Origin of the sequence: Prochlorococcus sp. MIT 1011 (assembly GCF_047305235.1) — a bacterium.
GTDB lineage: Bacteria > Cyanobacteriota > Cyanobacteriia > PCC-6307 > Cyanobiaceae > Prochlorococcus_B.
Genome location: NZ_CP138983.1, coordinates 571,845 through 1,002,756, shown reverse-complemented (window position 1 = coordinate 1,002,756; position 430,912 = coordinate 571,845). Strand labels below are relative to the sequence as shown.

Below are 430,912 nucleotides of genomic sequence, written 5' to 3'. Positions count from 1 at the left end.
ATTGGCGCTGACATTAATAAGTTTTTAGATGGAGCATCTCAAATGGATGCTCTAACAAGAGAAAAAGATATTAAAAATAATCCAGCGGCACTTTTATCCTTAGCTTGGTACAAATCTGGAAATGGAAAAGGGTTAAGAGATATGGTTGTACTTCCCTATAGAGACAGATTAGAAGTTTTCAGTAGATATCTTCAACAACTTGTGATGGAATCCTTAGGTAAGAAGTTAGATAGAGATGGAAATCAAGTTAATCAAGGTATCGCAGTTTATGGAAATAAAGGTTCTACTGATCAGCATGCATATGTGCAGCAATTAAGAGATGGTATTGATAATTTCTTTGTTAATTTCATTGAGATTCTCCATGATCCATCAGATATAGTTGAAGTAAAAAATAAACGACCTGGGGATTACTTGTCTGGATTTCTTCAAGGAACACGCGCAGCATTAACTGAAGGTGGGAGGCAGAATTTGACAATCACATTTAAATCCTTTGATGAGTCAAGTCTTGGTGCTTTAATTGCATTATTTGAGCGAGCAGTAAGTTTATATGCTGAATTGATTAATGTTAATGCCTACAATCAACCAGGAGTTGAAGCTGGGAAAAGAGCCGCTACAAACATAATTAATCTACAAAAAGAAATTGATGAACTTTTGGAAGATGGAAAAGAAAGAACTTTAAGACAAATTAATGATGCATTGTCTACTGACTCAACTGAGTCGATATATTTGATTCTGAGAAAACTTTCTGAAAATTCAGATCATTATTCAATGAATGGTAATCAATCAAATCCAGATCAATTAATTATTTCGAAAAACTGATTTCTAAATAACTATATTAACTAATTTATTTGGAACCACAATTATCCGTTTTGGTTCTTTTCCATCTATCCATTTCTGAGCTGCATCACTTTTGATAGCTATATCCCCTAATTCGTCTTTAGATAGATTTTTACTGGTATCGATTGATCCCCTAACTTTTCCGTTAATTTGGATCATAAGTTTAAAACTATCTTGTTCAATCGCACTTGCATCGAATTTTGGCCATGACTGAAGATGAATACTTTGAGTATTTCCGATTGTCTTCCAAAGCTCCTCTGCAATATGAGGAGAAAATGGAGAAGTTATTTTAACTAATATTGAAACAACATTAGTTAGAGTTTCATTACTACAGTTATTAACTATTGAACTTAGGCCATTCACAGCTTTCATAAGTTCAGATATTGCTGTATTAAATTGAAGATTGTCTAAATCATCAGTAATTTCTTTAATAGCAATATTAATTAGACGTAAAGCATCATCATCTTTAGACTTTTCTTTTTCTATATTTAATCTTGATTTACTCTTTGTTAGTTCTAAAGTATTAATGACAAATTTCCAGAGTCTCTGTATAAATCTATATTGTCCTTCAACATCTGAATCATCCCATTCTAAATCTTTTTCAGGAGGAGCTTTAAAAAGAATAAACATTCTGGCTGTGTCTGCACCATATTTATCTATGACTACTGATGGGTCTACACCATTATATTTAGACTTTGACATCTTTTCGTAGATAATATCAATATTTTCTCCAGTAATTGGATCTTTAGGATCATTAATATCTTTAATTTGACCTTTTGAAAAATATTTATTATTATTTGGATTTTTAAAAGTAATAGCTTGAACCATTCCCTGTGTTAATAGCTTCTTAAAGGGTTCATCAATATTTATTAATCCACAGCTTTTTAGAGCTTTGGTTAAAAATCTTGAATAAAGTAAATGAAGGATTGCGTGCTCAATACCACCAACATATTGTTTAACAGGAAGCCATTTATCTATTTCGCTTTTTATAAATGGATTTTGTTTATCTTCAGGGTTAATATATCTTAAAAAGTACCATGATGAACACATAAAAGTGTCCATTGTGTCAGTTTCTCTTTTTGCTTCATTTCCACATTTTGGACAACAAGTTTTTATCCATTCTGTTTTTGTGGTTAAAGGTGACTTTCCTTTACCAGTTAATTTAATATCAATAGGTAGAGAAACAGGCAGATCCTCGTCTGGGACTCTTACTTGACCACACTTCTTACAATTAATTATCGGAATCGGACAGCCCCAATATCTTTGTCTAGATATAAGCCAATCCCTTAACTTATACGTAATTTTTGGTTTTGCCCAATTAGCTTTTGAACCTAATTCAAGTATTTTTGTTTTTGCAATATCAGACTCAATTCCATTGAATGTATCTGAATTGATGATGATTCCCTTATCTACGTACTCAGCATTTAGATAACTATCATCTTCATCATTATTGGGTCTTATGACATAATTAATTGGTAAATCATATGATTTAGCAAACTTATAATCTCTACTATCATGAGCGGGAACACCCATGACAGCTCCAGTCCCATATTCCATAATCACATAATCGCCAATCCAAATAGGTATCTCTTTATTATTTGCTGGATTAATTGCATTGACTCCTAAATACATTCCAAGTTTTTTTCTACTATCGGAATTACGTTCTAGATCACTTAACTTTTCTTGTGTATTCCTAAACTCTATTAATTGATCTATATCTTTATCATTTATTAATTGATCAATTAATGGATGATTTGAAGCTAAGACAAGATAACTTACTCCATAGACTGTATCTATTCTTGTAGTGAAAGCTGTTATTTTTTTGTTAAGATTTTTGATGTCAAATGTTATTTCTGCACCGATTGATTTGCCAATCCAATTTTTTTGCATAACCCTGACTCTTTCTGGCCAGTCTTTAAGCTTAACTAAATCCTTATTTAGATCTTCTGCAAAACTAGTAATTCGTAGAAACCACTGGTTCAATTCCTTTTTCTCAACTTTAGCTCCAGATCTCCAAGATTTACCTTCAGCATCTACTTGTTCATTTGCAAGAACAGTTTGATCAATTGGATCCCAATTTACTGTTGCTTTTTTTTGATAGGCAAGATTATTTTTATGTAATTGATTAAATATATATTGAGTCCATTTATAATAATCTTCTTTGCAAGTAGTAACTTCTTTAGACCAATCTATTGATAATCCAAGTCGATCTAATTGATCTTTCATTTGTGAAATATTTTTATCTGTCCAGGTTGATGGACTTGTGTCTCTCTCTATTGCTGCATTTTCAGCCGGTAAACCGAAGGCATCCCATCCCATTGGATGAAGAACGTTATAACCTTGCATCCTTTTATATCTAGCCAGTACATCTGTAATGACATAATTCCTCACGTGCCCCATATGTAAGGAACCCGATGGGTATGGGAACATTGACAAGGCGTAAAAAGTATTGTCTTTGTTTACATAAGTATTTGTTCTATAGAGCCCTTGATTAGCCCACTCTTTTTGCCAATATGCTTCTATCTCACGAGGCTCGTAACGCTGGTCACTAATCTCTGAAGTAGTATTATTCAAGGAAGATCTCCTTCAGTAGTTGATTTGCCAATCAGATAATGTTCTCATAAATTGATGCCCAATATGCGAATATTTCTGAAATTACTACCAGGAACGCTTTATTTTCTTAGATCATAGTTAAACAAAATTTAAATCATGAAATATAATTTCTCAAAATATCAAGGACTTGGTAACGATTTTATTATCTTTGATGCACGTGGTAATAACTTAGATAATTTATTTACTGAAAATAAAGATAACTTTATTGAACATCTATGTCATAGAAATTTTGGCATCGGAGCTGATGGAATTATTCTTGTATTAGATTCCAAAAATAAATGTTTCGTGAAAATGAGGATATTTAATTCTGATGGTTCTGAACCAGAAATGTGTGGCAATGGTATAAGATGCTTGATTGCTTTTTTAAACGATAATAATGAAATTAATGATAAGTCTGAGATTCGAATTGAAACTAAAGCTGGTCTGATTCTCACCTCTATTGCTGGTAATGAAAATATTAAAGTAAATATGGGAGAACCTATTCTTTCTCCTGAAGATATACCTACTAAATTATTAATGAATAATTTACCAGTTCCTAATGGAAAGATTACGATAAATGATCAAACTTTAAATGTTTATGCTGCTAGTATGGGTAATCCTCATATGATCGTATTTGTTGATAAAATTGACAATATACCATTCGAAGAATGGGGAAGATTCCTTGAAAAACACAATACATTTCCTAATGATACCAATGTTCACTTTGTTGAATTAATTGATAACTCAAATATTAAAGTTAAGGTATGGGAAAGGGGTTGCGGGCCAACACTTGCTTGTGGTACAGGGGCTTGCGCTTGTCTGGTCGTAACATCTAAGCTAGGTAAAACTTTAAACAACGCTAACATTTATTTGCCAGGTGGCAAATTAGAAATTGAATGGCCTAACCAAGAAGGTCCAGTTTTAATGCAGGGGCCTGCCTTAAAAGTATTTCATGGAGAAATAGATATTTAAACATACTTGAAAATGAATAATATTTATCTCGATGCATCAGCGACTACTCCGCCACATATAGATGTTATTAATAAACTAAAGGATATTCAATCTGAATGCTGGGGTAATCCATCAAGTATCCATAAGGTTGGGGTTATTGCAAGAGAGATTTTGGAAAGATCTAGATTATCAATAGCTAATAAATTAAAAGCTTCATCTGAAGAAATTTTTTTTACATCTGGAGCAACTGAGTCAAATTATCTTTCTCTTAAAGTTGTATCGAATAATCTTGATAAAGGAAGACTAGTTATAAGTAGCGTTGAACACCCTTCTATTAACTTAATAGCCAATCAATTGTTTAATGATGGTTGGGATATTAAATACTGGCCTGTAGATAGTTATGGAATTATTAATCTAGATTTGTTGGAGGAGATGTTATCTCCTCCAACAAAAATGGTTTCGATAATCTGGGGCCAAAGTGAGATTGGTTCCATTCAGCCCATAAATCTTATAGGTATGGAATGTAAGAAACGAAATATACTTTTTCACACTGATGCTACACAGGTCCTCCCTAGCGGTCTTATTGATTGGAGTAAATTAAATGTTGATATGCTTAGTGCCTCAGCGCATAAACTTCAAGGTCCAAAAGGTATTGGATTATTAATGTTGCGAAGGGGCGTTCGAGAGTTATTACATAATGATCCTTCATATGGATTTAAGAATGGCTCTATAAGATCTGGTACTGAGTCAGTTCCCCTTATTGCAGGTTTTTCGACAGCAATTGACCTGCTAAATGAATATATAGAGGTTAAAGATAATCAAACATCATTTCCAATGAATAATGTCTCCAAAATGACTTCTCTTTTAAAAAAAAATCTAGTTATGAATAAACAACTTACTTTTATTGGTCCTCATAGAGAACGACTACCTAATAATCTTTCATTTCTCTGTCATACAAAATCAATGATTCCAATTAAAGGTAGAGAAATTGTTCGATTATTGTCACAACATGGCGTTTATATAAGTAGTGGTAGTGCTTGCTCATCATCTAATCAAGGACCAAATCCCATACTGGTAGCAATTAATGTTGATAAACCACTACAAGAATCTGGATTAAGAATAACTATTGGTCCATGGATTTCAAATGATGATATTAACTCAGTTTCAAATATAATATATGAATCATTGCAATCTTTAGAACTCAAAAAACAATGATCATCAAATGAAGAATAAGCTACCCTCAGATCTTAGAGAAGCAGAATCAAATCTATATGAATCAATTCAAAGTTATTTTTTAAGTAATTCTGAACAATCTTTTCTTTCTATCAACCTAAAATTTGAAGGATTAAGAATCAATCCAATAATTTTTCGTTTATCTAATAAATTAGCTGAAATTAAATTAGATAATATTTTATTGTGGGCCGATGCTGGTGGGGCGGCGCTTGCTAAAAGAGACAACCCTGAATTGGCTAATAAGATTTTTACATTTAAGGAGTTTATTAATTCAACAGATTCGTTGAATTCAGTCTTATTAGTCTGTTCTCCTCAACCATATGATATTGAGATGTTTGAGCAAGTATGCTCCCATACTAATTCAACCGTAATTATGATTAATGGTAAGTTGGAAGATCCAATAGTAGGAATCGGAAGTGTCGGTAGGGAAATGAGAAAAAGATTTTCTGAAAAATGGAAAGTACTTTATTTTGTTCAACCATTATCCATGGGCGCACTATTAAAAAGATTTCCTTTTGATTGGGAGCTTTTTAAATTAAACCCTAATGGATATTCTTTTGTTAAATCATTTGATAAACGTCCTGATGATGAAACTATAATACTAAACTTATAAATATATGAAAAAAAAATTATATATTTATATTGGTTTAATATTAATATCAGTAAATATAGTTAATGGGAATTTATTTTCATTATTCTCATACCTAAGACAAAGGGATAATATTAATAAGATAAGTCCAGAAAAATTTAATATATGCGAATCTTTGCAAGCTAAATTAGAAGATTATACTTATAATTTTAAATCTAATATTAGCGTAAGTGTTTTAGACAAATCCGGTGATTTTATTGTAGATATTAATGGTGAAATACCTAGAATTCCTGCTTCTAACCAGAAGATTCTTTCTAGCGCTTTCTCTTTAGATACTTTAGGGCCTTATTATACTCTTAAGACATCTTTAAAAAAGATAAATGATGGAATCTTATTTGTTGAAGCATCAGGCGATCCCGATTTCGATAAAAGTCATTTAGAAGAATTAATTAATGATCTTAATATTACCAATCATAATACCAATTTGAAATTGCCAATAATAATTAAAAGTAGCAATACAAATAATTGGTGGCCTGCTAGCTGGTCATATTCAGATAGAAAAGAAGAATATGGGGCACCTATTACTAAGTATTCAATAGCAAGTAATTCAAGTATTAATGCTTTAAATAATCCAATTGATAATTTCATTTATGAGTTAGAGAATACTCTGAAAAAAAACAATTTATCTAAAAAATATTTTGTAAAAGCGGTTAATCAAGACTATCCTATTGATTATATCTCAACAATTAAAGTTATTAATTCTGCTCCTTTATATATCTTGCTAAACCTTGTTAACTCTGAGAGCCACAATTTTACTGCTGAAGTGATTTTCAGACATTCATTAAATGACTGGTCTCATGATTTTCCTAATCTAAAATATAGTAATTGGATAAAAGAACAAAACTTTAATTCTGATAATTTTATCTTTGCAGATGCTAGTGGGTTATCAAGAAAGAATAGAGTTACCACATACGGCTTATCTCAGTTTTTGAGAAGAATGAAACTTAATAGATTTTCTGAGTATTATTTCTCATCTTTTTCAATTTTAGGTGTTAGAGGCTCGTTAGCTAATGTAAATGCTCCAGTAAACCTTAAGGGTAGAATTCTGGCTAAATCTGGAAGACTTAATAATGTTAGATCCGTTTCTGGTATTATATTAGGAGAGGATAAATTCTTTAGTATTATAGTTAACAATATGGATAATTCGACAAAACATATTATGAAAATATTATCAATAGTAGTTAATACTGATAATTGTAATTAATTTGTATTTAGTGCCAAAAGATCATTTGCTATAAACTCAGGAACCATATGACGAATCTCTCCACCAAATCTTGCGACTTCTTTAACTACAGAACTACTTAAAAAACTGTGATGTGTTTCTGTTGCGAGAAAAATTGTTTCGTATTGATTATTTAAAGATCTATTTGTATGGGCTACCTGTAGTTCATATTCAAAATCACTCATGGCTCTTAAACCTCTTAAAATAAGATCCGCATTATGTTCACGAGCACAATCCACCGTTAGACCTTTAAAAGCGATTGTTCTGCAACCTGTTATCTCTCTAGTAGCATTTTTAATCTGCTCTATTCTTCTCTCGCAAGTAAAAGTTGCCTTTTTTGAAGGATTTTCTAATACTGCAATGATAACTTCTCCAAATAAATCACTTCCCCTTTGAATTAGATCAAGGTGTCCAAACGTTAATGGGTCGAAACTACCGGGATAAAGCGCCTTCATGGTTTTTTAACTTTAAAAAAGTCCATTTCTTTCATAGAATCTCATATCTATAAACGTATCAAAGCGCATGACTCTCAATCAGGATGCCAAAAAAGTTCTTTTGCGCAAAATCCCTCATGGATTATTTATTTGTGCAGTTAGAGAAGGAGATGAAATAAATGGTTTTACTGCTAGCTGGGTAACACAAGGTTCATTTACACCTCCATTAGTTGTAATGGCTGTTCGCGCTGATGGGTCTAGTCATGGAATCATTCAAAGAACAAAGATGTTTTCTCTTAATGTTTTAAGAGAAGATCAAAAGGATCTAGCAGCTGTGTTCTTTAAGCCACAAAAAGGATTAGGTGGACGATTTGAAGCCTGTAAATTCACTTATGGAGAATTTGGGATGCCCTTAATCGATGACGTAATAGGTGGCGTTGAATGTGAAGTTATTTCAGGCGTAGAACACGGCGACCATACAGTCTTTGTTGCTGAAGTAAAGAGTGCAGTATTGAATAAAGATGGATCTGCCTTAAATTTGGCAAGTACAGGTTGGAATTATGGCGGCTAATTTAACGAGACAAGATCGGTGGAATTAACGCCGTTAGTTAAGGACAAGTCAAGACTCTCGAATTTTTTGAAGGATATACCAAATGATCCTGGTTGTTATTTGATGAAAGATCGTGAAGACAGATTGTTATATGTTGGTAAGTCGAAAAAATTGAGAAATAGAGTAAGAAGTTATTTTAGAGCAAGTGATGAATTGAGTCCAAGAATTTCTTTGATGGTTAGGCAAGTTGTAGATATTGAGTTGATTGTTACTGATACCGAAAGTGAAGCCTTAACTCTTGAATCAAATTTAATAAAATCTAACCAACCCTATTTTAATGTTCTTTTAAAAGATGATAAGAAATATCCCTACATTTGTATAACTTGGGGTGATAAATATCCAAGAATCTTTTTAACTAGGAAAAGACGTGAAAGACAAATAAAAGATAAATATTATGGTCCATACGTAGATGTTTATTTACTTAGACAGACGTTATTTAGCATAAAAAAATTGTTTCCTCTAAGACAAAGAAGAATACCACTTTACAAAGATAGAACCTGTCTTAACTATTCGATTGGTAGATGCCCAGGCGTTTGTCAAGAAGAAATTAGTTCAGAAGATTATAAAAATACACTAAAACGAGTAGAAATGATATTTCAAGGTAGAACAGAAGAATTGCGACTATTATTAGAAAAACAGATGAATTCTTTTTCAGAGTCCCTGAAATTTGAGGAAGCTGGATGTGTTAGAGATCAGCTAAAAGGTATAGATAGATTGTATGAATCTCAAAAGATGATTATTCCTGATTCATCTGTATGCAGAGATATAATCGCTTTAGCATCAGAAGAGAATATATCCTCTATTCAAATTTTTCAAATGCGCTCAGGAAAATTAATTGGAAGACTTGGGTATTTTTCAGATAATAATAATCTCAGTACTTCTCAAATACTTCAAAAAGTTGTAGAAAATCATTACTCAAATGTAGATCCGATTGAAATACCTTCAGAAATATTAGTTCAACATCAATTACAAAATACAGATATAATATCGGACTGGCTAAGTGAATTAAAAAAGCAAAAAGTTAATATTACAATCCCAAAAAGATCTAAGAAGGCGGAAATTATAAAATTAGTAGAAAAGAATGCAAATATGGAGTTACAAAGAATTAGACAATCTCATGATAAAAATTTAGTTGAGCTTGACGATTTAACCAATATTCTTGAGTTAGTAAAAATTCCAAAAAGAATTGAATGTTATGATATTAGTCATATTCAGGGTAGTGATGCTGTCGCTGCTCAAGTTGTTTTTATTGATGGTATTGCTGCTAGGCAACACTACAGAAAATATAAAATTAAAAGTTCAAATATAAAACTAGGACATAGTGACGATTTCGAATCTATGGCTGAAGTTATTACTAGGAGATTTAGAAGATGGGCTCGTTATAAAGATGACGGAGGTGATATGAATAAACTATCAAGTATGGAATCTAGTGTTTTAAACAAGGATAATTTGAATGACTGGCCTGATTTAGTCGTAATAGATGGAGGCAAAGGGCAATTAAGTTCTGTATTAGAGGCTTTAGAGGAGTTGAATCTTGATCAAAATATAAATCTCATATCTTTAGCCAAGAAGAAAGAAGAGATTTTTATTCCAAATGTTAAACAATCATTAGACACTGACCCCAATCAACCAGGAATGCTTTTATTAAGAAGACTTAGAGATGAAGCACATAGGTTTGCAATTACCTTTCACAGACAAAAAAGAAGTCAACGTATGAAACGTTCTCAATTAAATGAAATTCCTGGTTTGGGACCACAAAGAATTAAATTATTATTGGAGCATTTTAGATCAATAGAGGCTATACAAATGGCATCTCTTGCCGAACTGTCATCAACACCAGGATTAGGATCATCTATTGCTGGTGTTATTCGAAAATATTTTCATCCAGAAGAAAATGAATAATTGATTAATAAATTATAACGAATCAGAGATAGTTAATCATTATTGATATAACTATCAATAATTCATAGAAATTGATAATTTAGGTTTTTATTGAAAATTAGAAGTAAAATATATGCAAGTATCAAAAACTAACTGTGACTGAAGAAAAGTCTAAACTTTTAATTTTATATTCAACCGTTGACGGACATACAAAACACATATGTGAATATATGTTAGAAAAACTTAATAAAGATAAGGAGATAACAATTTCATCTGTTGAGGAATCCGATAAATTTAACTTGTCAGATTTCAGCGGAATCGTTCTGGGAGCGAGTGTAAGATATGGTTATCATCGCAAAAATGTTTATGAGTTTATTAATACCAATAAAGAAATATTAGAGAAAAAAAAGACAGCCTTCTTTTCATTAAATCTCACCGCCCGGAAACCCGAAAAAAACACACCAGAAACTAATCCCTATATTATAAAATTTCTTAAAAAAGTTCAATGGGAACCAACCATCAAAGGAGTTTTTGCTGGGAGACTAGATTATCCTAGTCTTGATTGTGCAAATAAATTAGCAATATTATTCATAATGGTTATTACAAATGGACCTAAGGATATCTCACAAGTTTATGAATTAACAGATTTTAAAAAGGTTGATGAATTAATTGATTCAGTATCCAAATTTTGATTTAATTAATATGTCTAATTTTGATAATCATAAGTTAATTAAAATAATTAAATCAATTACTAAATATAGTTGTCCAAAGTCAATTAACTTTCATATGCATTCAACATATAGTGATGGAAGTTTGACTGCTATAGAAATTTATAAACAAGCAATTGAACTAAATATTGATCATTATGCAATCACAGATCATCACTCAGTTGATGCATATATTGAATTAAGTAAATTCAACGAGTCTATATATAAATATAGATCTAAGTTTCCTAAACTTTGGACTGGAATTGAAATTACTTGTCTATTAAATGGTTGTTTAGTTCATGTTCTAGGTCTTGGTTTTGATCATAAATCAAGATACTTATTACCTTATATTGACCATAAGTCTGCTATTGGTAATGAATTATTAGCTTCGACTGTTGTTGATTCGATTCATAAAGCTAATGGTATTGCTGTGTTGGCTCATCCAGCAAGATATAAGCTTCCATTTGATATCTTGATTGATGAAGCATCTAAACTAAATTTCGACGCTGTTGAAACATGGTATAACTACGAAAGAGCAAATAATTGGATCCCTTCAGAATTTGTCTGCGATAAAATATTTGATTGTGCAAACTCTTATTCTTTATTATCAACATGTGGTACCGATAGCCACGGATTATCTCTTCTTAGACGTTGAATGATTTATAAATTATTTTTAGAAGAATAGGTTTCAATTTTACTATCTACATCTGATAATAATGTTTTTATAGATGATATTTCTTCATTAGTTGGATTTGTCCAAAGTTTTCTATTAGATGCTTCTAGTAATCTTTCAGCGATATCTCTTAAAGCCCATGGATTGTTGTCCCTAATAAAATTTTTCGTATCATTATTCTTTAACCAATTATTCAAAATAGATTGATAACACCAATTAGGAACTAAGTTTGTAGTTGCATCAAAAGAGAACAAATAGTCAAGGCTAGCTGACATTTCGAAAGCACCTTTATATCCATGGTTTTTCATCCCCTCTATCCATTTTGGGTTTAATAATCTGCTTCGAACGACTTTATCAATTTCTTTTGAGAGTTTATGAATTCTTGGACGTTGATACCTTGAATTATCGCCAAAATAGGCTTGAGGATCTGTCCCACTAGTTTTTTTAATCGCGGATATCAATCCACCTTGAAATTGATAGTAATCATCTGAATCAAGGATATCGTGTTCTCTATTGTCCTGACTATGAAGTACTACTTTTACCTTTGACAAATTATTTTCTAATCCTTTTTTGTCTTTTATGATTTTATTTGAACCTTCATATCTCCATTTACTCCATTCGATAAAAGCATCAGCGAGTTCTGATTGATTCTCCCAAGATCCACTATTAATTATTTCTTGTAATCCTGCTCCGTATGATCCAGGTGCTGAACCATATATTCTTGATTTTGTATTTCCATTTCTATATGACTCAGCAAGTGGATTAATAGAAGAGGATTCTTTTAAATTTCCAATAAGGTTTTGACCTCTTCGAATCAATTCAATTATCTGAGGGAATGCATCCCTGAATAAACCAGAAATTCTTAATGTTACGTCTACTCTTGGCCTGTTCAATACACTGATGGGAATGACCTCTACGTCAACTACTCTTCTTAAGGTCCCGTCCCATATTGGCCTTAAACCCATGAGAGCAAAAAGCTGACAAATGTCTTCTCCACCATTTCTCATTGTTGAAGTACCCCAAATTGAAATAGCAAGATGTGAAAGGTGTTCTCCATTTTCTTGTAGGTAAAGTTCCATTATTTGTTCAGCGCTTCTTTTCCCTAAGTCCCAAGCTGTTTCAGTTGGTATTGCTCTTATATCAACAGAAAAGAAATTCTTACCTGTTGGTAAAACCTCTAATTTCCCTCTTGTAGGCGCCCCAGAAGGACCGCTAGAAATTCTTTTTCCTTCTAAAGCACTGAGAAAATTAGTTTTTTCGTTGTCTGAACTGTTTAATAACTTGGGTAAAATATTATTTAATAAATGATTTATAAAAATATTAGGTTTTTCATGATCTAGGTAATTTAAGATTTTACTATCAAGTCTTATATTCTTTTTTGATTTTATATTGTAATTAAGAAACTTAAAACAATGAAACTCTATTATATATTTTCCGATGTCATTCAACCAGTCAACTACTTTACCGACTTTCCTAGCATTAATTGCTGTATAAGCTTTAAATAAATTAATGTCTACTTGTTTTAAGTTTTCACTCTCTTCGTCACTCCAAGGGTCAAACGTAAAACCTAAATCTTCGGCTAAGCATTGAGTTAGACCGAGATTGGTTCCTGTCGGAACATTGGAAATTGTAAGTGTTAACTCTTTTAATTTATCCATACTCTGATTAACTCCAAAAACATGAAGACCAGTTCTTATCTGGGAATTCTTAATTTCACATAAATAACTCTCTGCGTTATCTATTAGATCTTGTATAATTATATTTTCTTTTTCTACTTTTAATTTATTTGATTCAATACCTGGCCATGAATTTTTAATTAAAAGATCTACTATCTTTTTTTCTAATAATTCATTTCTATTATCATTAATTAGTTTAGATTCATAATATTCATCTATAAGGTTCTCAATTATTAGTAGGTCATTAAAACCACCCGAATGAGATAATGGAGGAGTCAAATGATCTATAATAATTGCATGTGTTCTTCTTTTTGCTTGAGAGCCTTCACCAGGATCATTTACAATAAATGGATATATATTTGGAATCGGAGGACAAAGAATAAATGGGAAACAATTATGACTTAATCCAACTCCTTTTCCTGGCAACCATTCCAAGCTACCGTGTTTACCTAGATGTATAATTGCATTAGCTTTAAATGAATTATTTAACCAAAAATATTGTGCAATATATTTATGTGTAGGTGGCAAGTCGGGCGAATGTAAATCAGATAAATTATCACTCTCATAACCCCTATTTGACTGAATTAAAATTGTTATATTTCCAAAGGAAATGCCGTTAATTGGAAATCCTTTCTTTTCTAATTGAATAGAATTAATTGGATCTCCCCATCGATTTGAAATTGTATCTTTAACCTTAGATCCAAGTTTTTCCCAATAAAGTAAATAATCTTGAATATTTAAATATGATTGAGGTTTATTTGATATTGTCTCTTCAGAATTTGTTCTATGACATAATAGTTTGTTAATTAAATCTTTACTATTATTTGGAATATCTTCATTCCCTAGATTATATCCCTCGTCTTTAAGCCATTTCAAAATATTTAATAGGCTTTCAGGTGTATCTAATCCAACTCCATTAGCAATTCTAGAGTCTTTTACAGGGTAATTTGCTATTATGATTGCTATTTTTTTATTTGAATTCTTCAATTGTTGTAAATAAGTTAGATTTTTTATATATTTTATGCACCAGTCAATGTGTATTTCATATGGTTCCGTTTTATGAACAGCAATTGATAATTCATTATCAGTATAAGTAAGGTTTTTAAATGCAATTGGAATTGTAGAAATTCGACCATCAACTTCTGGTAAAACAACTTGTATTGATAGGTCTATAGGGTTAAGACCTACTGCAGATTCATTCCATTCAGTTATAGATGAACTAGATATTAGAAGTTGATATACAGGTATATCTAATCTGTCCCACAAGTTATTTTGTATATCATCATGTTTATATTCAACTGAAGAAAATGAGGTTGTAGTAATTATTGCTTTTATTTCATCTTTGTCTAATAATTTAATTATTCGATTCTCTACATTTTTAGATTTCAAACTTGTTATCCATATTATTTTGGCATTTAAGTTATATTTATTAGATATATCAATTATTTTATCCGCCAACTCTGTATTACCCGATTGTAAAAGTGATTTATAGAGAAATACAGCAATAGATGGATTATTACTTTGTTTCCATTTCCATTTTATTAATTCATCATGATATTCAATTAGATCTGAATTTACATGAATTTCTTCCTGATTAATTATTTTCTCAAAAATTTCAATCAGATAATTATAGTTTTTTATACCTCCTTGATTTAAAAGTTTTTGAATTAAATCAACTTTGTTTTGATTTAAACTGCTAATTTCTTGAACATCATTTGCTGTACTTTCAATTCCAGAGACTACTATTAGATGTCTATTTGGTTTCTCTAACTGCCATAAACATAATTGTTCAAACCCATAAGACCAGTATGATCTTGACCCTAAAAACCTAACAACAATAATTTTCGCTGTGTTACATGTATTAGATATATAATGATCTATTGATGCATTTGTAGATAAATAAGCAATTGGCAATGCTCTTATTTTATTTTTCCACTTATTATTGTTAGGGAGCTTTAACACTGTAGATAGACAGGTTATATCAGATGTAGCGCTAGTTAGGAAGATAACTGGAGCTGCTGGCTGCTCAATAAATGTATTTTCTTCTTGAGGTTCATTCCCCGGAAGGGTGGCAATTCTATGCATTCATTTATTATGTGTAATTAGAGCAGTAAACAAAGAAATGCTGATTTTTTTCATCTTAGCTGGAACTGATAATGCATAATTTTCTTCCATTCGCTTGGTTTGAAGGTCAATGTATACCATTTAATGAGGCGAAGCTATCTATAGCTACTCACGCACTTCATTATGGAACTGCAGCCTTTGGAGGAATGCGGGCAATCCCTGACCCAAAAGATAGTAAATCATTTTTATTATTTAGAGCAGATAAGCACGCAAAAAGATTATGTCAAAGTGCTAGATTTTTGATGACTGAATTAAAGGAGGATTTTGTATTAAAGTCTCTTGAAACCTTTCTAGTTAAAAACAAACCGACTCAACCTGTATACATCAGACCCTTTGTATATACAAGTGATTTAGGAATTGCACCAAGACTACATAATATAGAAACTAATTTCTTTATTTATGGAATAGAACTAGGAGATTATCTATCACCTGATGGGGTTACTTGCCGTGTTAGTAGCTGGACTCGTCAGCAAGACAATTCACTTCCATTAAGAGGTAAAATTAGTGGAGCTTACATTACTAGCTCCTTAGCTAAAACTGAAGCAGTAAAAAGTGGATTTGACGAGGCACTATTACTAAATAGTCAAGGGAAAATCAGTGAAGCTAGCGGTATGAACATTTTTATAGTTCGTAATGGTGAATTAATTACTCCCGGTGTTGATCAAGATATTCTTGAAGGTATAACACGCGCCAGTGTTATAGAACTTGCCAAAAAAGAAGGTATAAAAGTTATTGAAAGACCTGTAGATAAAACGGAATTGTTTATATCAGATGAAGTATTTCTTACTGGAACGGCGGCAAAGATTACTCCTATAAAAATGATTGAAACTACATTAATGAGTAAAGATATGCCAATAATGAATTCATTAAGAACAAAGTTAACTAAAATTACAGAAGGTTTAGTTCCTGAATATGAAAATTGGGTTAAACGTGTGCAGATAGATTAAAATAATAATATATTACTTATTTAAATTTATGATTTTCATTTTTATAAGAAAAATATATAATTTATGACTGATTTTTTAGACTATCTCAACTCTAAAAAGAGACCGATATTAGTCTTTGATGGTGCTACAGGCACATCTCTGCAAGATCAGCAACTTAATGCAGATGACTATGGTGGAGAATCATTAGAAGGTTGTAATGAAAACCTTGTATTGACATCAGTCTCTAGCGTTGAAAAAGTACATGAATCATTTTTAAATGCAGGTTGCGATGTAATCGAAACAAATACATTTGGTGCTACTTCGATTGTTCTAGATGAATATGGAATTGGAAACAAAGCTTATGAGATCAATTTAAAAGCAGCACAAATAGCAAGGAACGTTGTAAATAAATATCAAACACCGGAAAAACCCAGATTTGTAGCTGGATCTATTGGGCCAACAACCAAGCTGCCAACCCTGGGTCATATAAGTTTTGATGAGCTAAAAAATTCTTATCTTGAGCAAGCCAAAGCGCTTATTGAAGGCGGAATTGATCTTTTTATTATTGAAACTTGTCAAGATGTCCTTCAAATCAAGGCTGCTCTTCAAAGCGTAAATGAAGCTATTGGTTCTGGAAAAAGAATTCCATTAATGGTGTCGGTAACCATGGAAACTACCGGCCAGATGCTTATTGGTAGCGATATTTCCTCTATTACAACAATACTGGAGCCATTTAATATTGACATTTTGGGCCTTAATTGTGCGACTGGTCCCGAAGAAATGAAAGATCATATTAAATATTTATCTCAGCATTCACCATTTCACATAAGTTGTATACCAAATGCTGGACTACCTGAAAATGTAGGTGGCAAGGCTCATTATCGATTAACTCCAATGGAACTTAAGTTCCAACTTAGTCATTTTATTAATGATTTAGGCGTTCAACTGATAGGAGGTTGTTGTGGTACTAGACCAGAGCATATAAAGCAACTGTCAGATTTATCTAAAGAGCTTTTAGCTTCTGAACAAAGATTGATTACCCTTTCAAAAGAAAGATCTATAATTCCTGCTGCATCATCAATATATGAGTCTATTCCCTATGAACAAGATAACTCTTTCTTGATTGTAGGTGAGAGATTAAATGCTAGTGGATCTAAAAAAGTAAGAGAACTCCTAAACGATGAGGATTGGGACGGACTTGTTGGAATTGCAAAATCTCAGCTGAAGGAAAATGCTCATGTATTAGATGTAAATGTCGATTTTGTTGGAAGAAATGGGATCGAAGATATGTCTAAGTTAGTCAAAAGGCTAGTTAATAATATTAATTTGCCTTTGATGCTTGATTCAACAGATTATGAAAAAATGGAGAGTGGATTAAAACATGCTGGTGGAAAATGTATTTTAAATTCTACTAATTATGAGGATGGACCAGATAGATTCTATAAAGTAATTGATCTTGCTAAGCAATACGGATCGGCGGTCGTAATTGGAACTATCGACGAAGATGGAATGGCTAGATCAGCTGAAAAAAAAGTAGAAATAGCTTCAAGAGCTTATACGGATGCGACTGATTCTGGATTAAAATCTTATGAACTTTTTTATGACCCTCTAGCATTACCTATTTCAACAGGATTAGAAGAAGATAGAAAGAATGGTTTACAAACTATAAAAGCAATTAAGTTAATAAAAGAGCAACATCCACAAGTTCATTTAATCCTTGGAATTTCAAATGTTAGTTTTGGTTTATCGTCTAGTGCAAGAATTGTTCTTAATTCTATCTTTCTTAATGAAGCAATTAAGGCTGGTCTTGATTCTGCAATTGTTTCTCCCTCTAAGATTTTACCTCTAAATAAAATTAGTGAAGAAGAGATAAAAATATGTATGGATCTTATTTATGATAGAAGAATATTTGAAAATAAAGTATGCACATATGATCCTTTAACAACATTAACTAGTTATTTCGATGATTCAAAGAAACATTTAAATAAAAGTACTAATAATGATGATATAAAATTACCAATAGAAGAAAAATTAAAGAATCATATTATTGATGGTGAAAAAACTAATTTACACTCAAACCTTGATTTCGCATTAAAGAAATATAAACCATTGGTAATAATTAATGAATATTTATTAGATGGCATGAAAGTTGTTGGTGAATTATTTGGGTCGGGTCAAATGCAATTACCCTTTGTTCTTCAATCTGCAGAAACAATGAAATTTGCTGTTTCATATTTAGAGCAGTACATGGATAAATCTGAGGTCAATCAATCAAAAGGAAAATTTATTATCGCAACAGTAAAGGGTGATGTTCACGATATTGGTAAAAATCTAGTTGATATAATTTTATCAAATAATGGTTATGAAGTTATTAATTTAGGAATTAAGCAAGATGTTAATTCAATAATCAATGCACAGAAAGAGCATAATGCAGATTGTATTGCTATGAGTGGACTTCTAGTAAAATCTACTGCATTTATGAAAGATAATCTTAAAGCATTAAATGAAGAAGATATATCTGTGCCTATTATTCTTGGTGGTGCAGCACTTACTCCAAAATTTGTTAATCAAGATTGTGCAAGTGTGTATAGAGGGAAAGTTATTTATGGTAAAGATGCTTTTACAGATTTGAAATTTATGGATTCATATATGAATGCAAAGGAATTTAATAACTGGGATAATTTATTAGGCTTTAAAGAAGGTGCTCCTGAGGGGATCACAATTGGTAATTATAAAAATACTAATAATGATAGAAAAATTAGTATCAAAAAAACAAAAGATAAGCCTATTGAAGACACATCAAGATCAACCAATATACCTCAAATAGATCCTATTAAACCACCATTTATCGGCCCAAAGTTCTTATTAGAAAAAGATATAGATATAACTAATGTTTATAAATTCTTAGATCGTAATGCTTTATTTGCAGGTCAATGGCAAATGAAACGTTCAAAGCAGATGTCTGCTTCCGATTATAAAGATTTTTTACTTAAGAAAGCAGAGCCGAAGTTAGATTACTGGATGAATAAAATAATCAAAGAAAAGCTTATTAATCCATCGTTAGTGTATGGATATTTTCCTTGTGGTAGAGTTGGTAATAATTTAAATGTATATGATAAAGATCATCAAAGTCTATTAGGAGATTTTTTATTACCTAGACAAAGATCTGGAAAAAGATTTTGTATTGCAGATTTTTATAATGATTTAAATAACAATTTGCCTACAGATTATTTGCCAATGCAGGCTGTAACAATGGGAGATTCAGCTAGTGAATATTCTCATAAATTATTTAGTCAAGATTCATATTCTGATTATCTATTTTTTCATGGGTTGACTGTCCAGTTGGCAGAAGCACTTGCTGAATATATACATTCTGTTATTAGAATTGAATGTGGCTTTGAAGATTATGAACCTGACAATATTAAAGATATTTTAGATGTTACATACCGAGGTTGCCGTTATTCTTTTGGGTATCCAGCTTGTCCAGAAGTTTCAGATTCTAGGAAACAACTACTTTGGCTTAATGCAAAAAAAATTAATATCTCAATGGACGAAAGCGAGCAACTTCATCCAGAACAAAGTACCACTGCTATTGTTGCATTACATCCAGTCGCTAAATACTTTGGAATTTAAATATCATGCCTTATTTGTTATTTTTATAGAAAATTATTTACTAATTTCATCAATTGTTTCTAATACTTCCATCTGAAACTCTGCCATTGATTCTGAGTCACTTAAATCAATTCCCTCTCCAGCAGCATTTTGAGTTAATTCCTGAAAGTGAAAAGCACCCTCACCAGTCGCCAAAAATTCCATACCAGAAGTTTCCCCGCTCTCACGAAACGCATCGCATAGAGCTATGAAAGCTTGGTCTTCAGAAAAGTCCCAATCCATCGAGGACACATTACTAAATGAGGTTTTACCTCTTTCCCCCCTGCTTTCGTCAACCTTATTTGCTAATAATCTTAAACTATTTTGCAAATTGATAAATTTGCTTTTTCCTTCGTTAACCATAAACCATTCCAGTGCAATGGTTCTTGAGAACTGGCCGAATTAATTGCTAGTTAATGACTTTCGAGATCTGTTTCCTTTTCATTTTCCCAAATAAAATTTTATAAAAGGATTTTTAATCGAATAAACGAGAAGGTCTTGCACGTTATCAAGCAGTCTGTAGAAGCCTATAAATCGTCTCTAGTGCGTCGAACCAAATGTATACGTGCAATCTCCTATCCATTCATACTCTAAACGGCTTATCAGGTATAAATCTCATGACTACTATCGATTTGATTAGCTTCTTCATTGATTTTGAAGTTAATGATTATTGATTAGTTAATAAGCTTTTATATATTTTTTTTTTTTTTAGATTATTAATTATATAATCAAAAAACATTAATTATCTAGGTCTATTTTAGGTGAAGAGCGAAATTATATGGTCTGAAGCTCTCGAGATTAGTAGAAAAGCTGTAGATTGTGGAGCTGTAATTCCACTAGTGACTAAAAAATATCAATCAAATGATGCATATTGTGATTATGAACTACGTTTCCTCAATAGTCCTATACCCAAGTATTTAATAGAATATGGTCCTAAACGAAATCCATTCATTCCTTGGGATACTAGATTACAAATACTGCCAATAAATGATAAACATACACTAATATTAAATAAATATCCAGTACAAATAGGGCACATGTTGTTAATAACCAATTGCTGGAAACCACAAAATGGCTGGCTTGATGAAGATGATTTTGAAGCTATTATAAATGTTGATAATGATACTACTGGTTTATGGTTTTTTAATAGTAGTAAAGAAGCTGGTGCCAGTCAGCCTCATCGACATTTTCAATTATTGCCAAGACATTATAATGAGAGTATTTGTCCTAGATATGAATGGTTTTGCGCTTTGTTAAATAATACGCAAGATATCAATTCTGAAATTTCTCATTGTATATCAATTAGACCAAGGAATAAAACAGAAGAGTTAAACTCTAATGATTTATTTAACTCATATAAGTCTATGGCTAAAGAGATGAATATAGGCGAGATTGATTTAAATAATAAACCTTTAAAACCATATAATTTACTTATAACATCTAAATGGATTGCACTTATAACACGTAAAACTGATAGATCCAATGGATTCAGTATAAATGCTCTTGGTTTCGCTGGTTATTTTCTTGGAACAAAAAGATCTGATGTCGATACTCTTATTAGATTTGGTCCAGAAAGAATATTAATGGATGTGATTTAGGAAGTAGATTAAAGTTAATTTAGCCTTCGACATTAGGAGTTGTTGAATTCATTTGTTCTTCAAGTTTTGATATTGATGCAGTGATTGCTGCAAGTTTTCTTTCATAAGATTCTTTAATAGAAATTAAAAAATTTAATTTCCTTGCTTGAAAAATTTTTTTTCTTTCACTCCAGTTTCTAGATGAATCGCAGAAGTTCATTTCTGATTACCTTTTTATTAACTAGAAAAATAATACATAATAATATTGATCGATGTGGCAATAATTTAATTTTAAGATAATATACTGAAATTTTAATAAATTTTGCAATTAGAAATTAATTATATTAATTCAAAACTAAAAGTGTGTTGAAGATAAAAAGGCTATTAATATATGTCTAGATATAAGGATCTTGTGGCAGAAGGGGAAGGCAAGGAAGTAAAGAGAATTTCAATTGATTTACCAATTGATCTAGTTGCTGGCGTCGATCGACTTCGTAAAGAGTGGGGATTCAGAGCTAGAGGACTAGTTTTTGAGAGATTATTAGAGGTAATTTTATCTAATGATTTAGATGATAATATAATTGAAAATAAGCAACTAGATTTTAATCATAATAGTAATCATGATTCTTCATCTGCTCAAAATGGAATAGAAATTAGTAACCAGGAAGAAAAAGCACTTGTGATAGTTGGAAATAAGAATATTGAAATAAAAAATGTAGCTGTCAATGATGTCAAAGCTAAAGATGTTCAAAGTAATAAACAAGATAGTGTCTCTACAGGCATTGAATTACCAGGTTTTATTAGAAAACAAACTACAAACCTAAAGAGAAGTTTGAGTAAAGATAAAACTTTTAAAAATATGGAAGATACTTCAATAACCACTATTAATATTGATGATTTGTTAAAAGCGAAAGATGCTGCAGAAAAACATTGGATCTATCTTTATGGGCAAAAACCGACTGAAAGTGTAATTGAGGCATCAATGATATGGCTTGCTAGAGATATCTGGCCAAATGTCGATGGAACAGAAAATATTCCTTTCACTTGGAATGCTGCTTGTAAAATGCTTAATTCCTATTGCAGTGATTGGAAAATTGATTCGGTAACTTTTGATGATGTGATTATATTGGCAGGCGCGCTCGAAGATCCCTTTTCAGCTAAAAACCTAAGAAGTAGAATCCCCACGCTCATACGGAGATTCGTTAATAAATTCAAACGTAGTCAAAATGTAACTTCATTCCAAACGCTTGAGTCTACGATGACTGTTCATGGTGCTCTGAAGTTATTGGGTTTGCCAACAAAGGCTGGATCATCTTTAACCCTTTCTTTTATTAGAGATGCCTATAAAGAAAAAGCTTTTTCCAATCATCCTGACGCTGGAGGATCGAACGAAACCATGAGAAAACTAAACGAGGCTTATCAATTACTAAAAGATTTATACAAAAACTAGATTCTCGTGGATCTCATCATAGTCTTAGTAGTAGTCTACATGTAAGACTTAAATTGTATGAAATAGATTATACTTAAAAAATTAATTAAGGTTTGGAATAAAAATAGATCCGTTAATTCAAATTATTATTTTCTTTTATTTGAAGAATTAATAGATCAAAGGTACATGAAGTCATCTATTGCAATTTAAAATGCACAAAAATTTGAAATTATTTTAAATAGTTTGACGAGATTCTATAGATTTAGCTTTTCTAAAGATTAAACTTGTCCATGATTTGTCCAACCGTCATTGCATGGCTTTATAACATTGCTACAACTTGTTTTTACCCGCTGCATAACTGCTTTATAGACAGTTATGCAGCGGGTTACATGTAAGAAAACTCTGGGATTTAAATTAATACGAAATTGCTTCTGGAATTAGCATTAAAACGGTTCTCATGAATCTACTATAAGACTAATTCCTAGTCTAGGATTGAATCCTTTATAGGACTAATAAGACTATTTTGATGAATTTTATAAATGTTTATCGATATTAGTCTTGTACGATATTGATCCATTTCTAAAACTAATCAAAACAAATAATCGAATTGCTCTAATAGATACGCTGAATTTTTTATTATTTTTGAAAGAATTTATCATCTAATTAATCCAAGATCGGTCTTACTCTAGGACTTTTCATGAGTCCCATGCAAGACTAGCAAGACTAGCTTCTGAGGTCCGCGTTTAATTTTTCTTTAAGTGCGGTTCTTATTTGTTCGTGTATTGGATTTATATCTTCTTCTATTAGGGTTTTTTTAGGATCTCTATATTTTATTCTAAAAGCCTGGCTAATCGAATCCTCAGGAATAGAAGATCCCTCGTAACGATCTATCAATTCCACTTTCTCTAAAAGTGGTCTACCAGATTTTTTTATTAGATTTATTATCTCTAAGGAACTATATTTTCTTGAATGAATAAGCGCAATATCCCTTTCCATGAAAGGAACAGTGGGGTAATCCTTGTAAATTCTTGTCCAATTTGTTTTCCTTGTAGAGGCCTTAATCAATGAATCAAACTCAAGGTTAAATAAGTATGTTTCTTTAATTAGATTATATTTCTCGGAGAATGAAGGATGTATTTGTCCGAAGAAGCCGATACTTTTTCCTTCAACAAATAATTCAGAAGTTCGACCCGGATGCATGAAATCTTTTTCAATAAGTTGCTTATCAATAGTTTCAATTCCGAGAACTTCAAGGGATTGCTTAAGTTTTCCTCTTGCTTCAAAATAATCTAAAGATATTTGTTTTGATGCTGAGCCCCACTTGCTTAATCGTTTATTTCCAGTCAAAGCACCTGATAATAAATTTGTTTCAGCAAAGCTTTCTTTATCTTTTTTGTATGTCTTTGCTATTTCAAAGATCCAACACCCTTCAGCTCCAAATGATACATTTCTCTGAAGAATTTTAAGATGTTCATCCCATACATTTATTCTTAATCTACTAGTCTCTGATAGTAATGGATTTTTGATTATTACAGCATTTTCATCAGTGTTATCAGGACCAACAAGTGATGAAGTCACTACTTCTTGAAAACCATTGTGGATAAAGGAATTTCGTAAACGTCTTTCAACCAAATTTGCTGGTTTTAGTACTCCTGGCTCAAGAGGATCTGGCATATTCGAATCAAAATTATCATATCCAATTAGTCTTGCTATCTCTTCTATTAAATCGATTTCTCTAGTTAAATCAGATGATCTGTAAGGAGGAATTTGTACATTCCAACCACTAGTAGTTGACGTAATTAGGCAGCCAAGTTTTGTTAGAATAGGCTCAATCTCATCCCTATTAAGATAACGGAATGTATTAGAACTGTTATCTATTTGATTATTATCTATGTAATTTAATTTACCTAGAACCTTGTTTATTTTGTCTATTCTAAGATTGACACTAATATCTTTTCTACTAAATTCATTATTGACATGTGTCGATTTAATATTACCACCTAATTCTAACGAAATTAGATCACTAGCTCTTAGCGAAACAGCAGTTGTCATGTTAGTTGATATACCCTTTTCATATCTACTACTTGCATCAGTTCTGAGCCCTATTTCTCTACTACTTTTTCTAACTGATGTAGGAGTAAATACAGCTGCTTCCAACCAAACTCTTGTAGTTTTAGTACTTACGGAACTGTTATTTCCTCCGATAACCCCAGCTATTGCAATTGGAATATCGCCGCATGTAATTACCTTTATACTTTCATTTAATTTATATTCTTTTTTATCGAGTGCAATAAATGATTCGCCTTCTCTACCATTTCTAATACCAAAATCATTTGGCGTAACTATTCTACCAACTATATTATCTAATAGATCTGCATCAAAGGCATGTAGAGGCTGGCCTTGCTCGAGCATTATAAAATTTGTTATGTCTACAACAGGGTTTATACAATTTTGTCTTAATGAATTTAATTTATTAGATATAGATGTATTTATCTTTCCAGCATTGTCTATATTATCTATATACGTAAGTGAGTAAATAAAGTCTGATCCTATCGTTTCTTTTTCTCTTATTTGTGGCTCAAATTTTTCAAAGTCTTTATTGAAATTTAAATTTGGTAATGTTAATTTTGAATTTGTTATTGTTGATATTTCTCGTGCTATACCAGCCATAGACATACCATCAGGTCTGTTAGCAGTAATAGCTAATTCAATAATGGTGTCATTCAAACCAAGATAATCGACAGCATTTGAACCAATTGTAGGGATATTTGTTTCACTTTCTTCAAGAATTTCTATACCTTCATTACTACTTTCAATCCCTAATTCATCCAATGAACAAATCATTCCTGCGCTTTCTACGCCTCGTAAATTAGATAATTTTATATTTAATGACTTTGAAGATAAATAGGCTCCAACCTTCGCCACTAGGACGTGATATCCGGCTTTTACGTTTGGTGCACCACAAACAATACTTAACTTTTTGGGTAAACCAACATCTACTGAACAAACTTTGAGCTTTTCGGCATTTGGATGTGGTGTGATTTCGTCAACATAACCAATAACAACATTCTTTGCTTGGGCTGATAAGTCTTCTAATGATTCAACTTCAAAGCCTGTCATTGAAAGCTTTTCAGCCAATTCATCAATATCATTGTTAAATTCGACAAGATCTTTTAGCCAAGAAATTGATACCTTCATGACTTGCTCTTACAGGAGTTAAACATAGGTGCTCGAATGAATTTATAAAAAAGGGTGCTTAGCCTAGTAAGATTGTACTTTGTTCCATAGACTCACAAAAGTTGAGCTAAGTTCATATGGCTAAAAAAGGTACCAGAATAGTGGTCACTTTAGAATGTACTGAGTCTAGATCTGTACCTAGCTCAGAAAAGCGTTCTGCAGGAGTATCTAGATACACTACAGAAAAAAATCGTAGGAACACTACTGAAAGACTGGAACTTAAAAAGTTCTGCCCTGAATTAAATAAGATGACTATTCATAGAGAAATCAAATAATCATTTCCTTTTATACACCTTTTAAAAATGACTAATTCACTATTCAAGCAAAAGCTCTCTCCCATAAAGCCTGGAGATCCTATTGACTATAAGGACGTAGAATTATTAAAGAAATTTATTACTGATAGAGGAAAGATCTTACCTAGAAGACTTACTGGATTAACAGCTAAGCAACAAAGAGATTTAACCACAGCAGTTAAAAGAGCACGAATTATTGCCTTACTTCCCTTTGTTAATCCAGAAGGCTAAGTTAATATTCTATTAATAATAGAATGTACAATAAAATAATAGATAATGAAGTAAAAAATATAATTTCTAGATTTAAACAATCAAACAATGTCAATACTTCAGTTAAAGATCTTACACATCTTAAAACATATTCAATAGATGATTCTCAATCGTTTGAAATAGATGATGCTATTTCTTTAGAAAAAATATCTTATCAGCATAAGTTATGGATCCACATTGCTTCCCCTACTTCATATTTTGAATATAAATCAGCTATTGATAAGAATGCACGGAAGCTTATTTCAACTGTTTATTTATCAACTAATACTTATTATATGCTTCCTGAAATTTTAATAAATGATGTGTTTAGTCTAAGAGATAATGAAAAGAGAGAATCATTAAGTTTAGGTGTTATTTTTAATGAAGACGGTTGTATTGCTTCTACAGAAATAGTCCAGAGTATTATTAAAGTAGATTACAGGTTAAATTATACAGAAGCTGATGAACTAATAGATTATGCACCAAAAGAAGAAGAAGATTTAAGTATAATCTCTGAAATTTTACAAAGTAGAAAATGTTGGAGAAAGAATTCAGGTGCTACGGAAATATTAGAAACATTTGGAAAGATTATTGTAGAAGATAACAATCCCACCCTTAAGATAATAGATCCAACGTTATCGAGACAATTAATAAGTGAAGCAATGATCTTGTATGGAAATCTTATTTCTAATTTTACTAAGGTCAATAAAATTCCTGTTCCATATAGAGTCCAACAACGTATAGATAAAGTTCCTAAAGATAATTTTCAAGATTCTGATAATAAAGTTTTATACAATTTTTTACTTAAAAAAACCATGGGTAAGTCATATTATTCTATAAATCCAACGCCTCACTCGAGTTTAGGATTAACATCTTATCTACATGCCACATCACCGATAAGAAGATATGCTGACTTGATCGTTAATTATCAATTAAATAGATATCTAAATAATAATGAACTTATTTCTAAAGAAGATGTTGAGCAAATGATCCTAGAGATTAATAATCAAGGAAGACAAAATATTATGAGATATAGAGAGGATCAAAAATATTGGCTAAGAAAATGGTTCAAAAAAAAATCCTTCAAGGTTTATAAGGTGATTTTACTTAATTGGGTAAACAGATATAAAAACATTTGTATTTTATACTTTCTAGACTACCATTTCTCTACTATATGTAATCTAAAATCAAAAAAGAACTTAAATATTGGCGAGAGCTTTAACGTTCAAAATATAGAAAATAATAATATTGATATAATATTTTTTGAATTAATTTCATTATCAAAATAAGCCTTCATTATAAGTGTGCAAGAGTTTTAAAAATACAATATAATAAATAGAATATATTATGAATATGAAATACACAATTACAACACCACTATATTATGTTAATGACAAGCCTCATCTAGGTAGTTCATATACAACAATCGCTTGTGATGCAATAGCTCGATTTCAAAGACTATGTGGAAATACAGTCCTTTTTCTTACTGGCGTTGACGAACATGGTCAAAAAATAGAGCGAACCGCAGAAAGTAAAAACCTTCAACCTCAACTACATTGTGACGAAATTACAGAAAAGTATAAATCTTTATGGGATAAATTAAATATTAGTTATGATCGTTTTGTAAGAACAACCTCTGAAGATCACACATCATTAGTTCATCAATTTTATTCAAAAGTTTTAAAATCTGATGATGTTTATATGGGTAGACAAAGTGGTTGGTATTGTGTTGGATGTGAGGAATATAAAGATGTAGATGAGGATGATAAAAGCCCAATCTGTTCAGTTCATAAAAAGGAATTAGAATGGAGAGATGAAGAAAATTTATTTTTTAAATTATCAAAATATCAAGATCAAATTGAAAAATTACTTCAAATTGATGGTTTTATTTCTCCTCAAAGTAGAAAAAATGAAATTATCAATTTTGTCTCAAAAGGGTTAAGGGATTTCTCAATTTCTAGAGTAAACTTAAAATGGGGTATAAATGTTCCTGGAAACAATGATCATACTTTTTATGTCTGGTTTGATGCTTTATTAGGTTATATTAGTGGATCTCTTTGTGATCAAAACTCTCCTGAACTCACCGAGGAGTCGTTATGTAATTGGCCTGCAAATATACATGTAATTGGAAAGGATATACTCAGATTTCATGCGGTTTATTGGCCAGCAATGCTACTTTCTGCTGGTATGAAACCACCTGTAAGTGTTTTTGGGCATGGGTTTTTAACACGAGAAGGTCAAAAAATGGGTAAATCATTAGGTAACGTGCTCGATCCTATTGAACTCTTGGAATATGGGGGTATAGATGCGATGAGATGGTATCTTTTAAGAGATATTGAATTTGGTGAAGATGGTGATTTTCAAATGAGAAGATTTGTGGATATTGTTAATAGTGATTTAAGTAATACCATTGGTAATTTGCTAAACAGAACAATTACAATGTCTAAAAAATGGTTTAATGATAAAATTCCAATAGATAATTCTTTATTACCTGAATCTCCTCTTAAAGTTCAATCAGAGATAAAAATAAATGAATATATGCAATCATTTAAAGATAGCAATTTTAAAAATGCAGCAAATGCAATCATAGAGCTATCTAATTGTGCAAATCTATACCTAAATGATCGTGCACCATGGAAGCTAATTAAAGATATAACAAATAAGGATATTGTTGCTCTTGATATATATTCTGTACTCGAATCTTGCAGAATTATCGGAATATTGATAAATCCTTTTGTACCCAATTTAAGTACTAGAATATTAAATCAATTAAATATTGATTCTTCAACTATCAATTTTCAAAAATCATTACATTGGGGTTTGTTAGATCCTGATAATGGACTACAAGATCCTTCTCCTGTAATGGATAAAATTGAATTTAATGAGAATTCTGTACAGTGAAATATTTACCGATTTATTTTCTTCTAATAATTACTACATTACCTCTATTTGGGTGTCAAAAATCCAACAAATCTTCTACTCAAATAGATAATAAAAGCTACATTAAAGATTTTCAACTACTTCAGGAGAATCCTAATAATCAAACCAGCGTAAGAATCACTAGTCCTAAAGCCATAATTGACCCATCAAATAATAATATTGATATATTTGACAGCTCAATTGAATTACTTAATAAAAATGGTCAAGACTTTAAAGTTAAGTCTGGAAATTCAACTCTTAACAATTTAACTAATTCTATTAGAGTTTTTAATAGTGTAAACATATCATTTCTTGACAAACAGGATTACTATATAAATACTAATTCCTTTGATTGGGATTTAAATACCTCAATCATTGATATACATGATCCACTTATTATTAATTTTGATAATACTAGAATAAATGCTAGTAATGGATTTTTTAATATTGATGCAAGCCTACTTAAAATAGACAATAGTAAATTCAATAGATCTATATATAATTCAAAAGGTGAAAAGGAGTATCAAGTAAAAATTATATCTGATTTTGCAAAATGGTTTAAAAAAGATAATTCTTTGGTATTTACATCTAACGAGAAACAGGTAGAAACAACTATTAACTTCCTACTTACTCAGTAGTACATATAATTTATCTGACCATCCTGAGATCCATTTTTCATCTGAATTGGTAAATGATCTCTTTGACCAACCACCAACTATTGTAAGGCCTCTATTTTCAAGAGGATAAACAATCACTGCCGGTAAATTATTCAACACACCATCAAACTCATCTCTACCTGGAAATAATTCAGTATTAACTAATGAGATTAATCGTTTTTGATCAATTGATCTTTTACATATTTCTCCAGGTTCAAATATTTTTTCAGATATCAAGCCTCTTCTAAGTATTACTTTATTATCCCAATATATTAATATTGTACTAGCTGCCGTTGCAGTAAGTATTTGCTGACTTCCCCAGGCTAATTCTTTTCTTTGTTCGTCAGTTAATTTAGTACAAAGTTCAAAACCCTCTTTCCCATCCAAGCTAACCTTAGTAGCTTGTTTAGGTTTAATTTCAGTCCATAGATAACCTATTGTTATTAACGCTATTGAAGCAATTCCAGATATTGTCTCTGCTCTTACTAGAGTTGGATTAACTTGATTAGCAGTGGCAATATTTATAATTGATAAAATTAGTAAAAAATATCCAAATATTAATACTAAGCTAGAAATTTTATACATTTATCTATTCAATATTTTAAATAAATATATTGATGCTTTATTATACATATCAATGTCTACCTTTATTCTTTAATCAATATCGATATAATATAGTAAAAAACACTATTAATAGATTTATCCAATAGCTCAGAATATGATCACACCAATAGCAAAAAATTATAAAGGACTCATATCAATTACAGGACCAACAAGAAGTGGAAAAAGTCAATTAGCTGAATTTTTAATATCGGAGCAAGATCCCGTCACTTACATAGCAACATCAAAACCACGACCAAATGATCCAGAATGGCAAAAAAGAATCGACCTTCACAGGGAAAGAAGGCCTGATATCTGGTCGACAATTGAGCATCCAAAAGATCTCTGCAAAGAAATTCAATCGATTGAAGGGAATGAGTCAATATTAATTGACTCATTAGGGGGCTTAGTGGAGCATCACCTGGTAGAAGATGACAATCAATGGAATAACTTCCAAATTAAATTTCTTAATTGCCTTTCAGAAGATAATTTATGCATTGTTGTTGTTTCTGAGGAAGTTGGCTGGGGAATTGTTCCTCCCACACCAATGGGTCATTTGTTTCGTGAACGTCATAGCACCCTAACCTCATTGATAAGTCGCCAATCAAAAAAAAGGTGGCTTGCTATCAATGGGACTGCAATTGACTTAGATAAATATGGTGAGCTCATACCATGAATTCATTAAATATTTCTCGTCCAAGAGTCGCATTATTTGAACCAAGAATTCCTCAGAATACTGGTACAATTGGTAGATCATGCCTAGCCTTCAATTTACCGTTAGATATTATAAAGCCGACTGGCTTTAGCTTTGAAGATAAATATTTAAAAAGAGCCGGTTTAGATTACTGGGCTAACGTAGACTTACATTTATATGAATCATTTGAAGAATACAAAAATTCTTTTAAAAGCTCAAGAATTATCGCTTTAACAAAAAAGAGTGACAATTCAATTTCAAATCTTGTTTATAAAGAGACAGATATACTCTTATTCGGAAGAGAGGATACAGGCTTACCCGATAACATAATGAACAGTTCTGAAATAGTTGCAGGTATACCTATGCCTGGAGGTGAGAATCAATTGAAGGCTTGCGGAGTGAGAAGTTTGAATTTATCCGTTGCATGTGGAATAGTTTGCTACTCAGCATGCTTACAATTAAATTTATTATGCAAATAGCTTATTTACTTATCCAAGATAGTTGCAATATAAAACTCCATCATTAATAACATTATTATCATCTACCTCTAACCATTCTTTATATTCATCATAAAGAGCTTCCCTATTAACACCTTTCAATTTATTAAGACGCTTCATAGAGCCGTTAAGCATTACCTCAACGGCTTGTAATGCTCCAGATTGTCTTGAAGACATAGAGGAAATAATTCTTCTTTTATATTAATTCATTAGTAATTATATTTCCGTTTCATTTATTACATAATAATGATAGGAGTCGAAGTACTAATAAATTATATATCTTGCAATATTTTTTTAGATTTATAAATAAAAAGAAAAGAGAGTAAAATTTAGGAACTAATTTCCATAAATTACGGTATTTACTAATTAACCTTTAGTGACATAATAACTATACTAAGTATATCTATTTAGATATTATGCCAAATTCAAGTTTAATTGGTAGTTGGAGGTGACAATAAACTATGCACTTAAGCGGTTATCTGTGCTGGAAGGTAAGAATAAAAAAGCTTTCGAAAATGAATTCAAACAGTGGCTAGAAGCCATTGAAAGTGATTATAAAAACTACGATGTTCTTTTTATCAATAAGATTAGCTGATTATCTAAACATCTATGCCCGAGGATGTAAGTCTGGGTATCTAGTACTTTGATCTTTTATTCTATTTGGATTTTCTCGATCTGAACTCCTTGCTGCATTAAAAATAATTATGAACGGGATAAAAATAGCGAAAAAGTAAAAGTGTAGAAGGACTAAATCCCAAGGTACCCCAGAATTGCCATAATCTGGAAAGAATAAAGCAGTCGCTAAAGGAAGCATTTCTAGAATGAAACTAAGATCAAACTAACCAGGATAAACCTCCAGCGTGAGTTGCCTTTTAGACCTAGTCATTATCAAAGCAGGAAATCTGTTAATATTTTTGATAGGTTTTTTTTAATTTAATGTAGAAAATTCTAGAATATTAAATTTTTACAATTTAATATTCTACAGAAGTATCTGAAAGCAGAATTAATATTAAGTGAATATCCAATAATTTAGAATTGAGTTTATTTTTTTGATCAATAACAATAATAAATAAGGTTTTGCATAATATGATGTTTAGACTTATAGTTAATATATTTAAAACTAGCCAATTCAATAAAATATGAAACCAATATTCATACTACTAAAGAATTTTAAAAACCTTTTGCCCTATTTTCTATTAATTGCATTATATTTCTTTTTTATTAATCTAGAAACAAGAAAGAAAAAAATCAATAACAAAATTATTGAAATAGAAAAACAGTTAGTAGAAGATGAATCAATAGGATATGATAAAAAGAAATTAAGAATAGCTATTCCGGTTGTTCCATATAAAGAATAAGGTCCTACCTAATAATTAATTTAGAAGTCCGTTCCTTAAACAAGACAGCTTGTCTTTGTTCTGCTCTATCAAGCTGTTTTTTGATTTCTATGCAGTGCTGGCAATTACAAGTCATTTAAATAATTTTATTGAATGGTAAATTCAAAATCAAGAAGAATCAGTATTTAAATTAATAGGTTATAGTTGCCAAATAATGATATTAAATTAATTACTATCTAATTTAACGATAATATCCAAAATTGCAAGTAGCCTGCTGATTTAAGCTAATGTTGATCTTAAGTTTTGTTTTTTGTATATTTATTCAAATTTTCTGAAACTTGAAATGAGATATCTAATCAATTTTACTGTTCTGTGCTTAGGGACTCGGTTTCGCTAACATTCTCATAGTAAAGGTCAAGAGTAGAATTTTACTCTGCTATCAAGTAGAGAATCCTCTCATTCTGTTTAGTTAAGTTGTCTTGATCAATGTGTTTCATTCATACTAGGCGTGTAAAGACGCAATTTTTAAGATCATATTTAACACATACTAGTTATGATCTCAATAAGCAACTATTCACACTTTTTATAAAGGCGTAAAGTTACTAAGGTTGCGCTAACACACAATGAACGATAAATATTTAAAGTGCGCATTAAGCTTGTTCGGTTATCTTCAAATGATTTATATGTTAGAAAGATTTAAGCAGGTTTTCTTATTAATAGAATTTATGATATAAAATTGATATGTAAATTCTAACTGAAATATATGAATAGGAAATTATTTAATTTAAAGAACAAAAGCCCATATTCATTTATTGGCATTGATAAAAAAATTGCACTAGCAATTCAAAATCACTTTCGTTTGAGCAATTATCAAATGCTTGTGCTGTGCTGGTTTAAGGGATTATGGACAGGGATTTTACTTTCTCTAGTACTTCACTATTTTATAAGTCATTAATCTCATATAAATATTTCTGAATATTGTTTCAATTTTTTTTTACTTAGATGTAATTATTTTTTTCTATAAGGTTGTTAATTAGTAAGCATATATATTCTGTTATTCTCCACTTTAAAATAAATATTTAATTAGTTACAAAAATAACTAAGTGGCTACAAATCTGCAAAATGTTCACGCATTTTGCAGATCAAATTAAATCTAACATTTCTTTTTTGTTTGGTTTGTAGCTAAAAATACTCTCAAGACATACCTCTACAAATTAATAGACTTTTTGTTTTCGCTTTTGATTATATCAGTAAGACTATTCACACTCGTATGATACTTGAACTAGCTTTTAACTTATATATTTTAGGTTGTGTTGTAAATAGTTTTATTATATTGTTTTTTATGTTTTTAATCTATCATACAGTAGTAGATTCACAAGTACTAATTAGCAGTGTATTTCGCCATGATTTACTAAAAAAGGGGAAATAGTAGATAAAACTCTACATTTTTGCTACACGGATTTTTTAAACCGTCTCTACGTATTTATAAATGCTCGAGTCATTATTTAAAAATCAAGTCTTGATGACATTTCTCATCGCATGTATTTGGATCATACCCGGCTTTATTTTTACATCAGCATCTAATAGCAAATATAAAAATCGCCAAAAAGAAAGACAACTTAAAAAAATATCTAAGTTATATCTGTAATAATTATTATCTTGTTAAATGATCTTTCAGCTTTTTTGCTTAATAATAATATAGTATTTATGTAATTTTATATTTTTAGTTATGTAATAATAGTCTTAATTAAAAGTATTAGTCATTATATTCGTTTGTTTTCGTTATCCGTATTTAATTTGATGTGGTTTTATTTTTAGTTATTATTTGTCTTTTCGATAACCTTTTTGCATTCAGCCCTTGATAGAGTTGCCTCTATTTGAGCCAAAACTTGCTGCAGTTCAGCCGTCTTGTTCAATGAGGTCTCTGCCACGCTTCTAAGCTTTTGAAGTTCTTTTGATGCAGTTTTCATAGACAAAATGAAAAAATGATTTTTTTCCAGTAATCCCTAGATAAAGAGGTAGGGCAAAGGAGGTAGAACATACATGAAAAAAAATTGCCAAAGATTATTTAAATGTCAATAGTTGAAATTATGATCTATTGATAATTCATTGATTTTCAGAACATATATCTTGATAAATAAGTATTTATCATTGCCAGATAATTTCAATTAAAAATATATATACAATTTAAAATGAGTTAAAAAAAATGAACACTGATATATAACAATACCAATGTTCTTCAAATATTTAAAATAATAAGAATTAAATAAATTTGACTAAATGGAAAGATTTAATAACTAGTCGTCCTTTCCTTTCTTTTCTGCATCAACAGGTCTAACTGGCTTTGGCAAAAGCATGATAAAATTCAATCTCTATTATTATTTATAGGTGGTTTACAAAATACGTAAATAAAAATTATAAGTTTGAAACTTCTTGACACAAGAAATATTGTGTATTTTGGGACTTCTCCGTGATCTTTTGATTTTCCTTCCTGGAGATGGTTCCCTCGAGTTGGGCTAACCGTTGTTCTAGCTGCGATCTCCTATTTAATGAGGTCTCAGCTTTTAAGAGAAGCTTTTGAATTTCTATTGAGTGTTTTTTCATAACTGAAAGAAAATAGCAGTTGAGCTATAACCTTTCATTTAAATGAAGAAACCAAGACAGTCTTAACCTAGGTAAAAGATAAAATTTGATTTTTCATGAAATATTCTATTATCTATCCTTAATGGGTAGAATATCTATGACAGAAGACTGGAAACCAGTAGATTCTCAAGTACTGGTCGATGCATGGGAAGAAATTAAAGACTGTGCAGAAGGTATCCAAAAAGATCTTGCTTGCCCAGATGAGACTATTTCAAAAATGTTGAGATCTGTAGCTGAAACTTTTGATAATACTGTTGAAGATTTGCTAGATAAGGCAGAAGAAGATTGGGAAGAAGAAAAATAGATGTATTATTAAAATATGATTCCTGATTTTTTCCCAACTCCTGAGCCAGCATCTCATTTTGGCCTTTGGAAATCTATTATTGGCTTATTTATCGTTTTATTTGCAACTTTTGTTGGTGTTGAAATCAGGCTTGGAAATGAAGATGAAGAACCATAGAAAATTAAAACTATTAAGTATCTAATTAAAATTTTTACAAGTTACATCTTTAAATAATTATTTAGAATATTATTGATTAATTATATTTATTTCAAAAGACGCTATCTATATTTAATTTATTTTTATGCCTCCCTTGTTAGCTCAAATCAGTTCTGCTCAGAGAAAAGAATCTAAATTTAACGCCTCAAGATGGATTCAACTAGCCACAATTGGAATTGATAATACGCCTAGAGTAAGAACTGTTGTGTTTAGAGGATGGAGTGAATCCTATGAAATGGAAATATACATTGATAAAAGAAGTCTAAAAAATGAAGAATTAGATTTGAATAATAACGTGGAGGTGTGTTGGCTTTTTTCTAAATCTAAATGTCAATTAAGATTTCGAGGAACATCAAGAATTGAATTAGGAGATGAGAGACAGCGTCACTGGGATCAACTCAGTGAAAAATCAAAATCAATGTGGAGTTGGCCATCTCCTGGTAATCATTTATTTTATGATCTAAGTAAGGACTTTTACGTTAATGAAAAGGAAGTAATATCGATTAATTTTGCCATATTAAAAATTGACATTTTTCACGTTGATCAATTGATTCTTCATAACCCTATTCATACAAGAAGAAGGTGGATAAGAAAAAAAGAATGGATCGAGTAACGCATAAACCCTTATTTTTGTGAGGATGACGAAGCTTACTGTTGGGGAAGCCTCATTATGTTCCGATCACCCTCATGTAATTAATAGCAATATTTTTTATTACTGGCAACAATATTAGTATTAGTATTAGTATTAGTATTAGTATAAATTGGTTGAAAGTAAATTAAATATATTAAATAAACCAAATCTTGTTTTTAAACTATTACTATTATTTATCTAATAAATAATTTTTTTAAGATTCTTTCGTCCCCATGCTTTATGTTTTTTATCCAAATCAGATATCGAATTGCTCTGGGCTTTTAATTTCAAAAGATAGGAAACTTTCCTGATTTTTGTGTATGAGATTTTTTCGGGGTAATCGATAAAAGACTGGTATGCATTTAAGTATTCGCTACTCATTAATTTCACAGTATTTTCTTTATATATATTTACTACGCCATTAAAAGCTATGTATGATCTTTAATATTCTCTTTCTCTTTGCTTTACAAAGTATTAGTTAATTCAATTTCCAAATGCAACTTTATTTCGAAAAAGTATCTTGTTTACTTTTGCAATTCTATAAATAAGCACTTTTGACTCGTTTACAAGTAGCGTTCATTCAAATACACCTCAATACCCATAGGATAAGTTGTCTTTCATTTGGCTCGAAAATTTTAACGGTAGACTCACATGGTTGGCTTTATTCAGATACCTCTAAAAAATTAGATCTAAAGATTTCTTCCTTAGAAGACCATCCTGAATTAATATATTGTATGTATATCCTTGAATTTCTGATTTGATAACTCTTGTTCAGGAAAAAATTCTTGAAGGTAGAGAGTTAAGTATCTGTTATTCCTTTAGGTATCAGTCAGTTAGTCAGTGTAGCTCAGCCGGTTAGAGCACAGCATTCATAACGCTGAGGTCGAGAGTTCAAGTCTCTCCACTGACATTCGAATAGTAATTAATGCTTATCTCATAAGTCTTAGTGTTTTATCTTGATTAAATTTATTTTTTTTTAGTAGGAAGTATAGTTTTAGAAAATCGTAAAAACATAAATTATTTCATATCTACTTCATTAAGGCGCTCTTTGAAACTTGTAGAAGAAGATTTATCATTTGATTTAGATTGATCAGGGATGATATTTTCAAGTTCACGACTATTATTAGTAGATTGATTATAAATAGAAAAATTCTTTGAATTATTAAAACTTACATTTGATTTATTTCTATTTTCATCATTTACTTTATTTGCTTTTTCAGTAAATAGTTCATTTGGCGAATGATCAACATTTGAGTTGTTTTTATTATCTTTATTAGAATCCTTAAGATGAATTGATTTTGATTTCTTCTTATTATTTAAAGGATATTTTATAACTTCATTTCTCAACTGATTTAACATCTTAAGATGATTAGAAGAACTAAATTTTTTAACAAGGGCAGGATCCCAACTCATTGGATCATTCATTTTTATAGATTATGCTTCCTTGGATAGAAAGAGTAAGTTTCTTTGGTCCTAGCATGATAAATTATAAAGAGGAAAAGGGGAAGTTCATTCCCTTCATACCAATCAAAATACGCAAAACATTCCATGACGACCAATGAGTGCCTCAGGGTAGGTATGCAAGCACCTGATTTTGCTGCTACCGCTGTTGTTGATCAAGAATTTAAGGACATTACGCTATCTCAGTACAGAGGAAAGTACGTTGTTTTATTTTTCTATCCACTAGATTTCACCTTTGTATGCCCTACTGAAATTACTGCTTTCAGCGACAGATATATTGATTTCAGTAATAAGAACACTGAAGTCTTAGGCGTATCTGTTGACAGTAAATTTACACATCTAGCTTGGATTCAAACGCCAAGAAATGAAGGTGGAATTGGTGATATTAACTATCCTCTTGTATCAGACCTTAAGCGTGAAATTTGCCAATCTTATAATGTATTAAATGATGATGGAGAAGCTGATAGAGGTTTATTTATAATTAACCCAAGTGGTGTCATCATGCATTCAACAATCAACAAGGCACCAGTTGGAAGAAATATTGACGAAACTCTGAGAATATTGCAAGCATATCAATACGTTGAATCGCATCCAGATGAAGTCTGTCCAGCAGGATGGACACCAGGTGACAAAACCATGAAAGAAGACCCCAAAGGAAGCAAAGAATACTTCTCTGCACTGTAAAAGAAATAAATTATTATTTATTTCTTAGCTGCTAGATAAGAATTAAGAGATTTAATAACATATTCAGATTCAAGTGTTTCATTAACTATAAGTTCATCAACAAGAAAATCCATTAATGAAGCTTTATCTGAAAGAAGTTTAATTGCATGGTTAAGAGCCTTATTAGCTATATATAATATTTGCTTATCAATTTCTTTACTTGTTTTTTGTGAATATGTTTTTTTGCTAGTCAAAATATCTCTTCCAAGAAAAATTGAATCTTTATCTGAATCATATGCAATTGGACCAAGATTTGAGAAACCAAATCTAGTAACCATTAGATTTGACCAATAAAAAACATTTTCAAGATCCTTTTGTGAGCCTTGTGTAACTTCCTTAGAACCAAAAATAATTATTTCAGCAGCTCTTGATCCAAGTGATATTACTATTTTGTTATAGATATAAATTCGTGTTAATAGACCACTATCTAGAGTTTCTTCGTCAGGCGTGAAATAAGTCATTCCTGAAATATCACCAAGAGACTTAAATAAGGATATTTTTTCCAATTTATCCTGAGAGGGAATTAATAAAGCTACCAGTGTTTTACCAATGATTTGATATGCAATTTGTCTTTTCTTAGCACTATCAGAAAGTGGTTTAGATAATAAACCAAACCTTGCTTTTTCAAGAGCTTTGTCTAGTTCAATGGAACTTATGATGGACTTATTATTTCTTGCTGCATGAATTGCGGCCTCATTTAGAAGATTTTGTAAATCAGCCCCAGAAAAACCAGGTGTTTTTATTGCCCACTCCATAAGTTTCACAGAATCGCATATAGGTTTTGTTCTTGCATGTACAGAAAGAATTTTATGACGAGCGTTTTTATCAGGGAGGGATATGTCTATACGACGATCAAATCTTCCCGGTCTTATTAAGGCACCGTCGAGAATATCAGGTCTATTAGTAGCTGCAATAACAATTACTCCATTATTTACTTCGAAACCGTCCATCTCCGTTAGAAGCTGATTTAATGTTTGCTCTCTTTCATCATTTCCACCACCGATTCCTGAGCCTCTTTGACGTCCAATTGAGTCAATTTCATCTATGAAAACTATGCAAGGTGATTTTGACTTAGCACTTTTAAAAAGATCTCTAACTCGGCCAGCTCCAACACCAACAAACATTTCAACAAATTCTGAAGCAGATATCGAGAAGAAAGGAACATTTGCTTCTCCTGCAATTGCACGAGCTAATAAAGTCTTACCAGTGCCGGGTGGACCAACCAACAAGACACCTTTTGGAGTTTTTGCACCAAGGTCAATCAGTCTCTGTGGATTCTGTAAAAAAGTTACTATCTCTTTTAATTCATCGGATTCTTCATTTAAGCCGGCTACATCGTCAAAAGTGTATTTTCTAATTTCATCATCTTTTACCTGAGAGGACCGTCTAGAAAAACTCTGCATATTGCTTAGCAACTTTGAAGATCTCTTAATTAAAAATAAAAGAGAAAAAATAAATATTAAAGATAAGCCAAGACCGCTGATGAAATTCGCTAAACGTTGTTCTGATCTAATATCCCTTACAGTAAGAGGAACATTATATTCATCAGATATTCGGAGAATTTTTTGATCATTATAAAATATTGGGATTACTTTTCTTTCGCCATTTATTAATTCAACTATGACTTCTCTTCTATTTGGTACTAAAATAATAGAAAGTATTTCTCCACTTTCAATATCCTTTAACAGTTGACTATAACTTTTATTCATTTAATAATTAAATCAATTAACTTGAAAGTATATATAGGCAAACTATAGTCAAAATGTTAACCGACTTGAGTTTATAAAGAAAAAGAGACAAGAAGTTAGTTTTCCCTCAAAGCGTTTTTGTTAAATTGGTGCATGACGTTATAAGATATGTGATCAGTAAATGTTGAACAGAAATGGCGGTACCTAAGAAAAAAAAGTCTAAAGGGAAGAGAAATCAAAGGCACGCAACATGGAAAGGTAAAGCAGCAATAGCTGCAGAAAAGGCCTTATCTATAGGAAAATCAGTGCTTACTGGAAGAGCTCAGGGATTTGTTTATCCAATGAATGAGGCTTCAGATGAAGATGCTGATTAAATTTAATTAAGAACCAAGTTTAAAAGCTTCAAGAATAAGGGCATATGTCGAGCCAATTCTAAAATTATTAATAGAGATTATAATTATTGATAATTTTGTAAAATTTGATAAAAGTGTTGTCCTTATTGAAATCTCCATTATCAATAATATTAGAATTGCAAGTAATATTGTGTTAATTGATTTATCTAATAAAAAAGACAATATACTATTTGTAAAATAAAAACCTAATAGTAAAGAAAGCAACAAAATACTTCTCTTACTCCAAGAGTCTGCAATAAATGGATTGATAGTTCTAATAACTGTATCAACAAGTTTTGTAAATTTAGTTTTCTGCATATTCAATTAATTAAAGCTGTCAAATATTCAAAATCTACAAGATTACTAATTGAAGCTTTTCCATAAATTATTTTTGACGGTTTATTGATATTTCCAAGGCTAGTAACACATGCATTTGCTTTTTTAGAAATATATTTGTTTGAACTTGACCAGGGAGGTAATGTCATTAGGCAATTAAGGTTTGCAGCCTTGGCTGCCTCAACACCAATTATAGAGTCCTCAATGGCTATGCAATTTTTAACAGATTTATTGCTTAATTGAAGTGCTAATTTATAAGCATCTGGAGAGGGTTTGTGTTTACTTACATCTTCATACGTAACTATTCCTGAAAAAAAATTTAATTGTGAACTTAATGAGGTTTTTAAAAAAGGTTCTAGGGAATCTCGACCACTTGTCGTAACAATAAACTGCTCTACCTTAAAGCTTGAAAGTTCATTGATTAGTCTCAGAACCCCCTCTCTAACTTTGATTTTTCCAGAATGAATTAAGTTCTTGTAATGGAAGCGCTTTCTCTCTTGAATTTTGGAACATTGATCCTCACTAAGACTGCTGTTTATTTCGTTTCGATAGTGAATTATTCGTTTTAAGCCTCCTGATGTTTTTAAAAGCTCTAAATATTTGCTCTCATTCCAGTTCCAGTCCAAATCAAAATCTTTAAAGGCTAAGTTAAAAGCCAATCTATGTCCACACATTTCAGTGTCGGCCAAAGTACCATCAACATCCCAAAAGACTGCTTTTAACTTATGCATGTTATTTCTGAATAAAACAAATATAATTCTGATTAGCAAGGAATCAATCTAGGTTAAGCTTTTGAAAACAGTTAATAATCAAATTTCAAGATGGATATTACCTAAACCAATAAATGAAGAAGAAATAGAACATTGCACTTTAAACTACACTTTGCAGAAAGTATTAATTAGAAGAGGGATTGATTTAAATAATGCATTAGAGGATTACTTAACACCAACGCAACTCCCAAATCCGGAAGATCATTTCAATGATTTAGAGAAAGCAAGTCAAAGAATAATTGAAGCTTGTAGCAAAAAAGAAAAAATTGCTATATGCGGTGATTATGATGCTGATGGTATAACTAGTACTGTCCTTTTAATTGAGTTATTATCCCAACTAGGTGCTAAAGCAGAACCGTTTATTCCATCAAGACAGGATGAGGGATATGGACTGAATATAAATATGATTAATAAAATTCACGATAAACAAGTAAAGTTGATTATTACTGTAGACAACGGAATTTCTTCAATTGATGCTATAAAAAAATCATCTAAGTTAGGTATAGATTTAATTATAACTGACCATCATAAAATACCTAATATAAAATTAGATTTTTTTTCGCTAATACACCCTGAAAGAACACCTGTTAATTCCCCTTACAAGTATTTGGCTGGTGTTGGAATTGCATATCTTCTAGCTAAAAATATATGTAATAAATTGAATTATGATATTAATAAAACAACAGCAAATGTTTTTTTCATTATTGGTACTGTAGCAGATATGGCTCCCCTAAAAGGAGCAAATAGAAAGTGGCTGAAAGAGTGTTTACCAAAAATAAATAGCACTAAAAATAAAGGTTTTATTTCGATTATGAAAAAGCTATCCATCGATAAAGAAGTTATAACAACAGAAGATATAGGTTATAAGATAGCTCCATTGATTAATGCTGTCGGTAGAATTGGTGACCCAAAACTTATAATTGATCTTCTTACAAATGATTCTACAAAATGTATTGACAAGCTTATAGAAGAGTGTTTTTCCATGCATAGAGAAAGAAAAAGACTTACAACTTTAATAGAGCAAGAAGCGCATGAAATAGCTCAATGTCAATATAACGAAAATAGGAAATTTCTAGTACTCTCGAAAAGAAAGTGGCATCCAGGTATTATTGGAATAGTAGCCGCACGAATTGTTGATAAGTTTAATCTACCTACAGCAATACTCGCAATTGCAAATGATGGTAACTTCCGAGGATCAATAAGATCTAATAACAGATTAAAGGTGAATAAGGCATTAGACGAATGTAAAGATCTTCTAATAAGTCATGGTGGTCACTCCGCAGCTGCGGGATTTTCAATTAAAGAGGATAATATAAATGAACTTTCTGAAAATCTAAATAAAATTGCAATAAGAGAATTTAGAAATATTGATTTAGATAAATCAATAAAACCAGATGCATACGTACGTCTTGCTGATATTAATCATGATTTTTATCGACAATTATGTTTGATTGGTCCTTTTGGAATTATGAATCCTGCTCCAATTTTCTGGACAAGGAAATGCAGAATTATAGATATTTATCACCTTAATGGTGGACATATAAAAATGACTTTAGACGATGGTAGCTCATCAATAATTGCTGTTAAATGGAATGAAACTACAAAATTAAAAAAAAATGATTTAATTGATATTGCATTTTATATTGAAATGAATAGGTGGAAAAAAATAAATAAAATTCAACTAAATATTGTTGATATGAAAAATCATACAAAAATTGTTGAATTAAAATTACATAATCGTTTTTATAAATGTCAATTAACAGATAAAAAGGAGATATTAATAACAAACACTAAAGGAGAGTCTATTAGGTCAGACTATTCTAAAAATACTGAGAATATAGATAATAATGAATCAGATTTTGCTAAAAAGATTCTGTCATTTGCCGAGATTGCCCTTGGCAAGGCTGCTTAAAGCCTTAAACACCTCTTCTGTAGAAGATCAATGCGATTATTGCTGGTCCTGCAAGAAAGACAGCTACTAGAGGCAATAGGTTTCCCATGTTGATTTAAAAACTTGAATTATCTTACTAAATAAACTGGCTTAACTTTACAATAATTAAAAATTATTGATTTTAATCACATCAATTTATTTTAGATTTGCTTAAATATTTTGGTCTAGCCAAGAACTATCCACAATATTCATTGATACTGTTTTATTTTAGATGAGATTATTTAATTTATGATTATTGAAAAATCGTTTAATAATAGTCAGATAATTGATTATTGATCATTTTAAGGTTTTATATATCATATAATTGATGTATAAAAATAAAAAAAAAGGATTGCATCACTTAATTGGAAGTAATGGGTCAGCCTAATTCAAATTCTCAAATAGAAATGAACGAATCTAAGGATGGTACAAACTTTTTTAGTATATTAATTACTACTTTTAGTACTATTTTCCTTGCCGAATTAGGAGACAAGACACAACTTGCGACATTATTGCTTTCTGCGCAGTCTGGTAGACCCCTGATTATTTTCATAGGTGCAGCACTTGCTCTTATCTCGACAAGCCTTCTCGGAGTTCTTATTGGGAGATGGATTGCAAATAACTTACCAAGACAAAGATTTACAGTACTTTCAGGAATAATTATGTTAAGTTTGGGCTTGTACCTAGTATCGCAAGGTTTTGTTGACTTTATACAAAATTAGAATTTAAACTAATTTAATGCTTATAACGCTTCTTTTTACAACTTTTGTCACTGTATTTCTAGCTGAAATGGGTGATAAAACTCAATTAACAACAATAACTTTAAGTAGTACAACTAATAAACCATTAGCAGTATTTATTGGATCGTCAGTAGCACTTATATTAGCTACGCTTTTAGGAGCTTTAGCAGGTGGTTCTATTGCTAATCTAATCCCTGCATTCTTACTCAAACTGCTTTCTGGAATAGTATTCTTAATTATAGGAATAAAACTTTTAGCTGAAAGCAGAAAAGATTCTACTAGTGATAGCTAGTAATCAAAATCTTTTAAACATATATAGTCTTTGACTCTAAAGACTTAAATCAAATGAACTTTTATTAATCAGCCACTGTGATTATGACATCAGTTTTAAAAATACTAGAAAGTCTTGAGAGAGATGATGGATTAGAGGTATCCAAGCTTGAAAAGTCCTTGAAACTAACAAAAAAACTAGATAGAGATAATTTACATATAGCTATTAAAGCTCTTTCAAAGCTTGGCATAGTTCAGTATATAAATGATGAAAAACTTACTGTTAACAATGGGCTTGGTTTCATAAAAGGTAGAATCCGATGTAGCAGCAAAGGTTATTGTTTTGTTGTTAGAGATGATCAAGGCGAAGATATTTACATTAGAGAAGATAATTTGAATAATGCTTGGCATGGTGATTCTGTAATTGTATTAATCACAAAGCCCGCAGTAAAAAGGAGAGCACCTGAAGGATCTATTCAATGTATTTTACATAGATATAATGATACTTTGCTAGCAAAGTTAGAGTCAAATAAATCAACAGGAGAAGTAAAGGCTTATCCGTTGGATGACAGAATACCTGTAATTATTGATTTAGAAAATGGCTTTGATAATAAAAAAATACAGGAAGAAAAAGATCTAGTATATGAAATAAAAATAAGTAATTACCCAATTGCTCAATTTAATGCAAAAGGTTCAATTATTAGAGAGTTATCGATTAATGCCGGTGAAGAAGGTGACATAGAATTATTACTTTCTAAGAATAATATTTCTAGAAATATTATTGCACCAAAAGTTGCTCCTAAAAAAATTAATCTAAAAGGAAGAGAAGACTTAACGACTCAACCATCATTATTGTTCGAAAGTTGGGAATCATCAAATTCTCCGTCTTTACCAGCATTATTTGCACAACCAAATGAAGGAGGTACAAGGATTTGGATTCACTCCCCTACAGTTTCAGAAAGAATTAATATGGGAGGAAAATTAGATCAATTTCTTAAAGATAGAGGTGAAGCTATCTGCTTAGGAAACAATTGGCTAGACTTTCTAAGTGAATCGCTTAGATCAGCATCAGAATTTAAACTAAATGAAGTAAATGAGGCAATTTCATTAATGATAGATATAAATAGTAATGGAAATATAACTGATTGGAAATTTACAACTAGTATTATTTGTCCAGTAAAGATTATTACACCCAAGCATCTCAAAGCTATCAATAATAGAAAAGTAACATCGAAGTCTATTCCAATTGCACTTAAACCTCTAAAAGATAATCTAGAGGTAATCTATACTATCATTCATTCTTCAAAACTAATCAATAATAACAATATAACTAGTATAAAATTGGATGAACAGATTCCTAATTTAGAGAGATTAAGTGAGTTAAAAAAAGCAATTCCAGGTCGAGACTTTCATGGATGGTCTAAGACTTATGACATTTGTGATTCACAATCAATTGTTGATGTTTATGTTAGGCTTTCTAATAATATTCTCGCAAAGCATTTAATTGGATATAAATTACCTTTTATTTACAAAGAGCGTGAACAAATAGATACAACTTCAATTAATGATTTAACAAAATCAGCATTAGCATTAGACAATAATATAAACGTTAATATAGATGGTAACATAACAATATCACAAGTAATAAGCTCATTTGAATCAAGTAATCAAAAGAAAATATTGCATAAGCTTATTAAACATATCATTCCGGGAATTCATCTGAAACTATATAAAGAGAATTTTCATTCAGAGAATAACCTGGATGACAATATAAATACATCTAATATTGAATCTCCATGGTGTTGCCCAACTCTAAATTATTGGAATGTGTTTAACCAATTTATTTTAACCTCACTTTTAAATGATGGTAAAAACAAGCCTTCAAGCAGAAGTAAGCACATTATAGAATTAGGTAAAAAAGATAGTTGGAAAGAAGTTAATTGGGATATATTTCCTTCTAAAATTGAAGAAAACATTATTACTCACTCAAATATAAATTTAATTCAAGCTTTAAATGAAATAAGAAAAAAATCTAAATCATTTAGAAACAATATTATTTCAATTGCTCAGTGTAGAGAAGCTCAGAGAATTATTGGAAAAGAAGTAGAAGCTATTATTACTGGAGTTCAAAGTTACGGTTTTTTTGCTGAGATAGACGATTTAACTTCAGAAGGATTAGTCCATGTAAGCACATTGGGTGATGATTGGTACGAATATAGATCTAGACAAAATCTTTTAGTTGGAAGAAAATATAAAAAGACTTATCAACTAGCACAAAAAGTAAATGTCAAGGTTTTAAAGGTTGACATACTTAAAAATCAAATTGATTTAGAGCTTGTTAAAGACGAAGATAAAGAATCAATCAAAACTAATGATATTAGTATTGACAATGATTCAGACAATTTAAGTTAAATGTCCAGTATAGTATTAGCAATTACAGGTGCTTCGGCTCTTCAATTAGGTGAGCGATCAATTCAAATATTATTAGAAAACTGTCGATCTGTAGATTTAATTCTGAGTAAAGGTGCATATGAAGTAGCAAAAAGCGAAAGAAACATAAATATTCCAGTAGAACCAAGAGCTCAAGCTGATTATTGGAGAACTAAGCTTGGAGTCAAATCAGGTAAATTGACTTGCTATAGATGGAATGATCATTCAGCCTCAATTGCCAGCGGAAGTCACAAAACCAGGGGTATGGTAATAGTTCCATGTTCAATGGGAACATTGGGCAGAATAGCCTCTGGTTTTTCATTAGACCTAATTGAAAGATGTGCCGACGTTCACTTAAAGGAAAATAGGCCTTTAATTATTTCTCCAAGGGAATCTCCATTAAATTTAATTCATATAGAGAACATAAAACGTTTAGCTACTGCTGGTGCATTAATTGTTCCTCCAATTCCCGCCTGGTATACAAATCCTCAAACAATTGAAGATATTATTGATTTTATAGTAGTTAGATTATTTGATTCTCTTGGTGAAGATTTAAATTATATTAAAAGATGGGAAGGCCCTGATAAATGAAATTAAATTATTTAATAAAGATAATTCCTTTTCTTTCAACATTTACTTTAATTGCAATTTTAAATTTTAGTAATCAAAAAGAAAATACTAAATTAAAAATATTAATTTGGGATACTCCATCATTATCATTAGGTTCATATCTTGCAATTTCAACTGGAACAGGATTTATATTCTCCTATATATTAACTACAAGCCTGGCAAAAACAATCAGATCAAAGTCCAACAAGGCTATAAAGTACAAAAAAGAAATTAACAAAGATGAAACAGTAGAATACACTGATACAAATTACAATGATTACACCGAAAATATATTAATAGAGAGGGAAATTAATGATCCATTACCTACAATGGATGCTAAATTTAGAGTAATTGGTAAAACAGAAAGATACAACACAAATTATAAAAATGATTACAATATCCAAAACAATAACTTAAATGAGATACAAGAACCATATATAGAAGAGAGTGAAGCAAATGATTCTTTTAACCAAGATAGAAATATTTCATCTGACTGGAATGATGATTCTTTTAAAAACTGGTAAAATAAATTTAAACTATATTTTCAATCAAAAATAACTTTACAAACAGCTTTATACATTTGCTAAAGTAAAAAAATGGAAAACAAAAAGCCAACCAACAAAATCGAATCTATAAATAAAGTAACTAATGTTGAATCAACATCTGGGTCCAACGTAGAAGGTACGCCAATTCCCAAAAAACCTGTCAAGCCGCCTAAAGTTGAAGATAAACCCTTCGAAGAGTTTATAATTAAACATTTTATTCCTGGTTTAAAAACATCTATAGAACAGACAGGTGTTTCCGTTCTAAATATAAAACTAATAGATGGTATAAGACCAGTAGTAGGAGGTAAATGTTGGATGGTTTTTTGTGAAATATCAGAACAAAGACGATTTTGGCTTTGTTTTAATAAAGAAGTAATAACCTCTGATAAAACCATATTATTAGCCGAGTCAAATTCAGATCCAAGTATTGTTGAATCATTCCTAATTGATGAAAAGAAAACTACCTTGCCTTTATTGATTTCTAGGGTTCTTCAAAGATTAAATGGACAAAAATGGATTGGTGCGAATTGAATTGTTTTCTCTAAAAGAAAGTTATCTCCAATCATTTTATAAATATATTTTTAAATAATAACAATAAAGCTTTCTTCTTAATATTCATATTCGCAGTTATGGCATTCAAATGCCATAATAAGAAAAAAGATTTTGACTAACTCATTACTTACTAAGACAAATGAAAATTTGCTATTTCATACTTTTGACGAAACATTAAAACCGCAAATAGAAGAATTATTGTCTCTTGGCAAATCCGCAGGAGCTGACCTTGTAGAAATTTTTCTTGAAAAATCAGACAACATATCACTTTTAGCTGAACAAGACGATATTTCAAGCGTAAGTCCTTCTCTTGGAATTGGAGCAGGAATTAGGGTATTTCTAGGTAAAAAAGACGGTTTCGTTAGCACAAACGATCTTTCAAAAGCTGGTCTTCTTTTTGCTCTCAATCAAGCATTAGGAATGCTAGGTCTAGGAACAGGATCAAAAAATATTGATACATTTGAAGGCTTATTAGATCTGAGGGATTTTGGTAGTAATAAGAATGATTGGCTAGATCAATCACCTGATCTTGATGAGTCCACAGTCAAACTACTTGAAGCCACAAAATTACTTGCAAATAAAAATAGGAATCTACAAGTAAGAAGAGCGAGTTATTCAAGAAGTTGGCAAGAAGTTATCGTCGCTGCTTCAGATGGTGTATTTGCTAGAGACATCCGTCTTCATCAAACCGTTGGTATTAACGTAATAGCGCAACAAGATAAAAACAGATCAACTTCTGCAAGAAGATATGGAAGTTCTGGTAATCCCGACGATTTAAGAAATTGGAACATTGAAAAAAGTGCTTCTGAATTAAATGAAAGTGCTCAGAAAATGCTCTATGCAGATTATGTTGAAGCAGGTCAAATGCCCGTTGTACTTGCTAATAAATTTGGAGGAGTCATCTTCCATGAAGCATGTGGTCATCTTTTAGAAACAACTCAATTAGAAAGAGGAACATCTCCATTTCATGACTCTATAAACAAACAAATTGCCCATAAGGCTGTTAGTGCTGTAGATGAAGGTCTTTCAAATTATGCTTTTGGCTCATTATCTATGGATGACGAAGGAATGGAACCACAAAAAACTGTACTAATTGAAAATGGTATATTAAAAAGATTTCTTTCAGATAGAGCAGGTTTTTTAAGAACAGGACATCCCAGGACTGGTAGTGGAAGGAGGCAAAATTTCTCATTCGCAGCAGCAAGCCGTATGAGAAATACATACATTAAGCAGGGCGATAATACTCCTGAAGAATTATTAAGAAGTGTTGATAATGGACTTTATTGTAAATCTATGGGCGGCGGTAGCGTAGGTCCAACTGGGCAATTTAACTTCTCTGTTGAGGAAGGTTATTTAATAAAGAATGGCAAACTTGATTCACCAGTCAAGGGAGCAACATTGATAGGTGAAGCTAAAGAAATCCTACCAAGAATATCTATGTGTGCGAATGATTTAGATCTTGCAGCTGGGTTTTGTGGCTCTGTAAGTGGAAGTGTGAACGTTACTGTCGGGCAACCACATATAAAAGTCGATTCTATAACTGTAGGAGGTAGATAGTAATGAACAATTCAATTACTAATAAAAAGAGATTGGTATTAGACCCTGTAGTATTTACTAACCTTTTGAAAAGATATAGCAATCAGCTAGAAATTAAAAAATGGGATATGGGAGCATCATCAAGTAATGATATTTCAGTTCAAGTACAAAAAGGTAATGCTAAACAGCTTAAAGGTTCTCAAAGAAATTCTATTACATTAAGAGTATGGAATAAAAATAATCAAGTTGGTATAACTAGTACTTCTGACTTAACTAGTGAAGGCATTAATAAAGCAATGATAGGAGCAATTAAAGCAAGCCTTTATGGTAATGCAAATGAATCCCCGGAGTTTTCTCCTTTAGCCAAGACAGAATTAGAACAAATCAACTCCGAGATCTCGGAGTCTCATACAATTGATGAGTTACTTAGTATTCTAAAAATAGCGGAAAAACAATTAATTGATACTCATCAGTCAATAGATTCTGTTCCATATAATGGATTGAATGAAAGTTATATTGAAAGGATTTATATCAACAGTGACGGTGCTACTAGACATATGAAACTTTCACAATCTTCAATATATTTGTATGCAAAAGCCGAGGAAGAAAACAAAAAGCCAAGAAGTGCAGGTGGTATTAGAATTAATTCAAATTTAGAAGAACTTGATATACAATCATGTATCAAGGAAACATCTGACAAGTTAATTAGTCACCTAAATTATAGAGCTATAGAAACAAAAAAGTATCTAATTTGTTTTACTCCTGAGGCGTTTCTCCAATTAATAAGTGCATTTAGTTCAATGTTTAATGCACGATCTATTATTGATGGCCTAAGTTTGATGAATGAAGATTCAATTGGTAATCAAATTTCAGTTTCTAATCTAAATATTAGCGATGATGGTCTCCACCCTGAAAACGTAGGAGCGTTTAGTTTTGATGGTGAAGGAACTCCAACACAAAATATAAAATTGGTCTCAAATGGTATATTAAGTAATTTACTTCATTCAGAGGCAACTGCAAGAAGATTTGGTGTTAAACCCACTGGTCATGCTGGATTAGGTGCTAAGGTATCTGTCTCTCCCGATTGGCTAGTTGTAAGTAAAAGTGAATCTGAAGTTGATAAAGATGAAAGTCTAAGTGTTAAAGATACACACAAAGAGTATATTTTAATAGATGAATTATCTGCCATTCATTCAGGAGTAAAAGCTAGCCAAGGTTCATTCTCTTTACCCTTTGATGGTTGGATAGTTAATGACGGCAAGAAGACATCAATTGAAGCTGCTACTGTTGCTGGAGATATCTTAAAAGTGTTAAAAAGTATTGTGAAAATTGAAAATAAGCAGTTCGTTACCCACCAAGGAATTAGCCCTCATGTTTGGGTTGAGAACGTATCAATAACTGGAGAGGCGTGAAGATAGTTTTTTGGGGAACTCCCCAGTATGCTGCTAAAAATTTAATAAATATAGTTAACGCAGGACAAGAAGTAGTCGCAGTAATCACGCAACCAGATAGAAAGCGTGGTCGTGGTAAGAAATTGTCGCCATCCCCAGTCAAAGAAGCAGCAATTGATTTAGGTATACCTGTTTTTACAACACAATCTATTAGTAAGGATAAAAATACACAGGAAATACTTACTAAATTGAAAGCTGATGTTTATGTAGTTGTAGCGTTTGGTCAAATTCTTCCTAAAGAAATCTTAGATCAGCCAAAACTGGGATGCTGGAATAGTCACGCTTCCTTACTACCAGTATGGAGAGGAGCTGCACCAATTCAATGGAGCATAATTAATGATGATGCAAAGACAGGAATATGTATTATGTCAATGGAAGAAGGCTTAGATACAGGACCAGTAATTGAACAAGAATCAACCGCTATACAAGATTCAGATAATCTTGAGATACTTACTAATAGACTATCGAACATATCATCAAAACTTTTACTTAGATCACTCGAAAGAATAAAGCTCACCAAAGGATTAAACAAATCAACAAGACTCAAACAATTGAATGCAATAGACCAGACAAAGTTAAAAGGTAGTCCAAGCTATGCTAGACAAATAACAAAAGAAGACAATTTAATAGATTGGAATCAAGATGCAAGAAAGATAATAAAGAAAATTCAGGGACTATACCCAAATGCATATACATTTTACAATTCTAAAAGAATTAAGATTTTAGAAGCCAGCTTATCTTGCGATAATAATCAATCTAAAGAAAATCAAGATATAAAAAATAAATCAAGACAACATTGTAGAGCTGGCGAAATAATTATGATAAATAAAAAAACTGGCATAAAGATTATGACAAATGATTATCCAATTCTAATTAAATATGCACAGTTAGAAGGTAAAAAGACAACAGACAGTTATACGCTATCTATCCAATCAAATCTGAAGATAAATAATAAATTTGGTGCCTAAACATTATTAATAAGAGTATCTTTCTTTGAAAATCCCCAAAGGAAAAGACATAACATTACCAAGAAGAATAAATATTCAGGTATAACTAATTCATATAAAATTAATTGAATAATTAACTTTGTGCCGATAAGTCCAACTGCAATATAACCAGCTTTTTCTAAATTAATATATATCTCCAGCCATTTGATAAATAGTCCAGAGGTAAAACGTAATGCGATAACTCCGATAATCGCTCCAGTTATAACCAAAAGAAATTGATCACTTATTGCAACAGCTGCTGTAATGCTATCTATAGAAAAAGCCAAATCAGTTACTGACAATAAAAGGATAACCTTTAATAATGAAATATTAGATTTGTCAATGTTATCGTTGCTCTCAATATTAGTATCATTGCTGTTTAATGATATAAACTTAGAAATTGAAAGAGAAATCAAATAAATTCCACCGATAAGCTTAACTGGCCAAAAATTTAAGAAAAATTGAGCTGTAAGAATTACTATTATTCTTAATAATAAAGCTATAAAAATACCTATATTGAGTGCTTTTCTTTGTAGATCAATATTGTTTAGATTTTTAGTTATTGAGGCAAGAGCAACAGCGTTATCAGCTGATAATACAAGCTCTAAGGAGACGAGAACAGGCAACAGAGGAGCCAGTTCAACCCATCTGTCGATACCATCCAGTAAAGGAGTTAAGGATCTGAGAGATGCTGAATCCATTAAATTAAAGAAAAAAAGTTATTTATAATGGCTGTTTGGTATATGTTAACTCTAATTATTCTATTCAGTGCTAAGTCATAAGGGTTATGAGAATCGAATCAAAGCTCTGCCACATATCTGAAAATAAATCTGTTGTTCAAGTAAATGGTTGGCTTAATGGCAGGAATTTAGGAAGTGCTCTAGCAGAAGGGACAACAGTAGAAGAAGCAGAAGATAAAGCAATATCAAGACTAAATAAAAGGATTAATGTAGTAACAAAAGAAGAGGCGAGTATTAATACTTCTAACGAACATAAAAGCATAACTCCAATGAAAATTGAACTTCCTAATAGTGAAAAGACTAAATTACCTAAAAGAGATAAGGTTGAGAACATTAATATCAATCATGAGCCAAGTGATTGGAGTAGGGAATTAACAGCGATAGATGCAGAGATTGAACGGCTAAAATGGTCTAGAGATGATGAAATAAATTACCTTGAAAAAACATTAGGTTATAATAATCGAAATAAAATAACTAACTATACTGATATAGTGAAGTATCTAAGTCTATTAAAAAAGACTGATATCCAAAATCCATTAAAAGTAGCAAATGGGAATCTTAATACTTTAATAGAAGAGTCTGACATTATACTTAGAGATTTATCATGGGATCATAAACAGGGACGAGAATTTCTACAAAAAGAGTTTAATGTTTTAACTAGAAAGGAACTTAGTGAAACACAATTAGTATCATTTGTTGAGAAACTAAAATTGATTCGAAATCAAAATCTAGCCCATTAAGCCTTCTCAAGACGACAATTAAAATGTTAAGGTTATTTGAAGATAAATAGGTAAAAAAGAGTAGTGTCTTTAGAGTCAATAGCAAAGTATTTAGAAAAGCATCATTTAACAACTGAGTTGATTGAAAGAACAAATAGAGAAGAAAGATTAATAATAACAGGCGCGTCACGGACAGCAAAGGCATTAATCACAACTTCGCTTGCCAAAAAGGAATCCAATAGATTATTAGTTATTGTCCCAACTTTAGAGGACGCCACTAGATGGTATCCCCTTGTAAAAGATTGTGGGTGGACTAAGACATGTTTATATCCAACAAGTGAAGTCTCGCCATATGACACTACACAGGTGACCTCCGAAATCATTTGGGGTCAATTACAAGTACTAAGCGATATATTGGAATTAAAAGATGATGAGAATATTGCAATAATTGCAACCGAAAGATCATTACAACCACACCTTCCACCGTTTGACTATCTTAAAGCAAAGTGCATAAAATTGAGCGTAGGTGATGAATTAAATCTTAGTGAATTATCATTAAAATTGAGTGAATGTGGATATATAAAGTCTAATAATATAGAGCAGGAAGGAACATGGACAAGACGTGGAGATATCATTGATATTTACCCTGTTAGTAGTGAACTTCCAATTAGATTAGAGTTATTTGGTGATCATTTAGACAAGATTAAAGAATTTGATCCAATTTCGCAAAGATCATTGGATCAAATCAACAATGTATGTATAACACCCACAGGATTTGATCCACTAATCATAAATAAGCTTAAATCAATTAATAACAATGATATGTCTAGTTTATTTAATGATGATGACTTCTCTGAATTAGTTAATTCAAACAAATTGGAATCAGCAAAGAAATATTTAGGAGTTGCATTTGATAAGCCTTCATCATTATTAGATTACTTAGATGATAATACATTTATTGTAGTTGATGAGAGGCTTCAAGGTATAGCTCATGGAAATGCTTGGTATAATATCGTTAACGAAAATTATACAGATATTATTTCTAGTGTAAAAGATATTGAATCAATAAAGAATATATTTAAACCTAATCTACATAATGATATTAATGGTATATATGTTTCACTAAATAATTATAAAGGAATTGATATAACAGATTTAGAGGACACTACAAAGAAAACTAATGTCTTTAGTATTTCAAGCAAAGTTCATAAATGGCAACCTAATCAATACGGAAAAATAAGTTTATCGTTAAAAGATTATATACAAGATAAATATTCTATATGGATAATATCAGCACAACCTAGCCGAGCAGTTTCTTTGTTAGAAGAACATGAATGTATCTCAAGATTTATACCTAATAATAATGATCTTAATGCTATTAAAAATATTATAGAAGACCATATACCAGTAGCTATTAAAAATAAAAATGAGGGAGAAATTGAAGGGTTTTATCTTCCAGCCTGGAAAATTGCTCTATTAACAGATAAAGAATTTTTCGGACAACAAAATATATCTACTACTGGTTATGTAAGAAGAAGAAAACAATCACAAAGTAAAAAGATCGATCCTAATAAGATGAAACCTGGCGATTATGTTGTTCATAGAAATCATGGTATTGGTTTATTTCAGAAAATTGAAAAATTAAATGTTAATGGTGAGTCAAGAGATTACTTGGTAATAAAATACATGGACGGAAAACTAAGTGTTGCAGCCGATCAACTTGGTAGTTTAGGTAGATATAGAAGTTCAAATTCAAAAACTCCTACTATTAGTAAATTAGGAGGAGCCAATTGGAACAAAATCAAGGAAAAGGCAAAGAAATCAGTTAAGAAAGTTGCTATTGACTTAATTAAGTTATATGCAGAAAGAAGTAAAGAAAAAGGGTACAAATATCCAAGTGATGGTCCATGGCAAAACGAATTAGAAGACTCATTTCCATATGTACTTACACCTGATCAGGCAAAAGCTACATCTCAAGTCAAATCTGATATGGAAAGTGAAAAGCCTATGGATAGATTAGTTTGCGGCGACGTTGGATTTGGGAAGACAGAAGTAGCAATACGAGCAATATTTAAGGCTATTACCTCAGGAAAACAAATAGCTTTATTAGCACCAACTACAGTATTGTCTCAGCAACATTGGAGAACTATTTCTGATAGATTTGCCCCATATCCTATAAAAGTTTCTTTACTCAATAGATTTAAAACAAGTAGTGAAAAGAAACAAATAGTTAGTGGGCTAAAAGATGGACAAATTGATGCTGTTGTTGGTACACATCAGCTCTTGAATAAAAGATTAGTTTATAAGGATTTGGGACTTCTAGTTATAGATGAAGAACAACGTTTTGGAGTTAATCAAAAAGAGAAAATAAAGGAGTTAAAAAAAAGTGTTGATGTATTAACCCTGTCAGCGACACCAATTCCAAGAACTCTCTATATGAGTCTCTCTGGTGTCCGCGAAATGAGTTTAATAACAACACCTCCTCCTCTACGTAGGCCAATTAAAACTCACTTAGCACCACTCGATAATGAAATAATAAGAAGTGCTATTTCACAAGAGATTGATAGAGGTGGCCAAATATTTTACATTGTTCCTCGAATAAAAGGGATAGAAGATGTAGCAGAAAAATTAAAAATAATGATTCCAAATGTCAAATTATTGATTGCACATGGTCAAATGGAGGAGGGTGCATTAGAGAATGCAATGCTGGCATTTAATGCAGGAGAAGCAGATATTTTGCTTTGTACAACTATTGTAGAAAGTGGATTAGATATTCCTAGAGTAAATACTATTTTAATTGAAGATTCTCACAAATTCGGTTTATCTCAACTTTACCAATTGAGAGGCAGAGTAGGTCGTAGTGGAGTACAAGCTCATGCTTGGTTATTTTATCCAAGCGATGAGAAATTAAATGAGACTTCAAGACAACGCTTAAAGGCTATAAAAGAATTTAGTGATTTGGGCAGTGGTTATCAGTTAGCCATGAGGGACATGGAAATTAGAGGCGTTGGAAATATCTTAGGTATTGAACAAAGCGGACAAATGGAAACAATAGGATTTGATTTGTATATGGAACTATTGCATGAATCTATTGCTGAAATACAAGGGCAAGACATTCCTACTGTTGACGATACTCAAATAGATCTACCTGTTACAGCTTTTATACCTGGAGATTGGATAACTGATCCAGATGAAAAAATAAATGCTTATAGATTAGCCACACAATGTGAAAACAATGATTCGTTGGTTCAATTTGCTAGCAACTTGGTTGATAGATATGGAACATTACCAAAAGCAGTTGAATCCTTAATAGAAGTAATGAAACTAAAAATAATCGCTAAAAAGTGTGGCTTCTCAAGAATTAAGTTATCTAAACCAAATGTTGAGCTTGAGACAATGATGGATGAGCCCGCCTTCAAGTTACTAAGAAAAGGTTTGGCTAATCATCTACATGGAAGATTTATTTACAAGAAAGGGGATAGGTGTTCAACTGTGACCATTCGAGGTCTCGGAATCTTGGATAGCGATAAACTTCTAGACCAACTAACAGAATGGCTAAAGCTAATGAATTCAGAAATAAACGCCCAATAAATCAAATACTCAATTCAGAAAAATAGGAATGTCAATTAATCAATTGGTTGAACAAAATTTATTAAAAGAAAAAGATTGCTATAGTCACCAAAATTTGAGTATTGTTACCTTGGGTGAAGTAATAGAAATTAGTTCAAACCAGTATGGGCTTAGTCTTTTTAGCGGAATGATAAGTCTTTTAGCTTTAGGGGTGTATACACTTTTGACTGTAGACGCCGGAAACGACGATGATGATTCCGACTCTGGAAGTGGTGGTTTGATGCAACCAGTCAATTAATTGGAGCATCAATTAGGTATTAGGTTTGAAAGTCTCTCTCTAAAATCACCCTTAGCAATACCTCCTTTAATCTCACCAATAATTTCAAATTCTCCCTCAGGATCATTAACTAATAGATAAGTCGGCCAGCCCATACCTTCTTTGGTAGGATATTGCTTTAATAATATTGGTCTATATTTTCTATAAACCACTGTATCTTGTAGTTTTACGCTAATAAATTCTAGACCTAATTCAGTCGCAACTTTAGAATCAAAGAAGCTCATCCTGTGACAAGTTCCACAATCCTCAGAACTAAATTTAATTAGAGAACAGGACATAAAAATAATCTATTATGAACTTATAGTAAATATAAGTATTAATAAAAACTATTTCAGTAATTAGACTTATTGTTTCTTGCAATAACTGAAAAAAAAGGATCACTCTCAGATGAGTAAAACCCAAAAAGCTTTTTATCATGAGTTTTTTCATTTAATATTTTTTCAATTCTCCATCCATTAGATATAAGGACACTAGTTACATATTTAATTCGTTTTTCCTCTGAAGAATATGTCCAGATGTTTGGAGCTTTGGTCCAGAATGCTCGATTAGTGAAGGAGATTATCAAAAATGAATCAGATTTGATAATTCTAGATAGTTCTAATGAAACTTTTTCAGGATATTGAAGATATTGCCATCCTGCAACGATCAAACCAGCATCAATAGATGAATCTTCAATTGGCATATTTTGTTTCATATTTAAATTTTGGACCCAAAACTTGTCAAGTCTTTTATTAGAACCTAATTCAGCTTCATTCATCCCATGACCAATAACTTTTTTATATCTAATATTTGACGGTAAATGGCTTACCCAACTACTCATTAAATCTAGAATTACGTGATGCTTGAGTAGATACTCTGAGTACAAGTTGGTAAGTCGAGTTCTGAAGGAATCGCTAAGGTGATGAACATATCTCGGTTGTTGATAAAATATTTGATCATCGGCAATATCCATTTTCTCTCTATCATTAATTGAAAGTTTCATCTAAATTAAATTTTTTATTAATATTAGAACATTGTTAATTTATTTGAGGTATTTGATCACGTTATAAAAATATAGAAAATCTAAGGAATTGACTATATTGATTTTTAATTGATAAATATAAAAGAAAAATACATTGGAAAGTTAAATAATAATATGTTATTTAGTTTTATTAGATAACACCTCTGTAGAATTGACACTTTCTCTTAAGTCTAATTTATTATTTGTTGGAATAAATACCAATAAAGTATTAGTAAATAGAAATATAATAAGAGCATAAAAAAAATTGGACTTCTTGCTTGAATTAATCGAACTACTTCGTATATATTTCTTGCTAAAGGGTCTTTCCTTATTGATATCCCATTTAATATTAAATCTAGGATCAAAAATTAAAAGATCTAGACATCGTGTTAGGTCTGATAATTCAGAGTCATCTAAAATTATTTCTAGTGGCTTAACATCTTTCTTTGTACTATTAAGTAATAATTTATGACTAATACCGAAAGGAGATATTTTCACAATTTTATTATTAGAAATAAATGTTTTTTGAATTCCAGAAATATAAGATCTTGAGTATTGAAGTATTGCTTGCATTAAATTATCAAGATGTTCTTTCTCTCCTTCAAGTTGAGGGGATCCAATTATTTTCAATGTCCATGAAGAAATGATACCAATAGTATCTTTTGTGTCTCCATTAGAAACATCAGGCATGCCAGCAAGTTCTAGGGAAGTAGAATTTTGATCAAATCTATAAGATAAGTTAATCATTTAATTTTATGATTGGTGATATAAAGATGCCTTTAAGCGATTAGCTCCTCCTTTCCCACAGGATAGAGAGAGTATGACTAATAACTCTCTAAAAAATTGATTATTATCATCACTTAGTAATGAGGCAATATAACTACGTTGAATATTCATCCTTTCGCGAATAAGTGATTTCAGACGTTTAGAAAATAAAGTCCATCTCTCTTCATTAAGTGTCTTAGATTCTTTTGAGGAAAGTAATTGCCTAATAAGGGGATAGAGATTTTCTGACATAGATGAAATTAGTTCAACAAGGGAATCAATTTGTTCAAAAGATAGAGATGAAAATGAATATGTATTCCTAAAAGGGTTAGAACATCTCATTTTCCAAAACAGAACTCTGTTAGAAAATTCATCAGACAAGCCAATTTTTTTAGCCTTTAATAAAAGGGAGTCGGTTGCATTGATTTGAAGTGTTTCAATAACTAAAAGCAAAAAATCAATTTTTTTCGGAGCATCATTTGCTATTACACAATTATCAAAAATCTTGGAAGCGGTTTTATCAAGATTATTTGAGCCAGTATTGAGGTATTCATTTTGCGAAGCAACTAAATTGGATTTATTCATACTTTAAATAATGACAGCAGTTTGAAGATTGGCTAGCTTTATTGTTAGTTTTATAAAATTGCACACCAGTATTTGTAAATAATGGAAAAATATTAGAAATATATAAATGAAATAAAAGATTTTCCAAAAGAAGGGATAGTCTAAAAGACCTAAACACCCTATATAAAGAGCCAAAGATATGGAATGAATTAATGTTGCTTCTACAAAAGCTAATATTTACTACAAAACCAGATTATATAGCTGGTATAGAATCAAGGGGATTTATTACAGCATCTGCATTAGCATTTAAAGTTGAGGTGGGTTTTATTCAAATCAGAAAACCCAATAAACTACCAGTAGAAGTAATAGGTGTTTAATTATAAGCTTGAGTATGGTGAAGACAGATTAGAAATCCAACAGAATTCAATAGAAAAAGATAGTAGAGTTATAGTTATGCTAGTAGATGATTTGCTTGCTACAGCAGGAACTGCAGAAGCCACAGGTAAATTGATAAGAAAGCTGAAGCTAATTTAATTGCATACGCTTTTCTCGTAGAATTAACTAAACTTAAAGGAAGAAATAAATTAGAAGCTAATGCATTTGTAAAAAGTATAATCAAATATTAGTTATCTTTTAACCACAAAAGTATTATATTTAGTTGAGAGATTGTGATCAGTCCATAACTCCACATGACAATAGGTAATGGAGAGTTTTCCAAAGAACATCTTTTAATTCCTAATTCCAATGCACTTTGACTTACACCAAGTTTATCGATAATAAAGTTACATAATTCATCCGAGGGCGGATGAATAAGATTCATTTTACTTGTCATTTATATATAATACAATTAAAATCCATTAGTCATAATATTAAGTATAAATTTTCGTATGATAGTAGATTTTTTTAAAATATAGAAAATAAATCTTTTTGGTAGCTTACATATTTCAAAATTACATCTAGAATATCTTACTAAAATATCAGTTAAAATAGATATAGATAAAACATCAACAAATCTTGATAGTGAATATATTACTGGAATAAATGAATGATTATTTTTTAATAAAGGTACTGAAATTATTTTTGATAAGGAATCAACATCTCTCCAGCATAGATTTAAGCCTTGACCACCTACAGGATGTACTTTGTGAGCAGTTTCTCCTATAAAAATATATTTGCCTGAAAAAAATGAATAATTAAAAATAAAGTTGATAGGAAAGGAGCAAGGTTCATCGATAATAGTATCTGGCTCAATACCATAGGGAAGTATTGTTGATAAATAATCTAAAAATAAAGATTTTGATAAACCCATATTATATTTGCCTTTTTCAATTGACTGACTACAGATAATTTGAAACAAGTCCCCGCCTAGAGGTAAAACAGCAAAGGGACCTTCAGAGTTTAATATTTCAAAGGCTTCATTGGAATTTACACCTCTTACTAACACTTTAGCAGTAATACATATTTGATCATAATTAAAATTAAAAGATGGAGTTTTAAGCTTCTTTTTTGTAGTTGAACTTGATCCATCAGCAGCAACAATTAAGTCGTAATTATTTGTATTAGGTATAACAGATGTAGGAATTTTATTGATATTATCTATATCTGATATAAATTCCAATATTGAAGACATAATTTTTCTATGTTCTGCAATCCATCCAACAGCCAAATATTTTTGCTCAGTATTATTTAAATCATTAACAAGGAATTGAAAATTGTTATTTGTTTCATTATCGATGACATTAAGATATTGAAAAGCACAAAGATGAGAAACTAAATATGGCCATATTCCAATTTTCTCTAATATCTTTCTAGAGGAATGTGTAATAGCGTAAGTTCGATCTCTATTTATAAGTTCTTCATCAGATAATCTTTCATATAGATCAACTCTAGCGCCAGCATTTGCTAATGATATTGCTGCCAATGATCCAGTTAATCCAGAGCCAATAATTGCTATATTCATAAAGATTATTATATCAGTTATTACAGATAATAATTATCTTAAGATTTTCCTATTAACAAATTCCTCAAATGCAGGACGAAGAAGATAAGGATAAGAACCTACCCATAAATTTATCTCTGGGCACCAGGCATCACTTATTTCTTCAATCCTGTCAAAATCTCTTCTATTACTAAAAACAACACAGTTAATTCTCATTCCTTTAGTAAGGATGTTGAACCTATTCTTTAAAGGGAAACTTATATTACCTATAAATCCATCTTCATCTTCTATATCTAAAACGACAAATGTTCGTTTCTTCTCTAACACCTCTAACCTTCCATCTTTATTTGCTTGTTCCTGTTGATTCTCTACCCTATCTTCTACATAAACATCAGAAATATAACCATCAACTAAAGCTGAGAAAGAGAAACTTTTAAACTTTGAATTTTTTCTACTGGCTTCAAGAATTGGTCCCCACAAAATATATAAAATAAAAATTACACCTAAAACCAACCACAAAGAATAAAACTGACTTGTGACTTGACTTTGGCTGATAAGTAGAGTTATTACCCCTCCAATTGCTGAAATCATAATCCGTTGAAAAACCTTCTGAGGATTACCCAAAGCAGAGTTAAATTGATTCCCTGTTGCTACAGAAGGGATCAATTTATTTATCTCATTTTGCTTAATAGGAAATAACATTTGTAGTTATAACTATAGGATTTTCTCTAATCCGTATACCAATTTATTAAATGATCTGATTTTTTTAACTACTATGAGTACTCCAGGCATATAAGAAGAGCGGTCGATAGTGTTGTGAGCTAATTCATAAGTCTCTCCATTTGAGCCAAACATGACTTGTTGATGAGCAACAAGTCCGGGTAATCTTACGGAATGAAGTCTTAAACCACTAGGACGATATCCACCTCGAGACCCTTCGATAGATTCCTCTTCGTCTACTAATGGTTTATTAAAATATGAGCGTTGCTCCTCAATCAATTCAGCAGTTTTAATACAAGTTCCACTTGGGGCGTCAGCTTTTTTGTTGTGATGCATTTCGGTTAATTCAGCGAACTCATAAAAACGTGCTGCAGCTGCAGCTGCTTGTTGAAGCAAAACCATACCTACTGAAAAGTTTGGAATAATAGCTGAACCAAGAGAGGCCTTATCTGCAAATTTAGAGAGATCATCCAATTGATCTGAAGTAATGCCAGTGGTACCTATTACAGGATGAACCCCATAAGCAATTGATGTGCGTGTATGTCTATATGCAACCTTGGGATGTGTGAAATCAACTAGAACAGCACCATTATTTGATCCATCTTTTGGAACGTTCTGGCTTGCAGCACACAAAGAACCTTCAAAATCACTTGAAAGAAATACATTTAATGGTCCTAAACCTATCAATGATCCAATATCTTGACCTTCCTTTTCCTTCTGTGTATCAATTGCTCCAACTAGTTGATAATCCTTGGATGAATTAATTGCTTTAATAACCTCTGATCCCATGCGCCCTAAAGCTCCTGCAACTAAAACAGGTATTGATTGATTAGCAGAACTCATTGATTTTTTTTCTACAATTATATTTGATATCCCTTGTAACAGGGATTAACTAAATAACACACTAAAGGGCAACTGAACACTAAGCTTGGTCGAATTCCTATAGAAGAAAAGATGTTTACACAGGTTCGCTCAGCCAATCGCAGAGTCTCACCTGTAGAGAATCACAAGCACAAAGCTGTCATGAAAGCTGTTTATGTGGTTCTGGAGCCTCAATACCAGAATGCTCTTACACAGGCTGCAAACTCATTAAATTCACAAAATGGTCCTATAGGAATAGAACTTAATGGATATTTAATTGAAGAACTTAGAGATACAGCCAATTATGAAAGCTTTAAAAAAGATATAGAGAATGCTGATTTATTCGTAGCTTCATTGATCTTCATTGAAGATTTGGCACAAAAAGTAGTTGAAGCAGTTGAACCTCATAAAGAAAACCTTAAAGCGGCTGTGGTATTTCCATCAATGCCAGAAGTGATGAGGCTGAACAAATTGGGAACTTTTTCTATGGCCCAATTAGGACAAAGTAAAAGCATAATTGGCGATTTCATGAAGAAGAGGAAAGAAGCAGGTGGTGCTGGATTTCAAGATTCAATGTTGAAGCTTCTTAATACTCTGCCCTCAATTCTTAAGTATCTGCCTGTAGATAAGGCTCAAGATGCTCGTAGCTTTATGCTTAGTTTTCAGTATTGGCTAGGTGGAACGCCAGATAATCTTAGAAATTTCCTACTAATGCTTGGAGACAAATATGTTTTTCCAGAATTAAATGTAGAAGAAGAAAAAATTGAAGTTGCAGAGCCAGAGGTTTTTCCAGATTTAGGAATTTGGCATCCTTTAGCCCCAAATATGTTTGAAGATAAAAAAGAATATCTTAATTGGACTGCTTCTAGAGATGACCTATCAAACAAGGCTAAAGAAGGTCCAGTAATTGGACTCGTTCTCCAAAGAAGTCATATTGTTACTGGAGATGATGCCCACTACGTTGCAGTAATTCAAGAACTGGAATACAGGGGAGCAACAGTTATACCAATCTTTTGTGGTGGATTAGATTTTTCTAAGCCAGTAAATGAATTTTATTACGATCCAATTAACACCGAGAAACCAATTGTAGACGGCGTTGTTTCTCTTACAGGCTTTGCACTAGTAGGAGGTCCTGCAAGACAAGATCATCCGAGAGCAGTAGAGGCTTTAAAGAAACTAAATCGACCTTATATGGTTGCTCTTCCACTTGTTTTCCAAACGACACAAGAATGGGAAGGGAGTGATCTAGGTCTTCATCCAGTTCAAGTTGCACTTCAGATTGCAATCCCAGAATTAGATGGTGCTATTGAGCCAATAGTTTTATCTGGTCGAGATGATGCAACTGGCAAAGCTCATACTCTCCAAGACAGAGTAGACGCAATAGCAGAAAGAGCAATTAGATGGTCATCACTGAGAATTAAAAAACGTGTGCAGAAGAAATTAGCTATTACTGTATTTAGTTTTCCACCTGATAAAGGAAATGTTGGTACAGCTGCATATTTAGATGTCTTTGGCTCTATTTATAGAGTTTTAGAAGAAATGAAGGAAAAAGGTTATGACATAAAAGATTTACCAAAGAATCCAAAAGAATTGATGGAGTCATTAATAAATGATCCTGAAGCTTTACAAGGATCTCCTGAATTATCAATAGCTCATCGAATGAGTGTAAAAGAATATGAGAAATTAACTCCATATTCTGAAAGGCTAGAAGAGAACTGGGGAAAGCCACCAGGAAATTTAAATAGTGACGGTCAAAATCTTCTTATATATGGTAAGGAATTTGGGAATGTATTTGTTGGAGTACAACCAACTTTTGGATATGAAGGTGATCCTATGAGATTACTTTATTCCAGAAGTGCTAGTCCTCACCATGGTTTTGCAGCTTATTATACTTATCTAGAAAAAGTATGGAAAGCGGACGCAGTCCTTCATTTTGGAACTCACGGATCGCTTGAATTCATGCCCGGTAAACAAATGGGTATGAGTGAGACTTGTTATCCCGATTCATTAATTGGAGGTCTGCCAAATCTTTATTACTACGCAGCAAATAATCCTTCCGAAGCAACTATCGCAAAAAGAAGAGGATATGCATCAACAATTAGTTATTTAACTCCCCCCGCTGAAAATGCTGGATTATATAAAGGTCTTAAAGAGCTTGGAGAGTTAGTTGGTTCTTATCAACAATTACGAGAAAGTGGACGAGGAGTTCAAATTGTTAACGCAATAGTTGAAACATCCAAGAAATGTAATCTTGATGAAGATGTAAAACTACCTGAAAAAGATGCCTCTGAATTAGAAATTGATGAAAGAGATTTGGTAGTTGGAAATGTTTATAAGCAATTGATGGAAATAGAAAGCAGATTATTACCTTGCGGCTTACACACTATTGGGAAACCTGCCACTGCAGAAGAAGCTATTGCAACCTTGGTAAGTATCGCATCAATAGAAAGAGAAGATGATGGAATCAGATCTTTACCAGGATTATTAGCAGAATCTAAAGGCAAATCAATTGAGGAAGTCTATGAAGGTAATAACAAGGGCAAGTTAGAAGATGTTGAGCTTAATAAATTAATTACAGAAACATCTAGAGAAGCAGTTGGTTCAATGGTTAAGTCCCTAACAGGTAGAGATGGAAGAGTAAATATGAAGAAGAATTTTTGGACCCTAATTGTTGAGTTCTTGAGAGGGATTGGTTTCTCAATCCCATCACCATGGCAATCTTCTGCTAGGAAAGCGGGTTTTGAGAATGTAAATGTAAGTTCACTAGATAAATTGTTTGACTATTTGAGATTTTGTTTAGAACAAATATGTGCAGATAAAGAAATGGAGAGCCTTCTAAAAGCTCTAGACGGAGATTATGTAATTCCTGGTCCAGGTGGAGATCCGATAAGGAACCCTGGAGTATTACCAAGTGGTAAAAATATTCATGCATTAGATCCCCAGTCAATTCCAACAGTAGCCGCTGTTGCATCAGCTAAAGGTGTTGTTGACAAACTTATTGAACGACAAAAAGAAGAACAAGGTACATGGCCTGAAACTATTGCGTGCGTGCTATGGGGTACTGATAACATTAAAACTTATGGAGAATCATTAGCTCAAATACTTTGGTTTGTTGGTGTAAAACCAAAGCCAGACTCTGTAGGAAGGGTAAATAAATTAGAGCTTCTTTCTCTTGAAGAATTAGGAAGACCAAGAATTGATGTAGTCGTTAACTGTTCTGGGGTATTTAGGGATTTGTTTATTAATCAAATGGCTTTAATTGACCAAGCAGTAAAAATGGCTGCAGAGGCAGATGAGCCACTTGATCAAAATTTCGTAAGAAAACATACCCTTGAGCAAGCAGAAAAGGAAGGAAAAAGCATTAGAGAGTCTGCAAGTAGAGTATTTTCAAATGCTAGTGGAAGTTATAGCTCTAATGTAAATTTGGCGGTAGAGAATTCGACATGGGAAGAAGAGAATGAGTTACAAGAAATGTATCTTTCAAGAAAAACCTATGCTTTCAATGCTGATAATCCAGGAGAGATGAACCAGGACAGAGATGTTTTTGAATCAGTAATGAAAACCGCAGATGTGACATTCCAAAATCTGGATTCTTCAGAAATATCTTTAACTGATGTAAGTCATTATTTTGACTCTGATCCAACTAATTTAATTAAAAATCTTAGGGAAGATGGAAAAGCACCAAGTAGTTACATAGCAGATACAACTACAGCAAATGCTCAAGTTAGATCATTAAGTGAAACTATTAGATTAGATTCTAGAACAAAATTACTTAACCCTAAATGGTATGAAGGGATGCTTAAGTCAGGATATGAGGGGGTAAGGGAGGTATCTAATAGACTTAATTACACATTGGGATGGAGTGCTACCAGTGGACAGGTAGATAATTTTGTATATGAAGAGTCAAATGAAACTTTTATAAATGATCCAGAGATGAGGAAGAGATTGATGGAATTAAATCCACATAGTTTTAGAAGAATAGTAGGTACATTATTAGAAGTTAATGGTAGAGGTTATTGGGAAACATCAGATGAAAATATTGAACAATTAAAAGAACTTTATCAAGAAGTAGAAGATAGAATTGAAGGAGTTAATACTGAAGATTAGTTATATATCAAATAATTGAATTTGTCATTTTGACAACTTGTGAAATTTCTTTAACATCATGTACTCTTAGAATATCAATACCAGCAATAACACATCTAGAGGCTACAGCAGCGGTGCCAAATATTCTTTTACTCGGGTCAGATTCATCAATAACTGATCCGATAAATCTTTTCCTAGAAGCTCCTATTAATATCGGATTGTTCATAGAAGAAAAAACTTCTAGATTTCGAAGCAAAGTTAAGTTTTGATCGACATTTTTAGCAAAACCAATACCAGGATCAATAATAACTTGTTCATTTTTAATACCTACTGAAAGTGCTAAATCAATTTGATTGGATAATTCATTTTTTACATCTAAAACAACGTTTTTATATTTGGCTAGAGAATCCATTGTCTTACTATTTCCACGACTATGAGTCAAAACATAAGGGCAATCTTTGTCAGCAATAACATTAAACATTTCAGGATCATGACGTCCACCAGTGACATCATTAATCCAATCAGCTCCAACATTTAACACTTTCTTAGCTACAGAATGATGAAATGTGTCTACAGAAATTGGAATATTAGGATGTAATCTTTTTAATTCTTTTATTAAAGGAACCAATCTTTTTATCTCAGTTTCAGGGCCAATCTCAGATGCTCCAGGTCGTGTGCTCTGTGCTCCAATATCTAAAATATGAGCACCTTGCTTAATGCATAATGATGCATGATTAATTGCAGCTGGTAGCTCACAATAAAGGCCTCCATCACTAAATGAATCATCAGTGACGTTTACTATTGCCATTAAATGGGTTTCATTTTCCCAATATTTTGGCCAATACTTATTAAGTTGATTCGTAGTTAGCAATTCTTGCAAAATTTTTAGGATCTAAAGAGGCGCCACCAACCAAGACACCATCAATATCAGACATAGACATTATCTCATCAATATTATTTGATTTAACTGATCCACCATATTGAATAATGACTTCTTCGAAACCAATCCATTTACGTATCATCCCACAAATTCTATTGGCTTCATGTGATTCACACGTTTTTCCTGTTCCAATAGCCCATATGGGCTCATAAGCAACTATTAGCCTTTTTACATCAATTCCTTCAAGTCCTTGATCAACTTGTCTTCTAATAACTCTTTCAGCTTCTCCAAGCTCTCTTTGTTGAAAAGTTTCTCCAACGCAAACAATTGGAATTAATTGATGATCTTGTGCAGATTTAGCTCTCTTATTTATCTGTTCATCACTTTCACTAAAATATTTTCTTGGCTCACTATGTCCGACAATTGCACATTTAACAGAAAGTTCATTAAGCATTAGTGGGGAGACCTCTGCTGTATATGCCCCACTGTCCTCCCAGTGAACATTCTGACTAGATAATGAAAGATATTCGCTTTTATCTTTAATAAGCTCAGATAGAGGGTATATAGCTGTAAATGGAGGTGCTATAACAACCTCTCTATCTTTTTTTGGTATATCTTTCAACAAGGGAATTAATACACGCATGTACTCAATAGCCTCAGTACATGTCATGTTCATCTTCCAATTCCCTGCGATGACCGGTTTACGCACTCTGCTAGCTCCTCATTTTTCGCTTCTTGCCAACTTACGGCCTAGAGGATCAGAATTTGGAACAATGTATGTTTCATTAGCAAAAATAATTTGATCACCATCAATTAATTTTCGACCTCTTCTATTCTCTACAATGCCATTTACAGATATTTTTCCCGATTTAATAATCATTTTCGCCTCTCCTCCAGTCTGAACGATCCCCGTAAATTTTAGGTATTGATCTAATTTCATTTACTACTTTTGAATTAAACATTGATAGTTTGATGCAATGAACAAAAAAATCAAAATAAATGCTATTTACCTGATAAGGAGACTAAAAGTACATTTGCCTGTACTAATACTTGGTGGTATTAGCATGCTTGTATATGTAATTTGCTGGCCGATTCTTGCATGGTTGTCAGGCAAGTTAATACCGGCCATAGGGCAAGGAAATACAAAACAGGTTTTAATTGTAATTTTACAAGCACTAATTGTTTTTATCATTCAAAAAACAGCACAATATCTCCAAGATAGTCTTCTTGCAAAACCGGCATTAGCACTTAGTCAAGATCTCCGATCTACTCTTTTTAGAAAACTTCAAAAAACAAATATTCTATTAATAGAAAAACTCTCTTCTGGAGATATTGCATACAGACTTACTGAAGATGTTGATCGAGTTGGTGAGGTTATTTATAAAACAATTCAGGATACAACACCATGTGTATTTCAGTTATTAGCAGTATTTGGTTATATGATATCTATTGATTGGAATTTATCACTTTCAACAATTATATTAGCTCCCTTAATTGCTTTATTGGTAAGCGATTTTGGAGGAAGAGTACTAAAAGCATCTGAACAAAGTCAGAATAAAATTAGCTCTTTAGCAGCTTTGCTATCAGAAGCTATCCAAGGTTTACCAATGGTAAAAGCATTTGCAGTTGAAGAATGGTTGCAAAGAGATTTTGATAAACAAGTTAAATTACACAAAGAGGCAAAATATAAAATGCTTACACTTGTAGCCCTTCAGCACCCAATTGTAGGTTTAATAGAAATAATAGGTATTTTGAGTATACTTACAATTGGTACTTATAGAATACAAACTGGAGGAATTTCAAATCAAGAATTTGGTAGTTATTTTACTGCATTAATTATGTTAATAGACCCAATAAGTCACATAACAGTAAACTATAACGAATTGAAGCAAGGAGAAGCTTCACTAAGAAGGTTAAATGAATTAACAACTAATCCATTAGAAAGATCTACATCTAATTTAGGTATAATTCCAGATAAAATACAAGGAAGATTATCTTTTAATAATGTATTTTTTTCGTATAATGATAAAACTAATGTAATAAAAGATATAGATTTAGAGATAGACAGTGGTAAAATAATGGCTTTAGTTGGTCCATCAGGAGCAGGGAAAAGTACAATCTTTTCATTAATATTAAAATTTATAGAACCAAATAAAGGATCTATTTTTATTGATGACTATAAATTAAATGCAATTAATACTAACTCGCTGAGAAAATTGATAGCGATTGTTCCACAAAAAACATATATATTCTCTGGGACCATAGCTGAAGCTATAAGGTTTGGAAGACAAACTACAAGGGAAAATATTATTAAGGCTGCTAAAATTGCCAATGCTCATGAATTTATCGAACAATTTCCTGATGGTTACGAAACATACATAGAAGAAAGAGGTAGCAATCTATCAGGAGGTCAATTACAAAGAATATCCATAGCAAGAGCTCTTCTAGGTGATCCAACAATTTTATTACTAGATGAAGCCACAAGTGCTTTAGATGCGGAAGCAGAGGAATCTGTTCAGAAAGGGCTTCAACAAGCAATGAATAATCGAACGGTTCTTGTAATCGCTCATAGATTATCAACAATCCAAAAAGCAGATAAAATAGCCGTAATCGAAAAAGGGAGAGTGTGTGAGGTAGGAAAACATAATGATTTAATCAAGAGAAATGGAAGGTATAAAGATTTTTGCGATAAACAGTTTATTGAGAGTTATTGAAAATATATTTAATGCTATATTTTAATTGAATCAAAAAGTAAATTAATGGCAAATACACCTTCAAACGAAAAAGAAGCAATACTGACATTCGAGGATAAGAAATACGATCTCAAAAGTTTACCTAAAGAAGTTCAAGAACTTATAAAGGGAATGCAAGTTGCTGATGCACAATTAAGAATGCACGAAGACACCCTTAAAGTACTTGCGGTTGGTCGTCAACATCTAGCTATGCAATTGAAATCTAAACTAGAATCTATAAATCCAATATAATAATTAATTACAGCTAAGTTAAATAATAATTTACACATAAGATTTATCTATTTTTGCTAATTTAATAAAATAATTAACCCAAGGATCAATCAATAACGCAAGTAAATGTACCTAAAAATCTAAAACATTAAATAATCTTCTACTACTAACTGAATGGTACGAGTACGTGAGAGAATCTAAAGAAAAAATAAAGAGATGGCAACTAAGGGTTATTGGCTTAAGCAAGCCAAAATTGAGAGCACAGCACAATTCATCGAATACGTAAAAACCGTGGTCCCATGGCTTAGATCAGTTGGTGGGACAATAATTGCTAAAGATGTAAACCAAAATTCTGATTTAAACGAATGGGATGGAGGACAATTAGGAGTAATAGTTGAATTTGAATCTAAAGCTGCTGCTCAAAAAGCCTTTAATTCATCAGAATTTCAAGAATACATAAAATACAGTGGGATAGAAAATCAATTATCACTTTCAATAATTGGATGACTGATTACCCTTAAGCTTAAATATATGAAAGATCATTATGATAAAAGATTCTTCAACTCTTCAGAAAGGTCAAATCTTAAGAGTAGAAATAAACGAAGTTAAAGATCGCCTACCGCAAAATGTTCTAGAAATTATCAGAAAGGACCCTGTCGTCGAATTAGTTGGATATAAAATGGTAGATGGAAATGAGTTTGGGCTAGTGGTTAAACTTAAAAATGGAGAAATAAATTGGTTTTTCGAAAACGAGCTATCAGAGACAATGTAATTAATACCTAAATTTTAAAAATTATATGACTAAAAGATACATGTTAAGTTAACAAATGATTAATAAAGTATATTGATATTAACTAATTAAAAAGATTATGCCTTACAACCAAATAACAGTGGTACTAGGTGGTCTTATACATATTCCTATAATAATACTAGTTCTAAGATTTATTGAAAACAGATTCAATAATAGAAACTGGACTAGAGAAGAACTTAATTACAATAAAATAGCCTAATACTTTATTTTGTAATACAATTTATAATTAGAATATATAAACATAAGTAATAAGAAATAATGATAACAATCATAATTACAGGTCCTTCTGGTTCTGGCAAGACTTATTTAAGTAATAAATTAAATAAATTATTTGATAATTCAATAGTAATAAAAACAGATTCATATTATAGGGATAATATATTAATCAGATTTTTATCAATATTTCTATGTGATATTTATGATAGGCCTTTAAGTATAAATAAAAAAAAAATACATAATACACTTAGTGCTATAAAAAATAAGGATAAATTAATTAAATTTTATCAATATGACTACAAGAGAAAGCAATCATCATATTCAAAGAAGCGGATAAATTATAACGGAGACAATCAATTCCTAATACTAGAAGGAATATTTGCTCACAGATTAGATTTAAATTATCAAGAGACTATAAATATTATATGTGAAGAGAGAAAAGACATCTGTTTTAAGAGAAGATTAATAAGAGATAAATTAGAAAGAAATAGAAGAACGAGTGAAGTAAATAGAAAATTTACACGGTCATGGAATTTATTCTATAAAAATATCAGAGGATATCTTGATATAAATCGGAAAATATCATTTAATCCAGTTGATAAGATTTCTTATGATAATTTAGTTTATTATTTACAAAATATATCAAAAAAAAATAACTAGGAAAAATAAATTATTTAATTTCCTAGTTATTTATAATATTAGTAGAAATAAAATCTAGTTTTATTTTTTCACCTCTGGGGCATTCATACCATCGTAGTCAGGACCAACCATTAAACCTACAATTGCAAATAATGCAATTGATGCAACTCCAACTAGAACTGCTGTTGGTGCTGGAGTACTAGTAAGACCAGCAAATAACAAATTGCCCATAAATCATAAATAAAGCAAGATATAAATAGCAGAAAATGGAATAAATAAATTAATTAATAACTAGTTTAGAACCAAAATTGTTAAAATGGATATTTTGCTACACACATTAGAAACTATTGTTTAAACCACAGAAAAATTCTATACATAGTCTTATATTAATCGTACACTTCATAAATAAAGAAATGAAATATTAAGGAATCAATTCTTTAAAGTGTAAAAATTTTTTGACAAAAAAAAAGTGGGCAAACATGAAAAACATTTCTACCCACTTAATTTAGTATTGAAAGTCTATCTATTTAGATGTATTTGGATCATTAAAACCGTCGTAATTAGGGCCAACAACGACAGCCATTATTCCAAATAGGGCCATAAACGCGATACCTACGATTGGTGCAGTAGGAGCTGGTGTACTTAGTAGTCCAGCGAAAGTTAAAGGAAGCATGTTCTTTAGTAAGACTCAATATAAATACCAGTCATCAGGGAATATGACCATTGATATTTTACTTTGTAACATTTAACTCAGGGTTAAGTAAGCTATGACTGGGTTTACAAAGAGAATCATGAAGAGATCTTGGCAAATAGCAAATTCATGAAAGGACCCTAACTGTAGATTGTCGAACATATTGATTGGTACGAAAAAGAACATGAAAATAATAGAAAGATATAATTTATTGTTCTGTGACTCTTGACCTTAATATAAAAACTAGAGTTTAATTTGCTAATATAAGAGAATAAATATGTATTAGAGATTTCTAACTTGCGACCAATAACACCCATTGATGAGTTTGAAGAAGCCTGTAAAAAAGCTAATTTAAATAACAAGGAGCAAATGATAATTGATCACATAAGATATGTTGGTGTATTTACTCAACCATCACTAACTAAAGATCTAAAATTAGATTCAAAGCCACCTGTATTATCATTACTATGTGAAATTTGCAGAAAGATAGGTAAACATATGCCTGAGCACTTTACTAATGTCACCAACTGGTCTAAAGAAATTAATGAGCATAATGTCAAATGGGATGGAGATCTTGTATGTTCGTTGGTGTGGAACAAAGATGGAGAAAGACTATCACCAGAAAATGGAACATCTCTTTATCACACATTTGCAGTCCATAAAGAATTATTCCAAGGCCTTGATTGAATTTTAATTTTGGTTTTTGATTACCCCTGGCTAAGATATTCAAACAACACATTATTAAAGCCTAACTCTTCTGCTGAATATTCAAGCATCAAATTATCAGATTCTATTTGAGATCGGAAGGATCTAATTTCAGCAGATTCATCTCCTGAGAGAGGAATGCCATCGACAACATCAAAGATAATGTTTTGTCGATCAATTTCTGCAAGAACTTCATTTGCCATAATGATCAAACTTAGTACTTATTAATACATAGCCAATAGTTGCAATCTATAAAAGCAATTAAAACATTCCTTTACGAAAGATCTAGTAAAGCAATGAATAGTTGCGATCAATAACAAAAAACATCAATCAGCCATTTAACACAACCGCCCCAAAAAGCACAACAACCTTACATAATTTCATCTATGATTTACATTCCTTATAAATAGGTTATTAAATCGTGCTTGAACAAGGAGCAGTTTTGAAGACAAGTCTAAATGAAAATCCCGTTATAGCAGTCACAATGGCTACAAGCAGACAAGGAACGGGTGTAGTCAAAGAACTAAGTAAAACAAATAAATATCAAATACGAGCTATCACAAGAAATATTAAAAGCTCAAAAGCTTTAAAGCTGGCAAGCCTAAACAACGTAAAAGTAGTTAAAGGGGATTTAATGGACCCTGAGAGCTTGAATAAAGCTTTTGATGGTGTTGAAGCAATTTTTGGAAATACCACTCCAACAAAAGGATGGAAATTATTTAGAGGGAGTATTGTTAGGACTTATGAAATAGAGCAAGGTTATAACCTTATAAATCAAGTAAAAATTGCTTATAAAAAAGGACAATTAAAACATTTTATATTTAGCTCAATCAGTAAGCCTAAAGATCCACTAAAAAATGATCCTGCTCCAGGACATTTTACTAGCAAATGGGATATTGAAGAATATATTCAAAAAAAAGATCTTAAAAAAATCACAACTGTCCTAAGGCCAGTAAGCTACTTTGAAAACTTCGAAAATAAATTACCTGGATACACCATTTCTAAGAATATATTTCCTGGAATAATAGGTGAAAATTACAAGTGGCAAACAATAGCTGTAGAGGATATTGGCAAATGGGTAAAAGGAGTTTTATCGAAACCAGAGAAATATAAAAATCAATCTATTAATATTGCAGGAGAGGAACTGACAGGGCTAGAAATGGCTATGACACTTCAAAGAATAGTTTCCTCAGTAAGACATCAAACCAAGTATGTAATGATACCTAGATCAGCTATAAAGCTCCTAGAATATGATATTGGTGTGATGGCAGACTGGATTGAAAGATCAGGGTATGGAGCTGATATGAATGAACTTAAAATGATTCAGAAAGATTTAAATATTATTCCTACATCTCTTAAAGACTGGCTTATAGCAAAACTCGAAAATCAGAATAATTCACGATATTCATGGTCAAGGCAGTGGAAGACATCTCAATGGAACCTCCAATGGGATAAATGAGGTAGTTGAAATAACTAGGTAGAAATATACTTATATACCATTCACTTCAATAGATTTAGCAATACTTCTAAGAAGTTCTACAATCTCATTATCTTCACAACTTGTATCCTCTTTAAGCTCTACACATAAATCTCTAATAGAAACATTAGTTGACCACCAGATTCCTGAGGTTTCCGTATCATCAAAATTGAAATTAGACATCAGGTTAAAACTAGAAGACCTATGACAATTTTTGAGGATCAGTAGAAGAATTATCCAGAGCTTTCAATTCATCAGGTAATTCCATATCTAAACCTTCTAATAAATTCTTTAAAAGGATTTTATTATTTGTTTCATTTTTTCCAGGTCTGAAATTTATAAATAAATAAAAAATGAGACAGAGAGAAATTAATATAAAAAAGGAATATAAAAAGGTACTGTTGAACATTCAAATAATAATAACAATTTTATATTCATACCAAATCGGATAAAAATCAATAAAAGATAAAAATAATAATAATAAAATGGTCGATCAAACACAATCACAGCTTAAAAAATTTAATATAATAAGTATTTATAACTAGAGTTCAGAGTCAACAGGTAAAGAATCTCATGATTGAGAGAGCTAAAGGAGGCAATAAAATCAAAAAAATAAAAGACGATACATAAGTGAATTATTCCTAATTATAAAATAATAATTTATTAATTATATTTACAATATGAAAATGTATCAAATAACATAATAATATACTTTAAATTATTTTATTATTTATGTTTACAAACATAAGTTATATATTTTTAATCTCAACACTATTAATTCTAGGTGGTTGGGCATTTAAAGCTGTGATTTCATTAGCTCAAGGGAAACATGTGGAAGTAAATCTCAAAAACCCACTTAATCTTAAAGCGAGATGGCCAAAAGAACCTAAAGAGAAGAAATAATTATCTAAGAACTAAAACATAAATTTTCCATTGCTTTATAAAGGCTATTGTTCATTTATGATTAAAAATAATTCTATAAGTTTAGACTAATTAGAAATGCTTGAATCTTTAGATCCTTTTCAGCAGCTATTATTAGGTGTATCTAGTGTTGGGCTGCTAATGATAGTTTTAGTGATTTTCCTTACAGCTAGTCCTAACTTTGAAAACACAGATAGATTAAAGAAAATCTTAGATTTTTTTGAAAAAAAGAAATAAATTCTTCTTTAATGAATTTTAGTCACTAACCATTAAATATTTAAGAAAAATAAAATTGAATGATGTTCTAATATTTTCAAAGGATAACTTAAACAGATCAATCACTTAAACATAAGTAATGTTGTTGATAAATAATCAGTTCTAGAGATGCTCAAGGATTTATTTGACAATAACAAATACTTGATTTGTGCAGGATTAAGTACTTTATCTCTTTTGTTCACTTCAATTTCCATTATTTCTGTATCAAAATCAGTTAAGAAAATATCTACTGATTTAGAGCCAATTTCAGTTTGGGCTGACTCTCAGAATGAATGCATTACAAAAACATTTCGTATTGACGGGAAAAATACACAAGGAATCCCTTCAAAGGTTTGGAGCTGTAATGGGGGAGGACAATAGTTTTCTACTGTTTTAAACCTAGGATTCTCCCCATCTCTTACCAATTTCATATCCCCATTGCTTAGCAAGTGAGACCACATCATCATGTGTTTTACAATTAATAATTAATTGATACTTTTCAGGGGAATTTTTAATTAATTCAACAAATTGATTTAATTGATCAATTTTGTATAGGAATCTTTGGTAATCTTCTTTTGCCATATTTAATTAACCTTAAAATAATGCATTTAGGTAAATAACTTGTATAACTTATACATTACTCAAGCCAGAGTGAATTATTTAGAAAGAAAAGATTTTAAACTTCTAAAAAAAATAAGTTTAATAATTAAGATTGAGAGTGATTAGGTTGTTTCCAAACATACCTATCAATATCATAATCCTTCTCTACGGCAACACAATTAGTAGCGATGTGCCAAAGAGATTTGTGAATTGGAGTAGGATTGTATAGATATACTTTTGGAAATTTATCCTTTAATATTCTTGTTGCAAGTCTTGCATGGTAATGAGGTACTGTTGGCTCAATATGATGAATAGCGTGTGTAGAACCTATTGAGTGATGAAGAAAATCTAAAATCTTTCCATAAGGTCTATCTATGGATAAGAAGGCTCCTCTCATATATGAAAATTGACTTGCTCCAAGATGGGGAACATCTGTATCAGTATGGTGAAGCCATGTATAAATCACAAGCCATATATTAACAACAACTAAAGGCCCTAAATAAAGACTTATCATAGAATTAAATCCAAAAAATAAAGACCAAAAGGTCAATAAGAGCAACATAAAAACAATCCCCCAGTCTGATATCCATACCTTTTTTGCCCATATGGATGGCCAAAGTTTCTTCGAGAAGGGTGCTGTTGGCCAGAAATGATTACTTGTGCCATAGCGAGGTCCACCTGTTTTGCCAAGAAGTAAGTAAGCTGGCCAGCCTAGTATCAAATGAAGAAATAGTTGATTAAAGCCATATAGAATTTTTCCAAAGAACAATGATGACTCCATTTCACTTTCACCACCCTTTTTTTCAGATTTACCATCACCAGAGATAACAACAGGGACATGTGTCTCGCCATCAGTTATGTGATTTGTGAAAGCATGGTGAACCGCATGTGATCTTTGCCACGAAAAGTATGGAACAAGTAAAAATGAATGAAGACAATATCCCACTAGTGTTTCTAATTTTCGATTATCTGAAAAGGCACCATGCCCACATTCATGAGCCAAGACCCAAAGCCCCATAGAAGTTGTACCAGAAATAAATGCATATAGGACCCAAAACGGAATCATCTCTTTGGTAAGAGGAATAGAAAGTCCTACCAAAACAACAAAGATCTGAATAACTACTGTCCTAACAAGATAAAAAAGAGATCTATTTGTCTGCCGAGTAAAACAGTGCTTTGGAATCGCTTCTCGAACTTCTTTTCTAGAGGGGATATCATCCAAAGTAATTTCTAATGCTTTCCCATTTAGACCAGAAGGTAGAAAAGTACTATTGTTATTTTCCTTATTGATCATCTCGAATTTAGTAAGCAAACTTTTTTCCAATTTTTATAATATGACTAAGGGTCATATACGACGTTACTCTTCAATAGTGCTATGAGGCTATAGGGATTTCTAACTTTCACAAAAAATAGTTCCGTAAACTCAATAAATTCATTTTAAATAGTATTTTTTTCAATCCTCTTCAAGAATAAAAGCTATTAGCAAATTCATAACAAAAACTAATATGTTCAAAATCAATTATTCCTACTTTCTGGATACTCAACTGTTCCGTCTGCCTTCCTAACGGGTTTTGAATATAGAACTCTTAATAAACCTTTTGTATCCATATTGGGACTTGTTATAAAAAAGCTAATAAGAAAGAAACCACCAAACAAAACTAATACAATTATGAGAGGTAAATTTAGGCCCATCTCAGAAAATGATAATAAGAATAAAAACATCGGAGTTAGTATCAATTTAAAATAATCATTTTAATATTAAACGATTTCTTAAAAAAAATAGTAAATGTAAAATATTAAAATATAATTTATAATTGAATTGTCTCGAAGGGACTTTCAACAATACGCTTGTTTTCAACAAATACATTATATGTATTTTTATTATTTTTAAAACTTATATTTTTAAATGGTTTACCGTCTATAAAGTGTATAGCAGAACCACCTTCTATACAAATACAACTTGTAATTCTTTCTTCAAGTAATGTTTTTTCTACATATGGAATACGAGAAGGTTCTTCATCATAATGCGGACAACACGTCGCTTTAATAATATCTAAACAAGGTAAAATTTTCAGTTCACTTTCCCATGAATCTGTAATACCACTTGTAAACCAGCAAATAGCTCCTGCACTTACACCGCTCAATATTACGCCATCATTGTATGCATCTTTAAGTAAAGAACTCATACCCCATTCTTTCCAGATTGCAAGCATACTCTTTGTATTACCACCACCAACAAATACAACATCTTGTTTCATAATATGTTTATGTATATCGATAGTTCTCTTGAAAAATTCAATATGAGATGGTATACAATTTAAACGAGTAAAAATAGAATAAAAACGTACTATATAACTATCGTTATCTCCAGTTGCTGTAGGTATGAAGCAAATTTTTGGACAATCTTTACCTGAAAGATTAAGTATATAATTTTCTATTAAATTAGAAGAATTGTTTCTACCGAAACCACCACCACCTATAGCGATAATATGCTTTTTCATGGAATCAAAATCATACTTTCAATATTATACAACTAAAAAATACATTAAATACAAATATAAAAATTAAATAAATTAATAGATAGTTTGTAATTTATTAAAATATAACTTACCAGGGAATAATACTACTGTCCCAGGCTAAAAACTTACCAGAGTCTGACGGTTTTTGTTCTGAAATTATATCAATCAAATACTCACAAGATTGGGAAGGGGTAAAAAGTTTATCTTTAGGCACTGCCGACTGAAAAGGTTTGGATAATTTAGTATCACAAGTACCTGGATGCAAAATAGATACAATTGATAATGGGAACTTTCTACGCCATTCAATACTAAGGGTTTTTAAAAATTGATTTTGAGCAGCTTTTGATGCCCTATAGGAATACCAACCACCAAGTCTATTATCACCAATACTACCAACTCTGGCACTTAAACTTGCAAAGGAGAAGGGGAGTTCTGGTCTAATAAATTTTTCAATACTTTTAGCAATCAAAATAGGAGCGATTGCATTGATTGTGAAATTCTTAATGATATTTGAGCGATTTATATGCGAAAGTCTTTTTTCTGGTTTTATAAGATTGGAGTGAAGAAAGCCACTAGTATTTATAACTAAACGAAGAGGTTTCTTATATAGTGAAATATTTTTTTCAAAAGAAGCAAATGAATGGTCATCCTCCAAATCAAGATAAATATCATTTTGATTAGTTGGATTTCTTCCACAGACAATAACATCCATATTTGGCGATGATGCAGTCACATAATCAAAAATACACCTACCAATATCTCCAGCGCCTATAATCAGAGCTACTCCTTCCCAATCTCTAATTCTCATGATATTTATAGAATTACTTAAATAGTAAAGAGATATGTTCTTTAGCGAGAGATTCAAAACACGACATATATCTATATTTATTATCTAATGTAATAGTTTAAAGTATATGATGATGAAAATTTATTGATAACATGGAAAATGATTGGTTGTATGAATTTCAGAAATATATCAAGAAATTTGCTCTTCTAATAATTTGTATTTTGATTATTGTATTAATAATATTAGTGATATATTGATATAATAGATAAAAAAAACACTAGAATAATCCCCACTATCAAATAACAATAGTTATATTAATAGGAAAAACTATGGTGATAAAAGCTACTTACTACGGAGCGAATGGTTGGCTTATTGATTTAGATGAAACAAGAATCTTAATTGATCCTTGGTTGAAAGGCGATTTAACTTTTCCTCCTGGAGATTGGCTAATCAAAGGGGCATTGGACAGAGAAATGGAGGTTCCAATTGATATTGATTTTTTATTACTAACTCAAGGTCAAGCAGATCATGCCCACCTTCCAACACTGGAAAAGATAAATAAAGGTATACCAGTAATTGCTTCACAAGCAGCTAGCAATGTTGTAAAACAAATAGGTTTTACCAAAATTCATACACTTAAACCTGGAGAAATTTTTAAAAATAATAATCTAAAAATTCAGGCGACTTCAGGTGCACCAGTCCCAAATATTGAGAATGGCTACATTATTGATTTAGGCTTAGATTCAATATATATAGAGCCACATGGATTTCTCGACAAAAAAATAAAGCCTAGAAATATAGATTTGGTAATAACACCAGTAATAGATTTCTCACTTCCACTTGTAGGTAAATTTATTAAGGGTAAAACTGTAATACCTCAATTATTAAAGTTATTTAATCCAACAACTATTTTAGCAAGTACGACAGGTGGGGATATAACTTTTACTGGAATCATAAATAATTTAATTAAAGTAGACGGATCAGCCGAAGATATTAGTTTATTTAAGGATACTAGTACTAAGTTAATAAATCCATTACCATTAAAAGTCTATGAAATATAACAACAACCAAAAAGTATTAGCTATCTATATTTTATTTTTCTCATCTTGCGTAATATAAAATTCAGATACTTCGTTTAGCATCTTAATAACTACCTCGTTACCACATTTTGTTCTTTCTTGAAGTCTCATACATGCTTCTTTGATATTTACAAAGGCATCTTCTCTCATATCAGATAGTTGTTCTTCAGTATATTTTGTTTTACTCATTGGGAATTAAAATTTTAATTTTATATTAGTACACGGATACGTTAAAAAATCAATATTAATCTAAGAATTAATTAAATCTGATAATGACTTAAGTTGAAATCGATATTTAACAAGCGTTTGCAAATCAGAAAAACCTTCTGTTTTTAGTTTAGATATGAATGATTTCTCAAATCCTAGTATTTGTTGAGCAGAGCCTTTCTCATCATAATTACTAAATAAAGGCTTTGTCTTCTCGTATAGGTTCTGATAGACATCTAAATCGGATTGACTATCAAAGACAGAACCATCTTCTGCTCTAAAAGATTTTTTATTAATACTTTTAAACAAAAATAGTAAAAGAAATACTATTGAAACCAAGATAAAAATAGCAATAGCTATTAATGTAATATCCATTAATTTATTAAGAACTTTTAGCATCTTAGTTGAAAATGAATAGAAATGGGAAGATATTATTGTTGAAATGAGTATCATCACTTAATATAAAAGATATATTATCTGAGGACCATTAATAATTTACGACTTCTAGTGATATGTATATAATATAAAAGTATAAAAAATAAGTAAAATGAAGTTTATTTTATTAATAGTTATTATGCTTATATTAACTATTAGTATATTTAATTATTTGATCTATAAACGAAGGCAAGATTCATATCTTAAAGCCGGTAAGAAGTGGGATAGAATAGTTAAAGAGCTAAGAAATAGAAAATAGATCTTTTAATTATATTCTCCTGGTACATCATTTTTCCTTACTGTAACTCTTCCTACTTTTTTCCCTGAAAACCGTAGAAGTTCATCTCCTGAAAATTCATAGCCCCTCCTTAAGCCAATCAGGGCAACGTCATCTGCCGTTGAGGAAGAAAGGACTTCGTCTTTTAAAGAGGCATCACTTTGCATTTCCTTTAAAAATTTTCTTAATTGATCTAATGACATTTAAGAAAACAAATGTTTTGATTAGATTTACTACTTTATATTAGCAAAGACCTGTTAAAATAAATATTAATAAAATGACTACAGAAAATAACTATAAAATAGATAATCAATCAATAATCAATATAAAATGTATACTATATAAAATACTATAAATAAAATGAAAGTAATCCTAGTTATATCTATAATAATCTTTTCTTACTCCTCTACAGCATATTCATACCCTGAAAGCCAAATGAACGATTGTGTTTCAAGTGCTTTAAGTAACCCAGCAACTGAGTCCATATCCAAAATCGCAATAACAAATTATTGCGATTGTGCGCTCAAAGCAATTATTGATGAAAAAAAAGATATTAGAGAATCAGGTTACGAGTGTGCTCAAAAAAACTTTAATTAATCCACTTTAAATACAAAACAATCATAGCTATCTTCTAAAACTTTTATAGATCTAGTAAAAATGAGCATCACATTTTCCCTAATTGTCAATAGAAGTTCCTAGCCATTCTTTATATTCTTGAAATATACACCTTTTAACATTGGTATCTGATGCAGATTCCATTTGAACAACAGCATATGAGACAATATTGTGAAGCGTCTCCTTCAAATCATTATCATCACTCATTTAATCAATTTCAAGTCAACTTACTGAACACAAAGCAATAAAATAAAAAAATAATCACGAAGATCTTTAAAAGATCATCAAGTACAATGACTTTTAATGTGGCCAGATTGAGGGTAAAGGAACTCGCAGAGGCCTTAAACGTAGACTCGCCAGAGATAATTGCAATATGCATACTTCTAAAAATACCTGCTGCATCGCCGCTCTCATCATTATCAATAGAGCAGAGCAAGGAAATAATTGACTATCTTCAGAAAACAAATCCTAAAAGTAATATAGACAAAAAATAATTTTTAAAAGCGAATATAACCTAGAGTTATAATTATAATTTCCGTATATTACAACGTAAAAATATAATCGGTGGGTATATGGAATGCTAAAAGAATGAATTAAGAATATAACTACAAATCATTAGCTTCTCTAAACAAGGCATCTTGATAATCAGAATCTTTTTTTAAATTTTCCATTTTAATTGGATCAAAGTGATCTATGAGTGACTTACCAAACTCAAAGATTTCTAAATCAGATAACCCCTGATCGCGTAAACGTGCAAGAATAGCTGATATGTCTTGAAAAGCATCCTTACATAATTCTTTTTTATCTTCAGCTGTAAGAGATTGCATATCAGATGATTACCAATACATGATTTCAATCATACTATAAGTAATGATTGAAAATGGCTAAATATATAATAGGATAGATTTATACCTATAGAAATAAAAATGAAAAAATATTTAATTCAATTTTCACTATACTATAAAAATTAAGACTAAAGAATTAAATTGAATCTGATAAAAACAAATAAATTTAAAGGCTATTTAAAAGTTTGGGGAGCACCAATATCTTTACTCATATTCTTATTTCTATTCGGTGCTTTAGGCTATCGATTTACAGAAGGTTGGGATTGGGGAGATTGTTTATGGATGGTACTAATAACCATTACAACAATAGGTTTTGGTGAAGTTGAAGTTTTAAGTTCAGCGGGGCGGGTCATAACTTTTTTAATCATTGGAGGTGGATTATTTGTAGTTCAATTAACTCTTCAAAGATTTATACAATTGTCTGAACTAGGATATTTCATAAAATTAGAGGAGCTAAGATTAAGGAGATTAATTAGAAGAATGAAAAATCATGTAATCATATGTGGGTATGGACGCACAGGTAAAGAAATTGCTGACAAATTAAAGTCTGAAAAAATTTCTACCTTAATAATAGAAAACAACTCAACAAGAAAAACCGAAGCTGAGGAAAAAGGATTCAACGTCCTATTAGCTGATGCAACTATGGACGAAACATTATTACTAGCAGGAGTAAAAAATTGCCGGAGCTTAGTGGTTACCCTTCCAAATGATGCAGCAAATTTATATGTAGTTCTCAGTGCAAAAGCACTAAATGATTCTTGCAGATTGATCGCTAGGGCAGCGAACGAGGAAGCTGCTAGTAAATTAAAACTTGCAGGCGCTGATGCGGTGGTTAGTCCATATGTTGCGGCAGGGAGAACCATGGCTGCCTCTGCCTTAAGACCTATAGCCGTAGACTTTATTGATTTACTTGCGGGCTCAGATTGCGAAATAGAAGAATTCAAGCTCATTGATGATATTGATAAAATTGAGTTTTTCAGAAGTCAACATGAAACTTTTTTCGACTTCTCAAAAAGAGGTGAAGCACTTCTTTTGGCGACTAAAGTCTCTGATCAATTAATGGGTAATCCCAAAAATAAGGTTTCAATCTCTCCAGGTATGATTTTGATATTCCTTGGAAGTCAAGAGCAATTAAACAGGATTAGAGTTCGCCTTTTAGAAGTTTTAGTTAAAAAAACTTAGTGTACCTTTGAGAACAATCTAGCTAGGGTTAACACTACAAAAAATACTTAACACCTTAAAAAAAAAATGATTAGAACAAAATAAATTGATTTTACGTAGATGACATTAAAAACAAAAAATGAGTTAGCTACCAAAATAGGAACAAACATTGATTCATCAAAAATCAATGGGAACATATTTTCTAAAGACTACGTAGATTTCTTGAGCGAATTTGGCTGGAGATTAGAAAAAAAACTTCCCTCAAATAGTTATAAATATTCGGACTTGCTAGAAGATACAGAATGGAAATCAAATGATATTGATTTTAGATCCTCGAAACATTACAGAAGAGATCTTGATGCATTGAGTTAATACTTTTCGTATTCAGTTAAAGCTAAAATTTGTTCATACATCTAATTATCTGATGTATAAATAAATTTTATGAAAAGAGATGGATTCTGAAAATCAATCATGGAAAGTCTGGGTTTTTGTTTTTTGCCTCAACGTAGTTGCAATTGGAGGAGCTTTCTACCTTAAATCAATAGGTATTGACCTTTATGCCTTCAGAGGTACTTCCTAATTTTTAGTCAAACTGCTTTTCACAAAAAATTCAGATTTAATAGGAATTGAGATAAAATGGAAAAAGAAAACGAAACCAAATGGAAAAAAGCCTTAGATAATATATTAATTTATAATCTCTATATTTTAATAATAGGTTCCTTATATCTAGCTTTTAGTTTTTTATTAAGTGTTAATGGTAACACTTATTTTTATATTTTATTTCAAAAGCTCTGGTATCCAGTGTTTATTCCATCGTTAAGTCTATTCTTTACGGCCATATTGGTTGAAGCTGTAATAAATTCTCTAGTTGATCGTAAGGATAAATAAACCCATACAAGGTTAAGCTTTCAACATTTATGACCAATCAATTGTTTTAAAAAATAATTGGCATAAAATGAAAAATATTTAAAGTCAATAATGAGATTTAAAGTTTTTATGATTAATGATCAAGGTAATCAACATGATGAGACTGTCATTGCAAATAATGAAGAGGAAGCAAAAAGAAATGTTCTGTGTTTTAATCCCCATTCAACAGTATTAGACGCTAAATGGGTCTATAAATAATTTTTATTGAAAAAAAAAAATGGAAGAACTTACTTATAAGGATCTGAGCAACAACGAATTAGACACCCTTAAAGACATGTATATATCAAGTCGAGTTAACTCTATGAGCGAAACTGATCTGAGAAAATTTGTTAAGGAAATAATTATCGATCAAATAAAAGGAACTGTAGGTAATGCTGAAGAGAAGGAAGCCTGGGAAGAAATAAAAGATCATTTCTCAGAAGACTTAAGTAAAATGATTCTTGAAGTGAAAGAAAAATGCAATAAAAACCCTAAAGTAGAACAAAAAAGTCAAGAAGAGATTGAATTTGATAGAAGACTTGGTCTTCTAAAGCAACAACAAGAAGAGGAGTCAAGCAAAGACATGTGGTAAGTCTAAAGATCATAAAATGTTGTTTAAGCTTTATATATATCACTGATATTGAATCTATTTTAGGAGAAAAAGAAATCAACAAGATGAAATAATAATGAAAGCAAAATAAAAATAATTAATCTTGTGGATCTATATTTTAATTCATTCCAAAAACTTAAATATTCACCTGAATTAATGAATAAGGAAATAAAGGCGAGTCCAAATGATATTCGCTCAATCCAAAAAAGCGACTTAGATATAGCCATATTTAAATCATTAATATATAAAGATATAACTAATAATGTAAGAAAAAAAATAAATAATAATAATAATATTGATTTCATACAAATTCCGAAAGTAAAATTTAAAGGATAATTAAGTATGGAAATTCTTTTTTTTATCTCTTTAATATGATAATTTTCCAATCTAAAATACTCCGTTTGAGGGATTCTCAACTTTTTATAGCGATTATGTAACTCTCTTTCTAATTTCACAAAATCAGCAGTATAAAATTTAACTACTACGTTATCTGGCTTGAGTTGTCTCATTCTATTCTCAATGTTTTTTGTTATACCAATCTTATATAAATCTCTATTCCTTATTACGTAAAGCCAACCACTCATGTAAATTTAAACTCTTACTTATTCAAGATTAATAAAGAAATTATGCCGCTTCTCTTTTTCTCATTGAATTAAATTTTTCTCTCATCGTAGGATTATTTCTAGTCAATCTTTTAACCGAAACCTCTTGAGCTTTGTCATTAGCTAATCTAAGGTTTCTATCAGCGCCAAGTAATGCATCTTTGGTTTTTTGCAAGTGATTAATAGATTTATCAATCTCCATAATTGCTGTTTCAAAACGTTTTGAAGCAAGAGCATAATTTTTACCAAAAGAGTCCTTAAATAATTCAAGGCTATTTTCAAAATTTGTGATATCGATATTCTGCTCTTTAATAGCTGCTAGTTCTGATTTATACTCAAGCGACTTAAGTGAAGCATTCCTTAATAAAGAAATTATTGGTAAAAAGCATTGCGGACGAACAACATACATTTTTGGATACCGATATGAAAAATCAACAATGCCAGCATTAAATAAGTCATTATCAGATTCTAATAAAGAAACTAATACAGCATATTCGCAATTTTTTTCTATACGATCTTTGTTTAACTCTTTAAGAAAATCCTCATTCTTCTTCTTGCTGGAAGTGCTATCACATTCGTTTTTCATCTCAAACATAATAGATACTATTTCGTTCCCTTCACTATCAAAGTCACGGAAAATATAATCACCTTTACTACCAAAACTAGCATCGTTATCTTTGTCAAAATAGGCATTAGGAAATGCTGTAGCCCTTAGTCGATTAAATTCATTTTCGCAATGTTGCTCAAGTGACTCACCAACCATTTTGGTGGACAATTTTGTTTTCATATCACGAAGTCTCTCAATTAAATCATCTCGATCTTTTAACTGGATCTCATATCTCATTTTTATAGATTTTTCAGATAATTCCTTTTGCAGCTCAACTTTATCTAAGTTATTTTTGAGTTTTTCATACCCTTCTTTTAATTCAGTAATAGCCTCAGATACTGCAATTTTTTTATCAAATTCATTCTTTTCTCTTGTTTTCTCCAATAAATACTCAAGTGAGTCTCTCTCTTTTTCGAAGGCATGCTTAATCTTGTTTAAAGTCATGGTTTTTTCAGCCTGAGCAGAAATCAATTGAGACTGAAGGCCTTGCATTTTTTTTTCATTTACAAATGCTGCCTCTTGCATTTGTAATCGAAGATTTTGAATAGCAAGATCAACGGATTTCTGTTTATCCCTTTCAAGAATTTCAAGTCTTTTCTTCAGTTCATCGTCAAACTCCTGATCTCTTACCTGCTTAATAATATTTGAGTAACTATTTTCATCAATGCTGATAGTACTACCACATTCAGGACATTTGATTTCATTCATATCTGAGCACAAGAGACAATGAATCTATTATCTCTTTTTATCTTGTTTCGCTGCGACAAGCAATAATGTTGTTAAAACCAAAAACAAGTTATCAAAAAGGATGATGTTAAGACTAGATATTTAGAGAAAGAAGAAATCATATTAGATTATTCTTTTGAACTTGGGTAGATTCCAGATAAATCTCATTTATTTGCCTTAATAGCCGAAGATTTCCATTCGTACCATTTTTTATTTCTTGAGTAGTCTTCCTCCTCCCAAATCTGATTTTGAAATATTAAGATTCCACAAAGTATAAAAAAAATGAGCACACCCAAAAAGATATGCCAATCAAACATTATTGATGCATTTGAATAACGAACATAGGAAACGATTTTCAACATACTGTCCCTTAGGAACTAATCCTTCCCAAAAATTTACTTGTTAAATACTAAAGTACTTTCAGTACAAGTGAGGTTTTTTGCCAAAACTTCATTAAAAGGTTAAAGATGAATGAGTAATTATATAGTTAACAACTAATAGTAAAATCTAATTGTATTTGAGCAATAATTTTTACTACACAACATATATTTAAATACAAAATAAAATAAGATTGAAGAGTATTGAATTCAACAAAATGTCATTACTGAACTTTGCTCTTGCTCACTCAGAGCTTGGCATAAGCCATTTTACAACAGATTTAATTCTTGTTCTTTCATTCGCAGTAGTAACAGCACTTCCTATGTCTTTATTACGACCTCAGATACAAGAAGAGAATGTAAAGAGCAACGTTTTCAAAAACTGAGACTAAGAATCATACGGTTAAAACCTAATAATTTGTTATCAATTAAAAGCATAAGTTAGTATAAATCAATATATAAATTAAAAATTAATATAAATACTTTATGTTTTTTTATATTTTCTCAAATATCTATCTAGATAACTAGCCTATTAAATTCAAATTTTGACAAACCTCCCTAAATATATTTTTTAAAAATATGGTACTGCTTATTTTTTTAGGCTTCTTCTAAATTTTTTTTACTTTTTTGGCACGTTTTCAGACTTAGTGTATGTACAATAGCTAAATCAATAAATAAACATGTCAGATAAAAGTTTATTCATATATGATGGAGAATGTCCATTTTGCAATCACTTTGCACAATTACTTGAATTAAAATGCAGTCTTTCTAATTTAGAAATATTAGATGGAAGAGAAAATCTAGCCCTATTAACTAAACTCTATAACCAAGGCTATGATTTGAACAAAGGAGCAATTCTTATCAATAATGAAAATATCATGCATGGTGCGGATGCAATTAGTTGGATTTGCTCTGAGATCAAAGAGCCAAGTGACTTGCTGTTAGAACTACTAAGGATTCTTTTCACCTCTAACAAGAGAACTAATTTTTTCTTCCCTTTCCTTTTATGGGGTAGAAGATTATCACTGACATTAAAAGGGAAGGTATGGCAACCTGTTAGCGAAAATATTCAATACTATTGAATTTGATCTAGAAGCTGAACATAAATTATAAAGTTGGTCAAATATGTAAAATTTAGCCGTTTTGATATTAATTCCAAATCTACTAATTCAATAATTTAATATCAAAAGCTAATAGGACCTATCCATATTTAAAATTAGTGCTGATAAATTTAAATCATTCAAAAGGTGATTTAAATATCAATAATTCATTATTCCGTCTGAAATGACAATGTTTAAAAAGAATTAATATTTTTTTAAGTCTTCTTTAAATTCGATTTGTAACATCAGTTGATGAGAGGATAGATCCAATACCTAGGACGAGTTTAAATGTGTAAAAATAAGATTTTATATCTTAGCTAAATATGCTTATAGAAATCCTTGGCAATAGCAGTTCATTACTAGTTATATTTTTAATTTGTTTATCAATATATTTCGGAATCCAAGCTAAGACGAAAAATATAAAATGAAGTTAAGTTATCTGAATAATTACGAAGGTTCCTACTCGAGAAGTAAAGTTGTAAAAAAAATAATTACAAATAATCTTAATCAAGTAGTTGCTTTTTATTTTTCTCAAGACTAAGGCCCCTCTCACACTCAATACTTGAAATAGGTATACAACTCCAGTCCACGAACAGAGTAAGCATTACAGCAACAAAAATAGACAATGGCAAAACAAGCTCAAGATAAACATGTCGAACCATATAAACTATTAAATCCGAAGTATTGGTAACAATCTCTTCATAAAGAGGATCAAACAAGGATCTTAGGTACATAGAAGGTACCAATGTTAACCAAATTAGATATCAGAATGTGGTTATAAAGAATTATCGACAAGATAAACAAATGAATATACCTGAGTAAATAAAAAACAAATTGACTATAAAAGAGGATGCTGGACATGGTTTTATGTTGCCTATTAATGATTGTTAGAAAAATTCGATAAAGAAAGTTCCTAGACAAAATTTGTCTAAAGCAAAAACAGCTTTAGATAAAATACTCATGAAAGAGAATCTGGAGAGATAAAAAACGATAATTCAAAAACGTATATGTATTTTAATTTCAGGAAAAAAAAAAAGGGTTCGAGAAAACCTTAAAGAACGATTAGATAAAAAGCAAGAATCATTAAAGAGAAAAATGAAAAACGAAGGGAGAAACAGGAGAGTAAACTAATAAGGTAAATAGAATATAGATGAATAATCAATCAAATTTTTATAGGAAAATTAGGCAAATAAAAAAGCCGAGAGGCAGATATGCATCTCGGCTAAATCTAAATGTAATGATACTGAATTTCAGGAATTAACCTTCTCCTTCTGGAACCAAACGGAATCCTTTGCGTCCCATCTTTATCTCAAAATTATCACCTGGTTTGAGATCTAAAAGAGCGGTATAGGCCTTTCCTATCAATAGGTTTCCATTTCCTTGAACGGTAGCCACATAACTAAGCTTTCTTCCACCTTTACCAATACCACCCGCACTTTCTGCTGCTAGGTTTACACCTTTAGCCTCTAGAAGTGCTTCGTAAAAAGCAGTGTAGTTAAGACGCTCTCCGCCTCCTTTCTTGGTGGAAACATATCCACAAGCTTTAACAAGATCAGATTTTGAGACATCTCCCAAGTCTTTGACCTTGGCTAATAAATCCTTACCAGTGAGCATGATAAATAAATGGTTGTACTTACAATACTAACTTATAATTAACAAACTTACAATATTTACATTAGTCCTAGACATTAAAGCTAAAAGTTATGGGAACAGAAGGATCTAGATTAAACTCAGAAATTCAAGGTTATATCGAAAATTATGCATCGTTATAGGTCTTGATTTATAGGAAAGATCTTTTTTGATCCGTTTTAAAATTAATGATTCTGATGATCATTTACCAATTAGAAATCGCTCAATCGCCAGCAATAGCAAGATAATTTAATAAGATAAGCAGAAATCTAAACATGCTTATGGACTTCTATGACCAAATTGCGAAGATCTAAAGTCAATTCATTCAGTATATAAAGCTTTACTTTTGGATATTTGTTAAGGGATGAATCAGAATATAATTACTAATTACAACAAAAAATGAATCTCTCTAAAATTCTTGCGATTTGTATCGTATCTGTATTCATCCTTTCAGCATTTGCAGGATTATTTGGAACTCTATTAAATTCCTAGTAACAACAAGAAATGATTAAATTCACCCTTTCCTTGTGATTTATACTTTCCCTTATATCTAACTAAGAAATTTAGAAGCTAATATTTTTATAACCACAAGGAAATCATATCTTCTAGAAATATTGTTGATGATTAATTTGATAATCAACTAAAATTTAGGTTCGAAAACGGCACCATTACATATCATCACAGACAACACATCCTTACTTTCTTCGTTCATTTTCTCAACAGCTTTTACTTGGCTCAATGTCTCAGTAGTTTTAGTTACACACCGATTCCAGCTAGAAGCCTGCTTGGATAAAGGAATTAACTGAATAGTAAGTGTACTAAAACAAACAGCAGCCAGACCAAGATATATTTTTTGGATTAAATTTTTCCTATGTAAACTCAAGACCACTATTCAATTAAAAACTATTCAAGCAGATCAAGGTAAAATTATTAAATTCGATTAAAAAACAAATCACAAAATCTGATTAAGCAGTAAATATAAAAAAATGAAAATTTAGCCCCTAGAGCTCTTTAAATAATGGCAAAACATATAAATAGGAAGTTCAACGAAAATTGTCCCACTTACCAATCGTAAACTCAAGAAATCGATCAACATCGTCGTCTGGACAACCAGTCTTACTTTGTAATTCACAACAAGCTTCTGAAATCTTATCAAAGCAATCTTTTACATCAGTATTAGCTTCTATTGCTTCAAACATTTGCTTGTCAGTAAAAGACATATTAAGAAGAGAGAATTATTTCAATGAAGGCTATTTTCATAAGGCTTTTTTGGCAATCTTAATAAGAGCAATGAATAGAAACCAACAATTATAAATAATTGCATTCTCAAATAAATGCTCAGAAAAACAATTAAATAATTATCGGGTTAAAGCTAAAGCCCAATTAGGTGAGAATTGGCTAAAGCCTAAACGACTCTTGGTGGAAGAAGCATTGCATTTAGCGACAATTCCATTAGTAGGAAGATTAGAAAACAATTCTTTCTTTATCCATTGAGAATGCCACCTTTTGACTTGACAAGGGTCATCAGTTCTTAAGGTAATAGGAATCTCAAAACCCCAATTTTGAAGTTGAGTTAAATCAGACAATTCATCACTGTCAGACCTAAAAATTCGAAATGCTAAAAATGATAAAGAAGTATTGCTAGCATTTTCAGTCGTTGAGCTAGCTAGCAATTGTGCTTGTAGAAATTTAGAATTAAAAGAAGAAGAATATAAAATCCCCTCCAACTCAACTTCAACTTTTAATGAGTCATCAATATTCAAAGGAATAGCTTTGATTGTTCTTATATTTTCAATAATTTCACTACCCTTACGAGAATAGGCTTCTACTAATTGTCCATATTTATATCTAAGACCTATTGCGAAACCCTCAACTTTAGGTTGCACAACCATAGTTGACCCCTCTGGTATTTTTGCCAACCAGCTTGCGAAACAATCCTTATCAAGTCCAAGTAACCTCATATCTATATCAATAGGAAAATGTCAAGCAAAGTCGCTTCTTCAACCTCTTTTCTTAAGGAATCAATTAAATAAAAAGCGATAAGTTAATTAAAAATGAGACGTGAAAAAGGGAATAAACAGATGAAATAAAATTTTATTTACAAGTTATATATACTTTCCTAAACATACACTAATTTGAAAATGCAAATTATGAATAATCGATTTTGTCTTATTCATAGTATTTTATCTATAAATAATTTCCATTTAATAAGTCTTTGGAGATTTTTATCGCAATAAAAATCTCCATGTAAGGATCTCGAAACAAAAAAGGAAGAGTGGATTTGCAGAAATACAGTACTTATTCTCATGTATGCATACCTCTTATGACATATTTTTAAAAAGACTATTTTATTTATATGTCAATATTGGAAAAATATCCGGAAAATGTTCCTTGGGATTTAAATATCGACCAAAGTAACAACAATTCCATCAAATGGATTTTATCAAAAGCGGACATCGTATATACGTTTACAAGGAGTCGTATAAACAACAAATACGTTTATGTACAAAAAAATGATGGAAGAAGAAAGGCAGTCAAAGAATATGATGCCAGGTTTACTTATCAAAGATTGTTTGACGAGGGATATTCATTGGCTGCCTTTTCCTGATTAATAAATAATTCTTGACGTTGAACATCATAAGTGTAGGCTAAAGAATATAGACACTTTTAATTAATGCCAAGGGTAAAAAGAGAGAAGTATCCAGAAAAGGCTCCATGGGATTTAGGACCATTATCTGAGCATAAAGCTCTAGAAAATTGGACACTAGTAAGAGGATCTGAAATTGTAATTTTCGCAAGAAAAGGTGATGACAATCACTACTTCATAATGCAAAGAGACGATAAAGAGCCAATCGAAATCCTTGCATTCCAAGCAAGACTCACATATCAACAACTTTTAGATAAAGGCTTCAAACTTGAAGTCTCATAAATTATTTTAAAAAAATAAACACTACCTTAATAATTTTATGACTGAATTAGAAGAACTTGAAGATATAGTTGGAAGCTTAGAGAATATCGAACCTTTCGGAATTGAACCTGATTTCAGCTCACTGGGGCTAGAGCCTGCAGACGTATTAGGATTTCAGACAGAAGAAGAACTTGAAAATGCAATTAATCTTCTCACCATAGAAGTCAAACGCAACAATGTTATTTTAATTGACCTTTGAAATTCATTGAATAAAAATATATCAATTATAAAAGAGTCAATAAAAATACTAGGGCTGTATTTCCTCAACAAATTCGATTTCAGATTCAATTTCTGGAATTGACCATATTGACCAAAAGAATATAATCGTCACTGGACAAAAAAGAATTCCAAAAACAGGCGAAAGATATTTGAACCAATGAAACTTGATCTTATGGGTCATTAACTAGAAAGAAATATATAGTTTCATATTCAAAATGTGATGTGACTAATTCTGCTTAAAAAATATCACAAACATACAAAATTAGAACATCAGAGGCAAAAAAATAAAATTAATTGAGATAGCTAGATTCTAACTTTCTCATTTGTGTTGGAGCTTGTTAAAACATTGCTTGCAGAGGATTAAACCTTTTCTTCTATAACAAGATTCATATAAAAGATGCTTGCAGAGTTGACAATGAAGTGTTGCGGTTTGCATTGTCGAAAATTGACATTGTTGTTACGCCCAATCAGTATCTTCCAAAAGGCAGGAATAATCTGAAATGTCGAAGAAAGTATCTTCGTTGAGTAGATCGTCGACTTCTGCTCGAAGCCAATAACTTAATGCCATTGTAATAAAAAAGTAGGGTTAAACGATACCTGGAATAATCCAGCCTGTGAATCCGTAATTGACTACAGCTGCAAGAAGGCCCATCATCGCTAAACGGCCATTCATTATTTCAGCTGTTTTCCAGTAGTTGTTTTCCATTAGACAAATCCTGGAATGATTTGACCGGTTGTTGCATAAGCGCCAATAAGAGCGATGCATCCAAACAATGCTGCGTAGCCGTTTAGTCTTTCAGCAGTTACCTTTTCAGGATCAATATTTCTGTTGTTGTTTTGAGTAGTCATTACACGACACCTGGAATGATTTGACCGGTTGTTAGGTATGCACCGATTAGTGCCCAGCATCCAACAAATGCTGCGTAGCCATTGAGTCTTTCAGCAATAACTTTACCTTCTTCTACTCTTGGAGTTTCTGTAGTTTGGTTTTTCATTAAACGACACCTGGGATAAGTTGACCGGTCGTTAGGTAGATACCTGTTAGTAGAACGAATGCCATCATGGCTGGTCTGCCGATGCTTCTCTCTAGAATTGTTTTGTTAGATGGTTGCATTGTTTTTAGTAGTTACTTATTAGTAGTTATTGGCTTAGAAAATTCCAGGAATGATTTGACCTGTTGTTGCATATGCACCGAAGGCTGCAACGAAGCCAAGCATTGCTGCCCAACCGTTAAACTTTTCTGCTTCTGGAGTCATGATGAATGCCGAGTTTTGTATGTGAATAAATGTAAACTAATTGTTAACGAACGTAAAGCCCTGCGAGTACGGCTTGCCTCCTAAAAATGAGATTCAGTTATAAAGGCTACAAAAAGGCCGTGACTGCAGTAGCTTTGACTACATTAGTTTTGAAATTACAAAAAAATATAATTTTCAACTAAATCAAAAAGCTCTGAAAAAAGTGTGACACTTGTGTGTATAAAATTAAGTTAAATGATTTTTGATTAGATTTCAGTTATAAAAAAAATCAATTTCTTTGGGTTTCAATCCATCCCAACCAGCTTTGATCAAACGCGTATTAAGAGTTTCCTGGTCATAATGCTTGGATCCAGTTTTAACAATACGGTTTCGCATTGATTTCTTAACTCCACTTCTTTTACGTGCATTTTCTTTATCCATGACTTCCCCATAAAGAGAAAGCATTTCTGAAGGAATAGGACTTCCATCTAGATCTAATCCAGCTTGGATAGCGTTATCAATTGCATCTGGGCCAGAAAACTCCACAAGAAAAAAGCGTAATGGACTTATTCTCCTATCGCATCTACCGATTTCTGGAATTCTTAGTAGAAAGAAGAAACGTTGTGTGAAATTTTACTTTAAGAGATAAATAACTGAAAGATTATTGGCTGGCATATCGATAACTTTATCAAGTTTAAATCCATTTTTAAATGCAATATCGTTAACGTTTTCTAAGTTGCGAAGCCCCCAGAGTGGGTTTTGCATTTTTAGGGATTGATCAAAATTCAAATTACTTTCTGAAGTTTGTTTCTCTTTTCTTAAGAAAGGTCCATAGAGCATCAAAAAATTACATTGATCTAGATATTTCTTTGATTCTTCAAACAAAGATCTTGTACAACTCCATGGTGAGATATGAATCATATTTATGCACACAATTCCTTTAATTAAAGCCCCAAGTCGATTGTTAATTGACCATGGACGCATTTCCACATCAAGATCAAGTGGTTCAGGCATTTTTGAATAAAGACCCTCATGCATAATCCATGAATTAATACTTTTTCTATGTACTAATTCGGGATCGCTAGTTTGCCAGGTAATTGATGGAAATTTTTTTTGAAAGAATACTCCGTGTTCTCCACTTCCACTAGCTATTTCTAAAAGCAAACTATTAGGAGAAATATAATTGCTTAAAACTGCGGCGATGGACTCACGGTTCCTTGTCGTAGCAGGAAAATTTAGGCGATAGTCGGGATTTATATTGTTCAACATTTATCAATAGTTAATAGTACTAACGAATCAGAATTGTGTGGAAGTTTTTCCTTAGAAAAATCTTTAATAACAAAAATAATCATTATTACTAAGGGAGCTAGAAATGCGGATGCGGCAACTGCTCCAATAATTCGTCTTGAATTTAATAATGAATTTTTAACTAACGGGTCACCGCAGAGGCCACAAATTAAAATACCATCACTACTAGTTTTATGAAACTGATAACGAGAAGAGCAGAAAGGGCAATAATATCGGCTCATTTCTGATCTTACAAAAAAAATTTATCTATATTAAATATGCCTACCATTATTAAAGCAAACTAATTTGATTAAATGTAGGATTGAAAGATGAGAGAAGAGAATGAGGTATCAAATCATCTTATAAGGAATCTTGAGAGAATATCTCCAGAAAATTCTATCTTTAATTACAAATCTGGAAGCAAAGCCTTTGTATCATTAGGAAAAGGAAATATTCGTGAATGGTTGGAAACATTTCTTCCAAATACAAGAATAATTATAGAACCAAAAATCATTGGATCAATCATTGGAATTCAATATATCAATGGAGAATTAAACAAGGTCATAAATAAAAATAGTCAAGACATTACAGAAAGTTTAAGCTCACTGAAAATTATTCCTAAAAGTCTACCGATAAAAAACAGAATAGAAATACAAGGAATTCTAGTCGACTATAAAACAACATCAAATAAAAAAAATAAAACTGAGTTTATAGAAATACAAAATTTTAAATCACAGTGTAAAAGACTAATGTTCTGCGCTTTTCAAATATTTCATTGTAATATTAATCATTATCAATCACTTCAAGAGTTAAAACATCTAAATTTTGAAATTCCACAAACTCAATTTACAAACTTCATCTCAGATATCGAAATCTATCTTCAATGCTGGAGAGAGGGTATGTTATTTACAAGCTATCCAACTAATGGACTAGTTTTGAAAATTAATTCAAGAAAATTTCAAAAGTATCTTGGAGGAAATAACATATCAATACCTTGGGCATACGAAGTAAATTAAATATTGTTGTTACGATGCAAAAAGCATCACAAGTCATGGGAGGAGTAGATATCCTTTCCCAAATGGGATTAACCATCCTAACCATAGGAATAGTATTTACAGTAGTTGTTCCACTAACAATGATTTTAAGAGGAAAGAAAGATTAAGTTATTTTCACTGACGTTTTTATCAAAAAAAGTTGAAAGTAACCAAACAAACAACTACAAAATAGGGATATAGATTACACTCGTAAAAACAAACTTTAATACAAGAAAGATATGAATAAAGATATAAAAATTCTAATTACTAATATAAAATACTTAATTGAGTCTATAAAAACTAGAAGATTTCATTTGAATTTGGTATTGCTATCAGGGTTACTCTTAGTACCATTGCAACAATCTAGATCTGAAGAAATTTTTCTTAAATGTGTTGGTACATATGAAATTAATAGAGGTGCCCTAATTAAACCAGATTGGGAAACAAGTTATCTGACAATTAATCTAGATGGATTATTATCTACTATTGAAGATAAAGGAATAAAAAAAGAAGGAAGGACTTTGATTAGACGTAATTTATACACAATTACGCACAGAGATAATAGAAACAGCGTTAAGAATATCTACAAAATAAATGGAAATCATGGAACATACTCAGTTGAATCTCCTCAAAGGAATAGAACTTTGATAGGCACTTGTCAAAAAGGAAGAGGATAAAAAAATTGATTTACAAACTTTAAACGACATCTTCAATTATTATCTAAATTGATTAGTTATCACTTCTTTTACTTTGATCAAGTCCTTGGGCTCTGCGGTTTTTGGCAATACCTCCTACCCCAAGCACTAAAAAAATCACGTAAAAAAATACAGTAGAAATAATCGTAATGATTGTAATCGTGGCAAAATTCATTAAAGAAATATTAATTCATATGTTCTCTAAATCTAACAGGAAGTATCAATACAACATCTTAAGTAAAGACAACAGTAACGCCGCTGATCAGTATGGCGAAGGTAATAATGAAAAAAGGTAAAACCTGAATTTGATTGTTATCCATAAATATCATTTTTCTATACCGTAATAAAACCACAGAAAAGACGAGACGAACAAGTAAGCAAAAACATTAGTAATAACCGACCTACCATAATTTTTTTGGTACAAAGCTATTGTTTAAGAAGACTTAAAGTATATATATTAGTAGCTAGAATAAAAAAACCCTTTTCAATCTTAAGTTAATATGTGGGTAAGCATAGATCTTTGCTTAGTACCAATAGGGGTCGGTGTCTCATTATCTCCATACATAAAGTCGTGCTTATCAATTATTGAGGAACACAAGCTCGAATATGAACTAGGTCCAAATGGAACTGCAATTGAGGGGGAGTGGGATCAAGTTTTTGAATGTGTAAAGAAATGCCATGAAGCAGTTCATAGCAAAGGTGCTCCACGTATTTACACAACATTAAAAGTAAATACACGTACAGATAAGAAGCAATTATTTAAAGAAAAAGTGGAAAGCGTAAGAGGCTCATAGCAAAAGGATTTAAAGCATTAAGAAAAGGTTTAAAACCCTAAAACAAAAGAAAGATCCCAACAATTACCCATGCATATCAAGATCTCTACTGATATAAAAGAAATACCAGCACGGTAATTAATGACTATCTTTGCTCGTCTAAGTAGATCAGAAGTTATTCACGGAAGAGTCGCTATGTTTATCGTTGCTATCTGGTTATTCACAAACTATCTAATTCGTTAAGAATGGCTAACCCTATTAAGACTTGGTTTTTTGAATTAATCGAAGATGCAATAGGCAGTAAAGCCATGAAGCAATTTAAGGAAGAAGAAGAAGAAGAAGAAGAAAAAAAAGAGAATCCAGAATCAAATGACGAGCCCAACCAAAATTAGATGTTAATAACTCCTATTTATTTAGATAGCCACAGAATCAATCCCATTCAGCCGCAACGGCTCTTAAACCACTAGCAATAATCTCGTTGGGGCAATTGGTATCCTCCTTTAAGGCTTTAGCGGCAAGATGAACATTCTCCCAAAATAATGATACTGCTCCTGTTTTTTGATCATCAGTGAATTTAAATTCCTCAAAAGCTTTTGGCATTTTCCTGTTTTTTTAAGTTCTAGCAAAAAATTCACTCGTCAACATCAATTTTCACAGCTTCAATGTAATTATCTTTTCTATTGTCTGAATATAGTTTTCTAGTGATAAAAACTGCAATGGTCGCTAAAAAAATAAAGCCAACACTTTGAACAAAATCTATATAGGTTGCCAAAAAATGACTCATTGGAAACTTGATTTTTTCAAATGTAGAGAAAAAAACATCAAAAGAGAAATTCAACAGCAAAAAGCAATAAACAGTAACTTAATAATCTTTTTAAGCCAAATGGCTTTCACCCAACAAGGTACCAGTACCTAGATCAAAAACATTATCCAAATTAGATAACAACTCTTTTAATTCTTCTCCACTGATTCTTTTAATTTCTTGGTAAGTTTCTTTAGACATCGAAAATACAAAATCAGATGCAAATTTAACGACTCCCAATCAGCCTCAGAGACCGTAAAGACCGATAGGGGTAATTGCCTTTCGGCATACTTCAATAAAAAGAAATAATGATAATAATAAGCATGGCTATATAAAAATTACTTATCATTACCACTAACAAAATAACAATATCCATGAAGAATAGATGTTAGGTAATTATTCCTGCACGGCTAATAGAGATTTGTTCTTATATTTTTGGAACTTCTCAGGACAACCTTCTTTTTATACTGAGCTTTAGAAGGTTGTTTCTTTGAATAAAAAACGTCAGTGCTCCTCCCCAGAAGCCAATCAATCGATGACCAGTGCAATTGATTGCCTGACGTACATTCATCTTAAAATTCCTTTTTCTTCAATGGTTCTGTAGGACCGTACGTCTTAGGTAGGGAAACCGTAGAAAGAATAAAACTCTTTTAATTAGACATTCAAAAAGGGCCTCAGGGGGCCCTTTTTCTTTACCGATTCTTTGGAAGCTTCTGGATATTGGTGGCCTGGGGCCAAGTGTCTAGTAGAAAGGCTTTTTTACTCCGTTAGGGCACCTAAACGATGCAGAGGAGTTTCGACTGAATTGACGCACCTATATCATTGATCCTTGTCGCATCAGACGAATAGCCTACTTATTCATTGAGAATGTTGGAGCAGGAACCAGAATTCAGTTCGCTTCTCTTAAATACTCAGGTGGAGTGTCGACCATCAATGGTGCCTCTTAACTCAACAAACTTATCTTTGCTCTATTCGGACCTCAACGCAATCAGCCTTAATGCCCATTGCATTTCCACTTAACCTGATCAAAAATAGTAAGTTTGGGGTCTAAGAATTTCATCTCAAATCAAAACTTCAATATGTCGAGACAACAAACAAGTAAACAAGATCAAACAAGCATTTTCGGTGAGATAGCTAAAGGGTGTAGAAGTGATCCTCAAAAAATTGAATTTTTCGATTGATCTAAGGAAGCATTTTTCACTGATTCAAATGAATCAACAAGCTCGGTTAATAAAGATATCCCAAAAGACTTAGACGAAGGGTTTTACGTATACGCAAATATGAAAAAACTTAGTGAAACGGAGCTTGAAGAGTTAAAAAGTCTGACCTGGAAGGAATACCCAGAAAACTTTAAGATATTTTTATTCGATTTTTGCATCTTAAATGGTGATGCATATTCAAAATACTTCCTCGATTCAAAGTAGTTTTGCAATTATCTAATACAATCCCCTTAGTAAAGGAACACGATAATTTGCTGTTGTGGAATACGGAGAATTGATCTATCACAGAATATTTAAAGACATCCAATAATATATTTATTGGATTTGGGCCACAAATATAATGCGTTATTGCAAGGAGGAAAGGAGCTTTTAAATTGAAGAAATAACTTTATTTCTCACCTAATGCTTGAAACAACTGTATGTACATTTGATGTGAATGTACCTTACGATGAATAGGTCAGAAAGTTTGACAACGACGAGGCTCAAGCAAGATCAGCTAAAGGAATAAGGGTGATTTTCAGAAGTGTCAACAAAGACAACCTGAAAAGCGATAGTTATAGTTCAAGCTTTAGAGGGCTGCTAGGGAAACATATACATGAGAACATAGAGATATTTGAAAAAATGGTGCAGTTGTGAGTACTGCAGAACCTAGTCTCTGGTCTTGAGGATCAACACTGCTTAGGTATAAATAAAGAATCAAATCTAAAGATTAGTCTCAATTAAATCTGAACAATGATTAGAAATCTGTTTTTCTTAATTCTCGGAGCATTTAGCGGTCTTTGGTTTATATGGCCTCAAATCATTACGACCAAAGGTTGGGAATGCACAAAAGATGTTATTGCATCTTCTAATGAAGATCTAACAGATATGGAATCATTAATTGAATCATTGCCAAACAGAATCAAATTAGGCTTGGCTGTTTCCCCTAGAACATTGTTAAAGAGAGAGAACCTTACTCGTATCGAGAAGCTCAGAATTGTTGGAGATGCTTGCTTTAGATAATTTAAAAACCTCAAGGAAAAAATATCATCAACAAAAAGTTGGCGTCTTAACTTATCAAAGCAATTGCTTCTTTTAATTCGTTCGCATGATTGATCTCATCCTGAGCAATTTCACGTATCCTCTGATCGTTTGGATTAACGGTTAGATACTTTGCATAAGTTTCATACGCATGCTCTTCAATTTTTATATTGATATCGTATGCATTTGAAGGAGATAGCAAGTAATAAAAAACCATTACCCAGTAATAGAAGAGCACTAAATGCCTAGCAAGAAATTGATCAACCCAATATCTATTGCCGCTTCTTGATTCCATCTCCTCTAAATGCTCCGTCTCATTGATTGCTTGGTAAAAATGAGCCTTCATAAGCTTGTTGCTTAAAGAAGTCTTTAGACCAAGCGATTCTTGTAAATGCAAAACTGATAAGAATGCAAAATAAGGTGCTCTAGCAATTACCTCAAGAACCCAAAAACGTTGTATCGGTCTACCTTCGTAGATCCGATCAAGAATACTTACACTGAAATCTAAAACAAACGAATTAAAACCTTTCATAATTCATTAGTGCGTTACTGAAGTATAAATACTTAATAAATGAATATGAGTTATAACTTATTTATTTAACTATCGATAGCAACCGGAGATGGATATGGAAGTAGACCAATGATTAACTCTATCTTGCTCGAACAGGCTGGTAAGCAGGAATCATCTTTCCTCCACCGAAATCGTCATCATCGTCTGGAAGCGCTCTTGAAATTAGTTCTACGAGAACTAGAGCAGCCATAGGATAGAAGCACCATAAAACAGCTTTCCAGATGGGAAATGAGTCTACTAGCTGAAGCTCAGACATGTATCAGAAAATTGTTTGCACAAACCTAACTGATCTAAAAATATTTAGTGTTACGGTTAGCACGAAGTGAATGTTTATCTAATCGATACTTGTGTAAAAAACACTTCAAGTTGTCTAAGTTTTCCACAGCCTCAGAGTCCTTAAATAACTCCAAGTTCTAAATAAAAAGCAATTCCAATAAAAAAGACCCTAGGTATGGTGTCCTACGGGCCTGGATGATGGGGATCTTATTTTTAACTGTTTTTCCTCCAAATTGCAACCCCTACCATATCTGGTGTTAGAAAGATTAAAAAAACAGAAAAAAAGACCCATATCTGGAATTATTAGCTTGCGTAATATTTACAAAGCGAGTAGTATTTTTGAATTACTGGGTGATGGGGATCTCTCAGTATCTTCTCCCTCAAATTTGAGGGTTTTTTTATGCCATGAATTTCTGCACGTAATTTCTATGATGGATTAAGGCAAAATTAGTAAAAAACTGTTGTGAGGCTTATTTTTTTCTCAAATCGAAAAGATGGAACAATTAACTGATGCAATTGGCAATCCCACCGCACTCTTAGTAGAGAGAATTTTTTGGTTGGGGTTAGGAACATTTTTAGGACTGGCAATAATTACTTCTTTACTAAGAGGATTAAAAGAAGGAAAAAACAAAACGACACCAGCTTCTCCTGATCAACTAGAGAATCTTGCTAAAAAAGCGATCCAACAAAACAGTGATAGCAATTGATATTGCTTATCAGATATTTTTATAGCCACCTACAAATTTACTTATGGTAGTTGGGGCGAGAACCGTACAATCAGCTACCACTGATTAGATGATGGGCAAATATACTTAATACGTATTCACAAAAACAATGAAATTAGTTCCTTACATATTCATGGCTGTTGCTATCTTCTCAGAGGTTTCAACAATCGCTACAACACCTATTATCTAACTGAATCTCATTGATTGAGTAATCAGACCTAACACGTTCTGGGGAATACCGACGTTAGATTGGATATAACTGTTTTACATTCATGCTCAAAAAGATATTTAGGGCTGCTAGTTTTTTAGCTTTGTCTATTTTTATAGCTTCATCAACTTTTTTATCAGGAATCAACCCTGCAGAGGCGGTCCAAATGGGCTCTGATATGAATGAAGACAACTCTATGGGTATTGTGATCGAAGAATCAAGTGAAACCATGGATGGCTCGAAAACTAGTGCTGTCCCAGATCTTGGAGATGATCAAGCATTTCCTTTTATTCCAGGTTTTGGTAAAAATTCCGGTAAAGACTGATTATCTTTTTGTTTAAAAGAATTGATTGATAATAAATTACTAATTTTATCGAAGGCTAGAAAAAATCCACAGATATAAGTGCTAATTAGCTAAAACATTTTTATGGAAAAATGGGAATCAAAAATAATTATTTTTATTATGTTTGCAGTGCTTGCAATTGGGTCAATCGCGCCATTGATAAGGATGATCAGCGATCGTATTTCCTAAGAATGACTTTGCTTAGACAAGCTGAGATGATTGAAGGACTTATTCCTAACATGATTACTTTTAAAATTTTTGCTAGTAAATTTCTTATTTAATAAAACTGAAAGATGGATTAATTGCCTGGGTGAGACAAACAAATCTAGAGAAAAATCTGTAGATTTATATGAAAATTGATTTAATTTAGACCTATTTAAAATATGCCAGGGATTATTTGACCAGTAGTGATATAAGCGCCAAGTAAAGCAATCATTCCAATCATTGCCCAACGGCCATTGGTCTTTTCTGCTTCTTCAGGATAGTTGGAATAGTTTTCAACTAATTGGGTTTGTACCTGGGTCGCAAACATGTTTTGCTTACCGTATTCAGTAATGATCTGGTTAGAAGCAGAACTGTAAGCTGGGATTCCTGTTGGATCAACTGATTGACCCTCTGATTTATTATCAGTTGGATCAATTGATTGATCAGAAACTGGGTTACTAGAAGTCATTTATTAACCTAAAAAATGCCTGGAATGATTTGACCGGTTGTTGCGTAAGCACCGAAAGCAGCAATAAAGCCGATCATTGCCATCCAACCATTAAACTTTTCTGCTTCTGGAGTCACGAGATTAATCTCAAATAATGCGCATGAATGTAAAGGAAAAGTAAAGGAATGTAAAGGGGGCACCCGTACACAGCAAAAGTTATCAGGGTTATTAGCTGAAGCAATATTTTTCATCCACGGTCTAAATAACAATTCCACTAACTTTGTTGGACTTAACTCAACTAGATGGATTTAATACCGGGTGTAGTTCTTTTCTTTGGAGCCATTGGAACTGTGGCTTTACTTGGGTGGGACACTTTCCAAAATCGTAAGCCAATTACAAAGGCTGAAATGCAGCAGGCACGTGGAACTAGAGCAGCTAAGCCACAACAAAAGAGAAGAGGGTTATTTAATAGAGGATAATTATGGGTGAAATTCAGACATACGCTTCAAGCTCAGGAGATTTTAATCTCCTTTTCGTTCTAATTATTGTTGGGACTTATCTCCTTTATGAGGTTGGAAAAGCAATATTGGACAACAACGATGATGATGACATGGATGGAGGAATGACGATGCGTGTAGCAGATGGAGCACAGGCCTGAATTGACTACCAAAATAATATTTACTCATTAACTACAACAATTTGTCGTCCCTAAACAGGTTTAAGCGTGAATTGAATATATAATTACTTATGTAATTAATTAAAAATTTTGAGCGAAGAAAATATCCAAAGAAAAATAGATGCTTTATTAAAAGAACTTCAGGAGAAGACAGCAGTTTCAGACGAGGAGATGGACGAATTTAAAAAAATAATGGATCTAGCAGATTTCTCACAAGACCAAGAATAATTTATGTATAAGTCGCGATGAATGAAGGTTTAGCGAGATGCAAGTTTTGACCAAATAAGCAGTACCAACACGTTAAACAATGCATATCCAAAAGCAATTGGGAGTTGGTAAAAGTATCCAACAATTGAAGAGGATCCCAAAATGATCAAACTAGTAATAAAAATATCTCTTGAAAAATTCACCTAAAAAACTCAGGCACTATAAATATCAAGATTGAAAATTAAATCATGAAAGTCGTATTTGATTTTCAATCGAATAAGAACTGCTTGTGCAGGCTTCATTGCCTGTAACTTGAGAAACAGCAATAACGAGAAGACTTAGAGAACCAACTGCTAAAGAAATTGTTCTAATAGCACTAGCTTTTTTAGAGATTTTCTTGCTCATATCAAAAAATCTTGATGTAATAAGAATATGATAACTATCCAAGCATAAAAGAGTATCCATTGATACCTAGTAGAAATAATTACCTAAAAATTATTAGAATAATTCTAAATAGAGCTAAATCAGTTGATATCTAGATTTAAATTGATTGCTTTAATTACAAGCTTGAGATGGTTGTTGCGAGCTTTCTTTTAACAGTTCAATCCAATCTTGCAAAGAATTTAATGAGTCAATATTCAATTGGTAATAAACCCATCTACCAGTTTGCCTATCGGTAATCAAACCTGCGTCTTTTAAAACTTTTAAATGAAAAGATATTTTCGATTGAGCTAATCCAATTTCTTTGATCAAATCGCAAACACATCGTTCTCCTCCTGAAAGAGACTCAATGATTTGCAATCGCAATGGATCAGATAAAGCTTTTAGCAATTTCCTAGCCATTGCATTTTCAAGAACTACTTCGCTCTTTGTCGCTGTGGCCATCAAAGAAGAAAAAATATAATCACATGATAAAACAAACCGCAGAAAAGGATTGCATAGACAAACCTATTTATATCAATATAAATTGATATGAGGAATCCAGTCCTTTGTTGATTCACTCAATTAACTCAATTACAGGTTATGCGAATCGGTATTAATGGTTTCGGTCGAATAGGACGACTTGTTCTAAGAGCGCTCTGGGGTAGAGAAAATATCGAGATTACACATATCAACGATCCATTGGGTGATGCAAAGGGAGCTGCGCATTTACTTGAATTTGATTCAGTGCATGGTCGCTGGAACAAAGCAATAAGCAACGACCAAAACAACCTGAGTATTGAAGATCAACCAATATCTTTTTCAAAGGAAAGCGATTTTATAAAAGTCCCATGGAAGGAAAAAGGAATAGAACTAATTCTCGAATGTTCAGGAAAATTCAAAACCCCTCAAACATTAAATCCATATTTCGATACTCTTGGAATGAAAAGAGTTGTCGTTGCATGTCCTGTTAAAGGTGAAATACAGGGAGAGGATGCTCTAAATATCGTCTACGGTATTAATCATGATTTATATAAGCCCAATAAACATCGCTTAGTAACAGCAGCATCCTGCACAACTAATTGCTTAGCTCCAGTCGTGAAGGTCGTTAATCAAAGCTTTGGCATTAAGCATGGAAGCATCACTACACTCCATGACCTAACAAATACTCAGGTAATCGTTGATTCATTTAAGCCAGATTTAAGAAGAGCCAGAAGCGGATCACAAAGCTTAATTCCAACAACGACAGGATCAGCAAAAGCGATAGGGATGATATTCCCTGAATTACAAGGAAAATTAAATGGTCATGCAGTTCGAGTTCCTCTCCTCAATGGATCTTTAACTGATGCTGTATTTGAATTAGAGAAAGAGGTCACGCAAGAAGAAGTCAATCATGTGTTCAAAGAAGCCTCTGAAGGAGAGCTGAAAGGAATACTTGGTTACGAAGAAAAACCACTTGTCTCAATTGATTATGTCAATGACTCAAGGAGTTCAATTATTGATGCGACCTCAACCATGGTGATCAACAAAACTCAACTGAAAGTCTATATTTGGTATGACAATGAATGGGGGTATAGCTGTCGAATGGCAGATCTCATATCACATGTAATAAAGCTAGAAAAAGAATAAAAATAAAGTATGAAATTATCGTCAATACAGCAATATGGAATCGTAACGACCAACTATTGGGCATTCACACTGACAGATGGTGCTCTAAGGATGCTAGTGATTTTTCACTTTCATAGCCTTGGATATACAACCTTAGAAATCGCATTCTTATTCCTTTTTTACGAGTTCTTTGGCGTCATCACTAATCTCTATGGTGGATGGATTGGAGCAAGATATGGATTACGTCTAACACTATGGGTCGGGACTCTTTTACAAATCGGTGCCTTATTGATGTTGATACCAGTTTCGAGTGGTTGGTCGAAACTTTTGAGTGTCATTTATGTCATGGTTGCTCAAGCGATTAGTGGTATAGCAAAAGATCTCAATAAGATGAGTGCTAAAAGTGCCATCAAAACTGTCGTTCCAGACTCCTCAGAAGAAGATGGTGGAAATAATCAATTATTTAAATGGGTAGCTATCTTAACTGGCTCAAAAAATGCACTCAAAGGAGTTGGCTTCTTTCTTGGTGGATTATTGCTGACCAGTTTCGGTTTTAATAAAGCAGTTGAATTAATGGCTATCGGTTTAGGTCTGTCATTTCTAATGACATTGATTTTGCCTGGAGATATTGGAAAGATGAAAAACAAACCAATCTTTAAAGACTTATTTTCTAAATCTCAAGGGATCAATGTCATCTCTTTTGCACGCTTTTTTCTTTTTGGGGCAAGAGACGTATGGTTCGTCGTTGCACTACCTGTTTTTCTTGAAACGTATCTAAATTGGAATTTTTCTGAGATTGGAGCTTTTCTAGGATTGTGGGTTATTGGTTATGGTTTTATTCAAGCGTTTGCGCCGTCTTTAAGAAATTTATGGGGAAATAAAACAAGCCCAGGAGTTTCTTCTGTTCAATTCTGGAGCGCTGCCTTAACTGCAATACCAGCGCTAATAGCAATAGCACTATGGCGACAAAGCAATCCAGAAATAGCAATTACAGCTGGATTGATATTATTTGGGTTCATATTTGCAATGAACTCATCAATACATTCATATATGGTTCTTGCTTATACGGACAAGGAAAACGTGAGTCTAAACGTAGGCTTCTATTACATGGCAAATGCGGCAGGGAGACTGATTGGTACTCTCCTATCAGGAGTTTTATTCATGCTTGGAGCTAATGCCTCTATAGGAATGCAACTATGTTTATGGTGTTCAAGCCTATTTGTATTTATCTCATTGTTGACTAGTTTAAGACTACCACCAGTTTCAAGTGCTATAGCTATTGAAAAAGCCTAAGATCCCATATCAATTAAAAATAAATTAAATATCACGCGAAAGAAATACTACTGAACCTCTGATTCTCGGTCATATTCAAGTCCAACTTCATTCATCCAAGCTGCTTTCGTTTTACAGTTTTTACCATGTTCGGCTAGATGTAATCCCTCAATCGAAATAAATAAAACTAGTAGTGAAACTGGAATCCACCAGATGGGTGATCCAACTATTCCCTTCCAATTATTCATTGATTCTTTTTTTTCATATTAAAGAGCTTATTTTTTAGCTTAAGTTAGGAAGTGACTGGCTAGCAAAAAAGACATTAAAAAGGAGGCTAATGCCTCCTTTTTAAGAGCATGAGGTTTAATTTATTTACCAATACGCTTTACAGCAGCGCGAGACTTGGAAAGAATATCACCTTTTAGAGGAACAAATCCAAGAGAAGGAGCCTTAGCCTGGGCTTTATCACTTAGTAGGTAGTTAAGTGAATCTTTAATGGCATCAGTGTTTTTACCATTACCAGTTTCGTAAGCAAGAATCCATGTAAGGGTTGCGATTGGGTATGCACCCTTGGACTTAGGGTTGGGATTTTTTCCGGCTAGATTTTTATCTAGTTGTATTCCATTAAGAGAAATCGCACCAGCCTCAGTAGTTGGCTGTAAGAACTCTCCTGATAAATTCTGGAGAGCGGCTGCTTTGATTTCACCTCCTATATATGACTGGTTTACATAACCAATTGCACCAGGAGTGTTTCGAATAACTCCAGCAACACCAGCATTACCTTTACCACCAACACCAGCAGGCCAGGCGACAGATTTACCTGTACCTAGTGTCCAGGTCTTTGAGAAAGCTTGCATGGAATTTGTAAAAGCCTTCGTAGTACCCGAGCCATCAGAACGATGCGCCCAAGTTAGTTTCCCTTCAGGGCAACCAACCTCTTTCCAGTTTGTAATTTTACCCATAGCAACACGAACTGCTTGCTCTTGAGTAAGTTTAAGATCGCAATCGTAGTTATAACCAAAGGCAATAGTGCCACCAACCATTGGGATTTGAACTAATCCACGCTTCACTTTTGCCATATCTGTTGCTTTCATCGGATCATCAGACGCACCGAAATTAACGGTTTCATCAATGAAAGCCTTGCGGCCAGAACCTGAACCAACAGCCTGATAGTTAACACGAGGTCCACGCTCTTTAGCTAAGTCAGAAAACCATCGAGTGTAGATTTTAGCGGGAAAAGAGGCTCCAGCTCCGCTGAGTCGAGCACCCGCAAGGGCACTTCCTCCTGAGCCAAGAATAATTAAAGAGGAAAGAATAATACTCTTCTTAGCAAAGCTCATCAAAGGTCTGCGACGTAAAAGCAATGGAAGCATAGAACGCGAAGGTACTGACATTGATCAATATTTATTGATATAATCAATATAGCTTGATATAGAGCTTGCGGCAAAAACTAGTTCAAAATAAAAATATATTTTTATGGAGCGAAGCGGTAGATTCGCAAGCCATAATAGGATTGATGCTTGGTTGAAAACAACCAATAGAACAATCAAGCATTTAATAAGAAGTTGAAAAACAAAGTAAAATATCTTCTAATAATCCTAGTCTTAATAATTGGCACATCTATATCTATTAGGCAATACAAAAACACATATCCAGATCCTAGTGAGAGAAAAGATTTATCTGTTAAAGGAATCTTTCTAGATTAAAATGTAATGTTTACAAAAATATAAAACATAAATAAGGTTTAAGGGCATAAATTTAGACTAAAATAGATAAAGAGTGAAGGCTTGAAGAAAAGAGGAAACTAAATGAGATGGCCACCGAATGCAGCTTGGACCTCAGCCGTAAAAAGAGAAGGTTATCGACATTTTGAAGTTAAAAGCTATGGAGGCAAAAAAGATGAACGGTGGGTAGAACTATTTCCAGTTAACAACAACGAAATTCTTATAAGAGTTCCATGGTCGGAATTAAAAACATATTCAAAGTGGACGAGTGGATGGCTTCAGTTGCCAAAAGATGAAGATTGCGATGGCAACTAATCTTTAGAGAAAATAAAAAAACAGATATTTAAGTAATTATTCCTGCACGGCTAATAGAGATTTGTTCTTATATTTTTGGAACTTCTCAGGACAACCTTCTTTTTATACTGAGCTTTAGAAGGTTGTTTCTTTGAATAAAAAACGTCAGTGCTCCTCCCCAGAAGCCAATCAATCGATGACCAGTGCAATTGATTGCCTGACGTACATTCATCTTAAAATTCCTTTTTCTTCAATGGTTCTGTAGGACCGTACGTCTTAGGTAGGGAAACCGTAGAAAGAATAAAACTCTTTTAATTAGACATTCAAAAAGGGCCTCAGGGGGCCCTTTTTCTTTACCGATTCTTTGGAAGCTTCTGGATATTGGTGGCCTGGGGCCAAGTGTCTAGTAGAAAGGCTTTTTTACTCCGTTAGGGCACCTAAACGATGCAGAGGAGTTTCGACTGAATTGACGCACCTATATAATTGATCCTTGTCGCATCAGACGAATAGCCTACTTATTCATTGAGAATGTTGGAGCAGGAACCAGAATTCAGTTCGCTTCTCTTAAATACTCAGGTGGAGTGTCGACCATCAATGGTGCCTCTTAACTCAACAAACTTATCTTTGCTCTATTCGGACCTCAACGCAATCAGCCTTAATGCCCATTGCATTTCCACTTAACCTGATCAAAAATAGTAAGTTTGGGGTCTAGCTAAGATCTAATCAATAAATCAAAAACATGAATCAGACTCCAGAGAAAGAGAAGGGAATGAGCTTTATTAAAAAAGCTGGTAAATGGGCTCCATTAGTTGGAGGAGCATGGATTGTTCTGAATATTGTTGTTCCATTAGCTCTTCTTCGTATTCCAGCAGTCCAAAAATACTTAGTAGTACTGGAGGACAAACTCCCTTTTGACATTCCAGGTATTGGTTAGATGGCAACAGAGATTATTTGTTTTTTCTTGCTTGGTATTGCAGCACTGCTTCTAAATGCTGGACTCGACGCTCAAGTTCTTCCACTCTTTTGGCTAATTCTTCCATTAGTAATCAAATTAAGTTTCGACAATATAACCAGAAAGAAAGCACTCCTCTTCAACAAACAAACGAAATAAGGGCTAAGGTCGTGAAAAATTAGTCGAAAAGCTTTGAACGAGTTACAAGCATTGACGCTATCAGGGGCATTAGCTGTATTTGCTATTACCTGGCTATTTTTTGGTTTTGGGGATGACGATGATGATGGAGGCGGAATGATGAGACCTGTCAGACAAAATGCAGATTAAAATCAGTTGCTAATTAGAAAGGGAAAAGCCTCGATTTGAAGAAGACATTCCAAGAGTATTTTTACAAGTCCTAAAGCTAATCAACCTTCTGATCAAGCATTAGCCTAAGTAATGAGAGCATGGGTATATGAAAAATTTTCTGATCAAATTAGCTTTATTCGTATTCATTGTTTTCTCTGGATTGAATAGTGCTGAGGCTGTAATACAAGGCTGGGTTCCACCAGAGGATTATGGAGAAGGTGACTCATATGAAATGGGAATGGAATCCGAAGAAGAAGCTGTAGGAATGGATTCACAAAGTGAAGAGTTGAGTATGGAGGATATTTTTGGGGATGAACAAGTTTTTCCTTTTCCACCTGGTCTAGGCAATTAATCAAAAGGCAAACATTCGCTTTAGTAAGGTAGATGCAGATAACTATCTAACTTTTAAGTTTGTTGAACTAATGGCAGCAATAAAAAAAGACTCAGAGCCTCTAGATAACTTATCCAGTCAAGAGATAGAGGATATTGTTAGATCAAACGAAATCTTGGATCAAGAAAATGAAAGACTAATCAAAGAAGAAGAAATAGAGGCACAAAGATTTTCAAAGACAAAATCTACAAAAAGATTGCTTAGACGATTAAGAAGATCTCCACTTGAAGTGATAAATCGATCACTATTTTTTGTATTCATTGGTAGTTTTATCTTCTCCTTTGTCTCTGTTTACTCAATCAATAAATTGTGGTTTATCTTTTATGTCATCAGTGCCTTCTCATGTGTGTTATACACTCCCAATAGACAAGCCCTCAAGGAACTAATTGCAGCATGGCCTAACATCGAAGATCTTTTAAAAAAAAGAAGTCTATGGAAATAAATTATTGAGACTTATAGGGCATAGATTTTAAAATTATTTTTTGAGCTAAGTCTGATCTATCCTAAATTCATAATTGATTAAAAGGTAATGGATAAGAAAGGAGCCAAAGGGTACTGGATCTCAACTGCAAAGGTTATTAATCAAGAATTATTTAATGAATATGTCGAAAAAGTTGGACCATGGCTCAAAGAAAATGGTGGAGAGGTATTTGCGAAAGATACAGACCCAATAGGAAAAGAAAAAACTGAAGATTCAAACCTAGCCGTCATTTGTGAATTCCCATCAATGCGAATAGCAGTAGAAGCTTATGAATCCAGTGAATATCAAGAGCTATCAAAGCTACGTACAGCCGCGACAGTTAATTCTACTTTCACAATCATGGAGGGAATGGACGAGGCTACAAAACTTAGAAGAGCAATGGGAATGTAGATAATGGCATCAGCCACTTCACCATTCATTTCACATGGATGGATGAATTGAACTAATTCCTTACCGCATTAAAACTCAAGGAGGCATATTTTGATGAGTACTCAAAATAGAAGTGACGATCCAGAACTAGTCAGGAAAAACCTTGAATTAATTATTAGTTCGAACAATTACCAATTAGCCCATGAAGATAGAGAGTTACTCAATAGTGATGAAATGAGAGGAGTGCGAATGCTTCTAGAAATTAATAAACCAGAAAAAATCCTAGAAGAACAAAATATTTTATCAACAATCATCATCTTTGGAGGAGCGAGCCTTACCGATAAAAGCTCTATAAATAACAGACTTGAACTAGCGAAGAACTCTCTCACCAAAGATCCGAGCTCATCTGATTTACAGAGAGAAATAACACGTCTAAAGAATTTACAATCGATATCTCATTACTACGATTCGGCCAGAGAATTCGCAAAGATTGTCTCCAGACAAAACCAAAAAGAACACTGCAATTCACATGTAATTGTCACTGGTGGCGGCCCAGGGATTATGGAGGCTGCCAACAGAGGCGCTTTTGATGCCGACTGTAAATCCATAGGTTTAAATATAAGTCTCCCAAACGAACAACATCCCAATGCTTATATCACTCCTGGGCTTTGCTTCAAATTTAATTATTTCGCCTTACGAAAATTTCATTTTGTGATGCGATCAGTTGCAGCTGTCTTTTTCCCTGGGGGATTTGGAACATTTGATGAACTCTTTGAATTACTAACTCTTCGTCAAACAGGAATGAAAACACAAATCCCAATAATTCTATTTGGTCGAGATTATTGGTCGAAAGTGATCAACTTTCAATTTCTTTCAGACCATGGACTTATCTCAGATGAGCACATGAATCTCTTTCAATACGCCGATAGTGCTTCAGAAGCATGGGACATTATCAAACAATAAACGTATCATCTGATAATGGATTGGAAAACATCACTAGATTGGTATTGTTCAGGCAACATTCTCGAGGAAGAGGATATTGAGCTTTTAGAAAAACATTATCAACAGGTAATCAAAGAAATCGATACGAATGTCTCCCTTGAACTAGCTCCAAAACATATTTGTAATCAAACCAATATTCCAGAGGGAAGTTCTTGGTTTACAGCAGTAGCAGTTGTACTTGATCGATTAAATCCTGTTAAGACTGGCAAGCCAAGAAGTTTAATCGTTGATCAATTAAGAAGAAAGCAAAGCAGTTAAGCCCTCTTTATACAAAAGAGTTGAACACAAAAGACCCGATGCCCAACAAAGTCCTCTAGCAGGAGGAATATCGCCAACATAAGCACCGATATAGATAAACCTCACAATTGGGTGAACCCACGCAGCTATTACGGCCACAGGAGAGACAACACCAGCAATAAGACATAGCAGACATGCAGGAGCGTGAAGAGTTATGCTCTCCCAGCAATTTTGATGACACCAAACAGCTCTTTTACCAAAATCGGGGAGCTCGTCAAACAAAGCCCTTGGAGCACTCATATTCTCAGCAGAATATCCAGCTTTGACTCGGCCATAAGTTAGTGGGCCTATTGAAAGCAAAACAACAACGACAGACAGGCAAAGGCTCCAAGCAAAAGCTGTTTCCATGGAATAAAAAATGATATTTCGAGCCTAAGCGAGGCAGAGTCAAAGTGAGGATCAAAGGTTGGGTTTCACCTGATAAGCCTAAAAGTTCATTCAAATAAAATTTTCAAAAAGAAGATAAAAACACAATAATTAGTTAATAAGCTTGTTATTCTCTAGGAGTCATAAAGAGTTCTGCTCGACTAAATCATCCATTATCAAAGTAATCCAACCATGGACTGGGATTCTGCAAAACAACATTGCAATGAGCGAAACTGGCAATGGTCATTGGAATTAATCAATCAGGCACAAAAAGAGATGGAAGAATTAGAGACAAAACTAAAAAAATGTGAGGATCAGCAGAAAGCTAATCGTTTATATAACGCCTGTAATTACTAATGGAAGAAATGAGCGCAACAATAGTTCCATTGGGTTCACTTGCACTTTTATTTGCTGTGATATCAATCCTTGTGTTCCTTAGGAAGGCAAGTATCGCGAGACAAGCTGATGAGTCAATAAAAAATAGAATGGAGGCAAAAAGAAATGAAAAGACCGAATCTCTTGAAGAACAAAAAAAACGTTTAGAACTTTTGCTTAAAAAATAAAAAGGTACGTATTTACAAATTATCGTCGCTTATTTTGCCAATCCTTTTAATCGGATTAGATCCATCTCTATGATTCGCTGGATCAAATGGGAAATTTGTATCTGGCCCTAAAAGATCATCAATACTTTTGGTATCCATTGAGCCTTGATCATTTTCAATATCAACAGCAGTTGTCATTAACACCGGCTGTGCTTCAACTGACTGAAAGCAAAAACTAATTACTAAAAACAGGGACAGAAATAATCCAAACCAGGGTTTTATAACACTTTTCATTGAGAAGTAAAAGATTAACTATTTGCTCAAGGAAAGTATATTTCCTTATTTACTTTCAACTACTAGTCCTCAAAAATCAGACACGCAGGTGAGGAAGGATTTAAAGCACACTCTCTCTCCCAGTATGAAGCGATCGCTGTCATTCCTCTTTTGAGTGCCTCGTGTTTTCTACCTATGTCACCCATATTTTCTCTGGGGACACTAAATGAAGTTTGAAGTTTCATAGTTTTCCTCTTCAATTAATCTCGGTATAAACCATCAAGAAGGCCTATGACAAGTGAATTTATCCTCATCTTTCTCTTAAATTATTTTAGAGTCATCAATTAATATAATTTTAATCTAGGAAACTCCTTTTTTGACATCTGATCAGCTGCTTAAAAAAAGCAAAATCAACTCAACTAATTATGAGTTATGACAAGTGACTTCAACAATAATTTCAATAATGACATTAGGCATCGCTATTACAGGAATTTCAGTTTGGTGGGTAAGAACGACCCTCAAAGAAGGTAATAAGGCACTTGAAGAAAGCCAAAAGGAGAATCTAGACAATTAACACTTTCATAGATTTAGTTACAAAGAAATGCCTTGAAAAAAATCATTTGAACATTTAGTAAAAAAGCACCTCCACTTAAATAGGGAGGTGCTAAAAACACATTCTTCAGATCAACTAACAGTTACTTCTTATTAAGGGTAGCCTTAAACTTTGCGGGAGACCAAGCCTTAAGTTCCTCTTTTATCTCATTTTGACGTTCATCAAGAACTTTGATACGAGCTTGATAGCTCTCTTCTAGTCTTTTTCTGGAGTCCTCGATGTCGTCGAGTTCCTCTTGACGTTGATTACGCTTAAGCTCTTCAAGCTGACTATCAGAAACCACATAAACAGTTCTGGTAGGCGCAATTAAAGAATCAGAGAAAAAAGTGTCGAAGAGTGAAGTGTACATAACTTTTCTTTCGGAGTACACAACTACTCTGTCCTAAAGTAATTCAGTTAGGGATGAGGCATACCGTAGAAATTAATTCGGTAAATACAACTCACTTCGGTTGCTACTACTCAAAAGTTAGGAATACCGACCTCTAAAATTTTTCACAAAGCGTCTCTTAAAAGAGATAACAAAATAATGGCTACATATTCACTCTTACTTGGAATCCTCGTGATAATCATTTCATGGAAATTATTCAATGACTGGGCTTCTGGTCTGGCAGGATTTATTTATGGTGGCATCTTATTTTGGAGTATCAAATTATTTGTTCAACTCATTAATACTTTATTTGGATAAAAAATGATGTCTCCATTGATATCAAATAAAACTACTGAAACCATGTTTTAAGCCCCAAAAGATAGTCACCAAAATTGCTGACAAAGGTAGTGCGATGGCAAGTGTGATATTGATTGTTCTAAAAATCTTCCCAACTCCATTACTCGTATCTTTAGAAGGATCTACGATAAGTGGCATAGCGAATACGTATTTTTTTTATTTATAGGCGCAATTTCTGTTCTATTGGTTAGATTGTCGTAATTATCGAGACAGTCTCATGTATTTATTAGGTCTGGGACTATTAGTTTTAAGCACTTGGTATCTGATGAAGCTATACAAAAATTTCAATAACGATCCGATAGCAAAGAAAGAAATCGACAATGCATGGCAAGAAGCAAAGAAAGAGGCAAAAGGTAAAAATCCTTTTGCACCAGGAAGAATTAAAGATGCTCTCAATGCATATAAAGCCGATATGAATAAAAAAGATAACTAAAAGATAGAAAATCTAAAAAGATCAAAATATTTCTAAAAAGTAGTTAAATTAGTTTTTTATAGATTTAGTAGTGACGCCCTCATTAGTTCTAATGGATTATGTAGACAGAAAGACATTGAATAACGAACAACTAGAATATCTCGAGCAAGTTTTAAAAGCATCAATACAGAAATTGAAATTCACTGGTATCGAACCTGTAATTGCTAATAATGAAATATGTGATGCAGCACTCATTTCCCACGGTTCCTATGAAATAAGTTGTATTGCGTCCATACTTGATATGCTTCAGCCAACAGAAAAAACAATGGAGCGCAAAAAAAAAGTATTCAACTCTCTATGTAATGCAGGTTTAATAGTTACTGATTAAAGAAAGAGGCCTACCTGAGCAAACAGATCCAAATAAATATAAACAAGATAACTACCAAAAACACCAGTGAGAGGCATTGAACCTCTCATGCCGCCTGACGGTCTGGGTAAGCTTTATTTAGCAGCTTCAGGTGCTTTTCTGGCTTTGCGTGCACGTCTAGCAGGTCTACCAGCACTTGGCTTAACAACTGCAGAAACCTCAGCTTTAGCTTTGGCTGCAGCTTTTTTAGCTACTGGCTTTTTAGCTACTGCTTTCTTTGCTGTTGCCTTTTTAGCTACAGGCTTTTTAGCTACAGCTTTTTTAACTGTGGTTTTTTTTGCTGCAGCAGCTTTTGGAGCAGAGCCTTTACGTGTGCGATGAGAAAGAATTAAAGCCCATTCATCAGCGCTAATATTTGCTGGCTTATTTCCATGGACCTCAGAAACTTTAGCTGCTTTTTCGATATCTTTAATTAGGTTTTTCCAAGAAGCTGCGTAACGTTTATCAGACTGAGATTTAGCACCGCTTTCCACAAGGGTTTCAACCACTTGAGAAGCAGTAACCTTCTTACGACGCCTGTTAAAGATCTCCTTTTGCAAGGTAGCAATCAAGGCATCACCTTTAGCACTAACTTTGATGGATAACTGAGACATAACTCAATAATTACTTTCTTAATACATCTATCACATATAGGGTATTTAATTCAATAGTCAATGGTTAATCGACTACTAAATTTTCATATATCTATCAATATCAATTAAAATGACATCTTCAAATAATTGGATCTTGGCTATCAAGCTATATCAAGTGGGCGAGAGAAAAACCAAAACCAATACAAAAAAAATGCTAGTCAATAACGCTAATAGACCTCATATGCTGATCAAAGATGGCATGGGACACTAATAAGCAAATTGATCTATTCAAAGTGTCAGGCTATCTCTGGACACCAACCAATCTCTTTCTCTAGTTGCCGCATCCAAAGAAGACAACGTGAAATTAAATGGTCTCTATGAGGAAAAAGACGACGATGAACATGACACGAAAGAATTGTTCTGCAATGCTTGTCGCTGGAATAATTGAAATGTTGACATGTCATGCAAACGCAAGCTGAACATGTATTTTTGAGAACCCTTTATCAAGGAATTGCCACTCTTCTTCTTGACCGAATACCTGATCGGTGCAAGTTTCTTTGGGGCGAGGCGTAGACATTAATCAATTCCAATAGGTTGGGCTACGGCAGATACCCATTCTTCAGCCTTAAAGACAGCATATGGGGAAGCAGATGGAGTAATTTACCTGTAGCAGTACACATGTACTAGCAAGAATCAATAGATAATGTGATGCCGTATATTTCAAAACATCTAAAATATGTCGCCTGCAATACAAAAAATCGAACAAACAAGATGCTCAAACACGATGAATATTTCAAGGAGATAAAGGCTAGGTAAAGGTTATTTAAAAATAATTAAAAGGATAGGTCCACAACAAAACAAAAAAGCAATAAAAAAGCCCTCATCTCATGAGGGCAAAATAAAATGCTGAAGGATCCCCATCACCCAGCTTTACAAAATAATATCAAATCAATCAGATTAGGCAACATTTAACCACCATATGTTTTATCCCAGGCGTAAATGAACACCATCTGTAGGGGGGGGTTGATTTATATGGGAAATAGGGTTAGAAATAGTATCCCCATCACCCAGGCCCGTAGGACACCATACCTAGGGTCTTTTTTATTGGAAAACCTTTTACAGATGGATTTTGTCAATATTAAGCATCTAGGAGCTGTGGAAAACTTTTGTTATTTGAATGAATTTGCGAGCTACAAAAATATGTCCTTACCTAAATCTTCGGAAAAGTAGCTTATAAAGGTTTAAAAACGATTAATTGAAAAATCCTTCTCAATTAAGTAAAACGGTTTTAAATCTTTTAATTGATAGGAAAAAGACAATTACGCTAAAAACATTAAATCTATCGAATAAATCCAGTTGAAATCTTTATGTGATTACACAAAATGATTGATCTCAAAAGAAATAGCAAAAAAGAACCAATTGAAGCCACAGGCCTTCGAAGTCGTAAGTCTTCTCTCTATAAGCCAAATCAACAAGAAGATTTCAAAATTAGTAGAGGTCGTTTCTCGAATTATCTGACGTGTCAAAGGTGCTTTTATCTCGATAGGGTAAGAGGTCTTGATCCTCCTGGGACACCAGGTTGGACTCTCAATGAAACCACTGACCTATTACTAAAAAAAGAATTTGACGATTGCAGACAAAAGCAGGTTCCACACAGAATATTTGCATCTAATGGACTATCTCATGTTGTTCCATTTGATCATCCTGAAATAGATAACTGGAGAAACTCACTCAATCGGGGACTAATGCATCGTTACAAGGATACCGGAATAATTTTGACTGGAGGTGTAGACGATATTTGGCAAGACACTATTACAAGACAATTAATAATTGTGGATTACAAATCACAAGCAAAAAACGGAAGAGTTGATAAGAAAGATTATTTAGAGGATCCTTTTCACGAGGCCTATAAAATTCAAATGGACTTTTATGCTTACTTACTCTCGGGGATGGGTTTTAGTGTTCATCCAATATCATATTTTTTAGTTTGTAATGCAAAGAGGGATGAAGATGAATTTAATAAGACCATGCATTTTGATGAATATCTTGTTCCCTACAAATGGAGCAATGATTGGATAGAGAGTCGACTAGATGAAATGGTCACACTAATGAATCAATCAGAGATTCCAGAATCAAATCCTTCATGCAAGAACTGCGCCTATGCAGATCAATATTCGAAAATACTGTTTTCAGGAAATTCAAGAAAAAAAGAAATTACACAAGGAACTTTGCCATTATTTTAAGAACGCTAATATTTTTAAAAATGATTCTGATCAAAAAACGTCTAAAGGATTAATGGGATGTGCGGAAGATATCAGCTATTAACAAAATTTATAAATTTACCTGATCTTTTAAAAAAAGATGTGCCAAAGGGACTGAGTCAAAATTATGAACCACAAATATTAATCAAACCAGGTTCTCCAATTCTTGTTCTTAAGAATGAAGGCAAGACACAAACAACCCTAATGCTATGGGGGTTTATATCTGAGTGGAGTAAAGACCCTTTTCAGAACACAAGGCCAAAGCCATTTAACGCGAGATCAGAAAGTGTTGAAGAGAAGAAACTTTTTCGTGCAAGCTGGAAGCATAAGAGATGTTTAATACCAGCCAGTGGTTTTCTTGAAAAAGGTCACCTAATAGGTAGAAAAGATTCTCAAACTTTCTGGTTAGGAGGACTTTGGAATCGATGGATGTCTAAAGAAGGATGTGAACTAGAGAGCTGTTGTGTGCTAACGACCGAACCAAATGATTTAGTCAAACAATTTCATAACCGTATGCCCGTTATTATTCCAAATGGGCTAGAAGAAGAATGGATCTCTTCAGTTAAAAATGCTCAAGGCCTTAAAGCTTTAAAACCGCTAATGACTAAATGGGACCCAGAAGAATGGACAGCCGAGCCAATAAACAAACCTAATGCCGACCAATTATCCTTCCTATAAAATCAAGATATAAAAGGGCTTATACAAGCCCTTTTATACATTTTATAAGATCAGGACTTCAATGATCGTGATGAACTTCTGCCGAGTTAGGCATTTCATGGGCAGAAGACAATTTCTTCAATGATTGAGATCCACAAATAGCAGACAGAGCGATCACAACCAAGGATGCAGTGCTTAACAATTGAAGCACTATCGGGAGATGTGAATTAATTCTTTCTCTAAAGGTAGTCATTTGGGAAGTTAATTAACACTCCATTTAAACAAAAAGAATAAGCACCGTCCATATCTTGAATATTATGAACTAAATAGCTAAAAGCAAAAAAATAAGCATAAATAAATTTAGTCCTACTGTTAAGAGTGATGATGTACTTGGTTTAAATTCATTAGCCAAAACTAGGGACTCACTCTCTTATTGATTTCTAATTATGACCTAAATATTTAAAAGTCTCATAAGATACATAATGAAGATTAGATATTGAAAGAAAGCAAATGAATAAATAAATGTAAAATTAAGCCAATTATTAACTCAAAACTACTCATGGCTGAAAAATTAATAAAGCCTAAAACCACTAGACGTCAGATATCTGATTAAAATTAGCCAAAACAAAATTAATGGTGATGGACGGAAATAAAATGGATCTTCCTTCTCTAGACAAACTTAAAGAATTAGAAAAAAGCGCAAGAGTAGATGGGAGTGGCATTGAATTTGACTCTCTATTAGGACTATGGAAATTTAATTCAGTTTGGAAGCAGGGATCAGATACAGAAGACACGATTTCAAGCACATTGCTACAGGTTCTTTCAGCCAGTCTAGAGTTGAAGAAAGATACACAGAATCCAGAAGAAGATAAATTTACTATCGCCAACGCAATTAAATTTGGATTACTAACCCTGAGATTCAGTGGCTACGCGAATTTAGAAAGGAAGCAGCCATTACTACCCTTTACTTTTGATTGCATTCAAATAAAACTAGCTTCATTAACTATTCTAAAGAGATCTCTACCGGCACCGGATCAAAAGAAGAGGCCGTTTTTTGCATTAATAGCTATCGACCCAAATGGTAAATGGTTGTCAGCAAGGGGAAAAGGTGGAGGACTTGCCCTATGGGTAAAAGATAAATAAGCAAATAGCTTTGAATAACCCTAGATATTTTATTCAGCAAATTCTTCTAAGAATATTTTTAATAACCAAAATCTCCGAACATAAATTAATAATCAAATGTTACACATGACATCAAGCGATAACTTTATTTCTTAAAGAAATCCTATCAATAGAATTTGGATGCTCTCGAACAAATTTATTGAACTCAATCGCTAACTGTCTAGCTTCAAAAGCATCAATGGCATAAAACCCTAACTCATGTCTTTTGTTAGCTAGATCTCGGTAGGTAACAGCGTATCTCTTACAGGATGTAATTGGTCTGGAAGACAATTTTTTAAATATCAACTGCCAAAATTCTAAAAATAACAAAATGGTTCTGAAAGAAATCTACCGAACAATTTGGGATAGGAAACCGAATATAAAAAGACAAATGCTTTTGATCAATTAGATCTCAAATAATATCTGAACTAAATTCTTGATGAAGATCGTGGTAACCAAATTTTAGTTAAATTGTATTTTTAAAAATTGTTTAAATTTGAAAAGACTTGAAAATTACAAAGCATCTAAATATTCAATTATTAGAAAATCTAATTACATTAATAATAAATACTTTATAGATTTGGTATTTCTCCCTACATACAGACATTAAGGAAAAAGGTAACTTTAAAAAAATTATTCAATTAATTAAAGTTATGACTTTAGATATTTACAAAGCGATTGTTAAAGCCTCCGAGCAAGGGAATTTATGGGGACTCAAACGAACTGATTACTAACTATGTTTAAATTCACCAAATTTAAGTTTATTCAACTCATTATATTATGGAATATACCAATCCTAATTTTATTTATAGGAATAATCTCAATACCCATGGAATTATCTGATTCAATTTCAATTTTTTAACAACTCAGATCTCTACACAAAAAAATTTCTTTTGGTAGAGAAATAATTAATCAATAAAACTAACCATTAAAATCTAGATATGCACTACTTTTAAACATTTGAAATGGCTAGAAATAGTAAAATATGGTATTTGATCTATGGCGATTCCATAAGTACACGACCCTTGTTTTATTAAGCAGCTTTAAACTGAACACTGCTGTTGTCGGTCCATGTCCAAGCAGACTTCTCCATTGTAGATAGATCGACTCTGTGGCTCGCCATCCAGTCTCCATTGGCTTCTATAAATTTCTCAATATTCCCCTCTGGGTGCTGATGTATAACAATTATTTTTTGAGGGTCATCATCACTACACCCTCTGTACAAAGGCTGAATATTAAACTCTCTATGCCTTCTTGTAGCTTCTTTGCTGTCGAAAATTGCAGCCCACTCATCAAAGGTGCTTTCAACCTTAAAAGTAAAAACTGAGGTGACAGTAGAAGACATATAAAATCTTTAATATGGGCAAACGATACCCAAACAAAACAAAACTGACTAACAGTTGTTGTAAAAACTAGATAATTAAGAAAACTTTCTGCTAGAAATAGCTGATGCAGATACCAAAAAAAACCATCAAACGAATCATCAACTTAATTGTTGTTCTAATCGTTGCCATTGTTGGGTACATCAAAGTAAAGCACCCATTTAGTTATTTAATCGGAGTCCCTGTTACCAGTTGGGTCGTTTATCTTTTATGTAATGCCATGTGCACAGATATTCTTTTTGGAGAAAGATTAGGTTGTTCAGAAAAAAGTATTTACAAGGAGAAATAAGCTAACTACGAATTCAGACTTTCTCAATCAGTGAAAAGAACCAGATACCCTAACCTGAAAAGTACTTGCAAAGATAAACTAAAGTTAAGATAACGAATTAATCATAAAATTACTCCTGACAACTCAACATCACAAAATGATATTCGCTTTACTCAGTTGGAAATAATCTTTCTTTTAGCTGAATTAATACCATGTCTTTTAATAGGCTATTTACTAGGACGATTTAAAAAAGATTTATCCCTAACGATATCTCGTCCTTTAATGAGCTATGGAATTCCTATCAGCTTGATGGGGATATTACTTAAGTCTGGCCTTGAATCACCTTTAATTGAATCTGCTCTATTAGCGTTAGTAGCTATTGGCTTTTTAATGACTCTATTAAATTGCCTTCCTGGTATAAAAAACTTAATACCAAACAGATCTCTTCAATTAGGTAGTGCATTCGGAAATACTGGGTATTTCGGAATACCAGTTTCACTAGCACTGCTTCCAAATCATGCTTTGATTTACAGCATAGGTTTTGACCTTGGTGCGACATTGGTAATTTGGAGTATCGGTCCAATACTGCTAACAGATCCTTCAAAAGTTTTAAGCTCTAATAGATATTGGCAGAATTTCATAAAAGCAATCTTTAGAAGCCCTGCTGTAAATGGACTGATTGGCGCATTAATTGTTCATTCATCACCATGGAATGAACAAATAACAGCCTTACTTTGGATACCTTCAAGGGTTGTAATTGTTTTAGCACTTTTAATCGTTGGAATGCGTCTAAGTTGGTTGAGGAAAGCAAATCTCTCAAGAATAAAAATCCAAATAACATCCATAAAAAATGCTTTAATCATGAAACTGGTTGGATTGCCAGTCATTATGTTGATCATTTCCTCAGCGATCAGATTACCCAACGTCATGCGAGAGGCTTTAGTACTTCAATCAGCTGCGCCAACAGCAATATCTGTCTTACTAATATCCCAAGCGGCGTCAAGAGATGAAGATGAAGCCACATCGCTTGTTGTCTTAAGTACGATTATCGCGCTCATATCAATCCCTGCTTGGTTGATGATTTTAAGATTGTAAAAAGTTAACAACTATCGCCTTTTAACTCAGTTTGTCTAAGTTGTAAGAAATACAATTTTTTTAATGACCTCAGCTACAGCAACAAAAGCGACAGCAAAGAAAACAGCGGCAGTAAAATCATCAGCAGTAAAATCTCAATCAATTTATTCATCAACCCAATCAAGATTTGCCAGTTCAAAGCTAATTCAAAACCTAGGTTCATCTAATGATGGAGTTCAATTCGATTTTTCAAGTTCTTTAAGAACTGCATTTGGAAGGGACTAAAAGGATATGGACCTTTTAAAAACACTTTTTACAGTTGCTATATGTCTAGGTATTGGATGGGCAATCTCAAAAGGGATCATGTTTGGTTTGACTCATATTTAATATTCCTGAATAATGGCATCCTACAAATGAGGAACTTGAAGTGATAGAAAGTGCATGTATGCAAGTCAAAGTCGCATGCGAAAAAATTAAAAGCGCAAACAACTGCAAATAAAAAATATATTTCAAATATGCTTAACGAAATAGCAGATCATTATCAAGAAAATTAATGGGTAAAGAATGGGAACCAAAAGAAGAGCATCAAGCAGTTATTGCAAGGAGTATAGAGTTTATTTCTGATGAATTAGTTGAGTTACAAGTGGCTTTACGGTGTCCAAATTCATTTATTGTTGAAATAGCTAATAGGGTAGTATCTGAATATAAAACAAACCAAATCATCATTAGAAGAGATGAAGAATAAATGGAATTTCTGCAATCACATGATTTAAACCAATTGGGGCTTTGGAACCCTCTTATTGGAGGTATTCTTCTTTACGTTGGCTTAAATCTAAAAATCACTGAGGTTGATCCTAATGAGTAATCAATACATGAAAAATGAGTACAACGATAAGGAAAGGTTCAATTTATTAGAATAGTTTTGGATGAAACAAGGAACTCTTGAACTAATTTTTTTTGCTCTGATTTTCTTGAGTCTTCAATTTTGGTGGATAAGGATGACAATTAAAAATGGTCGAACTGGAGAAGTAGATAAATGGGGGCAAAAAACAAACCCAAAAAAACTAAATGAATTTGAGAAAGTGAAGCAAGATTTAGAAAAACTTTTTCGATCTTAGTTCTCAATATTACTAAAACTCTTTAAATAATGAACTATCAAATTTTGCTTGAAAGCTACGCTGCTGGTGAATGTATTAATAAAGACGAAATATCATTACTAGAATTAGAACTTGATTCTCAACTTGAATCTATTAAATTTTCTCGTACTCAAGGTTGCACAGAAAAAGCACCAAAGCACATTTGCGAGGCAGCTCAAGTTTGCGAAGGTAGTAGTTGGCTCACTTGCTTTGCTTCAATACTAGATAAGGCCAATCCCCTTTCTCTTGGGAATAAATCAAGAGGAGCAAAAGTAATTGATGCACTTCTAGATAACAATTATTTAATGAATTAAAATAGTAAAAACAATTATCAATTCATTATTAATAGACAAATTATTATTAAACAAATCCAATGAGCAATAGTGAAAGTCGTGAAGAAAGGAAAAAACGTTTTAAAAATCTTTCAAGTGCAGAAAGAAAAATGTTGATTAGAAAGAAACTAGAACTACAAGGTTTAACAGAGGGAAGCGGTGTGATGGGAAAGGATCAATCTTCTTACGACAAAGAAGAAATGATAGATTTAATTCTATTAACAAGATGTTTTCAAAAGAATAAATTTCAATAACTCATCCAACCAAAATTTGTTTTACGAAGTTAGTCCCTGCAAAATGGGCATATGAATAAACCTATTAAAAAAAAGAGAATTACCTTTGCAAGGTTTGCTGTTCGTACTCTTGCTATTTCTGCAAGCACCCTCGCTCTATTTGATTTTCTAAAAGGAGACTATCAAGCTGGAGGGCTTCTAGCACTTGGATGGTTAACCATCGTGATCGGGGAGAAAAGGATGTTTAATGGGGAAAAGACAAATGAAGAAACCTAAGAAAATTTCCAACTGTTAACTATCAATAAATAGATCTATAAAATTCATTCAGCTTTTATTCTCTATGCCACCATAAAAGAGGTAACAGTATAAAAGACTTTAAATATTGAGGCATTTCATTCCACCACATTAGTTCTATGAGTGAGACAAAGAAAAATAAGGGCTTCAATCTGACAGAAATGAAGTTCAAGTTTAATGATCTATTTACTGGAATTGGGTTGCTGTTGTGTGCATTTTTATGTGCGTTTAGCCTTGCACTAATTGCAATAAGGCTTGGGCCAATAGCTAAATGGGCTAATTATCAGACTATTTGTGTTGAAAAAGAAAGTTTAAAATCTCCAATCGAATGGGCTGTGCGTAAGTGCAATGGAAGGTCAAAAGTTTATCAAGTGAAGTGAAGGCAACTCAATTAAAGTTGAGTTGAGGCTTTTTACTATTCAGAAGATAACGTTTTTCGTAAGAATCAATAACATCAAATCAATAGTTTGTTTAGAGCCAAAACAATAGAAATCCTGCCATAAGTCCAGACATATGACCTAACAAACTAATTCCAGGTAAGAATGACCAAATAATTCCAATACCTGTAAGCACAGAAATAGATTTAAGTAATCTTGGATCTTTCCTTAGGTGACATCCAATGAACAAAAATCTTTTCTTTCCAAGAATTGTAGTCATTAGAATAAACGCGTCGATACCAAATAAAACACCACTAAAGCCAATGGCTAGAGACATAGGATTTCTATAAATTAAAATATCTACGCACCAACAAATGAACGCTTGGAGAGGCATTATCAATACAATAAAAGCCAGAAAGAAATAGTCACTTTGAAGGCTTAAAGATTTAAGAAAATATCTAGCTACGATGATTCCAGAGATATTTGCCAATAAATGATTAACATCACCATGAAAAAAATGGGATGTAATAATCCTGTATGGCTCATAAAACAAACGTCCAGACCAATAAGCAATGGAAGCCTTATCAATTATTCCAAAGAAATCTGTTGCAAAGAAGCAAATAGTGCAAGCCAAAAAGGGGACAAAATATTGCCAATCATCTTTTGAAATCTTCTCAAGCATTCGTAAATAGATTTACCAATAATCCAATCGTACTTCGTGAATATGATCTATTGAAAAAAGAATAGGGCTAATACTTTAACTATGTGAATAAGCTAAAATATTTACCTATCAAGAACATCATCCATAAAGAAAGGGACTAAGGCCTAAGGTGAAAAAATCTATTATTGATATAAATGAAAATTGATGTAAAAAAGAGAATAAATCTCAATAGTTATGAATGGTGGAGAAACCACCGAAGGTTTATAACGCTTGGATTATTTCTTGCAATTTTTGCAGGCTATGTCAGAGGTCCTTCAGCAAAAGACTTCAAAGTGAATGATATTTGCGGACGTCTAAGCGCTGATTTAATTACAGGGGAAAAGGCTGCAAGAGAATTGAAATTAGGAAAGAAAAGAATCGATGGACTAGAAGGAGAGAAAGCTGATATTACTAATCACTACTACCACGCCAAGTACTACTGCCAAGGCTACACAAAAGGCAATGTAGGCTTGGGATACTAATGACATATTTACTAAAATAGCCAGAGAAAAGCATTGCACTTTTCAGGCCGCTTAAACGGATCTGGCTTTTTGACTAAGCTTTTACAGCTTTAAGACTAACTTTTCTTGCACGCTTCGCAGGTCTTCCTGCAACAGCCTTAGATGCTCTCTTTGAAACTGAATTAGCGCTTGAAGTTGCTTTTTTAGCTTGAGCAGAAGCTACTTTCTTAACTGCTGTTTTAACTTTAGAAGTCTTAACTTTTGCTTTTGCAGCGCTCTTGGCTGGAGCAGCTTTAGTTACTGTCTTCTTTGAAATTGCTTTTTTAGTAACGGTTTTTTTAGCAGCGGCCTTTTTAGCAACTGATTTTTTGACGGTTGTCTTTTTAGCAGAGGGTTTTGCTGAAACCTTCTTAGCACTTGTGCTCTTACGAGTACGATGAGAAATGATTAAAGCCCACTCATCAGCACTAACATTTGCAGGCTTATTACCATGGATCTCAGAAACTTTTGCAGCTTTCTCAATATCCTTGATTAAGTTTTTCCAAGAAGCAGCATAACGCTTATCAGATTGTGACTTAGCACCGCTCTCTACAAGAGTTTCAACAACTTGTGATGCTGTTACTTTTTTTCTTCTTCGGTTAAAAATTTCCTTTTGAAGAGTAGCGATCATGGCTTCGCCTTTAGCGCTAACTTTGATACTTAATTTAGACATTGAATTAAGAATTACCTATATACAACATCTAGCACATTGTGGGCATCCAAGCCGAACAATCTATTTACATGTAGATGTAAATAGCATTTACATCTTATTAATTTACATAAAATACTATTCATAAAAAGATATAAGGAGTACAAAAATCAAGTCATAGGCTTGTTTAAAAAAAAATAGGTAAAGACTCACTTGAGGAAAAAATGACTATCAAGAAGGAATGAAAGGTTTATTCTTTCTCAAAAAAGCAAACAATAATCACCATAAACACAAAACACAAAACACAAAAATTTGACCAATCAGCTAGCTATCTATTGCAAATGTTCTTTCTAATTTAGCTTTTATTTGCTTTAGAGACGGTTCTGAGACCTTGAGTATTTTTTTATAGAAGCCAAAAAATTTAAGACAAGCCAACGGAACAAATATTGTCAGTAGTAAGGTTTTAGTTGTAATCATATGGATGTTATAAGCCAAATCAATGAGAAACGCTCAAATATTACTTGTTAAACCGAATATATATTCAAGGCCTTTAAGAAATTTTAGTTAAGGTCAAAATGTTAAGAACGAATTAACCAAATCAATAAAATGCAAGATAGGAAGGATCTCAAAGCCCTTATTTACCAGGTGGCGGCAGCAACAGATAGAGGTCAAAGAATGAACGCAATGATTGCTCCCATGTACCAAAATAAATTAGTAGAGATGAATAAATTAGTTGAAGATCTACTGCCCCTATCAGATGAAATAACTCAGAGCTCAATTGAAGGTGAATGGGAGCTTATTTACTCATCAGTTGAATTATTTAGAAGCTCTCCATTTTTTTTAGCCATTGAAAAGGCTTTAAACGACAAATCAAAAAGCGATTTGTTTTTCAAGCTTCATCTTTTACAGGTTGGTTCATTTGGTTTATCAACAGTTGGGAGAGTTGGTCAATATCTCAATTTTAATAAAGGGGAAATGATCTCCACCTTTGATACCACTATCTTTGGACTTACAACAATCCCAATCCTTGGGTGGTTCAAGCTACTGCCTACCTTTGGTGGTCGCGTCATAACTCTGGCAAAGGGGCTTCAACTAAAAGACAACATACTTTCTATGGAGTTAGAGAAGACTAAGGTGTCAGAGGTTGATGGTCTGGGAAAAATTCCATTTGTAAATTCCATTCTCATGGAAAGATGGTATCCAGTTAAAACCGTATGGAAACTTCTTCCATGGAATAAAGAAAATCCAAATTGTAAGATTAACGTGATCTATGTTGACGAAGATTTAAGAATCATTAGAGATATGCACGGAGCAATGTTTATTTACATACGACCATCTATTCCTCTTCTAGACCAAAAAAAAAATTAAGCAAATTCCCTTCTCAAATACTGAATTCACTGAAGCAATTCCGATGAATTTGTAGTAGAAACTCTAAAGAAGAAAATTTACTTTAAAAAAAATAAATGAAAAATCCAGAAGTAATAGTAATTGGGAGTGGTATAGGAGGATTATGTTGCGGAGGATTGCTAGCAAAAGCTGGCAAAAAAGTCCTAATTCTTGAGGCTCACTCAAAACCAGGAGGAGCCGCTCATGGTTTTCAGAAAGATGGATATACATTTGAATCTGGACCATCTCTTTGGAGTGGAATAGGTACTTGGCCTACGACAAATCCTTTAGGTCAAGTCCTAAAAGCTCTTAACCAAAAAGTTGAATTAATTAAATATCAGGATTGGAATGTTCAAATTCCTGAAGGTGACTACACGATTGGAGTTGGAGATAAAAGATTCCTTGATCAGATCAATTCAATTAGCGGAAATGATGCCATTAAAGAATGGGAACATTTTATTAAAGTAATTAAACCAATTGGTGCAGCAGCTAATGCAATTCCCCTAATAGCGCTAAGTCAAAACAAGGAAGCTATTTTTCAGCTCTTAAGACGTAGTAAAACACTCCTCACTCACTTGAAATCTTTTAAATACCTTGGAGGTGCTTTTGGAAAATTAGTTGATGAATATCTCAAAGATCCATTTTTACGAAATTGGGTTGATTTACTTTGCTTTCTAATAAGCGGTTTATCCAAAGACGAAACGAATGCAGCTGCGATGGCAACCCTTATTGATGATTGGTTTAAACCAGATGCCTACCTGGAATATCCAAAGGGAGGCAGTGAATCTATCGTTAAGGCTCTATTAAATGGAATTTACTCATTTGGAGGCAATCTTCAACTTAATTCAAAAGTTAGTCAGATAATTATAAAGAGGAATAAAGCAATCGGAATTGAGCTAAGAAATGGTGAGAAAATCTTTGCAGATCATATTGTTAGTAATGCAGATATTTGGAACACCCTTGATTTAATACCCAAAGAAATATCTCAAAAATGGAGAGAGGAAACGTCCACTACTCCAAAATGCAAGTCATTTCTTCATGTACATCTTGGGTTTAATGCAGAAGGTCTAGAAAATATTCCACTCCACTCAATATGGGTTGATGATTGGTCTAAAGGTATTACTACCGAAAGAAATGTAGTAGTTCTCTCTATACCATCGACTTTGGATCCAACAATGTCACCCCCCAACAAACATATTCTTCACGGATATACACCTGCTAATGAGCCTTGGGAAATATGGGAAAATCTTAAGATTGGTACAGAAGAATATGAAAGGACAAAAGAAGAGCGGTGTTCAGTCTTCTGGAAACCAATTAAAAAATTGGTGCCAGATATAGAAGAAAGAATCGAAATAAAAATGCTAGGGACACCACTTACACATCAAAGATTTCTAAATACTAAACATGGAAGTTACGGTCCAGCATTATCAGCTGCAAAAGGACTTTTCCCAGGGAATAAAACTCCACTTAAAAATCTTTTAATGTGCGGTTCAAGTACATTTCCAGGGATCGGTATTCCACCAGTAGCAGCCAGTGGCGCTATGGCCGCCACTACAATTCTTGGTTCCAAATTTCAAAGAGATCTAATCAAAGAGCTAGACATATAAGAAAACACCTATTGTTGATAGACAACATGAAAATACAAATCAAATGAGTAACTCACTCAATAAAGCTTTTACAGGAGTAATCGCTCTAGCTCTGATTGTGATAGCTGTAGGTCGTATCCCATTTTCAAGAGAGAAAGAGCTATCAAATTTATGCAGGGAATACTACACAATGTACCTTAATCAGAATGACTACTCACGAAAAGAAAAAAACACAAAGATCAAAGTGATTGCAAAGAAAACAGGTCTTAAAGCTGAGACAAATAATGTTGGTAATTTTTGTAATTCGTTCTATTTCAACCAAAGATAGATTTTAAATAAGAAAATAGAAAAATTTCTGAATACATTTATTCAATTTCTAATAGGAACAAATACAACCGTAATTATATCGATAGATTTAATATCAATTTAGTAGTTAAATAAAGATAGTAACGAGAAAAAATCATGAAGAAAGAAACTTCATCAAATATCCTTGGAAAAATTGATGTCGCCAAAGAAAGAATCAAGGAATTAGAAACAATGATTAATCATTGGGAAGGTATCGAAGTTGAAGGCTTTTGGGATGCTGAATGCACTATAAATCCATCATCTCCGGCTTGCCTTCTCTTTAATAATTGACCTTCAATCGGTAAAACTTTAAACCAGCTCAAGCAAATCATCTCAGATCAAAAGCTATTCTAATAGCCTTATTAGTGATTAAAAATTAACTCAAAGACAAAAAGAATCACTTAACGAGACGCAAAGGTATTTTTCTTTAACTGGTGAAATCTACATTTTTAAACTCATGATTCACAAAAAAATTTTATAGAGTTAAAAAAATTGTAGTTAAAAATGTCGGAGCTAGCAAAAGTCGTGTCATCCAGTGACTTTGATGATTGGTTTTCTTTGAACGACACTGTTATGGGAGGTTCGAGCAAGGCAGTTTGTAGATCTTCCTCAAAAGGCCTCTCCCTGGAAGGTGTTGTGGTTGAGGAAAAAGGAGGTTTTGTTAGTTGCAAATCTCCAATATTTTCACCTGTTCTAAATTTATCCAATTTTCAAGGTTTTGAATTAAAAATTGAAGGTAAAGGTCGAACTTTAAAATTTGGAGTGTCATGTAAATATGGAATTTTTAGGTTAAGAGAATTTTTCCTAGACAAATCACCTGGTGGGCTCAGATGGGTAGCAGAAATAGAGACAAAAAGATTTGGGACAACAACTATCAAAGTGCCTTTTGAAAGCCTTGAACCAACTGTTCTAGCAAAAAAAATTTCTTCACCAATTATATTCAAATCAGAATCTATAACCCAATTTCAATTACTACATTCAAAATTTGGTAAACCAGGAGAATTGAATCCTGGCTTTAAGCCAGGCAAAATAAATTTTTTATTACAATCAATTAGTGTCTATTAGCACAATTAGAAAAATAAAAATTTTTATAATGTTCTGATTTCATAGGTAATAAAAATACAATGAATAGTAAAAGTATTTCTCAAAAGATTGGACAGTAAAACAAATTAAATCTATGAAAAACATTTTTTATTGTTTATACTCCAATCAATTCAGAAAATTTCCTTTCAATGGGATTGCTTTAAATATATAACCTCAATAAAATGAATAACAAAGACATACCACCGATATGTGGTTTTGAATTTGAAATTGATAAGTTAGTAAATAAGGAAAGAGATAGTAGACAATTCGAAAAAAAGTCAAGGTTAGAGAATGTTAATTCAGGATTTGCATGTGCCCTCCATATGCATCAACCAACAATTCCAGCAGGTAACAATGGAGAGCTCATTTCACATTTGCAATATATGTTTGAACACACTTCAGAAGGAGATAATCACAATGCCGAACCATTTGCTCAATGCTATAAACGTCTAGCTGAAATAATTCCAAGCCTGATAGATGAAGGATATGATCCCAAAATAATGCTTGATTACTCCGGTAATCTTCTTTGGGGAATCGAACAAATGGGTCGCGAGGATATTCTCGCATCTTTAAAGCTCCTAACGTGTGATTCCACAGTTCAACCACATGTTGAATGGCTAGGAACCTTTTGGAGTCATGCTGTAGCCTCTTCGACTCCACCTTCTGACTTTAAATTACAGATAACAGCCTGGCAGCACCACTACTCGTCATTATTTGGAGAAGATGCATTGCGTCGAGTAAATGGGTTCTCTCTTCCTGAGATGCATCTTCCAAACCATCCGGATGTTCTATTTCAGTTAATCAAAGCTCTTAAGGAATGTGGATATCGCTGGGTAATGGTTCAAGAACATAGTGTTCAAAATATAGATGGCTCTAATCTAAGAGACGAGCAAAAATATATTCCTAATAGGCTCAAAGCTCAAAGTAGTAATGGAGAGACCATCTCTATTATTTCACTAATAAAAACTCAAGGATCAGATACAAAGCTTATTGGACAAATGCAACCTTATTACGAGGCAATAGGGCTAAATAAACAAAATTTAGGTGAACATATTATCCCCTCGCTGGTTTCCCAAATTGCTGATGGAGAAAATGGCGGTGTAATGATGAACGAATTTCCTCAAGCTTTTATTCAGGCTTATAAAAGAATTGGTCCTAAAAACGACATAAGCCCCACAATTGCTATGAACGGATCTGAATATCTCGACTTCCTGGAGACTTTAGATATTGATGAAAATAATTATCCATTGATACAAGCAGTCGGACAACACAGAATATGGGAAAAAATCTCAGGTCCTATAACTCCTACTTTGGTTAAAAAAGCAATTAATGAATTAAAAGAGGAAGATCAATCTTTTTCTTTGAGTGGAGCCAGCTGGACTAACAATTTGAGTTGGGAAGATGGATATATAAATGTTTTAGAACCAATTTCAAAACTTAGTTCCTATTTTCACGAAACATTTGACCATTTATTAGTTCAAAATCCATCGTTAACGAAAACCCATGACTATCAAGAAGCGCTCCTATACCTTTTGCTATTAGAAACTAGCTGCTTCCGTTATTGGGGACAGGGAAAATGGACTGAATATGCAAAAACGATCTTCAGAAAGGGTGAAGAGGTAATTAGAAACTTTGAAATATCAGCACAGAGCAGTTAATCAATTTTGTAAAGGCATCAATCAAGAAAAAGAAATAACTAGCAAAAAATAATTTTTTGCGTTAATGTCACCGACCAAAGCTTTAATAAAATGACTAGTACAAGTTTTGACAAAAATGGACTGGATAAAGCAGGTATTCATTGGATGCAATATCTTTCAATGACATCAATGTCATTGCTTATATTTCTCATAGCATTAGACAAAGCCGTTCCTAGCTTTCATCATTTAGTTTTAATTTCAATGGCCAAAGCAGGAATTATCTGTAATGGGATGGCTGGATAACATACTTTGACAGATCCACTGATCTCGCTAAAGAAAAAATATTAAACTATGAAAGGAAAAATCAATCCAGACAACGATGGTTACGACCCATCAGAGGAATACTTCAAAAAGAAAGGTGACTCATATGAAAATGAAACTGAAGAATATTTCCCTGAAGAAACTTCTAAACCACCCCATTATTAATGCAACCAAGAAAGGGCTGATGATAATTAAAATTAAATAATGATTATTATCTATTTGAAATGTACGTACCTTCTGGATAGAGCCTTGAGATTGCATTAAATCGCTTTGATATTTGTCGTTCTTTGTCAATATTAACTTTACGATTAAGAACCAAAACGTTGTGAACCATCCATAGAAAAAAGCCAATAAGCCAATACCAAGATATGGGATGAGCCAAAATTTTATATATCATCTAATTCTAAGATGGCAATCATGTCCTTTTTTTTCATAAGTATTTAAACCTTTTGTTATTACCCCAACATCAAAATTAGATTTTTAAAAATGATTACTCAAGACTAGTGCTCTTTTAACCACATCAACAGCTAAGTAGGACTAGGTAGAACTGCTCAAGTCATTTATTAAACATGAAAATATTTGGTATAAATCAAACGAATGTATACTTATTCATACTTGATTATTCATAGATTTTTCGACCATTATTGCTCGCTAGATAAGAGAGTTTATTTAAGTCTCTAATTTGAGATTGAGATTCAAATAGTTAATTGCATTATTAAAGAGCTGTAATTTTCTCTAGTTTTAATTTTTGGTGAATAAGCTAAAAATATGAGCTTTTCAAGTGCCTTTCCATACATATAGTTTGGCAATCGTTCTCTTCCGCACTGCTAGATATTGAACAGTATGTTACACACTCAAGATAATCTTCAATCGGATCAACTTGACCTTGAGACATTTTCTTAGCATCAATCGTATTCATAAAGGTCTCCTACAATTGGAGTTAATATATCCTTTCTTTTTATTTTTTTCTATCGGTATTACTTACTAACTTATATGCATAAGAAAAACTGATATATGAATCATATTTTAACTAAAACGTAATAGCGAAATAGGGATTAATCTTCATTTGAATATCTCATATTAATAGTTATATAAAAAAATCGCATAAAAAAGAAAAGCTGTAAACAACTAACTCAAAATTAAAATAATATTTGTGCTATTTTCTCAATTTTATTCTTATTCCTATTCTTTTTCGAATAGCTTTTATCGGAATCATATCTTTCATTTGATCATCTATTTGCTTTCTAATTAAATTTCTAAATAATTTAGAAAGCAACACCAAACTAAAAAGAGATAATATAATGGTCCCCAATGCAATTAATGAATAAGCATCCATTTCAAAGTTCTCTATATATTGCCCATTCATCACCATCAGCAGTGACTTCAGAAAGTAACGCAACAGCTATGTCGGACTGATCAGAGCGTTTAACAATAATCTCTTTACCACCCATATATGGATCATTGAACTCTGATTTTGAACGGCTAGCCTCTAGCTGTTCAGATGGTGTCAAAACTTCAAGAATTTTTATCCATATCTCATCATCTGAAGCGAAAGGAGGAACAGAAAATTTACTCGGGCTACTTTCTTTTTTTTTATCCATATTATTTAATTTTTAGCTTTAATCTCTTTAACTTCATTAATTAACCGCTCTTGTCTTTCAGGGGTAATAAATCCAAGAGATCCACACTCATTAATATCTTGAATTGGATCTGATAGTCCATCGTGTTTCTCTAGCCATCCTTCAGTGCATCCTTTACATGCTAATTCATTTAATTCATTAGCCAAAGACTTGGCTTTCAAGCTATCCATCAATAAAAATTTAATTACTTCTTTCTTTCTACTCTACAGTCATTCGATAACTCAAGGAAAAAAAATTAATAGCCTTATTCAACAAAAATGTAAAGCTAGAAAATTTACACCCTATTAATAGATAAGTGGAATCAAAGAAAATAAGAACCAAAACAATCTAGTTAGGAACTCATGCAGCTTCTTTTTTAAATTCCCGATAAATAGAAATGTCTATAGGTCTATTCACATCGGTTTGAAAATCAACAATGTCTTGATAAATCTCATTAGGTAAAGGTTGCATTTCGCATCTTGAATAACATTTGCTGTGGTCATACTTTTTCACTGAAAACCTGTTGCTTAGGCGCTTAAAGATAGACAATGTCACAATGCAACTTGAGTTAGTTATATCGTTAGAAGCTGTAGATGCAATACGCAAAACTACTAGCCTTCTCTATTAATTGAGTAAGTAGTTATTACTAATATTACTTTTTAGTAGCAGTTGCAACTTCATATCATTTTGTATAAAAAGCAAAATTTAAAAAGAGTATTAAAAAAAAAATGTCTTTATCTCCAAATGAGATGACTCCGTACATAAAAAAAATTCAACAGAAATTTGATGAAGCACAATTGTTTTTAGTGAAAAATGGTTTTCATCAAGCCACAAAAGGGCTTTTACAAGACATCGAAAACGCTAACGGTGTCAATAAAAAAACTAAATAACATCCTCTAATATTCACTAACCCTTTCCATGGCAACTGAAATCACTGTTTTAGACTTCAAGCTTAGTAATACTTTTTCAGAGTATTGCACTCATATGAATGCCCCAGAGCAGCAGGCGATGTTTAAAGAAATGGGTATTAAAACTTTTTATATCGGTGAATGTATAGGAGACTCTAAAAGAGCAACTGTTATGTTTGAAGGACCAGAGAATGTTTTATATAACATTTTCATCAGTCCGGAAACAAAGCCTATTGTTGAGGCCTCTGGTCATATTTATGAAGAAACCAAAATCACAAGATGGATAAACAATTGTCCTAACTGCTAATTTTTACGTGTTGAAGTTCGTCAAGTAATTGTATCTGGAATCATAGGTATTGAATGTTTTTTACCGTCTGGGCTTACATATATATTCTCTTTCCCATATTCTGTATCAATGATTTTTTCAAAATGAGTCCCCTTTGGAAGATGTAAAAAATATTTTTGTGCTCTGTTCATTTTATTTATACAGCTATTTAAAAATAACTAGCATTTTTCCCAACGACAACATATTGATTGTTTTATGAGAGTTTGGTGGCTAACTATTTGATTTTTCTAAAGCAGTTAACAATCTTCCAACTCTAGTTCCATTAACTCCAAGATCGCCACCACCATATCTTGATGCAGATTTGATTTGAATCTTCTTATCGATTTTTAAAATCTCCAAGTCGTCTGGAAATCTGAAAATCAAACTACGACAAACCCCTTTCCAATATTTATCATTAACCTCTAAAACTTTGGTTCTAGGAATTTCCTGGGCAATCCTAATAAGTTGCTCAAAGGTCTTGTCAACATCATCAAATTCTTTTTGAAAAAAAACGCAATTAAGCGGATTTAAACAGGGACTAAGACCTGATTTAGGATCTGGCATATTTTCTGTGAGTTCACATATTGATCATGAGAAAAGTTTATCCCCCATTTGGTCTTGTTTCTCAGAAATTTATTACTAAGTGATGTCTAGTTCTCCCTACCTAAAATGCCAGTGCAAAAACTATCCTTCGATTAAATTTGTAAAAACAATTTTTGAGCATGACACGATTAGATAAAACAGGGATGATGATGATTGTTTTCAGTGTGGCCTCAACACTTCCTTATCAGTTTCATTATCTCTCTTCTTTGAGTTAAAAAAGGTTAATCCCTCTCTCTATAGATAGTACTAATTAAAGGTCTATTGATTAAAGGCGGCTCATTTCCATATCCAATCCAAATAAAACCAATAATTTTCTCCTCACTTGAATTTATTTGTGCGATTTGATAGGTATTAGGGTCTTTAGTGATTTTTCCTGTTGACCACTTGCAAGCAACATCATCGGAGACAAGTGAAAGCGACAGGTTTTGAATCGCGCAAGCACAAGCAGCATAATCTTCGAGTCTTTGAGCTTGATTATCAGTACATACTTGAGTGGCAATAAGCAAATGGGAAGGGTTAAGCATTTTTTCCTTTATTTTTTTTAAACTAGATTCATCTATTGACTTATCACCAAACTTCAGAGTCAGCTGTAATTGATATAGAAGTTCCCTTTTTTTTATCCCAATGTTGGTAAAACGCCATGGGAAGGTCCTTCTGTGGCAGGGTGCCTGATTAGCTGCAACTATTGATTTTTGAATTACTTCGCTAGGAACACTTTTTTTGGAAAAGATATGAATGGTCCTTCGTTTTTTAATTGCTTCAGCTATTTCCATGATTTTTTCTTGACGTTATTAACTACACTATTAGCTATAGTGAAAATTTTACAAAAGTTTAGTTTAGAGACCTGTATAAATAAAAGGCGTTTAAATCATCTCCAGCTTGAATCTCACATCTAAAAAAACATGATTAGTTGAAAATCACTTTTTAAGCAACTTTGTCAAGAATTACATTTGATGGTTTTGAAAATAACGAGACGACTTGGCCCATGGGTGTCTTGAATACGCGTTCGACAATTTCTCCATTATTGATAATAACCCTCGTATTCAAGGAACCAGAAGGTAGATTTACAGATCTTTTTTTTAGAAGAATTTCTAGCTCTGGATAGTGATCATTAGGTTTAAGAACCTTTTTTAACTCAGGATGTAGATCTAAGATTGCGTCATCAAAGGCCTTAAACTTTTTCGTTAAAACCATACTTTGAGAAAGCTGTTACTTATGACTTGTAACCTACTGATCTCATGACGTAAAGAGTATTTAAACTAAGGTAGAGATAAACTTAATAAGACTTTAAATAAAGCTTTAATGAGCAATGAATAAATTCATATAATAAGTTTTACTGGTTGCTCAAACTGCAAAATAGTCATTAATATCTAGTAGCATCAATCACTCGCTGTTCATGATAGGAAATAGACGTTACCTCAGTACGTCTGTCATTTAAAACTGACTGTGTAAAAACAGTAATAGCTGCAATACTTGGTGTAATAGGTAAAAAAATGAACAAGGCCAATACACTACTGTTAGATTTAAATAATCTTTGCATTAATTAATAAAGGATTTATTATTATTTTCAACAACTTTTAAGTGATTTGCGTGTTCGGTTTCCCTTGAATAAAGCTATTAGTTTGACCTGTAATACCATCTAAACACCTTTGGTCTTTTCCAGAGCATTGAATAAATAGCTTCAAGTGCCTTTTGAGTTTTAGGCAGCTTGCAACTAGGCCATGACTGTTGAGTAATCATTGTGATTATTTCGGAGTCATTATTATTTCTACATCGGATGCCACCCATAAAACCAGAGTAATAGAACTCAAGCAAAAATACATAGAAGAAAAACTATTATTCAGCTAGATATTTATGGGGCAAATAAGCATAAAAAAAAGAGGCAATATATGCCCCTTTTAGATCTCCTTTAAATTACTTTTGGTATGTATTACCTCTGTAAGTTAAGGATGCTTGCATCTGCTTTTTAGCTTCTGCCTGCCTAGATGTGTAGATGTTACTTCTGTAACTAAGTTCTACAACTTTTTTTGGAGTAGCTTCTTTATGTTGAAGGTACTCTTTGCCTCTGTAAGTAAGAACAGTCATTGCTCTTTCTCGTAGTGCTCAAGACCCCGTTCCATGTCTCGAGTCTTACTGCAGCTTGAAATCTAGCTGAACGTGTATCAAAAATAACAGAAATTATCTTTAAACGATGTTCCTTGTGATACATAAAACAGTGAATTATGTAGTATTAACCGAAATAGTTGCATTTCTTACTATAAAGCGCCCTTAAATCACTTAGAAAGTTAATTAGTTATCCTCTTCTTTTTCTTTCTAAACTAAACCAACCATCCACCTTTTCCCTCTTATTACAAAAGTCATTAAAGAACAAAAAAAGAATCCTAATATGGCAAAAATTGTAAAAGTAATTAACGACTTAAACCCAGATGAAGCAATATTTAGAAAAATTGAATCAAATGCTTTCATAACACTTCAAGAAGGTAAACCATTAAGTAACCACACAAAAGCCTCGTTATTTAATACCCAGTTTCTAAAAACTACTATCACTATTAAATTGATCAAAAGCAGCATGAATAAACGAAGTTTTGGGTCCTCTATCCCCATAAATCTATTGTAATTTAGTTTTTGTTAGGCAAGGCCAGTTACAAAGATGTTAACAATTATGAGGCTACAGGAAGTTGGTAAGGAATTAATAGAGTATGTATGTTTTTCAATCCGCTTTAAAAGGCCTACCACCTTTACTTAAATAATCCATATATTTATCAGACTCTTTGAGGTAATAATTCCTGCTTTGACCAATATATCTAGCTTCAATCAAGAGATCCGTAACTTCAGGCCAAAAAGATTCAGGGACCAACTCAAGAGGGTTAATTGCGCTTGGATTCCAATTTAACTCTGTCAAAAATAAAAACCAAATCGACTTGCACTTAATGAAATCAGATAAACAATCTGAATTAAAATTATTCATTTATGAATTGGATTGATTGAGCTGCTTTATCAGCTTTGATTTTTGCCTCATCGATGGTTTCTGCATTTGCTACAGCTACTCCCATTCGACGACCTTCAGTAGAGCTCGGCTTGCCAAATATAAATACACCTGTATTCGATTGACTTAAGGCATCCTCAAGTCCCGTAAAAGCTATGTTTGAAGTTGTCCGGGAAGCCAAAATCACTCTGCTCGCAGAAGCTTCATGACAAACTATTTCTGGAATTGGGATACCTAAAACAGCTCTAAGGTGTAATTCAAACTCATTTAAATTTTGGCTAATCAAAGTTACTAAGCCTGTGTCATGTGGTCTTGGTGACAGCTCTGAAAAAATCACCTCCTCACCTTTAATAAAAAATTCAACGCCAAACAAACCAACTCCACCAAGATTGTCAGTGACACATTTGGCTATCTTTTGAGCCTTATCTAAAACACTTTCAGTTAATGTAGCAGGTTGCCAACTACATTGATAATCTCCATTCTTTTGCTCGTGTCCTATCGGTGCACAAAATAATGTTTTACCATTAAATTGTCTAATAGTTAATAAAGTAATTTCTAAATCAAAATCTATAAATTCTTCTAATATAATTTTATTTGATTTACCTCTTGATTTTTCAATAGCCAAATGCCAAGCCTGGGCCAAATCATTTTTATGATTAACTAAGCTTTGTCCTTTACCCGAAGAACTCATAACTGGTTTAATTAGTAAAGGATAACCAATCGCCTCTGCATGCAAATCAAGCTCAGATTGATTCATCGCATAACTAAATTTTGCAGTTCTTATATTTAATTCGTTAGCAGCTAAATCTCTAATTTTATCTCTATTCATTGTTATTGCAGTAGCTCTTGCATTTGGTATTACTGTTATCTTTTGTTCGATTTCCTTTAATACATCTACTGCAAGAGCTTCAATTTCAGGAATAATTATATCAGGATTACATTTATATATCACTTCTTTTAATTCACTAGCATTATTCATATTTAATACTACAAATTGATCAGCTATCTGCATGGCTGGTGCATCATTATATCTATCACAAGCAATAACATTACAACCTAATCTTTTTGCTGCTATTGCAACCTCTTTCCCTAATTCTCCACTACCTAAAAGCATTATTTTCTTTGGAAAAACGTTCATAATCATATCTATAGGTCAAAAATATAAATTAATATAATATCTCTTAAACAGAATCAATAATAAAAAAAAGAAGTAGAAATTAACAGAGGCACTTAAAGGAAAAAATTATTCTTAGTACAACAGAGCGTTTGTTGTTGATGGATAAAATCAATTGATCATTCGCAATTGTTTTTCGACTCAATAAGATAGAAGAATGAAATTTCAACCACAACGAGTAATTTTTGGATAACTACTTTTTAGTACTGAAATGGTATTAATTTTGGACATTAGGTACAACCCTTTTGAAAATAAGCTATAAAAGCATTTCCTAATCCAAAAACTATATCTAATTTTTCTCGTTAGACCTATAAAGACCTGATTAGCTATACAAGCTCTTTACGAGTGGAGAAAAGTTAGTTAAAAGGAAATAATAACTTCGACATATTTATTGGAATGGTTGCCAAGAAAAAAATCAAAGACTTCAAGGATTTGGATCAGTTCCCAGATTTAAAAGAAGCTCTAGTACCAGCTACTAAGACATTGCCCTCAGGTTCAATGAATACTAAAGTAATCGTTACTGAAGGCGAAATTGTAGAGAGAGTTTATAAAACACCCAAAGGAGAAATTATATCTCTTTTCGCAAATAACTTATCGGAACAAGCTGCCTAAATTTTCTTGTTAAAATCAATTATTTTAGTATTTCTCCATAGAAAGTGTTGGATCATATTGTCAGCGCAACAAGAAAAGATGGCAAAGAAAACATCCAATATTGAGCAGATCTGTAATCCTAGTTTATTGTTTTTAATTGATCAATGTCTTCTAAAGAAGAAATCCTGTCCATCCTAGAAGCCTTTGCCTCAACAGAGAGAATGGGATCATTCTTTTTAGACAATGCAACCCCCGACTTTTTATTTATAAGACCAAGCGGAAATCCCATTGATGCGAAAGGTTTTCAAGAGATGTGGTCCTCTGGAGATCTTGTGTTACAAAGCGCAGAAGTCACAAAGGTGCACAAATTTGAACTCTTAGGTTCAAATGCTGCAATGTGCGTTTTCACCCTAGGTTCAAAATTTACTTATAAAGGGACTCAAAATGATGACCTCCCTACAGTAACTTCTATTTTTAAAAAGATTGATGAGAAATGGAAAGTAGCGTGGATGCAAAGATCTTCAGGCCAGTCAGATATGACTTTGTGGAACGACTAATTTATATTTCCTTCTTAATGGTTAACTATTCGTAAATTCTATTTATATCCTTACGTCTGAAGTAATCATTGAACAAGATAGATAATTTAAAAGAGAAACAGTGATAGTCGTAAATGCAAGAAAAGCCAAATATTGAAGAGCTGATTGCAGATTCAATGACATTGCTCTTAATTAGAGCCCAAAAGCTACCTAAAAGGGAAAGACTAGCAATTGCTCAAGAGTTTAGAGAATGGCTTAATGGTAGTTGCAAAGTAGAAGATATATTGATCCTAGATACAAGAATCAAATAGTAATAATTACATCCAGTTGATAATCATCAATATTACTGAATTAATTTACATTGGGTTAATCACACGCTAATCAAACAAAAAACCATTAAAAAAAGCCTCATCGGTAATGACAGAGAAGAGGCTTTTTTTATTAGATTTTAAGAATCAGAATTAAACAATTCCTGGAATGATCCAGCCTGTTATTCCGTAGTTAATCACAGCTGCAAAGAAACCCATCATCGCTAGGCGGCCATTCATTTGCTCGGCTGTTTTCCAGTAGTTAGTTTCTTTGTTCATTACACGAAACCTGGAATGATTTGACCGGTTGTTAGATATGCGCCAATAAGAGCTAAGCAGCCAACAGATGCAGCGAGACCATTGAGTCTTTCAGCAATGACTTTGCCTTCTTCTACTCTTGGAGTTTCTGTAGTTTGGTTTTTCATTAAACGACACCTGGGATAAGTTGACCGGTTGTTAGGTAGATACCTGTTAGTAGAACGAATGCCATCATGGCTGGTCTGCCGATGCTTCTTTCTAGAATTGTTTTGTTAGATGGTTGCATTGTTTTTAGTAGTTACTTATTAGTAGTTATTGATTTAGAAAATTCCAGGAATGATTTGACCTGTTGTGAAGTATGAAACCAAAAGGCTGATCATGCCGATCATTGCCCAACGTCCATTGGTCTTTTCTGCTTCCTCTGGATAGCTGGTGTAGTCCTCTACAAGCTGAGGCTGTGTCTCACGGCCAAAGATGTTTTGCTTGCCGTACTCAGTAATTACCTGAGAAGAAGATGAACTTGTCATTACTGGAATTGCGTTGATGTGAATGAATGTAAAGTATGAATTTTCTAAATGAAAGATACGGTCGGGTACGGCTTACTCACTTTATGAAGATCTTAAAGTCGATTTTCAACAAAAAATTCAAATGAAGATTACTTAGTTAATTAAAGACAGAATTGCTAAATCCTGATTAGATTCTGCGACTTTCCTTCTTAAAAAAGTTAATGCCTCATCATTCATATTTGACTCAGCAATCATTTTTTCGGCTTCATTAATACCATGCTCAAGATTTTTAATTTTTAATTGAAGAACCTCCCTATCTTTTCTGCACTGCGCAAGTGTGAAGTCATCAATCATTTTAGTAAATATTTTAAGCGGCTAAAAATCTTACTTAGATTAATAGGTCAAATAAAGTATTTAAAAACTCTAATCTAGAATCTAATGTTTTATGACCAAATTCTTTTTGTTGTTGTTTTAAAATGGATTGACCGTCTGCCCCTAATGCTGAAGAAATAAATTTATGATCTTCTGAAATCCACGTATTAACCATCTCATCGTCAATCTCAACATGAAATTGCATCCCATAAGCTAATGGACCAATACTAAATAATTGCTCCTTACATCTACAACTACTAGCGATAAGCTCTGCAGAATTAGGCAATAAAATTCTATCTCCATGCCAATGCAAAACAGGGAAAGGATGTCTTAAAAGTCTTGTCAATTTAAAGTTATACTCTAGTGATTGAAGAAAGATATTGTCCCACCCAATTTCAGCTAATGGTTGATGGGATACCTCGTCCTGAATCATTTCAACATCACCACCAGCTGCATAGGCTAAAAGTTGAGCACCCAAGCATACTCCTATCAACCCAACGCCTTGATTTAAGGCTTCTTTTATTAGACCAATTTCTTCAACAAGCCATGGATAAGTTGAAGTACCAATGTCTCTTATACCCATAGGTCCACCCAACACCAAAAGTAAATCTCCATTCCTAAGTTCTGGTAGAGAGTCTCCTAGATCCAAACGAAAAGTACAAACACTAAATCCTCTTTCCTCAGCAAGGTTGACAAACAATCCGGGTCTCTCGCGTTCTAAATGCTGAAGAACAAGTAAACGACTCATAAATAATTTAAAAGTCTACATTTTCATTTGGCGTAAAAACCGAGCAATACAACTTGATAAACAGCTCTGCCTCACTTTCATCTTTACCCTCATATTTGAGTTTAAGGTCTTTTATTGCGACTAAAGCAGTTTTCTCTTTCAACCTATATCTTGCACAAGTATCTAGAACTTTAAACATTCGGGTTGTAACTGCTCCAGAAGGAGTGCTTAGGCACAAAAAGACAGTAAATAATAGTAGATATTTCATATAGATAATTCAATCATCTTTTTTAGATAAAGCTCTAGAACGTTGGAACCATTTATTGCTTTTATACAAAAGGAGAAACATTGTAGACAAAAGAAAAAAAGTAAGCGCTTCTAAATAGATAAAAAAATGATCATTCAAATTCATATTTTTCTTAATTTACATTTGATTAAAGCTGCTTGAGTTCATCATCTGTTAATGAGCAAAAACCACCTGAGCATCTTTCAGATTTATTTAAATCTGCAACGGACTCCGATCCACCGATAATTAAATTATGATTTGACATTTTATAAAATTTCTCGTGAACAGAATCACTAAAATTTTTTTCCTTCTCATACTCTAATTCGCACGGATCAATGTTGTCATCAAACCACTCATCGTATTGAATATAATTTGGCTTTGCATAATATGTCATATACCTAGACTAATACGACATAGGAATAAATACCACCCATTCAAGTCAAAGCTGGTTTGGTTGTTTTTCAACAAGTCCCTTAAGATATTTCTTCTTGAGTAGCTTTTTTCTTTCTTTCAAGAACTTTTTTAATTGTTGTAACTTCAAATCGATCGGTGAATATATTCAGCAGATTCAATGTACATCAAAGTTATTTTGATGGAGTGCATTTTGGAGAACTATCATTTGCATCAAGCTTTTGAATTTTGGAAATATCCAAATCAGATATCTCCAGCCCATAAAGTTCAGCGATCTTAGTCATCGCCAAGCCTTCTGCACCTGTCCATGCTTCTGCTAATACTGACCAAGTTTTTTGACTAAATTCAACTCCCAGATTTTCGTTGTTAGCTCTTTTTTTATCTATCTCCACCACTTTCTTTAACCCCTCCCTAGATAGGTGACTTTTAATCCTTAAGAAAACAACCTCCAACATTGAATAATAAAACTTTTCCATTGCTTTGTTATATGCCCATTCAGCTTCCTTTTGCGCCTTTTTTGCAGATTCGGTTGTAATCTCCATACTCATTTTTTCTTTAAGGAAGTGGGTTCTTTCTTATATTGTAGTTATCTGAATTAAGTCTTTAAGAATAAAATTTGAAAATCAGCTCGTAAATATATAATTTAGATAAGTGCTATCCTCAAAAAGAAATAACTTTATAAACTGCTCATTCCATTAAACCTATGGATTTGTCGATTAGATTAAATTAACAATGTCTTTAGAACTTACAGATTTAATCAAGGATTTTATAGCAACAAACCTCCTCTCAAAAGTTGAACTAGATTTCTTGGAGAGTGAACTGTGGGAGACCCTCGAGCATATAGATGAAATAACTTCCTTAACCTCTGCTCCAGTCAATATTTCTAAAGAATTGAAATTAAAAGATGGTTCATCATGGCAATTATGTTGTGCAGCAGTACTTGATGAGGCCAGACCACAAAAAAACTCTCGAACAGAGCAACTTAGAAAATTAATAGAAAAATTTTCTCTCCAATAGTTATCCTTCTCTAAGATTAAAATTTTATATATTTGAAATGTTTTACCAGAGATTTAAATCTCACTTATTTGATAAAATTATCTTTCTAAATTTATAAAAAAACATTCCTGTTTTCTCATAAAGATGTTTTGGTTCTTTTTTAAGTTCTAAATCATATGGATTGATAAAAATAGTCAACAATATTCTAAAGGCAGTATAAAAATTTTTACTTGACTTTATATCCTGATATTTTTCATTTCTCAATTTATTAATTATACACTTATCTAAAAAAGGCTCTAGAGAGTTAAGGGCTATATCTTTCTCCCTTTTACTGATTGTAGATAACAAAACCATCAATCCTTTTATTGATGAATCATCTCCACTAATAACGTTTTTAAGAACACTTCGATAAAGATTCTCCCATTTGTAAGGTTCGTTCCTAAAAAGGTTAGAAGCAGGTTCCTTTGAATTAAGCTTTAATAGTCTCTTGTTTTCATCATTCTCGTCTTGAGCAGAATTCCAATATTCATACAAAGGCGATGATTGAGCGATATTCATGTCTGTTTAGTGAGAATGAGAATTAAGGAAAATTAGAAAATACATTTAATATGGGTATGCATTTTTACATCAATGCATTGAATTTAGAACTATTATCTCACAAGTGTATAAGTCTGTTTCATTATGTGCTATCCATTTAAAATCAGATGAAATACTGTTCCTAAATCAATATTTGATTCACTTCTTTTAAGTAGTATCACTAAATGAAGAATAAATAATATAACCAGAAATACTTAAGTCCATATTATATGGATAAACATAAACTTTTTTCCTCCACAATTTCATAGTAAAAGCTAAAGAATTTTCTAAATGTAGCAGCTATAAATAACAAAAAGAACTCACAAACTAGGCACAAAATATTTTTGCAGTATTATCCAAGCCTATTGAAAAATCATCAATATTTAGATTTAAAGCCTTTAAGGTTTTTGCTGCATCAATTTTACCGGCCGCAAAACTTTCACAAACGGAACTAACTTGATCAGTTCTTGATGCTAGCGTTTTTGTGGGAAATAAAAAGCAAAAAGAGATTGGTAAAACAAGAAGTAATTTCATTTGATTTTAGCTATTTAGAAAAGTTTTCTCCAATAAACTCACTTGAGCTCGATATACGTCACCTTTAGAACCGCATAATTTCTCATAATCCGTTAAAGGAATCCAGGACCAATCAAGTCTTACAGTTAAAGACCAAAACATAATGATGTGTCCAATAAAGAGGATGGGCCAATCAAGACCTATAAATTCAGAATGAAAAACAGGATGCATTACTAAATCAAAAAGAACTGAAGAACTAACTTGTTATGAACTCTCCAGGATGGAAAGAAGAACTGTAGCGTTACAAACTATCAGTATTTATAAGGTTAAGAACTTGTTGAGGGAACGAGATTCAAGAAGAAAAAATTACAATTAAAATCATAACCACCTCTACTCTTGCTAAATGGATGGTAAAGGTAGGGACAACCAGCAAGAGTGATGTAACGTAAAAAGAAAAAAAACCTTAAAAACTAATGCTTATACTTGATTTCGTCCTAAAAAACCAATGATTTAAAATTTTTATTTAATGAGCGGCGACAATTTGCTTGGAGAACAACCTCTAAAGTTTTACTCAGAAGAGGTAACTGAAACCAAAATCGAGCTAGTTCATCGCTTACTAATACTTAATGCTCAAAAAAATTCAATAGTAGATTTAGATAGAAAACACAAAGAATGGGGAAATGAATTAGCAAGTTAAAAAAATGCTCAGATGGGTTTAGAAAAGTTTTTTTATCAATAATTATCCATTATTCTTTTTCCAGCTTTGATAGATCTAAATTTCAAGCCATAAATCTCTAAAAATCGTAGAGTAAAATCACATATAATTTTCACCTAGGATATATTTATTTGTATTGCTTTTAAATTTATTTTACTAGATCTTTTGGATCAATGATTAATCGATTTTTAACTTTCTTCTTTTCAATTCTTGTTGTTCTTTCGATTACCCCCCATAAAGCAAATGCAATAACAGCTGATCTGCCAGAGTGTGTTGTCATAACGCACTGCGTGAGAGAAGACTTTAAAGTCAATGATTTAGAAAATGCTTTTAAAAAAGCAACCAAAATTGTTTCTGAAACAGCGAGAACAAAAATAGTTGAAAAAACTGATTCATTTATTCATGCTGAAGCGAAGACAAAATGGAGAAGATATACCGATGATCTACTGCTCAAAGCAATTCCAGAAAAAGGTATTATTCAAGTCAGATCAGAATCAAGAGTAGGAATTGGAGATAATGGAGTGAATCAGAAGAGGGTTGATGATTTTGCTTATCGTCTAATGACAGAATGAGTCATCACTAACTTACACACAAAAAATCAATTTCAAACACCCCCTGAAAAGTCATTGATTTTGAACATAATAAATTTTTCGATTAAGTTTGTTTGCGAAGGTATGGCTTAAGGGTAAAAAGTAAGTGATTTTTTATACAAATTGCTTTTCTTTTTATGCTTCTAGCAGCATTTGAACCTGGTAGAGAAATGGCCATCGCCAACTTTTTCCTAGCCATTTTTTGTCTGTTTACCGTTGCCCTTCCTTTCCTACTCATCACCCGTGGAGACAAAACTGAAGCAAATCGGGACTTCATTGCAGCAACAGTTAACCCATGGTCTCAAGTTGTTAAAGAAGCTGAGTTAGCACAAGTGGTTCTAACTGAGATTACCTCGTCAGTAAAAATGGAACCTAATCTGGAAATAGCTTCTGAGCAAAATGTCGAGCCGAGTCTAGAATCAGGAGACGTTATTTCTCTAGACATAAAAGGAAGTGATGAATTGGATGAGTCAATAACTCAAACATTACCAGCGGAGGAAGAACTATTAGCTGCTTGAAGGGTTTACACATTACTAGTAAAATCTGATCATCAGACAATTCACAAGGGGCAACTTTAGCCCCTTTTTAATGATCTTTTTAACTTTTGGGTTCTAACTGATTCATATACAGAACATGAGGGTGTTTATTCCCGTCTTCACTAGCATCTATCCATTCTTTGTATTCCTCTCTTAATGCTTGACTGTTTTTCTCACCTAATTCTTTTATCCTTCGGAAAGTGTCCTTCATGGTCACGTCAAGCGTTCTTTTTAAACTTATCGAAGGTATCTTCATACTAAATTGATCACCAAAGAATCAGTAATGAAAGAACAAACCACAAATGCAAATGTCATTGCCAAGGGTTTTTGAAATAGTTCATTTAAATATCTATCAACTAGCGAAGCATGCTAATGAAGCACAGTAAATAAAAAGCAAACACATTTCAAGTGGTTTACGTGTAAAAATGGAGAGATAAAATTGATTTGATTTCATGTGAATATCATCTAAACATTTGATACGTGCTGCGTGTTCGGGTTCCCCATATAACATTGCATATATATAGGTTGTGAAGATTAGCAAGATCGCCATTATGAAAACATGAAGCGCTTATTTCCTCTATTATTAATATCCTTGGTTATCTTGTTTTCTTCAGTCATATCAGCTAATGCTGAGTCGGAATTTGAGATGTATTTAAGTGATTTTTATCAAAAACAAGAGAAAGCAAGCAAACTACTGAAAGAAATTGAGACAGATTTAAAAGATGGAACCAGAGACAAAGTTTGTGCAAGACAAAGAGAAGCTGCTAACTATGGAATCGAAGCTACAGAGTCGTTGATTAAAGCATTTAAAACAAATGGTTCTGAAGCTGAAATGGAGAATCTTCAAGCGGGGCTAGATAAATGGAGAGAGTTGAGAGACTATTGCTAACAACTTTTCTCTTGCAAAATAAATGGATTTATTAGTTATTGTTTTTTTAATTGCCGCAATTTGGCTCATAAGAAAATTGGCATGGAATTTAGAAGAGGGAACCAATGAACAAAGAGAACGAAATCCAGAGTTAAATACAAAAAACTTCGATATGCATGAAAGAAGACTTGAACAATTTTCAAAGTCAAAATACAAAAACCGTATGTTTTATATCGGGGCTGATGGTACTTGCTACTATTACTCAGCTACTGGAAGAAAAATTTTTTGCTAATGGATGAAATATCTCAATGGGTTATTGCTGCTTTAATTGGAACATCTATTGCCGCCTTCTTGGCTTGGTTTAACAAATCCGGTTCGGACTTTAAAGACGGATTTGAGCCAAAAAGCAAAAGGACGAAAAAGAAAAAATAAATTGCATCTTCTAGAAAATTAAAAAGTATTGTGCGTGCACCATTTAGAACTAAATGAACCTAGAGGCAACAAGCATCTGACTTATTACTAGAGCAATTACAATAAAAAAAAATCAATCTACTTAAAAAGAAAAGTGGTAAATTAATCAAATGAATAAGCGCCTAAATATTTTTTAATCCCAGATTAATCAGTATTATTTACTTCCCACTCCAGTAAAAACAAATCCATTAAGAATACAGAAATCATATGCAAAAAGCTTTAAATTTTTAGGCATCTCAATCCATTTCATTTCCTCAATTTTATTTAATTGCTCTGAACTTAGATTCTCTGCTTTAGCATATTCCAGCATCATCTTTGACCAACTATCAGAATAAATATCTAAGTAAAATGCCTTTTGATTTTGATCAAAAAAAATAATTTTATCTTGATTTGTACTAACCTTTTTAGACAGTTGCTTATAGTATTCAATGTCCGATGTCATGATTATTTGTTTATTTAAAAATCTAACCTAATGAATTTACTTTTAAATAGTGATGAGATGTTCAAAATCTATACATTAAGTAGTCTGCGAAATCAAACGTTTTGCAGATTTACGTTTGAAGTGGAAAAGATAAAGTATAAAAACTAATTTAACTTGGAAATAACAAGAACTTGATCATTTTAATTATTAATCCCACTGTGGGGGAATACGTCTCCATCCAGTTGACAATAATTCCCTCCATAGTTTTATTGCCAAACCTCTTCTCATCCTCTTACGATTTTTTAAAAGTGGGGGTCCTTTTGATTCAAGCCTTCCCCTCTCAATCCAAACCTTAGGGTTTTGATCCCAGCTCTCCCAATCATATCGAAACCTAAGTATCCATATTCCATTTGCTTCCCTAATCCAACCATCTCGCTTCATACCAGCAAACAAGTTGGCAGTACAATTGTACCATAAAGTATTGTTGGTTTTTTTTAATGGGACTTTTTGGATGAAGCTTTATTTTTCCGTTTCGGCAGAGCTGTCATATCAGACTTAGGAATGCTGAAAGGAGTAAACAATTTCATAGTGTTGGTAGATATATCAGATATTTGAATTTTAAGATCACCAAAAAATTAAATGCTTGGGTGAAACTACCCTAAAAATATTCGCATTGCACTACAACATCCAATATGTAGTAGTAGCTAATTTCATTTAAAAACAAAATTAAAATGTTTTCTCCCTACCACGTAATCATGTTTGGAATTTTACTAATAACAGGTTTTGCATCAATTCTTCAGATGGCAGAAGGAGATAACGGTTTAAGAAAAAATCAAAGAAAGAATTCAAAATCAAAATTCGATTTGAACAGTTATTAAATTATTTTTGACAAGAAAACTATTTAAGCTAAGCAAGGCCAATCTAGGTTTCGATGATTTGTTAAAAACGGAGCTGGTGTGCAAACCTTCTCACCATCTGATGTTACATAGCACCTTTCAATGCCCCAACTTCGTTCAATGATTTTCACCTCAGTAGAGCCTTTTAGTAAAGGAGGTAACGCAATTTGAGCTCTGTTCATATTAATCTGTAACTATACATTTTTAACTCGTAAAAACGTTTTATCAATCAGTAAATAAATCCATTGACATTGAATCAAGTGCAAAACATACAAACTTAATAAAAATAAATTTTAAAGCCAACTCAAAGAAAGCGGATCATATAAATGCTTCTCATGAACCTTCACGAAACAAGTAACTCAGCTCAAATGTAATTACTCCCACAACTAATAAAATTCCTGAAATAGCCATGAACTGTCTTTAACATAGATGGCAAAGAATCTAAGCCGTTTAAAAAAGAAAAATTCATGTTATTAAGTGAAAGGGAAATGACACCTCTCCTCATATAGCTTTAGTCAGAGAGTGAATCAGAAGTTTTTTTTACAAAGAAGCGAAATGAAAAGAATAAAGCTCAATCAAGAATCTGAAGAAGTTGGAAAAACTTATAAAGTGATAGCGATATCATTAACAGTTGGACTTAATTTAATTATCTTTAGTTGGTTCTTTTTCTTCTCATGGCTTACTAAATAAATTGTCTATAAAAATGAGAGGTTTATTTATGTATCTAATCAGATAAATTATCAATAAAAAGGCGCAAGGTGATCGGACACAAGCTACCAGTAGGTATAACTTTTTTTACTATTAAAAGTGTATTTTATACATCAGGATCACAAATTTATTTTTTGAAGCTAACTTTTCAGTCTTTTTTAATATGTTAGAAGAAATATCTAAGACTCATGCAAGTAGATCTAAATTCCTTAGTAAATTCTTATGAAGTTGAACCCGTTTCTATTGGTAATCCATTTAAATCTTTAGTTATTGATCCTTCCACAATGGAAGTCCTAAGATTCGTACCAATAATTGCTTTTATAGCTTTACTCTTTGCAGCTATTTGGAGACAAGGGAAGAAATTCCCAATCAAAGCGATGGGTGATTTAAATGAAGAAAACAAGCAAGCTTGAAATCAATCGAAGATAATTAATGATATTTATTTTTGCTGAAAGTTTTTAGATTTTTGTAATTACATAATGGAACTAATGAGGTGGGTTCTCAAAGAATATATTTTAGACATTATATCATCAACTTTTAATAGAGATCAAAAAGAATTGGCTAACCCATTCGTCAACTCAATTAATTTTTTAGAAATTCCAATTTCTTTCATTGAGTGCCCCGCATTATCGATTACATAAAGTTTTGAAGAGGGCAATGATTTATTAAGATCCCATGCACTTCTCATGGGACAAACCACGTCATATCTTCCCTGAACAATCGAAACAGGAATATCATTTAGCTTAGTAATGTTTTTTAAAATATAATTTTCCTCTAAAAAAATGTTATTAACAAAATAATGACATTCTATACGCGCAAAAGAATCTGAGAAATTATTATTTGCAGCTTTTTTAATGGATAATTCTTTGGGCATTAGAAAGCTTGTTGACATTTCCCATCTCGTCCAAGCATGAGCCGCTTTGGCTCTTTCAGACCTATCTTGACTGGTTAATCTCTTATGAAAAGCATTAATCAAATCGCCTCTCTCATTTTGCGGAATAACAGACTGATATAGATCAAATTCTTCAGGAAAAATCTCACTAGCTCCTTTTTGATAGAACCAACTTAATTCGGTTTTTCGGCACAAAAATATACCCCTAAGAGTAAGACTTAAAACTTTTTCCGTGTGTTGAATGGCATAAATCAAGCTTAAGGTTGAGCCCCATGAGCCCCCAAAGACATGCCATGATTCAATTTTTAAGAGTTGTCTTAATTTTTCAATGTCTTCAATTAAATGATGTGTCGTATTTTCTTTTATCTCAGAATGAGGAGAAGATCTACCGCATCCTCTTTGATCAAATTGAACAATATTGAATTTCTTTGGGTCAAAATATCTTCTATAAGAAGGACTACTCCCACCACCTGGGCCTCCATGAACAATCAAGACAGAGGATCCGTTTGGATTGCCACTTCTTTCCCAGTAGATTGAGTGTAGTGGGCTCACTTTCAATATCCCTTGTTCCTTAGGTTCTATTTCTGGAAATAACATTTTTAATTAAATTTTCGTCTTTTGCTTTTGAGACATTTCATTCAACTCAAGCATACATAACAAAATTAGCTATAAAGGATTATTAAAAAGGAATTGATCAATGCGTAAGAAAAATTGGCTCAAAAACTTTCGATTAAATATTCATGCCCCTGGAACAGGTTTTGCCCTAATGATTTTGGCTTTAACTCAAATACCAGTAGGAATAAAAAATGCAGCTGAAGTTGCTTGTATTGGTCAAACTTCAAATAAGATTTGGAAATCAGAAAAGAATCATGCGGATGCAAACATGCTTGCAGTTCAAAGATGCAATGGAAGAAATTAACTGGAATCATGTGTTCGTCCTCAAGAAAATTAGATAAAAAACTAAAAAATGTAACGTTGGCCTAGAACTTGATTTTTAACACGATAAAAAGATAAATATTTAAAAATTCTTCTTTTTTATGACTTCAGCGCTAAAAATAATCGATCAAGAACTAGCACAGTTTGGCTGGGTTGAGTCAATAGCTACTAATTCGATAAGTGATTTCAAGTCACCCAAGATAGATGTTGAAGAGCAAAAAACTAATGAAAAAGAATCTGATCTCATAGACACATTCATATGTCATCTTATTTTCTATGTGGTTTTTTGCTATTCCCTATTTCTATATATTTTTATTGATTTGGGTTTTGGTTCCTTTTTAAAGAATAAAGTAAATACATTATTTAAACTCCAAAAAAAGTTTGAACCGCCTTCCTTTATCAGTGCTCACTTCAATTAATACAGACTAGGCTTGTCCTTAAACAAATTAATTGGGTATTCCTTACTATCGCACTAACTAAAATAATGTATTTAGATAGGAAAGAAGTAATTCACTAACGGTCTGAGTCTGCACAGACCGTTTTTTTTATTAAAATGCAAAATTTTTTCGCCAAACTATCAAAATATTTTTATGGAATTGAAGTTGGTCAATTTTATGAAGAGCCCATAGGAGACGATTACTTATATCCAGATTGGTAAATAGACGTCATATGCGTTTATCATCGTTCAATCCAAGATTATTCATTACTACACAACCATTTAGAAAATGAGACAATCAATTGATTTTTAACTGATAATAACCACAAACTATATTTTTTTAACTTGGTAAAGCCTTAAGCATAGCCTCTACTCCTATAATTCTTATCTTTGATTCGTTAATCGACTAATAGTTAATTCTACTTGAGTAAAAGCCGAGGTGTATAAATTTAACAAGATCGATTAGAACATCTATATACCGATACGGAGGGTTATGAAACTAAAAAATCCTTTGAACATAATCAAAAATGCATTAAGTGATATTCGAACAATGCATGACTTCTCTTACACGGTTCCCAATGAAACTAGAGATGAGTTTTGGGAAAAAGAATGTAGTAATCATCCAACAGCATCTACTTGCAAAGTTTATGAGGGTTAATAAAAATAAACTTTGTACTAGTTAATAGCTGTTCAACCAAACAAGAATTATCTAAGCAAAAAAAAGGGCCCTGCCTAGCAGGGCCTTACAAAAAAAGTTAACAAACTAATGTTGATAGCGATGACCGCGATAAGCCAATTGGGAATTTAGCTCAGACTTAGCATCGCTTCTGCATGTGTTGTAGTGATTACGCCTGTAAGTCAGCTCAACACAATCCTTTTGAGCTTTTTGATCTTTGTGCTGGACATAGTTTTGTCCACGATATAGAAGAGTTGTCATCATCCATACTCCGAATGTTGATTTAAGTCCCCGTTCCTTGGCTTAAATCGAGATGCGGCTCGCTATGTAACGAGTTGAACGTTTTGGTAGCGGTTGCTACAAAAACTATTATGTTATGCATGGATGGCACGTGTAGTTCATCTGGATACAAAACTATCTAGTGGTATATACTCAAATTTCAAAATCTTTTTTTCTTAAATATCAACTTAAAAGAGAATTCTGCTAATTTTTTTTAAGCTTTAAGAGGTCTCCCATAAGGGTTTCTTAGAGACTTCCCATTCTGTTTCCACTGACGACCTCCATAGGTCTCTTGCTTTTTCATAAGTTAGCTTCTCACTTTCATGTAATTGAACATGAGGAGTAATGCCGTGTAGGAATCTGAACCTGCAGCTAGCGTAGTGAACCCTTATGTATGTAGTTCCGTCTTCATCAGGGTGTTTATCTTTTAAAAACCTCATTGCCCAGACTCGATCTTTTTTCACAAGCCAACTTTCATTGTGCATTTTCAGTAGGAGCTTGGATTATCTCTTTTATGCTGCCTAGCCTTGGAATGACAACTATCTGGTGACCAACGATTTTTAACAACTTCAAGGAAATCACATATGAATTCATCTGGGCAATCAAGCTCATACTGCAATTCAGCTAACTCATCAATAAAAAATTCGAATGTTCTACTTATTAAACCTGACTTTTGCTTTTGGGACGGAATCCATTTGGCCATAACTAGAAACAATAACTAGCTAACACAATAATTAAACTATTACTGCAGAACCTATTTGGTAAACACCTGCTATTAAAAGCAAAACAGGAAGGTTTATTAAAACTAAAAGCTTAGCGGCAGTAATTTTATTAATTGCTGTCATTGCTAAAATGTTTTTTAAAATTTGAATCAATTATTAGGAATATAACCAGGAATAATCTATCCCAAAAGGTCGGTTCAGGTAGGGCTAACCAGTTCGGGTAAAAAAGAGGAAATCCCACCAAAAACGTGAATTAATTCTGGATAGAGTTGGACATTAGGAGAAGATCAATGAAACGCAATTTATTATTTTTGTCATCGGCTATGTTTTTGACAGCTATGAATGCACAAGCCGAAAGTTTTTGGTTGATCCTTCAAAACAGTACTTACGGAATAGAAAAAATAGAAATGAAAAACATGTCTCAATGCGAGGAACAAGGCAAGCAGTACACAAAAAGTTCGGGTATTCCTCGTTACTTGTGCTTAATAGGCAAATAAAAAAGTATCAAACAAAATACCTTATTGGTAAAACTGGATGGTTAACTTGCTGACTTTTAATTAGTAGACGAATTGAAGGTGGTTTAACAACAATCACAACCTTTGTCTCCTATTATTGCATTTTCTTCAAACGTATCAGCAATATCTCGAAGCATTAGTGCGATAAATGATGGAGGACATTGGAGTTCACTAGCATACTTAGCGTATTGCTGAGCAGTTCCCTGCATTGCTGGAATAATGATGTTATCGATTTGATCTTCAGTGGGTGACCACTTCGTTTCACATTTTTCAGTCATAGTTTACAGTCACCTAACAACAAAAATATAAATGTGTTTTGCATGGAGTCAATATTGTAAATCCATTTACCACTTGCTTAAGCATTTGATCAAACGACACCCAATTTCATTCCACTTTTCACCTTCGCAAGAATCTTATCGTCTAAATCATTGTCTGTTTGAAGAACTAGCCACTCAATTGCACTGATAATAAAAGCTTTCATTTGCTTCTTGAAAAATTTTTTCAACATCAAAAAGAGTACTGGCTTTAGTATTAAGAAAAGGAAACTAACCATTACATTCCAATTTATTCAATATGGTTTTACCTCATATTCTCAAATATTGGTGTAACCACCCCAAAAATCTTCGCATTGCACTACAACATCGACTTAGTTCGTTGGTTAGATTCATCAGGATTTTTATTTTTTTAACATGCTTACTCCATATCACATAATTTTATTCGGAATACTTTTAGTAGTTAGTTCTGCTTCAATTTTTCAAATGTCCACTGCAGAGCAAAGCTGATGACATCATTTTTTATAATTGCAATGGCTGGTTATTTCTATTTGATGGCCTGCTTATGGAGAGATTTAAGAAGAACCAAAACAAGTTGAAATTCACTTAATATTTTAATTTTTAAAATTGCTTGTTAACTTCAAAGAAGACTCAAACAAATCTTCTTTATTATTTAGCAAAAAGAATGCAAAGCCTTACAAGATTTTCAGTAATTGGTATCCCCGCAACCATTGGAATAGGAATTGCCTGGGTCGGTAATCGAATTATTAAAAATGAAAAAGGTCTCAAAGATCGTGAATTAGAACTTAAGCTTCAACTAAACAATAAATTTCATTGAACATCTTTAATCAGAAGAAAAACTCAATGAAGAATAATATTGGCCTGATTTTATTTGATATAGATGGGGTTATTCGTGACGTAACAAACAGCTATCGATTGGCTATCCAAGAAACTGTAAATTTTTTTAGTGGGTGGAGACCCTCGATAGAAGATATTGATTCTATAAAAAGTGAAGGCTGTTGGAACAATGATTGGGATTTGAGCCTAGAAATGATTAATAGACATGTACAAACCAACAATCTTTCTTTTTCAGCTCCGTCTAGAGAAATATTAATTGAATGCTTTGAAAACTTTTATTTTGGTGGAGATCCAAACCATGACTCTAGTGAATGGTCAGGTTTTATTAAAGATGAAACTTTATTAGTCAAACAAACACTTTTCAAGGAATTAACTCAGCGAAGAATTGGTTGGGGTTTCGTAAGTGGAGCTGAATTACCATCAGCGAAATTCGTCTTAGAGCAGAGGCTTGGCTTAGCCTCTGCTCCCTTGATTGCAATGGGTGAAGCGCCTGAAAAACCTGATCCAACAGGTTTTATTTCACTATCTTCTAAACTTTCAAAAAATCCTTTAGGCCTTTCCAACCCTCCAATTGCATATATAGGAGATACTGTTGCAGATGTTAAAACAGTAATAAATGCTCGAATTAAGATCCCTGATCAGAAATTTATCAGTATCGCTATTGCCCCCCCACATTTACATGTAGATTCAAGTCGAGAGAAACGTCTAAGTTATGAGGCAGAGTTGAGAAAAGCAGGTGCAGACCTGATTATTAAATCGATGGACAATTTTAAAAATGAAATTCTAAATTTGTTTATAAACCAATAGATAGTTCGATAATCTAATTTTTATTTCTCATAATTATTCAGTTGAACAATAAAAAACCACCTAAGATAATTTGTTAGAGAGGTGCTTAAAACAATTAGTAAATAATGAGCAATGAACCATCTTTAGCACGTAATTGCAAAACGAAATCAAGCTGAAACTGCTTCAGCATTAATTACATCATCGTCAGACATGTTTACTTCATCATCATTTGATTTCTTATTTTGAAGAATGTAGTAAGCAGCTCCGCCAGCAACTGTTGATGAGACAATTAATCCAGAAATAAGTGTAAGTGCAACGAGTCCGCCTATCAGTCCACCTTTCAAACGAAGAAGGTTTGATTTAATTAAAAGAAGTAAAAGTAATGTTGAAGTTGCTTTTAATGAAGCGATTCTTAAAGCTGTTAAAGGCCAAAATGGATTAAAGAAAAACATTTTAAAATTTCTTTCTTCAAATGTAGAGACTTTTTTGACTTATTGAGGGAAAAAAACTAGAAAATGGTGAAATTGCTTGTAGTTCCTTTAGGTGTAACAAAGTCTTGGACAACTTCTTCGCTCATACATTCAGTTGGATAGGAGATCACATTCTTTGCTGTGAATCCTGCACCAATGGCAACCACACCAATCACAAAAATCCATTTGGATCTTTCACTTGAAATAAGTCTGTTAATCATTTACGAAAAATCATTGATTTTTATTCTGTCAAATAGTCTGAGAATTGGGTCAAAAAGATATTGATCGAGAGTTTTATCAGCATTTTGAGAAGTCATTACCCAATAAATAAAAGCCCCAATACAGAGAAGAGTTAATATTTTCGGCCAAAAGTTTTCTGGATAATTCGAATCGGAGTTGAATTGATTTTCTTTTCTCATTACTTCCAACGTATACGTTCTGGATGATCTTTTTCAATTTTCCTAAGTAGCAAAACCAAACCCACAAGACTCAATGGTCCAATGACAAGTGCAACTTGCATAAAGGTTTTTATTAAAGGATCTAAAACCGCAAAGAAATTCAATTTCTCAACAACTTTCGCCACCATTACAACCAATAATCTTGAGAGTGAGTCTGGAGGAATTAAGAACATATCTTCTTACTGATTTACTTGTTGCTTTTATCTTAGTATTAGCTTGAATTTAGAAATACATTTTAATTATTTTTGGAATGTGCGGTCAACGTCCAAATATTCGCCTAGTCCGTCCTCGGGTTTCCTCTGTTAAACAACTAACCCGGTTTCAATCATTGGTAAGTTTCTTTAAAAAATATTAGTTCTTGTATTAGGAAGATTTCAATAAAGTTGCTAATTTCGTATTAGCTCCAAATTAACTTAATTGACCTTCAGATCATTATTGTTATTAGCACATCTACAAGCATTTCTCATCCCTATCATTATTGGAATTAAGTCCATAAACAGATTCAAGCAAATTAGATTTCCTCTGCTACCACCTTTTGCCTTTATCTCACTAGGACTTGCTTCAATGTTTGAGATGTTCGATCATACGACTACGGATTGGATATATGTAGATCACTCATCAATATATAATTGGCTGTTTTATTCATTTCTTTCTATTGGATTATCGTTCTTTACTATTTCAGTAGCTAAAAACAAGTCGATCATAACTAGCAATATTTTGTTAATAATTGCCGCGGTTTTTTCTTATTGGTTACTAGACAAGTCAACAACTCTTTTAATTCAGGTATTAATAAGTATTCTACTTGTATCGCAATGGTGGAGACGATTTAAAGATTGGGTCTTCTTTATTTATCCCATCACGGGAGTATTCTTTACTACATTCTTTGGGATTCTACTTTCAAGTTCAGGCGAACAAATATGGCATGTATTTATAGGTCCATCTGGAACAATAAGTGTCTTAACTTTTTACGCAGTTTTAAAGAGATCAAGAAAAAAAGAAATCATTTCTGCTTAATAAGATATTGATCAACTTCAAGATCGCTATGATTTTTTTAAAATTACATTTGCAGTTATCATCTTAGGTAAGATGATTCATCCAATTACGTTGATCAATGTTTAAAAGCTAATGAGTCTGAGTTCTCATAGACAACACAAAATTTATATTGCTGCAACGATGGGGTATGGACTTGGTTCTGAAGATCCAGAAGAATTAGCGCTTTATGAGATGATCAAAAAAGAAATAGAAAAAGACTGCAAAAACAGAAATATGGGCATTAAAAGAACTGATTAGACTCTCATTTCAGAAAGTGTCTAAAGATAGGGTAGGCATTTAACTTCGCTAACTTAAAGATCTGCGGGTGTAGTTCAGTGGTAGAACGTCAGCTTCCCAAGCTGAATGTCGCCAGTTCGAGTCTGGTCATCCGCTTGAAAAAAATCGAAACTAAATTCTAATTGTGTGGTGTAACTCACAACAGCAAGTTCAGTCCACAGAAAACAATTGATATCGACATAATTTGATTTTAGAGATTTACATGGATAACCCCTCTAAGGAACAAATTCTTGCTGCATCCAGTGGATGGGTTGCTACAACATTAAATTTCCTTCCTGGCTTAGGTGCTGGATACCTTTACCAACGTCGCTGGATTCCTTACTTTGCAACTGGAGGAGCAGCTACAGCTTGGTTCGTTCTAGGGGCAATCTTAAATGGTGATACAGAGCCAACAAAAGCCGAACAATTAATTGGAATAGGAGGCTTATTTTTGATATCAATCATAACAATGGTTGAATCTAAAATTGCTCATAAGAAAGCAAGATTAGTCGTAGAAGAACAGCTTCAGGCAAAGACTCCAAAGAAAAAAGGAGGTCTTTTTAGATAATCAGTCATTTAGAAAATTAATAGTGATGACAGTAAAAAATCATAATTGTGTTAGGAGAGGTTGAAGATATGATTAATGAGACAGAATTTTATATAAAAATCTGCAATGCTCTTTTTGGTTCAGAATCATCTAATCAAATCAGTGGCTCTAGAAACAACCGTATTCAGCTTTAAAATTTCTGTTCCGTTTGAACAATGGGCAGAGGTATATGACAGTGAAGAAAACAAACAACTTATGAATAAAGAAAAAATTGTTTGTCTTTATAGAGGGATAAATAAAGAGGATCCAAGTAGTGCCGTTTTTATAGAGCAAGCTGAAGAAGGTAAATCAATCGCAATGTTTTCCAATCCTGAAGTAAGACCTTTAATTGAGGAAGCTGGACACATTTATGATTCAACCGTCATCACCAGTTACTTACGAAGTTAATTAAAAGATGAAACACTTTCTTTCTCTTGTTGTATTTGCTGTATTTATAAGTGGCTGTACAAAGAACACTTCTCGAGTCAGTTCCTTAAAACCAAATGTAATCTCTGAGACACAAAGACAAAGAAATCTTTGCCTTGATTGGTATGCTTACAGAATTGAAACTGCAAAAGCAATTTCAGACCTAAATCTCAAAACAGAAAAAGAGTCGGATTTAATGGTTTATTGTGAGTTCTTTAAAAATGTAGCTGATACGAATTAACTTTTTATATGGAATTGAATTAGCCCAGTAGTTTTATGTCTTGAAACTTTCCCAAAGATACAACTGAATCTAAAATATTTTACTCTCCATTTTTTAGACTTATCGGCTAGTACAAAACAGATTTTAAGAACATTAAAGCTTCGAATCTATGCTAGAAATAGAAAAGAAAGAATCATCAAATTAAAGACTTAACCAACTACAAAAAGATCTAAATGAGCAATACTAAAGCTATGCAGACAACTAGAACTTTCTCTGAGTTTGCAAAACAAGCTGACTACTCATTCTTGGATTCTCTCGAACCTGATCCTCAGGCAACAGATGATGGTGACGACCACCTAACAAGAGAGGTCTTTTCTGGTCACTATGTACCTGTCACTCCAACAGCAATTCCAAAGCCAGAATATATCGCTCACAGTAAAATATTATTTAACGAGTTAGGCTTGAGTCAGGAACTTGCTCTAGATGAGCTTTTTCGTCGTCTATTCTCCGGCGACATAAGTGTTGCGACAACACCGATGCGACCATTTGGTTGGGCTACTGGTTACGCACTATCTATCTATGGAACTGAATATACTCAGCAGTGTCCGTTTGGGACAGGTAACGGCTATGGAGATGGGAGAGCTATTTCTATATTTGAAGGTCTTTTTAATGACAAAAGATGGGAAATGCAACTAAAAGGAGGAGGGCCAACACCATACTGCAGAGGAGCTGATGGACGAGCAGTGCTTCGTTCAAGTGTTCGTGAGTTTTTAGCGCAGGAATATATGCAATCACTCGGAGTACCAACATCACGATCTCTCACACTATATGTCTCTAAATCCGAGACAGTCCGCAGGCCTTGGTATACAAAAGACTCCAATTCAATCGATCCAGACATATTGGTAGAAACACCAGCTGCAATCTCAACACGAGTCGCGCCATCATTTTTACGGGTAGGTCAGATAGAACTCTTTGCACGTCGAGTACGCAACAATGAGCATCAAGATGCAATGAAAGAGCTCGAGATGATTGTGAAGCACTTAATCGTAAGAAATTACAAGGAGGAAATTGATCCGACCCTTAGCTTTGGCGACCAAGTCGTTGGGCTCGCAAATTCATTCCGAGAACGACTCACATCATTAGTAGCTAATTGGATGCGGATTGGCTACTGCCAAGGTAATTTCAACAGTGACAACTGCGCTGCAGGAGGTTTCACACTCGATTACGGTCCATTTGGTTTTTGCGAACTATTCGATCCCAGTTTCCAACCTTGGACAGGAGGTGGTGAACACTTTGCGTTCTTTAACCAACAAGTTGCTGCCGAAGCAAATTATCAAATGTTTTGGGGGGCGATTCGACCTCTGCTTACCGGCAACGCAAAGGCACTGGACAGGCTAGATAGCATCCGCGATGGATTTACTTCAGTAATGAATAAGAAAATGGAGAACATGTGGACAAAGAAACTAGGCTTAGTCACCTATGACGCACCTCTAGTAAATGAAATGCTACAGCTCATGGTTCACACAAAGGTCGACTACACAATCTTTTTCCGAAAACTTTCAAGTATCCCAAAAGAACTTAAAAACTTAAAAGATAGTTTCTATCTACCAATTTCAGAAGAGATTGAGACCAAATGGATCAGTTGGCTACAAAGATGGCGGGACCACGTAATTAACAAAGGTGATCAAAATGAAATATCAGCAAAAATGAAACGTATTAATCCAAAATACACATGGCGGGAATGGCTCATCACACCAGCATACGAAATGGCAGAGGAAGGCGACTATAGTCTCATAATGGAACTACAAGCTGTTTTAGAGAAACCTTACGAGGAACAATCATTAGAGGTACAGAAAAAATACGACAGACTCAAGCCCAAGAAATTCTTTGGAGCCGGTGGGATTTCCCATTACAGCTGTTCCTCATGAATTAACACCAGAATTTAAAACCTACGAAGTTAGATCTATAGAATTTAAAAATAAAGTCTAATTATCTTTAATAGGAACAACAAACATAAAAAGATTCTTTGGATGACTTTTTTATATAGGTAACCGAACCAATCATTCTCTCGAAAAAGGAATATTTGACGCATTATTGAGTTATTGAATTTGAACCATGTCCGAAGATACAAAATCTAAAATCAGAATTTTTCTTCCATTTAGTTGGTTCATTCCCGCTCTCATTTCTTTTGGAGTGATTAACTTCCACCAACTTTCTGCGGGCATCTCACCCATATCCATCTAAAACCATGTCATCACATATTCCTGAATTCTACGAATCAATAGTTGAAGCTTCCGATAGAGGAGAGTTGTGGGGGCTAAATCAAATTTCTAATAACATTAATCAACTTGAAATCAACTTTGATCCTTCTGATTATAAATAATGCAAAACTTCGATAAAATAAATCCTCTAAACAAAGAAGATAGAGAATTACTTTCTGATTTAAAGTCCACCTTTGACCTTGGGACACAAACTATCATTGGACAAGATGAAGATGAGATAGTTGATGACCTAATTGATTTGATGACTGAATATAATGAAGATCTATAACTGGAGTTAAAACTTTAAATACTAACTTGTGTGATTTAGAATTTTCGTTTTTTAATACCATCGAATTGTAAAAATTATTGTACTCCCGAAAGTAAAAAAGAGAAAATCTCAACTATTAATTTTTTGCCAAATAATTTCAGCATCTCTAAAAAGGTAAACAGCTTCTTTCCTACCAACGGCTCTTTCAGCATCATTCATCAACTTAATAAAGCTCTCTCTCAAAGCCTGCTTTTCCATGACAATTTTGGTGAACATATGAAGTTTTTCAGATCGATCGTCTACATTTCTTTTAGCTCCATTCTTCATGAATCCATGCGGGAATCTAGCTCTTACCCGAACGTTATGCCTACTCATTTAACAAGATCTAGGTTACTGATTTATCACTCAAACATTCTGAAAAGGGAAGATATCAACTGCGTGTAGGGTTAACCTCCAATTTTTTATTCAACTAGGAAGCTTTACCCACTTCGATTCCATAGTCTTTCGCGAGTTCTATCAACTCTTGCATTGACAAGTCAACTAGATAACTTCGGATACATTGATAAGCATTAAAGCTCTCAATACTTTTTCTCTCATTGAACATTGCACGAGAGATTCTTAGAGCTAAGGCTTCTTTAGTGAAAAGTGCACAAAAACAAGTATTAGAATGCTATTAAATTTCTGGATATGTGTGTGTAAAAATCATCTTACAAAAAACAAAAAATAAAATCAATATAATTGCCCTCAAAGTCACACTCTGCAGATTGACCTTTTAATATTTTATTCAAAGGAATAATTATGACAGAAGCAAAGAAAAACATAAAACTTGGATTTATCCCAAAGACGTCAAAGACTTCAGAAAAAAAAGAGGTAATTAAAGAGCCCAAAGGAAGACTTATATCCTGGTCTCCCTGGCCTCCTGCTAATTTCAAAACTCGTTACCCAGCATTCCCTTTAGTTACGACTGTTTTGATTTTAATAATTTTACGCTGGCTAATCTTAGCTAATTAACTACTAGTAAATAGTTAAAAGTTATATAAGCAAAGTTGTTTTTCAAAAGTGAAAATAGGGTATTTCTCTTGGGGGGGCAGTACGTGTAGAACAGATGCCAAATTGCAAGCACTCCATCACATCATCATCATATTTTGGCTTGTAATTAGAAAACAAATCAGACATTTCATTTCCTTGAATGGAAACCCCAGAAAATTTTCGAAATAATTGCTTTGAGAATGGCATGGTTAGACATCTAAACAACCTGCTTAATTTCTACTCATATTGGTTTAAGAAATCTATGGGGAGGAACACTCAAGTATTTATACAGGCAAGGAAAACCAATTCAATACCTAGAGACAATTGTCTAAGGATCAACTAGTCCTTATCTTGAAAGACATTGTTTTATTAATAAGAGGCAACTTTTTCACCACGCTTTACTTTGACTTTTCTCGATAATAAAGTTCCATTATTTCGATTTTTTTCTTAGACTAAATCCATCCGGAGACTGAAGATAAGAAGTTTGGCCTAAATAGGGATCTTCGCCAAAAAGATCATTCATTTGTTTTTCTGTCATTTGCCTAGGAGCTTGAACGGTTTCAGTAGGGTCTGATTCTATATGCGATGAATCTATTTCATCTGCATCAACAGCCGCAGGAGCAAGAATCAGAAGGAGACCAAGAGAGAAAGAAAGAATTCGAATTAGCAATGAGTTATTCATTCTCTTGAATTTACCTATCGGTAGAATCGGAACTATCAACTTGTTCAACCGTCTCATCTTGACTTGCTTTGTTCTTATTAGATAAGGAGCATCCACCTTCGCCCCATGCCATAACAGGAGCTGCCGAAAAAGAAAAGGCAAAGACTAAAGGTAGAATTTTATTCATAAGAGAAATTGGAATCAAAGCAATATTAAAGCCTTTTAATAAAGTTCGTTTAACTGACTTAATTCATGTCCATTCCTATTTCCATTTCATTCATAGAAACCTCACTCTGATCACTATCTAATGGTTCTACACTAATTTCAGGCAAATCTTCTTCGCTTACTTCAGGCAAGGATGGTTCAATAACTATCCCTAGAGGATTATCACCATTGTCTTCTAGAATTGACGGCTTATCAAATAAAGACTTGTCTTCTTGATCTGTCAGAAATTCTGATTCTGTTAAAAGATTATTATCTTCAATAGCAATTTTTTCACTTGTATCCTTTATTAGTAATTTCGAAAGATCAACAACGTCTATGATTACTGACTTTTGACTTTCATACATATCTTGTATCACATTAATTATTTCACCTGATTTTGTGGATTGGGAAATAAAAGCAAAACTAGTCCAGCCAGCCAGAATAATTGAGATTAAGACAATAGAAATAAAAGCAGAATACATTGCTCTTATTATTGTTTTGATCATTCGGTAACTTTAGATATTATTAAATCTAGGCACATCATTTAATACTTAAAACGGGCTCTTCACACCCTGTAAAGGCGTATAAATACTTTGGGGTTTACTCTCTAGTTTTTGCCGCCTGAATAGAGTAGAAAAATAATAGGTTATTTAGGGAGCTGAATTATGTCCTTTAATCCATTCAAACCTTTAATTCAAAACATCCAAAAATTATTCTGCACTAATATTCAAACTGAAAAACAGCGAAAAGATGAGGACCAAGAATGCTTACAGTTTGGAATTTGTACTGTGCAAGCCCAATCACCAAGACCAGAAGAGTTGTATTTTGGATGAAAATAATTTCAGTATTATGCCACTTCAGGAATATTTTCAATAAAATCATCTAATTCTTGAAATTTTCGTTCTAGATAAAAGATCTTTTTGGTTTCAGTCATTTCATCAGAATAAAATTTCACTGGCAAATCAGAAAGAAGGTTATCACCACTCATCAATCAAGTTTCACTTAATTTTTCTCTATTAAACCTAATAATCTAAAAAAAACCAATCTCTAAAACTATTAAATTTTCGTACGCCACACTTAAAATCTTCACAGAATTTCTAGTGAAATAAGTTTCTCAAAATGTACAAATCTTCAGAGACTAACTTTCAATCATTGAACAGAATAAATACTTAAGTGTTTATTCTCTAGTTATCTTCAGCCCCATAGGAGTAGAAATAGAATGTGGATCTTCGACCTCCTATGTCCTACGGAAATCGGTTTGCTCAATTAACTACAGAGGCTGCAGAAAATGCCGCTCGACTTGTTCTTAGTCAACTATCTGAAAGACTCAGTTTTTCAAAGCATCGATCAAACAACGATGAAGAAATGGAGTGTTTGCAATTTGGTATATGTTCTTATCAAGCTCAACCACAAAGAGTAAATTTCTAGAGTGTCTCAAATGAAATACACTGAACTGATTTTTATATTTTCGTCATTAACAATGACATTTTTAGGTTTCTCTTTTCTTGCTATTTAAGGAATGGAGAAAGGACTAAGAGCAATGGGCGACGATAATGTTAAATAAGTATTAAATAGAATTATTTGTTGTCAGAATCTTCCAAAAGGTCAGAATATTCCGATGACTGCGTCATTGGCAACTCAGATGCGCTATTAGTTGATCTCACCAACAAAGCAGTTAATTCTGCTGTCCTTTTATTATTAATAACATTGCTACCATGTGCTGATAACGCTGCTCCAGCCACAAGGGCAGAAATTGGCTTCCACCAAGGTAGAGATTTCAAGTCATTCTTTTGAACTTCAGCCAAGAAGAAACCTAGCCCAAGCAAAATACCAAACACAGCTCCTGACCATTGGCATATTTCGGCTGAAATAGATTTAGCATTTTCGGCAGCAATAATTTGATCTTCCATTAGGTAAAATTTTGGAAAGTAAGATTGTAATTTCTTAATTACTATAAAAGCACTATTTAGATCTAGTGAACATAAGTAATTAATTCAATATTAAGTCAATTGAACAAGCAGAAGGTAAAAAAGCCTCTAATAAAAAACAAGCAAAGAGATACCTAAGAATGAAAATGATAATGAGAAAAATATCAAAAGTAATTCAGTGGTTTTCATTACCACTCTGAATCTTCTAAAAGATTTGAATATTCGTCATAATTGTAGAAAATATCTTCTTCTAAAATTTCTTCTAAAGAAATTCTATTTAAATAAGTCATTTTAATTCAAAAACACATCTAATCATCTAGTAAAAGAAGCAAAACCGTGAGCAATTAACATTCGGTTTACATGGTTCGGTTTCTTTCATCGAAGGAGTGATTATTAATAGAAGCTTTAGTATCAACTTAAGTGAAACACCTTATCGCTGAGTACAAAAATCAAAAGTCCTATAGAACTCATTGCAAGTAATACTCCACCAAAAATAAGAGTATTGTTTTTTTCGGGTTGTTGTTGTTTAAGAACTTTTTGAATTTTTTGGACTTTTAGGGGGGTAGCTTTTTTTGCCTTCTTTTTCTTACTCATGAGCTTCATAACTTATTATTTAATGTAATGAGCTTAAATATAAATACAATCTTTTAATAGCCCTAACGAATTTTAATACCAATTTATTTACCTATTTAAAGTGTAATAATGATGCTTTTAATTTTTAATGATTTTGACTTGACCCATTTTTAGACCACTAAATTTTATATAATTCTTTTTTTATTTTTTTAGAAGTTTTCCTATTAACCAATCTAAAACTCTGAGCAACCGTACTTCCTTTAGAGTTTTGACCAATGACTGAGAATAAGAAATTTTTTCCTTTGCCTACTTGAGATCCTAAACGTGCTCCTCCATATACTCCTCCAAGCAGAGCGGGGATACACAGAATTCCTCCACTTGCAAAACATACCGAAGCGCCTGTAACTACTCCAAAATAAGAACCGCCAGCCGCGCCAGCCACACCAAGGATAAGATTATCTTCTTGTCGAAGTGAATACCACTGTGAAGTATTATCTTTAGGGATAAAATCGCTTGGCCCTGTGAACCCCTCTTCTGAAAAAATTATTTGACAATTAGAAACCTTAATACTCGCATCGTCATCACTAGAAGTTGATTGACTAACATCACATAGAGCATTATAAGTTTCTGCCTTTGTAGCGATGGGAGATAGTAATCCTACTATTAGTAGAGGTGTAATTAACAGTTTTGACATTTAATATATGAGTCGAAGTCACGATCTTTTTAGATATTTTTTATATTACAGAAACTTATTCAATCGACCAATAAAAGCTCATGAAAATATCAAAGTAATGATTGTACTCTCTCACAATTCAACAGGAGGGTTTAAAAAACTCAGAGAAAAAGACCTATGTCGACGTTATAAGGTTCACTAAATGCATCCTATTTAATTATCAATGTTTAATAATCTTCAGTACAAAACGGTTTAGATCCTCATATATTCTAGCAACACTATGGCTTTCCAGTACAGCAGTCATCCTTATAGGAATAAAAACTATTTCCTGACCACTTATTAACGCCTGTGACTTGACGTATTTAGCAGAGAGTGAAAATGCTCAAACTCCCATTAGCTCTAAAACAACATCAATAATTTTTGCTAAGACAATATTACAAATATAATCATCTCATATAGATTCTTGCTGCCTTAAAAAAAATAAATGCTACTCACGACATTAGCTCTAGCTTTCTCAGAGTGGGGGATTGGAAGGTTTCCATTGGATTTAATTGTTTTCCTTTCGGTAGCACTGATTTTTGCATTACCAGCAGGTATCAATAGAAAAAAGATTTTTGTTAAAGGAGATGCTTTTACCACTAGATTGAAGAACCAATAAAAAAGGGTCTTTCGCCTACTGAAAATATTATGAGTAGGTCGGATCTCTAAATAGTAGTCATGTAAAGATGAAAGCCAATAGGTACAAAAAGCAAGGCAGCAATTGCAAAGCGAACAAATTTGCCAGTTCCTGAATCTCTTGAGTAATCAGTGAAATAGATAAAATGGTTCCAATAAGACCAATTTTTTGGCTTTTGGATTAAGTCATTGATTAATGGCTAAACTTGTGTAAAGAAGGAATTCGGGTAACCAAGATTGAACAATCCAGCCAACAGTAATACTCAACATAAAAACCGAATTCATCTAATGTGGTTCTTTATAGGCAGGGCAAACAGAGGATACATTGCTAATTGAAAGGTTTTAAATAAAAAAATGCCTATCGACTAATGAGACGTTTATATATTTTTATTTTTATTGACCATGACAGATACATTTACCACCCTTCCAAGCAGAACACTTCTTCTTTTTGCACTTCTTCTTTTTCTTCTTATCTCCCATAAGAAATTAAGTCTATTTTAAGATTTTAGTAGAACGGAATTTGGCTTGTTGGATTATCAACTTTAAGAATTTTAATCAACAAAATCATTTTTCAACTCTATCAGTCATAAGCAAAACCCTGTAATAAATAAGTTGAATTCAGTTTTTATTGGTTGTAATACCTAACCAAATCAACAATCAAAAAAATCACAAACCCTAGAGCTAGAACTAGTGGCAGTATTTGATTACTACGAAGTTTTTGAAGGATACTAGGACTATCGTCCTTCTTTTCTTTTTTTATTGCCTTAGGAGGCAACCCCTGTTCTTTCCTTCTTTTAGCTTCTCCCATATTTTTGTAAAAGTTCAACCAATTCAATCATGACGTTTCCATTGCAAAATTCCTCAAATCTTAAAGATAAAAGAAAATTCCCATCCTCATAAAGAGCAATAACTGGTTTTACAAAGGAAAAAGTTCATAATGTTACATTAAATACAAAGGATTCCTAATGTTTGATAGATCATTTTATGGATCGATTTAATGTTATGACCAAAAAACTCACCTATAAATACGCATTCACGTTATTGAAGATGAAGAATGCTGAAGGCAGAAATGAATATATGGATTTAGCAAAAGAAGCAAATCTCTTATGGCATCAAATAGTAAGACAAAAATCTAAAAACACACCTCGAATTAACTGTCGCGCATAATTTTTTTATTACTTCAACGTCGATTAAGCAAAAGCAGGATTTTTCTCAACAAAATTATTCTTTGTTAATTCAATTAATTGATTAAAAGTCTTTTTAACAAAAGTTCCAAGGCCAAGATCAATGAGTATGTGCATAACAATAGAAATGCAAAAAACTGCATAAAAGATCAAATGGCAAATAAAAATATTTATAAACGCATTGTTTTCTTGTTCAGCAATTACTTGATGTTTATTCAGTTTTGAAGGAATGAAATCAGCAAATGAATTCACACTTGCTGATTCAACCAAACCAGATGAAATTAGTTCCTGATCTTTTACTGTTGGAGCGGCAGTAGCAGTCATAACGGAAGTCTTAATTATATCTATACTACTTTCTTAGTAATAAATCTGGCTTATACTTTTATTTTTTCGTTTTAAATCTTTTTCAAATAAGCCATCGTTTCCAAATTTTTCTGCAACATGATTGGAACTTTCTGAACATCAAACCTGTTCTTTATTTTGGTAATCTTTTTTTTCAATAAAGAAATAATGACCATAAAGCTTTATGAGTTGTATCTATTAAATCCAAAGTTTATAAATAATCAATCCGTAAGAATCACTAAAGAGAAGGCTGCCTAGCGCCCCTAGTGAAATTGTGTGTCAGATTTTTAAAGTCTATTTTTTAAAAAGAGAGCTCTTTACTCCAGCCTGTTCCCACTTTTTAATTGTTGGCCTAAGGAAGTACATCGGGAGTGCTGTCAAAACTGCAAATGAAACAACAAGTATCAGATCAGTAGTGAAATGATTAATTCCAAAATCAGTTCCGGCAAGCCATAGCCAAGGGAATGCACCAGCAAATAAAGTAGTAAGCATAAATCCTCTTCAATTAAGGCAGAGCTTATAAGAGCATTGTAATCAATGATTGCTTGCTTAGTAAAAATTATTAGTCTCTTTTGACATTTTCCATGATGTATTTAAATCATTACGCCAGTCTGGACTTGATTTGATTAACATTTAGTACCTTTCAACAATCCCTTTGAACGCAAAACTGAATATGCGATAAAAACAATCCAAAAAGGAATCGATGGACCAGTCTCAACAATAATTCCTAATTTATTGTGTTGAATACGGTAAGAATTAACAAACAAGTCATTAAAATAACTCGCTATAAAAACTTTTCAAGCAAATTCTAAATCTCTTATAGAGCTCGAAATTTTCAATAAAAAGCCAATACCTAAATTTATTACTGCAATGACATCATCAAAGCCTCTAACTAAGAACTATGTTTCTGATGAAACATATGGAGCGTAGTCTCCACTGAGAAAACTAAAAAGGTCTAGAAGAAGTACACCCAATAAAAAGTGAAGAGATCAAATGTTTTAAGTATGATTTTATTTCCATTAGCTAGGAAATGTGCTATGGCCTAGCTTGTTTAATCAATGAGATTGTTTCTTCTAGATCTAAACATGGTTGGATAGTTATATCCATTAATTTCCTCCAAGGATGCCAAAGTTTCCATATCGTTTCTAACGAATCAGCTTTAACGACACAGTGACCAACACCATTTTGAATCATAAACACCCATGAACAAACCTCATAGGTTTCTGGTCTATTCTCGACTCCTCCTGATTCGTACCATTCAACTAACATATGTCCACCTCTCTCTTGATCTTCTCCATCATTAAATTCATAAGAGATAAGATAACGCTGCATAACCTAGGTAAAACTAACAAACATAACTACTTTGCTTAGAGTAGTCAAAAATACAATTAAATATTAACTTTCTACAACTTTACAGTGGTAAAAGTTAGGTCTGACGTGGAAAAATTAAATAATAGTTTTTCAATAGCCACTAATTAATAAGAGCAACTATTCATAATAGTTTTTTTAATCAACTTATCATTAATAGGGTTTTCCCAATTCTTAACTTGTTTAATCTCTCCATTTACTGGGAGTTTACTAAATAATCTATTGTCACAATCAATAGCCATTAAATAGGAAGCAGTGTTTATAATATTTTGATCTTCAGGATTAACTTCAGAGTATTTAGTCATAACAGAAAGGAATCCTCTATTGTCGTAATTAATTGAATTAGGATCTATAAATATAAATTCATTGGCTGACTTAGACACTTCTATCCATTCAATATCATCTGCATACAAGTTAAAAGAATAAGAAAAAAACATTAGAAAAATTATTCCACAAACGAGCAATACCTGTTTTACATAATTCCTTAGAGTTATCATTATTTAGCAGGTTTTTTGATACTGATTTCTAATAAAGCCAACTAATAATAAAAAGCATCTACATCTTATAGTAAATATACATAAATTATCTTTTCTTAAACTGTTGAGCTTTGACACACACTAGGTTAATTCCAATGTTTATTCACAACATTCAAGTAGGTGTTTTGATTAAAAGATAAAAACCCCTGTCTAAATACAATAAGACTATTGGCAATATCTCCTGATTTTAAGAATCACTAATAAAATGATCATATGCTAAGTCTTGCTCCATTTCTCTACCCAAAGAAAAAAGAACATCATTAATTTCTTTCAACTGTTCTTCTAATTCACTTCTCTTAAATTGCAGATCAACAAATTTTCTTTGTAACTCTGCTTGATACCTAATCCTACAATCATCATTTTGCTTACTTTGGGTTGATAAAGGTTGATTTCTCATTGTTATGACATTTGAAAGTTTACAAGTGAACCTAGATAATACGCATAGGCTTTTGAAAGTTTTAGTGATAGTAGTACTCCCATATCTGATCTAATGGAAGTTGCTGGTATCTGTAAATCCGTCTTAATGCGTGAGTATTATGAACACAGCTTCCTTGCCTCAGCATTTACTAAATCTAGAAAAACCAGGAATGATCTTACCAGTAATTGCATATGCTTCGATGCCTGAAATGATTCCAATCATGGCAAACCAACCATTGTATTTTTCAGCTTTACTTGCATTTAAATTAGCAGAGAACCATTGTCTGAGTTTTTCTTTCATTAATTTTTATGTAGTTAAATAAAGATTAAAAAACATTTATTTTTCATTAGAAATAATAACTACCTTATTGAGTCAAATAAGGTAGTGATATCTATACTTTTATTAAATGACTAATTAATAAATTTATTCCTACATACCCTCACAAAAAAATAGACGTATTGAACACCAACTTAAATTAGAAAAGTGGTATTTAAAGAGTCTTTAATATATGATTTTCTCTTCCTAGTGATTTTATTGAATGAAATCAAGGCTAGGTCATAAGAAGATAGACCAACCTCATTTTCAAAAGAGTATTGCATTGCTAATCTTTTTTGATTAGTAATAATTACTTTTGAGGTATCCATTTTAATAACCCATAGACAATCTATTATCACTAAAAGCTAGCTATATGTATTTGCAAGAGTACTAAAGACACTTTGACAAGTGTTCATTCAGAGTACTTTTAATTCATAATTAATCTAATTGAGTATTCAAAATATATAACTGAGAAAAAATAAAATTGTCTCAATCTGATTCCTCAGGAATCGATTGAGGCTTAAGTCTCTTCTTCTTTGGTTTTTGAAGCTTATAACCAAATTCAATGAGTTGATGATATGTCAATTTAGTCTGCAAAGCGCTTAAGGATAAACGTTTTTCGTTATCTTTTTGAAGATAAAAATTTCCTTTAGTATTATTATTTGTCTCTATCGTAATAAACTCTTTGCCTTTCTTAAGGATCCAAGGTTCTTTTAGATAATTATCGTCTCCAACATTTAGCTCCCACGGAACTTGTGCTGGCTTTTTCTTTAATGGCATTTTTTAAGAATTACATACCATATTTTTTATTTTACATGTAACTCTTGCGATAATCCATTTTATGCTAATAATGATCAAAAACTGTTGTGATGATAACGTGCAACGGAAAAGGTAGAAGTTTGGATTTTAATCAGATTTAATAATGGTCTTATTTAAACTACTCTTTTGCTTAGTCGCTATTAACTGAGAGGCAATTGGGTTGACTTTATTTTCATACTTCCTTGATCTATAAATTTGAAATTTGCAAATATCATCTCCACTAAGGAAACAATCATCAATAAAATCATCTAGTACTCGTGATGGCATAATAAAAAAAGAGTTAAACAATTAATGCGTCATTAGCGTTCGCAAACAAGTGCGTCTTAACACCTAATTCTGTCTTTTGTTTAATCAGATCTCTCAACAGGAATTAAGAAAATAATTTAAACAATATCCTTATTTTCAAAAACGTAGGGACAACATTCCACAGTCATTTGCTAGACAGTATTAGCTAAACAAGTTGGGAACAAAGGGAATAAGGCTTATTACAATGAACCGAGAAAGAGTTGAGAGTTAATTTGTAGCCAATAGAAAGATCATAGTTATCAAAACCGAACAAAATCCAATCGCACTACTAAAAAAGTCAAGTCACAATAAAGTTGGTGCTCACACCAATAAGAAGATTAAGGATGAAATCTATACCATCCTTAATCTTCTCACTAGAATTTAATGAAATCATTTCCCATGAGTACTAACCACAAAACCACTCTCAATTTCTCTCATGCACCCTACAAAAGTAAAACTTTTTCAAATGATCTAGATCGAGAGATAAAAATGGGAGAACTCAGGCTTCGATACGTTCAACTAATGAGAGATTTTCATACGTCTCTAGGAGAGGAAAAGGCAACTGATTTAATAAATGAATCTGTGGCCATTTGGAAAAAACTTAGTATTCAAAAATAATTTAGGATCTTAGTATTGATCTAATTAATCATTTACATTCAATTAAAATTGTTATACAAATAGTATAAGTATAGGGAAATGATATGGTGCGGTTATGAATATCTCAGATGATCTTAAAATCTTATTCAATAGATTTCTAAACTCACAAGCTCCTAAGAGAAGAGAGATGAAAAGAGTTTTCCAATGGAAAAGATACCTTGATTGGAAAGATCTAACCGCTGAAGAGAAGCTCTCTGTCAAAAGATTCTTGTTAATTCCTGTATATGCCTATCTAATAGTTGGAATCTTTAATCAGAATTTCTCTTTAATTGTTCTACTACTTATTGGTTATGTGCTTTATAAGAAATTTGAAAGAGGAAGAATTCAGAAGAAATAACTTTCAAAATCAACTTGAGATAATCTTTTTGCTTTTTTGAGTTTATTAAAAATAAAAAGCTTGAGCTATATTATTGAGTATTTACTGTTAAGTCGTATTTCCATAAATTATATAAAAGTTATAATAGGTACATAAAGGAATAATTTTAAAAATGATCTTCTTTGCAGTTCTGTGTAATGAATATAGCTAAATTCCTATTAATTGATTCGGCATTAGTAATTACAATAATACCAGTTCTGTTTTTGCTTCAAGGTGGAAATAAAAACTCTCCTCTTTTTCGAAGATCAAATAAAGAAGAATTATTGAGAAATACTTCTATTAAACTCCCAGACAAAGAAAAGCTTCTAAATCTAGAAAAACTTGCAAAGGATCAAGGCAGTGGAATTCAATTTGAATCGCTTATTGGAAATTGGAAGTTTGTATCAGTATGGAAAAAAGATAAGGACGAAGAAGATCATGTTTTCAGTTAATTGCTTAGAGTCTTCTCTGCAAATATAGAGTTCCAAAAAGAAATCTCTACTAATAATTCACCTAAATTTTCTGTTATCACATCCATACGATTTGGACTTTTAACCATAGAGTTTTCAGGGTCTGGTTATTTAAGAGGGAATCAACCTTTATTAGCTTTCTTCATTAATCTAATTGAACTAAAACTTCGTTCAAATATTTTGCTAAAAAGATCTCTCATAGGAGCTAAAGCAAAGGAAGAGTTGTTTTTCAACCTTATAGCATTAGAAAACAATGGGGATTGGCTTTCAGCTAGAGGACAAGGAGGTACTCTGGTTCTCTGGTTGAAAGGTTGAAATCAATGCATAAATCCAAGAATCAATAAAAGAGTCACCTAGGAAGGGACTAAAAGCCCCAGTTTTATTTTTCTAACTTTCGAGGTTTTAAGAAGTCCTATCAATAAATTGATCTGGTATTGGAAAATCTTCTCGTATTTGTTTTAGACGTTTTTTGTAAATAGTTTCATAACCTGGATCACGGCTTTTATAAGCGTTGTAATTTTGCCCTTCAAAATCCTCTTCTTGAATTAATTCTTCAACTTGCTTAACAAGGTCTCTATAAATATCTGCTCCAACTATCTGTTCTTTAGTAAGCTCGCTTCCGTGAGAATCTGCGTATTGAATAATTCCTTTGTAAGTAAAAAGCCATTGTCTTCTTGCTAGCGGATCTAATGCTATAACTTCTTTAACTATAAAACTTGTACAAAGTTTTAACTTTACTTCTAAATCGTTAGTGTCAATCACAAAGGAAGGAACTTATCGCTCTTCAATATTAGATGGCAATTTTTAAATTCATTCATTCGCTTTGAATCCCTCAACAGGAATAGCTTTAATCTTGTTACGAGTTGAGTAAATTTGATTCATTTTTTCTTCACCTATGAATTACTAGCAAGAAGAAAAATGCACGTGTAAAAAAAAGACAATCTAGTATGTGTTTCTTTAGTCTTTCAAAAGTATCTAGGTGAGGAATAATTTAAATTTTTATAGCCTCCTCAATAATCGAAATCTCTCTGGTGTTTCTTTTATTAAGCCCTCGAAGTTCTAATTGAAAGCGTATTACCTCCAATGCAATCTTGTTAAATCGAAAGGTTGCTTGTACATAACCATGTGAATAATCAGATTCAAAATACCCAAACCCCTTCAAGTCTTTTACGAGTAAATAGCTATCAAAAATTTTGCTGTACCATCTTATTAGCATATTGTTATCCATAATGTCAGCTATAGCCATACGGGATAAAGTCTTAGTTCTTACGGCAAAGTAATCATTAAGGTCTTGATAAATAGGTAAAAAGAATTTCATAGACCCTTTCTAGCTGATCTTGCTCAACTCATCTTCATGCTCTAAGCAAAGTTACGTAAAAAATAAAAAAAAATTACGAACTAAAGAGGTGAAACCACAAATTATTTCAATGCCAGTGAAACATTTAGAGAAAGCAATAGTGGTACTCTTCACTTATTTGAGAACGTGGGTAAAAAAACTTAATTCATTTTGTTGGTTTTACATCTGCTGATGGACTAAAAACAATAATCAATAAATACTCAGAACCTTAATTTTGATCTAGTACAAATTCAATTCTCCATAAATCAAGAACTGAAACAAAGTAAAAGTGCTAAAGCTGATCTTTATCTCAAGACATATGTAATAGGTAATCTCTTTTTTAAAGCTATAAAAAGTATGGGAGCTAAACAGTTGCCACTAATCTTTAGGACTATTGATCGATGGTTTCATTTGCTAGAGCAAGAACAAGATCATTACTATCAAAGCTATGGCCTGTAACAGAAAAGTCCCTCAATAATCATTCAGTTGAGTTGCGCGAGGATGATATTGAGAAGCAAAACAAGTGTTTCTTGGAAGCAAGCAAGAATGGTGGAATGTGGTTTTCTTAAGGAACTCACATTAAGTAAGATTGGAGACTTTTCTCCGAATGATCTAGGAGAAAGCATTACTAGCTGCGATCATGTGATATGAAAACAAGAAAAGAGTTGTGAGGAAATATATTTGATTAGAATATAAAAAGATATAAAAGAGCATTTAGGCGATTATTTAAATCACGAAAAGTAAATAAAGTTATAAAAAATTGAGGTCTTTAAAAAGTAATTGAATATCAATTATCTAATTGCTTGGCTTCTTCCTCAATATATTTTTTTAGGGTATAACCATGACAATCAAAAGGATATTCTGCCCTAGTCATCTCGCTCGCCTGAGTCTTGTCAGCATCATTACCTCTAAATTTTCGGCAATCACATATAAAGTCCATCTTGGTTCCATTTTTATAATCTTCAACTCTCGTATCTAGCCATTCTTTTGCTTGCTCTGGCATCTCATCACAAGCAATCCATGACCCCCAAAACAATGCATCAAACATTTGTATTGCTTCTGCTCTTTTATTTGGTCCTGCCAGGTCATCACAAAAATTTCTCACTGGACAGTCTTTTCTACTGATATAAAACTTTTTAGCTTGATTCTCATAACCTCTGACATACGTTTTTTTATTATTTACTGCGTCCAAAGCAGCATTTAATTGATCTCCGCCAAATGTATTTGTTATTCGCGCCTTATCAATTGACATCTGATCAGAAAGTCCCGACTTGCTTTCAGTAGTGTCATCGTTTCTCCTGACATCAAATTGTCCAAACACTTCGATTTGTTCAGTCATCTAGGTGAAACTCTTCTTCTATTAGATTCATGATTTTAATCTAATAAATAAAAAATGATCTATGGCTTAAAGAGAAAAGTCCTCTTAATTATTAATTGATGCCTCCTCCCAAGCATCTCATTTCTTGCAAGAACTTTTCCATTTCTGACTTGTTACTCTAATCCAATAAATTGATGGCTTGATTGATCCATTTGACAAACTCTTTTGGCACCTCTTTTTATTTTCCATTTCCTGTGCATGCCGCCATCAATGTGTTTCCAGCCATTTCCCAAATGAGATAAGATCCTCCTTCGTTAACCCATTTATCACATTGTGTTTTGGCATCGATTTCATCAAAAGCATCAGCAATCAAGGAAGGGAAAAGAAACAAACATATTGCGACAAATAATGAGCGTTTCATAAAGCAATAACAGTTTGAGAGTTCATATCTCAAACCAAATTAATTCGTATACTGCAAATCAAAAATAAAGAAAGAACTAGCACATACATTTATCAAGGGGGGGCAAAATTGAATCAATATGCGCCCAGAGGTTTATCTGATTAACTTTATAAATATCCAACTTTATCTGCTACTTCCATTATCTGTAAAAAGCAATGACTAATAAATTTTTACACCGTTGCAATTAAAACCACTGCACTGAAGTTTGAATAAGAGAGATAAAACAAAATCGTGGAAGCCAGGAACAGCTTTATTTAGTCCAATGAAAAATATCAGTAAAGAAATTAAAGTCATTGAAAGGTACTGCATCCAATGAATCCCGATGCCATCCAAACCATGATTGTTAAAATCTTTTAATTCCATTGGTTTTTGTGAAAAATCCTAACCTACGAAAATCATGCAGTGGCTTTGGTTAAGCTGAGTTTTGAACAAAATTTGTTTATTGGTTGCTTAATTGAAAGAATTTTCCTACAAAATTCATCTAAATTTTGAATTAACGGCTTGAAAGGGTTCATATCCATTTTTTTGACCTATAGAATTACTGAAGATCCGAATTGGAATGCACCTGCCAAAAGAAGTAAGGCAGGAAGGTTCCAAAGGACTAAAACTTTCAATGCAGTTTTTTTATAGGTTGCAGCAGTCAATCTGTTGGGGAGAAATTGTTTAAAGAGAAACGCATATTGGTTCTCTCACAAAACAAATTTAAGAAGGATGCTAATTAAGTGATGTTCGGTCTGGGTAGGGCTAACCGTGTAATAAATTATTCTTATGGATATGCAGAACTGTTAACCCAGCGTCATGTAAAAAGAAATCAGTTAAAAGTAGTCAGTTTTCCGACTACAAAATTAGTAATATATTTTTTTGGCATTTAATTGAGATATTACCTTATTGATTGAAGTCATATGAGCCCTAAGCTCCCAAAAGTAAAACCAACACCACAGAAGAGAGCAAATTCTGCTAGATCTCTGCATCCGGATGGGATTGAATTTAATGCAACGTTAATTCGTTGAGCCATTTGACCTTGTACTCGCAGGTGAGTTTGAAAAGATACTATAAAATTAGGAACAAATACCCAGGTACGTGACAGTTCAAAGGTGGGGTTTCGAGAATTAGTTAAAGTTATGAATTAAGAATCTCAATAACTTCAGCGTAGTTGTAAAAAACTAGTAAAAAAAGGTACTCCAAAAATCATTACCAATAGATAAGAATCCCTCAACAATTCGCAGGCATTGTCCTCTCTAGATTTCTTTTGCTAAATATTCAATATAATTTTTCAAAGTGAAGCCATGAGAATCATCATTATCTTTTACACAATCAATATCATCAATAAGGTCTAAATTATGTCCCGCCATAAGCTCCTTGACTCTTGCATTAAACCAGTCCTTAAGGGGTTTCTCTATTGCATCTTTTTGATGTTGAGACCAAAGGTAAGTATCAAAAGCTTTTACAGCATCTTCTCGGCTCCATTTAGGAAGACCCATAAAATGATTTTTAACGGGACAATCCTTCCTATTAATGAAGTGCTTTTTAGCAGTATTAGACATTCCTCTTATATACCGTTCACCTGCATGTGTATTTTTAACTAACAACTGACCTGCAGTATTTTCATCTTTGAGTTGAACCTCTCTCCTAAGATCCTTTTGACCTAAGACTTGTATTGGATCCATAACTAGTTCGCTTCTTTAGGATTACTGAATTTTGACCGAAAGTCATTGATTAAATTTTTCCAATAATTAATTACAGAATCAGGAATAGGTTTATTTAGGGGCATTTGATAAAGGGTTCTTCAACCATTATTTTTAGACATTATTCACTCTTAGACAGAATTTGTTTCACTTCCTCACCATGTACAAATTTAATTTCACCTGAATAAAAATTGCGATCTGAAAAAGTGTTGGGGAATCTGGGTCTTTTGCACCTCCAACAAATGAGAGAACTTTCGCAATCTCATATATTCCAACAAGAACATATCTCCAGGTTTAAATTTAGAAATTCCGGCTCATTCATCTTTATCCTTGTTCCCATTTCTAATTATTGGTTTTTTTGAAAAAAAGATCGTGACTAATCCGCCAAATAAAAATTCCTAATAAAACGAAGCCACCGCCACAAATATAGGTAAGTACGTTCGATTGTGTAGAGGAGGCGAGCATTGGAATCATTCTTTTTTAAATTTCCTTGAGATCAAGACAAAAGGAAGTGCCCCTAATAGAAGAACAATATGAATAATCAAGTGATAATTGATATCCATGCCTATTTAAGAAACGGAATAAATTTACTGAAGGTTGCAGGAAATGATCCAACGATCAGGGCCAATAGACCTAGAACAACAGCGAAAATCGCAGCGTCTACCAAAAGATCTTTCCAGTTGTAATTCATAAACCCATTATATTGTTTTACTGTTGTATTTTTAATGACTTAAAGACCAGTTGTGCCCACTAGGATGAATCTTAAATCACTTTCTAATCCTGCTCAATTCTGCTCCCTACAGCAATTGCTTAAAGCAAGAACCTATGATGATCCCCCATGCCCTCAATTGGGTAGTCGTTTTCAAACTGTTCAACAACTTTAGTTGGAACATTAAATTTACTAATTAAGCTAGAGATCTTTTTGTTAAGAAAACGGGAAATGAAAGGCATAAAACTACTCTAGTTGTGCACGTTATAACGACAAACAAGGCACTTTCAAGTCGTTAGTAGGGAAAAGAAGTTTTTTTAGATACAACAAAAAATAAGGCGTAAGGCACCTCAACCATCATTAGGCAATGGTCAATTTGTTAGACGGGTGTATAAAATCTGGCGAGCTTCGACACACTTACATAATTTATTCCTCTTTATCTGACAGTATTACTTACAGATTGATCGAATACTGGAGTTGAAGATAATTTTCATCTGATTGGAATCTGCTTTTCATTATCACCCAGTAAATTTCAATTGTAATTATGCTTCTGATAAATATGCTAAATTCTATTGCGAGACAGATGAACACTTAAATACATGTGATTACTAAATGGCCTATGACTTAAGTAATTGATAGCCTTTTACTAGATTATAAAGCCCCCAACCAAAAGCTCCAAGTACAAGACCATAAAAAACAAATGGAATAATTGGATTTTTATACAAAAAAGACCTAACCTTTTTTTGAATATTTTCTTTATCAAGCACGGGTAACTTTAACTCAACAGGTTTTTCTCTTGGTGGCAGTCCCAATTCTTTTCTTCTTTTAGCTTCTCCCATAAAAAAAGAGGATGTAATCCTCTAAAGATAAATCGAAGTTGGGCTTTGGCTTAAAAAGATTTAGACGGTTTAATAAAAAAATCATTTAATGAGGATGACTGAAAAACATACTCAAAAGAATTTGAGGCTGCCTAAGAATCCGTTTTAGATAGTGTGGATGGGATCAAAGAAGAGTTCAGTTGTCAAAAAATGTAATTGCAAAGATGATTAGAGAACTTGCTAAGAAAGTAGAAAGCGAAGAAGAATAAAAAATAGACTATAATTATTCAATCAAGTTATCGACTTAGCTCTGCTAGCAACTGCTAGCTCAGGTCTAAGAAGTAAAAGAGCCTCCCCTAAAAAGGAGCTTTTTTTTGGACTTTCGATACGGTTACTGATATGAGTTGAGGAGAATCTCTCTAACAGCCGCAACAGGAGCCAAGCTTATTTCTACATTATTCACATTTGTACATAGCTTAGGTATATATGGATCTTTAGATCCACCAATTTTTAAATAGCAAATTTGATACAGGCAAAATACATTATGTGAATACTGTCGAAGTAAAACGCATAGTTAATTCTAGAAAGGGATAATTAAATAAATTATGAACGAATGAAAACCGAATTTAATCATCAAGAAATTGCCAGAAAGTTAGCAAAGACAATGGCGGCAAAAGCTAATGAGACGGAACTTAGAAGGCTGTACGAAGAAACAATGTTTCAACAGTTCATCTCAATGGAAAAAAACGAATTATCTGAGCTTTTATGGCATGGATAATCAATCACAAACACTTAAGTTTTAGAATTTAAAAAAAAGAATTTTCACCTCCAAATCATGCAATTTCTTTTTGCTCTTACTCCTTCGGAAATGGGCATAAGCCCTCTGTTAATTACCATAATAATTTCGTTTAGTATTTTATTTATCGTGGCCTTTGGCATTAGCTCAAGGAATATGGATAGTGATGGAATTATGACTTGGATGATGAAAAAACCTAAAGACTGGATAGGTAATAAAAAACGTTAACCTACTCAATAGTTTTGTAAATGTAATTTATAAGTTAAATAAAGGAACTGTCAAAAAGACACCTCCAAGCAGGTGTCAAAAATCTATTATTGTCTGTCTATTTCTCTTTAATTCTCCTCGTTTCTTCTTCGAATCGACTCTCTTCCTGTGAGATGAACGTGTTGGCATTGTCTCCCTTCTATTCTTCGGAGGTGGCTTTAAAAGCTCCCGTAAAGTTGAAGCAAGTCTACTTAAAGCTAATTGTCTATTCTGATTCTGTGTTCTCTTATCTTGAACAGCTATACAAATACAGCCATTGATGAGCTTGACGTCATTCCTAACTGAAATCATATACTTCTGATATGGACTTAAAGCTTTTGAATAAGCTACGTTAAAGGAAATTTCAACTCGACTTTCTGTCTTATTGACGTTCTGTCCGCCTGCTCCTGATGATCTAGAAAATCTCCACTGTATTTCGTTGGCTGGTATTTCAAGGTTAGTCTTAATCCGTAGATTCATTTGTATCTTTATCCAGCTAATCGAAGTGAGCTCATTTCTAAAGGATTTTGCTTTTTTGGTTCTTTTCTCTCATTTGGAATTAAGAACACAAATGAATCCGTGTTAGCGAGCTCGGGACATTTTTTGTTAGGACCACACACAAATAAATATGTTTCACCATTAACACTTGCATCTGGAAGCTTAATACATATCGCGCCAAAATTCTTTTCAAGTAATGTCCACATTTTCTTTTTATCTATACATTCTTTAAAGGAATCATTGAGTTTGTTATCTCTACTAAGTCCTTTCATATTTAGAGTAAAATAACGATGAATAAAAATCTCCTTAGCATTACTCTCAGACTCCTTGCTAAGTATTCTTGCCATGTAATGGCAGTCATTTAATAAATATTCTTGACTATCTAATTTAGACAGGACCCATCCAATATCTTTTTCACTAACCTCTTGTTCACTAAGAACAAATTCGAAGGCTTGTTTTTGAGCAGGACCTCTCCCCATCTAAAAGGTTCCACAAATTTGTTATCGATTATGACATATTAAACTAATTTTTGTATCTATCCTATCTCCTGATTCTTTCCCAGCCATACAAAAACCAAACGACGAACCAACCATGAACAATGATATGAAACTGTCAATCAAGACAAATACATAGACTATTAGTGGGAATGAAATGACGCGTTTAATATTTAATCTTCTTCGATAGTTCAATATTTTCAGCTGAAACAATTTTGTCTACTTGTACCAAATAATCTCTTCAAACTCCATTCATTCATTCTTCAGATCAAAATTAAAATAAAGAATTAAAGATTTGGAAAAACAAAAAGCCCCTTCCGTAATGACAGAGAAGAGGCTTTTTTATTAGATTCAAAAGTTAGGTCTAAACAATTCCTGGAATGATCCAGCCTGTTATTCCGTAATTAATTACAGCTGCAAAGAAGCCCATCATCGCAAGACGGCCGTTCATTTGCTCGGCTGTTTTCCAGTAGTTAGTTTCCTTGTTCATTACACAACACCTGGAATGATTTGACCGGTTGTTAGGTATGCACCGATTAGTGCCCAGCATCCAACAAATGCTGCGTAGCCATTGAGTCTTTCAGCAATAACTAAGAGAACGAACGGAACTAATGTAATAACACCTCATAGAGAGGTTGTTAATCTTTTTCAAGGCATTAGCTTCTGCTCCCATTGCGGCGGTCGATTACATGTAGCTACTAAGGATAGGGAGATAAACAAAGAGAGATATGTTCAAAACTCACCAAAGATAAAGGCTGAATTCCAATATATTTTTTGCGATAATGCCAGCGAAAAAAAGAACAAAAAGAACAACAATAGATGTCCTGCTATCTATTCAGCTCCATACATTCAAAAACACAATGGTATAGATAATGAATTAAAAATTCTAAATAAGATTGCTACCTTCAGATGGGCTGATTTTTTTACTAATGAACGGCACGATGAAGAACTAAAACTATTAAAAGAGAAAAGGATGAGGTTACTAAATGAAAGGAATCAAATAGATGAAAAATTGAGTAAGTTAAAACGCTCTAGGGCAAGAGCTTGGGAGGAAGATGAAATAGTTGAAGAGGATTTGAAGAAATTAATAAAAGTTAGGGAAGAAGAATTTGAAACTGCTGAGACAAGTTATAAAAGGTCAATACTTGATATACAAAATCTTGAAAGGAAAAAGACTGGTCAGCAATTAGAAGTAGACATACAAAAAAGGGTTAAAACATTTATTAAAAAAGAAAGGTCTATACCAGCAAAAAGACGTGAATTTAATATATTTTTAAAAGATGCAGGAATTGCATTAGAAGCTGAAATATTGAAGAAAGAAAGTGTTGAGGTTGATCATTATAAGTTTGATATTGATGCCGCTACGGTTTACGGGGAGAATTATAAGTTTGGTATAGGTATTGGTATGTATGACCATAAAGGCAAATACAGAGGTTTAAACAACGTAGAGGATGATGCTGTTGCCTTTGGACTTGATCTAAATCAAATCAGAGTAGATGAGGCTAAGGCAGAAGAAAGCTATAAGAAGCAAAGCCTAGAAGTTGGTCGAGATGTCAGATTTCCTAGTAAAAAGAAAAGGGATACAAGTAAATGGAAAAAGTTAGAAATAAAGAAAAAGGCTCAGTAGTTATGAACATAAAGTCACTTGCTAAAAAAATAGAATATTTTGATAACTGCTATCGAAAAGGTGAGGCAAAAATATCTGATGCCGAGTATGACTCCTTATACAACGAACTTAAAAAAAGAAATCCTAATCATCCGATTTTTGGTAAATCAATGAAGCTGCTTAGTTTAGATAATTACTGCTTCAGCGAATGGTGGGCGGATAAAGCCAGAAATGAAACCATGATTGTTCAACCTAAATTCGATGGTTGTGCTTTGGGATTGAGATACCAATCTGGAACCTTAGTTGCAGACTTCACTAGGAGTGGAAAAGATGTTACTGAGGCAGCTAGAACTGTTTGCAATCTTCCTGTAGAACTTCCAGAAGATGGCATTGCAGTTTCAGAAGAACCACTTGAAATAAGAGGCGAACTTTATGCATCAAATCTTTCTAGAACTAAATCTCAAGCCCTAGCAGCTGGACACCTAAGAAGGAAAAATCCAACTGGGGCTGGACTTAGCTTTGTTGCTTATGAAATTCTTGGAAGTACTGCAGATGAAATTGAAGATATTAAACGCTTAGAAAGTTGGTTCTTTGAAATTCCTCCAACTAATAGAACAGCCGATCCAAAGCAAGTGACGCGATGGCACAAAGAATGGATAGCTGGAGAATTATTTGAAAATCTTACTACCGATGGAATAGTCGTAAAAGTTGCGTCTGGAGCAACTAAACAAAAACTTGGTGTTACTTCAAAATGTCCGAATTGGGCGCTAGCGATGAAGGATTAATTAGGCATAATTCAAATATGAATAAACTTATTCAGAACCAATCGTTATCTCTACGTAATCGATTTTAATTACAGCCTGTTGATGATTTTAATCTTTCTTTTGAAATCAATAAGTTACTAATAACTAAAACATCTAGACCACTCGTAAAGAAAGTCCTAATAGCATCTATCTCAGTCTCAACATTTGGCTCTCCATTTAGATTAAATGAGGTATTAATTAGGATTGGGATAGCTTTATGTTTGTCCATATATTTCAATATCGAAGGCAAAAGGTCATCATTATTATCATCAATTGTTTGAAGTCTTGCACTATCATCAAAATGAGTAATAGCAGGTAGCTTATCCTTAAATATTTCTTTTACATAGACAACTTTTTCCATTGCTGAGCATGAATAATCCTTAGAGACATCAAAATACTTAGAAGCTTGACTTCTTAAGCATACTGGTGCAAAAGGTCTGTAATCCTCTCTATATTTTATTTTATTGTTAATTAATTCTTTGTTCTCAGCTCTTGTTGCAAGACAAATAATGCTTCTTGCTCCTAGTGCACGTTCTCCAAACTCAGATTTTCCAGTGCAAATAGCTATTACTTTATTGTCTAAAAGGTATTTAAATATATCTTGAACCAAGCTGGCTTTATTTTCATAGGATTTGTAGGGAATTTGAAATTTGTCAATTATTTCTGAGGGTTTTTGAGAAAGAGATTTACCAGTAAATAAAGCTTGTGAACTAAGAACTTTTCTTTTCCCGCCAAGGATCTGATGGTATGTGTACATTGCAGAACCAATGGAGTTTCCCAGGTCTGCAGGAGACTGAGAGATAAATACATTTTCATATAGAGAAGATCTTTCTAACTCACCATTAAATACACAATTCATAAAGAAACCTCCAGATAGACAAATATTTTCTCTCTTTGAATTATTTTTCTTCGAAACTTTAGTAAGAGCTCGTAATGTATAATCTGCCGAAAATTTTTGCATAGCTGTCGCAACATTAACTTGCCAGTCTCGAATATCTGAGGAATTCCTATTGATTAAATTTGTAGGAGTTTCTAATTTTTCTCTTAAAAGTTGAGTGGTTAAATATTTTTCTCTAGGCTGGTCAGTATTAAAGTACTCGTTCTTTAAAAAAGGAGCAATGCCTTTTTCAAGTGTACTTTCCTCAAAAACTTTAATATATTCTTTCACTTTTTGTTCATCAGATTTAGCTGCACTTAAAGCCATCACCTTCCATTCGTCAGAGTCACTTTTATATCCTAATAATTGAGTAATAGCTGCATAAAAGGCTCCAGTAGAGGAAGGTTGCTTAGAAATATATTCCTTATTGATATTGGTTTGATCAAAAGATCCAAACATACCCGTTTCTCTTTCACCCATGAAGTCTAGAGTGAGGAAATCACCTTTTGTAAAAGGGGATTGAAATATAGAATTACTAGCATGAGCTAAATGATGTCTAATAAAATAAATATCAGGAATAGTTTGCCCAGATGTCCTAATCATGGACCAATCCATATCATCCTCTAGACAATTTTCTTTTGACATAAATGCTTCAATTAATTTATAGAAGTACAGTTCTCGAGGTCTGTGGTGTAAAACACCATTTATTTTTGTTGCTTCCACAATTGGATTCCAACCAACAGCTATTGCATCAATTTCACAGAAATCAATGCCAAGATTAGATAAGCCAGCATTTATTGATCTAAAAGGAAATGACTTATCTCTTTTTATACGGCTAAATCTTTCCTCACACATAGCAAAAAGCACTTCTCCATTTCTAATAAATGCAGCTGAAGAATTAATTTCGAATGCATTTAGTCCAAGAATTAACAATTTAAAAGAAAATAGAAACCTAGGTATACTATCTTTTTAGAGATATAGATATATAGATATATAGATATTAAGTCATTAAAGTTAATTGTATTAAATGGTACCGAGGAAAACCGTTATGAGTATTAAGTAGTAGCGTTATCTTTTATAAAACCTCTACTTCCGTCCGCAAAAGTATCACTACTTAAATAGCTAATTGGGAATGCATCTTTTAATTTATTCATTAGCTTTGTCTAATAGATAATGATGCTCTTCTTACTTTTTGCCCTTCCTCTTTTCTCGAGCAAGAGCATCATTTTCAAGCGTTGTATTTATCAACCCTTGGTAGTCTCCGCCCGCGGAGGCGAGACCAAACATCACAACAAAACTTAACCCAGCAATAATCGTCACAATCCATGTACCTGTCCCCATATTTAGAGGGATTGCAAATAAAGGGGAAGGCATTAGAAATTAATAACTAAAAAGATCCTAGACATTTCTCCTCAGCGTTTCATCGTTATTTATTCGACCTTCGTATTGCTATTGGCATAAGTGAAGTTATTCCATAGATTTTTCGATTATTCTTTTGCCACATCCATAACTTAGATCAAATTAATGTTTTAATATTCCATGATGTTTGATCAATAACCTTATCTTTGATTTCTTTTCTATTTGAAAATGTTGCCCATTCAAATTCTTCAACGATGAGAAATAAAAAAATAAAGGCCAAAACAAAGTTAATAACAATAAATCTAATTGCTTCTACTAAAGTTTTAAGATCAAAAATACGTCTGTCGCTATAGCTATATGTCGTTGCAAAAGTCATCCTTTAAAAACCTTCAAGAGTTATTTAAAAGAATAAGAAATTCTTCTAACAAGTCAATAGAAGGCAACCCAAGGCATGCCTCTGAAATTTCTAAGTAGCAATTAGCTTTGTAGAGAATCGAAGAGGTTCTCCAAGAATAGATCAAAGATCTAAAAATAATTAGTCCAAATCTGATGGAAGAAGTTTCCTCTCTTTACGTTCTATAAGAGTTGCTTCAGTAGCACCAATCCAAGCTTTGCGAAAAGCTTCACTTCTTTCTTTCGCTCCAAAATAATCAGTAGCTACTTCGCAATCAGTAAGTTTGGTCATCATGCTTAAGTTTGAATGAGCGACGATTTCGTTATAAACCGAATGCGAATGTGGTGCTTGGGACATCTATTTCATCGACAGTACACCAAATATAGCGGCCCCAATTGAAAATGCTATTTAGCTTTACATGGGGAATGCAAGCAACTAAAAGATATTAAAGAATCTCTGAGTGGTTTTGAAGGTGGAAAGGTTTTTGATTTCTAAATTAGTTAGTTGCATAAAAAACGATTAATTCAAATTGCTCTTAAGTTCAATATTCTTCTAAAGGAATTATTTGATGTAATGTTTAGAGATATTGCAGATGCATTTTATGAATAACAAAAAACGAAACTAGTTGTGATTGTTGTTAATTAATTAACTTCTCTTCAACACAAAGCTCTTAATTGAAAATGTTTTAGAGGTAGCTTTCGTGGAGATTTATTGAAGAAAACTAATTTACTAATGACTAATACAGGCGAATCAATTGTTATCTCTCTAGGGAATGAACCTGCAGAGGTCCTTGGTTTCAAAACAGAAGAACAAATAGAAACAGCCTTAATCCCATTAATGGCAGAGGTTTTTAACAATGAGACCCTTACTGTTAATTGAACCAATTCATGAAGAATAAAACGAAACTAAATCATTTTATAAATTATCCAAGGTCTTGATATAGACACAAAGAGTATTAACTCCAATTTCAAGATCAAGATTTATGGCTACTGAATAAGTATTAGATAATTTCTTACCCGAATGAATACTGATAAGCAGTTGAAAGACATATTGAACATGTCAGTAAAGAATGCAGTTTCAAGAATGAAAACCTTAAGATGTCCTGCTGATCGTCGCTGTTTATTCCATGAATACAAAGAATGGCTAGGAGAAAGTATTAATGATGAAGTTTTAGCAATTCCTACAGAGATAATATAAAACGAACTAGATAAATAAAGTCAACTCAAAAGGAGTCAACAATACAGTAGAGTCAAGCCATAACAAGATTAGGCTTTGATTTGCCATTAAAAAATAAAAGCAAGGGAATAGTTCCATGGGATTATCAAATTGATGATGAAAACTATCAAGAAGAGCCTTGGATTCTAAAGAAAGGAACGGAATATGTAACTATTGAAAAAGACAACGAAAATAAAGGTTTTTTCCAGCTTCAAAAGGATGTAGAGAAACGTCTATCTCTTAGCGCTTCGCAAGCTAAATTGACATATCATCAACTAATTGAGTTTGGATATAAGCTACGAAAACCTAAGATTGAAATTACAAGTAAAGATTAATATTACTAATTCAACTAAAAGTATTAATTGTTATTTGGAATTTAAGATGACTTGGTAGGGTCGATGTCAAACCAATGATCATCTATTTCGAATAGCATATACAAATGACAGAAGACTGGAATACAACTGATGAGCTAAAGAAAGACATTATTACAGCCGTTTATAAGGACATAAATGATCAAATAGAAGAAATGGTTGAGGATCTTGGTTGTCCTCGAAGTTTTGCAGAAGGATTATTGAAATCTATTGCAGACAACTTTAAAGATGGAACGACAGTCGATCAGACTGAATCTGCCTATTCTTCTCGTCATGCTTCAACACCAGAGCATGAGAGAGGTGCACAAGAAATAGTAATCAAGAACGAGAGAGAACTTAGGAAAGCCTCCTCTGAGTTGATGAAAGATTTCAATAAAAAGATTGAGGTTATTGAAAACAACGATACACAAAGTTCTTTATATTCCTCTCGACATCTCTCCACTAAAAACGAAGAAAAAGGAGCTGAAGCAATCGTTATTAAGAATGAAGAAAAAATTAGGGAAGAGATGAAAAAGGAGAAATCGTAAAAAAGAAATAGCAATAGTGTTATAGCTCTATTTTCTAATGATGTTTCTACTTTGTAATGCTATGCAGCTTCAGTAACTCTTGATTCGTTGCGCTTTTGGTCTAAATAAATTACAGAATTAGCGACAGGAAATAATTTCTTTTCTAAGTGAGCTATTGCAATTCTTTTTGTTTCTGTCATTTCTTCTGTATAGAACTTCAAAGGCTGAGAAACATACTGATTGTCTCCACTCATTAAAAAATCACCAAAACATCTCTCTCTTATATAAGCGTATTAATAATTTGATTGCATTTATTACTACACAATCAAATTAACTATTCAAAATCAATTTCCACTTCTTCTTTCATATCCCTATCTAGGTCGGGAAGATTTGGCTCTATCCAATGAGATTTATTATCAACACCAGCCGCAGTTGCATAATTCATAATATGCTGATCAACTTGTTTATAAATGTCATGTAGATTTAAGTCCTTACTAACACCATGTGCTATCTCCGAAACTTGTTGTTCTGTTAAGCAATGATCAGGATGAAGTAAATCACAGCAAGGAATTCTTTTTTCTATCAACTCATTTATGTTGATTTTAATTTCGTAATCTGGATGGACAGTCATGGTATGGAAGAACTTTTTTACTACTAGTAGTCCAATTTCAGGATTTTATTCAATTTTATCGTTGATCCCAAACAGCATCAAATTGATTCGCAATTATTTTTAAATCTGATTTGGGATAGGCCTGACATAAAAGAACATAACCTTCATCTTGCAATTCACTCTTCAACCCCATTGCTTCCATATCAACAGAACCTTCTTTGAGAAAGGCAGCACAGGTGCAACACATGCCTACGAGGCAAGAACTTGGTAACTCAACATTTGCATCTGCAGCCGCCTCTAGTACGGTCTGGTCTGACTTGCAGCTAAAACTTTTTTGAACTTGATCAATCTCGATATCTATCTTGAATAAGAGATCAGACATTTGAGCAAGACCAAACTAGTTTTATTGTCGCCTATTTGTTACATGAAAATAAAACTTTTTATACGAAACTAATCTTGTCTTTTTAATGTTCAGCTGGAAAAAAAGAAATAGCTCTATCACTAGCAATTTAATACTCAGAATGGACCTAAGAGGAACCCTTATGTCTTCCCATCAAAAAAGACAAGATGGAAAACTGTCTCTGACTGATAGGGATAACAGGAGCCGAGCTTGCGACCTAGTGCTCCCCAAGCCCAAGGGCTTCTAAAGTAATAATCGTAATATTCCATTAAAAAAAGTATATTTGCAGTCAATCACACTCCTTTAGACGGACTAAGAATGACCACTAAAGATTAATTTTACCCCCAGTGGGGGGGGGTAAAATAGGAAGATAGAGACATGGTGCTCCCTAATTGGCTAAAACAGCCGATCAACCAAGTTGGATAAAAGAATTTAGGAAAGCAGTTAAAGCTTCTACTCCTAAAGGGTGGCTAGTCATGCAAGGGAAGAAAGAAACGACAAGAGTTCAAATTCGAAAGAGTGGGAAAAAATTGGTGACATAACAATTCCATATAAATGGGAGGAAAAATTCTGGCCTAATGCATTAAAAAGGATTAGGGCAGAAGCAAAAGCTTATGAAGAGTCGGGGCAAAAATTAGAGGTAAGGGCTTGCTTTAATATTGCTCAAAAACATACAAGCGAAAATGAAATTGACTGGGAAAAATCAATCGAGGCTTATAGGGAATTTAAAAAAGATCGTGTAAAAGATTCGACTTGGCGTAGCAAATATCACCCAGTCTTTAAGAACGTAATCAATGCCACTAGAAAAAGTTCCAAAGCACCTTTAAATGGTGAAGAACTATGCAAGGTTGCTTTAAAACAATGGCAACAAGGAACACCAATAAGAAGACACATGCGTCTAGCCCTTTTTGGGTTTCTTCGGTTTTGTGTTCAGGAACAGCAGTTCGAGTCCACGTGGTTACCCCCAGACGTAACAGATAAAGATTTAGTTACTACTAAAAAAAGATTGGTTATCCATTAACTGATTCACAAATTCTTCAATTATTAGATTCATTCCCAATAGATAAAATTGGCAACAAATGGAGATTTGCTTTTCAATGTATAGCTGTTTATGGCCTAAGACCTGAGGACCTCCGAACTATCCTCACCCGCAATGGTGGTCAAGAGATTTGGACTAATTTCGAAAAATCAAAAGGTGGTAAGAAAGGAGAAAAGAGCGAGGCTAGACGTTTATATCCGTTGCTGGTCCATGACATTGATGGCCCCATTAACTGGCATCTAAAAGAACAGTTAGCTATTTGCGAAAAAGAAGATTTGAACCTACTTCCCCCACTTGGTAAAGAGGGTAATGCTGGCGATGCCTGCAGAACTTATTAAATCGCAGAAAAGTTTGGGAGTTAATCAGGAAAGAAGTTTCAATAGAAGAACAAGAATTAACTGCTTATTCATTCAGGCATCGTTATGCCTATTACGGTCACAATCGACCTAAAGCAGATGGAAGTTATAGAGCTCCAAAACAAATTGCTGATGCAATGGGTCACACATTAGATACTCATCTTTTGATCTATTCCAGATTTCAGACGAAAGATCTAGCCACTGCTTTTGACGAAACCTCACTCCTAGTAAAAGGAACATTTTGATTCATAAGAAAAATTTATTCCACGGTTAGCCCTACCCCGATCTAATCACAGAAAAAGAAGGCAGCTTTTAATCTAAATGCAAGAGTGATTCTTGTCTGCGTTTCACTTTAAAACATTCTCTCCACTAATTAGAAATGACTGCTGCAAGTTATAAATCTACTGCTTTAAAAGTTTTGGTTCTTTGGAATCTGCCCGCATTGCTTTTACTTGCTGGTGCTTTTCAAGTTGGTTCATCTGTAATCGTATAAAAGATTATGAAATCATTTTTTAAAAATATTCCGAACAAAATGGTTTAGATCAGCGCCAGTTGTTGCAACAATTTTTAAGTCCATCACAGCTACCAATATCACTGTTTTTAATTACTTTTTTCCTGATCTTTAATTCCATCCAATGTCGTAAAAGTGAATAAACTTATACAGTTTTTTTTGATTTCAAAGATAACAATATTCACAGCCATTGCTTATTCAGGAGTGATGGCTTAGTCAAAAGCATCGAAGCTCGTCCACAAATACTGAGTTAATTATAGAAAAACGTCTACTAATATCTTTTGTCAAAAGAGACATAGTATTCTTACAAAAGTTTAGTTCTAAGTGATTCTTCTGTTGATTCTCTTTCTTAAAGACTTTAATTGAACGTTGAATCTTATTTGTTTTATATGATCAAGCTTTTCAGCCATATCTACAGGCATTGTTCGAGCGGCTTTAACCAACGCGAAAGCGTACCTATGTGTATCTTTAGGAAAAGAATCCATAGTCGAAGCAAGGACTTATAACCTCACACAAGCGAAAACGATAACCATTTGTCCATAGGAAAATAAAATTTGAGTATTAGTGCTGAGAGCTACTAAAGAGAGTTTGAGCCTTTAATAGAGAAAATTTGGCCCATTAAGGAACATGACCAGAAAAGAGTTCATGGATAAATTCTTTGATCTTTGTAAGGACGCTCAAAAAGAAATTCCACCAAATGTGATTGCAGAAATTCTCAGAGATTATGCAGATAGGTTGGATTAGATGAAAAAACTCTTTGCTTTTGTTCTTAGTCTGCTTTTGTTTATCTGTCCTTTTGCAGTTCAAGCAGAACAAATAGCTGATGCACATACACCTCAACCAATATCGGAAGACGCACTCAATTACTTACTGAGTGAGGACATGTATCAAGGTACTCTTAGTTGGCAAGGAAACAAAACTTCTACCAAATTTAATTACGACATGAAAAAAGAAAATAAATAAATGGCAATATTCGCAGTTTTAGTTCTCATTGGATTTGCCCTGTCTTGCTACTTCCGAAGCTGGGAAGTTTTTAATCACCTGCTTGGATATGGATTAATTTTTGCCTCAATACCATTAGGTCTAAAATTCGCATCTGTGGCAGGGTTAAACCCAATAGCATTTTTCTTTATTTACTTATCTGTCTTTTGGATTGTCTATTATTTTATTTATCTAAGGAAGCGTTAAATATCCAAAATTATCTCAAAAAAATAAAAGGGGCTAAGTGCTGGAATGTTCAATCTTTACCCTTCAAAGAAACTTCCTCACACAGTTTTAGTTAACCCCCATAACAAGAGGGTTTTCTTTTGCCTAATATTGTTCTTAATCATATAGCTGCAATGATTGATTTAATTGGGAGTTTTATAATTGCTGCTGACGCATGGACTGGGAATATTCAAAACGAGATGGATGCTAGATATGTAGAACAGTCATCTCTGACTAATCTTTTTACAGAACATAAGTTTTGGGGTTGGGCTGGACTCCTTTTAATCTTCGTAGCGATTGCCGCAATATTTTATTTTCAATTTCAAGCTTGGGAACAAGAAGATCAAGAACAAGAAGAACTTACTCCGAAACAAAAGGAGTTTGTCGAGTTTCTTGAGAAGGCTTCCAATCAATCAAAAAATGACGAATGAGAGAAGATCCTCCATTTTTAATTGGATTTTCTGGTAATGAAAATAGTGATTTCTACAAATAACCAGTCCAAGGTGAGTATCCAGTTTAGTAATTAAAAATACTTCCCTTGTGCTATGGATTTAGTTAGAAAGTATTTATGAATGACCCTCTATTTTTAAAAGTTAGACCTGGAGACACTGTTCTCTATGAAAATGATCAGATAGGAAAAATTCTTACTTTTATTGGTGGCTCAAGAGATCCCGACGCACCGACTCTCTTCCAAATCGCAAATGTAGATTCCGGAGAAATTCGCTGGATTCATGGAGAGGAAGTTACCAAGATAGTTAGCGAATATCGGACAATCATAAAAAAGCCTTCTTCTTTTTACGAGCAAATACAACAGCAGCAACAGCAATAAAAAAACCGCCTAAAAAAAGGCATTAATGCCGATAGCTTCGAAAGAGAGTTTGGGTTTTTAATAGACAAAATCGCCTATTATGGGGATGAAGAAACTCTTATTGTTTGTTCTTGGTCTTCTATTATTTATCAGTCCTTTAGCAGTACAAGCAGAAGAGTTTGAGATAATGCCCCAAGAAGAAATATCTGAAGCCCCTGCCCTTGAGCCAATAACGGAACAGCAATTAAACGATTTATTTGGAGAGGAAATGTATATAGGAGAAACTGATTGGCGTGGCAACAAGCTTTCAACTAAAAGGGATTACAGCAACAAAAAGAAAAAAAGATAGTTTTAGGTGAGGCTCAAAATGTACAAATTGGAGGACCTTACGAGTCAGACTTTTCTAGGTTTAAGATTAAAGTTGTTATTTGATTAAGGATAGTTTTACGGATGACTTTCTAAGAAACCGTACTTAATTTTATTTCAATTGTTCTGGTTGGCTTGTTGATTTAAGTAGACGTTCGCTTCATCTTTCTGGAGTGCATTATATGGAAGTAGGGAACGGGATTTCCAGTAATTAATCAAGTTCATGAACAACCTAGTACTAACTAAAAAAAAGAGTCTTAAAAGCTGAAAGACTACACAGAGCTCAACTTGCAACATTTAAGAAAAGAGTATTTACTTTTAACAAACCTTCAGTTTTTGAAGAAAGACAAAACCAAGCTTGCGAAGAAGTTGCAGCAATGGATTCTTGATTAAGAATTGAATTGAGTGCTGATTCCTATTGAAAGCATTGGGACTGACTTAAGTCAGCCATTTTTTTATTTCCTGTCGAATAACTAGGAGATAGTACTTGAGTAAAAGCCGAGGTGTTTAAATCAAAAGGAATCAAGTAGAACATAGTAATCCGAACAGGAGGTTTATGAAGCTAAGAACTCCATTTTCTGTCATCAAAAATGCGTTGAGTGATATTCGAGTCATGCATGATTTCAATTATGAAATTCCTGTTGAAACCAGAGAGGAGTTTTGGAAAGAAGAATGTGAAATCCACCCAACTTCGTCAACATGCAAAGTTTATGACGACTAATAAAACAAAGATTTAATGGATCCGTTAGATCCTGCCCTTCAAAGTACAGCCGTATCAGGAGTTAAGCCTTTATTAACTCTGGCAATTTTTGCTGGAGTAGGCTCTTTTTTTCTTGGAGCACTTGTTACTGCTATTAGAAGAGGAATGAAAGAAGACGGTTGGTTCAAATTCAGAAAAGAAGAAAAAGAGCAAGACTAAGCAATTCCTTTTTTAATTCTCTAATCTGAACAAGACAAATTGGAGTCGATACAGATATATATGAAATTCTTTGATGAGTTCGAAATTATTGTTGGGATCATTCCAACTTGATTGGCTTAGCAGTTTTTTGTGGGGTGATTATTTATTTTGATAAAACTAGAAAAGCAAAAGTAATACGTGGAGAAAAAGTCCCCCCTCATCAATAAAATGATTCTCTTTGCTAAAGCTCAAATCATTGGTGGAATCGTTCCGAATCTGATTGCTTTTGTTTTGTTCCTTGGAGCAATTGGATATTTTGCTCTAACTGGAAAAATGGCTGAGATGTTCGGCTGGAAAAACAAGAATTAACAGGTACAGAAGTTATGACTGGGCCTGGTGCAAGATTTCAAAACCTATTGGGTAATCTTTACTACTATTAGTCGATCTTCTATGGCCTAGAAAGTTTATGGATAGCCTTATCAGACTTTTTTAAAATTTTTAGAGCCTCTTTTCTTGAAGTACAAGCATCTGCTTTAGCTTGAAGTTTTAAAAGTTTGGCGTGTTGTTTCTCTAAGTTCATCCAACATTGGATAAAAACGAAGAAAACAAACTAACAGCTTTAGGCCCTAACCGAGGAAAGCTGACTCCTAAGGTTCTCTAATTTGTATATTTTGAGCTTTGCAATAGAAAACCCTCTTTTTTAAGAGAGGGCTAACTAACTTTAATAGTTACTCAAAGCTCCACATAGGAGTCTCGAAGTGAATTGGTTAAGCCAGGTATGTAGGAAATGCAAGGCTTAGATTTGTTTATCAAAGAAGGCGGAAGACTACCTTTAATAAGTTTGCGAGCAAAGGGACAGGATTTCACCGACTGTCCCCTTCTCTAACCAGAGCTTGATCCGCAACATAGCCTTTGACTTAGTTACTCGCTACTGTGTGCAGATAGTTTAAAAGTAATTCTATAAAACTGATGTTCGGTTGAGGTAGTGCTTTCCTGTCTATTTTTCTTTATCTTGTCGTAGTTAAATTTTGTCAAAGCTTTTTTGCCTTACCAACTAAGACTGCCTTAATACATTCCCTCACCTCGTAATTATTTAATTGCCTCTTCCAGCATTGGATCAGATGAAAGTGGTTCAGCTATTTCGTTTGCTTGATGCAATAGGACAGAAAAAAATAAGACCAAGAACAAAATAATAGAGTTTTTTCATTGCTTTTTGAGACCGTAGATATGAATGAGAAATTTTATGTTCTTTCAATTGGTGCCATTGTTAATCCTTTACTGACAAGTTGCTGATGATATAGCTCTGCCTGCTCAAGGGGGCCTCTCCATACTTCCGCCGAACCTTCCTTATCCACTTCGACGGCAAGCTCCCATGATCTTTTTTCACTCATTCCTGGGATGATTGTCACAAGACAATTTGCCACATGTTCAAACGAATTAAAATTGTCATCAAGAACTATGATCCTTGCGTCTGGATACTTTTTTTTAGTTGTCTTTGGATCTAAGACTGTAGAAGTTGAATCAGTAATTTGATCCATAAAGATGGGGGTCAATGCTCCCAAGATAAATCGACTGTCAACCGAGATATAACTCTACCAATCGGGATACTCCCCTTGGACTGGTTCCTCGTAAAAATCACCTTTTTTGATACCAGCAAAATATTCAATTAAAAACTCTGGCTGGTTGGCTTGGTCTTCCAACTTAAGAGTCAGTTTCTTTTACTTGCTCAGTTTTTGTTTCTTGGTTTGTTTTGTCTTTTGAATAAGAACAGCCACCTTCACCCCAACCCCATGAAAGGGATGGACTTCCAATAACTGAAACAGCAAAAACTAATGAAATAACCTTTTTCACTTTGAACTTAAAAGATGGTTCCATATCTTAAGAGCATTTTACTAAGTCCGTTAATTCCAGTTGTTTCAACTACTCTTTAATCTCAATCCTGGCACTTGTCTGACACAAACAGCTGTCAGCCTTGAAATAAAAAAGCAACGGCTGGGAACCGCTGCTATTACGGATCGGGGCGAAAGGATTCGAACCTGCGACCTAGTGCTCCCAAAGCACTTTTTTGCTCCTTTGAGACACTTGATCAACAGCCATACCAATTGATATGACAGGGTCTGTCTTTTTCTGTCTGGTCCAATTATGCTGTATTTGTTGGCTATTTGTTGGCTCTTTTGAGTAAAGATTGGGAACCGATTGCAAGAAAACAAATCAAGGGACTGAGTCCTGAAAGTGGTCTGACGACAAATAAATCCAAGCGTGGAATGGTCGAATTACGTAGAAGAAGACCAGGACATAAACCTGAGTCCGTCATCCTGCCTTTCAAATGGGAAGAAGAAAAATGGGGTGATGCTTATTCAAGAGTAAGAAATATATTTGTTTTCCTCAAAAAAGGTCACTCTCTCAAAGCCGCAGCAGAAATGGCCGCGGGCAAAGCACCAAGAAAACCAAAAGATTGGAGGAATATCTTAGAGAGCTTTAAAGATCAAAAGATTAATTTTGGAACTGCCATCAGTGAAGCAACATTCATCAAGCAATATCAACCACCGTGCCAAATGGTGGTTGAAGTGATGAGCAAAAAAAATCCACCAAACAATCCAAGAGATCTCATCGATATTTGCGTCAAAGATTGGAAGCCTGAAAGTGTCTCTAGGAAACAAAGAACAAGAGCCATCAAGCAATTCTTAGATCATGCCGTCAATCGAGAAGGCATTGCCGACGTATGGACACCTCCAACTGATTTAAAGCAACACATTGGCAAAGCCAAGCCAAAAGATATTGTCAATCAAAAAGCTGCAGCATTTGAAAGTGATGCGCAAATCTTAGATTTCCTAGAAACATTGCCGACTGATAGTCCCTATCAAAAAGATTCAGAGGCAGCGACCAATTGGTTTAATTGTTTTTGCCTAATGGCAGAACTTGGTCTTAGACCCATCGAAGTCAATTACTTACAAGCATTATTTGATCCAATTTCTAAAGAACATTATTGGCATTGCACCTACATCAAGAAAGCCGGCAATGGAGCAACCGAACCAAGACGAATCGAACCGCTACCTTTGATTGATCGAGATAGAAAGGAAATTCAATGGAATCTTCTTGAAAGGTTTAGAAGTAATCTTTTACCCCTACCCGAAAAGGTTGATGGTGAAGCTGCTGGTACTTATTTAAAACGTAGACAAAGCTGGAAAGATCTAAAAGCTTTAATGCAAAAAACACAAGGTGCCAATATCACCTGTTATTCATTTCGGCATTATTATGCGCTGCGTTGTCACCTCAAATTAATTGATTCTGGTAGTGCATCACTAAGCATGGGTCATTCAATTGAAGCTCATCATAGAAATTATCCGTTTTCTAAAAAGTCAACTACAACGAACGCTTTTAAGGTCGCAAGAGAAAGGGCAATAGCATGAACATCACAAAAATGTCTGAATCAGAGAACAGATATTGGGTTACTCGAAAGCCAACGATCTGTCCTAGTTGCGGAGAGAAAGCAGTAAAGAAATCAATTTATGGCTATCCATCCGAGGAGGATTTTCGCAACAAAGAAATACATTGCGTTGGATGTATTCCTGATATTCCTTGGCCTCGAAAATGGGGTTGTAATTCTTGTGATGCTGCTTTTTGGAAAGACGACCCCAAGACAAGAGAACGCTTCAAAAGGTTTGAAGAGGCATAATAGAAAAATGACGGAAGGAATTGTCTACGTTTTAACTAATCCAGCCATGCCAAAAATGGTAAAAATTGGCAGAACAGGCAGAGAGATTGGTGCTCGATTATCTGACTTATATACAACTGGTGTTCCACTTCCTTTTGAGTGTGAATATGCAGCAAGAGTCAAAGACCAAAACGAAGTTGAATCTGCTTTTCATTTAGCATTTGGGCCTTATCGAGTTAATCCAAGAAGGGAATTTTTCAATATTGAGCCTGAGCAAGCAATTACCCTATTGCGGTTGATGGCTATCGAAGATGTTACTCCTGTTATTCAAGAAGAAGCAGAAAAAGTTGATACTGAGGCCAATGCAGCAACAGAAAAATTTAAAAGGACACAACGTCCTCAAATGAACCTTTGGACTATGGGATTAATGGGAGAAGAAATTCTTTTTAAAGATGGTATTACTACAGCAAAAATTGCTTACGACGGATGGATAGAGCCAGTGGGATATAAGCCAGAAGACGGGAAAGTTTCTTTAACTCGATACACAAAAGAATTACTAGGAACTGAGGACCGCAAAACTCGAAGGCCTGCTCCATACTGGACATATAAAGGTGAAAGGTTGAGTGATTTATACGAGGAATGGGCTGAGGCTGGTTTTCCTGACAGATCAAACAAGTAATCAGTTATGACAACAAAAATCCTTTATGTAGATATGGATAACGTTCTAGTTGATTTCCCTTCTGGAATCGTAAGGACCTCCAAAGAAAAACAAATCGAATACGAAGGCAGGTTAGATGAGGTGCCTGGGATTTTTGCTCTTATGGATCCTTTAAAAGGAGCAATAGAAGCATATAAAAACCTTTCCAACAAATACGATACTTATATCCTTTCAACTGCTCCTTGGAAGAACTCAAGCGGATGGAGTGATAAAAATGAATGGGTAAAAAAATATCTTGGAGATGTTGCACATAAAAGACTTATTTTGAGTCATCACAAAAATCTAAATATGGGTGATTACTTAATTGATGATCGAACAGCCAATGGAGCAAATCTTTTCAAGGGGGAGCATATTCACTTTGGATCTGAAGATTTTCCAGATTGGGAAAGTGTCTGTAAGTACTTGCTATAACTTATATAATAATTATTGGAATCAAATAACTTTAGATAGATTTGCCTCTAATTAAAGACAAAATCTGAAGAAAGTAGAAATATCTAGCCAAAAGTTGACAAGTCTTATACCATTATCAACAACAAGCAAGGTTGTGCTGCGCTTGCTATTGGATTAAACCACTGAATCTGTTAAAGGGGTTACGCCCCGAATCTTTATGAGAGCAGATTGGTAGCTGTGCTGGTGGGTGTCTCCATGTATTGCTTTATATCCTTGTGGGATTAAGAGCCTAAACAAAATTCCAACTAATTTTTACAAATACAATGCACCAACCCAGATTGGTGTGTCAACGTGATGCTGCCTTAGCGTTGAGCACTAGTGAAAGAACACTCGCACGCCTGCGTGCAAATGGGATCTTGCCTATTGGCATTTGCTGGCAAAGAAAGAATCCCACAAATAAAAATAGTCATTGTCTCTACAACTTGGAAGCATGCTTGGATGTCCTTAGCGGACAAGCAAAAGCAGCTGAAATGGAAACAGACCTTCTCGCAAAGTCTGAGAAGAAGGAGGTCACAGAAGAATGAAAACTTATTCTCATGATGACTACCAAATTGAACCTGCCGTACTAGGGGGGGTGGATGTAGGAAAAATAGATTGGGTTATCAGAGACTTCCTTGCGAGAGGAGCATTTGTGCTTCTTGCCGCTGAAATGGGCAGCGGCAAAAGCTCTCTTATCTATAGAGCAGCTGAAGCCATTTTTAAAGGATCACTTTTCTTAGATCAACTACAGACAAAGAAAGGGAAAGTTCTAGTAATACAAGGAGATGAGCCTCCTGCAGATGCAATAAAGAAATTTCGTCGAATGGGATTAGAAACACAATTTGAGATTTGTTATGCCAATCCACCACTTGATGTGAATTGGCTCGAAAATCAAATCAAATCAAAGGTTTACATAGCAATCCTGATTGATTCGATTACAAGTCTCTTTGCTACAAACTCGCTTGATGTTAATGATCTCGGATTCCCTAGAAAGCTTTACCGAATTGGCAAAGCATTTGCAGAGGCAAATGTTGCAGGATTAATAACATCACATCTCAACAAGCCACATGAAAATAAAATAAGAGATCGAGTTATTAAACACGACATACAAGGTGTTTCAACAATAGGGGCAGCGGTTAGTGATATTTGGGGAATGTGGAAAGTCACAAAGCCTCAATGGCCAGATCAATACAACTTGAGCTGTTTAGGTAAACGTAATTGCAAAGAAGGAACACTCTTAAAACTACAGGGAAATATAGAAGACTTTTATTGGTCTTTAAAAGAAGTAGGTAGTGGTTTAAAACCACAAGAACGTCTATCTCTTGAAGATAAAATAACCACTCTTTTTATTCAGTTTCCTGATCCACTCCCTATTGATGAAATAGCAATAAAAATCGGTACTTCATATGAGTGTGCAAGACATCGATCCATTGAAATGTTCGAAGTCGGTTTACTTAGCAGAACACCCATAAAGACTGGGAACAAAGGAAGACCTAAGTTTTTATATGGACCTCCATAATCATTTTTCCTATATACCCCCCCCCTTTATTAATAACACTACGCAGCAATCTCCTTATAGAGATATTGCTGAAAATCTATAAACATTTTCTGAATATCCTGAACACTTCCTAGCTGTTCTTGAGCAGCATTAATACTTCCATATTTTGCTGTTAAAACCGTACTTAATTTGCTTATATCCAATTCATCGACACCTACTTCAACATAATTTCGCAAGACATATTCCACAAACTCTCTTTGATTTTGATTCAACAAGTTCAAAATATTTGATCGATTAGTTTCGACTCTTAATTCCCTAGTGACAGGTTTTTTAGCGTAAGCGATGTATTCAAGGACATCAAACAAATCACTATTCTTTGCATTGATTAACTCTTGTAGCTTCCTTAAATCATCAACAGGGCAGCCTTCTCTTTCAAGCTTTTCAAGAAGATCCTTTCTTGTCATTGGATTAGCCCAAACTCTGCGTAATTCGGCTTCACTTCCCAACAGCTGAGGTAATTTGATCTTGTCAAAGAGACGTTTAAGAAATTCTTCTGCACTAATTGGTTTTCCATCTACACAGAAATAAGTACTAGTCATACTTTGTATTTCTCGAACCTTGCCATCACTCAACTTAATACGAACTTTTTCGACTGGAGTGGGGCCAGGTGGACGTGGTCGTGGTGGCGTTGGCGGAGTAGTTACTCCACCGCCGATGGTTATGGGAGGTTCTGTAGGAGGTCCATCCCAACCATTGTCATTAAACATTTGATATGCATTAACAAAATCAATAATTGTGAAATAGTATTTCCCTTCAAAAAGTCTTGTACCTCTACCGATGATCTGCTTAAACTCAATCATATTGTTAACTGGACGAAGAAGAACAACATTCCTGACGTTTCGCGCATTAACTCCAGTACTTAGTTTCCTACTTGTAGTGAGAATGGTTGGAATTAATTTTTCATTATCTTGAAATTGCTTTAGATACATTTCTCCAATAGCTGCATCTTTAGCAGTGACACGAACACAATAATCAACAGGTTTATCATCGACCTCTTGATTAATGAACTCTCTTATCATTGCGGCATGTCGCTGTGTAGCACAGAAAACCAATGTCTTCTCGTCATGATCAATAGCAGCAAGCAATTCTTGAACGCGCTTTCTTTCTCTATCTTTAATTTCGATTAGGCGATTAAAATCTTGTTCTTTATAAACACGTCCTTCTGCTACCTCTCCTTCAATTATTTCGTCATCACTGGTGTATTGATATTCATCAATTGTCGTTTGAATCCTCTTTACTTTGAATGGAGTTAAAAAGCCATCTTTGATGCCTTCTTTAAGGCTGTAAATAAAAACTGGATCACCAAAATATTTATAAGTATCAGTATTAGTTGTCCTTTTAGGTGTTGCCGTTAACCCCAAATGTACTGCACTAGAAAAGTGCTTTAGAATTTCACGCCAGTTACTTTCGTCGTTTGCTCCACCTCTATGACACTCATCAATAATGACCAAATCAAAAAAGTCTTTTTCGTATTGTCCAAAATATGGCTCACTCTTTTCTCCGCTCATGAAGGTCTGAAAAATAGTGAAGAAAATGCTTCCGTTCTTTGGAACTTCTCCTGTTTTTGCAATATCTTTTGGGTTGATACGAACCAGAGCATCTTCTTCAAAAGCAGAGAAATCTAGGAATGCTTGATTGGCAAGAATATTTCGATCAGCAAGAAAAAGAATACGAGGTTGACGTTTTGCATCTCTTTGAAGAGTCCATCTACTCTTGAATAACTTCCATGCAATTTGAAAAGCAATAAATGTTTTACCTGTTCCAGTAGCAAGGGTTAGCAGGAGGCGATCCTTATTATCAGCAATCGCATGAACAACATGATTAACAGCAAGTTCTTGATAATAGCGAGCTTGCATTGTTCCGTTCTTATCTTCAAAAGGAACAGCATTGAAACGATCACTCCACTCGTTAGTTTCTTTAAAAGTTCGTTGCCACAACTCTTCTGGAGAAGGGAATGAAGCAACTATTCCTTCAGTTTTTGAGTCGTGATTAATCTCATAGATTTCTTTACCGTTCGCTGCATAGCTATTTTTAATTCTAAGTTTTTGTGCATATAGCTTTGCTTGTGCAACTCCTTCGCTAACTTCTAACTCATTACTTTTAGCTTCTACAACAGCAAGTTTGATGTTTTTGTACTCAAGAACATAGTCAGCTTTTAACTGCCCCGTACGTATACCACCTGCTCTTATTTCTCCATCATTGATTTGATATTCCCGACGTACACGAACACCCGTTGCAGTATCAGTTTTCCATCCAGCTGCTAAAAGCTGTGGATCAATAAGTTCAGCTCGGGTATCTGCTTCGTTCATGCAACCTCACATTGGAGTTCCTTGGAAAGGATTGCTGATTTCAACTGAATTAATGCATTTTGTTTTTTTATAAATATGCTTTCGAAAATCGCAATATTTTCACGTAAAGCATTTGTTCTTTTTACTAAAAAATTCTGCTCATCAATCTCAACACAAGGGAAGTCAACCTGCTTTGCCGTAGTTACATTGAAATGCTTTTGAGCTGCACCTACTACTTTACCTAGTACCATTTTTTTTCCAAATTGTGAATTAAAGAAAAGAACTAAAAATTCAGAAGAAAGATTTTTTCCAGGAGTAAAAATCACTAAATCACTGCAATTTGCTCCTTCCCATTGTTCGGTAACTTGAGCAGCTGTGCCAGGATAACCTGTTCGCACAACACAAACATCATTTTTCCTAAGTTGAGACTTAGAAATTTGTTTATTGAACTTTTCGGATATAAACAGCAATCCTTTTTCGGAAATCTCATATGGACGTATGCTTTGCGAACGAAGGAATGGCACTCCATTATCGACATATTGATTCGACATTTTACCAACGTATCCAACAGTAATTTTGTCGCATAGTTGTTGTAATTTCTCAGTACTTCTATCAGTTAACAATTTCGATAAAATTGAGCTGATCTTTGAATTATATGTATCTTGAATGGCAACCTTTTGATCAATAACTGTCTTAATTAAATTATCAATCTCAGCAAAAGCAGCATCAAGCTTGGCTACGATGCTCTGTTGTTCTGCGAGTGGGGGTAAGAAAGGAACATTGAAATTCTGAATATCACCTTTTGAAATAAATGGTTGAGCAGTCCCACGTTTGGGTAACTCAATTGCAGTAAAAAGGTAATACAAAAATTTACTGAAAACCTTATCTGCTTTAGGAGTAAGAGTAATTGTATTTTTGATAGCGGTGAAACGCTGTTGAGGAAAAAACATTTTTCCGCACTGAGCACCTATCGCTGACAAAACACAAACATCTGCTTCGTGTTCATAGTGGTTAAGTTTTCCATCACCGCCGGTAGCTGATACAGCAAGAAATTTCCCATCTTCAACATAAGATTTTTTTGTAATAGCGGTGTTGCCCCAATCAACCTTACAAATATCACCCAACGTAGTAGCCATCACAACAACTCCTTTATTTTTTGAAGAGCTTGCGCTGCTTGCACATCAAGTTGTTCAATCTCAGCGATAATTTCTTGAGGTGTACGATTATCGATCTCTTCAACAGTATTTGGATTGTTGACTGTTAGATCCCAAGTCTCAGTATTAACCGATCCAATATCGACTAACCAACTATTATCGCTTAATTGTTTTGTCTTAGCCGTTTCAACAAAATCAGCCAAATCACGTTCATTCAACGAGTTTGTTTTACCCATACTTCTACCAACATCAAGCTGGTAGTACCAAATCTTTTCAGTTTGTTTGCCTTTCTCGAAAAACAGGACAACTGTCTTAACTCCTGTTCCTATAAACGATCCTTGAGGCAAGTCCAAAACAGCAAAAAGATTGCATTCCTCAAGAAGCTGCTTACGCAGTGCAACGCTTGCATTATCGACATTGCTTAAAAACGTATTTTTAATAACGACTCCACATCTTCCACCAGACTTCAACATCTTGATGAAATGCTGCAGAAACAAATAAGCAGTTTCAGAAGTCTTGATAGGAAAATTTTGCTGTATCTCTGAGCGTTCTTTTCCACCAAATGGAGGATTAGCAAGTATTACGTCAACTCTGTCTTTTTGTTGAACATCAGCAAGATTCTCAGCAAGAGTATTTGTGTGAACAATATGAGGTGCTTCTACTCCATGAAGAATCATATTCATGATCCCTATGACATAAGCAAGACTCTTTTTCTCTTTGCCAAAAAAAGTACTGTTTTGAAGTTGTTGATATTCAGCTGCATTTAATTCCTTGCTGTAACGCATCCAATCGAACGCCTCACATAAGAAGCCCGCACTCCCTACTGCTCCGTCATAAACAGTTTCTCCAATTTGAGGATTGATAACTTTGACGATGCTTTTAATAAGAGGTCTAGGAGTGTAGTACTCACCTCCATTTCGACCAGCATTGCCCATATTCTTTATCTTGTCCTCATAGAGGCTACTCAGCTCGAGTTTTTCCTCATTACTAAGGAATTTCAGATCATTGACTTTGTTAATGACATCTCTGAGGGAATAACCGCTTTGCAATTTATTGCGGAGTTCAGAGAAAATCTCACCAATCTTGTAATTAATACTGCGTGGATTCTCTGCACTTTGCTTGAAGCCTGCTAAGTGAGGAAATAGCTCTTGATTCACAAAATCAAGCAAATCATCTCCAGTGAGTGCAATGTCGTAATTCAGCTTTCCATCATTGGTCTTGGGATGTGCCCATTGCTCCCAACGAAATTCATTATCAATGATTCTTTCGTAAGTTTCACCATTTAAAAGAGCTGCAGTTTCTTTATCTATTTCATAGTCATCAAGATATTTAAGGAAAAGGATCCAACTAGTTTGTTCTATGTAATCAAGTTCACTACTACAACCAGCATCTTTCCAAAGGACATCATCAATATTTTTAAAAGCCTCTTCGTACATTCAGAAATATCAAACTGATAAGTAATTCTTAATCCTAGGAATATAAAAGGATTTGAACTGTATTTTTTTCAAAAGATCATACAAATATCCATCAAAAGCCCTCTTTTTTGATCAAAAGATACGAAAAAGAGCTTAAAAAACTATGAGGAGCTAATTTAACTAGATGTGCTATCACCTTAGGATTATCAAGTGAGCAGGCAGTTAAAAGCAAAACTAGAAGAACAACGCAAGAGACTGCTTGATCTAACAAGCAGAAACAAGCTTCTTAACTACAAGCATGCTGGTGCTAATCCGAGATCAAAAAGACAAAGCTATCTGAGAATTGTTGATGAGATTCCTGAATTTATTATTGAAAGACTTGAGTCAGAAAAAAACTTTGAACTAATAGCCAAGCCAAAAGACAAAGAATATGAGGTTGACCTAAAACTTATTTCTGAAGTTGAAACACTATCAAAAGAACAAAAAGACAACAAAATACAAGTTTTAGAAGAGCTTGATATTTTCAAACCAAGCTGTGAAAAACTGCGAAACGATAATCGTCTTAGCAATCAAGAGAGAGGTATTAATGTTCTTCAAATTGCAATAGGTTTTCTAAGCTGGTTTGAAAGCAAAGGTATTACGAAAGAGGAAGAGAGACTATCTCCATTACTTCTATTCCCAGTTGAAATAACACGATCAAGATCAGCGACAGGATACAAATATTTTCTAGAGAGCACAGGCGAAGACCTAAAGATCAATACAACTTTATGGCGAAAATTAAAAGAGGTTGAAGGTCTATCTCTTCCAGACCTTGAATTAGATGAAGAAGGTGCTCCAAAAATCAAGAAGCTATTTCAATCAATCATTACCCTATTAAAGAAACGGAATAGCAAAGTTAATCGTTCCGAGTGGAGTTTAAAAAGCTGGTCAACTGTAGGGCTTTTCTCCTTCTCTAATATCTCTATATACAACGATCTAGATTTTGATAATTGGGATGGTAACCCTCTTGAAGAGAAAGAAGTTCTAAAAAGCTTTGTTCAAGGAACACCCTGTGGGGCTCTTGAATCAATGGGTAGCTTAGAGCTATATCAGGACAAAGAAGAAGTATCAAATGGCATTGACGAAGTACCAAGATTAATAGCTGATGCAGACAGTACCCAATATGCAGTAATTAAAAAGTCTCTAGAAGATAAAAGTTTAGTAGTTCAAGGTCCTCCAGGAACAGGGAAAAGTCAAACAATTACTAACATAATTGCATCTCTTCTTGGTAAAGGTAAAAGGGTATTATTCGCAGCAGATAAGCTTGCAGCACTAGAAGTTGTTCACAATCGTTTAGCTGACAAAGGTATAGACCAGTTTTGTCTTGAGGTTCACAGCACAGGAACAGCTAAAGCTAAAGTTATCGACAACCTAAAAGAGCGGTTAAGTCTCGAGTCACCAAGATTTTCAAAGAAAAAACATCAAGAAAGCTATCAAAAGCTAAAGGAGCTTAGGAAAGGATTAAATGAGCACTCAGACGTTTTAAATAACCCTAGGGATTCAGATAAAGGTGAGGTTACTATTCATGATTTAATTTGGAGCCAAATCAACTTTGATTTAGATGTTTCATCCAAAGAAGAAAAAGAAGCTTTTGAGAAAGCAGCTTCTATAAAAGTAGACCAAGTATCTAAAGCAAGTATTGACCTTCTATCAAAAACACTAAATAACTTATCGAGCAAAATTAAAGAATTAGAAACACTTGGTCTCGTCGAAATAATTTCAACAGATGGTATACCTGATACCGAAACAAACCTATCAGCACTTATTTCGAAAGCTACAGATTCATTGCCCGTCCTAATTGATCTAGTCAAGGAAATAGATGAATCCACTTTTAGCTGGAAGCAATTAGAGCAATTAACTTCTGATGACTTAAATACAAAAGAAAAGCAAATCAAAGAACTAACTCAAACCTATTCAATTTCTGGAAATCAACCTCTCAATAATCAACGTCTTGATGAATTAAGCAAAATACTGGAGAAAGTGATTGAAAGAGAAGCTTCTCAAGACGGTTTAGAGCCATGGACTGATGGATTCTTGAATAATCAAGATAAATTCAACTCAGTCAAAGAATGTCTTGAAAAGATTCTTGAGGCATACTCAACCGACTATGAACACATTCAATCAGTTGAAGAATGCATCGAAGCACTACAAGTATCTACAAATTTACTTAGAGATTTAAATAGAAAATTTTCGCGAAAAGATAAATCATTGCCCACAAAATGCACTATCTCTTTGTTAATTAATGCATTAGAGACAGTAGAAAGTATTGGCAACAATTCGCTCGAGGCAATTCATACACTTCTAACAAGGACTAGTCATGCTGATGATATACAACAATGTTTTATTGCTATAAAGGAAATACAAAAGACAACTTACCTCGCAATAAAAATCCGGGAGAAGGGATTAGACCCTTTAAAAGTTTGTGCTATTGGAGCTGATCGTTTCGAAGGCGCTGAGCAAGCAATTAAATCAGCAGGATTTCTTGGTTGCCTCTTTGATAAAGATGTCCGAGCAGCCAAAAACCTTTGGAAACAGTGCTCATTAAAAGGCTTTAAAAGACCAAAACTATCTTCTTTAGCAAGAGTTTATTTATTCGCCAAGGATTACTCAAATCGAATCCAAAATGAAGAGAAGAATATAAAAGCACCAGGGTTCGGCCTAGATCAAATCAAAGACCTTGCCGAAAAGATTGAGCCAACAGAAGAACTTTTGCATTCCTTAGTTTCATATAAAAGCAAATCTCAAGAGATACCACTTACACAAGATGGTAGTGAGTCATTATTGAATATTTGCTCTGATATTTTCAACTCACAAGAGACCTCGATCTCAAAAGAACTTCAAAAGAGTTCTATAGAGAAAATAATGGAAAAGACCCTAGAAGAATCTCAACCGTTAGTAAGTAAGCTTTCAGCGAATATCAAGACAAAGGTAAGCCTTCTAGACGAGTCAATTGCACGAGAAATAAATAAGCTTAGCTGGACGGGGTTAGATGATTTATTACAGGATATAGAAGGGTATCGAGACTCAGCAAATTCATTATCAAAAACTTTAGAAGACATTGCTATCTTTGATGCTTCAGGTTTGGAATATTCAATGACTTCAAAACAAATAGATGAGTTAATTAGACATATCAGTTCGATGGACATATCAAACTGGGAACCAAAGATCAAAAGTTCTCTTGAGTCCTCTGGACCTATATCGACATTGGATTTAATTAGTCAAATCAAGGGAATCAAGAGCAATCAAAAACATTTCACAGACTTGATAAATAAAAAGCCTTTAAGTTTATTTCTTCAAGATAATGAATGCCTATTGTCTGAAAAAGAAATAGAGCCCAAAACAATAAAGAATAAGCTATCTCTTCTGGATAAATTAAAGGAACATCAGCCAGATGTTCTTCAAATACTAAGAGATAAAAAGAGCCTAAACAAAGCAGGTATTGAAAATGGTTTGCCTGAAATTATTAAATTATCTAATACGTACAACATTGAAGCTTCTAAATTATTCAAATACGCCTCATTGAATGGCCAGTCATTAGAGATAGGACTAGAAGATAAAATTAGTAGTTTTTCAGGAACTGCTCTAAGTTCCTCACGTGAATTATTTTGCGAGATAGATAAAGAGTTTATTTCATCTACAAGCGAATATCTTTATCACTCCTTGTGTAGCTCTACAAGTAGTTGTTTGTTAGACGGAAATTCATATGGAAGTCCAAAAGACTTTACAGAAGGTCCATTAATCCAACACGAGGTGAAGAAACAAAAGCGTCATATACCAATGAGACTTCTACTAAGCCAAGCATTTGAGAGCATTTCAAACCTAAAACCTTGTTGGATGATGTCTCCTGCCTCTGCTGCTGAGCTTCTACCAAAACAATCGGATATTTTTGACGTTTTAATAATCGATGAAGCTTCTCAAATGAAACCTGAAAAAGCTTTTTCTCTTATCGCAAGATGTAAGCAGTTAATCATTGTCGGAGATAGAAAGCAATTACCACCAACAAATTTCTTTCAAAAACAAGATAGTCAAGCAGAAGATGAAGACATCGAGATTGAAGATAATGAATCGATTCTTGAATTAGCAGATAAGGTCATTAGTAATAATGGATGCTCTCTTGGTTGGCATTATCGATCTAGGCATCAATCATTAATTGCATTCTCAAATCATTACTTCTACGACGATGCTTTAACCATTTTTGCATCGAACTCCGTTGGTTCAGAAGTTAAGTTTCATCCTGTTGAAGCGCCTAACTATAGAGGTGGAGTGAATCTTCCTGAAGTAGAAGAAACAATCACTGCACTAAAAAAACAAATCAAAGAAGCTCCAGACAAATCAATCCTTATTGCAACGATGAACGAAGCTCAAACGTCAGAGTTAAAACTTGCATTAGAAAAAGAACTTTCAAAAGATCCTGATTTAGATGCATTTACAGCAAGGCATAAAGGAACCCTCGATGAACTAGTTGTGAAGAATCTAGAGAACGTACAAGGTGATGAAAGAGACGTCGTAATCATCTCGACTGTTTATGGACCAAATGCAGAAGGAAGAGTTATGCAAAACTTTGGACCAATAAATAAAGATGCTGGGTGGAGACGATTAAATGTCTTGTTTACTCGAGCTAAACATCGGGTCATTCTTGTCTCATCCCTAAAGCCTGCGGACATAGTCGTCACACCAAAATCAAGTCGAGGAGTACAGGCACTAAAAGATTATTTAGCTTATGCACAAACAGGGAGAATTACAGATACAGGCGTAAAAACGAGTGGTGATATAGAAAGTCCATTTGAAGAAGCTGTTTTTAATTCTTTAAAAGAGCGTGGTTATCAATTAGATCTTCAGGTAGGAGTAGGAGCGTATCGAATAGATATGGCAATTAAAGATCCTGAAGATCCCAGTAAATATCTTTTAGCGATTGAATGTGATGGTGCTGCTTATCACTCTTCTTATAGTGCGCGTTCGAGAGATCGACTTCGTCAAGAAGTTTTAGAAGGTCTTGGTTGGAAGGTCTATCGAATTTGGTCAACAGATTGGTTTAGAGATCCCAAAGGAGAACTTGATTTACTTGAAAAGGAAATAAATTCACTTAAGCCCACCAAATAAGACTCAAACAAAATGAGTGAATCTAACGAAAAAATACAAGGATACGAACTTAATGAAGAAGAGTGGGATCTTGTAGACATATTTAAGAACCCAGATGATCTAAGCAAAGCTGAATGGCAAAAGAAATATCCTATAAAGACTAGAGAAGATTGGGATATTCTTCAAAAAGAACTAGATAGCGAATGGAGTGAACTCTGGTCTAAGCCACCAGGTAGAGAACTTCTAAAAAGCAATATAAATATTGTGCTTCCTGAAATTAAAAGTCAGAGAAAACTTATAGATCTTGGTATTTCGCGAGTAGGACTACTTATTAAAGAAGACTATTTAATTGCAAAGGATTTGAGCCAAATGAGTTTCGACAATCTATTAAACATTCATCATAACCTTACAGCTCAAGGAGTGTTAGATATTTTCGTTAAACTAAGCAAACATAAGATTATCAAAGATCAACTTGTAGTTGAATTAAAAAAAGCTCTGGAAACATTAGCTCTAAATTGGACAGGGAAATATGTTCCCTATAAAGATCAGACAAATAAATTCTAAAAGAATGAATAAGCAACAATTAATAGAAGACCTAAAGGAAATCGCAATTCTTCGTCATTCAAAATGGGACCCATTGGGATTAATGGCAGTACGTAGTTATGTCAAAGAACGCCTATCTTCTTTAGGGCAAGTCGAAGAACACCTTTTCAAAGAAGGTTCTGAAGAAGGAGTTAATTACATACTTAAATTTCCAGGTAAGAAACCAAACCTAGATCCAATCCTTATAGGTGCTCACTATGACGGTCCTATTCAATCACCTGGAGCGGATGACAATGCGAGTGGTGTTGCTGCATTGCTTGAGCTAATAAGATATTTAACTGAGTACCCTCCAAGGAGACCAACATGGATGGTTGCTTTTGATCAAGAAGAATGGGGATTACTTGGCAGTAAAGCCCTATCAAAAGAGTTAAAAGCAAAAGGGCAAAAGCTCAAACTCATGGTCAGTCTTGAGATGCTTGCCTTCACATCTGAAAAGCAGGATTATCCTCTCCCCGCCATGAAGAAGATCTATGGAGAAAAAGGAAATTTCATTGCATTAGTAGCCAATACAGGTTGTGCTGCCATGCTTCCTGGCTTGTCATCAAGCATGGGGAAATATCTCCCAACAAAAGTTCTACCTGTTCCTTTAAAAGGGGATGTTTTACCTGATGTGCGACTAAGTGATCACAGCCCTTTTTGGGACGAAGGATACAACGCAATGATGATTACTGATACGTCATTCTTGAGAAATCCTCATTATCACGAGCCAACAGATACTATTGACACTCTTGATTTAGATTTCTTCTGTAAGGTTGTTGAAGGACTTATTGAAAGTCTTTTCAGACTATAACGTTGAGAAATAAGAAGTCTGAACCTTCAAATAAATTAGTACATTCAAACTCTTGCGAGTCCAATCAAGATATTGCATCATCAGGAACCAACTCACAAATCGGAATACTCTCAAGAATGTTTCGATGGGAAGCGAAATACCAGTTCCTTGGTCAATCACAGAAAGCCAGAGATTCATCTATTCGAATTGAATTGATTTTTCGCTAGATACAACTCCTCACAATTGAATCCAATGAAAGTTCTATCTCTCATAAGAGCTTTACCTTTTAATGCGCTTGAAATTATTCGACGCACTCCTCCTCTAGTTTTTGCCACAACTGTTTTATCAATTGGTGGACTTATTGGATTTACAAGTGCATCAAAGATTTTGGTAGATGGTCTAAAACCTGCAGCAAACAGCATCACAGTTACTGGAGCAAGTACAGAACGAATAGAAAGTGATTTTGCAAAATGGGACATCAAGGTTGAAACGACAGGAAATTCTCAGATTGATTCATATAAAAAACACAAAGTATCTATCGAAAAAACAATGACTTTCCTTGATCGTTATGACGTTAAGAACAATGACTACCAATCAGTTGCTCTATTACCTGCCTCAACCTCAAAAGTAATAAACAAAAACCCTAAAACAGGTGAAATAATTTCTAAGAAATGGGTCACTACACAATGGATCGAAATTGAAAGTAATGATGTTTTTAATATTGATCAAACATATAGACAGATGAGTGATCTGCTAGGTAAAGGAGTTCTTGTAAGGCCAAGTCGACCAGAGTTCACATACACAAAACTCGCGACTAAACGAGTGGATATGCTTGCAAAAGCGACAAAGGATGCACATACAAGAGCTGAAGCTATTGTCTATCAAACGGGTTCAGAACTTGGCAGTGTAAGGAAGGTTAATACAGGCGTATTTCAAATCACAGTACCGAACTCAACAAGAGTAAGTAGCTGGGGGTCTTACGACACAAGCACAATCAAAAAAGACATCACTGCTGTGATGGGAGTCACATTCGAAGTCAATTAAACAGATTTAATAAATGTCGTTCATGGAAACAGGTAACTGGCGCATCGTAATGTTGATTGATGGCACTGACACGGAAGGGAAAGCTACGTATCAACAAATCTATCAACATCAAGATGGTAGGAAGGCTTGTGTAGGTCCTGGGTATTGCAGTGATCCAGATTTGGAATGGCTTCTATTACAAAAAAATAGAAAGATTAAGGCATGGAATACAAGACATACAAAAAGAAAAACAATCATTCGTTATGTTTTTTATGCAGCCTGGATCTTCATTCTCATTCAGGGAGTCCTAGCAATTCCAGAGCACGGAGCTTGGGTTCCATTTTCAGTATGGGGATATGGAGCAACACAAACATTCAGTTTTGGACTTATTAACGGCTTTAGAAATTTACTAATTCCTAATTCAAATTATCTAGGCAACCCAAAAGACATTTCTCTCAATATCTTTGGTTGTTTAATTTTTCTATTTCTTAGCCACTGGCTTATTGATATTGGAAGATTTAATAGCTTATCGATTTTGTTTGTACAGCTACCACTTTTCTGGTTTGGCTGTTTCATGGGATTCATCGAAGAGTTATTAAAAATTTGGACAGATGCAGAGCTTTCAACAAAACCCCATTCACCTTCAACCCGAGAAAAACTATGTGTTTAGAACCAGAAGACCATATGGACTGGTACGACAGAACAAAAGCTCTTTCAACTGAAAGACTCCATAACTTAGATCTCTACTGGAGAGACAACTTTGAGAACTCGGTTCATCAAGAACTTCATTTAATGGTTCAAATGATCTTGGTTGAAAGAGGTGAACAAACCTTAGAAATGAAAAGGCAAGAACAAATCAAAGAACTAAATCGATCTCTCAGGCTATCCAATCCTTTTGGTCGAGTTGTTTCAGGATTCAAAAGTGTATTCACCACGAGAACAAAGTCATGAGTAAAACAAACAAAAACGAGAAGGTACAGAGACAACTCGAGATAGATCAACTTGATGAAATGCTGTGGCTGTCTACCCCTCTAGGAAAATTCATGAGTTCTATCAAAAAACAAGCGAAGAAGGTTTATCCTTCATCAAAACCAAATAAATACACTCAAAGAGCTTGGGTAGTTCGCATCCCCAATGCTTTTGTCAGCAATAGATCTAAAGACTCTCATGGATTCCAAACTGTTGTAATTGCTGAAACACCTGATCAAGCATTAGAGATGGCTTCCGAGTCTAGTAAATGGGAAGTATTAGATTTCGCAGTAAGTGATTTCCAGGTTTTCCCAAATAATCCTCTTTAGCATTCGATTAATTTCTTTTTAAATCATTATCTTTGCTTTTGCTTGCGATCAGAACCTAATCCACACAACTCAATCAAAGCTCTTGCATTACTAGCGACAGCTGATGGCTTACCCAAAACAAGACTTTTTTGAATAGCGCTTTGAAGATTCGCCACTAATTGAGAAGTCAATTGAGGTCGACTTAAGTCCATCTCATTTAAGTCCTCTTCCAATAATTTGTAGGCTGCAGCAGTAATTCTTCGTGATTGCCTTCGGCTTAATCGATAAGTTTCGGCCACATGGGACGTAACCACTGATGCACCATTTCCTTGAACAAGCATGGATGCAGCTTCACCAATACGTAATTCAAGTTCAGCTTTAGAGGCTCTGGCCATAGTTCTAAATTCGCCCTAGACCCAGTGCTCCAGGCACTTTTGCCATAGCAATGGATTTAAGCGTTTGTTGGCGCTTTGTTGGCTCAATCGGGCCAACAAAAATGGGCTCAGCTAGATAATAGCCAAACCCATTGCAAATAGTATGTTTTTAGAATCGGGGCGACAGGATTCGAACCTGCGACCTAGTGCTCCCAAAGCACAAAAAAAGCCCCTTCCGTAATGACAGAGAAGAGGCTTTTTTATTAGATTCAAAAGTTAGGTCTAAACAATTCCTGGAATGATCCAGCCTGTTATTCCGTAATTAATTACAGCTGCAAAGAAGCCCATCATCGCAAGACGGCCGTTCATTTGCTCGGCTGTTTTCCAGTAGTTAGTTTCCTTGTTCATTACACAACACCTGGAATGATTTGACCGGTTGTTAGGTATGCACCGATTAGTGCCCAGCATCCAACAAATGCTGCGTAGCCATTGAGTCTTTCAGCAATAACTTTACCTTCTTCTACTCTTGGAGTTTCTGTAGTTTGGTTTTTCATTAAACGACACCTGGGATAAGTTGACCGGTCGTTAGGTAGATACCTGTTAGTAGAACGAATGCCATCATGGCTGGTCTGCCGATGCTTCTCTCTAGAATTGTTTTGTTAGATGGTTGCATTGTTTTTAGTAGTTACTTATTAGTAGTTATTGGCTTAGAAAATTCCAGGAATGATTTGACCTGTTGTGAAGTATGAAACCAAAAGGCTGATCATGCCGATCATTGCCCAACGGCCATTGGTCTTTTCTGCTTCCTCTGGATAGCTGGTGTAGTCCTCTACAAGCTGAGGCTGTGTTTCACGGCCAAAGATGTTTTGCTTGCCGTACTCAGTGATTACCTGAGAAGAAGATGAACTTGTCATTACTGGAATTGCGTTGATGTGAATGAATGTAAAGTATGAATTTTCTAAATGAAAGATACGGTCGGGTACGGCTTCTTCTAATACTTAAGAGCTCTTAATCTCAAACACTAAATACATCAACTCATTAGAGAGATATTGATCCAATGATTAGATCTATTGATAACCCTCATAAGTATAAATAGCCCGAACTGGTTAGCCCTACTTCTACCGTCCTACTCCTAATGAGAACTTCTTTTATATTTCATTCATCTTTTAATCACCCAGTCCAAACTTTTAGTCATGCTTGCAATCAACAAAGCCACTGCTGCAAAACTAATCGTTCTCTGGAATCTTCCTGCACTTCTTTTATTAGCTGGTGCTTATGAAGTTGGTACTACCGTATTTGCTTAACTAACAATGACATCATCTGATAACAGCCCAAAGAATTGGTCCGAGTGGAACAACACAAAGCATTTCACTGATTATTCAAGAGATTCAGGTACAGGCAAATTTGTTCGCTTTACCATTGCTGCCTTACTCTTCGTTCCTGTTGGCTTTCTTGCTTACATGACTACTATATAAAATCAAATGACTTCAACAAACACTACTAGAAATAATAAAAGATTCGGGAAAGTGATTGCCTACGGCATAGCTGCGAAATTATCAATCTTTTCTATATTTCTTATTTATATGATGAGGGGTTAAATCATGACAAGACAAGAAAAAATAAAAGCCGCTGAAGAGAGGATCAAAGAATTAGAAACTCTCATAAAGCATTTAAAAAAATAGAATTTATTTTTAGGTTATCTAATAACAAGAATCTACACAGGTCCTTCAAGCTTATAAACAATATCTTTGCAGTTGTTAGCTTTGTCCCATTCTCTAGCGAAGGGATTATCGAGTATTTTTGCAAAAGCTTCTAAGCTTGTGACGTTATAGAAAGAGTGTGATTTATGATTGTTGATTTTGTTTAGCTCGTAGTCAATAACAACTCCATCTCCATATTCTTTGACAAACTTTTCAATAGTTTCTTCGTAGTACTCAAAGGAGCAGTCAAAAGTACATACAATAAATAGTTTTTCCATTTCTCTTAACCTGCTAAGTAACTCGTAATAACGGTTGAATCATATATATGACCTGTAGCTTCAACAGCTTCTCTACTTGCTTCAAAAAAAGCTTTTGCAATACCCTCTTCTGCTTGATGGATCACTACAACTAATTCAGGATCATCTTTACTAACACCTCTGTATAAAGGTTTTATTGAGTTAGCCTCGTGCATTGCAACAACCTCCGGGCTATCAAATCCCTTAGCCCAATCTGCAAACGGAACAGAAATCTTGAAAGTAAATACTGTAGTCTCCTGAGCCATCCAAAATAATTACAAGTCAACAGAGCATCGCATATATCTTCTGGATTTTCTAGACGGGAGGACATCCTTTTAGGCTCTACTGACAAAAGTATTTTTCAAAAATAATCTCATACACATGTGCTTGATCGAGGTAAGCTATTGCTGACGGCATGATTGGTATATGGGGATTCGGAATGTTCTACGAATTGGTCATCCGGCATTGCGTAGACGCGCGGTAGAAGTCCCTGATGACTGGTTTGGCAGTCGACGTCTACAGGAACTAATAGACGATCTGTTCGATACTAAATTGGCTTGTTCTGGAGCAGGGCTAGCTGCACCGCAGATCGATGAACCTTGGAGGGTTCTTGTTGTTGGTATGGACCACAACCCTCGATACCCCGAGGCTCCTCCTTTACCTGAACTTGTATTGATCAATCCTGTTCTCAAATCAATTGGAAAGGAATTGATCTCTGGTTGGGAGGGTTGCCTAAGCGTGCCTGGGTTGCGCGGTGAGGTGGAGCGGTGGCAACGTATTCAGCTAAAATGGCAAGACCGAGAAGGGGCTTCCCATACAGAAGAGTTGCAAGATTTCCATGCCCGAGTCGTTCAGCATGAAAACGATCACTTGGATGGTGTGCTTTTCCCTGACCGTCTTACCAGTCCACTAGCATTTGGATTTACGGATGAGCTTCAGGCTCATGGGCGGATTCCTTAAGCCTTATGTTTTTTCTTTAGTAAAGGTGCAAGTAGACAGCGTTGCCTCTAATTCCAGCCAAAACAATATTTTTTTCTTATCTTTAACTTAGTTTCCGTATCACCTTCGCTGCTAATACAGGTCTTAAAGGCTTTGAGAATTAGTGAGTTCTTCTCTTCTAGATCGAGTTCTCGATAACTGCATTGAGTACCAGCAGTAGAAGGGAAGTATTTATATTTTTCATCTAGGGCTTCTGGAAATAAATAAGTTATTGGCCAGGAATATTGATCTTCTCCATGTCCATCTAATTTCAGTCCTCTACCAGACTTAGAGATTTCTACAAGGTGCTTAGGCTTACCATCTTTGCAACGAACTTCTATTCCATCCTGATAAGAGGGGTAGTAATAGATTCCAGCATTAACAGGTACAGCAATTCCAAATATTAACGGTACAAGTAGTAGACGTTTCATTCTCATACAGATAGTTATCCAGAAGATTTAACTTGTCCCATTTGCAAACCAGTTAATTTAATTAATTCTATTTGAAGTTTTTTTGCTGTTCTCTTATTTAAAAATCTAAAACTCTGAACGTAATTTAAACCATCATCTTGTTGTCCCATCACTGTAAAAAAGACATTTTTCCCATTACCTAATCTTGCACCTGTTTTCCCTCCTCCAAACACACCAACGGCCAATGCCACTGGACAAAATACTCCAGTCATACAAGCTGCAGTACCAACAGCTAATCCAACCGTACCTCCAGCAGCACCTCCAGTAGCACCTGAAGCAAGGTTGTATTCATCTCCACCTCTATACCATTGAGTAATTTTTTCTTTTGCTATGAAGCCTTGAGGACCAGCCAAACCAGTTTCATTAATAGTTATTTGACAATCATTGTTATTGCAGAGTGCATCATAGGTGTCTGCAATCGCGGCGGTAGGTGACAAAAGCCCAGCAGTCAGGGCAACAAATAAAAGGCGGCGCATAAATTAACGAGTCGAAGGCGTAGAAATCGTTGGTTCTCTCTCGGCATTAAAGCATTTTTCAAAGAAATGACATCTATTACATTCTTTTTCGAATAGCTTTGTGTCAAGCTCATGAATCCTCTATTGCTTTTTATCAGGGAGTTAGATATCAATAAAAATCAGAATTAACAGCTATAGAAAATACGGTCTGAATTAGAAAAAGATCGGTGATATTACGGCGTTAGTCCTACAACAATTAGGAGAAAGTCAATGGCTTGAGGACTAGGCAAAAGAAAACCCCCACGATGGGGGGTTAACTAAAACTGTGTGAGGAAGTTTTTTGAAGGGAAAAACTGAACATTCCACCCCTCGGGTTCTCAATAAAAAGTGCAGACCTAATGAACTTTTATTGGATTAGCGAAGAGAGGACAGGATTTCGACGACCGTCCCCCGATCTGGCTTGATGATGTTTCCGTAATACGGCATCAACTTGGTACTAATTTAAAAAGAACTTATCTAGTCCTGATGTTCGGTTCGGGTAGGGCTTTCCAAACTTTGCTTGTTCTTTGGGTTGATTTTCGCCTATATATGTAATTGAGGCCAAACCTCATCAAGACATAATTGACTTTATATAGTACGAGTCGATTAATAACCCCTTTAGTTATTGGAATTTCTAGAGGGGTTTCTTGTTGGTTATGTTAATTCCCGCTCAATTTCTTTTTGCGAATTTTTTCTCATGGTTTTCAACCATTGGAAAGAAGTTACTTATTTGCCCTTCAGTAGGAGACTCAAGTCTTTTCTATACTTCTGCCTAGTAGGTGCAAACTATCTCTTTAACCTCTTCACCATGTACAAATTTAATCTCGCCAGTATCTACATTTGCGACTTAGAAAAGAGTCGGGGCTAATCGATCCCTAGCACCTCCAACAAATGAGAGGACATACGCAGTAAACAAAGAAGATCTTTTTCCAGGTCCAATGACAAAAAAGTAGCGGTTAATCCATTTACGTTTAGTTGTTTTTGCTAGCTATTAATTACATATTCAATAAGTCATGTTCTTTAAAAGTAGTGATGTTCATATAAGCAATCCTTTCAAACTGTATTGGAAAAAAAACTGGACTTTTCAAATAGTTCACATGGAAGGTGGTATTCATATTGAAGCTAAAGGCCTAGGTATTTCTATAAAAGCCCCTTTCAAACCAAATGATAATCCCATGATTGCAGCAGATAGTTTAATTCTTAGAGAAGAGAAAAATAGAAGATCCTTATATAATTCTTGGAAACTTAAGAGAAGTAATCAAAAACTACACATGTAAAAGATTTCAATAGTTTTTTAAGCTATAGTTATTTTTTTCTTAATATTGCTTTATTTGACCGCAATTTGTCCGCATATTTAAAATAAATAAAAGGTAACTTTGACAAAATGGCTACCAGAATAAATAAATATTTAAGTGAAGTTGGTTACTGCTCTAGAAGAGTCGCAGATAGACTAATTGAAGAAGGGAAAGTAGCCATTAATGGTAAAATTCCAGAAATGGGTGCCAAGGTTAAGGAAGGTGATCAAGTAAAAGTTGACGGTCAAAGAATAGAAAAATCTACGAAACAAAAAATATACTTAGCCTTTAATAAGCCTGTTGGGATTGTTTGCACAACCGATAGAAGAGTAGAACAGGACAACATTATAGATTTCATTAAATATCCTACAAGAATTTTTCCTATTGGAAGATTGGATAAGCCCAGTGAGGGATTGATTTTTTTAACTAACGATGGAGATATCGTAAATAAAATACTCAGAGCAAGAAATAATCATGAAAAAGAATACATCGTAAGCGTTAATCGTCCGATTAATAGAGACTTTATTCAAAGTATGAGTAATGGAGTTGAAATATTAGAAACAATAACTAAGGATTGTTTCGTAAAACAATTGGGGGCAAAAAAATTTAAAATTATACTGACTCAAGGACTTAACCGTCAGATCAGGAGAATGTGTGAGTCATTAGGCTACAGAGTACAATCATTAAAGCGTGTAAGAATTATGAATATTAAGTTAGACGTACCAACAGGAAAATATCGCGAATTCACCAAAGAAGAACTATTAGAATTAAATGGATTACTCGAAAACTCTTCAAAAACATTTGACTAATCATATATTCCCTCTTTTTTAGCTTAATGAGATTACGTTTGTACGCATTTTGTCCGCTTTCGATGCGGACAGAATTTACTGAACAAAAAAGAGACTTGTTTATTGCTTGAGGGTGAAGTAACGGTCACGCCTGTGGGAGGAGATCCTGTAAATTTGGTACTGGTGATTTAGTTCTCTTCCCCGCAGGAATGGACTGTAGATGGGATGTTCATAAAGCGGTACGCAAGTATTATCGATTTGGTGATTAAACTAGGTAACCACTTTCAAATTCGATAAGACACATGTCTAAAGTTATTGCAATAGGAATTGTTGCGATCTTTATCCTTTCTGCTTTTGCAGGTTTATTCGGGACTCTTATAGCAAGCTAATCAATCTCGTCATGATTTATAAAATCGTTAGGCATGATAAAGAATCTGATGATATTACTGACCAATCATTTAGCAGCTATGACGAGGCATACGATCTATTAGAAGAAATATATTCCGATGTTTGTTGTTCTGATGCTGATTATGGGGACCGTCCCTATTATGAAATTATTGAGGTAGAAGAATGAAACTTATAGATAGGCATAAGCAGCTAATTGCTTGGTATCAAAAGAAGCTTGGTCTGACTGATTATGGATTACTTTGGCTTGTCTTTTTTAAAGGAGTTTTTTTAGCTCTAGTACTAGAAAGATTGATTGTCCACTAGATGTTTAATCAAGACGCTCTTTTGGAATATTTGAGTTCACCTGAGGGAATTAATACAATTATTGTTGGAATTATTTTAGTTGGAGCTATTAACGCAATTTTTATAACTTACAGCGTTAGGAGTACTTATGGAGCTGCTAAAACAGAAAGAGAAAAACTAAAAATTCAACAAGCTAAAATCGATAAATTATTTCCTAAAAAGGAATAGCATATATGACTCTTTTAAGACTATGGAGAAGAACATCAAGAGGCAGACGTCTCAATATTAAGCGTGTCATCTTATTTCCCGTAATCGTTTATTCAGCCTATATTTTCATTGATAGCTTTATGCCTGTTTTTATGGTTGGGTTTATAGTTTGGTTACTATATAGCTGGACTGGTAAACGGCGATTTTGGTAATGAAACAACCAAGTACATAGGGACTCATATAATGAAGATAATCTTTTTGATTGCTATTCTTTGTAGTCTTACTTTTCCAAGTGTTCGAATAACCCTTGCAGATTTATTAGAGAGTACGTCTGATTATTTATATGATTCAGCAAAAAAGGAAAAGACTTTTATTCCCTATTGGTTGAAGAAAGTTCGAGATGATTAATTATTTTTTCTTTCGTTTTCATACTTTTGTTTGACCTCATCCATAGTTAGTTCAAATCCATTCAGCTTCTTATAAGCCTGTTGATAATCCTTCTTGCAGTAGTCGATAACATGCTCAAGGTACTTGTCAGGGTCTTCTTCGCACCTGGCTCTCTCAAATATGTAGAACATAATCTCATCTAATATTTCAGGTCTGCATTTCATTGAGTTTTAAGAATTCAATTTCCTTTATTATCTCTTGTATGAAATCATCTACGTGGAAACCGACTAAAGAAGAACGGGAAGTAATGGAAGCAGTTTGGATGCAGGTTAAAGGTGCATGCGAGAAATTAAAAGAAGAAACCAATGCCAAAGATGAGCACATCAGAAAAATGCTCAAAGAGATGGCTGATCGTTATTACTCATAAATAATCTTAAAAGCCCTCACAGGTACTTAAAAGCTCTTACATGTCAGAGGTCTATGCCGCCTCGGGACACCATCCAATCTTATTCTCGAGTCGCTGCATCCAACACTGACACTTTGAAGTCAGGTGTTCTCCATGAGGAATAAGACGTTGATGTAGATGACAGGCAAGAATGGTTCTGCAATGCCTGTCGCAGCAATAATTGAAATGTTGACATGTCATGCAAACGCTAGCTGAACGTGTGTGTTTAAGACTGTCTTCTTCGAGATAGTCCCACTCCTCTGCTGGGATGTAACGCTTCTGGGGTAGAACTTTTTGGGTGCGATACGGAGACATTGCCTTAATCCAATAGGTTCTGCTACCACTGAATTCCAATCTGATGCACGAAAAACGGCATAGGGTGAGGACGTTGGAGCCATATGTCTGTAGCAGTACACCTGTACTAGCAACGATAAGGAGGTGTTGTCAAGTGGTTCTTTAATGGATTAATTGATTCTGAAATAAACAGTACATATGCGGTGAGATCTAAGTGTCTTTGGTTTCTATTTGGTTAGAGTTGATTAGACGAGTTTTTGGAAAATCACTCCTTATTAGAAGGGGAATAATTCTTGTTCTCTAAAAAGATTAGTCACAACAAAAGTAAAAACTTATTTAAAATTTTTAAGTTTTTTTATTAATTGGGTATTTCTTTCAGGTAGTAAAAATCAATGTCTTTAGCGAATCTAGTTATGTCGAAATCTAATCTTTCTCCCAACTATGCCTTTCGCGCTTATTTCTGGAACTGGTAATTGGGTTCCTTCTCATTCCCTTCTTTACATTGTTTTGATCGTGGGGGCGCTCCTTACAGCTGGAGTCGCTATGTCAGCTTTTTCATTTTACGAAGATTATTATTGGGGGGATGAGGGTTTTAGAGATCAGCTTAGGTTTCATCCTACAAATAGGAATTCATCCAATCAAAAGACTAGAAAGGTCTAAACAGGATTTAAAAATACAAGGAGACCTTCATATTGCTCAGTCCTTTGCCATGATGGATAAATGAGTTTCGCTGATAACTGGGCAAGGGTTTTTGTTGTGATTACGTTTCTGACTTTTGGAGAAGCTCAAATTATTGGTGGAATCGTTCCGAACCTTATTGCTTTTAGCTTGTTTCTTAGAGCGATTGGATATTTTGCTTTGACTGGGAAAATGGCTGAGATGTTTGGCTGGAAAAACAAGAAATGACAGATATAGAAATTACGACTGGAATTAAAAATTGCCGGAATTTATGGAGCGAGTCCTACTAATGCTAGGAGTGGTCAATGGCTTAAAAATTAGAGTTTCACCAAGCAGGAAACAAACCAAGCGGCAAAAATAATTTTTCCCAAAATGAGATATGGAACAAACTTAAAAGCCTTCTTTTCGAATGCTGCTTTGTCAAATGCTGGTTTATCAGTTGAAGTCATGAGAAAGAAGCAACTGAATTTCTAGCGGGGTTAAATCACTATTTTCTATTCCCCAAAGTTCTCCCTTGTCTGAAGCTTCAAGAATGGATTCGTAAAAATCAGGTGAAAAATTTTTAGGCATTATGCTGATTAAACGATTACAGAAGTAGCAACAACAATGGACCCTGATGCAAGGATTAGCGCAGGGATACAAAAAAGAGCTAGGAATTTAGCTGCTGAAGAATTATTGATTGAAGTCATGGCGGTTAAGGGTGAAGGTTTTTCGGCTAAACAAGGATTAAAATTCCGATCGCCGATGTTTATAAGATAAAAATCATCTTTCTACTACCGTTGTTCGGTTGAGGTAGGGCTAACCAGATCGGGCGTTAAAAGGGAGTTTTACTGATGACTATCTAAGAAACCATACTTGAAGATCATTTCAGTTGTTCTCATTAACTTGTTAGATTAAATATACGTTCGCTCCATCTTTGTGGGGTGCATCAAATGGAAGTAGGAACGGGATTTCCAGTAATTTAAAAAAGCCATGAACAACCTAGTTCTAACGAAAAAGCGCATCAAAAAGGTAGAACGGCTTCACGCTGCTCAACTTACAACATTTAAGAAGGGAGTATTTACTTCTTACAAACCTTCAGTTTTTGAAGAAAGACAAAATCAAGCTCGTAATGAGGTTGCAGCGAAAGTTTCTTGATCAAGAATTGAATCCTTAACAGCCGATCGTTATCGGAAAAAGAGGGCTGACTTAGGTCAGCCCTTTTTATTAAATAGAGCTGACAAGATGTTTAGTCCCACACGTTGATTCCATTTGATACATCGAAATTGGAAGGAGTATGTAATCCTTTAATTTCAGTTTTCTCAATTTGATGGCTTACTACCACGTCCATGGTTTAATTCCTGACACGCTTGCTCAATCAGAGGGTTATCAATTATTCGAGCAATATATTGCCAATGGAGCACCAAAAGATAACTTCGATGGCTTTGAATTAATCAGTAGAGTTCATGCTCCTCAGACAGGGGAAGTCTTTGTTATCTGCAAAGCTGAGAACCATTTAAAAGTTGCTGAACATTTTGCTATTTGGAGAGCAAAATTTGGTGTTGAGTGGGACGTCAAGCCAGTTTTTAACGATGAAGAAGTTATCAAAAGAAATAAGCAAGTTGCAGAGGAAATAGCAGCTATGGGCTAATTCAGGATTAAGCAAATAATTTATCTGAGGAGTATTTTTTAATACTTCAAAAATTAATTGGGCTGACTTAGGTCAGTCCTTTTTTATTTGCTAGCCAAGTCAACTATTTAGTTCGAAACCCCATATTAGAAGAATCAAGCCTAAGGCCATAGTCACAATTGCAGCATAAGGATATCGACTCATTTGGTATTTGGTAGGCCAAGGTGACCAAGAGAAAAGCCTTTCTTCTCTACTTACCTTTTTCTGCTTTGAAGCTTTTGGAGGTAATCCAAGTTCTTTTCTTCTCTTTGCTTATCCCATCGATTATTTGAATGAAAACAAAATAATAAGAGTCCCTCGATCAGATTGATGAAAAAAGATTTAACAGATATAGAGATTACAGCAGGAGTTGGAGAAAGGTTGCACAAATCTATGGAGTAAGTCCTACGACAGTTGGAAGGTGGAGTTTAATAACTCACTAACTGCTTAATTTGCCAGAAGCGTGAAGTTCAGCTAATTCTGAGTAACCACCAATAAATTCTTCATCTATAAAAATTTGAGGAAAGCTCGAATAATTACTTCTTTTATGAAGGGAATTAAAATCATCATCATTTTCGATCACTTTTATTTCATGTGGTATTTGTAATGTTCTCAGCATCCGAACAGCTCTCGAGGACCATGGACAATCTGGAAGTATAAATATTTCAACTGTTTGTTGATTAGTATTAACTTCTTTTTTATTTATAGTTTCTTCAAGAAATCCTATTAATAAGTCAACGCCTTTAAGTATTATCGTTCCCTCCTCTAAGTGACCGGCCCATACCTTGCATTCTCCATCTGAAAGACTTATATGAAGATGACATTTGTTTGGTGATATTGTTCCATTTAAGGCTATTATTTCTAGATGATTCTCAACTGTAGTAACTTGTCCTTTCCCCGGACATTGAAATTTAGCTATAGATAAATTACCTACCACACTCAAAACATATCCAGATTTATTCTCTTTTATCGCCAGAGCTTGAAGACTATTAAGAAGATCACTTCCAGATTCAAGTTGTAATGTCTTTGGATAAATCAAATTTCAAGAATAATCCCAAAAAATATTATCCTCTTGTTTGGAAGTTTTTGAGTTTATGGAGTTTTTGTAAAAATATGATTGAAGCAATAAGAGTTTCATAAAACCTTTCTAGCTAATCTAGTTCATCTCATCTTCTTGCTGTAACCAAATTGCCCCTGACATATGTGGTGTACGTCCTACTGCTGTTAGGAGGTGGTCAGTTCAGTAATAAGCCGATATTCTGCCAATGATCTTTAAAAATTCAAATGAAGAAAACTGCGATTGTAGGTGTTGTTGCCGCGGCCATAGGGCTTGCTGTAGGTTCTCAACTTCCTAAATCTGGTACTGCGGGATATGCCGTAATTACAGGAACCACAAAAGATAGAGAAGCAGCTAAAGAGTATTTTCAAAACGTTAATCAATTCACTAAAGAATGTGGTTTTACAACCTTGGTATTAGATAGAAATACAGATATACGAGAAGGGAATAAGAGAGGAGATGGTGGTCCTCTAACTGTTATTGCAAGACATCCAAAGGGTAAGGATGCAGTAATTAAATGTTACGAATCTGATGAATATCAAAGGCTAAAAGCAATACGAGCACCTCATACAAATTGGAATTTCCGACTAACAGAAGGAAAACTATAAATAAAAAGGGGGCAGTTAGCCCCCTAAAAAATCGACTTTCAACCGAGCTTTTACATTAAATGTTCGACAGGGAAGTATTGGTTAATTCCAAGTTGAAAGATCTGTGGTTCCTTGTGATCTTTGCATCCAGGAAATCTTCCAAGTGCCATCAATTTTCTTGAAAATCAATGAATAACTAGATAAATCATTACTTTATCCAAAAGCCCATATCGTTTCTTATCTGTCTGTCATAGGCTGCAAGAATTTCTTTTAGTGTCTTCTTATTAGTCAAGCGGTTCATTATTTTCCTTTTAGTAATCCATAAGTACATAAAACTGGGTTTGTAATGAGAACAATCCAAAACGGTGGTGGTGGACCAGCATCAACAATTACTCCTGCATTAAGAGTATTGAATACTGCAACTATTAAGAGGCAAGACATTAATGCCAATTCACCTAGTAAAACTTTCTTGGCAGATTCGTGATCTCTGATGGAACTAGAAATTATCAATAAGAATCCAATACCTATATTTGTTGCTGCAACAACATCTGCTGTTCCTCTAATAAATAATAATGTCTCTGCTGAGACTGATGGGGCAATGGTATCAACAGAAAAAATCAACATGTTTATTAGCAGCACCCCCAATACCAAGTGAAGCGATCCAACAGTTTTTAGGATTGTTTTTATTTTCATTTATTTACCAATAGCTTTTTGACTCGTACAGGTTTGATATGCCAAAGCTTTAGCAAAGTCATTTGTATCAAGTCCAAACTCTTCTAATTGTTTCGCATTAAATTTTTCGAGAACTTCAGGGTCGGTATAAAGCTCTGAATATGTACGAACACACGAATTTTTATTCCTTGATTCTTGAATGACAGGATTGACCCAGCATCCGAATAGAACTAAGAATCCACCAAAAGTAACGGCTCTTCTATGGTTTCTCCACCATTCATAACTGTTGAGATTTAATACTTTTTTAAAATCCATGAAATAAAGTTTTTTGTCGAAGTCGCAGAACTTGTTGTTTTTCACTCGACATTAACCAAGAATTTATAAAACTAAAATGACCTCCTTTACATGCGTAATGGTGTGGCTTTGTGTCGCAGTGTTGTTCCCCCTGATGCTCTTTATCTGGGCGTTAGAAAATAAAGAACAAGAATTAACAGGTATAGAAATCATGGGTGGAGCTGGAGAAAGATTACAACTATTTATAATGTCTCCCCGACAACAGTTAGAAGGTGGTCTATACCTAAATAAATACCTTATCTAACATGGCAAAGGCATTTCGTGTTGATGCAGGATTTGATAACCCTGATGTAAGCCGAACATTTTTGTGGATTCAATTTGGTGTCTTTACTGGATTAAATGTTTTTTTTCTAGTTATGTTCCTTTTATATAAATTCAATCCTGCTTTTCATAGTGTGATCACTGGAAGATCTCTATAGCCTCTTCTTCAATTGGTGGCCATAGCCTAATAAGTTCCTTTTTTACGACAATTAAAGTAGTGCTTTCCTACTCCCTACAAGTAAAAAGAAGGATTAGAAAAAGGGTGTAAGAAAGGAGGTCTTATGAGACTATTTACTCCCTTCACCATCCCCAAAAAGGAAAACTGCGATCTTTGCAGGATTGAGAAGAATAAGAAAAAAGTAGTTGAGAATCCATTATTAGATAACCTTTTTAAAACCCTATATAGGCAAAAATTTGATTTTGTTTTTGACTGACCTTGAAAACAACAGTAAAGGAGGATTTGAAATGCGTTTAAATTTTGTTCCTACTCATGTTTTCCGTGAGACACCTCAAGTCTCTTTCTTCGATGCAGGAGTAAAAGGATGTAATGGCTCTGATGTAGTCATTCATCACGGCAATGCCATCTCACCTCCAAACGATGGAGATTTTGAACAGTATTACGTACATCGACATCAAATTGATCACAATTTAGTCATTGAAGGTAGTCGCATTTTTACTTTGATCAATCCCGAATGGGATGAACCTCATCACATCATTTATTTAAATCGTGCGATGGGTGCACTTCAAATTCCTGTCGGAACATATCATCGATCAATCTCTAATAAAGAAGGAAGTATTGTTCTAAACCAAGCCGTAAGAGATGAAAAATTTAATCCTGAAAATGAATTTATACCAGTTAGTTTAAGAGACAGAAAAGATCTACAAGAAGCTCAAAAGAAAAATCCTGTTTACTGGGTTTGGGAAAAAGATCAAGTTAAAAGGATTAAGTTAGATCAAGGCCTTCATTGCAATCGCCCAATTAGGACATTTTGAATTAAAACCCAGTCTATTTTTACTTTCTCCAGACGCAACTTTTACAACTATTCCATCGGTAGGAAGATTCTCAAATAATTCACCAGCCAACCATTCCTTATGCCATCGCTTCACTTGTTTAGGATCAGCAGTTCCGTCTGGAATAAATCTCGTCTTTTTATTTTCTAGTCATTCGATAAGTGACATAAAAGAACAATCCAAGTACTGCAAGATTTGCTATGGCATATGTGATTGCTATTCCCATTAGCTATCTATCTTTTTTCTTCTAAGGAAATAAACCCAAGAAAGAAATCCCATTAATAAGGTCGCATCAAGAGCAAGATGCCAAGGAGCTAAAAGGTTATGGACAAGATCGTTCATTAGCCTTCAATTATTGTTTCTTAGGACCATCTCAGACTGATTTTTTAGGACCACTGAATTTTGCCTGAAAATCCTGAAAAACCTTTTTCCAGTAATTAAAAACAGAATCATGAATGGGTTTGTTAATAGGCATGCACTGGTTTATGAAAATTTGTAGTTTTAATGAGTTACATCGCCATCCATGATGGTGATGTTGGTATCTGTTGAATTAGCCCAGCGTAACTTGCTTAGCTCTTGATATTCCGAACTGTTGTAAGCATCAATGGCAGTTTGCTTTGATGGGAACTCAATAATGACAGCTAACTTTCCACCCTTTCCTTCGACAGTTTGTCCCTCCATATCCTTAGCGAAAACTGAGCCACCTACTGACTCAACCCAAGGTTGAAAGGCTTCAACATATTCAGCAAAAGCTGGATTAGTAACTGTTGTAGTAACGAGCCAAAAACCCTTAGCCATCAAATAAAAATCAATTCAAAAGAGTTTTACATACTCCATCTGGTTTGGATAGAAATATCAGAGAACCTAACTAAATTATCAAGCATTCTCAATATTTAAATTGCTTACAAGAAAGTTTTCCACAGAAACCCTTGCAAGCTTTTGCTTGAATTTTGTCATTGCAAGGCTTTTCAATAAAAAAGACCCTAGGTATGGTGTCCTACGGCCTAGGTGATGGGGATCTTATTTCTAGCCGCATTTCTTCAAAGAAGCAACACCCGCTATATCTGGTGTCTAAGTGTGAAGTTTTGTTAAATGAATCTTTATATGGTGTTATGAGAACTTGAATACCTCTGAGTTGTTATTAATGTCTTGTTTGACTGGGTGATGGGTCTCAGTCTTTTGGTTCATAAAGGTTAAGCATCGTTAATTCAATTGAGGCTTGACCTTTAATTCTTTGGAAAAATTTTTATGAATCTTGGATTGCTTTTTCTCGAATCTGTTTCAACTGGAGTGATTACTTCAGAAGAGATGAATTGGGTAACATCTAATCAGCCTCATTTTTCTCGCGTTGAAGAAGCGACTGCTTTGAAACTCGGTCGTCTATTGGATCAAGGCTTAATTCAAATTGGTTGTCGTATTGGTCACAACTAAACATTCATTCGACTACTAAAAATCGAATCAAATCATCTGAAGCTTTTGAATTAGCTCTGATTGCTTGACGGGCTTTATTTCGATGACTATCATTTTGTCATCGCTGGATGATGGGGATCAATCAGATGATGTTACGAGCTCTTTCTATAAGGGCTTTTTTTATTGAAAATTTTGTATGGCAGCAGGCAAGCAATCGATAAAAAAAGGGGGGGCTAAATGCCCCCCTCATAATTGTCTCTCATCCACTGACCGTATTTACTAAGCAGTGACTTTTTCTTTCTTTTTCTTGGCTGGAGCAAGAGCTTTGATCTCTTCTTGTAGTTCATGCTCACGTTCATCGAGAACTTTGACTCGAGCTTGATAACTCTCTTCCAACCTCTTACGAGAAGTCTCGATATTATCAAGTTCTTCTTGTCGTTGATTACGCTTGATTTCTTCTAGCTGACTATCAGAGACAACATAAACAGTTCTCATAGGAGAGAAGAAAGAATCAGCGAATACTGCGTCAAATAAAGAGGAATACATAACATTCATTTCAAAGGACATATCTACTTTGACTCGACTAGTTGGAATTTAAAATGTTGCAAACCGAAGAACTCTATTCGGTAACTACGGGCAAGATCGGTTGCTACTACTAATTGGTTGGGTATGCCGATAGATTAATAGTAAGTCTTATACAAAACTCTTTACTATTAGTTAGTGCAAAATGGAGTTAGCAATTGAATTAGATTTTGTTATTACCGAGTCTTAAAATAAAAGTTCTGATAATTCTTTTCTAATCAAAGTGATCTAAAAATCAAATCAGTATAAATTACTGTTTTATCTTGCATTTTTTGCGGGAGGCATTGAAACCTCCCTAAAGCCTGAGCCAGTAATCAAAGTATAGGCAGAGACCCTAGGAAAGGTTTAATTGAAAGCGTAATAATTGAGATGGATTCATTTACCACCATTACATTGGATAATAGCTACGACTGCAGAATTATATTTCTGACCTAGCTTTTCCAAACAGTAAATTTCCGCTGTGGTTTTAATTGCTACTGGAACTTGAGTTAGAGCTAAAAGCATCAGCGCAAATCCAGTCCCTGGTGCATGAATATTTAATTTTAAACCGCTCATCCATGTTCTTTTAGACATGCACATCAATCATTTACTCCTTTTTATAGCTATCCCTGGGCGATAGTTAATGCTTGTATTAATTTTTACCTTTATCAAAATCAAAGTCATGAAAACAGGATGAATTAACTCAATAATCGTTTTTTAAGTTAAAAATAATCTGCAAAATAAATTCTCAATGGTCTCAAACTTTTACATCGTTCATCACGAATTCAGAGCTGGTACTTCTTCTAAGTGGTGGAAAACTGCTTATGCAGCCATGGCTCCTGGTGGAGGATGGGATGAAGCTGTAGCAGCCAACAAAGAAAAAGGGTTTTTCAACCACTCAGCTAATGCTGTTTCTGCTGATGGTCCTATCTACTGTATTTGGGAAATAAAAGAGGGGATTTCTATAGAAGAATTCCAGGAATTCATTGATGGTCCCACAGGGCCTGGTTTTGGACTAAATGCATTAATGAATATCTGCAAACCAATAGACACATCATTAATGAACGGACAAACTCCATACCCAAGAGTTTTTTCTTAAACCTGTCAAAATAAAAAAGGTTGACAGCCGATTGCCATCGGAACCATTAGGGCTGACTTAGGTCAGTCCTTTTGGAATTTTCATTTACGGGAAGAAGGATTAATGGTTCCAATTTTCGCGACTTCTACAAAAGCAAACCTACTGATTTATTTAGGTGGTGGTGGTTTTGTTTTACTAGGAGCTTTTTATTTTGGTCGCCTGGTTACATTCTTTTTCCCAAAAAATCCATTAATCAGAAAAGGGAAGGAGGAGAACGATGCCTAATGTGAAATTAAATTCTGGTTCAGATGATGTTGGGATGAAATTCAAGATCATCGGAATTTCAGTGACCTTTGGTTTAAACGCAATTGTTTTTATTTGGTATTTCTTCTTCTCAGGTCTTACCTAAAAAGAATCATGAGGGAAGAATGAACTTCGCTGATAACTAGGCCAGGGTTTTTGTTGTGATTACGTTTCTTAGTTTTGGAGAGGCTCAAATTATTGGTGGCATCGTTCCAAATATGATTGCATTTGTTTTGTTCCTTGTAGCAATCGGATACTTTGCTTCAACAGGGAAAATGGCTAAGATGCTCTGCTGGAAAAACAAGAAATAAAGAAAGCTATCACTAGCAAGTAACGACTCAAGAGATCCCGTTGAGATCCCAGTCTCACTTTCCCATTAAAAAAGACAGGCTGGGAAACCTCTCTCTGACTGATCGGGGCGACAGGATTCGAACCTGCGACCTAGTGCTCCCAAGCAACAACAAAGCTAATGATTAATAAACTGATGCACTATCAAGGAGATTAAAACACCTGTCCATATTCCTTTGAACAGTGTTGGATAATCAGCTTGGTTTATATCTTTTTCAATTGTCATTTGACTTAGATCTTTATTCATATTGAGAAATAGTTTTATTTATTCTTTATTGATTTTACTTTAGTTTTTTATAAAAGAATGCTATTAATTAATACATTACTAAGTCTTGATTTATACGTTAACGAAAAATAAAAATTAATGTCTTTTAATAGTCTATACAAATAAAAAGTATTAAACCTGAAATTAAAATTTAGAGTAGAGATGAGAATTATGTTGGTTACTATGCTTTTTAAAATGGTTACACTATGGTGAGTATTTCGTTACATCCAAAAGCAATATTCGTTATAACTAAATACATAGAAAAAAGTTATGAATAAATAACTTCGACTTCTAGAAAATTAAATGAGTAATTTTAACGATTTTCAAAAAATGATAAAAAATTTGGATGATGAAAATTTATCAGAGCTTTGTGAGGAATTTCTTACTAATCATGAGGCTGCGATGAATTTATTATTTAAATATTGTAGTGATTTTGGATTAATATTTGATAGTCAAGAAATTAAAGATAATATGACAATAATGCATAAGAATGGCGACTTTGATAGGATTGTATGTTTTGGGATTGAATTATCAGAAAATCAATTATATAAGAAATTTCATCCTTCTTGAATAGTTTTCGGGCATTTTAAAATGCTGATTTGCCTTTACTTGATCTAAGAAGAAATAAAGTAGGCAATGCTAATAGAACTGTTACTGAAGTAATGAGTATTAGATTGATAGTCAACGAACTCACTCCTAGTTGAGAGGATGATAATGCAAAAAACATTGGATTTGAAGTCGAAGGTGTTTTATTTTTAACTATATTCTTTTTAAATTTTTTTCTTGTAAAAGGTTGTAGCAATTATTCTCTATTTTTGATTTAGTTTTCATTATTCTGATTTATGGTTTTGTATTGAGTTCACTTTGTATTTCTTTCTTTTTCTTTAGAGCTTCTTTTTCGATTTCTTTTTTTGCATCTGCTTCTTTTTCAGAAGCTATTTTTGCTGCTAATGCAACTGATTCTTCATGAGCTATCTTTTCCTCCAGTTGTCCTGTTGCTCTCATCCATTCATTCACACTGACTTCCTTACCTGCCGCTTCGCATTCTTTCATAAATCTTAGGAAGGGAAACCAATCATGATTTGCTGTCTCAGGGTTGCTTAGATTTAAACTATCTTCAGGCATTTATTAGATTTTATGGTTTTCGAATTATCTATTATTTTTTGTATTGCATTTCGATTTATTTTACGAGATTAAAGTTCCTTTTATACTTCAAACCTCCATGTGATTTTTTTACTTCAAAAAAGTAAATATTTAATAATTTCTTTGAATAAATAGTGATGTTAGTTAGTTCCTTTTTGTATATAGATTTTAATTTTTATCTTAATTTAGTAGGACTAAGAAACATTGATTATGGAATCTTCATTGGCGCTAGCTATTATCTTGACATTTGTCGGGATAATTATTTTCATATTAATTTCAAAAAATGATCTCGGAGTGACAACTTTAAAGAAAGATCCTGAGGCTCATACGACTCTGATCGGGTCAGTAGCTAAAGGCATTCCTGGAACTGATATCTTAGAGTCAGGCAAGGTACAAATCACAAAAGATTCAACTAAAAATGCAGTTCACAACTAATGTAGATTCAAGTGAAGAAGTTATTTGGTCATTGATTTTAAATAATTTGACCTCTAAATTATCCACTGAAGCTTCAGCTGCGACATCTAGTTTCTATCGAACTAAGGATGGTATTGAGTGCTCAGTCAGAAAAAAGAATGGAGATTTGATTGCTAATTGTTATTCCGAATCAGATCGCATGGGTAAACGCCGTTGGACTATCGATCTAAAGTGATTTCATGAAACGATAGACGTTTATTTTGTAAATTAAATCCAATACTTTTTAATGGTTTCATGGCTTAAATTAATCCGTGTAGTAATTACTTGAGATACCTTGATGTAAATAAGAAACAAGATTGTGTTTCATTTCTTCTAGACTGTCTTTAGGTATAGGAGCGAAAATGAAATACATATTTTCCAAGTCTGAGACAGTATATGTTCATGTCATCTGCTGATTCTATTATCTTTAAGAGCCGAGCAGAATGTTTTAGTAATAGTAAGCTTCATTCCTTAGATAAATATTGGAGTATAAACAACTCACATCCTATGCATAACCAAATTCATGAAATAATTGAAAACATTTTAAATGCTAGAGGTGAAAAGACTATCAAGCAGTCAAGATTAGATTTGGTTAGGAACCTTGAAAGATCTTTATCAATCTCCACTCCTATGGGGCGTTTGAGTGCGAATATAATTTCTGTTATTTCAAGTTTAATTATGTCTAAGGTTAAGCCAACTAATTTATAAATATCTAAAATGAGTAGTCAATATAAATCTTTAATTGAAGCCAGAGATCAATGGCAGAGTGATATAAAAATGTACAAGGATTTTCTTAAAGGAGAGTCTAAAACCTTTGAAGGTAGATACGGTGCAGAAGAATATATTTCAATGGCTGAGAATAGATTGAACGATATCAACCTAAAGTTAAAGGAAATAAAGAAAGAAAATCTATCTGAATAGATCAAAGATGAGAAGCCCAGCGGTTAGAGCGAATAGGAAGAGGCGTTTCATTTTAATTCTCTTAAAATAGCTCGTGAAAATTCAAAAATCCCCTGAATGAGCACCCTTGAATAGACGGAAGTAATTGCTAATGTCCAATAAACCAATGGAATAACAAGGAGAATCCACCAAATCCTGAAAATATTTGACCAGATAAAATTTAAAGTTGGTATAACTCCAACAAATATCAAGCTTAAAAGAAAAACCAATATCAACACAAATTTCTTACCACCTTTCGTCTTAATAAATGTCAGTAAAGGTCTTATAAATTTTTCAGGTAGCAAATCTGCCCAACGAGATGGTCGATACTTTATCCAAAAGCCCATATCGTTTCTTATCTGTCTGTCATAGGCTGCAAGAATTTCTTTTAGTGTCTTCTTATTAGTCAAGCGGTTCATTATTTTCCTTTTAGTAATCCATAAGTACATAAAACTGGGTTTGTAATGAGAACAATCCAAAACGGTGGTGGTGGACCAGCATCAACAATTACTCCTGCATTAAGAGTATTGAATACTGCAACTATTAAGAGGCAAGACATTAATGCCAATTCACCTAGTAAAACTTTCTTGGCAGATTCGTGATCTCTGATGGAACTAGAAATTATCAATAAGAATCCAATACCTATATTTGTTGCTGCAACAACATCTGCTGTTCCTCTAATAAATAATAATGTCTCTGCTGAGACTGATGGGGCAATGGTATCAACAGAAAAAATCAACATGTTTATTAGCAGCACCCCCAATACCAAGTGAAGCGATCCAACAGTTTTTAGGATTGTTTTTATTTTCATTAATAGAATCCGAAAGTCGAAGTCGCAGAACTTGTTGGTTCTCACTCGGCATTAAAGCATCTAATTATTCAACAAGCTCAAGAGAATAAACAGTGTCTTTGTATCCATTGGCTTTGTCCCACTCTTTCATTTCTGGTGAACTTGTCGCCGCACCAAACCCTTCGAGATCTGTTACTTCAAGTATTAAGTGACTTTTGCCATCATTTACTTTGATGAGTTCATATTCTTTGACGTATTTATGACCTTCCTTTTCATGGAAGTCAGCAACAAATTTCTCAAAGACTTCAAAAGTACAGGTAAATGTGGAAACGATAAGAGTGTTCATTTTTAATCAACAAGCTCAATTTTATAAACGGTATCTTGGCAATTATTCTTTTTATCCCATTCCGTAGCAACTGGATCAGCCATAGCAGCTCCCAATTTTTCCAAGTCAGTTACATTCATAAGTAAATGGGATTTATGCTCGTCAACTTTCACAAACTCGTAAGCCGTTACAAATTCCTTGCACATATCTTCTAGAAATAATTCAGTAACGTCTTTTAAAAAAGAATCAAAACTACAGCTAAAAGTGGAAACGATCAGGGTATTCATTAAAAGGTGGTGACAGTCTTAAAGAGGTTTACATACTTCCTTTAAAGTTTCAGTTCAGAAGGACATTTCTTCAGGCTCTTCTAACAAATGTATTTCTAAAACTAATGTCACTGTCACTCACTTGCGCTTTTTCATGTCTTTGCGCTGTGCTTATGTTCAACTAATGCTATTTATGTGGGCGTTAGATACCAAAATACCATAGTTAACAGATATAGAAGTTACGGCTGGAGTTTGATCCAATTCAATTTAGAGAAAAATTTCTTGATCGGATTAAAATTGAGCCATGACACCAAAGAAGCTACCACCACACATAGTGCTTCAAGAATCGAAGGAAGTGATTTTCTACTTGGAAAAACCATTGCCTTCAGAAATCACAATTCCTACATGGATGAAATCTTTCCCTGATGATTACGAAGGGATGATTATGACAAATGCCTGCTTGTTTAAAAGATTAAAAGATCACTCATGAATCGGAATTAATAGAATTTATTGAGACTTAATCTTCTTTCTTTGCAACAGGTTGAACTTCTTCGACAGGCTGAGTTTCTTCGGCAGGCTGAGTCTCTTTAACAGACTTAGATTCTTCAACTGGTTGATTTCCTTTAAAAAGTTCAGAAATTTTGTCGCTAATTTTCTTTGAAAGTTCAACGATTTTCTGACTTATCTCTTTTAAATAGTCAGAAAGTTTTTGCAGAAAGTTTTTCATTGATTAAAAACACCTATAAAAATCAGATAACCTTATAAAGATTGCGGACTCATATAAACATTTTTAATAAAGAGTGTCACTGGAGCCTAATACTCAAAACAAATGCAGTTGTGCTTTTTTGTCGCTCAAATAATTAATTCGGATACATTAGGCGTTGAGAATAATATCCTTGATCTCTTCTTTACTTACTCTTATATGTCTAATTCGTACTTTTCATTAAATGAATTAACTCACAATATATCTATAGATTGTAGTTAAAAAAAATGACTCTTGAGATTTCAGAAATTGTTCTCGCCAAATCATTTTTGGTCTTAGGCTTACTGGCGTTTGCTTGTATCGGATTCGCATCGCTAGTTAATCAAAAACAAAAAGAAGCTGCTGTTAAATAAACTTATTCTCTACTTTTTAATAGAGCAATACTTTCTAAAAAGAACCAAATAGTTAGTCTCCTTTTTTATTATCATCACCTGAATAAGGATGAGTATCTATATCTGGTGGTGGATTATTACCAAAGTCATCAACTAAAGCATTTGCTTCGCTAGTGAAAAATTTGCTGAACCATTGCTTGGTTGCAATTATGGCAGTCCAAATTTTGTCTCTTTTTCTACTCATGACAATATTCCTTTTATAGTTTCTTCATTATAAGACAGGTGTTTTTTCTTATTCTCACCTGTTCCAACAGGGTTTAAAAATAGATTAGGAGACAGGGCACGCAGGTAGAAAAAATAAGTGCCTGTCTCAAAGGGGGCGACCAAAATCTCGTCCCCTTCTTCATGTCTTTTTTCTTTGAATTTGTAAAAAGCGAACTTGCCAATAATGAGTTCTTCGTACTAACTAGGTATGAAATGTCTATCCATTATCTGCCATGAGATTTGCAGTCACAATGGTTAATTCAAAAGGAAAGACACACGAAGAGACCGTCATTGCCAACAATAAACAAGAGGCAATGTGGCAGGCACAGGATTGCAATCCATTCTCAAAAATTATTGAAGCCAATTGGGTTTACAAGTAAGAGAATTCCTTAAAGGAAATCCTCCTCGCTTGTTGAATCATTCAACGATGCTGACACGATCTAAAAAAGCAAAATAATCCTCATAATGACTTTACCTTCTTATTTTCATTTGTTCTGTAAGGTCAGCACAACCACTTTGAGGAGTTGGAGTTTGTTATAAAAGATAGTGTACTAATTATCCCTTGAGCTCTAATCGAAGTCGATGTCTAACCTTAATTATGCTGCTTCAATTGTTTCAACCTCTATTTTTTTTGAATCTGTTTTTTTCAAAAAAGCTGATTTACCTTGACCTGACTTAAAAAGGAAAAATGTTGGCAAAGCTAATAAAACAACTATAGCCATCAGAAGGATAAGATTAATGGTGAAACTACTGACTCCTAGCTCGGAAGACATTAAAGATAAAATCATGCAAATAAAACTAAATAAATTTATTATCAAATTAATCCAAAAAAAAATAATCCTAATCTAAAAAACTGAGACAAATAATAGCAAGAGAATAAAAAAAGGCATGTCCAAAAGTCCTATTAAGCACATAGACTTGTAACCAATAGACGATAAAACCCTCAGGTTAGGGCGAGTAGTTGGAAAAGGTTATTATATTTATCTGATTTTTTAAAACTAAGGTTAGTTCAAATTTTTACCGGATTATGTGCGTTATTGGCTAACCCTATTTACCCGAGCTTCGTTAGTATTTTTTTTTGATTTGTCGTTCCCAATTGTGTTTCAACTTTCAAAGCTAAAAATTATTGAACAAATTATTGAAGAGTGGATTTATTGCTATCCAAGCAGAACCATTTCACAAGAAAAGATTGAAATTCTAAAAGAACAACATTATCAAAATCTAAAAGATGATATGAGAGGCGTTGTAAGTGGAATAGTCTCTGCCCCAGCATGGATTTGTCGGGAGATTGATTTGGAAGAAGGGGCTAACTGGTTCTTAGTAGTAGCAACTTGCTTGGATTTAATCCACTCTAATAAAGAGGGGAAAATAATCACTAAATATACTGATCATTTTTATAACAACCTTGGTTGATCAATAATTGTCTAGTTATTTCAGTCCCTAACTACCTAAGGGCTGATATTAATAACAAGATTGATTGGTTTTTAACTTAACTTTTTACCTCCTACACCTTTCCCTAACTTTTAGAAAACAGGGACATATGAATTTTGTTGATTTTTTATACATCAATAGATCATCCTTTTTAGCTATAAATGATTTTTATTTAAACCAATGTGGTCTAACATTCGCCTTTCTATTTATGGCGTAACGGCACTAGCTGGATTGATTTGGCCTTTTTATTTTATAGCCAAATTTGTAGGTCAGGTTCAAAGTGGTTCTGTCGGAAGCTCAATTATCGAAATAGCTAATTCTTTTATTGATGGAGCTTGGGCAACACCAACATCTGGTTTCGTTTCTGCTGATACAGCAGTTCTATTAATTGGAATATTTGCTTTCTATGCTGCCGAGGGGAAAAGACTGCAAATGAAATTATGGGGTGTTTACTTCCCTCTTACTTTTCTAATTTCATTAGCTTTCTCATTTGGTGCTTTTATGTTTATGAGAGAAAGAAGTATCAATGGAGAATAAAAAACAAGAAGCAGATAATCTTAACTTGTTTTATATTTTAATAGCAAAATACTAATGATTGATTCTTGTAGAAAATTGACGTTTTGATGCGTGAGAAGAGTAGAGAAAAACAATTATCAATAATAGCCATACTCCTCCTGCTAAAAAGAAAATTGGAGCATCATTAAAGATCTTAATTGAAAAAATATTTTTTGTTATTGGTATTAGACCTGTAGAGACAAAGACAAAACCTGAAACATAAGCAACTATAGATTTAGTCATGATTTAATCAGTAATATTTGCAGTAACTTCCTTTTCCTGTAGAGGATCTTCATCTACCTCATTCTTTCCTTCCGTAGATTCATTATTTGATGTCGTTTCTAGATTCATAACCTCTTGTTCTTTAGAAGAAGTATCATTTGAATCTTCATTTATCCTTTTAATTCCAAAATCATCCTTACCAATAGCAAAGAATGCTATTCCTAAGATAAAAAATGCTGAAATAGCTATTAATGGAAACATGTTATTTGTAAGTTAAAACAATCTATATATATATTGTTTTTTTTTATTTTTGTTCTGAGGATTTAAATATTAATATTAATGTTCTTTTGATTAATATATTTGTTACTTTACTTGCAATTTTAAGTTTAAACCATTCACAAAAAAGTATTAGATGATAAGAGCTATTTGAATTTATAAGTATGTATCTTGTATAAATTTGACCTGTGAGACTTTGCTGGAAATTGTTCGTCTTTTAGATTGAGGTAATGATTAGCTTTATGCTATTACTTAGGTTCATGATTCTCTTCATAAGCAAGACCATTTTGTTTGGCATATCGATTTGCGAAACGCATGAATCTATTAAAATCTCTTTGTGACTTCCAACAGTAAACAGCCTCTATAGCAGTATATTTCCCATTTTTTTTTGAAACAGCGATATTTATTTCTCTAGTAGTTATTTTCCCTTCTTCATCAATTAAATACATTCCCTGTATTTCTTTAAAATTATCTGACAATAATGCGTCAGGACTATTAAATCTGAAAAAAGCCTGTCCTGCTTCTCCATCTTTGCTTTTTGTAAGCCTTATTTCTGGAATAACTTTTTCGTCGACACCGTTAAAGAATTGTATCGCAACATCGTTCATCTACTTTTCTTGATTTCTTTTTTACTTTAAATACTTTTTTAGAGAGAACTTTAAAGAATGTCATTGCATACATCGATATGTAGTCGCTATTACTATCAGGGAATCTTCAAAAAGCTTTTATGTAAAGTAGTCAGTTTATTAAAATTAAGCATTTTTAAAATTTCAATTAGTTAATGATTACAATGCTTATCAGAATAAATTCGTTAGGGTTTTGTACTAAATATGAATACATATTTTGATCAGCCAATTGTTATCCTTGGTGGTTTCTTGATTGATGGTAGTGCTTATAAAGAAATGAGAGAATATATTAAAAGTAGAACAAATAACAAAGTAGTAGTAGTTCCAGTAAATAAAATAGAGTGGCTTAGTACTAATTGGTCATTTGGTTGGAAGATCATTCTTGATAAAGTTAATAAAATAGTGAATGAACTATCGAACGAGTCGTCTACAAATAAAGTCACTTTGATAGGTCATAGCTCTGGAGGCATGATCCTCAGATTGTATTTATCAGATCTTTTATTTAATCGGAAGATCTACAATGGGAAGGATTATGCTAATTGCCTAATCACCCTAGGAAGTCCCAATCAAGCAAAAAGAGCCACATATCTACGTAATTTTGTAAGCTCAAAATTACCAGGTAGTTTCTATAGCGAAGACGTAAGTTATATATCTGTTGCTGGTGAATTAGACTTGAGCGGAACTATTGCGACAAAAACCTCACTGAGGCTAAGCAGGTCATCTTATAGAGCATTGAATGGGAATGGAGATGTTATTGGAGATGGACTAGTCCCTAGAGATTCGGCATTACTAATTGGCTCAAAGCAGGTAGTGGTGAAAGAGACAGCACACGGAAAAGCTTTTGGTAAGGATTGGTATGGCTCTAAAAATAAAGTTGAAGAATGGTTGAATAAATCATCGGAATGAAATACTAATAATTCTGAGTAATATAAATGGTTTTCTCTTTGTAAAACTTGACTTAAGATAAATACTAGAAGATCATAAAAGCACTACATATGTAGCAATTAAGCAAACAAAGAGATAAAAGAAAAACTATATTAGTAATTTATATTTTTGACATGGAATTAGATCCAATTACTATATGGTTGGTAAGGATTTCTTCATAAATCCTTATTTTTTTTAGGATTAATACTTGTTATGCGATACCACTTCTTGCCTTGAAGGCTAGCTCTGCAATTTCGTTAATACAAGAGACAATTCAGAGTGATTTAAAAGATATTCTTACTGGATTAATAGAGAAGCTTTAAAAGCCAAGACAAGCAAAAGAAACAATAGATACATATATATACTTAATATTTTACTTTCAATACTTAAGAGAATAAGCTTATTGTTTGACCTTGTTATTTGTTTTTGTAGTTTATTAATAGGTGTTTTAATTTAATGAGAAATAGAAAAAATATAGAAGATTTAATTACCTCTTCTTTGACAGAGATATTAAAAAGATCATTAACACTTGAGAGGAAAGATCAAATTGCAATTTCTCAAGAGTTTAAAGAATGGATTCATGGAGTAACCAAAGAGGAAGATATTTGGGTTATAAATCATCCAATCAAATAATCTGTAAAATTTAAATTTAATAATTCTTTTTAGTTTTTATTTGTTTGTTCTCTTTTAATTGTGTATCTGATTTTTCATTATTTCCAATAAGTAAATACATCATTGATTCCCACATAAGTTATAAAAAAATTTCAAGGACTATATCTTATATTTCGATTTTAAATAATTTATTAGCTACAATTAAGTCAATAAATTTTTACCCTCAAAGAATAAATTTATACATTTAATTCCTTTTCTTTGAATCTTAAAGACCTACGACCCACCCCAGCAAGTAATCTGGGGATTAATCCCAGTAGTTAATTTATCTGCCATACGTAGTGCTAAAGCAATAATCGTTAGGCCATGACCAACACTTGGACAGCTTGGAAAAATACTTGAATCAACGATATATAAATTTTCCAGATCATGACATTTACCATTCAGATCTACAACTGAGGAATTAGGTGATGTTCCCATTCGACAAGTACCACATGCATATCCAACAACACTTAGAGGAGCTGAACCTCTTGGGTGAGTAGGTGTTCTTGTTACTACCATTGTTCTCGAATCTCGCTCGACCTTATTTAAAGTATCTAACCATCTATAAACAAGTCGATCATGTGCCTCAAGATTATTATGTAAATAGTTAATTCGGATTTTATTGTCGTCAACCCAAACTCTATTGTCGGGGTCTGGCAAAACTTCTGTCATAGCCCACCAAGTAATAGATCTAGAAGCTAGTCGTCTAAGCCCAAAATCTGGTATTAATTTTGTTATTAACGATAGGACAGGTGGAGATTCGGCAAACAATGCGTCTTTCAAGACTCCACCACCAGATTGAATATGACCAAGAGGGAAATTCACATTCTTGTCTCCCCAGTAATAGTCATTAATACCAAATGATCTATTAAAAAGACCATTGTTTTGCTCATTAGATCTTTGCAAAATACAAGTGAGCTGAAGATTCATTAGATTCCGGCCTACTTGACCTGAGCTATTACTTAACCCATTTGGATGCTTTGCTGTTTTAGAATTCAACATTATCACTGGGGTATTAATGGCACCAGCTGCTAATACAACAATATCGGATGAAAACAACCAAATATCTTCTTCTAATTTGACCTCTACACCTTTTATTGCTTTACCACTTGGATTGACATGTAGTTTTAGGACATTGGCATTAGTTTTTACATCTAGTCGGTTCTTATCAGAAGAATATAAACCAAATAATTGAGCATCTCCTCTAGGGAAAAAAGAGCAATTTTCAAAATTATCACTATCTTCTTTTATTGAGTCAGGCCAGCTTATTGGCAAGTCATACGGTTGGCATCCATTTCTTATAAGTGACTCTCTAATTAACTCTAAAAAATTTTCTAATTTTCTTGGAGCATTGTTATATTTACTTTTACGCGGAGGGTCTGTAGGGTCTATACCTCCTTGCCCATGAACATTAAACAGTTTCTCGGCATATTCGTAATATGGTTCAAGCTCCTCATAACTAAAAGGCCAAGAGGGAGATATTCCCTCTTGCAGAGGCAATGAAAGAAAATCTTTTTCTCTCATTCGTTGCAAAACTGCACCCCAGATTTTTGTATTACCACCAAGTGCATAAGCTGTTTGAGGTGCGAAAGGATCTCCATCTGGACCAAACCACTTTTCTCCTAAAGGATGATATTTTGTTTTTCTGAATAAATCAGTACCTTTTATATTTTGATCTTCAGGAGGTAATTGACCTCCACGTTCAAGTAGCAGTACCCATTTACCTTGTCTACTCAACTCACTTGCAAGAGTAGAACCGCCTGCTCCACTTCCAACTATTATGCAGTCATAATGATGATCATCTATAAACATTATCTTCTATCTTTATTTTGAATTTCCATAATTAAATAAATACTATTGCCACACATAAATTAAGACAAATAAGATAATCCAAATCACATCTACAAAGTGCCAAAAAAGACTTACTGATTCAACACCCATTTCACCTCTGTCATAATTGCCTGGTATAAATGAACGTATTAACATTAAACCCATTAGTAGTATTCCAGTTATTACATGTAATCCATGGAAACCAGTAAGTAAATAGAATAAACTCCCAAAAACTCCACTGCTTAGGCTGAAGGTTAATTCAGACCATTCAATATATTGACCATATACAAAATAAGATCCCATCAGCATGGTAACTAGCCAAATAATTCTAAATCCCCAATAATTCTTTTTATGTAAATACCTCTCAGCAAAATAAATAACGAAACTAGAACTTACTAAAACAATTGTATTTATTAAAGGCTCCCTTACAGCTATCCCACTAACACCATCAGGATACCAAGTAGGTGCAGTGATTTTTAAAACTCCATATCCTACAAAAAAAGCAAAGAAAATAATACTTTCAGAACATAGGAAAATAATAAAACCCGTTAAATTATGTCCATCATGTTTAACATGACCGGGAGTATGAAGCAATACTTCTGATTTAGTGGTAGTCATTTAACTATCTTTCAAAGCTTTCGAAATATAAAATTCTTCATCAAGAATAAATGGTTTATTCAATCCATAATTATATGGCTCATTGAGTACAGTTGGGATGTCATCTTCAAAGTTTTCATGTGGAGGTGGTGATGGTAATAACCATTCAAGACCAATAGCACCCCAGGGGTTTGGAGGTGCTTTTTTCCCTCTGGACCATGAACTAACCATATTTAAAATAAAAGGAATGGACGCGACTCCTAGCATAAAAGCTCCAATACTCGCTATTACATTCCAAATAGCAAATTCTGGATCATAAGAAGCGACTCTCCTTGGCATACCTAATAGACCAGCCCAGTGTAAAGGCAACCAATTTAATGTTGCGCCTATAAAGGTTAAAGCAAAATGTACTTTGCCAAGCCCTTCATAAAACATTCGACCTGTGAATTTTGGGAACCAGTGATAAATTCCAGCAAAAATTCCAAAAGCTATTGTATTGAAAATGATGTAATGAAAATGGGCTACAACAAAGTATGTATTGCCTACATGAATATCAATTGGTACTGTTGCAAGCATTACTCCAGTAATACCTCCAAAAATAAAATTAAAAAGGCCTCCTAAGCAAAACAACATAGGTGTATTCAATCTTAAATTGCCTCCCCAAAGAGTTGCTATCCATGCGAAAACCTTAACTCCAGTGGGAACAGCAATTAACATTGTTGTAAACATAAAAAGGTTTCTCATCCACATTGGCGTACCTGTATAAAACATATGATGTACCCAAACAACGAGAGACAATATCGTTATTCCAAAGGAAGCTACGGCTACAAATTTATAGCCAAATAATGGTTTACGAGAATAGGCAGGAAACAATTCAGAAAATATACCAAATACAGGCAAAACCATTACATACACTGCGGGATGTGAATAGAACCAAAAAAAATGTTGAAATAAAACTGGATCACCACCTGTTTCCGGATTGAAAAAGCTTGTTCCAAAATTGAGATCAAAGAAGAGCATTATTGCTCCACCTGTAAGTGCTGGGAGTCCAAGAAGTTGAAGAATTTGTGCGGCTAAAACAGTCCAAATAAAAATAGGCATTTTAAAAAAGGCCATACCTGGAGCTCGCATTTGAATTATCGTAGTTACGAAATTAAGCGCCCCTATGATTGATGAGACACCTGATAGACCAATGGCTACTATCCATAACATTTGGCCATTAAGAAAATGACCTAGTGGGTTTTGAATACTTACAGGGGGATATGACCACCATCCAGAGGAAGCTGGTCCTCCTGGAACAAAAAAGCTTGCAAGTAATACAATTGAAAAGACTGGTACTAACCAAAAGGCAAGAGCATTTAATTTTGGGAATGCCATATCTGGTGCGCCAATCATTGGTGGAACTAGTAGATTCGTTAGTCCACTAAGTACAGGAAACAAGAACAGAAAGAGCATTACTGTCCCATGCATTGTGTAAAGACCGTTATAAACACTTGGATCAAAAAGATCTGATGGTGGCGTAATCAACTCACCTCTTATCAACATCCCAAGTAACCCACCTAACAACAAGAAAAAAAGAGCTGTTACTATGTATTGAATACCTATAACCTTTGCATCAGTATTAAAACCAAAAAATCTTCTCCAATTGTTCGGAGCTCCAGGTACTGGATGGCTGGCTTTTAGAACACGTTCGTCGTAATTAGTTATTGTCATAAATCGAATCTATCCTTCATGTGGTTGCTGATAATCTCCAGGCTCATTAACCATTGGGGAGGATTTTGGAGGTACAGTTGCCCATCCCCTATCTCCTTTTTCTAATCGTTTTTTATAAAGAATACCAGCTTGATTTAAACCATTAACAGGTACTTTTTTTACAGTTTTGTTGATCCAATTCTGGTAAGAATCTTTTGATTCAACAATTACATTAGTTTGATTTTCTGAAAAATATGTTCCGCTGAACATCGAATCTCTAAGACGATAAACACCTGCTCTCGTTGGTGTAAGGCTATATTCGATAATACTGCCTGGAATAATATCCTGTTTCAAACGAAAAGCAGGAATATAGAAACCATGTAATACATCCTTAGAAATCAATCTAAAGTTAATCTTTTTATTGATTGGTAAATGTAACTCAGAACTAGAAAACCCCTCAGGATAAACAAACTCCCAGTTCCATTGTCTTGCTATTACATCAATTGGAGCATCAGAAATATTTTGTCCAAGTTCGGAATTTTGAATTAAATCTTTTTGTGGATCATATTTAGATTTTGATCCTAAATTCTTAAGAGTGCTATTAATAGTTGTTGAATAAATTGCTATTGCAATAACAAGTAAAAGTGGTATTACAGTCCAAACAATTTCTAAATTTGTATTACCCTCTATGGGCTCTCCAAAACTTTCATCATATTTTGGTGCTCTATTAAATATTAATACCCATCCAATTACACCTGAACAACCAAGAAAAATAAAAGTTCCAATGCCTGTTTCAAAAGCAAATAGATTATCTACATAGGGAGCTGCTGCTGATGCTTGTACTGGAAGCCAAGAATATGACCAACTAGCCATTAATTTACTAAGAAGTAAATCAATAAAGATTGCTAATGATACACCCACTATAGAGATTAACTTTTGATTAATAATTCTTTTTAGATTTGATTTCATTATAAAATGCTTGTAAGATCATTTCCTTTAACTAAAAGTTGATCTGCTGTAATATGAACACCAAAATCACTTGCTAACCATGCTCCTAGACTTCCATGTAATCCCATAATCAATAGAATAATAGTACCTGAAAATAAATATGCCCATGACACTTGTCTCCCAAAATCTTTTCTAAAAACAAATCTTTGATAACCTCTCCAAACTGTCATTGTAATTAATATAAATAATATTAAAACTCCACCCACACCATGCCAAAGCATTGTTGTAATAGCTCCTTGTCCAATAATACTTTTTACACCTCCTATTGGAACAGCTAAAAGCATTTCAAAGAAGCCTGTAGCTACTGTGAAAAATGTTATAAATGAGGCTGCAAGAATGTTATACCAACCAACATCATGAAATCCAACCCTGGTTACTGGAAAAGCTAAAAATCTAAGTATTCTTTTTTCAAAAGGATAAAGGGCTCCTGCAATATCAAAAGCTATTGCGATAGCAAATAGTCCAATAGTCAGGTGAACAAGATTGGGGTGAATAGGGATTTTATAAGGAAGATCATTGGGACCTAAAGAACTTTTAATTTCTGAAATCGGAGATGAGATATCAGATAAAATATAATAATAATTTGCAAGTATATTATTGAATAACATTATATTATCCCATCTCGGATTGCATTAACTACAGGAACAGTATGCAATCCATAAATCCAAACAAGTTTATCACCTAAATAAACTTGAATACAAACAAGAAAAGCTAGCATTATATCAACCAATAAAAAACCGATAGATAGATTATTAGGGTTGTTTTGACGTGAGACATAACGCCAGCTAGTTATTATTGAAAGAATTGCTGCTAATGACCAACCAATCGTGCTGTGATAGTTCAAAATATCCCTTGAAGAGCCATAAGGATTCGCTAAACCTGCTTCAATTTGACCGAAAATAATAGCAATAAAAATTGCAATAGTAGCAACTATTAAATTAAGAAAACTAACTTCAAAAAGATTAGATCTTTTAGTGATAATTCCAATAATATCAAATACTACTGCTATTAAAGTCATAGCAATGACAAAGTGAACAACTATAGGATGTATTACATCGATCCAAGGAAGATTTTTTTCATTAAGTGCTGGCAGTAGACTCATTACTACTAGACCTAGCTGTAGATACATATCATGTCAATGCAATAAAAAAGGTCAATGTCTTATGTAAGATTATGTTGCTTTTATAGTAATAAAGATTACTTTGAATTTTCTTATTGAATTCTTAAAAAAATAATTAGGATTGAGGGTAAAGTCTGGCGATCTTTTCCTTTTGCTCCTTCATCTTTTTATCTTTTGGCCCCAGAGATTTATTTGAATACATCTCTCGAATCGAGATATACCCTACATAGAACATCATAAGAGAGAAAATGAATCCTGTTACTAAGATGAGAATGCCTAATACACTTTGCGGGGCTAGAAATTCTAATCCCAAAGTTTCAGCTAAATACATCAATTAAATATCTACCTAATAAAATATTATGAAAATATTCAGATAAACCCATAAAAAAAGATTCACTTCAGGAGTAAATTTAATACATAATACTTTCCTCTCGTTTAAATTAGGTGATTACACTCTTTCAATAATTCTTTTAGTAATGGCAGCATAAATGTTTGACTTTATTAATTTTAGAAAATGAAAAAAATAAAAAAGATTATATCAAAAGGGAAAACAGAAATTGATTTCCAGGATATTGATAGGCAGCTTCTAGTAGGTTTCGAATGCAACCAATATGATGATGATAATAAAAAATTCCTTTCAATGATAAGAGAGCAAACCAATTCAGCCTTGGATAATAAAAAGTATTGGAATGCCAAATATTAAAGTTGAATAGGCTAAGTTTTTTAATTAAAAATATCTATTTAGTCAGAAAACTGCCGAATATCAACTTATTACACACTTAAGATTCGAATTAAACGAGAATATTTCTTGAGTAAGGATTTTCAAAATGTATCAATTGTTAGTTTATTTTATATAAAAATATATAGACAAAAAAATTATGACGGTAATGATAATGTAAATTCATATTTAAATAAACAAGTGTATTTTGAAGCTGATGATCTTGATCACTTAACAAGTAATGGAACAGACTATCAAACAAATCTAGAACATAGAAACTTTGCTATTAATCATTTAAATCAATCTTTTGTTATTTCTTCTCCCTTCGGTAGATTGGTTTCATATATAAATGCATTTTTAGATAAATATGTAGAAGTGAAGAATTAGAGTTTTATTGCAAGTTTGTATAAATATAACTCTAAAACGTATTAATTGTTTTTGCAAACTATTTCAGCACAGCCTATAGTTTGAATAAAAATACTCACATGAATGAATTAATAACACCATTACCAATTGATAAAGCTATAAATAAGTCTGATTTTCGAATTTTTTTTAAATGTATTTGGACAGGGGTATTATTTTCTTTGATTGTTCATTATTTAGCAAATCACTAATAAATTATTCATAAACCAAATTTAGAAAGGCTTTAAGACTCCCTTCCCTTCCTCATCTTTTTCATCTTCTGATTTGTAATCAGTAGGTTCATATTCGAATTTTCCAAAAAAACCTGACATAAGCCAAACAATTGAAGTTCCTATCGCAATTATTAAACTCCCAAAACCTAATATAAATAGTCCTTTAAATAATAAAATTAACCCTGTTGTTAAAAGTGCTAGAGAAAAATTAAATAAAATCTGCGGATTCATTAAAATTATTTTAAATTATAGATTATAGATTATAAACTTATTAATCATTAAATATATATTGTTAGACTTATAGTATTTTATGCTGAGTTGTTTTATTTAATAAGAATATATATATCAAATTTTACCTTTAGATTAATTAATTTTAATCTATATTTAATAAACTTATAATTATTCCACTTATGGATTAATTTATCAAAAAATTTAATTCTATAATGAAGTCAAAGCAAGATAGGTATTTTAATTGTCTGGAACATTGTCACCGTCATGAGCAATTTGAGACTCCAAAAAGAATTTGTTTAGCAACCTTAACTGACGATCCTTTTGATAATCCAAAAGTAAGCATTGATCAGACCTGATTTTCTTCAATTAATTATATGAATTTTAATTTTAAAACAGTAATTGAAGATTATTGTGGAACTGGAAAACTTTCTGAGGAAGAAGTTGATTTCTTAGAGAGAGAACATAATAAAACCATGAGTTCAATTTGTGAGACATCAACTCCATCAATTGCTCATTGGAATATATGCGAAGCTTGTAATCTTAAACAGAGAAGTTTCTGGATTTCTTGTAATGCATCAATACTTGATAAGATTAGGCCTGTTAAGACCGGGAAGCCAAGAGCTTATAAATTATTTGATGCTCTTTGTCTATATAAGCTTTTAAACTAAAAAACTAATACTATTTTTCAAATGTTTTATTTTCAATCATCCTCACCATGATTTAATTAGCTTTGACTCTTTTAATAGGTTTTCTTCTGTAAGAACTATCAAGCTTAAAAGTCAGGCATGTAATATTTGTACATGGCATAAATATTAGAATAACTATCGTAAAGTTGAAATAATTTCTTTCAGGTGTCCTATCAAAAGTTTTTAAACTTGTTTAGAGAAAAGAATAGATTGAACGCAGCAGTTCTTTTAGTATTTATTGCCTTAGTCATAGTTTTGTCTTTAAGTAGAGGTTCGGTTGGATTAAGTAGTCATGAAATAATCAAAGCATTCTTACGAGAGGGTGATTTAACTAATCAAATTATTTTTTGGGAGCTTAGACTTCCAAGATTAATTGCTTCTTTACTTGTTGGCTCAGCATTAGGTATGTCTGGAGCTCTTCTACAAGGAATGCTAAGGAATGGATTGGCAAGTCCTTACTTGCTAGGTATCTCTGCAGGCTCGGGCTTGGTAATTGTTTTGTTGATAAGCATGGGTTTATGGCTCTCTTGGATTCCGATTGCTGCATGGATAGGAGCAATTATTACGACCTTAATCGTCTATTGTTTAGCAAAATCGGGGACTTCCATATCAGTAGAAAGATTGATTCTAGCAGGGGTTGCATTAAGTAGTCTTTTTGGATCTATTCAGTCAATGCTTCTTCTACAAGCAGAAGATGGAAGAGTTCAAGCTGCTTTGACTTGGTTAATAGGTAGTCTTAATTCCAGAGGGTGGACTGAAATCAAGTTAGCTGGACCACCAATCATCTTTGCTTTAGTTGTGGGATTATTACTCTCAAGACAATTGAATTTATTAGGTTTGGGAGATGAATTATCTGTAGGTTTAGGAAATTCTTTATTTCGTTCAAGATGCTTAATTGGTGCATCTGCAACTCTGTTGGCTGCAAGCTCAGTTAGCGTTGGTGGCTTGATTGGATTTGTAGGTTTGATTGTCCCCCATGCCGTACGATTTTTATTTGGGACAGACTATAAAGTTGTTCTTCCATTCTCTGCTTTATTAGGTGCTTTAACACTTAGTTCAGCCGATTTGATTGCAAGATCAGGAGCTATTGAATTACCTGTTGGAATCATCACATCATTATTAGGTGCCCCAATTTTTATAGTCTTATTATATAAAAGACAAAAATCTTTAACTAGTTTGAGATAGACGTAATGACACTAATAACAAAAGATTTCTCTACCGGTTATGAAAAAAATAAAATCATTAAATCGATAAGTCTCTCATTGGAGAAATCTGAGTGGTTAGGTATTGTTGGAGCGAATGGATCAGGTAAATCCACTTTCTTAAAAGGTATTAGCCGAATACTTGATGCATATACAGGTATTGCTTATTTAGATGGGAATGATATTCATCATGCCTCTACAAAAGAAATCGCTAAAAAGATCTCTGTATTACCTCAACAAAATAGCTCAAGTTTATCCTTAACTGTCTATGAATTGGTCTGCCTTGGTCGTTCCCCTCATAAACAATGGTGGGAATTAGATCTTGATGAAAATGACCATTTTGAAGTTGAAAAATCTATTGCATTAACTGATATGACCTCTTTAAAAAACAAACCTGTATATTCTTTATCTGGTGGTCAACGTCAACGAGCTTTTCTTTCTCTTGCGCTTGCTCAAGATGCAAAAACCCTTTTATTGGATGAACCAACAACTTTTTTAGACCTTCGATATCAACTTCAATTTTTAGATTTACTAAAAAGACTGAATAATGAACAGGAACTTTCAATTGTTACTGTTATTCATGACCTGAATTTAGCCGCAAGATATTGCGACCGAATAGCAGTAATAAAAGATGGTGAACTATTAGCAATTGATAAACCTAGAGAAGTTTTAACTCAGGAGCTTTTGAAGAAAGCTTTTCAAGTGGAGACATGTCAAATAGAGACACCTATTGGTCTTCAAATATGTACAATTAAATCTGACTAATTAAACGATGCACTGAAAAAACTACTTTTAGTGTGTATTTTGCTACCAAGGAATGATCCAATTAACACTATTTCATCCGAATACGCCGTGGATGAGTATTTTTACCGATCAATTTGTATAAATAGCTACCTTCATGGAAAGTTTTAATTCGGTTATTGCTTTATAAAAAGAATGTATATATCTTGTTGTGTGAGGCAGGAGTGAAATTTTTTCGTCAGTTGTTGGTAATTCCAGCAGCTATTTCCATAGCGGTACCAGTTGCTGCTCAAATAAATCTAGAAAAAGATAACCTCAAAATAAAACAGCATCAAATTGCTCAAGATATTTCATCTGATGGATATTTGATTGCCGACTCAAATTCTGGGAATATAAAAGACGATTCTGATTCTCTTGAAATTACCGTAACTGGAACAAGAAATGAAAAATTTGTAGATGATGTCCCTTCTTCTATTGATGTTATAGATTTATCTGATGAAAAATATAGTGGTTTTTCTGAATTAAAAGATCTGTTTAAGTATGAAACAGGTGTTTCGGTAGAAGTTGATAGTTATATTCCTTATAGCGCAGCATCTGCTGTAGAAGGCAACGTAAATATAAGAGGAATGGTTGATAACAGAGTCTTATTTACTCAGGATGGAATACGTCTTCCAAATGCTTTTGGTTATAGTGCTCCTTTAGCTTATAACTACGATCGTGGCTCTTTTGTAGACTTTAATACAATCAAAACAGTTGAGATTGTCAAGGGACCTGGATCAACTCTATTTGGAAGTGATGCTTTAGGAGGAATTCTTTCTTACAGATCATTGCAAGCTAGTGATCTTCTAAAAACAGGGGAAGATTTTGCGATCGAAATACCTACTAGCTATACGAGCCACACCAAAGGCAAAAATGGTGCAATTAAAATTGCTGCTAGAGACGAAAATTTAGGGACCTCAGCCGTCGCTGTATATAGTTATTTAAACTCTGAAGAATATCTTCCAAAGGATTTTACAGATAGGGAGAAATGGATAAATGATGTTGAAAGGACTGGTTCAACATTCTTTATAAATGCTCAAAAGGAAGCAGGAGAGAATAAAAAGCTTGGATTGATTTTAGAAAGAGTTCAAAGAGACACAGAAAGTACTAAACCTGTAAATACGTTAACAAGTTATGGTCCTACTCTTTCTTATACAAAGCAGTCACAAGATGTAGATGTTACTAAAGACAGGATTGTTTTATCATATTCGTATGATAATGCAGAAAAAGTTTCAGGCTTTAATAGTTTTATAGCTAAAGGATATTATCAAAATGCAGAGACGGATGATATTTGGGATGATAATAGACTTTCAGGTTTTGCTCGTACTCCACAATTAAGAATATCAGACTATCAATTAAAGGACGAAAGTTATGGAGCAGATATTCAATTTGGTTCAAAAATAAATGATCATAATCTTACCTATGGAATTGAGGCTTCAACAACTGATAATTCATACCTACAAGAAAGATGGACGACAAATTTACTTACTGGTGTAGTGACTCCTGATCATAAAAAGAGAGTTCCAGATGGCGAGACAAAGAGAATTGGTGTTTATCTACAAGATGAAGTAAGGATCGGGAAAGTAGATGTTACAGCTGGTGTTAGATTTGAAAATACAAAAATAGACGTTGAGACTGATGCTATTCATACAAAATATTGCTCAGGTGATGGAGCATACACTTGCTTGCTTGGAGAACTTGATGTTAACGCATTAACTCCAAAAATAGGGGCAATCTATGACGTGTCTCCAAATGTTGCATTCTATGGGCAGTATGCTGCTGGCTTTAGAGTCCCCACATGGGAGGAGATGAATGCCTATCAAGTAAACCTTTTTGCTAGTCGTTATGGACAGCCATACCAAATCAGACCTAATCCAGATGTAGAGCCTGAAAAAAGTAACAGTTTTGAGATAGGATTAAGAGGTAAGACTGAACGAAATAAATTTAGATTGGCTACATTTATAAATAAATACGAAGACCTGATTGGAAGCACTTCACTTGGCAAACAAACTGTTGATAATGTTCCTAATGTGAACGTTTCAAAAATAGATAATGTAGGCAAGGCAACCATTTGGGGCGTTGAACTTAACAATGATTTTAAATTAACTGAAAATAAAAATGGAAAATTTTCTTTAATAAATTCAGTTTCTTATTTGAAGGGTGAAGATGACGAGGCAAACGAGCCATTAGATGATATTGATCCCTTCAAAGTAGTAACAGGATTCCAATTCTCAAATCCTACAGACACTTTTAATGCCGAACTAATTGCAACATATGTAGGCGTTGCTCGATTACCAGAAAGTGATACTTATTATAAACCTGATGCATATACAGTTTTTGATCTAATTGGGGCCTATCAAGCAACTGACTCTCTAAAGCTTGACATAGGTATTTATAATTTAGCAGATAAAAGATATTACAATTACCAAAATACTAGAACAGTAAGACCTACAACTACAGCAATTGAGCGTTACTCTCAGCCAGGTAGATCGTTGAAAGCAGGATTTAAATATAGATTTTAAGACTAGTTAATAATCTAGTTTTAATAAATTAAATTCAAATTGATTATTTATGTTTAAATTCAATAGAAAACACTTATCTTCAATTTTTTTATTTTTATCACTAATAATTAGTGGTTGTTCCCCTAGCTTAAAAGAAAAATCTATAAATAAAACTGTATCTTTCAAGAATAATCTAACGAATAAAAAACGGGTTGTTGCATTAACTTCTTTAACTTCGGACTTGGTTGATAGACTTAGTCCCGAATCACTTATAGCTATACCAGATAGTCGTTTATTGAAAAGTAAGGAACAATTTAAAAATAAGATTGTTGTAAGCCAGGGAAGAAATCCACCTAATATTGAACAGATAATTGCTTTGAAACCTGATTTAGTTTTAGGAGCTAAGGGATTTCATGACAAAGCATTATTTCAAATCAATGATTTAGGGATTGAAGTTATCTCTACTGAGATAAAAGATTGGAATAATCTAGAGTTATTAACTGAAGAAATTAGCAATTATTTAGAAGTAGATAACCAACCTTTATATTTATTGACTCCATATTGTAACCAACCCCAAGGAGAAGTCTCTACTGATTCGACTATAGTGCTGGTTAGTAGTTCACCACTGCTATCTCCAAATAAGAAAAGTTGGGCTGGATCTATATTAAATAAATTTTATATAAATAATCTTATTAGAGACATTCAATCAAAAAGCGGCTTCGATGGCTATGTGACTTTATCTCCAGAAACATTGCTTAAAAAAAATCCTGATAATATTATTCTTATAGATACAGGTAATGATATGAAAGAATTATTTTTGAGTAAATCTTACTCATCTAACTTGAAAGCAGTTAAAAATAATAATATTTTTACCTTTAATTATTATGGTTTAATTAATCCTGGAAGTATTGATAGCATTAATACTGCTTGCAAAAAATTGATCGAGTTGTAATTTTTATCTATAGTTTTTAATTTTATGTTTATATCTAATATTTATTGTACTTTTATCAGAAATGGGTTTAAATGTTGATTTTATTGCCGCTCGAATGGAAGCTTTATCAATATCTTCATAACCACTCGAACGAATAATGATTGCATTTTCAACCAGACCATTGGTAGCTATGGTGACTTTAATTATCGTAATCCCTTCCATACCTTTTCTTATTGATTCTTGTGAATAGATTGGTTCAATACATTTTTTACAAATAATCTCTTTACTACCTTTACCTTTAAGCTTTCCTTTAGAAGTTTCATTTACTAGTTTATTTGATTTGTTTCCTGATATTGATTCTTTTTTAGAACTTACTAATTCATTCTTTTGTTGTTGATTATTATTTTTGTTTTCCTTCTGTTCATTTGTTTGAATATTTTGTTTATTTACCTTTGATTTCGTAGTAATACTTGAAATCACATTAGTTGATTTTTTTGTGTTACTTTTCTTGCTTTTTTGTCGTTCATTTGTATTGTTTTGGTTGTTTAGGACCTGGCTAGATCTATTTTTCTTAATAGATAGTCCAGCTCCAGTTATCATTTCGAGTTCTATAAATTCAATAGGTTTATTTGTTGTACCTAAGTATTTATCTGATTTTGAATAGAAAAATAATAAAGAATGGAGCAATATTGATAACATAATTGCTATTTTTGATTTATTATTGGCTATAAATTTTCTATTCACGATGTTTTGTAAAAAATCCATATTTTATACACATACTATAATTCTAGATTACATGTATACTTAAGCAAGTAATAATGAGATTTATATGTGGCTTGTTTTTGAATCTGGTGGATTAGTAATGTGGCCGTTATTATTATGCTCATTATTATGTTTTTATTGCGCTATTGAAAGAATTATTTTTTGGCGTAATCTTAAATGGTATAACAATAATATAAAAGAAAATATTATTGATAATTATTTAAATTCGGCTTCATCTTTTATTCATTTCTTGAATAAAGATAATAATTATCCTCTATTTTCTATTTTAATAAAAGCACTTAAGTTTGATAATTGTTCTGATGAAAGCTTTCATTTGGCTTTATCTAGTGCATTGCAATCAGAAATGCCTTCATTAAAAAAACATACTAATATTTTTTCGACAATAATTACAATCTCTCCTTTACTTGGCTTATTAGGGACGGTGTTGGGACTAATTGACTCTTTCTCTTTTATTAATCTAGGTCAGGCTGGTGTTAATAATATCAAAGTGACAGGTGGCATCAGCGAAGCACTTGTTTCTACTGCTGCAGGTTTAATTGTTGCAATTATTTCTCTTATGTTTTCCAATTATTTTAAGATAGAATGCCAAAGAGAGCTTCCTATAATTCAAGAATTTTTAGTACAGTTTGAAATTGCTAGAACTGAAAAAAATAAGCGAATTTAATTTTGTAAGATGAAGATTGTCGATGAGTACGAATCTAATCTAGAAGGAGAAGGAATTAATATTGTTCCTATGATAGATGTTATATTTGCAATTCTTACCTTCTTTATAATTTCTAGCCTTGACTTAATAAGATTAGATAATATACCAGTTAATTTACCAAAGGCTAGCACCTCAACCTTAGTTAAGGAAAAGCCAATAGTTTTAACTATTGATAGAGAAAATAATATCTTTTTAGAGAATAAACCTATTAATTCCAAAATACTTGTAGATCAAATTAAAAAAATTATTTCCAATTATTCTACTAATATTTTGGTAATTTCTGCAGACAAGGAGGTTGCTCATGGGAAAGTTGTCGAGGTTATTGACCAAGTAAGGTCTATTGATAATTTACGAATCGGTATGTCTACAGATAAATGAATATCGAAAATGTGTAGTTATTATAAATCTTCTAATCAATTAGCATTCGTGTGCCAAGAGGTAAGAAGATTTTTATCCAATTCATTTAGTCTTTGAATGCGGGTCCTTTAAGAAAAAATTCTTCTACTTCTCTCTCTTCTTGATCGTTGATAATGCACTTTTCTCTTATTTGATTGATTAATGGCTTGTACATACCCCTTAAAACAACCTCATCACTCATCAAACCTATATATTGAAAGTAAGAATATTTAAGAGTCTTCTCATTGTCTAACCCTTCAAAAAAATGATCGGCTTTAGCACTGCAAAATCTTTCTGCGTATTTATTTGCAATTATTATTTGAGATTTATCTAGGATCGATTCATTTTGAAAACCATGAACTTGTGATGAAAGTGCGATAAAGATAAAAAGAAATGCTATGGCATAACTAAAAAAACTTTTCATACGTCTATCATGTCAACTTTGATGAGATGTAAACATTAGACCTTTGTCTATTCTTTACGAACTAATTCTTCATTTACTTCAGGGATTACTTCAGCATCTGTAAACACAGTCCATAAAAACAGAATAGTTACAGGGCATAGGACTATCTGAACTAGAGGAGCAAAGTATTTGAGCGAGTTGATTCTCTTTCCCATATTTATGCGACCCTAGTATTTTGTTTGGCATACAGATCAGCCGTACCGTCTGGAATGAATCTTGCATAACTGTGATGATGCACTTATGTGGTGTTACCCATAGCAGCAGAGATATTAGTTAGTCGAATCCCAGCAACATGAGAAAACTTCGCTTAACGATGCCTAAATGTATAAGGCACTAACACCTCACCTATCATTTATGACTCCTTGCATAGAACATTCCATACATTTTTCCCTCGAAGGTGAGTTCTGAGAGACTCGCTTCCTTTTTCTATTCTTTTCCTAAAGTCTTTTAATTCCCATTTGCAATGAGTAAATCTTGCATGATAAAAATGCATTTTTGAATAATTCTTAGTTCTAAATTCCTCATTATGATTCCTTGCGTTAAACGGCAAAGGAAATATCTTTGATGCATTTAACCTTTTAAAGCAATCGCCCAATTCGGACATTTTGAAGTAACACCAAGTTTTTGCTTGGTTGCTCCAGACGCAACTTTTACGACTATTCCATCAGTTGGGAGATTTTCGAAAAGTTCACCAGCCAACCATTCTTTATGCCATTTTTTAACTTGCTTTGGATCGGCAGTTCTATTAGTTGGTGGAATTTCAAAGAACCAACTTTCCAAGCGTTTAATATCTTCGATTTCATCTTTAGTTGATCCAAGAATTTCATAAGCGACAAAAGACAATCCAGCTCCAGTTGGATTTTTCTTTCTTAGGTGTCCTCCAGCTAAAGCTTGAGATTTAGTTCTAGAAAGATTTGGTGCATAAAGTTCTCCACGTATCTCAAGTGGTTCTTCTGAAACTGCAATTCCATCTTCTGGAAGTTCTACAGGCAGATTGCACACAGTTCTAGCTGCCTCGGTAACATCTTTTCCACTTCTAGTGAAGGCTGCCACTAAGGTTCCGGATTGGTATCTAAGCCCCAAAGCACAACCATCAAACTTAGGTTGGACAATCATCGTTTCTCCTTTGGCAGACTTAGTCCACCATTCGCTAAAGCAATAAGTACCTAAACTGAGCAACTTCATTTTCTGCTGGAAATATGAGTTCTGAGGATCTATTTCCCTAAGCCTATTTTCTAATTGATCAAATTGCTTGTCACTTACTTGAGCATTGCCCAATCTGTAGGCCATATCTAGCTTATGGAGCAATCCAGAAAGTTCTTTTGCCCACGTTTTGCCCACGCTATTATTTTCCATTAAAAAAGGACCGCCTGGGAAAGCAGTCCTAGACTGATCGGGGCGACAGGATTCGAACCTGCGACCTAGTGCTCCCAAAGCAAAGGTGCTACCCTAGTGAAAACGGTAATATTTAACCTATAACTGCAATCATAGACTTTCTACTAATCCTTGAGGCTGTAAACTAACGACCACTAAAGGTTGCTTTTACCCCCAAGTGGGGGTAGAAACAAAGCACAAGAAACCTAGTGCTCCTCTTGCCTCAGAAATCCGATCAACCAAGTTGGGTAAAGGAATTTAGGAAAGCTGTTAAAGCTTCTACCCCAAAAGGGTGGTTAGTCATGCAAGGAAAGAAAGAATCAACAAGAGTCCAAATTCGTAAGGATGGTAAAAAAATTGCAGATATAACAATTCCATACGCATGGAAAGAATCAGATTGGCCTGATGCACTAATGCGGGTTAAAGCAGCGGCAAAAGCTTATGAAGAGTCAGAACAAAAATTAGATTTAAAAACTTGCTTCAATATTGCTCATACAGTTTCGAGTGAAAATGAAATTAACTGGGAAGAATCAATACAGGCGTATCGAGAATTTAAAAAGAATCGAGTAAAAGACTCAACTTGGCGTAGCAAATATGACCCTGTTCTTACGAATGTAATTAAAGCCATGAAAAGCAGAGTAAAAACACCTAAAAATGGTCCGGCTCTTGTCAAAGTCGCATTAAAGCAATGGCAAGAAGGAACGACTCAAAGAAGACACATGCGCTTAGCTCTCTACGGCTTGCTGAGGTTTTTAGTACAGGAGCAAAAGTTAGAGTCCACATGGTTACCCCCATCGGTAACAGATAAGGATTTAGTAACTACTAAAAAGAGAATTGGTTATCCACTCACTGACGCACAGATACTTCGTTTATTAGATTCATTCCCTATTGATGATGTAGGCAATAAATGGAGGTTTGCTTTTCAATGTATGGCTGTTTATGGCCTTCGACCTGAGGATCTTCGACACATCCACACCCGCAATGGAGGACAAGAGATGTGGTCAAATTATGAAAAGTCTAAGGGTGGTAAAAAAGGAAATAAAACAGAACCAAGGCGTTTATATCCCCTGCTGGTACATGACATTGATGGACCTATTTCCTGGCATTTAAAAGAACAGCTACATATTTGTGAACAAGAGGGTAGATCAATGATTCCAACTCTTGGGAAAGAAGGTAATGCTGCGGCTGCTTGTAAAACCTACTTAAGCAGGAGAAAAGTTTGGGATGCAATTAAAAAAGAAATTGCAAAAGAAAAGCAAGAATTAACACCTTATTCTTTCCGGCATAGATATGCCTATTACGGCCACAATCGACCTAAAGCAGATGGAAGTTATAGAGCACCAAAACAAATTGCGGATGCAATGGGCCACACTTTGGATACTCATCTTTTGAGTTATTCCAGATTCCAAACGAAAGATCTAGCTAGTGCTTTTGACGAAACCTCACTCCTAGTAAAAGCTGCGACATGATGGATTTATGAACAGGGACAAAAAAGTTCTTCTAACTTTCATTGTTGCGATGCTGGGCGCAATAGCTTTTGCTGCAACTCAAAATCTTTTCTATGAGATCTGGAATTATCTATTCAATCTTGGTTTCTTAAGTTCGCAGCGTGTTTTCTACCCTAAATCAATTTTTGATTACAGAAATCCTCTAGCCTTTTTGGGAACAATCGAATTTGTTTGCGAAATTCTCGGTCTTTTGTTTGCTGGAGTCTTTACCAGTTGGCCTATTTATTTAGGCATTAGAAAATTTATCTGGAAGTAATAAAAAAAATAAACTACGCAAGCGTAACGAGTTGGAACAGCTAAAACAAATATGCTTCGACTTTTTAATAATGATCTTTGCTCAAGAAGGACTCGGTGTTCCCATCTTTTCGCCTTTAGGAATTTTGATTCTTGTTATCGGAGTTGCTTTTACTATTGGACTTCCTGTTGCAATGATCAAGTACGGAAAGAAGGATTAAGTTATTCTCCTATTGATTCTTTTTCTTAATTCCTTTAATTGAACATTGAATCTTAATTCCTTTATGTGCTGGAGCTTTTCTGCCATATCAGCAGGCATTGACCTAGCGGCCTTTACCATTGCGAAAGCATACCTATGAGTGTCTTTAGTGAAAGAATCCATAGTCGAAGCAAGGATCTAAAAGACACCCTCGCCAGAACGATAATCATTGTCAATGTACAAATAATTTATGTATCAACTCTGTAAGGTTGGTTTAGACAAACGACTCATAGTTGTCAGATATACTTTATATACATCTACTATTCTCCCCTAACTCCACCCGTAGAGTGAAAGCGAAAAAAATGAGGATTAAGGAATCCGTCCATGAGTCTGAAGCTCATCCGTAAATCCAAAAGCTAGTGGACTGGTAAGACGGTCAGGGAAAAGGACACAATCCAAATGATCTTTTCCTAAATAGTCAAAAAATGTAGCTCTTCCAACGACATAAGAACGCTTACACAAACCGTTATCAGGGAAGAAGAAACCTTAAGTTCTTTTGCCATGTTGGTGATGTAACTCTTGATTTATTTGTATCGCACGCTTTTTCAGGATGCAGCATCCTTCGATACATTTTTGCAGCATCAGCAATAAAAAAAGAGAGGCTATATGCCCTTCTTGTTAGTAGTTTTTCTAACCCTGCGAAGAGCGCAGTTGGCCTTTTGGGGGATAGTGAATGGAGTAAATAATTTCATAAATCTCTCTGCTACACCTTTGGTCTAATCCTTCTATTGGCTTGTAGGGAGTAGGAAAACACTACTTAAATTGACGTAATGGCGGCTTTAACTTCTTATTGTTATTTGTTATGATTATGTATAGGTTCGCTCCAGTTTATGGGGTGCATGAGATGGAAATAGGGAACGGGATTTCCAGTAATTGAGTAGGTCATGAACAACCTAGTTTTAACTAAAAAGCGAATCGAGAAAGCAGAAAGGCTTCACGCTGCTCAACTTGCAACATTTAAGAAAGGAGTATTTACTTCTTACAAACCTTCAGTTTTTGAAGAAAGACAAAAGCAAGCTCGTGAAGAAATTGCAGCAATGGATTCTTAATTCAGAATTTAATTGTTGACAGTCGATCGCTAGGGGGCAGTTAGCCCCCTATTTTTTTGGTATAAATCAACTACAGCACTTCGAGTGGCTGGTAGTAAGTAATCAAAGATTATTAATCGCCATGACTGAAGAATGGAAACCAACAACCGATCAGATTAATGGTGTAATTAGCAGCACTTTTGAATTTATTAAAGACGAGGCCAATGACTTGCTTCAAGAACTCCAATGTCCTACCGACTACATAGCTGGAATTTTGAAATCAATAGCCAGCGATTTTGAGAGCAATGAAAAGAAAGATGCATGAAATAGAAGAGGATCCACTATTCCGTCAGGTCAAATCCAGAGACACGGTTCTAGTTGGTGAGGATGAAATTTGCAAAGTTCTCTCATTTGTTGGAGGTGCTAGAGATCCACTAGCTCCCACGCTTTTTCAAGTTGCAAATGTAGATACAGGCGAGATTAAATTTGTGCATGGTGAAGAAGTTAAAGAGATAGTTTGCACCTACGAGGGAGAAGTAAAGAAAAGACTTGAATCTCCGACTGAAGGTCCAATAACTAATATCCTTCCAACGGTTGAAAACTATGAGAAAAAAATAGGCAAAAAGAAATTGAGTGGGAATGAGCTAAAGAAAAGATTGGATAGCCCTACCTCAACCGAACATCAGTAGTGGAGAAGTTTTTTTACATTTATTTTACGCAAGAGCGAGTATCGAAAGGATGCGATAGCTCTGGTCTGAGAAGGGGACAGTCGCCGAAATCCTGTCCCTTTGCTCGCACATCATAAAAAGTTCATTAGGTCTGCACTTTTTTGATAACCAAACACTCAGGTTAAGCCTTGCATTTCCTACATACCAGGCATAACCCTCTTCAATCTTTGATTAGGAGCTTTGAGTAACTATTAAAGCTATTAAACCCTCCCTAAAAAGAGGGTTTTCTAGTGTCTATGGGGTACTTTTGCTACAACAGAAGCTTGGAAAAATCAGTTAGGTTTTCAGAAATTGGTCACTGGTTTGTTCACTCCCTATCACGCAATAGTGTTTGGAATAATGCTCATTTCTGGTGGAGCTTCACTCTGGCAACTGGGTGAAGGTAACGACTTTAGATAAAGATCAAAAATCAATTGACTGCTACACGCAACCCAAAACAAAGAAAAAGCCCAGGTTCGATCTTGGTGAGATTTTATTAGCTCTAAGCCTTTAGGGTTATTGTGGATAGTTAGCTCTTCGTGCTAAAAGTTAAGATACTTCGACTTCATAAATTGACCTTTAGATTATCCAAAAATGTCTATTATTGCAGGCATACTTGCTAATGCACTTTTGTTCTCATCTTTGCTGTTAGTAGTAGGTGTTCCAGTTTTTTTATGACTCAAGATAGTCCAGAGGACAATAGAAATCCAAACATAAGAAAAATAGAAGCTCTTGGTGGTGTTTGGTTCGTATTGGTTTTATTGAATGGATTAGTGGGTGGAATTGCACAAGGTTATTCTGGTTAAATTAAAAATCAATTTATAGAATCATTGTTCAAAAAATCACGGTTTTTTTTTATGCCAATTAAATTAATTTATAGTAAATATAAGGCCATGAAACGGTTGAATAAAACAAGTATGTTTTTGATCGTAATTAGTGTTGCTACTACTCTGCCCTATCAATTTCATTACTTAGCATCAATTAAATAAATACAGCTTAAGTTTTTACTTCTATCCTCTCAAGGCTTCATTCAGAACAAATCATCTCAATGAAAGGGTGAAATCAACTTGAAAAAAAAGAAAAGATTGGAAAGCCCTACTTCAACCGAACTTCAGTAGTAGACAAATATTTTATATCTTCAGTAAATCGGTGGTCCGGAATGTTCAACCTTTGTTTCACCGAAAAACTTTTCACTTCTTTCCTAAGCCTGATTATGAAATTCTTTGCAACTTCACTTTGCGCATTGGTTTGCTTGTTAGGTATTCCAGCAATTTATCAAGTTTCAACCACTCCAGGAATTTTCTACGTTTAACTACTATGTACGGAATTAACGAAGCAACAATCATTGCCAGCTTGGCTATCCCTGCAGGTTTGTTCATTGGCTTTTCAACAATCCTCGTCAACAGACTTCGTCAGTGCATGTAATGACTACCTTTACTCAAGCCAAAACAAAGAAAAAGTCTAAGCTCGAACTTGGTGAGTTTATTGGTGGGATTTTGTTTGATCTTTACGCTCGTTACTAATTCATGGGCAATCTCCTAGCAGTAGTAGGATAAACACCCCAGAAACATTCGCTTTGTACTACAACACTGTCATATATCAACTGATTAGATTTTTATAAGTTTAGGTCTAGAAAATGTTTACTGCATATCACGCAATCATGTTCGCGGTTTTATTGATAGGTGGGGCTGGCGTCATTCTTAAAGCTTCTTCAGGGGAAGAGTCCCTAGCAAATAAACCAGTTCCAGTTAAGGCTACTTATTCAAAGTTTGACTTAAACACCTACTAAACAAAATCTAAAAAGTTGAAATGCCAAGCCAAGTAATTGTGATTTTTGCTTCTGTTTTGTTCGCCTTGGGTGGGATTTGGGTTTTAATTTCTGGCTTTGATGATGACGATAATGATGGAGATGGGATGACTTTTCCAGAGTTTCAAAGCGTGTAGAATTAATCATTGAGTCAGCGTTTCTAAATTAAAACCAAAAGAAACTGTTCTCATTGGCGATTGATAAATTTGCAGTTTTCTGATTTATTGGTGGAGCGAAATAACTACTAGCCCAACTCTTTTATAAGTAGCGAATGTAGATTATTGGAAACTACATTGGGTAGATGTTGACTATGCAAAGAGTTACTGGAAAAACAACAATGACATAAAGTAGCCAATCTAAGCACTAAGCTTTTCCCAAATAACCTCTGATTCTTTGAACAAGTCAATAGCTTCTTGTTTGCCAAGTATCTTTTGTGCATCATTCATTAGTTCTATATATCTAAGTCTTAGTTCTTGTTTATCCATAAGCTGCATTTGTATTTCATGCAGTGACTTTTCACTGAGTGCTAGATTGTTTTTATTAGGCGCGTACGAAAAATTTAATGATGCATTGTGGTGAGGCATTGAAATAAATCTGATTAACTACTTAGCGAGAAAGGGAAATTGCTAATTAGAACAATTTCCCTAGCTCTAGTTGAGTGATAAAAAGGTGCTTTGCAAACCTTTTTTTCACTAGTAGGTCATTGCTTGACCTACGCAACGTAATTAATATTTTGGCTAAGTAATTCTGCTGTTGAGTTAATTGAGTAGTACGGTTTTCCTTCTTAGAAATTGGAAATACATAGGAGACAAAAAAGAAACTTAACTCATAAGTTCAACTAATACTCGAAACCCCTACCTCTATAGAGGCACAGCCTCGCTTATTTGGTTTTAAGTTTGAAACTTACCTGCGAGTACAAGGTCAAATGGCTCAACGAATCAACGTTGCACTAAGTTCAATCCCACCAGGAAGTAGGGATTTATTTGAGTTTGTTTTTTTCTGCGCAGTTGGTTTTACTGCTGGGAGTTTGGGATTAATATGACTTCCACATTCCTTTTTATTGGCATTGCTGCTTTGTTTTACATGATGGCTTGTTTGTGGAGAGACTTGAAGAGTAATCCAAGATCTTATTTTATTAAATAGAAATTACCTAGTTGAACTTTTTGTTAGTTCTAAGCCTTAAAGCCTCCTTTTGATAGCTGGTTCTGATTTCTTTTATATGAGATTGCTTTTCGGCCCAATCTACTGGCATTGTCCTTGAGGCCTTTACTAATTCGAACGCATACCTATGAGTTTCCTTTTGAAAATCCATAGTCGAAGTAGGGATTGATAAAAGTATCTTTGTCACTTCATTGACCTTTTGTCTATGTACAAATGAAAAATAGGTATAAATTACCCGAACTGGTTAGCCCTACATGGACCGACCTACAAAATAAGAGAACTCTTTTTATATTCATAACATCCTCATACAAACCAACCAGAACAAAACTTTTAGTCATGCTTGCAATCAACAAAACTACTGCTGCAAAACTAATCGTTCTCTGGAATCTTCCTGCACTTCTTTTATTAGCTGGTGCTTATGAAGTTGTTACAACTGTATTCCCTTAACTAACAATGACATCATCTAAAAGCCCAAAGAATTGGTCAGAGTGGAATAACACAAAACATTTCACGGATTATTCAAGAGATTCAGGTACAGGCAAATTTGTTCGCTTTACGATTGCTGCCTTGCTTTTTGTTCCAGTTGGCTTTCTTGCTTATATGACTACTATTTAATAATTAAATGACAACAAAAGAAAGAATTAAAGCTGCGGAAATTCGCATTAAAGAACTACAAACTATTATTCATTTCTTGAAGAATGAGAAATGAAACCCATTTAAATTAATAAGTTATTTTTTTCCTGTAGAAGTTAGTCTCACTCCTTCTTTTAAGACAATTTTATTCTCTAGTCTTGTCAGCTATAAAATTTTAATTAGTTTTCTTGCTTTAAATGAACTTCCATACACATGGTTGTACATTCAACTCCTTCATTATTCAATGAACAAGCAGTAATACACTCAAAATACAAATCGATAGCATCTGTCTCAATTGACTTTCGATCATTTTCAAAAGACCTTGACATATATAAGAATGTATTAGTTATCACTATTTAGCACTTAACTTGGGCCTTTGTTTTAAAAATAACTTTATATAAATACTTAAATATTTTCTTTATATAATCCTACTGATTGATAACTTTAATTTATGATTACACATTGATAAGTCATATTATTTTCAAACTAAAAAGTTGTAAGATTATTAAGGTAAAAATAACATACAGGTATGATTTGTTATTGAATTTTAAAATTTTAATTGTTTAGTCGAAAAGCTAGGCGTTGCATTTTCAGGACTTTGTCAAAAATTATTTTTTATTAGTAAAACTAATTGGATGGATAAAGCTTTGAAATTCTTTTGGATTGTCTTGCAATTTTTCTGCGTTTGAATTTGTCATTTGTCATCTTCATGAATACAAAGCCAGGAACAATCCAAGTTGAGGAGATGAGACAAGTCATTAAAAATTGGTTATGAAATATATTATCCATTTAAATTTAAATATAAATATTATTTATATTATGGCTTATTCAAACTTTTAGTGTGTGGTTGTAAATACCCTAAGGCCGGAATTCATAATAAATACTTATCTTTTTCTAAGATTTGATATTAAAAAATAAATTAATGGTCTTTTATCCACGTTCATTTAATTAATTCATCTATAACTGTTTTTCTCTAACTAAATAATTATGCAAATTTTCGCTGGTTTACTTTCAACATCCGCTCCTACAGCTCCAATAGTAGGAATAGCTTCAATAGTGCTATTTGCAATTGTTGGTTTGATGGTTGGCCCAGATTATGATGGAATGAATGCTCCTTCTATAGGGAATAGCAAAAGCGAGGATTGACTTCGCATTAAGAAATAGTTATTAATTAATCTCATACGTATTACCAAATTAGGAAACAATTAAATATCACTAGATGTTCTTATTCCATTTGGAAAAAAGTAGGCTGATATAGCAACTCAGATAAACAAAGGGTGCTTTTACTACTTTAAAAAAACTTTAAAGTGGGTCGTAAATTATCCCTTTTTAACAAATATATTCCACGAATTTATACTAAGTCATTTAAATTTATAAGAGAAATAATTTTCACGTGATTCGCTTCTCTACTGCTCTATTTTTTCCCGATTATGGGACTTCAGGAGTGCCTTGGGATCTTGTTTTATTGCATTTCTATTTTTTTGCTATAGCCATACCATTCATTATAATTTTTAATGCAGCTAGGAATTCTGATCGAGAGAATCCAAATAGAGTCAAAGATGAAACGACTAGATATCCTGATCTACATCCTAGAGCATAAGTTTAACAGAAAATTCAATTAAGTATTAATTATTAGCCTTTAGATTTAATGTATCTTATCTATTTTATTTTTAACTTGCGGATTATATGATTTGATATTAATAATGGACTATCTTTCTTCTGGGTAGGAATAAAAGTCAGTCTCAGAAATATAATATTTGTTTAGCTCATTTCCCCATTCCTTATGATGTTGATCTAGATTTAGGAAATTATTTTTAGGGCTCGCTTCAAAAATCTTTTTAATTAATTCAATCTTAGTATCAGTAATATATTTTGTGTAGAACTTTGTTGTCTGTTTTACAAGTAAGTTGTCTCCGCTCACGAGATAATAATCAAAAATTTAATTTAAATGTTTTTAAGACAATACGTGGAAATAATGATAATTTTGTAAAAATAAATACTTCTTTGACCTTCAAATAGTAGATAAAAAGTGTATATAATCGAATTTTTTAGGTCTCTTGGAAAAAATATTTTTAATATATCCAGAGAGACTGATTCATATCTTGCTAATTTTTAGTTTTTTACTATGAACCAGAGCATGAAAAAACATTTGCAAGAAAACTCTTAATTATTGGTGTTTGACCTAATCCAAGCAGAAAGAATATTGATGATGTCAACGTAATAGCGATCTTGGAGCCTTTACTCAAATTGAAATTTGTCGCTTTAGTTAGAACAGAGTTCATGACGGGGTCTTTTGTTATAGATAACTTAAGACCGGAATTGATTATTTAAGTAACAAAATATACGTTATAAGTAGAGGCTATTAGACAAGCAAAATACATTTACATCTTCCAATGCTGAGACCTTCTCCTTCAGATGATCTCCCGAAAAGATTGGTGATCTATTTTAGAAGACTATGCTTGTTTCCAATCAGAGTCTTCTAGAAGATTTGAATACTCGTTGTAATCAAAAAACAGGTCTTCCTCTAATACTTCTTCCAGAGTAATTCTATTAAAATAAGTCATGCGTCACCTCGAAAAGGTGAGTTGTAATAAGCCTTGTTGACTGTATAAAGTGTGTAAAGAGATACAGCGATCCCTAAAAAACCTACAACTAGGATTGGAGAGAATGATGGGAAATCATAAGTAGGAATTGAAGTCATAATGATATGAATGATGACAAATATGTTCTAAAGCATCCGCATGCTTTTTGATTGAGGCTTGTACGACAAATTTTTACGCTTAACACGACAAAGGCTAAGGATTAAAAAACTCAGTGAGTGATAAATCATTTCTTTTTAACAAAGCAAAAGTTGTACCCTTGTAACCTTTGCATATACGTAAGTCGGGAGACAATACAGTTGTATCTAGCCAACCTTTTTGAGTCTTTTTTATCTCAGATAAGAAACTAATCTTTTTACCTAGTAACTTAGGACCTATTATTCCTGCTTTTCTAAAGCTAACGTTTATGCGTTTCTGATCAATAATTTCTAAACTAGCAAGAATGTTAGTAGAAAATAGCTTTCCTGCAAAACCTTTAGGTCTCAATAAATTTAGTCCTCTACTTTTCTCTGGCTCAAGAATCTGTAAATTATCTAATAGCGGTGAATAATTTAAAAAAGGAGAGTTAGAAGTACTCCATTTTAGTTCCCATACACCTGTGAGTAGATCAATTTGCTTTGTTATGTCGACAGAGGATTCACTTTCAGCTAGTTTTATGAGCTCTACGATCTGATTTGATTTAGGGGTATGTTCAAGAACTTCTATCAATTTAGATATTGCATTCATGATTATTATTTGTTTAAAACCTACAGTTGTTCAATATTGATTTGGTTGGCATAAAAAACGTGTGGCTGGTCTTTACTCCCCTCACTTGCTTGAATCCATTCTTTGTACTCTTCTGTAAGAGCTTTTTTATCAAGCCCATCAAGTTCCATTAGGCTCTTTGAAGCATCATTCATTGTTACTTCAAGAGTTCTTTTTAAGCTGATAGTTGGTAATTTCATACAAAGCTCCCGACCAGAGAATCAGTTAAAAATGTACATACAACAAAAGCCAATGTCATTAGTAATGGCTTTTGAAATAAATCATTAGAAGAGTTCATTGGATTTTATTAGTAGTGACCAATTGAGCTAACGAAGCAAGCTAAAGCTCCGCAATAGATAAAAAACAAACTCATTTCTAATGGTCTACGACTAAAAAATGAGAGGTAGAAAGCAGTTGATTTCATGTGGATAGCTAAAACAATTTAAAATGATTGTTTTCTTTTTTCTTTGCTGCTTTTTGTATGCGGCAAAGCTCAGTCATCTCTGGTTTAGGGATGCTGAAAGGGGTAAACAATTTCATAAATCTCCCTCAACTCTTATGTTTTAAGGCATTTGGAGGTTCTCTAGATGTGTAGAACTCCCTAATAAAAAGTAGTACTTGCACTACAACTAACTATTTTTGTCGTTATTAATGTTCGAAAAATCTGTTTTAGTCATTCTCAAACGATATCACGCTTTATTGTTTTGAATTTTGCTGATTGTTAGTTATGCCTCAACTTTTCAAATGTCTATCTCAAGACCAAGTTAATCACAATCAAATTAAGAAATAAACTCTACTTAACAATATTTTCAATCAAATTTAAATATCCATTAATTACTATTCATTCCTTTTATAACTAGTGTTTTTGATTTTTAAGCTTTATAAATTGTTTAATCACGGCTTTGACACTACTAATCCACCTTCGAAATCGTGATGAAGAGGTAAGAGATTTAGTTAGGAGTTCTATTTGTTCTTGTCTCTCTTTGTATTTAAGTTCCAGTTCGTTTTTTGCAATATCAAGGTTTTCGAGTTGGATAAAGCTATCATCTTTTCCTTCCCAGTCATCTATATTAGACTTTAATTCTTCAATATCCATAGTCCTGCACTGACTGATAAACATCTGTAAATCATCAGGTTCGGAACGCATGAAAAGTGATTTGTTACTTTCACAATCTAGCTTGTAAATAAAATATCAAGGATGGGGAAACCCACTCGTATTTGGGCCATATCTACTTATAAGGATTATAAATAGATCTAATGATTAAATAAATATCTCTCTAATTAGTTGCTGTATTTGATGCTTGAGGAGTAAAGCTATTAATAATTAGAAGAAGCCGTACCTGACCGTATCTTCCCCTTAAAAGACTAATGCTTTACATTTCTTCACATACACATCTCGCTAATCATCATGACTCCAGAAGCGGAAAAGTTTAACGGCTGGGCAGCAATGCTTGGCTTCGTTGCAGCCTTTGGTGCATATGCAACAACAGGACAAATCATTCCTGGAATTTTCTAAACCAATAACTACTAACAACAATGCAACCATCTAACAAAACAATTCTAGAAAGAAGCATCGGCAGACCAGCCATGATGGCTTTCGTTCTATTAACAGGTGTCTACCTAACAACAGGTCAACTTATCCCAGGTGTTGTTTAATGACTACTCAAAACAACAATAGAAACATTGATCCTGAAAAGGTGACAGCTGAAAGACTTAATGGTTATGCAGCATTATTTGGTTGCATTGCTCTAGTCGGTGCATATGCAACAACCGGTCAAATCATCCCAGGTTTCGTGTAATGAAAAATCAAACCACTGAAACACCAAGAGTAGAAGAAGGCAAAGTTTTTGCTGAACGACTCAATGGTCTAGCTGCTTCTGTTGGCTGTTTAGCTCTCATTGGCGCATATCTAACAACCGGCCAAATCATTCCAGGTTTTGTGTAATGAACAAAGAAACTAGCTACTGGAAAATAGCCGAGCAAATGAATGGTCGTCTCGCGATGATGGGCCTCTTTGCAGCTGTAGTTAATTACGGATTCACTGGCTGGATCATTCCAGGAATTGTATAGTTCGAATTTTTAATCTTTTAATTAAGTCTCTTCCTTGATACAGAGGAAGGGACTTTTTTATTACTTTCAAAGTCGATGAGCAGATTAACGCTGGAGACACTCAATTATTGTATTTACAAAGCTCTTTTTCTTTGCACAGTTGCTCAAGTGAAGGACGTCTAGTTAGAGGTAGACGCCATTGTGCCCATAACTTGTAAACTTGATCTATTAATGAACTTAGTATTGGCCAGCTTGTAGGAGCATAGATCCACCCCAGTCCAATTAATCGATATGCTTCTCTGAAAACAGCGACATCTTTAAGAATTTCACCTGATTCATTAATCGCATGAATTCTCCCCATCGCGTCTTTATAACTGATTCCTGAATAAAGGTCTGGTTGATACTTGGGGGAATCAATATCTATAAAACTAATATTATCAAGTGTATCTCTAGACCGTAGGAATTTGACCTCTCTTAAGCAAAGAGGGCAACCACCATCAAAAAGTAATATGAGCTTCGCTTGAGTCAAAATAAAATCGGAAGAAATTCTTCAATACAATTTATCTAATTAGTGAGGTAAATGGGGTTCGAGAATCTGGTGTAAAAACACTTTAGTCATATCTATTTTATCTACTTGATTAAATGCAATAAGAAGATGATTTTATTTCTCTAGCACTTATCGGTTCCTACGAAATATAAGTAGTAGCAACCGATCTTGGTCGTAGAGACCGAATATAATTCTTCGGATTGCAACATTTTAAATTCTATATAGTCGAGTCAAAGTAGATATGCCTTTTAAATGAATGTAATGTATTCCACTTTATTTGATGCAGTATTCACTGACTCCTTCTTCTCTCCCATGAGAACAGTTTATGTGGTCTCTGATAGTCAGCTAGAAGAAATCAAGCGTAAGCAACATCAAGAAGAGCTAGATAATATTGAAGCCTCTCGTAAGAGACTTGAGTCGAACTATCAAGCACGAGTCAAAGTATTGTCAGATCGTGAGATTGAGTTGAAAGAGGAGCTCAAAGCACTTGCTCCAGCTAAGAAAGAAAAAGTCACTGCTTGATAAATAACTTGAGGACGTTAGTTATTTAGAGCATTGATTTCTCGATGGGCCTCTTCCCTCGGATAACGGGGGAGGGGCTTTCCCCTAATTTAGTTACTTCGAGTATCAACTAAAACAAGTCTAGATGTTATCCGAACTGCAAATTATCAGAAAACATGGTTGAATAGTCTTATGGTTACTTCGTTTAAGAAGGAGTCAAGCTCGTCCAAGTCTAAAGACTATTTGAAAACATCCGACAGAAAAAGGCCAACATGGCATTTTGAAGTAGAAGGAAGTGGTCAAAGAAAGAGATATTTAAAATCTCTAAATAAGTAGACGCAAGCTTAGTTTTCTTACTTTCCAATCAAAATCACTAGGGCATTCTTTAATGCCTTCAGTTCATATTGAGCTTCTTTCCTCGAACATGTGAGGAGAGGACCATTCTCAATGCTTAGCAAAGCAGATCTAATAGTTGCAGCAATCTTTTTCCAACTCCAGCCGTAACTTCGATATCTGTTAATTCTGGTTCTCTTTGTATCCAATGCCCAGATAAACAGCATTAGTGGAACAATGAGCACAGCGAAAGCCATGCACATACGCATGTAACGGATGTCATTTATGTAGTGTTCCGAGGCGTGAAAAAACTGTAAAAAAGTTAACCATAGTGTCCCAAAGTTTGAAGCCTTGACGCTAAAGAAATGGTCGGCCCTAGGATGACTGATCCACATCAGTTTTAAAAAGTAAGAACCTAATGGATAAGAAATGGAACCCAACTATCGACCAAGTTAATGGGCCTATTAATAGAACTTGGGATTTTATTAGTGACGAATCTACAGAATTAATGGAAGAGCTGCAATGTCCTCCTGAGTTCCTAGCTGAAATGTTGAAATCAATAGCATCGAAATTTGAGGAAGGTGGAAGTGCTACAACTGAATGGAACGAGAAAGTAAAAAAAGGGTGAGTATCGTCATTACTACTAATTAATGAAACGCTTACTACAGTCATTGGAATAGCAATCACTTATGCCATAGCAAATCTTGCAGTACTTGGATTGTTCTTTTATGTCACCTATCGAATGAATAAGAAGTAGCTATCCGGTCATTGCGGTATCACTAAAACCCTCGGTTTTTGCGGTCATTGCCCGACCATTGAAACATTCCCCGTTCATTGCGGTTATATAGGTTTTAGAAATGCTTTAATTTAGAGTAAGAACCAATAATTAGATGACTTACTTTTACATAATTGCAATGGCTGGTTTTATGTATTTGTCTGCTTGTTTATGGAGAGATTTAAAAAGAAAAAAAACAGAATGAAACGCTTCTTTTTACTCGCCCTAACCGCTGGGCTTCTCTCCCCTATCGCTGCTAAAGCAGAAAGTTATAAATTACTTGTCAAAGTGAGTGAACGTGGCGCAGTCTCTACTTCTGTACTGACAATGGCTAGTAAACAAGCATGTCAAGAAGCAAAGGAAAAAGTAGTAGATATTGATAATTGGGATGGAAGTTTTTCTGCAGATAGTCTGGCTGCAATTTGCATTAAGAGTGAATAAAGCATCCATAGGTTCTTGTATGGGCTTCACCATGGGTCGTCTAAAACGGCTTCACTTTTTCAGCGTCAGACCTTCAAATTTCGAGAATGATCTACTGTTGACAACAATCAAAAATAAGAGTGTTTAAAGGCTTTTAAGACGGTTTAAGGGTTAACAATTATTGTTTAGCTTCGGTTAATTTTTGCAGTTAATGATCTTTGCATTTTGAACATTCTTCGCAATCTGTACAATCGCAAGGACAAGTACAACCACAACCTGGACAAACTTCTTTTTCACTAGAAACTGAAGTCTCTGCCATAAAATCAGTTAAAGACATAACAATCACTAATTAGATCTTGCAAATATAAAGATAAATTCATATAAAGTCAAATATACCAATAATAAATGTTTTTTTTATTGACAGCTATTGGGAATGATTATCGTTTCTAAGTAATATTTTTAGAGCTTTTTTCGCAATATCTATCCCTGATTTTTTGCAAGGATTCCTCCTCTTTAGGGTCAAACATAAACATTTCATGCCCGCCTCTAAAGTTTAAAAGTGATCTAACCTTTCTTGCCAGGGTTGGAGATTTACCCGAAGAACCCATCCTGAGTAATATCTGCCCTTCATAGTTGGAGATATATTCTTTTAATAAGCCTGCATTAATTAGACGATATAAGCTCGCTGGACTTTGATAGCCCAAATACCAAGCGGCTTCGGTGACATCACATAACATAGTTCTCAATGAAAGGTGGAAATTGTTTGTATGACTTGGATATTGGTGATAAAATTTCGGCTTTAGGTTTTCATTCTCAAGTTGCTGGGGTTGACCCTAGATAAAATTCGAGGTTCGAATACCCCCTTAACGAAAGTGCCAGAAAGGACCCACAATTATTAATCATTTAAAAACTACCATATTGGTTCTACGTTATATTTAAGACGATTTTTGTTAATTGGATCTATTAAATCATCAAGTATCCTTTGTGTCTCATGTATCTTTTAAAGACGTGGTAGACATTAAAGACCCCTCCAAAGTAAGGACACTCTAATTTACATCTAATGGGTTTCACCATTGCCAGTGTAATCAATTGCACTATGTCCTTTGAGTCCTTGCTGTCCTTTGATGTTGTACTGAATTTGCCCTTTACCCTTACCACCACCTGCAATTTGAATAATTAAACCTTTTTTTCTTAGTTGAGTTAGCGTTCTGCCTGCCTGCCTATGAGATATTTCAAGTTTAGTTTCGATGTCTTTGGGGCTTGTATTGACATTCATTGCCGAACGTCTACGAACTTCCTCAAGAGTTTCATCTTGGGTGTCATTTAATTCTTGCTCTACATCAATCAAGCGTTGCTTTGCCATAACTTCTGTCGCATCACCTTCTAAAGACCACCTTTCCTCTTCCTGCAAAATTATTATTGAAAAATCTTCGCCTCTCCCCTCAGTCTCTATCACAACCCTTTTATCATTTAAATCTTCTTCACGCCTTAGCCATCTCATATTGATAATTTGACTAACCGCCCCAGGGAAGGCGGTTGAACCTCTACATGCAGCCACAGCACCTTGACCTTTTCTACTATGTCCAGAGTGATGAATCATCACAGTAGTTGTTTTATATGGTGCAACTGCTTCAAGCAAATCCCCTATGGGACCGGCAAAGTTCGCATCACCTTCTGACAATCCAAAAGGTTGAACCAACTTTGCATAACAATCACAAAGCAAAAAACATCCTTCATATTTTGCGGCCTCATCAGCTATTCGACTTAAACCTGCATCATCTAAATGCAGTGGATTATTTGTAGTAAATAGTCCTTTAATTGGTCCATCTTTTTTAAAGTGCCACTTCTTATCCTCACCTAAGTAAGCCAATCCAAATCGGCCTAACAATGGCATCCATCTGGCTGTAGGCATATCAGTGCCAACAATTAAAACAGGAGGGCATTTTCCATGAAATTTCTGTCCTAAGTACTCATCACAACCAAAATGCCATTTAGCAATTAGATCAATCAATAAAGTAGTCTTCCCAACTTTTGGAAGTGCAACCAATACATTTGAATCTGCCTGCATGATTAGGTTTTTACATGCCCACACTTCTTCTGGGGCATCAATAGCCATATCAGGGGTCAGCATTTCAACTGACCCAGCCTTGCGCTTTCGGCCCTCCCAAATCTTTTTCCTGATTTCATCATCCCTAATTCTTAAACCTGATTTTTTTATATGGTCACGCAGGTGAATCATTCGATCCTGAGGTTTAATTATGCTGTTCTCTAGGAACAAGCGATCAATTTCCTCATCAAAATCAAGTAATAATTCCGCAGTAGTTTTCTTGCGGTTTTTCGTTGCCTCGACCTTTGCTTGGCAAGAGCTCCAACTAAGTTCAGTATTATTTACTTTCATTTTGCACTGGCCTCCATGTTTTTGAGGAAGTAGCTAATTCATTTAAATGGCTCTGGTTATAAACCTCTTGAGCTTTAACTTTTTCGGATTCTGCTTTTGCTTGTTTCGCAGTTTCATCAAGTAAAGCTTGGCGGCAAAGTTCCACACAATAAATGTGCTTACCACCTTTAGAGATATTGCCGAGGGCATAAAAATGGACTCCCGCTTTTAAAACGCCAAGACGCTTTGCGGCATAAATCACTTTCTCCGAGCAAAGCAAGTGTTCTCGAAGTTGGGCGATTTCGACCCAATTCAAATTTGGATTCATCAGTAGGAACTTTTAAAAGTATCCCTTCGCTTTTGCTGCCGCTTTCACCTGAGGATCTTCCATCCAAATATTTTCAAGTCGAAAATTTAAAGCTTCTTGAGCTCTTGGATCTGGATGGTTTTTCATCAATTCCATCTCTTTCAAATAAATGCGAACATATTGGGCCTCAGTACAAGTACCAAATGCGGGTTTCACATAAGGCGAAGTCCTGATTACCTGTTTCTTCACAGTTACTTGATTGAGATTTTTGAATTTATTTGGCTTGCGCGGCATAAAAACAACAAGGGGTTTGGATACCAAGTTCCAGATCCATCCACCCGACCAAACAATATGGCTCTCCCTTAATAAGGACTTTCGGGGCAGTAGCTGAAGTCTCAACTGAAGAGGGTTGAGAGTCTCTAGTGGGGATGCACCGCACTTCGAGCTAACTAATACGCTAATTGTAGCGTGACTTTCTACTAATGAACACTAGATGCCACTAGACCTACATAAAGTCGGGGGTAAACGGTAACCATTTCGATGGGGTTCTCAGGGATATTTACCCCAAATCTACCCCCAACTATTTTGAGGCATAAAAAAGACAGGTTGGGAAACCTGTCTCTGACTGATCGGGGCGACAGGATTCGAACCTGCGACCTAGTGCTCCCAAAGCACCCGCGCTACCAAGCTGCGCCACGCCCCGCCAACTAGAATTGTAGCCCCTGATAGCTGCTTAGAGAATATAAATTTTCTAAAGCTTGACTCATCAATGATCAAAGAGGCTAATGAGAAGCATTTTCATACCCGTTTGTCGCCCATCTGCAGAATTAATCAACGAAAATTCCTCCTATTAACCACTGTCACTTGTATCAAGTCCCATTCCAAAACAATCACGAACTCGTGGGAATCCTTCCCTGTGGTTAGAATGTTCAATAAAAAGTGACCTCCCTTTGGCTCCTCATTTAGAACACCCTTATTTATTATTGATTTGGCATATTCTTGTTGGGTATCTTCTCACAGTTAGTTGTGACTGGAACTGGATTCCTTTGACAAAAGACGAGAAAGGAAGAGGCCCTTCAATTGATCAAATCAGAGGGAAAATCTTTGGTTAACACTATTTAAATGGAAATGTAATTTCAAGCTAGAAAGATAGGCTTAATATGAATTCCCTTTTTAACTGGAAAATTAAAAATAAAATTACATTAAATAGTAAAAAGCCTTTATAAACTAAAGATATCAAGATCAAATACGTAGAAATCTTAAAAGTACGGTTAGTCCCTACAAAAGAATCCCCCGATAAAGAAAATTTTGTATTATCTTTTATTTTTCACCTGCGAGTACAAGGTCAAATGGCTCAACGAATCAACGTTGTTTTAAATTCAATTCCTTCAGGATGTAGAGAATTAGCAGAATTTGCTTTCTTCTGTTGTGTTGGCTTTACTTTTGGAAGCCTAGGACTTATATGACATGTAAGACTTTTTTTATTTAAAAAACTCTTTTATATCTTAATGTTTCCATATGGAGAGATCTTCAAAGAGAGGCAAGTTCAAATGAATAAATTAATATTTTCGAACTACATGAATTTGGAATTAGATATAAATATTTAAAAGTACATAACAATAACTAATAAGTAAAATAGTTAGAGACTAGACATAAGAAAACGTATAAACACATATTGAAGAACGTTCGAATTTTCTATTGCGTTTTCTATCAAAGCAAAAGTGAAGGCAGTTTTTTTATTTTTGATTTCAAACCGCCTTCTTCCCATTATTAATTTACTTATATGAAAATTTAATGATTTCTTAGATTCATATTTAATATATTAGAGCTTTAAATATCCTTTCTTATCACAGAAAGAATAAAAATCTTTCATAATTTATATATAAATTTTTCTAAGCTTGTCAGTGAAACTGATACCAAATTTCGCTGAGCTACTTCATGAGATCAAATTACCATCCCCTGAGAAATGCTTTTTAATCGAGGTTGGTGATGAAAAATACATAGAAAAGTGGATAAGAGACGGAGAAATAGCATGTGATCTGGAAACACTTTTTGAGTGGATCAATATCGAATACAAACTTAAAAAAAATAATTTGACAAATAAAGAAAAACAAATTTCTGAAGATATAAAAAAAAGATTCCCTATAGACCAATGGCGTGTAATAAAAATTTTTAGCGACCATCAGAAAAAATATCGCTATTACAAAAAAGCCATACAAGACGTAAAAAACCGAACAACTCCTCGCATGAACGAACAAGCAATCATGACAATCTTCAGCCCAGGTTGGGGTATAAATACCTAGTATGGTATAATTACCTATAAGCTTTTAAATTACTCATGATTGAAAAGTACCCTTTGCTTCCTTTCCTCATTTTTGCAGGAGCATTAATCAGCACCGCAACAATTGGCTTGCCCGTATTTGCTGGATAATATGAATACAAATTAGAATTACTTTAGTTCAATATATATTTTACCTTTAGTATTAAATATATATTGAATATATAGAAGATTAAAATGGTTAAAAATAATAAATATAAAAGACAAAAATAAGATGCTCCATCTAAATACTTTTAAATTTAAACGAGTATTGTTATTTTTCTAAAATAACAGACCAATAATTAAACAAGAAATAAGAAGAATATAAAAATATTGAGAGGTAAACCCAGTTAAGCCATGCGGGCCTCTTGTTACCATTATTCATTGAAATGTAATAAATCCATGATTAATACTATATACTTTATAAATATGATATTTGACTATAGGCTTATAATGCTTAATGTTATTTCTAAAAGTTGAAAACAAAGTAATTACATAAGAGTAGCTATTCATGAAAAAACAATACAAGTTTCTCCAAAAACACATGAATGAATTTACCAAGACATACAAAAGCTTAGACGGGAACAAATGGTCTTTAAATTTTCCAGTTTTTCTATTTGATAGAGATTGGTTTAGGCTTAAAAAAGTCAAACTCTATGATTTGGCTAAAGAACTTAAACCAGACAACTCACAAGAAGCCCCTGAATTAATTCAATATCAACAATTACTAAAGGAAGGACACGATCATTTGCTTGCCATTCAAGAATGTTGGAATGAATTTGGAATTGAAGATTTTCATCGATCTCTTAGAAACTCTTCAGAATGGAAGTCAAAAGGGAATAACGGATGGACTTTTAAAAAATATGCAGAACTTCTAATTGGCTATAGAAATATTATTGAAAATAAACAACTAAGTATACCGATTATTATTCTAGCTAGGAACCCAAACGAAGATCATGAACTTGAATGGATAAGCGATGAGTTCATTTCCGAACTAACTATCGCAGATTGAAAAAATTAAAACGACTTTATCTCAGACTTTCAAGCAATAGTTAAATCGTCTGATCTAGTGCCCCACTCAGTATCTTCAAGAAGATCAGAGTAACAGGAAGCATTTACCAAGTTATATTTCTGAAATTTCCAATCTGAATCTTCAAGGTAATCTGAATACTCGAATGTTTTGGCAAGAAGAGAGAATTCCTTACTAAAAGGGCACATAAATCTTATGTATTTTTTCAATCATTCACACTACTAAAGCTAAAAGCAACTAAAAATTATAATTCCCAAATATTTAGATAGAAGAATTAAGTCCCAAAACAAGAAAGGACTTCAACATAATATCTGTTATAGGATATTTAATTAAGAAAAACCTTTTAAACAAAGAATGGGGTACATCAAAATGAAAAAAGATGGGGAGTTTGATTTCGGCAAGCTTCCCAAAGGTGTTTATTTCTTTTCAGGTCAAGAGGGATTTGTAAAAGTTGAGGTAGATAAAGAAGGGCATCAAACTTGGGACCTACAAAATTGGTTTGCCTCTTTAGACCCAGACACAAATGAGGATCAACATCAAAGAATAATTCAAGACATCAAAAAAAGGCTCAATGCAGATTCCGGAATGATTAGCCCACCCAAAAAGTTGGCAAAAAGAATTTTTATTAATCCTTTTAAGAAATTAGTTAAATAAAAAACTTATTTAAAAAAAACAACCACTTGATTTGTTGCTAATCCAATTAAAAGATACCTTAAAAAGGTACACCATGCATATAAATAAACACATTCATAATCTGACTTACAAAGTTCCTCTCCTTTTATCTTTAACAAAAGATTAAATCGATAATTCGAATTATTTTTTAAAATCATCACAATACATACAACTAATGATAAAAATATGTTGTTGTTAACCAACAACATAAAGGCAATAAGAAAAGAAATGTTTGATATCAAGTCAAAAAAAGGAATAAATGTAGCCGGGATAACAAGCAAATTAGATAAAATATAAACAACTCTGCTTTGATTAATACAAGAAAACATCCTGGAATAATAATATAAATATTTATATCTCTAGCAAACAATGAAAAGAATGGCAATTTTTAAATCAAAATTTAATAAAAATAATAAACTTATAGAGATAAAAGTAAAAAAGGAACCAGCAAGGATAGGATGGCAGTATCAGATGAATATTTATATATTTTTTTTTCAACTTTCAACTTAGGTTTTCTAAGAAGTTTATGATTAAAAAATTAGACTAAAAAAAATGAAAATATTTCTTATTCTTTCTATATTTATATTAGCCTTTATATTCATTGGCAAAAAAGTTTTCTATTCAGTGAAAAGAAATCTATTCAAAGATCAAGCCTCATGGACTGATAAAAATATCATAATTAAATATCGCAACTCTAAAGGAATAAAAGATTCAAAGGTAATTGATAACTATTTAAAAGTAATTGCTGACGAATCAAAAGTCTATTTAGATGAACAGTCAAAGGAAAAGGAAGAATGAAACTGGTACCAAAAACTACCAGATAATAAATAAAGATAATTTATTCATAACTTCAATTATAATATAATTAATCATTTAATAAAAATGTACTATCAATTATTTTCCCTCAATAATATATATTTCCTATTAATAAAAACTACTATACTTAATATGACAATAAATAATCCTATTTTTATCTTAGCATTAATAACAGTAATTTGGTTCCTTCCAGGAATTGTCGTTAGAAGGTTTAATGAATTAAAGCAGCTCAAGAAAAAGGAAAAAACTCAAGCTGATGCAATTAAAAAGCTATATCCAAATCCTAAAGATTGATTGCTTTCAAATTGATAAATATATTTGATTGAATAAACCTTTCTCAAATTTATCATTAAAAATAAAATCAAAATCTTAGTTTCTATTTTAAATATGATTAACTATTACTTCAACTACAAAATAAGTCACCAAATAAATATCTTTTAGTATTAGGAGTATTATTTTAGATACAATGAGATAGTCTTAAAAAAAAAAGCTGTCGATGATGATAAAGAAACTTGGACAATATGGAGGCTATTTGCTAAGTGGAATATTGATAGCTTGGCTAATAAATCCAATAGCAGCCCTTGCATTTCTTCAGATTTTTTTAAAAATGACATTATTAATATTTTTTCCTATTGGCGGGGCTTATGTCCTAGATAAAATTATCCTTTTAAAACACCAAAAGGCATGGAATATAATTCTACCCATATGGATAATAGTCAGCATCTATTTTAGTTATAGGCTAATTGAATTTATAGAAAGAATTATTAATTAAATATTTCAGGCTTTTAATTAAAATATTTATATAATAAAAAGTTTTAATAATTATTCTTGTCTAAAGGGCAAGGAAAATTGCTTTTACATTAATTACTCAATGTAAAAGCATAAGAAGCAATACCTCTTCCTATGTTTTTTAAAACCTAAGCATTTCTAGAAGTTAAAATATCTAGCCTTTTCGAAAAAAATAATGCTTTATGGATAATGATTAATACAGTTGAAATTTGAACAACATGGTGCTCCCTTTTATTACTGCAATATTCTTTCCTGATTATGGTTACCAAGGTATTCCATGGGACTTGTATTTACTGCATTTCTTCTTCTTTGCGATTGTCATTCCATTTCATGTAATTATTTTTGCTGCACGTAGTGCGCAGAAGGTGAAACCTAACGGTGTAAAGGACTGGCTAAAGTGGGAAACCAATGCAACTAAAGACGACTTAGCTTTACGATTTCCAAACAATTTCCCTACGGCCTGACCCCCTCGCGAAGGCCTTTTAAAAATGTCTGAATTTATCAAGGTGCTACAACTTCATTAAATTTGGGCAATTTTAGGTTTATATATATAACCTGCATACAAAAAAAAATGCTTCATTTGCCATTCTTAACCTTTGCTTTGGGAGGGGGAAGCCTCTCAGCAACAATCGTCGGTGTTGTATCTCTTGTTCTTTTTGGACTAGTTGGTGTAATTGCTGGACCAAATCTTTCTAAATTTGATTCTTAAGCTTAGGAAGACAAGCTGTAGTGAAATCTACTTGCTAAATTTCCTAAATAAAAAAAATTTTTAGATTTTCAAAAATCTATCTATAAGAATCCGACTATTTAAATTAAATTTAAATCCATCAGGTGTGAGCTTGATGGATTTTTCATTTTTTATCTTATTTCAAGTTAAACCATCAATAAAATTTAAAAAATACACGGCTACAGACACAACCACTATCAATAAAAAATAAGGTTTACTGCAAACATCAATACAAGAAGATCTATAAGTAAAACTTATAGCTTCTATCATCATGAAAAATGAGGCATGATTAGTTGTAGCTCTGGCTTATACATTTATATGTATAAAATTTACAAAGTTTAAACAAATGGAAATGAATCCTTATAAGCCTTTGATACAAGCTCTTAAAAAAATCTGCAAAAATTTCAAGTAGAAGTTTTAAGTGTTTTTAATGCGCAGATTTAAATTCTCCGCCCCTTCCTCCAGCTTCTGATGCTTGTCCTATTCGAGAAAATAAATTCAAGCTTTCATCATTTAGATTAATCACTTCAACCTCAGATCCACCTAATTTGATTCTTCTAATTACTTGATCAAGAACAGTTACACCACTTTGATCCCAAATATGAGCTTCGGCCATGTCTATAGTAATTTTTTTAGGATGTTCGTGTAGTTCAAATCCTTGCCTAAAGTAAATACTACTAACAAAGAATAATTGACCTTTAACTTTATAAATTCTATGGTCTGCACCATTTAAAGAAGACTCAACCTTAATAACTTTTGCTACCTTTCTACTAAATAATATTGCTGCAAGTCCAACGCCTGCAAGCAAACCCAAAGCCAGATTATGTGTAATAACAGTTACGAATACAGTTAAGATCATAACTGAACTATCACTTCTAGGGATACGGCGTATATCTTTTATTGAGGTCCAATTAGCAGTATTTATTGCAATCATTATCATTACACCAACCAATGTTGCCATTGGTATTTGATTCACCCAATCTTTAGCAGCAAGAATCATTGCTATCAAACAAACTCCTGAACTTAATGTTGAAAGCCGAGTTCTTCCGCCATAGCCAACATTCATAACCGATTGTCCAACCAAAGCGCATCCAGCCATACCTCCAAAAAGAGAACTAATAATATTTCCAATACCTTGGCCACGGGCCTCAACGTTTTTATTTGTACTTTTATCAGTCATATCATCAAGAATATCTTGAGTGAGAAATGTCTCCATAAGACCTACTAAAGATATTGCCAAAGCAGTTGGCAGTATCAAACCAAGAGTTTCAAAATTAAACGGAACTTTTGGGAACCCAAAACCAGGAAGACCATTTGGAAGAATTCCTAAATTCGATACAGTTGGTACATCTAATTTAAATCCAATAGAAATTGCAGTACAAATAAAAATGGCAACCAATGCTGAAGGCAAAATCTTGGTAACTTTTGGCAGCAAATAAATAATCAACAACGTAAGTATGGTCAAGCCCCAAACTGCAGGTACTTGTGTTGCGGTAACTACTTTCGCAGAATGCGCTAAGTCAATCCCCAAATGAGGCAATTGAGCAAGGAAGATCAATATAGCCAAACCATTAACGAAGCCATCCATAACAGGTTGAGGTACAAATCTCATCTGGTGAGCAAGTCTTAGGTAACCCCAAGCGATTTGAAGGACTCCCGTAAGTAATCCAGCAGCTAAAAGATATTGAAGACCAAGACCAGGGCTAATATTTTCACCTTGCTGAACAATACCAGTCATCAAAAGAGCAGTTGAACCAGTTACCGAAGTAATCATGGCCATTCTGCCCCCAAATATTGCGAGGGTTACAGAAAGCAAAAAAGCACCAAACAATCCAACTCTTGGATCAACTCCTGCAATTCCAGAAAAAGCAATGGCCTCTGGAATCATTGCGAATGCAACCACAAGACCGGCAAGAACATCTCGAGAGGGCGAGACAATTCTCTCCTTTGCTAATAAATTGTTCAATTTCAAAACTACGCTTCTACCATCCTGCCTTATTAGATAAGAGAATTCATATTAGTAAGAAGATCTTCTTACTAATATGAATAAAATCAATCAGATTCCTCTTTCCTTTCAATAAAAGAATCCATCAATTTTTTGTATTCATTCTCTCTTGAGCTTTTTGCAAAGCCAACAATAAAAGCGATCGACGAAACTACTATTAAGGCTAGTATTGTAGGACTGAGACCCATTTCACTAGCAGTCAAAGCAAAGCAAAAATTAGATATCATTAAATTCAAAGCTGATTTTAAAAGAATAAGTTGAACAACACTATCTTGAAGGTTTTTTAGACAGAAATTTATTTTTTATATAAATTAAATTTAAGAAATAGAGGAAAGTTATATCTATTTTTCTTTTATTAAACTAACAAACTCTTCAGTAGTTAAAGCAGGTTTATACTCCCAACTCATTCCATATTTATCTCTCCATGATCCAAAAACCTTAAATAAAACTGATGCACTTGAAGCTCTACAAATGATCACTCCTGTTCCATCTTGCGGGGTATGAGCCCATGCGATTCTCTCATATCCATCAATAAGATCCTTAGATTTTCCACTTTCAACATATTCTACAAATGCTTCGGATGAATAATTTTGATCCTCAGATGAATCGAATTTCCAAGTAACTATATAAAGCTGCATTTTTTATTTTGATAGGACTTTTATTGTATCTGAGAATTATTTTTTATTCCTAAAACCAGGCTCAAATTGCCTTCGTGCAGCCTGCGTTCTTAGGATTAACTGCCTTCCAGAACTAGATAGTGTAAACCTTAACGCTTTGCCAGACTTAAACATCGCCTCTCCGATTGCCTTTGTTCTAGATAATTCAATTTGGTATGCACGACTAACCGCTCTCTCAGCATCAACATTTGCTAACTTTGCCTGTTGAGCTAAACGTTTGGTTTTTGACTTAGGGATTACTGAGAGTTCGCTTTCAGGTTCTGCCCACCTCCATAGCCAATTAGAATTGGATTTTGTAATTGAAGAAGATTTCTTAACCATACCCCCATTTCCATAAGACAAGAGGCTTTTGGCACCTCACAAAGACCCTAACCGCTTCAGGTAAAAAAAAAGTATTGAGAATGCAAAAAAAAAATGAAAGTTAAAATAAAGTGCTTCAGAATGCAAAAACTAAAAAGAGAATTATTTTAAAACGAGTGATTTTTCATACTGCTAATAATTAGAAGAATTAATAAAATATAAAAAATAAAGCTATTAGAAATTTAAGAAGTTAAATATATAAATAAAATTGTTAGCTTTTTTACTGGTTAAAACTTAAAAGGTAGTTCCATTACAGCCCAAAGATACAACGATAGATTTAGCGCAATAGCAGCGCCTACTGTCAATTTTTTCATACTCAAGTAAATGACTACTTTTTTAATTCAGCAATAAAATTTCTTTTGAGAAAGTATTTATACTCTCATCAACACATTGATCCTTAATCTTTATTGGTTTTCAGGAAGGAAAAGAAGACCTGACCTGCAATTATCAAGAATTTCTTTGATTTTAGTTAATTTTGAATCAATTATTTGGTCAGCCTTAACAGATATCCAAATAGGTTTTATAAGTTCATTATTTGGACCAAGTCTTACCCTAGCTCCAAACCAATTTGCATGCGAAGGTATTGAGGCTCGGCATTTTGTCTCATTAATAGTTAAATCTATCTTCCTCTCGATAAGCCAATCATCAATGAAAACTAAATTAGTAAAACTATTTAATCCAGCATTTACTGATGTAAAACTGAAAATCAAGAAAGTCCCAAAAAAATAATTCTTCAAAAATTTAGAAGTGGTCGTCACTTCAAGTTATCTAAAAATAGTCTTAAACAATAATGGGTCGCCTGAGATTCGAACTCAGGACCAGCCGGTTAAAAGCCGGATGCTCTACCACTGAGCTAGCGACCCTTAATACATCAATAGTAATGGTCCAATATGAAAAATATCACGTTGTCGAAGCATTAATGGCCTTAATGTTCCTTTTTGAGGACTAAAAAACAATTTTAAGAAAAATTTTTCCCTTCCTCATTGATTTTTAAGATACTTTTGAAGTCTTAATAAATAGTTGAGGGACACGAGAATATTATTTAATTAAGCTTTAAAAAGGAAAAACATGACAATTTGACTGAAGATCCATCAGTAACGGTTATAGGCGCTGGTCTCGCAGGCTCAGAAGCAGCATGGCAAATAGCAAGTGCTGGAGTCAAAGTAACTCTCTTTGAAATGCGACCAAAGAAGAAATCTCCAGCTCACCACTCACCCGAATTTGCAGAACTAGTTTGCAGCAATAGTTTTGGAGCGCTTAATAGTGATAGAGCAGCAGGTCTTTTACAAGAAGAATTGAGAAATTTAAGATCTATTGTCATCGCAAAAGCAGATCAACACAGTGTTCCGGCAGGAGGAGCACTTGCAGTAGATAGGAGTCAATTCAGCCTATCAATCACAAATGAACTTTCATCTCATCCCCTAATAAGAATCATTAGAGATGAATGTCCTTGCCTCCCAAATGCTCAACAAATTACAATTCTGGCAACAGGTCCTTTAACAAGCGAATCGCTAGCTGAAGACATCAAGAAATTCACAGGCGAAAGTGAATGTCATTTTTTTGACGCAGCTAGTCCAATAATTACTGGGGAAAGCATTGAATTTTCAACGGCGTTTCGGGCAAGTAGATACGACAAAGGCGATGCTGATTACGTTAATTGCCCGATGAATGAAGAGTCATATTTAAAATTTCACTCTGCATTAATAAAAGCTGAACAAGCTGAATTAAAGGATTTTGAAAAAGAATCAGCTCTTTTTTTTGAAGGGTGCCTTCCAATAGAAGAACTTGCGAAAAGAGGTCTAGATACTATGCGTTTTGGCCCATTAAAGCCAATAGGCCTCTGGGATTCAAGATGGGGAGATGTAAATGACAAAAACCTCCGAAGGATTAAAAGAGCTCATGCTGTCGTTCAATTAAGACAAGAAGATAAAGCAGGTCAACTATGGAATCTCGTTGGTTTTCAAACAAATTTAAAATGGGGCGAGCAAAAACGAGTATTCAGAATGATTCCTGGCTTGTCGAACGCAGAATTTATTCGTTTGGGAGTAATGCATAGAAATACTTTTCTTGAATCACCAAAGCTATTAGAGCCAACACTTCAGTTCATAAATAGAAAAACTTTATTCGCTGCTGGACAGCTCACTGGTACAGAGGGGTATGCTGCTGCTGTAGCAGGAGGCTGGTTGGCTGGAACTAATGCAGCATTGTTGGCAAAGGGATTAAATACGATTACTTTGCCATCGTCTACCATGATTGGGGCATTGACAAACTTTGTCAGTAATAGTCAAGCAAGCTTACGAGTTCAAAATAAAAAACACTTTCAACCTATGCCAGCCAATTTCGGATTACTGCCTGAACTCGAGAATAGAGTTCACAACAAACGTGAAAGATACAAAAAATATAGAGATAGAGCTTTGAATCAAATAAAAAAGTTAAGAAAAACATTATTAGTTAAAAGTCCTAATCAACCGTACATTTAAAGAATTTTTATTAGATCATGACTCAATTAACAAATAAAACTAAAGCATCTTGCCACTGGGATTCGATAGTTATTGGTTCCGGTCTTGGTGGATTAGTTACTGCGAGTCAACTAGCAAGCAAGGGTGCAAAAGTTCTTGTGCTGGAACAGTACAAAATTCCTGGTGGAAGTGGTGGTTCCTTTAAAAGAAAAGGATTTACGTTTGATGTTGGAGCATCAATGATTTTCGGCTTTGGTAAAAAGGGGTACACCAATTTACTAACAAGAGCTCTCAATGATGTTGGACAAGAATGTGAAACGGTACCTGACCCAACACAATTGGCATATCATCTTCCTAATCATTTAGAAATTACAGTTGATAGAGATTATAAAAAATTCATTAGTAAGCTAATTGATTTATTTCCCCATGAAGAGAAAGGAATAAATCATTTCTACGAAACATGTTGGGATGTATTTAATTGTCTGAATTCGATGCCTTTACTTTCAATAGAGGACCCAGGATATCTAATGAAAGTTTTTTTTAAATCACCCTTATCATGCTTAGGGCTTGCTAGATGGTTACCAGTTAATGCCGGAGATGTTGCTAGGCAACATCTTAAAGATCCCGCACTTTTAAAATTTATAGATATTGAATGTTTTTGCTGGTCAGTCATGCCCGCTGACTTAACCCCTATGATAAATGCAGGAATGGTTTTTTCTGATAGACATTATGGGGGTATTAACTATCCAAAAGGAGGTGTTGGTATTATTGCAGAAAAGTTAGTGAAAGGAATTGAAAATTTCAAAGGAGAAATTAGATATAGAGCCAAAGTTAAAAAAATAATTCTTGAGAACGGAAAGGCAATAGGTGTTTTATTAGATAATGATGAAAAAATTTTCGGTAAAACAATAGTCTCTAATGCCACAAGATGGGATACATTTGGTGGCCAAGGAATCAATGACCCACTTGTTGAGCCAGGCAAAACTCCAACAGCCGAGACAAAATGGAATAATCGATACATCCCTTCTCCTTCATTTTTATCTCTTCATTTGGGAGTAAGTAAAGACTCAATTCCTTCGAATACACATTGCCATCACTTGCTGCTCGATAGATGGGAAGAAATGGAACATGAACAAGGAGTTACTTTTCTATCAATTCCAACTCTATTAGATCCATCATTAGCACCTTCAGACAGCCATATAGTTCATGCCTTTACTCCTTCTTCAATGGATTGTTGGGAGGGACTAAGCAACAAAGAATATCTTGACAAGAAAAAAGAAGATGGAGATAAACTTATATCTAAGTTAGAAAAATTATTTCCAAACCTTAGTCAAAATATTTTACACAAGGAAATAGGTAGTCCAAGAACACATAAAAGGTTTCTTGCTAGAAACAAAGGCAGTTATGGGCCGATACCTTCAATGAGATTACCTGGTCTTCTTCCTATGCCATTTAACACTACAAAGATAAAAGGACTCTATTGTGTTGGTGATTCTTCTTTCCCCGGTCAAGGATTAAATGCAGTGGCATTTAGCGGCTATGCCTGTGCTCACAAAATTGGAGCAAAGCTTGGAATGAACAAATGGGAACTACCTGAATAAATTATCAAAGATCTTCAAAAAGCTATGAAGGCAAATTATCAAGACTAAACCTATAACCTTGCTGACGAACAGTTGTAATTCCTCCTCCATCACCAAGGCCTGCTTGTTCAAGTTTTCTTCTAAGGGTCAAAACCTGCGTATCAACCGAACGAGGGCCACCACTAAATGGAGGCCAAGCCATTCTAAGCAGCTCATGGCGGCTTCTTACCATTCCAGGTGGCATCAAAAGGGCACACAACAAAGCAAATTCCCTTGGACTCAATTCGACAGGTTTTTCTCGCAAGGTGACCTGCCTGAGTAGAAGGTGAACCTCGAGTGGACCAACCGCTACACGTTCCTGTAAACCAATTCTTCCTCTTTTAAGTAAAGTCCGGCATCTAGCAGCTAATTCCTCTAGGCCAAAAGGTTTCCTTAAAACATCATCAGCCCCATCATCTAAAAGTCCTACTACGGGTTCAACTCCTGTTCTTGCTGTTAGAACAATCACTGAACAGCCCAACTGTTGTGCTAGTCGAAGCGCTGAACTTTTTTCCAATATCTCAGCACTAACTAATAAATCTGGTGATTGATCTCGACAAAGATCAACTGCCTCCTCAGCAGAACCTACTGCTGCGGCAAGCTGTCCATCTTGCCGGAGCCTCTGTACCAAAACAGTTCTGAGAGTTGGATGTGGTTCTACAACAAGCACCTTTGAAGGTGATTGAGTGGTTGCTTGAATAGGAGAAGAACCTGAGGAGGATCCTTGAATTTGCTCAGTAGCAAGCTGATCTGCAGGTATTGATGTCACAAGTCGGAAATGTAGACCCTTAGACTGGAAAAGATATTAAAGCAAACTGTTCGCTGACTATCAAGAATAGTCTGTGTCTTAGCAAACCATGACATCTTTTGATTCTCCAGAAGCAATAAAACACTTCCAATCAATTTGTGATGCCTGTCAGGAGCTAACAAGTCGATATCACAGCCCTTCTGAGCTTAGGATCTATGCAGACGGATACTTGCATTCACTCAGGAATTGCAAGAGATTAAGCTCTAGGGATCAAGAGAAGCTAGAAGCATTAATTGATAGATGGATAATGGATCCTTCCAGCTTTATTGGTCCTGATGGAGATATTAATAACCTCTTTTTTCAAAAAGAAGCCTAGGTATGAATTACAAAAGTAACAACTTATGAAGCCAGTGCGATTTCTAATTTTTCTTTCAATTCCCCAGAGTTATACATGCTTATCAAAATATCGGAGCCTCCAATAAATTCACCCTTCACATAAACTTGGGGTATTGTTGGCCAATTTGAAAATTCCTTGATCCCTTCTCGAATTTCCATATCTGAAAGGACATCAAAAGTATCAAAGCTCATTCCCAATGAATTAAGAATTTGAACAACATTATTGGAAAAACCACATTGTGGCATCAACTTATTACCCTTCATGAAAACAAATATTGGTTTTGAATTAATTAGGAGTTCAATTTTTGAACGAGTTGTAGAATCCATTTCTAAAAAGTTATTGAGGAGTTGAGGTTTTCAAGGCCAAAGCATGAATTGTTTCTGTTTTCAATTCATTTTTTAACGCACCATAAACAAGTTGATGTTGTTGTACAAGAGATAGGCCAGAGAATTCTTCAGATACAACATTGACTTCAAGATGATCACCACCGCCCATATCTTTTACATCAATTTGAGCATCGGGAAGAGATTGCTTAATTAAAAGAGTAACTTCTTTGGCTGTAATCATTTTCAAATTAAGGAATTAAAGTGAATTTGGAGAAAATAAATTCAATTAAGAGTACTAAAGATTAAACCAAGTAAAATCATATTATCTTCTACCAACGGCTAACAAAGCCGATTGTTCAGCACTTCTCATACTTTTTGAAAGTTCAATATTAAACTCATTTGTAGATTGCTTAAAATCCCTCGAAATAATTATTGGTTTTGAGAAACAAATTGATGCCGATCCAGAAAACTTCGGGACACTATCGCTGTAGGCCAAACCGACTGGAACAATTTTAATTTCCAATCCTTTGTTAGAGGCTAGTTGAGCCAAGCGAATCAAGCCTTTTTTCAGTTTTACACGCTCGCCAAGTCGATTTATCTTTCCTTCTGGGAAAACAACTAATTGCTGACTTGAAATCAACAAATCAACTGCATATCTAAGAGTAGTTAAAGAAGGTCTTCCTTGATCAATTGGGAAACAACCCAACCTGTTTAAGAACCAACCTTGTAACCCTCTCATTTCTGAACGGGTAACCATGTATCTACAATCTCTATTTGTAATCCTTCTGCCAGCAGCCATAGTCAACATCAAAGCATCCCATCTGGATCTATGAGTGGGAGCAAGTACAACAGAACCACTTAAAGGTAAATTTTCTTCACCAATCACTATTCTTCTTCGAAAAAAATTGTTCAACGCAAAATCTTGCGTAGCAAACATAGCTAATCGACTCCAGAAAGGATCAACCCCGAGGCATATTTTTTTTTCTCTATGAAGAAGGGGCAAAAAATCCCTCTTTAACAAACCATGTAATGAAGTTAACTCCGAAAGCTTTATTATTAATGGTCAGATTGGGCAGTTACTTCAGCGGCTAAACCTTATTTTGCTTTTGATGAATACAATCAAAGTATATTTTAAATACCTATGGCAAGTCTTGGCGTAAACATTGATCACATAGCAAATGTCCGAGAAGCTCGTAAGACATTTGAACCTGACCCGGTAAAAATGGTTCTTTTAGCGGAATTAGGTGGTGCTGACGGTATAACAGTTCATCTAAGAGAAGATAGAAGGCATATTCAAGATAGAGATCTAAATCTTCTAAAAGAGACTGTGCATACTCGACTAAATCTGGAAATGGCAGCAACTGAAGAAATGACATCAATAGCACTTAATCTCAAGCCAGATATGGTTACATTAGTTCCTGAAAAAAGGGAAGAAGTCACGACAGAAGGGGGACTTGATGTCATTAAACACAAAAACAAATTAAAGGAAATAATCCAGCGACTATCAGATGAGGATATTCCAGTTAGTCTTTTTGTTGATCCAGTCCAGGCTCAATTAGAAAATTGTGCTGAAGTAAAGGCCGCCTGGATTGAACTGCACACAGGTAAATATGCAATCACAAAAAACAAGGCAAGAAGTTTGGAATTATCCATTCTTAAAGAAAGTACAACCAAAGCAAAATCCTATGGTTTGAGAGTAAACGCAGGGCATGGATTGACCTATCAAAACGTTGAACCGATTGCGGACATTGAAGGGATTGAAGAATTAAATATTGGCCATACAATTATTTCTAGAGCCCTTTCAGTAGGTCTATCTCAAGCAGTAAAAGAAATGAAAAGCCTAATTATCAATCCAAGAAAAGACAACTTCTTACTTTAAAAATATTTTTAAATCGCATTTTGACTCTTGTTAACAATTTATCGAAGTAATAAAGCTGAATGGTTGGCAGAGATACTTGGACAGGAACTCCGATTAAACCCTCCTGAAATAACAGAAGAAGTTAATATTATCGTAAGTACATGGCCTTCAAGCAGATGGCTAAGTGAAAAACTTTCAATAATTAATAATATCAATGCATTAGTTAAATACCCTTTCCCTGGTACATATTTAAAAAGATTAGTCAAGAGAATTATTGGTATTGACCCTGATGAAAAAGATCCATGGGAAAAGAATCAACTTGTTTGGAATATTTTAGAATTATTACCAGAATTAATGAAAGAGGAAGAAGCTCAAGTAATTCGTTCCTGGCTAAAAATAAGCGATAAAGAAGATACACAAATTAATCTGAATTTATGGGATCTAGCAAACAATATTGCAGAGACATTTGACGATTACATACTTTATAGACCTGAAATTATCAAGCAATGGTTAAGCAAGAAAAAGAAGAAAAAATCTAGAGAAATTAGTGTTAATAAAAATATCCTTTGGCAAGAAATATTATTTAATTTATTATATAAAAAGATAAACAAAGATCCGTTTTGCATCCAAGTCGAAAAAGCTATTAAACGTTTAAAGAAAGATGATATTTCTAAACTAGATTATCCAAAAAATCTATACGTCTATGGACTTAGTAGTCTTGCACCATTGCAAATAGATTTAATTCAAGCATTATCAAAGGTAATAAATATAAAAATTTATATAATTTCCCCTTGCAATGATCTTTGGCAAAGATGTGAAGCAAGAAGACTGCAATTTAGAAACACATGGAATACTCCTCCCGACAGGCAATGGTTACTAGAATCTCCAAGACTTGAAGCCTTCCTTGGACGGATGGGGGCTGAATATCAACAGTTACTAGAAGGGAGTGGTGAATATCAATTGGGAGATAGAAACGAAGAAGATATTTTTTCTCTTACAGCAGATATCGCCACTAATAAAGGGAACAAACCAAATTTATTAGAACAACTACAACAAGAATTGTTATCCACAAAAAGTGAAAATATTTTAACTAAAGAAAAATCTGACAAATCACTCCTTTTCCTTAAATCTCCAGGAAAGTATCGACAAGTGGAATTGATAAGGGACCATATATTACAGCTCTTCAGCGATGACAGGGAAATTCAACCTAGAGACATTTTAATAATGACACCACAAGTTGATAGCTATGCGCCAATAATTACCTCAGTTTTCAATAATATAGATAAAAATACTACTCAGTTACCCTGGGTAATCACAGATAAAAGTCAAGAAGATAAAGTAGGTTTAATACATTTTGTGTTAAATCTGTTTGAGATTTCCGCATCTCGTCTAACCGCATCAATTTTTGAAAACTTATTAATTAATCCAGCATTACGAACGCAACAGAATATAAGTATTGACGAGGCAAGTGACATAATCAAAAGCCTTCAATCCTCTGGCTTTACTTGGGGACTTGATTCCTCAGAAAGATTTGGGGAAGAAACTCATAGCCTATGTTGGTGTCTAGAAAGGTTTCTACTTGGTCTTGTTTTACCAGATAATCCAATTAATGGAATAAGCCATATCTCCCCTTATTCCGAGAATATTTCAACTGCAGAGTTTATAAAAGCTTGGGGTATACTTTCAAAACTTTGCAATTATATCGATGCGATTCGCAGTAAACGTTCATGTAAAGAATGGATAAAACTTATAACATCGCTAGTAAAGGATTTATTTGGAGATGGTGGAGAATGGGCATGGGAAGAGCAACAACTACTAACTGTTGTTAATAATTGGGGTCTCATAACAGATAATTGCGAACTAGAAATTGATTGTCTAGTAGTTAAAGATATTATCACCAAAGCATTAGGTACTACAAATGGCAAATTTGGTCATAGAACAGGGAAAATTACGATCAGTGCCTTAGAACCAATGAGAGCAATCCCTCATAAAATCATCATCATCATGGGACTAGAAAGTAGAACTTTTCCAAGAATAGAGAATAGAAGAAGTTTTAATCTCCTAGAAAGAAAAAGAGAGCTTGGAGATCCAAATCAATATGATAAAGACCGCTATTCATTGTTAGAAGCTTTAATCTCAACTCGTCAAAATCTTTTGGTTTCTTGGAATTCAAAAGATGAAAAGACAGGAGAAGATCTTGAACCTCCAAGCCCTATTCAACAATGGCTGAATTACTTAAAAATAAAATTAGGAGACAATACCTTTAAAGATATTCTCATTGAGCCACCAGCAAATCCTCTTGATCATTTCAACTTTATAAAAACAGAAAATTCACAAATCATGAGTTGTGATAGGAAGAATCTAGAAGCTAGAGAATGGCTTGAAAAAGCAATCCCGACTAAAAATATCTCACTAGCGTTACCGCTAAAGAGGAAAGAAATAAACTTAAGCGAATTAAAATCTTATTCCTTCGAGGAAACCAAAGAATGGTTACTCAATCCACAAATAACATGGTTAAAAGAACATGAAATTCAATCAAGAGAATTTGTCAATCTTATTGAAGACAATGATTTTCTGGAGCTTTCAGAATTAGAAAGATATAAACTTCTAAAACATCGACTTCAAAGTATTGATCTCTTAAATATTAACGATATAAAAAATAACTCAAACTACTGGGAAGAGAACTATTCTGGCAAAGGTGTTTTCCCTCCCAAAGGCTCTGGATTAATAGAGAAGGATCTTCTTCAGGAGCGGTGGAATAATTTAATATCCGCAATTTGCGCTACCGGGCAAATCACGAAAAGGAGTATTGAGATGCAAGAGTTAGAGGGTGAATTTTTCTTTGGAGGGAAGAATTTAATACAGATTGAAGTTGGAAGTTTAAAATATAAAACTCTTATGAATGGATGGCTAAATCATTTATATTTATCTGCAAATAGTTCATTTAATGATAAAACACTGATAATTTCTAAAAAAACAGATTATAGAAAAAAAATTCAATTCGAAGTAAGCAAGGAGATATTACCAATCAATACGAAAGAAGCGACAAAAATTTTAAGTCAAATTCATCAATTAGCAACCGCAGGAAGAAATAATTGTTGGCCCATACCACCAGAAAGTGGTCTGGATTATGCCCTTGCTACAAAAGACAATAATAAGAATGAGCAAGATTTATTTCAAAAAAAATGGGAAGGTGATTTATATAGGCAAGGAGAAAGAGAGTCACTAGCGATGGAACTTTGTTTTGGCAAAAAATGCAAAGCCTCTACTTTTTTAGACTTTGAATTATTTAATGATGTGTTAATGAGTCTCTATGAACCAATCCTCAAAAACACCAACTAACTAGCAACTAAAATGAAGCTTAAAACAAATCTCTTTAAGGATATTATAGATCTCTTATCAAAATGGGGATTTAGCAAGCAGGGGCTATTTAATAATTCAAAAGGAGAGTGGTATTTATTTTCTCAAATAGTACTAATTGTCCTACATTTTATACCTCCCTACCCAGAAATAAAGCAAATCCCATTTTCAATAAATACTTTTTGTATAATTATTGGATTAGGAATTTCAATCTTAGGTCTATTCATTGTCATTAAAGCATTCATAGATTTAGGAGAAAATCTAACACCGCTACCTTATCCAATGAATGAAGCGAGTCTGATAAAAAATAATTCATATCAAAATGTTCGGCACCCACTTTATAAGGGATTATTATATATTTCATTAGGAATATGTATTTTTTCATTGAGTCTAATACATCTATTTCTACTCATATCATTGGCTTACATTTTAAGAATAAAAGCCTTGAAGGAAGAAGAAAGGTTAAAAATTAAATTTTCTGAATACAAAAAATATATCAAAGAAGTACCAGCTATTATAAAAAAAATGAAATATTTAGACTGGAGATCCTAAATGTTAATTATAAGCAATTTAAAACATCAATATCAAGGAATAATTGAAATCGAAAGTGTTATTTCTTATTTTATTATTATAACTAAGAAATAAATATGACTAATATAGAATTGTTTCAACCGAATAAATATCCTTTATCGAATGGAATACGACTAATAGAAGCAAGTGCTGGAACAGGAAAAACATTTTCTCTTTCTCATCTTGTCTTAAGGTTATTAACTGAAAAAGAATATTCAATAAACGAAATACTAGTTGTTAGCTTTACAGAAGCGACAGCATCAGAAATAAAAGCAAGAATTATTGAAAGATTAATTCTTGCTTTAAAAATAATTGAATCAACAAATACAACCGTAAAACCCTATAAGGTAGACAATGTACTAAATGAATGGGTCGAATTAAATATAACATCTAAAGAAAGAGCCTTATATATAGCATCACTACTCTTAGAAGCATTAGAGAGAATTGACAATGCAGATATCACAACAATTCATGGATTTTGCAGTAAAACACTTCGTAGAGAAGCTATTGAGAATGGAAATAATTTAAACCCAACTATCGAAAAAGATTCAAACTCACTAATAAATGAAATTGTTGAAGAATATTGGAAAAAAGAAATATTAGAAATAGAAATTTCAGAATTAAAAGGTTTATTTAAAAGTAATTTTAATCGTAAGAATTTGATTGAGGTTCTTAGTTCATTGGATAATGACCCAAATAATAGTTTCAAACAGACTTTTAATGACTTAAAAATAGAAGAAAGTCTTTCAACTCAATTAAACAACTATATTGAATCATTATGGATAAAATTTAAGACTATATGGGAAGAGAAGGGACAAGAGCTTGAAGATAGCTTCATAGAGATTGCTAAAGATCTAAGATCTCTGGGTATTAAAGATACAAAGCCATACTCATCCAAGCCCAGAAAAAATCGTTATGAGCTTTTAAGTAACTGGATTGAAGAATATAAAGAGAAAAAGCGACCATCATATGAAGATATTCAAAATCAAAACCTTATAAATAAATATTTTCATCCTAAAAATATTTACCAACTAGATATGAAGCATAAAATTGATTCTTGTTCAAAAGAAATGGAGCTAATTCTTGATACTATAGGAGATTTATATGATAGCCCATGTGAATTTGCTTGGGAGCATGCTTTGTTATGGACTAAAAGAGAGCTTGAAAAAAGAAAATCTAAAAAGGGTTTAATAAATTATTCTGATCTACTTAAATTATTAGATCCCAAAAACCTAAATAGTAATGAAATTAAAGATGAGGTTAATCCTAATAATATCTATAGAAATCTAGAGCAAAGATATAAGGTAGCCTTAATCGATGAATTCCAAGATACTGACCCAGTCCAATTAAGATTACTAAAAAAAGCCTTTGGAAACCGATCATCACATCTATTACTAATGATTGGAGATCCAAAGCAAGCAATCTATAGTTTCAGAGGTGGAAGCTTAAATACATATATGAAAGCAAGAGAAGCCTGTGATCAAATTCATTACATGAATGCTAATTATAGAAGTACAAAACATCTAATTTTATCACTCAATAAATTATTTCTTGATGGTTTAATAAGATCAAATCTATCAACTCAAGAACTTAATCCATGTTCACAAGAAGATCTACTAAAACTAAATGGAATAAAAGAACCTTTTAAGATATTAAATCTAATAGATAATAATCAAAAAGAAAAAGCTCAAAGAATAAAATTAGATTCAAAAAGCAAAATAGAGGATAAAATTCCGAAAGTTATTGGATCTTATTTGTTAGGGCTATTAAGCAATAATCCCAAAGATTTAAATCCCTCAGATATTTGCATATTAGTCAATAGACACGATCAAGCTAAAAACATCCATAGCTATTTATCAAAAATAAAAATCCCTTCGCAACTCTTGAGTAATGAAAATATATTTACTAGAGAGGGAGCTCAAATCCTACAGATTTTCATTAACTGTATCGTCAGTCCACATAATCAACAAACTCTTGCTCTACTAGCTTGTTCTGAGCTAATGCAATGGAAAAAGGAAAAACTTATCAAATCAAAAATTGATGGCGATTTTGATTCATTATCTTCGAAGTTTTATGACCTTTCAAAATTATTTCCAACGATTGGATTATTAGGCTGTTTGTCTAACTTTCTAGAAGGGAAGTCAATAGCTGATCTTTCTAATAGAGGAACTTTATTAGGTGATCTTTACCAAAGCTCTCAGTTAGTAGATGAGCAGATCCATCGACAGAAGCTTAATGCATTAAGGGCATCACAATGGCTTAGTAGTCAAAGGTTCCAGTCCACTGAGCAAATACCTGAAGAATATCAACCTAACAGTGCCATTAGTAATAGCTCTGTAAATATAATTACAATTCACAAGAGTAAAGGACTACAATTTAAAATAGTGATTTGTCCATACTTATGGCAAAAGCCCCCAGATAGAAAAAGTCATTTATGGAAAGATAATCAAAATCTATTAATTTCTAAAAAGTATAAATGGAATAAAAAATATAGTTCATACCAAGACTTTATTAGAAAAGAATCCTTAAATGAAGCAGAGCGGTTAGCTTACGTTGCTTTTACAAGAGCTAAAAAACAATTAATAGTCCTGTGGGCAAATGCTGCTGGTCAAGAAGGGAACCCTCTTTCAGGATTTTTATTTGGCTCTGAATCAATAAATCTAAAGATAGAAGACCATACAAAGGAAATGATGGAAAATTCATTCACAAAAAGAGAACTAAAAGTTGATATTCAAGATATAAAAACAATTGAAACAAATAAGACATGGATTCAACCTAAAAGTGAAGTCAAATTTTCGCTTGGAGCAATTCCCACCCATCAATTTGAAAATAGTTGGGGAAGGTACAGTTTTTCAAAATGGATAACACAAAAAAATGACGAATTAATTCCAAAAGACTTATCAGATGAGTTAAATGAAGATCATGAATTTAAGGATGAAATTGAGGATATATCTTTCCAAGAAATTGATAACGTGCTTGTAGAAAAAGGTCAAAGTATTGACAGATTAGAGGATCAGAAATGGTCTAAAGAAAGTCCTATTGGTAATTTCCCAAGGGGACCTATAGCAGGGACTTGTCTTCATAAAATACTTGAAAGAATAGATTTCAATGATATTGAAAATCAACTAAAAGTTTCAACTATAATAAAAGAAGAATTAAATATAGTTAATATAAGTAATTCATTTATTGAACCAATAAATATTTTATTAAAGAGAATTGCAAATATCCCTTTAGGAGGTCCTTTAGGAAACTTTAAAATGAAAAATCTAAATTCTAAAAGCTCTATCAAAGAATTAAAATTTGATATTCCAATTTGTCATGAAGCTAATCCAATTAATACTCTCGAATTATCATCAATTTTTAGAGAAGATGTTCAAAATAAATATGGCTCAGACTATATAAATAAACTGATAGATCTAAAAATCCATAGCAGCGGTTTCCTAACCGGATCCATAGACCTAGTTTTTGCAGACAACCCAAATCATAAAATTGCTAAATGGTGGGTTTTAGATTGGAAAAGTAACTGGATAGGAAGTCTGCTATCAAAAGAACATAGTTCTTCGTGTGGTCCCTCAAATTATTCAATTTCCAGAATGGATGAAGAAATGTACCATCATCACTATCCACTACAAGCCCACATATATTTACTTGCTTTACATAGATTTTTAAATTGGAGGCTCCCCGATTATTCACCTCAAAAACATCTTGGAGGTTACATTTACGTATTTTTGAGAGGGCTTCCAGATAAAGAAGAGTTAGAAGAAAAGAATTTTCTGCAATGGACTCCAGGATTAATCGTCGAAGCTGCTCCTATTGAAAGAATTAAAAAATTAGATTTATTGATTAAAAGACAACATAAATGAGAGAACCCTTGAAAAATAATTTTTCAACTGATTTAAATAAATCATTATTGGCTACTCTAATTCGCTATTTCCCACCCATAGAGTTTAATGAAGCTTTAATAGATGTTGTAAATGTATTAATGGATGGATTATCAAGAGGCGATGTTTACATAGACATGAAGAAAATCCCTGAAAATCTTGAACTAAAATATAAAGATTGGCCCAGCTATCATATGAAAGCGTTATTAGAGAGTGGCTGGACTAAAGGAGATAACTCCCCAATAGTTTTAAATGGAGATTTGATTAGTTGGCGGCGTACACATGATGAGATAGTTGAGACCATTCAAAAAATACTATTAAGGAATCGCCCTATTAATAACCTTTCTAAAGAATCATCTGTTCGAATTGATGCTAAGAATCTAGCGCATCTAAATATTCAACAAAAAGAAGCTGTTAACCTTGTTAAAACTGAACAAATCATATTATTAAGTGGTGGCCCAGGCACAGGCAAAACTAGTACGATTCTTCAAATGCTTTTACAAGCACTAACAAGAAATCCGACTCTTAATATTGCAATGGCTGCTCCAACAGGGAAAGCCGCAAAAAAACTAAAAGATACTATTCAGGCGGGTATTGCAGAATTTGAAAATTCTATAAAAGATAAGCTTTCTAATATTCCTTCTAAAACATTACATAAATGGCTAGAAGCAGGACCAAATGGCTTCAGAAGAAACTCTCAACGTCTATTAAATTTAGATCTAATAGTCATAGATGAGATGTCAATGGTTGACTTGTCAACCATTAATGGATTGCTCGACGCATTAACAAAATCATGTCAAATAATCTTAGTAGGTGATCCTGACCAATTATTACCAATTGAAAGTGGTGGCATATGGCAAATTTTGCAAGAGAAAGAAATGAAAATAAACTTTCAATCAAACTCAGTCAAACTTACACAGTCATACCGAAACAAAGGAGATATCGCTTTATTAAGAAACACACTAAAAGATGAAGGAGTAAATGCCTTTTGGCACCTGCTTTCAATGAAAGAGGATTCATCAAATACAAGTCAGTACCTTTCATCCCTAAAAAGTATTCCTGATCCTGTAGTAAAAACTCTTTTCAACTATAGAAAGAAGCTTAAAAAGTTAACAGAAAATTGTATTAATTATATCCCTAACGAAGCATGGCAATCAAGCATGATTGAGGTGCCACAATCAGTTGAGGTACTAAAGCTCTTTAATTTCATAGATAATGTTCTTATACTTTGTCCGCAAAGATATGGGCCGTGGGGTGTAAAAAAAATCCACGAGTTCCTTTTAGGAAAGAGATTTGAGAAGGAAACACAAAAGTGGGAGGAGGGGACACCAATCATGGCAAAAAGTAATCAGCCTGAAATAGGTTTAGCAAATGGAGACGTTGGAATAATTATTGGCAACGGCGAGAAAAGACGTTTTTTATTTAATGTTTTTTCTGAGGAACAAAGAGTAGTAACTCGATTAATAAACCCATCAAGGTTAAATATGTATGATGCGGCATATGCAATGACAATTCATAAAGCACAGGGGAGTGAAGCTGATCAAGTTCTTTTACTTTGGCCAAGCACCTCAAAAGTTTCAGAAGAAAATACTCTCATAAAGTTTTATTCTGATGATTATGAAAAAAGAATGCTGTACACAGCAATAACTCGTGCAAAAAAACAATTACTGGTAATTACCAATAAAGAAGAAGACTTTTAAAGATGTGGTCAACTTATTCCTAAAAGGATTTTTGAGATGATAAAGTAAAAATTATATCCCTTTAACAAGGCGAGTCAGCAAAGCACGGTTATAAACCGATCGGAAGTTGTCTGCCTAATTTGAAGGACAAAAAGGCAACCATTATTAGATGACAAATAAAAATCTACATGAGGATTCCTCATGTCCAGTAGATCAAGATGTTCTCGAGGAATCTACTGAGAAAATATTGGATGAAGGTGATCAAAATTCAGAAAATGGATTTTCAGAATTTAATTTTAGTGAAGAACTAATTCAAACAATCTCTAATCAAGGCTACTCATCTCCCACTCCGATTCAAAAAGCTGCAATTCCTGAATTACTTCTTGGTAGAGATTTAGTTGGACAAGCTCAAACGGGTACAGGTAAAACAGCTGCATTTGCATTGCCAATCCTTGAAAGACTGAAAAAGAATGTTGGACATCCACAAGTTTTAGTTTTAGCCCCAACTCGCGAGTTGGCTATGCAAGTGGCTGAATCATTTCGCACATATTCCGCAGGTCATCCGCATTTTAAAGTACTCGCAATATATGGAGGCTCTGATTTCCGAAACCAAATCAACACTCTTAGGAGGGGAGTTGATGTCGTCGTTGGGACTCCTGGTCGAGTCATGGATCACATGCGTCAAAAGACTCTAAATACTAGTCATTTAAGTTGTTTAGTTCTTGATGAAGCTGATGAAATGTTAAGAATGGGATTCATTGATGATGTTGAATGGATTTTAGAACAATTGCCAGAGGAGAGACAACTAGTATTATTCTCAGCGACAATGCCATCTGAGATAAGAAGATTATCAAAAAAATATTTAAATAGTCCTGCAGAAATAACTATAAAAGCAACTGAATTGAAGGAACGACTTATCAGGCAAAGGTATTTAAGTGTTCAAAATGTTTATAAAGTTAATGCACTTCAGAGAGTACTTGAAGCTGTATCAGAAGAAGGAGTAATAATATTTGCTAGAACAAAGGCTATTACAATTGTAGTAGCTGAAAAATTAGAATCATATGGATATAATGTAGCTGTTTTAAATGGAGATATTCCTCAAAATCAAAGGGAAAGAACTGTTGAAAGATTAAGACAGGGTTCTATCAATATTTTAGTAGCCACAGATGTAGCAGCAAGAGGCCTTGATGTGGATCGAATTGGTTTAGTAATAAATTACGATATGCCATTTGATCGGGAAGCGTATGTTCATAGAATTGGCAGAACTGGACGTGCAGGAAGGAATGGTGAAGCTATTCTTTTTGTTAATCCAAGAGAAAGATCATTTTTAAGTAACCTTGAAAGAGCTGTAGGCCAACCAATTGAGAAAATGAATATTCCAGACAATGAACTTATCAACAGCAACCGAATTAAGAAGCTTAAAGCAAAATTAATAAAAGCGGCCTCAACGGAAAGAGATAACCCAGAAGAGGCTAATATTTTAGAAGAATTAATAAAAAATGTTGAAAAAGAATTAGATATAGATCCAAAAGACTTAACTCTTGCCGCATTAAATTTAGCAGTTGGTTTTAATTCACTCCTTGAGTATGGGAATGAGGATTGGATCAGGCAATCAGCTCAAAGGAATTCAAGAAATGATCGACGAGACAATAAATTTAAACAACGTCGAAGAGGTGATTTAGATAACAACAGACTTGAAGATGAAATGGACAGATTCAGAGTTGAAGTTGGGCATAGAGATAGAGTTAAGCCTGGAAATCTAGTTGGAGCAATTGCCAACGAAGCGGGACTAAAAGGAAGATCTATAGGCAGAATAAGGATATTTGAAAACTACAGCCTTGTAGATTTGCCAAAACAAATGCCTGATAATGTTTTTCAAGCTCTAAAGAAAGTTAAAGTAATGAATAGAGAATTACAGATAAACAGAGCTGACTGACAGAAAAAACAACCAATAACATGCTTACTAAATTATTATTCAGCAGCATAATCACATTTCTTCTATTAGAACTGGGTAACCAATTAGATGCTAAGGAAAAAACAATTAGTACTAAAAATAGTCTTATCAATAGATTCTGTATTGCGACTTTAAAAACAAAGCTTGATATAAAGAATAAGCAAAATTTAGATGAGATTAGTGATTTTACTTGTGAATGTTTTTTTAGAAAATATAATTCTGGAAATTCGCTAAAAAGCTCACGTGCTTACTGTAGAGATAAAGCTTCTGATAAATTTAATCTCTAAAAAAATAGCAATTCATATCAAATGTATACACTAAATTCAAAAACAAATAGAAGTCCATTAGCAAGACTTTTAAGTAATCTTACAAGGCAAAAGCGTCTGATATATTCAGCTATTACTTTCTCTATATTGAATAAATTTTTTGATCTTGCGCCACCTGTATTAATAGGTATATCTGTTGATGTAGTAGTAAGAAAAGAAAGTTCATGGCTAGGTTCAATGGGCTTTAATACTGTCCCAGATCAATTAATTGCACTTGCAATAATATCATTCTTAATTTGGTCAGCCGAGTCATTCTGTGAATATTTATATGGATTATTATGGAGAAATTTAGCTCAAAAGACACAGCACTTTTTAAGAATTAAAGCATATGACCATTTACAAAAGTTAGAGATGACATTCTTCGAATCAGATAATACAGGAAGGCTTATGACTGTACTTAATGACGATATAAATCAACTAGAAAGATTCTTGGATGAAGGAGCTAATAAAATTATTCAATTAATAATTACTGTTTTTATTGTTGGTGGGGCAATGATTTTTTTAGCTCCCGGTATTGCATTGCTAGCATTCATCCCTATTCCATTTATTCTTTGGGGATCAATTAATTTCCAGAAGAATCTAGCTCCTCGCTACCGTGACGTCAGAGATAGGGCTGGAGATCTTGCCTCAAGACTTAATAATAATCTCAGTGGAATGCTTACTATTAAAAGTTTTGCTACTGAGGATTGGGAACTTGAAAGATTAAGATTCGATAGCAATCTATATCAAGAAAGTAATAGAAAAGCAATTAAGCTCTCAGCTGCATTTATCCCATTAATTAGATTCGCAATACTATTTGCATTCCTTGCAATATTAATTGCTGGAGGCTTTCAAACTTGGAAAGGATTAATGCCAGTGGGCACTTATAGTTTTTTAGTTTTTATTACTCAAAGATTATTATGGCCATTAACGACATTAGGCCACATTTTAGATGATTATCAAAGATCAATGGCCTCAACAAATAGAGTTTTAGATTTAATAGATACTCCAATAAAAATTAAAACTGGAAAAATAAAATTAGATCCTAATAATGTTCAAGGTGACATCAAATTCAAAAATATTGATTTTACATATCAAGGTCGGGCTCAAGTTATCAAAAACTTTAATTTGGATATTAGTCCTGGGAAGAAAATAGGTATTGTAGGTGCTACAGGTTCTGGCAAAAGTACACTTATAAAACTATTATTAAGGCTATATAAAATCAGTAAAGGTTCAATAGAAATTGATGGAAACTCAATTGAATCATTGGATTTAAAAAGTTTACGAAGATGTATTGCATTAGTAAGCCAGGAAACATATTTATTCCAAGGTACAATTGAAGAAAATATTTCTTATGGATCACAAAATATTGATAAATCAAAAATTAAAAATGCTGCAGACATTGCCGAAGCAACTGACTTTATCAATCAACTTCCAGAAGGGCTAAAAACAATAGTTGGAGAAAGAGGACAAAAGTTATCTGGTGGACAAAGACAAAGAATAGCTATCGCAAGGGCAATATTAAAAAACGCACCAATATTAATATTAGATGAAGCAACAGCATCTGTAGACAATGAAACTGAAGCCGCGATTCAAAGATCTCTAAAGAAGATAACAAGTAGCTGTACCACAATTGTTATTGCACATCGTTTAAGTACTGTAATAGATGCCGACGAAATTATAGTTTTAGATAAAGGTAAAATCATCGAGAAAGGAACACATATTTCTCTTCTTAAAAATAGAGATTTCTATTACTATCTTTGGAAAATTCAAGCTGGTGAAAGTAATACTTAAATTATATGAAGAAAGTAAAAGAACTAACTACTCTTTTAAAAGTATCTTGCATTTTTGACCAGCGTTGTTCATTAGTGCTAGCAGCAAGTGTATATAAATAACCTCTATCCACGACGACAGTAGCAATTTCGTGCCTACTATTGTCTTCTAAATCAACAGAGTATTCAAGATCATAGAATTTGCGTTCATCGACTTCTCTCTCTGAAGAATTAATTAATTGAATAGGATTATTACTATTCTTTTCACCGAAAAGTCTTTCCCCTACAGCATCCGCTCCACCCAAATCATCTAAATCCACTTCATTTTCCAATTTAGAAATAACAAGACTGAGGGTTTCATCGGAGTTAATCAGGTCATGGTAAACAACCTCTGGCCCATTATCGACAGCCACTCTCGTCCACCCTGTTGGGAAAAGAAAACCATATCGTCCATCTTGACTTTTAAAAGGTTCCAAACCTGCGGTCCCTCCTGTAGAGCAAGCTCCGAGCGTCAAGACCAACGCTATAGCCAAAAGGGATTTAACAGATGTTCGAAAAAATTTGATCATTTGGAAGATTCAAGCATCACTATTTTGATACATTTCTAATTTAACTCACGATAATCTTCTTTAAATTAGTGCAACCAAGATAAAACTCTGACTACATTCAAGTTAATTGCTTCTGACCTCTGAGCGGCTTCACTAAACCATTATCAAAATTAATTGATCAGTTTGAGCAATTGCCTGGTATCGGCCCCAGAACTGCTCAAAGATTAGCTCTTCATCTTTTGCGTCAACCAGAAGACAAAATTAGATTGTTTTCAGAAGCTCTAGTTAATGCGAAAAGTCAAGTAGGTCAATGTAAGACGTGCTTTCATTTAACTGCAGGAGAACAATGCGAAATTTGTTTAAACAAGCAAAGAAATCAAGAACTCATTTGCGTTGTTTCTGAGTCAAGAGATTTGCTTGCTCTTGAGCGTACTCGAGAGTACAAAGGTCTTTATCATGTAATTGGTGGGTTAATTTCTCCGATGGATGGGATTGGACCAGAAATGCTTGAAATATCAAGTCTTATCAAAAGAGTCGATAAAGAAAATATCAAAGAAGTCATCCTTGCCCTAACACCAAGTATTGAGGGGGATACAACTAGTCTATATGTGGGTAGATTATTAAAACCATTCACAAAGGTCACTCGTATTGCATATGGACTTCCTGTTGGAAGTGAGCTGGAATATGCCGACGAGGTAACACTCTCGCGTGCTTTAGAAGGCCGTAGAGACTTAGATTAATCATCAAACATATGACAACAACAACAACAAGAAAAACAACAAAATATAGTAGCTTCCTGCCGAAAGAGCGTTTACCTAATTGGATCAAGCCATCCATAGGTAACGCAATTCAATTGGAAAAAGTTCAAAAACTCGTAAAAGAAAACAGATTGCATACGATCTGCGAAGAAGGTAGATGCCCAAACAGAGGCGAATGTTATGCCGCTGGTACGGCTACTTTTTTATTAGGCGGCTCAATATGTACAAGGAGCTGTGCCTTTTGCCAAGTAGAGAAAGGAAAGTCGCCCGAAAAAGTAAATATTTTTGAAGCAGAAAAAGTAGCAAATGCTGTTCAAGTATTAAATCTTAAATATGTAGTACTTACAGCAGTCGCAAGAGATGATTTACCAGATCACGGTGCAAGTCTATTCACGTCAACGATGGATGCAATTAGAACATTGAATCCTGGTGTCGCCATTGAGGTGCTAACACCAGATTTCTGGGGTGGAAACAACAATGATAATGTCGAAAAGCAAAAAGAGCGACTTAAGCTAGTTCTTTCAGCTAATCCTATTTGCTTCAACCATAATCTTGAAACTGTAAAGAGACTTCAAAGAGAAGTAAGGAGAGGCGCTACTTACGAACATTCACTAAATCTTCTCAGATTTGCCAGAGAAATCGACCCAAAGATTCCCACAAAATCAGGAATAATGCTTGGACTAGGAGAAAAATTCCATGAAATAATTCAAACCCTTAAAGACCTTAGAAAAGTCGACTGTCAATATTTGACTATCGGTCAATATTTACGACCTTCGCTTGCTCACATTCCAGTTTCTCATTATTGGTCACCAACAAAATTCAATGATTTTGCTAAAATAGCCAAGGAATTAGGATTTAAAAAAGTAAACAGCGGGCCATTAGTAAGAAGCAGTTACCATGCGAATGAAACTTTAGATTAGTCGCCTTAAAATAGTTTTAACTACTCCGACCAACTCCTATAACTTCTTTCAAATACTTTCTCACAATTGCCTACCATAAACGCACCTGCACCTCCCCAAACAAGTCTCAAAGGTAAATCCAAAGGAGAAGATCCAACTTTACGTATAGTATTAAATCCACGCCTACGAAAATAACGTTGCAAAATTTGATGCTGATTGTTTTCATCATAAATAGCCAATAATCTCGCACTACGACATGGAGTCTCCTCTAAAGCCCAGGCCATAGTTGAAGCCCAGATCAAATCACCTACATTAGGGTCAACGTTTTTACCAACCTTCATCGTATCAAGCTGAAGACCTTTAGTATTTTGATAGGCCCATCCTTTCATTTCACCCAACAACTGAATTTTAGTATTACTGGTTATTTCACCAACAACTAGCTTAAACGACCAAATATTGAGAGGTCTCCTGACTTGTATTCGCAGCAATAAACCCCTATCAGATGCTTCTTTTTCTAATTGAGTTAAATTAGGTTTAGTCATGCAGATGGCCATATAGAATTTTCTGGTAGACGTTTCATTATTTCATCAATTTGACGTTGCCTTTCAGCAAATCTAGCTCTATCACTATCTGTATATTTATTCTTGCAACCCTCACATTGTAAGCCTTTTATGTATGTTGGCTTTTTCAAGTCCTCAGGAGAAATAGGTAATCCACAAGCATGACACATCCTGTGGGAGCCTGGTGTTAGCGCATGATCTAAAGAGACACGTTGATCAAAAACAAAGCACTCACCTTCCCATAAGCTATTCCCAGGAGAAACATCTTCTAGATATTTCAGAATTCCACCTTCAAGATGATGTACGTCAGAAAAACCTTCATCTATCAAATAGGAAGTAGCTTTTTCGCATCTTATTCCTCCCGTACAATACATCCCTATTTTTAAAGAGGGATTCTCCTCGATTAAAGGCTTTAAATGCTTTTGAACCCAAGAAGGAAATTCACGAAATGAGCTTGTATGTGGATTTAGAGCTCCTGCAAAGTTTCCAATTTTTATTTCATACTCATTACGAGTATCAATAATAACACTATCAGGATCCTCTAAGAACTCATTCCATTCACAAGCTTTTATATATTTACCTACAGATTTAGCAGGATTAACTTGTTTTAGCCCAATCGTGACAATTTCTTTTTTCTGACGAGCCTTAAAGCGTCTAAATGCCTGTTTATCGGTCCAACTATATTTGACATTAATATCTGATACCTTTAGAAGTTTCTCTAAAGTTTCAATGAATAGAACTATCGCATTTTCAGTTCCACAAACCGTACCATTAACACCTTCAGAAGCTAATAAAATAGTTCCTTTTATTTCCTGATTCGCAGCTAAGGTTGTTAGTTCTTCTTTGATTAAAAGAATTTCTTGATCAATAATCGATAGAAAATCATAAAAGGCAGCAACTTTATATTTGAATTTCTCAAAGCTATCCTCTGTTTTCATACCTACTTATTCTTGAGAGAAATTTGCGGTAATTCCAGCATCCGCTAAAAGTTTACGGTCTGCCTCCACCTCCGGATTACTTGTAGTCAAAAGTGTATCTCCATAAAATATAGAATCGGCTCCGGATTGTAGGCATAGTATCTGAGCCTCTCTACCCAATTGTTGTCTTCCTGCGCTAAGTCTTATTCGACTTTTAGGCATAATGATCCTTGCTGTCGCGACCATGCGAACCATCTCTAATGGATCAATAGATGACAAATCCTCCATGGGCGTCCCCTCCACTGCAACTAATGCATTAATAGGTACGCTCTCAGGATGTGGCTCTAAAGTTGCTAAAACTTTAAGTAAAGATGCTCGATCGGAAACAGATTCGCCCATACCAATAATCCCACCACAGCACACTGTAATTCCAGCCATGCGTACTCTTCTCAATGTTTCAAGTCGATCCTGATATGTTCTTGTTGAAATAATCTTGGAATAATGTTCAGGACTAGTATCTAAATTGTGGTTATAGGCTGTTAAACCAGCTTCTGCCAATCTAGAGGCTTGAGAATCAGTAATCATTCCCGCTGTGACACATGCCTCAAGACCAAGTCCTCTAACACCTCTGACCATTTCAAGCATTGAATCGAATGCGTTTCCATCTTTAATCTCACGCCAAGCCCAACCCATGCAAAATCGATCTGCTCCGGCATCTTTAGCCGCTCTTGCTCTATTAAGAACTGACTCAACTTGTAGTACAGGATTAGGTTGAACCGTTGTTTCGTTGTGAACAGATTGGGGGCAGTATGCGCAATCTTCTGAGCACCCTCCTGTCTTCACACTTAGAAGGGAAGCGAGTTGAACTTTGTAACCTGGATTGTAAGACCTATGAACTATTTGAGCTCTCCATAACAAATCCATTAATGGCAAATCAAGTATCTCTTTGATTTCCTCTAAAGACCAATCATGTCTTATATCTCCACCTCTTACGGAATTAAAATCCATATATGATTCATCTATGAAATTGCATTTAGTAGATTCCTGAATATTAGAATTAATTAAAGTCATAAAAAAATTTAAATATAAAAAATTTAATTGCTATTTAGTTTTAGCTGATAATCTATAAAAAATCATATAACTAAAGATATTCAATTATTTTAGTTATACACCTCCAAATCTTCTTCTTCTAGACTGATAGTCAATGAGTGCCTTAGTAAGAGTATCAGCATTGAAGTCTGGCCATAGTACATCTGTGACATGAATTTCAGAATAAGCTAATTGCCACAATAGAAAATTACTTATTCTTTTTTCACCACTAGTTCTAATAAGCAAGTCTGGATCGACCTCACTTGCTGTAAATAATTCAGAAGCAAACAAATTTTCATCGATCAAAGAGGGATCTATTTCACCTTTAACTGAACGTTCTGCCAACTTTTGAGCAGCTCGTACTAATTCGAGTCGTCCGCCATAGTTAGTACAAACATTAAAATGAATACCTTTATTATTAGAAGTTGATTCGACCGACTCTTTTATTAAGTCCTTTAACGCAATAGGTAATGGGTCAAGGTCACCCAAGAAATTAATTTTTACTTCTTCAAGTTTTAAACTAGTCAATTCACGCTTGAGAACACTTTCAAAAAGTGTCATCAAAAAATTTACTTCTTCTCTAGGCCTAGACCAATTTTCAGTTGAGAACGCATAAACAGTCAAAGCGCCTATCCCCCAGTTACTGCATAAATGCAAAGTGTTTTTCAAAGCCTCAACACCAGCCGTATGTCCAATTGTTCTAGGTAAACCTTTTAATTTTGCCCACCTTCCATTCCCATCCATAATCACCGCAATATGGTTGGGCATTCGATGCATATCCAAATCCTTAGGTAATGGGGTTACCTCTTCTGAATTATCTGTACGTATTAAGTAAGGGAATGTCAATTCAAAGACTCCTTGCTTTCATTTATTGTCCCAAGATTAACTCTGGACTTGACCACTTTAGTATCAATATTAGAGGAAGTTGTTTTCAATGAGGGATTAGTGCTGTTTGGTTTAGTTGAAGATGAATTTGAAGGATCCAACAACTCTTTCAAAAGGTCAAGTAATCTACTGCTTGTAATAGGCCTTTCGAGCCGTCCTTGGCTAGCTAAAGATAAGGTACCTGATTCTTCTGAAACCACAACGCAAATACATCGATCAAATCGTTCAGTTATTCCAAGAGCCGCTAAATGTCTTGTTCCATACCTACTAATTCCTTGTCTTGAAAGAGGTAAGATTACCCCTGCTGAAATAATTCTATTTCCCTTTACCAAAACAGCTCCATCATGAAGAGGTGTATCTGCTGCAAAAAGATTTAATAACAACTCAGATGATAGTTGAGCATCGATTGGAACTCCTGGAAAAAGAAAATCTTCAGGACGTAAGTCACTTCCCATATCAACAACAATTAAAGCTCCTTTTCTATTTTGTGATAAGCGACCTGCTGCTTCAGTTAATTGAGCGAAAGTATTAGAACTTGCCCTAAATTCTTTTTGAGTATTTCCGATAATGACAGCTAATCTTCCAGTACCTAATAATTCCATTAATCTCCTTAATTCTCCTTGCCATAAAATCGCTAAAGATAATGAGCAGGCCAAAACCAATGCATCAACAAGTTTTGAAGTGATTGGTAAATTTGCAAACCTCTGAACGAACCAAGCTAATGAAACCAAAAAGAGATAACCTCTTAAAAGCCATAATGTTCTTTGCTCTTTAACTCTTGTAAAAAGAAGTATTCCAAGAGAAGACGCAAACAACACATCAAGAAGAACACGCAAATTTATAAGCCACCAAAAATTCACTCCTACTCTCCAACGTTATTTCAACCTACCTAATTCCGGGGAATAAAGCGATCAGGTAATACATCTAATTGCAATAGATCTTCAGGAAGTTCTCTCCTTTGAGTCAACTCAACCAAGCCTTCACCAACCATGATTGTGGCAGGTCTAGGAATTCTGTTGTAGTTAGAGCTCATAGAATAATTGTATGCACCTGTTCCAAAGACAGCTAGAAAATCACCACTTTCACAGGTCGGAAGAAAAAAATCTTTCAACAGAACATCTCCAGACTCACAATGCTTACCTGCGATAGTAACTTTTTCAAAATTTGTATTCAATGGTTTATCTACCAAACAGGCACTATATAGAGATTGGTAAGTTATTGGACGAGGATTATCGCTCATACCTCCATCAACAGACAAATAAGTTCTAATTCCAGGAACAACTTTTTTAGCTCCAATCTTATAAATAGTGAGCCCCGAATTAGCCACAAGAGATCTTCCAGGTTCACACATTAATCTTGGCAAAGCTAAATTCCTTTCACTACAGGCCTTGACAACTGCATTAGAAATAACTTCAATCCATTTTTCAATAGAGGGAGGATTATCATCTTGAACATATTTAATCCCCAGACCTCCTCCTAAGTTCAGATCAGTTATATGATGACCAATTTCCTGAGCCATCTTCAAAGTATCAGCCATCACACCAGCAAGATCAACATGAGGTTGAAGCTCAAAGATTTGGGAACCTATATGTGCATGTATACCAGTTAATTGTGCCCATTTATATGTTTTTAATTCTTCTAAAACCGACTTAAGATCATCTGGATCAAAACCAAATTTGCTATCTAAATGTCCAGTCCTAATATATTCATGAGTATGGCATTCAATGCCAGGTGTAATCCTCAACATTAATTTTGCTGGTTTTTTATCAGACGCAATATTTTTTAGCAGCTCAATATCATGATAATTATCTAAAACAATCGTCACCTTATTTTCATAAGCGAAATTCAATTCATTATGAGATTTGTTATTTCCATGAAAAACTATTTTTTCCCCTTGGACACCTCCCTTTAGGGCAGTAAGTAATTCACCTTCTGATACTGCATCAAGTCCAAAACCTTCAGAAGCAATAACAGCACAAATTGCTAAGGAGCTATTTGCTTTTGAAGCAAATAGAGGAAGAGAATCTCCTGGATAATGCTTTTTTAATGAAGAGATATAAGTTTTGCAAGCAGTCCTAAGTGAAAGCTCATCAAAAACATAAAGAGGAGTTCCATATTTCTTTGCTAATTCACTAAGTTGAAATCCACCAACTACTAATTTTTCACTTTCATTAATTTCGGAAGAGATAGGAGCTATATTTCGGTTTGGACTGTATATATCCCTCTCGGGTTCAAAAGCTTTTGAGCCAAGCATAGAAAGTTTTTACTTTAATATTTAGCCAATCTAGAGATCAATCAACCAATTAGTATTCTTTTTAAAGAAAGGAGGATCAATCGATTAAGAATTCGATATGAATCTCAAAATAATTCAATTAGGGATAATGCATCTAAATGATTGTATTGAGATTGACCAAAAATCCTTAAAAGGTCTTTGGACTAAATCTCAATGGGTGAAAGAACTCACTGATCCAAAAAGGATTTGTCTAGGGATAATAGAGCTAGAAACAAAAAAACTTTTAGGCATTTGTTCCGCGTGGTTGTTAATAGACGAATTGTACATAACTTCAATAGCTGTTCATCCAAAACACCAAAGGAAAGGACTAGGAAAATTTCTCTTGTCAGATCTAATCAAACGTTCAACTTTACTGCGAACGAATCAAATTTATTTAGAAGTTAAAGACACCAACGAGTCAGCTAAAGCTTTTTACAAATCAATGGGCTTCAAAACTATAGGTAATAGAATTAATTTTTACAAAGATGGAAGTAATGCTCTTCTTCTTGCTAAAGAGACTAATAAAAAATAAAAAAAGCAATAATTCAGTTCGGTTTACCGAAACCAAAAACAAATACATTATCCATTCTTTGCATCAATTAATACTTTTAATTATCTTTCAAAGAACACTTAATATTTACCCTTTATAAAAAAAAACCTAACCGTACACATTTCACACTTAACCCTGATAAATTAGATGAAACAGTTAATGACTAAAGTTAATGTTCGAGAGGTTTACAGAAAAAGCTATAAAAGTGATTATGCTTGCACAGGAAGAGGCAAGACGCCTTGGTCATAATTTTGTTGGAACCGAGCAAATCCTTTTAGGTCTAATAGGAGAAGGAACAGGCGTTGCAGCTAAAGTTCTTAAATCAATGGGAGTAAATCTAAAAGATTCAAGAGTGGAAGTTGAAAAAATAATAGGAAGAGGTTCTGGTTTCGTTGCTGTAGAAATCCCTTTCACTCCAAGGGCAAAAAGAGTACTTGAACTTTCTCTAGAAGAAGCCAGACAACTAGGTCACAATTACATTGGGACTGAACATCTATTACTCGGACTTATCAGAGAAGGCGAGGGAGTTGCAGCAAGAGTTCTTGAAAACTTAGGGGTTGATCTAACAAAAGTCAGGACACAAGTTGTTCGAATGCTTGGCGAAACCGCTGAAGTAACTACCGGTTCAGGGGCATCCAAAGGATCAGTCAAAACCTCAACACTTGATGAATTCGGAACAAACCTTACCAAATTAGCTAGCGAATCAAAGCTGGACCCAGTCGTAGGAAGACATTCAGAGATTGATCGTGTAATTCAAATATTGGGAAGAAGGACAAAGAACAATCCGGTTCTAATTGGAGAGCCTGGAGTAGGAAAAACAGCTATTGCTGAAGGACTTGCTCAGAGAATCCAACAAGGAAACATTCCTGATATTCTCGAAGAGAAGAGAGTCTTAACTCTTGATATAGGTTTACTTGTCGCTGGTACCAAATATCGGGGTGAATTTGAAGAAAGGTTAAAAAAAATAATGGAAGAAATAAAGTCTGCTGGAAATGTAATTCTAGTTATAGATGAAGTTCATACTTTAATAGGAGCAGGAGCTGCTGAGGGTGCAATTGACGCTGCAAACATATTAAAACCAGCTTTAGCAAGAGGCGAACTTCAATGTATTGGAGCTACGACTCTAGATGAATATCGCAAGCATATTGAAAGAGATGCAGCATTAGAGCGTAGATTTCAGCCTGTTATGATTGGAGAACCTTCAATCAAAGACACAATTGAAATCCTTAAAGGACTAAGAGAGAGATATGAGCAACATCACAGATTAAAAATTACTGACGAAGCTTTAGACGCTGCTGCCAATCTTGGTGACAGGTATATTTCAGATCGTTTTTTACCTGACAAAGCTATAGACCTAATTGACGAGGCAGGGAGCAGAGTCAGATTATTGAATTCTAAATTGCCCCCTGAGGCAAAAGAAGTTGATAAAGAATTAAGGAAAATACAAAAGAGTAAAGAAGAAGCCGTAAGAGATCAAAATTTCACCCAAGCAGGAGAACTTAGAGAGAAAGAAGTTGAACTTAGAGATAAGATTAGAAACCTTCTACAGAACATAAGACAAAAAACCGCATCAACTGTCGATCCCGACACTACTGATAATTCAAATTCAAATAATGAACTTTCTGATCAAGTAATTAATCAGTCTGATGAATCAAAAGCTCCTCAGCCCATAGTCAATGAAGAGGATATTGCTCATATTGTCGCGTCCTGGACAGGAGTTCCTGTTCAAAAATTAACTGAAAGTGAATCAGTCAAACTTTTAAATATGGAAGATACCTTGCATCAAAGACTCATTGGCCAAGACGAAGCTGTCAAAGCTGTTTCAAAAGCGATTCGGAGAGCAAGAGTAGGTCTTAAGAATCCAAATAGACCAATTGCTAGTTTTATTTTTTCTGGTCCAACGGGTGTAGGGAAAACTGAACTCACGAAAGCGTTAGCGGCCTATTTCTTTGGTAGTGAAGAAGCAATGATACGACTAGACATGTCTGAATTCATGGAAAGACATACTGTTAGCAAATTAATAGGTTCGCCACCTGGGTACGTAGGTTTTAATGAAGGGGGACAACTAACTGAAGCGGTGAGGAGAAGACCTTACACAGTAGTTTTGTTCGATGAAATAGAAAAAGCACATCCAGATGTATTTAACCTCCTGCTTCAATTACTTGAAGAGGGAAGACTAACCGATTCAAAAGGAAGAACTGTTGACTTCAAAAATACATTGATAATAATGACTTCTAATATTGGATCTAAAGTTATTGAGAAAGGTGGAGGGGGATTGGGATTTGAATTATCAGGGGAGAACCTAGAAGATACTCAATACAACCGAATTAAATCTTTAGTAAATGAAGAACTTAAGCAATATTTCCGTCCTGAATTTCTTAATAGATTAGATGAAATAATTGTATTCAGACAACTCTCTAGAAACGAAGTTAAAGACATCGCCGAAATAATGTTGAAAGAAGTATTTTTGAGAATAAAAGAGAAAGGAATATCATTAACAGTTTCTGATGATTTCAAAGAAAGATTAGTTGAAGAGGGATACAATCCTTCCTATGGGGCAAGGCCTTTAAGAAGAGCTGTTATGAGATTGTTAGAAGATAGCCTTGCTGAAGAATTTTTATCTGGGAGGATTAAAGATGGAGACAAGGCAGAGGTGGATATTGATGAAAGCAAAAAAGTAATTGTTAAACATCTTGGAAAAGATAGTCCCAAAACTGAGTTAGCAAGCGCTGCTATTTAACTTTGAAAGTATAAATTCATTTGTATGTCTATAAATAATCACAGCATTTCACCTTCAAAAGTAGTTAGGGGTGAGAACGCTTGGATTAAATCAATAGATCTAGTTACACAATTGTGCAAAAGGCCTTTATTAATAGGTAGAAGTAGCACAACTAAAGGTATAAGAACTTCATTCAAAAAAGATCTTCTTTTAAGAGGTATTCAATCATTCTCTTTTGAGTTAGAACATGATTGTTGTGAATTAGATATCAAAAATGCATGCCTAATCTCAAAAAATAACAATTGCGATGGGATTATTGCAGCAGGAGGAGGAAAAGTACTGGATGCAGGAAAATTAATTGCTGATTTACTTGACATCAATTGCATTACTATTCCATTAAGCGCTTCCACATGTGCAGGATGGACTGCTTTATCTAATATTTATACACCTGATGGCAAATTCATCAAAGATGTAACTTTAAAAAACTGCCCAAACTTATTAATATTTGATCACACAATTGTTAGGTCCGCTCCACCAAGAACTTTGGCAAGCGGCATGGCAGATGCTGTTGCGAAATGGTACGAATCATCCTTAACGAGCAGCAAAAGCCAAGATGGTTTTGTGCAACAAGCAGTTCAAATGGCTAGGGTTTTAAGAGATCAATTATTTTTAAACGGTCTAAAGGCTTTCTTAAATCCACTTAGCAATTCTTGGGAAACTGTCGCCGAAGGATGTGCACTTACTGCTGGAATAATAGGAGGTCTAGGAGGTGCTAGATGCAGAACTGCTGCAGCGCATCCAATACACAATGGATTAACTCAACTTGCATACACCAACAAACCACTCCATGGAGAGCTTGTTGGATTCGGATTGCTAATACAATTACATCTAGAAGAGAAAAATTCGAACAGTCAATTACCTAAACAAGCTAAGTCTCAACTTATAGATTTCTTCTCTAAACTCAATCTTCCAATATCACTTGAGTCTATTTGTCTTAAAAGCACGACTTCGGATGAACTACAAAAAGCCTGTAAATTCGCCTGCAGTGATAACTCTGATATACATCAATTACCTTTCCCAATAAATGAAAAAGAACTTTATGAAGCAATTCAAAATTTTCAATCTTTATCTACAAGTTACAAAATAATTTTTAAATAATATTAAAGAACATTGAATCAGGAAGAAATTAAAAATATCGATAATAAAAATGCTACTAAAGCATACATTAATGAGATAAGAGAACAAATTATTGACAAACAAGCACGTAAACTTTTTGAAGATCTTAAATGGATAGAATTAAAGGATATTTCACCATGCAAATCTGATTTATTTCCAACAGTAATAACAGGCAAAGGAGAAAAGATTCTTTTAATACATGGCTTTGATAGTTGCTTTCTTGAATATAGACGTCTCACACCTTTTCTAAAAAAGAATAACAAATTAATCATTCCAGATTTATATGGATTTGGCTTTTGTCCTAGATCTAATGGGAACAAATATGGATTCAAATATTTGATGAAACATTTAAATTCTGTTTTGAATTATTACTCAAAAGATCAACCAATTGGAGTAATAGGGGCCTCAATGGGCGGAGCTTTAGCTTTAGAACTCGCAAGACAAAACCCAAAAAAGGTCAATAAGTTATTACTTTTATCTCCAGCAGGGTTGGCAGGTAAAAACCCAAAAATCCCATGGCCTTTTAATCACTTGGGGGCCTTTTTCCTTCGTCAACCTTTCGTCCGAAAGAACTTGTGTAGACAAGCATTCGCAGATCCAACAAATAGCGTTGGACCTGCAGAAGAACAAATTGCCTCAATACATTTAAAAGTTCCTGGATGGCAATCATCTCTTGCAGATTTCGCATCAAATGGAGGAGTATCTAATTGTGGACTCCCAAAGCCAACTCAACCTCTCAAAATTATTTTAGGAAAATATGACAGAATAATTCCTAAGAATGAAAAAGAAGAAACCAGCAGGACTTATAACTCCAACATAGAAATAGCAGAAAATTCCGGACATCTCCCACACTTAGAAGAACCAAAATTAGTTGCTGAGGCTTGGAAAGAAATTTAAATAAAGGAATGATATCCAAGCGGATTCAAGATAAAGGTATTCTTGCTAAATTATTAGAACATGGTGTGAAAATTTTAGTTATAAAATATTGTAAAAAGATTGGTAGTATTAAAATAGATATCATAGCTAGTTCTATTCAAATTATTAAAGGTGAACTGCAAAAAATCAATATCATTGCTGAAGATATAAATTACAAAGATCTTTTGTTCGATAGAGTTCAGTTGGAAGCCAATCAAATTGGAATCAAATTCAAGCTAAAAAATAAAGAATTAAACTTTAAAAATAATCAGATAATAAAATTTAAGCTTTCATTATCTGAAAATTCTCTCAAAACAGTTCTATTATCTAAAAATTGGAGTTGGATAGGGGCTAGGATATGTAAAGAAATACTAAACAAGGAAAAAATAGAAGATGTAAAGTTAAGGAATGATAAATTGTTAATTAAAGGATATAAAAAAAATATGACTAACAATCAAGTAGAACAGATTAATATTAAAGCAGAGAAAGGCAAAATCTATTTGGGAAACAAAACCTCTAACAAGACTTTTCAGGTACCAATGGAAAATAAAATATATATAGAAACTATAAATATAGAAAACAATTTAATCAAAATTTCTGCAAATTCATCTTTAAGTTTTTAATTATTTCAGGAAATAATTAATGGTGATAATAAAATTACTATATAAAATACAATTGCTGGAGTAAATAAATAGCTATCTATTCTATCAAGAATTCCTCCATGACCAGGTAAAAAATTACCTGAATCTTTTAATCCAGCATTTCTCTTCAACATCGATTCTGTAAGATCTCCAACCAGGGAAAATAATGCCACTAAAACACCAATAAATATTCCAATAAATATTCCAAATTGCCATCTAAGTAGATAGCCAAAAAAGACTCCTATTAATACAGAAAATATTAATCCACCAATAACACCCTCAATAGTTTTAGAAGGTGAAATTGGTGATAATGAATGATTTCCAAACTTCTTACCAACAAAATAAGAACCTATATCAAATCCAACAATCATAAAACATGTAGAGAAAGTTATTAACATTCCAAAAGTAATAGATGTTGACCAATCAGTGGGAATCAAATTGACGTTATTTGACAAGTCAGTCTCTAAAAGATTTCTTAGCTTTATCCAATGACTTGGCAAGAAGCCTAAATAAAACAATCCAAATATTGATGCTGCTACATCTGCAATGGAACCAGTAATTGGTTGTAACAACAACCAACCACAAATCGCTGCACCAGACAATGGCAAAATGGCATCTGATATTTCGAAAGAGATATATCCAAGAGAAGATAATTGGGTAAAAAAAAGTAATATTTGACAGGCTAACAACGTTGTTTTAGTTGCTGGTCGTATACCAGTAAATTCTGCCATTCGAAAAAACTCTAGAAGAGCTATATGAACAATTAAACTTATTGAGATAGCAAACCACCAACCACCTAGAGAGACTATTAAAAAGCCAAAAGCTCCAACTAAAAGTCCACTTAATAATCTCTTTTTCGAAACAGCTAAAAACATTAAATTAGATTAAAAAAAATATAGCTTTCTTTTATAAAACATACTAAAAAGGAGTTAATAATAATAATTTTCATTATAGCTGATAAGTAGATATTATTAATCAACAAATAACTCTTACAAAATCAGAGATTTGTTCTGGCCAAAAGCATTTTTGTTCTATCAACCATTCAACACGAGCTTCGTCCAAAATCTCACCAGGGATCAATAAAGGTATTCCAGGAGGATAAGGACAGACCATTTCAACAGAAATCCTTCCTATAGCATCCTGCAGCTTTACCTTCTCAAAGTTCGATCCCCAAGAATAAGTAAATGGCTTCAATGGCCTAGTGACGATACTGAAAGGAGGTCTTTTAAAAAAACAAGCTTTTTGTTCGCCAGACGATGTCAGGATTTCATTCCAAGTTCTTACAAATCTTTTGCCTAATCTTTTGTGAGAAGAGAGTCCAAGGCAAAAAGTTAGTGTTCCTGGCTCAGCCAATTCACCAATTATTCTTTTTTTTATAAACCTTTTATCAACTTCAATACCACTTAACCCGAATTTTGATGTGTGAAGAATAATTCTTAATGGGTCACTGGTTTTAAGAAGAGGAACTTTTTTATTAATCAAAAAATCTTTTAACAACTTAGCTTCTTCTATACGGGATTTTAATTTCTTTATCCCTTTAGATTCAATGAGTTCCTTTATTGAACTTTCACAAGAAGCTAACAACAAAGAACTTGGGCTTGAAGTTTGAAGCAACTCAATACTTCTTTCTATATTAAATGGATCAACCTTGTCACCTTGTGACCATAAGACCGCGGATTGAACTAATCCTGGTGCAGATTTATGAAGAGAATGAACAACAAGATCTGCACCAAAAGATATAGCTGACTTAGGCAAATCTGGGCTTACTTGACTTATTAGTTGAGCGCCATGAGCCTCATCAACTAACACTGGTAAACAATGTGAATGAATCTCCTTTATTAGAGATTCTATATCTGCAGAATAACCTTGATATGTGGGGTTAACTAAAACCACAGCCGCTATATCCTCTTCAAATTCTTTTACTTTTTTAAAAACACTCTGAAGCCATTTTTTATCAAAAACAGATGCATGACCTCTATCGCTTAAATATGGAACATCAAAAAGCAATGGCACTAATCCTCCAAACAAGCATGCGTGAATACAGCTTTTATGTATATTCCTGGGCATGAGAACAGCTTGACCAGGACGAGCTAGAGCAAGCAATGCACTTTGAAGTAAGCCTGTAGCACCGTTAACTCCATACCAACATCTATCAACCCCAACTTCATAGGCAGAAGACTTTTGACTTTCTGCTATTGCTCCTTCACGAATCAACGGGCCACCAATCTCAAATAGCTCAGGCAAATCCCAAATACCTGGTCTCAGCTTTAAAAGGTTTTTTATCTTTTTGGGGAGAGCATTTCCTCTCCCATGGGCTGGCAAGAAAAGATTTTCGCTTCTATTAGCAGAAAGCAAGTCAAACAGCCCCATTGAATAAAAGAATTACCTAAAATCAATTTACATAAATTAATCAGTAAGCAAATCAAAAGAACTTCTTAGAGGGGTAGCTAAAAGAACTTATGATGGATTCATGAAGTACGATTTCAAAAGAGATTTAATCTGGTTAATTTCAAGGCCGTGGATATTGGTGCCTAGATTTGTTCAGATAGTTGGCGCAATATCACTTCTATTAGCAAGACTTATTTTCCAAGGGTCTAGCAATGACAATAAGACACAAAAAGATCTAGCCAAGTTTCTACTTAAGACACTTATTGGTCTAGGTCCATGTTTTATAAAAGTAGGACAAGCACTATCAACTAGGCCAGATCTAATAAGAAAAGATTGGTTGGAGGAATTAACAAACCTACAAGATAACTTACCCTCATTTTCCAATAAAAAAGCACTTGAGATCATTGAAAGTGAGCTAGGGAAACCAGCAAATGAACTTTTCGAAGATTTTCCATCCAAGCCAATAGCCTCAGCTAGTCTTGGACAGGTTTATAAAGCAAAGTTAACTAGAAATTATTGGGTAGCAGTAAAAGTTCAAAGGCCACTACTGATTTTTAATATTAGAAGAGACATCGTAATCATAAAAATACTAGGTGTTCTTAGCGCGCCAATACTTCCATTAAATCTTGGGTTTGGATTAGGGGAAATAATAGATGAGTTTGGAAGAAGTTTATTTGATGAAGTTGATTACAAAAAAGAAGCCGATAATGCCGAAAAATTTTCTAATCTCTTCCACTATAATAAGTCAGTAACCATACCAAAAGTAGAAAGACATCTATCATCATTAAAGGTATTAACTACAAGCTGGATTGATGGCACAAAATTAAAAGATAGAAATGAATTAGTTGTTAACAATGTAAATCCATCAAAGATTATTAGAACCGGTGTTATTAGCGGAATACAGCAATTATTAGAGTTTGGATACTTTCATGCCGATCCTCATCCTGGGAATATGTTTGCTCTTGAAGGTCATAATGGTGATTTAGGAAATATAGCCTACGTTGATTTCGGAATGATGGACTCAATTTCAGAAGAAGATAGATTAACTCTTACTGGTGCAATTGTTCACTTAATAAATAATGATTTTCATTCTGTAGCTAAAGACTTTCAAAAGCTAGGTTTTTTAAATGAAGAGCAAGATCTTAAACCTCTAATACCTGTATTAAAGGAGGTCCTTGGAAGTGCAATTGGTAAAGACGTCGCATCTTTTAATTTTAAAGAGATTACCAATAAATTCTCCGAATTAATGTTTGATTACCCCTTTAGAGTGCCCGCAAGGTTTGCTTTAATTATTAGAGCAGTAATTAGCCAAGAAGGACTTGCTCTACGCCTAGATCCTGATTTTAAAATTATAGATCTAGCATATCCCTATGTAGCAAAAAGATTGCTTACTTCAGATACTAGTGAAATGATAAATATATTATTAGATGTGATATTTGATCAAAATGGTCACTTAAGAGTTGAGCGAATAGAAAATTTATTTGATGTGCTAGTACAAGATTCAAGCACACCTGCAAAAGAGCTAATTCCTGTAGCGGGAGCAGGTATTAAGCTCTTAACTAGCTCTAGAGGATCATTAATAAGGAAGAACTTATTAATGAGTATTATTAAAGATGAAAGAATAGATACTAAAGACCTGAAGCAATTAATTAAGTTAGTACGAAAAACATTCAATCCTATAAGAATGGCTTCCGGCATAACAAAACAAAACAATACACAAGTTGCATAGATGATTTTTATAAAATACAATAATGAAAAATTAAATAAAGATTGGGAACATGGTTATTAACATTATTCAAAACATAATCACATTTATTGCAGTTAGTATAGACGAGGCAAATATACCCAATATAGATGAGTTTATTTCAGATTATCAACAAATAAAGCCAATTGAAGATCCTTTTTTTTGGTTGTCTTGTGGTGGATTTATCTGTCTGATGTCTGGGTTGATATTTGCTGACATAATGAAATCAAAACTAAATAATTGGACCACAAAAAAGATATCGCCAATACCTCTAGAGAATCCTAGAACAATATCAAGTTGGTTTTCATTCTTCACAGGACTAACAATTATTTTCGTAAGTGCCCTTAGTATCATAAACTTTTCTATTATTAAATCTCTAATATTTTCTTCTATAATCTCGATACTTTTTGGTATAAGCATGTGGAAAGCTATTAAAGATTTATTTACCCAAGTAGAAGCGGGAACAGTCAAAGAAATCGATGAATTCTTCTAATAAAAACAGACTTTACCAAGTCAATTTTCAGCAAACTAATATATAAAAATGAATCTATTTAAAATATAATGTCCTACCTTAATAGATTACAAAAGATAATATCTGAATCTGGTCTTTTATCAAGACGAAAAGCTGACTTGCTAATAAAAAAACCTTCATCAGGCTTATCAGATGAACCTATTTCGGATAATGATTTTAATGATGCAATTAATCTATTTAAAGCTCAAAGAAAGAAATCTGGAATTTCATTAGAGCAACTATCAAATGAGACAAAAATTTCAAGGAATGTACTAATAGCTATTGAAAATGGATGGAAGAAATATTTACCAGAAAAAACATATTTAAATTCAATGATAAAAAGTCTTGAGACTAATCTAAATTTAGAAAGAGGAAGTTTAAATGCTTTGTCAGTACAAAAAAATAGTGATAATAATATATCTAGGTTTAAATTTAATTTTATAAATATAGACTTTCTTAATAGCTGGTTTGGGAGTTTTTTATATATTATCCTTATGCTTTTATCGATATTAGTTCTTAATAGTCAACTAAGGTATCTTATAAAAACAAATAGTGTTTCGACTGAACCAATAATTATAGAAAATACTATTATAAAAAATGAAAATGTACTTAAAACTAAAAAAGAAAAGTAATATTATCTTTTATTTGCTTTAGCCAAATCACCATACTTTTTTATAGCTTCTTCAATATTCATATTATTTCTCGACAATCTCCATGTCCAATTATTTTCTATTGTGCCAGGTTTATTTAATCTAGCGCTATCGTCAAGATTTAATAAATCTTGCATAGGCGCTACAAATAATTTTGCTTTAGTTTCCATACCTATTCGAATCAATTCCCAAGAAGTGAAATTCTCATAATCAAGAAGCCTTTCTCTAACTTGTTCTTTTCTGTCTTGATCCATTTCTCTCCACCAGCCTTGAGAGGTTGAATTATCGTGAGTTCCTGTATAAACAATCCAATTTTCATTTTTAATATTCTCTGGCAAATAGGGATTATCTAAATTTCCATCAAAAGCAAATTGAAGTATCTTCATTCCTACTAATTCATAGTCATCACGTAACCTTTCAACTTTTGATGTTATGAGACCTAAATCTTCAGCAACTAAAGGAAGCAAACCACTACAATCATTTTTTATAAAACGCAATATTTCTCTTCCAGGGGAAGGCAACCAAAAACCATTCTCAGCTGTTTTATCTTTACCAGGAATGGCCCAAAAAGCTTCAAGAGCTCGAAAATGATCAAGTCGTAAAAAATCAACCTGTTCAAGATGTCTTGAAATTCTCTTTCTCCACCACCTATAGTTGCTAGCTTTGTGCCTACTCCAACGATAAACTGGATTCCCCCAAAGCTGACCGGTTTCAGAGAAATAATCAGGCGGCACGCCACTCTGGAAAAATGTATCTGAATTAGTTAAAATTGAAAACAATGATCGATTACTCCATACATCAGCACTATCTTTTGAAACATAAAAAGGTACATCTCCAAATAAAAAAATACCCAGATTTTTTGCAAGTTTTCTGATTGATTTCCACTGCCTATCTAAATGCCATTGGAGAAGATTATGGCCTAACAATTCTCTTTGGTTATTTTTTTTCCAATCTACTAATTCTTTCTTATCTCTAACTGCATATTTATCTGGCCATTCCCACCATGGAAGATCATTATTTTGAATTTTTAGTTCCATAAATATAGAATGGTCCTCTAACCAAAATTGCTTTGAGCACCATCTTTCAAATTCTTCTTGAGTAGTTATATTCTGTTTGTCCCAATAATCAACTAAAAAAGAACGTAGCAACTTAACTCTTGAATTAGCTAATTGAGAATCAACTCTGTTATCAAAATAATTATTTTCAGAAGAAAATTTTTCTAGAGTATTAGCTAAAAAACCGTCTCTAACTAAATCATTTTGATCAAGGAACCATGGGTTAAAAGCAAAACTTGATGGTGAACTATAAGGAGATCCAAATGAATCAGGAGGAGCAAGAGGTAAAAATTGCCAAACTCCTATACCAGAGGCAGCAAGTTCATTAAGCCATACTCGAGCAGGCTCACCAAAACTTCCGCAAACAGGACTATCAGGTAAAGAGGTGGGATGAAGAAGGATTCCTGAATTTCTCTCAAATTTCACTTTTTGTTATCTCTAAAAAATACGAAATAAATACTAATAATGCTATTTTTTTATTAAATTAAAAATGGATTCCATTGTAAAATGGGAGATCTTTTTCTTAAATTTCAAAAAAATAAATTTAGTAATTATATATTAACAAATCTGTTAATAATCTAAACATTTATCTTAGAAAAACTATATTTTTTCTTGAGTTAAAACAAAATCCTGAATATATTTCTTTCCACAAATAACATTATTTAGTTGAGCGGCTTAATACTCTTTTAAAGTAATGCATCAAGACTAGAGAAGATTTAGCTTGAAATTTTAAATTTCTTTCATTCCAAGCAAAATCTTACCTGTAAAAAGCCAATCACCTAGTTCAAACTCTCTTTACCTGTATTTTTTCAGCAAATTCAACAAGAAAAATCTTTAAGCCTTTACTTTAAGTCAATTTATTAATGTTTTCAAAAGAAAATTCTTTATAAAAGATTTCTTTCACTCAAATGCTCAAAACATAAGATAGGACAATGGTTCTTAACTTCAAAAAAAAAGAATAAATTCTCACAAGAAAAAATAAAAAAAAGCTTTTAGATGATCATGTATCAACATAAAGGTAGATTAGTAAATATTATTTCTTGCTTGCGGTGGAACCGTGACCAGTTTTATCACTGCAGCGCATCCTGAGCCTACTAGTCTCAAGCATGACACTAATAGACTCAGATTAATTAGTGGGACATCCAATACAGCATTAGCCAAAGAAATTGCTAATTATATGGGGATAACAAATGTCCCTCTAGTTTCTAAAAGGTTTGCGGATGGAGAGCTCTATGTTCAAATCCAGCAATCAATTAGAGGGTGTGATGTTTTTCTAATACAACCAACCTGTGCTCCTGTCAATGACAGTTTAATGGAGCTTATGATCATGGTTGATGCTTGCAAGAGAGCATCTGCTAGACAAATCACAGCTGTAATTCCATACTTTGGTTACGCTAGGGCAGACAGGAAGACAGCAGGTAGGGAGTCAATTACTGCAAAACTAACCGCGAATATTCTTGTTAAATCTGGCGTAGATAGAGTATTAGCAATGGATTTACATTCAGCGCAAATCCAAGGTTATTTCGATATCCCCTGCGATCACATATATGGTTCACCAGTTTTAGTTGATTATTTATCAACTATGAAACTTGATGAAATCGTAGTCGTCTCTCCTGATGTAGGAGGTGTAGCCAGAGCAAGGGCTTTTGCGAAGCAGATGAAGGATTCACCTTTGGCCATTATTGACAAGCGACGCTCAGGGCACAATGTTGCAGAAAGCCTCACAGTAATTGGAGAAGTCTCTGGTAAAACCGCAATATTAATTGATGACATGATTGATACTGGTGGCACTATTTGTGCAGGAGCTGAATTACTAAGGAAAGAGGGTGCCAAAAAAGTTATTGCATGTGCATCTCATGCTGTTTTCTCTCCACCGGCATACGAGAGACTTTCAAAGGAAGGGCTTTTTGAACAAGTTATTGTGACTAATAGTATTCCCGTACCCAACAATCTTTATTTCTCGCAATTGAAGGTTTTATCCGTTGCAAACATGCTTGGAGAAGCTATTTGGAGAATTCATGAAGAAAGTTCTGTTAGCTCAATGTTCAGATAATTTTCTGAAATCACTTTAAAATCAGTTCAATAACTTCTCTTGTGTTTGAAGATATATTTGCTTTATTTATTTTCAAAATTGATTTATACATTTCTTCCTTATTTTTATCTATATAAGTTTTCCACTTACTAAAAATTTTTACCATTCTTGAAGCCGTTATTGGGTTTATTTTATCTACTTCTATTATTTTTTCAGCCATAAATAAATAACCTTGCCCATCTATAGAATGAAATGATTCAATGTTTTTACTAAATCCTCCAATAACAGCCCGTATTGCATTTGGAGCTTTCCAATCAAATTTAGAGTGTGCTAATAGTTTTTCAATAACATTGATTCCTTGCTTATGAGGTCTTGAAGCCTCATAAGCAAACCATGAGTCTAATACCACTGGATTTTCCTTCCAAAGATCATAAAACAAATTAGATGCCTGCTCTGTTTCAGGGCTATCTAATGGCTTCAAGGCTCCTAAAGCTGATCTTGCCATAGTCATTGAAGAACTAACAATAGCTTCAACACAATCTTTTTTAACACCCTCATCTCCTGCTAGAGCTAAATAAGACCAAATAGTTCCTATTAGTTTTCTTTTACCTCTACCCATTGGCCATTGTTGATTAATATTAACTAAAATATTTTCAGAAAGTACTCTTAGCTCTTGATGAATTTTATTTCCGATTAAAACTTGGAAGTTTAAAGATTCTTTATAAATATTTATAGGATCAACTTTCTCAAATAAAGTTTCCAATTCTGCAAGACCTGGTAGTGTTAAAAGAGTTGATAATAGAAACGAATCATTCATTTCTAAAGATTTTATAGTTTCTTTAATTGCATTAACAAAACCATACTCTAATGAATAATTAACACGTTTATTAATATTATTTTTTATGATTTCACGCATCAAGATCTGACCAGAGTCCCACCTAGAAAAACAATCGTTATCATTTAAAAAGAGAAAAAGATAGTCATCTATAGACAAATCAGTCTCCCAAATAACAGGTGAAGAGAAACGTCTAAAAATTGATAAAACTGGAAAATCTTTCTCCCCATTTAAAGCATTGATTTGTAGATTCTTTTTGTTTTTATCTAAAATAAATAATTTATCCTCTACTATAGGTTCAGATCCTTTTTCTCTGCCATAACAAGAATAAAGAATTGGAATAACCATTTCAATATTTTCATTGGATTTATCACTATTTATTTTCTGTTCAAACGAAACATTCAAAATTGATTTTTTTGAATCCCAAGATTGATTTACAGAAACTTTTGGTGTGCCACGCTCATAATACCAATTTAGAAATTTCGTTAAATTAAAAGTACAATTTGCTTTATCTAAATAGGCACCTTTAATTAATGAATTAATAAAATCCTCAGTTGTAGCTGCACTACCATCAAAAGTTTTAATATAAAAATTGAAACCTCTGATAAACTTTTCTTTCCCTAGCAATAGCTCAAGCATTCTTATCAACTCAGCACCTTTTTCATATATTGTTGTGGTATAAAAATTATCAATAGCAACATATTCTTTAGGCTTCACTGCGTGTGAAGTAGGTCCCTTATCTTCAGCAAATTGAAAATTTCTTAAAAATGAAACATCCTCTATTCTTTTTATTCCAGAATTATGTAGATCTGAAGTAAAAGATTGATCTCTAAAAACTGTCAATCCTTCCTTTAATGAAAGCTGAAACCAATCACGACATGTAATTCTATTCCCAGTCCAATTATGAAAATATTCGTGAGCTATTACACTTTCTATTCTCTCTAATTCATCATCAGTTGCAGTCTCTGCGTCAGCTAATACAAGTTTTGAATTGAAAATATTTAATCCTTTATTTTCCATCGCTCCCATATTGAAATGTCTTACAGCAACGATTTTGTATTCATCTAAATCATACTCAAGTCCATAAACATTCTCATCCCATTTCATTGCTTTCTTCAAAGAAGTTATCGCATGTTGTGTATACTTTTCATCTCCAGTTTCGACGTATATTCTAATATCAATTAATCTTCCACTTTTTGTAACATATTTATCTGACACTGTATTTAGTTTACCTGCAACTAAAGCAAACAAATAGCTAGGTTTAGGGAAAGGGTCATCCCATACAATTTCATGTCTATTATTATTTAAATTACCAGAATATTTCTTATTCCCATTTGATAATAATATAGGATATAAATCTCTATCTGCCTCTACTCTTACAGTAAAGTTACTTAAAACATCTGGCCTGTCAGGATGATAACAGATGCTTCTAAATCCTTCAGCCTCGCATTGTGTAGTTAACATCCCTGAACTTAAATACAATCCTTCTAATGATGTATTTCTAAAAGGATCTATTTGAGATATTAATTTTAGTTCAAACTTAGATATTGGAGGGTTGAATATAATCAACTCATCAGGAGAATTATAATATTCTTCTGAATTCAATTCTTTTCCATTTATTGATATTGATAATAATTTGATCTGATTACCCTGAAGAATAAGCCTTGAAGATTCTTTTAACTTTGGTTCTATTATCATTGAAGATTGAACTTCAACAAGATCTACGCAAATATCAAAATCTAAATATATGCTTGGTATCAGGAAAGGATATTCAACATAGTCAGATAATTTAGTAGACTTATTAGTTGACATATTTAATATATTAGAATATTAAAAATTAAATTTATTGCTTTTGGTTTAATTGTTCAACAGTTTTTAAGAATTTTTTCTTATCTTCTTCAGGAACCATCTCAGGGCAATTTTTTATGGCACCATCAAGGATTTGTAAAATAGCTCCATTATAAATATTTTTATCTGGTAATTTTTCTTTTCCTAATTCTTTAATAAGTCCTCCATGTCTACTTGATATAAGTAATGCATAATTTTTTGCGGCTAAAGAAATAGCCTTTGGAAATTCAACATCAATCTGTCGCGCCATACAGAGATAGCTTATTCCTATTTGCCTGTATAAGAAAATATCTTCATCACTAGCAGGAATAAAATTAATTTCCTTTTTATCAGAGCCAATTTTTATTGGATTAGATTCTGATTTTATAGAGGAACTACAACTTGTTAAAAGTATTGAAGCAACAAAAACAGACATAGCCAAGATTTTCTTTCTTGGAGTTTTTTTCATTTTTCTCAAGTGATTTTAATCTGTAAAAACATCATTATGCAGCAAAAAATTTATCTGAAATTCTTCACTTGCAAATTGGATACATACTATACATTCATGTCTATCAAAACAGGTTTCATAAAATCTTCAGTTGGGATTCTTAATCCTTGTTTCATGATGATTTTCAACTATCTTCAACTTATCGTTAAACCAACTATAAATAGTTCTTGATCTAAATTTATCTTGGTCTATTAAGCGAGTATGTTCTAATACATGCCAGTTATCATAATTAGACTCAAAGATCAATTCGTGTTCATCAACTTGCCTTATATTTGATATTCCTGAGGAATCAGATAAATAAGAAGAATGACGTATTAGTTGATGTCCTTGTAATTGAGCAATTATTTCTCCTTTACTTTTATAGGTTGGTCGTTTAATAAAAAAATCTTTTTCATCTTCGCACCACCAATTAAATCGATAGCTTTCAAATTCCGAATCGCCTTGATTTAACTTGCTTACATTTATGTACATTTCCAAATTAATAGCCTTTTCTTCATCAAAAAAATATTGTCTCCTAGAGTGCCACAATCCAATATTTCTATTAAACCAACGCCTTAAATTACTATCAAAATCAATCCTAAGTCTATCAATACCTACTGAGGAGTTTTTAGTTCTTCCAATACCAGATGAATAAGAAATAGCCATTTCCTGGAACTGAGAGATTTAAAAAGAATTCACTTAATTATTAGCTAATACCTAAAATGAGTCTCATTACCTTAAGGTATGCGTAATTATTCAGATCGCTCGTCACTGTGGATAGTGCCGAAGCCAACAAAAGACTGCAGTTAAATCTGTTGCTTGTGGCATCTCGCCACCATCTCTCAAGGAGAGATATTCGTTCGCTAATTGAATATTTAGAAAAAAAAGATTCAGGTTTTAAAGTCACATTAGAATTTTCAGATCCCTCTGAAAATCCTGAATTACTTGAGCTTTATAGATTAGTAGCACTTCCAGCACTAATAAAATTAGAACCTTCACCTAAACAAATCTTTGCAGGGAGTTCGATTTTTGATCAAGTTAAAACCTGGATTCCAAGATGGCAACATGAAGGATTAATTAACCGAAGAGGAATAAATCTTGGAGCTAAAACACTTGACTCAAATCAAACACAAAAAGAACTTCTTCTAGAGGATGATCTTCTCGTACTTAGACAAGAAAACGAAACACTTACTAAAAAAATACATTCGCAAGAAAGTCTTCTAAGAATGGTTGCTCATGAATTGAGGACGCCATTAACGGCAGCTGGTTTGGCTCTTCAAAGCCAGAAACTTGGACAAATCAGTATGTCTAAATTTCAAGATGTTTTAAAGAGAAGGCTAGAAGAAATTGAATTGCTTTCAATGGACTTATTAGAAGTTGGTAGCACGCGTTGGGAAACATTGTTTAATCCTCAAAAAATTGATCTTGCGAACATATCTGCCGAAGCAATACTTGAGCTTGAGAAGCTATGGCTAAATCGCAAAATAAAAATAAATACAGACATTCCATCTGATTTACCCAAGGTTTTTGCAGATCAAAGAAGAATGATGCAGGTTTTGTTAAACCTTATCGAAAATGCTTTGAAATTTTCAGAAGACGAAGGTGAAATTTTTATAACAATGCTTCACAGAACAAATCAATGGGTTGAAGTAATTGTTCGAGATAATGGCCCTGGTATCCCCACAGAAGAACAACAAAGAATATTTGTTGATCGAGTGAGACTTCCACAAACTTCTCAAGAGACAATCGGCTTTGGCATTGGCCTTTCAGTTTGTAGAAGAATTGTTGAAGTGCATGGTGGCAAGATCTGGGTGGTTTCCAAACCAACTGAAGGTGCATGTTTCTACTTCACCGTTCCTGTATGGCGTGGCCAAAAGAAGGATCAAGAAGCCTTGACGAGTGGCCAGGCGGGCCCGTAACTTTCAATTGTGATAACAATTACTTATTGAGTTATTTATCACCGCACGTGGCCCCATCGTCTAGAGGCCTAGGACACCTCCCTTTCACGGAGGCGACAGGGGTTCGAATCCCCTTGGGGCTATAAATAAAATTTATTTAAAACCTTCTATGGGGCAAAACCACCCTAATGAAGGTTTTTTAATAGAATTAATTTTTATTGATGTTTATTCTGTTTTTCAGTCCTTTTTTAAAAGAAAGTTGAACATAAGAAATGTAGAAAATAATATCTGCAAATAAAAAAACGCATAATTGCTAAAACCCCTTCATGCAGCTGGATCTAAGAATATAAATGATCTTGTGACGGTCTCAAAAGGTGAACTATCATATTAGTAATATCAAGATAAAACGGCTAAAAGTTACCTCTTCTTGGTAATCTTGCGTTCTAATTTAAGTTTTTATGGCTTACTCAGAGACAAAGGTAGTTCTTGGCGGTCTTGCACATATTCCTATCATAATTGGTTTTTTCTATCTAATACGCAGGCAATACTCATTTGGTGCAATGTTACGAACAGGGAAGAATGCTTTAAGCGAGAAAATTCAAACTGCTCCTGCTAAAGCTGCTGCTCCTGCTAAAGCTGCTGCTCCTGCTAAAGCTGCTGCTCCTGCTAAAGCTGCTGCTGCTGCTCCTGCTAAAGCTGCTGCTGCTGCTGCTCCTGCTAAAGCTGCTGCTGCTGCTCCTACTAAAGCTGCTGCAAAGAAACCACATGCAGATGTACCCGTTAATACTTATAAACCAAAAGCACCTTTCACCGGAACAGTTACTGAAAATTATTCAGCCCTAAAAGAAGGAGCAATTGGAAAAGTTCAGCACATAACTTTTGATTTATCTGGAGGGGACCCTGAATTCAAATATGTTGAAGGTCAAAGTTGCGGAATACTTGCAGCAGGAGAAGACGCTAAAGGAAAACCTCATAGGCCAAGACTATATTCAATTGCTAGCACTAGATATGGTGATAATTTTGCAGGAAATACTCTCTCCTTATGTGTCCGTCAACTTCAATACGAAAAAGATGGTGAAACCATAAATGGAGTTTGCTCTACCTATTTGTGCAACCTATCTCCTGGAGACAAAGTACAAATTAGTGGACCAGTAGGCAAAGAGATGCTTCTTCCAGAGGAAGAAGATTCAAATATAATAATGCTTGCTACAGGTACTGGAATAGCTCCAATGAGAGCATATTTAAGAAGGATGTTTGAACCTACAGAAATTGAAAAACATAAGTGGAATTTCAAAGGAAAAGCTTGGTTATTTATGGGTGCACCAAAGACCGCTAACTTGCTTTATGACGCTGATTTTGAACACTACAAATCCAAATTCCCTGAAAATCTAAGATACACAAAAGCAATAAGCAGAGAACAAAAGAATACAAAAGGAGGAAGAATGTACATTCAAGACAGGGTCCTTGAATATGCTGAAGAAATATTCAATATGATTGAGAACCCTAAAACTCATATTTACTTGTGTGGATTAAAGGGAATGGAGCCAGGTATAGATGAGGCAATGTCAACTGCAGCTGCTGCAAAAGGTTTAGATTGGTCAGAACTTAGACCTAAACTCAGAAAAGCCGGCAGATGGCATGCTGAGACCTACTAGATAAATAAGAAAGTCTGGAAAGCGATAATTTTTCATTACTTTATAAATATTTTTTCTATATTTAATTAATCAATATCAATTTTGTTTTTGACATACGACCATCAAAATGGCGGAATGATTAGAAGCAATTTGGATAATATTTTTAATCTAATTGGCAAGGAATTTATCAATGAGCATGCCAGTAACAAATCCATTGAGAATAGGTCTTCGCCAAGAGCGTGTAGTTCCTCCTCAATGTCTGGTTATTTTTGGAGCCTCAGGGGATCTAACGCACAGGAAACTTGTTCCTGCTCTATTTGAGCTTTTTAAGCAACGAAGATTACCAAGTGAGTTTGCAATCTTAGGCTGTGCAAGAAGGCCATGGACTGATGAAATATTTAAAGAAAAAATGGAAGAAGCTCTTTCTTCTCAAATAAAAGAAAGTCCTAAAGAATGGGAACTATTTTCTCAAAATCTTTTCTATGAACCTGTAGACCTGCAACAACCAGAACACCTCGTAAAACTTGGGGAAAGACTTGAAATAATTGACAAGTTAAGAGCAACTCACGGCCATCGAACTTTTTACCTTTCAGTATCTCCTAAATTTTATGGAAGTGGATGTAGAGCTTTAGCTGCAGCAGGGTTATTAAAAGATCCCAAACGCAGTAGGATCGTAATTGAAAAACCTTTTGGTAGAGACTTCAATAGCGCTCAATCACTTAATTCTCTCGTTCAGAGTTGTGCTCAAGAAAGTCAAATATTTCGAATAGATCATTACTTAGGCAAAGAAACCGTTCAAAATATTCTCGTCCTCAGATTTGCAAACACGATTTTTGAACCTATTTGGAATAGAAATTATATCTCGAGTGTTCAAATTACTAGTTCCGAAACTGTTGGAGTTGAAGATCGCGCTGGATATTACGAATCTTCAGGCGCTCTAAGGGATATGGTTCAAAACCATCTAACTCAAATGCTTGCTCTAACTGCAATGGAACCACCTGGACATTTTGATCCGGAAGCCATAAGGAACGAAAAAGCCAAAGTTCTTCAGGCAGTCAAGCTTGCCAATGAAGAAAAGCCTTGGGAATGTTGCGTAAGGGGACAGTACTCAAAGGGAGGTAGCCATGAAGATCCACTGCTTGGATATAGAGAAGAACCAGGCGTTAATCCAAACAGCACGACCGAAACATATGTAGCTATGAAGCTTTTTATAGATAACTGGAGATGGCAGGGAGTCCCCTTTTACGTGAGGACAGGGAAAAGATTAGCTAAAAGGCTGAGTGAAGTTGTTCTTACTTTTAGAGAAGCACCTGTTCACCTTTTTGATGCAGCAGGAGGATGCCCAACATCAAACCAATTAATTCTTAGGATTCAACCCAACGAAGGAGCTGAATTTAGTTTTGAGGTTAAATCACCAGGGTCTGGGATGAGAAGTAGACCTGTAAATATGGAGTTTTCATACGACGAATCCTTTGGAGAGCCATCAGATGAAGGCTATGTAAGGCTTCTTGCAGATGCAATGCTTGGGGATCCCACATTGTTCACTCGAAGCGACGAAGTAGAGGCTGCTTGGCGTTTATATACACCTCTTCTAGAAAAGATTGAAGATTCTCCATGGGAATTACCTGTTTATCAATATGAATCAAGAACATGGGGACCCACTGAATCAGACTTACTGATTGGCAAAGATCAGCTTCTATGGAGAAGACCTTGAAACAATTGAATATCAATCTTTTATACGAACCAAATTAAATGTCTCCTCAATTAACTCTTCAAACACCTCTTCAGCTACCTCCAGCTGAAATCCCTACATATCTTGAACAACTCTGGTCTCATGATGAGAGAGGGGATAAAGGAGCCAACACTTTTTGCTTGATTGTCTGGCAACCTGCTTGGATTGAACAAAAATTAGTCAAAACTGGAAAAATATCTGGCCCAGTAGTGGGCAGTCAAAGAAATGATCTTATAGAAGCTGCAAGAGAAATTATTTTAAAAGGAGATCTACCTAACAGCACATCACCACTGGATTTCAGAGTTCAATCTTCAATTCAATCTGAAGACTTAATTAAAAATGTAGAAGACCTCAGGGGGCAACACATTGACACCTCAATAAGTAATTTGCAACCTCGAAGATTAATAACCATTGCACCAACAATTGAAAATGAAAATAATTTAGAAACATTAGTCGCAGCATATTGTCCTCTTCCTGAAGAAGGTGGAGGGAAAACAGCTTGTGGCGATGTAATCGTTTTAAGAGGAAATAAAACCGCCATCAATGATGGACTTGAAATTGTTGAGACTCTTGTTCTTGATGAACTTCCCTCTTGGTTGTGGTGGAATGGAAGAATTGATGAGGCTCCTGAATTCCTTAATGCTCTGGCTCTCCCAAATCGAAGATTAATTATTGATACTGCGCTAGGTGAACCAATAGTCTGCTTAAATTTATTGATTCAAAGAATTCAATCTGGACAAGCTGTTAATGATCTGAATTGGCTTCGTCTTAGAGGTTGGAGAGAAACCTTAGCGATGGTATTTGATCCACTTCAAAGAAGAAATACTCTTGATAATCTACAAAAAATTGATATCGATATTGAGGGATCTCAAACCGTTCAGGGCCTTTTACTTGCTGCATGGATTGCCGACCGTCTCAACTGGAAAATTGAAAATTGCATCTACTCAAAAAAAGATCAGCTGAAAGTTAATTTTCTTCGTCCTGACAAAAATCTTGTAGAAGTTGGTATTACTTCTCTACCAATTGGTAAACCAAGTATAAATCCAGGACAAATAGTTGGTTTGAGATTAATTGCAAAAGCCAAAAACAAACAAACAAACGATATTTGTGTAATCCTCGCATCAGAATCTGGGGAATGTATGAGATTAGAAGCTGGGGGTATGGCAAGAATGGAACTTATTGAACAAGTCGTTCCAATTCAAAAAAACTCTTTAGAAAATGATGTTGCTCGTTTACTCTCCAGCAGTAGAGGCAATACGAGTCCTTTGCTTGCGAGTGCGGCACCAATAGCAAAAGAAATGCTTGATTTAGTTAATCAAGCTAAATAAATATAGTCATTAGATGGCTTGCGTAATTTCTGCGATATCAAGCAACAGTGGGAAAACTCTTTTAAGTCTTCTTTTAATTTCTTGGTTAAAAAGTATAAATAAAACAGTACAGACTTTTAAAGTTGGACCTGATTACTTAGACCCTCAACAACTCACTGCAGTTTCAAAAAAGGCTTGTCGAAATCTTGACTTGGTTCTCTCTGGTGAAAGTTGGGTTAAAGAGAATTTTAATTACTTCGGAGGTTTAACTGATTATTCATTTATTGAAGGGGTAATGGGCTTATTCGATGGAATTGGAAGTAGTTCAAAAGGCAGCACAGCTGAATTAGCTAAGGTTTTAAGTCTTCCAGTAGTCCTTATTGTTGACGCTAGAGGGAAGGCTGCGTCATTAGCAGCATTAATAAATGGATTTAAAGAACATGATAAGGAATTAAAAATTGCAGGCGTTGTCCTAAATAATGTTCAAACTCCTAGACATGAAAAAATATTATTGGAGGTTCTTGATCAAATCAATATAAAGTCATTAGGTTCTCTTCCTTCATGCAAAGACTTATATCTGCCAGCAAGGGATTTAGGTTTAGCTCCGGCTCATGAAATTCTTGATTTAGAAATTAAAATCAAGAAGTGGGCCTCGATAGCTAAAGATCATCTAAACATTAAAAGTTTTAGAACGCTTTTATTATCTCCAGAATCAAATAAAAAAACAATTAACCTCCTACAAAAAAGAGAATCAGCGGTAATTCACCCAATTGCAATAGCTGAAGATGAAGCCTTCCATTTTAGGTATCAAGAAACAAAAGAATTATTAGAGGGCAACGGAATGCCAACTATTACTTGGAAGCCTCTAGAAAACGAACAGATTCCAAAAGAAGCAAAAGGATTAATAATACCTGGTGGTTTTCCTGAGCAACATGCAAACCAATTAAGTAATTCAACTATAAGCCTGAACTCAATAAAAATGTTTTCCAAAAAGTTTCCAATATACGCTGAATGTGGCGGAATGATGCTTTTGGGTAAAAGTATATTTGATCTTGAAGGGAGAGAGCATGCAATGGCTGGAATATTACCTTTTAAAGCTAAAAAGGGTAATTTAAAAATTGGTTATAGAGAAGCAACAACTAAAAACAATAGTCCTATTACAACTCCTGGTAATAAACTCATAGGACATGAATTTCATCGCTGGGAAATAATTAATGAAAGCTATAATTCAAGTATAAATAAACTATGGGATATCAAAGGTTGGAATATGGAGATTAAAAACGAAGGTTTTTGCAATCATTTAATTCATGCAAGCTGGATACATCTACATTGGGCAAGTTCCCCTCTTATTTTAGAAAATTGGAAAAGAAGCGTTATGAATTTGACCTAAAGAAAAAATGTCTTAAAAATAAAATTTTCCAAATTACTCGATTAATAATTTCTCTAAAAGAGATTGATTTATCTTACTTTTATTATCACCAACAATCCATACTCCTTTGCTCGCTCTACTTACAGCAACGTATACAAGCCGTCTTCTAAATTCAATGTCTTTAGGCCAGAAAACATCAGAAGTTATAAAAACGTCTCCAAAAGTACTACCTTGACTCCTGTGAATTGTAAGTACAGAAGCAGGTCCTAAAGAAGCGAATGAATCTCTTATAAAAAAGAAAAGCTTCCAAATTGAACCACTATTTTTTTTCCCTCTTTCTCTTGCATGATTACTCAATTTGTTCAAAGTAAGGTCTAAAGCAATACGAGATTTAGATCCTATTTGAGGCATTAACCTCAAAGAAAATTCTTTTTGCTCACACCTTACTTTGGCTATCTGAGTTTCAACAACAGGTAGAAAATTTTCAATATCTTGTTGGATTTCTAAAGAACCCAAGTCAAAACTATTTGGAATTACATCTTCTACCAACATTTCTCTATTGGAACTAATTAAAATATCTGGTTCTTCTCCAAGCTCATTCTCGTTTAATGAAGCATTTACCATGACCGCTTTGCGGCTAATCAACACCTCCCCAGGTAAAACCTGATATTGATCAGCCATATCCCCATGAATCGCTCTTCTTGCATGAGGAACTAAATTATCAACAATTCTATTCGTGTAGCACAAAATTCTTGCTCTATCGTAATCATCTTCTAAAGAAGATAACCTCAATGCTGATTTGGCTTTTTCAAGCCAACTATCCCTATCTAATATTCCTACATTCCCTTTCTTAGAGTTAATAATTGGCAATATTGGAGGCTGATCACAAGAGATCTGTCCGTCTCTAATGATTTTTGCCAATTTCAGCACAGGTCCTTGATGACGAACAACTTCCTTGAGTTCAGAATTCACCGCTCGTTTCATTGAGAAAACTGAGCTAGAACTTTCTCCCACAGGTGGGAGTTGAGCAGGATCACCAACAAAAACCAATCGAGTCGAATTACATCTTGCGCATTCAAGAGTTATCTCCAATAAATTTGAATCAATCATTGATGCTTCATCTATTAAAACAAGTCCTAAATTCTCCAAAGAGCTCTCGGTTTGATCTGATTTTTCACATATTTCGACATCTGCTTGTCTTTTCAACTTAAGTCGAAGCAAACGGTGAATAGTAGAGGGGAACCATGTTGGTTGAATAGATTCACTTTTCAATCCCTCCCTTAAAACACCCACAGCCTTATGAGTTGGTGCAACAACAGTCCAACACAAATCCAACTCGTCTACCTTTTTCAATAGTTTCATTGATAAATATGTTTTTCCGCTACCTGCAACCCCCTTCATCACAAAGGGTTTGAAAGAATACGGGGTCGTTAGCCATTCACAAAACAATTCAAGAGATTTTTCTTGGTCCTTAGTTAAGTCAAAACAATATTCTTTTATTTTTGCTTCTTTCACACAGAAAATAAGCCGATGAGGTGCAAGATATCCAAAGGAGATCCAATAAAGAAAATACCTGGCAAAGCGACCATAGGTCCAAGAAAACTTCCCACCAACACCTCGATTTTGGTGTGTCCCAAAGATTCTTTTAAAATAGTTTCGGACGATAACTCTTTTGATTTATCCTTTAAAATCTCATTAACTTTTGCAGCTGTTAAACCTGCCGATCTTCTTATCCCAGAAGCGTCGTACATAACAATAAAAGCGATGGTTGATGCCAAAGCAAATACTGGATCATCAAAACCAAGCTGAAGTCCAACTCCTGCAGCAGTTCCTGTTACCAATGCAGAATGACTTGAAGGCATTCCGCCTGTTTCAATAAGTACTGATGGTCTCCACCTTTGATTAAAAATTAATTCAAATAATAATTTAGAAAGTTGAGCAAGACCACATGCTGCCAGCCCCCAAGCCAACACGGCGTTATCTAGAAAAAAAATTAATTGAGATTCGAAAGCTGAATTAGTACTCATCTATCTCTATTTGTAATGTAATCAGCCAATGCAAGAAGAGGTTTTGATTTCTCAGGCCAAGGATCAAGAGCATTTTTTGCTTTAACTACTAATAGATCAGCTCTCTTTCTTGATTCCTCAAGGCCAAGTAATTTGGGATAAGTAGTTTTATCAGCAATTAAATCCTTTCCAGCTGTTTTTCCCAACACCTCGCTACTTGCTGTTACATCAAGGATGTCATCAATTATTTGAAATGCCAATCCAATTCCTCTTGCATAGATGCTTAATGCTTCGAGAAGCTTCTCATCGGCTCCACCAATCAAGGCGCCGCAAGTAACACATGCCTTTAGCAAAGCTCCTGTTTTGTGCAGGTGAATATACTCTAGGGTCTCCAAATCAACCTCTTTCCCTTCGCAATCAAGATCTACTACTTGGCCTCCCACTAATCCAGGAGCACCTGCCACTAATGAGAGCTCACCAACTATTTTCAGGAGTCTCTCTGATGGTATCCCCCTTGTCCGTATAGATACCATCTCAAAAGCTCTAGTTAATAAAGCATCCCCAGCAAGTATTGCTACCGCATCTCCATAGACTTTATGATTTGTAGGACGACCTCGACGCAAATCATCATTATCCATTGAAGGCAGATCATCATGGATAAGAGACATCGTATGAATCATTTCCAGAGCCACTGCCGTAGGCAGAGCTTTTTCGACTTCGCCTCCAGCAAGTTCGCAAGCAGCAAGACAAAGAATTGGCCTTAATCTTTTTCCCCCGGCCAAAAGGGAATAGCGCATAGATTCTCTTAATTTTTCTGGCTTTTCAGGGCCTAGAGACGCATCCAGCGCATCTTCAACTAGAGCTCTAGATTCCTCAAGATACTCAGCGAAGTCAAAAGAAGCGATTGCCTCCTGCATGCAAAAAATCGATTCGTATCAATTCTGTCAGGACATTGTGATTCATGGAAGTAAATGACTAATAGTTGTAGGTAATCCGCAATGTTTCTGCCACCTATCAACCGTATTAGCTAGAAGCATTGTTACTGTCATAGGCCCCACACCTCCAGGAACAGGAGAATAAGCAGCTACTTTATCTTCAATCTCAAACATCTTTACATCTCCACAAAGTTTGGTCTTTTTACTCTCTTTAAGGTTTTCTTGCTCAGGCGGAAGTCTATGAATGCCGACATCAATAACGACACAATTCTCACTTACGTGATTTTTTCCAATCAGATAGGGCTTCCCAGCAGCCACTATAAGTAAATCAGCCTCCCTGGTTAAAGAAGGTAAATCTTTAGTTCTTGAATGAGCAACCGTGACAGTGGCATTTGCAGCTTCAAGCATTAAGGCCATTGGCTTCCCCACTAGAATGCTGCGCCCTACTACTACTGCTCTTTTCCCTTCAATTTTGATTTGGTTTCGCTTAAGCAGAGACATAACCCCTGCAGGGGTGCATGATCTTGGGCCTTTTCCCCCCTTTATCAATAGTCCAAGGTTCAAAGGATGCAATCCATCAGCATCCTTATCAGGGTCAATACTACTAAGCAAGGAATCCTCATCAAGATGCGAAGGCAAAGGGAGTTGCAATAAAATTCCATCAATATCCTTTTCTTCATTTAAATTTTTGATAATTTCTCTAAGTTCTTCCAATGAAATATCTTCTTTCAAATGTTTTGCAAAACTTCTTACACCTACTCGTTCGCATGCTTTTTCCTTGTAATTCACATAAACTCCACTCGCAGGATCGTTACCAACCCTTATGACTGCAAGACCCGGGGGACGTTTCGCAACTTCCGATCCAGATTCTATAGTCTGTTTAAGAGTGAGTTCAATCTCCTGAGCAAGTTTTTTTCCATCTAAAATGTTTGGCATAAATAAAATGAATACAAGTTCAATTAATCAACGCATTAAACCTAGCGTTAAGGCGTAGGTGAAAAAATCTGTGGCTAAATTACCCAGTCCAAAAAAAATTTGGAGAATCTGGTTAGGGAGTCAATCTCCCAGACGACCGATACTTCGCTGGTCAGCTACTGACAAGTTAGTTCTATTAATGGTCTGCCTATTAGTAGCAATATTTTCAAGTTATAAGTTACTTGCTGTTCCCGATCTCAAACCAGGCGATATTGCGCAAATCAACGAGATAGCCCCCAAGGATGCATCCGTACTAGATACACAGGCGTTAAGAGAAAAAAGAAAAAGCTTAGAAGAAAGTTTTGTCCAAGTTATCGATGAAAATCAATCTAATAATTTAGAAAAGATTGTTTTAAAGAAAATCAAAAAACTTCGTAGTTTAAAAAATTCTAATTTTGAAATAGCTATAAATAATATAAATCCTACTAATTCAGAAAAAAGTTGGCTAATCGATGCTTCTAAGAGTGAATTGAAAAAATGGGAAGAAGAAATAAAAACAGCTTCAAAGAGAATGCTTTCTCAAGGAATTATTAATACACTTGCACTTGATCAACTAAATGAAGCTTCATCTTTACAATTGGAAAATCTAGGTATAAAAGAATCTCCAAATAGATCATTGGGAGCAAAAGTATTAACGAGTAGTTTTTACCAGAAAAGTAATTTAAAAGTTGATTCTTCAAAAACAAACATATTACTTGAAAATTTAATGACTAAAGATGGTAAAAATATTATAAAAGTTAAAGAAGGTAGCTTAATATCAAAGAAAGGTAAGCCAATCAGTTCTCAAGAGTTTGATGTTCTTGAACATTTTAATAAAATTAGCAGAAGTCCTAGGCCCATAAAGTGGTTAATAACTTTCACGGAATCTATTGGAAGTTGTGGATTACTTCTTATGATCATGAGAAGAGAGAAGCCCAGACTTCAAGCTAGGCATGGATTACTTTCTTTAACCTTATTATTTGTAGTTCAATTAACAAAAGATTGGCTAGGTCCACTTGCAAGTCCATTGCAATTAATATTACCTCCAACACTCCTTCTTTCACAAGGAATAGGTACAACAACTTCATTAGCTTGGATAGCTTCTTTTAGCTTGATTTGGCCAACATCTCTTAATGGATTAAGTGAAGTTAGATTAATAATTGCTTGTATTGCTGGTTCATTCGTAGCCTTTTTAGGCAGAAGGATGAGAAGCCGTGCACAAATTCTCCAAATAGCTGTTTTTATACCTTTTGGTGCACTATTAGGACAATGGTTTATTTTTAATCAAATAATTAAAACAAAAAATTTAGACTTTAATAATCTATCTTTTGATCCTAATTCTCTTCTTAATGAGGCACTTGTTTTAAGTGCAATGCTAATGGCAACAATATTAATTATTCCTATATTAGAAAATACATTTGGATTACTTACAAGAGCCAGATTAATGGAGCTAGCAGATCAAGAACGTCCGTTACTTCGACGTTTATCTAGAGAAGCACCAGGAACATTTGAACATACTTTAACAATTTTAAGTCTTGCAGAGGAAGGTGCAAGAGTGATTGGAGCGGATGTTGACTTGATAAGAACTGGAGCCCTTTATCATGATGTCGGGAAACTACATGCTCCTAATTGGTTTATTGAAAATCAGAAAGATGGAATAAATCCGCATGAAGAAATCAAAAATCCATATAAAAGTGCCGATATTCTTCAAGCCCATGTAGATGAAGGATTAAAGCTTGCCAGGAGATATCGACTTCCATCGCCCATTGCTGACTTCATTCCAGAACATCAAGGTACTTTAAAAATGGGTTATTTTCTTCATAAAGCTAGAGAAAGTGATCCTTCTGCTTCTGAAAAACATTTCAGATACAAAGGGCCTATTCCTCACTCAAAAGAGACTGGGATCCTTATGCTGGCAGATGGGTGCGAGGCTGCATTGAGAGCACTAGACGCTTCCTCTTCAGATAAAGATGCCTGCAAAACAGTCAGAAGAATAATTCAATCGCGTCAGATTGATGGCCAATTAAAAGAAAGTAGTTTAACTAGAGCAGAAATAGAAATAATACTTAGGGCCTTTGTATCTGTATGGAGGAGGATGCGTCACAGAAGATTGAAATATCCCAGCTTTAATTCAAGGTAAAAGCAATAACATCTAGTATTAAAAACAGTCTTAGCTAAAGTCTAATTCGTCTATGGCCTCTTCTACACCAGTAGAGCAGGGCTAATAAATTCAGAAAAGCAATTAGCAATGATAGACCGCTAATACCAAAAAAATCATTCACTTTAATTAACCTGATGATCCCATAAGGCAAAGTCCCTGAAAGCGTCATAGATAAAGCTACGATTGACAAAATAACTCCCCAACTTCTTTGAGCGAATAAACCACCTGAGGCCACAATCCCAGTTATTGCAGATGGCCAAGCAAGACTAATAGCAATAGTTATATTTGCAGTTTGCAGCGGAGGGCCTGATACAACTACATAGGCAATAAAAGGAATTGCAAGTGTATTTGAGATCAAGCCAAACCAAGTAAGTATCCAGTAGCCGCGCATTCCTGAACCCATTTTTAAAAAATTATTCTCTTAAATAAAAACATAGTATTAATGATAATAATCAATTTCAAACGAGAGCAGTTTGCAAACAATTAGATGGATAACAAACAGTTCTCCAAGTTCCATTTCCTGCAAGTACTTGTACACCTATACCTTTATCTTTAATTGTGCATCTCAAACCTTGACCGTTGCACCACAGCTTTGCCGCGCCAAGCGCTGCTTCTATACTTTCATATGGAGAATCTAAGACATGATGAGGAGATCCATCAAGTCCAATAAGTCGATAAAGATTTCTTTTTAAAGCCATTTATGTGCGCCTTTTAAATTGTCACAATACATATTAAACTTTCAAAAAGGCCTATGGGCTATTTTCCTAGAAAAATTTACTCAACTCTATTTCAATTCGAGAATATACTCTAAAAAATATCAAACCCCTTTTTTATCTACTTGAGCCAAATCATGTTGAGGATGAATGGATTTCCTTCCCTCGGCAGCTACTAATCTATTAAGAGCATTTATGTATGCTTGTGCCGCTGCAACAACAACATCAGTATCAGCAGAATGGCCGGAGAATAAGCTCCCATCTCTTCTGATTCTAATCGTAACTTCTCCTAAAGCATCTATTCCCTCCGTAACAGACTTTACAGAGAATTCAATTAATTCATTAGGTTCATCAATTAGAGAATCTAAAGCTCGCACTACTGCATCAACAGGACCTGTGCCTAAAGATACAGCAGTCTTCTCTTCTCCATCTTCTCCAACGACAGTTACTGTTGCAGTGGGCATGAGGGATGTTCCACAACTTACTTGGACCAATTTCAACTGGAATAAAGCTTCTGGAAGTTGAACCTGTTCACTGACGATGGCCTCCAGATCACGATCTGTTATTTCTCTTTTCCTATCAGCTAAGTCTTTAAATCTAGCAAAAGCCTCATTAAGGTCTTCTCTGTTTAAATCATATCCAAGGTCTTCTAATCTAGCTCGAACTGCACTCCTACCACTCAATTTACCTAAAGAAATCTTATTGTCAGACAAGCCAACTGTTTTTGCATCGATGATTTCATAGGTAAGCCTATTTTTTAATACTCCATCTTGATGTATTCCAGATTCATGCGCAAAAGCGTTGGCACCAACAATTGCTTTATTTGGTTGAACGACCATACCAGTTAAATTTGAAACCAAGCGAGAGGACTTAGTTATCTCCTCTGTTCTGACTGCTGTTAAAGGGGTTGGAGATTCAGGAGGCCTACCAAAAAACGGATTAAAATATGATCTTCTTACATGAAGGGCCATAATCAATTCTTCTAAAGCAGCATTACCTGCTCTCTCTCCAATTCCATTAATAGTGCATTCAAGCTGTCTCGCTCCATTCTTTACAGCTTCAAGGAAGTTTGCCACTGCAAGCCCTAAGTCATTGTGACCATGAACTGAGAGAACTGCTTCATTTATATTTGGAACATTTTTATTGATGTTTAATATTAAATCTCCAAATTCAGAAGGGGTTGTATACCCAACTGTATCTGGAATATTTATAGTGTTCGCCCCTGAAGATATAGCCAATTCAATAACTTTATATAAGAAATCTAAATCACTTCTTGCTGCATCTTCACAAGAGAATTCAACATCATCAACAAAACCTTTAGCATAGCTAACCATATCTGGGACAATATCAAGAACTTCTTTTCTAGATTTCCTTAATTTATATTCAAGATGTATATCACTTGTTGCGATAAAGGTATGAATCCTTTTTCTTGGAGCTGGAGAAATCGCATCAGCACAAGCCTTGATGTCAGGCTTTGAGGCTCTTGATAGACCGCAAATAATAGGTCCTTCTTCTCCTCCTACTTGCTCAGCTATTTTCTGTACTGCAGCAAAATCGCCAGGGCTAGCAAAAGGGAATCCTGCCTCAATAACATCTACGCCTAATCTTGCTAATTGTTGAGCTATAGCCAACTTTTCTTCTAAATTAAGACTCGCGCCAGGGGATTGTTCTCCATCCCTTAATGTGGTATCAAAAATTAAAACTCGGCCTGGATCTTTGGCCATAGCATTAAATATATAAAAATAATTAGACCTTATTAAGATCTATATGAATTAAACTAATTGTAGTATATATCTAACAAATTTTTACACAAAATATTAAGTTTCTAACTATTTAATTGATCTTTTTATATTTTTTATTTCTAAAACAGTAAAAATCTAAGATTTAATCTCAAATTAAATGGGAAATTTCTAAGTAATAAATCAAAATTAATTAATTTTAACTATCTTATTTAAGAATCTAATTTAACTAGATTTAAAGCTGAACTTAAAGTTTATCTTTTCTAGTACGAATAAAGAGTATAAGTATCGATGGATCTATTCCAAAAATCTAGGAGTTTTAATGCCTAAAGGCAATCTCGCCATAGTCCTGCATGCCCATTTACCTTACGTGAGATCAGAAGAGCCTGGCTCCTTAGAGGAGGATTGGTTCTTTCAAGCTCTAGTGGAATGTTACTTACCACTTTTAGAAACTCTAGAAAAAGCTTCAAAAGCAAAAGATCAAACACCTAAGATCACAATAGGGTTATCGCCTACGTTGCTTTCGCTCTTAGAAGATGAAGTATTAAAAAATCGCTTTAAAGAATGGGTAGCCATTAGGTTAGAAGTCTTAGATACGTTAGAAACACAATGCATAGCAGCGTTAATACATCTAAAAGATCATTTAAAACGTCAATTAAAAAGCTGGAAGAGCTGTGAAGGTGATCTAATAGGAAGATTTAAAAAATTACAAGCCTCAGAAGTAATTGATATTCTCACCTGTGCAGCCACTCATGGATATCTTCCACTCTTAAGAGAAAACCCTGAAGCAGTTATAGCTCAATTAAAAACAGCTGTAAGGGAGCATCAGCGCCTTTTTGTGAACGCTCCAATGGGTATTTGGTTACCTGAATGTGCTTATTACGAAGGTTTAGATGAATTAATGGCTGAAGCTGGCCTTAGATATGCAGTTCTTGATGGGCATGGTTTATTGAATGCAGAGCCTAGACCAAGATATGGTCTATATGCTCCTATTTGCACTAAAAGAGGAGTGGCTTTCTTTGGGAGAGATAGTGAATCAACTCTTCCCGTTTGGTCAGCAAGGGATGGTTATCCAGGTAATCCAAACTACAGAGAATTCCACAGAGACTTGGGTTGGGATTTATCAATAGAGAACCTAAAAAAAATAGGGTTACAAGAGAAAAGGCCCTTAGGTATTAAATTATTTAAGATTTCTTCTAAAAATACATCTTTAGCTGACAAAGAAAAATATGACCCAAAAGCTGCAAAAGAAAGCGTTGAAAAAGACGCCGAAAATTATTTAAAGGCCAGAAAGAAACAATTAATAAAGCTTGAAAACTCAATGCAAATAGAGCCATTACTAATTGCTCCTTTTGATGCAGAACTGTTTGGTCATTGGTGGTTTGAAGGCCCAATATTTCTTTCTAATATATTTATCAAATCAAAAAATCAAGGTATTAAATTAATAACTCTAAAAGAGGCACTACAAGTAACATCAAAAATACAATTATGTAATCCTTCTCCTTCTAGTTGGGGACAAGGTGGATTTCATAATTATTGGTTAGACAAGTCAAATGCATGGATTGTGCATGAATGGAGTAAAGCCGGGAGAGAAATGGTAAGTATTTGTTCAAAAGGTTTAATAGATGAATCAAATATCAAGATAATCAGTCAGGCTGGAAGAGAACTTTTATTATGTCAATCCTCTGATTGGAGTTTTATTCTTAAGGCAGGAACTACTACTGAGCTTGCAAGAGAAAGAATAAATTTGCATCTAAAAAGATTTTGGATGTTAATTAATACAATTAAAGATAATAAAATTATCAATCAGAAAACTTTAAAAAGGATAGAAAGAGAGGATTGTATATTTCCTTTAATTTCTCCAATAGATTGGAAAAAGAAAACCTAACTTTTCTTTTTTACTAAAAAATTAATCATTCCTAATCGAACTTTGAATGGGGCAATAGAAAATAATTTGAGCATAACAATAAATAGTCTTGGCAAAGGAAGAGTATTAGTTAAATATCCATACCAATCGTTTTTGGGTAGTTTAAAAAAAGTATCAAAAAAGGATCTTAATAGGGATTCGTCAAAACTCATTAATCGTTGAAGTCCAAATTGATAAAGACGATGTCTTTGAACTAATTCAGTATTCCATAGTTTTTTCCATCCTCTTCTAGCTATCTGAGATGTAGGCATAAGAGGATCATTTTTAATTGTTTTTGCTATTTCCTTTGCTAATGAGGGTGCTCTTCTTAAAAGTGATCCAACAAGATATCCAGACGCAGGATGAACCATGCTAGCCGAACCTCCAAAGGCCAAAAGAGGTTGATCTCTATAAGGTAATGGCAAATTCATAGGGAAAAGACAATGTTCTTCATGCGTTATTTCTTCAATTTGAATTCCTTTACTTGATAGTCGTGAAATTAATCTTGATTTTAAAATTTCAAATGAAACTGGAGGTGCACATGCCAAGGAAGTTTCCTCAACAAAATAACTTCCATCTCCCAAATCCATTGCGTAAAGGAAAGAAGGAGGCTCACTTAATTGACTTAAACTTAAATGGTCTGGTCTAAAATCCATTAATACAAAACGATTCTTCTCTACTGGAGCAGAACTAAATCTTCCAACCACACCATATGCCGCTTGCTTAGCAATATCATCATGGTCAGGTCTTCTTATAAAAGGACTTTTATGACCGCTTGCATCAATTACTAACCTGGCAAAATATTTGTTTCCAGAAGTGCATATCACAGTTGTTTCTTTTTCACCAAACTCTATTTTCTTTACTGTCTCAACTTGCCAAGTAAGTCCATTACATCTTTCTAGAAGAGCTTCTTGAAAATTAATTGAATTAAAAAGGCCATAATCAAGATAGTGATTTGTACAAATATTACCTTTTTCATTCAATCCATCTCCAAAGAAACTAACAGTATCTTTCCATCTATATTTGAGTAATTCCTGCAAATTTAAAGACTCAAGTTCAGCGGCCCAAATTCCATAAGTATTTGGCCAAGGTTCTAGAGGAGACTTAGAAGCTATCGCCTGAACTTTAAGTCCTTGTTGAACCAACTCAGCAGTGATGCAAAGAGCAGCTGGTCCTGCTCCCATAACCAATACATCAGCAGAATCAATCAATTTCAATTTTCAGACATTGGATCAGTATTTATTTGTTCATCAGTTGTGGATGATTCTTTTCCTTCTTCATCATTAATTTGTTCTGGAGGAACCAAAACGACCTCCGACAACTTGTCACCATTATCAAGTTTCTGAATCCTTACCCCAGTTGCAGCTCTTGATTGTTGAGAAATTTTATCTGCACTAGTTCTAACAATTACTCCCCTTTCACTAACTAATAATAATTCTTCCCCTTTACCTAGAACTCTTAGGCCTACAAGCTCATCACCGTCTTTTCTGAATTTTATCGCTCTTAGTCCCATTCCTGCCCTTTTTTGCAAGCGAAATTGAGTCACAGGGACTCTTTTTCCTAGTCCACTTCCAGAGGCAACAAGTACCCAAGGGCCTTCTGATACTGATGATTCATCCTCAAGCTCATCTTGTACATCACTTTTATCAACATGGTCAGCCAACTCAGTAGATAAAACATCCATACTTACAAGAGAATCTCCAGACTTAAGATTCATTGACCTAACCCCTCTTGCTGATCTGCCTAATGGCCGTAATTCAGAATCATTCAATCTAAAATGAATTGTCATTCCATTTTTGGAACCAATCAGAACACTGTCGCCAGATTCAGCTAATCGAACCCAAGTCAAAGCATCGCCATCCTCTAAACCTATTGCAATTAATCCATTTGCTCTAATCTTGCTAAAAGATGAAAGAGGTGTTCTTTTTATAAAGCCCCCCCTCGTAAGCATTAATAAATAGTTTTCATCATCAAAAGAACTCACTGAAAGTAATGAAGTAATAGCTTCTTCCCTTGGAATTGGAAGCAATTGAACAATAGGAGTACCTTTTGCATTTCTACTACATTGAGGAACTCTGTAAGCCGGAAGTGCATAAGCAACTCCTCTATCACTAAAAAGGAGAAGACTATCGTGATCATTACAACTAATAAATTTTTTCACTTCTTCCTCGCCTTGGCTTCTGGTTCCTGCTTTACCTCTAGTACCTCGACTCGTTGCTTCAAATTCATTAACAGGCATTCTCTTTAAGTAACCTGTCTCGGTCAACAAAACTACTGATCTCTCATTCGCAATTAAATCAATATCCTCAAGGCCTCCTCCTAGATCAAGAATTTCTGTTCTTCTGGGAGAATTATATTTTTCTTTAATTTCATTTAATTCTATTTTTGTTATTTCAAAAACCCTTTCTTTCTTGTTTAAGATATCTTTTAAATCTATTATTTTTTCAACTAAATCCTCATGTTCTAATCTTATTTTATCTGCCTCTAAAGCTGTCAGTCTTCTTAGCTGCATCTGTAAAATAGCATCTGACTGAAGATCTGTTAATCCATGCAGTTCTTGTAATTTACTTTTAGCAGTAGCAGAATCAGAGGCTGATCTAATAAGATTAATTATTTCATCTAGCTGATCTAAAGCCAATAATAATCCTAATAGTATATGATCTCTACTTTCTGCTTTCTTTAAAAGATATTTAGTTCTTTTTTCAATTGTTTCTACTCTAAAATCTAAAAATACTTGCAACATCATTTTCAGTGACAATGTAACTGGCTCACCATTAACTAATGCCAGCATATTCGCACTAAAATTAGTCTGCAAAGGAGTGAGCTTAAATAAATTATTTAAAACAACTTGAGGATATGAATCTCTTCTTAATTCAACAACAATTCTCATTCCATCTCTATCACTTTCATCCCTTATATCTGCGATGCCTTCAAGTTTTTTATCGTTGACCATATCAGCGATACGTTCTATTAATGCTGCTTTATTTGTTTGATAAGGAAGTTCAGTGATTATCACTGCATCCCTATCTGGTCTCCCTGGATTTTCAATGGTTTCTATTTCAGCAACTCCACGCATTGTTATTGAACCTCTACCAGAAAGATATGTTTCCTTAATTCCAGTTCTGCCAAGTATCTGTCCACCAGTGGGGAAATCTGGACCTTTGATTATATTCATCAACTCTATTTCTTCTAACTGGGGATTAGAAATTAAGGCCATCAATCCATCAATCAATTCGACCAAATTATGGGGAGGTATGTTGGTTGCCATACCTACAGCTATTCCAGACGAGCCATTTAATAACAATTGAGGAATTCTTGCCGGCAATACTGTTGGTTCTTGAACAGATCCATCAAAATTATCCGCGAAATCAACTGTTTCAGATTCAATATCTTCAAGCAAGCTATCAGTAGTTAAAGATTGCAATCTGGATTCGGTATATCTCATTGCAGCAGGAGGATCATTATCAACAGATCCAAAATTTCCATGCCCATCAATTAGGGGCATCTGCATTGAAAAATCTTGCGCCATCCTTACCAAAGCGTCATAAACAGCTGTATCACCATGGGGATGGAATTTACCCAAAACTTCTCCAACCACACGTGCACATTTCCTGTATGGCCTATCACTTGTTAGTCCAAGCTCATACATGGCATATAGGATCCTTCGATGAACTGGCTTAAGTCCATCTCTCGAATCAGGCAAAGCTCTCCCAACAATCACACTCATCGCGTATTCCAAATAGGAGCGCGACATTTCGTTTCTTAAATCAGTCTGGATGATCCGATCATCGGATTCCCCGGGACCAGCACTATTAGGTCCCAATGGATCAGCCATATATAAAGGTTTTACCAATTATAAGAACATCTGTGAATTAATAAACCTTTTAAAGTGAATAACCATAAATCTGAAAGTAAATCACCTTTAACCAAATCAACCATTACAAAAAAAATGAACTATATCGACTCAAACCATTCCAAATTCATCTTCTTAATTAGCAAGAAAATGCAAAATCTTGATTATCTATTCCCAACATTTGCTCAATTTGGCACTTCAGTTGGTAGTTTGACGAGAACTTATAAAATTTAGGTGTGAATATTCAACTAGGACGCACCAAAACTGTTCGAAGAGCCTACGGAATCGATGAGATTGCATTAGTTCCAGGAGGAAGAACGGTTGACCCTGAAATCACAAAAACCAACTGGGAAATCGGTGGAATTGAAAGAGATATTCCCATAATCGCTAGTGCGATGGATGGAGTTGTGGACGTAAACATGGCAGTCGCCCTGTCAAAGTTAGGGGCCCTAGGTGTTTTAAATCTAGAAGGAGTCCAAACTAGATATAAAAATCCAGAAGAAGTCCTAACTAAAATTCAATCCATTGGTAAAGAGGAATTTGTTCCTCTAATGCAAGAAATTTACAAGCAACCGATAAAAGAAGAATTAATTTTAAAAAGAATACAAGAAATAAAAAAAAGTGGTGGAATTGCAGCCGTAAGCGGAACCCCATTGGCTGCAATTAAATATAAAGACTTAGTCAAAGAATCAGAAGCAGACTTGTTTTTTTTACAGGCAACTGTTGTTTCTACAGAACACCTGGGCAAAGAAGGAAGCCAGAATCTTGACCTTTTTGATCTTTGCAAAAACATTGGAATGCCCGTTGCCGTAGGCAATTGTGTTACTTATGAAGTTTCTTTAAAACTAATGAGAGCAGGAGCAGCAGCAGTAATGGTAGGTATCGGACCTGGAGCAGCATGCACCTCAAGAGGTGTCTTAGGTGTTGGCATCCCTCAAGCAACCGCTATCTCTGATTGCGCTTCTGCAAGAGATGCTTTTCAAAAAGAAAGCGGAAAGTATGTTCCAATTATTGCTGATGGTGGAATTATCACTGGTGGGGATATTTGCAAATGCTTAGCTTGTGGTGCTGACTCAGTTATGATTGGATCCCCAATTGCAAGATCTCAGGAAGCTCCTGGGAAAGGTTTTCATTGGGGAATGGCAACTCCAAGTCCTGTCCTACCTAGAGGGACAAGGATCAAAGTTGGGACTACAGGAAGTTTAAAAAGTATTATATGTGGCCCTGCAATTCTTGATGATGGAACCCACAATTTACTAGGAGCCATCAAAACCTCTATGGGAACTCTAGGTGCTACGGATATCAAAGAAATGCAAAAAGTTGAGGTAGTTGTTGCACCTTCTCTGTTAACAGAAGGAAAAGTTTACCAAAAAGCACAACAACTTGGAATGGGAAAATAAAGATACCGAAAGATTTCAGAATTAAATACAATCGCTAGAATTAATAAGTGAGGGCCTTAGCTCTCACGCTCCTCACACACACAAATGCTCGACATTTTCGGGCTTTTCTTATTCAAATCACTCAAATAAATATTCAAACTTCGTTTAAAAATGGCAGCAAAGCTTTTTATAGGCAAAATACAATTGTTATGATCTAGTTCGTAAGACTCCTAAGGTATGTCCACAGCTTCTGCAGTAACTGATTCCTCTTTCGAACAAGAAGTCCTCCAGAGCGATGTGCCTGTTTTGGTTGATTTTTGGGCACCATGGTGCGGACCATGCAGGATGGTTGCACCAATTGTTGAAGAAATCTCAAAAGATTTCGAAGGCAAAATAAAAGTTTTCAAATTAAACACCGATGAGAACCCCAATGTCGCTAGTCAATATGGGATAAGAAGCATACCAACTTTAATGATCTTTAAAGGAGGGCAGAAAGTTGATACTGTTGTTGGTGCAGTTCCTAAAGCAACCCTCTCTGGAACAATATCCAAACATCTTTAATCTCTAATTAAAGATTTTATCTTTCAAAGACCTATCAAATGATTTCAAGGTAAATCTATTGGCAAAAATTGGATTAATAGATTATGGAATGGGTAATCTTTTTTCCGTTCAACAAGCTTTTAAAAGGGTGAATCAACCGTTAGATATTATTCGCGATATCAAATCGCTTAGTTATTGTGATGCTCTAATTCTTCCTGGAGTAGGTGCTTTTGATCCTGCTATGGATAATTTAAGAAAAACTGATTTAATTCCTTCAATAACTAACTGGGTAAATAACGGTAAGCCACTTTTTGGGATTTGCTTAGGTCTTCAACTTTTATTTGAAACTAGTGATGAGGGAAATTCAAAAGGTTTAGGAGTTATAAAAGGGCATATTCGTAAATTACCCCAAGAAAAAAATGAGAGGATACCTCATATTGGCTGGTCTCCAATATATAAAACAAACGAATGTCCTATTTTAGAAAACTATCCTGATTCTAATTGGATGTATTTCGTCCATTCTTATTCAGCGTGTCCTTTCGAACAAAAAAACATCGTAGCTAAGACAAAATTTGGAAAAACCAACGTTTCATCAATTGTGTGGCATAAAAATACTGGTGCATGTCAATTTCATCCAGAAAAATCAGGGATCGCAGGACAAAAACTCATTGTTAATTGGCTTAAATGGTTAAAAAGATCGACATTTTAGTTTGAAAGGTAAACTGAAACTTATTTCGGGGAAAAGGATAGAAAGTCCTTTAAGCCCAAAGACAAGGCCTACTTCCTCTAAAGTAAGAGAGGCAATCATTAATATTATTGGGAACAAACTCGAAGAAGCAAGTTGGCTAGATCTATGTAGCGGAAGTGGAGCAATGGCATGTGAGGCTCTTCAAAAAGGTGTAAAAAGGATTCTTGCAATTGAGAAACAGAGGGAAACAGCAAAAACATGCAAGAGAAACCTTATTGAGGTATCAAATACGATGGCTCATTCAATACATGTTGAAGTCATCTGCAATGAATTGATCTCATTTCTTAAAAAAGGGCCCAAAAACAAAACAATTGGATTCACCAAAGATTCTCTAAGTCCTGATACAAAGTTTGATTTTGTTTTTCTTGATCCTCCCTACGAGTCTGGGTTATATGAACTTTCTCAAGAACTTTTATTGTCTAAACAATGGATTAAAAAATCAACTATTTTGATATGCGAATGCTCGTCAAAATCAATGCCAAGAATACATAATGGTTGGAAATTAAATAAAGAGAAATTTTATGGAAACACCTCTCTTCTTTTTCTTATTCCCAATCAGGCATTGAACTGCTTCGACGATACTGGTTCCATGCACTAACAAAAAGACCTAATAAAGTTATGGGAACAAGTCCTAGAACAATCCCACATAGGAGAGGCTCAATCATTGGCTCGCATTTCTCATGATTAATATCAACAATTCTTTCATGTTAAAGAGGTTTTAGTGAATACTCCTTCATCAAAAGCATCAATTAATAAGGACCAAAAGATTAGCTCTTGGCGAATATTCTTATTATCTACTGCCACTTTTGCCTTCATTATCCTTCTTTGGGCTATTGGAAGCTTTAAACAAGATCCTTTCATAACTGAAACTTTATCTATTCAAGGTGAAGCTTTATCTGGAAGCAAATTATTCAAAATCAATTGTGTGGGTTGCCATGGAATTTCCGCTCAAGGGTTTGTAGGGCCCGACCTCCACGAAGTGACCCAAGAAATGAGTGATAAAAAAATTGTTAATCAAGTTATTCGGGGATTGACTCCACCAATGCCAAGTTTTGAAATTGACCCTGAATCAATGGCTGACCTATTGGCATATATGCACTCTCTCAACAAATAGTGGTTAATAAAAAGACTCTAGTAGTAGTACTTGTTGAGCCATCAGGGCCCATCAATGTTGGGAGCGTTGCAAGACTATGTGAAAACTTTAGTGTTCAGGAATTAAGAATAGTTTCTCCTAGATGCGATTATTTAGACCAAGAAGCAAAGAAAATGGCTGTCAGAGGATTGAAAATATTAGAAAAAGCTATTGTACATAAAGATATAAATTCAGCACTTTCAGACTGCTCTAGAGTTATTGCTACTTCTGGAAGAAAAGAGCATGGAGATATTCCGCTTAATTCAAATAAAGAAGCACTTTGCTGGGCTCTTGAATCAGAAAGAGAAGAAAAAATAGCTCTAGTTTTTGGACGGGAAGATCGAGGTTTATCTAACGAAGAGCTTCTAAAAGCAAATAAAGTAATTAGTCTTAATACAAGTGAAAATTATCCATCATTAAATCTTTCGCATGCAGTAGCGATTGTTCTTCATCAATTCAATCAATTTAATGAGATTGGTTTATTAAAAACCAATAATAAAATAAGCTATCCTGCTAATTTAATTAAATTAGATGATTGTATTAATGATGCAGGTAGTCTTTTGCTTGATATTGGTTTCTTAATGAAACATACTTATGAAGCTAAAATGGCGAAAATCAAAAAATTGCTAATAAGAGGTGAGATAAAAGATGATGAAGTTGCACTAATTAGAGGAATAATTAGCCAAGCAAGATGGAAAATTAAAAATAAAAATGATTAATTAAGATAACAGGCTACAATAAACAGGAAAGATCTATATTCATTAATTTCAAAGTGAAAAGTCATCTCAAATTAATAACAAATATATTATTAACTAGCATAGGTTTATCTGTTTTAATTGGGACCTTCCTAAGAATTTCTGGTCCTATTAATCAAAGCAATAAAATAAATAAAGTAATTAGAGAAGTAGGGAAATCAAAAAGATCCTTTGAGAGAGAATTACTAAGTCGAAAGTCAAATTTATCATTATTTTATAATGATAAATTACAAAGATTTGAAAGGCTAGAAGAATTAATTAAAAAATGGGAAAATCTTATAGTTAAACATCCAGATCTAAATGTTAGTGCTTTTTTCCTATCATTAGATAATGAAGTCTATGCAGAAATAAAATCTGAAATCAAGCTATCTGCAGCAAGCAGTATTAAGGTCCCTATTCTAATCGTTCTACTTAGAATGCTAGAGGAAGAAGAAATATTTTGGAATGAGAAGTTGATACTTACAGAAGATTTAATTGGTAGCGGTTCAGGCTGGATGGCCTATCAAGAGATTGGCGAGGGATTCCATGTTTTTGAAGTGGCTTCGGAAATGATTAGAGTTAGTGATAATACAGCAACTAATTTACTAATAAAAAGAATAGGCGGAATCAACATTGTCAATCAAAAATTCAAAGAAATTGGATTAAAAAATACAGAAATAAATAACTATCTACCTGATCTAGATGGAACAAATCTTACATCAACTAAGGATCTTTCTTTAGCAATAGCTCTTGTAGATAAAGGTTATCTTCTTAATGTTAGATCAAGAGATATTTTTAGAGAAATAATGCAAAAATCAAAAACCAACACATTAATACCCTCTGGAATTTTAAGAGGTCTTGGTAAAAAATCTCAAGACATTGACTACCATCTTTCATTAAAAGGTTATTTAGTTCACAATAAAACTGGTGACATTGGAATCTCTTATTCAGATACCGCTCTAATTCAAACTCCTCATAATTCCAAGTCATTTGCCAGTTTTATAGTTAAAGGTCCATTTAACGATCCAAGATCTCCTGAGTTGATAAGAAATTTATCAGCAGAATTAGTCCCGTTTTTAGTGCCAGATCAAAAATCAAGTAATCAAAATTAAAGTTTTTACTGGTTTAAATAAACTTTTGCTTTTCATTATCATTTTTTTTTTGAACTTTATCAATCTAAAGTGGCCTGCTTATGAAACAATCTTGATAATGGTACTAAGAAAGTGAGTTCAACTAGAAAACGCAGAGTTTTTCCATTCACCTCAGTGATTGGACAGGAGGAAATGAAGCTAGCGCTTCTTTTAAATGTTATCGACCCGAGAATTGGCGGAGTAATGATAATGGGCGATAGAGGCACTGGGAAGTCAACTACCATAAGAGCACTTGCAGATCTTTTGCCAGCCATCGAAGTCGTTGAAGGAGATCCCTATAACAGCTCTCTTGATGATCCTGACCTGCAAAGCAATGACGTTAGAGAGAGAATAGACAGTGGTAGTGACATCCAAAAAGGGGAGAAACAAGTACCGATGATTGATCTACCATTAGGTGCTACTGAGGACAGACTTTGTGGAACTATTGATATCGAAAAGGCTCTTAGTGAAGGTGTTAGAGCTTTTGAACCAGGACTCCTAGCGAAAGCAAATAGGGGATTGCTATATGTTGACGAAGTTAACTTGCTAGATGATCATCTTGTTGATGTTCTTCTTGACTCTGCTGCGTCTGGCTGGAATACAGTCGAACGCGAAGGTATATCTGTTCGACATCCTGCAAGGTTTGTACTTATTGGTTCAGGTAACCCTGAGGAAGGAGAATTAAGGCCGCAGTTACTTGATCGATTTGGCATGAGCGTAGAAGTAAGAACCGTAAGAGAAGCAAAACTTCGCGTTCAAGTTGTTGATCAACGCACAGCGTTTGATGAGAATCCTGACTCCTTTAGCGATTCGGTTCAGGGGAAACAAGACACGCTTCAACAAAAAGTGGTTAATGCCCAAAACTTACTTAAAGAGGTTTCTATCGATGAAGAACTCAGACTTAGTATTTCTGCTGTTTGCGGTGAACTTGATGTTGATGGCCTTAGAGGAGATATTGTTACCAATCGGGCAGCCAGAGCTCTCGCAGCATTTGAAGGAAGAAAAGAGGTGACTGAAGAAGATATTGCTCGGGTTATCTCAACAGCTTTAAGGCATAGACTTCGAAAAGATCCTCTTGAAACAGTTGATTCTGGAGATAGAGTAATAAAAGCTTTTTGCAAAGTATTTGAGAGAAATGAAAGTTATGATGTATCTGAATTTGAGCTAGCTACAAAAAATTAAGTGCGCATAATTGGAATAGATCCAGGATTAGCAAGAGTTGGTTATGGAATTATTGATGAAATAGAAGGAAAGAAAATAATGCTTGATTGTGGAATTATAGAAACAAAATCAAAACAAAAAGAAGAAAATAGACTCGTAGAAATTTCAAATGATTTAAGCTCAATAATAAACAAGTGGCATCCAAGTTCTGCAGCGGTAGAAAAGTTTTTTTTCTACCGCTCAAGCACGACAATTAGTGTTGTCCAAGCTCGCGGAGTTATAATGATGACTTTAGGAAAGCACAATCTTCCAATTCAAGAATTTCCACCAATGCAAATAAAACTTGCTGTTACTGGATATGGTCATTCGGATAAAGATGAAGTTTTGAGTTCTGTGATGAATGAACTTAATATCACTTCCCCGCCAAAACCGGATGATGCTGCAGATGCACTAGCAATTGCTCTGACTGGAATCTATCTTAAATAGTTCAACTCAAATTCAGAAAATACTAATTTATGAAAAATAAGTATGATGATATTAAATTAAATAAAGAAATTAAAAGAAAAGAATATAATCTAATACGTAATTCGAACTCATCATTAATACATGAGAAAATAAAGTTCAATGTTAAATCAGCATTAGAAATACTTCTACCTAAATATCATCTTAAAGAGAAATATATAGGCATTTACTGGCCTCTAAAAGGTGAAGTAGATATAAGATTTATCAAAGACAATAGAAACGAAAAAGTTGCTTTGCCTTCGAGTTCTAAAACTAAAGCTATAAGTTATTATCATTGGTCAAATAATCAATTAGGGCTAGATTCAAACAGAATCCCAGCACCAAAGAGAGAAAAAGCTATCAATCCTAATGATATTTCTATCCTGCTTGTTCCTGCAATAGCAATTGATCAAGAAGGCTACAGATTAGGTTATGGGGGAGGGTACTTTGATCGTCTTAGACAAAAAGATTTGTGGTTTTCAATACCATCATTTGTGGTGATCAGTAATAATTGCATATCTAAAACAACTCTTCCTAGAGATAAGTGGGACGTCCCATTTAATGGTTGGATTAGCGAAAAAGGTCTGCATCAAATTGAAGCAACTAAATAATTAGTTAGGGTTTAATATAAATAGATTCTTGATCTGAAGAGGTGACTGAAATCAAAGAAAAATCTTACGGGAGTGATTCATTAGATAATCTCATAGAGCGTCTACAATCAACTTCAGATCCCAAAAGGCGCTATGAATATATATTATGGCTAGCTAAAAGCTTGCCATTACTAAATGAAGATCTTCACCTAGAGACTACTAAAGTAAAAGGATGCATTTCAGAAGTATATGTTCTAGGAATTCTTTTGAATGGAAAAATTCAATGGAAAGGATATTCAGACGCACTCATAACAAAAGGGTTACTTGCTTTTCTAATAAAAGGTTTGAATGATTTAACACCTTTTGAAGTACTCTCAATAGATGAAAAATTCATTGAGATGACAGGACTAAGCAAAAGCTTGACTCCATCAAGGGCAAATGGTTTTCTCAACATATTCCTAAAAATGAGATCCCAAGCTAAAAATCTCTCATTACCTAGCTCAAATAATGAATAAATAGTATTTAAACAAAATTATCGCCTTATAAAAACATGAAAAAAGTTGGTATCGGTTTACTTGGCCTAGGCACTGTTGGGAAAGGTGTCGCAAATATCATTAACAACCCAAATGATAGACATCCATTAGTTGGAGAACTTGAACTTGTTGGTGTTGCTGTAAGAAATCTCCAAAAGAAAAGAGATATAATCATACCTGATTCAATACTCACGACAAATCCAATAGAGATAGTAACCAATCCCAATATTCAAATAATTGTTGAAGTAATGGGTGGTATAGAGCCAGCAAAATCACTAATCATCCAAGCTATAAGAGCAGGTAAATCTGTTGTAACTGCAAATAAAGCAGTAATTGCAAGACATGGTGAAGAAATTTCAAATGAAGCAAAAGCCGCTGGGGTTTATGTACTCATCGAAGCAGCAGTAGGAGGAGGAATCCCAATAATTGAGCCTGTAAAGCAATCTTTAGGTGGAAATCAGATAACGAAAGTAAGCGGAATAATAAATGGAACAACTAATTACATTCTTTCTAGAATGGATAAAGAAGGAGTTGATTATGCTGATGTTTTAAAAGATGCCCAAGAGCTTGGATATGCAGAAAGTGATCCTGCCGCTGATGTAGAGGGATCAGATGCTGCTGACAAAATTGCAATTCTTAGTGGCCTTGCATTTGGTGGTTCAATTAACAGATCTAACATTCCAACTACTGGAATAAACCACCTAGAGGCCGTAGATGTTAATTATGCTAGAAAATTGGGTTATGGAATTAAACTTCTGGCTATTTCCGAGAAGGACAAATCTCCATCAAAGACCGAAGGTAGTCAACCCCTATCAATTTGGGTTGAGCCCACATTGGTTCCAGAAGATAATCCATTGGCAGGAGTAAATGGAGTGAACAATGCAATTCTTGTGGAAGGAAATCCTATCGGACAAGTAATGTTTTTTGGACCAGGTGCAGGATCAGGTCCAACAGCCTCAGCTGTCGTTGCAGACATACTTAACATCGCAGGTATTCAGTCTATGAGTGAAGACAATATCTTTAACTTAGATCCACTTCTATCAGCAATGAGTTGGAGAAATTGTCACGTAGCAGAAAAGAAACAAATTACGAAAAAGAATTACATTCGGCTAATTGCCAATGATAGTCCTGGAGTGATTGGAGAGATAGGTACAATTTTCGGGAAAAAGAAAATATCAATTGAATCAATTGTGCAATTTGATGTAACTGACGAGGAGGCCGAGATAGTAGTTATTACTCACAAAATTCAACAAGGTCAGCTTGAAGAGGCTCTTTTAGAAATAAAAAATTTATCACAAGTTAAAAGGATTGCAGCAACGATGGGTTGCCTTTAGCTAACGAAAACTAGTCAAATCAAAATTAAGTTGCTAAGTATATAAATATAATAAAAGAAATTTTAGTTTAAGTTTCTTTTCGAAACTAAACCATGACATCATCCAAAAACGTAATTGAAAAATCCAAAAAAGAAGTAGCGAAAAATATTAATCAAGGAGATTGTGTTTACCTAAAGAATCAAGAAGAGCTTTTTCAAGTATTAGGAATAGATAATGCTTATAAAAAATGCTGGGTTCGTCAATGGCCACTTAATCCAAACGGATCTCCAGTTTTCGAGATCTCTATCAAACAAGTATCTCCAAATCACTAAAAAGTGATCTCATTAAAAATCATTTTAGAATCATATATTAAATGTTAAAACAGAATTATATTAATAATATTATAAAAATATCCAGTATTTTCTTATTCCTTCTACAGTTTTCATGCGTTCAACATAAGAAAAGAGAAAATATTATTGTAGCAAGTGCTGGTAAAATAGAATCTCTTGATCCTGCTCAAGCAAATACTCTTAGGACACTACAAATATTAAGTGCTCTTGGTGATACTTTATACAAACTAAATAAGGAAGGGAATCTTTCCCCAAACCTAGCAAGTGGTTTACCAATAGCTAGTAAGGATGGATTGATCATAGACATACCGCTTAAAGAAAATATTTCTTTTCACGATGGAAGTATTTTTAATGCAAACGCAATGAAGTTTAGCCTTGATCGCTTTATGAAAATAGGTACTTTAAATTACCTATTAAATGACAAAATAGAAGCTATTGAAGTCAAAGATGAATTTCTCTTAAGAATAAAACTGAAGAAGCCCTCGAGTTCTTTAAAAAGTTTATTAACATCAGTCAATTTAACACCTATTTCTCCTGATTCTTATTCAAACTACAAAGATAAATTCAATAATAAAAGTTTTATAGGAACGGGCCCTTACTTACTAGAAAACTTTAGCTCAAATCAACAAATAATCAAACCTTTCAAAAACTATTGGGGCAAAAAGCCTCTAAATAAAGGAATTGACTTTATAAACTATAGTAATCCTAGTACTCTTTTTGGAGCTATTAAAGCAAAAGAAGTTGACGTATTAATATCAAATTCGATAGATGATATGCAGCGTTTAACATTAAACAATATGGTTAGAAAAAAAAAGCTTAACTCAGGTGAAGGTGAACCAATAGAGATAGGATATATTACCTTTAAGAGTAACAAATTTCCTTTAGGAAGCAAAACAATTAGGGAGGCTCTTTCCTATACGCTTGATAGAGAACTAATTAGTCAGCAAGTAAGTTTTGGAACCAGAAAACCCCTTAGGTCAATAGTCCCTCCTCAATTGCATAAAAAAGAACTTTTTCCGTGGCCTAAATATGATCCTAATTTTGCAAGATCTTTATTAAAAAAAGAAGGTTATTGTGAAGCAGATATTCTTACTATTCCATTAACATTTAGATCTAATGTACCTGCTGATAAATTACTTGCCCTTACATGGAAAGATCAAATTAAAAGAGATTTATCTGATTGTATAAAAATAACTTTAAATGGAATTGAATCAACCACGGTTTACAAACAACTTTCCGAAGAGGCTTTTGAAGCAGTGATACTAGATTGGACTGGAGCATATCCAGATCCAGAAGCATACTTAAATCCTTTATTAAGTTGTAGTGAAATAAAGAATAATACTTGCCTTAAGGGCGAGGCTGTTTTTAGTGGTAGTTTCTGGGGTAATAATGAAGTACAAGAATTATTAGATAAAAGTGAGGAATTAGAGGGGGAAATTAGATTAAAGAATTTAATAAAAGTGGAGCAACTTGCAGCAAAAGGAAGTGCCTACCTTCCAGTTTGGCTAGTTAATCCTAAAGCTTGGTCTTTAAGAGATATAAGTCAACCGGAATTCTCAAGAGATGGATTAATTATTCTAAAAAACTTAAAAAGAGACTGATTTTGGCAACTAAAAAAGAACTTTTCAAATATACCCTTTCGAGATTAGCTCTATTGCCAGTTATGCTTTGGATCATTTCAAGCTTAGTATTTATATTACTGAGAATCGCACCAGGCGACCCTGTAGATGCAATTCTTGGTACTCGTGCTAATGAATTTGCAAGAGAGAGTTTACGAATGAAACTTGGATTAGATAAACCTTTGATTAATCAATACCTTGAATATATAAATCACTTATTGCATGGAGATCTAGGAATCTCGTTAAACACGCAAGAACCTGTAAAAGTAATTATTTCTAGAGCTCTTCCAGCAAGTATGGAATTAGCAATATTTGCAATATTAATAGCATCATTAGTGGGTTATTTAATTGGTTTTTTAGGTGCAGTTAAACCAGAGGGGAAAATAGATTTTTTGGGAAGGCTTTTTGGTATTGGCACCTATGCTCTTCCTCCTTTTTGGGCAGCGATGCTAATTCAAATAATTTTTGCCGTATTACTAGGTTGGCTACCCATTGGTGGAAGATTACCTCCTGGTCTGACTCCTCCACCTCCCTTTACTGGGTTTTTACTTTTAGATAGTCTTCTAAATAATAAATTTGAAATATTTTTTAGTTCTTTTAAACATTTGATATTACCTTCACTCACTCTAGGGATATTATTAAGCGGAATATTCAGTCGTTCTTTAAGACTAAACTTGGAGAAGGTTTTAAAAAAAGATTATATTGAAGCGGCTAAAAGTCGTGGCATAAATGAAACTAGATTAATAGTTAGGCATGCTTTACCAAATACATTACTACCCATATTGACAATTACTGGATTAACAATTTCTTCTTTAATTGGTGGGGCCCTTCTAATTGAAATAACATTCTCCTGGCCTGGTATTGCACTTGGACTCCAAGAGGCTATTAATCAAAGGGACTATGCAGTTGTGCAAGGGATAGTTGTCGTAATATCAAGTCTTGTTGTAATTATTAGTGTTATAGTAGATATTGCTATTGCATATATTGACCCGAGAGTCAGCTATTGAATATTGATAAGTTTTTCAATTATAGTTCTGTCTAAAATGTGGAATTTCAGCTCATCTTTAGTTAAATTAGTATATGAAGAAATTGATTTTTTCTCTTCTAATTTTTCTAAAAAGTTTATTATCTCGAAAGACAATAAACTCTGTACAGAAAGTGGGTGATAACCAACAATTGATTCTCCTAGATTAAATAAATCCTTACCTTCTGACTGATACATCTGCCCCTCTACTCTAATAGGTGAAAAATGACTAGCCCCCTCGATCAAAAGGACTCTGCTCAATGGGCTAGAACTCAAAGAAAGCAATAATCCGAGTTGTTCACTAATAGATGGTGTGACCAAATCAAAAGTTCCTCCAGTAAGAAAAAGAGGAATATTTATTTGATTAACTAAATCCTTTTGCCACAAAAAACTCCCAAAACTGTTCATACCAATGATAGATGAAAGATTTTCCATATTTTTTCTATCTGGCAAAGTAATATCAACTAACTGACATTGCAAAAGTGAAGATAAATTAGTAAGAGAAAGATTATCAAGTACCTTCTGGCACCTATTCTCAAGCTGATCATCTACTTTCACTCCTGAAGCCAAAATAGCAGTGAGCGCTCCTAAGGAATGACCCATCAATACAACTTTCTCAACTGAAATATCAATCCTGCCCAATTCTTTTGCCTCAAGAACACTATCGATATCATTCAATCGATCAGGGATAACTTCAGCACCAGGAAGAGGAAGTCTACCTTTGAGCAAATTTTCTAATGCTAACGAGTCACTACCTGGATGATCAATGACAACAACAGGCCAACCATTATGACTAAGACTTCTTGCCAGCCAATTAAAATGATTACGATCGCCTCCTAATCCTGGCATTAGCAAAATCCAATTTTCTCTTTTTTCCTCTCTAAAGGAAGGATTCCATACCTCTAAAATTAAAGGCTCACTTCGATGAGGAACAATTAAGGAAATCAATTTATATTCAGTTTCTTTAATCTCAAAAGGTAAAAAATTGCTTTCCTCTCTCGTGACTGCTATTTCATTAATTGTCCCCAAATCAGATATAAGTTTTTGTTGTTTATTTAATTCACTTCTCCAATTTTTAGCAACTTCAATCCATCCATCCAAATCAATATTTATTGCTTTAACAGAAAGTGAATTTAAAAGATCAAAAGTTGTCACCTCCTCCTTTTTATTTAAAAGGTTTTCCAAAGTATCTAGAACACTTTCACCAGAGCTGTCTTCATCCATAAGGATTAGATCACTTACTTCATCAAGTAATTTGCGACCAGACCAACTTCGTAAAATTTGTCTTGCCATACTTTTATCTCTTACCAAAGGTGTATTTAAAAAATTTGCCAACCCTTTCCTTTCTTTAAAGCCAAGTAAATTGAGCCAACTGGCCAATTCTGAATTTGTTTCCTCTGAACCTTGACTCCAATCAACCAATTCTTTGATAGAAATTGGAATAGACATTCCATCAAAATGAATTTCAAATCTCTCTGCTGCTTTAACGTTTGGATAAATACAATAAGGAGCTAGTAAGCTTCCAACTGTTCCAAGAACAACTAATTTTTTAATGAATGAATTTGTTCTCAACTTCTAGTGTTAGCAATTATTGGGAAAGATTCCCAGTATCCTTAAGATTAATCATAAAGGCTCGTTTATGGACAGCGATAGGAGCAGGCGGGGTATTGTATTTAAGTCCAATAATTTTTAATACTTTAGGCTTTACTGCTGAACAAATTGGAAGTGGGATCACTATTGCTGCATTTGCTGGAATAACGTCAAGATTTGGAACAGGATATTTACTCGACAAAAAATTTAGCTATGCAAAAGCAATTAAAGCTGCATGTTTAGTAGCAATAGTATCTGATTTTATTCTTTTTTATTCGCAGAATTATATTACTTATCTTTGTGGTCAGTTTTTTTTAGGGGCAGCCGCGGGAATTTATTGGCCTTCAGCAGAATTAGCAGTCCCATTGAATTGCAATAATGAAATCAACTCAAGTGAAGGTTATTCGCTTGCAAGAAGTGCTGATGCAATTGGTGTTACTTTTGGGGTTTTTGCAGGCACCCTTGGAACATACTTTGAACTAGCAAGAGCAATATATCTTATAGACATTATTTGCATGTTATACATATTTAGTATCCTAATTAATAAGCTGAAGTTACATAAGAATCTTAATCAGTTGTGTACAAAAGATGAAATAGAAACAAAATACAAAAGTATAGATATGAGATCAAATACAAAATGGATAATAAATTTAGCTCCTTTATTATTAATAGCTCTATTTGTAACAGGAGTAATGAGTTTATTACAAAGCATTCTACCACTAGATTTGGCAAATGGAGGGATAATAAGGCCACCATTAACAGAGCAAAAAGTTGCCAGCTTAGTAACATTTAAGCTTGTTTTAATTGCAATTTTTCAATGGCCAATTGGTTATATGTTAAGGAATAAAAGTTCATCTTTTAAATTTAGATTATGCTTAATATTACTTTTTATAAGTTTTATTTTATTATCTCTTTCTAACTTATTATTTTATGGATATTTAGTAATACTTTTAGCTTTCATACCTCTAACAATTTCTCTATGCATATTTCTACCATCTGCCTCAGATGCAATTATAAAGTCTTCTACAAGGAGATATCGTGGAAGAACAATAGCTTTATATTCTCAATGTTTTGGAATTAGTTCTTTAACAGTTCCATGGATGGCTGGCAAATTAATTGATAATTACGATACAGCTTTTCAATTATGGTTAGTTTTCAGTCTTATTTGTATGATTTTAGTACCTATTTCTAAGAATATTAAATAAAACCATCTAGTCCTTTTAAATTCATTTAGTTACTATTCATTTCTTCTATTCTTAATTCTCTTAAATATAAAAAGAGAGGTGCAGAAAAGGCAAATGCGATTGTAAATGTAGTTAATATTACTACCCATAGATTCTTCATCTCTAGTCTCTTGGATTCGGAAATTATCCAAACAAAGACAGCTGTTGAGCCAACAAACAGATCTCTAGATAGGGATTGGGAGGCTGGATTATTATTAGCTAACTCTATAAATAATTGAATGTCAAAAAAAGGTCCATAGCTTTTCGCAAATTCAATATTTGCAAGTGTAGGTAAGATAGCTCCTAATATAGCCAATAATAAATAAATCCATTTCAACCATTTAATCTGTCTAATCATAAGAATTTTTTTATCCAAAACAATATATCAGAACTATTAGAAACTTTGTCTATTTTATGAATAAAAAAATATCATAGTTTTATCAATGAACTTAACTAACTATATTAGAAATAACATTATTAGTTAAGAATGGAAATTGACTTGCACAAAGAAATAATTAACCTCCATAAACTTAAATTAGCTGTGATTGGTCATGTTGAGTGGGTAACATTCTTAAAAGTCGACCAACTTCCATTGGCAGGACATATCTCTCATGCAAAAGATTGCTTTGAGGAACCCGCCGGCGGAGCAGCAGTCGCAGCTGTTCAGATGTCAAGATTAATAAATGGTCCTGTTGATTTAATCACATCACTAGGCAAAGACAGTTTTGGTGAGAAATGTTATGAAAGACTTACCGAACTTGGTTTAAATTTAAAAGTTGCTTGGCGTGAACAACCAACTAGAAAGGGTATTAGCTTGATTAGTAAGGATGGAGAAAGAGCGATTACAGTTATTGGAGACAGATTACAACCAATCGCTTCTGATAATCTTCCTTGGAATGAGATGAAAAATTACGATGGTATTTTTATTACCGCTACAGATAAGGAAGGAATCAGACTTGCCAGACAAGCTAAATTTCTTTCTGCAACGCCTCGAACAGGTGAAAAGACCTTAAAAAATTCAAAAGTAAAAATCAATGCATTAATTGGTAGCGCTCTTGATCCTGGCGAGGAAATAAATCATGATGAACTCATACCCAAACCAGATATATATATAGCAACAAAAGGGAAATCAGGCGGAACAATTTTTCCTTATAAACAAAGCTACAAATCAATTACACCTAGCTCAAAAGAAATAGACACCTATGGATGTGGCGACTGCTTTGCGGGAGGAGTTACTACTGCCCTCTCCGCTAATCTAAATTTAAATCAGGCGATTAAGATAGGTGCCTATTGTGGGGCTGAATGCTCAACACATTACGGACCTTACTAAAATGAAAAATCAAGACAATAAGAATATAAGTACAAAAAATAATAATTCGATTACGAATAATTTTATAATCCTAATATTTTCAATTATTTTTCTTTTTCTTGAATCAATAATAATAATTATGAGTTTATTTAAAAAAGGTATTTTTAAAAGAGAAATACTTTCAAAGAAAACCGATCTAGGCTTCGATTTAATTATCAAGAGAAAATAAAAAGTCCAAGTCAAGACAAATCAATATTATAGTTTTCAATCAGCTGGCTTTATTTCTAGAAATTGCTTTAATTGTATTAGATTATATTTTTCATAGTGAAGTTAATCCTGATATTTTCAATAATATTCTTTATATGTATATTCTTAATTTCAAATAAGAGAAAAAAGTTTTCTAACAGAAGAAGTTTAATGGAAAGATTTAAGAAAAGGTTCAAAAATATAAATGTTCGTCGAAAAAGGATTTCAGAGGAATTTACAAATTCTCTTTTACTTGACCCTTCTAAGAATATCCCTATAGGGACATGGTATTCAGAGGATGAGCTAAGAGAAAAAGCAGATATTCATAGATCAAGATTAAGTAAATTTGGTAAATCAAAAATCAATGGCGAAATGTTATTCGTTGGACCAAAAGGAGGAATTTACAAAATAAGTGCTGATGGCAAGAAAAAATATGTCTAAATATTAAAAGTAATAATTATAAAAAATCTAATTATTGCTAAAATTATAATAGTAACTTATCAGTCAATTAAAATTGGATTTATACATAACAGTATCATTTGGAGAGTTAGAGCTATCTAATCTAACTTTCTGGAGCCTTGTTAGTATTACTTTATTATTTGTTATCTCTTTTGTTTTATCAACAATTCCTCTTACTAAAAATATACAAGATGCAAAAAATATTTCTTCAAGAAAATAAAAATTAAGCAGCCTCCTTATATTCTGAAAAATCTCTATTAGCCCAATGGATTCTTTCTATAGATAGATTAGCGATTGAACTTCTTTTACCTTCTGCTTTCATAGATATTAAATTCTTATCATCTAAAATTTGATCTGAAATTTCATTAGAAGTGCCGCCAGAAATCTTTGTACGATATTTACGAGCAAGATTTTGAATTGAAAACCCTTTTACATTAGGTCGATGTGGCCAAAAATTCTTCAAGATAAAAGAAGACTCTTATATAAAGAAAACCAAAAACAAATAAAATTGCAACTAGTTCTTGTTTTTTATAACAAATCTTTTATGGGTATTCTCAGAATTAAGCTGAAGGCATAGCAGGTTTATATGAATCTTTATCTCCTACACATTCAAGACTTTCCCTAGTAGAAACTCCAGTAGTTGGATTTACACCATCCGCTATTTTGCAAAGATTTCTCTGATCTTCACTATCAAGAATTGCAAAAGTAAAATCAGCTCCTTCAATTTGTGCACCAGCAAAGCTACTGCCGGAGGCAATCATATTTATCAAAACAGCATTTCTAAGATCTGTTTTCTGAAAATTCACCCTGTCAGAAAGAGTATCAGTAAGGTCTATTCCATTAAGATTTGAGCCCTTGAGATCAGACAAAGTTAATGTTGTTCCATGAAGATCAACATCACTAAAATCAGCATCTCTTGCCATTGCTCCAGCTATTGAAGAAAGATGCAAGTCTTCGCCATGAAAATTAAATCCAGTGATATCTGATCGAACGTAGCTTGGGACCTCATCTCCCTCACCCTTAACCGCCACATTAGCTCCAGCGAAGGCTGGATTCACACCAAAAAATATGATTAAAAAGCTCAATAGATATTTTATTATTTTTGAAAAAAGAAGATCAAAATTCATGAGTAAAAATGATAATCCATTTGATTAATGCAATTATCTCCCCTATTTAAGGATTTTATATGCATTGATAAGACAAATTAATGTAAGGGGATAAAGGAATATCTGGTATTTTTACAAAAGAGGATTTCCAGAGATGAATTCGTGCATTACAGGGTTCATCCAGTATAACCCTACGAATAACATTACAAATACATTAAAAAATATCAAAGCACCACCTAATAGAAAGGTCTGATCATTCGAATTGATATCTTCTTTATCTTCTTGAACAATAGCTTGATAATTCTGATTCATTTTTCGAATTAAGACCCTGTCAAGTTACTGGAAAAACAATATTATTGAGGCCATAACTGAAAAATTAACAGGATCTTTCTATTTTTTTAAGATTTTAAAAATATTGCTTACAGTGACTCCAAATGAAGAGTGGATGGATCTTTCTAGGTTTTTGAAAAATCAATCTCACATTCAGTATTAATATCTCTCAAAGACTTATTAACTTATGCCATTCATTCAAGTCAACACATCCTCCAAAAGTGTTGTGGAAAATGATGATTTACTCCAAAAAGATATCTCAACAATGGTCGCTGATCTAACTGGGAAACCTGAAAATTACGTAATGACCATGATCCAAAGAGATACCAAAATGACATTTGCTGGGTCCGATGAACCATGCTGTTTTATTAAGGTTAAATCAATTGGTTCACTAAGTCCCTCCTCAATGAGCAAGTCTTTATGCGAGTTAATTGCATCTAAAACAAATATAAATACGAATAGAATTTATATTGAATTTATCGACGTTAAAGCCTCAAATTGGGGATTCAATAGTTCAACATTTGGATAGTAAGTTTACTGTTTTAAAATTTCATATCTAAAAAAATTATAATCAAAATAATTATTACTATAAATAGTCAATATATATCGCAACCCCTATCAGAACATAACTTTTCAATAGAAGGTCGAAAAGTTATTTTCAATCTATATTTTGCCCATAATTTATATATAGATTCAAAAAATTTATCAAGTACAGGAAATCTTGTTGGAGCATAAATCCAACCCAAGCCAATCAAATCATAAGCCTCTTGAAAAACCTTTATGTCCTTAATTACTGAGCCATCGCTTTTTAAGGCATGGATTCTCTCCATCGCTTGTCTATAGGTAATTCCGTTTTCAAGATCTAAAGAAAAATCCGAACTATTAATATCAATAAATCTTAGAGATTCCTTTTGATTTCTTGATTGCAAGAAATAAACCTCTCTTTTACATAAGGGGCATCCACCATCGAAAAAAATAGTAAGTTTGACAGTATTCATAAAAAATTAAATTTCTCACAAAAAGATATTTTAAGCAGGGAAAGCCTAATTTCGTTGTTCAATGTAAATAAACACTTGATAGGATCAGAATAAAAAGCGATCTTAATGATATCTAACTGATAAAAAAATGCTTACCCTATTTATTTTCATATTAATCTCAGTATCAGTAGTTTCCGCCTTGCTTTTTTTCAACAAAGGTGAAAAAGCCCAAGAGATTAAAAGCATTCTCAAAGATATATATGAAAATTCAAAAGAACTCTTCTCAAACTTTAAAAAGCTTTTTTTGATAGTTAAAGATCTAATTCAATCAAAATTAGATCAAGAACCAACTCAACTGAAAGATGAATCAACCGAGTCAAAAACTGAAGTAACTGCTGAGCCCGAAGTAACTGCTAAGCCCGAAGTAACTGCTAAGCCCGAACTAACTGCTGAGTCCGAACTAACTGCTGAGCCTGAACTAACTGCTGAGCCTGAAGTAACTGCTGAGTCTGAACTAACTGCTGAGCCTGAAGTAACTGCTGAGCCTGAACTAACTGCTGAGCCTGAACTAACTGCTGAGCCTGAACTAACTGCTGAGCCCGAACTAACTGCTGAGCCTGAAGTAACTGCTGAGCCTGAACTAACTGCTGAGCCTGAACTAACTGCTGAGACTGAAACTTTCCCAACTATCGAATCCGTAAATCCATCTGAAGATTCAATTAATGACGAGAAATATTGATATAAAAACAGAGTGATTTTTAATTAGAGATTTTTATCAAAAAAAAAAAAAAAGCCTCATCAAATTTGATGAGGCTTTTTGATTAAAATTTGAGCTTGAATCTACTAACTCTCAGTTGTTGCTAGAGAAGCTACTGATCCAACAACACGACGGAAATCAAAGCCCATAGCTCTAAGAGCATGCCAGATATGACCTTGAATAAAGAAAAATCCAAAGTAATAGTGAACATTTGACAATGCGGCTCTAGTTGTATGGCCTAAAAACGCTGTGCTATCTGAGACATCTCCTGTGTCAACCCAATAAGGAGAAATTCCAAATTTCAAAGCTAAAGGCTCTCCATACCAATCAATTGGATAAACAGTTGTGTTTTGTGCACACCAGAATGCAGCAACAATTGCCATCCAGCCAATACCAGCAAGAGACCATGAAAGAACTGCTTCTGCTGAAAGCAATCCTTTCCCTTTGAATTCAGTGTATTCCCCTAGTTGTTTTGTAGCTATGTGCCAAGCACCACCACTTATTTGAACGAATGCTAAGAATGCATGTCCGCTCATTACTTCTTCAAGGCTGTCAATGGTTAGGAAGTCAAACTGATGTCCGTAAACCATTCCAAAATCTCCATATCCAGGGAAGATTGTTCTGATTTCACTTATGGCAGGGTCGTAAATCCCATGCCATCTTGCCCACTCAACGAACCAAATATTTGCAACACCAAAGAAAATCAAATGATGTCCAAGAATGAATGTCAAATTATCTGGGTTGTCCCATTCTAATTTGAATTTTTTAGTGGTAGGGACAGGACCATCTTTCAAGTCCGGATCAAACAAGAGTGAATGAGCTAATCCAGCTGTTCCATACACAGCTGAAAAAATTAAATGGAAAATAGCAATTGTTGCCACACCAGCTCCTGTCCATACACCAGCTTCATCAAAGCCAATACCAAGAGAAGCTAAATGAGCAAGGAATATGGAACTTTGATGTCCCATTGGTATTTCTGGGTTGTAGCGAGCAAGCTCCCAAAGAGTGCTTCCACCTGCTGCAAAGCAAATAAGACCTGTATGGCCTATATGTGACCCTATGAATCGACCTGCGCGATTGGTCACCACAGAATTACCAACCCACCACCCATAGGTGACGTCTGGATTTCCGTAGGTCTGCATAATTAAGGAATTAAAGTCGAAATTTTTGATACCTTACACTTATTGGAATTGTTTTTACCAGAATAGTTAGAGGTCTTTATAGGTATCTGTCTTTTTTTACCAAAAAAACACTTTTTTTCAGAAAAAACCAAAAAAAATACCCCCCATAGGGAGGTATTTTTTTATTCTAATTTGAATTTATCTTGGTGCTCTTCCGTTGAAACCTACACCTTCAACTCTAACAGTTGCACCTTGGCTGTTACCAATAGCATCACCAACTTTCTTGAAATCAAATCCTAAAGCTCGAAGAGCATGCCAGAAATGACCCTGTAAGAAGAAGAAACCAAAGTAGTAGTGAACATTCACTAAAGCTGCTCTAGTTGAGTGACCAAAGAATGCTGTGGAATCAGAAAGGTCTCCAGTATCAATCCAGTAGGGGGCTACGGTGAATTGTAATTTTAATGGTTCACCAAACCACTCTGTGGGATATACGGTTGTATTAGTTGCAGCCCAGAAAGCAGCCACAATTGCCATCCAACCAATACCTGCGAGAGACCATGAAAGAACTGCTTCAGCTGAGAGTAATTCAGCTCCTTTGAATTTACTCCATTCTCCAAGTCTCTTGTTTTCCCATTGAGTTGAACCAGCAACCATATGAATAGTTGCTCCAGTCAATTCAGCAAAAGCCAGGAAAGCATGTCCACCCATAACATCTTCAAGACTATCAATTTCAATGAAATCGAACTGTCGATTCCAAATCATTGTCAAGTCTAGGTTGTAATTAACCTGACGAACTGCACCTATCGCAGGATCGTATATGCCATGTATCCTCGCCCATTCAACAAACCATATACATGCGACACCAAAGAAAAACAAATGGTGACCAAGAATAAAAGTTTGATTATCGGGGTTTTCCCATTCAAGTTTGAATTTTCTAGCGCGAGGCACTTCGCTTTCTTCAACATCAGCCTCGAAATAGACTGCATGCAAGAGAGCTCCTCCTCCATAAACCATTGACAAGACCAAATGAACAATAGCTATTGCAGCTACTCCTACACCTGTCCATGCACCTGCCTCATTGAAACCAATTCCAATTGAAGCCAAATGAGCCAAGAATAGTGAGCTCTGATGCCCCATTGGGATCTCAGGGTTATAGCGGGCAAGCTCCCAAAGTGTGCTTCCACCAGCCGCAAACGCGATCAAGCCTGTATGCCCTATATGGGAGGCTATAAATCGGCCTGAGCGGTTGGTGACCACAGAATTACCAGCCCACCAATCATAGGTAACATCTGGATTTCCATAGCTCTGCATAATTTTTTAAGCGATACAGGCGAAATATGCGTGCAGATTACACGCTGCTGAAATGATATGTGCAAAATAGTTAGAGGTCGTTATTTAGTTTGACTATTTTTTCCCATTTCAATAATTAAAACAATTTTATAGAAGCTGAGATATTGTCTCAAGGAGATAGTAGAAATCTTCGAAAGTCTAGTTATAGCTTAATTTAAATACTCGAAATTCTCGACTAATCATTCAAAAAATCTCAATCCACATGATCTAACGATATTTGATAAAAAAATTTCAACGTTGTAAATCGAATAATTTTTTTTTAAATCGATCGAAATTAAAAGAAAAAAATTGCAAAAAAAAAGAGGAGATAAAACTCCTCTTTAAAAATTATTTTGTTTTTGATTAAATCAATAAAGCTGAGCTGGAAGAGGCTCTTTAAGAACTTTCTTAAAGTCAAATCCCATAGCCCTTAAAGCATGCCATAAATGACCTTGAAGGAAGAAAAATCCAAAGTAATAATGAACATTTGCTAGAGCAGCCCTTGTTGTATGACCAAAGAAAGCAGGACCTCCTGAAAGATCAACGCTATCAATCCAATAAGGTGCAACACCAAACTTCAAGATCAAAGCTTCTCCGTACCAAGCTTCAGGATAAACTGTTGTGTTCTGAGCACACCAAAAAGCAGCTACAACAGCCATCCAACCAATACCTGCACAAGAGAATGAAAGAATTGATTCTGCTGAAAGAAGACCAGCTCCTTTGAATTTGGTGTATTCACCAACTTGCTTGGTAGCAATATGGAAAGCTCCACCTGTGATCTCAACAAATGCTAAGAATGCATGACCACCCATAACATCCTCAAGACTATCGATAGCCAAGAAATCAAACTGATGGTTCCAAATATTGGTCAAGTTAAGGTTGTACTCAACTTGTCGAACCGCTCCTATTGCAGGATCATAAATTCCATGAATTCGTGCCCATTCAACAAACCATATACATGCAACACCAAAGAAAAGCAAATGGTGTCCAAGAATAAATGTCTGATTATCGGGGTTATCCCACTCAAGCTTGAACTTTCTAGCTTGTGGAACCTCTGAATCTTGCATATCGCCAACGAATAGCGCTGAATGCAATAAACCACCGGCTCCATAAACCATGGAGAGAACCAAATGAACGATGGCAATAGAAGCGACTCCTACTCCTGTCCAAGCACCAGCCTCATCAAAGCCGATACCAATTGAAGCTAAATGAGCAAGAAAGATAGAACTCTGATGACCCATGGGGATCTCAGGGTTATATCTTGCTAATTCCCAAAGAGTACTTCCACCTGCTGCAAAGGCTATTAGCCCAGTATGCGCAATGTGAGCAGCAATGAATTTACCAGATTTGTTAGTAACCCCAGCGTTTCCAGCCCACCAACCATAGGTGACATCCGGGTTTCCGTAGGTCTGCATGATTTAAGATTTTTGGCGTAATACGGTGACCACACCTTACAGGCAGCTCAATTCAAAAACTACTATTAGTAATAAGGTCTTATACAGAAGTAGTAAAGTTTTTTTTCTTTAAATTGGCTTAACCCGCGACTAAACTAGGTTTTCATTGAAATACTAAAGAAAAATTTAAATATCAAAAATGAAATCTGCTTTACAACTTGAGCTACAAGACCTTCATGGACTTCCTTATATAGCAACAATAATTTGGTTTGTTCTGCTTGGAGTTTGTCTTTTAGCAGTTATTTTTTATCTATTTCAAAAAAATTACAGGCCAAAGGCAAAAATTGATGATGGTATCTCTCCTGAGAAGAAATCACGACCAAAAGGGTTTTAAATGACTAAGAAAATTTTGTTTTTCAATGTTAGTTCTCAAATTAATGTAATATCCTCAAACACGGGTTTGGCATAGTGGCCACCTGGGTTAACAATAAAAACAATTTTTTTACTCAATGATTGATTTTTCTCACCTTCTTGATTTTGCCACTCAGCTTCCACACCCATCAGATATTGGTTTAATCAAACCATCCGGTGGATTTAATATAGCTGCAGCTCTTTGTGGTCTTGGAGCAGTATTTGGAGCTTCTCAATTCTTCTATTATTCTGATGATTCAAAAAGAATCGATCCTTGGGCCAAGCCTGAAAACTACAAAAACTAAAGAAAATTAAAAACTAATTTTTTTTATCACAAAAAAAGAGCCTCATCATATGACGAGGCTCTTTTTTATTGGAATTTTTAAAACCCAATAATTAATCAGAAAGGGTAACCCTAGCGTTATCAAGATTACTAATTGAATCAGTAACCTTCTTGAAATCAAAGCCTAAAGCACGTATTGCATGCCAAAGGTGACCTTGAATGAAGAAAAAGCCTAGGTAGTAATGAACATTTGTAAGCCAAGCTCTTGAAGTATGGCCACTAACAACTCCAGTCATATCAGCGGTATCAATCCAATAAGGAGATATGCCAAATTTAAGAGCTAGTGTTTCTCCATACCAAGCTTCTGGATAAACAGTTGTATTTGTTGCACACCAGAAAGCTGCAATAATTGCCATCCAACCAATACCGGCTAGAGACCATGAAAGAACTGCTTCAGCAGAAAGAATGTTCTTTCCTTTGAATTCGGTGTACTCGCCTACTTGCTTGGTAGCGATATGAAATGCTCCACCTGTTATTTCAACAAATGCTAAGAATGCATGACCACCCATAACATCCTCAAGACTATCGATAGCCAAGAAATCAAACTGATGATTCCAAATGTTGGTCAAGTTTAAATTGTACTCAACTTGTCGAACAGCTCCTATTGCAGGATCGTAAATCCCATGAATTCGGGCCCATTCAACAAACCATATACATGCAACACCAAAGAAAATCAAATGGTGACCAAGGATAAAAGTCTGATTATCTGGATTATCCCATTCAAGCTTGTATCTTGCTGCCTGACGATGCTCAGGACGATCATCAGCAAACAAACCTGAACTATTTTGGGTGTCTTCGCTAAAGATCAAAGAGTGCAATAAACCTGCACCCGCATATACCATTGAGCAAATCAGATGGAATACACCGATAAAGGCTATTGATGTGCCATCAAATACTGTTCCAGTTGGATCAAATCCAATACCAATAGAAGCAAGATGTGGAATACTCACCATCCCCTGGTGTCCCATTGGAATATCTGGGTTGTATCTAGCGAGCTCCCAAAGTGTGTTTGCACCAGCTGCGAAACAAATCAATCCTGTATGAGCAACATGCGAGCCAATAAATCGGCTTGACTTATTTGTTACGACAGAATTACCAACCCACCACCCGTAAGTGACGTCTGGATTTCCGTAGGACTGCATAATTGAGGAAATTGAAGTCGAAATTCGACCTACCTTACATTTACTCCCATTAATTTGCTTGAAATCGTAAAAGGTCTTTATTTAATACACAAATGAAATCAATAATAGAGCTTGTATTATCCGTTGATTTTCCTTACAAAACCAGTCCCAGATCGGATTTAAGAATCCTTGATAAATCTCATCAATTTTATTAAATAAATAAAAAGCCCCGCAAAATATTACGGGGCTTTTATTGAATATCCAAGCAATTAAATCAGTTAGTCATTAAGAGTGATTTGTGCCCTATCTAAACCAGCAACAGCATTTGTAACTCTCCTAAAGTCAAAGCCTAATGCACGAATAGCGTGCCATAAATGACCTTGTAAGAAGAAGAATCCAAAATAATAATGGACATTTGTTAAAGCAGCTCTTGTGGTGTGACCTGCTAATGCAGTGCTCTCACTTACCTCTACAGTATCGATCCAATAGGGAGAAATTCCAAATTTCAAAGCTAAAGGCTCTCCAAACCAAGGTTCAGGATAAACAGTTGTATTTGTTGCACACCAGAATGCTGCGACAATCGCCATCCAACCAATACCTGCCAATGAGAAAGACAAAACGGCCTCGGCAGAAAGAATCCCAGCTCCTTTAAATGGTGTGTATTCTCCTACCTGCTTAGTTGCGATATGGAATGCACCACCAGTTATCTCAACAAATGCTAAAAACGCATGGCCGCCCAAAACGTCTTCAAGATTATCAATAGCTAAGAAATCAAACTGATGATTCCAAATATTGGTCAAATTAAGGTTGTACTCAACTTGTCGAACAGCTCCTATTGCGGGGTCATAAATTCCGTGAATTCTAGCCCATTCAACAAAAGCAATACAAGCTACCCCGAAGAAAATAAGATGGTGACCCAATATAAATGTCAAATTATCAGGGTTGTCCCATTCAAGCTTGAATTTTTGAGTAGTAGGTCCTGGCCCATCAGCCAAATCCCCATCAAAGAGCAAAGAGTGTGAAAGAGCTCCTCCTGCATAAACAAGAGAAGCAATAATATGGACAATTGCTACTGAAGCGACATTGGCTCCAGTCCAAGCACCTGCATCATCAAATCCAATTCCAATAGATGCAAGATGAGCTAGAAAGACAGAGCTTTGGTGCCCCATGGCTATAGACGGATCAAACCTAGCTAGCTCCCAAAGAGTGCTAGCTCCTGCAGCAAATGAAATTAGGCCTGTATGACCTGCATGGGCTGCAATAAACTTTCCAGCGCGGTTAGTAACCCTTGAATTACCAGCCCACCACCCGTAGGTGACATCTGGATTTCCATAGGTCTGCATATAAAACAGGGGGTAATATATATTTTCCAGACTACAAGTTAGTAGACTTTTTAACTATCAAAAACCTAAACAAACAACCATTGATTAATAATTTAACATCATTTTATACTGGTACATAAGTAAAACTTAACAGCAAAAGTAGTGACTATTTATACAAAAAACAAACAGGATAAGCTGATTATCTCCAAATACAGAAACAGATAAGTTCAACTTAACTATTAATACAGTTTTTTTGATGTTGGAAGAGCGCAAGCACTCTTCCGATGTTGACAGAGAAACGAACTTCGACTTCAATTCCTATCAACAATTAATGTCATAACAAAAATCAATCATGAGTGTGAGTATAAATAATTCATTTCATACATCCAAAACAAATTGATTGGCAATGGAGTTTTATAAATCCAAGAAAATTCTTAGGGTTATACGTACCAATACAATTAAAAATCTGTTATAAGGTTTAACTAATTTTGAATCAATACAAATCATACTTAAGAAGCTAACTCCGGCTGAAGTTGATCGCATTGTTGAAATGGCATGGGAGGATAGGACTCCTTTTGATGCGATCGATTTTCAATTCAATCTCAAAGAGAGAGAAGTTATTCATCTAATGAGATCGAATTTAAAAACATCTTCTTTTAAATTGTGGAGAAAAAGAGTTACTGGAAGGAAATTAAAGCATGGCTTCCCTAACAAGAAGATAAGGTTCAAGTCAGCCAATCAAAAGTGAAGTTCAAATTGATAAAAAATTGCCCGATTTGCTTTAGAGATTTTCAATGGAGAAAAAAATGGGCTAAAGACTGGGATAATGTCATTTACTGTTCAGAAAGATGTAGAAGAAGAAAAAATGGACCCTAATAAAAAAATGAACCACAGGCGTAATGCTAATGCGTTCATGTCTAAACTAAATTAATAATTTAAACTAAGATATTTAAAACGACTAAATTTCTATTAACTTTGTCTAAGTGTTGTTTTTACTCCAAAAGAGTACTCTCAAAAAGAAGTTAATTTTGTATAGTGTTAATTTGGTTAGGTAGAGTGAAGCTGAAAATTGGTGATCAAATTCCATTATTTTCTTTGAAAGATCAAAACGGGAACATCAGAACTTCAAATAAACTGAAAAAGTCTCTAGTTTTGTTCTTCTACCCGAAAGACGATACACCTGGTTGTACTATCGAGGCCTGTGGCTTCCGAGACAAATATGATCTTTTCAAAATTCTAGGTGCTGAGGTGTGGGGAATAAGCAATGGTAGTATTAAAAGTCATCTAGGATTTGCAAATAAAAACAAACTTCAGTATCCATTACTATGCGATCAAAATAATATTCTCAGAAATCAATTTGGAGTACCGAAAAAGCTAGGATTCATTGAAGGAAGAGTAACCTATATAATAAATTCCGAAGGAATAATAAAACATATATTTGAAGACCTTTTAAATGGTCCAGCTCATATAAAAGAAGCTATAAAAGCATTAAAAAAACTTCAATAATAAATTAAATACTCATATGAACATTTTTGAAGAGGCTAATGATTTATTAGATAATTTCATTTTCAATCACCTTCATTCTTAGCATCAGCTAAGAAATTACGATTATGGGATCGAAAATAGGACTAATGTTTCTCAGATTTCTAAATATACATCTCACAGAATCCTTTACGAATACGACATAATTGAAAAATTAAAAAAGTATGATAAGAAACAAAAATACACTGATGAAATCCTTTGGAGGATCTATTGGAAGGGTTACCTAGAAAATTACAAATCAATATGGTTTGAATATATAAATTTCAAAGAAAACTCAAGTAATTCAAACTCAATTAGTTCTGCCATAAATGGCAAGACAGGTATAAATTGCTTTGATACATGGATAGAGGAGCTTAGAGAAAATAACTATTTGCATAATCACTCAAGGATGTGGTTTGAAGTATATGGATTTTCACTTTGGGACACCCATGGCAACTAGGAGCGAGGCTTTTTATGAAAAATCTACTAGATGGGGATGCTTCATCAAACACCCTTAGCTGGAGATGGGTGGCTGGAATGCATACGAACAAGAAGCCTTACTTAGCATCTAAAGAAAACATCGACAAGTACTCAAATAATCGATTCAGAGATACTCCAATTAGCATATCAAACGAAATTAATATCATCAAAAATAGTCAACATCAATCAAATAAACTTCCAGTTCAAAGAAGTTTCACTAATAGTAATATTCTACTAATGTTTGATAATGATATGAATATAATGAACAGATCTAAGTTATTTAATTCATACTCGAAAGTTTATATATTGTATAATGACGTCATCAATAATGAATTTGAGCTAAGTGAGAAAGCAAGTCAATTCAAACGAGGCTTAATTGACAAAATAAGTAATTTAATCCCAAACTCAGAAGTATTAAAATCAAATGACATAAGAAAATATTTGCGTGGTCAAATTCTTGTTGATGTTATCTACCCAGGAGTTGGACACAACCTAGATTTGATAAATAAATATGCATATCAAAATCAAATGATTCTTAATTATATTTATAGAGATGATGATCTTATGTATTGGAATTATGCAAAGTCAGGATTTTATAAATTTAAAAACTCATATTATAAACTTAACAATATCTAAATCTAATAAAATACATATACCACAAATAAAACAAAATGCAATTATAGTAAGTACAAACTTGTAAACAACCATGGTTAGATTTAATGAAATTAAAAATCAAAATGGAAGAGTATTCTTAATCACTGGTGCAAATAGCGGGCTTGGTTATGAAACTTCTAAATTCCTTCTAGAAAGGGGTGCAACAGTGATAATGTGTTGCAGAGATTTACTCAAAGGAGAGAAAGCCAAGCAAGAACTTTTAAAATTTAACTTCTCTGGGAAGATTGAACTAGTTAAATTAGATTTATCCGATTTAAACAACGTAAAGAGATTTTCTGAATCTATTAAAAATAAATTTAATTCCTTAGATATTTTAATAAATAATGCTGGAATAATGGCCCCGCCAAAGACTTTGAGTAAGCAAGGTTTCGAAATACAGTTTGCGGTTAATCATCTTGCTCACATGAGCTTAACGTTGGAATTATTACCTTTGCTTGAAGAAAAAAATAATTCCAGGGTAGTTACTGTAACCTCGGGCGTTCAATATTTTGGAAATATTCAATGGGAAGATCTTCAAGGAAATCTTAAATACGATCGTTGGGCTTCATATGCGCAGAGCAAACTTGCAAACGTAATGTTTGGGTTGGAGCTCAATTTAAAACTTAAAGAAAGAAATTCACAAACATCTTCACTACTCGCTCACCCAGGATTTGCACGTACAAATTTACAGCCAAAGTCGGTTGAGGCTAATCAATCATGGCAAGAGGGACTTGCTTATAAATTGATGGATCCAATGTTTCAAAGCGCAAAAATGGGAGCACTGCCTCAAATATCAGCAGCTACATTATCTAGCGCTCAAGGGGGAGAACAATATGGGCCTAGATTTAACTTCAGAGGGTTCCCAAAAATATGTAGAAATGCTCCAAAAGCATTAAATCAAGCTTCAAGAAAGAAATTATGGGAGATAAGCGAAAAGCTTATAAAAGATGCTTGATCTCCTCTCAAAATAAAGATAGTAATTCCTCTCCTTTATCACATATTTCCTGTTGAGAAGGGCACTCTGTTTTCCCAGTCCAATTAATTAAGCCTTTTCTAATTAAACAATTACATTTATCCTTACCAGTTAATTCATTAAGTTCTTCTCCGGTCCAAGGAGATGGCTTATCGCTAAGCATTATTTCTTTCAATCGATCAGAAAAGGACTTATTTAGTTCATCATAAACTTGAACTGACTGAAGAAAATCCTCAAATGCCTCCGATTTATTATCAAAATTTCTTTTTTGTAATTCTTTATAAAAAACACCTCTCATAAATTTTGTACAATTGATGGCTTCAGAATTAGTAAATGGTTTCAACTTTTCACTTAAGTATTCCCGATTTTTCACTATTGATTCTAAGGATAATAACCTTTTTTCTAGTTCTTTAATCTTACCAACTGAAGATAAATGAGTATTTTGAATATCCTCATCAGACAAGGAATTGGTAACCAAATCAGTAATATGTTCTGTTAGACTCTTTCCCGACATCATTGCCTGCCGCTTAACTCTAATTAATAAGTCTTTTGAGATCTTTATATTAAACTGACTTTTAGTCATCTATTGATGAAACATGACTAGATTAACTATAATCATTTCTTTAATAATAACAATAATACGTTATGGAAATAGATCTCCTTCGAATAGTAACTTTATTTTTCTATATCAAGTGATCTCAATGTTCCACTTTAGTTCACTTTTTAATTTAGAAGTTCCCACGAAACTCCCTCTTACTGGCGCTACTAATTCAGACTTTGAAGAAGAAGCCAAAGCAATATAATTATGATTAATAAGTCCGAAACCACTTGGGTCAAAACCTCTCCATCCAAAACCAGGTATAAAAACCTCTGTCCATGCATGAAGTTCATATTTATCAGGAGGTTGTTCCATAAATTGATATCCACTGACAAAACGACTTGGTATACCTACACATCTACAAGTTTCCATCAACAATATTGCTAAATCCCTGCAAGAACCAACTCTCTCGCTCAGAGTCCTTCCAGAAGTCCATGCTGGCCCCATATGCCTTGGAGTATATTTAACTCTATCTTTAATTAATTCAATTAATTGATATAAAAAATCCAATACATTATTATTTATACCGACTAAAGCCTCTTGGGCAATTTTAATAGCGGCTGGATCATGCTGACCATTAGGAAACCATCCTTTAATAAATCCAATCAATGAATTATTAGATTCGATTTTAAAAGGCAAACTTAAGTCATATTCATTTTTAAACTTATATAAATCAGGGTGAATCTTTGTTTCTATATCACTTTCTGCTTTTATGGTAAGAGAATTTGTATAACCAGTAAAAATCACTTTAAAGATATCATCTCCATTTTCTGAAAGAAAAGGAAAAATATCGTTTGACGAGGGTATAATTTGAAGATCAAATTTAGATAATTCCTGAAAACTATTAGACCTTGGTTTAAGACAAATTAAATGCTCTTCAAGTGATACAGGGGTTTCATAAGTATAAACTAATGTATGAATTATTTTCTTTTTCATTCTTCTAAAGATTCAACATCATATCTTTTATCATTTCTAAAATAAATACCATGTATGAGATCATGCAACTTATTTAAATCAATTTGAAGACTATCAATAGCTTCATGTAAGCCATCTTTGATTAAGTGATCGATTCTTACAAAGCTCCATTTTGAGAGCAATAATCCTATTAAACATTCAAGATCATTAGGTTTTTCAGATATAGGAGAGTTTTGAATCTTCACTAAAGATTCTTTGATACCTTCAAGACAAAATCTAACTGACCTTGGAAAGATAGGATCCAATAACAAAAAGCTAGCAATTGCATTTGGGCTTATTGATCCTTGCTCAGATATCCTAAACATTTGATAAGCTCCCGCTGATCGCAATAAAGAAATCCACTGAAGTTCGTCCAATGCTCCTCCAAGTTCTTTTAGATTTGGTAAAAGTAAAAAATATTTTACATCTAATATCCTAGAAGTTTTATCAGCTCTCTCAATTAATCTTCCTAATTTACTAAAATCCCACGCAATATCATGACTAAAAGTAGCATCAGTGACTCCATAAAATAATTGACAACCTCTTCTGATTTCAAATAATTGTTCTTGAGCAGGTTGAAGCCAGATCACCTCACCTTCTTGAATACTCCAATATAAACTATTAATTTGTTCCCACATTTCAGAGGTAATAACATCTCTTATTTGACGAGCATTTTCTCTTGCCATGCAAATACAACTTAAAATGCTATTAGGATTTTCTCTATCTTTAATAAGGAAATTTGTTACATCACTAGGAGTCTTATGTATATAAATTTCATCAAACTTCTTTCTATCTCCACTTGCGTCGACTAAAGGCAACCAAGGCTCTGCGCTCCCAGGAGGACAATCTAGTGCCATAGACTCACTTACCTCAACAAATCTAGAAATATTTTCTGCACGTTCAAGATATCTGTTAATCCAATAAAGTGATTCAGCGACTCTGCTAAGTAGCATTTTAATTATTTACTAACGACCCAAGTATCTTTGCAGCCTCCTCCTTGAGATGAATTAACAATCAAAGAATCTCTTTTCAAGGCTACTCTTGTTAACCCGCCAGGGCTTACCCAAGTACCCTTTCCTCTAAGTACATAGGGTCTTAAATCGACATGGCAGGGGTAAACTTCCCCATCGCTAAGGGATGGAACTGTAGATAAATCCAATGTTGGTTGCGCTATATAATTTCTTGGATTAGCTTTTATTTTAGCTGAAAACTTATCAATATCTATTTGGGATGAATGTGGACCAATTAACATTCCGTAGCCGCCTGCTTCAGATACACTTTTTACAACTAATTTATCAAGGTTTTCTAATACAAAGCCAAGGTCACTTGATCTCGCACAAACATATGTTTTAACATTATTAATTATTGGTTCCTCTTTTAGATAATACCTAATCATTTCAGGCACAAAAGTATAAATTAATTTGTCATCTGCTAGACCTGTACCAGGGGCATTTGCTATGGCCACTCGACCTTTTCTTAATACATCAATAAGACCTGGAACCCCCAGCATTGAATCTTTTCTAAAGAACTTAGGGTCTAAATAATCATCATCTATTCGACGATAAATTACATCAACTTTTTTAATACCAGAAGTAGTTTTCAAATAAACATTTTGATTCTGACAAACTAAATCACTTCCTTCAACTAATTGAACTCCCATTTGTTGAGCTAAGTAACTGTGCTCAAAATATGCACTATTAAAAACTCCAGGAGTCAATAGGACAACTTTTGGAGTATCCGTCCAAACTGCTAATTCCTGGAGTGATTTCAACAAATATGAAGGATAATCATCAATAGGCCTGACAACTCTTCCATTAAAAAGGCTCGGAAAAATCCTTTTCATAACTAACCTATTTTCCAAGAAATAAGCAACACCTGAAGGGCAGCGAAGATTGTCCTCTAAAACAAGCCACTCGCCTTTTCCATCTCTAATAAGATCAAGTCCAGAAACATGACACCATTTCCCTAAGGGTAGAACAATGTCCTTCATCTGAGGTCGCCATCCATCGGAGCTCTCAATGAGATCTATTGGAATAATTCCATCTTTAACTATTTGTTGTTTTCCATAGACATCAGCTAAGAACAAATCTATTGCTTCGAGTCTTTGTATAAGTCCCCTCTCTAAATCTGACCATTCTGAAGAACCAATTACTCTTGGAAGAGGATCAAAAGGGAGGATCCTTTCAGAATCTCTGTTACCAGAATCATTGAGACGAAAAGTTGCTCCATGGCGAAGAAGAAGCTTCCTTGCTATTCCATGACTTATGTTCAATTGATCTAAACCCATCTCGCCTAAAGACGAAAGTAAAGGCTCTAATGAAGATCTCGGTAAAAAATCCTCTGAAGAAAAGTATTCATCATATCCCTTTTTAGGTTGATAATTTTTAAACATATCAACCTAAAAACCTGATTTAAATATGATTCAAGTCATTCGATAAGCAAGTATCTAAAAATACAAAAAGTGCTTTAAAGTCCTTCATTGACTTATATATGTATATTTAAATACACTTTAGAAAACTGAAATTAAAAATTAATTATCGTGAATATTTCAAAAAAATGCCAGAGATGATTAACCTAAACTAATTATTGAAGATCAAAAAAGAAAATTCATAAAAGAAATCCTAAATTATTATTGACTGTTATCAATAAATCTATTAGAGAGCAAGGCAACTTATCTTATAAGAAAAAATTATTCACACCAATAGCTTTACTAATTGCTATCAGCAAAAATCTGGTGAGTTTACCCATCCGACATCTTTGATTTAGAAGCTAAATTCCGTCTGTCAGATTTTTTATCTGATCTTATTTATTGCTCTTTCGGGCAAATACTTAACGCTCTTTTTCATGACCACTATTCAGCAGCAGCGTTCTTCGTTGCTCAAAGGTTGGCCACAATTCTGCGAGTGGGTTACTTCCACCAACAACCGTATCTATGTCGGTTGGTTCGGTGTATTGATGATCCCTTGCCTTCTTGCGGCAACAACTTGTTTCATCGTTGCATTTATCGCTGCTCCTCCAGTTGATATCGACGGTATCCGTGAGCCAGTAGCTGGTTCATTCATGTATGGAAACAACATCATTTCTGGTGCTGTTGTTCCTTCAAGTAACGCTATCGGCCTTCACTTCTACCCAATCTGGGAAGCAGCAACTCTTGATGAGTGGCTATATAACGGTGGCCCTTACCAGCTTGTAATCTTCCACTTCCTTATTGGTATCTGTGCATACATGGGACGTCAGTGGGAGCTTTCATACCGTTTAGGTATGCGCCCATGGATCTGTGTTGCTTACTCAGCTCCTGTATCAGCAGCTTTCGCTGTATTCCTTGTTTACCCATTCGGTCAGGGTTCATTCTCTGATGGTATGCCTCTAGGAATCTCTGGAACATTCAACTTCATGTTCGTTTTCCAGGCTGAGCACAACATCTTGATGCACCCATTCCATATGGCTGGTGTAGCAGGTATGTTCGGTGGTGCTTTGTTCTCTGCAATGCACGGTTCTTTGGTTACTTCATCACTTATCCGTGAGACCACAGGACTTGATTCTCAGAACTATGGTTACAAGTTTGGACAAGAAGAAGAGACATACAACATCGTTGCAGCTCATGGCTACTTCGGTCGTTTGATCTTCCAATATGCAAGCTTCAACAACAGCCGTAGTCTTCACTTCTTCTTGGCTTCATGGCCAGTGATTTGTGTTTGGTTGACATCTATGGGCATCTGCACCATGGCGTTCAACTTGAACGGTTTCAACTTCAACCAGTCTGTAGTTGATACTTCAGGCAAGGTTGTACCAACCTGGGGTGATGTACTTAACCGTGCAAACCTTGGTATGGAAGTAATGCACGAGCGTAATGCTCACAACTTCCCACTTGACCTAGCAGCTGCTGAGTCTACTTCTGTAGCTCTTGTTGCACCTGCAATCGGTTAAGTCTTTAACTTGATTTTTTTAAAGCCCTCTTTTAGAGGGCTTTTTTTTGCCTTTTTTTGGATATATGATTTGCTTTAGTGGTTTTAAAACATTGAACAAAACCCCTAAATTCAAATAAGTGCTATGAAATACAAGCAAACAAATAGTTTTTTTAACCCTAGGGAAATTAGCCAAGCAAGAACTTAATATTTGTTGCCCATTGAATAAAGATTGGCTAGAAACAGTATCAACAAATACTTTTTTGGCTTCGACCCATGATTAATGAGAACCTTGTAGAAATCCTACTCGCCGCAATTCTTGTATCAAACACCTATGACAAGGATCAACCTGTAATCAAATGGGGGGGGATAATAATAGCTGTTGCCGGTATAGCATCAGCTTTATTTGCTTAAACTTTAAAATCTTTGAATTTGATATAATTCAAATAAATCAAAATTTTTAACCTGAGCTGCAAAAAATTTGCAGCTTTTTTATTGATTAAATCGAAACTACTTAATACTGCAATTACTCTTTGGAAGTAGGCGCAGCTACTACTGCTGGCTTATCTCTTCTTAAAGTCAATAAGGATTTTATTTTTGGATCAACCGCTGCATGAAATTTTAGAGATATTACTAGCTATACGCGGTGAAGATGATTTCCTAAATCAAAGAAGTAAAGAAATTAATTACCTTGATAAATGTTTGTCTCTATCAAATCCCTTTGGTCGATTTAGCGCAAGATTAATAGGTTATATTTATAAGTTTATAGATAAGAGAAAGATTACCAAAATAAGGTTTTGATCAATCGCAAGTCTGCTCTTTTTAGACCTTAATTTCTCAGAAATAAACTATAAATCCGTTGATAGCAAAAGATATTTGATCTAAAAAGTAGAATACAAGTCTATTTAATATTGATATCCCTTGGCCTAACTGAATGCTATACGTTGAATAAAAACTCCTATACATCAAGTCATAGCAACTTATTTGAGCGATAATTTAGGGTTAGACCAGTACAACAAAATGTTAGACCGTTTTTGAGATAATCTGAGACTACTCACTCAAATACATTTTTTAGATAAAATATATTTTTAATCTTGGACATGGGAACGTTAGACGCTGTCTATAAAAGCTATCAAATTGAAACTAGTTTAGAAATAGAGCCTTTTAATAGATACATAGAAGTTTATGGAGTCAAAATAGCTGGCTTGAAAGCAACAGGAGGAAACGTTGCTGTAGAAGATGAATTTATAAGAAAGATAGCTCAAACAACAAAATTATTACTCAACCCAGAAGACACTTCGATTGATTCAGGCTCTCAAATTAAAGCTATTAAACATTTAAAAACTATAAATACCCTACAAAGAATAGGAGTTGAGGAAATGGATTCGTACACTCCTTTGCTAAACGGAGATAATTATTCAGGATGGGACATAACAAATGATAAGCATAGTCTTACCGATTTCATATGGCAATTCAACCTTTCTGGTGATTCGGACAAAACAGCTAACAGTCAAATAACAGAAGTGCTTGAACATTTACTCCATACACTAGTTAGATTTGCTTTACCAGGTGCGTACCCAGCTCAATTTCTATTTATTGAAGATAGAAGCCCTGAGTATGGAGGGGATGTCTCAAAAGAGGAGCCAATATTATCTGGTTCGCTTTATGAAGCAGCAAAAGAAGCTATTAATAATGGGGTTTTTGATGCTTCAAGCTACAACCATATGGGAGAGGGTAGTTTCAGATACTGGAAAACAGTAATGGTTGAATATCAATATGCTTTAACCTTTGCAGAATGGGGATATATTGAAAAATATTCAGGCAGTCTTGATCCAGAATGGTCAGATAATTACTTAACTCCCGACAAGATTAAGGAAGGAAATCCTTTAGGACATAGCTTATATGAAAACTATATTAAGAAAGTAATTAGTAAGCCTTCCAGCAAGGAACTGGAAAAAATTTTCAAAGAAAACAACCAAGGGCTTTCTGGATATATCGCAAATACTGGGAGCAGTTTAAACGATGAGCTTACTGGTAGTAGTAGCAATGAAACTTTCTTCGCGTCAGAAGGCTCCGATACAATTAATGGTGAAGGAGGTAACGACACTTCAGTTTATTCTGGAAAGTTTTCTGATTATTCCTTTACAAGAGAAGTCAATTCATTAGCCATTGCCGATCAAAGAACAGGTACTAATGATGGGACAGATAATCTTTCAAATATTGAATACATTCAGTTCTCAGATCAAAAAGTAGAAGAATCAAAAGTAGACGTTGTTAAAACATATAGCGGTAAATTTAGTGATTATAAATTTTATAATAAAGGCAATGGTGTCTATCAGATCAAAACAGATTCTGGCTATGACGATATTACTGGCTTTCCCTTATTAACCTTTACGGGAGAAGCCACGACAAGTTCCTTTAAAGACATTAGTGCCATTACTGATATCAAAGGAACGTTTGATCAAGTCACTGGTTTAAATACAGATTCAGGGCGTATGTTCCGTTTATACAACGCATCATTTAAACGATTACCTGATTCAGATGGACTTGCTTATTGGATTGATAATTTCAGTTCAGGACGTAATAGCATCAGAGTCGTTGCATCATCATTTTTAGGTTCAGCTGAATTTGCTGAACGTTATGGAGACAACGTTTCTGATTCAACCTATGTGAATACTCTCTATAAAAATGTTCTTGGACGTGATGCAGATGCTGGAGGCTTGAACTACTGGTTGGGGCAATTAAATAGTGGGGCTGAAACTCGATACGAAGTTCTTCTAGGATTCTCTGAATCAGCAGAAAACAAAACCCTCTTTACTGAAATGACTGGGTTGGGATGAAGATAGATGTTTTTAGCACTTTCACCAAAATGAAATAGCTTTATTTGCTTCAAAAACGCAAGATTCAATCTCGTCCGTCTCAAAAGCCAGCCTTTTTCGTCTCAAAAGTTAGACTAAGTTGTTAGACCAAGCGTTAGTCTAACTCCTGAGGACCCTTGATATGACTAACTTTTTAGACGTTGAATAAAAACTCCTTAGCGTCCAGTTATAGCAATTGATTACAAGCAAAAATCATGGTTAGACGTAAGTTAGAAGAGTAGAAGGAAGTTAGAATAGAACCAGACTGAATCTTTAAAGCATTTAAGCCTTGAATTGGCATCCATTGCTTAAAGAATTGATTAAACCTTCGAAAATCAAAAATATGAGTTTTCAACCTTTTACCTTCCTTTGAATTAATCGATACAATAAGAATTCAAAAGGTAAACACTATCTAATAGAGCTAGATCAACTAGTAAGGTTGGCTGAAATAAAAAATTAAATTTAAAGTTTATCAATGAAATTCAAAGAATACCTTACGAAAAAGAATATTTTGATTAGCTTACTAGCCTTATTTTTAATAGGTTTAGTAAACAATTTATATAGAGAGCGTATTAATCCAGAAAAATCTACAGCATATAAAAGAGCAAAGAAAAAACTTGATCCAGATTTATATCTTACTTATAGATTGACTGACAGAATACTAGAGTCAAATCAAATAAAAAGACCCATAAGAGTAGCTGTTAGGAAAGGGGCTTTTTGTGATATGAATGATCAAGCTTGTCAGGCTTTACAATTACTTCCAGACATAGATAAGTCAACAAATTTTGATATATGGGCAAGACAAGTTGTTAATACAATGGCTGGGAGTCCAAATGCAATCGCTTACAGCAATAGCGGAACACTGTTTTTAAATATTCCCCTAATGAAAGATTTTATGGGGAAGCCAACTCAATTAGCTTGTGTGATTTCCCATGAATTAGCTCACATAACACAAAATCATTCTGAGGAACAACAAAAAGAACAGTTAAAATATGATTTAGAAGCATCTAAACAAATATCTAATAGAGTAAAACAATTACATGATAGCCAAACTGGTGCTTATGTAATGGCAGCTATATTTGGAGGGATGGCATCTGCTTACTCTGGCGACAATAGTTCAATAAATCAAGTCTCAACTCAAATACAATTTGATAGATTAGCAGCTCAAATGGCTGCACCAGAGATTGGTAAAATAGCACTTAATTATTCACCAGTTATAGGTAAATCTATCAATGAAACGAAGGGATTAGCACCTGAATATTTAAAGAAAGCTTTTAAAAGTATTGATAGTTATCTAAGAGATAGCAGCCTAAAGTTATTGGCATTTAGTCGAGGTCATGAATACGAGGCTGATTTGTTAGGACTTAAATATGTCGCCGCAGCTGGATTCAACCCAGAAGAATGTATAAAAGTAGCATCAGAGACTATGCCTCACGATCAAGATAAAATCATTGCTCGTTTACTTCCAGAAGGCACTAATGATCCAGGGAAAGAGGATGTCCCTATTTTCATAAATAAGGAGGAAGAAAAAGATATCTCAAAAGATAAGTGTGACAAAATAGGTTTAAAAGGAAAAGAGAAATTGGATTGTATAAAAAAAGATAGGAGAGCAAGATACTGTGACCCTAATTATGATGACTGTGACGAATTTAAAAGTACAAAAAGGAGAAAGACAGAAAAGGTACCTGAAGCAGTCATGGAAATGTTAAGTACTCACCCGAGTTGGGAAAGAAGAGCGAAGGCAATTAAATTAGAACTTAAAAATAAAAAGTTATTTAATAATTTAAAAAGACAAGGAAAGATTGCAAGAGAAAATAAAAAGATGAGAGACTGGAAATATGATGAAGATAGTAATAGTGTTGTTATTTCTGGTGTCCTAAAATCTCCAAAAGATGTAGGTAGAGAAGATACTGGAACCACTGGAATTGACGTAGATAAATTTCTTGATTAACTAAACAAAATTTATTCTTAATTATGTATTTCTTATTAATCACCTCTCTAGTTTTTATTACATCAGTTCCATCAGATATTGTTCTCGCTCATTCAACTCATCATGGCGAAATAACTAACAAGACTATTTTTCATGCTTGGTGGGATGAAGAAGATGAAGATTGCATTATACGATTTCTCCCCAAAACCTCTTCATCAGAAGCATCTTTCCAAGTTAACGATGGGATTCCAATTTCTAAAGACCAAATCCTAGAGATTTATAAAGAGAAAAAATATCGAGGAGCATTTCGTTCAAAAGCCTATATCTATCATCTGACATACAAAGATGAAAAATCAAAAGTCTCGACCTCAAAAATTATTTTTATAGATAAAAATACAAGTATTAAATTTGAGAAAGCATTAGAACAATTTGGTATCTAAAAAGTTAGAACAAAGTTAGAATAGCCATAAAAATCGCTGAAAACCCTTGCTATAACTGGACGCTTATACGTTGAATAAAAACTCCTTAGCATCCAGTCATGCCAGTTGATTACAAGCAAAAATCGTGGTTAGACGTAAGTTAGAAGAGTAGAACGAAGTTAGAACGAATAAAACCCTATTTAAATTCTGAAAAGCGATGATAAACCTTATTCACTTCTAGGAACAATTTTTTTTTATCAATGAACTATCTATAAATTCATACGTAAAAGAAAGAATAATTCCTCTAGGAATAAAGTTAGCTTTGAGCCAATCAGGGCAAGGCTTCTTGGGATAAAACGTATCAACCGCTACATTTTTATTAAATTCTATTTCTCTGTACTCGCGGAAAACGGTATCAACAGCTACACTTTTTTTACGTTCGTTCCTCTTTCGGAATGCATGTTTGGGTAACAGGGAACGGGGTTACCTTTACTGAGAAAACGTCATGAATCACCTTGCTTTAATAAGAAAGGGTCGTAACAAAAAGGATCTAATTCATAAAGCAGAATTGCTTTTAGCTTCGAAGCCTAGTCATACAAATCCTGCTGAGTTAAATATTCGATTGGTAACGCAAAAAACAAAAAGAAAAAATTTACATCAAGCAGAATTGCAGATGGCTACGAGATGTACTAGAACTTCTTCTGCTTATTTGAATAGTCGTTTAGCCGCAAAAAGGGCTCACGAAAGGAGGCTTCATAAAGCACAAATAATCTCAATGATTAAATAAATTATTAATCAGCAAAAAATCCCTATAAAATCCAAACCAAAAGTTAGAACGAAGTTAGAATAGGAGCCTATTGAGAACGCTGAGAACCCTTGGTATGAATGGACTGCTATACGTTGAATAAAAACTCCATAACGTCTCCTTCGTTCACAACATATTCTTTCCCCTCACTTCTTAACCAACCATTATTTCGAGCTTCACCTAAAGATCCTGCTTCAAGTAGTTTTTCATATGAAATTGTTTGAGCTCGAATAAATCCCTTTTCAAAATCTGTATGAATTACCCCAGCGGCTTGAGGAGCTGTCATCCCATCAGTAATAGTCCAGGCTTTAGTTTCTTTTTCTCCCGTGGTGAAATAAGTGCTTAAACCCAATAATCGGTATGTAGCTTTAATCAGACTAATCAAACCTCCTTCTTCAACTCCCAAACCATTTAAATAATCATCTCTTTCCTCCGCCCCCAATTCAATTAATTCAGCTTCTACTTGCGCTGAAATCTTTACACATTCAGAACCTTCTTTCGTTGCCAGTGTATTTACTTCTTCTGAAAAGGGATTACCAGTCGCAAGCTCATCTTCCCCAAGATTAGTTGCATAAATAATCGGTTTTTCTGTTAACAATCCTAATGGTTTGATTAATTTTTTTTCTTCCTGAGTTAATGAAACACCTCTAACTGCGTTTTCATTTTCTAAGGCTTCGCACAATTTTTCCAACACCTCATCTTCTAACTTTGCTTCTTTATTAGTACCTATTTGTTTTTTTAATCTAGTTCTACGTTTTTCAATCTGATTCAAATCTGATAATGCTAGTTCTAAATTTATTATCTCAATATCTCTTGATGGGTCTACTGATCCAGAAACATGAATAACATCATCATCGCTAAAACATCTAATCACATGAACTATTGCATCCACTTCCCTTATGTTTGCTAAGAATTTGTTGCCCAATCCCTCCCCTTTACTAGCTCCCTTAACAAGACCAGCTATATCAACAAATTCCATTCGAGTTGGAATGATTTGCTTACTATTACTGAGTTCACCAAGCAAATTCAAACGTTGATCGGGTACTGAAACAGAACCTACATTTGGTTCAATCGTACAAAAAGGAAAGTTTGCTGCTTGAGCTTGAGCATTCGCGACAAGAGCATTAAATAAAGTGGACTTTCCAACATTTGGGAGTCCTACAATTCCGGCCTTAAGCATTGAAATGGGTCTTTGAAAGAAGCCAGCTGATTAATTTGACTAAATTAAACCCAATAGTGCCCATTAACAGCGAAAATATAGTTATAAATCTCCAAAGGGAAGTTTTTAAACTTTTTATTTAATTCATAAAACTTCTAAAACTCTTGAGCACTTGATTTTCACAAAATGATCTGGCAAAACATCAAAAAGAAAAAAATTTTAGGCCTCATTGCACTTTCAGTTTTAAGTGTTGGTGGAATTAGTTTTAAACTTTCACAAGGGAATGGATCTAATAAAGACGTAACTGAATTTACGATTTCAGCTGAAAGCGGCAGCTTGCCTGGATTGATAACAGCAAGTGGTGAATTAAAAGCAAATAAAAGCGTAAATGTAAGTCCAAAAAGACAAGGAATACTTGATGAGATTTTTGTGGAGGAGGGAGATCAGGTTAAGAAAGGAGATCTAATTGCAAAAATGGATTTTGGAGACCTGGAATTTAGAATTGACGAAATAAAAGCTAATTATGAGACTCAAAAAGCTAGTTACCTAAGAAGGAAGATGCTCTTCAATGAAGGTGCCATAAGTGCCGAAGAGTATGAAGAATATAAAAATAGATTTTTAAGCAGCGAAGCTAAATTCAAACAAATAGAAGTCGAAGAAAACGAAACAAAAATAAGAGCACCATTTCAAGGAGTAATAACAAGCAGATACGCAGTCCCTGGGGCATTCGTGACCCCTACAACCTCTGCATCTTCGTCAGGAGAGGGGGGGGCAACAAGTTCATCAATAGTAAAACTTTCTCAGGGCCTTGAAATAGTTGCAAAAGTTCCTGAGAGTGATATAGGAAGAATAAAAACGGGACAAGAAGCCACAATTAGAGTCGATGCTTTTCCTGATAAGAGTTTTAAAGCAGTTGTTTCCAAAATTTCTCCAAGCGCCATCAAGAATAACAACGTAACTTCATTTGAAGTTACGTTGTTATTAAGTAATAAGCCTGAAGATTTACGTCTGGGTATGACTTCTGATATCAACTTTCAAACGGGAGCGACCAAAATCAATACACTTATTCCAACTGTCGCAATTGTCACGGAAGAAGGAAAAGCTGGAGTACTTGTAGTTGGAAGCAACAATCAACCAACATTTAAAAAAGTTGAATTGGGTACAAGTAGTGGTAGTAAAACTGCAATAATATCTGGATTAGAACCAGGAGAGAAAGTTTTTATTGATCTTCCTCCTTGGGCTAAAAAAAGGAAAAATTAATAAATTAATCTCATCATGAATGTTTCATGAAAGAAATAAAAAATCCAACATTATTATTGGTTGATGGCCACTCTTTAGCTTTTAGAAGTTTTTATGCTTTTAGCAAAGGAGGCGAAGGAGGTCTTACCACAAAGGAAGGATTCCCTACAAGTGTCACCTATGGTTTTCTAAAAAGCCTTTTAGATAATTGCAAATCTATCGTGCCTAAAGGAATCACAATTGCTTTTGATACCGCTGAGCCAACATTTCGCCACAAGGAAGATCCAAACTACAAAGCAAATCGAGATGTAGCACCAGACATATTTTTCCAAGATTTAGATCAGCTTGAAGAGATTCTCAAAGAAAGTCTAAATCTATCTATATGCAAAGCCCCAGGATATGAGGCTGACGATGTCTTAGGAACACTCGCCAATGATGCCGCTGATAAAGGATGGAGTGTCAGAATCCTTTCTGGCGATAGAGACCTATTTCAATTGGTGGATGACAAAAGGGATATCGCCGTCTTGTACATGGGTGGAGGTCCTTATGCAAAAAGTGGGAATCCCAAACTGATTAATGAAGAGGGAGTTAAGGAGAAACTTGGAGTCAATCCAAACAAAGTCATAGATCTGAAGGCCTTAACTGGTGATAGCTCAGATAATATTCCTGGCGTCAAAGGAGTTGGTCCAAAAACAGCAATAAATCTTTTAAACGAAAACAATGATCTTGATGGAGTATATAAATCACTCCAAGAGCTAGAGAAAGAAGGTGAAAAAGCTAAACGAGGCGCTATAAAAGGAGCAGTAAGATTAAAGCTAAAAGCAGACAAAGATAATGCATATCTCTCAAGAAAACTTGCAGAAATATTAATTAAAATTCCTATAAATCCAAAAATTAATCATAACTTAGAAGGTATTAACGAATCAAAACTAACTGAAAACCTTGAAAAACTTGAGTTACATAGTTTATTAAAACAAGTTTCAACTTTTAAAGCTCTATTTTCTAAAGAAGGGTTATCAGAACAAGATAATAATAGCTCATCAAAAGAAAGTAAGATAGTTCATAATAAGAGCGCGAATATTGAACCAACTAGTCTTAATGAAACAAAAGAGATTCCTCAGATAGAGCCTAAGATTATAAATAATCTAGAAGAACTTAATAATTTTGTTGAACAAATAATGAAGCATACAGATGAAAATAAACCAATAGCAATTGATACCGAAACAACCAATTTGAATCCTTTTAAAGCTGAACTTGTTGGCTTGGGATTTTGTTTTGGTGAATCATTAAAAGATATAGTTTACATACCAATTGGTCATAAAAAGAAAGAAGCCGATTTAATAGAAGTTAATAATATAAATCAATTAAAGATTGAAGAAGTTATCTATGCACTTCAGGAGTGGTTCTCTAGCAATGAAAATCCTAAAACCCTACAGAATGCAAAATACGACAGACTGATATTGCTAAGACATGGAATTATATTAAATGGAGTTGTAATTGATACTTTACTTGCAGATTATATATGTGATGCAACTCTTAAGCATAGTTTAGATGAAATTGCTTATAGAGAATTTGGCTTTAAGCCCAAAAGTTTTTCTGATGTTGTCAAAAAAGGAGAAGACTTCTCTTCTGTGGACATTAAGTCTGCAAGTATATACTGCGGAATGGACGTTTATTTAACAAGAAAATTAGCAATCATTTATATTGAAAGGTTAAAAAGTACAAGTACGAAATTAATAAAATTACTCAAAGAAGTTGAACAACCACTTGAGCAGGTTTTAGCGGAAATTGAATCCACAGGCATCATTATTGATACACCATATCTAAAAGATCTATCCTTAGAGTTAACAAAAACATTAAGAACTATCGAGGAGGAAGTTTATAAGATTGCAGGAAATGAGTTTAACCTTTCATCACCTAAACAATTAGGTGAATTACTTTTTGAAAAACTTGATTTAGATAGGAAAAAATCAAGAAAAACAAAAACAGGATGGAGTACAGATGCAGGTGTATTAGAAAAGCTGGAATCAGACAATCCAATAGTAAAAATGATCATTGAACATCGCACTATAAATAAGTTGCTTAATACTTATGTAGATGCTTTGCCTCAGCTTATTGAAAAAGAAACGGGAAGAGTACATACAGATTTCAATCAAGCCGTAACCGCTACTGGAAGGTTAAGTAGCAGCAATCCAAATCTCCAAAATATCCCTATCAGAACTGTATTTAGTAGACGAATAAGAAAAGCTTTTCTTCCACAAAAAGATTGGAAACTTCTAAGCGCAGACTATTCACAAATTGAACTTCGTATACTCACACATCTTTCAGGTGAAGAAGTACTAAAAAATGCTTATTTAAAAAATGAGGATGTCCACTCTTTAACAGCAAAAATTTTATTTGAAAAAGAAGCTATCGACGCCGATGAAAGAAGAATAGGAAAAACAATAAATTTTGGGGTTATTTATGGTATGGGGGCTCAAAGGTTTGCAAGATCAACGGGCGTTTCATTAATAGAAGCAAAATATTTTTTAAGTAAATTCAAAGAACGTTATCCAGCCGTTTTTAAATTTTTAGAATATCAAGAAAGACTTGCCCTTAGCCAAGGGTTTGTTGAAACATTGCTAGGGAGAAGGCGTTATTTTCATTTCAATAAAAATGGGCTTGGAAGACTTCTGGGAACTCCACCAAATGAAATTGATTTAACTACGGCCAGAAGAGCAGGCATGGAAGCACAACAATTAAGAGCCGCAGCAAACGCACCTATTCAAGGCTCAAGTGCAGACATAATTAAGCTAGCAATGATTCAATTGCATGCCGCTTTAAGAAAGACAGGATTGGCAGCGAAAATTCTACTTCAAGTGCATGATGAACTCGTGCTAGAAGTTGATCCCAAAGATTTAGAGGAAACAAAACTCCTTGTCCAAAACACTATGGAAAATGCTGTAAAACTTAGTATCCCTCTTATCGTTGAAACTGGCGTTGGAGTAAATTGGATGGAGGCAAAATAGTTGCTGACAAATTCAATAATTTCTCACATTTTTATCTAAGAAATTGTCCCTAAAATTTACAAACACCTTATCCAAAAAGAAAGAGGATTTTATTTCTATAAATCCTAATCAAGTAAAAATATATTGTTGTGGTGTAACTGTTTATGATCTTTGTCATCTTGGTCATGCAAGAAGTTATCTTAATTGGGATGTATTAAGACGGTTTTTAATTTGGAAAGGATTTGAAGTTGAATTTGTACAAAACTTCACTGATATTGATGACAAAATTATTAATCGAGCAAATAAAGAAGGATGTTCTACTGATGAATTAAGTGAAAGAAATATTGATGAATTTCACAAAGACATGGATACTCTTTCCATTCTTAGACCAAGTAGCATGCCAAGGGCAACAAAATGCCTCCATCAAATTATTAATTTCATAGAAGAATTAGAGAAAAAAAAAGTGGCTTACTCATCAAAAGGTGATGTTTATTTTTCAGTAGATAAACATAAAAATTATGGGAAACTTAGTGGAAGGGAAATTGAGAATCAGATAGATAATGCAGCAGGGAGATTAAAAACAAATGAAAAAGAAATTAAAAAGAACTCGCTTGATTTTGCTCTCTGGAAAAAGTCCAAATCAGGTGAGGTTAGTTACTCTTCGCCTTGGGGAAAAGGCAGACCAGGTTGGCATATTGAGTGTTCAGCAATGGTTAAACAAGAATTAGGAGAAAGTATTGATATTCACCTTGGTGGATCAGACCTTATATTTCCTCATCATGAGAATGAAATAGCTCAATCTGAAGCCTGTAATGGGAAAGAGTTAGCAAAATACTGGCTTCACAATGGAATGGTTAATGTGGGAGGTGAAAAGATGAGTAAATCACTAGGGAATTTTACAACCATTAGGTCTTTATTAGATGAAGGCATTTCACCTATGACTTTGAGATTTTTTGTATTACAAACTAATTATCGAAAGCCCCTAGATTTTACTGAAGAAGCGCTAAAAGCAGCTTCAAAAGGTTGGGAAAGATTAAATAATTGCCTGGCTTTTGGTTATATTTATAAGATTAAAGATCAAGCTAAAAACGAAATCAACGTAGATAAACCGATAAAAAGATCTGCCAACAGTAAACTTGATAAAGACTCATTTAAATTATTATCAGACTTTGAAAAATATATGGATGACGACCTAAATACATCTGGAGCTTTATCTATACTTTTTGAATTGTCTCAACCTATTAGAAAGTGCCTAAATTTATTAAAAGGAAAAGATATCAATGAATTTGACGAAGATATTTTAAATCAAGTTTTTAATAAATGGGAACTACTCTGTGAGATGGCGGGAGTTCTGGGCTTAAAAGTAAATTTAAATCAAGAAGAACCAAAAAACGATACTGAACTTGACACTAATAAAATTGAAGAACTTATCAAGAATAGATCATTAGCAAAAGCTAATAAAGACTTTTTACTAGCTGACAAAATAAGAGCTGATTTGAAAAATATTGGAATTGATTTAATTGATAAACCTAAAGGGGTTACTGAATGGAAACAACTTTCAGATTAAGCAAATGTTTCTATTGTAGATAAGACTGTTAAATAGAGTCCTATAGCAATAACTGGTGGAGACACCCAGCGCAGCATAAACTTTAGATACCTTCTAACTCTTAAATTAGCATTAGAATTTGCAAGATCCTCATCATAACGATTTGGAACAATCCAACCCAAAAGAATTGAAATTAGAAGACCACCTAATATCAAAAGTGTATTACAGATAGCATCGGACTTGCCTAAAAAGTCTGTAGAAATAGCAGACGGTATTCCAATCAAGAAAATCAATAATGTTGAAGTCCAAACGGCCTTCTTCCTACTCCAATTCAACCTGTCCATTAAAGAAGATACTGGTACTTCCATTAATGAAATAGAAGAAGTAATAGCAGCTATAAAGGCCAATCCGAAGAAAATGGCAGCAATCAATCTCCCAAACAATCCAAGATTTGCAAATCCAGTTGGAAGAGCAATAAATAAAGTCCCAACAGTTGATTCACTGATAACATCTTTCAAACCAAAACTCATAACAACAGGGAATGTAATCAGCCCGGCGAGTAAACCCACTGCAGTATCCAAAATTGCAACTCTCAAAGCTTCTTTAGGAAGATGATTTTTACGGTTTAGATATGAAGAATAGGCAACCATAATTCCAATACCCAAACTTAAAGAAAAGAAAGCTTGTTTAAATGCATTACTTATTGTGTTTTTATCAAAAAGTTGAGATGAATCCCATTTAAGTAAAAATGATGTATATCCTTCCCATGCTCCAGATAAAGTTGCAGCCCATATAGCTAACAACAAAAGGAGTCCAAATAAAAATGGCATTGCCCATTTTGTTAGTTTTTCTATACCTCCACGAACGCCAGCAACAACAACAAAAGCAGTTAACAATAAGCTGATTATTTGACCTACAAATACACTATTACCACTGCTAATTTTACCAAAAAATTCTCCCGCCTCAGTCATATCTGAGGGTAGGCCAATAAATAAGGAATGGAAGAAAGTATCAATTGTCCATCCCATTATCACTGCGTAATAAGAAAGAATTCCACAAGAAGCTATTGCAAATAGCCAACCTAGAGGCTTCCAATTCTCTCCAGCAGCTTTAATGGGAGCAAGGAAAGGACTACTTGCAGTGCTTCTCCCCAAGACCATCTCTGCAACTAAGACAGGTAGGCAAACAACTAAAACAACCAATACATAAAGGATAAGAAAAGCAAGTCCACCGCCTTGAGATGACCTATAAGCAAAGCCCCAAAGATTTCCAAGGCCTACAGCACTACCGGCCGCAGCGAGTGCAAATCCCAATCCTGATCTCCATTGTTCCCTTTCTTGCATAATAAATCTCTATTAAAATCCAGAAGAAACTGGTAAATATATAACTGGGTTATACCTTTAAATGGGAGACTGGTCATACTTGACTTCACAATGTGAAAGCCATAAGCGTTTTAGGCTCAACGGGATCTATTGGGACTCAAACCCTTCAAATTGCAGAAGAGTTTCCTGATCAATTCAAAATTGTTGCACTCACAGCAGGAAAGAATCTTGATTTAGTAATCAAACAAATTGAAACTCATCAACCTGAAGTCGTTTCACTAGCCAATGAGTCTCTTTTGCCAGAACTGTCTAGGCGTATAAATAGTCTTACTGAAAATTCAAAAATATTCAAGAAGCCCCTATTGATGGCTGGAGCCGAAGGACTTAATACTGCAGCAGCTTGGGGAAGTGCAGATCTTGTTGTAACTGGAATAGTTGGCTGTGCTGGCCTCTTGCCAACACTTGCAGCTATTGAAGCAGGGAAGGACCTAGCTCTAGCAAATAAAGAAACTTTGATTGCAGCAGGACCAGTTGTCATTCCTGCTTTAAAAAAAAGTGGAAGTAGGCTCTTGCCTGCGGATTCTGAACACTCAGCGATATTTCAATGTCTCCAAGGAACGCCATGGGCTGACAATGCAAGACTCTCAACTGGGGTGCCTACTCCAGGATTTAAATCCATACAATTAACTGCATCAGGAGGAGCATTTAGAGATTGGAAAGCAGAAGATTTAGTGAAAGCAACTGTTGAGGATGCTACTAGCCATCCTAATTGGAGCATGGGAAAGAAAATAACTGTAGATTCTGCAACCCTTATGAACAAGGGACTCGAAGTCATTGAAGCGCATTATCTTTTCGGCCTTTCATATGATCAAATCGAAATCATTATCCATCCACAAAGCATCATTCACTCGATGGTTGAATTGGATGATTCATCAGTTTTAGCTCAATTGGGATGGCCAGATATGAAGCTCCCTATTTTGTATTGTTTAAGTTGGCCTGGTCGACTTAAAACACCGTGGCCAAGATTAAAGCTTACTGAAATAGGCAATTTAACTTTTAAAAAACCAGATACTAAAAAATATCCATGTATGGAACTTGCTTACAGCGCAGGAAAATTAGGGGGCACAATGCCAGCAGTGCTTAATGCCGCTAATGAAAAAGCAGTAGAACTATTTCTAGAAGAAAGGTTTAAATTTATCGATATTCCAAAAGTAATTGAAGCGATTTGCGAGAAACATAAATGCGACCTAAATCTAAATCCAAGCCTCAGTGAAATTCTTGAAGTTGACAGCTGGGCCAGAGAAGTAGTCTTAGATTATTCAGAAAAAAATATAACAAAAATGCAGTTTTAGATTAAATGTTTTACAAAGATAAAAACCATTTAGAAACAACTTGATCCCCCCAACAACCTTGAACCCCATGAAATCCATTGTGTCCTCCTTTTTCAGTAAAAATAAATTTATTAAAATTTTGATCTTTAGAAAATTTCATTTTTTCCATTAGTCTTTCAGCAGCTAAAAAAGGCACCCAAGGATCATCTTTAGATTGAATAAATAATGTTTTAGGAATAGGCTTTTCATTATTAATTAGAGAGAAGAATGGAGATGCTTTCGCATAATATTCCTCAACATTTTCATATCCCCACCTGGGAGCCGTTATAAAATTATCAAAGGATCTGATATCATTTATTTTTCTTTTTTTATCTTTTTTATTTATTACTAATACATTCTTTTCAGTTTCTTCTATCCCAAAAGGATCTTCTAAAGTTTGCCTAATTAAACGATTTAACAGCCATTTCTGATAAATAAAATTTCTCGGTCTTTCAATAGATGAACTACATTCATTCAAATCCAAAGGACTACTAATACATACCAATCCATCTAATAAAGACTCATCACTCATACAAGCATTTAAAAGAATAGTTCCACCCAAAGAAATCCCAGCACCAAAAAGAGGAATGTTTTTTGAACAGTTAAAGTCATTAGTTAATTGGTATGAAATCTCTCTAGCACGTCTTAATACAGGAACCAAATCACTATTGCACTCAGCAGCATAGGTACCATCAACATAATTTCTACAAGGATCTGAACCTCTCAGATTAAGTTTCAAAACGGCGAAGTTTGATTGCACCAAAGCACTAGCCATCCTAGTCAACCCTCTTCTACGAGTAGAACCACCAAGTCCATGCAGAAGTAGAACTAAACCATTGATGCGCAAGGAACTTGATGGTTTATCCAAATACGCAACTAATGAACCTCCTCCTGTTTTTCTACTTTTTAGTGGTGGAACATTGATACGAATCTCTGATGAGTTGACATCAGGCAATTCATCCGAAGCGAATGTATCTCTTAGGGTCTGAAGGTCAGGACCAATCCAGGGGATACGCTCTTTAAAAGGGCTTATTCCTAAATCTGAGAGTAAACATTGTCTTTTAAAATTATCCTTTACTGCCAACTCCAAGCTCCTTTAATTCCAACAAAAGATCTCCAAGAACTTTTTTTGCATCTCCAAAGACCATAGAAGTATTTTGCAAATCGAAAAGATCATTTTTTATTCCTGAATATCCAGCACTCATTCCTCTCTTAACAACAAATACTGTTCTAGCTTCTTGAACATCTAAAACTGGCATCCCATAAAGAGGTGAAGTCTGATCATTCTTGGCCTGAGGATTAACCACATCATTAGCTCCTAGAACTAATACAACATCCGTAGCAGGAAATTCAGGATTAATTACATCCATTTCTTTTAATTGCTCATATGGAACATCTGCTTCTGCCAAAAGAACGTTCATATGACCAGGCATTCTTCCTGCAACAGGATGTATGGCATAGGTGACTTCAATGTCGGCACTCTCTAAAACTCTGGTGACCTCTCTTAGGGTGTGCTGAGCCTGGGCCACAGCAAGACCATAACCTGGAACAATAACAACTCTCTCTGCAGCTTCGAGCGTGAGTGCACATTCTTCGGGACTGCAACTAGTTATATTTGTATACTCTCCTCCTCCTCCTGAGGCGACTGAGCTAGCGCCAAGTGCACCTCCAAACAAAACAGAAACTAAAGATCTGTTCATGCCATCGCACATGACTTGTGTAAGGATCAATCCAGCAGCTCCAACCATTGCACCGGCGACAATCAAAAGTTGACTACCAACAACAAAACCTGCTGCTGCTGCTGCAACTCCTGAGTAGCTATTTAGCAAAGATATAACTACTGGCATATCTGCCCCGCCAATAGGCAGAGTCACTCCAATACCAAGCAAAGATGAAGCAACTACAATAAGAAAAAGACCATTTTGACCATCGATTGACAGATAGACCCCACCAATCAAGGCAAGAACAGCGCACAAAATATTGAAGAAGTGCCTTGCTTTACTTTGAGTCCAAGAAGGCGTAGACAGCCAACCCTGAAGCTTGGCCATTGCAACTATTGACCCAGAGAATGTAATAGCTCCAACAAAAAGTGAAACGACTATTGAGAAATTTCTGACAAGCTCACCTACGACTCCATCTGAGCCTTCTGAAGATGGAAACAATGCAACACCAAGTGCAACCAACAATGATGACATTCCTCCACAACCATTAAACAAAGCCACTATTTCTGGCATTGCAGTCATTGGAACTTTTTTAGCTGTAATGGCTCCTAAAAGCCCACCAATCAAGGTTCCACTAATTATCCAAACCCATGAGTTAATAGAAATCCCAATAGTGCCTTGAGAGTTCATCAAAACCCCAAAAGCAGCCAATAACATTGCAATGGCGGCAAGCCTGTTTGCTTCCCTTGCTGATCTAACTTTTGAAAGGCCTTTAATACCCAAAGCAAGTAATAAAACCGCTAGTAGATCAATAGCAAACTTAATTGGACCAATAAAAGTCATAAGAAATAATCCTATTTACGAGTTTTTTTACGGCTAAACATTGCAAGCATTCTGTCTGTAACAAGAAAGCCACCAATTACGTTAAATAAGGCGAAACCAAGAGATATTGAGCCAATTATTAGTAAAGGTAAATTGTCTCCTGATTTTATTATCAATGTTAAAGCTGCAAGCATGGTGATGCCTGATATTGCATTAGCTCCACTCATTAATGGAGTATGCAAGGTTGGAGGAACCTTGCCTATAAGCTCTAGTCCCAAAAGACTTCCAAGAAGAAGCACCCAAAGAGCTTCACTAAAAAAACTCATTACTTAATTCCTCCGTTCTCAATAATCTCTGATTTGAGTATTACTCCATCCTTACTAATCAAAGAACCAGAAATAAGCTCATCATCGTTATCAATCAATAACTTACCCTCTTTAATCATTGGTTGCAGAAGAGACAATAAATTTCTCGAATATAAAGAACTTGCATGATTTGGTATTGAACAAGGAAGATCTGAAGCACCAACAATCTTGACCCCATTTCTAAGGATAGTTTCACCTGGTTTTGAACATGCACAATTACCACCACTAAGCACAGCAAGATCAATCACTACCGAACCAGAACGCATTTCATCCAACATTGTTTCATCAATAAGTGTTGGGGCTTTTTTGCCCGGCACCTGAGCAGTGCAAATTGCAACATCAGCTTCAGATAATTGTTTTGCCAATTCTTTTCTCTGCGCAATAAGAAATTCATCGGAGACTTGTTTTGCATATCCACCTGATTCTGATGGGGTTTCATCAATCTTTGGAAGCTCAATAAATCTTGCACCTAATGATTCAACTTGCTCCTTTACCGCCTCTCTAATATCACTCACATAAACAACAGCCCCTAATCTTTTTGCTGTTGCAATAGCTTGCAGTCCTGCTACCCCAGCCCCTAAAACAACAACTTTTGAAGGCTGAATAGTACCAGCAGCAGTCATTAACATTGGGAAATATCGATCAAGAGCACTAGCTGCCAAAAGTACAGATTTATATCCAGCTATATTTGCTTGAGAAGATAATGCATCTGATGATTGAGCTCTGCTAATTCTCGGGAGCAACTCCAAAGATATTGCAGAAATTTTTTGGGATTTTAGTGTTTCGGCTAACAATTTATTCCCATAAGGATTTAATAATCCCACAAGGAAAGTACTTGGTTTTAAATGTGCAAGAAATTTTTCATTCGGAGGCTGAACGCAGAGAACTATATCAACAATTTTTTTTATCTCATTATTTTCTTTTTCGACTAATTCAGCGCCAGCATTTACATACGATTTATCTAAAAAACCAGCTGCCTCTCCTGCACCTTTTTCAAAAAAAACTTTACAGCCCAAGTCTAAAAACTTTTTAACAGTCTCTGGGGTAGCTGAAACGCGAGTTTCCCCTAAAGCTGATTCGAAAGGAATTAAAAAACTAACCAAAGTAAAAATATTTATCCTCCTTAAGATTAGGAGAGGAAACGTTTGAATACCAGCATTTTTAGTTAAGAAAGGTTTTCCTAATAGTTTTTCTTGGCTATGAAGGAAATGAGAAAATGTTATCGATCAAGAAAAAATGAGCCTTACCGCGATCGAATGTCCAGATGGTGTTTGCCATAGCCATCACGGTGGGCATGCTGTTCCAAGAACAGCTATGCAAAAAAATCTGCAAAGTCACGGTAAAGAATGGTGCGAGCGATTAGCAGAACGAATTTATGAAATGTCTGTAGATACCTTTTCTCAGACAGTTATGCCAAGCCTTCATTCATCTGGATGGCAGAGGCAACATCTTGATTGGGAATTCAAGCTTGCAAATAAAGAGTCTGAACCAGACGAAGCTTTGGTTGAGGGGATCATCAACGCTACTGAAAGTTTTTTAAGAAGTAGCGAGGTTCATCGATTATTTATTCAAGAGCTTGTGCAAGGAACTTTTGCTGAAGCAAAAGATGACAAATTACCATCCAAGGCCGTTAGGAAAGTAATAGAAAACGAAATAATAGTAATGATCGAGGGGAGTAAAGAAGAATTAACCAATAAGATTGCCAAAGCACTAGAAGAAGAGGCAAATGGTGATTTTGAATTAGCCAAAAATGCCGCGGTAGAAGGTATAAATGATGTCGAAAAACTATTAATAAATCATACGGAGGCCGTATAATTTTACATTTACTAAGTATTAACATATTAGCTTGAATTAGTTAGTATTAACATCATTAATCAATAGCCAGACTCTTCTTATTGCAAATATAAAGAGAATCTAAAATCTTAAGTGATAATTTCGTTTTCCAGACAAAACGCAAATTTGTACCAAAAAACACAAGTTAATATCCCATTGGCATGTCAAGGTGTGCTTGTTGGGGATTAATTATGAATGCTTCTTTCAACAAGAGAATAAGTATCGCAAGCTGTTGGGCGGGAAGCAGAATAGCTTTACTTGATAGCGTGGAAAGATACGAAGATAGTTACGCTATCAGTCAGGAATTCTGCGAATGGATTACTTGTATAAATACTTACCCAGAAGGATTGAAAGCCTCAACCTTAAAAGTTCCTGATTTTCAAAGAGAAAATTTTGATGCTGATGAACTTTTAGAACTTTGATTTTTAGTAAATCTTAGATTTAAGAATAACCCACTTTTTTGCTTTAAATACACTTTCAAGATTTTTTCTTATATCGTGTAAGTGAGTTTAACTACGTATGGAATGGAAGCCAATAAGAAAGAATTAAAAACTGAGAATTTAGTAATTTTAGGTTCAGGACCCGCTGGATATACTGCTGCTATTTATGCGGCGAGAGCGAATCTTCAACCCTTGCTCATAACTGGTTTTGAAAAAGGTGGAATCCCAGGTGGTCAATTAATGACAACAACATTTGTAGAGAATTTCCCAGGTTTCCCTAACGGAGTTAAAGGACCAGAATTGATGGATTTGATAAAAGCCCAAGCCGTTAGATGGGGGACAAAGTTAATTGAAGAAGATGCAATATCAATTGATCTAAGTAAAAGACCCTTTTCTATTGTTACTTCCACTCAAAAAATCAAATCAAACTCGTTAATTATCTCCACTGGAGCAAGTGCAAATCGATTGGGACTTAAAAACGAGAAGTCATTTTGGAGCAAAGGTATAAGTGCTTGTGCAATTTGCGATGGAGCAACTCCTCAATTCAGGAACGAAGAATTAGCAGTAGTAGGAGGCGGGGACTCAGCTTGTGAAGAGGCTGAATATCTAACTAAATACGGCAGCCATGTACATTTATTAGTCAGATCAAAAAAGTTAAAGGCCTCTGCAGCGATGGCCGATAGAGTAGAAGCAAATTCCAATATTACTATTCATTGGGAGACTGAGCTTTTAGATGTTTTAGGTGATGAATGGCTTGAGAAATTAAAAGTTAAACGAAAAGGCACTAACCAAGAAAATGAAATTTTAGCTAAAGGCCTTTTTTATGCAATTGGACATACGCCCAACACGTCTTTATTCATAAACCAGTTAAGTACAGATTCAAAGGGTTACTTGCAAACAGAACCTGGAAGACCAGAAACTTCTTTGGAAGGTGTTTACGCAGCGGGAGATGTTGCTGATTCAGAATGGCGTCAAGGTGTTACAGCTGCAGGCAGTGGTTGCAAAGCAGCTCTAGCCGCCGAAAGATGGCTATCAAAAAATAAACTGGCAACTCTCATCAAAAGAGATGAATTAGAGCCATCAAAAGCAGAGACAACAAAAACTTTAGAAGTTAGTAACGAGGAAAATTTCGACCCATCAAAGACTTGGCAAAAGGGAAGTTATGCACTAAGAAAGTTGTACCATGAGACTAAAAAGCCTCTTTTTGTAATATATACATCTACTAGTTGTGGGCCTTGCCACATACTCAAGCCTCAACTTCAAAGAGTTCTTAACGAGTCAAATGGGAAAGCAATAGGTGTTGAGATTGACATTGAAAATGACCAAGATATTGCTAAACAAGCAGAAGTGAGTGGAACTCCCACAGTACACCTTTTCAAAAACAAGGAATTAAAAAAACAATGGAAAGGTGTTAAAGCTAGAAGTGAATATAAATCCGCGTTAGATGAACTAGTGGATTAGTAAATTATCTTTTTCTTGGACCTCCTGGCCTATTGCCGCCTTGTCTTCCACCTCCAGGACCTACGTTTCTTTCTCTATAGGTAATACGACCTCGTGTTAAATCATAGGGACTTATTTCAACAAGAACTTTATCTCCTGCGAGCAATTTAATTCTAAATTTTGTCAATTTCCCTGCAGCTCTACACAAGCATTGATGTCCAGCTGGCTGCTCAAGAGTTACAAGATAGAATCCATTTCCTTGCTCTTTTTCAATCACGCCGGATGTTTCAATCATGTGTTTTTTTTTGCATCACTAATTAACTAAAATGATTGTATTCTAAAAAGTCTTTAATTAACCAATAAATGTATATTTAACTAAAAATGTCTTGCAACTCTCGAGCAGTTTGAAATTGCCCATAATAATAATTCGCAGATGCTCTTAAGCCGGCATCAGCTAAACCATCAAAAGCTTCAAATCCAATACTTTTCCATAACTCATTACCACATAACTTATCAAGTTCTGCAGAAGCTTCTTTAGATAGATTTTCAAGTCTTCTATTAAGGTTCTTAATTTGACTAATTGACATCAGAAAACGAATTTTCCTTAATAGTACATATTAACTACATTTTTGCAATAGCTCAAATTGGGAATTTCTTTTTCTCTTCAATATCCAGGTCAACTCCAATATCTTTGAGCCTTTTTAATATGACCCCGTAATACTCTTTTATATAACCTTCCATTGTAGTTGAATCAGCTTGATTTAAGCCAAAAGCAGAGTAAGTATCATCCATTGGTGCATCCAATTTACCTCCGCTTCCACTCAATTCAGAGAAAGAGAGTCTCTCGGCAACATTTAGGGTTGGCTCGAAAAACGACACAACTGATTGAGCAACAGAAATTACTGTTGGAGAAACTTTTAGTACTCTTGCTCTTTTTTCACTGAACTTTTCACAAAGATCAACTAATTCCTTAGCGCTCCATGCTTTGGGTCCAACAATAGGGAATCTTCCTTTTATGGTTTGAGGCCTGTCTAAAGCAGCAACGGCAAATCTAGCTATATCCTGCGTATTCATATAAGCAATATCAGTAGGATTACCACTTATCCAAACTGGTTCATTATTTAAAATAGGAATAGCAAATTGACCTATAACGCCTTGCATGAAAGCAACACCTTGCAAGATGGTGTAGTCCAAAGATGAACTTACCAATAATTCTTCAGTACAATATTTAATATCCATTAATGGAATTTTTCTATATTTTTCTGCACCTAACAAAGATAGAAATACTACTCTTTTTACATTTTTTTCTTCACAAGCATTGTATAAATTTAATTTTCCATCCCAATCTATTTCGTAAACACTGCGGGGGTCATCAGGTCTGCTAGTAGCTGCATCAATAACCGCATCGACCCCATCAAGAGCGTACTCAATATTTTCTTTGTTTATTAAATTGCCACGAGTTAATTCACAACCCCACTCTTGAAGAAATGAAGCAGATTTTGGTTTTCTAACCATGCAGCGCACTTTATGCCCTGCATCTATGGCGTTTTTGGCTATTTGGCGACCAAGAGTTCCTGTGCCACCAATCACCAGAACTTGCATAGTTGAATTCATTACAAGATTGGAGCTTAAATGGGCAAACTATGGATTGTGGAAATTAATCACCTTGAAGTTTTAAAAGAAGAACTCCTCCTAAAAGCCCAACGGGAATCAAAACCCAAAAGACTGCAGCGATTCCAAAAATTTCTGATGCCATTCAGACAATTTAACTCATTTACTATTAAAACCTAAAGCCCTTACATTCAGAAAACAATCCAAAAGCATACGCAAATTTTTAAAATAAACTTAAAGTAGGTTTAAAAACTGTAAAACTCAAAGTCAAAGTGATTCATCAACTAAATGCAGTCAAATATTTTTAATAAAGAGCCTTTCATTGGATCTCCTGACTGGGGGGAGTCTAAATATTGGAGTTACAAAGATCTTAGGGTTCACTTCAGGGTGACTGGAAAGGAATCTAATCCTCCCATAGTTCTAATTCATGGGTTTGGAGCTAGTTGCGATCACTGGAGAAATAATGCAGAAATATTTGCTTTAGAAGGTTTTAGGGTCTTCGGAATAGATTTAATAGGTTTTGGGAAATCAAAGCAAAATCTTCAAAACAAAATAAAGTATTTAGATAATCAATTATGGGCAAATCAATTAGCATCTTTTCTTGATCAAATTGTAGATATTGAAAAGAATGGTAAAGTTATTTTAATTGGAAATTCATTGGGAGCTCTAACAGCAATCACAGCCCTCTCTGAAAGGCCTGATTTAATAAAAACAATAATTGCAGCACCATTACCAGAGCCAGTTTTTGTTAATCCAATTAAATTTTCTTTACCAAATTGGCTAGTAAAATTTAAAAGTTTTCTAATAGAAATTGTTTTTCATTTATTTCCACTTAAGACTTTAATAAATTTAATATCAAGAACGAAATTAATTACTTTTGCTCTTCAAAGCGCTTATTTTCGCTCAATTTCTAATGACACCCCATTAAAAAGGATAGTTACAGTACCTGCAAGGAGAGTCAATGCCTCCAAAGCTCTTAGAGCTATGTGCATTGGAATGAGCAATAGGCCTGATTGTGCAAAAGGTCCATCTATTATTAAAAAGATTAAAAACCTTCCAAATCGTCCACCAATTTTATTGATTTGGGGAAAACAGGATAAATTGATACCTATATTTTTGGCAAAAAAACTAATAAAGCTCCATCCTTGGCTTAAATTAAGTGTTATCGATAATGCAGGTCATTGTCTACACGATGAATTACCAAATCATTTCAATCAAATTGTTCTGAAATGGCTAGAGAACTTAAAAAATTCTAAGCAACCAATATGAAGCACACACTGTCAGTTTTAGTTGAAGATGAGTCTGGAGCATTAAGCAGGATTGCAGGCCTTTTTGCACGAAGAGGTTTTAATATTGATAGCTTGGCAGTAGGTCCTGCAGAAGCCAAAGGGATTTCTAGATTAACAATGGTTGTTCAGGGAGACCAATCAACACTTCAACAAATGACCAAACAACTCAACAAGTTAATAAATGTATTAGAAGTTCTTGATTTAACAACTTTACCGGCTGTAGAAAGAGAGTTAATGCTGTTGAAGGTCTCTGCATCATCAGAGAACAGAGGAAAAATTTTAGATCTTGTTCAAGTTTTTAGAGCAAAAGTTGTAGACGTTTCGGATAATGCCCTCACGCTTGAAGTTGTTGGAGATCCAGGAAAACTTGTTGCTCTAGAAAACTTATTGAAACCTTATGGAATTTTAGAGATTGCCAGAACCGGAAAAGTTGCTCTAAAGAGGGCATCAGGAGTCAACACTGAGATGTTAAAAGCTAAAAAATAATATTTCTCAATCAATAATCCACTCTTTTTGCCTCAATTATAAAATCTTCTTCTTCTATTAAATCAACTATTTTCATTCCACTAATAACTTTTCCAAAAACAGCATATCTTCCATCAAGCTCTGGCAAAGATTTTAATATTATATAAAACTGCGAACTTGCTGAATTCACGGTTTTAGATCTTGCCATAGATAAATATGATCTTTTATGCTTAAGTTCAATATTATTTATTTGACTAGTCTCATTAATTACCGTCCCATATATTGGTAGATTTTTATTTTTTAGTTTAATTTCTAGAGGAATGTATCTTTGTTCCCCTGTTGTACTATCTATAAACTTATCTTTATTTTCAATCAAACTATTTTCTCCGCCTCTAATTATAAAAGGATAAGGTTTTTTAATAACCCTATTGAAGATTGTTTTATTATAAGCTCCTTTTTCGACAAAATCTATAAAGCTTCCAACAGTAATTGGGGCTGATTTTCCATAAAGCTCTAGTTTTATCTTCCCTCTATTAGTGATCAAAATGACATATTCATTTGAATTCAGACAGGGCAGTTTTGTATTAGAACATATATTTATATCTTCGTTTTTCTTTAAATTTCTACATCCTGAAATCAAAAGTAAATTTACAAATAGAAAAATGTAAAGTGGTTGAAGAAACTTATAAATAAAAATTGAATAGTTTGATATCTTTTTAATTATAATTTTCTTTTTAAATTCCTTCAAGGTTAACCTCTAAAAATCTCGCAATTTCAGCACCTTCATTTTCTAAATCCAATAATGGTTTAGGAGATCCAACTTTAGATATTGGTAAGTCTTTTCTACCTTTAATTCTTAAAGAAACTCTTCTTCGTGGATTAAAACCTTCTCTAACTTCTAATTTAACGGCTTTAATCTCATCAATAGGTATTTCTATTTCTATGTTCTTAAAAAGCCCTATCCTAGATAAAGATAAAACTCCTTTATTTTTGTCAAATCTATTTACTCCAGAACCATAATCAATACTAATAATTCTCCAAAAATAAAGAGCAAGCAAGAAAGCCGCAACACCATATAGTCCCATCACCAAACCTTGAGGAACAAAAATCAAAGTAGAAGGATTACCCAAGGGTAAGAAGTCTCTACCAAAATAACTTGATAAAGAAGCCAGCAAAAACCCAACTCCCCCAATGCTGAGCATTGAAGCGACTAAATAGTTCGAAACCTTACGCGAACCTTTAATTTCTTGTTCTAAAACTAAATCAGATAACTCTTTTTCTGATTCTCTTAAATTGGATTCGGTTGACATAAGCTCGTACAATTGGGGACAAAATCCCTTTTAAAACATTATAGAGACTAAGTTTTTGACAATTGCTAACTAGCAATAAAAAAATTTTATTTTATCTCATTTCAATACAAGGGATTTCATCAAGTTAAAGATTTACCCACAAACACCGTCATCGTTGTTAAAGTCTCCGACGTATACAAAAGCTCAGCAACGCTCCTCCCATGACGATCGCTGTTGGAAGCGCAACAGAACGAGGTTGGTTTGACGCCCTCGATGACTGGTTAAAGCGCGACCGATTCGTATTTGTTGGTTGGTCTGGACTACTTCT

Annotated in this window: 607 protein-coding genes, 5 tRNA genes and 3 pseudogenes (2 of these 615 only partly in view); 336 read left to right on the top strand and 279 right to left on the bottom strand. The window is 33.9% G+C overall.

Annotation, left to right across the window (positions count from 1 at the left end; all coding sequences use genetic code 11):
- Nucleotides 1–819 carry the 3' portion of a glucose-6-phosphate isomerase gene (locus SIB75_RS06220; RefSeq protein ID WP_413682452.1) on the top strand. Its footprint begins 780 nt before the window's first position, so only the last 819 of its 1,599 coding nucleotides appear in the window; its start codon lies beyond the left edge, outside the window; the stop codon is at nucleotides 817–819.
- 3 nt (nucleotides 820–822) lie between these two features.
- On the opposite strand, the gene leuS is transcribed toward SIB75_RS06220, so the two are convergent.
- Nucleotides 823–3,411 carry a leucine--tRNA ligase gene (gene leuS, locus SIB75_RS06215; RefSeq protein ID WP_413682451.1) on the bottom strand — a complete coding sequence of 863 codons (2,589 nt, stop codon included), beginning with the start codon at nucleotides 3,409–3,411 and terminating at the stop codon, nucleotides 823–825.
- Between the two features lie 135 nt (nucleotides 3,412–3,546).
- On the opposite strand from leuS, the gene dapF reads away from it, so the two are divergent.
- Genes dapF through SIB75_RS06195 form a run of 4 tightly spaced genes read left to right on the top strand, consistent with a single transcriptional unit; the run spans nucleotide 3,547 to nucleotide 7,466 of the window.
- Nucleotides 3,547–4,401: a diaminopimelate epimerase gene (gene dapF, locus SIB75_RS06210; RefSeq protein ID WP_413682450.1), complete on the top strand. Its 855-nt coding sequence runs from the start codon at nucleotides 3,547–3,549 to the stop codon at nucleotides 4,399–4,401.
- A 12-nt stretch (nucleotides 4,402–4,413) separates the two neighbouring features.
- On the top strand, nucleotides 4,414–5,595 hold the full coding sequence (locus SIB75_RS06205) for a cysteine desulfurase family protein (protein ID WP_413682449.1): 1,182 nt from the start codon (nucleotides 4,414–4,416) through the stop codon (nucleotides 5,593–5,595).
- A 7-nt stretch (nucleotides 5,596–5,602) separates the two neighbouring features.
- Entirely contained in the window at nucleotides 5,603–6,226 is a 624-nt protein-coding gene (locus SIB75_RS06200) for a DUF1995 family protein (RefSeq protein WP_413682448.1), read from the top strand.
- 4 nt (nucleotides 6,227–6,230) lie between these two features.
- The gene (locus SIB75_RS06195; protein WP_413682447.1) at nucleotides 6,231–7,466 is read left to right on the top strand and encodes a D-alanyl-D-alanine carboxypeptidase; all 1,236 of its coding nucleotides are present in this window, start codon (nucleotides 6,231–6,233) and stop codon (nucleotides 7,464–7,466) included.
- Here the strand turns inward: SIB75_RS06195 and coaD are convergent.
- Nucleotides 7,463–7,939 carry a pantetheine-phosphate adenylyltransferase gene (coaD, locus tag SIB75_RS06190; RefSeq protein ID WP_413682446.1) on the bottom strand — a complete coding sequence of 159 codons (477 nt, stop codon included), beginning with the start codon at nucleotides 7,937–7,939 and terminating at the stop codon, nucleotides 7,463–7,465. The genes SIB75_RS06195 and coaD overlap by 4 nt on opposite strands.
- A gap of 67 nt (nucleotides 7,940–8,006) precedes the next feature.
- Here coaD and SIB75_RS06185 point away from each other — a divergent pair, with 67 nt between their 5' ends.
- From SIB75_RS06185 to SIB75_RS06170, 4 genes are all read left to right on the top strand, one after another.
- A complete protein-coding gene (locus SIB75_RS06185) occupies nucleotides 8,007–8,489 on the top strand; it encodes a flavin reductase family protein (RefSeq protein WP_413682445.1) in 483 nt (160 codons plus the stop codon).
- Between the two features lie 18 nt (nucleotides 8,490–8,507).
- A complete protein-coding gene (gene uvrC, locus SIB75_RS06180) occupies nucleotides 8,508–10,430 on the top strand; it encodes an excinuclease ABC subunit UvrC (RefSeq protein ID WP_413682444.1) in 1,923 nt (640 codons plus the stop codon).
- Between the two features lie 134 nt (nucleotides 10,431–10,564).
- Nucleotides 10,565–11,101, top strand: coding sequence for a menaquinone-dependent protoporphyrinogen IX dehydrogenase (gene hemG / locus SIB75_RS06175; RefSeq protein WP_413682443.1), 537 nt, complete (start codon nucleotides 10,565–10,567; stop codon nucleotides 11,099–11,101).
- A 10-nt stretch (nucleotides 11,102–11,111) separates the two neighbouring features.
- On the top strand, nucleotides 11,112–11,771 hold the full coding sequence (locus SIB75_RS06170; RefSeq protein WP_413682442.1) for a PHP domain-containing protein: 660 nt from the start codon (nucleotides 11,112–11,114) through the stop codon (nucleotides 11,769–11,771).
- Between the two features lie 5 nt (nucleotides 11,772–11,776).
- Here the strand turns inward: SIB75_RS06170 and cobN are convergent, their stop codons facing one another.
- On the bottom strand, nucleotides 11,777–15,550 hold the full coding sequence (gene cobN, locus SIB75_RS06165) for a cobaltochelatase subunit CobN (RefSeq protein WP_413682441.1): 3,774 nt from the start codon (nucleotides 15,548–15,550) through the stop codon (nucleotides 11,777–11,779).
- Between the two features lie 71 nt (nucleotides 15,551–15,621).
- On the opposite strand from cobN, the gene SIB75_RS06160 reads away from it, so the two are divergent.
- Both SIB75_RS06160 and metH read left to right on the top strand, forming a co-directional pair.
- The gene (locus SIB75_RS06160; RefSeq protein WP_413682440.1) at nucleotides 15,622–16,536 is read left to right on the top strand and encodes a branched-chain amino acid transaminase; all 915 of its coding nucleotides are present in this window, start codon (nucleotides 15,622–15,624) and stop codon (nucleotides 16,534–16,536) included.
- 63 nt (nucleotides 16,537–16,599) lie between these two features.
- Nucleotides 16,600–20,148 carry a methionine synthase gene (metH, locus tag SIB75_RS06155; protein WP_413682439.1) on the top strand — a complete coding sequence of 1,183 codons (3,549 nt, stop codon included), beginning with the start codon at nucleotides 16,600–16,602 and terminating at the stop codon, nucleotides 20,146–20,148.
- 33 nt (nucleotides 20,149–20,181) lie between these two features.
- Here metH and SIB75_RS06150 read toward each other — a convergent pair whose 3' ends face one another.
- Nucleotides 20,182–20,409 (bottom strand): hypothetical protein, encoded by a 228-nt coding sequence (locus SIB75_RS06150; RefSeq protein ID WP_413684807.1) that lies wholly within the window; start codon nucleotides 20,407–20,409, stop codon nucleotides 20,182–20,184.
- 518 nt (nucleotides 20,410–20,927) lie between these two features.
- Between SIB75_RS06150 and SIB75_RS06145 the strand changes: the two genes are divergently transcribed.
- Nucleotides 20,928–21,764, top strand: coding sequence for an ATP adenylyltransferase (locus tag SIB75_RS06145; protein ID WP_413682438.1), 837 nt, complete (start codon nucleotides 20,928–20,930; stop codon nucleotides 21,762–21,764).
- A gap of 19 nt (nucleotides 21,765–21,783) precedes the next feature.
- Here SIB75_RS06145 and SIB75_RS06140 read toward each other — a convergent pair whose 3' ends face one another.
- Entirely contained in the window at nucleotides 21,784–21,963 is a 180-nt protein-coding gene (locus SIB75_RS06140; protein ID WP_413682437.1) for a hypothetical protein, read from the bottom strand.
- Nucleotides 21,964–22,134: 171 nt separating this feature from the next.
- Here SIB75_RS06140 and SIB75_RS06135 point away from each other — a divergent pair, with 171 nt between their 5' ends.
- Entirely contained in the window at nucleotides 22,135–23,193 is a 1,059-nt protein-coding gene (locus SIB75_RS06135) for a J domain-containing protein (RefSeq protein ID WP_413682436.1), read from the top strand.
- Nucleotides 23,194–23,895: 702 nt separating this feature from the next.
- Here SIB75_RS06135 and pheT read toward each other — a convergent pair.
- Nucleotides 23,896–26,370 (bottom strand): phenylalanine--tRNA ligase subunit beta, encoded by a 2,475-nt coding sequence (gene pheT, locus SIB75_RS06130; RefSeq protein ID WP_413682435.1) that lies wholly within the window; start codon nucleotides 26,368–26,370, stop codon nucleotides 23,896–23,898.
- Between the two features lie 116 nt (nucleotides 26,371–26,486).
- Here pheT and rpmG point away from each other — a divergent pair, with 116 nt between their 5' ends.
- Genes rpmG through lptC form a run of 5 tightly spaced genes read left to right on the top strand, consistent with a single transcriptional unit; the run spans nucleotide 26,487 to nucleotide 30,508 of the window.
- Nucleotides 26,487–26,684, top strand: a complete 198-nt coding sequence (gene rpmG / locus SIB75_RS06125; RefSeq protein ID WP_011823694.1) for a 50S ribosomal protein L33 — start codon at nucleotides 26,487–26,489, stop codon at nucleotides 26,682–26,684.
- Nucleotides 26,685–26,711: 27 nt separating this feature from the next.
- Nucleotides 26,712–26,933 carry a 30S ribosomal protein S18 gene (rpsR, locus tag SIB75_RS06120; protein ID WP_011293874.1) on the top strand — a complete coding sequence of 74 codons (222 nt, stop codon included), beginning with the start codon at nucleotides 26,712–26,714 and terminating at the stop codon, nucleotides 26,931–26,933.
- 23 nt (nucleotides 26,934–26,956) lie between these two features.
- Nucleotides 26,957–28,240 carry a ribonuclease catalytic domain-containing protein gene (locus tag SIB75_RS06115; protein ID WP_413682434.1) on the top strand — a complete coding sequence of 428 codons (1,284 nt, stop codon included), beginning with the start codon at nucleotides 26,957–26,959 and terminating at the stop codon, nucleotides 28,238–28,240.
- 58 nt (nucleotides 28,241–28,298) lie between these two features.
- Nucleotides 28,299–29,852 carry a methionine--tRNA ligase gene (metG, locus tag SIB75_RS06110; RefSeq protein ID WP_413682433.1) on the top strand — a complete coding sequence of 518 codons (1,554 nt, stop codon included), beginning with the start codon at nucleotides 28,299–28,301 and terminating at the stop codon, nucleotides 29,850–29,852.
- Nucleotides 29,849–30,508 carry an LPS export ABC transporter periplasmic protein LptC gene (lptC, locus tag SIB75_RS06105; protein ID WP_413682432.1) on the top strand — a complete coding sequence of 220 codons (660 nt, stop codon included), beginning with the start codon at nucleotides 29,849–29,851 and terminating at the stop codon, nucleotides 30,506–30,508. The genes metG and lptC overlap by 4 nt, the downstream gene beginning before the upstream one ends.
- Here the strand turns inward: lptC and SIB75_RS06100 are convergent.
- Nucleotides 30,494–31,111, bottom strand: a complete 618-nt coding sequence (locus tag SIB75_RS06100) for a cofactor assembly of complex C subunit B (RefSeq protein ID WP_413682431.1) — start codon at nucleotides 31,109–31,111, stop codon at nucleotides 30,494–30,496. The genes lptC and SIB75_RS06100 overlap by 15 nt on opposite strands.
- A gap of 133 nt (nucleotides 31,112–31,244) precedes the next feature.
- Between SIB75_RS06100 and SIB75_RS06095 the strand changes: the two genes are divergently transcribed.
- Both SIB75_RS06095 and SIB75_RS06090 read left to right on the top strand, forming a co-directional pair.
- A complete protein-coding gene (locus tag SIB75_RS06095) occupies nucleotides 31,245–31,802 on the top strand; it encodes a bifunctional adenosylcobinamide kinase/adenosylcobinamide-phosphate guanylyltransferase (protein ID WP_413682430.1) in 558 nt (185 codons plus the stop codon).
- Entirely contained in the window at nucleotides 31,799–32,299 is a 501-nt protein-coding gene (locus SIB75_RS06090; RefSeq protein ID WP_413682429.1) for a tRNA (cytidine(34)-2'-O)-methyltransferase, read from the top strand. Before SIB75_RS06095 ends, SIB75_RS06090 begins: the two co-directional genes overlap by 4 nt.
- A 9-nt stretch (nucleotides 32,300–32,308) precedes the next feature.
- Here the strand turns inward: SIB75_RS06090 and SIB75_RS06085 are convergent, their stop codons facing one another.
- Nucleotides 32,309–32,494 (bottom strand): hypothetical protein, encoded by a 186-nt coding sequence (locus SIB75_RS06085; RefSeq protein ID WP_413682428.1) that lies wholly within the window; start codon nucleotides 32,492–32,494, stop codon nucleotides 32,309–32,311.
- 962 nt (nucleotides 32,495–33,456) lie between these two features.
- Here SIB75_RS06085 and SIB75_RS06080 point away from each other — a divergent pair.
- Complete coding sequence (locus SIB75_RS06080) at nucleotides 33,457–33,675, top strand: hypothetical protein (protein ID WP_413682427.1); 219 nt, start codon at nucleotides 33,457–33,459, stop codon at nucleotides 33,673–33,675.
- 1,793 nt (nucleotides 33,676–35,468) lie between these two features.
- Here the strand turns inward: SIB75_RS06080 and SIB75_RS06075 are convergent.
- The gene (locus SIB75_RS06075) at nucleotides 35,469–35,624 is read right to left on the bottom strand and encodes a hypothetical protein (protein ID WP_413684743.1); all 156 of its coding nucleotides are present in this window, start codon (nucleotides 35,622–35,624) and stop codon (nucleotides 35,469–35,471) included.
- A 755-nt stretch (nucleotides 35,625–36,379) separates the two neighbouring features.
- Here SIB75_RS06075 and SIB75_RS06070 point away from each other — a divergent pair.
- From SIB75_RS06070 to SIB75_RS06055, 4 genes are all read left to right on the top strand, one after another.
- Complete coding sequence (locus SIB75_RS06070; RefSeq protein ID WP_413684742.1) at nucleotides 36,380–36,601, top strand: hypothetical protein; 222 nt, start codon at nucleotides 36,380–36,382, stop codon at nucleotides 36,599–36,601.
- 15 nt (nucleotides 36,602–36,616) lie between these two features.
- Nucleotides 36,617–36,757 (top strand): hypothetical protein, encoded by a 141-nt coding sequence (locus SIB75_RS06065; RefSeq protein ID WP_413684740.1) that lies wholly within the window; start codon nucleotides 36,617–36,619, stop codon nucleotides 36,755–36,757.
- A gap of 124 nt (nucleotides 36,758–36,881) precedes the next feature.
- On the top strand, nucleotides 36,882–37,409 hold the full coding sequence (locus SIB75_RS06060) for a hypothetical protein (protein ID WP_413684738.1): 528 nt from the start codon (nucleotides 36,882–36,884) through the stop codon (nucleotides 37,407–37,409).
- Between the two features lie 854 nt (nucleotides 37,410–38,263).
- A tRNA-Met gene (locus SIB75_RS06055) sits at nucleotides 38,264–38,337 on the top strand.
- A gap of 107 nt (nucleotides 38,338–38,444) precedes the next feature.
- Here SIB75_RS06055 and SIB75_RS06050 read toward each other — a convergent pair.
- A complete protein-coding gene (locus SIB75_RS06050; RefSeq protein WP_413684736.1) occupies nucleotides 38,445–38,852 on the bottom strand; it encodes a hypothetical protein in 408 nt (135 codons plus the stop codon).
- Between the two features lie 123 nt (nucleotides 38,853–38,975).
- On the opposite strand from SIB75_RS06050, the gene SIB75_RS06045 reads away from it, so the two are divergent.
- Nucleotides 38,976–39,572: a peroxiredoxin gene (locus SIB75_RS06045; protein ID WP_413684734.1), complete on the top strand. Its 597-nt coding sequence runs from the start codon at nucleotides 38,976–38,978 to the stop codon at nucleotides 39,570–39,572.
- A 17-nt stretch (nucleotides 39,573–39,589) separates the two neighbouring features.
- On the opposite strand, the gene ftsH is transcribed toward SIB75_RS06045, so the two are convergent.
- Nucleotides 39,590–41,320, bottom strand: coding sequence for an ATP-dependent zinc metalloprotease FtsH (ftsH, locus tag SIB75_RS06040; RefSeq protein ID WP_413684732.1), 1,731 nt, complete (start codon nucleotides 41,318–41,320; stop codon nucleotides 39,590–39,592).
- A gap of 173 nt (nucleotides 41,321–41,493) precedes the next feature.
- On the opposite strand from ftsH, the gene SIB75_RS06035 reads away from it, so the two are divergent.
- Entirely contained in the window at nucleotides 41,494–41,673 is a 180-nt protein-coding gene (locus SIB75_RS06035) for a 50S ribosomal protein L32 (RefSeq protein WP_413684731.1), read from the top strand.
- A gap of 6 nt (nucleotides 41,674–41,679) precedes the next feature.
- On the opposite strand, the gene SIB75_RS06030 is transcribed toward SIB75_RS06035, so the two are convergent.
- Together SIB75_RS06030 and SIB75_RS06025 are read right to left on the bottom strand one after the other, a co-directional pair.
- Entirely contained in the window at nucleotides 41,680–42,009 is a 330-nt protein-coding gene (locus SIB75_RS06030; protein WP_413684729.1) for a DUF565 domain-containing protein, read from the bottom strand.
- A 2-nt stretch (nucleotides 42,010–42,011) separates the two neighbouring features.
- Nucleotides 42,012–42,758, bottom strand: a complete 747-nt coding sequence (locus SIB75_RS06025) for an HAD-IA family hydrolase (RefSeq protein ID WP_413684727.1) — start codon at nucleotides 42,756–42,758, stop codon at nucleotides 42,012–42,014.
- Nucleotides 42,759–42,819: 61 nt separating this feature from the next.
- Between SIB75_RS06025 and recJ the strand changes: the two genes are divergently transcribed.
- On the top strand, nucleotides 42,820–44,709 hold the full coding sequence (recJ, locus tag SIB75_RS06020) for a single-stranded-DNA-specific exonuclease RecJ (protein ID WP_413684725.1): 1,890 nt from the start codon (nucleotides 42,820–42,822) through the stop codon (nucleotides 44,707–44,709).
- Between the two features lie 4 nt (nucleotides 44,710–44,713).
- Here recJ and psb30 read toward each other — a convergent pair whose 3' ends face one another.
- On the bottom strand, nucleotides 44,714–44,797 hold the full coding sequence (psb30, locus tag SIB75_RS06015) for a photosystem II reaction center protein Ycf12/Psb30 (RefSeq protein WP_071813363.1): 84 nt from the start codon (nucleotides 44,795–44,797) through the stop codon (nucleotides 44,714–44,716).
- Between the two features lie 304 nt (nucleotides 44,798–45,101).
- Here psb30 and SIB75_RS06010 point away from each other — a divergent pair, with 304 nt between their 5' ends.
- From SIB75_RS06010 to fmt, 9 genes are all read left to right on the top strand, one after another.
- Nucleotides 45,102–45,449 carry a TMEM165/GDT1 family protein gene (locus SIB75_RS06010; protein ID WP_413684723.1) on the top strand — a complete coding sequence of 116 codons (348 nt, stop codon included), beginning with the start codon at nucleotides 45,102–45,104 and terminating at the stop codon, nucleotides 45,447–45,449.
- 16 nt (nucleotides 45,450–45,465) lie between these two features.
- Nucleotides 45,466–45,759 carry a TMEM165/GDT1 family protein gene (locus tag SIB75_RS06005; protein ID WP_413390485.1) on the top strand — a complete coding sequence of 98 codons (294 nt, stop codon included), beginning with the start codon at nucleotides 45,466–45,468 and terminating at the stop codon, nucleotides 45,757–45,759.
- Between the two features lie 83 nt (nucleotides 45,760–45,842).
- Nucleotides 45,843–48,149 carry an RNB domain-containing ribonuclease gene (locus tag SIB75_RS06000; protein ID WP_413684721.1) on the top strand — a complete coding sequence of 769 codons (2,307 nt, stop codon included), beginning with the start codon at nucleotides 45,843–45,845 and terminating at the stop codon, nucleotides 48,147–48,149.
- Nucleotides 48,150–48,758, top strand: a complete 609-nt coding sequence (locus SIB75_RS05995; protein ID WP_413684719.1) for a flavin prenyltransferase UbiX — start codon at nucleotides 48,150–48,152, stop codon at nucleotides 48,756–48,758.
- Nucleotides 48,755–49,300, top strand: a complete 546-nt coding sequence (locus tag SIB75_RS05990) for a hypothetical protein (RefSeq protein ID WP_413684717.1) — start codon at nucleotides 48,755–48,757, stop codon at nucleotides 49,298–49,300. The genes SIB75_RS05995 and SIB75_RS05990 overlap by 4 nt, the downstream gene beginning before the upstream one ends.
- Nucleotides 49,301–49,372: 72 nt before the next feature.
- Nucleotides 49,373–49,852: a DUF2996 domain-containing protein gene (locus SIB75_RS05985; protein WP_413684715.1), complete on the top strand. Its 480-nt coding sequence runs from the start codon at nucleotides 49,373–49,375 to the stop codon at nucleotides 49,850–49,852.
- Nucleotides 49,853–50,020: 168 nt separating this feature from the next.
- Nucleotides 50,021–51,430 (top strand): TldD/PmbA family protein, encoded by a 1,410-nt coding sequence (locus SIB75_RS05980; protein WP_413684805.1) that lies wholly within the window; start codon nucleotides 50,021–50,023, stop codon nucleotides 51,428–51,430.
- Between the two features lie 2 nt (nucleotides 51,431–51,432).
- Entirely contained in the window at nucleotides 51,433–52,821 is a 1,389-nt protein-coding gene (locus tag SIB75_RS05975) for a TldD/PmbA family protein (protein WP_413684714.1), read from the top strand.
- Nucleotides 52,818–53,828, top strand: coding sequence for a methionyl-tRNA formyltransferase (fmt, locus tag SIB75_RS05970; RefSeq protein ID WP_413684712.1), 1,011 nt, complete (start codon nucleotides 52,818–52,820; stop codon nucleotides 53,826–53,828). Before SIB75_RS05975 ends, fmt begins: the two co-directional genes overlap by 4 nt.
- Here the strand turns inward: fmt and SIB75_RS05965 are convergent.
- Nucleotides 53,825–54,547: a TerC family protein gene (locus SIB75_RS05965; protein WP_413684710.1), complete on the bottom strand. Its 723-nt coding sequence runs from the start codon at nucleotides 54,545–54,547 to the stop codon at nucleotides 53,825–53,827. The genes fmt and SIB75_RS05965 overlap by 4 nt on opposite strands.
- A gap of 86 nt (nucleotides 54,548–54,633) precedes the next feature.
- On the opposite strand from SIB75_RS05965, the gene SIB75_RS05960 reads away from it, so the two are divergent.
- From SIB75_RS05960 to SIB75_RS05950, 3 genes are all read left to right on the top strand, one after another.
- On the top strand, nucleotides 54,634–55,326 hold the full coding sequence (locus SIB75_RS05960; RefSeq protein WP_413684709.1) for a hypothetical protein: 693 nt from the start codon (nucleotides 54,634–54,636) through the stop codon (nucleotides 55,324–55,326).
- Between the two features lie 63 nt (nucleotides 55,327–55,389).
- Nucleotides 55,390–58,896, top strand: coding sequence for a transcription-repair coupling factor (gene mfd, locus SIB75_RS05955; RefSeq protein ID WP_413684708.1), 3,507 nt, complete (start codon nucleotides 55,390–55,392; stop codon nucleotides 58,894–58,896).
- 28 nt (nucleotides 58,897–58,924) lie between these two features.
- Nucleotides 58,925–59,173: a hypothetical protein gene (locus SIB75_RS05950; RefSeq protein WP_413684706.1), complete on the top strand. Its 249-nt coding sequence runs from the start codon at nucleotides 58,925–58,927 to the stop codon at nucleotides 59,171–59,173.
- Between the two features lie 8 nt (nucleotides 59,174–59,181).
- Here SIB75_RS05950 and SIB75_RS05945 read toward each other — a convergent pair whose 3' ends face one another.
- From SIB75_RS05945 to SIB75_RS05930, 4 genes are all read right to left on the bottom strand, one after another.
- Nucleotides 59,182–59,490, bottom strand: coding sequence for a thioredoxin family protein (locus tag SIB75_RS05945; RefSeq protein WP_413684705.1), 309 nt, complete (start codon nucleotides 59,488–59,490; stop codon nucleotides 59,182–59,184).
- Nucleotides 59,491–59,543: 53 nt separating this feature from the next.
- Nucleotides 59,544–60,194 (bottom strand): SAM-dependent methyltransferase, encoded by a 651-nt coding sequence (locus SIB75_RS05940; RefSeq protein WP_413684704.1) that lies wholly within the window; start codon nucleotides 60,192–60,194, stop codon nucleotides 59,544–59,546.
- A gap of 156 nt (nucleotides 60,195–60,350) precedes the next feature.
- Nucleotides 60,351–60,959: a DUF4335 domain-containing protein gene (locus tag SIB75_RS05935; protein WP_413684703.1), complete on the bottom strand. Its 609-nt coding sequence runs from the start codon at nucleotides 60,957–60,959 to the stop codon at nucleotides 60,351–60,353.
- A 6-nt stretch (nucleotides 60,960–60,965) separates the two neighbouring features.
- Nucleotides 60,966–61,562 (bottom strand): DUF3038 domain-containing protein, encoded by a 597-nt coding sequence (locus SIB75_RS05930; RefSeq protein ID WP_413684702.1) that lies wholly within the window; start codon nucleotides 61,560–61,562, stop codon nucleotides 60,966–60,968.
- A 102-nt stretch (nucleotides 61,563–61,664) separates the two neighbouring features.
- On the opposite strand from SIB75_RS05930, the pseudogene SIB75_RS05925 reads away from it, so the two are divergent.
- Nucleotides 61,665–62,167: pseudogene (locus SIB75_RS05925) on the top strand (adenine phosphoribosyltransferase).
- On the opposite strand, the gene SIB75_RS05920 reads toward SIB75_RS05925, so the two are convergent.
- The 4 genes from SIB75_RS05920 to dapB are packed head-to-tail and all read right to left on the bottom strand — an operon-like array spanning nucleotide 62,164 to nucleotide 65,043.
- Nucleotides 62,164–62,373, bottom strand: coding sequence for a DUF2949 domain-containing protein (locus tag SIB75_RS05920; protein ID WP_413684701.1), 210 nt, complete (start codon nucleotides 62,371–62,373; stop codon nucleotides 62,164–62,166). The pseudogene SIB75_RS05925 and the gene SIB75_RS05920 overlap by 4 nt on opposite strands.
- A gap of 15 nt (nucleotides 62,374–62,388) precedes the next feature.
- The gene (locus tag SIB75_RS05915) at nucleotides 62,389–63,501 is read right to left on the bottom strand and encodes an FAD-dependent monooxygenase (RefSeq protein ID WP_413684700.1); all 1,113 of its coding nucleotides are present in this window, start codon (nucleotides 63,499–63,501) and stop codon (nucleotides 62,389–62,391) included.
- 33 nt (nucleotides 63,502–63,534) lie between these two features.
- The gene (locus SIB75_RS05910) at nucleotides 63,535–64,182 is read right to left on the bottom strand and encodes a hypothetical protein (protein WP_413684699.1); all 648 of its coding nucleotides are present in this window, start codon (nucleotides 64,180–64,182) and stop codon (nucleotides 63,535–63,537) included.
- A 12-nt stretch (nucleotides 64,183–64,194) separates the two neighbouring features.
- Nucleotides 64,195–65,043, bottom strand: a complete 849-nt coding sequence (dapB, locus tag SIB75_RS05905; RefSeq protein WP_413684698.1) for a 4-hydroxy-tetrahydrodipicolinate reductase — start codon at nucleotides 65,041–65,043, stop codon at nucleotides 64,195–64,197.
- Nucleotides 65,044–65,154: 111 nt separating this feature from the next.
- Here dapB and SIB75_RS05900 point away from each other — a divergent pair, with 111 nt between their 5' ends.
- Nucleotides 65,155–69,168 carry a magnesium chelatase subunit H gene (locus tag SIB75_RS05900; RefSeq protein ID WP_413684697.1) on the top strand — a complete coding sequence of 1,338 codons (4,014 nt, stop codon included), beginning with the start codon at nucleotides 65,155–65,157 and terminating at the stop codon, nucleotides 69,166–69,168.
- A gap of 7 nt (nucleotides 69,169–69,175) precedes the next feature.
- On the opposite strand, the gene folP is transcribed toward SIB75_RS05900, so the two are convergent.
- From folP to SIB75_RS05885, 3 genes are read right to left on the bottom strand one after another with little or no spacing between them, the layout of a single operon-like run.
- Nucleotides 69,176–70,027 carry a dihydropteroate synthase gene (gene folP, locus SIB75_RS05895; RefSeq protein ID WP_413684696.1) on the bottom strand — a complete coding sequence of 284 codons (852 nt, stop codon included), beginning with the start codon at nucleotides 70,025–70,027 and terminating at the stop codon, nucleotides 69,176–69,178.
- Nucleotides 69,996–70,736, bottom strand: coding sequence for a triose-phosphate isomerase (tpiA, locus tag SIB75_RS05890; RefSeq protein ID WP_413684695.1), 741 nt, complete (start codon nucleotides 70,734–70,736; stop codon nucleotides 69,996–69,998). Before tpiA ends, folP begins: the two co-directional genes overlap by 32 nt.
- A 12-nt stretch (nucleotides 70,737–70,748) precedes the next feature.
- Entirely contained in the window at nucleotides 70,749–70,967 is a 219-nt protein-coding gene (locus SIB75_RS05885) for an RNA-binding S4 domain-containing protein (protein ID WP_413684693.1), read from the bottom strand.
- A 37-nt stretch (nucleotides 70,968–71,004) separates the two neighbouring features.
- On the opposite strand from SIB75_RS05885, the gene SIB75_RS05880 reads away from it, so the two are divergent.
- The 5 genes from SIB75_RS05880 to SIB75_RS05860 all read left to right on the top strand — a co-directional run bounded on the left by SIB75_RS05880 (nucleotide 71,005) and on the right by SIB75_RS05860 (nucleotide 74,677).
- Complete coding sequence (locus SIB75_RS05880; protein ID WP_413684692.1) at nucleotides 71,005–72,741, top strand: ABC transporter ATP-binding protein; 1,737 nt, start codon at nucleotides 71,005–71,007, stop codon at nucleotides 72,739–72,741.
- 45 nt (nucleotides 72,742–72,786) lie between these two features.
- Nucleotides 72,787–73,011 (top strand): DUF6447 family protein, encoded by a 225-nt coding sequence (locus SIB75_RS05875; protein WP_413684690.1) that lies wholly within the window; start codon nucleotides 72,787–72,789, stop codon nucleotides 73,009–73,011.
- A gap of 195 nt (nucleotides 73,012–73,206) precedes the next feature.
- Nucleotides 73,207–73,497, top strand: a complete 291-nt coding sequence (locus SIB75_RS05870) for a DUF1330 domain-containing protein (RefSeq protein ID WP_413390531.1) — start codon at nucleotides 73,207–73,209, stop codon at nucleotides 73,495–73,497.
- Between the two features lie 37 nt (nucleotides 73,498–73,534).
- Nucleotides 73,535–73,762 carry a DUF2862 domain-containing protein gene (locus tag SIB75_RS05865; RefSeq protein ID WP_413684688.1) on the top strand — a complete coding sequence of 76 codons (228 nt, stop codon included), beginning with the start codon at nucleotides 73,535–73,537 and terminating at the stop codon, nucleotides 73,760–73,762.
- A 297-nt stretch (nucleotides 73,763–74,059) separates the two neighbouring features.
- Entirely contained in the window at nucleotides 74,060–74,677 is a 618-nt protein-coding gene (locus tag SIB75_RS05860; protein ID WP_413684687.1) for a uridine kinase, read from the top strand.
- A 60-nt stretch (nucleotides 74,678–74,737) separates the two neighbouring features.
- Here the strand turns inward: SIB75_RS05860 and SIB75_RS05855 are convergent, their stop codons facing one another.
- Nucleotides 74,738–74,887, bottom strand: a complete 150-nt coding sequence (locus SIB75_RS05855) for a hypothetical protein (protein ID WP_011823748.1) — start codon at nucleotides 74,885–74,887, stop codon at nucleotides 74,738–74,740.
- Between the two features lie 292 nt (nucleotides 74,888–75,179).
- Nucleotides 75,180–75,329, bottom strand: a complete 150-nt coding sequence (locus tag SIB75_RS05850; protein WP_413684686.1) for a hypothetical protein — start codon at nucleotides 75,327–75,329, stop codon at nucleotides 75,180–75,182.
- 306 nt (nucleotides 75,330–75,635) lie between these two features.
- On the opposite strand from SIB75_RS05850, the gene SIB75_RS05845 reads away from it, so the two are divergent.
- A complete protein-coding gene (locus SIB75_RS05845; protein ID WP_413684803.1) occupies nucleotides 75,636–76,034 on the top strand; it encodes a hypothetical protein in 399 nt (132 codons plus the stop codon).
- Nucleotides 76,035–76,054: 20 nt separating this feature from the next.
- Here SIB75_RS05845 and SIB75_RS05840 read toward each other — a convergent pair whose 3' ends face one another.
- A complete protein-coding gene (locus tag SIB75_RS05840) occupies nucleotides 76,055–76,255 on the bottom strand; it encodes a hypothetical protein (RefSeq protein ID WP_413684684.1) in 201 nt (66 codons plus the stop codon).
- A 218-nt stretch (nucleotides 76,256–76,473) separates the two neighbouring features.
- Here SIB75_RS05840 and SIB75_RS05835 point away from each other — a divergent pair, with 218 nt between their 5' ends.
- Nucleotides 76,474–77,511 (top strand): NmrA/HSCARG family protein, encoded by a 1,038-nt coding sequence (locus SIB75_RS05835; protein WP_413684683.1) that lies wholly within the window; start codon nucleotides 76,474–76,476, stop codon nucleotides 77,509–77,511.
- 30 nt (nucleotides 77,512–77,541) lie between these two features.
- On the opposite strand, the gene SIB75_RS05830 is transcribed toward SIB75_RS05835, so the two are convergent.
- Together SIB75_RS05830 and SIB75_RS05825 are read right to left on the bottom strand one after the other, a co-directional pair.
- Nucleotides 77,542–77,712: a hypothetical protein gene (locus SIB75_RS05830; RefSeq protein WP_413684682.1), complete on the bottom strand. Its 171-nt coding sequence runs from the start codon at nucleotides 77,710–77,712 to the stop codon at nucleotides 77,542–77,544.
- A gap of 19 nt (nucleotides 77,713–77,731) precedes the next feature.
- Nucleotides 77,732–77,938: a hypothetical protein gene (locus tag SIB75_RS05825; RefSeq protein ID WP_413684680.1), complete on the bottom strand. Its 207-nt coding sequence runs from the start codon at nucleotides 77,936–77,938 to the stop codon at nucleotides 77,732–77,734.
- Between the two features lie 323 nt (nucleotides 77,939–78,261).
- On the opposite strand from SIB75_RS05825, the gene SIB75_RS05820 reads away from it, so the two are divergent.
- From SIB75_RS05820 to SIB75_RS05810, 3 genes are all read left to right on the top strand, one after another.
- On the top strand, nucleotides 78,262–78,432 hold the full coding sequence (locus SIB75_RS05820; protein WP_413684678.1) for a hypothetical protein: 171 nt from the start codon (nucleotides 78,262–78,264) through the stop codon (nucleotides 78,430–78,432).
- Between the two features lie 96 nt (nucleotides 78,433–78,528).
- Nucleotides 78,529–78,687: a hypothetical protein gene (locus SIB75_RS05815; RefSeq protein ID WP_413390548.1), complete on the top strand. Its 159-nt coding sequence runs from the start codon at nucleotides 78,529–78,531 to the stop codon at nucleotides 78,685–78,687.
- Nucleotides 78,688–78,834: 147 nt separating this feature from the next.
- The gene (locus tag SIB75_RS05810) at nucleotides 78,835–79,086 is read left to right on the top strand and encodes a hypothetical protein (RefSeq protein WP_413684677.1); all 252 of its coding nucleotides are present in this window, start codon (nucleotides 78,835–78,837) and stop codon (nucleotides 79,084–79,086) included.
- An 18-nt stretch (nucleotides 79,087–79,104) separates the two neighbouring features.
- On the opposite strand, the gene SIB75_RS05805 is transcribed toward SIB75_RS05810, so the two are convergent.
- From SIB75_RS05805 to SIB75_RS05785, 5 genes are all read right to left on the bottom strand, one after another.
- The gene (locus SIB75_RS05805) at nucleotides 79,105–79,287 is read right to left on the bottom strand and encodes a Nif11 family protein (RefSeq protein ID WP_413684675.1); all 183 of its coding nucleotides are present in this window, start codon (nucleotides 79,285–79,287) and stop codon (nucleotides 79,105–79,107) included.
- Between the two features lie 124 nt (nucleotides 79,288–79,411).
- Complete coding sequence (locus tag SIB75_RS05800; RefSeq protein ID WP_413684673.1) at nucleotides 79,412–80,599, bottom strand: fatty acid desaturase; 1,188 nt, start codon at nucleotides 80,597–80,599, stop codon at nucleotides 79,412–79,414.
- A gap of 221 nt (nucleotides 80,600–80,820) precedes the next feature.
- A complete protein-coding gene (locus tag SIB75_RS05795; RefSeq protein ID WP_413684671.1) occupies nucleotides 80,821–81,027 on the bottom strand; it encodes a hypothetical protein in 207 nt (68 codons plus the stop codon).
- Nucleotides 81,028–81,113: 86 nt separating this feature from the next.
- Nucleotides 81,114–81,806, bottom strand: coding sequence for a Type 1 glutamine amidotransferase-like domain-containing protein (locus SIB75_RS05790; protein WP_413684669.1), 693 nt, complete (start codon nucleotides 81,804–81,806; stop codon nucleotides 81,114–81,116).
- A gap of 106 nt (nucleotides 81,807–81,912) precedes the next feature.
- Nucleotides 81,913–82,632 (bottom strand): SDR family NAD(P)-dependent oxidoreductase, encoded by a 720-nt coding sequence (locus SIB75_RS05785; RefSeq protein WP_413684667.1) that lies wholly within the window; start codon nucleotides 82,630–82,632, stop codon nucleotides 81,913–81,915.
- Between the two features lie 308 nt (nucleotides 82,633–82,940).
- Between SIB75_RS05785 and SIB75_RS05780 the strand changes: the two genes are divergently transcribed.
- Nucleotides 82,941–83,672 (top strand): MBL fold metallo-hydrolase, encoded by a 732-nt coding sequence (locus SIB75_RS05780; protein WP_413684665.1) that lies wholly within the window; start codon nucleotides 82,941–82,943, stop codon nucleotides 83,670–83,672.
- A gap of 24 nt (nucleotides 83,673–83,696) precedes the next feature.
- On the opposite strand, the gene SIB75_RS05775 is transcribed toward SIB75_RS05780, so the two are convergent.
- From SIB75_RS05775 to SIB75_RS05765, 3 genes are all read right to left on the bottom strand, one after another.
- A complete protein-coding gene (locus SIB75_RS05775; RefSeq protein ID WP_413684663.1) occupies nucleotides 83,697–83,879 on the bottom strand; it encodes a hypothetical protein in 183 nt (60 codons plus the stop codon).
- Between the two features lie 60 nt (nucleotides 83,880–83,939).
- On the bottom strand, nucleotides 83,940–84,296 hold the full coding sequence (locus SIB75_RS05770; protein WP_413684661.1) for a hypothetical protein: 357 nt from the start codon (nucleotides 84,294–84,296) through the stop codon (nucleotides 83,940–83,942).
- 300 nt (nucleotides 84,297–84,596) lie between these two features.
- Nucleotides 84,597–84,812 carry a Nif11-like leader peptide family natural product precursor gene (locus SIB75_RS05765; RefSeq protein ID WP_413390562.1) on the bottom strand — a complete coding sequence of 72 codons (216 nt, stop codon included), beginning with the start codon at nucleotides 84,810–84,812 and terminating at the stop codon, nucleotides 84,597–84,599.
- Nucleotides 84,813–84,969: 157 nt separating this feature from the next.
- On the opposite strand from SIB75_RS05765, the gene SIB75_RS05760 reads away from it, so the two are divergent.
- Nucleotides 84,970–85,206: a hypothetical protein gene (locus SIB75_RS05760; protein ID WP_413684659.1), complete on the top strand. Its 237-nt coding sequence runs from the start codon at nucleotides 84,970–84,972 to the stop codon at nucleotides 85,204–85,206.
- A gap of 78 nt (nucleotides 85,207–85,284) precedes the next feature.
- Here SIB75_RS05760 and SIB75_RS05755 read toward each other — a convergent pair whose 3' ends face one another.
- The gene (locus tag SIB75_RS05755; protein ID WP_413684657.1) at nucleotides 85,285–85,431 is read right to left on the bottom strand and encodes a hypothetical protein; all 147 of its coding nucleotides are present in this window, start codon (nucleotides 85,429–85,431) and stop codon (nucleotides 85,285–85,287) included.
- Nucleotides 85,432–85,529: 98 nt separating this feature from the next.
- On the opposite strand from SIB75_RS05755, the gene SIB75_RS05750 reads away from it, so the two are divergent.
- Nucleotides 85,530–85,718 (top strand): translation initiation factor IF-2 N-terminal domain-containing protein, encoded by a 189-nt coding sequence (locus tag SIB75_RS05750; RefSeq protein ID WP_413684655.1) that lies wholly within the window; start codon nucleotides 85,530–85,532, stop codon nucleotides 85,716–85,718.
- A 111-nt stretch (nucleotides 85,719–85,829) separates the two neighbouring features.
- Here SIB75_RS05750 and SIB75_RS05745 read toward each other — a convergent pair whose 3' ends face one another.
- Nucleotides 85,830–86,051: a hypothetical protein gene (locus SIB75_RS05745; RefSeq protein WP_413684653.1), complete on the bottom strand. Its 222-nt coding sequence runs from the start codon at nucleotides 86,049–86,051 to the stop codon at nucleotides 85,830–85,832.
- Between the two features lie 153 nt (nucleotides 86,052–86,204).
- Here SIB75_RS05745 and SIB75_RS05740 point away from each other — a divergent pair, with 153 nt between their 5' ends.
- The 6 genes from SIB75_RS05740 (at nucleotide 86,205) to SIB75_RS05715 (ending at nucleotide 88,728) form a co-directional block, all read left to right on the top strand.
- On the top strand, nucleotides 86,205–87,251 hold the full coding sequence (locus SIB75_RS05740; RefSeq protein WP_413684801.1) for a potassium channel family protein: 1,047 nt from the start codon (nucleotides 86,205–86,207) through the stop codon (nucleotides 87,249–87,251).
- A gap of 99 nt (nucleotides 87,252–87,350) precedes the next feature.
- Nucleotides 87,351–87,602 carry a hypothetical protein gene (locus SIB75_RS05735; RefSeq protein WP_413684651.1) on the top strand — a complete coding sequence of 84 codons (252 nt, stop codon included), beginning with the start codon at nucleotides 87,351–87,353 and terminating at the stop codon, nucleotides 87,600–87,602.
- A gap of 79 nt (nucleotides 87,603–87,681) precedes the next feature.
- On the top strand, nucleotides 87,682–87,810 hold the full coding sequence (locus SIB75_RS05730) for a hypothetical protein (protein ID WP_413684650.1): 129 nt from the start codon (nucleotides 87,682–87,684) through the stop codon (nucleotides 87,808–87,810).
- A 56-nt stretch (nucleotides 87,811–87,866) separates the two neighbouring features.
- Nucleotides 87,867–88,118, top strand: a complete 252-nt coding sequence (locus tag SIB75_RS05725; RefSeq protein WP_413684649.1) for a hypothetical protein — start codon at nucleotides 87,867–87,869, stop codon at nucleotides 88,116–88,118.
- Nucleotides 88,119–88,226: 108 nt separating this feature from the next.
- The gene (locus SIB75_RS05720; RefSeq protein ID WP_413684648.1) at nucleotides 88,227–88,355 is read left to right on the top strand and encodes a hypothetical protein; all 129 of its coding nucleotides are present in this window, start codon (nucleotides 88,227–88,229) and stop codon (nucleotides 88,353–88,355) included.
- A gap of 19 nt (nucleotides 88,356–88,374) precedes the next feature.
- Complete coding sequence (locus SIB75_RS05715) at nucleotides 88,375–88,728, top strand: hypothetical protein (protein ID WP_413684647.1); 354 nt, start codon at nucleotides 88,375–88,377, stop codon at nucleotides 88,726–88,728.
- Between the two features lie 59 nt (nucleotides 88,729–88,787).
- Here the strand turns inward: SIB75_RS05715 and SIB75_RS05710 are convergent, their stop codons facing one another.
- Nucleotides 88,788–89,330 carry a GIY-YIG nuclease family protein gene (locus SIB75_RS05710; RefSeq protein WP_413684645.1) on the bottom strand — a complete coding sequence of 181 codons (543 nt, stop codon included), beginning with the start codon at nucleotides 89,328–89,330 and terminating at the stop codon, nucleotides 88,788–88,790.
- Nucleotides 89,331–89,370: 40 nt separating this feature from the next.
- Entirely contained in the window at nucleotides 89,371–90,663 is a 1,293-nt protein-coding gene (locus SIB75_RS05705; RefSeq protein ID WP_413684643.1) for a DUF2130 domain-containing protein, read from the bottom strand.
- A gap of 613 nt (nucleotides 90,664–91,276) precedes the next feature.
- On the opposite strand from SIB75_RS05705, the gene SIB75_RS05700 reads away from it, so the two are divergent.
- Nucleotides 91,277–91,444, top strand: coding sequence for a hypothetical protein (locus tag SIB75_RS05700; RefSeq protein ID WP_413684642.1), 168 nt, complete (start codon nucleotides 91,277–91,279; stop codon nucleotides 91,442–91,444).
- 294 nt (nucleotides 91,445–91,738) lie between these two features.
- Nucleotides 91,739–92,140 (top strand): DCC1-like thiol-disulfide oxidoreductase family protein, encoded by a 402-nt coding sequence (locus SIB75_RS05695; RefSeq protein WP_413684641.1) that lies wholly within the window; start codon nucleotides 91,739–91,741, stop codon nucleotides 92,138–92,140.
- A gap of 521 nt (nucleotides 92,141–92,661) precedes the next feature.
- On the opposite strand, the gene SIB75_RS05690 is transcribed toward SIB75_RS05695, so the two are convergent.
- The 5 genes from SIB75_RS05690 to SIB75_RS05670 all read right to left on the bottom strand — a co-directional run bounded on the left by SIB75_RS05690 (nucleotide 92,662) and on the right by SIB75_RS05670 (nucleotide 95,748).
- The gene (locus SIB75_RS05690; protein WP_413684640.1) at nucleotides 92,662–92,877 is read right to left on the bottom strand and encodes a hypothetical protein; all 216 of its coding nucleotides are present in this window, start codon (nucleotides 92,875–92,877) and stop codon (nucleotides 92,662–92,664) included.
- A gap of 538 nt (nucleotides 92,878–93,415) precedes the next feature.
- Nucleotides 93,416–93,772 carry an AbrB family transcriptional regulator gene (locus SIB75_RS05685; RefSeq protein ID WP_011293945.1) on the bottom strand — a complete coding sequence of 119 codons (357 nt, stop codon included), beginning with the start codon at nucleotides 93,770–93,772 and terminating at the stop codon, nucleotides 93,416–93,418.
- Between the two features lie 655 nt (nucleotides 93,773–94,427).
- Nucleotides 94,428–94,670 (bottom strand): hypothetical protein, encoded by a 243-nt coding sequence (locus tag SIB75_RS05680; protein ID WP_413684639.1) that lies wholly within the window; start codon nucleotides 94,668–94,670, stop codon nucleotides 94,428–94,430.
- 160 nt (nucleotides 94,671–94,830) lie between these two features.
- On the bottom strand, nucleotides 94,831–94,986 hold the full coding sequence (locus SIB75_RS05675; protein WP_413684638.1) for a hypothetical protein: 156 nt from the start codon (nucleotides 94,984–94,986) through the stop codon (nucleotides 94,831–94,833).
- A gap of 159 nt (nucleotides 94,987–95,145) precedes the next feature.
- Nucleotides 95,146–95,748 carry an NAD-dependent DNA ligase gene (locus tag SIB75_RS05670; protein ID WP_413684637.1) on the bottom strand — a complete coding sequence of 201 codons (603 nt, stop codon included), beginning with the start codon at nucleotides 95,746–95,748 and terminating at the stop codon, nucleotides 95,146–95,148.
- Between the two features lie 395 nt (nucleotides 95,749–96,143).
- Between SIB75_RS05670 and SIB75_RS05665 the strand changes: the two genes are divergently transcribed.
- From SIB75_RS05665 to SIB75_RS05655, 3 genes are all read left to right on the top strand, one after another.
- A complete protein-coding gene (locus SIB75_RS05665; protein WP_413684635.1) occupies nucleotides 96,144–96,395 on the top strand; it encodes a hypothetical protein in 252 nt (83 codons plus the stop codon).
- Nucleotides 96,396–96,461: 66 nt separating this feature from the next.
- Nucleotides 96,462–96,716 carry a hypothetical protein gene (locus tag SIB75_RS05660; RefSeq protein WP_413684633.1) on the top strand — a complete coding sequence of 85 codons (255 nt, stop codon included), beginning with the start codon at nucleotides 96,462–96,464 and terminating at the stop codon, nucleotides 96,714–96,716.
- A 37-nt stretch (nucleotides 96,717–96,753) separates the two neighbouring features.
- Nucleotides 96,754–96,954: a hypothetical protein gene (locus SIB75_RS05655; RefSeq protein ID WP_413684631.1), complete on the top strand. Its 201-nt coding sequence runs from the start codon at nucleotides 96,754–96,756 to the stop codon at nucleotides 96,952–96,954.
- 606 nt (nucleotides 96,955–97,560) lie between these two features.
- On the opposite strand, the gene SIB75_RS05650 is transcribed toward SIB75_RS05655, so the two are convergent.
- The 8 genes from SIB75_RS05650 to SIB75_RS05615 form a co-directional block, all read right to left on the bottom strand.
- Complete coding sequence (locus SIB75_RS05650; protein ID WP_413684629.1) at nucleotides 97,561–97,680, bottom strand: chlorophyll a/b-binding protein; 120 nt, start codon at nucleotides 97,678–97,680, stop codon at nucleotides 97,561–97,563.
- A complete protein-coding gene (locus tag SIB75_RS05645) occupies nucleotides 97,680–97,823 on the bottom strand; it encodes a high light inducible protein (protein ID WP_413682952.1) in 144 nt (47 codons plus the stop codon). The genes SIB75_RS05650 and SIB75_RS05645 overlap by 1 nt, the downstream gene beginning before the upstream one ends.
- On the bottom strand, nucleotides 97,823–97,969 hold the full coding sequence (locus tag SIB75_RS05640) for a high light inducible protein (RefSeq protein ID WP_011294648.1): 147 nt from the start codon (nucleotides 97,967–97,969) through the stop codon (nucleotides 97,823–97,825). Before SIB75_RS05640 ends, SIB75_RS05645 begins: the two co-directional genes overlap by 1 nt.
- Nucleotides 97,969–98,088 carry a high light inducible protein gene (locus SIB75_RS05635; protein ID WP_011294968.1) on the bottom strand — a complete coding sequence of 40 codons (120 nt, stop codon included), beginning with the start codon at nucleotides 98,086–98,088 and terminating at the stop codon, nucleotides 97,969–97,971. Before SIB75_RS05635 ends, SIB75_RS05640 begins: the two co-directional genes overlap by 1 nt.
- A 34-nt stretch (nucleotides 98,089–98,122) precedes the next feature.
- Complete coding sequence (locus SIB75_RS05630) at nucleotides 98,123–98,230, bottom strand: high light inducible protein (protein WP_011125327.1); 108 nt, start codon at nucleotides 98,228–98,230, stop codon at nucleotides 98,123–98,125.
- A 252-nt stretch (nucleotides 98,231–98,482) separates the two neighbouring features.
- The gene (locus SIB75_RS05625) at nucleotides 98,483–98,755 is read right to left on the bottom strand and encodes a DUF4090 family protein (RefSeq protein WP_413684627.1); all 273 of its coding nucleotides are present in this window, start codon (nucleotides 98,753–98,755) and stop codon (nucleotides 98,483–98,485) included.
- Nucleotides 98,756–98,842: 87 nt separating this feature from the next.
- Nucleotides 98,843–99,475 (bottom strand): DUF938 domain-containing protein, encoded by a 633-nt coding sequence (locus SIB75_RS05620; RefSeq protein WP_413684799.1) that lies wholly within the window; start codon nucleotides 99,473–99,475, stop codon nucleotides 98,843–98,845.
- Nucleotides 99,472–99,738: a hypothetical protein gene (locus SIB75_RS05615; RefSeq protein ID WP_413684626.1), complete on the bottom strand. Its 267-nt coding sequence runs from the start codon at nucleotides 99,736–99,738 to the stop codon at nucleotides 99,472–99,474. Before SIB75_RS05615 ends, SIB75_RS05620 begins: the two co-directional genes overlap by 4 nt.
- 87 nt (nucleotides 99,739–99,825) lie before the next feature.
- Here SIB75_RS05615 and SIB75_RS05610 point away from each other — a divergent pair, with 87 nt between their 5' ends.
- From SIB75_RS05610 to SIB75_RS05585, 6 genes are all read left to right on the top strand, one after another.
- Nucleotides 99,826–100,512, top strand: a complete 687-nt coding sequence (locus tag SIB75_RS05610; RefSeq protein ID WP_413684624.1) for a hypothetical protein — start codon at nucleotides 99,826–99,828, stop codon at nucleotides 100,510–100,512.
- Nucleotides 100,513–100,526: 14 nt separating this feature from the next.
- Nucleotides 100,527–100,658: a hypothetical protein gene (locus SIB75_RS05605; RefSeq protein ID WP_413684623.1), complete on the top strand. Its 132-nt coding sequence runs from the start codon at nucleotides 100,527–100,529 to the stop codon at nucleotides 100,656–100,658.
- A gap of 111 nt (nucleotides 100,659–100,769) precedes the next feature.
- Nucleotides 100,770–101,207, top strand: coding sequence for a hypothetical protein (locus SIB75_RS05600; RefSeq protein ID WP_413684621.1), 438 nt, complete (start codon nucleotides 100,770–100,772; stop codon nucleotides 101,205–101,207).
- Nucleotides 101,208–101,725: 518 nt separating this feature from the next.
- Nucleotides 101,726–102,019 (top strand): MTH1187 family thiamine-binding protein, encoded by a 294-nt coding sequence (locus SIB75_RS05595; RefSeq protein WP_413684620.1) that lies wholly within the window; start codon nucleotides 101,726–101,728, stop codon nucleotides 102,017–102,019.
- Between the two features lie 120 nt (nucleotides 102,020–102,139).
- On the top strand, nucleotides 102,140–102,241 hold the full coding sequence (locus SIB75_RS05590; protein ID WP_110860922.1) for a chlorophyll a/b-binding protein: 102 nt from the start codon (nucleotides 102,140–102,142) through the stop codon (nucleotides 102,239–102,241).
- 2 nt (nucleotides 102,242–102,243) lie between these two features.
- Nucleotides 102,244–102,390: a hypothetical protein gene (locus tag SIB75_RS05585; protein ID WP_413684618.1), complete on the top strand. Its 147-nt coding sequence runs from the start codon at nucleotides 102,244–102,246 to the stop codon at nucleotides 102,388–102,390.
- A gap of 37 nt (nucleotides 102,391–102,427) precedes the next feature.
- Here SIB75_RS05585 and SIB75_RS05580 read toward each other — a convergent pair whose 3' ends face one another.
- The 4 genes from SIB75_RS05580 to SIB75_RS05565 all read right to left on the bottom strand — a co-directional run bounded on the left by SIB75_RS05580 (nucleotide 102,428) and on the right by SIB75_RS05565 (nucleotide 103,371).
- Nucleotides 102,428–102,598 (bottom strand): hypothetical protein, encoded by a 171-nt coding sequence (locus SIB75_RS05580; RefSeq protein WP_413684617.1) that lies wholly within the window; start codon nucleotides 102,596–102,598, stop codon nucleotides 102,428–102,430.
- Between the two features lie 31 nt (nucleotides 102,599–102,629).
- Nucleotides 102,630–102,782: a hypothetical protein gene (locus SIB75_RS05575; RefSeq protein ID WP_413684616.1), complete on the bottom strand. Its 153-nt coding sequence runs from the start codon at nucleotides 102,780–102,782 to the stop codon at nucleotides 102,630–102,632.
- A gap of 90 nt (nucleotides 102,783–102,872) precedes the next feature.
- Entirely contained in the window at nucleotides 102,873–103,001 is a 129-nt protein-coding gene (locus SIB75_RS05570; RefSeq protein ID WP_413684615.1) for a hypothetical protein, read from the bottom strand.
- 244 nt (nucleotides 103,002–103,245) lie between these two features.
- Nucleotides 103,246–103,371, bottom strand: a complete 126-nt coding sequence (locus SIB75_RS05565; RefSeq protein ID WP_413684600.1) for a hypothetical protein — start codon at nucleotides 103,369–103,371, stop codon at nucleotides 103,246–103,248.
- Between the two features lie 1,381 nt (nucleotides 103,372–104,752).
- Between SIB75_RS05565 and SIB75_RS05560 the strand changes: the two genes are divergently transcribed.
- Complete coding sequence (locus tag SIB75_RS05560) at nucleotides 104,753–105,022, top strand: hypothetical protein (protein ID WP_413390619.1); 270 nt, start codon at nucleotides 104,753–104,755, stop codon at nucleotides 105,020–105,022.
- 46 nt (nucleotides 105,023–105,068) lie between these two features.
- Here SIB75_RS05560 and SIB75_RS05555 read toward each other — a convergent pair whose 3' ends face one another.
- Both SIB75_RS05555 and SIB75_RS05550 read right to left on the bottom strand, forming a co-directional pair.
- Entirely contained in the window at nucleotides 105,069–105,572 is a 504-nt protein-coding gene (locus SIB75_RS05555) for an alternative oxidase (RefSeq protein WP_413684613.1), read from the bottom strand.
- Between the two features lie 118 nt (nucleotides 105,573–105,690).
- Complete coding sequence (locus SIB75_RS05550; RefSeq protein WP_269605792.1) at nucleotides 105,691–105,867, bottom strand: hypothetical protein; 177 nt, start codon at nucleotides 105,865–105,867, stop codon at nucleotides 105,691–105,693.
- Nucleotides 105,868–106,381: 514 nt separating this feature from the next.
- Between SIB75_RS05550 and SIB75_RS05545 the strand changes: the two genes are divergently transcribed.
- Together SIB75_RS05545 and SIB75_RS05540 are read left to right on the top strand one after the other, a co-directional pair.
- Entirely contained in the window at nucleotides 106,382–106,594 is a 213-nt protein-coding gene (locus SIB75_RS05545) for a hypothetical protein (RefSeq protein WP_413684612.1), read from the top strand.
- Between the two features lie 290 nt (nucleotides 106,595–106,884).
- Nucleotides 106,885–107,145, top strand: a complete 261-nt coding sequence (locus tag SIB75_RS05540) for a hypothetical protein (RefSeq protein ID WP_413684610.1) — start codon at nucleotides 106,885–106,887, stop codon at nucleotides 107,143–107,145.
- A 394-nt stretch (nucleotides 107,146–107,539) separates the two neighbouring features.
- Here SIB75_RS05540 and SIB75_RS05535 read toward each other — a convergent pair whose 3' ends face one another.
- Nucleotides 107,540–107,695: a high light inducible protein gene (locus tag SIB75_RS05535; RefSeq protein WP_187146463.1), complete on the bottom strand. Its 156-nt coding sequence runs from the start codon at nucleotides 107,693–107,695 to the stop codon at nucleotides 107,540–107,542.
- 149 nt (nucleotides 107,696–107,844) lie between these two features.
- Nucleotides 107,845–107,952 carry a high light inducible protein gene (locus tag SIB75_RS05530; RefSeq protein ID WP_011294533.1) on the bottom strand — a complete coding sequence of 36 codons (108 nt, stop codon included), beginning with the start codon at nucleotides 107,950–107,952 and terminating at the stop codon, nucleotides 107,845–107,847.
- Between the two features lie 165 nt (nucleotides 107,953–108,117).
- On the opposite strand from SIB75_RS05530, the gene SIB75_RS05525 reads away from it, so the two are divergent.
- From SIB75_RS05525 to SIB75_RS05515, 3 genes are all read left to right on the top strand, one after another.
- Entirely contained in the window at nucleotides 108,118–108,294 is a 177-nt protein-coding gene (locus SIB75_RS05525; protein WP_413390626.1) for a hypothetical protein, read from the top strand.
- A gap of 2 nt (nucleotides 108,295–108,296) precedes the next feature.
- Nucleotides 108,297–108,473, top strand: coding sequence for a hypothetical protein (locus SIB75_RS05520; RefSeq protein WP_413684608.1), 177 nt, complete (start codon nucleotides 108,297–108,299; stop codon nucleotides 108,471–108,473).
- Nucleotides 108,474–108,581: 108 nt separating this feature from the next.
- On the top strand, nucleotides 108,582–108,719 hold the full coding sequence (locus SIB75_RS05515; protein WP_413684606.1) for a hypothetical protein: 138 nt from the start codon (nucleotides 108,582–108,584) through the stop codon (nucleotides 108,717–108,719).
- A 225-nt stretch (nucleotides 108,720–108,944) separates the two neighbouring features.
- Here SIB75_RS05515 and SIB75_RS05510 read toward each other — a convergent pair whose 3' ends face one another.
- Both SIB75_RS05510 and SIB75_RS05505 read right to left on the bottom strand, forming a co-directional pair.
- A complete protein-coding gene (locus tag SIB75_RS05510) occupies nucleotides 108,945–109,163 on the bottom strand; it encodes a hypothetical protein (protein WP_413684605.1) in 219 nt (72 codons plus the stop codon).
- Nucleotides 109,164–109,253: 90 nt separating this feature from the next.
- The gene (locus SIB75_RS05505) at nucleotides 109,254–109,583 is read right to left on the bottom strand and encodes an ArsR/SmtB family transcription factor (protein WP_413684604.1); all 330 of its coding nucleotides are present in this window, start codon (nucleotides 109,581–109,583) and stop codon (nucleotides 109,254–109,256) included.
- 138 nt (nucleotides 109,584–109,721) lie between these two features.
- Between SIB75_RS05505 and SIB75_RS05500 the strand changes: the two genes are divergently transcribed.
- Nucleotides 109,722–110,747: an ArsJ-associated glyceraldehyde-3-phosphate dehydrogenase gene (locus SIB75_RS05500; RefSeq protein WP_413684603.1), complete on the top strand. Its 1,026-nt coding sequence runs from the start codon at nucleotides 109,722–109,724 to the stop codon at nucleotides 110,745–110,747.
- Between the two features lie 9 nt (nucleotides 110,748–110,756).
- The gene (arsJ, locus tag SIB75_RS05495; RefSeq protein WP_413684602.1) at nucleotides 110,757–112,019 is read left to right on the top strand and encodes an organoarsenical effux MFS transporter ArsJ; all 1,263 of its coding nucleotides are present in this window, start codon (nucleotides 110,757–110,759) and stop codon (nucleotides 112,017–112,019) included.
- A gap of 47 nt (nucleotides 112,020–112,066) precedes the next feature.
- Here the strand turns inward: arsJ and SIB75_RS05490 are convergent, their stop codons facing one another.
- Together SIB75_RS05490 and pstS are read right to left on the bottom strand one after the other, a co-directional pair.
- Complete coding sequence (locus SIB75_RS05490) at nucleotides 112,067–112,246, bottom strand: hypothetical protein (RefSeq protein WP_413684601.1); 180 nt, start codon at nucleotides 112,244–112,246, stop codon at nucleotides 112,067–112,069.
- 120 nt (nucleotides 112,247–112,366) lie between these two features.
- The gene (gene pstS, locus SIB75_RS05485) at nucleotides 112,367–113,338 is read right to left on the bottom strand and encodes a phosphate ABC transporter substrate-binding protein PstS (RefSeq protein ID WP_413684797.1); all 972 of its coding nucleotides are present in this window, start codon (nucleotides 113,336–113,338) and stop codon (nucleotides 112,367–112,369) included.
- Nucleotides 113,339–113,806: 468 nt separating this feature from the next.
- Between pstS and SIB75_RS05480 the strand changes: the two genes are divergently transcribed.
- The gene (locus SIB75_RS05480; protein ID WP_011823827.1) at nucleotides 113,807–114,037 is read left to right on the top strand and encodes a TIGR02450 family Trp-rich protein; all 231 of its coding nucleotides are present in this window, start codon (nucleotides 113,807–113,809) and stop codon (nucleotides 114,035–114,037) included.
- An 85-nt stretch (nucleotides 114,038–114,122) separates the two neighbouring features.
- Here SIB75_RS05480 and SIB75_RS05475 read toward each other — a convergent pair whose 3' ends face one another.
- Complete coding sequence (locus SIB75_RS05475) at nucleotides 114,123–114,248, bottom strand: hypothetical protein (protein ID WP_413684600.1); 126 nt, start codon at nucleotides 114,246–114,248, stop codon at nucleotides 114,123–114,125.
- A gap of 507 nt (nucleotides 114,249–114,755) precedes the next feature.
- Here SIB75_RS05475 and SIB75_RS05470 point away from each other — a divergent pair.
- The 8 genes from SIB75_RS05470 (at nucleotide 114,756) to SIB75_RS05435 (ending at nucleotide 117,817) form a co-directional block, all read left to right on the top strand.
- Entirely contained in the window at nucleotides 114,756–114,950 is a 195-nt protein-coding gene (locus SIB75_RS05470; RefSeq protein WP_011823828.1) for a hypothetical protein, read from the top strand.
- Nucleotides 114,951–115,127, top strand: a complete 177-nt coding sequence (locus tag SIB75_RS05465; RefSeq protein ID WP_413684598.1) for a hypothetical protein — start codon at nucleotides 114,951–114,953, stop codon at nucleotides 115,125–115,127. It begins immediately after the preceding gene.
- Nucleotides 115,128–115,160: 33 nt separating this feature from the next.
- On the top strand, nucleotides 115,161–115,295 hold the full coding sequence (locus tag SIB75_RS05460; RefSeq protein ID WP_011294994.1) for a hypothetical protein: 135 nt from the start codon (nucleotides 115,161–115,163) through the stop codon (nucleotides 115,293–115,295).
- Between the two features lie 127 nt (nucleotides 115,296–115,422).
- The gene (locus tag SIB75_RS05455; RefSeq protein WP_413684596.1) at nucleotides 115,423–115,668 is read left to right on the top strand and encodes a hypothetical protein; all 246 of its coding nucleotides are present in this window, start codon (nucleotides 115,423–115,425) and stop codon (nucleotides 115,666–115,668) included.
- Nucleotides 115,669–115,738: 70 nt separating this feature from the next.
- Nucleotides 115,739–116,149, top strand: coding sequence for a DUP family protein (locus SIB75_RS05450; protein ID WP_413684595.1), 411 nt, complete (start codon nucleotides 115,739–115,741; stop codon nucleotides 116,147–116,149).
- Nucleotides 116,150–116,236: 87 nt separating this feature from the next.
- Nucleotides 116,237–116,578 carry a DUF1330 domain-containing protein gene (locus tag SIB75_RS05445; RefSeq protein ID WP_413390646.1) on the top strand — a complete coding sequence of 114 codons (342 nt, stop codon included), beginning with the start codon at nucleotides 116,237–116,239 and terminating at the stop codon, nucleotides 116,576–116,578.
- Between the two features lie 93 nt (nucleotides 116,579–116,671).
- A complete protein-coding gene (locus tag SIB75_RS05440) occupies nucleotides 116,672–117,520 on the top strand; it encodes an LOG family protein (protein WP_413684593.1) in 849 nt (282 codons plus the stop codon).
- Between the two features lie 15 nt (nucleotides 117,521–117,535).
- Nucleotides 117,536–117,817: a hypothetical protein gene (locus SIB75_RS05435; protein WP_413684591.1), complete on the top strand. Its 282-nt coding sequence runs from the start codon at nucleotides 117,536–117,538 to the stop codon at nucleotides 117,815–117,817.
- Here the strand turns inward: SIB75_RS05435 and SIB75_RS05430 are convergent.
- Nucleotides 117,794–118,204 (bottom strand): MAPEG family protein, encoded by a 411-nt coding sequence (locus SIB75_RS05430; protein WP_413684589.1) that lies wholly within the window; start codon nucleotides 118,202–118,204, stop codon nucleotides 117,794–117,796. The two genes, SIB75_RS05435 and SIB75_RS05430, sit on opposite strands and share 24 nt — an antisense overlap.
- Nucleotides 118,205–118,414: 210 nt before the next feature.
- Between SIB75_RS05430 and SIB75_RS05425 the strand changes: the two genes are divergently transcribed.
- Both SIB75_RS05425 and SIB75_RS05420 read left to right on the top strand, forming a co-directional pair.
- Complete coding sequence (locus SIB75_RS05425; protein ID WP_269605828.1) at nucleotides 118,415–118,579, top strand: hypothetical protein; 165 nt, start codon at nucleotides 118,415–118,417, stop codon at nucleotides 118,577–118,579.
- An 8-nt stretch (nucleotides 118,580–118,587) separates the two neighbouring features.
- Entirely contained in the window at nucleotides 118,588–118,785 is a 198-nt protein-coding gene (locus SIB75_RS05420; protein ID WP_413684587.1) for a hypothetical protein, read from the top strand.
- A 12-nt stretch (nucleotides 118,786–118,797) separates the two neighbouring features.
- On the opposite strand, the gene SIB75_RS05415 is transcribed toward SIB75_RS05420, so the two are convergent.
- Together SIB75_RS05415 and SIB75_RS05410 are read right to left on the bottom strand one after the other, a co-directional pair.
- Nucleotides 118,798–119,058, bottom strand: coding sequence for a hypothetical protein (locus tag SIB75_RS05415; RefSeq protein WP_413684586.1), 261 nt, complete (start codon nucleotides 119,056–119,058; stop codon nucleotides 118,798–118,800).
- Between the two features lie 62 nt (nucleotides 119,059–119,120).
- Nucleotides 119,121–119,282, bottom strand: a complete 162-nt coding sequence (locus SIB75_RS05410) for a hypothetical protein (protein ID WP_413684584.1) — start codon at nucleotides 119,280–119,282, stop codon at nucleotides 119,121–119,123.
- Between the two features lie 194 nt (nucleotides 119,283–119,476).
- Between SIB75_RS05410 and SIB75_RS05405 the strand changes: the two genes are divergently transcribed.
- Complete coding sequence (locus tag SIB75_RS05405; RefSeq protein WP_269617062.1) at nucleotides 119,477–119,611, top strand: hypothetical protein; 135 nt, start codon at nucleotides 119,477–119,479, stop codon at nucleotides 119,609–119,611.
- Nucleotides 119,612–119,732: 121 nt separating this feature from the next.
- Here the strand turns inward: SIB75_RS05405 and SIB75_RS05400 are convergent, their stop codons facing one another.
- The gene (locus SIB75_RS05400; RefSeq protein WP_413684582.1) at nucleotides 119,733–120,020 is read right to left on the bottom strand and encodes a hypothetical protein; all 288 of its coding nucleotides are present in this window, start codon (nucleotides 120,018–120,020) and stop codon (nucleotides 119,733–119,735) included.
- A gap of 156 nt (nucleotides 120,021–120,176) precedes the next feature.
- On the opposite strand from SIB75_RS05400, the gene SIB75_RS05395 reads away from it, so the two are divergent.
- Complete coding sequence (locus tag SIB75_RS05395) at nucleotides 120,177–120,335, top strand: hypothetical protein (protein ID WP_413684581.1); 159 nt, start codon at nucleotides 120,177–120,179, stop codon at nucleotides 120,333–120,335.
- Nucleotides 120,336–120,356: 21 nt separating this feature from the next.
- Here the strand turns inward: SIB75_RS05395 and SIB75_RS05390 are convergent, their stop codons facing one another.
- On the bottom strand, nucleotides 120,357–120,512 hold the full coding sequence (locus SIB75_RS05390; protein ID WP_269605837.1) for a hypothetical protein: 156 nt from the start codon (nucleotides 120,510–120,512) through the stop codon (nucleotides 120,357–120,359).
- A gap of 127 nt (nucleotides 120,513–120,639) precedes the next feature.
- Here SIB75_RS05390 and SIB75_RS05385 point away from each other — a divergent pair, with 127 nt between their 5' ends.
- Entirely contained in the window at nucleotides 120,640–120,807 is a 168-nt protein-coding gene (locus SIB75_RS05385) for a hypothetical protein (RefSeq protein WP_413684578.1), read from the top strand.
- A 70-nt stretch (nucleotides 120,808–120,877) separates the two neighbouring features.
- Nucleotides 120,878–121,174, top strand: a complete 297-nt coding sequence (locus tag SIB75_RS05380) for a hypothetical protein (RefSeq protein WP_413684577.1) — start codon at nucleotides 120,878–120,880, stop codon at nucleotides 121,172–121,174.
- Between the two features lie 113 nt (nucleotides 121,175–121,287).
- Here SIB75_RS05380 and SIB75_RS05375 read toward each other — a convergent pair whose 3' ends face one another.
- Nucleotides 121,288–121,806: a hypothetical protein gene (locus SIB75_RS05375; RefSeq protein WP_413684576.1), complete on the bottom strand. Its 519-nt coding sequence runs from the start codon at nucleotides 121,804–121,806 to the stop codon at nucleotides 121,288–121,290.
- A 1,361-nt stretch (nucleotides 121,807–123,167) separates the two neighbouring features.
- Here SIB75_RS05375 and SIB75_RS05370 point away from each other — a divergent pair.
- A complete protein-coding gene (locus tag SIB75_RS05370) occupies nucleotides 123,168–124,028 on the top strand; it encodes a PD-(D/E)XK nuclease family protein (RefSeq protein ID WP_413684574.1) in 861 nt (286 codons plus the stop codon).
- Nucleotides 124,029–124,085: 57 nt separating this feature from the next.
- Nucleotides 124,086–124,724 (top strand): SOS response-associated peptidase, encoded by a 639-nt coding sequence (locus tag SIB75_RS05365; protein WP_413684572.1) that lies wholly within the window; start codon nucleotides 124,086–124,088, stop codon nucleotides 124,722–124,724.
- Between the two features lie 58 nt (nucleotides 124,725–124,782).
- On the opposite strand, the gene SIB75_RS05360 is transcribed toward SIB75_RS05365, so the two are convergent.
- A complete protein-coding gene (locus SIB75_RS05360; protein ID WP_269605849.1) occupies nucleotides 124,783–124,956 on the bottom strand; it encodes a hypothetical protein in 174 nt (57 codons plus the stop codon).
- Nucleotides 124,957–125,342: 386 nt separating this feature from the next.
- Here SIB75_RS05360 and SIB75_RS05355 point away from each other — a divergent pair, with 386 nt between their 5' ends.
- Nucleotides 125,343–125,846, top strand: coding sequence for a hypothetical protein (locus SIB75_RS05355; protein WP_413684570.1), 504 nt, complete (start codon nucleotides 125,343–125,345; stop codon nucleotides 125,844–125,846).
- Nucleotides 125,847–125,957: 111 nt separating this feature from the next.
- On the opposite strand, the gene SIB75_RS05350 is transcribed toward SIB75_RS05355, so the two are convergent.
- Entirely contained in the window at nucleotides 125,958–126,155 is a 198-nt protein-coding gene (locus SIB75_RS05350) for a hypothetical protein (RefSeq protein WP_413684568.1), read from the bottom strand.
- A gap of 742 nt (nucleotides 126,156–126,897) precedes the next feature.
- Entirely contained in the window at nucleotides 126,898–127,209 is a 312-nt protein-coding gene (locus tag SIB75_RS05345; protein ID WP_158466703.1) for a DUF3764 family protein, read from the bottom strand.
- A 104-nt stretch (nucleotides 127,210–127,313) separates the two neighbouring features.
- Between SIB75_RS05345 and SIB75_RS05340 the strand changes: the two genes are divergently transcribed.
- The 9 genes from SIB75_RS05340 to SIB75_RS05300 all read left to right on the top strand — a co-directional run bounded on the left by SIB75_RS05340 (nucleotide 127,314) and on the right by SIB75_RS05300 (nucleotide 130,963).
- A complete protein-coding gene (locus tag SIB75_RS05340; RefSeq protein WP_413684566.1) occupies nucleotides 127,314–127,535 on the top strand; it encodes a hypothetical protein in 222 nt (73 codons plus the stop codon).
- Between the two features lie 156 nt (nucleotides 127,536–127,691).
- On the top strand, nucleotides 127,692–128,609 hold the full coding sequence (locus tag SIB75_RS05335; RefSeq protein WP_413684565.1) for an AEC family transporter: 918 nt from the start codon (nucleotides 127,692–127,694) through the stop codon (nucleotides 128,607–128,609).
- A gap of 63 nt (nucleotides 128,610–128,672) precedes the next feature.
- Complete coding sequence (locus tag SIB75_RS05330; protein WP_413677957.1) at nucleotides 128,673–128,873, top strand: hypothetical protein; 201 nt, start codon at nucleotides 128,673–128,675, stop codon at nucleotides 128,871–128,873.
- A 268-nt stretch (nucleotides 128,874–129,141) separates the two neighbouring features.
- Nucleotides 129,142–129,333, top strand: a complete 192-nt coding sequence (locus SIB75_RS05325; RefSeq protein WP_413684563.1) for a hypothetical protein — start codon at nucleotides 129,142–129,144, stop codon at nucleotides 129,331–129,333.
- A 181-nt stretch (nucleotides 129,334–129,514) separates the two neighbouring features.
- Nucleotides 129,515–129,706 (top strand): hypothetical protein, encoded by a 192-nt coding sequence (locus SIB75_RS05320; protein ID WP_413684561.1) that lies wholly within the window; start codon nucleotides 129,515–129,517, stop codon nucleotides 129,704–129,706.
- A 29-nt stretch (nucleotides 129,707–129,735) separates the two neighbouring features.
- Nucleotides 129,736–130,038, top strand: a complete 303-nt coding sequence (locus tag SIB75_RS05315) for a hypothetical protein (RefSeq protein WP_413684560.1) — start codon at nucleotides 129,736–129,738, stop codon at nucleotides 130,036–130,038.
- 59 nt (nucleotides 130,039–130,097) lie between these two features.
- Complete coding sequence (locus SIB75_RS05310; RefSeq protein WP_413684559.1) at nucleotides 130,098–130,310, top strand: hypothetical protein; 213 nt, start codon at nucleotides 130,098–130,100, stop codon at nucleotides 130,308–130,310.
- A 51-nt stretch (nucleotides 130,311–130,361) separates the two neighbouring features.
- Nucleotides 130,362–130,565 (top strand): hypothetical protein, encoded by a 204-nt coding sequence (locus tag SIB75_RS05305; RefSeq protein WP_413684558.1) that lies wholly within the window; start codon nucleotides 130,362–130,364, stop codon nucleotides 130,563–130,565.
- A 137-nt stretch (nucleotides 130,566–130,702) separates the two neighbouring features.
- Complete coding sequence (locus SIB75_RS05300; RefSeq protein WP_413684557.1) at nucleotides 130,703–130,963, top strand: hypothetical protein; 261 nt, start codon at nucleotides 130,703–130,705, stop codon at nucleotides 130,961–130,963.
- A gap of 91 nt (nucleotides 130,964–131,054) precedes the next feature.
- Here SIB75_RS05300 and SIB75_RS05295 read toward each other — a convergent pair whose 3' ends face one another.
- The gene (locus tag SIB75_RS05295) at nucleotides 131,055–131,642 is read right to left on the bottom strand and encodes a rhomboid family intramembrane serine protease (protein ID WP_413684555.1); all 588 of its coding nucleotides are present in this window, start codon (nucleotides 131,640–131,642) and stop codon (nucleotides 131,055–131,057) included.
- 173 nt (nucleotides 131,643–131,815) lie between these two features.
- Between SIB75_RS05295 and SIB75_RS05290 the strand changes: the two genes are divergently transcribed.
- Complete coding sequence (locus SIB75_RS05290; RefSeq protein ID WP_413684554.1) at nucleotides 131,816–132,142, top strand: hypothetical protein; 327 nt, start codon at nucleotides 131,816–131,818, stop codon at nucleotides 132,140–132,142.
- Nucleotides 132,143–132,215: 73 nt separating this feature from the next.
- Here the strand turns inward: SIB75_RS05290 and SIB75_RS05285 are convergent, their stop codons facing one another.
- Nucleotides 132,216–132,833, bottom strand: a complete 618-nt coding sequence (locus SIB75_RS05285; RefSeq protein WP_413684553.1) for a hypothetical protein — start codon at nucleotides 132,831–132,833, stop codon at nucleotides 132,216–132,218.
- A 582-nt stretch (nucleotides 132,834–133,415) separates the two neighbouring features.
- Here SIB75_RS05285 and SIB75_RS05280 point away from each other — a divergent pair.
- The 8 genes from SIB75_RS05280 (at nucleotide 133,416) to SIB75_RS05245 (ending at nucleotide 139,332) form a co-directional block, all read left to right on the top strand.
- Nucleotides 133,416–134,177, top strand: coding sequence for a PAP/fibrillin family protein (locus SIB75_RS05280; protein ID WP_413684552.1), 762 nt, complete (start codon nucleotides 133,416–133,418; stop codon nucleotides 134,175–134,177).
- Between the two features lie 95 nt (nucleotides 134,178–134,272).
- On the top strand, nucleotides 134,273–135,802 hold the full coding sequence (locus tag SIB75_RS05275; RefSeq protein WP_413684551.1) for a phytoene desaturase family protein: 1,530 nt from the start codon (nucleotides 134,273–134,275) through the stop codon (nucleotides 135,800–135,802).
- Nucleotides 135,803–135,845: 43 nt separating this feature from the next.
- Nucleotides 135,846–136,109 carry a hypothetical protein gene (locus SIB75_RS05270; RefSeq protein ID WP_413684549.1) on the top strand — a complete coding sequence of 88 codons (264 nt, stop codon included), beginning with the start codon at nucleotides 135,846–135,848 and terminating at the stop codon, nucleotides 136,107–136,109.
- Nucleotides 136,110–136,243: 134 nt separating this feature from the next.
- Complete coding sequence (locus SIB75_RS05265) at nucleotides 136,244–136,417, top strand: hypothetical protein (RefSeq protein WP_413684547.1); 174 nt, start codon at nucleotides 136,244–136,246, stop codon at nucleotides 136,415–136,417.
- A 213-nt stretch (nucleotides 136,418–136,630) separates the two neighbouring features.
- On the top strand, nucleotides 136,631–137,191 hold the full coding sequence (locus tag SIB75_RS05260; RefSeq protein WP_413684546.1) for a CIA30 family protein: 561 nt from the start codon (nucleotides 136,631–136,633) through the stop codon (nucleotides 137,189–137,191).
- A 200-nt stretch (nucleotides 137,192–137,391) separates the two neighbouring features.
- Nucleotides 137,392–138,867, top strand: a complete 1,476-nt coding sequence (locus SIB75_RS05255) for a glycosyl hydrolase family 57 (protein ID WP_413684545.1) — start codon at nucleotides 137,392–137,394, stop codon at nucleotides 138,865–138,867.
- 90 nt (nucleotides 138,868–138,957) lie between these two features.
- On the top strand, nucleotides 138,958–139,149 hold the full coding sequence (locus SIB75_RS05250) for a hypothetical protein (protein WP_413684544.1): 192 nt from the start codon (nucleotides 138,958–138,960) through the stop codon (nucleotides 139,147–139,149).
- A 48-nt stretch (nucleotides 139,150–139,197) separates the two neighbouring features.
- Nucleotides 139,198–139,332 (top strand): hypothetical protein, encoded by a 135-nt coding sequence (locus SIB75_RS05245; protein ID WP_413684543.1) that lies wholly within the window; start codon nucleotides 139,198–139,200, stop codon nucleotides 139,330–139,332.
- Between the two features lie 46 nt (nucleotides 139,333–139,378).
- On the opposite strand, the gene SIB75_RS05240 is transcribed toward SIB75_RS05245, so the two are convergent.
- The 3 genes from SIB75_RS05240 to SIB75_RS05230 form a co-directional block, all read right to left on the bottom strand.
- Nucleotides 139,379–139,564 (bottom strand): hypothetical protein, encoded by a 186-nt coding sequence (locus SIB75_RS05240; RefSeq protein WP_413684542.1) that lies wholly within the window; start codon nucleotides 139,562–139,564, stop codon nucleotides 139,379–139,381.
- A 940-nt stretch (nucleotides 139,565–140,504) separates the two neighbouring features.
- Entirely contained in the window at nucleotides 140,505–140,768 is a 264-nt protein-coding gene (locus SIB75_RS05235) for a hypothetical protein (RefSeq protein ID WP_158466723.1), read from the bottom strand.
- Between the two features lie 5 nt (nucleotides 140,769–140,773).
- Nucleotides 140,774–140,977, bottom strand: a complete 204-nt coding sequence (locus SIB75_RS05230) for a hypothetical protein (protein WP_413390719.1) — start codon at nucleotides 140,975–140,977, stop codon at nucleotides 140,774–140,776.
- A gap of 537 nt (nucleotides 140,978–141,514) precedes the next feature.
- Between SIB75_RS05230 and SIB75_RS05225 the strand changes: the two genes are divergently transcribed.
- Nucleotides 141,515–141,676 carry a hypothetical protein gene (locus SIB75_RS05225; RefSeq protein ID WP_413684541.1) on the top strand — a complete coding sequence of 54 codons (162 nt, stop codon included), beginning with the start codon at nucleotides 141,515–141,517 and terminating at the stop codon, nucleotides 141,674–141,676.
- 28 nt (nucleotides 141,677–141,704) lie between these two features.
- Nucleotides 141,705–142,001: a DUF3764 family protein gene (locus SIB75_RS05220; RefSeq protein ID WP_413684540.1), complete on the top strand. Its 297-nt coding sequence runs from the start codon at nucleotides 141,705–141,707 to the stop codon at nucleotides 141,999–142,001.
- A gap of 20 nt (nucleotides 142,002–142,021) precedes the next feature.
- Here the strand turns inward: SIB75_RS05220 and SIB75_RS05215 are convergent, their stop codons facing one another.
- The 5 genes from SIB75_RS05215 to SIB75_RS05195 all read right to left on the bottom strand — a co-directional run bounded on the left by SIB75_RS05215 (nucleotide 142,022) and on the right by SIB75_RS05195 (nucleotide 144,707).
- Entirely contained in the window at nucleotides 142,022–142,171 is a 150-nt protein-coding gene (locus tag SIB75_RS05215) for a hypothetical protein (protein ID WP_187152583.1), read from the bottom strand.
- Between the two features lie 79 nt (nucleotides 142,172–142,250).
- On the bottom strand, nucleotides 142,251–142,583 hold the full coding sequence (locus tag SIB75_RS05210; RefSeq protein ID WP_413684538.1) for a DUF1499 domain-containing protein: 333 nt from the start codon (nucleotides 142,581–142,583) through the stop codon (nucleotides 142,251–142,253).
- Nucleotides 142,584–142,843: 260 nt separating this feature from the next.
- Nucleotides 142,844–143,395 (bottom strand): nitroreductase family protein, encoded by a 552-nt coding sequence (locus SIB75_RS05205; protein WP_413684537.1) that lies wholly within the window; start codon nucleotides 143,393–143,395, stop codon nucleotides 142,844–142,846.
- Between the two features lie 151 nt (nucleotides 143,396–143,546).
- Nucleotides 143,547–143,816 (bottom strand): hypothetical protein, encoded by a 270-nt coding sequence (locus SIB75_RS05200; RefSeq protein ID WP_413684535.1) that lies wholly within the window; start codon nucleotides 143,814–143,816, stop codon nucleotides 143,547–143,549.
- 720 nt (nucleotides 143,817–144,536) lie between these two features.
- Nucleotides 144,537–144,707: a DUF4278 domain-containing protein gene (locus SIB75_RS05195; protein ID WP_413684533.1), complete on the bottom strand. Its 171-nt coding sequence runs from the start codon at nucleotides 144,705–144,707 to the stop codon at nucleotides 144,537–144,539.
- 301 nt (nucleotides 144,708–145,008) lie between these two features.
- On the opposite strand from SIB75_RS05195, the gene SIB75_RS05190 reads away from it, so the two are divergent.
- On the top strand, nucleotides 145,009–145,239 hold the full coding sequence (locus SIB75_RS05190) for a hypothetical protein (RefSeq protein ID WP_413684532.1): 231 nt from the start codon (nucleotides 145,009–145,011) through the stop codon (nucleotides 145,237–145,239).
- 93 nt (nucleotides 145,240–145,332) lie between these two features.
- Here the strand turns inward: SIB75_RS05190 and SIB75_RS05185 are convergent, their stop codons facing one another.
- Both SIB75_RS05185 and purT read right to left on the bottom strand, forming a co-directional pair.
- Complete coding sequence (locus SIB75_RS05185) at nucleotides 145,333–145,590, bottom strand: hypothetical protein (RefSeq protein WP_269613083.1); 258 nt, start codon at nucleotides 145,588–145,590, stop codon at nucleotides 145,333–145,335.
- Nucleotides 145,583–146,746, bottom strand: a complete 1,164-nt coding sequence (purT, locus tag SIB75_RS05180; RefSeq protein WP_413684530.1) for a formate-dependent phosphoribosylglycinamide formyltransferase — start codon at nucleotides 146,744–146,746, stop codon at nucleotides 145,583–145,585. Before purT ends, SIB75_RS05185 begins: the two co-directional genes overlap by 8 nt.
- A gap of 432 nt (nucleotides 146,747–147,178) precedes the next feature.
- On the opposite strand from purT, the gene SIB75_RS05175 reads away from it, so the two are divergent.
- The 3 genes from SIB75_RS05175 to SIB75_RS05165 all read left to right on the top strand — a co-directional run bounded on the left by SIB75_RS05175 (nucleotide 147,179) and on the right by SIB75_RS05165 (nucleotide 148,220).
- Entirely contained in the window at nucleotides 147,179–147,394 is a 216-nt protein-coding gene (locus SIB75_RS05175) for a hypothetical protein (protein WP_413684529.1), read from the top strand.
- Between the two features lie 143 nt (nucleotides 147,395–147,537).
- Nucleotides 147,538–147,930 carry a DUF3804 family protein gene (locus SIB75_RS05170; RefSeq protein WP_158466735.1) on the top strand — a complete coding sequence of 131 codons (393 nt, stop codon included), beginning with the start codon at nucleotides 147,538–147,540 and terminating at the stop codon, nucleotides 147,928–147,930.
- Nucleotides 147,931–148,043: 113 nt separating this feature from the next.
- Nucleotides 148,044–148,220: a hypothetical protein gene (locus SIB75_RS05165; RefSeq protein ID WP_269610539.1), complete on the top strand. Its 177-nt coding sequence runs from the start codon at nucleotides 148,044–148,046 to the stop codon at nucleotides 148,218–148,220.
- 150 nt (nucleotides 148,221–148,370) lie between these two features.
- Here the strand turns inward: SIB75_RS05165 and SIB75_RS05160 are convergent, their stop codons facing one another.
- The 8 genes from SIB75_RS05160 to SIB75_RS05125 all read right to left on the bottom strand — a co-directional run bounded on the left by SIB75_RS05160 (nucleotide 148,371) and on the right by SIB75_RS05125 (nucleotide 151,319).
- Nucleotides 148,371–148,496 (bottom strand): chlorophyll a/b-binding protein, encoded by a 126-nt coding sequence (locus tag SIB75_RS05160; protein ID WP_011294605.1) that lies wholly within the window; start codon nucleotides 148,494–148,496, stop codon nucleotides 148,371–148,373.
- Entirely contained in the window at nucleotides 148,496–148,642 is a 147-nt protein-coding gene (locus tag SIB75_RS05155) for a high light inducible protein (RefSeq protein ID WP_413390875.1), read from the bottom strand. The genes SIB75_RS05160 and SIB75_RS05155 overlap by 1 nt, the downstream gene beginning before the upstream one ends.
- Complete coding sequence (locus SIB75_RS05150; protein WP_011294968.1) at nucleotides 148,642–148,761, bottom strand: high light inducible protein; 120 nt, start codon at nucleotides 148,759–148,761, stop codon at nucleotides 148,642–148,644. The genes SIB75_RS05155 and SIB75_RS05150 overlap by 1 nt, the downstream gene beginning before the upstream one ends.
- A 34-nt stretch (nucleotides 148,762–148,795) precedes the next feature.
- Nucleotides 148,796–149,002, bottom strand: a complete 207-nt coding sequence (locus tag SIB75_RS05145) for a high light inducible protein (RefSeq protein WP_413390745.1) — start codon at nucleotides 149,000–149,002, stop codon at nucleotides 148,796–148,798.
- Between the two features lie 132 nt (nucleotides 149,003–149,134).
- Nucleotides 149,135–149,335, bottom strand: a complete 201-nt coding sequence (locus SIB75_RS05140; protein ID WP_413684527.1) for a hypothetical protein — start codon at nucleotides 149,333–149,335, stop codon at nucleotides 149,135–149,137.
- A 34-nt stretch (nucleotides 149,336–149,369) separates the two neighbouring features.
- Nucleotides 149,370–150,101: a type 1 glutamine amidotransferase gene (locus SIB75_RS05135; RefSeq protein WP_413684526.1), complete on the bottom strand. Its 732-nt coding sequence runs from the start codon at nucleotides 150,099–150,101 to the stop codon at nucleotides 149,370–149,372.
- A 7-nt stretch (nucleotides 150,102–150,108) separates the two neighbouring features.
- Nucleotides 150,109–150,279 carry a non-structural protein (NS2)-like protein gene (locus tag SIB75_RS05130; RefSeq protein WP_269613092.1) on the bottom strand — a complete coding sequence of 57 codons (171 nt, stop codon included), beginning with the start codon at nucleotides 150,277–150,279 and terminating at the stop codon, nucleotides 150,109–150,111.
- A 671-nt stretch (nucleotides 150,280–150,950) separates the two neighbouring features.
- Entirely contained in the window at nucleotides 150,951–151,319 is a 369-nt protein-coding gene (locus SIB75_RS05125) for a hypothetical protein (RefSeq protein ID WP_413684524.1), read from the bottom strand.
- A 190-nt stretch (nucleotides 151,320–151,509) separates the two neighbouring features.
- On the opposite strand from SIB75_RS05125, the gene SIB75_RS05120 reads away from it, so the two are divergent.
- Nucleotides 151,510–151,794: an inward rectifier potassium channel gene (locus SIB75_RS05120; protein WP_413684522.1), complete on the top strand. Its 285-nt coding sequence runs from the start codon at nucleotides 151,510–151,512 to the stop codon at nucleotides 151,792–151,794.
- A gap of 60 nt (nucleotides 151,795–151,854) precedes the next feature.
- Here SIB75_RS05120 and SIB75_RS05115 read toward each other — a convergent pair whose 3' ends face one another.
- The 3 genes from SIB75_RS05115 to SIB75_RS05105 all read right to left on the bottom strand — a co-directional run bounded on the left by SIB75_RS05115 (nucleotide 151,855) and on the right by SIB75_RS05105 (nucleotide 153,093).
- Entirely contained in the window at nucleotides 151,855–152,331 is a 477-nt protein-coding gene (locus SIB75_RS05115) for a hypothetical protein (RefSeq protein ID WP_413684520.1), read from the bottom strand.
- A gap of 345 nt (nucleotides 152,332–152,676) precedes the next feature.
- The gene (locus SIB75_RS05110) at nucleotides 152,677–152,883 is read right to left on the bottom strand and encodes a hypothetical protein (RefSeq protein WP_413684518.1); all 207 of its coding nucleotides are present in this window, start codon (nucleotides 152,881–152,883) and stop codon (nucleotides 152,677–152,679) included.
- 6 nt (nucleotides 152,884–152,889) lie between these two features.
- On the bottom strand, nucleotides 152,890–153,093 hold the full coding sequence (locus SIB75_RS05105) for a hypothetical protein (protein WP_413684517.1): 204 nt from the start codon (nucleotides 153,091–153,093) through the stop codon (nucleotides 152,890–152,892).
- A 295-nt stretch (nucleotides 153,094–153,388) separates the two neighbouring features.
- Between SIB75_RS05105 and SIB75_RS05100 the strand changes: the two genes are divergently transcribed.
- Nucleotides 153,389–153,559: a hypothetical protein gene (locus SIB75_RS05100; RefSeq protein ID WP_269605936.1), complete on the top strand. Its 171-nt coding sequence runs from the start codon at nucleotides 153,389–153,391 to the stop codon at nucleotides 153,557–153,559.
- Between the two features lie 166 nt (nucleotides 153,560–153,725).
- On the opposite strand, the gene SIB75_RS05095 is transcribed toward SIB75_RS05100, so the two are convergent.
- A complete protein-coding gene (locus SIB75_RS05095; protein WP_413684515.1) occupies nucleotides 153,726–153,857 on the bottom strand; it encodes a hypothetical protein in 132 nt (43 codons plus the stop codon).
- Between the two features lie 10 nt (nucleotides 153,858–153,867).
- Here SIB75_RS05095 and SIB75_RS05090 point away from each other — a divergent pair, with 10 nt between their 5' ends.
- Together SIB75_RS05090 and SIB75_RS05085 are read left to right on the top strand one after the other, a co-directional pair.
- On the top strand, nucleotides 153,868–154,149 hold the full coding sequence (locus SIB75_RS05090; RefSeq protein ID WP_413684513.1) for a DUF1499 domain-containing protein: 282 nt from the start codon (nucleotides 153,868–153,870) through the stop codon (nucleotides 154,147–154,149).
- A gap of 188 nt (nucleotides 154,150–154,337) precedes the next feature.
- On the top strand, nucleotides 154,338–154,685 hold the full coding sequence (locus SIB75_RS05085; protein WP_413390764.1) for a hypothetical protein: 348 nt from the start codon (nucleotides 154,338–154,340) through the stop codon (nucleotides 154,683–154,685).
- 79 nt (nucleotides 154,686–154,764) lie between these two features.
- Here the strand turns inward: SIB75_RS05085 and SIB75_RS05080 are convergent, their stop codons facing one another.
- Nucleotides 154,765–154,959: a hypothetical protein gene (locus SIB75_RS05080; protein WP_413684511.1), complete on the bottom strand. Its 195-nt coding sequence runs from the start codon at nucleotides 154,957–154,959 to the stop codon at nucleotides 154,765–154,767.
- A 303-nt stretch (nucleotides 154,960–155,262) separates the two neighbouring features.
- On the opposite strand from SIB75_RS05080, the gene SIB75_RS05075 reads away from it, so the two are divergent.
- The 3 genes from SIB75_RS05075 to SIB75_RS05065 are packed head-to-tail and all read left to right on the top strand — an operon-like array spanning nucleotide 155,263 to nucleotide 156,003.
- The gene (locus SIB75_RS05075; RefSeq protein WP_413684509.1) at nucleotides 155,263–155,592 is read left to right on the top strand and encodes a hypothetical protein; all 330 of its coding nucleotides are present in this window, start codon (nucleotides 155,263–155,265) and stop codon (nucleotides 155,590–155,592) included.
- Nucleotides 155,593–155,614: 22 nt separating this feature from the next.
- The gene (locus SIB75_RS05070; protein WP_413684507.1) at nucleotides 155,615–155,863 is read left to right on the top strand and encodes a hypothetical protein; all 249 of its coding nucleotides are present in this window, start codon (nucleotides 155,615–155,617) and stop codon (nucleotides 155,861–155,863) included.
- Nucleotides 155,863–156,003, top strand: coding sequence for a hypothetical protein (locus SIB75_RS05065; RefSeq protein WP_413684505.1), 141 nt, complete (start codon nucleotides 155,863–155,865; stop codon nucleotides 156,001–156,003). Before SIB75_RS05070 ends, SIB75_RS05065 begins: the two co-directional genes overlap by 1 nt.
- A 193-nt stretch (nucleotides 156,004–156,196) precedes the next feature.
- On the opposite strand, the gene SIB75_RS05060 is transcribed toward SIB75_RS05065, so the two are convergent.
- Both SIB75_RS05060 and SIB75_RS05055 read right to left on the bottom strand, forming a co-directional pair.
- Complete coding sequence (locus tag SIB75_RS05060; protein WP_413684503.1) at nucleotides 156,197–156,484, bottom strand: hypothetical protein; 288 nt, start codon at nucleotides 156,482–156,484, stop codon at nucleotides 156,197–156,199.
- A gap of 186 nt (nucleotides 156,485–156,670) precedes the next feature.
- Nucleotides 156,671–156,904 carry a DUF1651 domain-containing protein gene (locus SIB75_RS05055; RefSeq protein WP_413684501.1) on the bottom strand — a complete coding sequence of 78 codons (234 nt, stop codon included), beginning with the start codon at nucleotides 156,902–156,904 and terminating at the stop codon, nucleotides 156,671–156,673.
- A gap of 314 nt (nucleotides 156,905–157,218) precedes the next feature.
- On the opposite strand from SIB75_RS05055, the gene SIB75_RS05050 reads away from it, so the two are divergent.
- Entirely contained in the window at nucleotides 157,219–157,341 is a 123-nt protein-coding gene (locus tag SIB75_RS05050; RefSeq protein WP_413684499.1) for a hypothetical protein, read from the top strand.
- 23 nt (nucleotides 157,342–157,364) lie between these two features.
- On the opposite strand, the gene SIB75_RS05045 is transcribed toward SIB75_RS05050, so the two are convergent.
- Complete coding sequence (locus tag SIB75_RS05045; protein WP_413684497.1) at nucleotides 157,365–157,541, bottom strand: hypothetical protein; 177 nt, start codon at nucleotides 157,539–157,541, stop codon at nucleotides 157,365–157,367.
- 373 nt (nucleotides 157,542–157,914) lie between these two features.
- On the opposite strand from SIB75_RS05045, the gene SIB75_RS05040 reads away from it, so the two are divergent.
- On the top strand, nucleotides 157,915–158,049 hold the full coding sequence (locus SIB75_RS05040; protein ID WP_413684495.1) for a hypothetical protein: 135 nt from the start codon (nucleotides 157,915–157,917) through the stop codon (nucleotides 158,047–158,049).
- Nucleotides 158,050–158,255: 206 nt separating this feature from the next.
- Nucleotides 158,256–158,480 (top strand): hypothetical protein, encoded by a 225-nt coding sequence (locus tag SIB75_RS05035; RefSeq protein ID WP_413390777.1) that lies wholly within the window; start codon nucleotides 158,256–158,258, stop codon nucleotides 158,478–158,480.
- A gap of 134 nt (nucleotides 158,481–158,614) precedes the next feature.
- Here the strand turns inward: SIB75_RS05035 and pip are convergent, their stop codons facing one another.
- Complete coding sequence (gene pip / locus SIB75_RS05030) at nucleotides 158,615–159,556, bottom strand: prolyl aminopeptidase (RefSeq protein WP_413684493.1); 942 nt, start codon at nucleotides 159,554–159,556, stop codon at nucleotides 158,615–158,617.
- A 100-nt stretch (nucleotides 159,557–159,656) separates the two neighbouring features.
- Here pip and SIB75_RS05025 point away from each other — a divergent pair, with 100 nt between their 5' ends.
- The 3 genes from SIB75_RS05025 to SIB75_RS05015 all read left to right on the top strand — a co-directional run bounded on the left by SIB75_RS05025 (nucleotide 159,657) and on the right by SIB75_RS05015 (nucleotide 160,989).
- Nucleotides 159,657–159,878: a hypothetical protein gene (locus tag SIB75_RS05025; RefSeq protein WP_413684491.1), complete on the top strand. Its 222-nt coding sequence runs from the start codon at nucleotides 159,657–159,659 to the stop codon at nucleotides 159,876–159,878.
- Nucleotides 159,879–159,996: 118 nt separating this feature from the next.
- Nucleotides 159,997–160,314 (top strand): hypothetical protein, encoded by a 318-nt coding sequence (locus SIB75_RS05020; protein WP_413684489.1) that lies wholly within the window; start codon nucleotides 159,997–159,999, stop codon nucleotides 160,312–160,314.
- Nucleotides 160,315–160,842: 528 nt separating this feature from the next.
- Nucleotides 160,843–160,989 carry a hypothetical protein gene (locus SIB75_RS05015; RefSeq protein WP_219046016.1) on the top strand — a complete coding sequence of 49 codons (147 nt, stop codon included), beginning with the start codon at nucleotides 160,843–160,845 and terminating at the stop codon, nucleotides 160,987–160,989.
- Between the two features lie 105 nt (nucleotides 160,990–161,094).
- Here SIB75_RS05015 and SIB75_RS05010 read toward each other — a convergent pair whose 3' ends face one another.
- From SIB75_RS05010 to SIB75_RS05000, 3 genes are all read right to left on the bottom strand, one after another.
- Complete coding sequence (locus SIB75_RS05010) at nucleotides 161,095–161,268, bottom strand: DUF4278 domain-containing protein (protein ID WP_413684487.1); 174 nt, start codon at nucleotides 161,266–161,268, stop codon at nucleotides 161,095–161,097.
- 239 nt (nucleotides 161,269–161,507) lie between these two features.
- Nucleotides 161,508–161,771 (bottom strand): DUF1651 domain-containing protein, encoded by a 264-nt coding sequence (locus tag SIB75_RS05005; protein ID WP_413684485.1) that lies wholly within the window; start codon nucleotides 161,769–161,771, stop codon nucleotides 161,508–161,510.
- 2 nt (nucleotides 161,772–161,773) lie between these two features.
- Nucleotides 161,774–161,989 (bottom strand): hypothetical protein, encoded by a 216-nt coding sequence (locus tag SIB75_RS05000; protein ID WP_413684483.1) that lies wholly within the window; start codon nucleotides 161,987–161,989, stop codon nucleotides 161,774–161,776.
- 309 nt (nucleotides 161,990–162,298) lie between these two features.
- On the opposite strand from SIB75_RS05000, the gene SIB75_RS04995 reads away from it, so the two are divergent.
- The gene (locus SIB75_RS04995; protein WP_413684482.1) at nucleotides 162,299–162,505 is read left to right on the top strand and encodes a hypothetical protein; all 207 of its coding nucleotides are present in this window, start codon (nucleotides 162,299–162,301) and stop codon (nucleotides 162,503–162,505) included.
- An 83-nt stretch (nucleotides 162,506–162,588) separates the two neighbouring features.
- Here SIB75_RS04995 and SIB75_RS04990 read toward each other — a convergent pair whose 3' ends face one another.
- A complete protein-coding gene (locus SIB75_RS04990) occupies nucleotides 162,589–162,801 on the bottom strand; it encodes a hypothetical protein (RefSeq protein WP_413684480.1) in 213 nt (70 codons plus the stop codon).
- Nucleotides 162,802–163,426: 625 nt separating this feature from the next.
- On the opposite strand from SIB75_RS04990, the gene SIB75_RS04985 reads away from it, so the two are divergent.
- Both SIB75_RS04985 and SIB75_RS04980 read left to right on the top strand, forming a co-directional pair.
- A complete protein-coding gene (locus SIB75_RS04985; RefSeq protein WP_413684479.1) occupies nucleotides 163,427–163,633 on the top strand; it encodes a hypothetical protein in 207 nt (68 codons plus the stop codon).
- A gap of 26 nt (nucleotides 163,634–163,659) precedes the next feature.
- A complete protein-coding gene (locus SIB75_RS04980; protein WP_413684478.1) occupies nucleotides 163,660–164,460 on the top strand; it encodes a TIGR01548 family HAD-type hydrolase in 801 nt (266 codons plus the stop codon).
- Nucleotides 164,461–164,606: 146 nt separating this feature from the next.
- On the opposite strand, the gene SIB75_RS04975 is transcribed toward SIB75_RS04980, so the two are convergent.
- From SIB75_RS04975 to SIB75_RS04965, 3 genes are all read right to left on the bottom strand, one after another.
- Nucleotides 164,607–164,891: a hypothetical protein gene (locus SIB75_RS04975; protein ID WP_269613120.1), complete on the bottom strand. Its 285-nt coding sequence runs from the start codon at nucleotides 164,889–164,891 to the stop codon at nucleotides 164,607–164,609.
- A gap of 56 nt (nucleotides 164,892–164,947) precedes the next feature.
- Nucleotides 164,948–165,130: a hypothetical protein gene (locus SIB75_RS04970; RefSeq protein WP_269617101.1), complete on the bottom strand. Its 183-nt coding sequence runs from the start codon at nucleotides 165,128–165,130 to the stop codon at nucleotides 164,948–164,950.
- A gap of 197 nt (nucleotides 165,131–165,327) precedes the next feature.
- Nucleotides 165,328–165,540: a hypothetical protein gene (locus tag SIB75_RS04965; RefSeq protein ID WP_413684476.1), complete on the bottom strand. Its 213-nt coding sequence runs from the start codon at nucleotides 165,538–165,540 to the stop codon at nucleotides 165,328–165,330.
- Between the two features lie 391 nt (nucleotides 165,541–165,931).
- Here SIB75_RS04965 and SIB75_RS04960 point away from each other — a divergent pair, with 391 nt between their 5' ends.
- The 7 genes from SIB75_RS04960 to SIB75_RS04930 all read left to right on the top strand — a co-directional run bounded on the left by SIB75_RS04960 (nucleotide 165,932) and on the right by SIB75_RS04930 (nucleotide 169,835).
- Nucleotides 165,932–166,381 carry a hypothetical protein gene (locus tag SIB75_RS04960; protein WP_413684475.1) on the top strand — a complete coding sequence of 150 codons (450 nt, stop codon included), beginning with the start codon at nucleotides 165,932–165,934 and terminating at the stop codon, nucleotides 166,379–166,381.
- Nucleotides 166,382–166,492: 111 nt separating this feature from the next.
- A complete protein-coding gene (locus SIB75_RS04955; protein ID WP_219045946.1) occupies nucleotides 166,493–166,657 on the top strand; it encodes a hypothetical protein in 165 nt (54 codons plus the stop codon).
- 63 nt (nucleotides 166,658–166,720) lie between these two features.
- A tRNA-Gly gene (locus SIB75_RS04950) sits at nucleotides 166,721–166,792 on the top strand.
- Between the two features lie 106 nt (nucleotides 166,793–166,898).
- Nucleotides 166,899–167,243 (top strand): hypothetical protein, encoded by a 345-nt coding sequence (locus tag SIB75_RS04945; RefSeq protein WP_413684474.1) that lies wholly within the window; start codon nucleotides 166,899–166,901, stop codon nucleotides 167,241–167,243.
- Nucleotides 167,244–167,384: 141 nt separating this feature from the next.
- Nucleotides 167,385–167,669 carry a DUF3764 family protein gene (locus tag SIB75_RS04940; protein ID WP_413684472.1) on the top strand — a complete coding sequence of 95 codons (285 nt, stop codon included), beginning with the start codon at nucleotides 167,385–167,387 and terminating at the stop codon, nucleotides 167,667–167,669.
- A gap of 7 nt (nucleotides 167,670–167,676) precedes the next feature.
- Nucleotides 167,677–167,928, top strand: coding sequence for a hypothetical protein (locus SIB75_RS04935; RefSeq protein ID WP_413684471.1), 252 nt, complete (start codon nucleotides 167,677–167,679; stop codon nucleotides 167,926–167,928).
- A gap of 212 nt (nucleotides 167,929–168,140) precedes the next feature.
- Nucleotides 168,141–169,835, top strand: coding sequence for a protein adenylyltransferase SelO (locus SIB75_RS04930; protein WP_413684470.1), 1,695 nt, complete (start codon nucleotides 168,141–168,143; stop codon nucleotides 169,833–169,835).
- A gap of 171 nt (nucleotides 169,836–170,006) precedes the next feature.
- Here SIB75_RS04930 and SIB75_RS04925 read toward each other — a convergent pair whose 3' ends face one another.
- A complete protein-coding gene (locus SIB75_RS04925) occupies nucleotides 170,007–170,141 on the bottom strand; it encodes a hypothetical protein (RefSeq protein ID WP_413684468.1) in 135 nt (44 codons plus the stop codon).
- A 14-nt stretch (nucleotides 170,142–170,155) separates the two neighbouring features.
- On the opposite strand from SIB75_RS04925, the gene SIB75_RS04920 reads away from it, so the two are divergent.
- Together SIB75_RS04920 and SIB75_RS04915 are read left to right on the top strand one after the other, a co-directional pair.
- The gene (locus SIB75_RS04920) at nucleotides 170,156–170,290 is read left to right on the top strand and encodes a hypothetical protein (protein WP_413684467.1); all 135 of its coding nucleotides are present in this window, start codon (nucleotides 170,156–170,158) and stop codon (nucleotides 170,288–170,290) included.
- Nucleotides 170,290–170,457: a hypothetical protein gene (locus SIB75_RS04915; protein WP_413684465.1), complete on the top strand. Its 168-nt coding sequence runs from the start codon at nucleotides 170,290–170,292 to the stop codon at nucleotides 170,455–170,457. The genes SIB75_RS04920 and SIB75_RS04915 overlap by 1 nt, the downstream gene beginning before the upstream one ends.
- Before the next feature lie 108 nt (nucleotides 170,458–170,565).
- Here SIB75_RS04915 and SIB75_RS04910 read toward each other — a convergent pair whose 3' ends face one another.
- Both SIB75_RS04910 and SIB75_RS04905 read right to left on the bottom strand, forming a co-directional pair.
- Complete coding sequence (locus SIB75_RS04910) at nucleotides 170,566–170,811, bottom strand: hypothetical protein (RefSeq protein WP_413684464.1); 246 nt, start codon at nucleotides 170,809–170,811, stop codon at nucleotides 170,566–170,568.
- Between the two features lie 94 nt (nucleotides 170,812–170,905).
- A complete protein-coding gene (locus SIB75_RS04905; protein ID WP_413684463.1) occupies nucleotides 170,906–171,040 on the bottom strand; it encodes a hypothetical protein in 135 nt (44 codons plus the stop codon).
- 194 nt (nucleotides 171,041–171,234) lie between these two features.
- Here SIB75_RS04905 and SIB75_RS04900 point away from each other — a divergent pair, with 194 nt between their 5' ends.
- On the top strand, nucleotides 171,235–171,447 hold the full coding sequence (locus SIB75_RS04900; protein ID WP_413684462.1) for a hypothetical protein: 213 nt from the start codon (nucleotides 171,235–171,237) through the stop codon (nucleotides 171,445–171,447).
- Between the two features lie 448 nt (nucleotides 171,448–171,895).
- On the opposite strand, the gene SIB75_RS04895 is transcribed toward SIB75_RS04900, so the two are convergent.
- The 3 genes from SIB75_RS04895 to SIB75_RS04885 are packed head-to-tail and all read right to left on the bottom strand — an operon-like array spanning nucleotide 171,896 to nucleotide 172,836.
- Nucleotides 171,896–172,147 carry a hypothetical protein gene (locus tag SIB75_RS04895; protein WP_413684460.1) on the bottom strand — a complete coding sequence of 84 codons (252 nt, stop codon included), beginning with the start codon at nucleotides 172,145–172,147 and terminating at the stop codon, nucleotides 171,896–171,898.
- Between the two features lie 10 nt (nucleotides 172,148–172,157).
- Nucleotides 172,158–172,313, bottom strand: coding sequence for a hypothetical protein (locus tag SIB75_RS04890; RefSeq protein WP_413684459.1), 156 nt, complete (start codon nucleotides 172,311–172,313; stop codon nucleotides 172,158–172,160).
- A 58-nt stretch (nucleotides 172,314–172,371) separates the two neighbouring features.
- Nucleotides 172,372–172,836 carry a hypothetical protein gene (locus SIB75_RS04885; RefSeq protein WP_413684458.1) on the bottom strand — a complete coding sequence of 155 codons (465 nt, stop codon included), beginning with the start codon at nucleotides 172,834–172,836 and terminating at the stop codon, nucleotides 172,372–172,374.
- Between the two features lie 159 nt (nucleotides 172,837–172,995).
- Between SIB75_RS04885 and SIB75_RS04880 the strand changes: the two genes are divergently transcribed.
- Nucleotides 172,996–173,163, top strand: a complete 168-nt coding sequence (locus SIB75_RS04880) for a hypothetical protein (RefSeq protein WP_413684456.1) — start codon at nucleotides 172,996–172,998, stop codon at nucleotides 173,161–173,163.
- A 14-nt stretch (nucleotides 173,164–173,177) separates the two neighbouring features.
- Here the strand turns inward: SIB75_RS04880 and SIB75_RS04875 are convergent, their stop codons facing one another.
- The gene (locus SIB75_RS04875) at nucleotides 173,178–173,318 is read right to left on the bottom strand and encodes a hypothetical protein (protein ID WP_413684454.1); all 141 of its coding nucleotides are present in this window, start codon (nucleotides 173,316–173,318) and stop codon (nucleotides 173,178–173,180) included.
- Between the two features lie 251 nt (nucleotides 173,319–173,569).
- Between SIB75_RS04875 and SIB75_RS04870 the strand changes: the two genes are divergently transcribed.
- Nucleotides 173,570–173,758, top strand: coding sequence for a hypothetical protein (locus SIB75_RS04870; protein ID WP_413684452.1), 189 nt, complete (start codon nucleotides 173,570–173,572; stop codon nucleotides 173,756–173,758).
- A 149-nt stretch (nucleotides 173,759–173,907) separates the two neighbouring features.
- Here the strand turns inward: SIB75_RS04870 and SIB75_RS04865 are convergent, their stop codons facing one another.
- From SIB75_RS04865 to SIB75_RS04855, 3 genes are all read right to left on the bottom strand, one after another.
- Entirely contained in the window at nucleotides 173,908–174,240 is a 333-nt protein-coding gene (locus SIB75_RS04865) for a hypothetical protein (RefSeq protein WP_413684450.1), read from the bottom strand.
- A gap of 429 nt (nucleotides 174,241–174,669) precedes the next feature.
- Nucleotides 174,670–174,852 (bottom strand): hypothetical protein, encoded by a 183-nt coding sequence (locus tag SIB75_RS04860; protein WP_413684449.1) that lies wholly within the window; start codon nucleotides 174,850–174,852, stop codon nucleotides 174,670–174,672.
- Nucleotides 174,853–175,009: 157 nt separating this feature from the next.
- The gene (locus SIB75_RS04855; RefSeq protein ID WP_413684447.1) at nucleotides 175,010–175,525 is read right to left on the bottom strand and encodes a hypothetical protein; all 516 of its coding nucleotides are present in this window, start codon (nucleotides 175,523–175,525) and stop codon (nucleotides 175,010–175,012) included.
- Nucleotides 175,526–175,734: 209 nt separating this feature from the next.
- On the opposite strand from SIB75_RS04855, the pseudogene SIB75_RS04850 reads away from it, so the two are divergent.
- Nucleotides 175,735–175,861 (top strand): annotated as a pseudogene (locus SIB75_RS04850) (Photosystem I reaction center subunit IX).
- A gap of 127 nt (nucleotides 175,862–175,988) precedes the next feature.
- On the top strand, nucleotides 175,989–176,162 hold the full coding sequence (locus tag SIB75_RS04845; protein WP_413684446.1) for a hypothetical protein: 174 nt from the start codon (nucleotides 175,989–175,991) through the stop codon (nucleotides 176,160–176,162).
- 642 nt (nucleotides 176,163–176,804) lie between these two features.
- Here the strand turns inward: SIB75_RS04845 and SIB75_RS04840 are convergent.
- From SIB75_RS04840 to SIB75_RS04800, 9 genes are all read right to left on the bottom strand, one after another.
- Nucleotides 176,805–176,987: a hypothetical protein gene (locus tag SIB75_RS04840; RefSeq protein WP_413684445.1), complete on the bottom strand. Its 183-nt coding sequence runs from the start codon at nucleotides 176,985–176,987 to the stop codon at nucleotides 176,805–176,807.
- Between the two features lie 382 nt (nucleotides 176,988–177,369).
- The gene (locus tag SIB75_RS04835) at nucleotides 177,370–177,687 is read right to left on the bottom strand and encodes a hypothetical protein (RefSeq protein ID WP_413684444.1); all 318 of its coding nucleotides are present in this window, start codon (nucleotides 177,685–177,687) and stop codon (nucleotides 177,370–177,372) included.
- A gap of 312 nt (nucleotides 177,688–177,999) precedes the next feature.
- The gene (locus SIB75_RS04830; protein WP_413684442.1) at nucleotides 178,000–178,197 is read right to left on the bottom strand and encodes a hypothetical protein; all 198 of its coding nucleotides are present in this window, start codon (nucleotides 178,195–178,197) and stop codon (nucleotides 178,000–178,002) included.
- 543 nt (nucleotides 178,198–178,740) lie between these two features.
- Complete coding sequence (locus SIB75_RS04825; protein WP_413684441.1) at nucleotides 178,741–179,037, bottom strand: DUF3303 domain-containing protein; 297 nt, start codon at nucleotides 179,035–179,037, stop codon at nucleotides 178,741–178,743.
- 143 nt (nucleotides 179,038–179,180) lie between these two features.
- Nucleotides 179,181–179,510 carry a hypothetical protein gene (locus SIB75_RS04820; protein WP_413684440.1) on the bottom strand — a complete coding sequence of 110 codons (330 nt, stop codon included), beginning with the start codon at nucleotides 179,508–179,510 and terminating at the stop codon, nucleotides 179,181–179,183.
- Between the two features lie 286 nt (nucleotides 179,511–179,796).
- On the bottom strand, nucleotides 179,797–180,006 hold the full coding sequence (locus SIB75_RS04815) for a hypothetical protein (RefSeq protein ID WP_413684438.1): 210 nt from the start codon (nucleotides 180,004–180,006) through the stop codon (nucleotides 179,797–179,799).
- Between the two features lie 159 nt (nucleotides 180,007–180,165).
- On the bottom strand, nucleotides 180,166–180,327 hold the full coding sequence (locus SIB75_RS04810; RefSeq protein WP_413684437.1) for a hypothetical protein: 162 nt from the start codon (nucleotides 180,325–180,327) through the stop codon (nucleotides 180,166–180,168).
- 170 nt (nucleotides 180,328–180,497) lie between these two features.
- A complete protein-coding gene (locus SIB75_RS04805; RefSeq protein WP_413684436.1) occupies nucleotides 180,498–180,671 on the bottom strand; it encodes a hypothetical protein in 174 nt (57 codons plus the stop codon).
- Between the two features lie 160 nt (nucleotides 180,672–180,831).
- Nucleotides 180,832–181,122 carry a cytochrome oxidase gene (locus tag SIB75_RS04800; RefSeq protein ID WP_413684434.1) on the bottom strand — a complete coding sequence of 97 codons (291 nt, stop codon included), beginning with the start codon at nucleotides 181,120–181,122 and terminating at the stop codon, nucleotides 180,832–180,834.
- A gap of 708 nt (nucleotides 181,123–181,830) precedes the next feature.
- Here SIB75_RS04800 and SIB75_RS04795 point away from each other — a divergent pair.
- From SIB75_RS04795 to SIB75_RS04780, 4 genes are all read left to right on the top strand, one after another.
- A complete protein-coding gene (locus tag SIB75_RS04795; RefSeq protein WP_413684432.1) occupies nucleotides 181,831–182,064 on the top strand; it encodes a hypothetical protein in 234 nt (77 codons plus the stop codon).
- A 166-nt stretch (nucleotides 182,065–182,230) separates the two neighbouring features.
- Nucleotides 182,231–182,440, top strand: coding sequence for a hypothetical protein (locus tag SIB75_RS04790; protein WP_413684431.1), 210 nt, complete (start codon nucleotides 182,231–182,233; stop codon nucleotides 182,438–182,440).
- Nucleotides 182,441–182,616: 176 nt separating this feature from the next.
- Nucleotides 182,617–182,910, top strand: a complete 294-nt coding sequence (locus tag SIB75_RS04785; RefSeq protein ID WP_413684430.1) for a hypothetical protein — start codon at nucleotides 182,617–182,619, stop codon at nucleotides 182,908–182,910.
- Nucleotides 182,911–183,243, top strand: a complete 333-nt coding sequence (locus SIB75_RS04780) for a hypothetical protein (protein ID WP_413684429.1) — start codon at nucleotides 182,911–182,913, stop codon at nucleotides 183,241–183,243.
- 87 nt (nucleotides 183,244–183,330) lie between these two features.
- Here SIB75_RS04780 and SIB75_RS04775 read toward each other — a convergent pair whose 3' ends face one another.
- Together SIB75_RS04775 and SIB75_RS04770 are read right to left on the bottom strand one after the other, a co-directional pair.
- Entirely contained in the window at nucleotides 183,331–183,690 is a 360-nt protein-coding gene (locus SIB75_RS04775) for a hypothetical protein (RefSeq protein WP_413684428.1), read from the bottom strand.
- 229 nt (nucleotides 183,691–183,919) lie between these two features.
- Complete coding sequence (locus SIB75_RS04770; RefSeq protein WP_413684427.1) at nucleotides 183,920–184,174, bottom strand: hypothetical protein; 255 nt, start codon at nucleotides 184,172–184,174, stop codon at nucleotides 183,920–183,922.
- Between the two features lie 491 nt (nucleotides 184,175–184,665).
- On the opposite strand from SIB75_RS04770, the gene SIB75_RS04765 reads away from it, so the two are divergent.
- Nucleotides 184,666–184,833, top strand: coding sequence for a hypothetical protein (locus SIB75_RS04765; protein WP_413684425.1), 168 nt, complete (start codon nucleotides 184,666–184,668; stop codon nucleotides 184,831–184,833).
- 218 nt (nucleotides 184,834–185,051) lie between these two features.
- On the opposite strand, the gene SIB75_RS04760 is transcribed toward SIB75_RS04765, so the two are convergent.
- From SIB75_RS04760 to SIB75_RS04740, 5 genes are all read right to left on the bottom strand, one after another.
- Nucleotides 185,052–185,603, bottom strand: coding sequence for a hypothetical protein (locus SIB75_RS04760; protein WP_413684423.1), 552 nt, complete (start codon nucleotides 185,601–185,603; stop codon nucleotides 185,052–185,054).
- Nucleotides 185,604–185,820: 217 nt separating this feature from the next.
- A complete protein-coding gene (locus SIB75_RS04755) occupies nucleotides 185,821–186,003 on the bottom strand; it encodes a hypothetical protein (RefSeq protein ID WP_413684421.1) in 183 nt (60 codons plus the stop codon).
- Between the two features lie 1,277 nt (nucleotides 186,004–187,280).
- Nucleotides 187,281–187,709, bottom strand: coding sequence for a hypothetical protein (locus tag SIB75_RS04750; protein ID WP_413684419.1), 429 nt, complete (start codon nucleotides 187,707–187,709; stop codon nucleotides 187,281–187,283).
- Between the two features lie 583 nt (nucleotides 187,710–188,292).
- Nucleotides 188,293–188,418: a hypothetical protein gene (locus SIB75_RS04745; protein WP_413684417.1), complete on the bottom strand. Its 126-nt coding sequence runs from the start codon at nucleotides 188,416–188,418 to the stop codon at nucleotides 188,293–188,295.
- Between the two features lie 635 nt (nucleotides 188,419–189,053).
- The gene (locus SIB75_RS04740; RefSeq protein WP_413390870.1) at nucleotides 189,054–189,275 is read right to left on the bottom strand and encodes a DUF2839 domain-containing protein; all 222 of its coding nucleotides are present in this window, start codon (nucleotides 189,273–189,275) and stop codon (nucleotides 189,054–189,056) included.
- Nucleotides 189,276–189,867: 592 nt separating this feature from the next.
- Between SIB75_RS04740 and SIB75_RS04735 the strand changes: the two genes are divergently transcribed.
- The gene (locus SIB75_RS04735; protein ID WP_413684416.1) at nucleotides 189,868–190,032 is read left to right on the top strand and encodes a hypothetical protein; all 165 of its coding nucleotides are present in this window, start codon (nucleotides 189,868–189,870) and stop codon (nucleotides 190,030–190,032) included.
- Between the two features lie 321 nt (nucleotides 190,033–190,353).
- Here SIB75_RS04735 and arfB read toward each other — a convergent pair whose 3' ends face one another.
- The 4 genes from arfB to SIB75_RS04715 all read right to left on the bottom strand — a co-directional run bounded on the left by arfB (nucleotide 190,354) and on the right by SIB75_RS04715 (nucleotide 191,906).
- Nucleotides 190,354–190,776 (bottom strand): alternative ribosome rescue aminoacyl-tRNA hydrolase ArfB, encoded by a 423-nt coding sequence (gene arfB / locus SIB75_RS04730; protein ID WP_413684414.1) that lies wholly within the window; start codon nucleotides 190,774–190,776, stop codon nucleotides 190,354–190,356.
- 8 nt (nucleotides 190,777–190,784) lie between these two features.
- Nucleotides 190,785–191,273, bottom strand: coding sequence for a hypothetical protein (locus tag SIB75_RS04725; protein WP_413684412.1), 489 nt, complete (start codon nucleotides 191,271–191,273; stop codon nucleotides 190,785–190,787).
- 379 nt (nucleotides 191,274–191,652) lie between these two features.
- Complete coding sequence (locus tag SIB75_RS04720) at nucleotides 191,653–191,778, bottom strand: chlorophyll a/b-binding protein (protein ID WP_011294605.1); 126 nt, start codon at nucleotides 191,776–191,778, stop codon at nucleotides 191,653–191,655.
- The gene (locus SIB75_RS04715; RefSeq protein ID WP_413684795.1) at nucleotides 191,778–191,906 is read right to left on the bottom strand and encodes a high light inducible protein; all 129 of its coding nucleotides are present in this window, start codon (nucleotides 191,904–191,906) and stop codon (nucleotides 191,778–191,780) included. Before SIB75_RS04715 ends, SIB75_RS04720 begins: the two co-directional genes overlap by 1 nt.
- Between SIB75_RS04715 and SIB75_RS04710 the strand changes: the two genes are divergently transcribed.
- Nucleotides 191,860–192,915, top strand: coding sequence for a hypothetical protein (locus SIB75_RS04710; RefSeq protein WP_413684411.1), 1,056 nt, complete (start codon nucleotides 191,860–191,862; stop codon nucleotides 192,913–192,915). The two genes, SIB75_RS04715 and SIB75_RS04710, sit on opposite strands and share 47 nt — an antisense overlap.
- Entirely contained in the window at nucleotides 192,879–193,679 is an 801-nt protein-coding gene (locus SIB75_RS04705) for an NAD-dependent DNA ligase (protein ID WP_413684409.1), read from the top strand. Before SIB75_RS04710 ends, SIB75_RS04705 begins: the two co-directional genes overlap by 37 nt.
- Before the next feature lie 64 nt (nucleotides 193,680–193,743).
- Here the strand turns inward: SIB75_RS04705 and SIB75_RS04700 are convergent, their stop codons facing one another.
- From SIB75_RS04700 to SIB75_RS04685, 4 genes are all read right to left on the bottom strand, one after another.
- Complete coding sequence (locus SIB75_RS04700; RefSeq protein WP_413684407.1) at nucleotides 193,744–195,507, bottom strand: carbamoyltransferase C-terminal domain-containing protein; 1,764 nt, start codon at nucleotides 195,505–195,507, stop codon at nucleotides 193,744–193,746.
- 252 nt (nucleotides 195,508–195,759) lie between these two features.
- Nucleotides 195,760–195,948 carry a hypothetical protein gene (locus SIB75_RS04695; RefSeq protein WP_413390984.1) on the bottom strand — a complete coding sequence of 63 codons (189 nt, stop codon included), beginning with the start codon at nucleotides 195,946–195,948 and terminating at the stop codon, nucleotides 195,760–195,762.
- Nucleotides 195,949–196,090: 142 nt separating this feature from the next.
- Nucleotides 196,091–196,309: a hypothetical protein gene (locus SIB75_RS04690; RefSeq protein WP_413684406.1), complete on the bottom strand. Its 219-nt coding sequence runs from the start codon at nucleotides 196,307–196,309 to the stop codon at nucleotides 196,091–196,093.
- 159 nt (nucleotides 196,310–196,468) lie between these two features.
- Entirely contained in the window at nucleotides 196,469–196,684 is a 216-nt protein-coding gene (locus SIB75_RS04685; protein ID WP_413684404.1) for a hypothetical protein, read from the bottom strand.
- Nucleotides 196,685–197,059: 375 nt separating this feature from the next.
- Between SIB75_RS04685 and SIB75_RS04680 the strand changes: the two genes are divergently transcribed.
- The 4 genes from SIB75_RS04680 to SIB75_RS04665 all read left to right on the top strand — a co-directional run bounded on the left by SIB75_RS04680 (nucleotide 197,060) and on the right by SIB75_RS04665 (nucleotide 198,440).
- Nucleotides 197,060–197,206 carry a hypothetical protein gene (locus tag SIB75_RS04680; protein ID WP_413684403.1) on the top strand — a complete coding sequence of 49 codons (147 nt, stop codon included), beginning with the start codon at nucleotides 197,060–197,062 and terminating at the stop codon, nucleotides 197,204–197,206.
- Nucleotides 197,207–197,347: 141 nt separating this feature from the next.
- Nucleotides 197,348–197,524: a hypothetical protein gene (locus SIB75_RS04675; protein WP_413684401.1), complete on the top strand. Its 177-nt coding sequence runs from the start codon at nucleotides 197,348–197,350 to the stop codon at nucleotides 197,522–197,524.
- Nucleotides 197,525–197,604: 80 nt separating this feature from the next.
- Nucleotides 197,605–197,877 carry a cytochrome oxidase gene (locus SIB75_RS04670; RefSeq protein ID WP_413684399.1) on the top strand — a complete coding sequence of 91 codons (273 nt, stop codon included), beginning with the start codon at nucleotides 197,605–197,607 and terminating at the stop codon, nucleotides 197,875–197,877.
- Nucleotides 197,878–197,981: 104 nt separating this feature from the next.
- Nucleotides 197,982–198,440 carry a hypothetical protein gene (locus SIB75_RS04665; protein ID WP_413684397.1) on the top strand — a complete coding sequence of 153 codons (459 nt, stop codon included), beginning with the start codon at nucleotides 197,982–197,984 and terminating at the stop codon, nucleotides 198,438–198,440.
- A gap of 59 nt (nucleotides 198,441–198,499) precedes the next feature.
- On the opposite strand, the gene SIB75_RS04660 is transcribed toward SIB75_RS04665, so the two are convergent.
- From SIB75_RS04660 to SIB75_RS04650, 3 genes are all read right to left on the bottom strand, one after another.
- On the bottom strand, nucleotides 198,500–198,673 hold the full coding sequence (locus SIB75_RS04660) for a hypothetical protein (protein WP_413684395.1): 174 nt from the start codon (nucleotides 198,671–198,673) through the stop codon (nucleotides 198,500–198,502).
- A gap of 80 nt (nucleotides 198,674–198,753) precedes the next feature.
- Nucleotides 198,754–199,050: a hypothetical protein gene (locus SIB75_RS04655; RefSeq protein ID WP_269606068.1), complete on the bottom strand. Its 297-nt coding sequence runs from the start codon at nucleotides 199,048–199,050 to the stop codon at nucleotides 198,754–198,756.
- Between the two features lie 55 nt (nucleotides 199,051–199,105).
- Nucleotides 199,106–199,411, bottom strand: a complete 306-nt coding sequence (locus SIB75_RS04650; protein WP_413684393.1) for a 2Fe-2S iron-sulfur cluster-binding protein — start codon at nucleotides 199,409–199,411, stop codon at nucleotides 199,106–199,108.
- A gap of 484 nt (nucleotides 199,412–199,895) precedes the next feature.
- On the opposite strand from SIB75_RS04650, the gene SIB75_RS04645 reads away from it, so the two are divergent.
- Together SIB75_RS04645 and SIB75_RS04640 are read left to right on the top strand one after the other, a co-directional pair.
- A complete protein-coding gene (locus SIB75_RS04645; protein ID WP_413684392.1) occupies nucleotides 199,896–200,450 on the top strand; it encodes a hypothetical protein in 555 nt (184 codons plus the stop codon).
- A gap of 892 nt (nucleotides 200,451–201,342) precedes the next feature.
- Nucleotides 201,343–201,450, top strand: a complete 108-nt coding sequence (locus tag SIB75_RS04640; protein WP_413684794.1) for a Photosystem I reaction center subunit IX — start codon at nucleotides 201,343–201,345, stop codon at nucleotides 201,448–201,450.
- A 205-nt stretch (nucleotides 201,451–201,655) separates the two neighbouring features.
- Here SIB75_RS04640 and SIB75_RS04635 read toward each other — a convergent pair whose 3' ends face one another.
- Nucleotides 201,656–201,820 (bottom strand): hypothetical protein, encoded by a 165-nt coding sequence (locus SIB75_RS04635; protein WP_413684390.1) that lies wholly within the window; start codon nucleotides 201,818–201,820, stop codon nucleotides 201,656–201,658.
- Between the two features lie 259 nt (nucleotides 201,821–202,079).
- Between SIB75_RS04635 and SIB75_RS04630 the strand changes: the two genes are divergently transcribed.
- The 7 genes from SIB75_RS04630 (at nucleotide 202,080) to SIB75_RS04600 (ending at nucleotide 204,982) form a co-directional block, all read left to right on the top strand.
- Nucleotides 202,080–202,298, top strand: a complete 219-nt coding sequence (locus SIB75_RS04630) for a hypothetical protein (RefSeq protein ID WP_413390962.1) — start codon at nucleotides 202,080–202,082, stop codon at nucleotides 202,296–202,298.
- 344 nt (nucleotides 202,299–202,642) lie between these two features.
- On the top strand, nucleotides 202,643–202,972 hold the full coding sequence (locus SIB75_RS04625; RefSeq protein ID WP_413390958.1) for a hypothetical protein: 330 nt from the start codon (nucleotides 202,643–202,645) through the stop codon (nucleotides 202,970–202,972).
- A gap of 137 nt (nucleotides 202,973–203,109) precedes the next feature.
- Complete coding sequence (locus tag SIB75_RS04620; RefSeq protein ID WP_413684389.1) at nucleotides 203,110–203,370, top strand: DUF3104 domain-containing protein; 261 nt, start codon at nucleotides 203,110–203,112, stop codon at nucleotides 203,368–203,370.
- An 85-nt stretch (nucleotides 203,371–203,455) separates the two neighbouring features.
- Nucleotides 203,456–203,698 carry a hypothetical protein gene (locus SIB75_RS04615; protein WP_413684388.1) on the top strand — a complete coding sequence of 81 codons (243 nt, stop codon included), beginning with the start codon at nucleotides 203,456–203,458 and terminating at the stop codon, nucleotides 203,696–203,698.
- 573 nt (nucleotides 203,699–204,271) lie between these two features.
- Complete coding sequence (locus SIB75_RS04610) at nucleotides 204,272–204,436, top strand: hypothetical protein (RefSeq protein WP_413684386.1); 165 nt, start codon at nucleotides 204,272–204,274, stop codon at nucleotides 204,434–204,436.
- A gap of 15 nt (nucleotides 204,437–204,451) precedes the next feature.
- Complete coding sequence (locus SIB75_RS04605) at nucleotides 204,452–204,634, top strand: hypothetical protein (RefSeq protein WP_413684384.1); 183 nt, start codon at nucleotides 204,452–204,454, stop codon at nucleotides 204,632–204,634.
- Nucleotides 204,635–204,841: 207 nt separating this feature from the next.
- Complete coding sequence (locus SIB75_RS04600) at nucleotides 204,842–204,982, top strand: hypothetical protein (protein ID WP_413684382.1); 141 nt, start codon at nucleotides 204,842–204,844, stop codon at nucleotides 204,980–204,982.
- 79 nt (nucleotides 204,983–205,061) lie between these two features.
- Here SIB75_RS04600 and SIB75_RS04595 read toward each other — a convergent pair whose 3' ends face one another.
- The 3 genes from SIB75_RS04595 to SIB75_RS04585 form a co-directional block, all read right to left on the bottom strand.
- Nucleotides 205,062–205,193 (bottom strand): hypothetical protein, encoded by a 132-nt coding sequence (locus SIB75_RS04595; RefSeq protein ID WP_257473377.1) that lies wholly within the window; start codon nucleotides 205,191–205,193, stop codon nucleotides 205,062–205,064.
- Between the two features lie 661 nt (nucleotides 205,194–205,854).
- Nucleotides 205,855–206,151, bottom strand: coding sequence for an ATP-dependent Clp protease adapter ClpS (gene clpS / locus SIB75_RS04590; protein WP_413684380.1), 297 nt, complete (start codon nucleotides 206,149–206,151; stop codon nucleotides 205,855–205,857).
- A gap of 163 nt (nucleotides 206,152–206,314) precedes the next feature.
- Nucleotides 206,315–206,488 carry a hypothetical protein gene (locus tag SIB75_RS04585; RefSeq protein ID WP_413684378.1) on the bottom strand — a complete coding sequence of 58 codons (174 nt, stop codon included), beginning with the start codon at nucleotides 206,486–206,488 and terminating at the stop codon, nucleotides 206,315–206,317.
- Between the two features lie 290 nt (nucleotides 206,489–206,778).
- On the opposite strand from SIB75_RS04585, the gene SIB75_RS04580 reads away from it, so the two are divergent.
- From SIB75_RS04580 to SIB75_RS04555, 6 genes are all read left to right on the top strand, one after another.
- On the top strand, nucleotides 206,779–208,023 hold the full coding sequence (locus SIB75_RS04580; RefSeq protein WP_413684376.1) for a site-specific integrase: 1,245 nt from the start codon (nucleotides 206,779–206,781) through the stop codon (nucleotides 208,021–208,023).
- Nucleotides 208,020–208,289 carry a hypothetical protein gene (locus SIB75_RS04575; RefSeq protein ID WP_413684374.1) on the top strand — a complete coding sequence of 90 codons (270 nt, stop codon included), beginning with the start codon at nucleotides 208,020–208,022 and terminating at the stop codon, nucleotides 208,287–208,289. The genes SIB75_RS04580 and SIB75_RS04575 overlap by 4 nt, the downstream gene beginning before the upstream one ends.
- A 7-nt stretch (nucleotides 208,290–208,296) precedes the next feature.
- Nucleotides 208,297–208,947, top strand: coding sequence for a GIY-YIG nuclease family protein (locus tag SIB75_RS04570; RefSeq protein WP_413684372.1), 651 nt, complete (start codon nucleotides 208,297–208,299; stop codon nucleotides 208,945–208,947).
- Nucleotides 208,948–208,953: 6 nt separating this feature from the next.
- On the top strand, nucleotides 208,954–209,397 hold the full coding sequence (locus SIB75_RS04565; RefSeq protein WP_413684370.1) for a 5' nucleotidase, NT5C type: 444 nt from the start codon (nucleotides 208,954–208,956) through the stop codon (nucleotides 209,395–209,397).
- A 320-nt stretch (nucleotides 209,398–209,717) separates the two neighbouring features.
- Nucleotides 209,718–209,960: a hypothetical protein gene (locus SIB75_RS04560; RefSeq protein ID WP_413684368.1), complete on the top strand. Its 243-nt coding sequence runs from the start codon at nucleotides 209,718–209,720 to the stop codon at nucleotides 209,958–209,960.
- Nucleotides 209,957–210,934 carry an AAA family ATPase gene (locus SIB75_RS04555; RefSeq protein WP_413684367.1) on the top strand — a complete coding sequence of 326 codons (978 nt, stop codon included), beginning with the start codon at nucleotides 209,957–209,959 and terminating at the stop codon, nucleotides 210,932–210,934. The genes SIB75_RS04560 and SIB75_RS04555 overlap by 4 nt, the downstream gene beginning before the upstream one ends.
- A 38-nt stretch (nucleotides 210,935–210,972) precedes the next feature.
- Here SIB75_RS04555 and hsdR read toward each other — a convergent pair whose 3' ends face one another.
- From hsdR to SIB75_RS04540, 3 genes are read right to left on the bottom strand one after another with little or no spacing between them, the layout of a single operon-like run.
- Entirely contained in the window at nucleotides 210,973–213,282 is a 2,310-nt protein-coding gene (hsdR, locus tag SIB75_RS04550; RefSeq protein WP_413684365.1) for an EcoAI/FtnUII family type I restriction enzme subunit R, read from the bottom strand.
- Entirely contained in the window at nucleotides 213,279–214,397 is a 1,119-nt protein-coding gene (locus SIB75_RS04545) for a restriction endonuclease subunit S (protein WP_413684363.1), read from the bottom strand. The genes hsdR and SIB75_RS04545 overlap by 4 nt, the downstream gene beginning before the upstream one ends.
- Nucleotides 214,397–215,851, bottom strand: coding sequence for an N-6 DNA methylase (locus tag SIB75_RS04540; RefSeq protein ID WP_413684361.1), 1,455 nt, complete (start codon nucleotides 215,849–215,851; stop codon nucleotides 214,397–214,399). Before SIB75_RS04540 ends, SIB75_RS04545 begins: the two co-directional genes overlap by 1 nt.
- Nucleotides 215,852–216,040: 189 nt before the next feature.
- Here SIB75_RS04540 and SIB75_RS04535 point away from each other — a divergent pair, with 189 nt between their 5' ends.
- Genes SIB75_RS04535 through SIB75_RS04500 form a run of 8 tightly spaced genes read left to right on the top strand, consistent with a single transcriptional unit; the run spans nucleotide 216,041 to nucleotide 224,641 of the window.
- The gene (locus tag SIB75_RS04535; protein ID WP_413684359.1) at nucleotides 216,041–220,969 is read left to right on the top strand and encodes a DUF4011 domain-containing protein; all 4,929 of its coding nucleotides are present in this window, start codon (nucleotides 216,041–216,043) and stop codon (nucleotides 220,967–220,969) included.
- 12 nt (nucleotides 220,970–220,981) lie between these two features.
- Nucleotides 220,982–221,512, top strand: coding sequence for a hypothetical protein (locus tag SIB75_RS04530; protein ID WP_413684358.1), 531 nt, complete (start codon nucleotides 220,982–220,984; stop codon nucleotides 221,510–221,512).
- A gap of 4 nt (nucleotides 221,513–221,516) precedes the next feature.
- A complete protein-coding gene (locus tag SIB75_RS04525; protein WP_413684356.1) occupies nucleotides 221,517–222,341 on the top strand; it encodes a M28 family peptidase in 825 nt (274 codons plus the stop codon).
- A gap of 2 nt (nucleotides 222,342–222,343) precedes the next feature.
- Nucleotides 222,344–222,547 carry a hypothetical protein gene (locus SIB75_RS04520; RefSeq protein WP_413684354.1) on the top strand — a complete coding sequence of 68 codons (204 nt, stop codon included), beginning with the start codon at nucleotides 222,344–222,346 and terminating at the stop codon, nucleotides 222,545–222,547.
- A 25-nt stretch (nucleotides 222,548–222,572) separates the two neighbouring features.
- Complete coding sequence (locus SIB75_RS04515) at nucleotides 222,573–223,364, top strand: SIMPL domain-containing protein (protein ID WP_413684353.1); 792 nt, start codon at nucleotides 222,573–222,575, stop codon at nucleotides 223,362–223,364.
- Nucleotides 223,365–223,386: 22 nt separating this feature from the next.
- Complete coding sequence (locus SIB75_RS04510) at nucleotides 223,387–224,013, top strand: hypothetical protein (protein ID WP_413684351.1); 627 nt, start codon at nucleotides 223,387–223,389, stop codon at nucleotides 224,011–224,013.
- Nucleotides 224,004–224,294, top strand: a complete 291-nt coding sequence (locus tag SIB75_RS04505) for a hypothetical protein (RefSeq protein WP_413684350.1) — start codon at nucleotides 224,004–224,006, stop codon at nucleotides 224,292–224,294. Before SIB75_RS04510 ends, SIB75_RS04505 begins: the two co-directional genes overlap by 10 nt.
- Nucleotides 224,291–224,641: a hypothetical protein gene (locus SIB75_RS04500; RefSeq protein WP_413684349.1), complete on the top strand. Its 351-nt coding sequence runs from the start codon at nucleotides 224,291–224,293 to the stop codon at nucleotides 224,639–224,641. The genes SIB75_RS04505 and SIB75_RS04500 overlap by 4 nt, the downstream gene beginning before the upstream one ends.
- A gap of 26 nt (nucleotides 224,642–224,667) precedes the next feature.
- On the opposite strand, the gene SIB75_RS04495 is transcribed toward SIB75_RS04500, so the two are convergent.
- From SIB75_RS04495 to SIB75_RS04475, 5 genes are all read right to left on the bottom strand, one after another.
- Nucleotides 224,668–225,015: a hypothetical protein gene (locus SIB75_RS04495; RefSeq protein WP_413684348.1), complete on the bottom strand. Its 348-nt coding sequence runs from the start codon at nucleotides 225,013–225,015 to the stop codon at nucleotides 224,668–224,670.
- A gap of 261 nt (nucleotides 225,016–225,276) precedes the next feature.
- Complete coding sequence (locus tag SIB75_RS04490; RefSeq protein ID WP_011294605.1) at nucleotides 225,277–225,402, bottom strand: chlorophyll a/b-binding protein; 126 nt, start codon at nucleotides 225,400–225,402, stop codon at nucleotides 225,277–225,279.
- The gene (locus tag SIB75_RS04485) at nucleotides 225,402–225,548 is read right to left on the bottom strand and encodes a high light inducible protein (protein WP_011294648.1); all 147 of its coding nucleotides are present in this window, start codon (nucleotides 225,546–225,548) and stop codon (nucleotides 225,402–225,404) included. The genes SIB75_RS04490 and SIB75_RS04485 overlap by 1 nt, the downstream gene beginning before the upstream one ends.
- Entirely contained in the window at nucleotides 225,548–225,667 is a 120-nt protein-coding gene (locus SIB75_RS04480; protein ID WP_011294968.1) for a high light inducible protein, read from the bottom strand. Before SIB75_RS04480 ends, SIB75_RS04485 begins: the two co-directional genes overlap by 1 nt.
- Before the next feature lie 34 nt (nucleotides 225,668–225,701).
- Entirely contained in the window at nucleotides 225,702–225,908 is a 207-nt protein-coding gene (locus SIB75_RS04475; RefSeq protein WP_413390745.1) for a high light inducible protein, read from the bottom strand.
- A gap of 396 nt (nucleotides 225,909–226,304) precedes the next feature.
- Between SIB75_RS04475 and SIB75_RS04470 the strand changes: the two genes are divergently transcribed.
- Nucleotides 226,305–226,469 (top strand): hypothetical protein, encoded by a 165-nt coding sequence (locus tag SIB75_RS04470; protein WP_156095753.1) that lies wholly within the window; start codon nucleotides 226,305–226,307, stop codon nucleotides 226,467–226,469.
- 239 nt (nucleotides 226,470–226,708) lie between these two features.
- Here SIB75_RS04470 and SIB75_RS04465 read toward each other — a convergent pair whose 3' ends face one another.
- Both SIB75_RS04465 and SIB75_RS04460 read right to left on the bottom strand, forming a co-directional pair.
- On the bottom strand, nucleotides 226,709–226,972 hold the full coding sequence (locus SIB75_RS04465; RefSeq protein ID WP_413684345.1) for a hypothetical protein: 264 nt from the start codon (nucleotides 226,970–226,972) through the stop codon (nucleotides 226,709–226,711).
- A 5-nt stretch (nucleotides 226,973–226,977) separates the two neighbouring features.
- Nucleotides 226,978–227,256 (bottom strand): DUF3764 family protein, encoded by a 279-nt coding sequence (locus tag SIB75_RS04460; RefSeq protein WP_413684344.1) that lies wholly within the window; start codon nucleotides 227,254–227,256, stop codon nucleotides 226,978–226,980.
- A 160-nt stretch (nucleotides 227,257–227,416) separates the two neighbouring features.
- On the opposite strand from SIB75_RS04460, the gene def reads away from it, so the two are divergent.
- Nucleotides 227,417–227,950: a peptide deformylase gene (def, locus tag SIB75_RS04455; protein ID WP_413684342.1), complete on the top strand. Its 534-nt coding sequence runs from the start codon at nucleotides 227,417–227,419 to the stop codon at nucleotides 227,948–227,950.
- Between the two features lie 47 nt (nucleotides 227,951–227,997).
- On the opposite strand, the gene SIB75_RS04450 is transcribed toward def, so the two are convergent.
- Both SIB75_RS04450 and SIB75_RS04445 read right to left on the bottom strand, forming a co-directional pair.
- Entirely contained in the window at nucleotides 227,998–228,399 is a 402-nt protein-coding gene (locus tag SIB75_RS04450; RefSeq protein ID WP_413684341.1) for a hypothetical protein, read from the bottom strand.
- Between the two features lie 14 nt (nucleotides 228,400–228,413).
- Nucleotides 228,414–228,914 (bottom strand): hypothetical protein, encoded by a 501-nt coding sequence (locus tag SIB75_RS04445; protein WP_413684339.1) that lies wholly within the window; start codon nucleotides 228,912–228,914, stop codon nucleotides 228,414–228,416.
- A gap of 1,031 nt (nucleotides 228,915–229,945) precedes the next feature.
- Between SIB75_RS04445 and SIB75_RS04440 the strand changes: the two genes are divergently transcribed.
- From SIB75_RS04440 to SIB75_RS04410, 7 genes and pseudogenes are all read left to right on the top strand, one after another.
- Nucleotides 229,946–230,209 carry a copper-binding protein gene (locus SIB75_RS04440; protein ID WP_413684337.1) on the top strand — a complete coding sequence of 88 codons (264 nt, stop codon included), beginning with the start codon at nucleotides 229,946–229,948 and terminating at the stop codon, nucleotides 230,207–230,209.
- A gap of 107 nt (nucleotides 230,210–230,316) precedes the next feature.
- On the top strand, nucleotides 230,317–231,036 hold the full coding sequence (gene rluF / locus SIB75_RS04435; RefSeq protein ID WP_413684335.1) for a 23S rRNA pseudouridine(2604) synthase RluF: 720 nt from the start codon (nucleotides 230,317–230,319) through the stop codon (nucleotides 231,034–231,036).
- Between the two features lie 84 nt (nucleotides 231,037–231,120).
- A pseudogene (locus SIB75_RS04430) lies at nucleotides 231,121–231,284 on the top strand (cupin domain-containing protein); the annotation flags it as partial.
- A 131-nt stretch (nucleotides 231,285–231,415) separates the two neighbouring features.
- Nucleotides 231,416–231,589 carry a hypothetical protein gene (locus tag SIB75_RS04425; RefSeq protein ID WP_413390928.1) on the top strand — a complete coding sequence of 58 codons (174 nt, stop codon included), beginning with the start codon at nucleotides 231,416–231,418 and terminating at the stop codon, nucleotides 231,587–231,589.
- On the top strand, nucleotides 231,586–231,726 hold the full coding sequence (locus tag SIB75_RS04420; RefSeq protein ID WP_413684332.1) for a hypothetical protein: 141 nt from the start codon (nucleotides 231,586–231,588) through the stop codon (nucleotides 231,724–231,726). Before SIB75_RS04425 ends, SIB75_RS04420 begins: the two co-directional genes overlap by 4 nt.
- A complete protein-coding gene (locus tag SIB75_RS04415; protein WP_413390926.1) occupies nucleotides 231,727–231,933 on the top strand; it encodes a hypothetical protein in 207 nt (68 codons plus the stop codon).
- Between the two features lie 222 nt (nucleotides 231,934–232,155).
- Entirely contained in the window at nucleotides 232,156–232,320 is a 165-nt protein-coding gene (locus SIB75_RS04410; protein WP_413684330.1) for a hypothetical protein, read from the top strand.
- On the opposite strand, the gene SIB75_RS04405 is transcribed toward SIB75_RS04410, so the two are convergent.
- Complete coding sequence (locus SIB75_RS04405; protein ID WP_413684328.1) at nucleotides 232,317–232,523, bottom strand: hypothetical protein; 207 nt, start codon at nucleotides 232,521–232,523, stop codon at nucleotides 232,317–232,319. The genes SIB75_RS04410 and SIB75_RS04405 overlap by 4 nt on opposite strands.
- 38 nt (nucleotides 232,524–232,561) lie before the next feature.
- On the opposite strand from SIB75_RS04405, the gene SIB75_RS04400 reads away from it, so the two are divergent.
- Nucleotides 232,562–232,726: a hypothetical protein gene (locus SIB75_RS04400; RefSeq protein ID WP_413684326.1), complete on the top strand. Its 165-nt coding sequence runs from the start codon at nucleotides 232,562–232,564 to the stop codon at nucleotides 232,724–232,726.
- 51 nt (nucleotides 232,727–232,777) lie between these two features.
- On the opposite strand, the gene SIB75_RS04395 is transcribed toward SIB75_RS04400, so the two are convergent.
- The gene (locus SIB75_RS04395) at nucleotides 232,778–233,059 is read right to left on the bottom strand and encodes a galactose oxidase (protein WP_413684324.1); all 282 of its coding nucleotides are present in this window, start codon (nucleotides 233,057–233,059) and stop codon (nucleotides 232,778–232,780) included.
- A 420-nt stretch (nucleotides 233,060–233,479) separates the two neighbouring features.
- Here SIB75_RS04395 and SIB75_RS04390 point away from each other — a divergent pair, with 420 nt between their 5' ends.
- Together SIB75_RS04390 and SIB75_RS04385 are read left to right on the top strand one after the other, a co-directional pair.
- Nucleotides 233,480–233,698 (top strand): hypothetical protein, encoded by a 219-nt coding sequence (locus SIB75_RS04390; RefSeq protein WP_413684322.1) that lies wholly within the window; start codon nucleotides 233,480–233,482, stop codon nucleotides 233,696–233,698.
- Nucleotides 233,699–233,758: 60 nt separating this feature from the next.
- Nucleotides 233,759–233,944, top strand: coding sequence for a hypothetical protein (locus SIB75_RS04385; RefSeq protein WP_413684320.1), 186 nt, complete (start codon nucleotides 233,759–233,761; stop codon nucleotides 233,942–233,944).
- Between the two features lie 207 nt (nucleotides 233,945–234,151).
- Here the strand turns inward: SIB75_RS04385 and SIB75_RS04380 are convergent, their stop codons facing one another.
- Entirely contained in the window at nucleotides 234,152–234,286 is a 135-nt protein-coding gene (locus tag SIB75_RS04380; RefSeq protein ID WP_413684318.1) for a hypothetical protein, read from the bottom strand.
- A gap of 36 nt (nucleotides 234,287–234,322) precedes the next feature.
- On the opposite strand from SIB75_RS04380, the gene SIB75_RS04375 reads away from it, so the two are divergent.
- From SIB75_RS04375 to SIB75_RS04365, 3 genes are all read left to right on the top strand, one after another.
- Nucleotides 234,323–234,475 carry a hypothetical protein gene (locus tag SIB75_RS04375; RefSeq protein WP_413684316.1) on the top strand — a complete coding sequence of 51 codons (153 nt, stop codon included), beginning with the start codon at nucleotides 234,323–234,325 and terminating at the stop codon, nucleotides 234,473–234,475.
- Nucleotides 234,476–234,688: 213 nt separating this feature from the next.
- A complete protein-coding gene (locus SIB75_RS04370; RefSeq protein ID WP_413684314.1) occupies nucleotides 234,689–234,853 on the top strand; it encodes a hypothetical protein in 165 nt (54 codons plus the stop codon).
- Nucleotides 234,854–235,025: 172 nt separating this feature from the next.
- Nucleotides 235,026–235,346 (top strand): DUF3303 domain-containing protein, encoded by a 321-nt coding sequence (locus tag SIB75_RS04365; RefSeq protein ID WP_413684312.1) that lies wholly within the window; start codon nucleotides 235,026–235,028, stop codon nucleotides 235,344–235,346.
- A gap of 457 nt (nucleotides 235,347–235,803) precedes the next feature.
- On the opposite strand, the gene SIB75_RS04360 is transcribed toward SIB75_RS04365, so the two are convergent.
- Nucleotides 235,804–236,403 (bottom strand): PCC domain-containing protein, encoded by a 600-nt coding sequence (locus tag SIB75_RS04360; protein WP_413684310.1) that lies wholly within the window; start codon nucleotides 236,401–236,403, stop codon nucleotides 235,804–235,806.
- Between the two features lie 245 nt (nucleotides 236,404–236,648).
- Between SIB75_RS04360 and SIB75_RS04355 the strand changes: the two genes are divergently transcribed.
- Nucleotides 236,649–237,029 carry a DUF1330 domain-containing protein gene (locus tag SIB75_RS04355; protein ID WP_269606149.1) on the top strand — a complete coding sequence of 127 codons (381 nt, stop codon included), beginning with the start codon at nucleotides 236,649–236,651 and terminating at the stop codon, nucleotides 237,027–237,029.
- Between the two features lie 81 nt (nucleotides 237,030–237,110).
- Here the strand turns inward: SIB75_RS04355 and SIB75_RS04350 are convergent, their stop codons facing one another.
- From SIB75_RS04350 to SIB75_RS04340, 3 genes are all read right to left on the bottom strand, one after another.
- Nucleotides 237,111–237,197, bottom strand: a complete 87-nt coding sequence (locus tag SIB75_RS04350) for a DUF3804 family protein (RefSeq protein WP_413684792.1) — start codon at nucleotides 237,195–237,197, stop codon at nucleotides 237,111–237,113.
- A 111-nt stretch (nucleotides 237,198–237,308) separates the two neighbouring features.
- Entirely contained in the window at nucleotides 237,309–237,701 is a 393-nt protein-coding gene (locus tag SIB75_RS04345; RefSeq protein WP_413684277.1) for a hypothetical protein, read from the bottom strand.
- The gene (locus SIB75_RS04340; RefSeq protein WP_413684308.1) at nucleotides 237,702–237,995 is read right to left on the bottom strand and encodes a Notch domain-containing protein; all 294 of its coding nucleotides are present in this window, start codon (nucleotides 237,993–237,995) and stop codon (nucleotides 237,702–237,704) included.
- 171 nt (nucleotides 237,996–238,166) lie between these two features.
- On the opposite strand from SIB75_RS04340, the gene SIB75_RS04335 reads away from it, so the two are divergent.
- The 3 genes from SIB75_RS04335 (at nucleotide 238,167) to SIB75_RS04325 (ending at nucleotide 239,288) form a co-directional block, all read left to right on the top strand.
- The gene (locus SIB75_RS04335; RefSeq protein ID WP_413684790.1) at nucleotides 238,167–238,265 is read left to right on the top strand and encodes a helix-turn-helix domain-containing protein; all 99 of its coding nucleotides are present in this window, start codon (nucleotides 238,167–238,169) and stop codon (nucleotides 238,263–238,265) included.
- A 14-nt stretch (nucleotides 238,266–238,279) separates the two neighbouring features.
- Nucleotides 238,280–238,453 carry a hypothetical protein gene (locus tag SIB75_RS04330; protein ID WP_413684306.1) on the top strand — a complete coding sequence of 58 codons (174 nt, stop codon included), beginning with the start codon at nucleotides 238,280–238,282 and terminating at the stop codon, nucleotides 238,451–238,453.
- A gap of 307 nt (nucleotides 238,454–238,760) precedes the next feature.
- Nucleotides 238,761–239,288, top strand: a complete 528-nt coding sequence (locus SIB75_RS04325) for a hemagglutinin (protein ID WP_413684789.1) — start codon at nucleotides 238,761–238,763, stop codon at nucleotides 239,286–239,288.
- Here the strand turns inward: SIB75_RS04325 and SIB75_RS04320 are convergent.
- Both SIB75_RS04320 and SIB75_RS04315 read right to left on the bottom strand, forming a co-directional pair.
- Nucleotides 239,244–239,402: a hypothetical protein gene (locus SIB75_RS04320; RefSeq protein ID WP_413684304.1), complete on the bottom strand. Its 159-nt coding sequence runs from the start codon at nucleotides 239,400–239,402 to the stop codon at nucleotides 239,244–239,246. The genes SIB75_RS04325 and SIB75_RS04320 overlap by 45 nt on opposite strands.
- Nucleotides 239,403–239,807: 405 nt before the next feature.
- The gene (locus SIB75_RS04315) at nucleotides 239,808–240,104 is read right to left on the bottom strand and encodes a DUF1330 domain-containing protein (RefSeq protein ID WP_413684302.1); all 297 of its coding nucleotides are present in this window, start codon (nucleotides 240,102–240,104) and stop codon (nucleotides 239,808–239,810) included.
- Between the two features lie 450 nt (nucleotides 240,105–240,554).
- Between SIB75_RS04315 and SIB75_RS04310 the strand changes: the two genes are divergently transcribed.
- Nucleotides 240,555–240,737, top strand: coding sequence for a hypothetical protein (locus SIB75_RS04310; protein ID WP_413684300.1), 183 nt, complete (start codon nucleotides 240,555–240,557; stop codon nucleotides 240,735–240,737).
- Nucleotides 240,738–240,995: 258 nt separating this feature from the next.
- Here the strand turns inward: SIB75_RS04310 and SIB75_RS04305 are convergent, their stop codons facing one another.
- Nucleotides 240,996–241,283: a hypothetical protein gene (locus tag SIB75_RS04305; RefSeq protein WP_413684299.1), complete on the bottom strand. Its 288-nt coding sequence runs from the start codon at nucleotides 241,281–241,283 to the stop codon at nucleotides 240,996–240,998.
- Between the two features lie 390 nt (nucleotides 241,284–241,673).
- Nucleotides 241,674–241,871 (bottom strand): hypothetical protein, encoded by a 198-nt coding sequence (locus SIB75_RS04300; RefSeq protein ID WP_413684297.1) that lies wholly within the window; start codon nucleotides 241,869–241,871, stop codon nucleotides 241,674–241,676.
- A gap of 157 nt (nucleotides 241,872–242,028) precedes the next feature.
- Between SIB75_RS04300 and SIB75_RS04295 the strand changes: the two genes are divergently transcribed.
- From SIB75_RS04295 to SIB75_RS04275, 5 genes are all read left to right on the top strand, one after another.
- Nucleotides 242,029–242,376, top strand: coding sequence for a hypothetical protein (locus SIB75_RS04295; RefSeq protein WP_413684295.1), 348 nt, complete (start codon nucleotides 242,029–242,031; stop codon nucleotides 242,374–242,376).
- Nucleotides 242,377–242,478: 102 nt separating this feature from the next.
- Nucleotides 242,479–242,640, top strand: coding sequence for a hypothetical protein (locus SIB75_RS04290; RefSeq protein WP_413684293.1), 162 nt, complete (start codon nucleotides 242,479–242,481; stop codon nucleotides 242,638–242,640).
- Nucleotides 242,633–242,764 carry a hypothetical protein gene (locus tag SIB75_RS04285; protein ID WP_413684291.1) on the top strand — a complete coding sequence of 44 codons (132 nt, stop codon included), beginning with the start codon at nucleotides 242,633–242,635 and terminating at the stop codon, nucleotides 242,762–242,764. The genes SIB75_RS04290 and SIB75_RS04285 overlap by 8 nt, the downstream gene beginning before the upstream one ends.
- Before the next feature lie 55 nt (nucleotides 242,765–242,819).
- Nucleotides 242,820–242,969 (top strand): hypothetical protein, encoded by a 150-nt coding sequence (locus SIB75_RS04280; protein WP_413684289.1) that lies wholly within the window; start codon nucleotides 242,820–242,822, stop codon nucleotides 242,967–242,969.
- Nucleotides 242,970–243,601: 632 nt separating this feature from the next.
- Nucleotides 243,602–243,841, top strand: coding sequence for a hypothetical protein (locus SIB75_RS04275; RefSeq protein ID WP_413684287.1), 240 nt, complete (start codon nucleotides 243,602–243,604; stop codon nucleotides 243,839–243,841).
- 270 nt (nucleotides 243,842–244,111) lie between these two features.
- Here the strand turns inward: SIB75_RS04275 and SIB75_RS04270 are convergent, their stop codons facing one another.
- On the bottom strand, nucleotides 244,112–244,396 hold the full coding sequence (locus tag SIB75_RS04270; RefSeq protein WP_413684286.1) for a hypothetical protein: 285 nt from the start codon (nucleotides 244,394–244,396) through the stop codon (nucleotides 244,112–244,114).
- Between the two features lie 228 nt (nucleotides 244,397–244,624).
- Here SIB75_RS04270 and SIB75_RS04265 point away from each other — a divergent pair, with 228 nt between their 5' ends.
- The 4 genes from SIB75_RS04265 (at nucleotide 244,625) to SIB75_RS04250 (ending at nucleotide 245,788) form a co-directional block, all read left to right on the top strand.
- Nucleotides 244,625–244,849, top strand: coding sequence for a hypothetical protein (locus tag SIB75_RS04265; RefSeq protein WP_413684284.1), 225 nt, complete (start codon nucleotides 244,625–244,627; stop codon nucleotides 244,847–244,849).
- Nucleotides 244,833–245,063 (top strand): hypothetical protein, encoded by a 231-nt coding sequence (locus SIB75_RS04260; protein ID WP_413684283.1) that lies wholly within the window; start codon nucleotides 244,833–244,835, stop codon nucleotides 245,061–245,063. Before SIB75_RS04265 ends, SIB75_RS04260 begins: the two co-directional genes overlap by 17 nt.
- Before the next feature lie 206 nt (nucleotides 245,064–245,269).
- Nucleotides 245,270–245,575, top strand: coding sequence for a hypothetical protein (locus SIB75_RS04255; RefSeq protein WP_413684281.1), 306 nt, complete (start codon nucleotides 245,270–245,272; stop codon nucleotides 245,573–245,575).
- A 9-nt stretch (nucleotides 245,576–245,584) separates the two neighbouring features.
- Nucleotides 245,585–245,788, top strand: a complete 204-nt coding sequence (locus SIB75_RS04250; protein ID WP_413684279.1) for a hypothetical protein — start codon at nucleotides 245,585–245,587, stop codon at nucleotides 245,786–245,788.
- Nucleotides 245,789–245,835: 47 nt separating this feature from the next.
- Here SIB75_RS04250 and SIB75_RS04245 read toward each other — a convergent pair whose 3' ends face one another.
- The 4 genes from SIB75_RS04245 to SIB75_RS04230 form a co-directional block, all read right to left on the bottom strand.
- Nucleotides 245,836–246,225: a hypothetical protein gene (locus SIB75_RS04245; protein ID WP_413684278.1), complete on the bottom strand. Its 390-nt coding sequence runs from the start codon at nucleotides 246,223–246,225 to the stop codon at nucleotides 245,836–245,838.
- A complete protein-coding gene (locus SIB75_RS04240) occupies nucleotides 246,225–246,617 on the bottom strand; it encodes a hypothetical protein (protein WP_413684277.1) in 393 nt (130 codons plus the stop codon). The genes SIB75_RS04245 and SIB75_RS04240 overlap by 1 nt, the downstream gene beginning before the upstream one ends.
- Before the next feature lie 64 nt (nucleotides 246,618–246,681).
- Nucleotides 246,682–246,942 carry a hypothetical protein gene (locus SIB75_RS04235; RefSeq protein ID WP_413684275.1) on the bottom strand — a complete coding sequence of 87 codons (261 nt, stop codon included), beginning with the start codon at nucleotides 246,940–246,942 and terminating at the stop codon, nucleotides 246,682–246,684.
- A gap of 2 nt (nucleotides 246,943–246,944) precedes the next feature.
- The gene (locus SIB75_RS04230) at nucleotides 246,945–247,208 is read right to left on the bottom strand and encodes a hypothetical protein (RefSeq protein ID WP_413684274.1); all 264 of its coding nucleotides are present in this window, start codon (nucleotides 247,206–247,208) and stop codon (nucleotides 246,945–246,947) included.
- 283 nt (nucleotides 247,209–247,491) lie between these two features.
- On the opposite strand from SIB75_RS04230, the gene SIB75_RS04225 reads away from it, so the two are divergent.
- Nucleotides 247,492–247,677 (top strand): hypothetical protein, encoded by a 186-nt coding sequence (locus tag SIB75_RS04225; RefSeq protein WP_413684273.1) that lies wholly within the window; start codon nucleotides 247,492–247,494, stop codon nucleotides 247,675–247,677.
- A gap of 27 nt (nucleotides 247,678–247,704) precedes the next feature.
- On the opposite strand, the gene SIB75_RS04220 is transcribed toward SIB75_RS04225, so the two are convergent.
- Nucleotides 247,705–247,914: a hypothetical protein gene (locus SIB75_RS04220; RefSeq protein WP_413684272.1), complete on the bottom strand. Its 210-nt coding sequence runs from the start codon at nucleotides 247,912–247,914 to the stop codon at nucleotides 247,705–247,707.
- 263 nt (nucleotides 247,915–248,177) lie between these two features.
- On the opposite strand from SIB75_RS04220, the gene SIB75_RS04215 reads away from it, so the two are divergent.
- On the top strand, nucleotides 248,178–248,303 hold the full coding sequence (locus SIB75_RS04215; RefSeq protein WP_413684271.1) for a hypothetical protein: 126 nt from the start codon (nucleotides 248,178–248,180) through the stop codon (nucleotides 248,301–248,303).
- A 52-nt stretch (nucleotides 248,304–248,355) separates the two neighbouring features.
- Here the strand turns inward: SIB75_RS04215 and SIB75_RS04210 are convergent, their stop codons facing one another.
- Complete coding sequence (locus tag SIB75_RS04210) at nucleotides 248,356–248,526, bottom strand: hypothetical protein (RefSeq protein WP_413684269.1); 171 nt, start codon at nucleotides 248,524–248,526, stop codon at nucleotides 248,356–248,358.
- A gap of 253 nt (nucleotides 248,527–248,779) precedes the next feature.
- Here SIB75_RS04210 and SIB75_RS04205 point away from each other — a divergent pair, with 253 nt between their 5' ends.
- The gene (locus SIB75_RS04205; protein ID WP_413684268.1) at nucleotides 248,780–248,926 is read left to right on the top strand and encodes a hypothetical protein; all 147 of its coding nucleotides are present in this window, start codon (nucleotides 248,780–248,782) and stop codon (nucleotides 248,924–248,926) included.
- 216 nt (nucleotides 248,927–249,142) lie between these two features.
- Here SIB75_RS04205 and SIB75_RS04200 read toward each other — a convergent pair whose 3' ends face one another.
- Entirely contained in the window at nucleotides 249,143–249,319 is a 177-nt protein-coding gene (locus SIB75_RS04200) for a hypothetical protein (protein ID WP_413684267.1), read from the bottom strand.
- 325 nt (nucleotides 249,320–249,644) lie between these two features.
- Between SIB75_RS04200 and SIB75_RS04195 the strand changes: the two genes are divergently transcribed.
- Nucleotides 249,645–249,959 carry a hypothetical protein gene (locus SIB75_RS04195; RefSeq protein ID WP_413684266.1) on the top strand — a complete coding sequence of 105 codons (315 nt, stop codon included), beginning with the start codon at nucleotides 249,645–249,647 and terminating at the stop codon, nucleotides 249,957–249,959.
- A gap of 198 nt (nucleotides 249,960–250,157) precedes the next feature.
- Nucleotides 250,158–250,514 (top strand): DUF2834 domain-containing protein, encoded by a 357-nt coding sequence (locus SIB75_RS04190; RefSeq protein ID WP_413684265.1) that lies wholly within the window; start codon nucleotides 250,158–250,160, stop codon nucleotides 250,512–250,514.
- A 51-nt stretch (nucleotides 250,515–250,565) separates the two neighbouring features.
- Here the strand turns inward: SIB75_RS04190 and SIB75_RS04185 are convergent, their stop codons facing one another.
- The 3 genes from SIB75_RS04185 to psb28 all read right to left on the bottom strand — a co-directional run bounded on the left by SIB75_RS04185 (nucleotide 250,566) and on the right by psb28 (nucleotide 251,638).
- Nucleotides 250,566–250,775 carry a hypothetical protein gene (locus SIB75_RS04185; protein WP_413684264.1) on the bottom strand — a complete coding sequence of 70 codons (210 nt, stop codon included), beginning with the start codon at nucleotides 250,773–250,775 and terminating at the stop codon, nucleotides 250,566–250,568.
- Nucleotides 250,776–250,778: 3 nt separating this feature from the next.
- The gene (locus tag SIB75_RS04180; protein WP_413684262.1) at nucleotides 250,779–251,015 is read right to left on the bottom strand and encodes a hypothetical protein; all 237 of its coding nucleotides are present in this window, start codon (nucleotides 251,013–251,015) and stop codon (nucleotides 250,779–250,781) included.
- A 263-nt stretch (nucleotides 251,016–251,278) separates the two neighbouring features.
- A complete protein-coding gene (gene psb28, locus SIB75_RS04175) occupies nucleotides 251,279–251,638 on the bottom strand; it encodes a photosystem II reaction center protein Psb28 (RefSeq protein ID WP_413684261.1) in 360 nt (119 codons plus the stop codon).
- A gap of 222 nt (nucleotides 251,639–251,860) precedes the next feature.
- Here psb28 and SIB75_RS04170 point away from each other — a divergent pair, with 222 nt between their 5' ends.
- Both SIB75_RS04170 and SIB75_RS04165 read left to right on the top strand, forming a co-directional pair.
- On the top strand, nucleotides 251,861–252,562 hold the full coding sequence (locus SIB75_RS04170; RefSeq protein ID WP_413684259.1) for an esterase/lipase family protein: 702 nt from the start codon (nucleotides 251,861–251,863) through the stop codon (nucleotides 252,560–252,562).
- 474 nt (nucleotides 252,563–253,036) lie between these two features.
- A complete protein-coding gene (locus SIB75_RS04165) occupies nucleotides 253,037–253,213 on the top strand; it encodes a hypothetical protein (RefSeq protein ID WP_413684258.1) in 177 nt (58 codons plus the stop codon).
- 252 nt (nucleotides 253,214–253,465) lie between these two features.
- On the opposite strand, the gene SIB75_RS04160 is transcribed toward SIB75_RS04165, so the two are convergent.
- Genes SIB75_RS04160 through SIB75_RS04135 form a run of 6 tightly spaced genes read right to left on the bottom strand, consistent with a single transcriptional unit; the run spans nucleotide 253,466 to nucleotide 259,460 of the window.
- On the bottom strand, nucleotides 253,466–255,043 hold the full coding sequence (locus SIB75_RS04160; RefSeq protein ID WP_413684256.1) for a GMC oxidoreductase: 1,578 nt from the start codon (nucleotides 255,041–255,043) through the stop codon (nucleotides 253,466–253,468).
- Nucleotides 255,044–255,085: 42 nt separating this feature from the next.
- Nucleotides 255,086–255,679, bottom strand: a complete 594-nt coding sequence (locus tag SIB75_RS04155) for a heme-copper oxidase subunit III (RefSeq protein WP_413684255.1) — start codon at nucleotides 255,677–255,679, stop codon at nucleotides 255,086–255,088.
- Complete coding sequence (locus SIB75_RS04150) at nucleotides 255,680–257,371, bottom strand: cytochrome c oxidase subunit I (RefSeq protein WP_413684254.1); 1,692 nt, start codon at nucleotides 257,369–257,371, stop codon at nucleotides 255,680–255,682.
- Between the two features lie 9 nt (nucleotides 257,372–257,380).
- A complete protein-coding gene (locus tag SIB75_RS04145; RefSeq protein WP_413684253.1) occupies nucleotides 257,381–258,319 on the bottom strand; it encodes a cytochrome c oxidase subunit II in 939 nt (312 codons plus the stop codon).
- Nucleotides 258,319–258,966 carry a DUF2231 domain-containing protein gene (locus SIB75_RS04140; RefSeq protein ID WP_413684251.1) on the bottom strand — a complete coding sequence of 216 codons (648 nt, stop codon included), beginning with the start codon at nucleotides 258,964–258,966 and terminating at the stop codon, nucleotides 258,319–258,321. The genes SIB75_RS04145 and SIB75_RS04140 overlap by 1 nt, the downstream gene beginning before the upstream one ends.
- Nucleotides 258,966–259,460: a DUF2231 domain-containing protein gene (locus SIB75_RS04135; RefSeq protein ID WP_413684249.1), complete on the bottom strand. Its 495-nt coding sequence runs from the start codon at nucleotides 259,458–259,460 to the stop codon at nucleotides 258,966–258,968. The genes SIB75_RS04140 and SIB75_RS04135 overlap by 1 nt, the downstream gene beginning before the upstream one ends.
- Before the next feature lie 532 nt (nucleotides 259,461–259,992).
- Here SIB75_RS04135 and SIB75_RS04130 point away from each other — a divergent pair.
- Together SIB75_RS04130 and SIB75_RS04125 are read left to right on the top strand one after the other, a co-directional pair.
- Nucleotides 259,993–260,181: a hypothetical protein gene (locus tag SIB75_RS04130; protein ID WP_413684248.1), complete on the top strand. Its 189-nt coding sequence runs from the start codon at nucleotides 259,993–259,995 to the stop codon at nucleotides 260,179–260,181.
- Between the two features lie 105 nt (nucleotides 260,182–260,286).
- Nucleotides 260,287–260,583 carry a hypothetical protein gene (locus SIB75_RS04125; RefSeq protein ID WP_413684247.1) on the top strand — a complete coding sequence of 99 codons (297 nt, stop codon included), beginning with the start codon at nucleotides 260,287–260,289 and terminating at the stop codon, nucleotides 260,581–260,583.
- Between the two features lie 248 nt (nucleotides 260,584–260,831).
- Here SIB75_RS04125 and SIB75_RS04120 read toward each other — a convergent pair whose 3' ends face one another.
- Nucleotides 260,832–261,062, bottom strand: coding sequence for a hypothetical protein (locus SIB75_RS04120; RefSeq protein WP_413684246.1), 231 nt, complete (start codon nucleotides 261,060–261,062; stop codon nucleotides 260,832–260,834).
- Between the two features lie 212 nt (nucleotides 261,063–261,274).
- Between SIB75_RS04120 and SIB75_RS04115 the strand changes: the two genes are divergently transcribed.
- The 6 genes from SIB75_RS04115 (at nucleotide 261,275) to SIB75_RS04090 (ending at nucleotide 267,183) form a co-directional block, all read left to right on the top strand.
- Complete coding sequence (locus SIB75_RS04115; protein ID WP_413684245.1) at nucleotides 261,275–261,418, top strand: hypothetical protein; 144 nt, start codon at nucleotides 261,275–261,277, stop codon at nucleotides 261,416–261,418.
- A gap of 18 nt (nucleotides 261,419–261,436) precedes the next feature.
- Entirely contained in the window at nucleotides 261,437–261,730 is a 294-nt protein-coding gene (locus SIB75_RS04110) for an inward rectifier potassium channel (protein ID WP_413684244.1), read from the top strand.
- Nucleotides 261,731–261,937: 207 nt separating this feature from the next.
- Nucleotides 261,938–262,933 (top strand): FecCD family ABC transporter permease, encoded by a 996-nt coding sequence (locus SIB75_RS04105; RefSeq protein ID WP_413684242.1) that lies wholly within the window; start codon nucleotides 261,938–261,940, stop codon nucleotides 262,931–262,933.
- 5 nt (nucleotides 262,934–262,938) lie between these two features.
- Complete coding sequence (locus SIB75_RS04100; RefSeq protein ID WP_413684240.1) at nucleotides 262,939–263,715, top strand: ABC transporter ATP-binding protein; 777 nt, start codon at nucleotides 262,939–262,941, stop codon at nucleotides 263,713–263,715.
- Nucleotides 263,716–263,933: 218 nt separating this feature from the next.
- Nucleotides 263,934–266,252 carry a TonB-dependent receptor domain-containing protein gene (locus tag SIB75_RS04095; RefSeq protein ID WP_413684239.1) on the top strand — a complete coding sequence of 773 codons (2,319 nt, stop codon included), beginning with the start codon at nucleotides 263,934–263,936 and terminating at the stop codon, nucleotides 266,250–266,252.
- 49 nt (nucleotides 266,253–266,301) lie between these two features.
- Nucleotides 266,302–267,183 carry an ABC transporter substrate-binding protein gene (locus tag SIB75_RS04090; RefSeq protein ID WP_413684237.1) on the top strand — a complete coding sequence of 294 codons (882 nt, stop codon included), beginning with the start codon at nucleotides 266,302–266,304 and terminating at the stop codon, nucleotides 267,181–267,183.
- A 3-nt stretch (nucleotides 267,184–267,186) separates the two neighbouring features.
- On the opposite strand, the gene SIB75_RS04085 is transcribed toward SIB75_RS04090, so the two are convergent.
- Nucleotides 267,187–267,906 (bottom strand): energy transducer TonB, encoded by a 720-nt coding sequence (locus tag SIB75_RS04085; RefSeq protein ID WP_413684235.1) that lies wholly within the window; start codon nucleotides 267,904–267,906, stop codon nucleotides 267,187–267,189.
- Nucleotides 267,907–267,991: 85 nt separating this feature from the next.
- On the opposite strand from SIB75_RS04085, the gene SIB75_RS04080 reads away from it, so the two are divergent.
- Entirely contained in the window at nucleotides 267,992–268,609 is a 618-nt protein-coding gene (locus SIB75_RS04080) for a MotA/TolQ/ExbB proton channel family protein (RefSeq protein ID WP_413684234.1), read from the top strand.
- Nucleotides 268,610–268,618: 9 nt separating this feature from the next.
- Nucleotides 268,619–269,026 carry an ExbD/TolR family protein gene (locus SIB75_RS04075; RefSeq protein ID WP_413684232.1) on the top strand — a complete coding sequence of 136 codons (408 nt, stop codon included), beginning with the start codon at nucleotides 268,619–268,621 and terminating at the stop codon, nucleotides 269,024–269,026.
- Nucleotides 269,027–269,111: 85 nt separating this feature from the next.
- On the opposite strand, the gene SIB75_RS04070 is transcribed toward SIB75_RS04075, so the two are convergent.
- Both SIB75_RS04070 and SIB75_RS04065 read right to left on the bottom strand, forming a co-directional pair.
- Nucleotides 269,112–269,468 carry a hypothetical protein gene (locus SIB75_RS04070; protein WP_413684230.1) on the bottom strand — a complete coding sequence of 119 codons (357 nt, stop codon included), beginning with the start codon at nucleotides 269,466–269,468 and terminating at the stop codon, nucleotides 269,112–269,114.
- Nucleotides 269,469–270,077: 609 nt separating this feature from the next.
- Nucleotides 270,078–270,863, bottom strand: coding sequence for an NAD-dependent DNA ligase (locus SIB75_RS04065; protein ID WP_413684229.1), 786 nt, complete (start codon nucleotides 270,861–270,863; stop codon nucleotides 270,078–270,080).
- Between the two features lie 236 nt (nucleotides 270,864–271,099).
- On the opposite strand from SIB75_RS04065, the gene SIB75_RS04060 reads away from it, so the two are divergent.
- The 3 genes from SIB75_RS04060 to SIB75_RS04050 all read left to right on the top strand — a co-directional run bounded on the left by SIB75_RS04060 (nucleotide 271,100) and on the right by SIB75_RS04050 (nucleotide 272,844).
- Nucleotides 271,100–272,350 carry an integrase gene (locus SIB75_RS04060; RefSeq protein WP_413684228.1) on the top strand — a complete coding sequence of 417 codons (1,251 nt, stop codon included), beginning with the start codon at nucleotides 271,100–271,102 and terminating at the stop codon, nucleotides 272,348–272,350.
- 7 nt (nucleotides 272,351–272,357) lie between these two features.
- Nucleotides 272,358–272,645, top strand: a complete 288-nt coding sequence (locus SIB75_RS04055) for a hypothetical protein (RefSeq protein ID WP_413684226.1) — start codon at nucleotides 272,358–272,360, stop codon at nucleotides 272,643–272,645.
- A gap of 70 nt (nucleotides 272,646–272,715) precedes the next feature.
- A complete protein-coding gene (locus SIB75_RS04050; RefSeq protein ID WP_413391052.1) occupies nucleotides 272,716–272,844 on the top strand; it encodes a hypothetical protein in 129 nt (42 codons plus the stop codon).
- Here the strand turns inward: SIB75_RS04050 and SIB75_RS04045 are convergent.
- Both SIB75_RS04045 and SIB75_RS04040 read right to left on the bottom strand, forming a co-directional pair.
- Entirely contained in the window at nucleotides 272,841–273,005 is a 165-nt protein-coding gene (locus SIB75_RS04045) for a hypothetical protein (protein WP_413684224.1), read from the bottom strand. The two genes, SIB75_RS04050 and SIB75_RS04045, sit on opposite strands and share 4 nt — an antisense overlap.
- Before the next feature lie 186 nt (nucleotides 273,006–273,191).
- Entirely contained in the window at nucleotides 273,192–273,344 is a 153-nt protein-coding gene (locus tag SIB75_RS04040; RefSeq protein ID WP_413684222.1) for a hypothetical protein, read from the bottom strand.
- Between the two features lie 422 nt (nucleotides 273,345–273,766).
- Here SIB75_RS04040 and SIB75_RS04035 point away from each other — a divergent pair, with 422 nt between their 5' ends.
- The 4 genes from SIB75_RS04035 (at nucleotide 273,767) to SIB75_RS04020 (ending at nucleotide 275,423) form a co-directional block, all read left to right on the top strand.
- Nucleotides 273,767–273,931 (top strand): hypothetical protein, encoded by a 165-nt coding sequence (locus SIB75_RS04035; protein WP_413391063.1) that lies wholly within the window; start codon nucleotides 273,767–273,769, stop codon nucleotides 273,929–273,931.
- 121 nt (nucleotides 273,932–274,052) lie between these two features.
- Entirely contained in the window at nucleotides 274,053–274,235 is a 183-nt protein-coding gene (locus SIB75_RS04030) for a hypothetical protein (protein WP_413684220.1), read from the top strand.
- The gene (locus SIB75_RS04025) at nucleotides 274,216–274,599 is read left to right on the top strand and encodes a DUF3104 domain-containing protein (RefSeq protein ID WP_413684218.1); all 384 of its coding nucleotides are present in this window, start codon (nucleotides 274,216–274,218) and stop codon (nucleotides 274,597–274,599) included. Before SIB75_RS04030 ends, SIB75_RS04025 begins: the two co-directional genes overlap by 20 nt.
- Nucleotides 274,600–275,291: 692 nt before the next feature.
- Nucleotides 275,292–275,423, top strand: coding sequence for a hypothetical protein (locus SIB75_RS04020; RefSeq protein WP_413684217.1), 132 nt, complete (start codon nucleotides 275,292–275,294; stop codon nucleotides 275,421–275,423).
- Nucleotides 275,424–275,828: 405 nt separating this feature from the next.
- On the opposite strand, the gene SIB75_RS04015 is transcribed toward SIB75_RS04020, so the two are convergent.
- Entirely contained in the window at nucleotides 275,829–275,996 is a 168-nt protein-coding gene (locus SIB75_RS04015) for a hypothetical protein (protein ID WP_269610799.1), read from the bottom strand.
- 257 nt (nucleotides 275,997–276,253) lie between these two features.
- Here SIB75_RS04015 and SIB75_RS04010 point away from each other — a divergent pair, with 257 nt between their 5' ends.
- Together SIB75_RS04010 and SIB75_RS04005 are read left to right on the top strand one after the other, a co-directional pair.
- Complete coding sequence (locus tag SIB75_RS04010; RefSeq protein WP_413684216.1) at nucleotides 276,254–276,406, top strand: hypothetical protein; 153 nt, start codon at nucleotides 276,254–276,256, stop codon at nucleotides 276,404–276,406.
- A 20-nt stretch (nucleotides 276,407–276,426) separates the two neighbouring features.
- Nucleotides 276,427–276,561, top strand: a complete 135-nt coding sequence (locus SIB75_RS04005) for a hypothetical protein (RefSeq protein WP_269610797.1) — start codon at nucleotides 276,427–276,429, stop codon at nucleotides 276,559–276,561.
- Nucleotides 276,562–276,780: 219 nt separating this feature from the next.
- On the opposite strand, the gene SIB75_RS04000 is transcribed toward SIB75_RS04005, so the two are convergent.
- A complete protein-coding gene (locus SIB75_RS04000; RefSeq protein WP_413391070.1) occupies nucleotides 276,781–277,008 on the bottom strand; it encodes a hypothetical protein in 228 nt (75 codons plus the stop codon).
- 566 nt (nucleotides 277,009–277,574) lie between these two features.
- The gene (locus SIB75_RS03995; protein ID WP_413391072.1) at nucleotides 277,575–277,772 is read right to left on the bottom strand and encodes a hypothetical protein; all 198 of its coding nucleotides are present in this window, start codon (nucleotides 277,770–277,772) and stop codon (nucleotides 277,575–277,577) included.
- 26 nt (nucleotides 277,773–277,798) lie between these two features.
- Here SIB75_RS03995 and SIB75_RS03990 point away from each other — a divergent pair, with 26 nt between their 5' ends.
- Nucleotides 277,799–278,032: a hypothetical protein gene (locus SIB75_RS03990; RefSeq protein WP_413684215.1), complete on the top strand. Its 234-nt coding sequence runs from the start codon at nucleotides 277,799–277,801 to the stop codon at nucleotides 278,030–278,032.
- A 6-nt stretch (nucleotides 278,033–278,038) separates the two neighbouring features.
- The gene (locus tag SIB75_RS03985; RefSeq protein ID WP_413684213.1) at nucleotides 278,039–278,200 is read left to right on the top strand and encodes a hypothetical protein; all 162 of its coding nucleotides are present in this window, start codon (nucleotides 278,039–278,041) and stop codon (nucleotides 278,198–278,200) included.
- 197 nt (nucleotides 278,201–278,397) lie between these two features.
- Here the strand turns inward: SIB75_RS03985 and SIB75_RS03980 are convergent, their stop codons facing one another.
- Complete coding sequence (locus SIB75_RS03980) at nucleotides 278,398–278,571, bottom strand: hypothetical protein (protein WP_413684212.1); 174 nt, start codon at nucleotides 278,569–278,571, stop codon at nucleotides 278,398–278,400.
- Nucleotides 278,572–279,205: 634 nt separating this feature from the next.
- Here SIB75_RS03980 and SIB75_RS03975 point away from each other — a divergent pair.
- Both SIB75_RS03975 and SIB75_RS03970 read left to right on the top strand, forming a co-directional pair.
- Complete coding sequence (locus tag SIB75_RS03975; RefSeq protein WP_413391078.1) at nucleotides 279,206–279,364, top strand: hypothetical protein; 159 nt, start codon at nucleotides 279,206–279,208, stop codon at nucleotides 279,362–279,364.
- 247 nt (nucleotides 279,365–279,611) lie between these two features.
- Complete coding sequence (locus tag SIB75_RS03970; protein ID WP_413684210.1) at nucleotides 279,612–279,818, top strand: hypothetical protein; 207 nt, start codon at nucleotides 279,612–279,614, stop codon at nucleotides 279,816–279,818.
- Nucleotides 279,819–279,926: 108 nt separating this feature from the next.
- Here the strand turns inward: SIB75_RS03970 and SIB75_RS03965 are convergent, their stop codons facing one another.
- From SIB75_RS03965 to SIB75_RS03945, 5 genes are all read right to left on the bottom strand, one after another.
- A complete protein-coding gene (locus tag SIB75_RS03965; RefSeq protein ID WP_413684208.1) occupies nucleotides 279,927–280,139 on the bottom strand; it encodes a hypothetical protein in 213 nt (70 codons plus the stop codon).
- 639 nt (nucleotides 280,140–280,778) lie between these two features.
- Nucleotides 280,779–280,919 carry a hypothetical protein gene (locus SIB75_RS03960; RefSeq protein WP_413389872.1) on the bottom strand — a complete coding sequence of 47 codons (141 nt, stop codon included), beginning with the start codon at nucleotides 280,917–280,919 and terminating at the stop codon, nucleotides 280,779–280,781.
- Between the two features lie 94 nt (nucleotides 280,920–281,013).
- A complete protein-coding gene (locus SIB75_RS03955; RefSeq protein ID WP_413684207.1) occupies nucleotides 281,014–281,544 on the bottom strand; it encodes a PAP/fibrillin family protein in 531 nt (176 codons plus the stop codon).
- A gap of 20 nt (nucleotides 281,545–281,564) precedes the next feature.
- Nucleotides 281,565–281,762 carry a hypothetical protein gene (locus tag SIB75_RS03950; protein ID WP_413684205.1) on the bottom strand — a complete coding sequence of 66 codons (198 nt, stop codon included), beginning with the start codon at nucleotides 281,760–281,762 and terminating at the stop codon, nucleotides 281,565–281,567.
- Nucleotides 281,763–282,418: 656 nt separating this feature from the next.
- On the bottom strand, nucleotides 282,419–282,709 hold the full coding sequence (locus SIB75_RS03945; RefSeq protein WP_413391079.1) for a hypothetical protein: 291 nt from the start codon (nucleotides 282,707–282,709) through the stop codon (nucleotides 282,419–282,421).
- A gap of 261 nt (nucleotides 282,710–282,970) precedes the next feature.
- Between SIB75_RS03945 and SIB75_RS03940 the strand changes: the two genes are divergently transcribed.
- From SIB75_RS03940 to SIB75_RS03920, 5 genes are read left to right on the top strand one after another with little or no spacing between them, the layout of a single operon-like run.
- On the top strand, nucleotides 282,971–283,078 hold the full coding sequence (locus tag SIB75_RS03940; protein WP_011125327.1) for a high light inducible protein: 108 nt from the start codon (nucleotides 282,971–282,973) through the stop codon (nucleotides 283,076–283,078).
- 20 nt (nucleotides 283,079–283,098) lie between these two features.
- Nucleotides 283,099–283,218, top strand: a complete 120-nt coding sequence (locus tag SIB75_RS03935; protein WP_011295030.1) for a high light inducible protein — start codon at nucleotides 283,099–283,101, stop codon at nucleotides 283,216–283,218.
- Entirely contained in the window at nucleotides 283,218–283,361 is a 144-nt protein-coding gene (locus SIB75_RS03930) for a high light inducible protein (RefSeq protein WP_413391081.1), read from the top strand. The genes SIB75_RS03935 and SIB75_RS03930 overlap by 1 nt, the downstream gene beginning before the upstream one ends.
- On the top strand, nucleotides 283,361–283,507 hold the full coding sequence (locus SIB75_RS03925) for a high light inducible protein (RefSeq protein WP_038653298.1): 147 nt from the start codon (nucleotides 283,361–283,363) through the stop codon (nucleotides 283,505–283,507). Before SIB75_RS03930 ends, SIB75_RS03925 begins: the two co-directional genes overlap by 1 nt.
- Nucleotides 283,507–283,632, top strand: a complete 126-nt coding sequence (locus SIB75_RS03920; protein ID WP_269610783.1) for a high light inducible protein — start codon at nucleotides 283,507–283,509, stop codon at nucleotides 283,630–283,632. Before SIB75_RS03925 ends, SIB75_RS03920 begins: the two co-directional genes overlap by 1 nt.
- Nucleotides 283,633–283,732: 100 nt before the next feature.
- Here SIB75_RS03920 and SIB75_RS03915 read toward each other — a convergent pair whose 3' ends face one another.
- Complete coding sequence (locus tag SIB75_RS03915; protein ID WP_413684787.1) at nucleotides 283,733–284,143, bottom strand: thiol-disulfide oxidoreductase DCC family protein; 411 nt, start codon at nucleotides 284,141–284,143, stop codon at nucleotides 283,733–283,735.
- 276 nt (nucleotides 284,144–284,419) lie between these two features.
- Between SIB75_RS03915 and SIB75_RS03910 the strand changes: the two genes are divergently transcribed.
- On the top strand, nucleotides 284,420–284,680 hold the full coding sequence (locus SIB75_RS03910) for a hypothetical protein (RefSeq protein ID WP_413391082.1): 261 nt from the start codon (nucleotides 284,420–284,422) through the stop codon (nucleotides 284,678–284,680).
- Nucleotides 284,681–285,012: 332 nt separating this feature from the next.
- Here the strand turns inward: SIB75_RS03910 and SIB75_RS03905 are convergent, their stop codons facing one another.
- The gene (locus SIB75_RS03905) at nucleotides 285,013–285,249 is read right to left on the bottom strand and encodes a hypothetical protein (RefSeq protein ID WP_413684202.1); all 237 of its coding nucleotides are present in this window, start codon (nucleotides 285,247–285,249) and stop codon (nucleotides 285,013–285,015) included.
- Between the two features lie 161 nt (nucleotides 285,250–285,410).
- Here SIB75_RS03905 and SIB75_RS03900 point away from each other — a divergent pair, with 161 nt between their 5' ends.
- Both SIB75_RS03900 and SIB75_RS03895 read left to right on the top strand, forming a co-directional pair.
- Nucleotides 285,411–285,620, top strand: a complete 210-nt coding sequence (locus SIB75_RS03900; protein ID WP_413684200.1) for a hypothetical protein — start codon at nucleotides 285,411–285,413, stop codon at nucleotides 285,618–285,620.
- A gap of 348 nt (nucleotides 285,621–285,968) precedes the next feature.
- On the top strand, nucleotides 285,969–286,208 hold the full coding sequence (locus tag SIB75_RS03895) for a hypothetical protein (RefSeq protein WP_413391086.1): 240 nt from the start codon (nucleotides 285,969–285,971) through the stop codon (nucleotides 286,206–286,208).
- A gap of 187 nt (nucleotides 286,209–286,395) precedes the next feature.
- Here SIB75_RS03895 and SIB75_RS03890 read toward each other — a convergent pair whose 3' ends face one another.
- The 6 genes from SIB75_RS03890 to SIB75_RS03865 all read right to left on the bottom strand — a co-directional run bounded on the left by SIB75_RS03890 (nucleotide 286,396) and on the right by SIB75_RS03865 (nucleotide 289,574).
- Complete coding sequence (locus tag SIB75_RS03890; RefSeq protein ID WP_413391087.1) at nucleotides 286,396–286,524, bottom strand: hypothetical protein; 129 nt, start codon at nucleotides 286,522–286,524, stop codon at nucleotides 286,396–286,398.
- A gap of 109 nt (nucleotides 286,525–286,633) precedes the next feature.
- Nucleotides 286,634–286,933, bottom strand: coding sequence for a hypothetical protein (locus tag SIB75_RS03885; RefSeq protein ID WP_413684198.1), 300 nt, complete (start codon nucleotides 286,931–286,933; stop codon nucleotides 286,634–286,636).
- Between the two features lie 311 nt (nucleotides 286,934–287,244).
- Nucleotides 287,245–288,585: an AAA family ATPase gene (locus SIB75_RS03880; RefSeq protein WP_413684196.1), complete on the bottom strand. Its 1,341-nt coding sequence runs from the start codon at nucleotides 288,583–288,585 to the stop codon at nucleotides 287,245–287,247.
- Entirely contained in the window at nucleotides 288,572–288,892 is a 321-nt protein-coding gene (locus tag SIB75_RS03875) for a hypothetical protein (RefSeq protein WP_413684195.1), read from the bottom strand. The genes SIB75_RS03880 and SIB75_RS03875 overlap by 14 nt, the downstream gene beginning before the upstream one ends.
- A gap of 12 nt (nucleotides 288,893–288,904) precedes the next feature.
- Nucleotides 288,905–289,165 (bottom strand): hypothetical protein, encoded by a 261-nt coding sequence (locus SIB75_RS03870; protein WP_413684194.1) that lies wholly within the window; start codon nucleotides 289,163–289,165, stop codon nucleotides 288,905–288,907.
- Between the two features lie 335 nt (nucleotides 289,166–289,500).
- Nucleotides 289,501–289,574: transfer RNA gene (locus SIB75_RS03865), tRNA-Pro, on the bottom strand.
- Between the two features lie 247 nt (nucleotides 289,575–289,821).
- Here SIB75_RS03865 and SIB75_RS03860 point away from each other — a divergent pair.
- The 3 genes from SIB75_RS03860 to SIB75_RS03850 all read left to right on the top strand — a co-directional run bounded on the left by SIB75_RS03860 (nucleotide 289,822) and on the right by SIB75_RS03850 (nucleotide 292,200).
- Nucleotides 289,822–289,983, top strand: coding sequence for a hypothetical protein (locus tag SIB75_RS03860; RefSeq protein WP_413684193.1), 162 nt, complete (start codon nucleotides 289,822–289,824; stop codon nucleotides 289,981–289,983).
- 792 nt (nucleotides 289,984–290,775) lie between these two features.
- On the top strand, nucleotides 290,776–291,174 hold the full coding sequence (locus tag SIB75_RS03855; protein ID WP_413684191.1) for a hypothetical protein: 399 nt from the start codon (nucleotides 290,776–290,778) through the stop codon (nucleotides 291,172–291,174).
- A 558-nt stretch (nucleotides 291,175–291,732) separates the two neighbouring features.
- The gene (locus SIB75_RS03850; protein ID WP_413684190.1) at nucleotides 291,733–292,200 is read left to right on the top strand and encodes a hypothetical protein; all 468 of its coding nucleotides are present in this window, start codon (nucleotides 291,733–291,735) and stop codon (nucleotides 292,198–292,200) included.
- A gap of 29 nt (nucleotides 292,201–292,229) precedes the next feature.
- Here SIB75_RS03850 and SIB75_RS03845 read toward each other — a convergent pair whose 3' ends face one another.
- On the bottom strand, nucleotides 292,230–292,406 hold the full coding sequence (locus tag SIB75_RS03845) for a hypothetical protein (protein ID WP_197049666.1): 177 nt from the start codon (nucleotides 292,404–292,406) through the stop codon (nucleotides 292,230–292,232).
- A 166-nt stretch (nucleotides 292,407–292,572) separates the two neighbouring features.
- Between SIB75_RS03845 and SIB75_RS03840 the strand changes: the two genes are divergently transcribed.
- From SIB75_RS03840 to SIB75_RS03815, 6 genes are all read left to right on the top strand, one after another.
- Entirely contained in the window at nucleotides 292,573–292,872 is a 300-nt protein-coding gene (locus SIB75_RS03840; protein ID WP_413684189.1) for a hypothetical protein, read from the top strand.
- A gap of 642 nt (nucleotides 292,873–293,514) precedes the next feature.
- Nucleotides 293,515–293,688, top strand: coding sequence for a hypothetical protein (locus SIB75_RS03835; protein ID WP_413684188.1), 174 nt, complete (start codon nucleotides 293,515–293,517; stop codon nucleotides 293,686–293,688).
- A gap of 150 nt (nucleotides 293,689–293,838) precedes the next feature.
- Nucleotides 293,839–294,000 carry a hypothetical protein gene (locus SIB75_RS03830; RefSeq protein WP_413684187.1) on the top strand — a complete coding sequence of 54 codons (162 nt, stop codon included), beginning with the start codon at nucleotides 293,839–293,841 and terminating at the stop codon, nucleotides 293,998–294,000.
- A 202-nt stretch (nucleotides 294,001–294,202) separates the two neighbouring features.
- A complete protein-coding gene (locus tag SIB75_RS03825; RefSeq protein WP_413684185.1) occupies nucleotides 294,203–294,478 on the top strand; it encodes a hypothetical protein in 276 nt (91 codons plus the stop codon).
- A gap of 235 nt (nucleotides 294,479–294,713) precedes the next feature.
- On the top strand, nucleotides 294,714–294,959 hold the full coding sequence (locus SIB75_RS03820; protein ID WP_413684184.1) for a hypothetical protein: 246 nt from the start codon (nucleotides 294,714–294,716) through the stop codon (nucleotides 294,957–294,959).
- 107 nt (nucleotides 294,960–295,066) lie between these two features.
- On the top strand, nucleotides 295,067–295,204 hold the full coding sequence (locus SIB75_RS03815; RefSeq protein WP_413391101.1) for a hypothetical protein: 138 nt from the start codon (nucleotides 295,067–295,069) through the stop codon (nucleotides 295,202–295,204).
- A 445-nt stretch (nucleotides 295,205–295,649) separates the two neighbouring features.
- Here the strand turns inward: SIB75_RS03815 and SIB75_RS03810 are convergent, their stop codons facing one another.
- The 6 genes from SIB75_RS03810 to SIB75_RS03785 all read right to left on the bottom strand — a co-directional run bounded on the left by SIB75_RS03810 (nucleotide 295,650) and on the right by SIB75_RS03785 (nucleotide 299,127).
- A complete protein-coding gene (locus SIB75_RS03810) occupies nucleotides 295,650–297,194 on the bottom strand; it encodes a SulP family inorganic anion transporter (protein ID WP_413684182.1) in 1,545 nt (514 codons plus the stop codon).
- Between the two features lie 80 nt (nucleotides 297,195–297,274).
- Nucleotides 297,275–297,454, bottom strand: coding sequence for a hypothetical protein (locus SIB75_RS03805; protein WP_413684181.1), 180 nt, complete (start codon nucleotides 297,452–297,454; stop codon nucleotides 297,275–297,277).
- A 114-nt stretch (nucleotides 297,455–297,568) separates the two neighbouring features.
- The gene (locus SIB75_RS03800) at nucleotides 297,569–297,865 is read right to left on the bottom strand and encodes a DUF3303 domain-containing protein (protein WP_413684180.1); all 297 of its coding nucleotides are present in this window, start codon (nucleotides 297,863–297,865) and stop codon (nucleotides 297,569–297,571) included.
- A gap of 36 nt (nucleotides 297,866–297,901) precedes the next feature.
- Nucleotides 297,902–298,225 carry a hypothetical protein gene (locus SIB75_RS03795; RefSeq protein WP_158466806.1) on the bottom strand — a complete coding sequence of 108 codons (324 nt, stop codon included), beginning with the start codon at nucleotides 298,223–298,225 and terminating at the stop codon, nucleotides 297,902–297,904.
- A gap of 443 nt (nucleotides 298,226–298,668) precedes the next feature.
- The gene (locus SIB75_RS03790) at nucleotides 298,669–299,022 is read right to left on the bottom strand and encodes a hypothetical protein (protein WP_413684179.1); all 354 of its coding nucleotides are present in this window, start codon (nucleotides 299,020–299,022) and stop codon (nucleotides 298,669–298,671) included.
- Between the two features lie 33 nt (nucleotides 299,023–299,055).
- Nucleotides 299,056–299,127: transfer RNA gene (locus SIB75_RS03785), tRNA-Lys, on the bottom strand.
- Between the two features lie 213 nt (nucleotides 299,128–299,340).
- Here SIB75_RS03785 and trmFO point away from each other — a divergent pair.
- Both trmFO and crtH read left to right on the top strand, forming a co-directional pair.
- A complete protein-coding gene (trmFO, locus tag SIB75_RS03780; RefSeq protein ID WP_413684178.1) occupies nucleotides 299,341–300,744 on the top strand; it encodes an FADH(2)-oxidizing methylenetetrahydrofolate--tRNA-(uracil(54)-C(5))-methyltransferase TrmFO in 1,404 nt (467 codons plus the stop codon).
- A gap of 17 nt (nucleotides 300,745–300,761) precedes the next feature.
- The gene (crtH, locus tag SIB75_RS03775) at nucleotides 300,762–302,324 is read left to right on the top strand and encodes a carotenoid isomerase (protein ID WP_413684177.1); all 1,563 of its coding nucleotides are present in this window, start codon (nucleotides 300,762–300,764) and stop codon (nucleotides 302,322–302,324) included.
- A gap of 22 nt (nucleotides 302,325–302,346) precedes the next feature.
- Here the strand turns inward: crtH and SIB75_RS03770 are convergent, their stop codons facing one another.
- Nucleotides 302,347–303,111 carry a response regulator transcription factor gene (locus SIB75_RS03770; protein ID WP_413391111.1) on the bottom strand — a complete coding sequence of 255 codons (765 nt, stop codon included), beginning with the start codon at nucleotides 303,109–303,111 and terminating at the stop codon, nucleotides 302,347–302,349.
- 88 nt (nucleotides 303,112–303,199) lie between these two features.
- Between SIB75_RS03770 and SIB75_RS03765 the strand changes: the two genes are divergently transcribed.
- Complete coding sequence (locus SIB75_RS03765) at nucleotides 303,200–303,466, top strand: DUF6761 family protein (RefSeq protein WP_413684176.1); 267 nt, start codon at nucleotides 303,200–303,202, stop codon at nucleotides 303,464–303,466.
- A gap of 23 nt (nucleotides 303,467–303,489) precedes the next feature.
- On the opposite strand, the gene grxD is transcribed toward SIB75_RS03765, so the two are convergent.
- From grxD to SIB75_RS03750, 3 genes are all read right to left on the bottom strand, one after another.
- The gene (grxD, locus tag SIB75_RS03760; protein WP_269606209.1) at nucleotides 303,490–303,813 is read right to left on the bottom strand and encodes a Grx4 family monothiol glutaredoxin; all 324 of its coding nucleotides are present in this window, start codon (nucleotides 303,811–303,813) and stop codon (nucleotides 303,490–303,492) included.
- A 10-nt stretch (nucleotides 303,814–303,823) separates the two neighbouring features.
- Nucleotides 303,824–304,054, bottom strand: coding sequence for a BolA family protein (locus SIB75_RS03755; protein WP_413391113.1), 231 nt, complete (start codon nucleotides 304,052–304,054; stop codon nucleotides 303,824–303,826).
- Between the two features lie 81 nt (nucleotides 304,055–304,135).
- The gene (locus SIB75_RS03750) at nucleotides 304,136–304,816 is read right to left on the bottom strand and encodes a lysophospholipid acyltransferase family protein (RefSeq protein WP_413684175.1); all 681 of its coding nucleotides are present in this window, start codon (nucleotides 304,814–304,816) and stop codon (nucleotides 304,136–304,138) included.
- Nucleotides 304,817–304,954: 138 nt separating this feature from the next.
- On the opposite strand from SIB75_RS03750, the gene SIB75_RS03745 reads away from it, so the two are divergent.
- From SIB75_RS03745 to SIB75_RS03710, 8 genes are all read left to right on the top strand, one after another.
- Nucleotides 304,955–305,692 carry a pyridoxine 5'-phosphate synthase gene (locus SIB75_RS03745; RefSeq protein WP_413684174.1) on the top strand — a complete coding sequence of 246 codons (738 nt, stop codon included), beginning with the start codon at nucleotides 304,955–304,957 and terminating at the stop codon, nucleotides 305,690–305,692.
- 27 nt (nucleotides 305,693–305,719) lie between these two features.
- Nucleotides 305,720–309,013 (top strand): exodeoxyribonuclease V subunit gamma, encoded by a 3,294-nt coding sequence (locus SIB75_RS03740; RefSeq protein WP_413684173.1) that lies wholly within the window; start codon nucleotides 305,720–305,722, stop codon nucleotides 309,011–309,013.
- A gap of 12 nt (nucleotides 309,014–309,025) precedes the next feature.
- Entirely contained in the window at nucleotides 309,026–309,583 is a 558-nt protein-coding gene (locus SIB75_RS03735; RefSeq protein WP_413684172.1) for a methyltransferase family protein, read from the top strand.
- A gap of 95 nt (nucleotides 309,584–309,678) precedes the next feature.
- On the top strand, nucleotides 309,679–313,464 hold the full coding sequence (locus tag SIB75_RS03730; RefSeq protein WP_413684170.1) for a UvrD-helicase domain-containing protein: 3,786 nt from the start codon (nucleotides 309,679–309,681) through the stop codon (nucleotides 313,462–313,464).
- Nucleotides 313,461–315,182, top strand: a complete 1,722-nt coding sequence (locus tag SIB75_RS03725; protein WP_413684168.1) for an AAA family ATPase — start codon at nucleotides 313,461–313,463, stop codon at nucleotides 315,180–315,182. The genes SIB75_RS03730 and SIB75_RS03725 overlap by 4 nt, the downstream gene beginning before the upstream one ends.
- Before the next feature lie 148 nt (nucleotides 315,183–315,330).
- The gene (locus SIB75_RS03720) at nucleotides 315,331–317,097 is read left to right on the top strand and encodes a DEAD/DEAH box helicase (RefSeq protein ID WP_413684166.1); all 1,767 of its coding nucleotides are present in this window, start codon (nucleotides 315,331–315,333) and stop codon (nucleotides 317,095–317,097) included.
- A gap of 20 nt (nucleotides 317,098–317,117) precedes the next feature.
- A complete protein-coding gene (locus tag SIB75_RS03715) occupies nucleotides 317,118–317,402 on the top strand; it encodes a hypothetical protein (RefSeq protein WP_413684165.1) in 285 nt (94 codons plus the stop codon).
- Between the two features lie 21 nt (nucleotides 317,403–317,423).
- Entirely contained in the window at nucleotides 317,424–319,214 is a 1,791-nt protein-coding gene (locus SIB75_RS03710) for an ABC transporter ATP-binding protein (RefSeq protein WP_413684163.1), read from the top strand.
- Nucleotide 319,215: 1 nt separating this feature from the next.
- Here SIB75_RS03710 and psbP read toward each other — a convergent pair whose 3' ends face one another.
- Nucleotides 319,216–319,761 (bottom strand): photosystem II reaction center PsbP, encoded by a 546-nt coding sequence (psbP, locus tag SIB75_RS03705; RefSeq protein ID WP_413684161.1) that lies wholly within the window; start codon nucleotides 319,759–319,761, stop codon nucleotides 319,216–319,218.
- A gap of 119 nt (nucleotides 319,762–319,880) precedes the next feature.
- On the opposite strand from psbP, the gene recR reads away from it, so the two are divergent.
- Together recR and lipA are read left to right on the top strand one after the other, a co-directional pair.
- Nucleotides 319,881–320,480 (top strand): recombination mediator RecR, encoded by a 600-nt coding sequence (recR, locus tag SIB75_RS03700; protein ID WP_413684785.1) that lies wholly within the window; start codon nucleotides 319,881–319,883, stop codon nucleotides 320,478–320,480.
- Nucleotides 320,481–320,491: 11 nt separating this feature from the next.
- Nucleotides 320,492–321,418, top strand: coding sequence for a lipoyl synthase (gene lipA / locus SIB75_RS03695; RefSeq protein WP_413684159.1), 927 nt, complete (start codon nucleotides 320,492–320,494; stop codon nucleotides 321,416–321,418).
- Between the two features lie 20 nt (nucleotides 321,419–321,438).
- Here the strand turns inward: lipA and SIB75_RS03690 are convergent, their stop codons facing one another.
- The 6 genes from SIB75_RS03690 to lysA all read right to left on the bottom strand — a co-directional run bounded on the left by SIB75_RS03690 (nucleotide 321,439) and on the right by lysA (nucleotide 327,102).
- Entirely contained in the window at nucleotides 321,439–321,939 is a 501-nt protein-coding gene (locus SIB75_RS03690) for a hypothetical protein (protein ID WP_413684157.1), read from the bottom strand.
- Nucleotides 321,936–322,895, bottom strand: coding sequence for a rhodanese-related sulfurtransferase (locus tag SIB75_RS03685; protein ID WP_413684156.1), 960 nt, complete (start codon nucleotides 322,893–322,895; stop codon nucleotides 321,936–321,938). The genes SIB75_RS03690 and SIB75_RS03685 overlap by 4 nt, the downstream gene beginning before the upstream one ends.
- Before the next feature lie 6 nt (nucleotides 322,896–322,901).
- On the bottom strand, nucleotides 322,902–323,945 hold the full coding sequence (gene bioB / locus SIB75_RS03680) for a biotin synthase BioB (RefSeq protein ID WP_413684154.1): 1,044 nt from the start codon (nucleotides 323,943–323,945) through the stop codon (nucleotides 322,902–322,904).
- A 93-nt stretch (nucleotides 323,946–324,038) separates the two neighbouring features.
- Entirely contained in the window at nucleotides 324,039–324,809 is a 771-nt protein-coding gene (locus SIB75_RS03675) for an isoprenyl transferase (protein WP_413684152.1), read from the bottom strand.
- Nucleotides 324,806–325,708, bottom strand: a complete 903-nt coding sequence (cdaA, locus tag SIB75_RS03670) for a diadenylate cyclase CdaA (protein WP_413684151.1) — start codon at nucleotides 325,706–325,708, stop codon at nucleotides 324,806–324,808. The genes SIB75_RS03675 and cdaA overlap by 4 nt, the downstream gene beginning before the upstream one ends.
- Nucleotides 325,709–325,737: 29 nt before the next feature.
- A complete protein-coding gene (gene lysA / locus SIB75_RS03665; protein ID WP_413684150.1) occupies nucleotides 325,738–327,102 on the bottom strand; it encodes a diaminopimelate decarboxylase in 1,365 nt (454 codons plus the stop codon).
- A 97-nt stretch (nucleotides 327,103–327,199) separates the two neighbouring features.
- Here lysA and rimI point away from each other — a divergent pair, with 97 nt between their 5' ends.
- From rimI to SIB75_RS03640, 5 genes are all read left to right on the top strand, one after another.
- Nucleotides 327,200–327,652, top strand: a complete 453-nt coding sequence (gene rimI / locus SIB75_RS03660; protein WP_413684149.1) for a ribosomal protein S18-alanine N-acetyltransferase — start codon at nucleotides 327,200–327,202, stop codon at nucleotides 327,650–327,652.
- 190 nt (nucleotides 327,653–327,842) lie between these two features.
- Entirely contained in the window at nucleotides 327,843–330,410 is a 2,568-nt protein-coding gene (locus SIB75_RS03655; protein WP_413684147.1) for an ATP-dependent Clp protease ATP-binding subunit, read from the top strand.
- A 24-nt stretch (nucleotides 330,411–330,434) separates the two neighbouring features.
- Nucleotides 330,435–331,547 (top strand): iron-containing alcohol dehydrogenase, encoded by a 1,113-nt coding sequence (locus tag SIB75_RS03650; RefSeq protein WP_413684146.1) that lies wholly within the window; start codon nucleotides 330,435–330,437, stop codon nucleotides 331,545–331,547.
- A 12-nt stretch (nucleotides 331,548–331,559) separates the two neighbouring features.
- A complete protein-coding gene (locus SIB75_RS03645) occupies nucleotides 331,560–332,462 on the top strand; it encodes an alpha/beta fold hydrolase (RefSeq protein WP_413684144.1) in 903 nt (300 codons plus the stop codon).
- Entirely contained in the window at nucleotides 332,447–333,103 is a 657-nt protein-coding gene (locus tag SIB75_RS03640; protein WP_413684142.1) for a hypothetical protein, read from the top strand. Before SIB75_RS03645 ends, SIB75_RS03640 begins: the two co-directional genes overlap by 16 nt.
- 5 nt (nucleotides 333,104–333,108) lie before the next feature.
- Here the strand turns inward: SIB75_RS03640 and SIB75_RS03635 are convergent, their stop codons facing one another.
- Both SIB75_RS03635 and SIB75_RS03630 read right to left on the bottom strand, forming a co-directional pair.
- On the bottom strand, nucleotides 333,109–333,996 hold the full coding sequence (locus SIB75_RS03635; RefSeq protein WP_413684141.1) for a phosphatidate cytidylyltransferase: 888 nt from the start codon (nucleotides 333,994–333,996) through the stop codon (nucleotides 333,109–333,111).
- A gap of 100 nt (nucleotides 333,997–334,096) precedes the next feature.
- Entirely contained in the window at nucleotides 334,097–335,491 is a 1,395-nt protein-coding gene (locus tag SIB75_RS03630; RefSeq protein ID WP_413684140.1) for a lysine decarboxylase, read from the bottom strand.
- Nucleotides 335,492–335,591: 100 nt separating this feature from the next.
- Between SIB75_RS03630 and SIB75_RS03625 the strand changes: the two genes are divergently transcribed.
- The 3 genes from SIB75_RS03625 to SIB75_RS03615 all read left to right on the top strand — a co-directional run bounded on the left by SIB75_RS03625 (nucleotide 335,592) and on the right by SIB75_RS03615 (nucleotide 338,396).
- Complete coding sequence (locus SIB75_RS03625; protein ID WP_413684139.1) at nucleotides 335,592–337,238, top strand: ABC1 kinase family protein; 1,647 nt, start codon at nucleotides 335,592–335,594, stop codon at nucleotides 337,236–337,238.
- Nucleotides 337,239–337,287: 49 nt separating this feature from the next.
- The gene (locus tag SIB75_RS03620) at nucleotides 337,288–337,746 is read left to right on the top strand and encodes a hypothetical protein (protein WP_413684137.1); all 459 of its coding nucleotides are present in this window, start codon (nucleotides 337,288–337,290) and stop codon (nucleotides 337,744–337,746) included.
- 68 nt (nucleotides 337,747–337,814) lie between these two features.
- The gene (locus SIB75_RS03615; RefSeq protein WP_413684136.1) at nucleotides 337,815–338,396 is read left to right on the top strand and encodes a helix-turn-helix domain-containing protein; all 582 of its coding nucleotides are present in this window, start codon (nucleotides 337,815–337,817) and stop codon (nucleotides 338,394–338,396) included.
- Between the two features lie 2 nt (nucleotides 338,397–338,398).
- Here SIB75_RS03615 and malQ read toward each other — a convergent pair whose 3' ends face one another.
- Entirely contained in the window at nucleotides 338,399–339,895 is a 1,497-nt protein-coding gene (gene malQ, locus SIB75_RS03610) for a 4-alpha-glucanotransferase (protein WP_413684135.1), read from the bottom strand.
- Nucleotides 339,896–340,526: 631 nt separating this feature from the next.
- Here malQ and SIB75_RS03605 point away from each other — a divergent pair.
- Complete coding sequence (locus tag SIB75_RS03605; protein ID WP_413684134.1) at nucleotides 340,527–341,522, top strand: ribose-phosphate pyrophosphokinase; 996 nt, start codon at nucleotides 340,527–340,529, stop codon at nucleotides 341,520–341,522.
- A gap of 10 nt (nucleotides 341,523–341,532) precedes the next feature.
- On the opposite strand, the gene pepN is transcribed toward SIB75_RS03605, so the two are convergent.
- From pepN to SIB75_RS03590, 3 genes are all read right to left on the bottom strand, one after another.
- Entirely contained in the window at nucleotides 341,533–344,148 is a 2,616-nt protein-coding gene (gene pepN / locus SIB75_RS03600; RefSeq protein ID WP_413684133.1) for an aminopeptidase N, read from the bottom strand.
- 31 nt (nucleotides 344,149–344,179) lie between these two features.
- Nucleotides 344,180–344,632: a Villin headpiece domain-containing protein gene (locus SIB75_RS03595; protein WP_413684132.1), complete on the bottom strand. Its 453-nt coding sequence runs from the start codon at nucleotides 344,630–344,632 to the stop codon at nucleotides 344,180–344,182.
- 126 nt (nucleotides 344,633–344,758) lie between these two features.
- The gene (locus tag SIB75_RS03590) at nucleotides 344,759–345,316 is read right to left on the bottom strand and encodes a hypothetical protein (RefSeq protein WP_413684131.1); all 558 of its coding nucleotides are present in this window, start codon (nucleotides 345,314–345,316) and stop codon (nucleotides 344,759–344,761) included.
- Between the two features lie 107 nt (nucleotides 345,317–345,423).
- Between SIB75_RS03590 and SIB75_RS03585 the strand changes: the two genes are divergently transcribed.
- The 6 genes from SIB75_RS03585 to SIB75_RS03560 all read left to right on the top strand — a co-directional run bounded on the left by SIB75_RS03585 (nucleotide 345,424) and on the right by SIB75_RS03560 (nucleotide 352,611).
- Nucleotides 345,424–346,569, top strand: a complete 1,146-nt coding sequence (locus SIB75_RS03585) for a histidine kinase (protein WP_413684130.1) — start codon at nucleotides 345,424–345,426, stop codon at nucleotides 346,567–346,569.
- A 49-nt stretch (nucleotides 346,570–346,618) separates the two neighbouring features.
- Nucleotides 346,619–346,691: transfer RNA gene (locus tag SIB75_RS03580), tRNA-Glu, on the top strand.
- Between the two features lie 315 nt (nucleotides 346,692–347,006).
- Nucleotides 347,007–348,203 (top strand): FAD-binding oxidoreductase, encoded by a 1,197-nt coding sequence (locus SIB75_RS03575; RefSeq protein ID WP_413684128.1) that lies wholly within the window; start codon nucleotides 347,007–347,009, stop codon nucleotides 348,201–348,203.
- Nucleotides 348,204–348,372: 169 nt separating this feature from the next.
- Complete coding sequence (zwf, locus tag SIB75_RS03570) at nucleotides 348,373–349,896, top strand: glucose-6-phosphate dehydrogenase (protein ID WP_413684783.1); 1,524 nt, start codon at nucleotides 348,373–348,375, stop codon at nucleotides 349,894–349,896.
- A gap of 38 nt (nucleotides 349,897–349,934) precedes the next feature.
- A complete protein-coding gene (locus SIB75_RS03565; RefSeq protein WP_413684126.1) occupies nucleotides 349,935–351,242 on the top strand; it encodes a glucose-6-phosphate dehydrogenase assembly protein OpcA in 1,308 nt (435 codons plus the stop codon).
- 13 nt (nucleotides 351,243–351,255) lie between these two features.
- On the top strand, nucleotides 351,256–352,611 hold the full coding sequence (locus tag SIB75_RS03560) for a cobyrinate a,c-diamide synthase (RefSeq protein WP_413684124.1): 1,356 nt from the start codon (nucleotides 351,256–351,258) through the stop codon (nucleotides 352,609–352,611).
- Nucleotides 352,612–352,644: 33 nt separating this feature from the next.
- Here the strand turns inward: SIB75_RS03560 and SIB75_RS03555 are convergent, their stop codons facing one another.
- From SIB75_RS03555 to folD, 4 genes are read right to left on the bottom strand one after another with little or no spacing between them, the layout of a single operon-like run.
- Nucleotides 352,645–354,105, bottom strand: a complete 1,461-nt coding sequence (locus SIB75_RS03555) for an ATP-dependent DNA helicase (protein WP_413684123.1) — start codon at nucleotides 354,103–354,105, stop codon at nucleotides 352,645–352,647.
- The gene (locus tag SIB75_RS03550) at nucleotides 354,102–354,617 is read right to left on the bottom strand and encodes a divergent PAP2 family protein (RefSeq protein ID WP_413684122.1); all 516 of its coding nucleotides are present in this window, start codon (nucleotides 354,615–354,617) and stop codon (nucleotides 354,102–354,104) included. Before SIB75_RS03550 ends, SIB75_RS03555 begins: the two co-directional genes overlap by 4 nt.
- Nucleotides 354,614–355,513, bottom strand: a complete 900-nt coding sequence (crtE, locus tag SIB75_RS03545; RefSeq protein WP_413684121.1) for a geranylgeranyl diphosphate synthase CrtE — start codon at nucleotides 355,511–355,513, stop codon at nucleotides 354,614–354,616. The genes SIB75_RS03550 and crtE overlap by 4 nt, the downstream gene beginning before the upstream one ends.
- Nucleotides 355,514–355,555: 42 nt before the next feature.
- Entirely contained in the window at nucleotides 355,556–356,467 is a 912-nt protein-coding gene (gene folD, locus SIB75_RS03540; RefSeq protein WP_413684120.1) for a bifunctional methylenetetrahydrofolate dehydrogenase/methenyltetrahydrofolate cyclohydrolase FolD, read from the bottom strand.
- A 70-nt stretch (nucleotides 356,468–356,537) separates the two neighbouring features.
- Between folD and SIB75_RS03535 the strand changes: the two genes are divergently transcribed.
- The gene (locus SIB75_RS03535) at nucleotides 356,538–358,625 is read left to right on the top strand and encodes an HDIG domain-containing metalloprotein (protein ID WP_413684119.1); all 2,088 of its coding nucleotides are present in this window, start codon (nucleotides 356,538–356,540) and stop codon (nucleotides 358,623–358,625) included.
- A 34-nt stretch (nucleotides 358,626–358,659) separates the two neighbouring features.
- On the opposite strand, the gene SIB75_RS03530 is transcribed toward SIB75_RS03535, so the two are convergent.
- From SIB75_RS03530 to SIB75_RS03520, 3 genes are all read right to left on the bottom strand, one after another.
- Nucleotides 358,660–359,037, bottom strand: a complete 378-nt coding sequence (locus SIB75_RS03530) for a hypothetical protein (protein WP_413684118.1) — start codon at nucleotides 359,035–359,037, stop codon at nucleotides 358,660–358,662.
- Nucleotides 359,038–359,104: 67 nt separating this feature from the next.
- Nucleotides 359,105–359,344, bottom strand: coding sequence for a hypothetical protein (locus SIB75_RS03525; RefSeq protein ID WP_413684117.1), 240 nt, complete (start codon nucleotides 359,342–359,344; stop codon nucleotides 359,105–359,107).
- Between the two features lie 119 nt (nucleotides 359,345–359,463).
- On the bottom strand, nucleotides 359,464–361,083 hold the full coding sequence (locus tag SIB75_RS03520) for a 2-isopropylmalate synthase (protein WP_413684116.1): 1,620 nt from the start codon (nucleotides 361,081–361,083) through the stop codon (nucleotides 359,464–359,466).
- 337 nt (nucleotides 361,084–361,420) lie between these two features.
- Here SIB75_RS03520 and SIB75_RS03515 point away from each other — a divergent pair, with 337 nt between their 5' ends.
- Entirely contained in the window at nucleotides 361,421–362,986 is a 1,566-nt protein-coding gene (locus SIB75_RS03515) for a glycoside hydrolase family 57 protein (RefSeq protein WP_413684114.1), read from the top strand.
- Here the strand turns inward: SIB75_RS03515 and crtL are convergent.
- Together crtL and gyrA are read right to left on the bottom strand one after the other, a co-directional pair.
- The gene (crtL, locus tag SIB75_RS03510; RefSeq protein WP_413684781.1) at nucleotides 362,983–364,212 is read right to left on the bottom strand and encodes a lycopene beta cyclase; all 1,230 of its coding nucleotides are present in this window, start codon (nucleotides 364,210–364,212) and stop codon (nucleotides 362,983–362,985) included. The two genes, SIB75_RS03515 and crtL, sit on opposite strands and share 4 nt — an antisense overlap.
- 5 nt (nucleotides 364,213–364,217) lie before the next feature.
- The gene (gene gyrA, locus SIB75_RS03505) at nucleotides 364,218–366,839 is read right to left on the bottom strand and encodes a DNA gyrase subunit A (protein ID WP_413684113.1); all 2,622 of its coding nucleotides are present in this window, start codon (nucleotides 366,837–366,839) and stop codon (nucleotides 364,218–364,220) included.
- Between the two features lie 254 nt (nucleotides 366,840–367,093).
- On the opposite strand from gyrA, the gene SIB75_RS03500 reads away from it, so the two are divergent.
- The 4 genes from SIB75_RS03500 (at nucleotide 367,094) to rsmD (ending at nucleotide 370,122) form a co-directional block, all read left to right on the top strand.
- A complete protein-coding gene (locus tag SIB75_RS03500) occupies nucleotides 367,094–368,257 on the top strand; it encodes a GuaB3 family IMP dehydrogenase-related protein (protein WP_413684111.1) in 1,164 nt (387 codons plus the stop codon).
- A gap of 216 nt (nucleotides 368,258–368,473) precedes the next feature.
- A complete protein-coding gene (trxA, locus tag SIB75_RS03495) occupies nucleotides 368,474–368,797 on the top strand; it encodes a thioredoxin (RefSeq protein ID WP_038653576.1) in 324 nt (107 codons plus the stop codon).
- Nucleotides 368,798–368,855: 58 nt separating this feature from the next.
- Entirely contained in the window at nucleotides 368,856–369,485 is a 630-nt protein-coding gene (hisH, locus tag SIB75_RS03490; protein ID WP_413684110.1) for an imidazole glycerol phosphate synthase subunit HisH, read from the top strand.
- Between the two features lies 1 nt (nucleotide 369,486).
- Nucleotides 369,487–370,122, top strand: a complete 636-nt coding sequence (gene rsmD, locus SIB75_RS03485; RefSeq protein WP_413684108.1) for a 16S rRNA (guanine(966)-N(2))-methyltransferase RsmD — start codon at nucleotides 369,487–369,489, stop codon at nucleotides 370,120–370,122.
- Here the strand turns inward: rsmD and petG are convergent.
- Entirely contained in the window at nucleotides 370,070–370,189 is a 120-nt protein-coding gene (petG, locus tag SIB75_RS03480) for a cytochrome b6-f complex subunit V (RefSeq protein WP_011294783.1), read from the bottom strand. The two genes, rsmD and petG, sit on opposite strands and share 53 nt — an antisense overlap.
- 56 nt (nucleotides 370,190–370,245) lie before the next feature.
- On the opposite strand from petG, the gene SIB75_RS03475 reads away from it, so the two are divergent.
- From SIB75_RS03475 to SIB75_RS03425, 11 genes are all read left to right on the top strand, one after another.
- Nucleotides 370,246–370,638: a c-type cytochrome gene (locus SIB75_RS03475; protein ID WP_413684107.1), complete on the top strand. Its 393-nt coding sequence runs from the start codon at nucleotides 370,246–370,248 to the stop codon at nucleotides 370,636–370,638.
- On the top strand, nucleotides 370,638–371,375 hold the full coding sequence (locus SIB75_RS03470) for an RNA methyltransferase (RefSeq protein ID WP_413684105.1): 738 nt from the start codon (nucleotides 370,638–370,640) through the stop codon (nucleotides 371,373–371,375). Before SIB75_RS03475 ends, SIB75_RS03470 begins: the two co-directional genes overlap by 1 nt.
- Nucleotides 371,376–371,428: 53 nt before the next feature.
- The gene (locus SIB75_RS03465) at nucleotides 371,429–372,502 is read left to right on the top strand and encodes a serine hydrolase (protein WP_413684104.1); all 1,074 of its coding nucleotides are present in this window, start codon (nucleotides 371,429–371,431) and stop codon (nucleotides 372,500–372,502) included.
- Nucleotides 372,503–372,613: 111 nt separating this feature from the next.
- Entirely contained in the window at nucleotides 372,614–373,702 is a 1,089-nt protein-coding gene (bchI, locus tag SIB75_RS03460) for a magnesium chelatase ATPase subunit I (RefSeq protein ID WP_413684102.1), read from the top strand.
- Nucleotides 373,703–374,167 (top strand): crossover junction endodeoxyribonuclease RuvC, encoded by a 465-nt coding sequence (gene ruvC / locus SIB75_RS03455; protein WP_413684101.1) that lies wholly within the window; start codon nucleotides 373,703–373,705, stop codon nucleotides 374,165–374,167.
- A gap of 29 nt (nucleotides 374,168–374,196) precedes the next feature.
- A complete protein-coding gene (locus SIB75_RS03450) occupies nucleotides 374,197–374,793 on the top strand; it encodes a 5-formyltetrahydrofolate cyclo-ligase (RefSeq protein WP_413684100.1) in 597 nt (198 codons plus the stop codon).
- Between the two features lie 41 nt (nucleotides 374,794–374,834).
- Nucleotides 374,835–375,287, top strand: coding sequence for a SufE family protein (locus SIB75_RS03445; protein ID WP_413391181.1), 453 nt, complete (start codon nucleotides 374,835–374,837; stop codon nucleotides 375,285–375,287).
- 35 nt (nucleotides 375,288–375,322) lie between these two features.
- Entirely contained in the window at nucleotides 375,323–376,639 is a 1,317-nt protein-coding gene (locus tag SIB75_RS03440; protein WP_413684098.1) for a homoserine dehydrogenase, read from the top strand.
- A gap of 92 nt (nucleotides 376,640–376,731) precedes the next feature.
- Complete coding sequence (locus SIB75_RS03435; RefSeq protein WP_413684097.1) at nucleotides 376,732–376,950, top strand: hypothetical protein; 219 nt, start codon at nucleotides 376,732–376,734, stop codon at nucleotides 376,948–376,950.
- A 41-nt stretch (nucleotides 376,951–376,991) separates the two neighbouring features.
- Nucleotides 376,992–378,569 (top strand): ABC transporter substrate-binding protein, encoded by a 1,578-nt coding sequence (locus SIB75_RS03430; protein WP_413684096.1) that lies wholly within the window; start codon nucleotides 376,992–376,994, stop codon nucleotides 378,567–378,569.
- A 2-nt stretch (nucleotides 378,570–378,571) separates the two neighbouring features.
- Nucleotides 378,572–379,594, top strand: a complete 1,023-nt coding sequence (locus SIB75_RS03425; RefSeq protein ID WP_413684094.1) for an ABC transporter permease — start codon at nucleotides 378,572–378,574, stop codon at nucleotides 379,592–379,594.
- Here SIB75_RS03425 and SIB75_RS03420 read toward each other — a convergent pair.
- On the bottom strand, nucleotides 379,588–381,183 hold the full coding sequence (locus SIB75_RS03420) for an alpha/beta hydrolase (RefSeq protein WP_413684092.1): 1,596 nt from the start codon (nucleotides 381,181–381,183) through the stop codon (nucleotides 379,588–379,590). The two genes, SIB75_RS03425 and SIB75_RS03420, sit on opposite strands and share 7 nt — an antisense overlap.
- Here SIB75_RS03420 and SIB75_RS03415 point away from each other — a divergent pair.
- A complete protein-coding gene (locus SIB75_RS03415) occupies nucleotides 381,168–382,406 on the top strand; it encodes an MFS transporter (protein WP_413684090.1) in 1,239 nt (412 codons plus the stop codon). The genes SIB75_RS03420 and SIB75_RS03415 overlap by 16 nt on opposite strands.
- A gap of 25 nt (nucleotides 382,407–382,431) precedes the next feature.
- Here the strand turns inward: SIB75_RS03415 and SIB75_RS03410 are convergent, their stop codons facing one another.
- Nucleotides 382,432–382,782: a DUF2834 domain-containing protein gene (locus tag SIB75_RS03410; RefSeq protein WP_413684089.1), complete on the bottom strand. Its 351-nt coding sequence runs from the start codon at nucleotides 382,780–382,782 to the stop codon at nucleotides 382,432–382,434.
- Nucleotides 382,783–382,911: 129 nt separating this feature from the next.
- On the opposite strand from SIB75_RS03410, the gene SIB75_RS03405 reads away from it, so the two are divergent.
- The gene (locus SIB75_RS03405; protein ID WP_413684087.1) at nucleotides 382,912–383,754 is read left to right on the top strand and encodes a PfkB family carbohydrate kinase; all 843 of its coding nucleotides are present in this window, start codon (nucleotides 382,912–382,914) and stop codon (nucleotides 383,752–383,754) included.
- A gap of 396 nt (nucleotides 383,755–384,150) precedes the next feature.
- Nucleotides 384,151–384,420 (top strand): hypothetical protein, encoded by a 270-nt coding sequence (locus tag SIB75_RS03400; protein ID WP_413684085.1) that lies wholly within the window; start codon nucleotides 384,151–384,153, stop codon nucleotides 384,418–384,420.
- Between the two features lie 241 nt (nucleotides 384,421–384,661).
- Here the strand turns inward: SIB75_RS03400 and SIB75_RS03395 are convergent, their stop codons facing one another.
- The 3 genes from SIB75_RS03395 to SIB75_RS03385 form a co-directional block, all read right to left on the bottom strand.
- A complete protein-coding gene (locus SIB75_RS03395; protein ID WP_413684084.1) occupies nucleotides 384,662–384,901 on the bottom strand; it encodes a hypothetical protein in 240 nt (79 codons plus the stop codon).
- Between the two features lie 97 nt (nucleotides 384,902–384,998).
- A complete protein-coding gene (locus tag SIB75_RS03390) occupies nucleotides 384,999–385,565 on the bottom strand; it encodes a pentapeptide repeat-containing protein (protein ID WP_413684082.1) in 567 nt (188 codons plus the stop codon).
- A 111-nt stretch (nucleotides 385,566–385,676) separates the two neighbouring features.
- Entirely contained in the window at nucleotides 385,677–385,856 is a 180-nt protein-coding gene (locus tag SIB75_RS03385; protein WP_413684080.1) for a hypothetical protein, read from the bottom strand.
- 205 nt (nucleotides 385,857–386,061) lie between these two features.
- Between SIB75_RS03385 and SIB75_RS03380 the strand changes: the two genes are divergently transcribed.
- Nucleotides 386,062–386,403: a phenylpyruvate tautomerase MIF-related protein gene (locus SIB75_RS03380; protein WP_413684078.1), complete on the top strand. Its 342-nt coding sequence runs from the start codon at nucleotides 386,062–386,064 to the stop codon at nucleotides 386,401–386,403.
- A gap of 67 nt (nucleotides 386,404–386,470) precedes the next feature.
- On the opposite strand, the gene SIB75_RS03375 is transcribed toward SIB75_RS03380, so the two are convergent.
- Nucleotides 386,471–386,872, bottom strand: a complete 402-nt coding sequence (locus SIB75_RS03375; RefSeq protein WP_413684077.1) for a thiol-disulfide oxidoreductase DCC family protein — start codon at nucleotides 386,870–386,872, stop codon at nucleotides 386,471–386,473.
- A 127-nt stretch (nucleotides 386,873–386,999) separates the two neighbouring features.
- On the opposite strand from SIB75_RS03375, the gene SIB75_RS03370 reads away from it, so the two are divergent.
- Nucleotides 387,000–387,590, top strand: a complete 591-nt coding sequence (locus SIB75_RS03370; RefSeq protein WP_413684075.1) for a hypothetical protein — start codon at nucleotides 387,000–387,002, stop codon at nucleotides 387,588–387,590.
- Between the two features lie 104 nt (nucleotides 387,591–387,694).
- On the opposite strand, the gene SIB75_RS03365 is transcribed toward SIB75_RS03370, so the two are convergent.
- The 3 genes from SIB75_RS03365 to SIB75_RS03355 form a co-directional block, all read right to left on the bottom strand.
- Nucleotides 387,695–388,750 (bottom strand): chlorophyll a/b binding light-harvesting protein, encoded by a 1,056-nt coding sequence (locus SIB75_RS03365; RefSeq protein ID WP_413684073.1) that lies wholly within the window; start codon nucleotides 388,748–388,750, stop codon nucleotides 387,695–387,697.
- 177 nt (nucleotides 388,751–388,927) lie between these two features.
- Nucleotides 388,928–390,040 (bottom strand): chlorophyll a/b binding light-harvesting protein, encoded by a 1,113-nt coding sequence (locus SIB75_RS03360; RefSeq protein WP_413684072.1) that lies wholly within the window; start codon nucleotides 390,038–390,040, stop codon nucleotides 388,928–388,930.
- 386 nt (nucleotides 390,041–390,426) lie between these two features.
- Complete coding sequence (locus tag SIB75_RS03355; RefSeq protein ID WP_413684071.1) at nucleotides 390,427–391,473, bottom strand: chlorophyll a/b binding light-harvesting protein; 1,047 nt, start codon at nucleotides 391,471–391,473, stop codon at nucleotides 390,427–390,429.
- A gap of 178 nt (nucleotides 391,474–391,651) precedes the next feature.
- On the opposite strand from SIB75_RS03355, the gene SIB75_RS03350 reads away from it, so the two are divergent.
- Both SIB75_RS03350 and SIB75_RS03345 read left to right on the top strand, forming a co-directional pair.
- The gene (locus SIB75_RS03350) at nucleotides 391,652–391,846 is read left to right on the top strand and encodes a hypothetical protein (RefSeq protein ID WP_413684069.1); all 195 of its coding nucleotides are present in this window, start codon (nucleotides 391,652–391,654) and stop codon (nucleotides 391,844–391,846) included.
- Nucleotides 391,847–391,961: 115 nt separating this feature from the next.
- Nucleotides 391,962–392,168: a hypothetical protein gene (locus SIB75_RS03345; RefSeq protein WP_269610939.1), complete on the top strand. Its 207-nt coding sequence runs from the start codon at nucleotides 391,962–391,964 to the stop codon at nucleotides 392,166–392,168.
- 91 nt (nucleotides 392,169–392,259) lie between these two features.
- On the opposite strand, the gene SIB75_RS03340 is transcribed toward SIB75_RS03345, so the two are convergent.
- Both SIB75_RS03340 and SIB75_RS03335 read right to left on the bottom strand, forming a co-directional pair.
- A complete protein-coding gene (locus SIB75_RS03340; protein WP_413678270.1) occupies nucleotides 392,260–393,348 on the bottom strand; it encodes a chlorophyll a/b binding light-harvesting protein in 1,089 nt (362 codons plus the stop codon).
- Nucleotides 393,349–393,605: 257 nt separating this feature from the next.
- Nucleotides 393,606–394,670, bottom strand: coding sequence for a chlorophyll a/b binding light-harvesting protein (locus tag SIB75_RS03335; protein ID WP_413684067.1), 1,065 nt, complete (start codon nucleotides 394,668–394,670; stop codon nucleotides 393,606–393,608).
- Nucleotides 394,671–395,199: 529 nt separating this feature from the next.
- Here SIB75_RS03335 and SIB75_RS03330 point away from each other — a divergent pair.
- The 5 genes from SIB75_RS03330 (at nucleotide 395,200) to SIB75_RS03310 (ending at nucleotide 398,259) form a co-directional block, all read left to right on the top strand.
- On the top strand, nucleotides 395,200–395,397 hold the full coding sequence (locus SIB75_RS03330; RefSeq protein ID WP_413684065.1) for a TIGR03643 family protein: 198 nt from the start codon (nucleotides 395,200–395,202) through the stop codon (nucleotides 395,395–395,397).
- Nucleotides 395,394–395,525, top strand: coding sequence for a DUF2256 domain-containing protein (locus SIB75_RS03325; RefSeq protein ID WP_413684064.1), 132 nt, complete (start codon nucleotides 395,394–395,396; stop codon nucleotides 395,523–395,525). Before SIB75_RS03330 ends, SIB75_RS03325 begins: the two co-directional genes overlap by 4 nt.
- A gap of 180 nt (nucleotides 395,526–395,705) precedes the next feature.
- Nucleotides 395,706–396,155: a peroxiredoxin gene (locus SIB75_RS03320; protein WP_413391209.1), complete on the top strand. Its 450-nt coding sequence runs from the start codon at nucleotides 395,706–395,708 to the stop codon at nucleotides 396,153–396,155.
- A 489-nt stretch (nucleotides 396,156–396,644) separates the two neighbouring features.
- Nucleotides 396,645–397,286 (top strand): hypothetical protein, encoded by a 642-nt coding sequence (locus SIB75_RS03315; protein ID WP_413684063.1) that lies wholly within the window; start codon nucleotides 396,645–396,647, stop codon nucleotides 397,284–397,286.
- A gap of 70 nt (nucleotides 397,287–397,356) precedes the next feature.
- Complete coding sequence (locus tag SIB75_RS03310; RefSeq protein ID WP_413684061.1) at nucleotides 397,357–398,259, top strand: oxidoreductase; 903 nt, start codon at nucleotides 397,357–397,359, stop codon at nucleotides 398,257–398,259.
- A 7-nt stretch (nucleotides 398,260–398,266) separates the two neighbouring features.
- Here SIB75_RS03310 and SIB75_RS03305 read toward each other — a convergent pair whose 3' ends face one another.
- The 4 genes from SIB75_RS03305 to SIB75_RS03290 form a co-directional block, all read right to left on the bottom strand.
- Nucleotides 398,267–398,860 carry a hypothetical protein gene (locus SIB75_RS03305; RefSeq protein ID WP_413684060.1) on the bottom strand — a complete coding sequence of 198 codons (594 nt, stop codon included), beginning with the start codon at nucleotides 398,858–398,860 and terminating at the stop codon, nucleotides 398,267–398,269.
- A gap of 105 nt (nucleotides 398,861–398,965) precedes the next feature.
- Nucleotides 398,966–399,811: a transglutaminase family protein gene (locus SIB75_RS03300; protein WP_413684058.1), complete on the bottom strand. Its 846-nt coding sequence runs from the start codon at nucleotides 399,809–399,811 to the stop codon at nucleotides 398,966–398,968.
- Nucleotides 399,808–400,782: an alpha-E domain-containing protein gene (locus SIB75_RS03295; protein WP_413684056.1), complete on the bottom strand. Its 975-nt coding sequence runs from the start codon at nucleotides 400,780–400,782 to the stop codon at nucleotides 399,808–399,810. Before SIB75_RS03295 ends, SIB75_RS03300 begins: the two co-directional genes overlap by 4 nt.
- Nucleotides 400,783–400,787: 5 nt before the next feature.
- Nucleotides 400,788–402,221, bottom strand: coding sequence for a circularly permuted type 2 ATP-grasp protein (locus tag SIB75_RS03290; protein ID WP_413684054.1), 1,434 nt, complete (start codon nucleotides 402,219–402,221; stop codon nucleotides 400,788–400,790).
- 452 nt (nucleotides 402,222–402,673) lie between these two features.
- On the opposite strand from SIB75_RS03290, the gene psbA reads away from it, so the two are divergent.
- From psbA to SIB75_RS03260, 6 genes are all read left to right on the top strand, one after another.
- Nucleotides 402,674–403,756, top strand: a complete 1,083-nt coding sequence (gene psbA / locus SIB75_RS03285) for a photosystem II q(b) protein (protein WP_413683101.1) — start codon at nucleotides 402,674–402,676, stop codon at nucleotides 403,754–403,756.
- Between the two features lie 254 nt (nucleotides 403,757–404,010).
- On the top strand, nucleotides 404,011–404,148 hold the full coding sequence (locus tag SIB75_RS03280) for a hypothetical protein (RefSeq protein ID WP_413684053.1): 138 nt from the start codon (nucleotides 404,011–404,013) through the stop codon (nucleotides 404,146–404,148).
- 686 nt (nucleotides 404,149–404,834) lie between these two features.
- The gene (locus SIB75_RS03275; RefSeq protein ID WP_413684052.1) at nucleotides 404,835–406,574 is read left to right on the top strand and encodes a DUF4214 domain-containing protein; all 1,740 of its coding nucleotides are present in this window, start codon (nucleotides 404,835–404,837) and stop codon (nucleotides 406,572–406,574) included.
- Between the two features lie 493 nt (nucleotides 406,575–407,067).
- The gene (locus SIB75_RS03270) at nucleotides 407,068–408,543 is read left to right on the top strand and encodes a M48 family metalloprotease (protein ID WP_413684051.1); all 1,476 of its coding nucleotides are present in this window, start codon (nucleotides 407,068–407,070) and stop codon (nucleotides 408,541–408,543) included.
- A 23-nt stretch (nucleotides 408,544–408,566) separates the two neighbouring features.
- Entirely contained in the window at nucleotides 408,567–408,962 is a 396-nt protein-coding gene (locus tag SIB75_RS03265) for a hypothetical protein (protein WP_413684049.1), read from the top strand.
- Nucleotides 408,963–409,446: 484 nt separating this feature from the next.
- A complete protein-coding gene (locus tag SIB75_RS03260) occupies nucleotides 409,447–409,728 on the top strand; it encodes a hypothetical protein (protein WP_413684048.1) in 282 nt (93 codons plus the stop codon).
- Between the two features lie 106 nt (nucleotides 409,729–409,834).
- Here the strand turns inward: SIB75_RS03260 and ychF are convergent, their stop codons facing one another.
- Entirely contained in the window at nucleotides 409,835–410,926 is a 1,092-nt protein-coding gene (gene ychF, locus SIB75_RS03255; RefSeq protein ID WP_413684047.1) for a redox-regulated ATPase YchF, read from the bottom strand.
- A gap of 165 nt (nucleotides 410,927–411,091) precedes the next feature.
- On the opposite strand from ychF, the gene SIB75_RS03250 reads away from it, so the two are divergent.
- The 3 genes from SIB75_RS03250 to cysS are packed head-to-tail and all read left to right on the top strand — an operon-like array spanning nucleotide 411,092 to nucleotide 416,698.
- The gene (locus SIB75_RS03250; protein ID WP_413684045.1) at nucleotides 411,092–412,165 is read left to right on the top strand and encodes an efflux RND transporter periplasmic adaptor subunit; all 1,074 of its coding nucleotides are present in this window, start codon (nucleotides 411,092–411,094) and stop codon (nucleotides 412,163–412,165) included.
- Nucleotides 412,166–412,191: 26 nt separating this feature from the next.
- Nucleotides 412,192–415,152 carry a DNA polymerase I gene (gene polA, locus SIB75_RS03245; protein WP_413684044.1) on the top strand — a complete coding sequence of 987 codons (2,961 nt, stop codon included), beginning with the start codon at nucleotides 412,192–412,194 and terminating at the stop codon, nucleotides 415,150–415,152.
- A gap of 43 nt (nucleotides 415,153–415,195) precedes the next feature.
- Nucleotides 415,196–416,698: a cysteine--tRNA ligase gene (gene cysS, locus SIB75_RS03240; RefSeq protein WP_413684043.1), complete on the top strand. Its 1,503-nt coding sequence runs from the start codon at nucleotides 415,196–415,198 to the stop codon at nucleotides 416,696–416,698.
- Here cysS and SIB75_RS03235 read toward each other — a convergent pair.
- On the bottom strand, nucleotides 416,695–418,020 hold the full coding sequence (locus tag SIB75_RS03235; protein ID WP_413684042.1) for a sodium-dependent transporter: 1,326 nt from the start codon (nucleotides 418,018–418,020) through the stop codon (nucleotides 416,695–416,697). The two genes, cysS and SIB75_RS03235, sit on opposite strands and share 4 nt — an antisense overlap.
- 92 nt (nucleotides 418,021–418,112) lie before the next feature.
- Here SIB75_RS03235 and SIB75_RS03230 point away from each other — a divergent pair, with 92 nt between their 5' ends.
- The gene (locus SIB75_RS03230) at nucleotides 418,113–419,351 is read left to right on the top strand and encodes a 1-deoxy-D-xylulose-5-phosphate reductoisomerase (RefSeq protein ID WP_413684040.1); all 1,239 of its coding nucleotides are present in this window, start codon (nucleotides 418,113–418,115) and stop codon (nucleotides 419,349–419,351) included.
- 10 nt (nucleotides 419,352–419,361) lie between these two features.
- Here SIB75_RS03230 and SIB75_RS03225 read toward each other — a convergent pair whose 3' ends face one another.
- Genes SIB75_RS03225 through SIB75_RS03210 form a run of 4 tightly spaced genes read right to left on the bottom strand, consistent with a single transcriptional unit; the run spans nucleotide 419,362 to nucleotide 423,320 of the window.
- Nucleotides 419,362–420,453, bottom strand: a complete 1,092-nt coding sequence (locus tag SIB75_RS03225; protein ID WP_413684039.1) for a serine aminopeptidase domain-containing protein — start codon at nucleotides 420,451–420,453, stop codon at nucleotides 419,362–419,364.
- Complete coding sequence (locus tag SIB75_RS03220) at nucleotides 420,437–421,873, bottom strand: NAD(P)(+) transhydrogenase (Re/Si-specific) subunit beta (protein WP_413684038.1); 1,437 nt, start codon at nucleotides 421,871–421,873, stop codon at nucleotides 420,437–420,439. The genes SIB75_RS03225 and SIB75_RS03220 overlap by 17 nt, the downstream gene beginning before the upstream one ends.
- 11 nt (nucleotides 421,874–421,884) lie before the next feature.
- Nucleotides 421,885–422,178, bottom strand: a complete 294-nt coding sequence (locus tag SIB75_RS03215; RefSeq protein ID WP_011294842.1) for an NAD(P) transhydrogenase subunit alpha — start codon at nucleotides 422,176–422,178, stop codon at nucleotides 421,885–421,887.
- The gene (locus tag SIB75_RS03210) at nucleotides 422,178–423,320 is read right to left on the bottom strand and encodes a Re/Si-specific NAD(P)(+) transhydrogenase subunit alpha (RefSeq protein WP_413684037.1); all 1,143 of its coding nucleotides are present in this window, start codon (nucleotides 423,318–423,320) and stop codon (nucleotides 422,178–422,180) included. Before SIB75_RS03210 ends, SIB75_RS03215 begins: the two co-directional genes overlap by 1 nt.
- 133 nt (nucleotides 423,321–423,453) lie before the next feature.
- Here SIB75_RS03210 and SIB75_RS03205 point away from each other — a divergent pair, with 133 nt between their 5' ends.
- From SIB75_RS03205 to trxB, 3 genes are all read left to right on the top strand, one after another.
- Entirely contained in the window at nucleotides 423,454–424,032 is a 579-nt protein-coding gene (locus SIB75_RS03205; RefSeq protein WP_413684035.1) for an EF-1 guanine nucleotide exchange domain-containing protein, read from the top strand.
- 209 nt (nucleotides 424,033–424,241) lie between these two features.
- Nucleotides 424,242–424,472 carry a hypothetical protein gene (locus tag SIB75_RS03200; RefSeq protein WP_413684033.1) on the top strand — a complete coding sequence of 77 codons (231 nt, stop codon included), beginning with the start codon at nucleotides 424,242–424,244 and terminating at the stop codon, nucleotides 424,470–424,472.
- Nucleotides 424,473–424,574: 102 nt separating this feature from the next.
- Nucleotides 424,575–425,951, top strand: a complete 1,377-nt coding sequence (gene trxB, locus SIB75_RS03195; RefSeq protein ID WP_413684779.1) for a thioredoxin-disulfide reductase — start codon at nucleotides 424,575–424,577, stop codon at nucleotides 425,949–425,951.
- A 4-nt stretch (nucleotides 425,952–425,955) separates the two neighbouring features.
- Here trxB and infA read toward each other — a convergent pair whose 3' ends face one another.
- The 4 genes from infA to petM all read right to left on the bottom strand — a co-directional run bounded on the left by infA (nucleotide 425,956) and on the right by petM (nucleotide 427,686).
- Entirely contained in the window at nucleotides 425,956–426,225 is a 270-nt protein-coding gene (gene infA / locus SIB75_RS03190) for a translation initiation factor IF-1 (RefSeq protein WP_011294847.1), read from the bottom strand.
- A gap of 76 nt (nucleotides 426,226–426,301) precedes the next feature.
- Nucleotides 426,302–426,517 (bottom strand): hypothetical protein, encoded by a 216-nt coding sequence (locus SIB75_RS03185; protein ID WP_413684032.1) that lies wholly within the window; start codon nucleotides 426,515–426,517, stop codon nucleotides 426,302–426,304.
- 52 nt (nucleotides 426,518–426,569) lie between these two features.
- A complete protein-coding gene (locus tag SIB75_RS03180) occupies nucleotides 426,570–427,532 on the bottom strand; it encodes an NmrA family NAD(P)-binding protein (RefSeq protein WP_413684778.1) in 963 nt (320 codons plus the stop codon).
- Nucleotides 427,533–427,587: 55 nt separating this feature from the next.
- A complete protein-coding gene (petM, locus tag SIB75_RS03175; RefSeq protein WP_011294850.1) occupies nucleotides 427,588–427,686 on the bottom strand; it encodes a cytochrome b6-f complex subunit PetM in 99 nt (32 codons plus the stop codon).
- A gap of 143 nt (nucleotides 427,687–427,829) precedes the next feature.
- Between petM and SIB75_RS03170 the strand changes: the two genes are divergently transcribed.
- A complete protein-coding gene (locus SIB75_RS03170; protein WP_413684030.1) occupies nucleotides 427,830–428,810 on the top strand; it encodes an alpha/beta fold hydrolase in 981 nt (326 codons plus the stop codon).
- The gene (gene ilvN / locus SIB75_RS03165; protein ID WP_413684028.1) at nucleotides 428,807–429,316 is read left to right on the top strand and encodes an acetolactate synthase small subunit; all 510 of its coding nucleotides are present in this window, start codon (nucleotides 428,807–428,809) and stop codon (nucleotides 429,314–429,316) included. The genes SIB75_RS03170 and ilvN overlap by 4 nt, the downstream gene beginning before the upstream one ends.
- A gap of 10 nt (nucleotides 429,317–429,326) precedes the next feature.
- Here the strand turns inward: ilvN and SIB75_RS03160 are convergent, their stop codons facing one another.
- Both SIB75_RS03160 and SIB75_RS03155 read right to left on the bottom strand, forming a co-directional pair.
- Nucleotides 429,327–430,043, bottom strand: coding sequence for a peptidylprolyl isomerase (locus SIB75_RS03160; protein ID WP_413684026.1), 717 nt, complete (start codon nucleotides 430,041–430,043; stop codon nucleotides 429,327–429,329).
- The gene (locus tag SIB75_RS03155; RefSeq protein WP_413684024.1) at nucleotides 430,030–430,605 is read right to left on the bottom strand and encodes a photosystem I assembly protein Ycf4; all 576 of its coding nucleotides are present in this window, start codon (nucleotides 430,603–430,605) and stop codon (nucleotides 430,030–430,032) included. Before SIB75_RS03155 ends, SIB75_RS03160 begins: the two co-directional genes overlap by 14 nt.
- A 200-nt stretch (nucleotides 430,606–430,805) precedes the next feature.
- Here SIB75_RS03155 and psbD point away from each other — a divergent pair, with 200 nt between their 5' ends.
- Nucleotides 430,806–430,912, top strand: the 5' portion of a protein-coding gene (gene psbD, locus SIB75_RS03150) for a photosystem II D2 protein (photosystem q(a) protein) (protein ID WP_413678300.1). 970 nt of this gene lie beyond the right edge of the window; 107 of the gene's 1,077 nt are visible here — the first part of the coding sequence; the start codon lies at nucleotides 430,806–430,808; its stop codon lies off the right edge, out of view.

Coding starts and splice junctions, on each gene's coding strand:
- SIB75_RS04305 (WP_413684299.1), bottom strand. CDS start 241,283: ATGTCCTTTGAAATGAATGTTATGTATTCCTCTTTATTTGACGCAGTA.
- SIB75_RS04055 (WP_413684226.1), top strand. CDS start 272,358: ATGAACAGGGACAAAAAAGTTCTTCTAACTTTCATTGTTGCGATGCTG.
- SIB75_RS04860 (WP_413684449.1), bottom strand. CDS start 174,852: ATGAGTAAGAAAAAGAAGGCAAAAAAAGCTACCCCCCTAAAAGTCCAA.
- SIB75_RS04285 (WP_413684291.1), top strand. CDS start 242,633: ATGCCTAATGTGAAATTAAATTCTGGTTCAGATGATGTTGGGATGAAA.
- SIB75_RS04370 (WP_413684314.1), top strand. CDS start 234,689: ATGAACAACCTAGTTCTAACGAAAAAGCGCATCAAAAAGGTAGAACGG.
- SIB75_RS05755 (WP_413684657.1), bottom strand. CDS start 85,431: ATGAGTGATGATAATGATTTGAAGGAGACGCTTCACAATATTGTCTCA.
- SIB75_RS04840 (WP_413684445.1), bottom strand. CDS start 176,987: ATGGGAGAAGCTAAAAGAAGGAAAGAACAGGGGTTGCCTCCTAAGGCA.
- SIB75_RS04965 (WP_413684476.1), bottom strand. CDS start 165,540: ATGTTCTTAATTCCTCCAGACTCACTCTCAAGATTATTGGTTGTAATG.
- SIB75_RS04010 (WP_413684216.1), top strand. CDS start 276,254: ATGTTTACTGCATATCACGCAATCATGTTCGCGGTTTTATTGATAGGT.
- SIB75_RS06050 (WP_413684736.1), bottom strand. CDS start 38,852: ATGAATGATCCAATGAGTTGGGATCCTGCCCTTGTTAAAAAATTTAGT.
- SIB75_RS05520 (WP_413684608.1), top strand. CDS start 108,297: ATGGGTGAAATTCAGACATACGCTTCAAGCTCAGGAGATTTTAATCTC.
- SIB75_RS05200 (WP_413684535.1), bottom strand. CDS start 143,816: ATGGTTTTAACGAAAAAGTTTAAGGCCTTTGATGACGCAATCTTAGAT.
- SIB75_RS05540 (WP_413684610.1), top strand. CDS start 106,885: ATGCTCAAAAAGATATTTAGGGCTGCTAGTTTTTTAGCTTTGTCTATT.
- SIB75_RS05590 (WP_110860922.1), top strand. CDS start 102,140: ATGACTATCTTTGCTCGTCTAAGTAGATCAGAAGTTATTCACGGAAGA.
- SIB75_RS03975 (WP_413391078.1), top strand. CDS start 279,206: ATGCAAATTTTCGCTGGTTTACTTTCAACATCCGCTCCTACAGCTCCA.
- SIB75_RS04515 (WP_413684353.1), top strand. CDS start 222,573: ATGAAAGTTCTATCTCTCATAAGAGCTTTACCTTTTAATGCGCTTGAA.
- SIB75_RS05570 (WP_413684615.1), bottom strand. CDS start 103,001: ATGTCTAAAGAAACTTACCAAGAAATTAAAAGAATCAGTGGAGAAGAA.
- SIB75_RS04215 (WP_413684271.1), top strand. CDS start 248,178: ATGACTCTTGAGATTTCAGAAATTGTTCTCGCCAAATCATTTTTGGTC.
- SIB75_RS04000 (WP_413391070.1), bottom strand. CDS start 277,008: ATGCCTCACCACAATGCATCATTAAATTTTTCGTACGCGCCTAATAAA.
- SIB75_RS04655 (WP_269606068.1), bottom strand. CDS start 199,050: ATGACTGTCCATCCAGATTACGAAATTAAAATCAACATAAATGAGTTG.
- SIB75_RS03930 (WP_413391081.1), top strand. CDS start 283,218: ATGACTACTCAAAACAACAATAGAAACATTGATCCTGAAAAGGTGACA.
- SIB75_RS04275 (WP_413684287.1), top strand. CDS start 243,602: ATGATAAAAAATTTGGATGATGAAAATTTATCAGAGCTTTGTGAGGAA.
- SIB75_RS05175 (WP_413684529.1), top strand. CDS start 147,179: ATGGTTGCCAAGAAAAAAATCAAAGACTTCAAGGATTTGGATCAGTTC.
- SIB75_RS04465 (WP_413684345.1), bottom strand. CDS start 226,972: ATGGAAAAACTATTTATTGTATGTACTTTTGACTGCTCCTTTGAGTAC.
- SIB75_RS03620 (WP_413684137.1), top strand. CDS start 337,288: ATGGTTATTAACATTATTCAAAACATAATCACATTTATTGCAGTTAGT.
- SIB75_RS04865 (WP_413684450.1), bottom strand. CDS start 174,240: ATGGAAGATCAAATTATTGCTGCCGAAAATGCTAAATCTATTTCAGCC.
- SIB75_RS04545 (WP_413684363.1), bottom strand. CDS start 214,397: ATGGCTACTACGTTGGGTGATATTTGTAAGGTTGATTGGGGCAACACC.
- SIB75_RS05675 (WP_413684638.1), bottom strand. CDS start 94,986: ATGTTTGAAGCAATAGAAGCTAATACTGATGTAAAAGATTGCTTTGAT.
- SIB75_RS03870 (WP_413684194.1), bottom strand. CDS start 289,165: ATGCCGCGCAAGCCAAATAAATTCAAAAATCTCAATCAAGTAACTGTG.
- SIB75_RS04495 (WP_413684348.1), bottom strand. CDS start 225,015: ATGGCCAGAGCCTCTAAAGCTGAACTTGAATTACGTATTGGTGAAGCT.
- SIB75_RS05780 (WP_413684665.1), top strand. CDS start 82,941: ATGGTGATAAAAGCTACTTACTACGGAGCGAATGGTTGGCTTATTGAT.
- SIB75_RS04905 (WP_413684463.1), bottom strand. CDS start 171,040: ATGTTCAATGAGAGAAAAAGTATTGAGAGCTTTAATGCTTATCAATGT.
- SIB75_RS05310 (WP_413684559.1), top strand. CDS start 130,098: ATGAGCAATAGTGAAAGTCGTGAAGAAAGGAAAAAACGTTTTAAAAAT.
- SIB75_RS05035 (WP_413390777.1), top strand. CDS start 158,256: ATGCAAGTAGATCTAAATTCCTTAGTAAATTCTTATGAAGTTGAACCC.
- crtE (WP_413684121.1), bottom strand. CDS start 355,513: ATGCAGGAGGCAATCGCTTCTTTTGACTTCGCTGAGTATCTTGAGGAA.
- SIB75_RS05745 (WP_413684653.1), bottom strand. CDS start 86,051: ATGCAATCTCTTACAGCTGAAGATAAAAAAGAATTATGTAAGGATGCT.
- SIB75_RS04620 (WP_413684389.1), top strand. CDS start 203,110: ATGAATGACCCTCTATTTTTAAAAGTTAGACCTGGAGACACTGTTCTC.
- SIB75_RS05025 (WP_413684491.1), top strand. CDS start 159,657: ATGCGTAAGAAAAATTGGCTCAAAAACTTTCGATTAAATATTCATGCC.
- SIB75_RS05910 (WP_413684699.1), bottom strand. CDS start 64,182: ATGTTATTTCCTATTAAGCAAAATGAGATAAATAAATTGATCCCTTCT.
- SIB75_RS03405 (WP_413684087.1), top strand. CDS start 382,912: ATGGAAATTGACTTGCACAAAGAAATAATTAACCTCCATAAACTTAAA.
- SIB75_RS03215 (WP_011294842.1), bottom strand. CDS start 422,178: ATGAGTTTTTTTAGTGAAGCTCTTTGGGTGCTTCTTCTTGGAAGTCTT.
- coaD (WP_413682446.1), bottom strand. CDS start 7,939: ATGAAGGCGCTTTATCCCGGTAGTTTCGACCCATTAACGTTTGGACAC.
- SIB75_RS04525 (WP_413684356.1), top strand. CDS start 221,517: ATGAATAAGCAACAATTAATAGAAGACCTAAAGGAAATCGCAATTCTT.
- SIB75_RS04610 (WP_413684386.1), top strand. CDS start 204,272: ATGAAGCTAAGAACTCCATTTTCTGTCATCAAAAATGCGTTGAGTGAT.
- SIB75_RS03345 (WP_269610939.1), top strand. CDS start 391,962: ATGATTGATTTTTCTCACCTTCTTGATTTTGCCACTCAGCTTCCACAC.
- SIB75_RS04260 (WP_413684283.1), top strand. CDS start 244,833: ATGCAGTTCACAACTAATGTAGATTCAAGTGAAGAAGTTATTTGGTCA.
- rpsR (WP_011293874.1), top strand. CDS start 26,712: ATGACTAATTCACTATTCAAGCAAAAGCTCTCTCCCATAAAGCCTGGA.
- SIB75_RS04680 (WP_413684403.1), top strand. CDS start 197,060: ATGACTAATACAGGCGAATCAATTGTTATCTCTCTAGGGAATGAACCT.
- SIB75_RS04020 (WP_413684217.1), top strand. CDS start 275,292: ATGACTCAAGATAGTCCAGAGGACAATAGAAATCCAAACATAAGAAAA.
- SIB75_RS03435 (WP_413684097.1), top strand. CDS start 376,732: ATGACATCATCCAAAAACGTAATTGAAAAATCCAAAAAAGAAGTAGCG.
- SIB75_RS05455 (WP_413684596.1), top strand. CDS start 115,423: ATGAAAAATTTTCTGATCAAATTAGCTTTATTCGTATTCATTGTTTTC.
- SIB75_RS05295 (WP_413684555.1), bottom strand. CDS start 131,642: ATGCTTGAGAAGATTTCAAAAGATGATTGGCAATATTTTGTCCCCTTT.
- SIB75_RS03840 (WP_413684189.1), top strand. CDS start 292,573: ATGGGGTACATCAAAATGAAAAAAGATGGGGAGTTTGATTTCGGCAAG.
- SIB75_RS03375 (WP_413684077.1), bottom strand. CDS start 386,872: ATGAATACTGTCAAACTTACTATTTTTTTCGATGGTGGATGCCCCTTA.
- SIB75_RS04635 (WP_413684390.1), bottom strand. CDS start 201,820: ATGGATTCTTTTCCTAAAGATACACATAGGTACGCTTTCGCGTTGGTT.
- SIB75_RS03850 (WP_413684190.1), top strand. CDS start 291,733: ATGAATGAATTTACCAAGACATACAAAAGCTTAGACGGGAACAAATGG.
- SIB75_RS04650 (WP_413684393.1), bottom strand. CDS start 199,411: ATGTCTGATCTCTTATTCAAGATAGATATCGAGATTGATCAAGTTCAA.
- SIB75_RS05480 (WP_011823827.1), top strand. CDS start 113,807: ATGAGATGGCCACCGAATGCAGCTTGGACCTCAGCCGTAAAAAGAGAA.
- SIB75_RS04910 (WP_413684464.1), bottom strand. CDS start 170,811: ATGAGTAGGCATAACGTTCGGGTAAGAGCTAGATTCCCGCATGGATTC.
- SIB75_RS05505 (WP_413684604.1), bottom strand. CDS start 109,583: ATGGCCACAGCGACAAAGAGCGAAGTAGTTCTTGAAAATGCAATGGCT.
- SIB75_RS05225 (WP_413684541.1), top strand. CDS start 141,515: ATGTCTTTATCTCCAAATGAGATGACTCCGTACATAAAAAAAATTCAA.
- SIB75_RS03330 (WP_413684065.1), top strand. CDS start 395,200: ATGGCATGGGAGGATAGGACTCCTTTTGATGCGATCGATTTTCAATTC.
- SIB75_RS05795 (WP_413684671.1), bottom strand. CDS start 81,027: ATGTTTTTATTCTTATTATCATTTTCTGAGATGGGCCTAAATTTACCT.
- SIB75_RS04720 (WP_011294605.1), bottom strand. CDS start 191,778: ATGAACAAGGAAACTAACTACTGGAAAACAGCCGAGCAAATGAACGGC.
- SIB75_RS04555 (WP_413684367.1), top strand. CDS start 209,957: ATGAAAACTTATTCTCATGATGACTACCAAATTGAACCTGCCGTACTA.
- SIB75_RS03880 (WP_413684196.1), bottom strand. CDS start 288,585: ATGAAAGTAAATAATACTGAACTTAGTTGGAGCTCTTGCCAAGCAAAG.
- psb30 (WP_071813363.1), bottom strand. CDS start 44,797: ATGGGAAACCTATTGCCTCTAGTAGCTGTCTTTCTTGCAGGACCAGCA.
- SIB75_RS04570 (WP_413684372.1), top strand. CDS start 208,297: ATGACGGAAGGAATTGTCTACGTTTTAACTAATCCAGCCATGCCAAAA.
- SIB75_RS06080 (WP_413682427.1), top strand. CDS start 33,457: ATGAAACCAATATTCATACTACTAAAGAATTTTAAAAACCTTTTGCCC.
- SIB75_RS05210 (WP_413684538.1), bottom strand. CDS start 142,583: ATGCCAGATCCTAAATCAGGTCTTAGTCCCTGTTTAAATCCGCTTAAT.
- SIB75_RS04390 (WP_413684322.1), top strand. CDS start 233,480: ATGCCTTTCGCGCTTATTTCTGGAACTGGTAATTGGGTTCCTTCTCAT.
- SIB75_RS05205 (WP_413684537.1), bottom strand. CDS start 143,395: ATGGAAATAGCTGAAGCAATTAAAAAACGAAGGACCATTCATATCTTT.
- SIB75_RS03410 (WP_413684089.1), bottom strand. CDS start 382,782: ATGATTAGACAGATTAAATGGTTGAAATGGATTTATTTATTATTGGCT.
- SIB75_RS05340 (WP_413684566.1), top strand. CDS start 127,314: ATGCAGATACCAAAAAAAACCATCAAACGAATCATCAACTTAATTGTT.
- SIB75_RS05785 (WP_413684667.1), bottom strand. CDS start 82,632: ATGAGAATTAGAGATTGGGAAGGAGTAGCTCTGATTATAGGCGCTGGA.
- SIB75_RS06160 (WP_413682440.1), top strand. CDS start 15,622: ATGCATAATTTTCTTCCATTCGCTTGGTTTGAAGGTCAATGTATACCA.
- SIB75_RS04235 (WP_413684275.1), bottom strand. CDS start 246,942: ATGAACACTCTTATCGTTTCCACATTTACCTGTACTTTTGAAGTCTTT.
- SIB75_RS05345 (WP_158466703.1), bottom strand. CDS start 127,209: ATGTCTTCTACTGTCACCTCAGTTTTTACTTTTAAGGTTGAAAGCACC.
- SIB75_RS05235 (WP_158466723.1), bottom strand. CDS start 140,768: ATGGATAAAAAAAAAGAAAGTAGCCCGAGTAAATTTTCTGTTCCTCCT.
- SIB75_RS05040 (WP_413684495.1), top strand. CDS start 157,915: ATGAAAAGAATAAAGCTCAATCAAGAATCTGAAGAAGTTGGAAAAACT.
- SIB75_RS03765 (WP_413684176.1), top strand. CDS start 303,200: ATGACATCTTTTGATTCTCCAGAAGCAATAAAACACTTCCAATCAATT.
- metH (WP_413682439.1), top strand. CDS start 16,600: ATGACTGATTTTTTAGACTATCTCAACTCTAAAAAGAGACCGATATTA.
- SIB75_RS04150 (WP_413684254.1), bottom strand. CDS start 257,371: ATGACAATAACTAATTACGACGAACGTGTTCTAAAAGCCAGCCATCCA.
- SIB75_RS05105 (WP_413684517.1), bottom strand. CDS start 153,093: ATGCATCCTGTTTTTCATTCTGAATTTATAGGTCTTGATTGGCCCATC.
- SIB75_RS04355 (WP_269606149.1), top strand. CDS start 236,649: ATGAAGAAAACTGCGATTGTAGGTGTTGTTGCCGCGGCCATAGGGCTT.
- SIB75_RS03295 (WP_413684056.1), bottom strand. CDS start 400,782: ATGCTACTTAGCAGAGTCGCTGAATCACTTTATTGGATTAACAGATAT.
- SIB75_RS05720 (WP_413684648.1), top strand. CDS start 88,227: ATGATTAATGATCAAGGTAATCAACATGATGAGACTGTCATTGCAAAT.
- SIB75_RS03825 (WP_413684185.1), top strand. CDS start 294,203: ATGATGATAAAGAAACTTGGACAATATGGAGGCTATTTGCTAAGTGGA.
- ychF (WP_413684047.1), bottom strand. CDS start 410,926: ATGCTTAAGGCCGGAATTGTAGGACTCCCAAATGTTGGAAAGTCCACT.
- SIB75_RS03200 (WP_413684033.1), top strand. CDS start 424,242: ATGAATGCTTCTTTCAACAAGAGAATAAGTATCGCAAGCTGTTGGGCG.
- SIB75_RS04450 (WP_413684341.1), bottom strand. CDS start 228,399: ATGAAACGTCTACTACTTGTACCGTTAATATTTGGAATTGCTGTACCT.
- SIB75_RS05315 (WP_413684560.1), top strand. CDS start 129,736: ATGAACTATCAAATTTTGCTTGAAAGCTACGCTGCTGGTGAATGTATT.
- SIB75_RS05110 (WP_413684518.1), bottom strand. CDS start 152,883: ATGAAATTACTTCTTGTTTTACCAATCTCTTTTTGCTTTTTATTTCCC.
- SIB75_RS05930 (WP_413684702.1), bottom strand. CDS start 61,562: ATGAATAAATCCAATTTAGTTGCTTCGCAAAATGAATACCTCAATACT.
- SIB75_RS04895 (WP_413684460.1), bottom strand. CDS start 172,147: ATGAATAACTCATTGCTAATTCGAATTCTTTCTTTCTCTCTTGGTCTC.
- SIB75_RS04665 (WP_413684397.1), top strand. CDS start 197,982: ATGACAGAAGACTGGAATACAACTGATGAGCTAAAGAAAGACATTATT.
- SIB75_RS04945 (WP_413684474.1), top strand. CDS start 166,899: ATGGATAACCCCTCTAAGGAACAAATTCTTGCTGCATCCAGTGGATGG.
- SIB75_RS04605 (WP_413684384.1), top strand. CDS start 204,452: ATGGATCCGTTAGATCCTGCCCTTCAAAGTACAGCCGTATCAGGAGTT.
- SIB75_RS04795 (WP_413684432.1), top strand. CDS start 181,831: ATGAAATCATTTCCCATGAGTACTAACCACAAAACCACTCTCAATTTC.
- SIB75_RS06115 (WP_413682434.1), top strand. CDS start 26,957: ATGTACAATAAAATAATAGATAATGAAGTAAAAAATATAATTTCTAGA.
- SIB75_RS05055 (WP_413684501.1), bottom strand. CDS start 156,904: ATGAAGCGAGATGGTTGGATTAGGGAAGCAAATGGAATATGGATACTT.
- SIB75_RS04630 (WP_413390962.1), top strand. CDS start 202,080: ATGAAAAAACTCTTTGCTTTTGTTCTTAGTCTGCTTTTGTTTATCTGT.
- SIB75_RS05580 (WP_413684617.1), bottom strand. CDS start 102,598: ATGCCAAAAGCTTTTGAGGAATTTAAATTCACTGATGATCAAAAAACA.
- SIB75_RS05240 (WP_413684542.1), bottom strand. CDS start 139,564: ATGATATATAAAATTTTGGCTCATCCCATATCTTGGTATTGGCTTATT.
- SIB75_RS06090 (WP_413682429.1), top strand. CDS start 31,799: ATGAATTCATTAAATATTTCTCGTCCAAGAGTCGCATTATTTGAACCA.
- SIB75_RS05770 (WP_413684661.1), bottom strand. CDS start 84,296: ATGCTAAAAGTTCTTAATAAATTAATGGATATTACATTAATAGCTATT.
- SIB75_RS04960 (WP_413684475.1), top strand. CDS start 165,932: ATGTTTGAGATGTTCGATCATACGACTACGGATTGGATATATGTAGAT.
- SIB75_RS05665 (WP_413684635.1), top strand. CDS start 96,144: ATGTCAATATTGGAAAAATATCCGGAAAATGTTCCTTGGGATTTAAAT.
- SIB75_RS05765 (WP_413390562.1), bottom strand. CDS start 84,812: ATGTCATTAGATCAATTAAGAAAATTTTTAAAGGAAATGCAAAGTGAT.
- SIB75_RS04400 (WP_413684326.1), top strand. CDS start 232,562: ATGAAATCATCTACGTGGAAACCGACTAAAGAAGAACGGGAAGTAATG.
- SIB75_RS05125 (WP_413684524.1), bottom strand. CDS start 151,319: ATGGAGATTACAACCGAATCTGCAAAAAAGGCGCAAAAGGAAGCTGAA.
- SIB75_RS05085 (WP_413390764.1), top strand. CDS start 154,338: ATGGCCATCGCCAACTTTTTCCTAGCCATTTTTTGTCTGTTTACCGTT.
- SIB75_RS03990 (WP_413684215.1), top strand. CDS start 277,799: ATGAAAAATAGGTATAAATTACCCGAACTGGTTAGCCCTACATGGACC.
- SIB75_RS06070 (WP_413684742.1), top strand. CDS start 36,380: ATGGGTAGAATATCTATGACAGAAGACTGGAAACCAGTAGATTCTCAA.
- SIB75_RS03565 (WP_413684126.1), top strand. CDS start 349,935: ATGTCTCCTCAATTAACTCTTCAAACACCTCTTCAGCTACCTCCAGCT.
- SIB75_RS04180 (WP_413684262.1), bottom strand. CDS start 251,015: ATGTTTCCATTAATAGCTATTTCAGCATTTTTTATCTTAGGAATAGCA.
- SIB75_RS05500 (WP_413684603.1), top strand. CDS start 109,722: ATGCGAATCGGTATTAATGGTTTCGGTCGAATAGGACGACTTGTTCTA.
- SIB75_RS03900 (WP_413684200.1), top strand. CDS start 285,411: ATGGATAAGAAATGGAACCCAACTATCGACCAAGTTAATGGGCCTATT.
- SIB75_RS05250 (WP_413684544.1), top strand. CDS start 138,958: ATGACTAGTACAAGTTTTGACAAAAATGGACTGGATAAAGCAGGTATT.
- SIB75_RS05640 (WP_011294648.1), bottom strand. CDS start 97,969: ATGAAAAACCAAACTACAGAAACTCCAAGAGTAGAAGAAGGTAAAGTT.
- SIB75_RS06060 (WP_413684738.1), top strand. CDS start 36,882: ATGCCTCCCTTGTTAGCTCAAATCAGTTCTGCTCAGAGAAAAGAATCT.
- SIB75_RS05445 (WP_413390646.1), top strand. CDS start 116,237: ATGGATAAGAAAGGAGCCAAAGGGTACTGGATCTCAACTGCAAAGGTT.
- SIB75_RS04330 (WP_413684306.1), top strand. CDS start 238,280: ATGGCAAAGGCATTTCGTGTTGATGCAGGATTTGATAACCCTGATGTA.
- SIB75_RS04115 (WP_413684245.1), top strand. CDS start 261,275: ATGAAGTCAAAGCAAGATAGGTATTTTAATTGTCTGGAACATTGTCAC.
- SIB75_RS04030 (WP_413684220.1), top strand. CDS start 274,053: ATGACTGAAGAATGGAAACCAACAACCGATCAGATTAATGGTGTAATT.
- SIB75_RS05560 (WP_413390619.1), top strand. CDS start 104,753: ATGATTAGAAATCTGTTTTTCTTAATTCTCGGAGCATTTAGCGGTCTT.
- SIB75_RS05375 (WP_413684576.1), bottom strand. CDS start 121,806: ATGTCTCAGTTATCCATCAAAGTTAGTGCTAAAGGTGATGCCTTGATT.
- SIB75_RS05565 (WP_413684600.1), bottom strand. CDS start 103,371: ATGAATGTACGTCAGGCAATCAATTGCACTGGTCATCGATTGATTGGC.
- arfB (WP_413684414.1), bottom strand. CDS start 190,776: ATGAATCTACGGATTAAGACTAACCTTGAAATACCAGCCAACGAAATA.
- SIB75_RS03630 (WP_413684140.1), bottom strand. CDS start 335,491: ATGGGGCTGTTTGACTTGCTTTCTGCTAATAGAAGCGAAAATCTTTTC.
- SIB75_RS04595 (WP_257473377.1), bottom strand. CDS start 205,193: ATGAACTTAGAGAAACAACACGCCAAACTTTTAAAACTTCAAGCTAAA.
- SIB75_RS04365 (WP_413684312.1), top strand. CDS start 235,026: ATGGCTTACTACCACGTCCATGGTTTAATTCCTGACACGCTTGCTCAA.
- SIB75_RS04505 (WP_413684350.1), top strand. CDS start 224,004: ATGTGTTTAGAACCAGAAGACCATATGGACTGGTACGACAGAACAAAA.
- SIB75_RS05385 (WP_413684578.1), top strand. CDS start 120,640: ATGAAGCTATACAAAAATTTCAATAACGATCCGATAGCAAAGAAAGAA.
- SIB75_RS04315 (WP_413684302.1), bottom strand. CDS start 240,104: ATGGCTAAGGGTTTTTGGCTCGTTACTACAACAGTTACTAATCCAGCT.
- SIB75_RS04615 (WP_413684388.1), top strand. CDS start 203,456: ATGAAGAAACTCTTATTGTTTGTTCTTGGTCTTCTATTATTTATCAGT.
- SIB75_RS04200 (WP_413684267.1), bottom strand. CDS start 249,319: ATGTCTTCCGAGCTAGGAGTCAGTAGTTTCACCATTAATCTTATCCTT.
- gyrA (WP_413684113.1), bottom strand. CDS start 366,839: ATGGCTGATCCATTGGGACCTAATAGTGCTGGTCCCGGGGAATCCGAT.
- SIB75_RS03300 (WP_413684058.1), bottom strand. CDS start 399,811: ATGAAAAAGAAAATAATTCATACATTAGTTTATACTTATGAAACCCCT.
- lysA (WP_413684150.1), bottom strand. CDS start 327,102: ATGCTTGGCTCAAAAGCTTTTGAACCCGAGAGGGATATATACAGTCCA.
- SIB75_RS05140 (WP_413684527.1), bottom strand. CDS start 149,335: ATGATTGATGACTTCACACTTGCGCAGTGCAGAAAAGATAGGGAGGTT.
- SIB75_RS04185 (WP_413684264.1), bottom strand. CDS start 250,775: ATGACTAAATCTATAGTTGCTTATGTTTCAGGTTTTGTCTTTGTCTCT.
- SIB75_RS04045 (WP_413684224.1), bottom strand. CDS start 273,005: ATGGATTCTTTCACTAAAGACACTCATAGGTATGCTTTCGCAATGGTA.
- SIB75_RS03250 (WP_413684045.1), top strand. CDS start 411,092: ATGATCTGGCAAAACATCAAAAAGAAAAAAATTTTAGGCCTCATTGCA.
- SIB75_RS04920 (WP_413684467.1), top strand. CDS start 170,156: ATGTCATCACATATTCCTGAATTCTACGAATCAATAGTTGAAGCTTCC.
- SIB75_RS05855 (WP_011823748.1), bottom strand. CDS start 74,887: ATGGGCAATTTGTTATTTGCTGGTCTTACTAGTACTCCAGCACCAACA.
- SIB75_RS04385 (WP_413684320.1), top strand. CDS start 233,759: ATGAGTTTCGCTGATAACTGGGCAAGGGTTTTTGTTGTGATTACGTTT.
- SIB75_RS05465 (WP_413684598.1), top strand. CDS start 114,951: ATGGCAACAGAGATTATTTGTTTTTTCTTGCTTGGTATTGCAGCACTG.
- SIB75_RS05585 (WP_413684618.1), top strand. CDS start 102,244: ATGGCTAACCCTATTAAGACTTGGTTTTTTGAATTAATCGAAGATGCA.
- SIB75_RS05820 (WP_413684678.1), top strand. CDS start 78,262: ATGTTTACAAACATAAGTTATATATTTTTAATCTCAACACTATTAATT.
- SIB75_RS03560 (WP_413684124.1), top strand. CDS start 351,256: ATGGCTTGCGTAATTTCTGCGATATCAAGCAACAGTGGGAAAACTCTT.
- SIB75_RS04035 (WP_413391063.1), top strand. CDS start 273,767: ATGAACAACCTAGTTTTAACTAAAAAGCGAATCGAGAAAGCAGAAAGG.
- SIB75_RS03755 (WP_413391113.1), bottom strand. CDS start 304,054: ATGATTACAGCCAAAGAAGTTACTCTTTTAATTAAGCAATCTCTTCCC.
- SIB75_RS04100 (WP_413684240.1), top strand. CDS start 262,939: ATGACACTAATAACAAAAGATTTCTCTACCGGTTATGAAAAAAATAAA.
- SIB75_RS03400 (WP_413684085.1), top strand. CDS start 384,151: ATGGAAAGATTTAAGAAAAGGTTCAAAAATATAAATGTTCGTCGAAAA.
- SIB75_RS05410 (WP_413684584.1), bottom strand. CDS start 119,282: ATGAAACTTCAAACTTCATTTAGTGTCCCCAGAGAAAATATGGGTGAC.
- SIB75_RS05170 (WP_158466735.1), top strand. CDS start 147,538: ATGTCTTCTAAAGAAGAAATCCTGTCCATCCTAGAAGCCTTTGCCTCA.
- SIB75_RS06085 (WP_413682428.1), bottom strand. CDS start 32,494: ATGTCTTCAAGACAATCTGGAGCATTACAAGCCGTTGAGGTAATGCTT.
- pheT (WP_413682435.1), bottom strand. CDS start 26,370: ATGAAGGTATCAATTTCTTGGCTAAAAGATCTTGTCGAATTTAACAAT.
- SIB75_RS03205 (WP_413684035.1), top strand. CDS start 423,454: ATGAGCCTTACCGCGATCGAATGTCCAGATGGTGTTTGCCATAGCCAT.
- SIB75_RS03720 (WP_413684166.1), top strand. CDS start 315,331: ATGACAAATAAAAATCTACATGAGGATTCCTCATGTCCAGTAGATCAA.
- SIB75_RS03265 (WP_413684049.1), top strand. CDS start 408,567: ATGTATTTCTTATTAATCACCTCTCTAGTTTTTATTACATCAGTTCCA.
- SIB75_RS04470 (WP_156095753.1), top strand. CDS start 226,305: ATGACATCATCTGATAACAGCCCAAAGAATTGGTCCGAGTGGAACAAC.
- rimI (WP_413684149.1), top strand. CDS start 327,200: ATGAATCTCAAAATAATTCAATTAGGGATAATGCATCTAAATGATTGT.
- SIB75_RS04015 (WP_269610799.1), bottom strand. CDS start 275,996: ATGAACAAACCTGCAGGGATAGCCAAGCTGGCAATGATTGTTGCTTCG.
- SIB75_RS03815 (WP_413391101.1), top strand. CDS start 295,067: ATGCTTCATTTGCCATTCTTAACCTTTGCTTTGGGAGGGGGAAGCCTC.
- SIB75_RS05095 (WP_413684515.1), bottom strand. CDS start 153,857: ATGACAACACACTCTGGCAGATCAGCTGTTATTGCATTTGCTTTATGG.
- SIB75_RS05440 (WP_413684593.1), top strand. CDS start 116,672: ATGAGTACTCAAAATAGAAGTGACGATCCAGAACTAGTCAGGAAAAAC.
- SIB75_RS05605 (WP_413684623.1), top strand. CDS start 100,527: ATGCAAAAAGCATCACAAGTCATGGGAGGAGTAGATATCCTTTCCCAA.
- SIB75_RS05075 (WP_413684509.1), top strand. CDS start 155,263: ATGAAGCGCTTATTTCCTCTATTATTAATATCCTTGGTTATCTTGTTT.
- SIB75_RS05265 (WP_413684547.1), top strand. CDS start 136,244: ATGAAGAAAGAAACTTCATCAAATATCCTTGGAAAAATTGATGTCGCC.
- SIB75_RS06185 (WP_413682445.1), top strand. CDS start 8,007: ATGACTCTCAATCAGGATGCCAAAAAAGTTCTTTTGCGCAAAATCCCT.
- SIB75_RS05145 (WP_413390745.1), bottom strand. CDS start 149,002: ATGACAAGTTCATCTTCTTCTCAGGTAATTACTGAGTACGGCAAGCAA.
- SIB75_RS04675 (WP_413684401.1), top strand. CDS start 197,348: ATGAATACTGATAAGCAGTTGAAAGACATATTGAACATGTCAGTAAAG.
- SIB75_RS04210 (WP_413684269.1), bottom strand. CDS start 248,526: ATGAGTAGAAAAAGAGACAAAATTTGGACTGCCATAATTGCAACCAAG.
- SIB75_RS04245 (WP_413684278.1), bottom strand. CDS start 246,225: ATGAACCGCTTGACTAATAAGAAGACACTAAAAGAAATTCTTGCAGCC.
- SIB75_RS04325 (WP_413684789.1), top strand. CDS start 238,761: ATGCGTTTAAATTTTGTTCCTACTCATGTTTTCCGTGAGACACCTCAA.
- SIB75_RS03550 (WP_413684122.1), bottom strand. CDS start 354,617: ATGAGTACTAATTCAGCTTTCGAATCTCAATTAATTTTTTTTCTAGAT.
- SIB75_RS06025 (WP_413684727.1), bottom strand. CDS start 42,758: ATGCATAAGTTAAAAGCAGTCTTTTGGGATGTTGATGGTACTTTGGCC.
- SIB75_RS03335 (WP_413684067.1), bottom strand. CDS start 394,670: ATGCAGACCTATGGAAATCCAGATGTCACCTACGGGTGGTGGGCTGGT.
- SIB75_RS04800 (WP_413684434.1), bottom strand. CDS start 181,122: ATGCCATTAAAGAAAAAGCCAGCACAAGTTCCGTGGGAGCTAAATGTT.
- SIB75_RS06100 (WP_413682431.1), bottom strand. CDS start 31,111: ATGTATAAAATTTCTAGCTTAGTATTAATATTTGGATATTTTTTACTA.
- SIB75_RS05600 (WP_413684621.1), top strand. CDS start 100,770: ATGAATAAAGATATAAAAATTCTAATTACTAATATAAAATACTTAATT.
- SIB75_RS04935 (WP_413684471.1), top strand. CDS start 167,677: ATGAAACACTTTCTTTCTCTTGTTGTATTTGCTGTATTTATAAGTGGC.
- SIB75_RS03415 (WP_413684090.1), top strand. CDS start 381,168: ATGAATTTGTTCTCAACTTCTAGTGTTAGCAATTATTGGGAAAGATTC.
- SIB75_RS05900 (WP_413684697.1), top strand. CDS start 65,155: ATGTTTACACAGGTTCGCTCAGCCAATCGCAGAGTCTCACCTGTAGAG.
- SIB75_RS03595 (WP_413684132.1), bottom strand. CDS start 344,632: ATGAAAAAAACTCCAAGAAAGAAAATCTTGGCTATGTCTGTTTTTGTT.
- SIB75_RS04585 (WP_413684378.1), bottom strand. CDS start 206,488: ATGGAACCATCTTTTAAGTTCAAAGTGAAAAAGGTTATTTCATTAGTT.
- SIB75_RS04845 (WP_413684446.1), top strand. CDS start 175,989: ATGCTACTCACGACATTAGCTCTAGCTTTCTCAGAGTGGGGGATTGGA.
- SIB75_RS05810 (WP_413684677.1), top strand. CDS start 78,835: ATGCTCAAGGATTTATTTGACAATAACAAATACTTGATTTGTGCAGGA.
- SIB75_RS05270 (WP_413684549.1), top strand. CDS start 135,846: ATGAGTAACTCACTCAATAAAGCTTTTACAGGAGTAATCGCTCTAGCT.
- SIB75_RS04760 (WP_413684423.1), bottom strand. CDS start 185,603: ATGACTGAACAAATCGAAGTGTTTGGACAATTTGATGTCAGGAGAAAC.
- SIB75_RS04870 (WP_413684452.1), top strand. CDS start 173,570: ATGTCCTACGGAAATCGGTTTGCTCAATTAACTACAGAGGCTGCAGAA.
- SIB75_RS04240 (WP_413684277.1), bottom strand. CDS start 246,617: ATGAAAATAAAAACAATCCTAAAAACTGTTGGATCGCTTCACTTGGTA.
- SIB75_RS04205 (WP_413684268.1), top strand. CDS start 248,780: ATGAGATTTGCAGTCACAATGGTTAATTCAAAAGGAAAGACACACGAA.
- SIB75_RS06065 (WP_413684740.1), top strand. CDS start 36,617: ATGATTCCTGATTTTTTCCCAACTCCTGAGCCAGCATCTCATTTTGGC.
- SIB75_RS04835 (WP_413684444.1), bottom strand. CDS start 177,687: ATGACTGCTACTGCCGCTCCAACAGTAAAAGATCAGGAACTAATTTCA.
- zwf (WP_413684783.1), top strand. CDS start 348,373: ATGAGCATGCCAGTAACAAATCCATTGAGAATAGGTCTTCGCCAAGAG.
- SIB75_RS03690 (WP_413684157.1), bottom strand. CDS start 321,939: ATGACTAAACCTAATTTAACTCAATTAGAAAAAGAAGCATCTGATAGG.
- SIB75_RS03315 (WP_413684063.1), top strand. CDS start 396,645: ATGAAAAATCTACTAGATGGGGATGCTTCATCAAACACCCTTAGCTGG.
- SIB75_RS05065 (WP_413684505.1), top strand. CDS start 155,863: ATGGATGAAATATCTCAATGGGTTATTGCTGCTTTAATTGGAACATCT.
- SIB75_RS03220 (WP_413684038.1), bottom strand. CDS start 421,873: ATGACTTTTATTGGTCCAATTAAGTTTGCTATTGATCTACTAGCGGTT.
- SIB75_RS03985 (WP_413684213.1), top strand. CDS start 278,039: ATGACATCATCTAAAAGCCCAAAGAATTGGTCAGAGTGGAATAACACA.
- SIB75_RS04485 (WP_011294648.1), bottom strand. CDS start 225,548: ATGAAAAACCAAACTACAGAAACTCCAAGAGTAGAAGAAGGTAAAGTT.
- SIB75_RS05650 (WP_413684629.1), bottom strand. CDS start 97,680: ATGGAAAACAACTACTGGAAAACAGCTGAAATAATGAATGGCCGTTTA.
- SIB75_RS03340 (WP_413678270.1), bottom strand. CDS start 393,348: ATGCAGTCCTACGGAAATCCAGACGTCACTTACGGGTGGTGGGTTGGT.
- SIB75_RS03590 (WP_413684131.1), bottom strand. CDS start 345,316: ATGGCTATTTCTTATTCATCTGGTATTGGAAGAACTAAAAACTCCTCA.
- SIB75_RS03170 (WP_413684030.1), top strand. CDS start 427,830: ATGCAGTCAAATATTTTTAATAAAGAGCCTTTCATTGGATCTCCTGAC.
- bioB (WP_413684154.1), bottom strand. CDS start 323,945: ATGACTTTAATTAATTCTAATATTCAGGAATCTACTAAATGCAATTTC.
- SIB75_RS03260 (WP_413684048.1), top strand. CDS start 409,447: ATGAATCACCTTGCTTTAATAAGAAAGGGTCGTAACAAAAAGGATCTA.
- SIB75_RS04295 (WP_413684295.1), top strand. CDS start 242,029: ATGGTCTCAAACTTTTACATCGTTCATCACGAATTCAGAGCTGGTACT.
- SIB75_RS05875 (WP_413684690.1), top strand. CDS start 72,787: ATGGCAAATACACCTTCAAACGAAAAAGAAGCAATACTGACATTCGAG.
- SIB75_RS05685 (WP_011293945.1), bottom strand. CDS start 93,772: ATGCTCACTGGTAAGGATTTATTAGCCAAGGTCAAAGACTTGGGAGAT.
- SIB75_RS05300 (WP_413684557.1), top strand. CDS start 130,703: ATGAGTGAGACAAAGAAAAATAAGGGCTTCAATCTGACAGAAATGAAG.
- SIB75_RS05550 (WP_269605792.1), bottom strand. CDS start 105,867: ATGTCTGAGCTTCAGCTAGTAGACTCATTTCCCATCTGGAAAGCTGTT.
- cobN (WP_413682441.1), bottom strand. CDS start 15,550: ATGCATAGAATTGCCACCCTTCCGGGGAATGAACCTCAAGAAGAAAAT.
- SIB75_RS03290 (WP_413684054.1), bottom strand. CDS start 402,221: ATGTTTAAAAATTATCAACCTAAAAAGGGATATGATGAATACTTTTCT.
- SIB75_RS03730 (WP_413684170.1), top strand. CDS start 309,679: ATGACTAATATAGAATTGTTTCAACCGAATAAATATCCTTTATCGAAT.
- rluF (WP_413684335.1), top strand. CDS start 230,317: ATGGCTACCAGAATAAATAAATATTTAAGTGAAGTTGGTTACTGCTCT.
- SIB75_RS05510 (WP_413684605.1), bottom strand. CDS start 109,163: ATGGATACTCTTTTATGCTTGGATAGTTATCATATTCTTATTACATCA.
- SIB75_RS05710 (WP_413684645.1), bottom strand. CDS start 89,330: ATGAGTGGTTGGCTTTACGTAATAAGGAATAGAGATTTATATAAGATT.
- SIB75_RS04375 (WP_413684316.1), top strand. CDS start 234,323: ATGGACCCTGATGCAAGGATTAGCGCAGGGATACAAAAAAGAGCTAGG.
- SIB75_RS05865 (WP_413684688.1), top strand. CDS start 73,535: ATGATAAAAGATTCTTCAACTCTTCAGAAAGGTCAAATCTTAAGAGTA.
- SIB75_RS04970 (WP_269617101.1), bottom strand. CDS start 165,130: ATGATTAACAGACTTATTTCAAGTGAAAGATCCAAATGGATTTTTGTG.
- SIB75_RS04830 (WP_413684442.1), bottom strand. CDS start 178,197: ATGCTTACTACTTTATTTGCTGGTGCATTCCCTTGGCTATGGCTTGCC.
- SIB75_RS03635 (WP_413684141.1), bottom strand. CDS start 333,996: ATGTTTTTAGCTGTTTCGAAAAAGAGATTATTAAGTGGACTTTTAGTT.
- SIB75_RS06095 (WP_413682430.1), top strand. CDS start 31,245: ATGATCACACCAATAGCAAAAAATTATAAAGGACTCATATCAATTACA.
- SIB75_RS04565 (WP_413684370.1), top strand. CDS start 208,954: ATGACAACAAAAATCCTTTATGTAGATATGGATAACGTTCTAGTTGAT.
- SIB75_RS04660 (WP_413684395.1), bottom strand. CDS start 198,673: ATGAGTGGAGACAATCAGTATGTTTCTCAGCCTTTGAAGTTCTATACA.
- SIB75_RS05115 (WP_413684520.1), bottom strand. CDS start 152,331: ATGAATATCGCTCAATCATCGCCTTTGTATGAATATTGGAATTCTGCT.
- SIB75_RS06200 (WP_413682448.1), top strand. CDS start 5,603: ATGAAGAATAAGCTACCCTCAGATCTTAGAGAAGCAGAATCAAATCTA.
- SIB75_RS03890 (WP_413391087.1), bottom strand. CDS start 286,524: ATGTCTTTAACTGATTTTATGGCAGAGACTTCAGTTTCTAGTGAAAAA.
- SIB75_RS05415 (WP_413684586.1), bottom strand. CDS start 119,058: ATGAAAAGTGTTATAAAACCCTGGTTTGGATTATTTCTGTCCCTGTTT.
- SIB75_RS05290 (WP_413684554.1), top strand. CDS start 131,816: ATGAAAATTGATGTAAAAAAGAGAATAAATCTCAATAGTTATGAATGG.
- SIB75_RS03615 (WP_413684136.1), top strand. CDS start 337,815: ATGTCCTACCTTAATAGATTACAAAAGATAATATCTGAATCTGGTCTT.
- SIB75_RS05700 (WP_413684642.1), top strand. CDS start 91,277: ATGTCATTACTGAACTTTGCTCTTGCTCACTCAGAGCTTGGCATAAGC.
- SIB75_RS03945 (WP_413391079.1), bottom strand. CDS start 282,709: ATGCGTTCCGAACCTGATGATTTACAGATGTTTATCAGTCAGTGCAGG.
- rpmG (WP_011823694.1), top strand. CDS start 26,487: ATGGCTAAAAAAGGTACCAGAATAGTGGTCACTTTAGAATGTACTGAG.
- polA (WP_413684044.1), top strand. CDS start 412,192: ATGAAAGAAATAAAAAATCCAACATTATTATTGGTTGATGGCCACTCT.
- SIB75_RS03280 (WP_413684053.1), top strand. CDS start 404,011: ATGATTAATGAGAACCTTGTAGAAATCCTACTCGCCGCAATTCTTGTA.
- SIB75_RS04090 (WP_413684237.1), top strand. CDS start 266,302: ATGTTTAAATTCAATAGAAAACACTTATCTTCAATTTTTTTATTTTTA.
- SIB75_RS04695 (WP_413390984.1), bottom strand. CDS start 195,948: ATGCCTTCCCCTTTATTTGCAATCCCTCTAAATATGGGGACAGGTACA.
- SIB75_RS05370 (WP_413684574.1), top strand. CDS start 123,168: ATGATTGATCTCAAAAGAAATAGCAAAAAAGAACCAATTGAAGCCACA.
- SIB75_RS04750 (WP_413684419.1), bottom strand. CDS start 187,709: ATGGATCCAATACAAGTCTTAGGTCAAAAGGATCTTAGGAGAGAGGTT.
- SIB75_RS05815 (WP_413390548.1), top strand. CDS start 78,529: ATGCTTGAATCTTTAGATCCTTTTCAGCAGCTATTATTAGGTGTATCT.
- SIB75_RS03960 (WP_413389872.1), bottom strand. CDS start 280,919: ATGACTTCAATTCCTACTTATGATTTCCCATCATTCTCTCCAATCCTA.
- SIB75_RS03830 (WP_413684187.1), top strand. CDS start 293,839: ATGACAATAAATAATCCTATTTTTATCTTAGCATTAATAACAGTAATT.
- ftsH (WP_413684732.1), bottom strand. CDS start 41,320: ATGAATAAAAGTTATAGTCAACTGTTAAAGGATATTGAAAGTGGAGAA.
- SIB75_RS04815 (WP_413684438.1), bottom strand. CDS start 180,006: ATGAGAAATCAACCTTTATCAACCCAAAGTAAGCAAAATGATGATTGT.
- SIB75_RS05915 (WP_413684700.1), bottom strand. CDS start 63,501: ATGAATATAGCAATTATTGGCTCTGGATTAACTGGATCATTGGCAGCA.
- SIB75_RS03845 (WP_197049666.1), bottom strand. CDS start 292,406: ATGTGCCCTTTTAGTAAGGAATTCTCTCTTCTTGCCAAAACATTCGAG.
- SIB75_RS04395 (WP_413684324.1), bottom strand. CDS start 233,059: ATGTCTCCGTATCGCACCCAAAAAGTTCTACCCCAGAAGCGTTACATC.
- SIB75_RS04500 (WP_413684349.1), top strand. CDS start 224,291: ATGAGTAAAACAAACAAAAACGAGAAGGTACAGAGACAACTCGAGATA.
- SIB75_RS05695 (WP_413684641.1), top strand. CDS start 91,739: ATGTCAGATAAAAGTTTATTCATATATGATGGAGAATGTCCATTTTGC.
- SIB75_RS03920 (WP_269610783.1), top strand. CDS start 283,507: ATGAACAAAGAAACTAGCTACTGGAAAATAGCCGAGCAAATGAATGGT.
- SIB75_RS04170 (WP_413684259.1), top strand. CDS start 251,861: ATGAATACATATTTTGATCAGCCAATTGTTATCCTTGGTGGTTTCTTG.
- SIB75_RS04145 (WP_413684253.1), bottom strand. CDS start 258,319: ATGAAATCAAATCTAAAAAGAATTATTAATCAAAAGTTAATCTCTATA.
- SIB75_RS04705 (WP_413684409.1), top strand. CDS start 192,879: ATGGAAAAAGTTAGAAATAAAGAAAAAGGCTCAGTAGTTATGAACATA.
- hsdR (WP_413684365.1), bottom strand. CDS start 213,282: ATGAACGAAGCAGATACCCGAGCTGAACTTATTGATCCACAGCTTTTA.
- SIB75_RS05220 (WP_413684540.1), top strand. CDS start 141,705: ATGGCAACTGAAATCACTGTTTTAGACTTCAAGCTTAGTAATACTTTT.
- dapF (WP_413682450.1), top strand. CDS start 3,547: ATGAAATATAATTTCTCAAAATATCAAGGACTTGGTAACGATTTTATT.
- SIB75_RS05615 (WP_413684626.1), bottom strand. CDS start 99,738: ATGAGCCGATATTATTGCCCTTTCTGCTCTTCTCGTTATCAGTTTCAT.
- arsJ (WP_413684602.1), top strand. CDS start 110,757: ATGAAATTATCGTCAATACAGCAATATGGAATCGTAACGACCAACTAT.
- SIB75_RS04265 (WP_413684284.1), top strand. CDS start 244,625: ATGGAATCTTCATTGGCGCTAGCTATTATCTTGACATTTGTCGGGATA.
- SIB75_RS05320 (WP_413684561.1), top strand. CDS start 129,515: ATGAAACAAGGAACTCTTGAACTAATTTTTTTTGCTCTGATTTTCTTG.
- SIB75_RS05045 (WP_413684497.1), bottom strand. CDS start 157,541: ATGAACAGAGCTCAAATTGCGTTACCTCCTTTACTAAAAGGCTCTACT.
- SIB75_RS03685 (WP_413684156.1), bottom strand. CDS start 322,895: ATGAAAACAGAGGATAGCTTTGAGAAATTCAAATATAAAGTTGCTGCC.
- SIB75_RS03940 (WP_011125327.1), top strand. CDS start 282,971: ATGACTCCAGAAGCGGAAAAGTTTAACGGCTGGGCAGCAATGCTTGGC.
- SIB75_RS04880 (WP_413684456.1), top strand. CDS start 172,996: ATGTCCTTTAATCCATTCAAACCTTTAATTCAAAACATCCAAAAATTA.
- grxD (WP_269606209.1), bottom strand. CDS start 303,813: ATGGATTCTACAACTCGTTCAAAAATTGAACTCCTAATTAATTCAAAA.
- SIB75_RS04250 (WP_413684279.1), top strand. CDS start 245,585: ATGAGTAGTCAATATAAATCTTTAATTGAAGCCAGAGATCAATGGCAG.
- SIB75_RS06000 (WP_413684721.1), top strand. CDS start 45,843: ATGACATCAGTTTTAAAAATACTAGAAAGTCTTGAGAGAGATGATGGA.
- def (WP_413684342.1), top strand. CDS start 227,417: ATGGGGATTCGGAATGTTCTACGAATTGGTCATCCGGCATTGCGTAGA.
- infA (WP_011294847.1), bottom strand. CDS start 426,225: ATGATTGAAACATCCGGCGTGATTGAAAAAGAGCAAGGAAATGGATTC.
- SIB75_RS05330 (WP_413677957.1), top strand. CDS start 128,673: ATGACCTCAGCTACAGCAACAAAAGCGACAGCAAAGAAAACAGCGGCA.
- SIB75_RS05630 (WP_011125327.1), bottom strand. CDS start 98,230: ATGACTCCAGAAGCAGAAAAGTTTAACGGTTGGGCAGCAATGCTTGGC.
- SIB75_RS04685 (WP_413684404.1), bottom strand. CDS start 196,684: ATGTCCCAAGCACCACATTCGCATTCGGTTTATAACGAAATCGTCGCT.
- SIB75_RS05595 (WP_413684620.1), top strand. CDS start 101,726: ATGTGGGTAAGCATAGATCTTTGCTTAGTACCAATAGGGGTCGGTGTC.
- SIB75_RS05450 (WP_413684595.1), top strand. CDS start 115,739: ATGGCAGCAATAAAAAAAGACTCAGAGCCTCTAGATAACTTATCCAGT.
- SIB75_RS05670 (WP_413684637.1), bottom strand. CDS start 95,748: ATGAGGTTACTTGGACTTGATAAGGATTGTTTCGCAAGCTGGTTGGCA.
- SIB75_RS03515 (WP_413684114.1), top strand. CDS start 361,421: ATGCCTAAAGGCAATCTCGCCATAGTCCTGCATGCCCATTTACCTTAC.
- SIB75_RS05715 (WP_413684647.1), top strand. CDS start 88,375: ATGGAAGAACTTACTTATAAGGATCTGAGCAACAACGAATTAGACACC.
- SIB75_RS05285 (WP_413684553.1), bottom strand. CDS start 132,833: ATGTCTAAATTAAGTATCAAAGTTAGCGCTAAAGGCGAAGCCATGATC.
- SIB75_RS05920 (WP_413684701.1), bottom strand. CDS start 62,373: ATGACAAGTAAAATGAATCTTATTCATCCGCCCTCGGATGAATTATGT.
- psbA (WP_413683101.1), top strand. CDS start 402,674: ATGACCACTATTCAGCAGCAGCGTTCTTCGTTGCTCAAAGGTTGGCCA.
- SIB75_RS05245 (WP_413684543.1), top strand. CDS start 139,198: ATGAAAGGAAAAATCAATCCAGACAACGATGGTTACGACCCATCAGAG.
- SIB75_RS04165 (WP_413684258.1), top strand. CDS start 253,037: ATGAGAAATAGAAAAAATATAGAAGATTTAATTACCTCTTCTTTGACA.
- SIB75_RS03350 (WP_413684069.1), top strand. CDS start 391,652: ATGAAATCTGCTTTACAACTTGAGCTACAAGACCTTCATGGACTTCCT.
- SIB75_RS06170 (WP_413682442.1), top strand. CDS start 11,112: ATGTCTAATTTTGATAATCATAAGTTAATTAAAATAATTAAATCAATT.
- SIB75_RS05725 (WP_413684649.1), top strand. CDS start 87,867: ATGGAAAAAGAAAACGAAACCAAATGGAAAAAAGCCTTAGATAATATA.
- SIB75_RS04160 (WP_413684256.1), bottom strand. CDS start 255,043: ATGTTTATAGATGATCATCATTATGACTGCATAATAGTTGGAAGTGGA.
- SIB75_RS05475 (WP_413684600.1), bottom strand. CDS start 114,248: ATGAATGTACGTCAGGCAATCAATTGCACTGGTCATCGATTGATTGGC.
- SIB75_RS04025 (WP_413684218.1), top strand. CDS start 274,216: ATGAAAAGAAAGATGCATGAAATAGAAGAGGATCCACTATTCCGTCAG.
- SIB75_RS05840 (WP_413684684.1), bottom strand. CDS start 76,255: ATGGCAAATGAAGTTCTTGCAGAAATTGATCGACAAAACATTATCTTT.
- SIB75_RS04140 (WP_413684251.1), bottom strand. CDS start 258,966: ATGTTATTCAATAATATACTTGCAAATTATTATTATATTTTATCTGAT.
- SIB75_RS03795 (WP_158466806.1), bottom strand. CDS start 298,225: ATGGTTAAGAAATCTTCTTCAATTACAAAATCCAATTCTAATTGGCTA.
- SIB75_RS04540 (WP_413684361.1), bottom strand. CDS start 215,851: ATGTACGAAGAGGCTTTTAAAAATATTGATGATGTCCTTTGGAAAGAT.
- SIB75_RS03525 (WP_413684117.1), bottom strand. CDS start 359,344: ATGGCTTTAAAAAGAAATCTTTATCGACTTATTGGACTTGATGGATCT.
- SIB75_RS03950 (WP_413684205.1), bottom strand. CDS start 281,762: ATGAAATTACCAACTATCAGCTTAAAAAGAACTCTTGAAGTAACAATG.
- SIB75_RS05660 (WP_413684633.1), top strand. CDS start 96,462: ATGCCAAGGGTAAAAAGAGAGAAGTATCCAGAAAAGGCTCCATGGGAT.
- SIB75_RS05735 (WP_413684651.1), top strand. CDS start 87,351: ATGACATTAAAAACAAAAAATGAGTTAGCTACCAAAATAGGAACAAAC.
- SIB75_RS04345 (WP_413684277.1), bottom strand. CDS start 237,701: ATGAAAATAAAAACAATCCTAAAAACTGTTGGATCGCTTCACTTGGTA.
- SIB75_RS05130 (WP_269613092.1), bottom strand. CDS start 150,279: ATGTTTAAAGTTCTAGATACTTGTGCAAGATATAGGTTGAAAGAGAAA.
- SIB75_RS04110 (WP_413684244.1), top strand. CDS start 261,437: ATGAATTTTAATTTTAAAACAGTAATTGAAGATTATTGTGGAACTGGA.
- SIB75_RS04310 (WP_413684300.1), top strand. CDS start 240,555: ATGAATCTTGGATTGCTTTTTCTCGAATCTGTTTCAACTGGAGTGATT.
- SIB75_RS05535 (WP_187146463.1), bottom strand. CDS start 107,695: ATGTTTGCGACCCAGGTACAAACCCAATTAGTTGAAAACTATTCCAAC.
- SIB75_RS04230 (WP_413684274.1), bottom strand. CDS start 247,208: ATGAATACCCTGATCGTTTCCACTTTTAGCTGTAGTTTTGATTCTTTT.
- SIB75_RS04955 (WP_219045946.1), top strand. CDS start 166,493: ATGAGTCTGAGTTCTCATAGACAACACAAAATTTATATTGCTGCAACG.
- SIB75_RS05860 (WP_413684687.1), top strand. CDS start 74,060: ATGATAACAATCATAATTACAGGTCCTTCTGGTTCTGGCAAGACTTAT.
- SIB75_RS05305 (WP_413684558.1), top strand. CDS start 130,362: ATGAATAAACCTATTAAAAAAAAGAGAATTACCTTTGCAAGGTTTGCT.
- SIB75_RS05800 (WP_413684673.1), bottom strand. CDS start 80,599: ATGATCAATAAGGAAAATAACAATAGTACTTTTCTACCTTCTGGTCTA.
- SIB75_RS06195 (WP_413682447.1), top strand. CDS start 6,231: ATGAAAAAAAAATTATATATTTATATTGGTTTAATATTAATATCAGTA.
- SIB75_RS03735 (WP_413684172.1), top strand. CDS start 309,026: ATGAAGCTTAAAACAAATCTCTTTAAGGATATTATAGATCTCTTATCA.
- SIB75_RS05490 (WP_413684601.1), bottom strand. CDS start 112,246: ATGAATAATTGGAAGGGAATAGTTGGATCACCCATCTGGTGGATTCCA.
- SIB75_RS03530 (WP_413684118.1), bottom strand. CDS start 359,037: ATGCGCGGCTACTGGATACTTACTTGGTTTGGCTTGATCTCAAATACA.
- SIB75_RS05230 (WP_413390719.1), bottom strand. CDS start 140,977: ATGGATAGCTTGAAAGCCAAGTCTTTGGCTAATGAATTAAATGAATTA.
- ilvN (WP_413684028.1), top strand. CDS start 428,807: ATGAAGCACACACTGTCAGTTTTAGTTGAAGATGAGTCTGGAGCATTA.
- SIB75_RS03955 (WP_413684207.1), bottom strand. CDS start 281,544: ATGAATGCAATATCTAAATTGATAGAAGTTCTTGAACATACCCCTAAA.
- SIB75_RS04190 (WP_413684265.1), top strand. CDS start 250,158: ATGTGGTCTAACATTCGCCTTTCTATTTATGGCGTAACGGCACTAGCT.
- SIB75_RS04600 (WP_413684382.1), top strand. CDS start 204,842: ATGATTCTCTTTGCTAAAGCTCAAATCATTGGTGGAATCGTTCCGAAT.
- SIB75_RS05965 (WP_413684710.1), bottom strand. CDS start 54,547: ATGGATTCAGCATCTCTCAGATCCTTAACTCCTTTACTGGATGGTATC.
- SIB75_RS05990 (WP_413684717.1), top strand. CDS start 48,755: ATGAAATTAAATTATTTAATAAAGATAATTCCTTTTCTTTCAACATTT.
- SIB75_RS05575 (WP_413684616.1), bottom strand. CDS start 102,782: ATGAGTCATTTTTTGGCAACCTATATAGATTTTGTTCAAAGTGTTGGC.
- SIB75_RS03895 (WP_413391086.1), top strand. CDS start 285,969: ATGAAACGCTTCTTTTTACTCGCCCTAACCGCTGGGCTTCTCTCCCCT.
- SIB75_RS03180 (WP_413684778.1), bottom strand. CDS start 427,532: ATGCAAGTTCTGGTGATTGGTGGCACAGGAACTCTTGGTCGCCAAATA.
- SIB75_RS05120 (WP_413684522.1), top strand. CDS start 151,510: ATGTCTTTAGAACTTACAGATTTAATCAAGGATTTTATAGCAACAAAC.
- SIB75_RS06035 (WP_413684731.1), top strand. CDS start 41,494: ATGGCGGTACCTAAGAAAAAAAAGTCTAAAGGGAAGAGAAATCAAAGG.
- SIB75_RS04415 (WP_413390926.1), top strand. CDS start 231,727: ATGTTTAATCAAGACGCTCTTTTGGAATATTTGAGTTCACCTGAGGGA.
- SIB75_RS05430 (WP_413684589.1), bottom strand. CDS start 118,204: ATGGAAACAGCTTTTGCTTGGAGCCTTTGCCTGTCTGTCGTTGTTGTT.
- SIB75_RS05995 (WP_413684719.1), top strand. CDS start 48,150: ATGTCCAGTATAGTATTAGCAATTACAGGTGCTTCGGCTCTTCAATTA.
- SIB75_RS05080 (WP_413684511.1), bottom strand. CDS start 154,959: ATGAAGATACCTTCGATAAGTTTAAAAAGAACGCTTGACGTGACCATG.
- SIB75_RS06140 (WP_413682437.1), bottom strand. CDS start 21,963: ATGAACTTCTGCGATTCATCTAGAAACTGGAGTGAAAGAAAAAAAATT.
- SIB75_RS05655 (WP_413684631.1), top strand. CDS start 96,754: ATGACTGAATTAGAAGAACTTGAAGATATAGTTGGAAGCTTAGAGAAT.
- SIB75_RS05525 (WP_413390626.1), top strand. CDS start 108,118: ATGGATTTAATACCGGGTGTAGTTCTTTTCTTTGGAGCCATTGGAACT.
- SIB75_RS05940 (WP_413684704.1), bottom strand. CDS start 60,194: ATGAAACTTTCAATTAATGATAGAGAGAAAATGGATATTGCCGATGAT.
- SIB75_RS03805 (WP_413684181.1), bottom strand. CDS start 297,454: ATGATATCTAATTTTTGCTTTGCTTTGACTGCTAGTGAAATGGGTCTC.
- SIB75_RS04930 (WP_413684470.1), top strand. CDS start 168,141: ATGAGCAATACTAAAGCTATGCAGACAACTAGAACTTTCTCTGAGTTT.
- SIB75_RS05850 (WP_413684686.1), bottom strand. CDS start 75,329: ATGCTTCCTTTAACTTTCGCTGGACTACTAAGTACACCAGCTCCTACT.
- SIB75_RS05395 (WP_413684581.1), top strand. CDS start 120,177: ATGGCTACATATTCACTCTTACTTGGAATCCTCGTGATAATCATTTCA.
- SIB75_RS05005 (WP_413684485.1), bottom strand. CDS start 161,771: ATGCACAATGAAAGTTGGCTTGTGAAAAAAGATCGAGTCTGGGCAATG.
- SIB75_RS03310 (WP_413684061.1), top strand. CDS start 397,357: ATGGTTAGATTTAATGAAATTAAAAATCAAAATGGAAGAGTATTCTTA.
- SIB75_RS04915 (WP_413684465.1), top strand. CDS start 170,290: ATGCAAAACTTCGATAAAATAAATCCTCTAAACAAAGAAGATAGAGAA.
- SIB75_RS05275 (WP_413684551.1), top strand. CDS start 134,273: ATGAAAAATCCAGAAGTAATAGTAATTGGGAGTGGTATAGGAGGATTA.
- SIB75_RS05255 (WP_413684545.1), top strand. CDS start 137,392: ATGAATAACAAAGACATACCACCGATATGTGGTTTTGAATTTGAAATT.
- crtH (WP_413684177.1), top strand. CDS start 300,762: ATGACTCAATTAACAAATAAAACTAAAGCATCTTGCCACTGGGATTCG.
- lipA (WP_413684159.1), top strand. CDS start 320,492: ATGACAACAACAACAACAAGAAAAACAACAAAATATAGTAGCTTCCTG.
- SIB75_RS04530 (WP_413684358.1), top strand. CDS start 220,982: ATGAGTGAATCTAACGAAAAAATACAAGGATACGAACTTAATGAAGAA.
- SIB75_RS05215 (WP_187152583.1), bottom strand. CDS start 142,171: ATGAACAGAGCACAAAAATATTTTTTACATCTTCCAAAGGGGACTCAT.
- pip (WP_413684493.1), bottom strand. CDS start 159,556: ATGTTATTTCCAGAAATAGAACCTAAGGAACAAGGGATATTGAAAGTG.
- SIB75_RS03365 (WP_413684073.1), bottom strand. CDS start 388,750: ATGCAGACCTACGGAAATCCAGACGTCACCTATGGGTGGTGGGTTGGT.
- SIB75_RS03655 (WP_413684147.1), top strand. CDS start 327,843: ATGTTCGAGAGGTTTACAGAAAAAGCTATAAAAGTGATTATGCTTGCA.
- SIB75_RS04725 (WP_413684412.1), bottom strand. CDS start 191,273: ATGGGGAGAGGTCCTGCTCAAAAACAAGCCTTCGAATTTGTTCTTAGT.
- SIB75_RS04425 (WP_413390928.1), top strand. CDS start 231,416: ATGATTTATAAAATCGTTAGGCATGATAAAGAATCTGATGATATTACT.
- SIB75_RS04005 (WP_269610797.1), top strand. CDS start 276,427: ATGCCAAGCCAAGTAATTGTGATTTTTGCTTCTGTTTTGTTCGCCTTG.
- SIB75_RS04885 (WP_413684458.1), bottom strand. CDS start 172,836: ATGATCAAAACAATAATAAGAGCAATGTATTCTGCTTTTATTTCTATT.
- SIB75_RS03270 (WP_413684051.1), top strand. CDS start 407,068: ATGAAATTCAAAGAATACCTTACGAAAAAGAATATTTTGATTAGCTTA.
- SIB75_RS04075 (WP_413684232.1), top strand. CDS start 268,619: ATGAAGATTGTCGATGAGTACGAATCTAATCTAGAAGGAGAAGGAATT.
- metG (WP_413682433.1), top strand. CDS start 28,299: ATGAATATGAAATACACAATTACAACACCACTATATTATGTTAATGAC.
- SIB75_RS05280 (WP_413684552.1), top strand. CDS start 133,416: ATGCAAGATAGGAAGGATCTCAAAGCCCTTATTTACCAGGTGGCGGCA.
- SIB75_RS05645 (WP_413682952.1), bottom strand. CDS start 97,823: ATGACTACTCAAAACAACAACAGAAATATTGATCCTGAAAAGGTAACT.
- SIB75_RS04890 (WP_413684459.1), bottom strand. CDS start 172,313: ATGAATAAAATTCTACCTTTAGTCTTTGCCTTTTCTTTTTCGGCAGCT.
- SIB75_RS04900 (WP_413684462.1), top strand. CDS start 171,235: ATGACAGAAGCAAAGAAAAACATAAAACTTGGATTTATCCCAAAGACG.
- SIB75_RS04990 (WP_413684480.1), bottom strand. CDS start 162,801: ATGACTGAAAAATGTGAAACGAAGTGGTCACCCACTGAAGATCAAATC.
- SIB75_RS04690 (WP_413684406.1), bottom strand. CDS start 196,309: ATGACTTTTGCAACGACATATAGCTATAGCGACAGACGTATTTTTGAT.
- SIB75_RS04130 (WP_413684248.1), top strand. CDS start 259,993: ATGAAAAAAATAAAAAAGATTATATCAAAAGGGAAAACAGAAATTGAT.
- SIB75_RS05730 (WP_413684650.1), top strand. CDS start 87,682: ATGGATTCTGAAAATCAATCATGGAAAGTCTGGGTTTTTGTTTTTTGC.
- SIB75_RS05790 (WP_413684669.1), bottom strand. CDS start 81,806: ATGAAAAAGCATATTATCGCTATAGGTGGTGGTGGTTTCGGTAGAAAC.
- SIB75_RS05420 (WP_413684587.1), top strand. CDS start 118,588: ATGAGCGCAACAATAGTTCCATTGGGTTCACTTGCACTTTTATTTGCT.
- SIB75_RS03905 (WP_413684202.1), bottom strand. CDS start 285,249: ATGGCTTTCGCTGTGCTCATTGTTCCACTAATGCTGTTTATCTGGGCA.
- SIB75_RS04480 (WP_011294968.1), bottom strand. CDS start 225,667: ATGCAACCATCTAACAAAACAATTCTAGAGAGAAGCATCGGCAGACCA.
- SIB75_RS05425 (WP_269605828.1), top strand. CDS start 118,415: ATGGACTGGGATTCTGCAAAACAACATTGCAATGAGCGAAACTGGCAA.
- SIB75_RS04785 (WP_413684430.1), top strand. CDS start 182,617: ATGAATATAGCTAAATTCCTATTAATTGATTCGGCATTAGTAATTACA.
- SIB75_RS05945 (WP_413684705.1), bottom strand. CDS start 59,490: ATGTCCTGTTCTCTAATTAAATTTAGTTCTGAGGATTGTGGAACTTGT.
- SIB75_RS04980 (WP_413684478.1), top strand. CDS start 163,660: ATGAAGAATAATATTGGCCTGATTTTATTTGATATAGATGGGGTTATT.
- SIB75_RS04460 (WP_413684344.1), bottom strand. CDS start 227,256: ATGGCTCAGGAGACTACAGTATTTACTTTCAAGATTTCTGTTCCGTTT.
- SIB75_RS05365 (WP_413684572.1), top strand. CDS start 124,086: ATGTGCGGAAGATATCAGCTATTAACAAAATTTATAAATTTACCTGAT.
- SIB75_RS03305 (WP_413684060.1), bottom strand. CDS start 398,860: ATGACTAAAAGTCAGTTTAATATAAAGATCTCAAAAGACTTATTAATT.
- SIB75_RS05060 (WP_413684503.1), bottom strand. CDS start 156,484: ATGACATCGGACATTGAATACTATAAGCAACTGTCTAAAAAGGTTAGT.
- SIB75_RS05165 (WP_269610539.1), top strand. CDS start 148,044: ATGCAAGAAAAGCCAAATATTGAAGAGCTGATTGCAGATTCAATGACA.
- SIB75_RS04340 (WP_413684308.1), bottom strand. CDS start 237,995: ATGGATTTTAAAAAAGTATTAAATCTCAACAGTTATGAATGGTGGAGA.
- SIB75_RS04445 (WP_413684339.1), bottom strand. CDS start 228,914: ATGCGCCGCCTTTTATTTGTTGCCCTGACTGCTGGGCTTTTGTCACCT.
- SIB75_RS03925 (WP_038653298.1), top strand. CDS start 283,361: ATGAAAAATCAAACCACTGAAACACCAAGAGTAGAAGAAGGCAAAGTT.
- SIB75_RS05160 (WP_011294605.1), bottom strand. CDS start 148,496: ATGAACAAAGAAACTAACTACTGGAAAACAGCCGAGCAAATGAATGGC.
- SIB75_RS03275 (WP_413684052.1), top strand. CDS start 404,835: ATGGGAACGTTAGACGCTGTCTATAAAAGCTATCAAATTGAAACTAGT.
- SIB75_RS03450 (WP_413684100.1), top strand. CDS start 374,197: ATGAAAAATAAGTATGATGATATTAAATTAAATAAAGAAATTAAAAGA.
- SIB75_RS05555 (WP_413684613.1), bottom strand. CDS start 105,572: ATGAAAGGTTTTAATTCGTTTGTTTTAGATTTCAGTGTAAGTATTCTT.
- folD (WP_413684120.1), bottom strand. CDS start 356,467: ATGCCAAACATTTTAGATGGAAAAAAACTTGCTCAGGAGATTGAACTC.
- SIB75_RS04805 (WP_413684436.1), bottom strand. CDS start 180,671: ATGGATACCTCAAAAGTAATTATTACTAATCAAAAAAGATTAGCAATG.
- SIB75_RS04155 (WP_413684255.1), bottom strand. CDS start 255,679: ATGACTACCACTAAATCAGAAGTATTGCTTCATACTCCCGGTCATGTT.
- SIB75_RS04490 (WP_011294605.1), bottom strand. CDS start 225,402: ATGAACAAGGAAACTAACTACTGGAAAACAGCCGAGCAAATGAACGGC.
- SIB75_RS05020 (WP_413684489.1), top strand. CDS start 159,997: ATGACTTCAGCGCTAAAAATAATCGATCAAGAACTAGCACAGTTTGGC.
- SIB75_RS05880 (WP_413684692.1), top strand. CDS start 71,005: ATGAACAAAAAAATCAAAATAAATGCTATTTACCTGATAAGGAGACTA.
- SIB75_RS04975 (WP_269613120.1), bottom strand. CDS start 164,891: ATGTTTTTCTTTAATCCATTTTGGCCTTTAACAGCTTTAAGAATCGCT.
- SIB75_RS05760 (WP_413684659.1), top strand. CDS start 84,970: ATGAAAGTAATCCTAGTTATATCTATAATAATCTTTTCTTACTCCTCT.
- SIB75_RS06205 (WP_413682449.1), top strand. CDS start 4,414: ATGAATAATATTTATCTCGATGCATCAGCGACTACTCCGCCACATATA.
- SIB75_RS03650 (WP_413684146.1), top strand. CDS start 330,435: ATGTCTATAAATAATCACAGCATTTCACCTTCAAAAGTAGTTAGGGGT.
- SIB75_RS06010 (WP_413684723.1), top strand. CDS start 45,102: ATGGGTCAGCCTAATTCAAATTCTCAAATAGAAATGAACGAATCTAAG.
- SIB75_RS04770 (WP_413684427.1), bottom strand. CDS start 184,174: ATGGCTATAGCTGACATTATGGATAACAATATGCTAATAAGATGGTAC.
- SIB75_RS04255 (WP_413684281.1), top strand. CDS start 245,270: ATGTCATCTGCTGATTCTATTATCTTTAAGAGCCGAGCAGAATGTTTT.
- SIB75_RS04070 (WP_413684230.1), bottom strand. CDS start 269,468: ATGAAAAGTTTTTTTAGTTATGCCATAGCATTTCTTTTTATCTTTATC.
- pepN (WP_413684133.1), bottom strand. CDS start 344,148: ATGTCAACTAATAAGTCTACTAAATTATCTGACTATGTTGAATATCCT.
- SIB75_RS04995 (WP_413684482.1), top strand. CDS start 162,299: ATGAAACGCAATTTATTATTTTTGTCATCGGCTATGTTTTTGACAGCT.
- pstS (WP_413684797.1), bottom strand. CDS start 113,338: ATGAGCTTTGCTAAGAAGAGTATTATTCTTTCCTCTTTAATTATTCTT.
- SIB75_RS04050 (WP_413391052.1), top strand. CDS start 272,716: ATGATCTTTGCTCAAGAAGGACTCGGTGTTCCCATCTTTTCGCCTTTA.
- SIB75_RS03360 (WP_413684072.1), bottom strand. CDS start 390,040: ATGCAGAGCTATGGAAATCCAGATGTTACCTATGATTGGTGGGCTGGT.
- SIB75_RS03380 (WP_413684078.1), top strand. CDS start 386,062: ATGCCATTCATTCAAGTCAACACATCCTCCAAAAGTGTTGTGGAAAAT.
- SIB75_RS04380 (WP_413684318.1), bottom strand. CDS start 234,286: ATGCCTAAAAATTTTTCACCTGATTTTTACGAATCCATTCTTGAAGCT.
- SIB75_RS03430 (WP_413684096.1), top strand. CDS start 376,992: ATGTTAAAACAGAATTATATTAATAATATTATAAAAATATCCAGTATT.
- SIB75_RS05050 (WP_413684499.1), top strand. CDS start 157,219: ATGTTTGGAATTTTACTAATAACAGGTTTTGCATCAATTCTTCAGATG.
- trxB (WP_413684779.1), top strand. CDS start 424,575: ATGGAAGCCAATAAGAAAGAATTAAAAACTGAGAATTTAGTAATTTTA.
- SIB75_RS05635 (WP_011294968.1), bottom strand. CDS start 98,088: ATGCAACCATCTAACAAAACAATTCTAGAGAGAAGCATCGGCAGACCA.
- SIB75_RS06045 (WP_413684734.1), top strand. CDS start 38,976: ATGACGACCAATGAGTGCCTCAGGGTAGGTATGCAAGCACCTGATTTT.
- SIB75_RS04410 (WP_413684330.1), top strand. CDS start 232,156: ATGAAGATAATCTTTTTGATTGCTATTCTTTGTAGTCTTACTTTTCCA.
- SIB75_RS03935 (WP_011295030.1), top strand. CDS start 283,099: ATGCAACCATCTAACAAAACAATTCTAGAAAGAAGCATCGGCAGACCA.
- SIB75_RS04290 (WP_413684293.1), top strand. CDS start 242,479: ATGGTTCCAATTTTCGCGACTTCTACAAAAGCAAACCTACTGATTTAT.
- SIB75_RS03745 (WP_413684174.1), top strand. CDS start 304,955: ATGGCAAGTCTTGGCGTAAACATTGATCACATAGCAAATGTCCGAGAA.
- SIB75_RS05155 (WP_413390875.1), bottom strand. CDS start 148,642: ATGAAAAACCAAACTACAGAAACTCCAAGAGTAGAAGAAGGCAAAGTC.
- SIB75_RS05150 (WP_011294968.1), bottom strand. CDS start 148,761: ATGCAACCATCTAACAAAACAATTCTAGAAAGAAGCATCGGCAGACCA.
- SIB75_RS03385 (WP_413684080.1), bottom strand. CDS start 385,856: ATGAATCAGAATTATCAAGCTATTGTTCAAGAAGATAAAGAAGATATC.
- SIB75_RS05950 (WP_413684706.1), top strand. CDS start 58,925: ATGTCAATTAATCAATTGGTTGAACAAAATTTATTAAAAGAAAAAGAT.
- SIB75_RS03910 (WP_413391082.1), top strand. CDS start 284,420: ATGTATTCCACTTTATTTGATGCAGTATTCACTGACTCCTTCTTCTCT.
- SIB75_RS04855 (WP_413684447.1), bottom strand. CDS start 175,525: ATGTCAAAACTGTTAATTACACCTCTACTAATAGTAGGATTACTATCT.
- SIB75_RS04440 (WP_413684337.1), top strand. CDS start 229,946: ATGTTCTTTAAAAGTAGTGATGTTCATATAAGCAATCCTTTCAAACTG.
- SIB75_RS05985 (WP_413684715.1), top strand. CDS start 49,373: ATGGAAAACAAAAAGCCAACCAACAAAATCGAATCTATAAATAAAGTA.
- SIB75_RS05325 (WP_413684563.1), top strand. CDS start 129,142: ATGGGTAAAGAATGGGAACCAAAAGAAGAGCATCAAGCAGTTATTGCA.
- petM (WP_011294850.1), bottom strand. CDS start 427,686: ATGGCATCAGAAATTTTTGGAATCGCTGCAGTCTTTTGGGTTTTGATT.
- SIB75_RS03875 (WP_413684195.1), bottom strand. CDS start 288,892: ATGAATCCAAATTTGAATTGGGTCGAAATCGCCCAACTTCGAGAACAC.
- SIB75_RS04225 (WP_413684273.1), top strand. CDS start 247,492: ATGACACCAAAGAAGCTACCACCACACATAGTGCTTCAAGAATCGAAG.
- SIB75_RS05360 (WP_269605849.1), bottom strand. CDS start 124,956: ATGACTACCTTTAGAGAAAGAATTAATTCACATCTCCCGATAGTGCTT.
- dapB (WP_413684698.1), bottom strand. CDS start 65,043: ATGAGTTCTGCTAATCAATCAATACCTGTTTTAGTTGCAGGAGCTTTA.
- SIB75_RS05935 (WP_413684703.1), bottom strand. CDS start 60,959: ATGATTAACTTATCTTATAGATTTGATCAAAATTCTACTTCCCTAGAA.
- SIB75_RS03575 (WP_413684128.1), top strand. CDS start 347,007: ATGGCTTACTCAGAGACAAAGGTAGTTCTTGGCGGTCTTGCACATATT.
- SIB75_RS04925 (WP_413684468.1), bottom strand. CDS start 170,141: ATGGGTGAGATGCCCGCAGAAAGTTGGTGGAAGTTAATCACTCCAAAA.
- SIB75_RS03440 (WP_413684098.1), top strand. CDS start 375,323: ATGAAAAAAGTTGGTATCGGTTTACTTGGCCTAGGCACTGTTGGGAAA.
- SIB75_RS04740 (WP_413390870.1), bottom strand. CDS start 189,275: ATGGGAGAAGCTAAAAGAAGAAAAGAATTGGGACTGCCACCAAGAGAA.
- SIB75_RS05435 (WP_413684591.1), top strand. CDS start 117,536: ATGGATTGGAAAACATCACTAGATTGGTATTGTTCAGGCAACATTCTC.
- SIB75_RS04300 (WP_413684297.1), bottom strand. CDS start 241,871: ATGTCTAAAAGAACATGGATGAGCGGTTTAAAATTAAATATTCATGCA.
- SIB75_RS05805 (WP_413684675.1), bottom strand. CDS start 79,287: ATGGCAAAAGAAGATTACCAAAGATTCCTATACAAAATTGATCAATTA.
- SIB75_RS03370 (WP_413684075.1), top strand. CDS start 387,000: ATGCTTACCCTATTTATTTTCATATTAATCTCAGTATCAGTAGTTTCC.
- SIB75_RS03625 (WP_413684139.1), top strand. CDS start 335,592: ATGAAGTACGATTTCAAAAGAGATTTAATCTGGTTAATTTCAAGGCCG.
- SIB75_RS05070 (WP_413684507.1), top strand. CDS start 155,615: ATGGATTTATTAGTTATTGTTTTTTTAATTGCCGCAATTTGGCTCATA.
- SIB75_RS04790 (WP_413684431.1), top strand. CDS start 182,231: ATGAAAAGAGTTTTCCAATGGAAAAGATACCTTGATTGGAAAGATCTA.
- SIB75_RS04810 (WP_413684437.1), bottom strand. CDS start 180,327: ATGAAAGAAAAACTCAGACAATGGTTCTCTGCTAATTTAAATGCAAGT.
- SIB75_RS05260 (WP_413684546.1), top strand. CDS start 136,631: ATGTCGGAGCTAGCAAAAGTCGTGTCATCCAGTGACTTTGATGATTGG.
- SIB75_RS03725 (WP_413684168.1), top strand. CDS start 313,461: ATGAGAGAACCCTTGAAAAATAATTTTTCAACTGATTTAAATAAATCA.
- purT (WP_413684530.1), bottom strand. CDS start 146,746: ATGAACGTTTTTCCAAAGAAAATAATGCTTTTAGGTAGTGGAGAATTA.
- SIB75_RS04135 (WP_413684249.1), bottom strand. CDS start 259,460: ATGAGTCTACTGCCAGCACTTAATGAAAAAAATCTTCCTTGGATCGAT.
- psbP (WP_413684161.1), bottom strand. CDS start 319,761: ATGATCAAATTTTTTCGAACATCTGTTAAATCCCTTTTGGCTATAGCG.
- SIB75_RS04420 (WP_413684332.1), top strand. CDS start 231,586: ATGAAACTTATAGATAGGCATAAGCAGCTAATTGCTTGGTATCAAAAG.
- SIB75_RS04745 (WP_413684417.1), bottom strand. CDS start 188,418: ATGAATTACAACTGGAAAGATCTTTTGGTAGACGCTGCGATTTTCGCT.
- SIB75_RS03820 (WP_413684184.1), top strand. CDS start 294,714: ATGGTGCTCCCTTTTATTACTGCAATATTCTTTCCTGATTATGGTTAC.
- SIB75_RS03390 (WP_413684082.1), bottom strand. CDS start 385,565: ATGAATTTTGATCTTCTTTTTTCAAAAATAATAAAATATCTATTGAGC.
- SIB75_RS05975 (WP_413684714.1), top strand. CDS start 51,433: ATGAACAATTCAATTACTAATAAAAAGAGATTGGTATTAGACCCTGTA.
- SIB75_RS03715 (WP_413684165.1), top strand. CDS start 317,118: ATGCTTACTAAATTATTATTCAGCAGCATAATCACATTTCTTCTATTA.
- SIB75_RS03235 (WP_413684042.1), bottom strand. CDS start 418,020: ATGCAAGAAAGGGAACAATGGAGATCAGGATTGGGATTTGCACTCGCT.
- SIB75_RS03355 (WP_413684071.1), bottom strand. CDS start 391,473: ATGCAGACCTACGGAAACCCGGATGTCACCTATGGTTGGTGGGCTGGA.
- SIB75_RS04120 (WP_413684246.1), bottom strand. CDS start 261,062: ATGAATCCGCAGATTTTATTTAATTTTTCTCTAGCACTTTTAACAACA.
- SIB75_RS05775 (WP_413684663.1), bottom strand. CDS start 83,879: ATGAGTAAAACAAAATATACTGAAGAACAACTATCTGATATGAGAGAA.
- SIB75_RS04755 (WP_413684421.1), bottom strand. CDS start 186,003: ATGAAACGCTCATTATTTGTCGCAATATGTTTGTTTCTTTTCCCTTCC.
- SIB75_RS05100 (WP_269605936.1), top strand. CDS start 153,389: ATGAGCGGCGACAATTTGCTTGGAGAACAACCTCTAAAGTTTTACTCA.
- SIB75_RS05960 (WP_413684709.1), top strand. CDS start 54,634: ATGAGAATCGAATCAAAGCTCTGCCACATATCTGAAAATAAATCTGTT.
- SIB75_RS03800 (WP_413684180.1), bottom strand. CDS start 297,865: ATGCAGCTTTATATAGTTACTTGGAAATTCGATTCATCTGAGGATCAA.
- SIB75_RS05195 (WP_413684533.1), bottom strand. CDS start 144,707: ATGACTGTTCTTACTTACAGAGGCAAAGAGTACCTTCAACATAAAGAA.
- SIB75_RS03185 (WP_413684032.1), bottom strand. CDS start 426,517: ATGTCAATTAGTCAAATTAAGAACCTTAATAGAAGACTTGAAAATCTA.
- SIB75_RS05545 (WP_413684612.1), top strand. CDS start 106,382: ATGGAACAATTAACTGATGCAATTGGCAATCCCACCGCACTCTTAGTA.
- SIB75_RS05705 (WP_413684643.1), bottom strand. CDS start 90,663: ATGAATGAAATCAAATGTCCTGAATGTGGTAGTACTATCAGCATTGAT.
- SIB75_RS06030 (WP_413684729.1), bottom strand. CDS start 42,009: ATGCAGAAAACTAAATTTACAAAACTTGTTGATACAGTTATTAGAACT.
- SIB75_RS04220 (WP_413684272.1), bottom strand. CDS start 247,914: ATGAAAAACTTTCTGCAAAAACTTTCTGACTATTTAAAAGAGATAAGT.
- SIB75_RS04765 (WP_413684425.1), top strand. CDS start 184,666: ATGGTTTCATTTGCTAGAGCAAGAACAAGATCATTACTATCAAAGCTA.
- SIB75_RS05010 (WP_413684487.1), bottom strand. CDS start 161,268: ATGACAACTCTTCTATATCGTGGACAAAACTATGTCCAGCACAAAGAT.
- SIB75_RS04575 (WP_413684374.1), top strand. CDS start 208,020: ATGAACATCACAAAAATGTCTGAATCAGAGAACAGATATTGGGTTACT.
- petG (WP_011294783.1), bottom strand. CDS start 370,189: ATGATTGAGCCTCTCCTATGTGGGATTGTTCTAGGACTTGTTCCCATA.
- SIB75_RS05355 (WP_413684570.1), top strand. CDS start 125,343: ATGGACGGAAATAAAATGGATCTTCCTTCTCTAGACAAACTTAAAGAA.
- SIB75_RS06150 (WP_413684807.1), bottom strand. CDS start 20,409: ATGGATTGGGACTTTTCTGAAGACCAAGCTTTCATAGCTCTATGCGAT.
- SIB75_RS05870 (WP_413390531.1), top strand. CDS start 73,207: ATGGCAACTAAGGGTTATTGGCTTAAGCAAGCCAAAATTGAGAGCACA.
- SIB75_RS04820 (WP_413684440.1), bottom strand. CDS start 179,510: ATGTTTTTTTCTTATTCTTTTAACTTGTATGCAGATGATATTGAATGG.
- SIB75_RS05825 (WP_413684680.1), bottom strand. CDS start 77,938: ATGTTCAACAGTACCTTTTTATATTCCTTTTTTATATTAATTTCTCTC.
- trxA (WP_038653576.1), top strand. CDS start 368,474: ATGTCCACAGCTTCTGCAGTAACTGATTCCTCTTTCGAACAAGAAGTC.
- SIB75_RS06075 (WP_413684743.1), bottom strand. CDS start 35,624: ATGAAAACTGCATCAAAAGAACTTCAAAAGCTTAGAAGCGTGGCAGAG.
- SIB75_RS06005 (WP_413390485.1), top strand. CDS start 45,466: ATGCTTATAACGCTTCTTTTTACAACTTTTGTCACTGTATTTCTAGCT.
- SIB75_RS05830 (WP_413684682.1), bottom strand. CDS start 77,712: ATGTCTAATTTCAATTTTGATGATACGGAAACCTCAGGAATCTGGTGG.
- SIB75_RS04735 (WP_413684416.1), top strand. CDS start 189,868: ATGAAAACCGAATTTAATCATCAAGAAATTGCCAGAAAGTTAGCAAAG.
- SIB75_RS04270 (WP_413684286.1), bottom strand. CDS start 244,396: ATGCCTGAAGATAGTTTAAATCTAAGCAACCCTGAGACAGCAAATCAT.
- SIB75_RS05190 (WP_413684532.1), top strand. CDS start 145,009: ATGGCAAAAATTGTAAAAGTAATTAACGACTTAAACCCAGATGAAGCA.
- SIB75_RS04825 (WP_413684441.1), bottom strand. CDS start 179,037: ATGCAGCGTTATCTTATCTCTTATGAATTTAATGATGGAGAAGATCAA.
- SIB75_RS03710 (WP_413684163.1), top strand. CDS start 317,424: ATGTATACACTAAATTCAAAAACAAATAGAAGTCCATTAGCAAGACTT.
- SIB75_RS05610 (WP_413684624.1), top strand. CDS start 99,826: ATGAGAGAAGAGAATGAGGTATCAAATCATCTTATAAGGAATCTTGAG.
- SIB75_RS04405 (WP_413684328.1), bottom strand. CDS start 232,523: ATGAAATGCAGACCTGAAATATTAGATGAGATTATGTTCTACATATTT.
- SIB75_RS03520 (WP_413684116.1), bottom strand. CDS start 361,083: ATGGCCAAAGATCCAGGCCGAGTTTTAATTTTTGATACCACATTAAGG.
- SIB75_RS04875 (WP_413684454.1), bottom strand. CDS start 173,318: ATGAGTGGTGATAACCTTCTTTCTGATTTGCCAGTGAAATTTTATTCT.
- SIB75_RS04510 (WP_413684351.1), top strand. CDS start 223,387: ATGGAAACAGGTAACTGGCGCATCGTAATGTTGATTGATGGCACTGAC.
- SIB75_RS05135 (WP_413684526.1), bottom strand. CDS start 150,101: ATGAGTCGTTTACTTGTTCTTCAGCATTTAGAACGCGAGAGACCCGGA.
- SIB75_RS04065 (WP_413684229.1), bottom strand. CDS start 270,863: ATGGAAAATAATAGCGTGGGCAAAACGTGGGCAAAAGAACTTTCTGGA.
- SIB75_RS05185 (WP_269613083.1), bottom strand. CDS start 145,590: ATGAATAATTTTAATTCAGATTGTTTATCTGATTTCATTAAGTGCAAG.
- clpS (WP_413684380.1), bottom strand. CDS start 206,151: ATGGATCAAATTACTGATTCAACTTCTACAGTCTTAGATCCAAAGACA.
- SIB75_RS06135 (WP_413682436.1), top strand. CDS start 22,135: ATGTCTAGATATAAGGATCTTGTGGCAGAAGGGGAAGGCAAGGAAGTA.
- SIB75_RS04080 (WP_413684234.1), top strand. CDS start 267,992: ATGTGGCTTGTTTTTGAATCTGGTGGATTAGTAATGTGGCCGTTATTA.
- SIB75_RS04475 (WP_413390745.1), bottom strand. CDS start 225,908: ATGACAAGTTCATCTTCTTCTCAGGTAATCACTGAGTACGGCAAGCAA.
- SIB75_RS05885 (WP_413684693.1), bottom strand. CDS start 70,967: ATGAAATTAGATCAATACCTAAAATTTACGGGGATCGTTCAGACTGGA.
- SIB75_RS05000 (WP_413684483.1), bottom strand. CDS start 161,989: ATGGCCAAATGGATTCCGTCCCAAAAGCAAAAGTCAGGTTTAATAAGT.
- SIB75_RS05390 (WP_269605837.1), bottom strand. CDS start 120,512: ATGCCACTTATCGTAGATCCTTCTAAAGATACGAGTAATGGAGTTGGG.
- SIB75_RS05470 (WP_011823828.1), top strand. CDS start 114,756: ATGAATCAGACTCCAGAGAAAGAGAAGGGAATGAGCTTTATTAAAAAA.
- psb28 (WP_413684261.1), bottom strand. CDS start 251,638: ATGAACGATGTTGCGATACAATTCTTTAACGGTGTCGACGAAAAAGTT.
- SIB75_RS03155 (WP_413684024.1), bottom strand. CDS start 430,605: ATGTCAACCGAATCCAATTTAAGAGAATCAGAAAAAGAGTTATCTGAT.